This is a genomic window from Methylobacterium adhaesivum (assembly GCF_022179065.1).
In the GTDB taxonomy this organism is placed as follows: Bacteria; Pseudomonadota; Alphaproteobacteria; order Rhizobiales; family Beijerinckiaceae; genus Methylobacterium; species Methylobacterium adhaesivum.
Window position 1 is genome coordinate 57,201 of record NZ_BPQD01000007.1, and the last position, 407,317, is coordinate 464,517.

392 protein-coding genes, 4 tRNA genes, 1 pseudogene and 1 riboswitch (1 of these 398 running past the window's edge) are annotated in these 407,317 nt (G+C 68.9%); of the genes and pseudogenes, 188 read left to right on the forward strand and 209 right to left on the reverse strand.

The features are described 5' to 3' along the window. The 6 genes from MFF01_RS07620 to MFF01_RS07645 all read right to left on the reverse strand — a co-directional run. Window positions 1-2,228: the 5' portion of an efflux RND transporter permease subunit gene (locus tag MFF01_RS07620; protein WP_238223594.1), read on the reverse strand. 1,000 nt of this gene lie to the left of the window's left edge; the window shows 2,228 of its 3,228 coding nt (coding positions 1-2,228); it begins with the start codon at window positions 2,226-2,228; its stop codon lies off the left edge, out of view. 179 nt (window positions 2,229-2,407) lie between these two features. Next, window positions 2,408-2,632: a YbdD/YjiX family protein gene (locus MFF01_RS07625; RefSeq protein WP_238223596.1), complete on the reverse strand. Its 225-nt coding sequence runs from the start codon at window positions 2,630-2,632 to the stop codon at window positions 2,408-2,410. 5 nt (window positions 2,633-2,637) lie between these two features. Continuing rightward, window positions 2,638-4,704 (reverse strand): carbon starvation CstA family protein, encoded by a 2,067-nt coding sequence (locus MFF01_RS07630; protein WP_238223597.1) that lies wholly within the window; start codon window positions 4,702-4,704, stop codon window positions 2,638-2,640. A 147-nt stretch (window positions 4,705-4,851) separates the two neighbouring features. Next, window positions 4,852-5,478, reverse strand: a complete 627-nt coding sequence (locus tag MFF01_RS07635; RefSeq protein ID WP_238223600.1) for a TPM domain-containing protein — start codon at window positions 5,476-5,478, stop codon at window positions 4,852-4,854. After that, complete coding sequence (locus tag MFF01_RS07640; protein WP_238223602.1) at window positions 5,468-6,232, reverse strand: TPM domain-containing protein; 765 nt, start codon at window positions 6,230-6,232, stop codon at window positions 5,468-5,470. The genes MFF01_RS07635 and MFF01_RS07640 overlap by 11 nt, the downstream gene beginning before the upstream one ends. 6 nt (window positions 6,233-6,238) lie before the next feature. Further along, complete coding sequence (locus MFF01_RS07645; RefSeq protein ID WP_238223604.1) at window positions 6,239-6,868, reverse strand: LemA family protein; 630 nt, start codon at window positions 6,866-6,868, stop codon at window positions 6,239-6,241. Window positions 6,869-7,054: 186 nt separating this feature from the next. Here MFF01_RS07645 and MFF01_RS07650 point away from each other — a divergent pair, with 186 nt between their 5' ends. The 3 genes from MFF01_RS07650 to MFF01_RS07660 all read left to right on the forward strand — a co-directional run bounded on the left by MFF01_RS07650 (window position 7,055) and on the right by MFF01_RS07660 (window position 11,310). After that, window positions 7,055-7,357, forward strand: a complete 303-nt coding sequence (locus MFF01_RS07650) for an Rdx family protein (RefSeq protein WP_238223606.1) — start codon at window positions 7,055-7,057, stop codon at window positions 7,355-7,357. A gap of 56 nt (window positions 7,358-7,413) precedes the next feature. Then, on the forward strand, window positions 7,414-9,642 hold the full coding sequence (locus MFF01_RS07655) for a sensor histidine kinase (protein ID WP_238223608.1): 2,229 nt from the start codon (window positions 7,414-7,416) through the stop codon (window positions 9,640-9,642). A gap of 279 nt (window positions 9,643-9,921) precedes the next feature. Beyond that, complete coding sequence (locus tag MFF01_RS07660) at window positions 9,922-11,310, forward strand: methyl-accepting chemotaxis protein (RefSeq protein ID WP_238223610.1); 1,389 nt, start codon at window positions 9,922-9,924, stop codon at window positions 11,308-11,310. Between the two features lie 16 nt (window positions 11,311-11,326). On the opposite strand, the gene MFF01_RS07665 is transcribed toward MFF01_RS07660, so the two are convergent. The 4 genes from MFF01_RS07665 to paoA form a co-directional block, all read right to left on the reverse strand. Further along, window positions 11,327-13,387 (reverse strand): M23 family metallopeptidase, encoded by a 2,061-nt coding sequence (locus MFF01_RS07665; RefSeq protein WP_373319675.1) that lies wholly within the window; start codon window positions 13,385-13,387, stop codon window positions 11,327-11,329. 131 nt (window positions 13,388-13,518) lie between these two features. Then, window positions 13,519-15,738, reverse strand: a complete 2,220-nt coding sequence (gene paoC / locus MFF01_RS07670) for an aldehyde oxidoreductase molybdenum-binding subunit PaoC (protein ID WP_238223612.1) — start codon at window positions 15,736-15,738, stop codon at window positions 13,519-13,521. A 3-nt stretch (window positions 15,739-15,741) separates the two neighbouring features. Then, entirely contained in the window at window positions 15,742-16,692 is a 951-nt protein-coding gene (locus MFF01_RS07675; RefSeq protein WP_238223614.1) for an FAD binding domain-containing protein, read from the reverse strand. Then, complete coding sequence (gene paoA / locus MFF01_RS07680) at window positions 16,689-17,324, reverse strand: aldehyde dehydrogenase iron-sulfur subunit PaoA (RefSeq protein ID WP_238223615.1); 636 nt, start codon at window positions 17,322-17,324, stop codon at window positions 16,689-16,691. The genes MFF01_RS07675 and paoA overlap by 4 nt, the downstream gene beginning before the upstream one ends. Window positions 17,325-17,704: 380 nt before the next feature. On the opposite strand from paoA, the gene MFF01_RS07685 reads away from it, so the two are divergent. The 3 genes from MFF01_RS07685 (at window position 17,705) to MFF01_RS07695 (ending at window position 19,897) form a co-directional block, all read left to right on the forward strand. Next, on the forward strand, window positions 17,705-17,968 hold the full coding sequence (locus MFF01_RS07685) for a hypothetical protein (protein ID WP_238223617.1): 264 nt from the start codon (window positions 17,705-17,707) through the stop codon (window positions 17,966-17,968). Window positions 17,969-18,272: 304 nt separating this feature from the next. After that, on the forward strand, window positions 18,273-19,007 hold the full coding sequence (locus MFF01_RS07690; RefSeq protein WP_238223618.1) for a Crp/Fnr family transcriptional regulator: 735 nt from the start codon (window positions 18,273-18,275) through the stop codon (window positions 19,005-19,007). 269 nt (window positions 19,008-19,276) lie between these two features. Continuing rightward, window positions 19,277-19,897: an SGNH/GDSL hydrolase family protein gene (locus tag MFF01_RS07695; RefSeq protein WP_238223620.1), complete on the forward strand. Its 621-nt coding sequence runs from the start codon at window positions 19,277-19,279 to the stop codon at window positions 19,895-19,897. Between the two features lie 115 nt (window positions 19,898-20,012). Here MFF01_RS07695 and MFF01_RS22205 read toward each other — a convergent pair whose 3' ends face one another. The 8 genes from MFF01_RS22205 to MFF01_RS07735 all read right to left on the reverse strand — a co-directional run bounded on the left by MFF01_RS22205 (window position 20,013) and on the right by MFF01_RS07735 (window position 27,693). Then, the gene (locus MFF01_RS22205; RefSeq protein ID WP_238223622.1) at window positions 20,013-20,852 is read right to left on the reverse strand and encodes a DUF1186 domain-containing protein; all 840 of its coding nucleotides are present in this window, start codon (window positions 20,850-20,852) and stop codon (window positions 20,013-20,015) included. Window positions 20,853-20,877: 25 nt separating this feature from the next. Continuing rightward, on the reverse strand, window positions 20,878-23,301 hold the full coding sequence (gene pheT, locus MFF01_RS07705) for a phenylalanine--tRNA ligase subunit beta (protein WP_238223624.1): 2,424 nt from the start codon (window positions 23,299-23,301) through the stop codon (window positions 20,878-20,880). A gap of 252 nt (window positions 23,302-23,553) precedes the next feature. Next, window positions 23,554-24,636 carry a phenylalanine--tRNA ligase subunit alpha gene (gene pheS / locus MFF01_RS07710; protein WP_238223626.1) on the reverse strand — a complete coding sequence of 361 codons (1,083 nt, stop codon included), beginning with the start codon at window positions 24,634-24,636 and terminating at the stop codon, window positions 23,554-23,556. 220 nt (window positions 24,637-24,856) lie between these two features. Then, on the reverse strand, window positions 24,857-25,231 hold the full coding sequence (gene rplT, locus MFF01_RS07715) for a 50S ribosomal protein L20 (protein ID WP_238223627.1): 375 nt from the start codon (window positions 25,229-25,231) through the stop codon (window positions 24,857-24,859). Between the two features lie 50 nt (window positions 25,232-25,281). Further along, a complete protein-coding gene (gene rpmI / locus MFF01_RS07720; RefSeq protein ID WP_018044555.1) occupies window positions 25,282-25,485 on the reverse strand; it encodes a 50S ribosomal protein L35 in 204 nt (67 codons plus the stop codon). Window positions 25,486-25,639: 154 nt separating this feature from the next. Beyond that, on the reverse strand, window positions 25,640-25,963 hold the full coding sequence (locus MFF01_RS07725; protein ID WP_238223628.1) for a hypothetical protein: 324 nt from the start codon (window positions 25,961-25,963) through the stop codon (window positions 25,640-25,642). Between the two features lie 4 nt (window positions 25,964-25,967). Next, on the reverse strand, window positions 25,968-26,975 hold the full coding sequence (locus tag MFF01_RS07730) for a WD40 repeat domain-containing protein (protein ID WP_238224310.1): 1,008 nt from the start codon (window positions 26,973-26,975) through the stop codon (window positions 25,968-25,970). Window positions 26,976-27,027: 52 nt separating this feature from the next. Next, on the reverse strand, window positions 27,028-27,693 hold the full coding sequence (locus tag MFF01_RS07735) for a YoaK family protein (RefSeq protein ID WP_238223629.1): 666 nt from the start codon (window positions 27,691-27,693) through the stop codon (window positions 27,028-27,030). Window positions 27,694-27,861: 168 nt separating this feature from the next. Between MFF01_RS07735 and MFF01_RS07740 the strand changes: the two genes are divergently transcribed. The 3 genes from MFF01_RS07740 (at window position 27,862) to MFF01_RS07750 (ending at window position 29,937) form a co-directional block, all read left to right on the forward strand. Beyond that, window positions 27,862-28,308 (forward strand): response regulator, encoded by a 447-nt coding sequence (locus MFF01_RS07740; RefSeq protein WP_238223630.1) that lies wholly within the window; start codon window positions 27,862-27,864, stop codon window positions 28,306-28,308. Between the two features lie 23 nt (window positions 28,309-28,331). Further along, window positions 28,332-28,700, forward strand: coding sequence for a photosystem reaction center subunit H (locus tag MFF01_RS07745; protein ID WP_238223634.1), 369 nt, complete (start codon window positions 28,332-28,334; stop codon window positions 28,698-28,700). 157 nt (window positions 28,701-28,857) lie between these two features. Continuing rightward, the gene (locus MFF01_RS07750; RefSeq protein ID WP_238223636.1) at window positions 28,858-29,937 is read left to right on the forward strand and encodes an ROK family protein; all 1,080 of its coding nucleotides are present in this window, start codon (window positions 28,858-28,860) and stop codon (window positions 29,935-29,937) included. Between the two features lie 235 nt (window positions 29,938-30,172). Here the strand turns inward: MFF01_RS07750 and MFF01_RS07755 are convergent, their stop codons facing one another. From MFF01_RS07755 to MFF01_RS07825, 15 genes are all read right to left on the reverse strand, one after another. Further along, on the reverse strand, window positions 30,173-30,808 hold the full coding sequence (locus tag MFF01_RS07755; RefSeq protein WP_238223638.1) for a DUF2939 domain-containing protein: 636 nt from the start codon (window positions 30,806-30,808) through the stop codon (window positions 30,173-30,175). 41 nt (window positions 30,809-30,849) lie between these two features. Then, a complete protein-coding gene (locus MFF01_RS07760) occupies window positions 30,850-31,407 on the reverse strand; it encodes an RNA pyrophosphohydrolase (protein WP_238223641.1) in 558 nt (185 codons plus the stop codon). A gap of 67 nt (window positions 31,408-31,474) precedes the next feature. Beyond that, complete coding sequence (locus tag MFF01_RS07765; RefSeq protein WP_238224312.1) at window positions 31,475-32,701, reverse strand: divergent polysaccharide deacetylase family protein; 1,227 nt, start codon at window positions 32,699-32,701, stop codon at window positions 31,475-31,477. 131 nt (window positions 32,702-32,832) lie between these two features. Then, window positions 32,833-34,152, reverse strand: coding sequence for a S41 family peptidase (locus MFF01_RS07770; protein ID WP_238223649.1), 1,320 nt, complete (start codon window positions 34,150-34,152; stop codon window positions 32,833-32,835). Continuing rightward, window positions 34,152-35,522 (reverse strand): murein hydrolase activator EnvC family protein, encoded by a 1,371-nt coding sequence (locus tag MFF01_RS07775; protein ID WP_238223651.1) that lies wholly within the window; start codon window positions 35,520-35,522, stop codon window positions 34,152-34,154. Before MFF01_RS07775 ends, MFF01_RS07770 begins: the two co-directional genes overlap by 1 nt. Next, window positions 35,519-36,016, reverse strand: coding sequence for a 23S rRNA (pseudouridine(1915)-N(3))-methyltransferase RlmH (gene rlmH / locus MFF01_RS07780; RefSeq protein ID WP_238223654.1), 498 nt, complete (start codon window positions 36,014-36,016; stop codon window positions 35,519-35,521). The genes MFF01_RS07775 and rlmH overlap by 4 nt, the downstream gene beginning before the upstream one ends. Before the next feature lie 22 nt (window positions 36,017-36,038). After that, a complete protein-coding gene (gene rsfS, locus MFF01_RS07785; protein ID WP_238223655.1) occupies window positions 36,039-36,482 on the reverse strand; it encodes a ribosome silencing factor in 444 nt (147 codons plus the stop codon). A gap of 75 nt (window positions 36,483-36,557) precedes the next feature. Continuing rightward, window positions 36,558-37,169 carry a nicotinate-nucleotide adenylyltransferase gene (locus MFF01_RS07790; protein WP_238223656.1) on the reverse strand — a complete coding sequence of 204 codons (612 nt, stop codon included), beginning with the start codon at window positions 37,167-37,169 and terminating at the stop codon, window positions 36,558-36,560. Between the two features lie 36 nt (window positions 37,170-37,205). After that, window positions 37,206-38,501 (reverse strand): glutamate-5-semialdehyde dehydrogenase, encoded by a 1,296-nt coding sequence (locus MFF01_RS07795; protein WP_238223657.1) that lies wholly within the window; start codon window positions 38,499-38,501, stop codon window positions 37,206-37,208. Between the two features lie 106 nt (window positions 38,502-38,607). Further along, window positions 38,608-39,747, reverse strand: coding sequence for a glutamate 5-kinase (proB, locus tag MFF01_RS07800; protein ID WP_238223658.1), 1,140 nt, complete (start codon window positions 39,745-39,747; stop codon window positions 38,608-38,610). Between the two features lie 11 nt (window positions 39,748-39,758). After that, complete coding sequence (gene obgE / locus MFF01_RS07805) at window positions 39,759-40,793, reverse strand: GTPase ObgE (RefSeq protein ID WP_238223659.1); 1,035 nt, start codon at window positions 40,791-40,793, stop codon at window positions 39,759-39,761. An 81-nt stretch (window positions 40,794-40,874) separates the two neighbouring features. After that, on the reverse strand, window positions 40,875-41,336 hold the full coding sequence (locus tag MFF01_RS07810) for a hypothetical protein (protein ID WP_238223660.1): 462 nt from the start codon (window positions 41,334-41,336) through the stop codon (window positions 40,875-40,877). 128 nt (window positions 41,337-41,464) lie between these two features. Then, complete coding sequence (rpmA, locus tag MFF01_RS07815) at window positions 41,465-41,731, reverse strand: 50S ribosomal protein L27 (RefSeq protein ID WP_056302722.1); 267 nt, start codon at window positions 41,729-41,731, stop codon at window positions 41,465-41,467. A gap of 38 nt (window positions 41,732-41,769) precedes the next feature. Then, window positions 41,770-42,084: a 50S ribosomal protein L21 gene (rplU, locus tag MFF01_RS07820; protein ID WP_238223661.1), complete on the reverse strand. Its 315-nt coding sequence runs from the start codon at window positions 42,082-42,084 to the stop codon at window positions 41,770-41,772. 229 nt (window positions 42,085-42,313) lie between these two features. Further along, complete coding sequence (locus MFF01_RS07825) at window positions 42,314-43,849, reverse strand: helicase HerA-like domain-containing protein (protein ID WP_238224314.1); 1,536 nt, start codon at window positions 43,847-43,849, stop codon at window positions 42,314-42,316. Between the two features lie 169 nt (window positions 43,850-44,018). On the opposite strand from MFF01_RS07825, the gene MFF01_RS07830 reads away from it, so the two are divergent. Together MFF01_RS07830 and olsB are read left to right on the forward strand one after the other, a co-directional pair. After that, entirely contained in the window at window positions 44,019-44,408 is a 390-nt protein-coding gene (locus MFF01_RS07830; RefSeq protein WP_238223663.1) for a DUF2267 domain-containing protein, read from the forward strand. A gap of 201 nt (window positions 44,409-44,609) precedes the next feature. Continuing rightward, window positions 44,610-45,638 (forward strand): l-ornithine N(alpha)-acyltransferase, encoded by a 1,029-nt coding sequence (gene olsB, locus MFF01_RS07835; RefSeq protein ID WP_238223665.1) that lies wholly within the window; start codon window positions 44,610-44,612, stop codon window positions 45,636-45,638. A gap of 50 nt (window positions 45,639-45,688) precedes the next feature. On the opposite strand, the gene MFF01_RS07840 is transcribed toward olsB, so the two are convergent. The 3 genes from MFF01_RS07840 to MFF01_RS07850 are packed head-to-tail and all read right to left on the reverse strand — an operon-like array spanning window position 45,689 to window position 48,447. Beyond that, complete coding sequence (locus MFF01_RS07840) at window positions 45,689-46,552, reverse strand: SDR family oxidoreductase (RefSeq protein WP_238223667.1); 864 nt, start codon at window positions 46,550-46,552, stop codon at window positions 45,689-45,691. A gap of 18 nt (window positions 46,553-46,570) precedes the next feature. Then, complete coding sequence (queG, locus tag MFF01_RS07845) at window positions 46,571-47,743, reverse strand: tRNA epoxyqueuosine(34) reductase QueG (RefSeq protein WP_238223676.1); 1,173 nt, start codon at window positions 47,741-47,743, stop codon at window positions 46,571-46,573. An 11-nt stretch (window positions 47,744-47,754) separates the two neighbouring features. Beyond that, window positions 47,755-48,447: a glutathione S-transferase family protein gene (locus tag MFF01_RS07850; protein WP_091968434.1), complete on the reverse strand. Its 693-nt coding sequence runs from the start codon at window positions 48,445-48,447 to the stop codon at window positions 47,755-47,757. A 246-nt stretch (window positions 48,448-48,693) separates the two neighbouring features. On the opposite strand from MFF01_RS07850, the gene MFF01_RS07855 reads away from it, so the two are divergent. The 4 genes from MFF01_RS07855 (at window position 48,694) to MFF01_RS07870 (ending at window position 52,596) form a co-directional block, all read left to right on the forward strand. Further along, complete coding sequence (locus MFF01_RS07855) at window positions 48,694-49,497, forward strand: undecaprenyl-diphosphate phosphatase (protein WP_238224316.1); 804 nt, start codon at window positions 48,694-48,696, stop codon at window positions 49,495-49,497. A 184-nt stretch (window positions 49,498-49,681) separates the two neighbouring features. Next, complete coding sequence (locus tag MFF01_RS07860) at window positions 49,682-51,532, forward strand: methylmalonyl-CoA mutase subunit beta (RefSeq protein ID WP_238223677.1); 1,851 nt, start codon at window positions 49,682-49,684, stop codon at window positions 51,530-51,532. A 70-nt stretch (window positions 51,533-51,602) separates the two neighbouring features. Beyond that, window positions 51,603-51,980: a hypothetical protein gene (locus MFF01_RS07865; protein WP_238223679.1), complete on the forward strand. Its 378-nt coding sequence runs from the start codon at window positions 51,603-51,605 to the stop codon at window positions 51,978-51,980. Window positions 51,981-52,158: 178 nt separating this feature from the next. After that, window positions 52,159-52,596, forward strand: a complete 438-nt coding sequence (locus tag MFF01_RS07870) for a hypothetical protein (RefSeq protein ID WP_238223681.1) — start codon at window positions 52,159-52,161, stop codon at window positions 52,594-52,596. A gap of 76 nt (window positions 52,597-52,672) precedes the next feature. Here MFF01_RS07870 and MFF01_RS07875 read toward each other — a convergent pair whose 3' ends face one another. Further along, a complete protein-coding gene (locus MFF01_RS07875) occupies window positions 52,673-52,876 on the reverse strand; it encodes a hypothetical protein (RefSeq protein ID WP_238223683.1) in 204 nt (67 codons plus the stop codon). Window positions 52,877-53,258: 382 nt separating this feature from the next. On the opposite strand from MFF01_RS07875, the gene MFF01_RS07880 reads away from it, so the two are divergent. Beyond that, the gene (locus tag MFF01_RS07880) at window positions 53,259-55,316 is read left to right on the forward strand and encodes an ATP-binding protein (protein ID WP_238224317.1); all 2,058 of its coding nucleotides are present in this window, start codon (window positions 53,259-53,261) and stop codon (window positions 55,314-55,316) included. Between the two features lie 307 nt (window positions 55,317-55,623). Here MFF01_RS07880 and MFF01_RS07885 read toward each other — a convergent pair whose 3' ends face one another. From MFF01_RS07885 to lepA, 3 genes are all read right to left on the reverse strand, one after another. Further along, a complete protein-coding gene (locus MFF01_RS07885; protein ID WP_238223685.1) occupies window positions 55,624-55,911 on the reverse strand; it encodes a hypothetical protein in 288 nt (95 codons plus the stop codon). A 252-nt stretch (window positions 55,912-56,163) separates the two neighbouring features. Continuing rightward, window positions 56,164-59,226, reverse strand: coding sequence for an N-6 DNA methylase (locus MFF01_RS07890; RefSeq protein ID WP_238223686.1), 3,063 nt, complete (start codon window positions 59,224-59,226; stop codon window positions 56,164-56,166). Between the two features lie 162 nt (window positions 59,227-59,388). After that, window positions 59,389-61,194: a translation elongation factor 4 gene (lepA, locus tag MFF01_RS07895; RefSeq protein WP_238223689.1), complete on the reverse strand. Its 1,806-nt coding sequence runs from the start codon at window positions 61,192-61,194 to the stop codon at window positions 59,389-59,391. A 232-nt stretch (window positions 61,195-61,426) separates the two neighbouring features. Here lepA and MFF01_RS07900 point away from each other — a divergent pair, with 232 nt between their 5' ends. Continuing rightward, on the forward strand, window positions 61,427-64,411 hold the full coding sequence (locus tag MFF01_RS07900; protein ID WP_238223691.1) for a PAS domain S-box protein: 2,985 nt from the start codon (window positions 61,427-61,429) through the stop codon (window positions 64,409-64,411). A gap of 57 nt (window positions 64,412-64,468) precedes the next feature. On the opposite strand, the gene MFF01_RS07905 is transcribed toward MFF01_RS07900, so the two are convergent. Together MFF01_RS07905 and MFF01_RS07910 are read right to left on the reverse strand one after the other, a co-directional pair. Further along, on the reverse strand, window positions 64,469-65,167 hold the full coding sequence (locus tag MFF01_RS07905) for a hypothetical protein (protein WP_238223693.1): 699 nt from the start codon (window positions 65,165-65,167) through the stop codon (window positions 64,469-64,471). A gap of 125 nt (window positions 65,168-65,292) precedes the next feature. Continuing rightward, a complete protein-coding gene (locus MFF01_RS07910; RefSeq protein ID WP_238223695.1) occupies window positions 65,293-66,084 on the reverse strand; it encodes a HugZ family pyridoxamine 5'-phosphate oxidase in 792 nt (263 codons plus the stop codon). Window positions 66,085-66,373: 289 nt separating this feature from the next. Between MFF01_RS07910 and MFF01_RS07915 the strand changes: the two genes are divergently transcribed. The 7 genes from MFF01_RS07915 to MFF01_RS07945 all read left to right on the forward strand — a co-directional run bounded on the left by MFF01_RS07915 (window position 66,374) and on the right by MFF01_RS07945 (window position 71,494). Continuing rightward, window positions 66,374-67,084, forward strand: coding sequence for a response regulator transcription factor (locus MFF01_RS07915; protein WP_238223697.1), 711 nt, complete (start codon window positions 66,374-66,376; stop codon window positions 67,082-67,084). Window positions 67,085-67,174: 90 nt separating this feature from the next. Further along, window positions 67,175-68,872 (forward strand): sensor histidine kinase, encoded by a 1,698-nt coding sequence (locus tag MFF01_RS07920; protein WP_238223699.1) that lies wholly within the window; start codon window positions 67,175-67,177, stop codon window positions 68,870-68,872. Between the two features lie 8 nt (window positions 68,873-68,880). Then, window positions 68,881-69,375: an HPr kinase/phosphorylase gene (locus tag MFF01_RS07925; protein WP_238223701.1), complete on the forward strand. Its 495-nt coding sequence runs from the start codon at window positions 68,881-68,883 to the stop codon at window positions 69,373-69,375. A 125-nt stretch (window positions 69,376-69,500) separates the two neighbouring features. Continuing rightward, window positions 69,501-69,902, forward strand: coding sequence for a PTS sugar transporter subunit IIA (locus MFF01_RS07930; RefSeq protein ID WP_238223703.1), 402 nt, complete (start codon window positions 69,501-69,503; stop codon window positions 69,900-69,902). Window positions 69,903-70,069: 167 nt separating this feature from the next. Continuing rightward, on the forward strand, window positions 70,070-70,390 hold the full coding sequence (locus MFF01_RS07935) for an HPr family phosphocarrier protein (RefSeq protein ID WP_238223705.1): 321 nt from the start codon (window positions 70,070-70,072) through the stop codon (window positions 70,388-70,390). Between the two features lie 82 nt (window positions 70,391-70,472). Further along, entirely contained in the window at window positions 70,473-70,946 is a 474-nt protein-coding gene (locus MFF01_RS07940; RefSeq protein ID WP_238223707.1) for a nuclear transport factor 2 family protein, read from the forward strand. Between the two features lie 2 nt (window positions 70,947-70,948). Further along, window positions 70,949-71,494, forward strand: coding sequence for a TetR/AcrR family transcriptional regulator (locus tag MFF01_RS07945; RefSeq protein WP_238223709.1), 546 nt, complete (start codon window positions 70,949-70,951; stop codon window positions 71,492-71,494). Between the two features lie 115 nt (window positions 71,495-71,609). Here MFF01_RS07945 and MFF01_RS07950 read toward each other — a convergent pair whose 3' ends face one another. The 5 genes from MFF01_RS07950 to MFF01_RS07970 all read right to left on the reverse strand — a co-directional run bounded on the left by MFF01_RS07950 (window position 71,610) and on the right by MFF01_RS07970 (window position 76,696). Then, window positions 71,610-72,299, reverse strand: coding sequence for a DUF2268 domain-containing putative Zn-dependent protease (locus MFF01_RS07950; protein WP_238223711.1), 690 nt, complete (start codon window positions 72,297-72,299; stop codon window positions 71,610-71,612). 80 nt (window positions 72,300-72,379) lie between these two features. Continuing rightward, the gene (gene cobT / locus MFF01_RS07955) at window positions 72,380-74,281 is read right to left on the reverse strand and encodes a cobaltochelatase subunit CobT (RefSeq protein WP_238223713.1); all 1,902 of its coding nucleotides are present in this window, start codon (window positions 74,279-74,281) and stop codon (window positions 72,380-72,382) included. Further along, complete coding sequence (locus MFF01_RS07960; RefSeq protein ID WP_238223715.1) at window positions 74,278-74,784, reverse strand: DUF29 domain-containing protein; 507 nt, start codon at window positions 74,782-74,784, stop codon at window positions 74,278-74,280. The genes cobT and MFF01_RS07960 overlap by 4 nt, the downstream gene beginning before the upstream one ends. A 23-nt stretch (window positions 74,785-74,807) precedes the next feature. Next, window positions 74,808-75,791 carry a cobaltochelatase subunit CobS gene (gene cobS / locus MFF01_RS07965; protein WP_238223718.1) on the reverse strand — a complete coding sequence of 328 codons (984 nt, stop codon included), beginning with the start codon at window positions 75,789-75,791 and terminating at the stop codon, window positions 74,808-74,810. A gap of 278 nt (window positions 75,792-76,069) precedes the next feature. Next, window positions 76,070-76,696, reverse strand: a complete 627-nt coding sequence (locus MFF01_RS07970) for a J domain-containing protein (protein WP_238223721.1) — start codon at window positions 76,694-76,696, stop codon at window positions 76,070-76,072. Between the two features lie 146 nt (window positions 76,697-76,842). Here MFF01_RS07970 and MFF01_RS07975 point away from each other — a divergent pair, with 146 nt between their 5' ends. Then, the gene (locus MFF01_RS07975) at window positions 76,843-77,118 is read left to right on the forward strand and encodes a BolA family protein (RefSeq protein ID WP_238223722.1); all 276 of its coding nucleotides are present in this window, start codon (window positions 76,843-76,845) and stop codon (window positions 77,116-77,118) included. A 25-nt stretch (window positions 77,119-77,143) separates the two neighbouring features. Further along, on the forward strand, window positions 77,144-77,566 hold the full coding sequence (gene arfB, locus MFF01_RS07980) for an alternative ribosome rescue aminoacyl-tRNA hydrolase ArfB (RefSeq protein WP_238223724.1): 423 nt from the start codon (window positions 77,144-77,146) through the stop codon (window positions 77,564-77,566). A gap of 48 nt (window positions 77,567-77,614) precedes the next feature. Here arfB and MFF01_RS07985 read toward each other — a convergent pair whose 3' ends face one another. Together MFF01_RS07985 and MFF01_RS07990 are read right to left on the reverse strand one after the other, a co-directional pair. Beyond that, window positions 77,615-78,352: a YoaK family protein gene (locus MFF01_RS07985; protein ID WP_238223726.1), complete on the reverse strand. Its 738-nt coding sequence runs from the start codon at window positions 78,350-78,352 to the stop codon at window positions 77,615-77,617. Between the two features lie 143 nt (window positions 78,353-78,495). After that, entirely contained in the window at window positions 78,496-79,467 is a 972-nt protein-coding gene (locus MFF01_RS07990; RefSeq protein WP_238223728.1) for a methyltransferase domain-containing protein, read from the reverse strand. Between the two features lie 50 nt (window positions 79,468-79,517). Between MFF01_RS07990 and MFF01_RS07995 the strand changes: the two genes are divergently transcribed. From MFF01_RS07995 to MFF01_RS08015, 5 genes are all read left to right on the forward strand, one after another. Next, the gene (locus tag MFF01_RS07995) at window positions 79,518-80,555 is read left to right on the forward strand and encodes a ligase-associated DNA damage response exonuclease (RefSeq protein ID WP_238223730.1); all 1,038 of its coding nucleotides are present in this window, start codon (window positions 79,518-79,520) and stop codon (window positions 80,553-80,555) included. A gap of 9 nt (window positions 80,556-80,564) precedes the next feature. Continuing rightward, on the forward strand, window positions 80,565-81,080 hold the full coding sequence (locus MFF01_RS08000) for a hypothetical protein (protein ID WP_238223732.1): 516 nt from the start codon (window positions 80,565-80,567) through the stop codon (window positions 81,078-81,080). After that, window positions 81,077-82,987, forward strand: coding sequence for a cisplatin damage response ATP-dependent DNA ligase (locus MFF01_RS08005; RefSeq protein WP_238223734.1), 1,911 nt, complete (start codon window positions 81,077-81,079; stop codon window positions 82,985-82,987). The genes MFF01_RS08000 and MFF01_RS08005 overlap by 4 nt, the downstream gene beginning before the upstream one ends. Continuing rightward, window positions 82,984-83,454, forward strand: a complete 471-nt coding sequence (locus MFF01_RS08010) for a secondary thiamine-phosphate synthase enzyme YjbQ (RefSeq protein WP_238223736.1) — start codon at window positions 82,984-82,986, stop codon at window positions 83,452-83,454. The genes MFF01_RS08005 and MFF01_RS08010 overlap by 4 nt, the downstream gene beginning before the upstream one ends. 297 nt (window positions 83,455-83,751) lie before the next feature. Then, window positions 83,752-84,021: a hypothetical protein gene (locus MFF01_RS08015; protein WP_238223738.1), complete on the forward strand. Its 270-nt coding sequence runs from the start codon at window positions 83,752-83,754 to the stop codon at window positions 84,019-84,021. Between the two features lie 129 nt (window positions 84,022-84,150). Here MFF01_RS08015 and queC read toward each other — a convergent pair whose 3' ends face one another. From queC to queE, 3 genes are read right to left on the reverse strand one after another with little or no spacing between them, the layout of a single operon-like run. Beyond that, a complete protein-coding gene (gene queC, locus MFF01_RS08020) occupies window positions 84,151-84,855 on the reverse strand; it encodes a 7-cyano-7-deazaguanine synthase QueC (protein ID WP_238223740.1) in 705 nt (234 codons plus the stop codon). Further along, entirely contained in the window at window positions 84,852-85,235 is a 384-nt protein-coding gene (queD, locus tag MFF01_RS08025; RefSeq protein WP_238223742.1) for a 6-carboxytetrahydropterin synthase QueD, read from the reverse strand. The genes queC and queD overlap by 4 nt, the downstream gene beginning before the upstream one ends. A 22-nt stretch (window positions 85,236-85,257) precedes the next feature. Beyond that, window positions 85,258-85,896, reverse strand: a complete 639-nt coding sequence (gene queE / locus MFF01_RS08030; protein WP_238223744.1) for a 7-carboxy-7-deazaguanine synthase — start codon at window positions 85,894-85,896, stop codon at window positions 85,258-85,260. Between the two features lie 287 nt (window positions 85,897-86,183). Between queE and MFF01_RS08035 the strand changes: the two genes are divergently transcribed. The 3 genes from MFF01_RS08035 (at window position 86,184) to MFF01_RS08045 (ending at window position 89,938) form a co-directional block, all read left to right on the forward strand. Next, a complete protein-coding gene (locus MFF01_RS08035) occupies window positions 86,184-87,707 on the forward strand; it encodes a serine hydrolase (RefSeq protein WP_238223746.1) in 1,524 nt (507 codons plus the stop codon). Between the two features lie 139 nt (window positions 87,708-87,846). After that, on the forward strand, window positions 87,847-88,968 hold the full coding sequence (locus tag MFF01_RS08040; protein WP_238223747.1) for a CobW family GTP-binding protein: 1,122 nt from the start codon (window positions 87,847-87,849) through the stop codon (window positions 88,966-88,968). 118 nt (window positions 88,969-89,086) lie between these two features. Next, window positions 89,087-89,938 carry a hypothetical protein gene (locus tag MFF01_RS08045; RefSeq protein ID WP_238223748.1) on the forward strand — a complete coding sequence of 284 codons (852 nt, stop codon included), beginning with the start codon at window positions 89,087-89,089 and terminating at the stop codon, window positions 89,936-89,938. Between the two features lie 190 nt (window positions 89,939-90,128). Here MFF01_RS08045 and rpmB read toward each other — a convergent pair whose 3' ends face one another. Next, window positions 90,129-90,434, reverse strand: coding sequence for a 50S ribosomal protein L28 (gene rpmB, locus MFF01_RS08050; RefSeq protein WP_238223749.1), 306 nt, complete (start codon window positions 90,432-90,434; stop codon window positions 90,129-90,131). A gap of 398 nt (window positions 90,435-90,832) precedes the next feature. Here rpmB and MFF01_RS08055 point away from each other — a divergent pair, with 398 nt between their 5' ends. The 13 genes from MFF01_RS08055 to MFF01_RS08115 all read left to right on the forward strand — a co-directional run bounded on the left by MFF01_RS08055 (window position 90,833) and on the right by MFF01_RS08115 (window position 105,134). Beyond that, window positions 90,833-91,654, forward strand: a complete 822-nt coding sequence (locus tag MFF01_RS08055; RefSeq protein WP_238224318.1) for a DUF3108 domain-containing protein — start codon at window positions 90,833-90,835, stop codon at window positions 91,652-91,654. A 33-nt stretch (window positions 91,655-91,687) separates the two neighbouring features. After that, a complete protein-coding gene (locus MFF01_RS08060; RefSeq protein ID WP_238223750.1) occupies window positions 91,688-92,077 on the forward strand; it encodes a hypothetical protein in 390 nt (129 codons plus the stop codon). Between the two features lie 153 nt (window positions 92,078-92,230). Further along, window positions 92,231-95,614 carry a helicase-related protein gene (locus MFF01_RS08065; protein WP_238223751.1) on the forward strand — a complete coding sequence of 1,128 codons (3,384 nt, stop codon included), beginning with the start codon at window positions 92,231-92,233 and terminating at the stop codon, window positions 95,612-95,614. 15 nt (window positions 95,615-95,629) lie between these two features. After that, complete coding sequence (locus MFF01_RS08070; protein WP_238223752.1) at window positions 95,630-95,905, forward strand: S4 domain-containing protein; 276 nt, start codon at window positions 95,630-95,632, stop codon at window positions 95,903-95,905. Between the two features lie 265 nt (window positions 95,906-96,170). Then, the gene (gene fdxA, locus MFF01_RS08075; protein ID WP_238223753.1) at window positions 96,171-96,509 is read left to right on the forward strand and encodes a ferredoxin FdxA; all 339 of its coding nucleotides are present in this window, start codon (window positions 96,171-96,173) and stop codon (window positions 96,507-96,509) included. 462 nt (window positions 96,510-96,971) lie between these two features. Then, window positions 96,972-97,565, forward strand: a complete 594-nt coding sequence (locus tag MFF01_RS08080) for a CarD family transcriptional regulator (protein WP_238223754.1) — start codon at window positions 96,972-96,974, stop codon at window positions 97,563-97,565. Window positions 97,566-97,802: 237 nt separating this feature from the next. Continuing rightward, entirely contained in the window at window positions 97,803-98,675 is an 873-nt protein-coding gene (locus MFF01_RS08085; protein WP_238223755.1) for an RNA polymerase factor sigma-32, read from the forward strand. 165 nt (window positions 98,676-98,840) lie between these two features. Further along, window positions 98,841-99,035: a hypothetical protein gene (locus MFF01_RS08090; RefSeq protein ID WP_238223757.1), complete on the forward strand. Its 195-nt coding sequence runs from the start codon at window positions 98,841-98,843 to the stop codon at window positions 99,033-99,035. 110 nt (window positions 99,036-99,145) lie between these two features. Further along, window positions 99,146-99,820, forward strand: a complete 675-nt coding sequence (locus tag MFF01_RS08095; protein WP_238223760.1) for a 4'-phosphopantetheinyl transferase family protein — start codon at window positions 99,146-99,148, stop codon at window positions 99,818-99,820. Between the two features lie 118 nt (window positions 99,821-99,938). Next, window positions 99,939-100,015: transfer RNA gene (locus MFF01_RS08100), tRNA-Pro, on the forward strand. Between the two features lie 245 nt (window positions 100,016-100,260). Continuing rightward, window positions 100,261-102,225, forward strand: coding sequence for a glycosyltransferase (locus tag MFF01_RS08105; RefSeq protein WP_238223763.1), 1,965 nt, complete (start codon window positions 100,261-100,263; stop codon window positions 102,223-102,225). Further along, entirely contained in the window at window positions 102,222-103,307 is a 1,086-nt protein-coding gene (locus tag MFF01_RS08110) for a glycosyltransferase (protein WP_238223764.1), read from the forward strand. Before MFF01_RS08105 ends, MFF01_RS08110 begins: the two co-directional genes overlap by 4 nt. Before the next feature lie 363 nt (window positions 103,308-103,670). Beyond that, window positions 103,671-105,134: a GumC family protein gene (locus tag MFF01_RS08115; RefSeq protein WP_238223765.1), complete on the forward strand. Its 1,464-nt coding sequence runs from the start codon at window positions 103,671-103,673 to the stop codon at window positions 105,132-105,134. A 61-nt stretch (window positions 105,135-105,195) separates the two neighbouring features. Here MFF01_RS08115 and MFF01_RS08120 read toward each other — a convergent pair whose 3' ends face one another. The 5 genes from MFF01_RS08120 to MFF01_RS08140 all read right to left on the reverse strand — a co-directional run bounded on the left by MFF01_RS08120 (window position 105,196) and on the right by MFF01_RS08140 (window position 109,042). Then, window positions 105,196-105,762 (reverse strand): NUDIX domain-containing protein, encoded by a 567-nt coding sequence (locus MFF01_RS08120; protein WP_238223766.1) that lies wholly within the window; start codon window positions 105,760-105,762, stop codon window positions 105,196-105,198. A 109-nt stretch (window positions 105,763-105,871) separates the two neighbouring features. Then, window positions 105,872-106,138: a sulfurtransferase TusA family protein gene (locus tag MFF01_RS08125; RefSeq protein ID WP_238223767.1), complete on the reverse strand. Its 267-nt coding sequence runs from the start codon at window positions 106,136-106,138 to the stop codon at window positions 105,872-105,874. A 94-nt stretch (window positions 106,139-106,232) separates the two neighbouring features. Beyond that, on the reverse strand, window positions 106,233-106,661 hold the full coding sequence (locus MFF01_RS08130) for a hypothetical protein (protein ID WP_238223768.1): 429 nt from the start codon (window positions 106,659-106,661) through the stop codon (window positions 106,233-106,235). 131 nt (window positions 106,662-106,792) lie between these two features. Next, window positions 106,793-108,160, reverse strand: a complete 1,368-nt coding sequence (locus MFF01_RS08135) for a glutamate--cysteine ligase (RefSeq protein WP_238223770.1) — start codon at window positions 108,158-108,160, stop codon at window positions 106,793-106,795. A 129-nt stretch (window positions 108,161-108,289) separates the two neighbouring features. After that, window positions 108,290-109,042 (reverse strand): 16S rRNA (uracil(1498)-N(3))-methyltransferase, encoded by a 753-nt coding sequence (locus MFF01_RS08140; protein ID WP_238223772.1) that lies wholly within the window; start codon window positions 109,040-109,042, stop codon window positions 108,290-108,292. A gap of 287 nt (window positions 109,043-109,329) precedes the next feature. Here MFF01_RS08140 and MFF01_RS08145 point away from each other — a divergent pair, with 287 nt between their 5' ends. After that, window positions 109,330-109,794 (forward strand): hypothetical protein, encoded by a 465-nt coding sequence (locus MFF01_RS08145; RefSeq protein ID WP_238223774.1) that lies wholly within the window; start codon window positions 109,330-109,332, stop codon window positions 109,792-109,794. A 138-nt stretch (window positions 109,795-109,932) separates the two neighbouring features. Further along, window positions 109,933-110,883 carry a 4-hydroxybenzoate octaprenyltransferase gene (gene ubiA / locus MFF01_RS08150; RefSeq protein WP_373319710.1) on the forward strand — a complete coding sequence of 317 codons (951 nt, stop codon included), beginning with the start codon at window positions 109,933-109,935 and terminating at the stop codon, window positions 110,881-110,883. A 21-nt stretch (window positions 110,884-110,904) separates the two neighbouring features. Here ubiA and MFF01_RS08155 read toward each other — a convergent pair whose 3' ends face one another. Next, window positions 110,905-111,399: a DUF6101 family protein gene (locus MFF01_RS08155; protein ID WP_373319683.1), complete on the reverse strand. Its 495-nt coding sequence runs from the start codon at window positions 111,397-111,399 to the stop codon at window positions 110,905-110,907. 319 nt (window positions 111,400-111,718) lie between these two features. Between MFF01_RS08155 and MFF01_RS08160 the strand changes: the two genes are divergently transcribed. Next, entirely contained in the window at window positions 111,719-112,546 is an 828-nt protein-coding gene (locus MFF01_RS08160; RefSeq protein ID WP_238223783.1) for an inositol monophosphatase family protein, read from the forward strand. 115 nt (window positions 112,547-112,661) lie between these two features. On the opposite strand, the gene trxA is transcribed toward MFF01_RS08160, so the two are convergent. Further along, a complete protein-coding gene (gene trxA / locus MFF01_RS08165) occupies window positions 112,662-112,982 on the reverse strand; it encodes a thioredoxin (protein WP_056088302.1) in 321 nt (106 codons plus the stop codon). 365 nt (window positions 112,983-113,347) lie between these two features. Here trxA and MFF01_RS08170 point away from each other — a divergent pair, with 365 nt between their 5' ends. After that, window positions 113,348-114,631 carry a PQQ-dependent sugar dehydrogenase gene (locus MFF01_RS08170; RefSeq protein WP_238223786.1) on the forward strand — a complete coding sequence of 428 codons (1,284 nt, stop codon included), beginning with the start codon at window positions 113,348-113,350 and terminating at the stop codon, window positions 114,629-114,631. A gap of 21 nt (window positions 114,632-114,652) precedes the next feature. On the opposite strand, the gene MFF01_RS08175 is transcribed toward MFF01_RS08170, so the two are convergent. The 3 genes from MFF01_RS08175 to MFF01_RS08185 form a co-directional block, all read right to left on the reverse strand. Further along, window positions 114,653-115,603: an ABC transporter ATP-binding protein gene (locus MFF01_RS08175; RefSeq protein ID WP_238223787.1), complete on the reverse strand. Its 951-nt coding sequence runs from the start codon at window positions 115,601-115,603 to the stop codon at window positions 114,653-114,655. Between the two features lie 10 nt (window positions 115,604-115,613). Further along, a complete protein-coding gene (locus tag MFF01_RS08180) occupies window positions 115,614-115,877 on the reverse strand; it encodes a hypothetical protein (RefSeq protein WP_238223789.1) in 264 nt (87 codons plus the stop codon). Window positions 115,878-116,036: 159 nt separating this feature from the next. Beyond that, a complete protein-coding gene (locus tag MFF01_RS08185; RefSeq protein WP_238223792.1) occupies window positions 116,037-116,357 on the reverse strand; it encodes a PetM family of cytochrome b6f complex subunit 7 in 321 nt (106 codons plus the stop codon). A 219-nt stretch (window positions 116,358-116,576) separates the two neighbouring features. Between MFF01_RS08185 and MFF01_RS08190 the strand changes: the two genes are divergently transcribed. Both MFF01_RS08190 and MFF01_RS08195 read left to right on the forward strand, forming a co-directional pair. Then, on the forward strand, window positions 116,577-117,281 hold the full coding sequence (locus tag MFF01_RS08190; RefSeq protein WP_238223794.1) for an HAD family hydrolase: 705 nt from the start codon (window positions 116,577-116,579) through the stop codon (window positions 117,279-117,281). A 396-nt stretch (window positions 117,282-117,677) separates the two neighbouring features. Next, window positions 117,678-118,037: a hypothetical protein gene (locus MFF01_RS08195; RefSeq protein WP_373319684.1), complete on the forward strand. Its 360-nt coding sequence runs from the start codon at window positions 117,678-117,680 to the stop codon at window positions 118,035-118,037. A gap of 102 nt (window positions 118,038-118,139) precedes the next feature. Here the strand turns inward: MFF01_RS08195 and MFF01_RS08200 are convergent, their stop codons facing one another. The 3 genes from MFF01_RS08200 to argH form a co-directional block, all read right to left on the reverse strand. Next, window positions 118,140-118,832, reverse strand: a complete 693-nt coding sequence (locus tag MFF01_RS08200) for an invasion associated locus b family protein (RefSeq protein ID WP_238223796.1) — start codon at window positions 118,830-118,832, stop codon at window positions 118,140-118,142. 53 nt (window positions 118,833-118,885) lie between these two features. Then, window positions 118,886-119,233 carry a hypothetical protein gene (locus MFF01_RS08205; protein ID WP_306421581.1) on the reverse strand — a complete coding sequence of 116 codons (348 nt, stop codon included), beginning with the start codon at window positions 119,231-119,233 and terminating at the stop codon, window positions 118,886-118,888. Between the two features lie 129 nt (window positions 119,234-119,362). Continuing rightward, a complete protein-coding gene (gene argH, locus MFF01_RS08210; protein WP_238223799.1) occupies window positions 119,363-120,766 on the reverse strand; it encodes an argininosuccinate lyase in 1,404 nt (467 codons plus the stop codon). Window positions 120,767-120,820: 54 nt separating this feature from the next. Between argH and tlpA the strand changes: the two genes are divergently transcribed. Then, entirely contained in the window at window positions 120,821-121,450 is a 630-nt protein-coding gene (gene tlpA / locus MFF01_RS08215; RefSeq protein WP_238224322.1) for a thiol:disulfide interchange protein TlpA, read from the forward strand. Between the two features lie 136 nt (window positions 121,451-121,586). Continuing rightward, a complete protein-coding gene (locus tag MFF01_RS08220; protein WP_238223801.1) occupies window positions 121,587-123,275 on the forward strand; it encodes a methyl-accepting chemotaxis protein in 1,689 nt (562 codons plus the stop codon). An 18-nt stretch (window positions 123,276-123,293) separates the two neighbouring features. Here MFF01_RS08220 and murJ read toward each other — a convergent pair whose 3' ends face one another. From murJ to MFF01_RS08235, 3 genes are all read right to left on the reverse strand, one after another. After that, complete coding sequence (gene murJ, locus MFF01_RS08225; protein ID WP_238223803.1) at window positions 123,294-124,823, reverse strand: murein biosynthesis integral membrane protein MurJ; 1,530 nt, start codon at window positions 124,821-124,823, stop codon at window positions 123,294-123,296. Between the two features lie 278 nt (window positions 124,824-125,101). Further along, complete coding sequence (locus MFF01_RS08230) at window positions 125,102-125,701, reverse strand: superoxide dismutase (protein ID WP_238223805.1); 600 nt, start codon at window positions 125,699-125,701, stop codon at window positions 125,102-125,104. 23 nt (window positions 125,702-125,724) lie between these two features. Further along, entirely contained in the window at window positions 125,725-125,982 is a 258-nt protein-coding gene (locus tag MFF01_RS08235; RefSeq protein ID WP_238224358.1) for a hypothetical protein, read from the reverse strand. 34 nt (window positions 125,983-126,016) lie between these two features. Here MFF01_RS08235 and MFF01_RS08240 point away from each other — a divergent pair, with 34 nt between their 5' ends. Next, window positions 126,017-126,940, forward strand: a complete 924-nt coding sequence (locus MFF01_RS08240) for a hypothetical protein (RefSeq protein WP_306421582.1) — start codon at window positions 126,017-126,019, stop codon at window positions 126,938-126,940. 80 nt (window positions 126,941-127,020) lie between these two features. Here the strand turns inward: MFF01_RS08240 and MFF01_RS08245 are convergent, their stop codons facing one another. From MFF01_RS08245 to MFF01_RS08260, 4 genes are all read right to left on the reverse strand, one after another. Further along, window positions 127,021-128,772 carry an HWE histidine kinase domain-containing protein gene (locus MFF01_RS08245; RefSeq protein WP_283207166.1) on the reverse strand — a complete coding sequence of 584 codons (1,752 nt, stop codon included), beginning with the start codon at window positions 128,770-128,772 and terminating at the stop codon, window positions 127,021-127,023. Between the two features lie 161 nt (window positions 128,773-128,933). Next, on the reverse strand, window positions 128,934-129,677 hold the full coding sequence (gene trmB, locus MFF01_RS08250) for a tRNA (guanine(46)-N(7))-methyltransferase TrmB (protein WP_238223809.1): 744 nt from the start codon (window positions 129,675-129,677) through the stop codon (window positions 128,934-128,936). 4 nt (window positions 129,678-129,681) lie between these two features. Next, on the reverse strand, window positions 129,682-130,860 hold the full coding sequence (metK, locus tag MFF01_RS08255; RefSeq protein WP_238223811.1) for a methionine adenosyltransferase: 1,179 nt from the start codon (window positions 130,858-130,860) through the stop codon (window positions 129,682-129,684). Between the two features lie 144 nt (window positions 130,861-131,004). Further along, window positions 131,005-131,418, reverse strand: a complete 414-nt coding sequence (locus MFF01_RS08260; RefSeq protein WP_238223814.1) for a helix-turn-helix domain-containing protein — start codon at window positions 131,416-131,418, stop codon at window positions 131,005-131,007. 637 nt (window positions 131,419-132,055) lie between these two features. Here MFF01_RS08260 and MFF01_RS08265 point away from each other — a divergent pair. From MFF01_RS08265 to MFF01_RS08280, 4 genes are all read left to right on the forward strand, one after another. Beyond that, window positions 132,056-132,856, forward strand: coding sequence for a DNA-binding protein (locus tag MFF01_RS08265; protein ID WP_238223816.1), 801 nt, complete (start codon window positions 132,056-132,058; stop codon window positions 132,854-132,856). A 17-nt stretch (window positions 132,857-132,873) separates the two neighbouring features. Further along, entirely contained in the window at window positions 132,874-134,379 is a 1,506-nt protein-coding gene (locus MFF01_RS08270; protein WP_238223820.1) for a M48 family metalloprotease, read from the forward strand. 142 nt (window positions 134,380-134,521) lie between these two features. After that, window positions 134,522-135,796 carry a sensor histidine kinase gene (locus tag MFF01_RS08275; protein ID WP_238223822.1) on the forward strand — a complete coding sequence of 425 codons (1,275 nt, stop codon included), beginning with the start codon at window positions 134,522-134,524 and terminating at the stop codon, window positions 135,794-135,796. 15 nt (window positions 135,797-135,811) lie between these two features. Continuing rightward, a complete protein-coding gene (locus tag MFF01_RS08280; RefSeq protein WP_238223824.1) occupies window positions 135,812-136,186 on the forward strand; it encodes a response regulator in 375 nt (124 codons plus the stop codon). Between the two features lie 70 nt (window positions 136,187-136,256). Here the strand turns inward: MFF01_RS08280 and MFF01_RS08285 are convergent, their stop codons facing one another. The 3 genes from MFF01_RS08285 to MFF01_RS08295 form a co-directional block, all read right to left on the reverse strand. Next, window positions 136,257-138,020 carry an ABC transporter ATP-binding protein gene (locus tag MFF01_RS08285; protein ID WP_238223826.1) on the reverse strand — a complete coding sequence of 588 codons (1,764 nt, stop codon included), beginning with the start codon at window positions 138,018-138,020 and terminating at the stop codon, window positions 136,257-136,259. A 254-nt stretch (window positions 138,021-138,274) separates the two neighbouring features. Continuing rightward, window positions 138,275-139,612 carry an MFS transporter gene (locus MFF01_RS08290; protein ID WP_238223827.1) on the reverse strand — a complete coding sequence of 446 codons (1,338 nt, stop codon included), beginning with the start codon at window positions 139,610-139,612 and terminating at the stop codon, window positions 138,275-138,277. Beyond that, window positions 139,609-140,364 (reverse strand): PRC-barrel domain-containing protein, encoded by a 756-nt coding sequence (locus tag MFF01_RS08295; protein ID WP_373319688.1) that lies wholly within the window; start codon window positions 140,362-140,364, stop codon window positions 139,609-139,611. Before MFF01_RS08295 ends, MFF01_RS08290 begins: the two co-directional genes overlap by 4 nt. A gap of 330 nt (window positions 140,365-140,694) precedes the next feature. On the opposite strand from MFF01_RS08295, the gene MFF01_RS08300 reads away from it, so the two are divergent. Continuing rightward, the gene (locus tag MFF01_RS08300) at window positions 140,695-141,072 is read left to right on the forward strand and encodes a hypothetical protein (protein WP_238223828.1); all 378 of its coding nucleotides are present in this window, start codon (window positions 140,695-140,697) and stop codon (window positions 141,070-141,072) included. Between the two features lie 52 nt (window positions 141,073-141,124). On the opposite strand, the gene MFF01_RS08305 is transcribed toward MFF01_RS08300, so the two are convergent. Continuing rightward, window positions 141,125-141,559 (reverse strand): PRC-barrel domain-containing protein, encoded by a 435-nt coding sequence (locus tag MFF01_RS08305; protein ID WP_238223829.1) that lies wholly within the window; start codon window positions 141,557-141,559, stop codon window positions 141,125-141,127. 120 nt (window positions 141,560-141,679) lie between these two features. Further along, complete coding sequence (locus tag MFF01_RS22040) at window positions 141,680-141,805, reverse strand: hypothetical protein (RefSeq protein WP_283207167.1); 126 nt, start codon at window positions 141,803-141,805, stop codon at window positions 141,680-141,682. 553 nt (window positions 141,806-142,358) lie between these two features. Here MFF01_RS22040 and MFF01_RS08310 point away from each other — a divergent pair. From MFF01_RS08310 to MFF01_RS08335, 6 genes are all read left to right on the forward strand, one after another. Continuing rightward, window positions 142,359-142,724, forward strand: a complete 366-nt coding sequence (locus tag MFF01_RS08310) for an SWIB/MDM2 domain-containing protein (protein WP_238223830.1) — start codon at window positions 142,359-142,361, stop codon at window positions 142,722-142,724. Between the two features lie 94 nt (window positions 142,725-142,818). After that, window positions 142,819-143,553 carry a DJ-1/PfpI family protein gene (locus tag MFF01_RS08315; RefSeq protein WP_238223831.1) on the forward strand — a complete coding sequence of 245 codons (735 nt, stop codon included), beginning with the start codon at window positions 142,819-142,821 and terminating at the stop codon, window positions 143,551-143,553. 111 nt (window positions 143,554-143,664) lie between these two features. Further along, window positions 143,665-145,140, forward strand: coding sequence for an amino acid permease (locus tag MFF01_RS08320; protein WP_238223833.1), 1,476 nt, complete (start codon window positions 143,665-143,667; stop codon window positions 145,138-145,140). Window positions 145,141-145,162: 22 nt separating this feature from the next. Next, complete coding sequence (locus tag MFF01_RS08325) at window positions 145,163-145,936, forward strand: class I SAM-dependent methyltransferase (protein ID WP_238223835.1); 774 nt, start codon at window positions 145,163-145,165, stop codon at window positions 145,934-145,936. A 133-nt stretch (window positions 145,937-146,069) separates the two neighbouring features. Continuing rightward, window positions 146,070-146,423, forward strand: a complete 354-nt coding sequence (locus tag MFF01_RS08330; protein ID WP_238223837.1) for a hypothetical protein — start codon at window positions 146,070-146,072, stop codon at window positions 146,421-146,423. 163 nt (window positions 146,424-146,586) lie between these two features. Next, the gene (locus MFF01_RS08335) at window positions 146,587-146,865 is read left to right on the forward strand and encodes a hypothetical protein (RefSeq protein ID WP_238223839.1); all 279 of its coding nucleotides are present in this window, start codon (window positions 146,587-146,589) and stop codon (window positions 146,863-146,865) included. Window positions 146,866-146,917: 52 nt separating this feature from the next. On the opposite strand, the gene MFF01_RS08340 is transcribed toward MFF01_RS08335, so the two are convergent. Further along, complete coding sequence (locus MFF01_RS08340; protein WP_238223841.1) at window positions 146,918-147,331, reverse strand: DUF1236 domain-containing protein; 414 nt, start codon at window positions 147,329-147,331, stop codon at window positions 146,918-146,920. A gap of 140 nt (window positions 147,332-147,471) precedes the next feature. Further along, on the reverse strand, window positions 147,472-148,011 hold the full coding sequence (gene fae, locus MFF01_RS08345) for a formaldehyde-activating enzyme (protein WP_238223845.1): 540 nt from the start codon (window positions 148,009-148,011) through the stop codon (window positions 147,472-147,474). Window positions 148,012-148,196: 185 nt separating this feature from the next. Between fae and MFF01_RS08350 the strand changes: the two genes are divergently transcribed. Further along, a complete protein-coding gene (locus tag MFF01_RS08350) occupies window positions 148,197-148,412 on the forward strand; it encodes a hypothetical protein (RefSeq protein WP_238223846.1) in 216 nt (71 codons plus the stop codon). A 3-nt stretch (window positions 148,413-148,415) separates the two neighbouring features. Here MFF01_RS08350 and MFF01_RS08355 read toward each other — a convergent pair whose 3' ends face one another. From MFF01_RS08355 to MFF01_RS08410, 12 genes are all read right to left on the reverse strand, one after another. After that, complete coding sequence (locus MFF01_RS08355) at window positions 148,416-148,856, reverse strand: hypothetical protein (RefSeq protein ID WP_238223847.1); 441 nt, start codon at window positions 148,854-148,856, stop codon at window positions 148,416-148,418. Window positions 148,857-149,045: 189 nt separating this feature from the next. After that, entirely contained in the window at window positions 149,046-152,798 is a 3,753-nt protein-coding gene (gene metH, locus MFF01_RS08360) for a methionine synthase (RefSeq protein WP_238223848.1), read from the reverse strand. A 150-nt stretch (window positions 152,799-152,948) separates the two neighbouring features. After that, window positions 152,949-153,869, reverse strand: coding sequence for a methylenetetrahydrofolate reductase [NAD(P)H] (gene metF / locus MFF01_RS08365; RefSeq protein WP_238223849.1), 921 nt, complete (start codon window positions 153,867-153,869; stop codon window positions 152,949-152,951). A gap of 59 nt (window positions 153,870-153,928) precedes the next feature. Beyond that, window positions 153,929-154,936 (reverse strand): ArsR/SmtB family transcription factor, encoded by a 1,008-nt coding sequence (locus MFF01_RS08370; RefSeq protein WP_238223850.1) that lies wholly within the window; start codon window positions 154,934-154,936, stop codon window positions 153,929-153,931. A 50-nt stretch (window positions 154,937-154,986) separates the two neighbouring features. Continuing rightward, the gene (locus tag MFF01_RS08375) at window positions 154,987-155,913 is read right to left on the reverse strand and encodes an ROK family protein (RefSeq protein WP_238223851.1); all 927 of its coding nucleotides are present in this window, start codon (window positions 155,911-155,913) and stop codon (window positions 154,987-154,989) included. After that, complete coding sequence (locus MFF01_RS08380) at window positions 155,910-157,310, reverse strand: dicarboxylate/amino acid:cation symporter (protein ID WP_238223852.1); 1,401 nt, start codon at window positions 157,308-157,310, stop codon at window positions 155,910-155,912. The genes MFF01_RS08375 and MFF01_RS08380 overlap by 4 nt, the downstream gene beginning before the upstream one ends. A 177-nt stretch (window positions 157,311-157,487) precedes the next feature. Then, complete coding sequence (locus tag MFF01_RS08385; protein ID WP_238223853.1) at window positions 157,488-158,315, reverse strand: CYTH domain-containing protein; 828 nt, start codon at window positions 158,313-158,315, stop codon at window positions 157,488-157,490. Between the two features lie 246 nt (window positions 158,316-158,561). Beyond that, window positions 158,562-158,963, reverse strand: coding sequence for a peptide-methionine (R)-S-oxide reductase MsrB (msrB, locus tag MFF01_RS08390; protein ID WP_238223855.1), 402 nt, complete (start codon window positions 158,961-158,963; stop codon window positions 158,562-158,564). A gap of 66 nt (window positions 158,964-159,029) precedes the next feature. After that, window positions 159,030-160,181, reverse strand: a complete 1,152-nt coding sequence (locus MFF01_RS08395; RefSeq protein ID WP_238223857.1) for a YihY/virulence factor BrkB family protein — start codon at window positions 160,179-160,181, stop codon at window positions 159,030-159,032. 93 nt (window positions 160,182-160,274) lie between these two features. Next, window positions 160,275-161,795: a malonate--CoA ligase gene (locus MFF01_RS08400; protein WP_238223859.1), complete on the reverse strand. Its 1,521-nt coding sequence runs from the start codon at window positions 161,793-161,795 to the stop codon at window positions 160,275-160,277. A gap of 18 nt (window positions 161,796-161,813) precedes the next feature. Next, window positions 161,814-163,220 carry a malonyl-CoA decarboxylase gene (locus tag MFF01_RS08405; protein ID WP_238223862.1) on the reverse strand — a complete coding sequence of 469 codons (1,407 nt, stop codon included), beginning with the start codon at window positions 163,218-163,220 and terminating at the stop codon, window positions 161,814-161,816. A 195-nt stretch (window positions 163,221-163,415) separates the two neighbouring features. Further along, window positions 163,416-163,616, reverse strand: a complete 201-nt coding sequence (locus MFF01_RS08410; RefSeq protein WP_238223864.1) for a hypothetical protein — start codon at window positions 163,614-163,616, stop codon at window positions 163,416-163,418. A gap of 439 nt (window positions 163,617-164,055) precedes the next feature. Here MFF01_RS08410 and MFF01_RS08415 point away from each other — a divergent pair, with 439 nt between their 5' ends. Next, a complete protein-coding gene (locus tag MFF01_RS08415; protein ID WP_238223865.1) occupies window positions 164,056-165,249 on the forward strand; it encodes an MFS transporter in 1,194 nt (397 codons plus the stop codon). Here MFF01_RS08415 and cobD read toward each other — a convergent pair. Beyond that, complete coding sequence (gene cobD / locus MFF01_RS08420) at window positions 165,242-166,261, reverse strand: threonine-phosphate decarboxylase CobD (RefSeq protein ID WP_373319696.1); 1,020 nt, start codon at window positions 166,259-166,261, stop codon at window positions 165,242-165,244. The genes MFF01_RS08415 and cobD overlap by 8 nt on opposite strands. On the opposite strand from cobD, the gene cbiB reads away from it, so the two are divergent. Both cbiB and MFF01_RS08430 read left to right on the forward strand, forming a co-directional pair. Continuing rightward, window positions 166,238-167,239 carry an adenosylcobinamide-phosphate synthase CbiB gene (gene cbiB, locus MFF01_RS08425; protein WP_238223879.1) on the forward strand — a complete coding sequence of 334 codons (1,002 nt, stop codon included), beginning with the start codon at window positions 166,238-166,240 and terminating at the stop codon, window positions 167,237-167,239. The genes cobD and cbiB overlap by 24 nt on opposite strands. 32 nt (window positions 167,240-167,271) lie before the next feature. Next, window positions 167,272-168,342: a DUF3616 domain-containing protein gene (locus MFF01_RS08430; RefSeq protein WP_238223880.1), complete on the forward strand. Its 1,071-nt coding sequence runs from the start codon at window positions 167,272-167,274 to the stop codon at window positions 168,340-168,342. Between the two features lie 135 nt (window positions 168,343-168,477). Here MFF01_RS08430 and MFF01_RS08435 read toward each other — a convergent pair whose 3' ends face one another. The 5 genes from MFF01_RS08435 to cobU all read right to left on the reverse strand — a co-directional run bounded on the left by MFF01_RS08435 (window position 168,478) and on the right by cobU (window position 172,745). Beyond that, a complete protein-coding gene (locus tag MFF01_RS08435) occupies window positions 168,478-169,164 on the reverse strand; it encodes a YoaK family protein (protein WP_238223881.1) in 687 nt (228 codons plus the stop codon). A 196-nt stretch (window positions 169,165-169,360) separates the two neighbouring features. Further along, window positions 169,361-170,818: a cobyric acid synthase gene (locus tag MFF01_RS08440; RefSeq protein ID WP_238223882.1), complete on the reverse strand. Its 1,458-nt coding sequence runs from the start codon at window positions 170,816-170,818 to the stop codon at window positions 169,361-169,363. A 45-nt stretch (window positions 170,819-170,863) separates the two neighbouring features. After that, on the reverse strand, window positions 170,864-171,532 hold the full coding sequence (locus MFF01_RS08445; RefSeq protein ID WP_238224325.1) for a hypothetical protein: 669 nt from the start codon (window positions 171,530-171,532) through the stop codon (window positions 170,864-170,866). A gap of 62 nt (window positions 171,533-171,594) precedes the next feature. Further along, a complete protein-coding gene (cobO, locus tag MFF01_RS08450) occupies window positions 171,595-172,200 on the reverse strand; it encodes a cob(I)yrinic acid a,c-diamide adenosyltransferase (RefSeq protein WP_238223883.1) in 606 nt (201 codons plus the stop codon). Next, window positions 172,197-172,745, reverse strand: a complete 549-nt coding sequence (gene cobU, locus MFF01_RS08455) for a bifunctional adenosylcobinamide kinase/adenosylcobinamide-phosphate guanylyltransferase (protein ID WP_238223884.1) — start codon at window positions 172,743-172,745, stop codon at window positions 172,197-172,199. The genes cobO and cobU overlap by 4 nt, the downstream gene beginning before the upstream one ends. 89 nt (window positions 172,746-172,834) lie before the next feature. Continuing rightward, window positions 172,835-173,031, forward strand: a riboswitch (cobalamin riboswitch). A 55-nt stretch (window positions 173,032-173,086) separates the two neighbouring features. Between cobU and MFF01_RS08460 the strand changes: the two genes are divergently transcribed. The 9 genes from MFF01_RS08460 to cobJ are packed head-to-tail and all read left to right on the forward strand — an operon-like array spanning window position 173,087 to window position 182,535. Next, complete coding sequence (locus MFF01_RS08460; RefSeq protein ID WP_238223885.1) at window positions 173,087-173,263, forward strand: CbtB domain-containing protein; 177 nt, start codon at window positions 173,087-173,089, stop codon at window positions 173,261-173,263. A 28-nt stretch (window positions 173,264-173,291) separates the two neighbouring features. Beyond that, window positions 173,292-174,041: a CbtA family protein gene (locus MFF01_RS08465; protein WP_238223887.1), complete on the forward strand. Its 750-nt coding sequence runs from the start codon at window positions 173,292-173,294 to the stop codon at window positions 174,039-174,041. Next, window positions 174,034-174,465, forward strand: a complete 432-nt coding sequence (locus MFF01_RS08470) for a DUF1636 family protein (protein ID WP_238223888.1) — start codon at window positions 174,034-174,036, stop codon at window positions 174,463-174,465. The genes MFF01_RS08465 and MFF01_RS08470 overlap by 8 nt, the downstream gene beginning before the upstream one ends. Further along, window positions 174,462-175,496 carry a cobalamin biosynthesis protein CobW gene (gene cobW / locus MFF01_RS08475; RefSeq protein ID WP_238223889.1) on the forward strand — a complete coding sequence of 345 codons (1,035 nt, stop codon included), beginning with the start codon at window positions 174,462-174,464 and terminating at the stop codon, window positions 175,494-175,496. The genes MFF01_RS08470 and cobW overlap by 4 nt, the downstream gene beginning before the upstream one ends. A gap of 3 nt (window positions 175,497-175,499) precedes the next feature. Continuing rightward, on the forward strand, window positions 175,500-179,063 hold the full coding sequence (gene cobN / locus MFF01_RS08480; protein WP_238223891.1) for a cobaltochelatase subunit CobN: 3,564 nt from the start codon (window positions 175,500-175,502) through the stop codon (window positions 179,061-179,063). Next, window positions 179,060-180,346 carry a ferredoxin-like domain-containing protein gene (locus MFF01_RS08485; protein WP_238223893.1) on the forward strand — a complete coding sequence of 429 codons (1,287 nt, stop codon included), beginning with the start codon at window positions 179,060-179,062 and terminating at the stop codon, window positions 180,344-180,346. Before cobN ends, MFF01_RS08485 begins: the two co-directional genes overlap by 4 nt. A 10-nt stretch (window positions 180,347-180,356) precedes the next feature. Then, window positions 180,357-180,989 (forward strand): precorrin-8X methylmutase, encoded by a 633-nt coding sequence (locus MFF01_RS08490; protein ID WP_238223895.1) that lies wholly within the window; start codon window positions 180,357-180,359, stop codon window positions 180,987-180,989. Continuing rightward, window positions 180,989-181,780, forward strand: coding sequence for a precorrin-2 C(20)-methyltransferase (locus tag MFF01_RS08495; protein ID WP_283207168.1), 792 nt, complete (start codon window positions 180,989-180,991; stop codon window positions 181,778-181,780). The genes MFF01_RS08490 and MFF01_RS08495 overlap by 1 nt, the downstream gene beginning before the upstream one ends. Further along, window positions 181,777-182,535 carry a precorrin-3B C(17)-methyltransferase gene (gene cobJ, locus MFF01_RS08500; protein ID WP_238223897.1) on the forward strand — a complete coding sequence of 253 codons (759 nt, stop codon included), beginning with the start codon at window positions 181,777-181,779 and terminating at the stop codon, window positions 182,533-182,535. Before MFF01_RS08495 ends, cobJ begins: the two co-directional genes overlap by 4 nt. Before the next feature lie 227 nt (window positions 182,536-182,762). On the opposite strand, the gene MFF01_RS08505 is transcribed toward cobJ, so the two are convergent. Continuing rightward, window positions 182,763-183,491, reverse strand: a complete 729-nt coding sequence (locus tag MFF01_RS08505; protein ID WP_238223899.1) for a cobalt-precorrin-6A reductase — start codon at window positions 183,489-183,491, stop codon at window positions 182,763-182,765. Between the two features lie 14 nt (window positions 183,492-183,505). On the opposite strand from MFF01_RS08505, the gene cbiE reads away from it, so the two are divergent. From cbiE to MFF01_RS08525, 4 genes are read left to right on the forward strand one after another with little or no spacing between them, the layout of a single operon-like run. After that, entirely contained in the window at window positions 183,506-184,732 is a 1,227-nt protein-coding gene (gene cbiE, locus MFF01_RS08510) for a precorrin-6y C5,15-methyltransferase (decarboxylating) subunit CbiE (protein WP_238223901.1), read from the forward strand. After that, complete coding sequence (locus tag MFF01_RS08515) at window positions 184,711-185,127, forward strand: cobalamin biosynthesis protein (RefSeq protein WP_238223904.1); 417 nt, start codon at window positions 184,711-184,713, stop codon at window positions 185,125-185,127. Before cbiE ends, MFF01_RS08515 begins: the two co-directional genes overlap by 22 nt. After that, window positions 185,124-185,921 carry a precorrin-4 C(11)-methyltransferase gene (cobM, locus tag MFF01_RS08520; protein ID WP_238223909.1) on the forward strand — a complete coding sequence of 266 codons (798 nt, stop codon included), beginning with the start codon at window positions 185,124-185,126 and terminating at the stop codon, window positions 185,919-185,921. The genes MFF01_RS08515 and cobM overlap by 4 nt, the downstream gene beginning before the upstream one ends. After that, window positions 185,918-187,228, forward strand: coding sequence for a cobyrinic acid a,c-diamide synthase CobB (locus tag MFF01_RS08525; RefSeq protein ID WP_238223910.1), 1,311 nt, complete (start codon window positions 185,918-185,920; stop codon window positions 187,226-187,228). Before cobM ends, MFF01_RS08525 begins: the two co-directional genes overlap by 4 nt. A gap of 117 nt (window positions 187,229-187,345) precedes the next feature. On the opposite strand, the gene MFF01_RS08530 is transcribed toward MFF01_RS08525, so the two are convergent. After that, entirely contained in the window at window positions 187,346-187,753 is a 408-nt protein-coding gene (locus MFF01_RS08530; RefSeq protein WP_238223911.1) for a helix-turn-helix domain-containing protein, read from the reverse strand. Between the two features lie 419 nt (window positions 187,754-188,172). Between MFF01_RS08530 and hmuQ the strand changes: the two genes are divergently transcribed. Beyond that, on the forward strand, window positions 188,173-188,508 hold the full coding sequence (hmuQ, locus tag MFF01_RS08535) for a heme-degrading protein HmuQ (RefSeq protein ID WP_238223912.1): 336 nt from the start codon (window positions 188,173-188,175) through the stop codon (window positions 188,506-188,508). A gap of 63 nt (window positions 188,509-188,571) precedes the next feature. Here the strand turns inward: hmuQ and MFF01_RS08540 are convergent, their stop codons facing one another. Further along, window positions 188,572-189,831, reverse strand: coding sequence for an MFS transporter (locus MFF01_RS08540; protein WP_238223918.1), 1,260 nt, complete (start codon window positions 189,829-189,831; stop codon window positions 188,572-188,574). A gap of 581 nt (window positions 189,832-190,412) precedes the next feature. Here MFF01_RS08540 and MFF01_RS08545 point away from each other — a divergent pair. Beyond that, window positions 190,413-191,882 carry a sugar transferase gene (locus tag MFF01_RS08545; RefSeq protein ID WP_238224327.1) on the forward strand — a complete coding sequence of 490 codons (1,470 nt, stop codon included), beginning with the start codon at window positions 190,413-190,415 and terminating at the stop codon, window positions 191,880-191,882. A 27-nt stretch (window positions 191,883-191,909) separates the two neighbouring features. On the opposite strand, the gene MFF01_RS08550 is transcribed toward MFF01_RS08545, so the two are convergent. Further along, window positions 191,910-192,404, reverse strand: coding sequence for a Fur family transcriptional regulator (locus MFF01_RS08550; RefSeq protein WP_238223920.1), 495 nt, complete (start codon window positions 192,402-192,404; stop codon window positions 191,910-191,912). A gap of 117 nt (window positions 192,405-192,521) precedes the next feature. Here MFF01_RS08550 and MFF01_RS22045 point away from each other — a divergent pair, with 117 nt between their 5' ends. Genes MFF01_RS22045 through MFF01_RS08560 form a run of 3 tightly spaced genes read left to right on the forward strand, consistent with a single transcriptional unit; the run spans window position 192,522 to window position 194,358 of the window. Next, window positions 192,522-192,644 (forward strand): hypothetical protein, encoded by a 123-nt coding sequence (locus tag MFF01_RS22045; protein WP_283207169.1) that lies wholly within the window; start codon window positions 192,522-192,524, stop codon window positions 192,642-192,644. Continuing rightward, on the forward strand, window positions 192,641-193,483 hold the full coding sequence (locus MFF01_RS08555; protein WP_238223921.1) for a metal ABC transporter ATP-binding protein: 843 nt from the start codon (window positions 192,641-192,643) through the stop codon (window positions 193,481-193,483). Before MFF01_RS22045 ends, MFF01_RS08555 begins: the two co-directional genes overlap by 4 nt. A gap of 50 nt (window positions 193,484-193,533) precedes the next feature. Next, the gene (locus tag MFF01_RS08560; protein WP_238224328.1) at window positions 193,534-194,358 is read left to right on the forward strand and encodes a metal ABC transporter permease; all 825 of its coding nucleotides are present in this window, start codon (window positions 193,534-193,536) and stop codon (window positions 194,356-194,358) included. A 42-nt stretch (window positions 194,359-194,400) separates the two neighbouring features. On the opposite strand, the gene MFF01_RS08565 is transcribed toward MFF01_RS08560, so the two are convergent. Beyond that, the gene (locus MFF01_RS08565; protein WP_283207170.1) at window positions 194,401-195,003 is read right to left on the reverse strand and encodes an exopolysaccharide biosynthesis protein; all 603 of its coding nucleotides are present in this window, start codon (window positions 195,001-195,003) and stop codon (window positions 194,401-194,403) included. Between the two features lie 290 nt (window positions 195,004-195,293). Between MFF01_RS08565 and bcsS the strand changes: the two genes are divergently transcribed. Beyond that, on the forward strand, window positions 195,294-196,025 hold the full coding sequence (gene bcsS, locus MFF01_RS08570) for a cellulose biosynthesis protein BcsS (protein WP_238223922.1): 732 nt from the start codon (window positions 195,294-195,296) through the stop codon (window positions 196,023-196,025). 36 nt (window positions 196,026-196,061) lie between these two features. Here bcsS and MFF01_RS08575 read toward each other — a convergent pair. After that, window positions 196,062-196,759, reverse strand: a pseudogene (locus MFF01_RS08575) (SDR family NAD(P)-dependent oxidoreductase); the annotation flags it as partial. An 87-nt stretch (window positions 196,760-196,846) separates the two neighbouring features. On the opposite strand from MFF01_RS08575, the gene MFF01_RS08580 reads away from it, so the two are divergent. Next, window positions 196,847-197,713: a methionyl-tRNA formyltransferase gene (locus MFF01_RS08580; RefSeq protein ID WP_238223923.1), complete on the forward strand. Its 867-nt coding sequence runs from the start codon at window positions 196,847-196,849 to the stop codon at window positions 197,711-197,713. A gap of 77 nt (window positions 197,714-197,790) precedes the next feature. Beyond that, window positions 197,791-197,958 carry a DUF2256 domain-containing protein gene (locus tag MFF01_RS08585; RefSeq protein WP_238223924.1) on the forward strand — a complete coding sequence of 56 codons (168 nt, stop codon included), beginning with the start codon at window positions 197,791-197,793 and terminating at the stop codon, window positions 197,956-197,958. 4 nt (window positions 197,959-197,962) lie between these two features. Here the strand turns inward: MFF01_RS08585 and MFF01_RS08590 are convergent, their stop codons facing one another. From MFF01_RS08590 to MFF01_RS08605, 4 genes are read right to left on the reverse strand one after another with little or no spacing between them, the layout of a single operon-like run. After that, window positions 197,963-198,547: a nucleotidyltransferase family protein gene (locus MFF01_RS08590; protein ID WP_238223925.1), complete on the reverse strand. Its 585-nt coding sequence runs from the start codon at window positions 198,545-198,547 to the stop codon at window positions 197,963-197,965. Continuing rightward, window positions 198,540-199,562, reverse strand: coding sequence for a molybdopterin-binding protein (locus tag MFF01_RS08595; protein WP_238223927.1), 1,023 nt, complete (start codon window positions 199,560-199,562; stop codon window positions 198,540-198,542). Before MFF01_RS08595 ends, MFF01_RS08590 begins: the two co-directional genes overlap by 8 nt. Further along, the gene (locus MFF01_RS08600) at window positions 199,559-200,260 is read right to left on the reverse strand and encodes an XdhC family protein (protein WP_238223930.1); all 702 of its coding nucleotides are present in this window, start codon (window positions 200,258-200,260) and stop codon (window positions 199,559-199,561) included. The genes MFF01_RS08595 and MFF01_RS08600 overlap by 4 nt, the downstream gene beginning before the upstream one ends. Window positions 200,261-200,268: 8 nt before the next feature. After that, a complete protein-coding gene (locus MFF01_RS08605; protein ID WP_238223932.1) occupies window positions 200,269-200,592 on the reverse strand; it encodes an XdhC family protein in 324 nt (107 codons plus the stop codon). A gap of 228 nt (window positions 200,593-200,820) precedes the next feature. Between MFF01_RS08605 and MFF01_RS08610 the strand changes: the two genes are divergently transcribed. Together MFF01_RS08610 and infA are read left to right on the forward strand one after the other, a co-directional pair. Continuing rightward, the gene (locus tag MFF01_RS08610) at window positions 200,821-201,948 is read left to right on the forward strand and encodes a branched-chain amino acid ABC transporter substrate-binding protein (RefSeq protein ID WP_238223935.1); all 1,128 of its coding nucleotides are present in this window, start codon (window positions 200,821-200,823) and stop codon (window positions 201,946-201,948) included. Between the two features lie 312 nt (window positions 201,949-202,260). Further along, complete coding sequence (gene infA / locus MFF01_RS08615) at window positions 202,261-202,533, forward strand: translation initiation factor IF-1 (RefSeq protein ID WP_055947419.1); 273 nt, start codon at window positions 202,261-202,263, stop codon at window positions 202,531-202,533. Window positions 202,534-202,615: 82 nt separating this feature from the next. Here the strand turns inward: infA and parC are convergent, their stop codons facing one another. Next, window positions 202,616-204,865 (reverse strand): DNA topoisomerase IV subunit A, encoded by a 2,250-nt coding sequence (gene parC / locus MFF01_RS08620; protein WP_238223943.1) that lies wholly within the window; start codon window positions 204,863-204,865, stop codon window positions 202,616-202,618. A gap of 53 nt (window positions 204,866-204,918) precedes the next feature. After that, the gene (gene recO / locus MFF01_RS08625; protein WP_238223945.1) at window positions 204,919-205,659 is read right to left on the reverse strand and encodes a DNA repair protein RecO; all 741 of its coding nucleotides are present in this window, start codon (window positions 205,657-205,659) and stop codon (window positions 204,919-204,921) included. Window positions 205,660-205,791: 132 nt separating this feature from the next. Between recO and MFF01_RS08630 the strand changes: the two genes are divergently transcribed. Both MFF01_RS08630 and MFF01_RS08635 read left to right on the forward strand, forming a co-directional pair. Beyond that, window positions 205,792-206,178: a hypothetical protein gene (locus MFF01_RS08630; protein WP_238224331.1), complete on the forward strand. Its 387-nt coding sequence runs from the start codon at window positions 205,792-205,794 to the stop codon at window positions 206,176-206,178. A gap of 41 nt (window positions 206,179-206,219) precedes the next feature. Beyond that, on the forward strand, window positions 206,220-206,909 hold the full coding sequence (locus MFF01_RS08635) for a gamma-glutamylcyclotransferase (RefSeq protein WP_238223948.1): 690 nt from the start codon (window positions 206,220-206,222) through the stop codon (window positions 206,907-206,909). 109 nt (window positions 206,910-207,018) lie between these two features. Here the strand turns inward: MFF01_RS08635 and dnaE are convergent, their stop codons facing one another. Continuing rightward, window positions 207,019-210,519: a DNA polymerase III subunit alpha gene (dnaE, locus tag MFF01_RS08640; RefSeq protein WP_238224333.1), complete on the reverse strand. Its 3,501-nt coding sequence runs from the start codon at window positions 210,517-210,519 to the stop codon at window positions 207,019-207,021. A gap of 564 nt (window positions 210,520-211,083) precedes the next feature. On the opposite strand from dnaE, the gene MFF01_RS08645 reads away from it, so the two are divergent. Beyond that, window positions 211,084-212,334, forward strand: a complete 1,251-nt coding sequence (locus MFF01_RS08645; RefSeq protein WP_238223950.1) for a glycosyltransferase — start codon at window positions 211,084-211,086, stop codon at window positions 212,332-212,334. Between the two features lie 31 nt (window positions 212,335-212,365). Here the strand turns inward: MFF01_RS08645 and MFF01_RS08650 are convergent, their stop codons facing one another. The 21 genes from MFF01_RS08650 to MFF01_RS08750 form a co-directional block, all read right to left on the reverse strand. Then, complete coding sequence (locus tag MFF01_RS08650) at window positions 212,366-213,079, reverse strand: ABC transporter ATP-binding protein (protein WP_238223952.1); 714 nt, start codon at window positions 213,077-213,079, stop codon at window positions 212,366-212,368. Between the two features lie 83 nt (window positions 213,080-213,162). Next, the gene (locus MFF01_RS08655) at window positions 213,163-214,461 is read right to left on the reverse strand and encodes a lipoprotein-releasing ABC transporter permease subunit (protein ID WP_238223954.1); all 1,299 of its coding nucleotides are present in this window, start codon (window positions 214,459-214,461) and stop codon (window positions 213,163-213,165) included. 7 nt (window positions 214,462-214,468) lie between these two features. After that, on the reverse strand, window positions 214,469-215,794 hold the full coding sequence (proS, locus tag MFF01_RS08660; RefSeq protein WP_238223956.1) for a proline--tRNA ligase: 1,326 nt from the start codon (window positions 215,792-215,794) through the stop codon (window positions 214,469-214,471). A gap of 497 nt (window positions 215,795-216,291) precedes the next feature. Further along, on the reverse strand, window positions 216,292-216,627 hold the full coding sequence (locus MFF01_RS08665) for a DUF1467 family protein (protein WP_238223958.1): 336 nt from the start codon (window positions 216,625-216,627) through the stop codon (window positions 216,292-216,294). 4 nt (window positions 216,628-216,631) lie between these two features. After that, a complete protein-coding gene (gene mce / locus MFF01_RS08670) occupies window positions 216,632-217,036 on the reverse strand; it encodes a methylmalonyl-CoA epimerase (RefSeq protein ID WP_238223960.1) in 405 nt (134 codons plus the stop codon). A 74-nt stretch (window positions 217,037-217,110) separates the two neighbouring features. Next, complete coding sequence (locus tag MFF01_RS08675; protein ID WP_238223963.1) at window positions 217,111-218,784, reverse strand: ribonuclease J; 1,674 nt, start codon at window positions 218,782-218,784, stop codon at window positions 217,111-217,113. 13 nt (window positions 218,785-218,797) lie between these two features. Then, window positions 218,798-219,577 carry a biotin--[acetyl-CoA-carboxylase] ligase gene (locus MFF01_RS08680; RefSeq protein ID WP_238223964.1) on the reverse strand — a complete coding sequence of 260 codons (780 nt, stop codon included), beginning with the start codon at window positions 219,575-219,577 and terminating at the stop codon, window positions 218,798-218,800. Window positions 219,578-219,586: 9 nt separating this feature from the next. Further along, the gene (gene nuoN / locus MFF01_RS08685) at window positions 219,587-221,041 is read right to left on the reverse strand and encodes an NADH-quinone oxidoreductase subunit NuoN (RefSeq protein ID WP_238223965.1); all 1,455 of its coding nucleotides are present in this window, start codon (window positions 221,039-221,041) and stop codon (window positions 219,587-219,589) included. Between the two features lie 13 nt (window positions 221,042-221,054). Then, window positions 221,055-222,575, reverse strand: coding sequence for an NADH-quinone oxidoreductase subunit M (locus MFF01_RS08690; protein WP_238223966.1), 1,521 nt, complete (start codon window positions 222,573-222,575; stop codon window positions 221,055-221,057). A gap of 32 nt (window positions 222,576-222,607) precedes the next feature. Beyond that, on the reverse strand, window positions 222,608-224,710 hold the full coding sequence (nuoL, locus tag MFF01_RS08695) for an NADH-quinone oxidoreductase subunit L (protein ID WP_238223967.1): 2,103 nt from the start codon (window positions 224,708-224,710) through the stop codon (window positions 222,608-222,610). A gap of 136 nt (window positions 224,711-224,846) precedes the next feature. Next, window positions 224,847-225,152, reverse strand: coding sequence for an NADH-quinone oxidoreductase subunit NuoK (gene nuoK / locus MFF01_RS08700; RefSeq protein ID WP_056089088.1), 306 nt, complete (start codon window positions 225,150-225,152; stop codon window positions 224,847-224,849). Between the two features lie 25 nt (window positions 225,153-225,177). Further along, window positions 225,178-225,798, reverse strand: a complete 621-nt coding sequence (locus MFF01_RS08705; protein WP_238223968.1) for an NADH-quinone oxidoreductase subunit J — start codon at window positions 225,796-225,798, stop codon at window positions 225,178-225,180. A gap of 167 nt (window positions 225,799-225,965) precedes the next feature. After that, entirely contained in the window at window positions 225,966-226,454 is a 489-nt protein-coding gene (nuoI, locus tag MFF01_RS08710; RefSeq protein ID WP_238223969.1) for an NADH-quinone oxidoreductase subunit NuoI, read from the reverse strand. Between the two features lie 24 nt (window positions 226,455-226,478). Next, on the reverse strand, window positions 226,479-227,501 hold the full coding sequence (gene nuoH / locus MFF01_RS08715) for an NADH-quinone oxidoreductase subunit NuoH (protein WP_238223970.1): 1,023 nt from the start codon (window positions 227,499-227,501) through the stop codon (window positions 226,479-226,481). A 12-nt stretch (window positions 227,502-227,513) separates the two neighbouring features. Continuing rightward, the gene (gene nuoG / locus MFF01_RS08720) at window positions 227,514-229,595 is read right to left on the reverse strand and encodes an NADH-quinone oxidoreductase subunit NuoG (protein ID WP_238223973.1); all 2,082 of its coding nucleotides are present in this window, start codon (window positions 229,593-229,595) and stop codon (window positions 227,514-227,516) included. A gap of 85 nt (window positions 229,596-229,680) precedes the next feature. After that, complete coding sequence (nuoF, locus tag MFF01_RS08725) at window positions 229,681-230,982, reverse strand: NADH-quinone oxidoreductase subunit NuoF (protein WP_238223977.1); 1,302 nt, start codon at window positions 230,980-230,982, stop codon at window positions 229,681-229,683. 1 nt (window position 230,983) lies between these two features. After that, window positions 230,984-232,063, reverse strand: coding sequence for an NADH-quinone oxidoreductase subunit NuoE (gene nuoE, locus MFF01_RS08730; protein ID WP_238223978.1), 1,080 nt, complete (start codon window positions 232,061-232,063; stop codon window positions 230,984-230,986). A gap of 22 nt (window positions 232,064-232,085) precedes the next feature. After that, window positions 232,086-233,276 carry an NADH-quinone oxidoreductase subunit D gene (locus MFF01_RS08735; RefSeq protein WP_238223980.1) on the reverse strand — a complete coding sequence of 397 codons (1,191 nt, stop codon included), beginning with the start codon at window positions 233,274-233,276 and terminating at the stop codon, window positions 232,086-232,088. Window positions 233,277-233,292: 16 nt separating this feature from the next. Continuing rightward, window positions 233,293-233,940, reverse strand: a complete 648-nt coding sequence (locus MFF01_RS08740) for an NADH-quinone oxidoreductase subunit C (RefSeq protein ID WP_238223982.1) — start codon at window positions 233,938-233,940, stop codon at window positions 233,293-233,295. Window positions 233,941-233,947: 7 nt separating this feature from the next. Then, window positions 233,948-234,535 carry a NuoB/complex I 20 kDa subunit family protein gene (locus MFF01_RS08745; protein WP_056089118.1) on the reverse strand — a complete coding sequence of 196 codons (588 nt, stop codon included), beginning with the start codon at window positions 234,533-234,535 and terminating at the stop codon, window positions 233,948-233,950. Between the two features lie 54 nt (window positions 234,536-234,589). After that, the gene (locus tag MFF01_RS08750) at window positions 234,590-234,955 is read right to left on the reverse strand and encodes an NADH-quinone oxidoreductase subunit A (protein ID WP_056089121.1); all 366 of its coding nucleotides are present in this window, start codon (window positions 234,953-234,955) and stop codon (window positions 234,590-234,592) included. Window positions 234,956-235,328: 373 nt separating this feature from the next. Between MFF01_RS08750 and MFF01_RS08755 the strand changes: the two genes are divergently transcribed. Further along, window positions 235,329-236,462 (forward strand): glycosyltransferase family 4 protein, encoded by a 1,134-nt coding sequence (locus MFF01_RS08755; RefSeq protein ID WP_238223984.1) that lies wholly within the window; start codon window positions 235,329-235,331, stop codon window positions 236,460-236,462. A gap of 204 nt (window positions 236,463-236,666) precedes the next feature. Next, a complete protein-coding gene (locus tag MFF01_RS08760; RefSeq protein WP_238223986.1) occupies window positions 236,667-239,006 on the forward strand; it encodes an amylo-alpha-1,6-glucosidase in 2,340 nt (779 codons plus the stop codon). 197 nt (window positions 239,007-239,203) lie between these two features. Here the strand turns inward: MFF01_RS08760 and infC are convergent, their stop codons facing one another. Together infC and MFF01_RS08770 are read right to left on the reverse strand one after the other, a co-directional pair. Beyond that, on the reverse strand, window positions 239,204-239,725 hold the full coding sequence (gene infC / locus MFF01_RS08765) for a translation initiation factor IF-3 (RefSeq protein WP_238223988.1): 522 nt from the start codon (window positions 239,723-239,725) through the stop codon (window positions 239,204-239,206). Between the two features lie 181 nt (window positions 239,726-239,906). Next, window positions 239,907-241,127 (reverse strand): glycosyltransferase family 4 protein, encoded by a 1,221-nt coding sequence (locus tag MFF01_RS08770; protein WP_238223990.1) that lies wholly within the window; start codon window positions 241,125-241,127, stop codon window positions 239,907-239,909. A gap of 178 nt (window positions 241,128-241,305) precedes the next feature. On the opposite strand from MFF01_RS08770, the gene MFF01_RS08775 reads away from it, so the two are divergent. Beyond that, window positions 241,306-242,076, forward strand: coding sequence for an alpha/beta hydrolase (locus tag MFF01_RS08775; protein WP_238223991.1), 771 nt, complete (start codon window positions 241,306-241,308; stop codon window positions 242,074-242,076). On the opposite strand, the gene MFF01_RS08780 is transcribed toward MFF01_RS08775, so the two are convergent. Together MFF01_RS08780 and MFF01_RS08785 are read right to left on the reverse strand one after the other, a co-directional pair. Then, window positions 242,063-242,347 carry a BQ00720 family protein gene (locus MFF01_RS08780; RefSeq protein ID WP_238223992.1) on the reverse strand — a complete coding sequence of 95 codons (285 nt, stop codon included), beginning with the start codon at window positions 242,345-242,347 and terminating at the stop codon, window positions 242,063-242,065. The genes MFF01_RS08775 and MFF01_RS08780 overlap by 14 nt on opposite strands. Before the next feature lie 76 nt (window positions 242,348-242,423). Further along, a complete protein-coding gene (locus tag MFF01_RS08785) occupies window positions 242,424-242,861 on the reverse strand; it encodes an Hsp20 family protein (RefSeq protein ID WP_238223993.1) in 438 nt (145 codons plus the stop codon). A 697-nt stretch (window positions 242,862-243,558) separates the two neighbouring features. On the opposite strand from MFF01_RS08785, the gene MFF01_RS08790 reads away from it, so the two are divergent. The 8 genes from MFF01_RS08790 (at window position 243,559) to flaF (ending at window position 248,575) form a co-directional block, all read left to right on the forward strand. Beyond that, window positions 243,559-243,939, forward strand: a complete 381-nt coding sequence (locus MFF01_RS08790) for a Tat pathway signal protein (RefSeq protein ID WP_238224334.1) — start codon at window positions 243,559-243,561, stop codon at window positions 243,937-243,939. Between the two features lie 42 nt (window positions 243,940-243,981). Then, window positions 243,982-244,674, forward strand: coding sequence for a MotA/TolQ/ExbB proton channel family protein (locus MFF01_RS08795; protein WP_238223994.1), 693 nt, complete (start codon window positions 243,982-243,984; stop codon window positions 244,672-244,674). Window positions 244,675-244,840: 166 nt separating this feature from the next. Next, window positions 244,841-245,335, forward strand: a complete 495-nt coding sequence (tolR, locus tag MFF01_RS08800) for a protein TolR (RefSeq protein WP_238223995.1) — start codon at window positions 244,841-244,843, stop codon at window positions 245,333-245,335. A gap of 19 nt (window positions 245,336-245,354) precedes the next feature. After that, the gene (locus MFF01_RS08805) at window positions 245,355-246,425 is read left to right on the forward strand and encodes an energy transducer TonB family protein (RefSeq protein WP_238223996.1); all 1,071 of its coding nucleotides are present in this window, start codon (window positions 245,355-245,357) and stop codon (window positions 246,423-246,425) included. A gap of 34 nt (window positions 246,426-246,459) precedes the next feature. Beyond that, on the forward strand, window positions 246,460-246,996 hold the full coding sequence (locus tag MFF01_RS08810) for a metallophosphoesterase (RefSeq protein ID WP_238223997.1): 537 nt from the start codon (window positions 246,460-246,462) through the stop codon (window positions 246,994-246,996). Between the two features lie 120 nt (window positions 246,997-247,116). Then, complete coding sequence (locus MFF01_RS08815) at window positions 247,117-247,431, forward strand: hypothetical protein (protein ID WP_238223999.1); 315 nt, start codon at window positions 247,117-247,119, stop codon at window positions 247,429-247,431. 93 nt (window positions 247,432-247,524) lie between these two features. Further along, window positions 247,525-247,674, forward strand: coding sequence for a hypothetical protein (locus MFF01_RS08820; protein ID WP_238224000.1), 150 nt, complete (start codon window positions 247,525-247,527; stop codon window positions 247,672-247,674). A 541-nt stretch (window positions 247,675-248,215) separates the two neighbouring features. Continuing rightward, on the forward strand, window positions 248,216-248,575 hold the full coding sequence (gene flaF, locus MFF01_RS08825; RefSeq protein WP_283207171.1) for a flagellar biosynthesis regulator FlaF: 360 nt from the start codon (window positions 248,216-248,218) through the stop codon (window positions 248,573-248,575). Window positions 248,576-248,616: 41 nt separating this feature from the next. Here flaF and MFF01_RS08830 read toward each other — a convergent pair whose 3' ends face one another. After that, the gene (locus tag MFF01_RS08830) at window positions 248,617-248,982 is read right to left on the reverse strand and encodes a hypothetical protein (protein WP_238224005.1); all 366 of its coding nucleotides are present in this window, start codon (window positions 248,980-248,982) and stop codon (window positions 248,617-248,619) included. Between the two features lie 162 nt (window positions 248,983-249,144). Then, window positions 249,145-250,176 (reverse strand): alpha/beta hydrolase, encoded by a 1,032-nt coding sequence (locus tag MFF01_RS08835; RefSeq protein WP_238224008.1) that lies wholly within the window; start codon window positions 250,174-250,176, stop codon window positions 249,145-249,147. Between the two features lie 262 nt (window positions 250,177-250,438). On the opposite strand from MFF01_RS08835, the gene meaB reads away from it, so the two are divergent. The 3 genes from meaB to MFF01_RS08850 all read left to right on the forward strand — a co-directional run bounded on the left by meaB (window position 250,439) and on the right by MFF01_RS08850 (window position 252,550). Then, window positions 250,439-251,443: a methylmalonyl Co-A mutase-associated GTPase MeaB gene (meaB, locus tag MFF01_RS08840; protein WP_238224009.1), complete on the forward strand. Its 1,005-nt coding sequence runs from the start codon at window positions 250,439-250,441 to the stop codon at window positions 251,441-251,443. After that, a complete protein-coding gene (locus MFF01_RS08845) occupies window positions 251,440-252,126 on the forward strand; it encodes a pyroglutamyl-peptidase I (RefSeq protein WP_238224011.1) in 687 nt (228 codons plus the stop codon). Before meaB ends, MFF01_RS08845 begins: the two co-directional genes overlap by 4 nt. Before the next feature lie 70 nt (window positions 252,127-252,196). After that, a complete protein-coding gene (locus tag MFF01_RS08850; protein WP_238224013.1) occupies window positions 252,197-252,550 on the forward strand; it encodes a CsbD family protein in 354 nt (117 codons plus the stop codon). Window positions 252,551-252,587: 37 nt separating this feature from the next. Here the strand turns inward: MFF01_RS08850 and MFF01_RS08855 are convergent, their stop codons facing one another. Continuing rightward, window positions 252,588-253,373 (reverse strand): 3-hydroxybutyrate dehydrogenase, encoded by a 786-nt coding sequence (locus MFF01_RS08855; RefSeq protein WP_238224015.1) that lies wholly within the window; start codon window positions 253,371-253,373, stop codon window positions 252,588-252,590. 156 nt (window positions 253,374-253,529) lie between these two features. Between MFF01_RS08855 and MFF01_RS08860 the strand changes: the two genes are divergently transcribed. The 3 genes from MFF01_RS08860 to MFF01_RS08870 all read left to right on the forward strand — a co-directional run bounded on the left by MFF01_RS08860 (window position 253,530) and on the right by MFF01_RS08870 (window position 257,750). Next, window positions 253,530-255,707, forward strand: a complete 2,178-nt coding sequence (locus tag MFF01_RS08860; protein ID WP_238224017.1) for a protein-disulfide reductase DsbD family protein — start codon at window positions 253,530-253,532, stop codon at window positions 255,705-255,707. Window positions 255,708-255,756: 49 nt separating this feature from the next. Beyond that, a complete protein-coding gene (locus tag MFF01_RS08865; protein WP_238224019.1) occupies window positions 255,757-256,989 on the forward strand; it encodes an MFS transporter in 1,233 nt (410 codons plus the stop codon). A gap of 188 nt (window positions 256,990-257,177) precedes the next feature. After that, window positions 257,178-257,750 carry a hypothetical protein gene (locus tag MFF01_RS08870; RefSeq protein WP_238224020.1) on the forward strand — a complete coding sequence of 191 codons (573 nt, stop codon included), beginning with the start codon at window positions 257,178-257,180 and terminating at the stop codon, window positions 257,748-257,750. 88 nt (window positions 257,751-257,838) lie between these two features. On the opposite strand, the gene tolB is transcribed toward MFF01_RS08870, so the two are convergent. The 6 genes from tolB to ruvB all read right to left on the reverse strand — a co-directional run bounded on the left by tolB (window position 257,839) and on the right by ruvB (window position 263,698). Further along, window positions 257,839-259,161 carry a Tol-Pal system beta propeller repeat protein TolB gene (gene tolB / locus MFF01_RS08875; RefSeq protein ID WP_238224022.1) on the reverse strand — a complete coding sequence of 441 codons (1,323 nt, stop codon included), beginning with the start codon at window positions 259,159-259,161 and terminating at the stop codon, window positions 257,839-257,841. Window positions 259,162-259,293: 132 nt separating this feature from the next. Beyond that, window positions 259,294-260,727 carry a cell envelope integrity protein TolA gene (tolA, locus tag MFF01_RS08880; RefSeq protein WP_238224025.1) on the reverse strand — a complete coding sequence of 478 codons (1,434 nt, stop codon included), beginning with the start codon at window positions 260,725-260,727 and terminating at the stop codon, window positions 259,294-259,296. A gap of 13 nt (window positions 260,728-260,740) precedes the next feature. Then, the gene (locus tag MFF01_RS08885; RefSeq protein ID WP_091968758.1) at window positions 260,741-261,187 is read right to left on the reverse strand and encodes an ExbD/TolR family protein; all 447 of its coding nucleotides are present in this window, start codon (window positions 261,185-261,187) and stop codon (window positions 260,741-260,743) included. Window positions 261,188-261,235: 48 nt separating this feature from the next. Beyond that, window positions 261,236-261,952 carry a protein TolQ gene (gene tolQ, locus MFF01_RS08890; RefSeq protein WP_238224027.1) on the reverse strand — a complete coding sequence of 239 codons (717 nt, stop codon included), beginning with the start codon at window positions 261,950-261,952 and terminating at the stop codon, window positions 261,236-261,238. A 190-nt stretch (window positions 261,953-262,142) separates the two neighbouring features. Then, window positions 262,143-262,586, reverse strand: a complete 444-nt coding sequence (gene ybgC / locus MFF01_RS08895) for a tol-pal system-associated acyl-CoA thioesterase (RefSeq protein WP_238224031.1) — start codon at window positions 262,584-262,586, stop codon at window positions 262,143-262,145. 35 nt (window positions 262,587-262,621) lie between these two features. Further along, window positions 262,622-263,698, reverse strand: a complete 1,077-nt coding sequence (gene ruvB / locus MFF01_RS08900) for a Holliday junction branch migration DNA helicase RuvB (protein ID WP_238224034.1) — start codon at window positions 263,696-263,698, stop codon at window positions 262,622-262,624. Between the two features lie 150 nt (window positions 263,699-263,848). Between ruvB and MFF01_RS08905 the strand changes: the two genes are divergently transcribed. Beyond that, window positions 263,849-264,433 carry a Uma2 family endonuclease gene (locus MFF01_RS08905; protein ID WP_238224035.1) on the forward strand — a complete coding sequence of 195 codons (585 nt, stop codon included), beginning with the start codon at window positions 263,849-263,851 and terminating at the stop codon, window positions 264,431-264,433. Window positions 264,434-264,472: 39 nt separating this feature from the next. On the opposite strand, the gene bfr is transcribed toward MFF01_RS08905, so the two are convergent. From bfr to ruvA, 3 genes are all read right to left on the reverse strand, one after another. After that, complete coding sequence (gene bfr, locus MFF01_RS08910; RefSeq protein WP_238224038.1) at window positions 264,473-264,970, reverse strand: bacterioferritin; 498 nt, start codon at window positions 264,968-264,970, stop codon at window positions 264,473-264,475. 60 nt (window positions 264,971-265,030) lie between these two features. Then, complete coding sequence (locus MFF01_RS08915) at window positions 265,031-265,300, reverse strand: (2Fe-2S)-binding protein (RefSeq protein WP_238224048.1); 270 nt, start codon at window positions 265,298-265,300, stop codon at window positions 265,031-265,033. Between the two features lie 205 nt (window positions 265,301-265,505). After that, window positions 265,506-266,123, reverse strand: coding sequence for a Holliday junction branch migration protein RuvA (gene ruvA, locus MFF01_RS08920; protein ID WP_238224051.1), 618 nt, complete (start codon window positions 266,121-266,123; stop codon window positions 265,506-265,508). Between the two features lie 71 nt (window positions 266,124-266,194). On the opposite strand from ruvA, the gene MFF01_RS08925 reads away from it, so the two are divergent. After that, window positions 266,195-266,857 carry a YceI family protein gene (locus MFF01_RS08925; RefSeq protein ID WP_373319698.1) on the forward strand — a complete coding sequence of 221 codons (663 nt, stop codon included), beginning with the start codon at window positions 266,195-266,197 and terminating at the stop codon, window positions 266,855-266,857. A gap of 75 nt (window positions 266,858-266,932) precedes the next feature. On the opposite strand, the gene ruvC is transcribed toward MFF01_RS08925, so the two are convergent. After that, the gene (ruvC, locus tag MFF01_RS08930; protein WP_238224053.1) at window positions 266,933-267,499 is read right to left on the reverse strand and encodes a crossover junction endodeoxyribonuclease RuvC; all 567 of its coding nucleotides are present in this window, start codon (window positions 267,497-267,499) and stop codon (window positions 266,933-266,935) included. 153 nt (window positions 267,500-267,652) lie between these two features. Further along, window positions 267,653-268,693 carry a glutamine synthetase beta-grasp domain-containing protein gene (locus tag MFF01_RS08935; protein WP_238224054.1) on the reverse strand — a complete coding sequence of 347 codons (1,041 nt, stop codon included), beginning with the start codon at window positions 268,691-268,693 and terminating at the stop codon, window positions 267,653-267,655. Between the two features lie 455 nt (window positions 268,694-269,148). Here MFF01_RS08935 and MFF01_RS08940 point away from each other — a divergent pair, with 455 nt between their 5' ends. Further along, entirely contained in the window at window positions 269,149-269,343 is a 195-nt protein-coding gene (locus MFF01_RS08940) for a DUF2735 domain-containing protein (protein WP_238224058.1), read from the forward strand. 110 nt (window positions 269,344-269,453) lie between these two features. Here MFF01_RS08940 and MFF01_RS08945 read toward each other — a convergent pair whose 3' ends face one another. Beyond that, window positions 269,454-270,398 carry a glutaminase gene (locus MFF01_RS08945; protein ID WP_283207172.1) on the reverse strand — a complete coding sequence of 315 codons (945 nt, stop codon included), beginning with the start codon at window positions 270,396-270,398 and terminating at the stop codon, window positions 269,454-269,456. A gap of 82 nt (window positions 270,399-270,480) precedes the next feature. Beyond that, window positions 270,481-271,227 carry a YebC/PmpR family DNA-binding transcriptional regulator gene (locus MFF01_RS08950; protein WP_238224060.1) on the reverse strand — a complete coding sequence of 249 codons (747 nt, stop codon included), beginning with the start codon at window positions 271,225-271,227 and terminating at the stop codon, window positions 270,481-270,483. 123 nt (window positions 271,228-271,350) lie between these two features. Between MFF01_RS08950 and MFF01_RS08955 the strand changes: the two genes are divergently transcribed. The 20 genes from MFF01_RS08955 to MFF01_RS22155 all read left to right on the forward strand — a co-directional run bounded on the left by MFF01_RS08955 (window position 271,351) and on the right by MFF01_RS22155 (window position 290,571). Next, entirely contained in the window at window positions 271,351-271,533 is a 183-nt protein-coding gene (locus tag MFF01_RS08955) for a hypothetical protein (protein ID WP_238224062.1), read from the forward strand. A gap of 622 nt (window positions 271,534-272,155) precedes the next feature. Beyond that, entirely contained in the window at window positions 272,156-273,301 is a 1,146-nt protein-coding gene (locus MFF01_RS08960; protein ID WP_283207173.1) for an acyltransferase family protein, read from the forward strand. Window positions 273,302-273,544: 243 nt separating this feature from the next. Further along, a complete protein-coding gene (locus tag MFF01_RS08965) occupies window positions 273,545-274,681 on the forward strand; it encodes an S-(hydroxymethyl)glutathione dehydrogenase/class III alcohol dehydrogenase (protein ID WP_238224065.1) in 1,137 nt (378 codons plus the stop codon). Between the two features lie 143 nt (window positions 274,682-274,824). Further along, the gene (fghA, locus tag MFF01_RS08970; protein ID WP_238224066.1) at window positions 274,825-275,658 is read left to right on the forward strand and encodes an S-formylglutathione hydrolase; all 834 of its coding nucleotides are present in this window, start codon (window positions 274,825-274,827) and stop codon (window positions 275,656-275,658) included. A gap of 155 nt (window positions 275,659-275,813) precedes the next feature. Further along, window positions 275,814-276,101, forward strand: a complete 288-nt coding sequence (locus MFF01_RS08975; protein ID WP_238224340.1) for an MTH1187 family thiamine-binding protein — start codon at window positions 275,814-275,816, stop codon at window positions 276,099-276,101. A 116-nt stretch (window positions 276,102-276,217) separates the two neighbouring features. Continuing rightward, window positions 276,218-276,670 carry a tellurite resistance TerB family protein gene (locus MFF01_RS08980; protein ID WP_238224069.1) on the forward strand — a complete coding sequence of 151 codons (453 nt, stop codon included), beginning with the start codon at window positions 276,218-276,220 and terminating at the stop codon, window positions 276,668-276,670. 287 nt (window positions 276,671-276,957) lie between these two features. Beyond that, window positions 276,958-278,934: an acyl CoA:acetate/3-ketoacid CoA transferase gene (locus tag MFF01_RS08985; protein ID WP_238224070.1), complete on the forward strand. Its 1,977-nt coding sequence runs from the start codon at window positions 276,958-276,960 to the stop codon at window positions 278,932-278,934. Window positions 278,935-279,168: 234 nt separating this feature from the next. After that, the gene (locus MFF01_RS08990) at window positions 279,169-280,089 is read left to right on the forward strand and encodes a bestrophin family protein (RefSeq protein ID WP_238224072.1); all 921 of its coding nucleotides are present in this window, start codon (window positions 279,169-279,171) and stop codon (window positions 280,087-280,089) included. 75 nt (window positions 280,090-280,164) lie between these two features. Next, on the forward strand, window positions 280,165-280,338 hold the full coding sequence (locus tag MFF01_RS08995; RefSeq protein WP_238224073.1) for a ribosome modulation factor: 174 nt from the start codon (window positions 280,165-280,167) through the stop codon (window positions 280,336-280,338). A gap of 275 nt (window positions 280,339-280,613) precedes the next feature. After that, window positions 280,614-280,883, forward strand: a complete 270-nt coding sequence (locus tag MFF01_RS09000; RefSeq protein ID WP_238224074.1) for a hypothetical protein — start codon at window positions 280,614-280,616, stop codon at window positions 280,881-280,883. A gap of 342 nt (window positions 280,884-281,225) precedes the next feature. Continuing rightward, the gene (locus MFF01_RS09005) at window positions 281,226-282,248 is read left to right on the forward strand and encodes a zinc-binding alcohol dehydrogenase family protein (protein WP_238224075.1); all 1,023 of its coding nucleotides are present in this window, start codon (window positions 281,226-281,228) and stop codon (window positions 282,246-282,248) included. A 136-nt stretch (window positions 282,249-282,384) separates the two neighbouring features. Then, a complete protein-coding gene (locus MFF01_RS09010) occupies window positions 282,385-282,822 on the forward strand; it encodes a hypothetical protein (protein ID WP_238224080.1) in 438 nt (145 codons plus the stop codon). Between the two features lie 154 nt (window positions 282,823-282,976). Next, entirely contained in the window at window positions 282,977-283,204 is a 228-nt protein-coding gene (locus tag MFF01_RS09015; RefSeq protein ID WP_238224082.1) for a hypothetical protein, read from the forward strand. 520 nt (window positions 283,205-283,724) lie between these two features. Beyond that, window positions 283,725-284,708: a hypothetical protein gene (locus tag MFF01_RS09020; RefSeq protein ID WP_238224084.1), complete on the forward strand. Its 984-nt coding sequence runs from the start codon at window positions 283,725-283,727 to the stop codon at window positions 284,706-284,708. A gap of 324 nt (window positions 284,709-285,032) precedes the next feature. Then, complete coding sequence (locus tag MFF01_RS09025) at window positions 285,033-285,971, forward strand: hypothetical protein (RefSeq protein ID WP_238224086.1); 939 nt, start codon at window positions 285,033-285,035, stop codon at window positions 285,969-285,971. A gap of 242 nt (window positions 285,972-286,213) precedes the next feature. After that, window positions 286,214-286,450 (forward strand): hypothetical protein, encoded by a 237-nt coding sequence (locus tag MFF01_RS09030; protein ID WP_238224088.1) that lies wholly within the window; start codon window positions 286,214-286,216, stop codon window positions 286,448-286,450. Between the two features lie 116 nt (window positions 286,451-286,566). Then, complete coding sequence (locus MFF01_RS09035; protein ID WP_238224090.1) at window positions 286,567-287,736, forward strand: alpha/beta hydrolase; 1,170 nt, start codon at window positions 286,567-286,569, stop codon at window positions 287,734-287,736. Between the two features lie 374 nt (window positions 287,737-288,110). Next, window positions 288,111-289,127, forward strand: coding sequence for a protein NO VEIN domain-containing protein (locus MFF01_RS09040; protein ID WP_238224092.1), 1,017 nt, complete (start codon window positions 288,111-288,113; stop codon window positions 289,125-289,127). A gap of 205 nt (window positions 289,128-289,332) precedes the next feature. Beyond that, window positions 289,333-289,977 carry a class I SAM-dependent methyltransferase gene (locus MFF01_RS09045; RefSeq protein ID WP_238224093.1) on the forward strand — a complete coding sequence of 215 codons (645 nt, stop codon included), beginning with the start codon at window positions 289,333-289,335 and terminating at the stop codon, window positions 289,975-289,977. Window positions 289,978-290,265: 288 nt separating this feature from the next. Continuing rightward, the gene (locus MFF01_RS22155; protein WP_373319699.1) at window positions 290,266-290,571 is read left to right on the forward strand and encodes a DUF6894 family protein; all 306 of its coding nucleotides are present in this window, start codon (window positions 290,266-290,268) and stop codon (window positions 290,569-290,571) included. Here MFF01_RS22155 and MFF01_RS09050 read toward each other — a convergent pair. Next, window positions 290,529-291,578: a double zinc ribbon domain-containing protein gene (locus MFF01_RS09050; protein WP_238224097.1), complete on the reverse strand. Its 1,050-nt coding sequence runs from the start codon at window positions 291,576-291,578 to the stop codon at window positions 290,529-290,531. The genes MFF01_RS22155 and MFF01_RS09050 overlap by 43 nt on opposite strands. Window positions 291,579-291,881: 303 nt before the next feature. Between MFF01_RS09050 and MFF01_RS09055 the strand changes: the two genes are divergently transcribed. From MFF01_RS09055 to MFF01_RS09065, 3 genes are read left to right on the forward strand one after another with little or no spacing between them, the layout of a single operon-like run. Continuing rightward, window positions 291,882-292,586 carry a hypothetical protein gene (locus MFF01_RS09055; protein ID WP_238224099.1) on the forward strand — a complete coding sequence of 235 codons (705 nt, stop codon included), beginning with the start codon at window positions 291,882-291,884 and terminating at the stop codon, window positions 292,584-292,586. A 4-nt stretch (window positions 292,587-292,590) separates the two neighbouring features. Continuing rightward, on the forward strand, window positions 292,591-292,935 hold the full coding sequence (locus MFF01_RS09060; RefSeq protein ID WP_238224101.1) for a DUF3768 domain-containing protein: 345 nt from the start codon (window positions 292,591-292,593) through the stop codon (window positions 292,933-292,935). A gap of 1 nt (window position 292,936) precedes the next feature. Next, window positions 292,937-293,305, forward strand: coding sequence for an XkdD/Y8K6 family phage-associated protein (locus tag MFF01_RS09065; RefSeq protein WP_238224103.1), 369 nt, complete (start codon window positions 292,937-292,939; stop codon window positions 293,303-293,305). A gap of 17 nt (window positions 293,306-293,322) precedes the next feature. On the opposite strand, the gene MFF01_RS09070 is transcribed toward MFF01_RS09065, so the two are convergent. Beyond that, the gene (locus MFF01_RS09070; RefSeq protein WP_238224104.1) at window positions 293,323-293,598 is read right to left on the reverse strand and encodes a helix-turn-helix domain-containing protein; all 276 of its coding nucleotides are present in this window, start codon (window positions 293,596-293,598) and stop codon (window positions 293,323-293,325) included. A gap of 141 nt (window positions 293,599-293,739) precedes the next feature. Here MFF01_RS09070 and MFF01_RS09075 point away from each other — a divergent pair, with 141 nt between their 5' ends. Beyond that, window positions 293,740-294,195, forward strand: coding sequence for a hypothetical protein (locus MFF01_RS09075; protein WP_238224105.1), 456 nt, complete (start codon window positions 293,740-293,742; stop codon window positions 294,193-294,195). 27 nt (window positions 294,196-294,222) lie between these two features. After that, window positions 294,223-295,752: a hypothetical protein gene (locus MFF01_RS09080; protein WP_238224106.1), complete on the forward strand. Its 1,530-nt coding sequence runs from the start codon at window positions 294,223-294,225 to the stop codon at window positions 295,750-295,752. 529 nt (window positions 295,753-296,281) lie between these two features. Here the strand turns inward: MFF01_RS09080 and MFF01_RS09085 are convergent. Then, window positions 296,282-297,232 carry a hypothetical protein gene (locus MFF01_RS09085; protein ID WP_238224113.1) on the reverse strand — a complete coding sequence of 317 codons (951 nt, stop codon included), beginning with the start codon at window positions 297,230-297,232 and terminating at the stop codon, window positions 296,282-296,284. A 301-nt stretch (window positions 297,233-297,533) separates the two neighbouring features. Beyond that, window positions 297,534-298,079, reverse strand: a complete 546-nt coding sequence (locus MFF01_RS09090) for a recombinase family protein (RefSeq protein ID WP_238224114.1) — start codon at window positions 298,077-298,079, stop codon at window positions 297,534-297,536. A gap of 150 nt (window positions 298,080-298,229) precedes the next feature. Here MFF01_RS09090 and MFF01_RS09095 point away from each other — a divergent pair, with 150 nt between their 5' ends. The 4 genes from MFF01_RS09095 (at window position 298,230) to MFF01_RS09110 (ending at window position 302,184) form a co-directional block, all read left to right on the forward strand. After that, entirely contained in the window at window positions 298,230-298,694 is a 465-nt protein-coding gene (locus MFF01_RS09095; protein WP_238224120.1) for an Rrf2 family transcriptional regulator, read from the forward strand. Further along, on the forward strand, window positions 298,684-299,391 hold the full coding sequence (locus tag MFF01_RS09100) for a class I SAM-dependent methyltransferase (RefSeq protein ID WP_238224122.1): 708 nt from the start codon (window positions 298,684-298,686) through the stop codon (window positions 299,389-299,391). Before MFF01_RS09095 ends, MFF01_RS09100 begins: the two co-directional genes overlap by 11 nt. Window positions 299,392-299,801: 410 nt before the next feature. Further along, window positions 299,802-301,259, forward strand: coding sequence for an AAA family ATPase (locus MFF01_RS09105; RefSeq protein ID WP_238224124.1), 1,458 nt, complete (start codon window positions 299,802-299,804; stop codon window positions 301,257-301,259). A gap of 1 nt (window position 301,260) precedes the next feature. Next, window positions 301,261-302,184 (forward strand): DUF4435 domain-containing protein, encoded by a 924-nt coding sequence (locus MFF01_RS09110; protein ID WP_238224131.1) that lies wholly within the window; start codon window positions 301,261-301,263, stop codon window positions 302,182-302,184. A gap of 183 nt (window positions 302,185-302,367) precedes the next feature. Here MFF01_RS09110 and MFF01_RS09115 read toward each other — a convergent pair whose 3' ends face one another. From MFF01_RS09115 to leuC, 4 genes are all read right to left on the reverse strand, one after another. Continuing rightward, window positions 302,368-303,258: an ImmA/IrrE family metallo-endopeptidase gene (locus MFF01_RS09115; RefSeq protein ID WP_238224132.1), complete on the reverse strand. Its 891-nt coding sequence runs from the start codon at window positions 303,256-303,258 to the stop codon at window positions 302,368-302,370. A 611-nt stretch (window positions 303,259-303,869) separates the two neighbouring features. Beyond that, window positions 303,870-305,588 carry a DUF6538 domain-containing protein gene (locus MFF01_RS09120; RefSeq protein ID WP_238224133.1) on the reverse strand — a complete coding sequence of 573 codons (1,719 nt, stop codon included), beginning with the start codon at window positions 305,586-305,588 and terminating at the stop codon, window positions 303,870-303,872. 86 nt (window positions 305,589-305,674) lie between these two features. Further along, window positions 305,675-305,759, reverse strand: a tRNA-Leu gene (locus MFF01_RS09125). Window positions 305,760-305,855: 96 nt separating this feature from the next. Further along, complete coding sequence (gene leuC, locus MFF01_RS09130) at window positions 305,856-307,268, reverse strand: 3-isopropylmalate dehydratase large subunit (RefSeq protein ID WP_238224342.1); 1,413 nt, start codon at window positions 307,266-307,268, stop codon at window positions 305,856-305,858. 229 nt (window positions 307,269-307,497) lie between these two features. Between leuC and MFF01_RS09135 the strand changes: the two genes are divergently transcribed. Genes MFF01_RS09135 through MFF01_RS09150 form a run of 4 tightly spaced genes read left to right on the forward strand, consistent with a single transcriptional unit; the run spans window position 307,498 to window position 310,328 of the window. Next, complete coding sequence (locus tag MFF01_RS09135) at window positions 307,498-308,463, forward strand: 2-hydroxyacid dehydrogenase (RefSeq protein ID WP_238224134.1); 966 nt, start codon at window positions 307,498-307,500, stop codon at window positions 308,461-308,463. Next, complete coding sequence (locus MFF01_RS09140) at window positions 308,460-309,323, forward strand: AprI/Inh family metalloprotease inhibitor (RefSeq protein WP_238224135.1); 864 nt, start codon at window positions 308,460-308,462, stop codon at window positions 309,321-309,323. Before MFF01_RS09135 ends, MFF01_RS09140 begins: the two co-directional genes overlap by 4 nt. Before the next feature lie 43 nt (window positions 309,324-309,366). Next, window positions 309,367-310,116, forward strand: a complete 750-nt coding sequence (gene trhO, locus MFF01_RS09145) for an oxygen-dependent tRNA uridine(34) hydroxylase TrhO (protein ID WP_238224344.1) — start codon at window positions 309,367-309,369, stop codon at window positions 310,114-310,116. Then, window positions 310,113-310,328, forward strand: a complete 216-nt coding sequence (locus MFF01_RS09150) for a SlyX family protein (RefSeq protein ID WP_238224136.1) — start codon at window positions 310,113-310,115, stop codon at window positions 310,326-310,328. The genes trhO and MFF01_RS09150 overlap by 4 nt, the downstream gene beginning before the upstream one ends. A 15-nt stretch (window positions 310,329-310,343) precedes the next feature. Here the strand turns inward: MFF01_RS09150 and MFF01_RS09155 are convergent, their stop codons facing one another. Further along, the gene (locus MFF01_RS09155) at window positions 310,344-311,786 is read right to left on the reverse strand and encodes an NAD-dependent succinate-semialdehyde dehydrogenase (RefSeq protein WP_238224137.1); all 1,443 of its coding nucleotides are present in this window, start codon (window positions 311,784-311,786) and stop codon (window positions 310,344-310,346) included. Between the two features lie 88 nt (window positions 311,787-311,874). Further along, a complete protein-coding gene (locus MFF01_RS09160; protein WP_238224139.1) occupies window positions 311,875-312,669 on the reverse strand; it encodes a class II glutamine amidotransferase in 795 nt (264 codons plus the stop codon). Window positions 312,670-313,098: 429 nt separating this feature from the next. Here MFF01_RS09160 and MFF01_RS09165 point away from each other — a divergent pair, with 429 nt between their 5' ends. Then, entirely contained in the window at window positions 313,099-313,497 is a 399-nt protein-coding gene (locus MFF01_RS09165; RefSeq protein WP_238224141.1) for a response regulator, read from the forward strand. Window positions 313,498-313,621: 124 nt separating this feature from the next. On the opposite strand, the gene rpsU is transcribed toward MFF01_RS09165, so the two are convergent. Continuing rightward, the gene (rpsU, locus tag MFF01_RS09170; RefSeq protein ID WP_091974669.1) at window positions 313,622-313,939 is read right to left on the reverse strand and encodes a 30S ribosomal protein S21; all 318 of its coding nucleotides are present in this window, start codon (window positions 313,937-313,939) and stop codon (window positions 313,622-313,624) included. A 276-nt stretch (window positions 313,940-314,215) separates the two neighbouring features. Then, window positions 314,216-315,430 (reverse strand): polyhydroxyalkanoate depolymerase, encoded by a 1,215-nt coding sequence (locus MFF01_RS09175; RefSeq protein WP_238224143.1) that lies wholly within the window; start codon window positions 315,428-315,430, stop codon window positions 314,216-314,218. 363 nt (window positions 315,431-315,793) lie between these two features. Here MFF01_RS09175 and MFF01_RS09180 point away from each other — a divergent pair, with 363 nt between their 5' ends. Beyond that, window positions 315,794-316,450: a glutathione S-transferase family protein gene (locus MFF01_RS09180; protein WP_238224144.1), complete on the forward strand. Its 657-nt coding sequence runs from the start codon at window positions 315,794-315,796 to the stop codon at window positions 316,448-316,450. 13 nt (window positions 316,451-316,463) lie between these two features. Here MFF01_RS09180 and MFF01_RS09185 read toward each other — a convergent pair whose 3' ends face one another. Then, the gene (locus tag MFF01_RS09185; protein WP_238224145.1) at window positions 316,464-317,852 is read right to left on the reverse strand and encodes an ATP-binding protein; all 1,389 of its coding nucleotides are present in this window, start codon (window positions 317,850-317,852) and stop codon (window positions 316,464-316,466) included. Then, complete coding sequence (locus MFF01_RS09190; protein ID WP_238224146.1) at window positions 317,849-318,565, reverse strand: response regulator; 717 nt, start codon at window positions 318,563-318,565, stop codon at window positions 317,849-317,851. Before MFF01_RS09190 ends, MFF01_RS09185 begins: the two co-directional genes overlap by 4 nt. Before the next feature lie 216 nt (window positions 318,566-318,781). Between MFF01_RS09190 and MFF01_RS09195 the strand changes: the two genes are divergently transcribed. From MFF01_RS09195 to MFF01_RS09210, 4 genes are all read left to right on the forward strand, one after another. Beyond that, on the forward strand, window positions 318,782-319,111 hold the full coding sequence (locus MFF01_RS09195; protein WP_238224147.1) for an accessory factor UbiK family protein: 330 nt from the start codon (window positions 318,782-318,784) through the stop codon (window positions 319,109-319,111). A 312-nt stretch (window positions 319,112-319,423) separates the two neighbouring features. After that, complete coding sequence (locus tag MFF01_RS09200; RefSeq protein ID WP_238224148.1) at window positions 319,424-319,927, forward strand: type III secretion system chaperone family protein; 504 nt, start codon at window positions 319,424-319,426, stop codon at window positions 319,925-319,927. Then, window positions 319,924-320,736 carry a pyrroline-5-carboxylate reductase gene (gene proC / locus MFF01_RS09205; RefSeq protein ID WP_283207174.1) on the forward strand — a complete coding sequence of 271 codons (813 nt, stop codon included), beginning with the start codon at window positions 319,924-319,926 and terminating at the stop codon, window positions 320,734-320,736. Before MFF01_RS09200 ends, proC begins: the two co-directional genes overlap by 4 nt. Window positions 320,737-320,816: 80 nt before the next feature. Continuing rightward, on the forward strand, window positions 320,817-321,569 hold the full coding sequence (locus MFF01_RS09210; protein WP_238224150.1) for a TetR/AcrR family transcriptional regulator: 753 nt from the start codon (window positions 320,817-320,819) through the stop codon (window positions 321,567-321,569). 192 nt (window positions 321,570-321,761) lie between these two features. Here MFF01_RS09210 and MFF01_RS09215 read toward each other — a convergent pair whose 3' ends face one another. From MFF01_RS09215 to MFF01_RS09235, 5 genes are all read right to left on the reverse strand, one after another. Then, window positions 321,762-322,484, reverse strand: a complete 723-nt coding sequence (locus tag MFF01_RS09215; protein ID WP_238224152.1) for a DUF4142 domain-containing protein — start codon at window positions 322,482-322,484, stop codon at window positions 321,762-321,764. A gap of 277 nt (window positions 322,485-322,761) precedes the next feature. Further along, a complete protein-coding gene (polA, locus tag MFF01_RS09220) occupies window positions 322,762-325,830 on the reverse strand; it encodes a DNA polymerase I (protein ID WP_238224159.1) in 3,069 nt (1,022 codons plus the stop codon). Window positions 325,831-325,870: 40 nt separating this feature from the next. Continuing rightward, entirely contained in the window at window positions 325,871-326,230 is a 360-nt protein-coding gene (locus MFF01_RS09225) for a HepT-like ribonuclease domain-containing protein (RefSeq protein ID WP_238224161.1), read from the reverse strand. Then, a complete protein-coding gene (locus MFF01_RS09230) occupies window positions 326,211-326,507 on the reverse strand; it encodes a nucleotidyltransferase family protein (RefSeq protein ID WP_238224163.1) in 297 nt (98 codons plus the stop codon). Before MFF01_RS09230 ends, MFF01_RS09225 begins: the two co-directional genes overlap by 20 nt. Before the next feature lie 40 nt (window positions 326,508-326,547). Continuing rightward, window positions 326,548-327,705 carry a YihY/virulence factor BrkB family protein gene (locus MFF01_RS09235; protein ID WP_238224165.1) on the reverse strand — a complete coding sequence of 386 codons (1,158 nt, stop codon included), beginning with the start codon at window positions 327,703-327,705 and terminating at the stop codon, window positions 326,548-326,550. A gap of 487 nt (window positions 327,706-328,192) precedes the next feature. On the opposite strand from MFF01_RS09235, the gene MFF01_RS09240 reads away from it, so the two are divergent. Then, window positions 328,193-330,013 (forward strand): monovalent cation:proton antiporter-2 (CPA2) family protein, encoded by a 1,821-nt coding sequence (locus tag MFF01_RS09240; protein WP_238224167.1) that lies wholly within the window; start codon window positions 328,193-328,195, stop codon window positions 330,011-330,013. A gap of 19 nt (window positions 330,014-330,032) precedes the next feature. On the opposite strand, the gene MFF01_RS09245 is transcribed toward MFF01_RS09240, so the two are convergent. The 4 genes from MFF01_RS09245 to ptsP form a co-directional block, all read right to left on the reverse strand. Further along, window positions 330,033-331,529 (reverse strand): carbohydrate porin, encoded by a 1,497-nt coding sequence (locus MFF01_RS09245; RefSeq protein ID WP_238224169.1) that lies wholly within the window; start codon window positions 331,527-331,529, stop codon window positions 330,033-330,035. A 69-nt stretch (window positions 331,530-331,598) separates the two neighbouring features. Beyond that, window positions 331,599-333,314 (reverse strand): PTS fructose transporter subunit IIC, encoded by a 1,716-nt coding sequence (locus MFF01_RS09250; protein WP_238224170.1) that lies wholly within the window; start codon window positions 333,312-333,314, stop codon window positions 331,599-331,601. A 31-nt stretch (window positions 333,315-333,345) separates the two neighbouring features. Further along, a complete protein-coding gene (gene pfkB, locus MFF01_RS09255) occupies window positions 333,346-334,296 on the reverse strand; it encodes a 1-phosphofructokinase (protein ID WP_238224172.1) in 951 nt (316 codons plus the stop codon). Continuing rightward, a complete protein-coding gene (gene ptsP, locus MFF01_RS09260; RefSeq protein ID WP_238224173.1) occupies window positions 334,293-336,833 on the reverse strand; it encodes a phosphoenolpyruvate--protein phosphotransferase in 2,541 nt (846 codons plus the stop codon). Before ptsP ends, pfkB begins: the two co-directional genes overlap by 4 nt. Before the next feature lie 171 nt (window positions 336,834-337,004). Between ptsP and MFF01_RS09265 the strand changes: the two genes are divergently transcribed. Continuing rightward, window positions 337,005-337,988, forward strand: coding sequence for a LacI family DNA-binding transcriptional regulator (locus tag MFF01_RS09265; RefSeq protein ID WP_238224174.1), 984 nt, complete (start codon window positions 337,005-337,007; stop codon window positions 337,986-337,988). On the opposite strand, the gene MFF01_RS09270 is transcribed toward MFF01_RS09265, so the two are convergent. The 8 genes from MFF01_RS09270 to MFF01_RS09305 form a co-directional block, all read right to left on the reverse strand. Continuing rightward, the gene (locus MFF01_RS09270) at window positions 337,989-342,524 is read right to left on the reverse strand and encodes a rhamnosyltransferase WsaF family glycosyltransferase (RefSeq protein WP_238224175.1); all 4,536 of its coding nucleotides are present in this window, start codon (window positions 342,522-342,524) and stop codon (window positions 337,989-337,991) included. Window positions 342,525-342,647: 123 nt separating this feature from the next. Next, window positions 342,648-342,899, reverse strand: coding sequence for a hypothetical protein (locus MFF01_RS09275; RefSeq protein ID WP_238224176.1), 252 nt, complete (start codon window positions 342,897-342,899; stop codon window positions 342,648-342,650). A gap of 4 nt (window positions 342,900-342,903) precedes the next feature. Continuing rightward, window positions 342,904-343,242, reverse strand: a complete 339-nt coding sequence (locus MFF01_RS09280) for a hypothetical protein (RefSeq protein WP_238224177.1) — start codon at window positions 343,240-343,242, stop codon at window positions 342,904-342,906. 107 nt (window positions 343,243-343,349) lie between these two features. Beyond that, window positions 343,350-344,603 (reverse strand): DUF2254 domain-containing protein, encoded by a 1,254-nt coding sequence (locus MFF01_RS09285; RefSeq protein ID WP_238224179.1) that lies wholly within the window; start codon window positions 344,601-344,603, stop codon window positions 343,350-343,352. A 119-nt stretch (window positions 344,604-344,722) separates the two neighbouring features. Continuing rightward, on the reverse strand, window positions 344,723-345,697 hold the full coding sequence (gene cysK, locus MFF01_RS09290; protein ID WP_238224181.1) for a cysteine synthase A: 975 nt from the start codon (window positions 345,695-345,697) through the stop codon (window positions 344,723-344,725). 184 nt (window positions 345,698-345,881) lie between these two features. Then, on the reverse strand, window positions 345,882-346,076 hold the full coding sequence (locus MFF01_RS09295; RefSeq protein ID WP_238224184.1) for a hypothetical protein: 195 nt from the start codon (window positions 346,074-346,076) through the stop codon (window positions 345,882-345,884). Window positions 346,077-346,229: 153 nt separating this feature from the next. After that, window positions 346,230-346,403 (reverse strand): hypothetical protein, encoded by a 174-nt coding sequence (locus MFF01_RS09300; protein WP_238224186.1) that lies wholly within the window; start codon window positions 346,401-346,403, stop codon window positions 346,230-346,232. Between the two features lie 136 nt (window positions 346,404-346,539). Next, complete coding sequence (locus tag MFF01_RS09305) at window positions 346,540-347,043, reverse strand: META domain-containing protein (RefSeq protein ID WP_238224188.1); 504 nt, start codon at window positions 347,041-347,043, stop codon at window positions 346,540-346,542. Window positions 347,044-347,300: 257 nt separating this feature from the next. On the opposite strand from MFF01_RS09305, the gene MFF01_RS09310 reads away from it, so the two are divergent. Then, window positions 347,301-347,642, forward strand: coding sequence for a helix-turn-helix domain-containing protein (locus MFF01_RS09310; protein ID WP_238224189.1), 342 nt, complete (start codon window positions 347,301-347,303; stop codon window positions 347,640-347,642). A 42-nt stretch (window positions 347,643-347,684) separates the two neighbouring features. Here the strand turns inward: MFF01_RS09310 and MFF01_RS09315 are convergent, their stop codons facing one another. Continuing rightward, the gene (locus tag MFF01_RS09315) at window positions 347,685-348,905 is read right to left on the reverse strand and encodes an NAD(P)/FAD-dependent oxidoreductase (protein WP_238224190.1); all 1,221 of its coding nucleotides are present in this window, start codon (window positions 348,903-348,905) and stop codon (window positions 347,685-347,687) included. Next, window positions 348,902-349,858, reverse strand: coding sequence for a LysR family transcriptional regulator (locus tag MFF01_RS09320; protein ID WP_238224191.1), 957 nt, complete (start codon window positions 349,856-349,858; stop codon window positions 348,902-348,904). Before MFF01_RS09320 ends, MFF01_RS09315 begins: the two co-directional genes overlap by 4 nt. A 207-nt stretch (window positions 349,859-350,065) precedes the next feature. Here MFF01_RS09320 and MFF01_RS09325 point away from each other — a divergent pair, with 207 nt between their 5' ends. Genes MFF01_RS09325 through MFF01_RS09340 form a run of 4 tightly spaced genes read left to right on the forward strand, consistent with a single transcriptional unit; the run spans window position 350,066 to window position 353,493 of the window. After that, window positions 350,066-351,124, forward strand: a complete 1,059-nt coding sequence (locus MFF01_RS09325) for a class 1 fructose-bisphosphatase (protein ID WP_238224192.1) — start codon at window positions 350,066-350,068, stop codon at window positions 351,122-351,124. Between the two features lie 26 nt (window positions 351,125-351,150). Further along, window positions 351,151-352,011, forward strand: coding sequence for a phosphoribulokinase (locus MFF01_RS09330; protein ID WP_238224198.1), 861 nt, complete (start codon window positions 351,151-351,153; stop codon window positions 352,009-352,011). A gap of 52 nt (window positions 352,012-352,063) precedes the next feature. Next, window positions 352,064-352,741: a ribulose-phosphate 3-epimerase gene (gene rpe / locus MFF01_RS09335; RefSeq protein WP_238224200.1), complete on the forward strand. Its 678-nt coding sequence runs from the start codon at window positions 352,064-352,066 to the stop codon at window positions 352,739-352,741. Next, window positions 352,735-353,493 (forward strand): HAD-IA family hydrolase, encoded by a 759-nt coding sequence (locus MFF01_RS09340; RefSeq protein ID WP_238224201.1) that lies wholly within the window; start codon window positions 352,735-352,737, stop codon window positions 353,491-353,493. Before rpe ends, MFF01_RS09340 begins: the two co-directional genes overlap by 7 nt. A 3-nt stretch (window positions 353,494-353,496) precedes the next feature. On the opposite strand, the gene MFF01_RS09345 is transcribed toward MFF01_RS09340, so the two are convergent. Next, the gene (locus MFF01_RS09345; RefSeq protein ID WP_238224202.1) at window positions 353,497-353,802 is read right to left on the reverse strand and encodes a hypothetical protein; all 306 of its coding nucleotides are present in this window, start codon (window positions 353,800-353,802) and stop codon (window positions 353,497-353,499) included. Window positions 353,803-353,853: 51 nt separating this feature from the next. Continuing rightward, window positions 353,854-353,929: transfer RNA gene (locus MFF01_RS09350), tRNA-Thr, on the reverse strand. Window positions 353,930-354,262: 333 nt separating this feature from the next. Between MFF01_RS09350 and MFF01_RS09355 the strand changes: the two genes are divergently transcribed. The 6 genes from MFF01_RS09355 to MFF01_RS09380 all read left to right on the forward strand — a co-directional run bounded on the left by MFF01_RS09355 (window position 354,263) and on the right by MFF01_RS09380 (window position 358,700). After that, window positions 354,263-354,568: a NepR family anti-sigma factor gene (locus tag MFF01_RS09355; RefSeq protein ID WP_238224204.1), complete on the forward strand. Its 306-nt coding sequence runs from the start codon at window positions 354,263-354,265 to the stop codon at window positions 354,566-354,568. Then, window positions 354,565-355,146 (forward strand): sigma-70 family RNA polymerase sigma factor, encoded by a 582-nt coding sequence (locus MFF01_RS09360; RefSeq protein WP_238224206.1) that lies wholly within the window; start codon window positions 354,565-354,567, stop codon window positions 355,144-355,146. The genes MFF01_RS09355 and MFF01_RS09360 overlap by 4 nt, the downstream gene beginning before the upstream one ends. A gap of 220 nt (window positions 355,147-355,366) precedes the next feature. Then, a complete protein-coding gene (locus MFF01_RS09365; RefSeq protein ID WP_238224208.1) occupies window positions 355,367-357,142 on the forward strand; it encodes an ABC transporter ATP-binding protein in 1,776 nt (591 codons plus the stop codon). 184 nt (window positions 357,143-357,326) lie between these two features. Continuing rightward, a complete protein-coding gene (locus MFF01_RS09370) occupies window positions 357,327-357,794 on the forward strand; it encodes a MarR family winged helix-turn-helix transcriptional regulator (protein WP_238224210.1) in 468 nt (155 codons plus the stop codon). Window positions 357,795-358,030: 236 nt separating this feature from the next. Next, the gene (locus tag MFF01_RS09375; protein WP_238224212.1) at window positions 358,031-358,489 is read left to right on the forward strand and encodes an NUDIX hydrolase; all 459 of its coding nucleotides are present in this window, start codon (window positions 358,031-358,033) and stop codon (window positions 358,487-358,489) included. A gap of 136 nt (window positions 358,490-358,625) precedes the next feature. Beyond that, a tRNA-Thr gene (locus MFF01_RS09380) sits at window positions 358,626-358,700 on the forward strand. A 116-nt stretch (window positions 358,701-358,816) separates the two neighbouring features. Here the strand turns inward: MFF01_RS09380 and MFF01_RS09385 are convergent. The 5 genes from MFF01_RS09385 to MFF01_RS09405 all read right to left on the reverse strand — a co-directional run bounded on the left by MFF01_RS09385 (window position 358,817) and on the right by MFF01_RS09405 (window position 366,527). Continuing rightward, complete coding sequence (locus tag MFF01_RS09385; RefSeq protein ID WP_373319704.1) at window positions 358,817-360,157, reverse strand: NTP/NDP exchange transporter; 1,341 nt, start codon at window positions 360,155-360,157, stop codon at window positions 358,817-358,819. Next, window positions 360,154-360,900, reverse strand: coding sequence for an NADPH-dependent F420 reductase (locus tag MFF01_RS09390; protein WP_238224351.1), 747 nt, complete (start codon window positions 360,898-360,900; stop codon window positions 360,154-360,156). Before MFF01_RS09390 ends, MFF01_RS09385 begins: the two co-directional genes overlap by 4 nt. Beyond that, window positions 360,890-361,819 carry an aldo/keto reductase gene (locus tag MFF01_RS09395; RefSeq protein WP_238224214.1) on the reverse strand — a complete coding sequence of 310 codons (930 nt, stop codon included), beginning with the start codon at window positions 361,817-361,819 and terminating at the stop codon, window positions 360,890-360,892. The genes MFF01_RS09390 and MFF01_RS09395 overlap by 11 nt, the downstream gene beginning before the upstream one ends. A 71-nt stretch (window positions 361,820-361,890) precedes the next feature. Further along, on the reverse strand, window positions 361,891-365,502 hold the full coding sequence (locus tag MFF01_RS09400; protein ID WP_238224215.1) for a glycosyltransferase family protein: 3,612 nt from the start codon (window positions 365,500-365,502) through the stop codon (window positions 361,891-361,893). Between the two features lie 17 nt (window positions 365,503-365,519). Then, window positions 365,520-366,527 (reverse strand): CgeB family protein, encoded by a 1,008-nt coding sequence (locus tag MFF01_RS09405; protein WP_238224222.1) that lies wholly within the window; start codon window positions 366,525-366,527, stop codon window positions 365,520-365,522. 262 nt (window positions 366,528-366,789) lie between these two features. On the opposite strand from MFF01_RS09405, the gene MFF01_RS09410 reads away from it, so the two are divergent. Genes MFF01_RS09410 through MFF01_RS09425 form a run of 4 tightly spaced genes read left to right on the forward strand, consistent with a single transcriptional unit; the run spans window position 366,790 to window position 372,669 of the window. Continuing rightward, window positions 366,790-368,448, forward strand: coding sequence for a hypothetical protein (locus MFF01_RS09410; protein WP_238224223.1), 1,659 nt, complete (start codon window positions 366,790-366,792; stop codon window positions 368,446-368,448). Beyond that, window positions 368,445-370,328, forward strand: coding sequence for a GSCFA domain-containing protein (locus MFF01_RS09415; protein ID WP_238224225.1), 1,884 nt, complete (start codon window positions 368,445-368,447; stop codon window positions 370,326-370,328). Before MFF01_RS09410 ends, MFF01_RS09415 begins: the two co-directional genes overlap by 4 nt. Continuing rightward, window positions 370,325-371,065 (forward strand): hypothetical protein, encoded by a 741-nt coding sequence (locus tag MFF01_RS09420; RefSeq protein ID WP_238224227.1) that lies wholly within the window; start codon window positions 370,325-370,327, stop codon window positions 371,063-371,065. Before MFF01_RS09415 ends, MFF01_RS09420 begins: the two co-directional genes overlap by 4 nt. Window positions 371,066-371,088: 23 nt before the next feature. Continuing rightward, window positions 371,089-372,669, forward strand: a complete 1,581-nt coding sequence (locus MFF01_RS09425; protein WP_238224229.1) for a glycosyltransferase family 2 protein — start codon at window positions 371,089-371,091, stop codon at window positions 372,667-372,669. Window positions 372,670-372,728: 59 nt separating this feature from the next. Here MFF01_RS09425 and MFF01_RS09430 read toward each other — a convergent pair whose 3' ends face one another. From MFF01_RS09430 to MFF01_RS09440, 3 genes are all read right to left on the reverse strand, one after another. Next, the gene (locus tag MFF01_RS09430) at window positions 372,729-373,439 is read right to left on the reverse strand and encodes a glycosyltransferase family 2 protein (RefSeq protein ID WP_238224239.1); all 711 of its coding nucleotides are present in this window, start codon (window positions 373,437-373,439) and stop codon (window positions 372,729-372,731) included. Window positions 373,440-373,515: 76 nt separating this feature from the next. Further along, window positions 373,516-378,345: an autotransporter domain-containing protein gene (locus MFF01_RS09435; protein ID WP_238224241.1), complete on the reverse strand. Its 4,830-nt coding sequence runs from the start codon at window positions 378,343-378,345 to the stop codon at window positions 373,516-373,518. 632 nt (window positions 378,346-378,977) lie between these two features. Continuing rightward, the gene (locus tag MFF01_RS09440) at window positions 378,978-381,518 is read right to left on the reverse strand and encodes a TonB-dependent receptor (RefSeq protein WP_238224243.1); all 2,541 of its coding nucleotides are present in this window, start codon (window positions 381,516-381,518) and stop codon (window positions 378,978-378,980) included. Between the two features lie 760 nt (window positions 381,519-382,278). On the opposite strand from MFF01_RS09440, the gene MFF01_RS09445 reads away from it, so the two are divergent. Genes MFF01_RS09445 through MFF01_RS09465 form a run of 5 tightly spaced genes read left to right on the forward strand, consistent with a single transcriptional unit; the run spans window position 382,279 to window position 386,724 of the window. Then, the gene (locus MFF01_RS09445) at window positions 382,279-383,319 is read left to right on the forward strand and encodes a substrate-binding domain-containing protein (RefSeq protein WP_238224246.1); all 1,041 of its coding nucleotides are present in this window, start codon (window positions 382,279-382,281) and stop codon (window positions 383,317-383,319) included. A gap of 4 nt (window positions 383,320-383,323) precedes the next feature. Next, window positions 383,324-384,403: an iron ABC transporter substrate-binding protein gene (locus MFF01_RS09450; protein ID WP_238224248.1), complete on the forward strand. Its 1,080-nt coding sequence runs from the start codon at window positions 383,324-383,326 to the stop codon at window positions 384,401-384,403. Continuing rightward, entirely contained in the window at window positions 384,400-385,443 is a 1,044-nt protein-coding gene (locus MFF01_RS09455) for a FecCD family ABC transporter permease (protein ID WP_373319707.1), read from the forward strand. The genes MFF01_RS09450 and MFF01_RS09455 overlap by 4 nt, the downstream gene beginning before the upstream one ends. Further along, the gene (locus tag MFF01_RS09460) at window positions 385,443-386,222 is read left to right on the forward strand and encodes an ABC transporter ATP-binding protein (RefSeq protein ID WP_238224249.1); all 780 of its coding nucleotides are present in this window, start codon (window positions 385,443-385,445) and stop codon (window positions 386,220-386,222) included. The genes MFF01_RS09455 and MFF01_RS09460 overlap by 1 nt, the downstream gene beginning before the upstream one ends. Before the next feature lie 16 nt (window positions 386,223-386,238). Beyond that, on the forward strand, window positions 386,239-386,724 hold the full coding sequence (locus tag MFF01_RS09465) for an SAM-dependent methyltransferase (protein WP_238224251.1): 486 nt from the start codon (window positions 386,239-386,241) through the stop codon (window positions 386,722-386,724). A gap of 19 nt (window positions 386,725-386,743) precedes the next feature. On the opposite strand, the gene MFF01_RS09470 is transcribed toward MFF01_RS09465, so the two are convergent. The 3 genes from MFF01_RS09470 to MFF01_RS09480 form a co-directional block, all read right to left on the reverse strand. After that, entirely contained in the window at window positions 386,744-386,953 is a 210-nt protein-coding gene (locus tag MFF01_RS09470) for a TOBE domain-containing protein (RefSeq protein WP_238224253.1), read from the reverse strand. Window positions 386,954-386,965: 12 nt separating this feature from the next. Further along, window positions 386,966-387,757 carry a molybdate ABC transporter substrate-binding protein gene (gene modA, locus MFF01_RS09475; RefSeq protein WP_238224256.1) on the reverse strand — a complete coding sequence of 264 codons (792 nt, stop codon included), beginning with the start codon at window positions 387,755-387,757 and terminating at the stop codon, window positions 386,966-386,968. A 131-nt stretch (window positions 387,758-387,888) separates the two neighbouring features. Next, the gene (locus tag MFF01_RS09480; protein ID WP_238224258.1) at window positions 387,889-388,833 is read right to left on the reverse strand and encodes a DUF6662 family protein; all 945 of its coding nucleotides are present in this window, start codon (window positions 388,831-388,833) and stop codon (window positions 387,889-387,891) included. A gap of 219 nt (window positions 388,834-389,052) precedes the next feature. Between MFF01_RS09480 and MFF01_RS09485 the strand changes: the two genes are divergently transcribed. The 3 genes from MFF01_RS09485 to MFF01_RS09495 are packed head-to-tail and all read left to right on the forward strand — an operon-like array spanning window position 389,053 to window position 392,470. After that, window positions 389,053-390,933, forward strand: a complete 1,881-nt coding sequence (locus MFF01_RS09485; RefSeq protein ID WP_238224355.1) for an MHYT domain-containing protein — start codon at window positions 389,053-389,055, stop codon at window positions 390,931-390,933. Between the two features lie 14 nt (window positions 390,934-390,947). After that, entirely contained in the window at window positions 390,948-391,382 is a 435-nt protein-coding gene (locus tag MFF01_RS09490) for a response regulator (protein WP_238224259.1), read from the forward strand. After that, the gene (locus MFF01_RS09495; protein ID WP_373319708.1) at window positions 391,379-392,470 is read left to right on the forward strand and encodes a sensor histidine kinase; all 1,092 of its coding nucleotides are present in this window, start codon (window positions 391,379-391,381) and stop codon (window positions 392,468-392,470) included. The genes MFF01_RS09490 and MFF01_RS09495 overlap by 4 nt, the downstream gene beginning before the upstream one ends. A gap of 55 nt (window positions 392,471-392,525) precedes the next feature. On the opposite strand, the gene MFF01_RS09500 is transcribed toward MFF01_RS09495, so the two are convergent. Both MFF01_RS09500 and MFF01_RS09505 read right to left on the reverse strand, forming a co-directional pair. After that, a complete protein-coding gene (locus MFF01_RS09500) occupies window positions 392,526-393,224 on the reverse strand; it encodes a haloacid dehalogenase type II (RefSeq protein ID WP_238224261.1) in 699 nt (232 codons plus the stop codon). Then, window positions 393,224-394,303, reverse strand: a complete 1,080-nt coding sequence (locus tag MFF01_RS09505; RefSeq protein ID WP_238224264.1) for a catalase family protein — start codon at window positions 394,301-394,303, stop codon at window positions 393,224-393,226. The genes MFF01_RS09500 and MFF01_RS09505 overlap by 1 nt, the downstream gene beginning before the upstream one ends. 223 nt (window positions 394,304-394,526) lie before the next feature. Here MFF01_RS09505 and MFF01_RS09510 point away from each other — a divergent pair, with 223 nt between their 5' ends. The 3 genes from MFF01_RS09510 to MFF01_RS09520 all read left to right on the forward strand — a co-directional run bounded on the left by MFF01_RS09510 (window position 394,527) and on the right by MFF01_RS09520 (window position 396,646). Next, window positions 394,527-395,270, forward strand: coding sequence for a Crp/Fnr family transcriptional regulator (locus MFF01_RS09510; RefSeq protein WP_238224266.1), 744 nt, complete (start codon window positions 394,527-394,529; stop codon window positions 395,268-395,270). Between the two features lie 42 nt (window positions 395,271-395,312). Further along, window positions 395,313-396,035, forward strand: coding sequence for a sensor histidine kinase (locus tag MFF01_RS09515; RefSeq protein WP_238224268.1), 723 nt, complete (start codon window positions 395,313-395,315; stop codon window positions 396,033-396,035). Window positions 396,036-396,259: 224 nt separating this feature from the next. Continuing rightward, window positions 396,260-396,646 carry a response regulator gene (locus tag MFF01_RS09520; RefSeq protein ID WP_238224270.1) on the forward strand — a complete coding sequence of 129 codons (387 nt, stop codon included), beginning with the start codon at window positions 396,260-396,262 and terminating at the stop codon, window positions 396,644-396,646. Between the two features lie 12 nt (window positions 396,647-396,658). Here MFF01_RS09520 and MFF01_RS09525 read toward each other — a convergent pair whose 3' ends face one another. Further along, window positions 396,659-396,916, reverse strand: coding sequence for a hypothetical protein (locus MFF01_RS09525; RefSeq protein ID WP_238224272.1), 258 nt, complete (start codon window positions 396,914-396,916; stop codon window positions 396,659-396,661). Between the two features lie 621 nt (window positions 396,917-397,537). Between MFF01_RS09525 and MFF01_RS09530 the strand changes: the two genes are divergently transcribed. The 3 genes from MFF01_RS09530 to MFF01_RS09540 all read left to right on the forward strand — a co-directional run bounded on the left by MFF01_RS09530 (window position 397,538) and on the right by MFF01_RS09540 (window position 400,635). Then, window positions 397,538-399,703 carry a TonB-dependent receptor gene (locus MFF01_RS09530; RefSeq protein WP_238224274.1) on the forward strand — a complete coding sequence of 722 codons (2,166 nt, stop codon included), beginning with the start codon at window positions 397,538-397,540 and terminating at the stop codon, window positions 399,701-399,703. A 77-nt stretch (window positions 399,704-399,780) separates the two neighbouring features. Continuing rightward, window positions 399,781-400,122, forward strand: coding sequence for a hypothetical protein (locus tag MFF01_RS09535; protein ID WP_238224276.1), 342 nt, complete (start codon window positions 399,781-399,783; stop codon window positions 400,120-400,122). 60 nt (window positions 400,123-400,182) lie between these two features. Beyond that, on the forward strand, window positions 400,183-400,635 hold the full coding sequence (locus MFF01_RS09540; protein ID WP_238224278.1) for a hypothetical protein: 453 nt from the start codon (window positions 400,183-400,185) through the stop codon (window positions 400,633-400,635). A gap of 24 nt (window positions 400,636-400,659) precedes the next feature. Here MFF01_RS09540 and MFF01_RS09545 read toward each other — a convergent pair whose 3' ends face one another. The 6 genes from MFF01_RS09545 to MFF01_RS09570 form a co-directional block, all read right to left on the reverse strand. Beyond that, window positions 400,660-400,833 (reverse strand): hypothetical protein, encoded by a 174-nt coding sequence (locus MFF01_RS09545; protein WP_238224280.1) that lies wholly within the window; start codon window positions 400,831-400,833, stop codon window positions 400,660-400,662. Between the two features lie 151 nt (window positions 400,834-400,984). Beyond that, window positions 400,985-401,464, reverse strand: a complete 480-nt coding sequence (dut, locus tag MFF01_RS09550) for a dUTP diphosphatase (RefSeq protein ID WP_238224281.1) — start codon at window positions 401,462-401,464, stop codon at window positions 400,985-400,987. Beyond that, entirely contained in the window at window positions 401,461-402,348 is an 888-nt protein-coding gene (locus tag MFF01_RS09555) for an HpcH/HpaI aldolase/citrate lyase family protein (RefSeq protein WP_238224283.1), read from the reverse strand. The genes dut and MFF01_RS09555 overlap by 4 nt, the downstream gene beginning before the upstream one ends. 92 nt (window positions 402,349-402,440) lie before the next feature. Then, window positions 402,441-402,848 carry a phage holin family protein gene (locus MFF01_RS09560; RefSeq protein WP_238224284.1) on the reverse strand — a complete coding sequence of 136 codons (408 nt, stop codon included), beginning with the start codon at window positions 402,846-402,848 and terminating at the stop codon, window positions 402,441-402,443. Window positions 402,849-402,917: 69 nt separating this feature from the next. Then, window positions 402,918-404,549, reverse strand: coding sequence for a DEAD/DEAH box helicase (locus tag MFF01_RS09565; RefSeq protein ID WP_238224285.1), 1,632 nt, complete (start codon window positions 404,547-404,549; stop codon window positions 402,918-402,920). Between the two features lie 55 nt (window positions 404,550-404,604). Next, a complete protein-coding gene (locus tag MFF01_RS09570; RefSeq protein WP_238224286.1) occupies window positions 404,605-404,823 on the reverse strand; it encodes a hypothetical protein in 219 nt (72 codons plus the stop codon). Between the two features lie 128 nt (window positions 404,824-404,951). Here MFF01_RS09570 and MFF01_RS09575 point away from each other — a divergent pair, with 128 nt between their 5' ends. Then, on the forward strand, window positions 404,952-405,272 hold the full coding sequence (locus MFF01_RS09575) for a hypothetical protein (protein ID WP_238224287.1): 321 nt from the start codon (window positions 404,952-404,954) through the stop codon (window positions 405,270-405,272). Window positions 405,273-405,296: 24 nt separating this feature from the next. On the opposite strand, the gene MFF01_RS09580 is transcribed toward MFF01_RS09575, so the two are convergent. Together MFF01_RS09580 and MFF01_RS09585 are read right to left on the reverse strand one after the other, a co-directional pair. Then, the gene (locus MFF01_RS09580; protein WP_238224294.1) at window positions 405,297-405,959 is read right to left on the reverse strand and encodes a hypothetical protein; all 663 of its coding nucleotides are present in this window, start codon (window positions 405,957-405,959) and stop codon (window positions 405,297-405,299) included. 234 nt (window positions 405,960-406,193) lie between these two features. Continuing rightward, a partial coding sequence (locus MFF01_RS09585; RefSeq protein WP_238224296.1) for a UdgX family uracil-DNA binding protein occupies window positions 406,194-407,317 on the reverse strand: 1,124 nt, incomplete at its 5' end.

Here is a 407,317-nt window from a genome sequence, read left to right on the forward strand (position 1 = left end):
ACGATCTGATGGAGATGGACGTCCACGGCCCCGGGCGTCGCCCTGAGGCGCCGGACGATGTTCTGGGCGACCTCCAGATCCTTGGCGGTGTTGCGGCCCGAGACCTGAATGTCGATCTGCGCCAGGGTGCCGAAGTTCAGGATCTGGGTGATGATATCGGAGGGCTGAAAGTAGAAGACCACGTCGGGGAACCGCTCACGGAGCACCTCCCGCAGGCGCTTGGTGTAGGCGGCGACGGAGCCGTGACCTTCCTTCAGGTTGATGAGCATCTGCCCGTCGTTGTAGGCGACGAACGAACCGTCCGAGAACGCGAAATTGTAGTTGTTCGACGGCAGGCCGATGTTGTCGAGGATCTGGTCGATCTCGCCCACCGGGATCACCTCGCGCACGACGCCCTCGACCTCGGCGAAGACCTGCTCGGCGGTCTCGATCCGCATGCCGGGGCGGGTGCGCAGGTGCAGGGTCATCTGGCTCGACGCCACCTGCGGGAAGTAATCCTGGCCCACGAAGGTGAAGAGGCCGGCCGACCCCGCCAGCACGGCGGCGACCACGCCGAGGGTCACGATCCGCCGCCGGAGCACCACGTGCAATAGGCCGACGTAACCGCGATGGAAGCGGGTGAAGCGCGCCTCGAAGCCGTGGCGGATCCAGCCGGCCAGCCGCAGGAGCGGACGGCCGAGCCAAGCGAGCGCGCGGCCGATGCGGCCCCGGCGCGGCGCCTCGACCCCGTCGCCGTGGCGCTCGGCATATTCACGCGCCACCAGCACGTCGATGAGCACGGGCACCAGGGTCCGTGACAGGACGTAGGAGGTGAGCATCGCGAACACGACGGCGAGCGCCTGTGGCGTGAACAGGTATTTCGGCGTGTCCGTCAGGGCGAAGACCGACACGAAGGCGGCGCAGATCGACAGGGTCGAGATCAGGGCCGGTTTGGCGATGCCGGCGGCGCCCTCGACCACGGATTTGCGGAACGGCTCGCCCTCCTCGAACAGCCGGTAGGTGTTCTCGATGGCCACCGTCGCGTCGTCGACGAGGATGCCGACGGCCAGCGCAAGGCCGCCGAGCGTCATTACGTTGATGGTCTCGCCGAGCGCCGTGAGGATCGCGAGCGAGGTGAGGATCGAGAGCGGGATCGAGACCAGCACCACGATGGTGGAGCGCCACGAGCCGAGGAACAGCAGGATGGTCAGGCCGGTCAGCGCGGCGGCGATCACCGCCTCGTGGATCACGCCCTCGATGGCGGCCGAGACGAAGACCGACTGATCGAACAGGGGTTTGAGCGTCATGCCCTCGGGGGCGGCGGCGCGGATGTCGGGCAGCGCCTTCTTGACGTTGTTGACGACGTCGAGGGTCGAGGCGGTGCCGTTCTTGAAGATCCGCATCAGCACGGAATGCAGGCCATCGGCGCGCACGATGTTGACCTGCGGCGGGCCGCCGTCGCGCACGTACGCCACGTCGCGCACGAGGATCGGCTGGCCGCCGACCACCTTGATGGGGATCTGGTTCAGGGCATCGATGGCCTCGGGCGAGGCGTTGAGCTGCACGGGGTATTGCTGCTCGCCGATCTTGGCAAAGCCCGAGGGCACCGTGAGGTTCTGGGCGGTGACGGCGTTGGTGACGTCGAGCGCCGTCAGGCCCAGCGCCTGGAGGGCGTGCAGGTCGAGATCGACCATGATCTGGCGCGGCGTGCCGCCAAAGGGCGACGGCAGGGTCGAGCCCGGCACCTGCGTCAGGCGCTGGCGGATGCGGTACTGGGCGTAATCGTAGACCTTGGTCAGGCTCTCGCGATCGGAGGAGAGCGCGAGCTGGATTACCGGAACGGAGGACGCCGAGAACCGCAGGACGATGGGCGGCTGCACGCCGGGCGGCATGGCGGAGCGGATCGAGTTCATCGCCGAGACCACCTGGGCGATGGCGAGGTCGATGCTCACCGCGCCGTCGAAGTAGATCTTCTGGATCGCCGTGCCCTGAAGCGTGGTCGATTCCATCCGGGCGATGTTGTTGACGTTGTTGGAGAGCGAGAACTCGGCGTAGGTCGTGATGCGCCGTTCCATCTCGGAGGTGGACAGACCGTTATAGGTCCACACCACCACGACCACCGGGATATCCACGGTGGGCAGCACGTCCTTGGGCGCCACGACCACGGCCGCCGCTCCGCCGAGCATCATCAGCACGGCGAGCACGTAGATCGTAATCCGGAACTTCAGCGCATATTGAACGAGACCCATGCCGTCTCCGCGAACGAGCGCTCACCCGTCGTCGCACAAGCACCCCAACGGCGCAGCCGTGGCGCCGCGACGCACGGATACCGAATGCATGGATTTTGTTTCGGAATGAATGCTGGCCGACGCGACACAGGCGCCCGTCGGGGCGCCTGTGATCGACGGTGAGACGGCGGCCGGCATCCTCAGCAGCAGCGGAACCCGCTGCGGTTGCCCACCCCGAAGCGGGCATTCTCCCGATTGCGGAAGAATTCCCGTTCGCTCATGGGCTCCTGATCCGCGTGGGTCTTGCGGATATGGGCCGCGTAGGCGTCATAATCGCCCTGCCCCACCATGAGGCGGGCGCCGTCGCAGACGCATTTCGAGAAGGTTTTCAGCCGGTCCCGCAACTCCGCCGACGACAGCGCCATGATGCCTACTCCGCTGGAACCGCGACCGGGCCGCCGCTTTCCAGGGCGGTCCAGCGATCGGCCCGATAGGCCTTCGCACACGCCTTGATGCCGAAGGCCGCGATGGCGACGACGAGGCCGACGAACATCACCGCCAGGGCCGCGTCGATCCGGTCGTTGAAGACGATCTTGTGCATATCGGCCATGTTCTTGGCCGGCGCCAGCACCTTGTTCTCGGCGATGGCGGCCGAGAAGCGATCGGCATGCGAGAGGAAGCCGATCTTCGGGTCCGCCGAGAAGATCTTCTGCCAGCCGGCGGTGAGGGTGCAGATGCACAGCCACACGGTGGGGATGATCGTCACGAACGCGTAGCGCTCGCGCTTCATCTTGAAGATCACCACGGTGGCGAGCGTCAGGGCCACGGCGGCCAGCATCTGGTTCGAGATGCCGAACAGCGGCCACAGGGTGTAGATGCCGCCCAACGGATCGGTGACGCCCTGGTAGAGGAAGTAGCCCCAGGCGCCGACGCAAAGGGCAGTGGCCAGGATGCTGGGCGCCCAGGCCGTGGTGTCCTTGAACTTCGGCGAGACCAGGCCGAGCAGGTCCTGCAGCATGAAGCGTCCGGCCCGCGTCCCCGCATCCACGGCGGTGAGGATGAACAGGGCCTCGAACAGGATGGCGAAGTGGTACCAGAACGCCATCATCGCCTTGCCGCCGATGGCCGAGGAGATGATGTGCGCCATGCCCACCGCGAGGGTCGGCGCACCGCCGGCGCGGGAGATGATCGAGTGCTCACCGACGTCCTTCGCCGTCTGGGCGATCTGCTCGGGCGTGATGGCGAAGGCCGGGTCGAGCTTCGTCACCGCGGCGGCCGCGGTCTCCGGCGTCGTCCCGACGAGGCCGGCCGGGGAGTTCATGGTGAAGTAGATGCCCGGCTCGATCACGCTGGCGGAGACCAGCGCCATCACGGCCACGAAGCTCTCCATGAGCATGCCGCCGTAGCCGATGAAGCGGGCATCGGTCTCACGGTCGATGAGCTTGGGCGTCGTGCCCGACGAGATCAGGGCGTGGAAGCCCGAGACCGCGCCGCACGCGATGGTGATGAACAGGAACGGGAACAGGGAGCCGGCCCAGACCGGGCCGGAGCCGTCGACGAACTTCGTCACAGCCGGCATCTGCATGTGCGGAGCGACGTAGGCGATGCCCAGCGCCAGGCCGATGATCGTGCCGATCTTGAGGAAGGTCGAAAGGTAATCGCGCGGGGCGAGCAGGAGCCAGACCGGCAGGATCGAGGCGATGAAGCCGTAGCCGATCAGCAGCCAGCACAGCTGGGTGCCGGTGAAGGTGAAGAACGGGCCCCAGGTCGGATCGGCGGCGACGTTGCCGCCGTAGACGATGGCCAGCATCAGCAGCACGAAGCCGATGATCGACACCTCGCCGACCTTTCCGGGGCGGATGTAGCGGGCATAGAGCCCCATCAGCATGGCGATCGGGATCGTCGCCGCGACGGTGAAGGTACCCCAGGGGCTCTCGGCCAGGGCTTTCACCACGATCATCGCCAGCACGGCGAGCAGGATCACCATGATCATGAAGGTGCCGAACAGGGCGATGACGCCCGGCACGGTCCCGAGTTCGGCGCGGATGAGTTCACCGAGCGACCGACCGTCGCGGCGCATGGAGATGAACAGGACCATGAAGTCCTGCACCGCGCCCGCGAGCACCACGCCGGCGAGAATCCAGAGCAGGCCCGGCAGGTAGCCCATCTGCGCGGCGAGCACCGGGCCGACGAGGGGGCCGGCGCCCGCGATGGCGGCGAAATGGTGCCCGAACAGCACGTTGCGGTTGGTGGGCACGTAGTCGAGCCCGTCATTGTGGCGATGGGCCGGGGTCGGGCGGCCTTCGTCGAGGCGCATGACCTTTTGGGAAATGAACAGCGAATAGTAACGATAGGCGATGAGGTAGACGCACACGGCGGCCACGACGACCCAGAGGGCGTTGACGGTCTCGCCCCGGGTGGTGGCCACGATGGCGAGGGCGGCCGCGCCCAACGCTCCCACGAGGGCCCAGGGCCCGTGCCTACTGATCGCACTCATCGACGTCTCGCTCCAGCGACCTGTCCTTACCCGCAGATCGTCAAGCCCCTTCTCGCGCAATTTCGGCGCGAGGGCCAGACGTCTCGGGCAAACCGCAGACATGATTTCGAACCTGTTACCGCCTTGATCGCGATGCCGGTCCTCCGATCAATCGACGACGATCACCCGGTTCGGTAGAAGATCCGGCCCGCCGCCGCGATCGGGCAGTTCGCTCGCCAGGATCGCCCCGACACGTGCGACGGCCGCGACGAGGCCCGCTTCCATCTCGCCCTGACGCAGGGCTGCGAGCAACGCCTGGATCGCGTCCTCCCAGGCCGCGGCCGGCACGCGCGCGGCGACACCGGAATCGGCCACGATCTCGGCATGGCCCTCGGCGCAGGCGAGATAGATGAGAACCCCGGTGCGGTCCGGCGTGCGGCACAGGCCGCGGGACTGGAACTCGCGCCGCGCCGCCTCGTGCGCCCGGGCCCTGCGGATCGAGCGTGGCACGAGGGTCATGCGCAGGCGCGGCGGCAGGCCGAGCGCCAGGGCCGCGAGGACGACGCAGGCCTGGGCGAGAAGGATGGAGACGGCGCTCCACGGGGTGAACAGGATCAGCGGCCAGGGCGCGACGAGACCGCAGGCCAGGGCGAAAGCCAGGGGCGCCGAGCGGTAGGTGCCGGCACGGGCCGAGACCAGCACGACGATCTCGCCCGATGTCGCGGCCTCGGCGCGCCGGACGGCATCGGCGATCCGCGCAAGTGCGTCCGGGGAGAGGATCGGCTCACCAGTCACCCGAGGCCCCTCCGCCACCCGACGAACCGCCGCCACCCGAGAATCCGCCCCCATCCCCGAAGCCGCCCGAGACGCCGCCGCTCCAGCCCCCCGAGGGAGGACCGGGCAGGATCACGAACCCGCCGCCGCGCCCGCCACGGTTCATCCGGTAGGCGAGGAACAGAATGATGAGGAAAATCGCGATGAAAAGGATCACCTGCCCCGGGTCGGCCTCGTCGCGGCGGATCTCAGCCTTGCGCTGCCAGGTTTCGGCATCTCCCGACAGGATCGACAGCACGGCGTCGACGCCGGCATTCAGGCCGCCGGCATAATCCCCGGTCTTGAAGCGTGGGGTGATCGCCGTGGCGATGATCACCTTCGACAGGGCATCCGTCAGGGCGCCTTCGAGGCCGTAGCCGACCTCGATCCGGACCTTGCGATCCTTGGGGGCGACGAGGAGCAGGACGCCGTTGTCGGTCTTCTTCTGCCCGAGCCCCCAATGCCGGAACAGGCGGTTGGCATACTCCTCCACCGTGAGCCCCTGAAGATCGGGCACCGTGGCGACGACGAGTTGATCGGACGTCTTGTCCTCGTGGGCCTTCAGCTTACCCTCGAGACCGGCGCGATCCTGCGGCGCAAGCAGGCTCGCCGCATCGACGACGCGCCCCGATAGCGCCGGAAACACGGGGTCGGCGGCCCAGGCGAGTCCGGCCTGCAGCACGAGTGCCAGCCCGAACAGGACGGCGCGGAGTCCCCGGTCGAGGGCAACCGGCATGGAGGGCTAGAACTTCACGCTCGGCGGCCGCTCGGAATTCGGCGTCGCCGTGAAGGTCTCCATGGGCTTGGCGTCGGGATAGAACCACGCGGCGATCCAGCGGCCCGGAATGGTCCGCACCTCGGTGTTGTAGGCCTGGACCGCGCCGATATAGTCGCGTCGCGCCACGCTGATCCGGTTCTCCGTGCCCTCCAACTGCGATTGCAGGGCGAGGAAGTTCTGGTTCGATTTGAGGTCGGGGTAGCGCTCGACGGTGACGAGCAGGCGGCCGAGGGCCCCCGAGAGCTGGTTCTGGGCGTCCTGGAATTCCTTGAACTTCTGCGGGTCGCTCACCGTCGAGGCATCGACCTTGACGCTGGAGGCCTTGGCGCGGGCTTCCGTGACGCCGACGAGCACGTCCTTCTCCTGCTGGGCATAGCCCTTCACCGTCTCGACGAGGTTCGGGATCAGGTCGGCCCGGCGCTGGTACTGGTTCTGCACCTCGCTCCAGGACGATTTGGCCTGCTCCTCCAGGGTCGGCACCCGGTTGATGGCGCCGCAGCCCGTCAGCACGGTGGCGAGAGCCAGGGCCACGAAAGCCGCGCGCACACGGCCGAGAACGAACGGGCTCGGGAGAAGGGCGGCGCCTAAGGGCATGAAGGGAGACTCCCGAGGAAACGAAGAGACGAGACGACCGAACTTGGCCGCCCTGCGACAGATAGGCTTGGCCGCCCGCAGGGGAAGGGTTTAACGCAGCCAAAGGACAGTCAGGGAGCGGGAGCCCCGGCGGAGCCGCCGCCACGCGGTTGACAAGTCGGGGGGGTTCGGTGCGCTGTGCCGGTCATGGATGGAACGCCGCTCGCCCAAGCCGAGAAGCCGAGAATCGCCATCACCTACTGCACGCAGTGCCAGTGGCTCCTGCGCGCGGCCTGGATGGCCCAAGAGCTGCTCTCCACCTTCCGTGACGATCTCGGCGAGGTGGCCCTGATCCCCGGCTCGGGCGGCGTGTTCGTCATCGCCTGCGACGCGGACACGATCTGGGACAGGACGCGGGACGGCGGCTTTCCCGACGTGAAGACCCTCAAGCAGAGGGTCCGCGACCGGGTCACCCCGTCGCGCGACCTTGGTCACGTCGATCGTTCATGAGCGCATCCGACCCGCAATCCGGGGATGAGGGGACCGGTCCGGGGAAGACGCCGCCGATGCGGACGCGCTTCGAACACCTCCGGCGGCGTTGGAAACACCTCGGCCGTCTCCTGCCCGCGCTCTGGCATGGCGACGTCTCGACTCAGGTCTATCTCGTCGCCCTCGTCATCGCCCTCATCGGACCGGGACTTCTGTTCACGGCGATCCTGCTCATGCGCTACGCGAGCACCGAGCGAGCCCGCTTCGAGCAGGACGCCCGCGAGAACGTGCGGAGCATCGCCCTCTCGGTGGACCGGGACACGGCAGGTCTCGTGTCCGTGCTCCAGACCCTCGCGACCTCGCCACGCCTGAAGGATTCCGAGTTCGCGAACTTCGAAACCCAGGCCCGCCTCGTGCGCGATGCCGTCGGCCTCGACATCCTCCTGCGGCGACCCGATGGGCAGCAACTCGTCAATACAGCGGTGCCGCCCGGTGCACCGCTGCCGAAGGTGAACCTGCCGTTCGACCGGGAGATCATCGCCGGCACCCAACGCGCCGTCGTATCGGGCCTCCTGCATGGGTCGACGGCCCAGGCGGCGACCTACGTCGTCGAGGTGCCGGTGTTGGTGGAGGGCGAAGTCGCCTTCCTCCTCAGTTTCACCGCGCCCGTGACGCGGCTGCAAGCCCTGATCAACCGCGAGAGCGTCGCGGGCTGGACGACCGGCATTTCCGACAGGGACCGCATCGTCCTCGCGCGCGTCCCGGATCCCGACGCCGTGGTGGGACGCCCCCGCCTTCAGACGCTGCGACAGAAGCAGACGAGCACGGCGGGCGTCTGGGAGGGGAAGGATCGGACCCTGCGGGCCGTCACCGTCGTCGAGGCCCGCGCCCGGCTCACGGGATGGACCGTGGCGGCGGTCATTCCGCAATCCCTCGTCGAGGCCCGCCTGCATGGTTGGATCTGGGCGTTCTGCGGCTTCGGTCTCCTCGTGCTCGCAACCGCGTCGGTCCTCGCCGTAAGCCTGTGGTCGCGGGTCGCGCGTCCCCTGCGGCGCCTCGCGGCGACGGGGCCCGCCCTGGCGCGCGGGGAGGCGATTCCGCGCGTCACGTCACCGATCAACGAGATTCGTACCCTCGGCGAGGTCCTGGCCGATGCCTCGATCCGGCTGCGCGCCCGCATCGTCGAGCGCGACCGTGCTCTGGCCGAAACCGAACGGGGCCTGAGCGCCCTGCGGGAGAGCGAGGCGCGCTTCCGGCACATGGCCGATTCGGCTCCGGCCCTGATCTGGATGACCGACGAGACCGCCACGATCAGCTTCGTCAACATGCACTTCGAGCACCTGTTCGGCACGGCGGCCCAGACCCTGGCGGGCGACGGCTGGCGCAAGATCGTTCATCCGGACGACCTCCCGGGGTTCTTGGCGCTGTTCCGGGACGCCTTCGAGGCGCGCCGGCCATTCCGCGGCGAAGTACGGGTGATCGACCGTGACGGCCAGATCCGTTGGCTGCGCTGCGAGGGCGTGCCGCGCGAGGACGATACCGGGGCGTTCCTGGGCTACACCGGCTGCAACGTCGACATCTCCGAGGCCAAGCGCGCCGAAGAGCATCTCCGTCTCCTCATCCATGAGCTCAATCACCGGGTGAAGAATACCCTCGCCACTGTGCAATCCATCGCCGGTCAGTCCCTGCGCCGTCTCGAAGGCAAGGACGCCGACGCCGCCCGTGCGGCCTTCGAGGCGCGCCTCCTCGCCCTGGCGCGGGTCCACGACGTCCTGACGCGTGAAAGCTGGGAAGGCGCCGAACTCGCCACCGTCGTGGGCGACGCCATCGCCCCCCTCGATGCGAGCGACCGCAGCGCCTCGCGTTTCCGCGTCACCGGCCCGGCCCTACGCCTGCCGCCGCGCGTCGCCCTCTCCATCGCCATGGCGCTTCACGAACTCGGCACCAACGCCGTGAAGTACGGCGCGCTTTCGTGCGAAGGCGGCTCCGTCGAAATCGTATGGTCGGTGAGCCGCGATCCGGACCTTCGCCTCTCCCTGCGCTGGCGCGAGCGCGGCGGGCCGCCCGTCGTCCCACCGACCCGCACGGGCTTCGGCTCGCGCCTCATTGAGCGCAGCCTCGCCCGCGACCTCGACGGAGACGTCAAGCTCCTGTTCGTGCCGGAAGGCGTGGTCTGCACCATCGAGGCCCCGGTGCCGCCGCAGACGCTCGCGGAGCGCGACGCTGTTCCCATGTCTGGGACGATCGACGAGGCCGCGCCGGGCCGGGTGGACGCGCGGGCGATGAGCACAGCCTCGCGGGGGTGAGCCGGAGCGGGACGCGACGCTCCCAGGGTCACGGCGGGCTTCGACAGCCCTTACGCACATCGAGCTCGACGTGAATAAAATCTTGTAAGACCATATGCTATAAATACTATAAGTTGCAATTTTTAGTCTCGAAAATATTAACTCACACCCTGAACGCCCGCTAAATGCATCAGAAAATGTCATCAAATGATATATAACGACTTCAATCATCTCAATCTGTTAACTCGAACTTCATGAAATCACATTAGCTTTTGGTCGTCGCTCATAGGATGTCGTTTGATGCTCGGTCTTCCCCTGACCCGATTCACGAAGAATCAGACGACGTCCGAAACGGCGTCGGCCGCCGCCCTTCCGACGGACGATTCCATCCTGGTCCGCGCCGTCGAACGCCTGATGACGACCCAGGATCTTAAAGCCATTGATCTTCCCGACGGCCCTCTCAAGACGGCCCTGGGTCATTTGCATGCGACGGCCAACCGGGCCACGCTGCAGGCCCTGGGCAGCACGGCACGGGTGGCGCGCGAAGCCTCCGAGGCCGCGACCAACACGGGATGGATGAGCTACGACGTCGGTGAGGTCGCCCGGGCGACCCAGACCATCGCGGGTGCCGCGGAAGAGATGGCGGCCTCCATCGCGGAGGTCGCCCAGACCTCCGATACGGTGGTGAAGGTGGCCGAAGACGCCCTGTCCGCCATGCAGCATTGCATCACGGATGGCGGCCAGGCCCGCAACGCCATGCAGGAGATCGAGGGACGCACCGTCCAGATCTCCGACCGGGTGGTGGTGCTGGAACGGGCCATCGCGCAGATCGAAGCCATGGCCACCGCCATCGCGGCCATTTCCAGCCAGACGAACCTGCTCGCCCTGAATGCCACCATCGAAGCCGCCCGGGCCGGCGAGGCCGGGCGCGGCTTCTCCGTCGTCGCCGCCGAGGTGAAGTCCCTCTCCGCTCAGACCGCGAAGTCCACGGGGGAGATCCGCTCGCTCCTCAACACGCTCACCGTCGAGATGGGCTCCATCGCCCAGGCGGTGAACGAGAGCCGCAGCGCCGTGGCCACGGGCCGCGCCATCGTCGAGGGCCTCGAAAGCCGAGTTTCGCAGGCCAACGACCAGATCGGCAAGGCGACCGACCTCAACCATGCCATCGCGCAGATGCTCGGCCAGCAGCGCAGCGCCACGGCGGAGATCTCGAACACCGTTCAGAACATCGCCGGCAAGGCTTCGAAGACCCACGAGGAAATCGCGCTGATCACCGACCGCCTGGTCAAGGCCGAAACCCTCGGACAGAAGGCCCTGGCGCACGGGGCGCGTGACCTCTCGACCTACGCCATCGTGCGCCTGCCGGCCGATATCGGCGCGTGGAAGCGCAAGCTCGCCCGCGTCCTCGTCGGCCTCGCCGAGGCGGATCGTGGCCTCGCCAAGCTGCCGTGGAACGACGGCGTGAGCCTCGGGGCGATCCTGCGCACGGGCCCGTTGGGCAACCACCCGTCCCTGCCGGAGTTGCTCAGGGCCGAAGCCAAGGCCCTCGAGGCGGCCGAGCGGATGATCGCTGCCCTCGCGTCGCAGAACTGGGATGTCGGAACGCCGGCCTACAAGGAAGCAGCGGCCGCCATGAAGACGATGCTCGACACCGCCCGGCTCATGCTCGGCGAATCCGCCTCGGTCTGACCCGGGGCAAGCCGGATCAGCGGATCGTGTCGCGCTGCGCAATCGCCGTGGCGGAGCGCGACTTCTGCATCACGCCGTCGATCTGCTCCCGCTGGCGGGAGAATTCTGCCAGCATCCGGCCGTCGAGTTCGCGCCCGCGCGGCACGCGGATCTTCATCGGATCGACGAAGTGTCCGTTGATGATGACCTCGTAATGCAGGTGGGCGCCCGTCGAGAGGCCCGTGGAGCCGACATACCCGATCACCTGCCCCTGGCGCACCTTCACGCCGGCCGCCATGCCCCGCCCGAAGCGAGACATGTGATTATAGGTCGTGACATAGCCGTTGATGTGCTGGATCTCGACCCGCCGGCCGTAGCCGGAATCCCAGTCCGCCTTGATCACGGTGCCGTTGCCGGCCGCGACGATGGGCGTGCCGATGGGATTGGACCAGTCCACGCCGGTATGAAGCTTGGCGTAGCCGAGCACGGGGTGGCGCCGGTATCCGAAGCCTGACCGCATGATGCCGTCGGCGATGGGCTTGCGGATGAGGAACTTCTTCAGGGACCGGCCCTGCTCGTCGAGGTAGTCGACGGTGCCGTCGTCGGGTGACTGGAAGCGATAGACCTTGCGAGCTTCGCCGCCGAGGTTAAGCGAGGCGTAGAGCAATTCCGGCCGCTCGGTGCCGCCCTGCCCCGCCTCCTCGTCGAAGGTGTAGAAGATGTCGAGGGCATCTCCGGGCGAGATGCGACGCTGGAAATCGACATCGTAGCCGAAGATGCGCACGAGATCGTCGACAGCGGTCTTCGGCAGCTCGTGCCGGGCGGCGGTCTCGTACAGGCTCTGATACAGCCGGGGGCCCGAGCCGTCCTCCTCCTCGTCCTCGGACGAGGCTTCGGTCTTGCCGGCGACCTTGGTCGAAGGCGCACCCTCCGTCGGCGGCGCCACGGATACGAAGGCGCCCCGGTCGTTGACGGCCGCGATGCCCTCGATGCCGGCCTCGCCGTAAAGGATGACGCGCGTCACCTGCTTGGGATCGCCGGGCTTAGGCCCCGGGGCGATCTGGAGGCGGAACTGCTGGCCCTCGGTGAGCTCGGCGATGCGCCCACGACCCCCGAGGGCCGCGACGATGCCGCGGACCTGTTCCTCGCTCGCCTGCCCCGTCGCACGCAGCACCGCGTCCAGGGTTTCGCCACGCTTGAGGGCGAGGTCTCGCTCGTCGACGAGGGACGCGTCGCCGGCCCGCAGGCTCACCTTGGCGAGCTTCGTCACGTTCTCGGGCACCACGAGAACGTCGATGGACTGGAACGGGCTGCCGCCGACGGACTGAGCCGTTCCATCGAAATCCGGAGCCGCGCCACCATGCTGCAGCGTGCGCGACAGCATGATCTGAGGCGCCACTGGCACGGCGCTGCGGCGGCCGGCCTCGGTGGCGAGGCGGCGCTCCTCCTCGACCTGCGCGGTGACGTCGTCGTCGGTGAGTGCGGGGGCGCCAGCGTCGACGGTGAGGCCGACGAGGTCCTGCTTGACCACCGACACCTCGCCGCCCGGCCCCTCGGCGATGCCGGGATCGGGCGCCCGCTCCGCCGGTTCGTCGGAGGTGAACTTCATCGGATCGAAGCGTGGCATCTCGGCCGCGAACACGCCCGTGGTCATGGACAGGGCCGTGGAGACGCGCATGAAGGGCCGGACCTTGATGATCTCCCGATCGGCCAGCCGCACGGTGACGGGCGCGCGAAAGCTCTGCTTGGCCGAGGCGATCATCACGTTGCGCACGAGGCGGTCGCCCTTGCGGGCAAGGGCGATGTCGTCGTCGCTCGGCGCCGGCCGGACCACCACGGCCGCCCGCTCGGGGATGGCCGCGAACGAGACATCGCTCTGGAACGAGACGTGGATGGCCGCCCCGATGAGACCGGCGCCCGTCAGGCCCGTGAGGGTGCTCGCGCAGAGCCAGCGCAGGTTGACTTCGCGCCGGTCGATGCGCGGCGCATCGGAGCCGAGGAGGTCCAGGGGCGCCTCGATTCCGTTGTGGAACCGCGGCGCGGGGCGTGTGTCCGGAGCGGTGGCCGGATGACCGATCTTGAGGCGACCGCGCTTCACGAAGACCCCTTAACGACGCTGACGGGCGGGGTGGATAAGCCCCGCCCCTGCCGGGTCTAGGGTTTCGAAGGTCAGCATGTCGAGAGTGAGGCGGGGCGTACCGCCGACGCGCCCCGCCCCCTCCGGTTCGTTCAGGCCGCGTCGGGCATGCGGTCGAGGAGCTTGTCGAGGGTGATGGGGTAGTCCCGCACCCGGATGCCCGTGGCGTTGTAGATCGCGTTCGCCACGGCGGCGCCGACGCCGCAGATGCCGAGTTCGCCCACGCCCTTGGCCTTCATCGGCGAGGACATCGGATCGACCTCGTCGAGGAAGATCACCTCCTGGTGCGGGATGTCGGCATGGACCGGCACCTCGTACCCGGCGAGATCGTGATTGACGAAGAAGCCGCGCTTCGTGTCGACGGCCAGCTCCTCCATGAGGGCGGCGCCGACCCCCATGGTCATGCCGCCGATGACCTGGCTGCGGGCCGATTTCGGGTTGAGGATCCGCCCGGCGGCGCAGACCGCCAGCATGCGGCGGACCCGCACCTCGGCGGTGTGCATGTCGACCCCCACCTCGACGAAGTGACCCGCGAAGGTGGATTGCTGCTGCTTCTTGGAGAGATCACCGTACTCGATGGAATCCTCGCCCGAGAGGTCGCCATCGGCCGACGCTTGGGCGAGCGGCGCCGCGCGGTTGCCGGACCGGACCTCGCCGTCCGCGAACACGGCGTCCGCCGAGTTGATTCCGAGCTTCTGCGCCACGGCCTCACGCAGCTTCACGCAGGCCGCATAGACACCCGCCGTGGCGTTGTTGGCGCCCCATTGCCCGCCGGAGCCGGCCGAGGCTGGAAAATCGGAATCGCCGAGACGCACCACCACCCGATCGAGGGGCAGGCCCATCATCTCCGCCGCCGTCTGGGCGATGATGGTGTAGCTGCCGGTGCCGATGTCGGTCATGTCGGTCTCGACCGTCACGATGCCCTTCGCGTCGAGCCGAACGCGGGCGCCCGATTTCGTCAGCTGGTTGTTGCGAAAGCCCGCCGCCATGCCGATCCCGACGAGCCAATGCCCGTCCCTGACCTGGCCCGGCGTGGGATTGCGCTTCGACCAGCCGAACCGCTCGGCACCCTGCTCCAGGCAGCCGACGAGGTTACGGTGCGAGAACGGGCGCTCCGGGTGCCCCGGATCGACCTGGGTGTCATTGCGGATACGGAACGCCACGGGATCTAGGCCGAGTTTCTCGGCCATCTCGTCCATGGCGATCTCGAGGGCCATCAGGCCCGGCGCCTCGCCCGGCGCCCGCATGGCGTTGCCCTCGGGCAGATCGAGGTGGGCGAGTTTCATGCCGGTGAGACGGTTGGCGCCCGCATAGAGCAGCTTCGTCTGATCGACGGCCGTCTCGGGCCGGCCGGACGGCAGGTTGCCGGACGTGCTCTCGTGCGCGATGGCGGTGATCTGCCCGTCCTTCGTCGCGCCGATGCGGATCCGCTGGATCGTTGCGGGCCGATGGGTGGTGTTGTTGGCGATGAGCGGACGCGTCAGCGCCACCTTGACCGGGCGCTTGGCCGCCTTGGCGCCGAGGGCGGCGAGGACCGCATCGGCGCGCACGAACAGCTTCCCGCCGAAACCCCCGCCGATATAGGGCGAGTCGACGCGGATGTTCTCGGCCGAGATCCCGAGGATCTTGGCAAGGCTGCCCTTGCTCCAGGCGATCATCTGATTGGAGGTCCAGAGGGTCAGCTTGTCCCCCTCCCACGCCGCGATGGTGGCGTGCGGCTCCATCATCGCGTGGCTCTCGTCCGGCGTCGTGAAGGTCTCGTCGAACCTCACCGCCGCGTCGGCGAAAGCCTTTTCGAAGTCGCCCGTCCGATCCTCTGCGCCACTGCCGCTCCCCTCGCCGCTGCCGCCCTCGACGGGCTTGGCGGATTTCGCCGCGGCGGCGAGATCGAACGCACCCGGCTCGGAGGCGTAATCGGCTTTGATGAGATAGGCGGCGGCACGGGCCTGCTCGAAGGTCTCGGCCACCACCAGGGCGATGGCCTGATGGTAGTGCTGGATCTCGGGGCCACCGAACAGGCTCGCGGTGTTCATTCGCCCGAGCCCGAGCTTCGGGGTATCGAGGGTGCTCACCACGGCGATCACACCGGGCGCGCGCCGTGCCGCCGCGACGTTCAGGCCGCGCAGCCGCCCCTTGGCGACGCCAGCGCCCAGCACGTAGCCGTAGGCCTGGTTCGCCACGACGTCGTGGCGCTCATAGGCGTAGGGCGCGGTGCCGGTGGTCTTGTACTTGCCGTCGATGCGGTCCGTCGGCTTGCCGACGACCTTGAGCTGATCGATGGGGTTCTGCCCCGCGGGCGTGTCGAACTTCATGGCTCAGGCCCTCGCTTCGATAAGCGCCGCCCCGAGCGTCCGCTCGGCCAGCTTGATCTTGTAGGCGTTGTCGTGGGTCGGCTTGGCGCCGGCCAGGAGTGCCTCGGTCGTCGCTCGAGCGCCGCGCGGCAAGGCGGCCTCGGCCGCTTCGACCCGCCAGGGCTTGTGGGCGACGCCCCCGAGGGCGACACGGCCGGATCCGTCCGGCTGAATCACCGCCGCGACGGAGACGAGGGCATAGGCGTAGGACGCCCGGTCACGGACCTTGCGGTAGATGTGCTTGCCCCCGAGCGGCTTCGGCAGGGTCACGGCGGTGATGAGCTCGCCGGGCTTCAGGGTGGTGTCGATCTCGGGCCGGTCACCGGGCAGGCGGTGGAACTCGGCCATGGGGATGCGGCGCGCGTTGCCCCGGGCGTCGACGGTCTCCACGGTGGCGTCGAGGACGCGCATGGCTACCGCCATGTCGCCAGGATGGGTCGCGATGCAGGCCTCGCTCGAACCGATGATCGCGAGTTGACGCGAGACGCCCGCGATGGCGCCGCAGCCTGAGCCGGGCTGGCGTTTGTTACAGGGCTGGGCGGTATCGTAGAAATACGGGCAGCGCGTGCGCTGGAGCAGATTGCCGGCCGTCGTCGCCTTGTTGCGCAGCTGCCCAGAGGCGCCGGCCAGCAGGGCCCGGCTGAGCACCGCGTAGTCCTTGCGCACGCGGGCGTCCGACGCGAGATCGGTGTTGCGCACCAGGGCCCCGACGCGCAGGCCCCCCTCCGGCGTCGGCTCGATCGCATCCAGCCCCAGGCCGTTCACGTCGACGAGATGGGTCGGCGTCTCGATCTGCAGCTTCATGAGGTCGAGGAGATTGGTCCCGCCCGCGATGAACTTGGCGTTCGGCTTCGCCGAAAGGGCCTGGGCGGCTTGCGCCGGCGTGCTCGGGCGCTCGTAGGTAAAAGACTTCATGCGGGCCTCCCGGCGACCTCGGTCATCGCCTCGACGATGTTGGAATAGGCACCGCAACGGCAGATATTGCCGCTCATGCGCTCGCGGATCTCGGCCTCGGTCACCTGCATCGGGCCGTTGAGGTCGGCCGTGACATGGCTCGGAATGCCGGCCTTGATCTCGGCCAGGACCGCCACGCCGGAGCAGATCTGGCCCGGCGTGCAGTAGCCGCACTGATACCCGTCGTGTTCGACGAAGGCCGCCTGCATCGGGTGGAGGTTTCCGGGCTGGCCGAGGCCCTCGATGGTTACGATCTCGGAATCCTGGTGCATCACCGCGAGGGTCAGGCAGGCGTTGATGCGCCGCCCGTCGACGATCATCGTACAGGCGCCGCATTGCCCGTGATCGCAACCCTTCTTCGACCCCGTCAGATGCAGGTGCTCGCGCGCCGCATCGAGCAGGCTCGTGCGGGTATCGAGCTCGAGCTCCCGGCGTTGGCCGTTCACCGTCAAGCCGACCTTGGCCAGAACCGGTTGATCCATAGAGGCTTGCTCCGCTTGGGCTCCCTTGGGGAGCGTGGTGAGGGCGCCGGCGGCCGTCGCTCCCACCACCAATTCGCGTCGGTTCAATTCGAAGTCTCTGGGACTCGTCATGGGTCTCCGAACCTGTTGAAGGGGTCTGCGACTGTCCCGGGCGGGCGCCTCGCTGCGTCACGTCCGGGGGCTCGGTCTGAAGTCTGGATTTCTTGTAAACTAGGGTTCGATCCCGAAAGGATCAGGGGACGGGCGCGAAATCCGAGATGCGTTTTTGCCGCGCAGCTGCGAACGGATCGGCCGAACGCGACGCCCGCCGCGCCGACGGCCCGGTCTCGACGCCCGGGTACCGGCGTCCTCCTGGCGATCGTCGGCACGTGAAGCGGGCGCCGACACGGTGGGGTGTCGACTTCGCCACCGTACGAAAGAGTCGTCCACTCCGAACCGACGGTCGCCGGACGGGTTGGATTTCACGATCCCATTCGTGAAGGACATTCCGCGTGATCTCGAAATATCTCCCCGTCTGTGCCGTCGTGTTCGCCCTCGGTTTTTCCGGAGTCGCCCTGGCGCAATCCCCCGCCGAGACCGGGACGGGCGGCGACGTCACCTCCACGCCCCGCGCCCGTAACACCACCGGCGTCGGCCAGACCAAGCCGCCTGGTGCCGCCGCTGGCGGCGAGGCCGACCGCAATGCCGATCAGCGCACGCCCCAACAGAAGAAGGACAACGAAATTTCCAAGGGCATCTGCATCGGCTGCAACTGACCGGCGGCGCAAACCTCACTGCAGGCATCGACCCGGAACACCGGCTGCGTTCCCGGCCGATGCCAACGGACGCCCGACCGACCACCGTGGCCAACCTCGTATCCGAGCGGGTCCACCGGATCTGACGTCCAGCTGGAGCGCCCGAACCAGGGGCGGAGCCCAGCGGCGGAGGCCGACAATCAAATCGGGAGCGAACCTATCTCAGATCAATAAAATTTCATTCCTTGATAAATTTGAAAAAATAAAGTATAAGTGATTACTGGGCGATCTAGGAAAAAGTGATCGCCTCGGAAAATCTGTCGCCATGACATCGATCATCAATCAAACCGGATTGGAAAATAGACTCCTTGCCAATCTGGCGCCCGATCTGTTCGCGCTGCTTGCGCCTCACCTCGCACGGGTTTCCCTCGAACAGGCGCAGCGCATCGAGAACCCAAACGAGGCGATCTCAACAGTCTTCTTTCCGGGAGCGGGTGTGATTTCTGTCGTCGCCAGGACGCTCGGCGGCGCCCGGCTGGAGACCGGCCTCATCGGGCCCGAAGGGATGACGGGATTGTCTCTACTCTACGGCCTTGAGAGTGCGCCGCACGAAGTCTTCGTTCAGATTCCCTGCAGAGCGATTCTAATCCCGGCCAGCAATTTTCGACAGGCGGTGGAGGAGAACCACGCCCTACATCTCTACTTTCTGCGCTACGCCCACGTCTTCTCGATCCAGGTCGCCCATACGGCGCTGTGCAACGGCCGCTTCACAATCGATCAGCGCCTCGCCCGCTGGCTGCTCATGTGCCACGATCGCATCAATCGGGAGGATATCACGCTGACGCACGAGTTCCTGTCCCTGATGCTCGGCGTGCGCCGCGCCGGGGTCACCACGGCCGTGCGCGATCTGGTGAACACCGGTGCGCTCGTCGTCCATCGGGGCTCCATCGTCATCCGCGATCGCACCGTCTTGCTGAACGCCGCCGGTGAAGCGTACGGAGTTCCGGAGGCGCAATATGCGGCCCTCATGCCCGCGCGGGAACTCCTCTCCGCGGTGTAACGGCGGCCCGCATCACGCACTGTCCCGCGGGGGCGAAAATCTCCGGGCAAGCGTTCGCGGCGGAACGACAGCGGGCCCATGGGTGGGTGACATGCGAAGCACTCGCGGCGGCCTCCTTGCCGGATGCGGAGCCCAAGGGAACGGATGAACACGTCTGACCTTGGCCGCGCCCAACGGGAACTTGGACGATGCGGGAACTTGGACGATGGACCCGCCGGGGCGTTCTCATCGCCGGCTGCGGCGCCCTGACGTCCAGCGCCGAAGATGAAATGCAGCGCAACCGGCGCTTGGCCACGGCGCACCTGAGCCGCCGCCTGCCGGTGATCCGCGCCGCCCTGGAGACGGCCGCGCCGGGATTCCTGTTCGTGGCCGGCAACTCGCACGCGGAACTGCTGGGGGGCGCTCTGTCCCGTACCCTGCCCGTCGTCAATGGCGGGGTCGGCGGCGCCTCCGCCCGTCGCTATGCCCAACTGGTCAATGCACTGCCGTTTCCGGTCCGGGCCGGGGTCGCGATTCTGATCGTCGGAACCAACGACATCCTGCGCAGCGGCGCCCCGTTGTCAGCCGCCACCATCGCCGGTTTCGAGACGACCGCGACTCGCCTTCTCGCCTGGCTTCGAACCAACGCCGAGACGGTGCTCGTCGCAGCCGTGCCGCCGCTCGGGCCGGAGGCGCGGGCGGATCGCGATCCCATCGCCGTGGGGGCCTATACGGCAATCCTGAAAAGCCTGTGCACGCGGTCCGGATGCCGGTTCTTCGATCCGTTCGCGGACCTGCGCGACGGTGAGGCGGGACTGACCAGACAAGCTGCGCTGCCCGACGGGGTGCATCTGCGCGACTACGATGCGCTTGCGGCCACTGTGCTCACGTGGCTGCCCAGACGCGACTGATCCGGCATCCGCTCGATCAAAGCGGTCGTTGGATCGCAAAGCCCGCGCGGCGCATCAGCGACGTCCAACTCCGCCATCCCGGAGGGATCAACGGATTTGGTACGAGAGTTTCGAATCAGGCTGCCTTGTCGAGGCAGCATTTCTTGAACTTCTTGCCGCTGCCGCACGGGCACGGATCGTTGCGGCCGACATCCTTGAGGGGGTTGCGCACGGGCTGGCCCGCCCCCTCGGCGGTCCAGGCCAGATCCGTCACGGGATCGTCGACGGTGCCGTACCGGTGCGGGTCGAAGCGGGCGAGGTCGTCGGGCTTGGCCTGTGCCTGACGCAGGGTGGTGCGGAACCACGGCGCATCGCTGAATTCGTCCGTGAGGCGCCCGTCCTTGCGCGCGGCAACGGTACGGGGCGCCAGATCGGCGAAGCCGAGGAGCGCGATGCTTTCCTCCCAGCCGACCCAGCCGAGGTCGCCCTCGACGGCGGCGCGCTTGTCGTCGAAGCGCACGAGGAGGTCGTGGGTCGCCTGCCGGTCGACGCGTCCCGTCTGGGTCAGGAAGGTCAGGGCCGCAAGGGCTTCCGAACGCACGACGTCGTCGAGGGTACCGTCGAGGATGAGTTGGTGAAGCGGGGCCACGTCGCCGTCGAAGACGCTGACGAGGATGCGGGCCAGCGTCATCGTCAGGGCATCGCCGAACAGGGCATCGAGGGTCTCGCCGTCCTGGTGCAGCAGGCGCATCAGGGGCACGAACGCGCGGGTGTCGCGGGCGGCGGCGAGCACGTGGATTCCGTAGAACAGCAGGTTGGCGTCGGCCTCCGACACCTCGGCCCCCGCGACGGGACCGGCCAGGACGCGCAGAATCTCGTCGGCCACCGTCTCCGGCGCCGCCACGGCGCGCCGGAGTTCATCGGCCGGGAGATACCGGGCCGCCGAGAGGGCCTCGACGAGGGCGTAGTCGGTCATGTCGGGGCTCCTGTCCGCTTCTCTGTCAGGCGCGCAGGGTCGCGCCGGTCTTGCGACCGACCTCGGCGACGATCCGGGCCGTCACCGCCTCGATCTCCGCGTCCGTCAGAGTCCGCTCCACCGGCTGGAGGCGAACGGCGATGGCCACCGACTTCGATCCCTCGGGAATGCCGACGCCCTCGTAGATGTCGAACACATCGATACCGGCGATGAGCTTGCGCTCGGCGCCCTGCGCCGCCTTCACCACCTCGCCCGCCGCCACGTCGCGGGGCACCACGAAGGCAAAGTCGCGCGAGACCGCCTGGAAGTCCGAGAGGGCAAGGGCCGGCTTGACCTTCGTCGGACGGTACTTCGGCAGGGGAACGGCATCGAGGGTGATCTCGAAGCCGACGATCTGCCCCTTGAGGTCGAGGGCCTTCATCACCCGGGGATGAATCTCGCCGAAATAGCCGACGGGGTTCTTCGGCCCGAACTGAAGGGTGCCGGAGCGGCCGGGATGGAGCCAGTCCGGCCCGCCGGCCACGACCTGCAATCCGCCCGTGGAAATGCCGAAGGCGGCGAGCAGCGCCAGGGCATCGGCCTTGGCGTCGAATGCGTCCACGGGGGACGCGGCACCGTCCCAATGGCGGCCGCCGCCACGATGGCCGGCCGTTCCCCGGCGGATCGCCGTGGCGCGGATGGTCTGGCCTTCGGGCTGATCGTTCTCGAAACACTGGCCGACCTCGAACAGGGCGATGTCGGGGAGCCCCCGGTCGGCGTTGCGCTGGGCGGCCCGCAGGAGGCCGGGCACGAGGCTCGGGCGCATGTCGGACAGGTCGGCCGCGATGGGATTGGCGAGGACGAGGTCCGCCCGGCCACCGCCGAAGAGCACGGCGTCGTCATGGGGGATGAACGACCAGGTCACCGCCTCGACGAGGCCGCGCGTCGCCAGCGCCCGCTTGGCAAGGCGCGTGCGCCTCTGGAGCACGGTCAGGACGGGTTGGCCGGCGGTGTCGTGGAGGGGCTCCAGGGGCTTGGCCACGATGAGGTCGAGGCCGGCGATGCGGATGATCTCCTCGACGAGGTCAGCCTTGCCCTCGACGTCGGCGCGCCAGGAGGGGGTGAGCACCTTCACCCGATCGCCGGTGCCGGCGACGTGGAAGCCCAGGGTCTCGAGGCTCACCTTCATCTCGGCGCGGGACAGTTCGAGCCCAGCGAGACGCCGCGTCTCGGTCCAGGGGAAATCGATGACCCGCCCGGTCTCGGGCGGCTCGCCGGCGATCGTCGGGTGGCTCGGGGTGCCGCCGCAGATCTCCAGGATGAGCCGCGTCGCGAGGTCGAGGCCCGGCAGGGTGAACGCCGGATCGACGCCGCGCTCGAAACGGTAGCGCGCGTCGGTGATGACCCCGAGGCGCCGCCCGCTCTGAGCGATGTTCACCGGATCCCACAGGGCGGATTCGACGAGGACGTCCGTCGTGCCCGCATCGCACCCGGTGGCCTCGCCCCCGATAATCCCGCCGATGGATTCCACGCCGTTGGCGTCGGCGATGACAACCGTGTCGTCCGTGAGTGCGTAGGTCTTGCCGTCGAGGGCCTTCAGCGTCTCGCCCATGTGGGCGCGGCGCACGGTCAGGCCGCCCGCCACCTTGGCGGCGTCGAAGACGTGAAGCGGCCGCCCCCGATCGAAGGTGATGTAGTTGGTGATGTCCACCAGGGCGTTGATGGGGCGCAAGCCGATGGCGCGCAGGCGCGCCTGCATCCAGTCCGGCGAGGGTCCGTTCGTGACGCCGGTGATCCGGCGCAAGATGAAGTACGGGCAGAGGTCGCGGTCCGCCGCTTCGAACTCGAGGGTGACGGGCACCGGGCAAGGCCCCTCCCCGCGCATCGGCGGCTGGTGCTCGTGCTTGAGGACACCGATGCCGGCCGCCGCGAGGTCGCGGGCGATGCCGTGGATCGAGGTGCAATCGGCGCGGTTGGGCGTCAGGTTGATCTCGACGACGGGGTCGTCGAAGCCGGCATAGACGGCGTAGGGCTGCCCCGTCGGCGCGTCCTCGGGCAGATCGAGGATGCCGTCGCTGTCCTCGCCGAGGCCGAGTTCGGCGCCCGAGCACAGCATGCCCCGGCTCTCGACCCCCCGGATGGTGCCGACCGACAGGGTGATGTTCTTGCCCGGTACGTAGGTACCGGGCGGCGCGAACACCGTCTTCATGCCGGCGCGCGCGTTCGGCGCGCCGCAGACCACCTGCACGGGCTGACCGTCGCCGGCATCCACCGAGCAGACGCGCAGACGGTCGGCATTGGGGTGCTGTTCGGCCGACAGAACGTGGGCGACCACGTAAGGCTTCAGGCTCGCGGCCCTGTCCTCAATGCCCTCCACCTCAAGGCCGATCCGCGTCAGGGTCTCGGTGATGATGTCGAGGGGTGCCTCGGTCTCGAGGTGGTCCTTGAGCCAGGAGAGGGTGAATTTCATGGGCCTGCGTATCCGTCGATGGAGTCAGGAACGGCGCGGTTTTGCGATGAGCAGAAAGGCCAGCTTCCGATAGGTCGTCTTGGGCAGCGCCTCGATGGGATCGATGGCTTCCTCAGGTTGCGCGCCTCGCGCCAGAGTTTCTGCCGGACGCGAACGAAAAGCCCGGCCGCCGGAGGGTCTCGGAGACGATCGGTCCAGCACTCTTCAGAGCCTCGGCGTTGGTCGGCATCTCGAACTCCCCTCCGCGTCGAACTATCCCGTCAACCCGGACACCAGACTCGGGATATCCAGCGGCCGGAAGCCGTAATGGTCCAGCCAGCGCGCGTCCGCCTCGAAGAACGGACGCAGGTCCGGCATGCCGTATTTGAGCATGGCGATGCGGTCGATGCCCATGCCGAAGGCGAAGCCCTGGACGCTGTCGGGGTCGAGGCCGCAGTTCCGGAGCACGTTCGGATGGACCATGCCGCAGCCGAGGATCTCCAGCCAGTCCGTCCCCTCGCCGAAGCGGATCTCGCCGCCCTTGCGCGAGCACTGGATATCGACCTCGGCCGAGGGCTCGGTGAAGGGGAAGAACGAGGGACGGAACCGCATCTTCACGGCCTCGACCTCGAAGAAGGTTCGGCAGAATTCCTCCAGCACCCATTTGAGGTTGGCGATGTTGGCGGTCTTGTCGATCACCAGCCCCTCGACCTGATGGAACATCGGCGTGTGGGTCTGGTCGGAATCGTGACGGTAGGTTCGCCCCGGGCAGATCACCCGGATCGGCGGCGCTTTCGACCGCATGGTACGGATCTGCACCGGCGAGGTGTGGGTGCGCAGCACCTTGCGCTGGCCGTTGCGGTCTGGCGCGAGGAAGAAGGTGTCGTGCATCTCGCGGGCCGGATGGCCGGGCGGGAAGTTCAGGGCGGTGAAGTTGTAGTCGTCCGTCTCGATGTCCGGACCTTCGGCGACGGAGAAGCCCATGGCGGCGAAGATCGCCGCGATCTCGTCCATGACCTGGCTGATGGGGTGGATGCGCCCGCGCACTTCCGGCGCCTCGCGCACGGGGAGCGTGACATCGATGCGCTCGGCGGACAGACGGGCACTGAGGGCGGCCTCGGCCAAAGCCTCGCGCCGTGCCCCGAGGGCGCCCTGGACCCGGTCCCGCAAGCCGTTGATGAGGGGACCGCGCACCTTGCGCTCGTCGGGCGTCATGGCACCGAGGGTCTTGAGGAGTTCGGAGACCGAGCCCTTCTTGCCGAGCGCCGCCACGCGCACACCGTCGAGGGCCGCTTCGTCGGACGCGGCCGCGACTTGGGCGAGGAGGTCGCCTTCGAGGGTGTCGAGATCGGTCATCGGGTTCAACTCAGCGGCTGCGCGGACGGTCACGGGGTGGCCGGGCGCTCATGAGGTCGGGCGGGCAATGCGTGAGGGTTTTGCGGGTCGAGGCCGCGTTTGCAAGCCATTGAGGCCCGCAAATCTTCGGCGCGACCATTGAAAACCGAAAAAGGCGCGGCCCCATGCGGAGCCGCGCCTTGTCCGTGGAGTCGCGATCCAAGGATCGGACGAAAGCGCGTCACGCAGCCTTGGCGGTGCCCTGCAGGGACGCCTTGGCCTTCTCGACCACGGCGGCGAAGGTCGCCGGCTCATGGATGGCGAGCTCGGACAGAGCCTTGCGGTCCACCTCGATGCCGGACTTGGACAGCGCGTTGATGAAGCGCGAATAGGTCAGGCCATGCTCACGGACGGCAGCGTTGAGACGCTGGATCCAGAGGGCGCGGAACGTGCGCTTCTTGTTCTTACGATCGCGGTAGGCATACTGCATGCCCTTCTCGACCGCCTGCTTGGCGATCCGGATCGTATTTTTGCGGCGGCCGTAATAACCACGGGCGGCCTTGAGGACTTTCTTGTGCTTCGCGTGACTGGTCACGCCGCGCTTGACGCGGGCCATGGGTTCTCTCCTGGATTACGAAAAAGGCAGTTCGGCGGGTGAAAAGCGACTTACCGGCTGTTGGGCAGGAAGTACTTCTTCACGTTGGCGGCATCGCCCTCGAACAGGGTGGTGGTGCCGCGCAGGTTGCGGATCTGCTTCGTCGTCCGCTTGATCATCCCGTGGCGCTTGCCGGCCTGGGCATACATGACCTTGCCGGTGCCGGTGATCTTGAAGCGCTTCTTCGCGCCCGACTTGGTTTTCAGCTTGGGCATTTGGCTCTCCTGAACGCGCATCGGCTCCGATCCGGAGGGATCGAAGGGATGCGCTCGGTTGATGCTTCTGATGGAGCAGCACGAACCGCCACGGCAGCCCGATCGGCCGGGCGGTTCAACGCGAGGGGGCGTATGACAGAAAAGAGACGCGCTTTCAATCCTGCGGGTGACGCGCGTCCGGCACGGGACATTCGTCCCGCACGGGACATTCGTCCCGCGCCAGGGCCCGGCGCACGTCGTCGTCCGTCACCTCGGCCATGGGCTTGGCGATCTTCACGGCGCGGGTCGGCCGTCCTGGCGGCATCAGGAGAAGAACCGTCTCCATGCCGGGGCAGGCCGGGTCGGCGCAGACGATCTCGTTGACCTTGATCACCGCGTCGGCGCCAAGACCGGCGGCGACGCGCGTCCAGGCCAGGATGGCATCGCGCGCGGTCGTGTCGGCGGGGGACGGACGGCGCCCGAATCCGAACAGGGCCACGGCGTCAACCCGGCAGGGTGAGGAGACCGGCGGCGCCATCGGCGCAGCCGAAGCCGAGGCGGGCGCCGCGCGCATCCCAGGCCAGGGCCGTGACGCCGCTGCCCTTCACGGACGGACGAACCAGGAGTTCCGATCCGTCGGCGAACCGCACCAGCAGGATGCAGCCGTCTTCATACCCGATGGCCAGCACCAGGGCCTTGGGGTGGAACGCCACGCGGGAGACCCGCGCCGGGCGAACCCCGCATTCGCGCGGAGCCTTACCGGTGGGGCCTTCCTTCGAGTCGAACGGCCAGACGATGGCTGCCTCGGCACCTCCGGTGGCGAGCCAGTCGCCGTCGCCGGACCAGGCGACGGAGCGGACCTTGCCGGGATACCCCGACATCCGCATGTGGCCCCGGTCGGGTTGGAGGCGCCAGCCGTGCAGGGCGTTCTCCTGCATCGTCGTGACGACGAAGCGCCCGTCCGGCGACCACGTCACGTCGATATGCGAGCCCTTCCATTCGATGAAATCGGGGGCCGTCTCGAGGTTCGGATACCAGAGGGTGGCCCCGTTGTAGTGCGAGACGGCGAGGCGATACCCCTTCGGCGCGAAGGCGAGGCCCCGCGCCGTGGAGGGGGCGGCGAACACCTTCTCGCGGCCCTTGGCGTCGCGGGCGACCACATTTCGCCCGGCCGCATACGCGATGGCGCCATCGGGATGGAGTGCCAGGGCGTCGATCCAGGCGCCGCCCTTGGCACGTGCCACCTCGACGACATCACCCTCGGGCGAGGTCGCCACCACGCGGCCGTCGTCGCCGCCTGTGACGATCCGGCGGCCGTCGCCGGCGGCGACCAGGATGGCGCCCTCCGGGTGGGATTCGATCCGGCGGACCTCGCCCCGGCCGGCCAGCAGCACGGCTCCATCCCCGAGGGCCAGGGCCAGGGTGTCCTTCAGCCACACGGCGGCGGTGACGTGGGCGCCGGCCTCGATGGGCGCGACGTGGTCGAGGAGGGAGGGGGTGGTCTCGGCCATCCGGCGGAAATCTCTCGTCACGCGGTTGCGATCGGCCCAGGGCGCTCGAATCTCACAGGGTGGGCGTACCGGAGGCACGCCGCGCCGTCAGGATCGTGGCGACGAGGGCCAGGACGCCGGCGATGCCGGCGGGAATGGCCAGGGCATACAACGCTAGGCGGCCGTAGGCGACCGCTCCGGCGAGGGACCCGACGAGGAGGGCGAGCCAGACGACGCCGTCGCCCACCCAGGCATAACGGGCGCCGCGCCGGGCCAGCGCCAGGGCGAGCTTGTGGCCGAAGCTGAACAGGGCCCCCGTGACGAAGGTGGTCCCGGCGCGAAAGCCCTGGACATGGGACAGGGCCGCGTTCTGCGCCCCCATGGCCAGGGCGAGCATGAGAGAGGCGAGCCCCGAATCCGGCGCGGCGACGGCGGCCTCGAAGGCCGCGGCGACGACGGCCGTCTCGAAGCCGAGGATCACCGGCGTGCCCCAGCGCGACGGCGTCAGGGCCGAGAGGGCGCCGCCGCAGAGACAGCCGAGGAGGAACGCGAGGATGAGAAGCGCCGGCAACAGGGCGAGCTGGGGTTGGCCATGCCCCAGGGCCACGGCGAACTGGGTCGTGTTGCCGCTCATGAACGAGGTGTAGAGCCCGCCCAGCCGGATGAAGCCGAGGGCATCGACGTAGCCGGCGATCGCCGTGAGGATCAGGCCGAAACCGAGGTGCCAAGGGCGGGTCATCGGTGCTGCTCTCCTGCGTTCACCACGGCCCCCGCAGGGTTAAAGCTTTGCTCACCAAGTCCACGCAATTGGATTGAACGCCCCCGAACGGCAGGCCGCCACGGTCCGTTGAAGAAGGGATCCGGCACGAGACCGTTCGTCCCCCGCCGGGTGAGTAGGAGTTGCGTCATGATCTCATTCGCCTGCGCCGCCCCGGCCCTTCCCGCCTTCCCCCTGCCCTCCTCCCTCGGCTCCTGCGCCATCGCCGAGACCGTGCTCGTCGTCGAGGACGAGATCATGGTCTGCGAACTGGCCGCCGAGGCGTTGCAGGAGGAAGGCTACCGGGTCCTCACCGCGTCCGACGCGGACGAAGCGGAGGGGATCCTGGCGCGTGAGCACGTGGATCTGCTCTTCACCGATATCGATCTGGCCCGCAACACGAACGGCCTCGCCCTGGCGCATCGCGCGCGACGGGTTCGCCCCGGCCTTCCCGTGGTCTACACCTCGGGTGGACGCGGTCACCTCGCCCACGGCGACGCCGTGACGGACTCGGTGTTCGTTCCCAAGCCCTACCGCCTCAGCGCCCTCGTGGCCCTGGCCAACGACATCCTGCGCTCGCACCCCGACCACGCCTGAGCGCCAACCCCCGGATTCTGCCGATGCGCACCATCCTCCTCGCCCTTGCTTTCGCGACCGCCACCCTGGGCACCGCCCAGGCCTGCGACGTGAAGGCGGCCAAGCTCGAAGAAGCCATCGCCGCCAAGAGCCAGCTCCGCGAGGCCGCCAACAAGCAGACGGTGCGCGATCTGCGCACCCTGCGCGACGCGGCCATCGTGCTCGAAACCTATGGGTACGGCTCGGAATGCGAGCGCGTCGTCGAGATCGTCCAGGCGCTGGCCGCCAACCCCGACAAGGCGATCGAGCGCGGCGGCGACACCGACGAGGAGAAGGCCGAGGAGGTCCTAGAGACCCGCGAGCCGAAGGCGCCCCCGGCCGAGGCCGCTCCGCCGGCCCGTAAGGCGAACTGAAACGAACTGACGGCGACCCGCCTCGGCCGCCCGTCGCACCGGCTTCCCGTGCCCGGGGCGACGCGCTACGAGCGTGACGGTTCGGTCGTCCGCCGAGGTTCGATCCGCCGAACGCGTGTCGGCGGAGCGACCGCGTATCCCAAGGACAGCACACAGCATGGCGACGGACACCCCCACCCGCGAGGCCGGCATCGCCCATGCTGCCGATCGCCTGCCTTCCGTGATCGTCGACGCCTACAACAGCGAATTGAAGACCGACGAGGGCTTCGTGGGCGACAAGGTCTCGAAGAAGGCATTCCGCGAGATCCTCGAGACGTGGCGTGAGACCCTGCGCAAGCTCGGCCCCGATCCCCTCGGCGACAAGCCGAGCGCCGACCTGAGCAAGAAGAGCCTCGATCGCACGCTTGCCGGGAGCGATCCCCTCGCCTCCGGACTGGTCTTCAGCGCCATCGAGGATTTCGCCCAGGAGCTTGCCGGCGTGGTGCGCCGGTTCCTGAAGCAGAAGGGCTGGCGCGACACGCAGGGGATCGTGGTCGGCGGCGGCTTCAGCGACAGCCGCGTCGGCCACCTCGCCATCGCCCGCGCGGGCGTCATCCTGCGGGCGGGCGGCCTCGACCTGACCCTGGAGCCGATCCGCCACCATCCCGACGAGGCGGGTCTCATCGGCTCCGTGCACCTCGCCCCGGCCTGGATCTTCGCCGGATACGACAGCCTCCTCGCCGTCGACATCGGCGGCAGCAACATCCGTGCGGGCGTCGTGGCGACGAACCTGCGCAAGGCGCCCGATCTGTCCCGCAGCGCCGTCTGGCGTTCGGAGATCTGGCGCCACTGCGACGAGGAGCCCACGCCCACCCGCGACGCGGCGGTGGATCGCCTCATCGCGATGCTCACCGACCTCGTCCGCCGGGCGGACCGCGCCAATCTCACCCTCGCGCCATTCATCGGCATCGGCTGCCCGGGCGTGATCGCGGCGAGCGGCACCATTGACCGAGGCGGCCAGAACCTGCCGGGCAACTGGGAGAGCGACGGCTTCAACCTCGCCGAGCGTCTCGTCGCGGCGATTCCGCGGATCGGCGACCACGCCACCATGGTGGTGATGCACAACGACGCCGTCGTGCAGGGCCTCAGCGAAGTCCCGCATCGGACGGAGTTGACGCGGTGGGGCATCCTCACCATCGGCACGGGCCTCGGAAACGCCCGCTTCACCAATCGTGGCGGTGACGAGACAGCCGACTAGGACCGTCGCGGGCGCCCATCGCCGTGTTAAACGCCAGATAACGATGCCGGTTTTCAGCCGGCCCCGCAGGGGGGCGTGCCGGGTCGCCCGCCCCCGTCTCACCGGATCTCTTGGAACGAGAACGGGTGGTGTCCGGACGTTTCGTGAAGCGACCTAAGGTCTTTCACAAAACGCCCGCTGCGCTGTGCTGCTCAAGATGAGAACGGGCGGTGATCGGGAGTTTTGTGAAGCGCTCTTAACGCCCACGTCCCGTCCCGGCGACCTTCTGGGCGATCCGCTCGCGCAGCTCCTCGGGAAGCTCGATATCGACGAGGCGCCAAGTCCAGCCGCGCAAACGAAGGCGCAGGCGCAGGCGGCGTTCCCGTGTCGCGTCGGGGGGCACCGGGATGACCACGGCACGAAAGCCCCGCATCTCGGAGGCCAGATAGAACGGCACCAGCCGCCGCAGGTTCTCGATCCGCAATCCGGGCTTCGGCGCCGCTTCGGGCGGAGCGGTGACGGCGGCCTCGCCGGGGCGCAGTTCGAGGGGGGCGGGATCGACGGAGTCCAATCGGCCATCGTCGAGGAGGTCGACCACGGTTTGCGGCGTCACCAGGGATTCGGCGATGGGAATCGCCAGGGCCACGAGGGCATCGGCGAGGCGTTGACGATCACGGGGCTCGGCGCCGGGGGTCTCGCCCCGCGACTGCGCGGCGACGGCGATCTGGCGGATCACCGAAAGGCGGAGCGTACGGAGATTGACGTGCCGTTCGACATAATCGGCGTCATGCGCCTGCACTGCACGGGCGAGGTCGTAGAGAGCCCAGAACGGCGTCAGCGTGAACACGAACCAGCCGAGGGCAAGGACGATGGGAACGGACCACCAGCGCATGGGTGGCCGACCTCAGACGCCGACCGGAATGGAGGCGCGCTTCACGCCGGACCATGCCAGTCGACGAGGCCGCCGAAGGCCGCCACGACCCCTTCGTAGACCGGGCGCTTGAACGGCACGATGAGGTCGGGCAACCCCACCATCGGCTCCCAGCGCCAAGCGTCGAATTCGGACGGGTGAGCGCCGCCCCCCGGCGCGGCCACATCGATTTCGCTGTCGTCACCAAGGAAGCCGAAGGCGAACCACTTCTGGGTCTGCCCGCGATAGCGTCCTTTCCAGACCTGCTTCAGAACCGCCGGCGGCAGGTCGTAGCTGAGCCAGTCCGACGCTTCGGCGAGTAACCGCACGGAGCCCGGGGCGACGTTGGTCTCCTCGTAGAGTTCGCGCAGGGCGGCCGCGTGCGGCGCTTCACCGGGGTCGATCCCCCCCTGCGGCATCTGCCAAGCGCGCCCGTCGGCCACATGCTCGGGCCCGGCGTCCGAGCGACGGCGACCGATGAAGACGAGGCCGCTGCGCGCGATCAGCGTGATCCCAACGCAGGCGCGGTAGGGCAGCTCGGTGCCGCTGGTGTCGGAAAGGACTGTCATCGGCGTGACCATAGGGCACGCCGTCCCGACGCTGCAACGCACAATCCCGCTCGGCTCGGACGAATCGGCCGTCCCCCCGTCAGGGGGCCGCGCTGGTGAGGCGCGTGCCGGCGGGGCTGCCGCGCAGAACGGCGCTCACGGGCACGAGGCGGATCCCCCGCGCTTCCAGGTCCCGCGACCAGCGCAGGATCCGGTCGATGGTCATCGGCATGGCCGTGGCGGAGACCAGGACGAGGCCTTTCGATAGGGCCTGGGCTTCGGCCCGGGCGAGTTCGCGATCGATGGCCTCGGGCCGGGGCAAGGCATCGAGGACGATCTCGGCCCGCGCGTTCGACATCTTCACCTTGGCGCCAAGGCCCGCCACGATCGATCGCGGCGAGGTGCCGTCGTCGACGTAGCCGAGGCCGCGTCCGGCGATCTCTCGCAGCATCGGCTCGAAGGCGGCGGCGTCGCTCGTGAGCTTGGCCCCCATGTAGTTGACGACGCCGATGAAGCCCTGGAAGCGGCTCATGGCCCAGGAGAGCCGGTCGAGATTTTCCGGGAGGCGTGCGGCCGCGAGCAGGGTCTGCGGTCCGGGATCGCTGTCGGGATAGTCGAACGGCTCCATGGGCACCTGGAGCAGGGCCTCATGCCCGGCCTCGCGGGAACGCGCGACGATGCGCTCGAGGTCGTTGCCGTAGGGGGCGAAGGCGAAGCTGATCTCGGGCGGCAGGCGAGTAATGGCGGTGGCGGTGGCGGCTTGACCGATGCCGAGACCGGTCAGGAGAATGGCGATGCGCGGGCCGGTGATACCGGGGTCGGGGCGCGCATAGACGTCGAGGGACCGCATCCGTCCGTCACCGAGGCGCGGCACGTTCCCATAGCGGCCCCGCTCGGCCAGGCGGGGGTCGAGGGCGGCGAGCTTGGGCGGTGCCGCGTCGGGCACGCGGATCACAACCGCGTCACCGGGTGCGTTGCCGCCGCCTGCCCGCACGACGGTGACGCCGGACGCCGATTCAACAGCTTCCGCGGAGCGTTGACCACCCGGGATCTTTTCCGGCGCCTTTTCGGGGACCTTGTCGGCTACCGCCGCCATGGGACCGGAGGGCGGGTCGCGTAGGGCGATGGTGGCGACGGCCACCGGCTCACCGCCGTGCGGATCTCCTGTCACGGCAAGGACGCTCACCCCGGCGACGAGGCCGAGGGCAAGGGCGCCGGCCGTCACCCGGGATGTCGGGCGCAGGGCCAAGAAGGCATGCAGCTGCCGCCGGGGCGCACGCCCGGTGCCGAGCGGCTGGGTCAGAATGTCGTCGGAGGTCACGCTCAGCCGCTTCCCTCAGAGTTCGGGGCGAGATCGGCGGTACCGCGTTTCAAAACGAAAGCGGCCCCCGATACCGGTACTGGACCGATATTGGGGGCCGTCATGGTTAACACGCGCTTAAGGCTTGGTCGTTCGATTCAGTTCGGCACGGGAGCCTTGGTGTTGGACGCACCCTTCTGGATGCCGCGCAGATAGTCGAAAGCGGCGATGAGCTGCTTGTCCTTGGCCGGGTCCGGCGGAACGTAGGCGGAGGAACCGCCACGCTCCTCCACATCCTTCTGCTTCAGGTGGCCCTTCAGGCCCGCCTCGCCCTTGGTCTCGTCCTTGCCCTTCAGCTCGTCGGGCACTTCCTGCAGGACTTCCTGGTCCGGCTCGATACCCTTGGCCTGGATCGAGCGGCCCGACGGCGTGTAGTAACGCGCCGTGGTCAGGCGAAGCGCGCCGCTGCCGCCGAGCGGGATGATCGACTGCACGGAGCCCTTGCCGAACGAGCGGGTGCCGAGCACCGTCGCGCGCTTGTGATCCTGCAACGCGCCGGCCACGATCTCGGAGGCCGACGCCGATCCGCCATTGACCAGCACGACGACGGGCTTGCCCTTGGCCAGATCGCCGGCCTTGGCGGAGAAGCGCTGGGTCTCGTCCGGGTTGCGGCCACGCGTCGATACGATCTCGCCCCGGTCGAGGAAGGCGTCGGAGACCGCGACGGCCTGGTCGAGGAGCCCGCCCGGATTGTTGCGCAGATCGAGGACGTAGCCCTTGAGCTTGTCGGCGCCGATCTCGGTGTTGAGCTTGTCGATGGCCGAGCGCAGGCCATCGTAGGTCTGCTCGTTGAACTGGGTCAGGCGGACGTACCCGATGTCCCCGCCCTCGGCGCGCGAGCGCACGGGCTTGATCTTGATCACGTCGCGATTGAGCACGACCTCGATGGGGTCCTTCGACTCCTTGCGGGTGATCTTGAGCTTGACCGGGGAGTTCACCGGTCCGCGCATCTTGTCCACGGCCTGATTGAGGGTGAGGCCCTGGACCTGATCCTCGTCGATCTGCGTGATCACGTCGTTCGAGAGGATGCCGGCCTTCGAGGCGGGGGTGTCGTCGATGGGGGTCACGACCTTGATCAGGCCGTCCTCCATCGTGACCTCGATGCCGAGGCCGCCGAACTCGCCGCGCGTCTGAACCTGCATGTCGCGGAAGCTCTTCGCGTCCATGTAGCTCGAGTGCGGATCAAGGGAGGTGAGCATGCCGTTCACGGCCGCCTCGATGAGCTTGGCCTCGTCGGGCTTCTCAACGTAGTCGGTCCGTACCTTCTCGAACACGTCGCCGAACAGACTGAGCTGGCGATAGGTTTCGGCGGACGCCGCCACGGCGCTGGTCCCGGACAGCAGGCGGGTCTGGGTCGCGACCATGGAGGACCCGACGCCGAGAAACGCGCCGAGGAGAATGAGGGAAACCTTGCGCATTATCCGCGAACCTTCTCGCTGGGGCTTTTGGCCCACCAAGGCTCCGGGTCAATGGAGCCGCCGTCTTTTCTGAACTCGACGTATAACATCGGATCGCCGCCGGCCGGAGCCGCACCCGGGCCGCCCTCGCCCATGGCCGCGACGGGCTCACCCGCCAGGACGAACTGGCCGACCTCGACGTCGATCCGGTCCATCCCGGCCAGCAGCAGATAGTAGCCATCGCCGGCATTGATGATCAAGAGTCGGCCGTACGAGCGGAACTGCCCGGCGAACGAGACCCAGCCATCGGCCGGAGAGGAGACCACGGCTTTGGGCCGGGTGGCGAGCGAAATGCCGCGGGTGGTACCGCCGTTGCCGTCGGGCTGGTTGAAGCCGCGCGACAGGGTACCACTCACCGGCCGGGGAAGCTCGCCGCGAGTCTCGACGAACCGAACCTTCGGAGCGAGGCGGGCCGGATCGCGGATGCCGGCGGCGGCGAAACGCTCCTGGGTGGCGCGGGCCTCGCGCGTCTCGGCCGCCCGGGCCTCGTCCGCCGCGCGGCGCGCGGAGGCGACCTCGCCTTCCATGCGCTCAAGGAGTTCCTTGAGGGAGCGGGCCTGAAGGCCGAGTTCGGCCGTGCGCGCCCGCTCGGTCACCAGACCGCTCTCGACCTCGGCCAGCCGCGCCTTGCGGGCGGCAATCAGGCCACCGAGGCGGAGCTGCTCGCGCGCCCAGCCCGCGAGATCATTCTTCAAACCTTCGCGATCCGCCGCGATGAGCGCCTTCAGGCGAACCATTTCGGTGAGATCGGCGGCCAGCGTCTCGGCCTCGCCGCGTAGTTCCGGCACCACGGCACCGAGCAGCATCGAGGTGCGGATCACGGCGAGCACGTCCTCGGGCCGCACCAACACCGCCGGCGGCGGCCGCCGGCCCATGCGCTGCAGGGCCGCGAGGATCTCCGCGATCACGCCGCGTCGCCCGTCGAGGGAGCGCCGGATGGCCGCCTCGCTCGTGCCCAGGGCCTTCAGGCGGTCCTCGAGCCGGGTCATCCGGTCTTCCGTCGCCTGGGCCTGCCGAGCGGCGTCGAGAAGGGCCGTGTTGAACTTGGCCCGGTCGCTGCCGATGGCCGCGATCTCGGCCTCTAGCTGCGCCTTCGCGCCGGTCGAGGCCGCCAGCGCCTCTTCGATGCGCCTCAGATTTTCCGCGCGACGAGTCTTCTCGGCGACCGCCCGCTCGATCGCGTCCGGCTCTGTCGTCGAGGCTTTCGCCGCGGCGTCCCTGGAGGGCTCCTGCGCCGTGGCGGAGCCGGTCAGGAGCGCGCTGAGAAGGACCAGGGCACAGCGCCCGTGCCCTCCCGTCCACGCCGTCCATCGTGACTTCGCCGTCGTCATCGCTCGCTGAGGTTCCCGCGGTGATAGGGATGGCCGGCGAGGATCGTCAGCGCCCGATACACCTGCTCCAGAGCTAGGACGCGCACAAGGCCGTGCGGCAACGTTGCCGCCCCGAAGGACAGCGTCAGGTCGGCCCGTGTCCGGACGGTGGGGTCAAGTCCGTCGGCGCCCCCGATGACGACGGCAAGACTTGGACGCACGGCATCGCGCCAGGCCGCGACCCGGTCGGCGAACGTCTCGCTGTTGAGGTCGGCCCGTCCACGCTCGTCGTAGACAACGAGGGCCGCGCCATTCGCGTGGGCGAGGATGGCGGCGCCCTCCTCAGCACACCGGTCCTGGGGACGCCGCGCGCGGCTCTCGGGGATCTCGACGATCTCACAGGTGGGAAAGCCGAGACCGCGCCCGATTTGCGCGGCCCGGTCGCGGTAGCGCGCGGCGAGATCGCGCTCGGGGCCGGTTTTCAGACGACCGACGGCAACGACGACGAGGCGCACGCGACGGGCAACCCGGCGGGGTTCACTCGGCCCCGGCGGCGCTCGACAGGTCGGCGGACGGGCGGTCGGCGCCCCACATCTTCTCAAGATTGTAGAAGCCGCGCACTTCGGGACGGAAGATATGGACGATGATGTCGCCGGCATCGATCAGCACCCAGTCGCAGGCCGGAAGCCCCTCGACCCTGGCGGAACCAAGACCCTTGGCCTTCATGTCCTGCAGGATGCGGTCGGCGATGGCGCCGACATGGCGCTGCGAGCGGCCGGAGGTGATGATCATGGTATCGGCGAGCGAAGTCCGGCCCATGAGATCAATCTCGATGGTCTCCTCGGCCTTCATGTCCTCGAGACAGTCGAGGGCAAGCGTCCTGAGGCTACCGATCTTACGGTCGGTCGCTTCGTCGGAACCCGGGGTTCCCTGGTAAACCGCGTCGTTCAGCGTCTCAGTTCCTGCGTGAGCCATGATCATGCGCCGATCGTACCCTGAATGCGCGCGACATGGAACGTTTCAGTTGCGCCTTCGGTAAATCGCCTCCGTCGCCTCTCATCCCTTTGCGCGCAAAGCGGTGGAGGAGAGATGCGAGCGTGGCCCGTGCAGGAACACCCAGGCCGGCGGATCGAGGTCGGGCAGGAGGTCGGCATCGGATTCATCGATGCGCCAGCGGCCGAGCGCATGGGCCGCTCGGGCCGCCGGGCCCTTCAGGGTGAAACCCGGCCGGTCGATGATGGCGATAGGCATGGTCGCGGCGATCTCGCGAAATCCCGCCCAGCGGTGAAATGTCGCGAGGCTGTCGGCACCCATGATCCAGACGAACCGCACGGAGGGGTGGCGCGCCGTGAGGTAGCGCAGGCTCTGGCGTGTGTACTGGGCACCGATCCGGCTCTCGAACGCCGTTACGGTGATGCGCGGATGGGCGGCGATCGCCTGCGCGGCGGCGACCCGCGCATCGATGGAGGCGAGGTTGGTCCGGTCCTTTAGGGGATTGCCGGGCGTGACCATCCACCAGATCCGGTCCAGCCCGAGACGCCTCAGGGCGACCCGACTGACGTGGCGATGGCCGAGATGGGCCGGATTGAACGAGCCGCCATAAAGCCCGACCCGCAGGCCGGGACAGGCAGGCGGCAGCCGGACCGGGCCGGACACCTCAAGGCGCATCAGAACCCGGCGATGGAGGGCCGCCGCCGTACGGCGTCAAGGACGCGTCTGCCCGCTTCCGTGCACCCGGTACTTGAAGGTGGTGAGCTGCTCGACGCCGACGGGCCCCCGCGCATGCATCCGGCCGGTGGCGATGCCGATCTCGGCCCCGAACCCGAACTCGCCGCCATCGGCGAACTGGGTCGAGGCGTTGTGAACGACGATGGCCGAATCGACCTCCGCGAGGAAGCGGGTCGCCTCAGCCCGGTCGGCCGTGACGATGGAATCGGTGTGGTGCGAACCGTAGGTCTCGATATGGGCGATGGCGGCATCGAGGCCATCCACGACCCGCACGGCGATGATGGCGTCGAGATACTCCGTCCGCCAGTCGGTCTCGGTGGCGGGCGTGACGCGGGCGTCGACGGCCTGCACGTCGGCGTCTCCGCGCACGGCGCAACCGGCCTCGAGCAGCATGGCGACGAGGGGCGCCAAGTGCGTCGCGGCGCAGGCCCGGTCGACGAGCAGGGTCTCGGCGGCGCCGCAGATTCCCGTGCGGCGCATCTTGCTGTTGAGGACGACGGTGCGGGCCATGTCGAGGTCGGCGGCCGCCGCCACGTAGACGTGGCAGATGCCGTCAAGGTGGGCGAACACGGGCACGCGGGCCTCGCTATGGACGCGCTCCACGAGCCCTCGCCCCCCGCGCGGCACGATGACGTCGATGCATCCCTGCAGGCCCGACAGCATGGCGCCGACGGCTGCCCGGTCGCGGGTCGGCACGATCTGAATCGCGTCGGCCGGCAGGCCGGACTCCTCGAGGCCGGCCCGCATGGCACGGGCGATGGCCATGGCCGTGCGGTGACTGTCGGACCCCGCCCGCAGGATCGCGGCGTTGCCGGCCTTCAGGCACAGGGCCCCGGCATCGGCGGTGACGTTGGGGCGGCTCTCAAAGATCACCCCGATCACGCCGAGCGGCACGGCGATGCGCTCGATGAGGAGACCGTTGGGCCGCTCGAAAGCGGCGACCTGCCGCCCGACGGGATCGGGCAGAGCGCCGATCTTCTCGACGGCGGCCGCGATGGCCGCGAGACGGGCCGGGTCGAGGGTGAGCCGGTCGATGAGCGCCTGGGTCTGGCCGGCGGTCCGGGCCGCCTCCACGTCCAGGGCGTTCTCGGCCAGGATCTCGGCCTGCGCACCCCGAAGGCGCTCCGCGATGGTCCGCAGCGCGATGTCCTTGGTCTGCGCTGGTGCCAGGGCGATGCCGCGCGCGGCCGCGCGGGCGCGCTGGCCGATGGCATGCATCTCCTCGAAGAGATCGGGAGCCTGGAACTCGGAACGCAGGTTCAGAACGGGCACGGCCTTCATCCTCGCGGGCCGTCGCGATCCGGCGCGCCCGCCTGTTGTCTCACCCGTCATCGCATGGCGGGCGGGCTCTAAACAAGCGTCGCGGGTGCCAGTCCGGTCATTCGCCCACCATGGCGAGATCATCGCGGTGCACCATCTCGGCACGTCCTGGATGCGTGAGGAGTTCGGCGATCTCGCGGCTCGGGCGACCGACGATCCGGGCGGCCTGGTCGCTGTCGTAGGCGACGAGGCCGCGCCCGAGGGTCCGGCCGGCGGCGTCCCGGATCACCACGGCATCGCCGCGCCCGAAACCGCCCTGGATCTTGATGACGCCGACGGGCAGGAGGCTCGCCCCGCCCTGAAGCGCGCGCGCGGCGCCGTCGTCGACGGTGAGGATGCCGCGCGGCTCGAGTGAGCCGGCGATCCAGGCCTTGCGCGCGGCCACGGGATTCGAGCCCGACAGGAACCAGCTGCAGCGCCCGCCCTTCAGGATGGATCCCAAGGGGTTCTTCGCGCGGCCATCGGCGATGACCATGTGGGTGCCGCCGCTGGCCGCGATCTTGGCGGCCTCGACCTTCGTGCGCATGCCGCCGCGTGACAGTTCGGACGCCGGCCCGCCGGCCATCGCTTCGATCTCGGGCGTGATGCGCTCGATCACCGGCAGGTGCCGGGCGTCGGGATCGGTGTGGGGAGGCGCCGTGTAGAGGCCGTCGATGTCGGAGAACAGCACCAGCACGTCGGCACCGATCATGGTGGCGACCCGCGCGGCGAGGCGGTCGTTGTCGCCGTAGCGGATCTCGCTCGTCGCTACGGTGTCGTTCTCGTTGACCACGGGCACGGCCCGGACCTCGAGGAGCTTGAGCACCGTCGCGCGGGCATTGAGGTAGCGACGCCGCTCCTCCGTGTCCTGGGGGGTCACGAGGATCTGGCCCGCTGCGATGCCGTGGTGGCCGAGGGCCTCTGACCAGTGCCGCGCGAGGGCGATCTGCCCCACGGCGGCGGCAGCCTGGCTCTCCTCCAGGCGCAGGGTGCCGGGCGGATACCCCAGCACCGTCCGTCCGAGGGCGATGGCGCCGGAAGAAACCACGAGCACGTCGGCGCCCCCGGCATGCAGATCCGCGATATCCTCGGCCAGGGCCGCGAGCCAGGCGTGGCGCAGGCGGCCACGCCCCCGGTCGACGAGGAGCGCCGAGCCGACCTTGATGACGATACGGCGAAAATCCTGGAGGCTGGGGGTGACCACGCGCGGGGAAACCATCGCCCCCTCGCTCACGGCTGCCATGCCTCGGCCGGCTGCGCCTCGGCCTCGGCGAGCTTGGCGTCCCCGATGGAGCGGGTGATCGCCCGCAGAGCGTCCTGAACGCCGAGTCCCGTGGCGGCGGAGAGGATCAGCGGCTTCTTTCCCGAGGCGCGTTTGAGGCGGGCGACCTGCTCCTTGAGGGTGTCGGGATCGACGACGTCGGCCTTCGACAGGGCGACGATCTCGGGCTTGTCCGACAGGCCGCCGCCATAGGCCTCAAGCTCCTTGCGTACGAGCTTGTAGGTCTTGCCCGCGTGCTCGTTGGTGGCTTCGACGAGATGCAGCAACACGCGGCAGCGCTCGACATGGGCGAGGAAGCGGTCGCCGAGGCCGACCCCGTCATGGGCGCCTTCGATGAGGCCGGGAATATCGGCCAGCACGAATTCGCGCTCGTCGGAACGCACGACGCCGAGTCCGGGATGCAGGGTGGTGAAGGGGTAATCGGCGATCTTGGGCTTGGCCGCCGTCACGGTCGCGAGGAAGGTGGACTTTCCGGCATTGGGCAGGCCGACGAGGCCCGCATCGGCGATGAGCTTCAGGCGCAGCCATACCCATTGCTCGTGGCCTTCGAGGCCCGGATTGGCGTGCTTCGGAGCGCGGTTGGTCGAGGTGGTGAAGTAGGCGTTGCCGAAGCCGCCGTTGCCGCCCTTGGCGAGGCGTACGCGCTGGCCGACATGGGTCATGTCGGCGATGAGGGTCTCGCCATCCTCGGCCAGGATCTCGGTTCCGGCCGGCACCTTCAGCACCACGTCGGCGCCGTTGGCGCCGTGCCGGTTCGAGCCCATGCCGTGCTCGCCTTTCTTGGCCTTGAAGTGCTGCTGGTAGCGGTAGTCGATCAGGGTGTTGAGGCCGTCGACGCACTCGACCCAGACGTCACCGCCGCGGCCGCCGTCGCCCCCATTCGGGCCACCGAATTCGATGAACTTTTCGCGCCGGAAGGCCACGCAGCCGGCTCCGCCGTCACCGGAGCGTACGTAGACCTTGGCTTCGTCGAGGAATTTCACGGGACTGCTCGTCTCACTCAAACGGATCGGACGCGCGAAACGATCTCGCGGGTCGGTTCCGGCAGGATGCCGGTGCTGGCGTCAGGCGCCGCTACGACGGCATTTTCCGTCGAGGTTCAGGTATTGGATACTCCGAAGTCCCGCCTCGAACCATGCGCTGGAGGACTTGGTACCCTCGTATCCGTACAGAACGATGCGAATGGCGTCGTCGGGCGACACCAGGGTGGGGGGTGATCCCATCTCGAAGGTCCAGCGCGGAGACGGCGTGCCGTCACCACCGAAAGTGGTTCGGGTCCCGTCCGCCTCGATCTGGTTGATCTGTGTGAAGGCCGGGGCCTCACCCTTGTGGGCGACGGCGAAGGTGAACCCCACCTTCGGGGCGCGGCCGACGAAGTTGTAGAACTCGCAGTACAGCGTCGGCGGCGCGGGCTTGGCCGCGACTTCGACGGGTGTAGGCTCGGGCGCGCGGCCACGCAGGATGAAAGCGGCAAGCGCGGCCGACACCAGGGCTGCCGCACCGGACACGGCGAGGGTACGCTGCATCACCTCGATCCCATCGCTGCGGGTGGAGTGGGCCCCACCTCAGACGACGAAAGGGAGGATGGATGCCCATCCTCCCCCACGCATGCCCCGATCGGCCGGAAACCCGGTCGATCGCGAGAGAATATTGCTTACTCGGCGGCTTCCTGCAGCGGCACGACGGTGACGAAGGCGCGGCCGCGCTTCGTCATGAACAGCACGCGGCCATCGGTCTTGGCGAACAGGGTGTGGTCCGTGCCCATGCCGACATTGGTGCCGGGGTGCCACTTGGTGCCGCGCTGGCGCACGATGATGTTGCCGGCGATGACGGCTTCCGAACCGAACTTCTTCACGCCGAGGCGCTGGCCGGCAGAATCGCGGCCGTTGCGGGACGAACCGCCTGCTTTTTTATGGGCCATTGTGGCTTACTCCGAAATCTCGAAAAACGATCTCGCCGTCAGGCGCTGATGCCGGTGATGCGCACCACCGTGTGGTGCTGGCGGTGGCCCCGCTTGCGGCGCGAATTCTGCCGGCGGCGCTTCTTGAAGGCGATGACCTTCGCGTCGCGGCCATGGCTGACAATCTCGCCGGTGACGCTGATGCCCGAGAGCAGCGGAGCGCCGATCTGGGTGGCGCCGGCACCGTCGGCGAACAGAAGCACGTCCCCGAAGGTGATGGTGGAGCCGGCTTCGCCCTCGAGGCTGGCGATCGTGATGGTGTCGTTGGCGGCGACGCGATACTGCTTGCCGCCCGTCTTGATGACTGCGAACATCGTTCTCTCTCGTGTTCTCTGCCGGCCTCCAGCCCACCCAACGGGCAAGCCTGGACCGTCTTCTTGTTCAGGTCATCCGCGACACCGGATCGAGACCGGGCGCGAACGCGAAACGCGCGGACTTCGTCGAGGAAGCCGCGCATTGCGCCGGTGCATAGGCGTCGGGGGAACGATTTGTCAAGGCAATGCCGATTCGAGCGACGCGGCCGGCCTCGCGCGGGTGGCGGCGTTACCGCTTCGTCAGGCCGCCGAGCACGTTCCGGAGGATCGCGTTGCCGACCTCCGTCCCGACCTTGCGGGCCATGGAGCGGGCGGCGTTACCGATGACCTGTTCGGCCAGGCTCTGGGGCGGTCGCCGCCCGCCCTTGGCAGCCGGCTTCGTCCCGAAGACGCCGCCCAGGAGACCGCCGAGCATTCCCGTCAAGCCCCCTTCGGAGTGCTGCGCCGCCTCGGCCGCACCGGCATCGAGGCCCTTGCGCTTGGCCAGGATCTCGTAGGCGCTCTCGTTGTCCACGGCCGTGTCGTACTTTCCCCGCACGGGACTGTTCGCCATCAGGCCGGCGCGCTCGGCCGGGGTGATGGGACCGACGCGCCCTTGAGGCGGGGCGACGAGGGCGCGCTCGACGACGGAGGGCGTGCCCTTGGGTTCGAGGAAGCTCATCAGGGCTTCGCCGACGCCGAGTTCGGTGATGGCTTGTCCGACATCGAAGCCTGGGTTCTGTCGAAACGTCTCGGCCGCCGCCTTCACGGCGCGCTGGTCGCGGGGCGTGAAGGCGCGCAGCGCGTGCTGCACCCGGTTGCCGAGCTGGCCGAGCACCGATTCGGGGACGTCGAGGGGGTTCTGGGTCACAAAGTAGACTCCCACCCCCTTGGACCGGATCAGGCGCACCACCTGCTCGACGGCGGACAGGAGGGCCTTGGGCGCATCGTCGAACAGCAGGTGCGCCTCGTCGAAGAAGAACACCAGCTTCGGCTTATCGAGGTCACCGACCTCCGGCAGCTGCTCGAACAATTCCGACAGCATCCACAGCAGGAAAGCCGCGTAGAGCCGGGGCCGCTGCATGAGCTTGTCGGCCGCCAGGATGTTGACGATGCCGCGCCCGTCGCGGTCGGTGCGCATGAAGTCGTTGAGGTCCAGGGCCGGCTCGCCGAAGAACCCGTCGCCGCCCTGGCTCTCGAGCATCAGAAGCTGGCGCTGGATGGCCCCGACGCTCGCCGCCGAGACGTTGCCGTACTGGCCCGAGACCGCCTTCAAGTTCTCGGAGACATACAGCAGGAGCGCGCGCAGGTCCTTCAGGTCGATGACCGGCCATTGATTGTCGTCGGCGATCCGAAAGGCGATGTTGAGCACGCCCTCCTGGGTGTCGTTCAGTTCGAGGAGCCGCGCCAGGACGAGGGGTCCCATCTCGATGACCGTGGCGCGGATCGGATGGCCCTGGTCGCCGAACAGGTCCCAGAACACCACGGGGAAACGGTCTGGCTCGTAGGTGAGCCCGAGTTCCTCCGCCCGCTTGACGAAGACGGGTTTGGACTCGCCGGCCATCGCCAGACCCGACAGGTCGCCCTTGATGTCGGCGGCGAAGACCGGGACGCCGGCGTTGGAGAAACCCTCCGCCATCACCTGCAGGGTGACGGTCTTGCCGGTGCCTGTGGCGCCCGCCACGAGGCCATGGCGGTTGGCGAGCCGCAGGGTCAGGGCTTCCGGCTTGGTGGCCCCGTCCTTCGAGCGGGACTTGCCCACCAGGATCGTACCGTCGCTCTGCATGATCGCCCGCCCCCGAACCGCGAAGAGCCGCATGCCGCGTCGCGCGCTCCGGTTATGCCGCCGGGGCGCGGCATTTTCCAGCGGCCGCGTCCCGTGTGCGGCGACGCCCTTGATTTACGCGCGGCAAGGCCGGACAGACGGCAATCCGAACGTCCTGGAGCGACCCGAGATGGAAGAGTTGATTGCCCGCGTCACCACGGTGACCGGCCTGGACGCCGCGACGGCTCAAACGGCCATCGGCCACATCCTGGCCTTCCTCCAGAAGGAAGGGCCCGCCACCGAGGTGAGCCAGCTCCTCGCCACCCTGCCGGGCTCGGAGACCGCCATCGCGGACTCCAACGCGGGCGAAGGCGGCGGCGGCGGCTTGATGGGGATGCTCGGGGGCATGATGGGCGGCGGCGTGATGGCGCTTGGTCAGAAGCTCATGGCGGCCGGCGTCCCCATGGGCCAGATGCAGCCGCTGGGCCGCGAGCTGTTCGCCTATGGCCGCGAGCACGCCGGCGAAGATGTGATGGGCCCCATCGTCGGCTCGATCCCCGGCCTGAACCAGTTCGTCTGACCGCGCGTCCGGCTCCCTTCGGCGGCTATCCATGTCACGCCCGGCGAAGGAGGTCCGGCTAAGCGCATCAAAGCACTGGGGCGTCACGACAATCCTTGTCATAAAAGCGTGCGCGCCACGTGGTGATGTGATCTCCTGAAGGCACGAGGCCGGGGGCTCCAGGGTGAGCCCGCCTCGCTGGCCTCACAGGCGGATGCGACCATGGTCCCGAACTTCGCGCGCGATGCGTCCACGGCTTGGCTCACCGGCTGGGAAACCCATGTCCACGCCCCCTTCAGCCGCCTGAAGCGCAAGCGTGCGGAGGCGGGGTTCCCCGTGCCGCCAGGGTTTCAGGGACGCGCACTGATCCCGCCGGGCGCTGTTCCCATCAAGTTCAAACCACGCCTGAAGAAGCCCCTGCCGGCCCCCGGCCTCGACCCGAGCCTCGGACGCATCGGCAACCTCGAGGTGCGCCTGGCGACCTGCGTCTCCGAGATCCGCCGAGCGCAGCGCCTGCGCTACCGGGTGTTCTTCGAGGAGATGCAGGCGGTGGCCACCGGCCTGTCCCTGCTGTCGCGCCGGGACATCGACGCGTACGACGCCGTCTGCGACCATCTCCTTGTCATCGACCATGCCGCCACGGACGAGACGCCGTTCCGGCGCCCGCGGCCCAAGGTCGTGGGGACCTACCGTCTCCTGCGGCAGGACACGGCCGACCGGCATTTCGGCTTCTACACGGCCGGCGAATACGACATCACGCCCCTGCTCGCCGCTCATCCGGGCAAGCGCTTCCTCGAACTCGGCCGCTCCTGCGTGCTCAAGCCCTACCGGACCAAGCGCACGGTGGAACTGTTGTGGGCCGGGATCTGGTCCTACGTGCAGCACCACCGCATCGACGCCATGCTCGGCTGCGCCAGCCTGGAGGGGACGGACCCCGAGCGCCTCGCCCTTCCTTTAAGCTTTCTCCACCACCATGCCCGGGCCCCGGAAGGCTGGGGCGCGCGAGCGCTGCCCGAGCGCTACGTCGCCATGGACCGCCTGTCCCGCGAGGTCGTCGACCCCAAGGCCGCCCTCCAGTCCCTGCCGCCGCTGATCAAGGGCTACCTGCGCGTCGGCGCCACGTTCGGCGACGGGGCGGTCGTGGATCACCAGTTCGGCACGACGGACGTCTTCGTAGTCCTGCCGGTCTCGGCCATCGCCGCACGCTACCGCGATCACTTCGGCGCGGCGGCGGACCGAAAAGCAGCCTGACTCCGGCCACGCGGACACGCGGCCGCCACGCCGGGTTCGGTGGAGTCGGCTCAGTCGTGGGTGTCCGCGACCAACGCCGCCAGCCCTTCGCGGTAGGTCGGATAAGCGAGTTCGACGCCGAGTTCCTCGCGGATGAGCCGGTTCCGCACGCGCTTGTTCTCGCCGTAGAAACTGCGCGCCATCGGGCTGAGGTCGGCGGTCTCGAAATCGATCTCGGGCGGCAGGGGCAGACCGGTCAGGGCGGCCGCGTATTCGGTCACCACCTGCGGCGGCGTCGGCGCGTCGTCGGTGACGTTGTAGACCGCTCCAGCGCGGGGCCGGTCGAGGGAGGCGAGCAGCGTGGTGGCGATGTCGTCGACGTGGATGCGGTTGAACACCTGCCCCGCCTTGATGATGCGCTGCGACTTGCCCTGGCGCAGCTTCACGATGGGGTTGCGGCCCGGCCCGTAAATGCCGGACAGGCGAAACACCTGCACGGTCTTGGCGGAGTCCCGCCCGAGGGCGAGCCACGCCTCCTCCACGGCGAGGCGCGCAAGGGAGCGCCGGCTCGTCGGGCGCGGCTCCGTCGCCTCGTCGATCCAGGCCCCCTGCTTGTCACCGTAGACGCCGATGGTGGAGAGGTAGCCGATCCAACCGATGCGGCTGGCCCGGATCGCATCGCCGTAGCGGGCCAGCACCGTGTCGCCGTCCCCGGCAGGGGGAGCTGAGATCAGGAGCACGTCCGTCTCGGCGAGGTCGGCGGCGATGCGGGCATCGTCCCCGTCCGGCCCGAACGTCCGCATCGCGACGCCGTCGAGGCCGGCGCCCGCCCGCGACGGATCGGTGACCGTGGCGCGAACCTGCGCGAACCGCCCGGAGGCCCGCTCGACGAACCGGCGCGCCGTGAAGCCGAGGCCGAAGACGAAGAGGTTCATGGGATCCAGGTGTCCTGCCTAATCCGGGTTCGCCGGGTGCTGCGCGAGGGCGTTCTGCCATTCCGCGCGCACCGCGTCATCCGTCTCGTCGGCGCCGACGCGCGCGAACGCGATGCGGAGGGCGGCCCCGTCGAAGAGGCGGCCGCTCGCCCAGACGGCGGCGCCGCGAACGAGGGGCGAGGCGTCGGTTAGACAGCGCATCGCTTCCGGAGCCAGGGCGGCCGAACCGGAATTGCCGATGGCGATGAGAACGTTGCGCAGGAAGTTGTCGCGGCCGGTGCGCTTGATCGGCGTCCCGGCGAAGCGCACCCGGAACGCCGCATCGTCGAGACGGGCGAGTTCGGCGAGCGGCGGGGCGGCGAGATCGACCCGCGCGGCGAGGCGCGCCTCGCCTGCCGTCGCGGCGAACTTGTTCCACGGGCAGACCGCGAGGCAGTCGTCGCAGCCGAAGATGCGATTGCCGATGGCGGCGCGGAACGCGTGCGGGATCGGGCCCTGATGCTCGATGGTGAGGTAGGAGACGCAGCGCCGCGCATCGAGGCGGTAGGGCTCCGGAAAGGCGTTGGTCGGGCAGATGTCGAGGCAGCGCCGGCACGATCCGCAATGGTCGCCTTCGGGCTCGTCCGCGACGAGTTCGGCCGAGGTGTAGATCGCCCCGAGCAGGAGCCAGTTGCCGTGGGTGCGGGAGACGAGGACCGTGTGCTTCCCCTGCCAGCCGAGACCGGCCGCCTCGGCCAGCGGCTTCTCCATCACGGGCGCGGTGTCGACGAACACCTTCACCCGGACGTCGCCCTTGGCCGAGAGGTAGCCGCCGAGCTCCTTCAGCTTGCCCTTCATCACCTCGTGATAATCGCGCCGTTGCGCATAAGCGGCGATGGCCCCCCGGTCGGGCCGGGTCAGGGCCTCGAGGGGGCTCTCCTCCGGCGTGTAGCTCATGGAGAGCACGATCACGCTGCGCACGCCCGGCCAGAGAGCTGCCGGATCGGCACGCTGATCGGCCCGGTCCTGCATCCACGCCATGCCGCCGTGATGTTCGGCCACGAGCCAGGCCGGCAGGCGCTCCACTAGGGCAGGCACCGCGTCGGGTCGGGTGACGCGAAAGCCGTCGAAACCGAGGTGGCGGGCGCGGGCCTCCACGGCCCGGCGCAGTGCGTCGCCCGCCAGAAGCTTCCTTGGCGGCCGGACCGTCATGGGGGCATCCGTCAGAAGTCGAGATCCGCGTAGTGGTCGGCGGGAGCCATGCCCGGCACGCGGTCCGCCAGGAGGGTGCGGAAGCAGGGGCGCGACTTCACCCGCGCGTACCAGTCCCGCGCCGTCTCGTCCTCGTCCCAGGGCACGTCGCCGAGGTAGTCGACACAGGACAAATGGGCGGCGGCGGCGAGATCCGCATAGGTCAGATGGTCGCCCGCGATCCATTTGCGGCGGGACATGAGGTAGCCGATGTATTTCAGGTGATAGCGCACGTTGGTGCGCGCCGCCCGGATGGCGTTCATGTCCGGCGGCCCGCCCCCGGCGGCACTGTTCATGAAGCGTTTGAAGATCTTTTCCGTGACGAGGTAGCCCGTCACTTCCGCGTCGAACTTCACCAGGAACCAGTCGAGGAGCCGGCGCACCTCGACGCGGGCCGCCGTGGTCTCGGGCAGGAGCCGTCGGCCGCTGAGCCCGAGGCCGCGCGTCTCGTCGAGATACTCCGCGATGATCCCGGCTCCCGGCACCGCGAGGCCCGATTGCTCGACCAGAACCGGCGTGGTGCCGGCCGGATTGATGATGAGGAACGCGTCCCGCCGCTCCCAGGGGCGTTCCTCCAGCAGGGAGGGCTCCATCCCCATCTCGGCGAGCACGAGGCGGATGAAGCGCGAATGGGGGCAGAAGGGGGAATGGTGAAGCGTCGCCATCGAGGCCGTTCGGACGGGGGAAGCTGCCGGGGACGAGCCGTATCGGGCCCCTCGCAGAGGGTCGCCTGTCGAGACTTATGTCCCGATCGTTGCCGCCTCATTAACACGCTCGACCAAACACGGTAACCGTCCGTCAACCGCGAGGGTCGAAAGCTGCCCCTCGCCTGAGGACCGAAACCCGGCGTGCGGCGTCTCGAATCGCGCCGCGACAGATTTTTCCAATCACCGATACGAGGCGATACCATGATGGACGCGATGAGCATCGCGAAGGCGGTCGTCCTCGCCGTCGTCGAGGGGGCGACGGAGTTCATCCCCGTCTCCTCCACAGGACACCAGCTCCTCGTCGGCCACTTCATCGGTTTCGAGTCGCCCAACAACACGTTCGAGGTGCTGATTCAGCTCGGGGCCATCCTGGCGATCCTGGCGGTGTATTTCGGACGTCTGCTCGGGATCGCCAAGGCCCTGCCGCACGATCCCAACGCCCGCCGATTCGTCCTTGGCATCCTCATCGCGTTCCTGCCGGCGGCCATCGTCGGCGGCCTGTTCTCGAAATACATCAAGTACTACCTCTTCAACCCGTGGATCGTGTGCGCGACGCTGGTGGCCGGCGGACTCGTCCTCCTGGTCCTCGACGAGACCGACCTCGAGGTGAAGAAACGCGACGTGTTCGACTTCTCCCTGCCGATGGATCTCAAGATCGGCCTGTTCCAGTGCCTCGCGATGATCCCCGGCGTCTCGCGCTCGGGCGCCACCATCGTGGGCGCCATGCTGATGGGCGCCGACAAGCGTTCGGCCACGGAGTTCTCGTTCTACCTCGCGATCCCGACCATGGCGGGCGCCTTCGCGAAGGACCTGCTCGACAACTACAAGAACCTCTCCCGGGACGACACCGGCCTCATCGTCATCGGCTTCATCGTGGCGTTCTTCTCGGCCCTGTTCGTGGTCCGCACGGTGCTCGACTACGTCGCCGCCCACGGCTTTCGCCTGTTCGCCTGGTGGCGCATCATCGTCGGGTCCCTGGGCTTCTTCGGGCTGATCGTCTTCGGCTAGACCGCCCCGTACCAAACCACCGCGCATCGGCGGGAACCGGGGATGGCGGAGGGCTGCCCCCCCGAATTTTGTATCCAGGATCGGGGGCGATTGCTTCGGCAAGCCTCACCGTGCAAGGGCTGTCGGAAGAGTGTGCAGAGCCCGGCCCCGACGCGGCCGGCGCCCCGATCCGAAGGCCCGAACGATGGAAAACCGTCCCCTCGCCGACCTGTTTCCGCCCGCGACCCGCGAGCGTTGGCTCGGTCTCGTCGAGGGCGTCCTCAAGGGCGGGGATTTCGAGAAGCGGCTGGTCTCGAAGACCGCGGACGGCATTCGCATCGAACCCCTCTACGAGCCGGCCGGCCCCGTGGCCCAACCCATGCGGGCGCCGGGTCCCTGGCGCATCGCCCAGCGGGTCGATCATCCGCAGTCCGACCGGGCGCAGGCCCTGGCCCTGGCCGACCTCGAAGGCGGGGCCGACGCCCTGACCCTCGTCTTTTCCGGCGCTCCGGCCGCCCGGGGCTTCGGCCTCACCGCCGCGACCGTGGCCGATCTCGACGCGGCCCTGACGGGCGTGATGCTCCCCCTCATCGCCCTTCGCCTCGATGCGGGCGGCCGGGGCGTCGAGGCCGCCACCCTCCTCAAGGGCGTCGCCGAGCGGCGGAACGAGGCCCTGGAGGGCCTCGACATCGACCTCGGGCTCGACCCCATCGGGACATTCGCGGCGACGGGCCGCCTCGGATCTGACTTTACTAAGGACCTATCCGACACCCTGGCGAGCTTCGACGCCGCCGGGTTCACCGGGCGGGCCTGCCTCGCCGACGGTCGGCCCTACCACGAGGCGGGGGCAAGCGAGGCCCAGGAACTCGCCGCCGTCCTCGCCACGGCGGTCGCTTACCTGCGCGCCCTCGAGGCCGGGGGCCACGATCTCGCCCGCGCGCGCGACGCCATTGCGGTGTTGCTGGTGGCCGATGCCGACGAGTTCCTGACCATCGCCAAGTTCCGCGCCGTGCGCCGGCTCTGGGCTCGGGTCGAGGCGGCCTGCGGGCTCGATCCGAAGCCCCTGCGCGTGCATGCCGAGACGGCGTGGCGGATGATGAGCCGGCGCGACCCGTTCGTGAACATCCTTCGCACCACCCTGGCGGCGGGCTCGGCAGGCCTGGGAGGCGCCGACAGCGTCACCGCCCTGCCCTACACGGCGGCGCTCGGCCTCGGCGACGCCTTCGCCCGTCGGGTGGTGCGCAACAGCCAGATCGTCCTCATCGAGGAATCCAACCTCGCCCGAGTCGCCGATCCGGCCGCGGGTGCGGGCAGCTTCGAGGCCCTGACGGATGAACTCACCCGAGCGGCCTGGAGCGCGTTCCAGGCCATCGAGGCCGAGGGCGGCATGGTCGCGAGCCTCCAAGCCGGTGCCCTCCAGGGCCGCATCGGCGCGATCGGCAACACCCGCGCGCGCAACGTCGCCACCCGCCGCGAGGCCCTGACCGGGGCGAGCGAGTTCCCGTTCCTCGCCGAGAAGCCCGTGACCGTCCTCGATGTCACCCCCCTGCCGGAGGCGGCCGTGGCGTTCGGCGCGGGCGAGCCCCTCACCTGCGAGCCGTTGCCGTCACGGCGCCTAGCGGAGCCCTACGAGGCCCTGCGCGACACGTCCGACGCGCATCTCGCCGCCTCCGGGCAGCGGCCGAGCGTGTTCCTCGCCAACCTCGGCGCGGTGGCGGTGTTCAACGCGCGCTCGACCTTCGCCGCCAACGCCTTCGCGGCGGGGGGAATCGAGGCGGTGAACGAAGCCGGATTCGACGAGGCCGACGCCCTGGCGCGGGCGTTCACGGAATCGGGCGCCCGCATCGCCTGCCTGTGCTCGTCGGATGCCGTCTACGCCGCGCAGGCGGTGGCGGCAGCGCGCGCCCTCGCGGCGGCGGGCGCGACGCGGATCTACCTCGCGGGCAAGCCGGGCGAACTCGGCGACGCCCTGAAGCAGGCCGGTGTCCACGACTTCCTGTTCGCGGGCAGCGACCTGCTGGCCCTCCTCACGGAGGCTCAGGCGGCGGCGCGCTGAGGCGCGCAACCGAACCGGGAAGCGGCGCGTTTGACCGAGCGTTGCCGTATCACTCCCGGACCGAAGACTCATGCGTCTCCAGATCCTTACCGCCGTCGCCCTCCTGAGCCTGACCGCCGAGGCGTCGGCCGCCGCCAAGAAAGTTCAGGTGCCGCACCGTTACGACGGCGCCTGGAGCATCGAGGTCGTGACCCTCGAGGGGCCGTGCGACCGCGCCTACCGCTACGGTGTTCAGATCCGCCGGGGGGTGGCGACCTATGCGGGTGGGGATTTCAGCATCAACGGCCGGGTGACCGGAAACGGTTCCGTGCGCGCCGTCATCAGCCGGGGCTCGGACAAGGCCGACGTGTCGGGGCGGCTCGGCCGTCAGGGAACGGGCGGCGGCACCTGGAACACCACGGGGCTCATCGGCTGCAGCGGACGCTGGAACGCCGAGCGGCGCAGCTGAAGCGTAGCGCGCCAGCGCGTGCCGCTGGAGCGCCGACGCGCGCCCGTCGCGATCTGTGATGCGCCGGGCACAGGACCGGCAGAAACCGTTCAAGGGCATCGCACGGCCCTGTTCCCGCCGGAATTCTCGCTGAATACTCGTTCAGATTCGACGATGGATCCGATCGGGGCGTCACGCCATGAAGACAGGGCTGCTCGGTGCGTTCGTGGTTCTCATCGGCCTCGGTGTCGGGGCTCAGGCCGCCACCCGGACCCCGGGTCGACCCCACCCGGTGATGACACCCCTCGAGACGGCGGCGACGGCGTGTTTCGCCGAGACTATTCTCGCCAACCCAGCCGCCATGAAGCATGCCCGCGCCGGGCGCTGGTACGAGGCCGCCGGCGTCACCGGCTTCCTGTGTCGTCCCGAGGTCGATGCCATGGTGCAGGCCCACGACGCCCTTCACGGGCGCGGCACGGGCGTGCGCTACTTTCGCACCGCCTACACGCGCCACCTCGGGGAACAGCTCGCTGGACGCCTTCAGCCGATCCTGATGCGCCATGACGTCGCCAGCGCAGAACCGGCGGCGGACAAGGCGGAGGTCGAGGCGGCGGGAAGCGACCACCCGGCCGAATAACGCCCGTCGGCGGACACCTGTCGGCCGGCGGATCGAGATCCGTCCGACGACAGGCGCCGTGGAGATCGAGAGCGGATTATTCCGCCGCTTCGGCGTCCGCGTCGTCGGAGTCGAGGATCGATTCCAGATCGCCGGTCAGGACATCGAGCTGCTCGGCGGTGGCGACGATCTTGAACCGGGTCCCATCCTCGGCCTCGACAGCGATCTCGACGTGGTCGCCGACCTTGGCGGCGATGGCCTGCTTGAGCGTGTAGGTCGTGACTTTTTCGGTGGTGGCCATGGGGTCTCCCGGTTCGTGCGTGTCTGCTTCGGCAGCAGGCAACGCGGGGAAAGCCGCAACGGCCCTGCGGCAGAACCTCCCAGGCTCGAACGACCGTAGCTCGTCCCTCATCGCTCCGGACGAAACCACGTGGCGTCCGCCCCGGGGGCAAGAGCTTTTCGCAACGAGTGTGGCCCATCGGCGGCTTGTCGCTCCGGGCATGGCGGGCGATAGCCGAAACGATCATGGCCGTACGCCCGCCCGTCGGTCTCCGCCCCGGCCGCTCCGTTGCCATCCGGGATCACCAGCCCGCCCGCCCAGTGAGGCCGCGCGGAAACGAAGGGACGCCGCTCCCGTGAGCGACCCGTTGGCATTTCTCGCCGGTGGCGGCGCTGCTGCCGAGATGATCCGCGCGCGCGACTGGACGGGGCATCCCCTCGGCCGCCCGGAGATCTGGCCCGTCGCGTTCAAGACCGCCCTCTCGCTCGTGCTCAACTCGCCCGAGAGCATGATCCTGGCCTGGGGACCGGACCTGTCGTTCTTCTTCAACGACACCTACTTCCCCCTCCTCGGCCCGCGCCTGTCCTGGGCGATGGGCGAGCGGTTCGACAAGGTCTGGGCCGACGGGTGGGAGCAGGCCAAGCCGATCATCGACGAGGCCCTGGCCGGACGCCCGCGGCGCTTCGTCGACCTGCCCTGGACCCTCGACACCGACCGGGGCCTGCGGGAAACGTGGTGGAGCTTCTCCTACTCGCGGGTGCTCGACGCCAACGGCGCGGCCGAGGGCCTGTTCATTTTCACCAACGAGACCACCCAGCGGGTGCAGGGCGATGCAGCCCTGCGCCGGAGCCAGGACGAACTCGCGAGCCTGAACGCCGCCCTCGAGCGACAGGTGGAAGAGCGCACGAAGGAGCTGCGGCTCTACCGCGATATCGTGCAGTCCGACACGTCGCCGATCCTCGCGTTCGACACCAGTCATCGTCCGATCGGGTTCAACCGGGCGCATCACGCCGATTTCCTGCGCGTGATGGGCCATGCGCAGCAGGTCGGTGACGACCTGCTCGACCAGCTCCCCCCTGAGCAGGCCGTCGTGCTCAAGGGGCTGATGGACAGGGCGCTCGCCGGCGAGACGTTCTCCGTCGTCGAAGCGTTCGGTGACGTCGAGCGAAGCAAGCCGACCTGGGAGATCAGCTACACACCCCTGCGCGACGAGGGCGGGCAGATCATCGGGGCCTTCCACCACGCGCGCGACATCTCCGCCCGGCTGCGGGCCGAGCGCGAACTCGATGCGGTGCAGGAACAGCTGCGTCAGTCGCAGAAGATGGAAGCCATGGGCCAGCTCACCGGCGGGGTGGCGCACGACTTCAACAACCTGCTCACCGTCATCAAATCCTCCACCGACCTCCTCAAGCGGTCGAACATCGCCGAGGACCGCCGGGCCCGCTACGTGACGGCGATCTCCGACACGGTGGACCGCGCGGCCAAGCTGACCAACCAGCTCCTCGCCTTCGCCCGGCGTCAGGCATTGCGACCGGAGGTCTTCGCCGCCGACGACAGCGTGCGGGCCCTTTCGGACATGGTGCGCACCCTCACGGGTTCGCGCATCGAGATCGTCACCGACCTTCCCGAGCAGATGTGCTGCGTGAACGCCGATACGAGCCAGTTCGACACCGCCCTCGTCAACATGGCGGTGAACGCCCGCGACGCCATGGACGGCGAGGGACGGCTCACCATTCGCGTACGCTCCGTCGATCACATTCCGGGCGCGCGCGGGCACGGAGCCATCCGGGGGGCGTTCGTCGCGGTGGCGATCAGCGACACCGGCACCGGGATCCCGGACGCCTTGCGGGATCAGATCTTCGAGCCCTTCTTCACCACCAAGGGCGTCGGCCACGGCACCGGGCTCGGCCTCAGCCAGGTGTTCGGCTTCGCCAAGCAGTCGGGTGGCGACGTTCTGGTCTCAAGCCAGGTCGGGCACGGCACCACCTTCACCCTCTACCTTCCCGAGGTGAGCGGAGCGGAACAGGCGACGCGAAAGGAGGACCCCGGGGCGCCGATGGACGGGCATGGAACCCGTGTGCTCGTGGTCGAGGACAACGCCGATGTCGGCACCTTCGCGGTCCAGACCCTGAGCGATCTCGGCTACGTTCCGGTGCTGGCGAACAACGCCGCGGAAGCCCTGGCGGAACTCGCCAAGGATGCCGGCCGCTTCGACGTGGTGTTCTCGGACGTGGTGATGCCCGGCATGAGCGGCATCGAACTCGGTCAGGAAATCCGCCGCCTCTACGACGGCCTGCCCGTGCTGCTGGCCTCGGGCTACAGCCACGTCCTGGCACGCAATGGCACCTACGGATTCGAGCTGCTGCACAAGCCCTATTCGGTGGAGCAGCTCTCGCGGCTGCTGCGCAAGGTCTCGACCCGGCAGCACCGCAGGCGAACGATCGGCGACGCCGCGCCTTGACCGACAGGACGGCCGGTTTGATTGCTTCGGGACGTTTAGGCACGCCGGTCACCCTCTCCTGGAAGGACAGGGTTTGGGGGAGGTGTGGTCCATCTCCGAAAAAGTCGCACACCTCACCCTATCCCTCTCCTTCCAGGAGAGGGGACCCGCGAGTCACCTCATCATCGAAGTGATCAGGCGGCGACAGTAACTCGCTCCGAGTGGGACGGCATGAACGGAGCGTCCGACCCGATCGGCCCCGTCGCCCAAACAAAAAGGGCCGGGAAACCCCGGCCCTCTTCCGATCGATTCGCGACCGCTCAAACAATCACTGACGCGGGCCCTGGGTGTTGCCGGCGGCCCCGAGGCCGACGCCGGTGTTGGAACTCGCCCCGGTCCCACCGCCCATGTTGCCTGCGGTCCCGGCCGTCCCGGCGGTTCCGCCCGTCGCGGAGCCCGTGGTGCGCTCGTCCGCCTTCTCGCCATTGCTCTTCACGCTGCCGGGATTGTTCATGTTGCCCGTGGCGCTGCCGCCACCGGCCGGCGTCTGTGCGAAAGCAGCGCCGGTGAGCGAGAGGACGAGCGTGGCCGCGAGGGTGAAAGCTGTCGTGCGCATGGTGCGTTTTCTCCGATTGGTTGGTGTTGCCGGAGAAACGCGCCGAACCGCAATGTCGTTCATCCAATTTCACGATCGAGACCGCAAACAATTCTTCCCATACCCTTGGAACATCTTTCACAACGCCCGAACGCTTGCGACAAACCTTTCATCTCGCTCAAGATTTTTCACCTCGCCGACGTTGCGGGCGCGAGGCGTCGTGATGATCGGACGTTTCGCGAGCCGCTTTTCGACTGCGAGAGACCAGCCGAATCACGGTTCGGCCGGTTCAAGCACGCCCGCCTCGCGTGCCGGCTCGACGCCCCCGGCATCGTGCGGTCCCAGCAGCGCCTCGACGCTTACGTCGATACGTTGCGCGATTCCGTCAGCCCTCAGGGCGGCCCGCACCAGTCCCCGGGCCTTCCGGAACGGAAGCCCCGGCGCCAGCGCTACCCCGGCGGCCACGGCGGCGGCCTCTTCGGCTTGCTCCGCCAGGATCGCGTGGAGGGGAATGCGGGCGTCGAACAGCGGGATCGGCAGGGTGAACATGAGCTTGTCGAAATGGCGTGGCCCTTGCTCGCCACGCGCTTGGAGCCCCACGATGCGGGCCCGTACGGTCTCGCTGTTGAGGATGGCGACGAGATAGAGGCCCTCAGCCCGGCTCTCCACCGGCGCCCAATAGAGGGTGTGATCGATGACCCCTTCGCCGCCCAGGAGGCAGGCCGCCGGCCGGGTGCCGGCTTTGGCGAACACCACCCGCATCGGCGCCAGGGGAAACTGCACCGTGAGCTTGCGGTTGTAGTCCCAGCCCGCCTTCAGGCTCATGGTGCCGGCGCTCTTCTGCGCCCACGCCGCCTCGGCCTCGCGCAACCACGCCGCAAGGCGGGGCGCTCCGCGTCCCGCGGCCTGTCGCGCATCGAGGAGAACGCCATCCTCGGCCACGGGGATCAAACCTTCGGCGGACTCCAAAGCGCGAAATGGGGCAATGGACGCCCCAAGATGAACGGGGCACAGGAACCGGGCTTCGATGCCCCCCTGCTGGCTCGGGTGGTCGCGCCAGGGCATTTTTTCGAGGGCCGACCGGAGGCTGCGGACGAGGGGGGCGCCCGGATTGGCGCCGAGCCGGCCAACGGGGACGCGCTCGACGAGGCAGAGCACGCGGGGAACCAGGGAAGCGCCCTGGCGGAAGCGGTCGCGGTAGGGTGAGGCGGCGGCGAAATCCACCGCCGCCGGCGCCGGGGCGTTCCGCAGGGTGAGATGCCGGTCGGCCAGGGCCTCGGGCGCGTCCTTCGAGGGCAGGCGCCCGGCGAACGCCGTGACCCGGTCCGGCGTCGCCCGCGCCGGGCCGTGGGTGACCTGCGCGAACAGAACGCAGGTCGGCACCCGGAAGACCGGCGCCACCGCCTGATTGTCGAGGACCCATCCCTCGGTGAACGCAACGGAGAGGCCGGTCCAGGCGCCCGTGCGGAAGGCGCGGAACTGCCCCCGGCTCAGGGCAGCGAGGGGCAGCACCATGGCGACGCGTCCGCCCGGGCGGCGTCCCCGGGGAGCGCGGGCATAGAGTTCGGCGGCACGGGCGAAGAACAGGCCGGACAGATCGGTCTGGGTCACGAGGCGGGCCTCGTCGGGGCCGACCCAGAGGCCGAGGCGCCGGGCGGTGTCGCGGAAAAGGCGCTGCATCGGGGCGGCCATGTAGCGGTAGGACAGCCAAGGCGGGTTGCCGATCACCACGTCCACCCGCGCGCCATCGGAGAGGGCCACGGGCCGGCTGAGGTTGCGCGCGACGAAGCCCCACACATGGTCGCGCCCGGCACGGCGCAGGCGGTCGTAGGTGGCGTAGGTCGCCCGCAGGGTCTCGACCTGCTCGGGCGGGATGCCGAGGCCGGGCAGGCTGAGGGCGAAGGCCTCCGGGCTCCAGCCGTCCTCGCTCGCGCCGTGAAGGGCGGCGATCACCCGGTCGAACGCCGCCGGATCGGCGCAGAGGTCGAGGGGAAAGCGCAGGAGCGGCGCCCCTTTCCGACCCTCGCGGGGGTCGCGGGGCACCGCCACCACGAGGTCGCGCATGAGGCCGTCGCGGGTGACGTTCCACTGCAGGGCGTCACCGAGGTAGACCGGGAGGGAGATGTCGCCCGCCCGCGCCGGCAGGGCGTCGCCCAGCGCCAGGAGATAGGTCACGCGGGCGAAGATGACGGCGACGGGATGCACGTCGAACCCCGTGACGGTGGCGCAGCAGCGGGCCGCCACGGCACCGGGTGCCACGCCCGCCGCGATCAGGGCCTCGCGCTTGAGGCGTACGGCGTGGAACAGAAAGCTGCCCGAGCCGCAGGCCGGATCGAGGCAGCTCTGGTCCGCCGGTTCGTCGAGGGCCCGGCGCACCACCTTCCGGGCGAGCCAGTCGGGCGTGTAGTACTCGCCGAGATCGTGGCGCTGCTCGGGGTCGATGAGGGATTCGTAGAGCACCTTGAGGAGATCGACGTCGACGCTGCCGAGGTCGAATCGCGCCGCGTGCGCCGCCAGCCCGGCCACGATGTCGGGCCCGCCCGGGGCATCGAGCACCCAGCCGAAGAAGTCGGTCTCGACGGCGCCGTGCACCCCGGCCTCGTGGAAATGGCGCCCCGACAGGAGATCGGCGGGGGTGGTGCGGGCCTGCCCCATGGTGCCGGCCGCGATGGCCTTGGCGAGGATCACCAGATAGGTGTGCTGGAGCCAGAGGGTGTCGTCGTCGATGGCCCGGCCGTAGACGATGCCGAGGTGGCGCGACCAGAGCTGACGCTTCAGCACGGCCTCCGGATGGCGGGCCAAGGCCGCCCAGGCGGCGGCGAGGAGGCCCAGGGTCCGGGCGAAGGCCGCGCTGCCGCGCCCGAGTTCGCCGGTGATGCCCAGCGCGTCGGCGGGCAGCCAGTCGCGCACGGCGATGACGCCTTCGAGCCAGGCGACGAGGCGCCCCGCCTCGCTCACCCGCACGTCGTGGCCGGTGAGGGCGACGAGGACGCCGTCGCGTATCTCGTAGGCCGCGAAGGTGGCGCCGTCGGTGGCCAGGCCGACGTAACGTTGTCCCGTGGCCGCCTCGCGCTCGGGCAGGTAGCGGGTGAGTTGCGCCTCCGCCGCCGGGCGCTCGCGGCGCAGGTCCGTCTTGATCTCGATGACCGTCCGCCCGAGGAGCGCGTCCGCCCGCCCGTTCACCTCCGGGATCCGGCGCTCGAACGCGATCTGCTCGCTGCGGGCGTCGAGGGCCTCGACCATCAGGCGATAGAGGAGCGCCCTGACCTTCTCGTGCCCCGGACGGGTGGCGAGTTCGAGGACGATGGCATCGAGGGCGGCATCGGCGAGCGGCATCGGCTGTCCCGGTTGTACCGAGACAGATCACATCACCTCAGATTTATTTTCAATCGCAGAATTTCTTTGAGGTTGCGAATGCGCCGCAAGAGGGGACTTTATCCCCCATTCGTGCGCAACCGGGACCGGACGGGCTTCCCCGTGCAGCGCCCGGACGCCGGATCAATCGTCCATCTTCAGCGCGGCGATGAACGCCTCCTGCGGGATCTCGACCTTGCCGAACTGGCGCATCTTCTTCTTGCCCTCCTTCTGCTTGTCCAGGAGCTTGCGCTTGCGCGAGATGTCGCCGCCGTAGCACTTGGCGGTGACGTCCTTCGAGAGGGCCTTGATGGTTTCGCGGGCGATGATCTTGCCCCCCAACGCCGCCTGGACCGGGATCTGGAACAGGTGGCGGGGGATGAGGTCCTTCAGCTTCTCGCACATGGCCCGGCCGCGATGCTCGGCGCGGGTGCGGTGGACGAGCATGGACAGGGCGTCCACGGGCTCGGCGTTGACGAGGATCGACATCTTCACGAGGTCGCCCTCGCGATAATCGGAGATGTGATAGTCGAACGAGGCGTAGCCCTTGGAGATCGACTTCAGGCGGTCGTAGAAATCGAACACAACCTCGTTAAGCGGCAGGTCGTACACCACCATGGCCCGCTTGCCGACGTAGTTGAGGTCGACCTGGGTGCCGCGCCGGTCCTGGCACAGCTTCAGCACGCCGCCGAGATACTCGTCCGGGGTGAGGATCGTGGCGCGGATCCACGGCTCCTCGATGGCGGTGATCTTCATCACGTCCGGCATGTCGGCCGGGTTGTGGAGTTCCTTGATCGTCCCGTCCGTCATCTGCAGGCGGTAGACCACGGAGGGCGCCGTCGAGATGAGGTCGAGGTTGAACTCGCGCTCCAGGCGCTCCTGGATGATCTCGAGGTGCAGCAGCCCGAGGAAGCCACAGCGGAAGCCGAAGCCGAGCGCCGCGCTCGTCTCCATCTCGTAGGAGAAGCTCGCGTCGTTGAGGCGCAGCTTGCTCATGGCGCTGCGCAGGGTCTCGAACTCGGCCGCATCGACCGGGAAAAGCCCGCAGAACACCACCGACTGGACGTCCTTGAAGCCCGCCAGCATCTCCTTGCAGGGGCGCTTGTCCTCGGTGAGGGTGTCGCCGACGCGGGTGTCGGCCACCTCCTTGATCGAGCCGGTGAAGAAGCCGACCTCGCCGGGACCGAGCTCGCCGATATCCTGCATCTTCGGCCGGAACACGCCGATCTTGTCGACGCCGTGGACGGCGTCCGCCCGCATCATGCGGATGTTCATGCCCTTCTTCAGGACGCCGTCGACGATGCGGACCAGCACGACGACGCCGAGATAGACGTCGTACCAGCTGTCGACGAGGAGGGCCTTGAGGGGCGCGTCGCGGTCGCCTTTGGGCGGCGGCAGGCGGGTGACGATGGCCTCCAGCACCGCCTCGATGTTCAGCCCGCTTTTCGCCGAGATCGCCACGGCGTCGGAGGCGTCGATGCCGATCACCTCTTCGATCTGGGCGCGGATGCGCTCGGGCTCGGCCGCCGGCAGGTCGATCTTGTTGAGGACGGGGACGATCTCGTGGTTGGCGTCGAGCGCCTGGTAGACGTTGGCCAGCGTCTGCGCCTCGACGCCCTGGGAGGCGTCGACCACGAGGAGCGAGCCTTCGCAGGCGGCGAGCGACCGCGAGACCTCGTACGCGAAATCGACGTGGCCGGGGGTGTCCATGAGGTTGAGGATGTAGGTCTTGCCGTCCTGGGCCTTGTATTCGAGGCGCACGGTCTGCGCCTTGATGGTGATGCCGCGCTCCTTCTCGATGTCCATGGAATCGAGCATCTGCTCGCTCATGTCGCGCAGGGCCACCGTGCCGGTGGTCTGGATCAGACGATCGGCCAGGGTCGACTTGCCATGGTCGATATGCGCGACGATGGAGAAGTTGCGGATGTTGTCGATGGGCGACGTGGTCATCGAGGCTGCGATCTCCGGCGCGCGCGGCCCGCCGTCGATCAGGACGGACGCGGCGCACGGTTGTTCGAGGTGGAAAACGGTTCGCCCGCGAGATAGCAGTGTGGACCCGTCGCGCCAAGCGCGGGGCCGCGCCGCCGGGGCGCCCGACCGGGCACTCACGGGGGATTCATCAATTCGTGGGACTCCCATGGCGGCCCGACCCGCCATGGCTCTCCGGGGTGCCCGTCCGCCCATGTTCCCGATCCCCCCGAACGAGGCCGAGCGGCTGGCTGAGCTGCGCGCCCTCAGCCTCTCCAGTCCCTCGCCCGCCCCCCACCTCGACGCCGTGTGCCGGACGGCGCAGGCGATGTTCGACGTGCCGATCTGCCTCGTCTCCCTCGTGGAGGAGCACGAGCAATGGTTCGAGGCCCGGTGCGGGCTCGACATCGGGACCACGCCCCGGACGGTCTCGTTCTGCGCCATCGCCATCCTGTCGGACGCGGTGATGATCGTCGAGGATGCGCAGCGCGACCCGCGCTTCCACGCCAACCCCCTGGTCACGGGCGAACCCCATATCCGCTTCTACGCGGGTGCGCCCCTCATTCTCCGCTCGGGCATCCGGGTCGGCACCCTGTGCCTCATCGACAGCAAGCCGCGCCGCTTCACCGAGGCGCAGGCCGGCCAGCTCCGGGATCTCGCCGGGATCGTCACTGCCCATCTCCACCTGCAGCAGGCCATGGCGGCGAGCCGGGCCCACGAGACCGAACGCACCCGCGCGGAGCAGGCCCTCCAGGCGAGCGAAGCGAGCTACCGGCTCCTCGCCGAGAACTCCTCAGATGTGATCATCCAGTGCGATCTCGACACCACGCGGCGCTACGTGTCGCCGGCAGCCGTGACGGTGCTCGGGTTCACCCCCGCCGAGATGCTGGCGATGCGCGCCGTCGACAGCGTGCACCCGGACGATGCGGCGGATTATGCACAGGTACTCGACAGCCTCACGCACGCACGGGTCGAGCGTGCCGTCAGCCAGCAGCGCTACCGGCGCAAGGACGGCACGTTCGTCTGGGCGGAAGTGTCCTTCACCCTCACCCGTGACCCCGTCGGGGGCCACCCAACCGGCTACGTCGCGGCCCTTCGTGACATCGAAGCGCGCAAGCGCGCGGAACGCGCGGCGGCCGAGAGCGAGGCGCGCTACCGCGACGCCATGGACACGGCGCACACCGCGATCCTGGCCCAGCTCGCCGAGGGCGTCATCGTCACGGACGCCGCGGGCCGCATCATCCTCGTCAACGAGGCCGCCGCGGCCCTCCACGGCGTCGCCCGCCTCGACGTGGAGCCCGACGACTACAGCCGCACCTACCACCTCTATACTGAGGACGGGGCGCCCTACGTGCCCTATGACCTGCCCCTGATGCGGGCCGTGCGGGGCGAGACGGTCCGGGACGCGCGCTGGCGGGTTCATCGCCCGGACGGCGTCGAGGTACACGCCGTCGGCTCCGCCCGCCCCCTCGTCGGCCGCGACGGCAACCGCCTTGGCGCCGTGCTGACGATGCGCGACGACACCGCGCGCAACGCCGCCGAGCGATCCCTACGGGCGAGCGAGGCGGCCCTGCGGGAGCTGAACGCCACCCTCAGCGACCGGATCGCCGCCCGCACCCGCGACGCCGAGGCCGCCCGCCGGGAAGCGGAGCGAGCGAGCGCGGCCAAGAGCGAGTTCCTCGCCGCCATGAGCCACGAGATCCGCACCCCCCTGAACGCCATCATCGGTTTCACCGACCTCATGGTCGGCTCGGGCCGCCTGCCGCCCGACCTTCAGCGCCAGGCCGAACTCGTGCGCACCTCCGGAGCGGCCCTGCTCACGGTGGTGAACGACATCCTCGACTTCTCGAAGGTGGAAGCCGGCGCCATCACCCTGGACCGGCAGGCCTTCGCTCCGCGCGGCCTCGTCGACGGCTGCCTCACCATCGTGCGGGGTCTTGCCGAACAGAAGGGCCTGCGCATCCACGCGGTGGTCGACCCGGCGGTGCCGCGCAGCCTCGTCGGCGACGAGGCGCGCCTGCGGCAGGTTCTGCTCAACCTGCTCAACAATGCCATCAAGTTCACGACGCGGGGGTCTATCATCCTCAGCGTCCGGCACACGGGCACGGGCGCGGCCGGCGAGGGGCTCCGCTTCGGCGTAACCGATACGGGCATCGGCATCGCGGCAGCCAAGCAGGACCGCCTGTTCGTCCGGTTCTCGCAGGTGGACGGGTCCATCGAGCGGGATTTCGGCGGCACCGGCCTCGGGCTCGCGATCTGCAAGCAGCTCGTCGACCTCATGGAGGGACAGATCGGTCTGCTGTCGGAGGAAGGCGTCGGCACCACCTTCTGGTTCTGCGTGAACCTGCCCCTCGGCCTAGCGGCGCCCGCCCCGCGCCTCGCCCTGCACACGTCCCCGCCCATTCGGGTCGGGCACCTCCTCGTCGTCGAGGACAACGCGATCAACCAGGAGCTGGCGCGCGCGACCCTCGAGGCCGGCGGCCATACGGTCGAGATCGTCCCGGACGGCGCGTCCGCGATCCAGGCCGTGGAACGGACCGCCTTCGACCTCGTGCTCATGGACGTGCAGATGCCGGGCATGGACGGCCTGACGGCGACCCGCCACATCCGCCGCCTCGGCGGGGCCTGCGCCACGATGCCGATCCTCGCCATGACGGCCAACGTCCTGCCCGAGCAGGTGCGGCTGTTCCGGGAGGCGGGCATGAACGACCATATCGGCAAGCCGTTCGATCAGGCCGGGCTCTTCCGGGTGATCGACCGGTGGCTGGCCGACGCGGCCGGTGCACACCGCGCCGCCACGGCGGCGGCCGAGGAGTCCGGTCTGCTCGACCGGGCGGCCTACGACGAGATCGTGCGGGTGATCGGCCCGGTTCGCGCCGCCGGCATCCTCGACGCCCTGGGCGAGGAACTGAAGGCCCGCTTCCTCGGCGAAGCGGCGACGGTGGAGGAGCGGGACCGCCTGCGCTTCGAGGCCCATGGCTGCGTCTCGTCCGCCGGCACCCTCGGCTTCGTCGCCCTGTCGGCGGCCTGCCGGGCCCTCGAAGGCTGCAACGAGCAGCGGATCGTGCAGGAGGGTGTCGGCGAGTTCCAGCGCCTCCTCGACGAGACCCGCGCCCTCGCCCGGCGGACGGCCCGCCACGCGGGCGAACTCGTGGTGAGGGAGCGCGATGCCCAACGCACCCTGGCGGCGGTCGGTTAGAGCCGCCAGCACCGTTTCTCGCGCGGCCGAGGCGGGCCGCACATCGGGCGGAACGGCCTATACCGTCAGCGACACCCGTTGCGCGGTGGCGCGTTCGGCCTTCGTGCCCACTTCGGGTGGCGCGATCTCGCCGAGGGACTTCGCCATGAACGCGACGCTTGCGGAGCGTAGCTTGCCGTCCTCGAGGGTCATGGTGTTTGACAGGGCCTGCGACTGCATCATCCGGGCGGTGTAGAGGCCCTGGGCGGCATCGCGGGCGTCGTCGTCCTTGGCCGCCCGGCGCTCCTGTTCGAACGCGTCCAGGGCCTTGCGCGCGGCCTGCATCGCATTGAGCGAGGCGACGTCCTCGAAGGCTTTCACCAGCTCCGGATCGTCCGCGAACATCTTCTCGATGCGGGTCTTGTAGGGGCTGTCCGTCGTCACCGTGCCGAGGCTGTCGAGGGTCAGGGTGATGGGCTCGTCCAGGGGGATGCCCCGGCGGGTCAGGGCTTCGCTCAACCGCTCGCTCAGCGCCTTCGTGCGCTCGGAGACCAGGGCGTCGAACGACTTGACCGCGCCGCCCTCGGCCTGACCGGTCGCATCGGTCCCGGACGCGGACGAGGGCGCCACGAGGGCGGCGAGCGTGCGGCGTGCGGCGGCGCCGAGATCGACCGTGACGGCGGCGCCGGCCACCGCCGAGAAGGACGCTGCGGGCTTCGCGGCTGTTTTCGACGGGGTGCCGCCGCGGCCGGAAGACTGCGTCGTGCTCGTGCTCACCGTCGTCATCGCCGAATACCCGCCAAGCGTGAAGAGTTATCCTCTCTACACTCTTGGTGTCTAAGGGAGCCTTTACGCCTCCCCGGCACGCGGGCGCGCTCGGCGCGGCGCGAGCCGGCGGACGTTTACGCCGGGCCGGCCTCGCCGCCCCCGCGCGCCTCCGCCGCCATGGCCACCAGCACCTTGCGAAGCGCCCCCATCTCCCGCACCGGCTCCGGGTAGAGCACCCGCGCCGTGCGGTCGCCGGCCAGAAGATCCATGCCCTCGGGGTCGAGGCCGGTGAGGCGCCACGGCCCCGCCTCGGCACCGGTCCCGGCGGCGTAGAGGGCCAGCGCGTCGAGGTGGTCGGCGTTCATGTGCGCGACGGCGCCGGCCTCGCCCGCCACCAGGGACTCGGCGCCCACGAGATCGAGGCGCAGCTCGTCGGCCCTCAGCACCGCGGCCTTGGCGAAGCCCCCGTTGAGATGGCCGGCGGCCGGCTCCAGGGCGAAGAAGCCAAAATCGGGGAAATCCGCGTAGAGCGCCGCCTTGGGATGGCGGGCGAGGAAGCGGGCGCGGTGGCGCGGCTCTTCGCTCTGGCTCGCCCGCCCCGTCACCGTGAGGCGCGGATGCGCCAGGGGATCGCCTTTGCCGCCGGCGCTGAACAGCAGGGAGGCGCGCGGGTCGGCGAGGAGATTGCGGGTATGGGCCGAGAGCCGCGACAGCAGCATCAGGGGCGTCCCGTCCGCGTCCGTGGCGATCGTCACGAGGGAGACGAAGGGCGTACCGTCCTCGGGATCGAGGGTCGCGAGGGCCCCCGACCGGACCGTGCGGAGGAGGTGGCGGGCGAGCCCGATGGCGTCGAACCCCGCCTCCGCCGCCGGGAGCGGCACCGCCGGCCCGCGCCGCCCATCCCTGGTCTGCGTCCCCTCCGCCATCGTCGCGTCCTCTTGATCGGTTGAACGGCCGGATGATAGCGGCGGCGCGGGCGGTTTTGCGAGCCCGCGCGAGTGCGGCCCGTTGGCCGCAGTCAAGCCGCAATGCAACGCCGCTCGCTTTTTATCCGGGGACCCTTTACACAGCCTGACTCTCCGCGCGAAAGCGGCTCCGCCCGAGAGGCGGGCCGCCAGCGCGTTTTTCGCCGACCCTGGTCACGGGGTGGGATGCGGGAGATGCGGGACGCAGCGTGCGGCCGCCACGACCGGATCCGAGCTTTAGGGAACGCGCATGCCGACCATCGCCCTCGTGGACGACGATAGAAACATCCTCACCTCGGTCTCCATCGCCCTGGAGACGGAAGGCTACCGGATTCAGACCTACACGGACGGCGCCTCGGCGCTCGACGGCCTGAAGCACTCCCCGCCCGACCTCGCGATCTTCGATATCAAGATGCCGCGCATGGACGGAATGGAGCTTCTCAGGCGTCTGCGGCAGAAATCCGACCTGCCGGTGATCTTCCTCACCTCGAAAGACGAGGAGATCGACGAATTGTTCGGCCTCAAGATGGGCGCCGACGATTTCATCCACAAACCATTCTCCCAGCGCCTGCTGGTGGAGCGCGTAAAGGCGGTGCTGCGCCGCTTCGCCCCGAAGGACGGGCCCGGCGCCGCCGCCCGCGAGGCCGATGCCGCCGCCCGCTCCCTCGAGCGCGGCCTGCTCATGATGGACCCCGAGCGCCACACCTGCACCTGGAAGGGCGAAGCCGTGACCCTCACGGTCACCGAGTTCCTGATTCTGCAGGCTCTGGCCCACCGCCCGGGCGTCGTGAAGAGCCGCAACGCCCTCATGGACGCGGCCTACGACGATCAGGTCTACGTCGACGACCGCACCATCGACAGCCACATCAAGCGCCTGCGCAAGAAGTTCAAGGTGACCGATACGAGCTTCGACATGATCGAGACGCTCTACGGCGTCGGCTACCGCTTCAAGGAAAGCTGATCGCCGCTCGCCCCCGTGCCCAGCTTCCCCGCCCCACCGAACCGGAACGACGTGGCGACCTCAGATCAAGCCGAAGACCGCCCGCTCCGCATGGTGGAGTGGCCCCGCGCCCTGTGGAACGCCATCGGCCAGCGGGCCTCGTCGAGCCTCACGCGGCGGATCGTGGTGCTCAACCTCGTAGGGCTGTTCGCCCTGCTGTTCGGCTTCCTCTACCTCAATCAGTTCCGCCAGGGGCTGATCCAGGCGCGGGTGCAGAGCCTGCTGATCCAGGGCGAGATCATCGCGGGCGCCATCGCGGCCTCGGCCTCGGCCTCGGGCGATACCGGGGCCATCCGCATCGACCCCGACCGGCTCCTCGAACTCCAGGCGGGGGAGACCGACGAGACGCCCTCGCCGCTCGCCTTCTCCCTCAACCCGGAGCGGGTCGCGCCGCTCCTGCGCCGCCTCATCACCCCCACGGGCAACCGCGCTCGGGTTTATGACGGCGACGGCGGCCTCCTGTTCGATTCGCGCACCCTTTCGGCCCGCGGCGAGCCGGCCGTACGTGAACGCAAGCGCACGTCCCTGGAGAAGGCCTTCGACTACGTGCAGGGCCGGCTCTTCGGCGCTCAACGGCCGATTCCGGCCGAGGAGGTCGGCCCGACGAGCGGCCACGGCCTCAAGGAAGTGCAGGTGGCGCTCGGCGGCTCGCGCGGCACCATCGTCCGGCGCAACGAGGCGGGCGAGACCATCGTGTCCGTGGCGGTGCCGATCCAACGCGGCAGCGCCGTGCGCGGCGCGCTCCTTCTCTCGACGCAAGGCGGCGACATCGACCGGGTCATCGCCTCGGAGCGGTTCGGGCTGCTGCAGGTGTTCCTCGTGGCGGCGGCCGTGATGCTCGTCCTGTCGATCCTGCTCGCCGGGGCCATCGCCGGGCCGGTGCGGCGCCTCGCCGATGCCGCCGAGAAGGTGCGCCTCGGCATCAAGTCCCGCGAGGAGATCCCCGATTTCACGGGGCGCACGGACGAGATCGGCCACCTCTCGGGGGCCCTGCGCGACATGACCCAGGCTCTCTACCGGCGCATCGACGCCATCGAGAGCTTCGCGGCCGACGTCTCCCACGAACTGAAGAACCCCCTCACGTCGCTGCGCAGCGCCGTCGAGACCCTGCCGCTCGCCAAATCCGACGAGTCGCGCGGGCGCCTGCTCCAGATCATCCAGCATGACGTGAAGCGCCTCGACCGCCTCATCTCCGACATCTCCGACGCCTCACGGCTCGACGCGGAGTTGGCCCGTGCCGAGGCGCGCAAGGTCGACATGCACAAGCTCATGACCACGGTGGTCTCCGTGGCCAACGAGCGTCGACGGCCGAAGGACGCCCCGATTCAGCTCGACGTCGCGCAGCCCGCCGGCGAGATCGAAGCACCGTTCGCGATCTTCGGACACGACAGCCGCCTCGGACAGGTGGTCAACAACCTCCTCGACAACGCCCGTTCGTTCTCGCCCCCCGACGCCAAGGTGCGGGTCGCCCTGCGCCGCGTGCGCGGCGACGTGGAACTCGTGGTCGAGGATGAGGGTCCGGGCATCCCCGAACACGCCCTGGAACGCATCTTCGAGCGCTTCTACACCGATCGGCCCGAGCAGGGCTTCGGCCAGAATTCGGGCCTGGGCCTCTCGATTTCGCGCCAGATCGTCCAGGCCCATCGCGGCGTCATCCGGGCCCAGAACCGCCCCGGCCCGGCCGACGAGGACGGCGAACCGACCGTGCGGGGCGCGCGCTTCACCGTGCGCCTTCCGGCGGCGCGCTGACAGGGCCGGTGACAGACGAGACGGTCCACGCCACGGCGGTGACGCTCGCGGGCGCGGGCGTGCTGATCCGAGGCGAATCGGGGGCCGGCAAATCGACCCTCGCGCTTCTGCTTCTCGACCGGGCGGCGGGGCTGGGAATCGAGGCGGCCCTGATCGGCGACGACCGCGTCCGCCTCGCGCGGGATGGTAAGGACATCCTCGCCCGGCCGCATCCGGCGCTGGACAATACCATCGAGGTGCGCGGCCTCGGCCTCTGCCGCGCGCGCGCGGTCGCGGACGCCCTGGCCGTGCGCCTCGTCGTCGACCTCGTGGGTCGCGCCCCGCGCCTACCCGAGCCTCCCGCACCGGCGCTTCTCCTTGGCCACCGCCTCCCCCGCCTCGTCCTCGACCGCCGCCTCCTGCGCACCGGGCTCGGACCCCGCCTTGTCCTCGACGCCCTGGCGGGCGTGACCGGCGGGGTGCACCGGCCGATTCTCGTGCTGCCGCCGCTGGTCCCACCGTAGCGCCCGGGCAACCATCGTGGCATGATCAAGACGTGCGGGCCTACAAAATGTCACGTTCACCTTGCGCTCGACCTTGCGGTGCACAAGATGGCGTTTCCGCTCACAGGGCGTTGGAACCCGCGTCGATGATTGGAATGGTGCTCGTCACCCACGGGCTGCTCGCGACGGAGTTCAAGGCTGCCCTTGAACACGTCGTCGGGCCGCAAAAGCAGATCGAAACCATCACGATCGGCCCCGAGGACGACATGGAATTGCGTAGGCTCGACATCATGACTGCCGTCGGCCGGGTGAATTCCGGCCAGGGCGTGGTGGTGCTGACCGACATGTTCGGCGGGACGCCCTCGAACCTCGCCCTCTCGTGTATGAACGGCGGCCAGGTCGAGGTGGTGGCGGGCATCAACCTGCCGATGCTGATCAAGCTCGCCAGCGTGCGCGACGCCGAGCCCCTCGGCGATGCTGTGCTCCACGCCCAGGAAGCGGGCCGCAAGTACATCAACGTCGCCTCGCGGGTTCTCGCGGGCAAGTGACCGGGCAAGTGACCAGGCGGGCGCGCCCGAGGTTCTTTCCCATGCGTCGCGTCGGGATCGAGCCGTCTGCGCACCCCGCCCACCTTTCTAAGGCCGTCGCGACGACCTACATCCAAGCGTGACGATGGCCGCCCCGTGCGCGCGCCGATCGGGGATGGCGGACACGCATGATCGACGATGACGATTCGGACGAGACCCTTCCCCCGGTCCCCGATGGCGGCTTGCTGAGGGTCCTTCCCATCGTCAACCGACGCGGCCTGCACGCACGCGCCTCGGCGAAGTTCGTCCAGACCGTGGAACGGTACGACGCCGCCGTCACCGTCACGCGCTCGGGCGAGACCGTCGGCGGCCGCTCGATCATGGGCCTGCTGACCCTTGGAGCGGCCCAGGGCACCAGCATCGCCGTGGTCGTCTCCGGCACCGACGCCGAGGCCAGCCTGCAGGCCATCACCGACCTCCTGGCGAACAAGTTCGGCGAGGACGAGTAGGTGCACCTGGCGGATTGACCGATTCGGGCGCACTCTGTACCGATCGGTACAGCGCCCGATGTCGGCGCGCCTGGGAGCCCGCATGTCCGACGCCCGTCCGCCCCTGCCGCCCTTCACCCGCGAGACCGCGATCCGGAAGGTCCGCGCCGCCGAGGACGGCTGGAACGGCCGCGACCCGCACAAGGTCGCCCTCGCCTACACGCCGGACAGCCGCTGGCGGAACCGTTCGGCGATTTTTTCCGGGCGCCCGGCCATCGTGGCGTTCCTCACCGAGAAATGGGCGCGGGAGCACGAATACCGGCTCATCAAGGAGCTGTGGGCCTTCACGGAGAACCGCATCGCCGTGCGCTTCGCCTACGAGTTCCACGACGCGGCCGGCGCGTGGTTCCGGGCCTACGGCAACGAGAACTGGGAGTTCGACGCGAACGGCCTGATGCAAGTCCGGCACGCCAGCATCAACGACCTCGCCATCACGGAATCGGAGCGCCTGTTCCGCTGGGACGCGCCGGGCCCCCGCCCCGACGATCATCCCGGCCTGACGGATCTCGGCCTGTAGTGATGGCTTCGAGCGCGCGGGAGGCGGCGATCCCGGCGCTGGCGGAGGTGTTTCGCGAGCACGGTTACACGGGGGCGAGCCTCGCCCTCCTCGGGGCGCGGACCGGCCTCGGCAAAGGCAGCCTCTACCACGCGTTCCCGGGCGGCAAGGCCGAGATGGCGCAGACGGTCCTCGACGCCATCGGGGCGTGGTTCGAGGCGGAGATCTACGCGCCCCTGCGGGACGATCCCGATCCCCGCGCCGCCATCGCGCGGATGTTTGCCGCCGTGGATGCATATTTCCAGTCGGGCCGGCGGGTCTGCCTCGTCGGCGCCTTCGCCCTGTCGGACGGGCGCGACCTGTTCGCCGCGAGGATCGCCGCCTACTTCGCGGCGTGGCGCGACGCCCTGGCGGAGGCCCTGAGCCGCGCCGGCCGAAACGACGCGGTGACGCTCGCCGAGGACACCGTCCTGGCGATCCAGGGCGGCCTCGTCCTCACCCGCGCCCTCGACGACCCGGCCGTGTTCGCGCGCCTGCTGATGCGTTTGGAGCATCGGCTCAACGGCTGACTGATGCGGTTTCCGGGTGATAGCCTCAGATCGGACCGACGCGACAGGCCCCCTCTCCTTCCAGGAGAGGGGGCCCGCGCTTGCCAGAGACCGAACAGATCAACCGGAAGCGGCATCAGACCGTGCACCCGTTTGCGGATCCTGCGGCCGGCAGGGTGCGGCCACGGGCGGCGGCCAGAACCGTGTCGGCTGTGACGTTCACCCAGGTCTCGCCGGCAAGGTCCGGCGTCGCCGCGACCCAATCCCCGGCGATGCGGGACCCCAAGGTGTAGCCGAGCCAGCGGGGATACCAGCCACCCATGCCGAAGAACCAAGCAGCGTGATCGTAGCCACACGCCGACAACGCCGCCGCATCAGGAGCACGCGCCCTCAACGTCGCGTCATCGACGGCGCACTCCCATGGTTCGGGCGGCGTTCCGAATAGGTGGTGGACGAACTGACCCGCCAGTCCCTCGCTCACCAGTGCTTCGCCCAGCGTCCAGCCATAACCAGGTCCCGCCATGCGCAGGCAATGGTGCACCTCGTGCGCCACCGTTCGGTGAACATCGCCCGCACTCAGGCTGTGCTCGAAGTTCGGATTCTCGGGATCAAGCGTCAGGGTGAAGAGGCTCGAACGGTGGGCGTACCCACCGGTTCCGGTCTCAGGCAGTACGCCGTCAGGGTCACGCTGCACGAGGATATCGATGGTGCCCGGAGGCAGCACGCTCGCCACGGCGCGGCGGGCGATTTCGATCTCCGAGACAACCGCTTCGCGCCACGGCGTCAGGTCGCCGGCCGCAGCGAGCCAGTGCAGGGTCCACGTCATCGGCCGACCCTGCCTACGGCCAGCCGGCTCTGCAACCGTTCCTTGCAAGGGCAAGGACTCGGAGAGCAGCCCTGGCTGATTTAGCGCCGGCCGCCCGCTGCCTTGCGCGGAGCGCCGCCGCGCGCATCCTCTTCGAACAGCTCCGCGAGCTTCTCCGTCATAGCGCCGCCGAGTTCCTCGGCGTCGATGATGGTCACGGCGCGGCGATAGTAGCGCGTCACGTCGTGGCCGATGCCGATGGCGAGGAGTTCCACGGGGGAACGGGTCTCGATGTCCTCGATCATCCAGCGCAGGTGCCGTTCAAGGTAGTTGCCCGGATTGACCGAGAGCGTCGAATCGTCCACCGGCGCGCCGTCGGAGATCACCATGAGGATCTTGCGCTGTTCAGGCCGGGCGATGAGGCGCTTGTGGGCCCAGTCCAGGGCCTCGCCGTCGATGTTCTCCTTGAGGAGCCCCTCGCGCATCATCAGGCCGAGATTTTTTCGCGCCCGGCGCCACGGGGCATCGGCCGACTTGTAGACGATGTGGCGCAAGTCGTTGAGGCGGCCCGGGGTGTTCGGCTTGCCCGCCGCCAGCCACGCCTCGCGCGACTGGCCGCCCTTCCAGGCGCGGGTGGTGAAGCCCAGGATCTCGACCTTGACGCCGCAGCGCTCCAGGGTCCGCGCCAGGATATCGGCGCAGGTGGCCGCCACGGTGATCGGCCGGCCGCGCATGGAACCGGAATTGTCGAGCAGCAGCGTCACGACCGTATCGCGAAAGTTCGTGTCCTTCTCCTGCTTGAAGGAGAGGGGCTGGAACGGGTCGGTGACCACGCGCACGAGGCGGGCCGGATCGAGCTGGCCCTCTTCGAGGTCGAAATCCCAGGCGCGGTTCTGCTGGGCCAGCAGCCGGCGCTGCAGGCGGTTGGCGAGGCGCCCGACCACGCCCTGGAGGTGGGCGAGCTGCTTGTCGAGGTAGGTCCGCAGGCGCGCGAGTTCCTCGGCGTCGCAGAGCTCCTCGGCGTGGATCACCTCGTCGAAGCGTCCATTGAACACCTTGTACTCGGGGCCGCGCGCCTCGTTGCCCCGGTTGGTCGGCGGGCGCCACGCCTCAGACGCCTCCTCGGATTCGGCGTCTTCCGCCTCCTCCGGCAACTCGCCGGAGGGTGCATCGGCGGACTCGGTGGCACCCTCCTGGAGATCGTCGGAAGCCTCCTCCGACACCTCCATCTCGGAGCGGTCGCCCTGCGACTGCTCCTCGGCCTCGCCCTCGCTGGGGGTCTGCTCGTCGTCTTGAGCCTCACCCTCGTCCTCGTCGTTGTCGTCGTCCTCCGGGTCGAACGGCGTCTCGTCGGCCATGTCGAGGGAGGTCAGGAGATCGCGCACGGAGCGGGCGAAGGCGCGCTGATTCTCGAGGGTGCCAATCAATCCGTCGAGGTTCGGCCCGGCCTTCTCCTCGACATGGGCGCGCCAGAGGTCGACGATCTTCTGGGCCGCCGGCGGGGGCGCCTGACCGGTCAGGCGCTCGCGCACCATGAGGGCGACGGCATCCTCCATGGGGGCATCGGCCCGGTCGGTGATCGCCTCGTACTTGCCGCCGCGATGGTAGCGGTCCTCAAGCATGGCCGAGAGGTTGTCGGCGACGCCGGCCATGCGCCGCGCGCCGATGGCCTCGACGCGGGCCTGTTCGACGGCATCGAACACCGCCCGTGCGCCGGAATTCTCAGGCGCGAGGCGGCGGTGGACGGCGACGTCGTGGCAACCGAGGCGCAGGGCCATGGAATCGGCGTTGCCGCGCAGGATCGCCACGTCCGCGGGGGTGAGCTTGCGCGGCGGCTCGGGCAGGCGCGCCTTGTCGCCGGTCAGCGCCGGCCGGTCGCTGGCATAGACCACCTCGACCTCGGCGCGCCGGGCGATGGCACGCAGGCACCCGGCCACCGAACGCTTCAGGGGCTCGGCGACGGGCTCGCGGCGGTCGCCGGCTTTGCGGTTGGAAATGCTCACGGGCGCTGCTTCTTAACCGAGTCGAAATCGAAGGGCCGGTTCAGGATGTCGTCCCAGGTGTAGGGACATTCGGACGGAAACTCGTCCGGCGGGAGATGAGTCTCGTCGGAGGCCCAATCGCGCGCGTCCGGGTATGCATTACCCAGAGCCTCGTGGATGCGCGGTTTGAGACCGGGATTGTCCTGGAGGACTCGTCCATAGCGCCGTCGCTGCTCGCGAATCGAAAAGATCCAGCTCGGCGTGCGGTGCTCCGGCTGCTGATCCCATTTCAGCATATGCATGACGAGGACGCGCAGGGCGCTCTGGAGCTTGGCAAATTCGCTCTTCGACACCCCTTCCAACTCCTCGGCGATGTGTTCGAGATCGAGCGCATCGACCCGTCCGGCGCGAAGGAAAGCGACCTGCTCCTGGACCCAGGTGTAGAGGTCGTCTTCGTAGCGCGTCCGATTCGGGCGAGATGTCCCGCCCTCTTGCGATTCGCCCTTCAGAGCCGGCTCACCCATCGCGTCCTCCGTCGTTGAAATCCCTAGCTCAGGGCCACGTTCGCGGAACTCTCCGGCAGGTCCTTGCCGAAGGCGCGCTGGTAGAATTCCGCCACCAGGGTGCGCTCGAGTTCGTCGCACTTGTTCAGGAACGTCAGCCGGAAGGCGAAGCCGATATCCTGGAAGATGTCTGCGTTCTCGGCCCAGGTGATGACCGTGCGCGGGCTCATGACCGTGGAGAGGTCGCCGTTCATGAACGCGTTGCGGGTGAGGTCGGCGACGCGCACCATCCGGCTCACGATCTCGCGGCCGCCGTCGCGCTGGTAGTGCTGCGCCTTCGACAGCACGATATCGACCTCGCGGTCGTGGGGCAGGTAGTTCAGGGTGGTGACGATGGACCAGCGGTCCATCTGGCCCTGATTGATCTGCTGGGTGCCGTGATAGAGGCCCGAGGTGTCGCCGAGGCCCACCGTGTTGGCCGTGGCGAACAGGCGGAAGGCCGGATGGGGGGAGATGACCCGCTTCTGGTCCAGCAGCGTCAGGCGGCCGGAGAGTTCGAGCACGCGCTGGATCACGAACATCACGTCGGGCCGGCCGGCGTCGTACTCGTCGAACACCAGGGCGACGTTGTTCTGCAGCGCCCAGGGCAGGATGCCGTCCTGGAAGGCGGTGACCTGCTTGCCGTCCTGAAGGACGATGGCATCCTTGCCCACGAGGTCGATGCGCGAGACGTGGCTGTCGAGGTTGATCCGGATGCAGGGCCAGTTCAGGCGCGCGGCGACCTGCTCGATATGGGTCGACTTGCCGGTGCCGTGATAGCCCGTGACCATGACGCGGCGGTTGCGGGCGAAGCCCGCCAGGATGGCCAGCGTGGTCTCCCGGTCGAAGATGTAGTCCGGGTCGAGGTCCGGGACGTGCTCGTCGGTCTTCGAGAAGGCCGGAACCATGAGGTCGAGGTCGATGCCGAACACCTCGCGCACGGAAACGGTCCGGTCGGGGCGCGAGCTGGGCGAGACGTCAGAGAGCATAAGGACCTCGTCGGAGCGGGGGCCGGCCGGGCCGGGCCGCGCGGGGCTGTGTCGGGCGAGAGGGTGTCACGGCTCCGGCGGAAGCCGCGTTCGACCCGTCATCTAGGGGACGGCGCCGGGCAACGCCAAGGGTGAACACGTGTAGCGACGCCAAGATAGCGCGGGTGGATGCCCACGATATAGGGCGCCGCCCCGCCGATTGCCGCCCCGACGGGCGTATTCCGTGCAGAAGTCGGGCCATCGTCGCCGCGAAACGGCGGCGTCCGCTGGCCCGGCGCTCAGCACAAGCCGGCGGCGCGCAGGGCGTCATGGGCGCGGATGATATCGCGCAGGCGCTCCTCGAAGGAGCGGTCACCGCCGTTGGCGTCGGGGTGGAAGCGCTTCACCAGCACCTTGTACTGCGCCTTGATGGCCGCCGAATCGGCATTCTCGTCGAGGCCGAGCACGTCCAGGGCCTTGAGGGTCGCCGCCGAATGGCGCGGCCGGCGCACCTCGGGCTCGCGCTTGCGCCGCGCGGTCTCGCCCACGCCCTCGGCGCGCAGGATGTCGAGGGGATCGACATAGGCCCAGTCGCGCGTCGCCTCGGGCTTGGGCCGCGCGGCGGCGGTGGCCGGATTCACCCCCATGGCCCAGGTCGGCCGATGGCCGATGATGGCGTCCTTCTGGAAGGCCTGCACGGCGGCGTCGTTCATGCCGTCGAAGTAGTTGTACGTCGCGTTGTAGGCCTTCACGTGGTCCATGCAGAAGCGCCAGTACTGGCCCTCCGCCTTGCGGCCCTTGGGGGCGCGGTAGAGGCCGGGATTCTGGCACCCCGGCGTGTCGCACCCCTGCGCCGACGCCTTCTTGGGCTCGTCGCAGGCGGGCTTGATGCGGATGCTGTCGAACAGGGGCGAGTTGAGATCCATGATGGGGCGATTATGAGAGGGCGGGTCGCAGACACAAGAGCATCGGGCCTGATGCCGCATGCGGTCGTCGGGGGTTGACGCGGGCGGCGCCGGAGCCCCGAACACGGGGCGACACGACATCGGAATCAGGCCGGGGAGACCGAACCATGACGACCCTGAAGGATTGGATCGACGAGACCCTGCGGGCCGCCCTCGGGCCGACCCATCTCGACGTGATCGACGAATCGCATCTCCATGCCGGCCATGCCGGGGCGCGACCCGAGGGGGAGACGCATTTCCGGGTCGATGTCGTCTCGGCGGCCTTCGACGGCAAGAGCCGGGTGGAGCGCCACCGCATCGTCAACGGCGCCCTCGATCCTGCGTTCAAGCGCGGCCTGCACGCCCTCGCCGTGCGGGCCCGGACGCCGGCCGAGGTCGGCTGAGAAGGCCGGACGGGAGACCCTGACCGTGGCGCTTCAATGCACGCCCCAGATCGCCATCGACGAGGCGGAGCTGGACGAGACCTTCGTGCGCGCCTCGGGTCCGGGCGGGCAGAACGTCAACAAGCTCTCCACCGCCGTGCAGTTGCGCTTCGACGCGCGGCGCTCGCCGTCCCTGCCCAACGCCGTGGCGGTGCGCCTCATGCGCCTCGCCGGCCGGCGCCTGACCCTCGACGGGATCATCGTGATCTCCGCCCAGCAGTTCCGGACGCAGGACCGCAACCGGGCCGATGCCCGCGAGCGCCTCGCCGCCCTGGTGGCGGAGGCCGCCGTGCCGCCGACTCCGCGCCGGGCCACGCGCCCGACGCTCGCTTCGAAGAAGCGGCGCCTCGACGAGAAATCGAAGCGCAGCGACGTCAAGCGGATGCGCGGCGACCGCGGCGACGGGTAAGTCGGCACCGGGGCTCGAAGAGCCCGGCCCTTCGAGCACCGATGCCCCTCAGAGCTTCGGCGCTGCGGCGCCGTCCGGCGGATGGTGCTCGATCTCGCCGCTGACGTAGCGGCTGCCCGGGCTCGCGATGGTGAGCACGAGGGCGACGACCGCGAGGAGGCCGGCCACGGCCGCCGGAAACAGGAACGCGTCCTCGCCGTAGCGCTGCTGCAGCACGCCTCCGATGACCGCGCCGGTGCTCAGCGCCGCCCATAGGGGAGCCTGGAGCCAGAACGAGGGTGCCACGGTCCCGAGGAGCAGGTTTGCGAGGCCCGTCCCGAACCGCACCACGGCGCCGGTGACGTAGGTGAGCGCGAGGCTGCGGCCGCCCTCGTCCTGGAGCGTCGCGTTCTGCAGACCGAGGGCGAGAACGATCGGGTAGGCGTGGAGCGGGAACGCGAAGGTGCCGTGGGGCACGATGAGGCCGACGGCGAGGAGCACCGCCTGGAGCAGAAGCAGGACCGACAGGCGCCAGCGCCCGACCCACGCAGCAATGAGCGTGCCCGCGAAGGCGCCGAAGCAGAACAGGATGATGACGGAGGCGACGCGCGACGTGCTCTCCCAATCGAACAGGCTCACCGAAACGCCGAACCGCGTCGTGTTCCCGCTCATGAACGACATGAACAGCTGCGAGAATTCGAGGAAGCCGATGGAATCGGCGCAGCCCGCCACGGCCGAGAGGGCGAGGGCGAACGGGATGCGCGTACGCGCGCTGGCGGGAAACGCCTTGTTCTGCGGGTCTGCCATAAAGTCTCCAAAGGTCGGATCCGGGCCAAGGAGTCCGGATTCAGTAGCGCCCAACCCCATACGCGTCAGGCTGGCGAACGGGTGCATGGGCATCGCGAATCGCATCCACGACGTGCCATGCAACACCTGCCCGCCCTTCCGGTTCAGTCGGGCGGGATGATTTCCGGACACGGTTTCGACGGCGGGCGCCGGGCGACGACGATCCGGCCCGGCACGGCAAGGCCGCGCTCGCGCCGGAGGGTTGCGGGTTCGAGGCACAGCAGGGTGAGGCCGGCCCGCGCCACGTCGTCCCGCACCAGGGCGTCGCCGTGGGCGTAACGCGCGTCCGCCCCGAGCACGAGGCCGCCGCCCGCATGGGACTGGACACTGAAGGCGAGAAGGCCGCCGGGCCGCAGCACCCGCGCGGCCCCCTCCACGAGGCCCGTCAGGGCGCCGACGTAGATCATCACGTCGGCGGCGGTGACGAGGTCAGTGCTCGCCGCCGGCTCGGCCGCGAGGCCGGCGATGCAGTCGCCTTCGACGAGGCGGGTATAGCGTTTCCCCCGCGCGGCCTGCGCCAGCATCAGGGGCGAGAGGTCGAAGCCGGTGAGGCGCCGGGCGCGGTCGCCGAGCGCCGCCCCCACGAGGCCGGTGCCGCAGCCGAGGTCGAGCCCATCGTCGTACCCGGCGGGCGCCTCCGGCAGGGCGTCGAGGGCCGCCACGATGAGTTCGTGCGCGCGGTAGCCGAGATCGTCCACGAGGTGGCGCTCGAAGCGCGGGGCGTAGGCGTCGAACAGGGCGCGGATATAGGCCGGCGAAATCGCCCCGAGGAGGCTGCCCTCGCCGATCTGGGCCAGCGCCATGCGGGCGCCCTGGGTGTCGTCGGGGTCGAGGTCGAGGGCCGCCGCGTAGGCGCGCAGGGCCGCGTGATGGTCGGCCGGATCGCCCCCGGCGCGATGGCGCACCTCCCGCGCCCGCCCGAGGAGGAACCAGGCCGGGGCGTAGCGCGGCGCGATCTCCAGGGTCTGCTCGGCCACCTCGATGGCCGCCTGCGCGTCGCCCTCGGCGAGGCATGCTTCCGCGTAGGCATAGCGTCTGTCGGCGAGGAGGTCGCCGGAACCGGATCGGCACGACATGGGGGCTTTGCGGCTTCGCTCGGAACGCGGGCGCCCTATATGCCGCGCCGATGACCTTCAGCGCCAGCGACCTCCTCACCCTGACCCGCGAGGGCCTCTATTGTCCGCTCGGCGGCTTTCACGTCGATCCGACCTGGCCCGTGCCCCGGGCGCTCATCACCCACGGCCACGCCGACCATGCCCGCTCGGGCCACGGACGGGTGCTGGCCACGGGCCAGACCCTGCGGATCATGGCCGTGCGCTACGGCGAGGATTTCTGCGAGAGCCGGCAGGAGGCGAAGCTCGGTGAATCGATCCGCATCGGCGACGTCACCGTGCGCTTCGCCCCCGCCGGCCATGTCCTCGGCTCGGCCCAGATCGCCATAGAGGCTCGGGGCGTGCGGGTCGTGGTCTCGGGCGACTACAAGCGGGCGCCCGATCCCACCTGCCTGCCCTTCGAGGTGGTGCCCTGCGACGTGTTCATCACCGAAGCCACCTTCGGCCTGCCGGTGTTCCGGATGCCCGACACGGGCGACGAGGTCCAAAAACTCCTCGATTCCGTGGCCCTGTTCCCCGAGCGTGCCCACATCGTCGGCGCCTATGCCCTCGGCAAGGCCCAGCGGGTGATGGCCCTGCTGCGCAAGGCCGGCTACGACCGACCGATCTACCTCCACGGCGCCATGGAGAAGCTGACGGAGGTGTACAAGCAGGAGGGCATCCCGCTCGGCGAGACGCCGAAGGTGATCGCGACGGAGCGGGCGAAACTCCACGGCGCCATCGTGCTGTGTCCGCCCTCCGCCATCCAGGACGTGTGGTCGCGCAAGTTCCCCGATCCCGTCGCCTCCTTCGCATCCGGCTGGATGCGGGTGCGCGCCCGCGCCCGGCAAAAGGGCGCCGAACTCCCCTTGTGCATCTCCGACCATTCCGACTGGCCCGACCTCTGCCGCACGATCCGCGAGACCGGGGCGGGCGAGGTCTGGGTGACGCACGGACAGGAGGACGCCCTAGTGCACTGGTGCGGAACGCAGGGAATCAAGGCCAAACCCCTGCATCTCCTCGGCTACGGCGACGACGGCGAGGCCGAACCGGCGGCCAACTCTGCGGATTGAACCCTCATCATGAGCACCGCAGAAATAATATCATTAATTGCAAATATAACTCAGATTATCGGGTTTCCTGTCGTAATTATTGCCTTCTACATGCAAGCACAATCATTAACAAAAACCAGAATATCAGTTATGAATGACGTTTCAGAACGTATCATCACTTCAAATAGATTGACGGGGCAAATCCACGAAGAAGAAATCACCGTCAAATGCACCAATATGGGATATTTCGCGACAGCCCTCGAACATGCGAGATTTGAGGTGCAATTTTTTGACGACAGACATCAGTGGAACACTTTGGACGTAATCCTCGCCGATATGGACACAGAACTATCAATGCCCATCAGAATCGACGTAGCAGAAACGGTTAAATTAAGATTCAATTTCACAAACAGCAATTTAGATAGAATTAGAAAAAATAGAGTTTTGTTTATACAAAGATTTTCTAGAGATAAAGAAGAAAAAATCCATGAGGTAAGCTTTTCTGAGGAAGGCTTCATGTTTGCAAAAAAGACAGCACAAACATGAACGACTTCGCCCACCTCCTCGACCGCCTCGCCTACGAGCCGCGCCGCAACGCCAAGCTGCGCCTGCTGCAGGACTACTTTTCGCGCGCGCCCGACCCGGAGCGCGGCTACGCGCTCGCCGCCATGACGGGCAACCTCAGCTTTCGCGAGGCCAAGCCCGCGATGATCCGGGGGCTGGTGGAAGCCAGGGTCGATCCGGTGCTGTTCGCCCTGTCGCACAACTACGTCGGCGATCTCGCTGAGACCACGGCGCTGATCTGGCCGGCGCCGGACGTCACGGCTTCGCGCGATGCACCTGCCTCTCGGGTTGCGAGCGGGCAGCGCGGGTCCCCTCTCCTGAAAGGAGAGGGACAGGGTGAGGTGCGTGGCTCATCCGGAGAGGTCCCACACCTCACCCCAGCTCTCTCCTTCCAGGAGAGGGAGCTTGTGGCGCCTCACGATGCCCCGGCGGGGACTTCTTCGAGCCGGCAAGAAGACGCCCCTCCGCCCCTCGGCCACAACAACCCGCCGCCCCCCATCCCGACCCTCGCGGACGTGGTGGAAACCCTCGCCACCGTGAAGAAGGCCGACCTTCCCGGCCACATCGCCGCCTGGCTCGATGTCCTCGACGAGACCGGGCGCTGGGCGCTCCTGAAACTCATCACCGGGGCGTTGCGCGTCGGCGTCTCGGCGCGGCTGGCCAAGACGGCGGTGGGGGCGCTCGGCGGCCACGAGGCCGACGCCGTGGAGGAGGTCTGGCACGGCATGGTCCCGCCGTACCTGTCCCTGTTCGCCTGGGTCGAAGGCCGGGCCGAGCGCCCGACCACCCTCAATCCGGCGCCGTTCCGCCCGCCGATGCTGTCCCACCCCATCGACGAGGAAGGCGATTTCGAGAAGCTCGATCCGGCGGCGTTCTCGGGCGAGTGGAAATGGGACGGCATCCGGGTCCAGCTCTCCGGCGGGCGCGACGAAGCCGGCGCGCAGGTGGCTCGGGTCTATTCGCGCACGGGCGAGGACATCACCCACGCGTTTCCGGATCTGGCGGACGCCATCACTTTCACCGGCACCTTGGACGGCGAATTGCTGATCCTGCGCGAGGCTCGGGTGCAGAGCTTCAACGTCCTGCAGCAGCGCCTCAACCGCAAAGCTGTGACCCCGAAGCTGCTCGACGAATTCCCGGCCCACGTCCGGGCCTACGATCTCCTCACGGCCGAGGGCGAGGACCTGCGCCCCCTGCCCTTCTCCGAGCGCCGGGCGCGCCTCGAAAGCTTCGTCGGTGCCCTCGACCACGCCCGCATCGACCTCTCGCCCCTGGTGCCGTTCGCGACTTGGGACGATCTCACGGAAGCCCGCGCCGATCCGGCCGCCGTGGGGGCGGGCGCGGATGCCGACGCCATCGAGGGCGTGATGCTGAAACGCCGCGACAGCCCGTATCTCCCCGGCCGTCCCAAGGGGCCGTGGTGGAAGTGGAAGCGTGAGCCGCATCTCGTCGACGCCGTGATGATGTACGCCCAGCGCGGCCACGGGAAGCGCTCGTCGTTCTACTCGGACTACACCTTCGGGGTCTGGCGCGCGCGGGAGGACGGCGGCCCCGAACTCGTGCCCGTGGGCAAGGCGTATCACGGCTTCACGGACGCCGAACTCGCCAAGCTCGACCGCTACGTCCGCAACCACACCACCAAGCGCTTCGGCCCCGTGCGCGAGGTCGCGTACGGCCCCGACGAGGGGCTGGTGCTGGAGATCGCCTTCGAGGGGGTGCAGCGCTCGACCCGGCACAAGTCGGGCGTGGCCCTGCGCTTCCCCCGCGTCCACCGCATCCGTTGGGACAAGCCGGCGGGGCAAGCCGACCGCATCGACGCCCTGGAGACCATCCTCGCCCGGGGCGAGCGCGAGATCGCACCGGGCGCCACCCTGGAGGAGACGGCATGACGCGCGACGCCAGGATCGGCGGCCTCGACGGCTTTCAGGCCGGTCCTGTGAGCCGGCAGGCGAGCGCTCGCCTCGTGGTCGCGACACCGGGCCAGGGGTTCACGGACATCACCGAAACGGTGGCCGCCTTCGTGGCGCGCAGCGGCCTCCGGCAGGGCGTGCTCACAGTGTTCTGCCGCCACACCTCGGCGTCCCTGACGATCCAGGAGAATGCCGACCCCGACGTGCGAATCGATCTCATGACGGCGCTGGACGGCCTCGCCCCGCGCCACGGCGCCTACGTCCACGGGATCGAGGGACCGGACGACATGCCGGCGCATATCCGCACCATGGTGACGGATTCCGGGCTGACGATCCCGGTCCTCGACGGCCGCCTCGCCCTCGGAACGTGGCAGGGAATCTATCTCATCGAGCACCGCGACCGGCCGCACCGGCGCGAAATCGTTCTGGCGGTGGTGGGAGCTTAAGGTGATTCCCGCGAAGCGGACCTTCGCGCCGCGAACGATTGCCACACGTTTGGCATAGAGGCACCCCAAAGCCCGATAGACGCTGAAGCCACGGAGGGCGGCGCTCCGAGGGCGGTGGCGTTTGACTCAAATCAAAGCGCTCGAGCGAAATCCCGCACACAGTGGGGACTCGCCGTTTCCAAGCCGCTTGAACGCGCCGCCGCGCGCAAGCCTCGGCAAACACATTCCCCCGACAGCCACCCCGTCGCTGACACCCGAGATTCAATGGAGAACACGCAAGCGCAGGAGGACCGTGCCATGAACAGACATCTTGCTTCGTCCGTCGCCGCTGCCGTTCTGACGATCGCAGCGGGTGCTTCGCCCACCCTGGCTCAGACTTATCGAACTCCGGCAGGGATGGGGTTTGCGGGCCCCCTGGTCGATCTGGACCGCAGAAGCTACGCCCCCCCTTTCACCGACGTCATCCTGTATGATCAGGACCGCGACTCGGCTCAGGAAGGCAACGCCAATCAGCCCAACTTCCCGGTCCAGCAATACGGCGAGACATCCGGCGGCCCTGGGCGGTAAGTTCGGCACCGGAGGCGTGCGGGATGGTTCACCCGTGACCGTCTACGACCTTAGGCTTCCCGAAAGCCGACGGACCGCTTCTCAACCATGACGGCAGCGCGAACGCCGTCGTCCGGTATCGGGCGAGCCTCACACCGCCTCCGCCGTGAACTGTGAAAACCCCTTCGCCCGGAGGACGCAGGCCGGGCAGGCTCCGCAGCCATACCCCCAGGCGTGCCGCGCGCCCCGTTCCCCGAGGTAGCAGGTGTGGCTCGCCTCCACGACGAGGTCGACGAGGGGACGGCCGCCGAGGTTGTCCGCGAGGCGCCAGGTGGCGGCCTTGTCGATCCACATGAGCGGCGTGTGGAGCACGAAGCGGCGGTCCATGCCGAGATTGAGCGCCACCTGCAGGGCCTTGATGGTGTCGTCGCGGCAATCGGGGTAGCCGGAATAGTCCGTCTCGCACATGCCGCCGACGATGTGGCGCAGGCCCCGGCGGTACGCGAGCGCCGCCGCGAAGGTGAGGAACAGCAGGTTGCGGCCCGGCACGAAGGTGTTGGGCAGCCCGTCGGCCGCCAGGGCGATCTCGGTGTCGCGGGTCAGCGCCGTGTCGGAGACGGCCCCGAGGGCAGCGAGGTCGAGGGTGTGATCGGGGCCGAGGCGCTGCTCCCAAGCCGGGTTCAGGGCCGTCATCCCGTCGCGCAGGGCGGCGCGGCCGTCGAGCTCGATGCGGTGGCGCTGGCCGTAATCGAACCCGAGGGTCTCGACGGTAGCGAAGCGGTCGAGGGCCCAGGCGAGGCAGGTGGCCGAATCCTGCCCGCCGGAGAACAGCACCAGGGCGCCGCCGTCGCTCATGGTTGGTTCGTACCCTGCGGGGCCGCCTCGCCCTCGTACTCGGCCCAGGACATCGGCGTCTCGTAGACCTTCACGGAGGACAGCGCCGGCAGGGCCGCCTTGGTCCGCGCCCAGATCCAGGCGGCGATGTGCTCGGCCGTCGGGTTCTCCAAGCCCTCGATGTCGTTCAGGCAGTAATGGTCGAGCTGGAGCAGCACGGGCGCGAAGGCGTGCTCCACGTCGAAGAAATCCACCACCCAGCCCGTCCGCGGGTCGACGGCGCCCGTGAGGGTGAGTTCGACCCGGTAGGAATGCCCGTGCATGCGGTGGCAGCGATGGGTCTCGGGCACGTTCGGCAGGCGGTGCGCCGCCTCGAAGGTGAAGGCTTGGGTGATCTTCATGGGGCGCAATCTACACGGCTCACTACGGAATTCCGATGATCTTGTGCGTCTGGAGCGAGAGCCGCCAGCGCGCGTCGCTCCGGCAATACGCCACCGCCGCCTCGGTGTTGGCGACGCGCTCCGGCCCGTCCATGGGCTGGAGCCAGTGGTGGCGAAAGGCGAGATCGGCAAAACGCGCCGGATCGGCCTCCGCTTCCGCCTGCGGGTAGACGAGCTTCAGCTCGTGGCCGGTGGTCTGCACCAGGGGATTGCCCGCCTTCGGGCTGACGCAGATCCAGTCGATGCCCTCGGGCGCGGCAAGCGTGCCGTTGGTCTCCACGGCGATCTCGAAGCCTCGGGCGTGCACCGCCGCGATGAGGGCGGGATCGAGCTGCAGCAGGGGCTCGCCGCCGGTGAACACGACGTAGCGATGGTGCGGCCCGCCCGTCCACGTCGCCGCAACGGCGTCCGCGAGGGCCTCCGGCGTGGCGAACCGGCCGCCGCCCTCGCCGTCCATCCCGACAAAATCCGTGTCGCAGAAGCGGCAAGCGGCCGTGGCGCGGTCCTCCTCGCGGCCGGACCACAGGTTGCAGCCGGCAAAGCGGCAGAACACCGCCGCGCGGCCCGCCTGCGCGCCCTCGCCCTGAAGGGTGTGGAAGAGTTCCTTGACCGCGTATGCCATGCTGTCCTGGGGCGCCCGCCGGACGGGCCGCCCGAATCCCTCGGGTGATGTTGCCCTGCACATAAGCCCGCCGCGCCCGCGAGGCCACACCCCCGGGCGGGCGGGAGTGGCTTCGCCATGCTCTCGCCACGGAAACGGGGTTTGTGCGGCGCAGGCCGGACATCGTCGGCGACCCGCCCCGGCGGGAGCGGACCGTCTCGCCGAAGCTTTGCCGTTGCCCTACATAAGTGTCCGCGCGGGCCGATCGTCATCGGGCCGGAACGGTCCCCTTCTCGAAGACAGGCCCGATGTCGAACCCCCTGTTGAGGCGCTCATTGTCCAGGCGCTTGGCCCTCGGTTTCGCCGCCGGTCTCGGCCTGTTCGGCGCCGGCTCGGCCGGCGCGGTCACGGCCCCGATCCTCGTGGTCGAGGTCGATTCCGGCAAGGTGATCTACGCGCAGGGCGCCACCGACCCGTGGTTTCCCGCCTCCATCACCAAGCTGATGACCACCTACGTCGCCCTCGACCTCGTGCGTCAGGGCAAGGTGTCGATGGATTCGCTGATCACCATCTCGCCCGCCGCCGCCGCCGAGCCGCCCTCCAAGATGGGGTTCCGGCCGGGCACGCAGCTCACCCTCGACAACGCCCTGAAGATCATCATGGTGAAGTCGGCCAACGACGTCGCCTGGGCCATTGGCGAGTCCCTCGGCGGGTCCGTCGAGGGCTTCGCAGCCCTGATGAACGACACGGCCCGGCGCATCGGCATGCACGAGAGCCGCTGGACCAACCCGAACGGCCTGCCCGACGCCCGGCAATGGACCTCGGCCCGCGACATGGCGGTCCTCGGCCGCGCCCTCATCCGCGACTTTCCCGACAGCCGTGGCCTGTTCTCCATCTCGGCGATCCAGTTCGGTAAGTCGATCATGGCCAACCACAACGGCCTGCTCGGGCGCTACCCCGGCGCCGACGGCATGAAGACCGGCTTCATCTGCTCGGGCGGCTTCAACGTGGTGTCGAGCGCCACCCGCAACGGACGCCACCTCATCACCGTGGTGATGGGCCAGCCGAGCGCCCGCGAGCGCGACCTCAAGGCCTCCGACCTGTTCGATTACGGGTTCGGCCAGTCCACGGGTTGGACCGCCCAGACCCTCGACTCCCTGCCGGCCTCCGCGATCTCCGAGCCGCCGGACCTGCGCCCCTACATCTGCGACCGCAAGAAGCCGATGCCGGTCGACGAGGGTCCGGGCGCCATCGCGGGGAACACCGACAGCTCCAACGCCCAGATCCTCGCCGCCGCCGCGCCCCCCGGCTCGGCTCTGGCGCTGGCCACCCTCAACAACGGCGCCCTGCGCGGCCGCGCCCTGCCGCCCCGCGCCCCGCTCCAGCCCATCCCCGTCTGGATCGGCCGCGATCCGGCGGAAGGGGCCCTGGCCCTGACCGCCCAGGCCGAGGCCGACAAGGCCGAGCGCGCCCAGGCGCAGGCCGCCGCCCGCAAGACCCGCCTCGACGCCGTCGCGGCCCGCCGCGAGGCGGCGAAGGACGCGCGTCAGGCCAAGGCCGGTGCGAAGCCCGAGGCGAAGAAGGCCCTGGCGCGTGGGAAATCTGCCGTACCGTCGACGGCCAGCGCCTACGCCCCCGCCGAGGCGACGCCATTGCTGGAGGGCGCGCCGAAGCTCAAGGTGAACACCCTGCACAAGCCGTCCGCCAAGGTGCAGCCCAAGGCCCAGCCCAAGACGGCCAAGCCCGAAGCGAAGGTGGACACGAAAGCCGTCGCCAAGCCGAAGCAGGCCGCCAAACCCGCCCGCGCCGCGAAGGCGGCGGCCGAGGAATAGGACCCCCGTCTTTCCGGAGCTGCGCTGGCAGAACCTCGGACCGACGGCGTGGATGCGGGGAGCCTGAACGGGCTCGTCCGCTGAAATCGAAGGGCGGCGGCGGATTGAGCCCGAGGCCCGGCCGGGTTAGGCCGTGGCCATGACCGAGTCCTCAGTCCTGTCGCCCACCGACCCGCGCGCTCCGGCGCCGATCCCGCTGACCGTCCTCACGGGCTTCCTGGGTGCCGGCAAGACCACCCTGCTGAACCGGATGCTGCGCGATCCGGCCCTCGCCGACACGGTGGTGATCGTCAACGAGTTCGGCGAGATCGGCCTCGACCACCTGCTCATCGAGACGGTGGACGAGGACATGATCCTACTCGGCGCCGGATGCCTGTGCTGCACCGTGCGCGGCGATCTCATCGCCACCCTCGAGGATCTCCTACGCAAGCGCGACAACGGCCGCATCCCGCCGTTCCGCCGCGTCGTCATCGAGACGACGGGCCTCGCCGATCCGGCCCCGATCCTCCACGCCCTGATCTACCACCCCTATCTCGTGATCCGGTACCGCCTGCAGGGCGTGATCACGGTGGTGGACGCGGTGAACGGGGCCGCCACCCTCGATTCCCATCCGGAGGCCGTACGGCAGGCGGCGGTGGCCGACCACCTCGTTCTGACCAAGGCCGATCTCTCGCGCGACGGCACCGACGCCCTCGCGGTCCGCCTGCGCGCCCTCAATCCGGCCGCCCCCCTGCACGGGGCCGACGTCCCGCCCGCCGAGCTGCTCGGCGGGTTCTTCGGCGTCGAGGGCAAGACCGCCGACGTCGCCGCGTGGCTGGGAGCGGAGGCCGTCGAGGCCCAACCTCACGGCCATCACCACCATGGTCACCACCATCACGACGTGAACCGGCACGACGCGGCCATCCGCGCCTTCACCCTAACGAGCGACGTGCCCGTGCCGCGCGCGCGCCTCGAGATGTTCCTCGATCTCGTGCGCTCGGCCCACGGCCCCAAGCTCCTGCGCCTGAAGGGCCTCGTCGCCCTGGCGGAGGATCCCGGGACCCCCGTGGTGATCCACGGGGTGCAGCACATCGTCCACGCGCCGGTGCATCTGGCGGCCTGGCCCGACGGCGACCGGCGCTCGCGCCTCGTCCTCATCGTGCGCGACCTCGACCCCGCCTTCGTCACCGGCCTGTGGGATGCCTTCCTCGGCCGCCCGCGTATCGACGCGCCCGACATGGCGGCCCTTACCGACAATCCCCTGGCGATCCCCGGCGGCTGATTTCGAATCCCGATGCGGGCCGCTGGGTGCGGCACCGTTCTTGGTCCGAAGCGGTCAGCGCGGCGCCCCGGAGGCGCCGAACCGTCCCGAAATGGGACGGTCGGGGGAGTCTGAGAGAATGGTGGAACGGCGCTTTACGGTGATTCCGGGCGGAGCTGCGGCAGAAGAGGCAGCGGATGCCGGGTCCTGGCGAATCGCGTTGTCGCGGCCCGGGCAGGTCGCGCCCGAGGCGGTCGTGGCGTGGCGCGCGCTCCTGACCCGGGTGGGCGCGCCCGACGCGGTCTTCGCCGATCCCGACTATCTCCAGGCGGCAGCCCAACATTGTGCCGCCGGACGCGAGGTGGTGTTCGCCCTGGCGTCCACCGGAACGGGCGCCGCGACCACCCTGCGCGCGGCTGTGGCTCTGACGGTGCCGCACCCGCTCTGGGGACGGGGCCGATTCGCGCCCTGGCATCCGCGCGGACACACCGTGGCGCCCGCCGTCGAGGCCCGCTTCGCGAATGATCTGCAGGTGGCCCTCGCTGGGCACCTGCGGGGTCTACGCCGGAACGCGGTCCTCGATCTCGGCCCAATCGCGCACCATCGCCCGCCGGGGCGTCCGACACTCAGTGCGGTGTCCGGCCTCCCCCGGATTCCGGCGCGTGACCTGATCGACGTCGGCGGACCGAGCGCCGCCGTGCGCGAGCGCATCGTCGAGCCGCACCGCATCCGGGATGCCGTAGAGGAATTCCTGGTGCTCGATGCCGCGCACGCGGCGCGGCCGATCCTCGACGATCCGTCGGAGGCGAGTTTCGTCCGGGTGGTGACGCGCCTGTTCGCCCGCCGGCAGCGCGCCGCCGTAGATCTCAGCCGCCGGCACGACCATGTCGTCGATGCCGTCCTGCGACTCGGCGCGGGGCCCCAAGCCGTGGTCTGGCGGCGAGCCTTCGTGGGGATGGACGCGGCGGAGCGCCGGGGTCGCTCGGCCTGAGGGGCTTCAGGCGTCGCCTTCGTTCCGATCTTCGCAAGCTGATCTCAACCGACGGCCTGGGCCGGTCGCCACACAAACCCTTGTGTTGGCGTGGCCCGTTCCGGCGCGGAACGTCACAAAACCGCCGCTCGCGATTAGGCGGGCGGCGGTTTCGAAACGGGAGCGATTCGGTCTGTGACGAACCGAAGACTCAGGCGGCGACGGGCGCCTCGACTTCGGCGAGCTTCTTGTGCAGCTCGCGCTTGATCAGGCGGGCCGTCTGCGACAGCTCGATCTCGCTCGCCTTGATGAGGAAGGCATCGAGGCCACCGCGATGCTCCACGGAGCGCAGGGCGTGGGCGGTGACGCGCAGGCGCACGCGGCGCTTCAGGGCATCCGACTGCAGGGTGACCTGGCACAGGTTCGGCAGGAACCGGCACTTGGTCTTGCGGTTCGAGTGGCTCACGAGGTGGCCGGTCTGCACGGCTTTGCCCGTGAGTTCGCAACGGCGCGACATAATTCTGTTTCCCGGTTCGTTCCGCGTGTCCGACAGGGCGATGGCGGGACACCCGCGGAGGGGCCTCTCGCACGCCAAGCCCGGTGGAGCGGCGTCTCATTGAAGGCGCGAGCCTATAGGGGATGGGGTCCCCTGCCGTCAAGGCGGGACCGGCTTTTTCGGCGACGGAGCCGTCGCGCCGCGTCCCTCGAACGATGTATTAACCATGGGGACCGACGATGCCGGGACAAGGACGGAACCCGACCCCGTCACCGCCGGGCCACCCGCCGCCCCCCGCGTTCCCAACCGAGTTCCCAGTCATGTGCGCCAAGCGCCTCCCTGCCAAGCGCTTCCTCGCCAAGCGCCTTCCGGTCGAGCGTCTTCTGGGCGCCGGCCTTGTTCCGGCCCTGCTGCTGGCGATGCCGGCGGCCGAGGCGCGGCCGAAGGCGGCCGCCGCCGCCAACGTCACGGTGGATTACGGCATCGCGCTCGCCGGCATCTCCATCGGCACCGCCCAGGTGACGGGGGCGTTCGAGAGCACGCGCTACCGCATGGACGTGTCGGCCCGCCTCACCGGCCTCGTCGGCGCGGTCACGGGCGGCATGGGCTCGGCCCGCGCCAGCGGCCTCATCGCCGCCGGCCCGCAGCCGAGCGCCTTCGCCATCTCCACCAAGACCGCGAATTCGGGCATCGCCGTGCGCATGGCGCTCGCGCGCGGCACCGTCACCCAGGCCGAGATCACCCCGCCCCTCGTCGACATGGGCGACCGGGTGCCGATCACCCCCGAGAACAAGCGCGGCGTCATCGATCCGGCGAGCGCCCTGATGATGCCGGCGACGGCGCGCGGCGACCTCATCGACCCGGCCAACTGCAACCGCACCCTGCCGGTCTTCGATGGCGCCACCCGGTTCGACGTGGTGCTGAGCTACGGCGAGACCCGGACGATCGAGAAACCGGGCTATGCCGGACCGATCCTCGTCTGCAACGCCCGCTATCAGGCCATCGCCGGGCACCGCCCCGACCGGCCGGGGGTGAAGTTCATGGAGGACAACCGCGACATGTCCGTCTGGCTCGCCCCCGTGGAGGGCACCCGCGTGCTCCTGCCGATCCGGATCTCCGTGCGCACCACCATCGGCACCAACATCATCGAGGCGACGCGCTGGTCCCGCAGCGGCGCGCCCACGATCACGGCGGCGGCCGGCTCGGCCGGCGCCCTGGCGAGCCTCGACGGACAACCCTGAGACACCCGCCTGAGACCCCCACCCGAGACCCCCATGCGCCGCAGCCTCCTCGCCCTCGTCGTCCTTGCGGCCAGTCCCGCCCTCGGCGCGCCGCTGACCAACGACCCGTCCGGATGCGGCGGCGACGCCTATTCCTCCGCCGAGGTGGTGGAGGGGCGCCGCCCCCGGCGCGGCCCGATCACCGCCATGCCCGACACCCTCTGCGCCGATCTCGCCGCGCCCGCCCGCCCGAACGGCGTCGATTTCTACGGCGCTCCGGGCGTGTACGGTCCTGGCGGATACGGGGTTGGCGGTTACGGCGACGGGTATGGACCGGGCGGCGGATACGACGCGGGCGGCCCCGGGCCCGGCGGCCTTGGCGATGGCGGGGTCTACGCCCCATATGGGGAACGGCTGCCGCCTCGCCCGCGCCGGGGCAACTGAGGGTTCCTCACGCGACGCCCGCGAAACCGCCTTTGCTCGAGATCGGGCCGGGCGGTGGACGGGTGTCTCGCGGGGCATGCTCGGAGCGGGGTTCGCCCCGCGTGACACCTCCCCGTCGCCGGTTCGTCTCGCCGAAGGGACCGCCCCTCGCCCATGATCCGCCCTTCCCTCCCCCCGCAGGCCCGCGCACGCGGTGTCACGGCGGTGCTCGGGCCGACCAACACCGGCAAGACCCACCTCGCCATCGAGCGGATGCTCGCCCACCCCACGGGGATGATCGGCCTGCCCCTGCGGCTGCTGGCCCGCGAGGTCTACCTGCGGGTGGTGGCCAAGGTCGGCGTCGACAAGGTCGCCCTCGTGACGGGCGAGGAGAAGATCAAGCCCGACCGGCCGCGCTACTGGATCTCCACCATCGAGGCGATGCCGCGCGACCTCGACGTCGCCTATGTCGCCATCGACGAGATCCAGCTCGCCGCCGACATGGACCGGGGCCACGTCTTCACCGACCGCCTGCTGCACCAGCGCGGGCGCGAAGAGACCCTGCTCATCGGCTCCTCGACGATGCTGCCCCTGGTGCAGTCGTTGATTCCCGGCGTGCACACGACGACGCGGCCCCGCCTCTCCCAGCTCACCTTCGCGGGGGAGAAGAAGCTCGGGCGCCTGCCCCGGCGCACGGCCATCGTGGCGTTCTCGGCGGAGGAAGTTTACGCCATCGCCGAACTGATCCGGCGTCAGCGCGGCGGCGCGGCCGTGGTGCTCGGCGCCCTGTCGCCCCGGACCCGCAACGCCCAGGTCGAGCTCTACCAGTCGGGCGAGGTCGATTACCTCATCGCCACGGACGCGGTGGGCATGGGGCTGAACCTCGACGTCGACCACGTCGCCTTCGCGGCGAACTGGAAGTACGACGGCACGCGTTTCCGCAAGCTCACGCCCCCGGAGATGGGCCAGATCGCGGGGCGCGCCGGGCGCCACCTCTCGGACGGCACCTTCGGCTCCACGGGGCGCTGCGCCCCGTTCGAGCCCGAGATGATCGAGGCCCTGGAGAACCACGATTTCGAGCCCCTGCGCGTCCTGCAGTGGCGCAACCCCGACCTCGACTTCTCCTCCCTGAAGGCCCTGCAGGAGAGCCTGGACGAGCATCCGCGCGAGCGGGGCCTCACCCGCGCCCCCATGGGAGAGGACCAGTCGGCGCTGGAAATCCTCATGCGCGAGGACGACATCCGCGACATGGCTTCGACGCCCGCCACGGTGAAGCGCCTATGGGACGTCTGCGGCGTGCCGGATTACCGCAAGGTCCATCCGCAGACCCATGCCGACCTCGTCGCCCAGCTGTTCCGCTTCCTCATGCGGGGCATGGCCGGGCGCATCCCCAACGACTGGTTCGCCAAGCACGTGGCGATGATCGACCGCACGGACGGCGACATCGACGCCCTGTCCCAGCGCATCGCGCAGGGGCGAACCTGGACCTTCGTGGCGAACCGACCGGACTGGCTCATCGATCCGGTGCATTGGCAGGGCGAGACACGTCGGGTAGAGGACAGGCTGTCCGACGCCCTGCACGAACGCCTTGCCAGCCGTTTCGTCGACCGGCGTACCAGCGTCCTGATGCGACGCTTGAGAGAGAATACGATGTTGGAAGCTGAGATCACCGCCGGCGGGGACGTTACCGTCGAGGGACAGCATGTCGGCCATCTGCATGGCTTCCAGTTCGTCCCGGACCCCGGCGCGGAAGGCCATGAGGCCAAGACCCTGCGCAGCGCGGCCGAGAAGGCGCTCGCCGGCGAGATCGAGGCCCGCGCCGAGCGGTTCTCGGCGGCCGCCGACGCGACGCTGGTCCTGAGCCACGACGGCGTCGTGCGCTGGACCGGCGATCCGGTGGCCAAGCTGACGCCCGGCGACAAGCTGTTCGAGCCGCATGTGCGCCTCCTCGCCGACGAGCAGCTCACGGGGCCGGCCCGCGACAAGGTCGAGGCCCGCCTCGTCGCCTGGCTGAAGGCCCACGTGGTGCGCCTCCTCGGCCCCCTCATGGAGATCGAGACGGCGGCCGACCTCACGGGGCTCGCCAAGGGCATCGGCTATCAGGTGGTCGAGTCGCTGGGCGTCCTCGAGCGCGCCAAGGTGATGCACGAGATGCGCACCCTCGACCAGGAGGGCCGCGGGGCGCTTCGCCGCCACGGCGTGCGCTTCGGCGCCTATCACATCTTCCTGCCGGCCCTGCTGAAGCCGGCCCCCCGCACCCTCGCGGCCCAGCTCTGGGCCCTGAAGAACGGCGGCCTCGACCAGCGCGGCCTCGACGAGATCGCCCATCTCGCGAGTTCGGGCCGCACCTCCATCAAGGTCGATCCCGAGATCGCCAAGGGCCTCTACCGCGCCGCCGGATTCCGGGTGTGCGGAGAGCGCGCCGTGCGCGTCGACATCCTCGAGCGCCTCGCTGACCTGATCCGTCCCGCCATCGCCTACCGCCCCGGCACCACGCCGGGCGACGCCCCGGTGGGCGCGGCCGACGGCGATGCCTTCGTCGCCACCGTGGGAATGACCTCCCTCGTCGGCTGCTCGGGCGAGGATTTCGCCTCCATCCTGAAATCCCTCGGCTACGCCGCCGAGACACGCCCCGGCCCGGCCATCACCGTGCCGCTCCTGCCGGCGGCCTCGACCCAGCCGGTCCAGGCGACCGTGTCCACCGAAGCGGCGGCGAGCGGTGGGACCGCCGAAGCCGTGACGGGTGAAGATGCTCCCGGTGAGACGCCGCAGGAGGACGTAACTGCCGGGGAGACCGGCACGGAGTCGACGGTCGAGCCCGGCTCGACGGCCGATTCGGTCGAGGCGCCCTCCGTCGCGGAGGCCGCCGACGCGTCTCCCGCCGAGCCTGCGGCGGACGCTCCCGAGCCGGCGAGCGCAGAGGCCGCCGAAACCGTCGCGCCGGAGCCCGTGGCCGAGGCAGCGAGCCTCGCCGACGCGGCCGAGCAGCCCGCCGACGCCACGACCACCGAGGCGACGCAGGCGTCAGACGCGCCGGGAGCCGACGAGACTCATCCCGTCGAGACCGGAACCGTGGAGGCGCCCGCCGAGGGCGAGGCGGCGTCGACGGAGAGTGAAAGCGCCCCCGCCGAGGTCGCGACCGTCGAGGTCTGGCGCCTCCAGCGCCAGCAGCGCAGCGCCCCGCGCCAGAACCGCCCCCGCGGCGGTGGCCGCGAGCGGGATGGCGCGGCCGCCCGCGCCCCCGGCGAGGGTCGGCCGGACCAGCGCCGGTCCGCCGGCGCTCCCGATGGTCAGGGCCGTCCGCGCAGTGGCCAGCCGGGCGATCGCCCCGAGGGCGGCCGTCGCGAGGGCGGGCGTCCGGAGAACGGTCGCCCGCAGCGCCGCGAGCGTTTCGAGCCCGGTCGGACCCGGCCGGAGCGCCGCGACGAGCCCCGCGCGGCTCCGCGCGACGAGCCGCGTCCGCAGCGCAGGGAACGCGCTCCGGATCCGGATTCGCCCTTCGCCAAGCTCGCCGCCCTCAAGGCGCAGCTCGAATCGGGCGGTGGGGACAAGCGGTGACGCGTCCGTGAGCCGATGAAGCCGGGGCGGCAGCGTCTCGACAAATGGCTGTGGTTCGCGCGATTCGCGCGAACCCGAACCTTGGCCGCGCGTCTCGTGGAAGCCGGCCATGTCCGGGTGAACGGGCGCAGGGCGGACGCCGCCGCGACCGCCATCGCGATCGGCGACGTGGTCACCGTAGCGGCGGCCCATACCACCGCCCTCGTCCGTGTGCTCGACCTCGGCGAGCGCCGGGGCGGCGCCCCAGAAGCCCAGACGCTCTACGCCGCCCTCGACCCGCCGCAGGGCTGATCCGAACGCCGCCCCGTCGATGGAAGGTGCGGACGATTCACAGGTCCGGCGCCGTGGCGTGCATACGACACCGGAGCCGTCCCTGCGCCGGGCATCGCCGGTGCGCTTGTCAGCCCTTCGGCCAGGGTCTAGAGCCACCCCCATCAGGCAAGAGCGGGTGTCGTCCCGTCCCGTGTCCAAGCGTCAATGGATCCGCGAAGCCATCGAGACGGCGGGCTTGCCCCGTCGAGGCCCTGGCGAGTGCGGATCGAGGACTGAAGGCCCCATGACCTACGTCGTCACCGACAACTGCATCAAGTGCAAGTACATGGACTGCGTCGAGGTATGTCCGGTGGACTGCTTCTACGAAGGCGAGAACATGCTCGTCATCCACCCCGACGAGTGCATCGATTGCGGCGTGTGCGAGCCGGAATGCCCGGCCGAGGCGATCAAGCCCGACACGGAGCCGAGCCTTGAGACCTGGCTGAAGGTCAACGCCGATTACGCCAAGACTTGGCCGAACATCACCCAGAAGAAGGACGCCCCCTCCGACGCGAAGGAGTGGGACGGCGTCGCCGGCAAGTTCGAGGCACACTTCTCGGCGAGCCCCGGCACCGGCGACTGAGGCATCGCCCGAGCCGCGATGGTGACGGCTCCGGAGGACGCGCACGGCCGCCGGGCTCTCCCCGCGAAAACGCAGGGGCCTGCGTCAAAGCGATGCGTTCGGGTGGGGATTCGAGCGGGATGCGGCGTGAGCCTGCGCCGGCAATCCTTTGATTCGGCGGCCTGAATGTGCTATGCCTATGGCCTGCCGTCGTTCGTGCTCGACGTGTTGCCTCCGGCCTTCACCAGATGGCCCTCTCACAACTTGAGAAAATGAGGTCGCATGCGATCGACCGCCGGAGGCGCCCAACGCCTTCTGCGGCCGATCCTTCGTTGCGCTGTGTCGGCTGGCCCGGGAAACCTTGGGTTCGGCGTCCTTCGGATACCGAATTCGTGGCCAAGGGCCGAGACCGGGTGACCCACCCCGGGATTACCGTTCGGCGCGGCGATCGGACCCGCGCGATGTTCTGGAGGCGCTTCTCGCATGACCACAGCCAAGAAGACGACGGCAGCAGGCCGGCAAGGCTTCAAGACCGGCGAAGCGGTCGTCTATCCGGCGCATGGTGTCGGGCGCATCACCGCCATCGAGGAGCAGGAGATCGCCGGCTACAAGCTCGAGTTGTTCGTTGTCTCGTTCGAGAAGGACAAGATGGTTCTGCGCGTTCCCACCGCGAAGGCCAACAGCGTCGGCATGCGCAAGCTGGCCGAGCCCGAGCTCGTTAAGAAGGCCCTCGACGTTCTCACCGGTCGGGCCCGGATCAAGCGCACCATGTGGTCGCGTCGCGCCCAGGAATACGAGGCCAAGATCAATTCCGGCGATCTGCTGTCGGTCACCGAGGTCGTGCGCGATCTCTACCGCTCCGAGGCCCAACCCGAGCAGTCCTACAGCGAGCGCCAGCTCTACGAAGCCGCCCTCGACCGGGTGGTGCGCGAGATTTCGTCGGTCAACCGCATCACCGAGACCGAGGCCCTGAAGCTCATCGAGCAGAGCCTCGCCAAATCCCCGCGCCGCGCCAAGGGCGAGGCGGAAGCCGAGGGCGAAGCCGATGCCGACGAGATTCAGGAGGAGGCGGCCTGAGCCGCGCCTCCCCTTTCCTGATCCGATTTCGGGCCCGGCGCATCAGCGTCGGGCCTTTTCGTTTGTCGCGGCGGCCGGGTCACGAAAAAGCGACCGGCTCACCCGGTCCCGCATCGGGAACAATCGTCTGGACGACCCCGTTGTCTGTCGCCACGCGAGGGACCTGAAAGCGACCCGTCTGACGGGACGCGGCGACCACGCGGCAGAAACGAACGTTTCAACGAGGCGGAGGCGGGGATGGCGGACATCGCTGGAATACGGCGTCAGTTCATACGCACGGCGATGGAAGCGCCTTTCCTGGCCCGAGACGAAGAACGCGGCCTCGCCGTTCGGTGGAAGGACAAGCGGGACGAGCGTGCGCTGCATGGCCTCATCGAGGCTCATATGCGCCTCGTCATCGCCATTGCCGGGCGGTTTCGTCATTACGGCTTGCCGATGGCGGACCTCATTCAGGAAGGCCATGTTGGTTTGATGGAAGCCGCCGCCCGATTCGAGCCGGATCGGGAGGTGCGTTTCTCGACCTACGCGACGTGGTGGATCCGCGCCTCGATCCAGGATTACATCCTGCGCAATTGGTCCATCGTCCGCGGTGGAACGAGTTCCGCGCAGAAGGCCCTGTTCTTCAATCTCCGGCGTCTTCGTGCCCGCCTGATGCAATCGACCGAGGAGCATGTGGGCGACGAGATTCATCGTCGCATCGCCACCGCCATCGGCGTCTCGCGCGAGGATGTGGCCCTCATGGACGCGCGCCTGTCGGGTCCCGACATGTCGCTCAATGCCCCCGTGGGCGAGGAGAGCGAAGCGTCGTCCGAGCGGATGGATTTCCTCGTGGATGGTGCGGCGCTGCCGGACGAGACCGTCTCCGCTCAGGTCGATGGCGAGCGGCGCCTGACCTGGCTCAACGAAGCCCTGGCGGTTCTCTCGGAGCGCGAGTTGCGTATCCTCAAGGAGCGCCGCCTGGCCGAGGATCAGGCGACCCTCGAAGCCTTGGGACTCCGCCTTGGCATCTCGAAGGAGCGCGTCCGCCAGATCGAGAACCGCGCCTTGGAAAAGCTGCGGCGCGCCCTGGCCGAGCGTTTCCCGCAAACGGCTGGCAACGTCTACGCCTAACGGATGGGTGCGGCGAACGTCACAGACCCAAGTTTGGGTGGCGGTGTGGCTTAATTAGAACATAAGAGTACTTCCTCTCCTGATGGGCATCGCGTTAACGTCATCGCCAGATGGGTGGCAGACGCGATGGCTAGGTTCGCAACGATCACTTGGAGATCGATCACGGTGCTGCCGCTGCTCATCGGCGCATCCGCCGGGGTCGTGATTCTGTTCGCCCTGAGCCAGCGATTCTCTCTGCATTTCAGCGCCGGTCTTCTTCTGAGCGTCCTCGCGGTGGTTGAGGTCGGATATCTCGCCCTCCTGATCGTTGTGAACCGGAACGGTCATACGCTGCCGCGTCGGTCCAGATCCCTGCGGTGAGGAACACGAGCGCGGATCGGTCCGGCTCGTCCCATCATCGTCCTGGCGCCGAGACATGGCCCGAGGCGGAGCCGGAGCCATGCGAAGGACACGGGATCTGGCGCGTTGAATTGACCCTCGACGACGGGCGCCGCGCGCGTTGCCTCTCGGTCCTCGATGGAAGCGAGCGCATCCGGGCCGAGCGGTTCCTGAGACGTGAGGATCGCGACCGCTTCCTCGCCAGTCATGCCGCCCTGCGCGTCGTCCTCGGCGCCGTCCTGGGTATTGAACCTGCTGCCGTTGCCTTCGCAGTCTCGCCGACGGGTCGACCGAGCTTGGTCGGACAGCATGCTGGACGCCTCGACTTCAACCTCTCGCATTCCGGCACGCACGCCCTCGTGGCCCTCTCCACCACGGCGCGGATCGGCGTCGATATCGAGGTCCACCGGCCAATTCCCGACCTCCTCAGGATCGCACGCACTCATTTCCACCCCCGCGAAATCGCCGCCCTCGAAGAAGCCGGGCCGGAACGGGAAGCGGCGTTCTTCGCGGCCTGGACGGCGAAGGAGGCCTTCGTGAAGGCCATCGGCGCGGGCCTGTCGATGCCCCTCGATGCCTTCGCCGTCGCGATTCCCCCCGCTCCCGCCGAACTCCTCGAGGCGGGGGGGGTACCGGCCCCAGCCTGGACCCTCATCGGCCTCGCTCCCGTGCCGGGGGTGACCGGGGCCGTGGCCATCGACGCGCCCCGTGCTCGCTGCCGAAGGGCACGGCTCCCTGCGGATTGGGCGGATCGGCTCTCGGTCTGAAGGCTTTCGGCTCGGTGGCGTTCGCCCTGAAGAAAGCGCACCCAAAGGCCAATGATCCGCTTGCAGGCCGCGTTAGGCCTCGCTATAGGTCCGCTCGTCGGCGCAGCGCGCCGGCCTTCGGAGTGTAGCGCAGTCTGGTAGCGCACCACGTTCGGGACGTGGGGGTCGCAGGTTCAAATCCTGCCACTCCGACCAGCCTTCCCTGGGAAGGCGGTCTTCCCGGCTCAGAGAGCACAAGCAATTCTTTAGAGTGAGCCTGTAGGTCTCGGCCATGCGTTGGTCGGGCGAAGCCCCGTTCCGCGCTCGCTACGGACTTGAACGTCGCCATGCTCGAACACGATGGTCATTGTGTCCGAGAGGAGCATGGCGTCCAAGGAGGCCATGACCTCTCTACGGCTCATGGCGTCGCGTGCTGGCCGTTCGGAACTCATACGGACCGCGTGACCGTCCCGGCCACCCTGCCGGATGGCCGGGCCTGGCCCAACCTTCTCATCCTCACGGCATCGGCACCCGACGCCCCCGGCTTTCGAGCCACCGCCGCCTCCGTCACGGCACAGGGATACGGACCGGTCGAGCATCACGCCATCCCGCCCGGTCCAGAGGCAGCCGCCGCGTGCGTCGATGCCCTGCTGTCGGAGACCGGCGCCGACTACGTCCTCGTCTTGCGCGCCGGGGATCTGCTGGCCCCCGGCGCCCTGGCGGCCCTCGCCCTGGAGGCGTTTCTCGACAGCGCCGACGTGGTCACCGGTCTGCGGGTGCTGTTCGGCGCGGCGGTGCTCGGCCTCGATGCCGTGGCGCAAGACCCCGGGCTCCTCGACGGGGCCGTGCCGAGCGGAAGCCTCGGTGCCTTCACGGGCGGCGAATGCCTGCTGTCACGGGCGGCGCTCCACCGGGCGGGGGGTCTCGATTTATCGCTTGCGCATCCCATCGCCGACCTGTGGCCCCGCCTCGCGGGCCTGCGCCTCGCCCGGATCGGCCGGCCCGTCCTGCTGCAATACGAACAGGACCTCGTCCCGGTACCGCCGCCGCCGGGACTCGCCATTGCGGCACTCACGGATCACGGCGCCGTCGGCGGAGCCGGCATTGCCCATCGGCGGCTGACCGAGGCCCTCGTCCTCGCGGGCCACGGGGTGACGAACCACCGGCTCGCCGGCGAGATCGTGCCGGCGGGGGCCGAGTGGCAGGACAGCTTCCCCCGCACGGAAGCGGCGATCCGCGACGGCGGCTACGATCTCCTCCTCGTGGGTAACATCCACGGCGCCACGCGTCGGCCCGGCATCCTCGCCCGCCTCGGACGACATCTGCCCATCGCCATCGTGCTGCACGATCTGTTCTCCATAACGGGCCGTTGCGCCTTCCCCTGGGGATGCACCCGCCTCGTCACGGGCTGCGACGCCCTATGCCCGACCGCGACGCAGTATCCGCACCTCGCCCCGTCCCGCATCGCCGGAATGCACGCCGAGAAGCGCGCCTTCCTCACGGCGGCCGATGGCCCCCTGCTCCTGGCGAACTCGGCCTGGACCCACGACTACACCCGCGCGAACGCCCCCGCCGACACGGCCCTCGCCCGGATCGACCTCGCGTTCCCCGCCGGGGCGTTCCGGCCCGGTGACCGCGCGGCCCTGCGGCGGCACCTCGGCCTGCCGGCCGGGGACGTGCTCGTGATGTTCGCCGCCGTCATCGCCGATGCCCCGGGCAAGGGCTTCCTCGACCTCGCCGCGACCCTGCGCCGGCTCGCGCGGCCGGGCCTCGGCTTCGTGGTCGTCGGGCGTCTCGACGATCCCGCCGCCCTCGGCCTGCCGAACCTCTTCGTCGCCGGCCCCATCGGCGACGAGGCGATCCTGGCGCAATGGTACGGGGCCTGCGACATCCACGTGACCGCGAGCCTCAACGAGACCCTCGGGCAGACGCCGGTGGAGGCGGGCCTGTGCGGCATCCCCACCGTCGCCTACCGCGCCTCGGGCCTGACCACGGCGGTGATCGACGGCGTCTCGGGTCTCCTCGTGCCGCACAGGCCCGGCGCCCTGGGGGAGGCCCTTGCCACACTGATCGAGGACGAGGACATGCGGCAGCGCCTCGGCGCCTATGCGCGGATCGCCTTTGAGAACCGCTTCACCCATGCCGCAGCGGCCCTGCGCTTCAACGATGTCCTCGTCGCGCGCGGTCTCGTGCCCGCGCCGATCGATGGACGCCTGCGCTTCTCGCCGGCCCTCCTCGGGCGGTTCGCCTTCGCGCAGGATCGCCACCCGGGCGAATCCGGCACCGTGCCGGCCCCCTCCTCCGCTCCCATCCGCCTCCTGCGTCGGGCCAAGCGCGCCGTCCTGGGGCGGGATCTGCCGCTGTGGGTCCGGCGCGGCCTCTATGCCGGCAGCTTCCTCGCGCGAACGTTGAGACGCCACCGATGAACGCCGCCCCACCGCGTCCCGTCTATCTCGACCTCACCAACCTGCGCGGCCACGTGACCGGGATCGAGCGCGTCGCCCTCGATCTGTTCGCTCCGGAGAACCTGGCCCCCCACGAGGTCCGCCCCGTGCGCAGCGGCAGCGTGCCCGGCATGATGCTCGCCCAGCATCTCGGCCTGCCGGCGCGGGCGCTCGCCGATCGCTCGGCCCTGTTCGTCTTCCCCGGTTTCCCGCCGGGCCCCCTCAGCGTCGCCTTCGGGGCACGCTGCATCACCTACGTCCACGACACCTTCCTGATCACCCGGCCGCAGGACCTCAGCTGGAAGAGCCGGCTCTACATGGCGCCGAGCTTTGCCTTCGCCATGCGGTTCGGCCGCCGCTTCCTCGTCAATTCCCGCACCACGGGCGAGGCCGTGCGCGACGTCTGCCGGTCCCGCGCCCTCGTGGCCCTGCTGCGGCCGGGGGTGCGCGACGTGTTCGGCCTCGCCGGGATGGCCGGGACGGCGGCCTACGATCCGGCAAAACCCCTGCGGCTGCTCGCCATCGGCACCATAGAACCGCGCAAGGATTACCCGGCGGCCATCGCCATCGTGGCGGCCCTCAACGCCGCCGGAATTCCGGCGGAGCTGCACGTCGTCGGCCGCGTCGGCTGGGGCCGTCACCCCTTCCTCGAGGCGCCGCCGCCCTTCCTCACCCTCCACGGCTATGTCGACGATGCCGGCCTGCGCCGCCTCGCCGAGAGCTGCCACCTCCTGCTCTCCACCTCGAAGGCCGAAGGCCTCGGCCTGCCCCTCCTCGAGGTCCAGCACGGCGGGCTGCCCGTCGTCGCCCCGCAGGGCGCTGTGTTCTCGGAGGTGCTCGGATCCTCGGCCCTGTTCATCGCGCCGGACGATCCCGAGGGCTCGGCCGCCCGCATCGCGGATTGGGCACGGACAGCTCTGCCGCGGGCGGCGGCGGCCTCGCGGGCCAACGTCGCCCGCTGGAACGGCCTCGCCACCGCGGACGCCGCCCGGTTCCGCGCCTTCCTGGACTGGGGACCGGCCGCCTACGCGGATTCGAACGGCGTCGTTCCCCCACGGGGATGACCGCCGAATTCGACGCCAAGCACAATGAAAACTCCATCGCTCTGCGACCAGGGGAGTTTTCCCGTGAAAAGTGTTCCCTAACCATAATCGCGCGGCGATGGGGGTCCGCCCGTGAAATCCGCGCGGCGCTGGTGCCTTGCTAGCGTCTTGTACACGGGCGCACCGTCAACCTGATCCCTGGTCGCGCGCCCTTCTTCACCGGCACGGATCGGGACGGCACGGATTGGCATGCCGGCTGCGAATCACGCCTCATCCACGTCCACGACGGGGGCATCCGTGCCGGATCGGCACGGGCTTTCCCCGGGTGGGACGGAACGGGGTGCGGGGCGTCACCCCGAAGCGGGATGGTCGGGAGACGGAACGATGTTCGATTTCGGGACGACGATGCGGGGTGAGCCGATCGCCATGGGGCGCACGGCACCAGCCCCCGATACCGCCGCCATCCTGCGCTGGCTCCGTCAAGGCACCGGCGTCATCGTGTTGTCGGGCGTCACCGCCGTGGTCCTCGCCGTCCTCGGCCTCAACCTGCTCAAGCCGACCTACACCTCGGTGCTGCAGATCCTCGTCGATCCCACCGACCTCTCCGTCATCGCCAACGATCTCACCAACCGTTCACCGCAGGCCGATAGCGGCGTCTCCATCGCCGAAAGCCAGGCGCGGGTGATCCAGTCCGACAGCGTTCTGCGCCCCGTCGTGGAGCGCCTGGGCCTCGGCAGCGACGACGAGTTCGTGCGCGAGCCTTCGACCAATCCCGTCGTGGTCGCCATGAAGGACCTGCTCGGCCTCGAACCGCCACCCGGGAACCGCGACGCCAACAACATCGCCCTCGACACCCTGCGGACGAAGCTCGGCGTGCGCCGGGCGGAGCGGACCTTCGTCATCGACGTCTATGTCCAGACCCTGGACCCGGAGAAATCGGCCCGCATCGCCAACGCCATCGGCGACGCCTATTTCGCCGAGGAGGCCCGCGCCCGGACAGACGCGGCCCGGCGCGCCTCCGATGCCCTCACGGCCCGGCTCACCGGCCTGCGGCGCAGCGTCGAGGAAGCCGAGGGCAAGGTGGTGAAGTACCGGGAAGCGAACCGCCTCGTGACCACGAGCGGACGCCTCCTCAGCGACCAGCAGTTGAGCGACCTCAACCAGCAGCTCGTCAGCGCCACGATCCGCACGGCCGAAGCCCAGTCGCGCCTCGATCAGGCCCGGCGGATGCAGACGAGCGAGGCTGGCACGGCTCTGCCGGAAATGCTGCAATCCCTCGAGATGCAGAACCTTCGGCAGGCCTACGCCACCCTGTCGCGCAACACCGCCGAACTGGCGACGCGCCTGGGCGAGAGACACCCCGCCATGGCCGAGCAATACGCCCAGCAACGGGACCTCCAGCGCCTGATCCAGCGCGAGAAGGAGCGGATCATCGAAACCTCGCAGAAGGATTACGACCGGGCCGCCGCGAGCGAGGCGGCCGTGCGCAAAAGCCTCGATCGGGCGAAGGTCGAGACCGCCGGAAACGACCGGGCCAATGTCGGCCTGCGTGAGCTGGAGCGCGAACTCGATGCACGGCGTGCCGTCTACGAGACCTTCCTCAAGCGGGCGCGCGAGACCTCCGAGCAGGAGCGCCTCAACAACTCCAACCTGCGGGTGATCTCGGCGGCGACGCCGGCGCGTCTGCGCAGCTGGCCGCCTTCGCCCAAGGTGATCCTGCCCGTCGCCCTCGTCCTTGGCCTTGGCCTTGGCGCTGGCCTCGCCCTCCTGCGCGGCGCCCGCCGCGACGGGACCCAGCGGACGCCCGCCCCCGTCGGCGCCCGCAGCTTTCGCGCCGTCGACGCCTGACACGGCCGAGCGCTCACGGGGGTCCGTCAGGCGGATCGCCGGAGGGTCGACCGCTCCGGGTCTAGGAAAACAGATCCGGGTGGCGCAGGCGCAGGGCGTAGACGAGGAGCAGCGTCTTGATATCGGTGATCTCGCCGCGGTCGCTCATGGCGCGCAAGGTCGCGAGGTCCATCTCGTGCACGATGATGTTCTCGTGCTCGGCATCCAGCCCGCCACCGGGACCGGAGCGGTCGTCGGCGCCGTAGGGGGCCAGGAACAGATCCATCTGTTCCGTCGAAATGCCCGGCATGCTCCAGCCGCAGGTGATCCGTTCCAGGGCGCCGAGGCGAACCCCGACCTCTTCGTAGGCCTCGCGCCGTGCGCCCTCCTCGGGATCGGCTTCATCGAGGAGTCCGGCGGGCACTTCGAGGAGCGATTCGGTGCCGGCGGCGTAGAGGGCCGGAGGCCGGAACTGCTCGACGAGGAGCGCCACGCGGCGAACGGGATCGTAGGGCAGCACCGCCACCGCCCGGCCGTGATCCTCGATCTCGCGGGCGAGACGGGTTCCGTCGGGCATCGTCACCTCGGCCACGAGAAACCGGCTCCAGCCGTCATGCAGGATCCGAGTGCCGCGGATGACAGGCGCCATGCTTCTTCCTCCATCGCCGTCCGGACCGGCCGGCGCGACGGGGCTTTAGCAACGGCTTGTCGCATGAATGAGGCGAAGGCCGGGGCGTCGGTCCACAGCCTCGTGGCAGCTAACCGAGCTTTCGCCGGATGAGGAACCGGACGGCGCCAGCCCGACGCTCCTGGCTCAGGAGGGTGTCGCCCTCGCCATGGACGAGGTGAGGAATGTCGATGGCCGCGAGGGGGTCGGTGCTGAGGACAGCCAGAGTCGCGCCGGGCGACAATCCCCGCAGGGCTTTCCGCGTGCGCAGAACCGGCAGCGGACATTTCAGGCCCGACAGGTCGAGTTCGCAGGGCTCGGGATTATCCCGGGGCGTCTCGGGCGGTTGGGCGGTCACGGACGTCTCGCGCCATGGAAAACCCGCCGGGCCTGGGGCCATCGGCGGGTGGAATGGGGTGGAGGCCCGGCAATCCGCCGGGCCACCCGGTGCCTCAGTAACCGTAGCCGTAGGCGGGGTAGCCGTAGCTGTAGGCCGGGGCCGCGTAGCCATAGCCGTAGGCGGGCGCGTACCCATAACCGTAGGCGGGGGCGCCGTAGCCGTAACCGGCCCCGACGTAGCCACGATCGTAATAGCCGTAGCGGGGGGCCTGGCTCGCCGCGATGGCACCGCCGATGATGCCCAAGGCCGCGCCGGCCGCGAGGGCGCCGCCGATGCCGGGGCCGCGACGGTAGCCGTAGCCGCGTCCGTAATATCCGCCGTAACCACCGCGCCAGCGCACATTCTCCACAGCGGCGCTCTCACCACCAACCTGGACGGCATTGAGCGCAGGAAGCGGCGCGGCCTGCGCGGCGGTGAAGGAGCCGGCGGACAGGCCGAGGGCCGTGGTACCCGCGAGGGCGAGGGACAGGATCCGAGACATGCTGAACTCTCCAGCTGGGAAACAGATACCCCTATGAACGGTATCGCCCCTGAACCGTTCCCGAACGATCACTGTCAAGCCTTCGTGAAGTACTGGCCATCAATGAATCGTCGTGCGGCCCCGGCCTCGCTTCAGAACACGCATTCGGTGAAGGCCGGCTCCACGGAGCGCTGCCAGCGGCCCTCGTAATCGGCAAGCCGCATCTCGGCGTGCGAACGCCCGTCGGCGACGATGGCCTCCAGGGGCTGGAGATAGCGGGTCTCGTCCTGCCCGTGGGCGTCGCGGCGGCCCCGCGCGGCGAGGCCAGAGCGGGCGAGGGCGAGGGCCTCGGCGGCCACGGCCCCGAGGGGACGGCCGCCGATGCGAGCGGCGAGGCCGAGACGCGGAACGGTGGCGCGCAGGCATTCGCGCTCGGCGTCAGTCCAGCCCTTGGCGATGTCCCAGGCGGCGGCCAGGGCCGCGTCGTCGTAGAGCAGTCCGACCCAGAAGGCGGCCTGGGCGGCGATCATCTCCGGACCGCCGACATCGGCGCCGCGCATCTCGAGAAAACGCTTGAGCCGCACCTCCGGGAAGGCGGTGGAGGCGTGATTGGCCCAGTCCGACACCGTCGCGCGCTCGCCCGGCAGGGCAGCGAGTTTACCCGCCATCAGATCGCGGAACGAAGCGCCGGAAACGTCGTGATAGGTCTCGCCACGCTTGACGAAGTACATCGGCATGTCGAGGAGCCAGTCGACGTAAGATTCGTAGCCGAAGCCCGGCGCGAAAGCCCGGGGCAGCATGCCGGTGCGGTCGGGATCGGTGTCGCGCCAGATCTCGGAGCGACGCGACAGGAAGCCGTTGGGGCGCCCATCGGTGAACGGCGAGTTGGCGAAGAGCGCCGTCGCCACGGGCTGGAGTGCCAGGGCGACGCGCATCTTGGCGACCATGTCGGCCTCCGAGGCGAAGTCGAGGTTCACCTGCACGGTGGCCGTGCGCAGCATCATGTCGAGGCCGAGCGTCCCGACTTTCGGCATGTAGCTTGCCATGATCCGGTAGCGGCTCTTCGGCATCACGGGCGTTTCCTCCCGTGTCCATTTCGGGCTCATGCCGAGGTCGAGGAAACCGATGCCGAGGGGTTCGGCCACGCGCTTGGCCGCCTCGAGGTGCGTGCGCAGCTCGGCGACGGTGGCGTGAACGTCGGGCAGCGGTGCGCCGGAGAGCTCGAACTGCCCGCCGGGCTCGAGGGAGATGGCCCCGCCCTCCTGGCCGGCGAGGCCGATGAGATGCCCCGCATCCTCGATGGCCTCCCAGCCGGTCTCGCGCGCGAGCCCTTCGAGGAGCGCCTGAATGCCCGCCGGCCCTGCGTAGGGCACGGGCCGGTTGCCGTCGCGGTAGAACGGCACCTTCTCGTGCTCGGTGCCGATGGCGAAGCGCGCGGGCGGCTTCTCCCCCTCGGCGAACCACGCGATCAGTTCGTCCCGCTTCGTCAGCGGCGTCGTGTCGGACGTATCGCGCGCCATGCGCTGGCCTCGTCGTCAAAAGCGTTCGGATGAGAGGCAGGCCCGACCGGGGTCGCGACAGCCCCATCGGGATGCCGTCTCCTTAGTCCACGGCCGCCATGCGAACAACGGACGCAAGGGCGCGGTGCTTCAGCGTGTGTCCCCGAGCACCGACTGCACCAGGGCCAGCACCGCCACGGCCGCCGTATCGGCCCGCAGGATGCGGGGGCCGAGCGACAGGGCGACGGTGTTGGGCCGGGCGGAGATCAGCGCGCGCTCCTCCGCCGAAAATCCGCCCTCGGGGCCCACCAGCACCGCGAGCGGCGGCGGGGATGCCGGGTCGGCAGCCCCGCGCAGGGCCGCGATCGGGTCGGACAAGGCCGCGTCCTCGTCGCAGAACACGAGGAGCCGCTCGGGCGCGAGGTCGGCCAGGGCGACGGGGAGGCGCACCGCCTCCTGGATCTCCGGCAGGCTGAGGATGCCGCACTGCTCGGCCGCCTCGACGGTGTTGGCGCGCAGGCGCTCGACGTTGAGGCGCTCCCCTTGCGTGAAGCGGGTGAAGACCGGGCGGATGGTCCCGGCGCCCATCTCGACGGCCTTCTGGGCGAGGTAGTCGAGGCGTGCGCTCTTCAGGGGCGCGAACAGGTAGTGCAGGTCCGCTCGCGGAGTCTGCGGCCGGGTCGCCTCCTGCACCACGAGGCTCGCGCTCTTGCGGCCGCTCTGCGCCAGGGCCGCGCGCCATTCGCCGTCGCGCCCGTTGAACAGCAGTACGGGGTCGTCCGGCCCCCGCCGCAGGACATTGAGGAGGTAGTTCGCCTGCGCCCGCTCGAGGGGCAGGACCGCGCCCGGCACGAGGTCCTGCTCGACATGGAGACGGGGCGCGGTGAAATCGTAGGCGGCCATGCCGGGGTGGTCGCGTGGCGCCCGCCGCCTGTCAACGGGGTCCCCGCTCCGGCCTCGGATCAAATGTTGCGAAAAGGTTACGCGGCCGGGCTTTCGTGCATTTGCCCACGGGCGAACGCCCAGGGCGGTTTGCGACTTGAAAGACGCCACATTCCTATGGCGAAACGCCCATCGGGGCTCGAATCGCGCGGGATCGACCGCATCCCCGCAGCGAATCGGCCATCGCGTCGGCGGTCAGGGGCAGTGCTCCCGCCGAGGCGTCGGGGAGACTCAAGGGAAGTCAGAGCATGTCGTTCAAGTTCATCGCGACGGTCGCCGTCGCCCTCGCGGGCTCCCAGTTCGTCGCGTCCGCGGCCTTCGCCCAGGCCGCCGAATGCGGCGAGATCCAGAAGACGCTGCAGGCCCGCAAGGACCTCGTGGCCAAGGCGAACGCCGCTTCGAGCTCGAAGAAGAAGATGACCCCGCAGGAAGCCTGCGCCCTGTTCGGCAAGCTCCAGAACAACGGTGCCGAGGGCCTGAAGTGGATCACCGCCAACAAGGAATGGTGCTCGATCCCCGATTCCTTCGCCGAAGGCTTCAAGGCGGATCACATCAAGGTCGGCGGCATCCGCACCAAGATCTGCGGCATCGCCGCCCAGGCCGCCAAGATGGAATCGCAGGCGCGGGCCCAGGCTCAGAACGGTGGCGGCGGCGGTCTCCTTGGCGGCCCCGGCCTCACGGGCGCGATGCGCATGCCCCAGGGCGCGCTCTGATCCGCTTCCGTTAGGGGCACTCCACCCCCGGCCCTGCCGGTTCTCGCATCGGGTCCCCCGCTGTGGAGGGCATCGCGTGGCTCGCCACCGACTTGTGCGGCGACGGGAATCCCGGCCATACGCCGCGTCATGAGCGGATTGCCGACGCCCCCTCCCCCGATCGAACGGCCCGTCGCCGATGCGGTGTCCGGCCACTGGGTCGACCGATGGGCGCCGCAGCGGACGCGGCCCTATCTGCGGCTCGCCCGGATCGACCGGCCCATCGGCTGGTGGCTGCTGCTGTTGCCATGCTGGTGGTCGGCGTCGCTGGCCGCCATCGCCTCGGGGACGGTGCCGAACCCCGTCCACCTCGCCCTGTTCCTCGTCGGCGCCGTCGCCATGCGCGGCGCGGGCTCGACCTACAACGACATCGCCGACCGCGACCTCGACGCGCAGGTGGAGCGGACCCGCTCGCGCCCCCTGCCCTCGGGCCAGGTGCGCGCCCGCCACGCCGCCCTGTTCCTCGTCGCCCAGACCTTCGTCGGGCTCGCGGTGCTGCTGCAGTTCAACGTCACCGCCATCCTTGTCGGCATCGCGTCGCTCGCGCCGGTGGCGATCTATCCGTTCATGAAGCGGGTGATGTCGATGCCGCAGCTCGTGCTCGGACTGGCCTTTGCCTGGGGGGCGCTGATGGGATGGGTGGCGGTGTTCGGCCGCCTCGATGCCCCGGCCTGGCTGCTCTATGCCGGCACCATCGCGTGGGTGGTGGGCTACGACACGATCTACGCGGTGCAGGACATCGAGGACGATGCCATCGCGGGGATCCGCTCCTCGGCCCGCACCTTCGGGCCGCGCCTGAAGGCCGCCATCGGGGCCTGCTACGCCGTCGCCGCCGGCCTCGTCGCCCTCGCCGCCCTGGGTGCGGGCGCCGGACCCATCGGGCTCCTCGGCGTCGCGGGGTTCGCGGCCCATCTCGGGTGGCAGACCCTTCGCCTGGAGGCGGGGAACGGGCGCGGGGCCCTCATGCTGTTTCGATCGAACCGCGATGCGGGTCTGATCCTGTTCGCCGGGCTCGCCCTGGACGCGGCCTTACGGGCCTGGATGGGGTAGTCTCGGGAGACCCGAGACAGCTCAGCAGACGCCCGACACGATCTCGCTCTCGCCGCGGTGGATGAGCGGGCGCACGGGCAGGGACGCGGTCTTGCGGCGCACGAGGAAGCGCGGGCGGCGGCCCGACAGCAGGCCGTGACGGCGGCGGGTGCGGGTGAGGCCGAGCATCACGGGCCCGAGCTGGCGCGAGACGCTGGCGAGCCCGCCATCCTCCTTCACGATCATCCGGGGCAGGCCGGACTTGTCCGCCACATCGCGCCAGACGGCCACCACCTCGGCCTCGCAGAACGGTCCGAGACGCTCGACGACGGCGCCCTCGGCATCCACGAGGAGGAGGTCGAAGCGATCCTCGCCGCAGGCGTCGGAGGCATCGTCCGAGAAGGCGAGGGCCACGCCCGTGGGCCGCAGGGCGGCGTTGCGGCCGAACACCGGCAGGCGGGCGGCGACGAAGGCGGGCATCGTCGCAGCGGTCTCGTTGCTGGCCGAGATGTGGTTCATGTTCGCGAAAGTGTTCATGGCTCGGACACCCTGTTGGAAGCAACGGCCTCTGTGAGACCGTCCGTCTATGACAAGCAGAATGGCCCCTGATCTCCTCCAGCGACCTTAAGAGTGAGCGTTAAGCGAATATGGACGGGGTCCTGATGCCAAGAATGCTCAACGGTTCCTTGCGTTGATCGCCGAGATCCCAGCGTATCGACCTCTGCGCGACGATCCTTGTGGCCGCCGGTGAGGCACCCTACAACGGACGGGACGGTGCCGCCGCCCCTCGCCCGGCCCCGGCGCGCTCGCGTCCCCAGCCGCTTTACCCACCCGACCGCCATCCGAATGGAGTCGCATGCCCGCCTCGAGAGTCCCGGATTCCGCCTACGCCCTCGTGCCGGCCCTGCGCGAGACGATCCGCGAGGCGGCCGGCCTCGCCCTGCCGTTCTTCCGGGCCGGTGAGAAGACGGCCGCGCGGATCTGGTCGAAGGCCGGCGGTTCGCCGGTCACGGAGGCGGATATCGCCGTCGACACCTTCCTGAAGGTCCGCCTCAGTTCCCTGCTGCCGGCGGCGGCGTGGCTCTCCGAGGAGACGGTCGACGACGCCCAGCGACTCGGGGCCGACCTCGTCTGGATCGTCGATCCCATCGACGGCACGCGCGCCTTCCTCACCGGGCATCCGGATTGGTCGATCTCCGTGGCGCTTCTGGCGGGCGGCGAGCCGGTCCTCGGCTTCGTCCACGCCCCCGTGAGCGATCATTTCTATGAGGCGGTGGCGGGCCAGGGGGCGACGCGCAACGGCACGCCGCTGCGGGCCTCGACGCAGGCCGCCCTCGCGGGCGCCCGGGTGACCGGGCCGAAGCCGATGATGGACACCCTCGCGCGCGGCGCGACGCGAGACGGCGTGACGCCGGATTTCGTCGTGGTGGAACGGGTGCCGTCCCTGGCGCTCCGCGTCGCCCGCGTGGCGGAGGGCTCCATCGATGTCGGGCTCGTCTCGTCGGATGCCCGGGACTGGGATCTCGCCGGGGCCGACCTACTCCTGCGCGAGGCCGGCGGCTCGGTGAGCGATCTCTCGGGGATCGCCACCACTTACAACCGCACCGACCCCGTCCACGGCGCGCTCATCGCCCTTCCGGATGGCCTGCGGGCCCAGACGGTGGATGCGCTGGCGCGGGGCTGAGTGTCTCTGGCGAACCTCCCGCTGCGTGATAGCGCGGGAGACGAAGAAAGGCGGATCGGCAACCGCGTGCGTCGTTCGGCCCCGGCTCTCCTGCTGAGAGACGGGGCCGCAAGGTTCAGGCGCTCGCCTGGATCCAGCGCGAGAGATCGCCCTTGGGAGCGGCGCCGACCTTCTGGCTCGCCAGTTCGCCGTTCTTGAAGATGAGCAGGGTCGGAATCGAGCGGATGCCGTACTGCGCGGCGATGCCGGGGTTCTCGTCGACGTTGACCTTGGCGATCTTCACACGCCCCTGGAGATCGGTGGCGATCTCCTCCAGCGCCGGGCCGATCTGCCGGCAGGGACCGCACCACTCGGCCCAGAAATCCACCACGACGGGCTCGACGGACTTAAGGACGTCCTGCTCGAAGCTCGCGTCGGTTACCTTCACCGTCGCCATCTCGGTCCCTTTCCCTACCTCTCGCGCCTGAGCGCGTCCCCTGCGACGAAACCGTGGGCCCGTCCGCGGGCCGGAACGCCCGGCCTGGGGTGCACCGCAAAAGCGGCGCCTCTGTGCGAGACTTGGCGACGCGGGGCGGGACGGTCAAGGCGGTGGGGTCCAGGACGACGCGGGACATCGCCCGTCGCGGGCCTTGTCCACCGTTCGGCGCCATCCCGGACGGCGGCGGCCCTCGTCAAACCCCCGGCCTCGCCCCATCTCCCCCTCACCCGCGCGGGCCCGAGCGGCCGGGTGGGGAGTCTTCGGCCGCCCCGAGCGCCGGAGCGCCTGACCCGGCACGCCGCCGCCATGGAGGACAATCCGACGTGAAGCGCATCTCCCAGACCCTGCTCGCCACCCTCGCCCTCGCCGGACTGCCCGCGAGCGCCTTCGCACAGGAGGCGGGCGGCGCCGCGCCCCGGCAGCCACGGGTCGAGGGCGAGGCCTTCACGGCGCCCACCTCGGACGCCGCCGGCACCGTGCCGGCCGAGACAGAGGCGCCCAACACCACCTACAAGCCGATGCTGCCCAATCAGACCCGGGCGCCCAAGCCCGCCGAGGCCACCAAGGTCAAGGTCGAGACCGTGGCCAAGGGGCTCGACAGCCCGTGGGCCCTGGAATTCCTCCCCGACGGGCGCATGCTCGTCACCGAGAAGGGCGGCAGCCTGCGCATCGTGGCCAAGGACGGCACGGCCGGACCGGCGATTCCGGGCGTGCCCAAGGTCGACGCCCGCGGACAGGGCGGCCTCCTCGACGTGGCGCTCAGCCCGAGCTTCGTCGCCGACCGCCTGATCTACTTCAGCTACGCCGAGCCCCGCGAGAAGGGCAACGGCACCACGGTGGCCCGCGCCAAGCTCGTGGAGGACAAGGGCGCCGCCCGCCTCGACGACGTGAAGGTGATCTTCCGGCAGATGCCGACCTATGACGGCGACAAGCATTTCGGCTCGCGCCTCGTATTCGCGCCGGACGGCAAGCTGTTCGTCACCGTGGGCGAGCGCTCCGACAAGGGTCCCCGGGTCCAGGCCCAGGACCTCACCAGCGGCCTCGGCAAGGTCTTCCGCATCGACACGGACGGCAATGCCGCCAAGGACAACCCCTTCACGGGCGGCGAGAAGGCCAAGCCCGAGATCTGGTCCTACGGCCACCGCAACGTCCAGTCGGCGGCCCTCGACCCGCAGGGGCGGCTCTGGACCGTCGAGCACGGACCGCGCGGCGGCGACGAACTGAACCGTCCGCGTCCCGGCGTGAACTACGGCTGGCCCGAGGTGTCCTACGGCATCGAGTATTCGGGCGAGAAGATCGGCGAGGGTAAGACGCAGGCCGCCGGCACCGCCCAGCCGGTGTATTACTGGGACCCGGTGATCGGCCCTTCCGGCATGGCCCTCTACACGGGCGACAAGTTCCCGGCCTGGAAGGATGCCTTCCTCATCGGCGGCCTCGCCAGCCAGGGACTCGTGGCGGTGAAGCTCGACGGCGACAAGGTGGTGACCGAGGAGCGCATTCCCCTGGAGAACCGCATCCGTGACGTGAAGGTTGGGCCGGACGGCGCGGTCTACGCCGTCACCGACGGTCCCGACGGCAAGATCCTGAAGCTGACACCGGGCACCTGAGAAGGTTCGGCGTCCGCCCGTTCAGGCGGGCGCCGTGCCGTCTGTCGCCGAGACTTGGCGGATCGCCGCGAGGCTCAGGCTCATCGGCCCCGCCGGGCCGGCGACGGCGAGGCGCTCGCTGCCGGTGGCGAGGAGAAGCGCGAGGGCGTCGCGCAACGAGGCGTCCCAGGCGATTTCGGGCGCGCCCTGCGCCGGTTCGGGAACGGCGAGCGCACCGACCGTGAGCCCGGCGAGACGCCGCAGGGCGCGGTCGGGACCGGTGAATTCAGCCACGAAGGCGTCGGCCGGACGCGCCAGGAGACCGTCGGGCGTATCGGCCTGGACGATGCGCCCGGCACGCATGAGCACGATGCGGTCCCCCATCCGCACCGCCTCGTCGAGATCGTGGGTCACGAGGATGACGGTCTTGCGCAGACGCTTCAGAATGGCGCCGATCTCGACCTGAAGACGGCCACGGGCGACGGGATCGACGGCCCCGAACGGCTCGTCCATGAGCAGCACCGGTGGATCGGCGGCGAGCGCCCGCGCGACGCCGACGCGCTGGCGCTGCCCGCCCGAAAGGGCGTCGGGCCGCCGCCCCCGGTACTCTGCCGGATCGAGACCGACGAGGTCGAGCATGGCATCGACGCGCGCGGCGATGCGGGCTTTGGGCCAGCCGAGCAGTTCGGGCACGGTGGCGATGTTGCGGGCCACCGTCCGGTGCGGGAACAGGCCGACGCCCTGAAGGACGTAGCCGATGCGGCGGCGCAGGCGGATCGGATCGACCCCGGCCACGTCCTCTCCAGCGAGGCGCACCGTGCCCGTATCCGGCTCCACCAGCCGGTTGACCATGCGCAGGGTGGTGGACTTGCCGCAGCCGGACGGGCCGATGAGGGCGCAGGTCTCGCCCTCCGCGATCACGAGATCGACGGCCTCGACCGCCGGACGGGCCGCTCCGGGAAACCGCTTCGAGACGCCTTCGAGGCGGATCATCCGGAACGGTTCAGCAACCCTTGCAGATCGACCCCATGGTGGTGCGCATCTTGGCGTCCCACGCCTTGTCACGGGTGGCAGCGGCGCGTTGGGCCTTGGCCATGTCGGCTTCCGTCGACGCGCGGGAAAACGGCGCCCCGGCCCGGCCCGGCGGCTTGGTGACGCCCGTGGCGGTGACGGTGCGGCCTCCCGAGGGCGCCTGTGCGGCGGCGGTCACCACCAGCAGCGGCAGGGCCAGCAGCGGCAGGGCGAAGGCGGCAAGGGAGCGGAACATGGAAAACCTGGGTCCGTCGACGTGACGCGCGGCGATCAACCCACGCGAGAACGGCGCCGACCATAGAGGGTGCCGAGCGGCTCGCAAATGGAGGCCGTTCCGGCGCGTGCGCGACGGCACGCGCCGCCGGGGATTACGCCTTCGGCGCGGCGCCTCGGCTCACGGCCGGCTCAGGAATCCCACGGGCTCGCGACCGGGCTGGGCAAGCCACAGCAGGAACGCTCCCAAGCCGAGACCGAGGAGGGAGGCGGGCGCCAGGGTCAGGGGCAGGACGAGGATCTGCCACAGCCACGGCGCCACGCCCTCGACGGCACCCTGCAGGGCGCTCGCCCGGTCCTTGAACAGAGTGAACAGGAGGTCGCTCACCGTCGTCACCCGCAGGCCGTTGTTGGCGATGGAGCGGGCGCCGTCATAGACGAAGCCGACGAAGCCCCCCGCGAGGAGGACGAGGCCGAGGAAGCGGCTGAGAAAACGAAGCATCGCGCCCGGTCATACCCGCCGACCCGATGCCGGCCGAGCCTTGAGTAGGGGTGCCCGCCGGCCCGTGCAAGCCGTTGCTGCATTGCGAGCCCGGTCCCGGGCATGCGACACCGCCCCACTTTCAAGCGCTGCGCCAAGCGCCCGATCCCGGACGGTTCACGACCCCGACCCCGGCGACACCGCGGGCATTTCGCTCGGCGCCGATTCCGAGGACGATCCTTGACCGACCAGACCGCCACCGCGCCCTTCGCGGACCCGCATGCCCCCCTCGCCCTGGTGATCTTCGACTGCGACGGCGTGCTCGTGGACAGCGAACCGATCTCCCTGATGCGCCTCACCCTCGGCCTCAACCGCATCGGTGTCCCCATCGACGTCGAGACCGTGCGGGTGCGCTTTGCCGGGACGTCCATGCCCTCGATCATGGCGCATATCGTGCGCGACTACGCCGTCGCCGTGCCGGACGATTTCGTCGATTCGGTCAAGGCCGACACCCTGCGGGCGTTCGATGCCGGGCTCGCAGCGATGCCGGGCGTCGGCGACGCCGTGGCGGGCCTCGCCCTGCCGCACTGCGTCGCTTCGAGCAGCGATCCGGTTCGCCTGGCGCACACCCTCGGGCTGACGGGTCTGCTGCCCCTGTTCGAGGGCCGGATCTACTCCTCGACCATGGTGGCGCGGGGCAAGCCGGCGCCGGACCTGTTCCTCCATGCCGCGGCCAATATGGGCGCGACGCCGGAAACTTGCCTCGTCATCGAGGACAGCGTGCCGGGGGTGCAAGCGGCCCGCGCGGCCGGCATGCGGGTCCTCGGCTTCACCGGCGGCGGCCACTGGGCCCACGACCGCACGGGCCGGGACCTCATGGCCGCTGGCGCCGCGCGGGTGTTCGACGATTTCGCCCGGTTCGCGGCAGTCGTGGCGGCCGCCTGAGGCGGAACCGAAGGAAGCTATCGCGGCGAGCCCGGCACGGGGCGCTTCCTGCCACGCCGCGCCATGCATTCGAAAGATCGATCCGTTGACGAATGCGCCGCCGCACAGCATCTTGAGGGTGTTCGGCGGCGGTCTCGACCACCGCCGAGCCGCGGTGATTTGAAGTGCGTAGCTTGCGCCGCGTCATCAAACGCTAAAGCACTGCGATGCGCCCGCGCCTCGTGGTCCTTATTCGATGAGGATGACTTGCTGTGCTGACCATTCCCAAGACCCAACCGATCCTGATGCCCTGCGATTGCTGTCGACGCTGATCCCCACCGTGGACCGCCCAGCACATCCCAGCCCGGCCAAACGCCGGATCCGGCCGCATGGCCGTCATCAGGAGATTTCGATTCCATGTCCTATCATCACGCCGAGACCGCCGCCCGAGCCCTGAACCAGCGCTCCCTCGCCCCGCCCCTGGTCGACCTGCAGGCCGTCCGCGCTCGTAACGAACTCCACGTCGACCGCCCGACCCGACGCGGGGCCGAGCCGGCTCCGACCCGCATCATCGAAATCGGGGAGGTCACCGCCGGGATCGCCGTGCCGGAAAAGGGCGGCGTGCGCTTCTTCTCCTCGCAGAGCGACTTCGACCTCCTCGACGGAACCGTGTTCGGCAGCGTCGAGCAGGCGGCGCGGGCGGCGCGCGAGCGGTTCCGCGCCCGGTCGGGCGGCCGGGGGCGGCCGGCCGAAGGCCGGCGCCTGATCGCCGTTTGAGCGAAGCACAGTTTCGAATCACGGCCAGCGCCGCGCCCCTCCGGGAGCGCGGCGTTCGCGCGTCCGGGGTCGGTCACGAAGCTTCCGTCGGGCCGGAGCCCGCTACTTGCACTCCTCGCGGGCGCGCTTCATTGCCTCGCCGAAGCCGGCCAGGGCGTACTCGTCGCTGGTCGGATTGCCGCGCATGGACGTGGTCTTGACCTGAAGTTTCGCCGTGCGCGTCATTTCGGTGACGACGCGGGTCTCCTCGGCTTGGTTCTGGAGCCAGGCATTGCTGTCCTTGATCACGAGGCCGTAGCGCGTGGCGCCGAGGTGGATGGCCGGGTCCGTGGCGGCGGCATTGGGCTTGGCGGCGGCGCCCGCCTGACTCGTCGCGGGCTTGGCCGGAAACCCGAGCATCACCGCGACTTCGTTGGCGATGTTCTCACCCTTGCGCACGGTGACGAACAGGTAGGCCGTGTCGCGCGCGAGGGTCTTGGGGGAGCGCGTGGTCGGCTGCGCGATGGCGTAGCACACGCGGGTCTTGCCATGGCCGTTGGCGAACACGTTCCAGTCGCCGAAGATCGCCACGGGCGTCGCCTGCTGCATGCCCGGCGCCGTCACGGCCTTTCCGCTCTTGCCCGAGCGGGTCCGACGGCGCTTGCTGCCGGATTCCTCCGCCGCGGCGGGTGCCGCCTCCTGGGCCTGGACCAGCCCGGCTCCAAGGGGCGATCGGCTCCCGGTGAGGGCCGCCGGTCCGCACAGGAGAGCCGTCGAGAGCCCGAGGAGGAGGCAGCGCCGGACGTCGAGGAGCATGAAGAAACCTTGTGGGCGGGACCGTATCGGCCTGGGGGCTGTGTGAAGCGCGCTTACGACGCGTGGGCCTCGACGGCGAAGCCCGCGACGGGAATCGCCGCCATCGGCACGTCGCGGACCGAGATCGACGGCTCCTCACGGCCGGCGGATCCGGCGGTGGCCTGGAGCGGCGTCGCAGCCTGAGGCTCCGGGGCCAGGGTCCGGAGCGTCGGCAGGGCCCGGGGCTTCGGATCATTGTAGGGCGTGTTGTAGCACTTTCGCACGGAGGCCCAGAACGCCCCACGCTCCTCCTCGCCCAGGCGTGCGAGGACGGCGTCGATGCGGTCCGTGGCCTGCGCGGCGAAGCCGGGGACATCGTCCGGCATCATCCAACTCTCGACGGGCAAACTCTCGACGGGCATGCGCGATCTCCGAACGGGCTCGGGCAGGTTTGGGGGCCTCTCGCGACGGCACGGGGCCGGCGCGAGAGGCATCTAGGCAGGATCACATAGCTGGACCGTGAACGCCACGCGTCACGGCCCCGCTTTTTCTCATGCGTTCGCGCCGTCCGCGGCCGCGCCGAGGTGGTCGAGCCAGCGCGTGGCCTGTGCGCGCACGTTGTCGGGCGCGGTGCCGCCGTAGCTGGTGCGGCTCGAGACGGAGTTCTCCACGCCGAGCACGGCATAGACGGCGTCGGTGATCCGGGGCTCGGCCGCCCGCATCTCGTCGAGGGTGAGTTCCTCGAGGCCGACGCTCCGGGCGGACGCCGTGCCCACGAGGCGGCCGGTGACGTGGTGGGCTTCGCGGAACGGCAGGCCGAGTTCGCGCACGAGCCAGTCGGCGAGATCAGTCGCCGTGGCGTAGCCGGAGCCGGCGGCCCGCGCCAGAACGGGGGCATTGGGTTCGAGGTCGCGCACCATACCGGTCATGGCGGCCAAGCAGAGCGACAGGGCCTGAAGGGCGTCGAAGGTGCCCTCCTTGTCCTCCTGCATGTCCTTCGAATAGGCGAGCGGCAGGCCCTTCATCACGATGAGGAGACCCGTCAGCGCGCCGATGACCCGACCGGATTTCGCGCGCACGAGTTCGGCGGCGTCCGGGTTACGCTTCTGCGGCATGATCGACGAGCCGGTGGTGTAGCCGTCCGACAGGCGCACGAAATCGAACTGCGCCGAGGTCCACACCACGAGTTCCTCGGCAAAGCGCGAGAGGTGGACGGCGCAGATGGAAGCGGCGGACAGCGATTCGAGGGCGAAGTCGCGGTCGGCCACGGAATCGAGGGAATTGGCCGTCGGACGGTCGAAGCCGAGGGCCGCCGCCGTGGCGTGCCGGTCGATGGGAAACGAGGTGCCGGCGAGCGCCGCCGCCCCCAGGGGGCATTCGTTCAAACGGGCACGGGCATCGCGAAAACGGCCCCGGTCGCGGGCCAGCATCTCCACATAGGCGAGGCAATGGTGCCCGAAGGTGACGGGCTGGGCCGATTGCAGGTGGGTGAAGCCCGGCATCACCGTGCCGGCGTGGGCCAGCGCCTTTTCGGCGAGCGCCCGCTGCAGGCCGGCCGCCTGCTCGTCGAGGTTGTCCAGGGTGTCGCGCACCCACAGCTTCATGTCGGTGGCGACCTGATCGTTGCGCGAGCGGGCCGTGTGCAGGCGCCCGGCGGCCGGGCCGACGATCTCGGTGAGCCGGCTCTCGACGGACATGTGGATGTCCTCGAGTTCGCGCTTGAACACGAAGCCGCCGCTCTCGATTTCCGTCGCCACGGCCTTGAGACCGTCTTGAATCGCCGCCACATCGGCCTTCGGCAGGATGCCGGCCTCGCCCAGCATCGCCACGTGCGCCAGGGAGCCGCGGATGTCCTGGGGCGCGAGGCGCTTGTCGAACCCGATGGAGGCGTTGATCTCCTCCATGATCTCGGCGGGGCCGCTCGCGAAGCGCCCGCCCCACATCCGGTTGCTCATGTCTGCAATGATCCTTCCAGCCGCCCCGTCCACCCTGCCGGCGACGCAACGATGATGCCCGTTCGCGCGGCGGGCCTCGCGGCCGGGGCCGTTCTCGTCGCCGCCGTCGGGGCGGGGCTTGCCGTATACGGGACGGGCCAGACCGGCGGCAACTCCGCCCCCTGCGCGGCGGCGTCCGAGGCCGTCGCCCGCATCGCCCCAAAGGCGCGCGGTGCCGTCGCGGCCCTGCAGGTCCTTGAGACGCCCCGTCCGGCCCCGGCCCTCGCCTTCAAGGGTCCGGACGGCGCCGACACGACCCTGGCGTCCCTCGACGGGCGTCTGCGGCTCGTGAACCTGTGGGCGACGTGGTGCGCGCCCTGCAAGGCCGAGATGCCGGCCCTCGACCGACTCGAGGCGGAGTTCGGCGGTCCGGATTTCGCCGTGGTGACCATCAACGTCGAGACCCGCGCCCTCGACAAGCCGCCGCAATGGCTCCGGGACAACGGCATCGCGCACCTCGCCTATTACGCCGATCCGGGCGGACGGGTGCTGCCGGCGATCCAGAAGGACACCGGCTCCCAGGGGTTGCCGACGACGATGCTGGTCGATGCCAAGGGCTGCACCCTCGGCGTGATGAAGGGGCCGGCCGACTGGAGCGGCCCGGACGCCAAGCATCTCATCGCCGCCGCCCTCGGCCGGAACTGAGGGCGAACCTCCCGAGGTCCGTGGCCGATGATCCGGCTCTCCCGCGAAGAAGCGAGCCGCGACAGTGTTAACGGAGCCTTAGGGCAAACGCTGACGTGGTCGGTGCAAATCCGGACTGCGGTGGTCAAGGCAAGCGATGTTCCTGAAAAATCTCTCACTCCGAGCCAAACTCGGCTTGAGCTTCGGCGTGCTCTGTCTCCTCGTCCTCGCCTTAGGGGGCCTGTCCCTCTTCCAGCTGAACGCCGTGAACACCGTCGCCCGGGAAATGCGCGACGATCACCTGCCGAATGTCCAACTGCTTGCGAAGATGCAGGTCCTGATCCTGCGCACACGGACCAATGGGGCTCGGCTGATCAGCGCCGACACGGAGGCCCTGCGGACCGAGGTCATGGCGACCCTCGCCCGGCGCGACGCCGAGATGAGCGCCGTCCAGGCCGCCTACGTGGCACGGCCGGCCGCGCCGGAGGCCCGCACGATCTACGCCGATTTCGAGAAGGCCTGGAACGCCTATAACGGCCTGCGCGAGGCCGCCGCCGCCGACGTGCGGGCGGGGGACAGTGCCAAGGCGCAGCGCACGTTCAACACGACCCTGTCGACGGGGGTCAACGCCGTACTGACGGAGCTCCAGAAGCTCATCGACCGCGAGGACCGCATGGCCCGCGCCAGCGGCGTCCACGCCCAGGAGACCTACGACACCGCGCGCCTCGTCACCGCGATCCTCATCGCCGTGGCACTCCTCTGCGCCGCCTTCGCGGCGGCCCTCCTCGTCCTCGGCGTCAGCGTTCCCCTGCGGCGGATGACGCAGACCATGGGCCGCCTCGCTGAAGGCGACGTGTCGGCCGAGGTGCCCTACGTCGGCCAGGGCGACGAGATCGGGGCCATGGCGGGCGCCGTCCGGGTGTTCAAGGACAACATCGTGCAGAGCCGCGCCCTGGAGGAGGAGACGCGTCTGGCACGCTTGGATGCCGACGCGCAGCGCCGGATGGCGACGCTCGGGCTCGCCGATCGGTTCGAAGCGGCGGTCGGCGGCATCGTCGCGCAGGTGAGCTCCGCAGCCACCGAGCTCCAGGCGACGGCTGGAAGCCTGTCGGGCACCGCCTCCAAGGGGGCGGAGCGCTCGACGCAGGCGGCAGCCTCGGCCGGCGAGGCGGCCACCAACGTCACCACCGTGGCGGCGGCGGCCGAAGAACTCGGATCCTCCGTCACCGAGATCGGCCGGCAGGTTCAGGGTTCGGCGAACCTGTCGCGCCTCGCCGTGAGCGAGGCCGGCGAGACCGTCGCCCTGGTGCGGGACCTCAACGAGACGGCCGCCCGGATCGGAGACGTGGTGGCGATGATCGCGACCATCGCGGGCCAGACCAACCTGCTTGCCCTCAACGCCACCATCGAGGCAGCCCGGGCCGGGGAAGCGGGCCGGGGCTTTGCCGTGGTCGCGGCGGAGGTGAAGGAACTCGCCAACCAGACGGCGCGGGCCACGGACGAGATCACCTCCCAGATCGGCCGCATACAGGTCTCGACCGGACAGGCGGTGACCGCCATCGGTGGGATCACCACCCGCATCCGCGAGATCAGCGCCGTGGCGAGTTCCATCGCGGCCGCCGTCGAGGAACAGGGGGCGGCAACCCAGGAGATCGTGCGCAACGTCACGGAGGCGGCCTCCGGCACCGATGCGGTCACCCGCATCATGGGCGGCGTCGCGGCGACGGCCGAAGAGACCGGCGCGGCGGCGGCGCAGGTGCTGTCAGCCGCCTCCGAACTGTCCCGGCAATCCGAGGATCTGCGGGGCGAGGTCTCGCACTTCCTCGCGACGGTGCGGGCTGCCTGAACCGTCGCGGCGTCGGGATCAGGCCCGGCGCAGGCGTAGGCCGAACGCCTTCAGGGTGGCGAGCAGCAACACGGCGTAGACGAGGGCACCCACCGTGCCGAGGACGCCAAGGACCGCCACCTCGCGCAGATGCGGCATGGCCGGAATCACCCCTTCGATCACGGGTAATCCGAAGCGGGCAACGAGCCCGAGGGCTGCGCAGGCGAGGACGACGCCCACGAGGGTGATGCCGAACCCCCGGCCGGGTGCCATCCAGCCGCGTCGCCAGGCCAGGGCCACCAGAAGGCCGAGGTTGACCCACTGGCCAATGGCCGTCGCCAGGGCGAGGCCGGTGACGCCGTAGGGGCCGGTGAGCACGACCTTCAAGGCCACGTTGATCGCGATGGCGGTCAGCGAGGCGATGAGCGGCGTCATCGTGGCCTGACGCGCATAGAAGCTCGGCAAGGCGCTGCGCAGGAGCACCACGGCGGGGAGTGCGAGGCCGTAGGCGGCGAGCACCGAGGCGGCGCGGGCCGCGTCCTCCGCCCCGAAGGCCCCACGCTGGAACAGGGCCGCCATGATCAGGCCCGGCAGGGTCAGGAACGCGACGGTGAAGGGCGCCGACAGAGCGAGAGAGAACCCCGCCGCCCGGTTCTGCGCCGCGTGCGCCCCGGCGGTATCCCCCGCCGCGATCCGCCGGCTCATCTCGGGCAGCAGAACCGTGCCGGCCGCGATGGCGATGACGCCGAACGGAAGCTGGTAGAGCCGGTCGGCATAGTACAGGGCGGAAACCGCCCCCGTGGGCAGGAAGCTCGCGATGATGGTGTCGGCGAAGGACGCGATCTGGAAGCCGGCCGAGCCGATCACCGCCGGCCCGAGCACCTTGAAGAAGCGCCGCATGGCCGGGTCGCGCAGGCTGGGGGCCGTGAGCGTCGGGGCGATCCCGGCGCGCCGGCACGCCCACCACACCAGGGCGAATTGCAGCACGCCGGACACCGACACGCCCCAGGCGGCGGCGTAAGCGGCATTGGGGAAGAGGGCCGCCAGGGCGAGGGCGGCCAGCATCGACAGGTTGAGGAGGACCGGTGCACCCGCCGCCACGGCGAAGCGCCGATGCGCGTTGAGCAACCCCGAGAACAGGGTCACCAGGGTCATGAACAGGAGGTAGGGGAAAGTGATCCGGGTCAGCGAGACGGCCAGCGCGAAACGCTCCGGGTCCTCGGAGAAGCCCGGTGCCAGGGCCCGCACCACCCACGGCATCGTCGGCATGGCCAGCGCCAGGAAGACGATCTGCACGAGGAGCATCAGGGTGAAGATGCGGTCGGCGAAACGCCGGGCCGCCCCCGCCTCGGCGGCCTCGGACAGGCCGGCATAGCTCGGCACGAAGGCGGTGTTGAACGCGCCCTCGCCGAAGATCGCCCGGAAGTGGTTGGGCAGGCGGAACGCCACCACGAAGGCGTCGGCCACCGGACCGGCCCCGAGGATCGCGGCCATCACCACATCACGGGCAAAGCCCGTGACCCGCGACACCAGCGTCCAGCCGCCGACGGAGAGGATGCTGCGGATCATGGGACTCGCTCGACGGACGTCACGACCCTCCCCCTACGGGTCGGGCGCCTGCGGAGCAGGCAAGACAGAACATTTCGATGTTCGGGCGGAAACGGAGCGTCAGCACGGGTCCCTTTCCTGGACGGAGAGGGGACCCGTTGCGATCAACGCTTGCCGGTCGAGGCTCGCGAAAGCAGTCGCGAGGACCTTCTGTCGGGCAGATGGCCGCCCCTGAACGTTGACACGGCAACGCCGCGGGCCTGGCGACCCGCGGCGCGGCATTCGCTTCTAAAAAAGGCTTACTTGGTGGCCTCGGCGTACATCTGCTCGACGTGCTCCCAGTTCACGAGGTTCTCGATGAACGCCTTGAGGTAGTCGGGCCGACGGTTGCGGTAGTCGATGTAGTAGGAGTGCTCCCACACGTCGACGCCGAGAATCGGCTTGGCGCCGTGGACGAGGGGGTTCTCGCCGTTGGGAGTCTTCTGGATCTCGAGCTTGCCGTCCTTGACGGCGAGCCAGGCCCAGCCGGAGCCGAACTGGCCGATGCCGGCCTGGATGAAGTCGGCCTTGAACTTCTCGAAGCCGCCGAGATCCTCGTCGATCTTCTTGGCCAGCGCCCCGGGCACGGCACCGCCGCCGTTGGGCTTCATCCACTGCCAGAAGTGGATGTGGTTGTAGTGCTGCCCGGCATTGTTGAAGAGCGGCTGGTTGTTGCCGTAGGCGGCCACCAGAACCTCCTCGACGCTCTTGCCTTCGAGGCCGGTGCCTTCGAGGAGCTTGTTGCCCGTGTCGACATAGGCCTTGTGATGCTTGTCGTGGTGAAACTCGAGGGTTTCCTTCGACATGTAGGGGCCGAGCGCGTCGTAGGCGTAGGGCAGTTCGGGCAGGGTGAAGGTCATCGGCAAATCTCCGGGTCGTGACGTCAGGGATGCGAAGGCAGGCGCGACAATGCGCCCGCCGCCCGCTCAACCAACGCGCCGATACCTAAGTCGATGCCGACGCGGCGGCAACGCCGCAGGGGTCCACGGGGTGTGGCCGGCGGGCCGATTTTGCAAAAGGGGCGCAGGGCCTTACTATGCGCGCCGCACTCCAGGTGCAGGCGTTTTTTCGAGAGTTTCATGAACATTGCGCTGTTTGCGCTTGCCATCCTGATGATCGTCGGCGGCGTGGCGTCGGTCATCCAGGGGTTCCCCTTCGTTCGGCTGGAGAGCGGCATGGCCATGACCGTCGCCGGGGCCACCACCGCTTCGGCCGGCGTCGTGGTCCTCGGGCTCGCGGCCGTCGTCAGTCATCTGCGGGGCCTGGGACAGCGGCTGAGCGAACTGCGTCTCGCGGCTCCCGCGACGGAGGCCGCACCGGCCCGGGCCCTCGCCCCCCCCATGCCCGAACCCACGTTCGCGCAACCCTCCTTGGCGGAATCGTCCTTCGCGGAGCCGGCCTTCGCGGAGCCGCCCCTGGCCATGTCCGGCGACCGACCGGCGCGTCAGCGGCCGAGCTTCGGCGAGCCCGGTCGCGATGGGGATTCCGGCGCGACGCCGGGCGTTGGAATGGCGAGTGTCGGAATGGCGGGGCTCGGTGCAGGGGTCGCCGCCGCGCGTTTCGCCCCCACCCCCGAGAGCGACGCGTTCGCCGGTGCGGGACCGGGGGGACGCGGAACGGAACCGACCTTCGTCCTGCCGCCCGAACCGGAGCCGGCGCCCCCGCCGGAGCCGGAGCCCGTCGAGCCGCTCCTGCCCGATCTCCTGCCTCCGGCGAGCGAGACCGCCCCCACCCCGGACGTGGTCGCGACGCCCGAGATTCCCGAGGCCGCAGAGGCGGAGCGGGCGGCGACGGACGAGACTCCGACCCCGACGCTGTTCGACACCACCGGCGACGCGGCGGCCGAGCCGCTGCGCCTGTATCCGACCCTCGACACAACGGCCGCCGCGCCGCCGGCTCCTGAGCCCGAGCCGGCCGTGGTCGAACTCGCGCCCGACGTCGTCGGTACCTACAAATCCGGGGGCAACACCTACGTGATGTTCTCGAACGGCTCCATCGAGGCGGAGACGCCACGCGGGCGCTTCACCTTCGGCTCCCTCGACGAGCTCAAGGACTTCGTCCGGGCCGGCGGCGAGAACGACGCGCGGGGCGCGGCCTGAATCGGGCCTTCCTTCGCGTGGGCCAAAGCATCGTCCCGAAAGGTGGCCTCCCGCTTTCGGGACGATGCTCGAAGTTCGGATCAGGGCAGGGAATCGAAGACCGTGCTGCGCGCCGGCAGCGGCGCCCGCATGTGCAGGCAGAAGCCGTCCGCGTGGTAATCCATCGTCACGTCCGCCCGGACCTGTGCCGTCAGCACCCGCTGCAACAGGCGTGAACCGAAACCCTGGCGTGTCGGCGGGCGCACGGCCGGCCCGCCGCTCTCCCGCCACGCGAAGTCCAGCATCCCGTTCGCCCCGTCCGTCGTGAGACTCCATGTGACCGCGACGCGGCCATCCGGCGTCGAGAGCGCCCCGTACTTGGCCGCGTTGGTGGTGAGTTCATGGATCGCCATGCCGATGGGCACGGCGACTTCCGAGGTGAGATCGACGGGCGGCCCCTCGAGGCGGAGGCGGGCGTCCCCAGCCCCATCCTGGGGAATGTCGACGTAGGGCCGTAATTCGTTGGCCAGGAGGGTGCGTAGGGAGGCCGTCTGCCAGGTGTCCTCGGTCAGCACCGAATGGGTGTGGGCCAGGGACATGATCCGCCCCACGAACGCCTCGTAGAAGCTCTCGATGCTGGACGCCGTGCGCGCCGTGGAGCCGACGATGGCCTGCACCGTCGCGAGGGTGTTCTTCACCCGATGATGCAACTCGCGGATGAGCAGGGTCTGGCGTTCCTCGGCCATCCGCCGTTCGGTGACATCGGCCACGACCCCGATGAGCCGGCGCGGCAGCCGGTGATGGGGGTCCTGCTCGAAGCGGCCGGCGAGATCGATGATGCGCCAGGCCCCGTCGCTTCGGCGCCGGATGCGGCCCGTGGCCTTGAGCACGGCGTCACCCCGCAGGGCATTCGAGATCGCCGTGCGGAAGGCGGCGCGGTCGTCTGGATGAAGGACGTGTTCGAGGAATTCGCGCTTGCCGACGGTCCCGTCCTCGACGCGGCGCCCGAAGATCGCGAACATGCGTTCGTTTTCCCAAACGGCCTGATCATCGAGCATGTGCCACTCGAAAATGCCGAGGTCAGCAAGGGAGGTGGCGATGCGCAGGCGCTGCTCCCCCGCATGCAGGGCGGCACGGGTCGCGACCTGGGCGGTGATGTCCTGCACCACGCCGACGATGGCCGTGAGGCCGTCCGCTCCCTCCCGCCGCGCCTCGCCGCGCAGACCGAGATGGATCTCGCTGCCGTCGTCCGAGCGGCGCACCCGGCATTGCAGGGTAAACGAACCTCCCCGCGCCAGGGCCTTGCGCACCTCGGCCTCGACCCGCTCCACTTCGCGCGCGTCGATACGGGCACGCAGGTTCGCCCAGGACAGGCTGGAGCCGGGCCGGTCGCCCAGGAGCTGGGCGGCGCGGCGCGAGAGCGCAACGCGGCCGGTCTCCGCGTCGAAGCGCCATTCCCCGAGACCGGCGGCGGCCAGCGTCGCCCGATCCTCGACGGCCGGCCCGAAATCCTCCGCCTCCGCTCCATCGACAACGAGGATCTGCACGCCGTCCGCCGGGGGCGAGGGCCGGACGCGAACATCGACGGCGCGGCCATCGGCACGGCGCCACCGCCGCAGACCGGCCGGCACCGGCACGGCAACTTCACCGAGATGCGCGAGGGATCGTCCGCTCAGGTCCCCGGGCGGATATCCGAGCAGCGCGCAGAGATGAGGGTTGGCGGCGTCGATGCGGCCGGCCCGCAGATCCAGTGTCAGGAGGCCGATCGCCGCCCCCGCGAAAGCCGTCCCGGTCGCCTGCTCCGCGGGCAGCGCAGCCGGTTCGATGCCGTTGTGATCCGCCGCGTCGCCCAATCCGCAACCTCGCTCAACGACGCCGCATCGCGCACAAAGCTCCCCCTGCCCGCTTCGGCAAAGCCGAGGAACGACGCGTCACGCGCATGCAAGGCCTTCGGGCGGCGGAAGGCAAGGGGGGTTCTTCCCCCACGGGCGCCCCTTACGGGGACGGCACCGCCCTAAACGGCGGCGACGCGCCGGAATTCGAGGTAGGTCGGTGCCCGGCCGGCAGCCAGGGCCTTGGCCTCGTAGCGGGTACCCGGCCAGTCGGACCAGGCGAGGCGCCAATCGTCGGCCGAGGCCGCAGTCCAGGCGAAACCGGGGCAGCGGCGGGCCCGCACCAGGGTCCAGCCGGCATAATCGTCGATGTCGCTCGCGAAGCGGAACACGCCGCCGGGCTTCAGGACGCGGGCGATCTCGCCGAGGGACTCGGGCGAGACGAAGCGTCGCTTGCGCTGACGGCGTTTGGGCCAGGGATCGGGATAGAGCAGGTAGACCCGCGAGAGAGCACCGTCGGGGATCGCAGCGAGGAGCGCCGTGGCGTCCTCGTCCCAGACCCGGACGTTGCGGAGCGCGCCGTCGTCCACGGCCCGTAGGAGCTTCGCCACGCCGTTGACGAAGGGCTCGGCGCCGATGATGCCCACGCGGGGATTGGCGCTCGCCTGGGCGGCCAGATGCTCGCCGCCGCCGAAGCCGATCTCGAGCCAGACCTCGTCGACCGGCGTCGGAAACAGCGCGCGCGGATCAAGGTGCGTGCCCGCCGCCGGCAGGGCCACGCGCAGGGTCGGCAGCAACTCGGCGATCCGTTGCTCCTGAACGGCGCGCAGGCGCTTGCCCTTGCGCCGGCCGAAGAAGGCCCGGTCGGCGCCCTCGGCCGCGTCCCCGCCCGGAAGGGGCGGGAGTTCATCCCGCCCCATGGTCATGGGATCAGGACAGGGCCGACTTGAGACTGTCGGCAAGATCGATGCGCTCCCACGAGAAGCCGCCATCCGCCTCGGGCGCCCGCCCGAAATGCCCGTACGCGGAGGTGCGAGCGTAGATGGGCTTGTTGAGTCCGAGCTTCGTCCGGATGCCGCGGGGCGACAGGTCGAAGGCGTTCATCAGGACGTCCTCGAGCTTCGCCTCGTCGACCCGGCCGGTGCCATGCAGATCGACATAGATCGACAGGGGCTTGGCGACGCCGATGGCGTAGGCGAGCTGGATGGTGGCGCGGGTCGCGAGGCCAGCCGCGACGACGTTCTTGGCGAGATAACGCGCGGCATAGGCCGCCGAACGGTCGACCTTCGTCGGATCCTTGCCCGAGAAGGCACCGCCGCCATGGGGGGCGGCTCCGCCGTAGGTGTCAACGATAATCTTGCGGCCGGTGAGGCCGGCGTCGCCGTCCGGGCCGCCGATCACGAACTTGCCCGTGGGATTCACGTGCCAGACGGTCTCCTCGGAGACCCAGTCCTTCGGAAGGGCGTTGAGAATGTAGGGCTCGACGATGGCGCGCACGTCGGCCGAATCGAGGCTCTCGTCGATGTGCTGGGTCGAGAGCACGATCTGGGTCACGCCGACGGGGCGGCCGTTCTCGTAGCGAACGGTGACCTGACTCTTGGCATCGGGGCCGAGCTTGGCCGCGTCGCCCTGACGGCCCTTGCGGGCGTCGGCGAGGTCCTTGAGGATCTTGTGGGCGTAGTAGATCGGCGCCGGCATGAGCTCGGGCGTCTCGTCGGACGCGTAACCGAACATGATGCCCTGGTCGCCCGCGCCCTCGTCCTTGTTGCCGGACGAATCGACGCCCTGCGCGATGTCGGCCGACTGGGCGTGCAGATGGATGGCGATGTCGTTGTTCTTCCAGTGGAAGCCCGACTGCTCGTAGCCGATGTCCTTCACCGCCTCGCGGGTGAGCTCTTCGAGGTGCTTGAAGGTTACCGAATCCGGGCCACGGACCTCGCCCGCGATGACGATGCGGTTCGTGGTCGCCAGGGTCTCGACGCCGAGGCGCGCCTCCGGCATCGCCGCGATATAGGCATCCACCACCGTATCGGAGATCCGATCGCAGACCTTGTCCGGATGACCTTCCGAAACGGACTCGCTCGTGAAGAGGTAGTTGGAACGTGCCATGGACAGCAAACCCGGTTCTCGGGTGCGCCTCATGCGATGCGTCGACCCCGGCTTGACGGAAGGCCGGGGTTCTCGCATCGCCCCCCAGGCCGGTCAAGACGAAAAACCGAACGCGTCCGGTAAAAAGAACGAAACGGGCGATCCTCAGCCCTTGAGCTTAGCGTCGAGGGCGTGGATCGCGGCCGAAAACTCTCGCCGCCGCTCCTCGGAGAAATGCTCGCTCACATGACGGGCCACCACTTCCACGAGCCCGTCCCAGCCGTCGCCGGACACGTAGGGCTGCTGAGGCGGCTCGGAGAAGCCGACGGCGACCGTGTCCTCGTCGGTGTGAGCGAGTTCCTCGAAGAAGTACGAGACGGGCACACCCGTCATCCGGCTGAAGCTCTCGAGGTGGATCGCGCTGATCCGGTTCGTACCCTTCTCGTATTTCTGGAGTTGGGCGGCGGACATGCCGAAGCGTTCGGCCACCCGCTTCTGGGTCAGGGACGCCTTCTTGCGCTGCTCGGCGATGCGCCGACCCACATGCACGTCCCGCGCGTCGGTCTTCTGGCCTGCCATCCTGCTCGTTTCCGTCACACGGCCTTCCGCCGAAGCCTCGGAAAAGCGCGGCCACCCCGTCGTCGCGACGGGATCGAGGCCTCGCGCTTCCGCTGCACCCGCGGTACGGGCTGAGAAGATGGTGGCGTCCCCGGCAGGTCTCGAACCTGCGACCCCAGGTTTCATACCACTTCGGCTTCCGCCGCCGCGCCCTCGCGGGTGCGTTCGTGGCCTGGACTATCCCTTCACCATGGGCTCCCGAGGAAGCCGTTAGGTGCCGCCCGTCTAGTCTCTACACCTTCCCGCCGCGCTCCTTAAGGGGACCGTGACGGGCTTGGCTCGGGATCGGCGGGGCCTGCCAGGGGCAGACCCTCGGGCTTTCCCCGAATTTGAGCGGATCCGCCGCGCGGTTTCCCCTCGCGACGCCCAATTTTGTCTAGGAAACCTGTGCTCTGTCCAGCTGAGCTACGGAGACTCACCGCCGTCTTCGTAGCACCAACGCCGGGGCAGGCCAACCGCGCCGAGGCCGCGCGGCGCGCGTTCTGTGGCGAGCCTGCCGCAGGGCGTCCGAAACGGTGCCGCGCGCGCAAGGCAGTGCTTGTTCCGCGGCCGGCTCTCTCCACAATGCCGGCCGAGGCTCAAGGAGAATCGGTGCATCATGCGGGATCGGCGGCGCGTCCGCGGCGCATTCGGCGCCTCCGTCCTGGCGGCCTTCGCCACCGGTTTCGGCCCGGCGAGGCCGGCCGTGGCCGCGGCGCCCGAATGCCGGAGCGCGTCCCTGCCGGCGACGGCGCTCGCGGCCGTCGGCCCGCGCGGCGAACTGGCGTTCGCGTCGGGCGCACGTGGCGTCCTCGACGGCTTGCGCTGGCCGGAGGCACCGGACCTCGCCGGGGCCGCCGCCGCGTGGCTGGAGAGGCACCGGAGCGTGCCCCTCACCCTCGTGGCGCGGGGCGAGACCGACCGCTGGGGCCGGGCCCATGTCGACGCCCTCGCGGCCGATGGCACCCTCGATCTCGCCGGCGGCCTCGTGGAAGCCGGCCTCGCCATCGTGGATGCGGGCGAGCGCGACAGCCTGTGCCGGCCGGGACTTCTCGCCGTGGAAGCGGGGGCACGCGGGGCCGGCCGAGGTCTGTGGCGCGAGGCGGAGCAGCAGGCTGGAGACGGCGCGGCCCTGCGGGCACGCCTTGGCCGCTTCATCGTGGCGCGCGGGCGCATTCTCTGGGTCGGCGAGCGGTCGCGGCGAACCTATCTCGATTTCGCGAGGCGCGGCGCTGACGGGCTCACGGTAACCGTGTCGAAACGCACTTGGCGCCAGTTGCAGGAACGTGGTTTGAGTGCGGCCACCCTGCGTGGCCGGCTCGTCAGGGTCCGGGGCATCGTCGAACTCTGGCGAGGTCCGACCCTCGATGTGGCGAGCGCGGACATGATCGAAATCTTGGACGCGGCGCAGGGGCGCTGATCGGTATGACGGGGGCCATGACAGGGGGCACAGCGCGGGCCTGGGGCATCGCGCGCGGACCGGCGGCGGCCCCGGTGCGCGTCGGCGCACGCGCGACCGCTCTCCTTCTCTTCACGCTGCTCTCGGGCTGCATCGGCGACCAGACCGGCGCGACCCTTCAGCCGGCCGTCGTCGCGGTGCCGGCGGAGGCACCCCGCGTCATCGGCCGCGAGCGCACCACGGCGGATGCCGACCATGCCAAGCTCGTGGCTTCGTTCGGGGGCGAGTACCGCGCGCCCGCGGCCCTGAAGCTCCTCACCGAAGTCACCGACCGCCTCGTGCGCGCCACCGACCGGCCGGAGGAAACCTACGTCGTCACCCTCCTCGATTCGCCGGTAATCAACGCGTTCGCCCTGCCCAACGGACGGCTCTACGTCACGCGAGGCCTCCTCGCCCTGGCGAGCGACACCTCCGAGATCGCGGCCGTTCTCTCGCATGAGATCGCCCACGTCACCCTGCGCCATGCCACCGCCCGCACGGAACTGGCGCTTCGCTCGCAGCTCGTGAGCCGGGTCGTGGCCGACGTGCTCAACGATCCGGTCACGGGCGCGCAGCTGCAGAACCAGTCGAAATTCGCCCTGGCGCGGTTCTCGCGCGATCAGGAACTCGAGGCGGACGGCGTCGGGGTCAAGACCCTGGCACGGGCCGGCTACGATGCCTTCGGGGCCGGTCGGTTCCTGCGCGGGCTCAGCCGCAGCACCGGAATGAAGACGGGCACGGGCCAGGGCGGCGAGCCCGATATGCTCGCGACCCATCCGGGCACGCAGGAGCGCATCACCCTCGTCACCCGGGCGGCGCGCCTCATCGGCGCCCCCGGCCTCGGCGTCGACGAGCGCGCGCGCTACCTCGCGGCCGTGGACGGCATCGCCTATGGCGACAATCCCGGCGACGGCACCGTGCGGGGTCACCGCTTCCTTCATCCCGGCCTCGGCATCGCCTTCGAGGTCCCGGCGGGATTCACCATCGAGAACACGCGCAACGCCGTTCTTGGCACCACCCCGGAGGGGAGCCGCAGGCTCCTGTTCGACCAGGTGGAGAACCCGGCCGGACAGGGCCTGGACGAGGTGCTGAAGGCCACCTGGAACGATGCCATCGAAGCCGGTTCGCTGGAGAGCCGGACCATCGGCGGGCATCCGGCCGTCACGGCCCTGTCACGGGGCAAGGACTGGACTTTCCGCCTCGCCGCCATCCGGGTGGGCGAAACCACGTACCGGATGATCATGGCCGCCAAAGGAGCCACGGACCCGGACGCCGCCTTCCGGCGCTGGACGGAGAGTCTGGCGGCCGTGGAGGCCGCCGAGACCCAGGCCCTGCGGCCGCTGCGGCTTCAAGTGGTACAGGCCACGGCGTCGGACACCGTGGAGGGTCTCGCCCACCGCATGCAGGTGCCCGACCGGGCCATCGACCGCTTCCTCGTGCTCAACGGCCTCGACCGCGGGGCCACCCTCCGTGTGGGCCAGGGCTACAAGATCGTCGTCGAGTGATCCCGCGCTGACGCTCACGTTAGCGAGAATCGCCACACTTGCCGAACGATCCTGTTTCGCCGTCCGCTGAAAGCGATCATCCTACCGGAGAGCTTGACTGTCTGGCGTCCGTCCTCGTACGGCGCAAACCTGGAACGACGACATGTTCGATGCCCTTGGGAGCTTCCTCGACCGAAGCAACCTTTCGCCCCATGGCATCTGCCTCCTGTGGCGGCCGGAACTGATCTGGACCCACGTCGTCTCCGATTTCGTGATCGGCGTGTCCTACTTCACCATTCCGGTGGCCATGGGGGTCTTCCTCCTCAAACGCCGGGATGTCGCCTTCGGGTGGATGGGCTGGGCCTTCGCGTTCTTCATCCTCGCCTGCGGCGCCACGCATTTCCTGGCGATCTGGACCCTGTGGGTGCCGGACTACGCCGCCGAAGCCCTGCTGAAGGCGTTTACGGGGATCGGGTCCTTCATCACCGCGATCCTGCTCTGGCGGCTGCTGCCGCATGCCGTCGCCCTCCCCTCCCCCGAGGCCCTGCGCCGCGCCAACGCCGAACTCGTCGACCGCATCCGTGAACGCGACGCCGCCCTCGACGCCCTGCGCACGGCCATCGCCGACCGCGAGCACGCGGAGGAGATGCTGCGCCAGACTCAGAAGATGGACGCCATCGGCGCTCTCACGGGCGGCGTCGCCCACGACTTCAACAACCTGCTCGGCGTGGTCATCGCCAACCTCGATCGGCTCGCGCGATTTCCCCTCGAGAGCGGCGCCGAGCGTGCCCGTAGCAGCGCCCTGACGGGCGCGGAGCGGGCCGCGAGCCTCGTGCAGAAGATGCTCGCCTTCGCCCGGCGCCAGCCCCTGCAGCCAACCCGCTTCGGCGCCAACGGCCTCATCGCCGACCTGTCCGAGCTTCTCCGTGGCGCCCTGAACGCCGTTGAGCCGCCGGAGATGACGTTGGCGCCCGACCTCTGGCCCGTGCGCGTCGACGCCAACCAGCTCGAGAACGTCCTCCTCAACCTCGCGGTGAATGCCCGCGATGCCATGCCGGAGGGCGGACGGGCGACGATCCGCACGCGCAACGTGCCCGCCGCCGAGGCGGCCGCCCGCGCCGGCCTGCCGGCCGTCGACCACATCCTCATCAGCGTGACGGATCAGGGCTGTGGCATGAGCCCGGAGGTCAGCGCCCGCGCCTTCGAGCCGTTCTTCACCACCAAGGCCGTGGGCGAAGGGACGGGCCTGGGGCTCAGCCAAGCCTTCGGCTTCGCCAAACAGTCGGGCGGACACATCCTGCTCGACAGCCGCCCCGGCCACGGCACCACCGTGGAAGTCTACCTGCCACGTGACCGCGACACCGCGGTCCGCCCGGCGAGCCGGGTGTCGGAGGCGACGGCGCCACCTCCCTTCGTTCCCGCCTCCAGCTTCGCCTGACCGGAGAGCCGCCCCATGACCGAACTCACCGCGCTCCGCATCCTCGTCGTCGAGGATGAACTCATGCTCCTGGAAGTGATCGCCTCCGAACTCGAGGATGCGGGCTTCGCCGTCGCTCAGGCGATGACGGCCGAAATCGCCCTTGGCCTCATCGAGGGCGGCGCGCCGATCGACATCCTGTTCACGGATATCCGCCTGCCCGGCGCCATGGACGGCTGGCAACTCGCCGAGGCGGCGCGCCGCCTGCGACCGGGCCTGCCGATCATCTACGCCACCGGCTTCACCCAGACACCGCCTCGCCTCGCGGAGGGCAGCCTGTTCTTCACCAAGCCCTACCGGGCCCAAGCGATCATCGAGGCGATCCGGACCCTCGGCTGCGCCCCCGTGTGACCTCCGAACCTGCCGGGGGTTCGGCCGTCGAAGTCCGACTTCTTGGCCGAACGTCCGCACCGACGAGCGGTCAGGCGGCGGCCAGGGACAGGGACATCGATTCCTTCTTCATCAGCTCGCGATAGAACCCGTCGAGGTGGGTCAGGTTGTCCGGCGAACCGTCCTGGATGATGCGCCCGCCCTCGAGCACCACGATCCGGTCGAAATCCTTCAGGGTCGACAGCCGGTGGGCGATGGCGATGACCGTGCGGCCGCTCATGAGGTTGGCCAGTGCATGGCGGATCGCCTCCTCGGATTCGGCATCGAGGGCCGACGTCGCCTCGTCGAGGAGCAGGATCGGCGAGTCTTTGAGGATGGCGCGCGCGATGGCGATGCGCTGGCGCTGGCCGCCGGAGAGCTTCACGCCGCGGTCGCCCACGATGGTGTCGAACCCCTCGGGCAGGGCCTCGATGAAGTCGGTGCAATGGGCGGCGGCGGCGGCCTTCCACACATCCTCGTCCGACGCGTCGGGCCGGCCGTAGCGGATGTTCTCCCGCAGGGTCCGGTGGAACATCGAGACGTCCTGCGGCACCACCGTGATGGCCTCGCGCAGGGAATCCTGCGTCACGCGCTGGATGTCCTGGCCGTTGAGGAGGATGCGCCCGCCCTGCGCGTCGTAGAAGCGCTGGATGAGGGAGAACAGGGTGGATTTTCCACCGCCCGACTTGCCGACGAGGCCGACGCGCTGGCCGGGCTGGATGGCGAGGTCGAAATCCGTGAATACGGCGCGCCCGTCCGGATAGGAGAAGGCGACGTGGTCGAAGGTGATCTCGGCGCCCGTGCCGGAAAGCGGCACGGCTTCCGGGTGGTCCGTGAGGTCGTGGGGCTGCAGCAGGGTGTGCAGGGCCTCCGACAGGCGGGCGGTGTGCTGGGTCGCATCCACCAGGGCCACGGCGAGGTCGCGGGTGGCGGCCAGGATCCGGATTCCGAGGGTGCAGACGAGAACCACCTGTCCGTTCGAGGCGGCGCCTGCCTCCCACAGGGTGATCGCCCAGTAGAGCAGGCCGAGGACCGCGAGCACGGTCAGGATCGCGTGCACGATGCGCAGCTTCTCGAGATAGAGCAGCGACGAGCGGCGGGACCGCATCTCGACGCCGATGGTGCCGTCGAAGCGGGTGTACTCTCGCTTGAACGCCGAGAAGGCGCGCACCAGGGGCATGTTGCCGACGAGATCGACCATCTCGCCATCGACGCTCGCGGCCTTGGCGGCGAAGTCGTGATGGAGTGGTTTTCCGGCCGCCGCCATCTTGAACATGAGCACCACGACGGCGGCGAAGATGCCGGCGAGCACAAGGGCCATCGTGAGGCTGACGGTGCCGATGTAGAGAATCGACAGGAACGCGGCCACGCAAGGCGGCATCACGTTGAACACGAACATGTTCTCGACGGTGAAGATCGCGTTCGAGGTGGCGGTGATGCGCGACGCGAGGGTGCCGGGTTGGCGGTCGGCGAAGAACGACGGCGAGTGCCCGGTCATATGGCGGAACAGGTCACGCCGGATGTCGCCGGTGACGCCCACGAAGGTGAAGGAACCCGTCAGACTTGCCACGCGCCAGAGCATGTTGTCGGCGGCGATGAAACCGACGAGGAGCGCGAGGGCGCCCCAGATCAGCCCGGCGTCGGGCCCCTTGCTCAGGGCGTCGACGACCCCCTTGAGGGCGTAGTCCGTGCTCACCGAGAAGCCGACGGCGCCCAGAACGGCGCACAGGATGACGAAATGCGGCAGGGCCCGACGGCGCAGGTAGCGCGCGACGAAGGCGAACGGCCTGTCGGCATAGACGCACAGGTCTTCCATCGCGGTGACAATCCCGTTTTCCGAGCGCATGCGCCCGTTTTTCAAGCAATCCTGCCTCTGCCCGAGGCCACCTTAGTGGACCATGGAGTCCGAACGACGTCAGGTCAGGTACACGACACTTTTTGTCCCCACCGTTCGCAACGCGAAGCTCGCGCGAGCGTTGCAGCCTCACGTCGAGCTTCGTCCTTTATGAGGAAGAAATCTGAACGTGGCTTGAGCGGCAAGCGAATTCGATGCCGCCGCCGACCCGAGAATCAGGAACCGGTGGCGCGACGGGTTTCCGGCATGATCAGGGCGATCATCACGAATCCGACGAAGCCCACGAAGGCAAGGCCGAGGAAGGCCGAATGGCTTCCGAGGCGGTCGGCCATGATGCCGGCCAGCGAGGTCGAGAGGGCCGCCCCGATGCCCATGGCGGTGCCGACGGCTCCCAGTGCGATATTGAAGCGCCCGGTGCCGCGGGTCACATCCGAGACCACGAGGGGCACCATCACGCCGAACACCGCCGCCGAGATCCCGTCGAACACCTGGATCGCCACGAGGAGTTCGGGACTGTCGGTGTAGGCGAACAGGAGCCCGCGGATGGGCAGGGCGGCAAAGCCGATCAGCAGCAGGGGCCGGCGGCCCCAGCGCTCGGCGGCGCGCCCCACGGCCGGCCCCGAGACGGCGAGCACCACCTGGGGCACGACGATGCAGGCGGCGATGAGGGCCGTCGCGGTCTCGCTCGCGCGCAGGGTCAGCATGCTGCCGACGAGCGGCAGCATCGCCGCGTTGGCGAGGAAGAACAGGGTCATGCAGCCGCCGAAGCACATGAGGGCCCGGTTGGTGAGCAGGGCGCGCACGGCGCCCTCCCGCCGGGGGGCAATGGCCCCGGCCGTGGGTGCGTTCGCCACGGTCACGGGGCCGATCTCGTCGGCGCGGATGAACGACAGGGCCACGAGGGTCGGGATCATCAAGAAGGCGGTAAGATAGAACACCGCGTCGTTGGAAAGGTAGTAGCCGCAGGCCCCCATGCCGGCGGCTGCAACGGCATTGCCGAGGGCCGAGAAACTGGCGTTGCGCCCGAGGCGCTCGCCGGCCCGGCCATGGCCGACGAGGCCGATGCTGATGGCCGCGATGGCGGGGGTGAGGATGCAACTCGCCGCCGAATGGGCGGCCATGGCGAGGAGCACAATGAGGAAGTTCGGCCACAGGGCGAGGGCGAAGGCGCTGAGCGCGATGGCCACCACCGACAGGCCGGCGGCAAAGCGCAGCGAGCGCATGGCATCGACGAAGGCCCCGCCCGGCACCTGACCGAGCAGACTGACGAGGCTGCCGATGGTGAGCGCGAAGCCGATATCCGATTGGGTCCACTTCGCCTGGGTGAAGTAGACCGCGAGGAACGGACCGAACCCCGTCTGGAGGTTGGCGACGAAGAACGCGAAGCCGTCGAGGCCGCGGCTGCTGGTGCGGGAGGGCCCCTCCATGTCGACGCCTTCCGCCCCCCCATCGACAGCCCCCCCGCGCCGGGGCACGGGGCGGGGCCGGAACTCGGGCCGGGCAACCTCCCTCGGCTTGAGGGCGCGGCGATCCTTCGGGAGGGGAACCGTCATTTGTCCGGCGTTCTCTCGGCCGGCTTGTCGGTGGGTTTCTCGGGGGACGCGGCGGGCGGAACAACGGCCGGGCTCGCGGGTGCGGCGGCGGGGGCAGCGGGGGCCGGGGCGGCGGCAGCAGGCCCTGCGGCCTGCTGGTCGCCCTCGGGCACGGCGGGGCTCGCCGGGCCAAGGACCACGATGGGGTCGCCCGGCTTGTACTCCGGCGAGACCCGGACTTGGTTCCGGGTCAGCTGCAGCACGAGGCGCGTCGGCTTGCCGTCGTTGGTGAACCGCATGGCGCGCCAGTCCACGGCGATCTTGCGCGAGCCGACGCCGAGGAAGCCCCCGAAATCGATGATGGCCGCGCGCGGACGCCCGTCCTTGTCGAGGATGATGTCAATGATCCGGCCCATGTCCTCGCCGTTGGCGCTGCGCACGGCCTTGCCGAGGACGCCCTCGTAATCCGCCGTGTCGAGGACGGTGGCCGGGGTGCCGGTGGGCAGAACCGGTCCCTGCGCCGGGGCGGCACTCGGGGCCGCAACCGGCGCGGGAGGAACGTTCGAGGCCGGGGCGGCGGCGGACGGCGCCGTTGGGGTCTGGGCGGGCGCGGATCCGGCCGGCGGAGTCGCCGGCGGCGCGGCACCCGTGGGCGCTGCCGACGCGGCGGGCATTTCGGCGGGCTTGCCGTTGGGCTGGGATTCCTCGGCGAGGGCGGATGCGGCTCCGAGGCCGATCGTCGTCGCGGCGATCATCCGGACAAATCTGAACACGTGCGTTCCCCGAGCGATGATCACGCCAGCCTTTGTGCAGAACCCGGATCCATCCGGCAGGCTCCCGCGGCGCCGCGGGCTCCCGTCACTGCGCAATGACCAAGGCGAAGTTGTGAAGGCCGCCGAAGCGAGCTTGACCGCTGTGCCACTCCACCCCGCGCTCCGCAATCGTTCCGTGCGTCAGCGCACGCATCCGTGGAGACCCGACCGAGAATGGGCGCCGGCCACGGATCCGCCGCGTCTGGTTTTCGCCAAGTCTGCGTCGTACACACCCGGAAGACCTTGCCACCCCGCCACGTGCGGGCTCCGATCGCCCGAGGACCTGTGCCGATGCCCTTCTTCCGTAACGCCAGCGCCACGGTGCTCCTCGCCGCCGCCCTGGGGGGCTGTCAGGCGCTGAGCGGCGGCGGCGGCGTGATGCCGGAGAGCGACGTCGGCCCGCCGCCCTCGATGCGTGGTTCGGTCCCGAATGCGGCGGGCCCGCGCTCGGCCCGCGTCGACCCCGATGGAAACCCGCTTCAGACGACGCCGACCCGACGCCTCGATCTGCCGCGCTCGGCCGGGGGCGCCACGCGCTCGGCCTCGTCCGAGGAGCGCCGCATTCGGCGCGAGGACATCGAGGGCAACAGCGAGGGACGCTCGGGTTCGAGCGGTGGCGTGGCGCCGAGCCTCGGTTCGGGCGGCGTCGGCGTCGGCGGCAAGTTCTGAGGAGTTCCTCCCGGGCCGGTCCTCCGGGAGCCGGCCTCGGCGAGCGCGCGTCTCAGACCGCGAAACGCTGCCCACCGTAGTAATCGTCGAGCCGCCCGCCGAAGGCCGGATCGGCGAAGGGATCCTCGCCGGCGCCGTGGGTCGGCGCCCGGGCGAGGGTGTCCCGGTCAATATCCACGATGTAACCGCCGAGTTCGACGCTGTAGCGCAGGGATCGCCACGGCAGCGGGTGATGGCCCTCCCCGAGGCCGAGGAACCCGCCGAAGGACAGGACCGCGTAGGCGACCTGCCCCGTGACCTTGTCCACCATGAAATTGCGCACCGTCCCGAGGTGCTCGCCGGCGGCATCGTAGGCCGCCGTGCCCTCGACCTTGTCGGAGGCGATCAGGCGGGGCGTCTCGTCGATGGCGACGCCCTCCCCCCTGGGATCGAGTTCGAGGGAGCCTGGCGGTCGCAGATGGCGCTCGGTGGGTAGGTCTGTCGGCATCGGGGCGCTCCGGGGTGTCGAGACACGGCCAACGCGCGACGGCCCCGGCCAGGTTCCCGGCTCCGCCCACACGGCCCCGGAGGCGGGGCCGTCGCAGGCCGGCCCTGGGGAAGCCTTGTGTCAGATCGAGACCCCACTGGCGGGGATGCCCGAGGCGTCGGCGGCCTCGGCCTGGATCACGGCGCCGAGGCCGCCGATGAGGAGGATGGCCGCGCCGAGGGCGAGGGCGAAGACGGACAGGATCATGGCGCGACCCTCGGGACAGCCCCTTAACCGTTCGTTGCCGAAGGCCGACAGAGCCGATCCGAAGCGAAATCACTGGAGGGCGCGAAGATTCTTTGGGATAGGCCGTCCTGTGGATGATGCGGCCCGCTCTATGCTCCACACGGCGGCACGACGGCTGGTCCGGAATCCGGTCGCGGCCGCGGCGCATGAGCGTAGACCTGCGCCGCACCGGAGATCCGTCCGGCGCAGCGGCGATGGTTTCCCTTTTAAAATTCGAGACTTAAGTGAATTTCGTCGGCCGCCTCCGGCGCCCGTCCTCCACCGTTTCCTGCCCTTCGGCCTCAACGGACCGGCGGGTGTCGAGCGCAAGTCCGGCGCGCGGAGGCGCCGAACTCGCGCGCTCGGCCGCCGGGCGATCCTGTTCACAGGTGCCGCTCCCTGTGGACGGGCCCGGCGCCCGGGGCGGATTCCCCTTGGAACGGTCGCAACACTGCTTAGTTGTTGCAGCTATGCGCTCCGAGGCCCCGTGCCGTGGGCGTACCGGCGCTGGCAGCCGAACCTTCGGAGGAATTCCATGGCCAAGACCACGACCAAGAGCCCCGCCAAGAGCGCGGACAAGGGCGCCGAGACGGGCGACGAGAAGCCGGCCGCCAAGGGCAAGAAGGTCGCCGCCCCCAAGGGCGACGGCGCCAAGCCCAACGCTCTTCAGCAGCCGCTCAAGCCCTCCCCCGAGCTCGCGGCCGTCGTCGGCGAGGCCAACCTTCCGCGCGGCGAAGTGGTGAGCAAGGTCTGGGAGTACATCAAGAAGCATGAGCTTCAGAACCCGGAGAACAAGCGCGAGATCCTGGCCGACGACAAGCTCAAGAAGGTCTTCGGCAAGGACAAGTGCACCATGTTCGAGATGAACAAACATCTCGCCGCCCATCTCAAGTCGGCCTGATCCGGCGGATCGTCGGGCCGGTCCCACATGGGGACCGGCGGCGGATTCTGCTCCAAGTCGCCGTGAGATGGTCGCCCTCACGGCGAGCGGCCTGATGGCCGCAGCCATCGGCTCACCCTCGTTGGCCGGCGAGACGCAACGCACCGACCCAGCGCCCCTGCGGATCGCCATGGTGCTGTTTCCCGGCATGACCGCCCTCGACGTGGTCGGACCGCAAGTCCTGCTCGCCGGTCTGGCAGGGCCTCAGCTTCATCTCGTGGCCGGACGTACCGGGCCGGTGGCGAGCGACACCGGCCTCGAGATCGTCGCGACGGCCGATTTCGACACCTGCCCACGCGACCTCGACATCCTCCTGGTGCCCGGTGGCGACGGGACGCCGGATCAAATGGCCGACGTCGCCCTCCTCGCCTTCCTGCGCGACCGTGCCGAACGGGCGGCGTGGATCGGGAGCGTCTGCACGGGGTCGCTGATCCTCGGCGCGGCGGGCCTGCTGACCGGTTACCGCGCGACCTCGCATTGGTGCGTGCGCGATGCAGTCCTCCCCCTCCTCGGAGCGATTTCGGTGGCCGAGCGCGTGGTGTTCGATCGCAACCGGGTGACGGCGGCCGGGGTCTCGGCCGGCCTCGATCTCGCCCTGGCGCTGTCCGCACGTCTGCGCGATCCCGACTATGCCCGCACGAGCCAGCTCGTGGCGGAATACGCGCCGCAGCCGCCCTTCGCGGCGGGCACACCGGAGGCTGCAGGCCCGGCGATCACACAAGCCGCGATGTCCATGCTAAAGGAGCTGACGGAACGCTCGCTCGCCGCCGCCCGGGCGCGCCGCGGCTGACCCGACTTTCGTACGGGACGGCCCGTGTGACACACCGCAACCGACTGGTGTGGCGGCGGATTTCCGCTAACGTCACGGGCATTGCCCCCTTCTCCCACAGCGAGACGACGTATGGCCGGCGGTTTGGCGGACGATCTCACCCGGACGAAATCCCTCGAGCGGCTGAACGCCGACGCCGAGGGCGGTGAGAACAAGCTCGCCCGCACCCTCGGCCCCTGGAGCCTCATCGCCCTGGGCATCGGCGCGGTGATCGGCGCGGGCCTGTTCTCCCTCACGGGGATCGCGGCCGCCGAGCATGCGGGGCCGGCGGTGGTGATCTCCTTCGCCATCGCCTCCATCGCCTGCGCCTTCGCCGGCATGTGTTACAGCGAACTCGCGGGCATGATCCCCGTGGCGGGCTCGGCCTACACCTACGCCTACGCCACCATGGGCGAACTCGTCGCCTGGATCATCGGCTGGGATCTCGTGCTCGAATACGCCGTCGGCGCCGCCACCGTGTCGGTGAGCTGGTCGAGCTACGTCACGCGGTTCCTGCGCGACACCCTGGGCATCAACCTGCCGCCGAGCCTCGTCCACTCGCCCTTCGAGACCTATACCCTCGCCGACGGCGCCACGGCCCACGGCCTCGTCAACCTGCCGGCGATCCTCATCATCGTGGCGGCCTCGGCGCTGCTCATGATCGGCATCCGCGAGTCGGCCCGGGTCAACGCCGTGGTGGTGATGGTCAAGCTCGCCGTGGTGGCGGTCGTGGTCGGAGTCGGCCTGTTCTACGTCAAGGCGCAGAACTACGTGCCGTTCATCCCCGAGAACACCGGCACCTTCGGCGAGTACGGCTGGAGCGGGATCATGCGCGGAGCCGGCGTGGTGTTCTTCGCCTATGTCGGCTTCGACGCCGTCTCGACGGCGGCACAGGAGGCGAAGAACCCCCAGCGCAACATGATGATCGGCATCCTCGGCTCGCTCGCCATCTGCACGGTGATCTACATCGCCTTCGCGGGCGTGCTCACCGGCCTCGTCCATTACGACCAGATGCGGGGCGACGCCGCCCCGGTGAACACCGCCATCGCGCAGACGCCGTTTCCCTGGCTGCGCAGCCTCGTGACGCTGGGCGTCATCGCGGGCTTTTCCACGGTGATCCTGGTGCTGCTGCTCGGCCAGAGCCGGGTGTTCTATTCCATGAGCCAGGACCGGCTGCTGCCGGGCTTCTTCTCGAAGATCCATCCCACCTGGAAAACGCCCTACCGCTCGAACCTGTTCTTCATGGTGTTCACGAGCGCGCTCGGCGGCTTCCTGCCGATCTCCCAGCTCGGCCACATGACCAGCATCGGCACCCTGCTGGCCTTCATGCTCGTCTGCGCCGGCGTGATCATCCTGCGCCGGACCCAGCCCGCAGCGCGGCGCGACTACCGCACGCCCCTGGTGCCCCTGGTGCCGATCCTCGGCATCCTCAGCTGCTTTGCCATGATGGTGTCGCTCGACGGCGAGACGTGGCTGCGGCTCCTCGTGTGGCTCGCCCTCGGCTTCGTGATCTATTTTGGCTGGAGCCGCCGCCACAGCCGCATCGGCCGCGAGGAGGCCGGCGCCTGAGCCGGCGCGACGGAATTCCCCCATGGCCAATCTCGATTACTACGACGAAGCTGGCCTCAGCGCGGCGTTCTACGACGTCGTGTCGAACGCCTACCCGTTCCGGGGCGACGTCGCGTTCTATGCCGAACTGGCGGGGCCGGCGGGCGCGTCGGTGCTCGAACTCGGCTGCGGCACCGGGCGGATCGTCATCGCCCTGGCGGAGCAGGGCTACGGCGTCTTCGGTGTCGATCTCGCGCCCGCGATGATCCAGCGGGCGGCGATGAAGTGCGAGCGCCTGCCCCCGGAGGTCGGCGGCCGGATCGCCCTGATGCGGGGGGACATGACGCGCGTGGCGCTGGGACGCCTGTTCGACGCGGTGATCATCCCATTCTACGGCTATGCCCACCTCGCGAGCCCGGACGCGCGGGCCGATGCCCTCGCGGTGGTGGCGGGGCACCTCAAGCCCGGCGGACGGGCCGCGATCCACCTGCCGGCCCCCGCCATGCTGCGCAGGCCGCTTGGCGACGAGGAGCTGTCCGGGCCCTACAACGAGGCCGGGGACCGTGTCCGCATCCGCGTCGTCGCGCGGACCTACGACGAGGCGACCGGCCGTTTCCTCCAGGTCATGGACTACACCCTCATGGATGCGGGCTGCACCGTCACCCGCCAGTCGCGCGAAGACCTCGTCTATCACGCCGTCGATCGCGACGAGATCGACGCCAGCGCGCGGCGCTGCGGCCTCACCCTCACGCGGGTCCAGGGCGATTTCGACGGCTCCGAGACGGGCCGCGAGGTGATCTACGTGTTCACCCGTTGAATGTGCCGGTGAATCGGCGGGCCGAACCCTGTCCAAGGGCGATCCCGACGGCCATCCTCCCAAGCGGGGCCGTCGACCAACGAACCGAAACCGGTCGTGGATCGTTAGGCTTCTCGACAAGGGAGAACGCATCATGAAAGCACTTTTTACAGCCGCGGCCGTGGGCATGAGCCTGCTGGCCCCGGTCGACCTCGCCCTGGCGCAGCCCTACGGCTACGACCGGCGTGATTCCGGCTACGACCGGCGCGATTCGGGCTACCGCGACCGGGACTACGACCGCCGTGGCCGGTACGACGACGATGATCGCGGCGGGCGTTCGCGCGGGCGCGACTTCGACCGTGCCGAGCGCGGCGGCGGGTTCGACGAGCGCGCCTATGTCCGGTGCAATCCCGATGTCGCCCAGGCCCTGCGCAACGGCCAGCTCACCTCGGCGCTCGCGCATTACCAGAAGTTCGGCCGCCGCGAGGGACGCCGCCTGAGCTGCTGAACCGCTCCGGCGCTTGTCCGCCGGACCTCCCTTCGTCCCGGCTGTTCGGAGACGACGCGGGAAAATGGGACCAATCCGGCCGTCGTTCGTTGACTGTGTGAGCAAGCCCTTTCGGCGTGGTGCGCCGTAGGGCCTTTCCGCCCTCCCATTCAAGGAACCGACCATGAAGACATTCTTCCTCGCGACCACCCTCGTCCTCGCCCCCCTGGCCCTGTCGGCCACGGCTCAGGCGCAGGGCACCCTCCGTGGCGCCGAGCGCGGCGCCGAAGACGGCAACCGCGCGGCGGGACCCGTCGGCGGCATCGTCGGCGGTGCGGTCGGAGCCGCGACCGGAACGGTCGGTGGCGTCCTCGGCGTCGACCCCGACCGCCGCGAGGACCGTATGGAGCGCCGTGAGGAGCGCATGGAGCGCGGCACGGGGCGCGAGCGTCGCGACCGCTGATCGACTCGGACAACGTCAGGGCCGGGGCTGATGCCACCGGCCCAACGGCGTTTCAGTCGATCACCTCGACGATCCGGCTCGTCGCCGGATCGACCAGGACCGGGTGATCGTTGACGATGGTGTAGTTCAAGCCCTTGAGGGCGAATTCGGGCGGCACGTCGTAGTAGACGACGCCGTTCGGCGGCAGAACCGTTCCGACCCGGACCGGGCCCGCATAGGCAAACGACGGCCGGCGCTCGCCGAGGGCGTAGATTCGAAACCGCTCGCGCCGGTCGATGCCGAGGATCTCGTTGGCTGTGCCAACGGCCCCGCCGATGGCGCTTCCCACCGCCGCCCCGAGGGGCCCGGCGATATTCCCGCCCCGTTCCGCCCCGTCCTGCGCGCCGCGCGCGAGGCCCTGCGCGTGCACGGCAGAGCCGAGGCCGAGGGCCAGCATGGCGGCGATCGTCACGGATCTCGAAATCATGATGTTTTCCTGGGGCGGGGCCGATCGGCGCGTCTCAGCGTCTCCGACAGACAACCCGGATCGGTCCGCTTCGGTTCGGGCGGCCCCTCGGCCGCCCGCTGTTCCACACACGCCACGGAGACGCGCGCGAACGGATCGAATCAGTAATCGATCACGTCTTCCAGGGCGTAGTGCTTCACCGTCTTGCGGTTGGCGATGAGCTCGTCGATGGACGGCTCGCCCTTCATGGCGCGGGCAATGGCGAGCTTCGTCGCCTCGTAGTTGGTGCGATAGAGATCCTTGCGATCGAGGTTGGCATCCTCGGCGCAGCGCGGATCGAGCCAGATCATGATGATCATGCACAGGTCGTCGAGGCCGTCCTTCGGCAGCACGCCGTCGATGACGCAGTCGATGATGGCGTCACCCGTCGCCGCCTGGACGACGCCGCCGAGCAGTTCGACGTATTCGGCCGTGTGGATCGTGGCCTTGGTCGTCATCATCGTGGCCGGGCGCACGAGCTGGTTGAGGTCGCGCACCACGAACATCCGGGTGTGGCCCTGGACCTGGCCCATCATGGTGGCGAAAGCCTGGCCGGCGGGACCACGGGTGGAGCCGATGAGCACCTCCGGCATGGCATCGGTGTACTGACCGTCAGCGGCCAGGACAGTGGCTTCGCCGGTTCGGAACCAGATCTCGGACATGGTGGTGTTTCCTGACAAAAGAGGCCCGGCGACGGGCCGAATGGGCCGGGGCGCACAAACACCAGAGGGCGGCGCGCCGTCAATCGCGGGGCACTACCCTGGCCTCGCGGGAGCGGATCGGTCATGGAGGGCGGGACCGGTCCCGTAGGGCCGGTGGAGCATCATCGCGGAAGGAACACGGGCCGATGAGCGGAGGGGCACACGACCGGGACTGGAGCCTGTCGGTCGCCGCCAGGGCGGACGGGGTTCAGGTCGAGATCGGCCTGCCCGATGTCGCCGGACAGCCGTTCACGGCAATCCTCGCCCTCGACCGGGACGAGGCGCGCACCCTAGCCCGCGCTCTGCTGGCGGCGGCGGGCGACGCCATCGAGCGAACGTTCTCGACGCCGCCCGAGGCCTGACGGTCAAAGGCCGACGCGCGAGCGGCCCGGCAGGCGCGGAACCTTGGTGTCGCGCGGCTCGATGGGCCCGGCGCAGGTGTAGGTGAATTCGGTCTGCAGATCGCTGAACACCGTCTCGCCGGTGATCTTGCAATCCTCCCGCACGGTCTCATCGAGATAGGCCCGTGCCGCCTCGCGGAACCGCTTGGCGCGGGTGAGCCCCGGATCGCCGCCGTCGAGGCGGTCGTCGCTGCCACAGCCGGTGAATTCGCGCAGGGCGTTCGACACGATCAGCATCTTGCGGATGCGGCGCTGGTCGTAGACCTCGTAGGGGTCCTTGCAGCCGATGGTGACCACCTGGGGCGTCAGGGCGACGTAGGTCTTCGACAGGTAGGAGAAGCCGGTGCAGCCCGAGGCCAGGAGGCCCAGGACGGCGATGCCGATGAGGCTGGTCAGCCGGTACACGATCGGGGCGCCCTTCCGTCTGGCCGTGTCGAAGTCCGGCCCAGCATTGAAGGGCGGGCGCCCGCACGGTCAAGCCTCGTCCGGCCACAGTCCCGGGCAATCGATAGGACTACCAAGGGACGGGTGTCGGGCTTGCACCCGACACCCGCCGTAGGGATGATCCCTTCGAAATCCCGAGGACCCTCAGCGCTACTCCGCCGCCGCCGCGAGGTAGCGGGCCGGATCGTAGTTGAGGATCGGCCCGAGCCAGCGTTCCACCTCCCGCAGATCCATGCCCTTGCGGGCGGCGTAATCCTCGACCTGATCACGCTCGACCTTGGCGACGCCGAAATAGTGCGACTCCGGATGGGCGATGTAGAGGCCCGACACCGACGAGCCCGGCCACATGGCGTAGCTCTCGGTGAGCTTCACGCCGATGCGCGATTCGGCCTTCAGCAGGTCGAACAGCGTCACCTTCTCGGTGTGGTCGGGTTGGGACGGGTAGCCGGGGGCCGGGCGGATGCCCGCATACTCTTCGCGGACCAGATCCTCGGGGGTGTAGCTCTCCTCGGCGGCGTAGCCCCAGAACTCGCGGCGGACCCGCTCGTGCATGCGCTCGGCGAGCGCCTCGGCGATGCGGTCGGCGAGCGCCTTCACGAGGATCGAGCGGTAATCGTCGTTGGCCCGCTCGAAACGCTCGGCGATGCGCACCTCCTCCAGGCCCGCCGTGACCACGAAGCCGCCGACGTAATCGGCGATTCCGGAATCCTTCGGGGCCACGAAGTCGGAGAGACACGTGTTGGCGCGCCCGTCGCGCTTCGACAATTGCTGGCGCAGGCCGTGGAAGGTGGCGAGTTTTTCAGACCGACTCTCGCCGGTGTAGAGGGCGATGTCGTCCCCGATGGCATTGGCCGGCCAGAAGCCGATGATCGCCTTCGGGTTGAACCAGCGCTCGGCGACGATCTGGGCCAGCATCTCCTGCGCGTCGTCGAACAGGGCTTTGGCCGCCGGTCCCTGGTTGGGGTCCTCGAAGATCGCCGGGTAGCGCCCCTTGAACTCGTAGGTCTGCAGGAACGGCGTCCAGTCGATGTAGGGCACGAGGTCGGCGACCTCGTAGGAGGCGAAGACCCTCGCACCCGTGAAGGTGGGTTTCTTCGGCGCATAGCCCGACCAGTCGATCCGGAACGGATTGGCGCGGGCTTTCGCGAGCGGCAGGCGCTGCTTGTCGAGTTCCGACCGCGCATGGGCGTCGGAGACTTTCCGGTATTCGGCGCGGATGGTGTCGATGGTCGAATCCCGCGTCTCCTTCGACAGCAGGCTCGACACCACGCCGACGGCCCGGCTCGCATCGGTGACGTACACCGTCTGGCCCCGGTTATAGGACGGGTGGATCTTGACGGCGGTATGGACGCGGCTCGTCGTGGCCCCGCCGATGAGCAGGGGCACCGAAAAGCCCTCGCGCTCCATCTCGGCGGCGACGTGCACCATCTCGTCGAGCGACGGGGTGATGAGGCCGGATAGGCCGACGATGTCGACGTTCTCGCGTTTGGCGACGTCGAGGATCTTGGCCGCCGGCACCATCACGCCGAGATCGATGATCTCGTAGTTGTTGCAGGCCAGCACGACGCCGACGATGTTCTTGCCGATGTCGTGGACGTCGCCCTTCACCGTCGCCATGAGGATCTTGCCGGCGGCCTGACGCTTGCCGTCGCCGCCATTGGCGAGCTTCTCCGCCTCCATGAACGGTTCGAGATAAGCCACCGCCTGCTTCATCACGCGGGCGGATTTGACCACCTGCGGCAGGAACATCTTTCCGGAGCCGAACAGGTCGCCGACCACGTTCATGCCGGCCATCAGGGGGCCTTCGATGACGTGGAGCGGACGCTCCACGCCGAGGCGGGCCTCCTCGGTATCGGCGAGGATGTACTCGGTGATCCCGTTGACGAGGGCGTGCTCGATGCGCTTCTCCACCGGAGCCTCGCGCCAGGAGAGGTCGGCGGTCTTGGCCTGGACGCCGCCGCCGGACTTGAAGCGCGCGGCGGCGTCCAGCAGGCGGTCGGTGGAATCGTCGCGGCGGTTGAGGACCACGTCCTCACACAGCTCGCGCAGCTCCGCCGGCAGCTCGTCGTAGATGGCGAGCTGACCGGCATTGACGATGCCCATGTCCATGCCGGCCTGGATGGCGTGGTAGAGGAACACCGCGTGCATGGCCTCGCGCACGGGCTCGTTGCCCCGGAACGCGAAGGACAGGTTCGAGATGCCGCCCGAGATGTGGGCATGCGGCAGTGTCTCGCGGATGGTGCGGGTCGCCTCGATGAAAGCGACGCCGTAGCCGTTATGCTCCTCGATGCCGGTAGCGACGGCGAAGACGTTGGGATCGAAGATGATGTCTTCCGGCGGGAAACCGACCTCCTCGGTCAGGACCCGGTACGCCTTGGTGCAGATCTCGACCTTGCGCTCCAGGGTGTCGGCCTGCCCCTGCTCGTCGAAGGCCATCACCACCACGGCGGCGCCGTAGGAGCGGCAGACCTTGGCGTCGGCGATGAACTTCTCGACGCCCTCCTTCATGGAGATCGAGTTCACGATAGCCTTGCCCTGAACGCATTTCAGGCCGGCCTCGATGACGTGGAATTTCGAGGAATCGATCATCACCGGCACGCGGGCGATGTCGGGCTCGGCGGCAACGAGGTTGAGGAACTCGACCATGGCCTTCTCGGAATCGAGCAGGCCCTCGTCCATGTTGACGTCGATGATGCTGGCGCCCGCCGCCACCTGATCGCGGGCGACGTCGAGCGCCGCCGCGTAATCGCCGGCCGTGACGAGCTTCCTGAATTTGGCCGAACCCGTGACGTTGGTGCGCTCGCCGACATTCACGAAGGGGATTTCCTTCGTGAGGGTGAACGGCTCGAGACCCGACAGGCGCATGAGGCGCGGCACTTGCGGAATCGCGCGGGGTTTCACGCCCTCGACGGCCTGCGCGATGGCGCGGATGTGGTCCGGCGTGGTGCCGCAGCAGCCGCCGACCATGTTGACGAGGCCCGAGGTGGCGAACTCGCCAACGAGCTTGCCCATGGCCTCGGGGCTCTCGTCGTAGAGGCCGAACTCGTTGGGCAGGCCGGCATTCGGATAGGCGCAGACCAGGGTGTCGGCGATGCGCGATAATTCGGAGATGTGGCCGCGCATTTCGCGGGCGCCCAGCGCACAGTTGAGGCCGATGGTGAGCGGGCGCGCGTGGCGCAGGGCATTCCAGAACGCTTCCGGCGTCTGGCCCGAGAGGGTGCGGCCGGAGAGATCCGTGATGGTGCCCGAGATCATGATCGGCAGGACCATGCCGCGCTCCTCGAACACCGCCCAGGCGGCCGCCACGGCGGCTTTCGCATTGAGGGTGTCGAAGATGGTCTCGATGAGGATGAGCTCGGCGCCGCCATCCATGAGGCCGCGCACCTGCTCCTCGTAGGCCTGCTTCACCCCGTCGAAGGTCACGGCCCGGTAGCCCGGATTGTTCACGTCGGGCGAGATCGACAGGGTGCGGTTCGTCGGCCCGATGGCACCGGCGACGAAGCGGCGGCGGCCGTCCTGCTTCTCCGCCAGGGCGGCGGCCTCACGAGCGAGGCGCGCACCCTGCGCGTTCAGTTCGTGGATGATCGATTCCATGCCGTAATCGGCCTGGGCGATGGTGGTGCCGGAGAACGTGTTGGTCTCGCAGACATCGGCGCCGGCAAGGAAGTAGTCCAGATGGATCTGCCGGATCGCGTCGGGCTGCGTCAGGATCAGGAGGTCGTTGTTGCCCTTCTGATCGTGGCCGTGATCCGCGAACCGGTCCCCGCGAAAATCCGCCTCGCCGTAGCCGAGGCGCTGGATCACGGTGCCCATCGCCCCATCGAGGACGAGGATTTTTTCCTGCGCCCGCTGACGCAGGGCCGCTTCGATCTCTTGTCCGTCCACGGGGCGAAGGTCGGTCATGGCTCTCTCGGTGTCATCCCGGGGCCGCGAAGCGGAACCCGGGATCCAGAACCGCGCAGGTTCTGAGGAAATCTGGGATGGCGGCCGGACGGTCTCGTCCGGTAACGCTGTCGTGTCCGGGTCCGGGATTCGCTCCGGGACGAAAGAAGATCAGGCCGCCTTGGCGGCTTCCACCTTCGGCGCCTGCGACCGCAGGCCGAGGAGGTGGCAGATGGCGTAGACGAGGTCGGAGCGGTTCATCGAGTAGAAGTGGAAGTCCTCGATGCCCTGGTCCACGAGGTCGAGCACCTGCTCGGCCGCCACCGCCGCCGCCACGAGGCGACGGGTGTCGGGATCGTTCTCCAGGCCCTCGAAGCGGGCGGCGAGCCAGTACGGCACCGAGGCGCCCGTGCGGCGGGCGAAGTTCGCCGACTGCTTGAAGTTCTGCACCGGCAGGATGCCGGGGATGATCGGGATGTCGATGCCGGCGGCGCGGACCTTGTCGACGTAGCGCAGATAGATGTCGTTCTCGAAGAAGAACTGCGTGATCGCCTGATCGGCGCCGGCATCGACCTTCGCCTTCAAGGCGTCGATATCGGCGTCCAGCGAGGACGCCTCCGGGTGCTTCTCGGGGTAGGCCGAGACCGAGACCTTGAAGTCGCCGATGCGCTTGATTCCGGCCACCAGATCCGAGGTCTGGGCGTAGCCGCCGGGATGCGGCCGGTAGGCAGTGCCGATGCCGTCCTGCGGATCGCCGCGCAGGGCCACGATGTGGCGCACGCCGGCATCCCAGTAGGATTGCACCACGGCGTCGATCTCCTCGCGGGTGGCATCGACGCAGGTGAGATGGGCGGCGGGCTTCAGGCTGGTTTCGCGGACCATGCGGGCCACGGTGTTGTGGGTGCGCTCACGAGTGGAGCCGCCGGCGCCGTAGGTCACGGAGACGAATTTCGGCTGCAGCGGCGCGAGGCGCTCGATGGACTTCCACAGGATCTGTTCCATCTCGTCGGTCTTCGGCGGGAAGAACTCGATGGAGACACGGATGGGACGGTAGCCGTCCCGGCTGGCGCGATGTTGAGAGGCGGTGGGCATCGGAGACGTCCTCAATGTCGGTCGGTTCAGACGATTCGGGCGAAGAGCGTGGGCGCCGTTCAGGCGACGGCGCGCTCGGGCATGGCTTCGGCGGCATCCACCCCGAGCCAGAGGGTGACGGTGAGCTGATGCGCGGCCTCCGCCGGTGGCGGCGCGAGATCGCGGGTGGTGACGGTGGACAGTCCGGCATCGTTGAGCCAGCCCGTCACCTGCTCGGGCGCGAAGCCGAGGCGGCGATGGGCCTGCGTCTCGCGCAGGAATTCGAGGCCGTGGGGGGCGAAATCCACCACGAGGAGACGTCCCCCCGGCGCCACGAGGCGCGCGGCCTCGCGGAGCGCCCGGGCCGGATCGTCGAGATAGTGCAGCACCTGATGCACGAGCACGAGGTCGAAGCTGCCGCGCCCGAAGGGGGGCGCATGAATGTCACCCTGGCGGAGATCCACCCGCGACAGGCCGGCCCGCTCCAGGTTGGCCCGGGCGACGGACAGCATGGCGTGGCTGGAATCGAGGCCGGTGGCTCGGGTGGCGCGATCGGCGAGCAGGCCGAGCATCCGGCCGGTGCCGGTGCCGAGATCGATGAGATTGTGGATCGGCCGGCTGCCGAGCACGTCGAGGACGGCGGCCTCAACCGTGGCCTCGGGGACGTGAAGGGAGCGCAGATGGTCCCATTTCGGCGCGAGGCGGGCGAAGAAGGCTTGGGCCGCCTCGGCCCGCTGGGCGCGCACGGCCTCGCGCCGCGCCCTGTCCTCCGACAGCGGCGGGCTTCCCGCATCGAGCCCGCCGATGAGCGGGTCGACGAGGCCGGCCCGGCCGTCGACGAGGCGGAAGAACGCCCACGCGCCCTCGCGGTGGCGCTCGACGAGGCCGGCTTCCACGAGGAGCTTGAGATGGCGCGAGATGCGCGGCTGCGACTGGCCGAGGATGTCGGTGAGGTCCGAGACCGACAGCTCGCCCTCGGCCAGGAGGGCAAGGATGCGCAGGCGCGTCTCCTCGGCCGCCGCGCGCAGCACGCCGAGGGCGTGCGCGAACGGCACCGGGACTGACACTGAGGAACCCGCGATAGACATAAAGATATCTTTATGTGCAATCCGTAGCCCTGGCAAGGGGGCGGACGGTCTCAGGGACCATCCGTGTTTCCATTCCACAGCCACGCCGCCCCGCGCACGCCCGAGGCGTCGCCGTGCAGGCTCGGGCGGATCGGCGTGTCGAACCGGTCGGAGAACACGTGCGGGGCCGTGAGGTCGCCGAGCCCGTCGAACAGTTCGGGGAGGCGCGAGAGGCCGCCGCCGATCACGATGGCGTCGGGATCGAGGATGTTGACGACGTGGGCCAGCGCCCGGCCGAGGCGGTCGCGGTAACGGGCGAAGGTTTTTTCCGCGCTCGGGTCGCCTACGCGCATCGCCGCCACGACGGCCTCGGCCGTGAGGGTGGTGCCGGTCTGGCGGGCATGGTCGGCGGCGAGTCCGGGGCCGGAGAGCCAGGTCTCGATGCAGCCGGTTCGCCCGCAATAGCAGGCCGGACCCGGCCGCTCGTCGTCGCGGGGCCGGGGCAGCGGGTTGTGGCCCCACTCACCGGCGATGCGCCCCCGGCCCGCCAGTGCCCGGCCGTCGAGGGCGATGCCGGAGCCGACGCCGGTCCCGAGGATGATCGCCCAGACGATGGAGGCCCCGGCCCCCGCCCCATCCACGGCCTCGGAGACGGCGAGGCAATTGGCATCATTCTCGACGCGCACGGGCCGGCCGAGGCTCTGGGCGAGGTCGGCGGCGAAGGGGCGGCCGTTGAGCCAGGTCGAATTGGCGTTCTTGACGAGGCCGGTCCCCGGCGCGATGGCCCCCGGCATCCCGACCCCGACGCTCTGGACGGGGCCGGACCGGGCCTCCAGAGCGGCGACGAGGGCGACGAGGGCCGCGAGGGTGCCGGCATAGTCGTCGCGGGGCGTCGGGATGCGGGCCTCCGCCCGCGTCGCCCCTGTCCCGTCGAGGACGATCCCGGCGATCTTGGTGCCGCCGAGATCGATGCCGAGACGCAAGGTCGCTTCGCTCACCGCGCGTGGGCGGGGATCGGCGCGGCGGCGGCCGACGGTGTGGTCGCCGGATCCATATTGGGAGCGTGATCCGAGATATCCGTGCCGATGGAGACGGGGTGCTCCATCACCTGACGCAGCTTCTCGCGGTCGAGTTCGCCCTCCCAGCGGCTGACCACCACGGTGGCGACGCCGTTGCCGATGAGGTTGGTGATGGCCCGGCACTCGGACATGAACTTGTCGACGCCGAGGATCAGGGTCATGGCGGCGACGGGCACCGGGTTGTTGGGAATGGCCGACAGCGTCGCCGCGAGGGTGATGAAGCCAGCGCCCGTCACGCCCGACGCACCCTTCGAGGTCAGCATGGCGACGAGGATGATGGTGGCGTACTGGGCGAACGACAGGTCCGCCCCCACGGCCTGGGCGAGGAACAGCGTCGCCAGGGTCATGTAGATGTTGGTGCCGTCGAGGTTGAACGAATACCCCGTCGGGATCACGAGGCCGACCACGGAGTCGGAGGCGCCCAGCCGGCGCATCTTCGTCATCATGTGCGGCAGCACCGTCTCGGACGACGAGGTGCCGAGCACGATGAGGAGCTCGTCCTTGATGTAGGCGAGGAAGCGGAAGATCGAGAAGCCGGCCACGCGGGCGATGGCGCCGAGGACGACCACCACGAACAGGAAGGCGGTGACGTAGAAGGTGCCGACCAGCCAGGCGAGATCGACCACCTTGCCGATGCCGTACTGGCCGATGGTGAAGGCCATGGCGCCGAAGGCGCCGATGGGCGCGAGCTTCACCACGAGGCCGATGATGCGGAAGAACACCTGCCCCATCGTGTCGATGGCGTGGGCGATGGTCTCGCCGCGCTGGCCCATCCCGGTGACGACGACGCCGGTGAGGATCGAGATCAGCAGCACCTGGAGCAGGTCGCCGGTGGCGAAGGCGTCGAAGAAGCTCTTGGGGATCAGGGCCATGATGTGGCCGGTCACAGAGTCATCCGCCGCCAGCTTGGCGTATTTCTCGACGGCCTTGCCATCGAGCTTGGTCACGTCGGCATTGAAGCCCGCGCCCGGCCTGACCACCTCGCCGACGAGGACGCCGATGAGGAGCGCGACGGTGGAGACCACCTCGAAGTAGACCAGGGCCTTGAGGCCGACGCGGCCGACCTTCTTCAAGTCGCCGATGGAGGCGATGCCGTGCACGATGGTGCAGAAGATGATCGGCGCGATCATCATCTTGATCAGGGCGATGAAGGCATCGCCCAGCCACTTGACCGACTTGCCCCATTCCGGCTGCAGGTAGCCGAGCAGGATGCCGAGCGCGATGGCGATCAGCACCTGGATATAGAGAACCTTGTACCAGGGCTCAGCCACCCGAGGGGGCTCGGCCACGGTGCCGTGAGTCGTCGCCTGGGACATCGCTTCCTCGCCCGTGCGCTCCGGAACCCGCGCACACCGTTCTGTTTCTTGGCCGGGAAGCTAGCGAAGTTGCACGCGCTGCTCAATCAGGGAGTGCGGGATGAAAGTGACATTCCAGCACGTGCGACCATGGCCGGAGGCGCGGCGAGCACGCCTCCGGGGCCGATTTCAGGGGAATCAGGTCTGATTGCGACGCGGACGGACGGTCCAGCGCTCGAACTCGGCGGCCGTCTCCTCCGCGCGGGCCGGTTGGGCGGGCTCGCCCTCGGGCGGCAGGGGCTGCGGATTGCCGAGCGCCTGCGACAGGCTCTCGATCACCTCGTCGATCCGCGCGTCGTTGGGGCCGGCGGCCTCCTGCGGCGCCGGTTCGGCCGCAGCGGCGGGCGCCTGCGGGGCGGGCGGGGGAACGGCCCGGCGCAGGGCCTTCATGCCGTCATCCTCCGCGGGCTTCGGGGCGCCGCCGTACCGGCCGAAACCGAAACGGGGCTCGACGAGGTCGAGGACGGCTTCGAGGGCGGCGTTGCTCAGGGCGACCTCACCCGGCTGGGGAACCCCTTGGAGGGCAACGGCGTGGCGCTCGTAGGCGGCGTCCCCCGTCACCTCGGGGCCGAACCAGACGGGGACGGTGAACGCGTTGGCGTCGCCAATCTCCTCGAAGACCACGCTGACGAGATCGAGGGTGCCGGGGGCCACGTACCGGTCGATGCGCGCCTCGCGGCCCGCGCCGAGGGCGACGGCCGTGCGGTCGTACAGGGCCTTGCCGCCGCAGACATCGAGGAGGGCGTCGCCATGGGCGCGCGGCACGTCCGTGCGCTCCTCGCTCGAGGTGCCGTCCGGTCCCGTGTTGACGAGGACGAGGTGGCACTGCTGCCCGTCGACGCGGACATAGGACACGCGCCCGCCCTGGGGTGCGAAGTAGCCCTCGGTGATCCGTGCGCCGCCGCGCTCCTTGCGGATGAGGCGGACGAGGGAGGGGGCGACAAGGAACCGGCGAACGATGCTCATACGGACTCTCCGGGGGTTCGTTCGTCCCACGGCCTGGGTTCCGCCGGACTGGGGGTCGGGGCCGCCCCGGTCACGAGACCGAGGCGGCTTCAGGAGGCACCCATCATCGGATGCCCCGGTATTCATCGGAATATGTCTTCTGGGACTAAGCAAAACACCGCAGAAATCAAGGTCGCGCGCCGAATCGCCCCCTCGATCCTCCGTTTCGTCCCCATCTTCGCGACGCGCTCGTCCGTCCGGCGCCGTTCAGGCCTCGGGCTCGAACCGGAGCGAGATCCCGTTCATGCAGTAGCGCAGGCCGGTGGGTGGGGGACCGTCATTGAACACATGCCCCAGATGGCCCTTGCACCGGGCGCAATGGGCCTCCGTGCGGGTCATCCCGTGGGAGCGGTCCGTCTGGGTCTCCACGGCCTCGGGGAACGGAGCGAAGAAGCTCGGCCAGCCCGTGCCGGATTCGAACTTCGTGCCGTTCTCGAAGAGCGGCGCGTCGCAGCCGGCGCAGTGGAACACGCCCGGACGCTTCTCGGCGTTGAGGCAGCTCGTGCCCGCGCGCTCGGTGCCGTGCTCGCGCAGGACCCGGAACTGCTCGGGCGTGAGAATCTCGCGCCACTCGGCGTCGGTGCGTGTGTCGGGGTTGGGAAGGGTCATGAGCTGATCCAGCGGCGGAAGGGAAAGGATCTCCCTAGATAGGGTCGCGGTCCCCTCCCGTGGAGGTCACGCCACGGCGCCGAGGGTGTCGGCCATCCGGGCCTGGCGCGCGCCCATGGGCAGTTCGGCCCCCGTGGTGGTGTCGCGCGCCGTCTGGTGCTCCATCTCGGCGTTGATCTCGCCGCCCAGCAGCACGATGGTGGTGGAGATCCAGATCCAGGTCATGAAGCCGATGGCGGCGCCGAGCGAGCCGTAGGTCTCGTTGTAGTTGCCGAAGCTCGACACGTACCAGGAGAACAGGATCGAGGCGACGAGCCAGAGGATGCCCGCCAGGGCGCCGCCGACGCCGACCCAGCGCCAGCGCGCCCGCTCCCGGCTCGGGCCGTAGCGGTAGAGCACCGAAAGGCCGCCGAGCACCACCACCAGCAGCGCCGGCCACCGCAGGAGCGCGAGGAACCAGGCGGTGTCGCTCAGGCCCACGAAGGTGAACACCAGGGGCAGGACCACGATGCTGACGAGGGCCAGGATCGTGAACAGCAGGGCACCGATGGTGAAGGTGAGGGAGCGCAGGTTCAGCATCACGAACGAGCGCTTCTCCTCCTCCTCGTAGACGACGTTCAGGGCATCGAACATCGCCTTCATGGCGGCGTTGGCGCTCCACAGGGACACGACGAGGCTGGTGAAGAAGGTCAGCCCCAGGGTTCCCCCGCCCTTGGCGGCGATGCGCTTGACCTGATCGCCGATGATCTCGATGGCGCCCGACGGCAGGACGCCTTGCAGGCTCGCCAGATGCTCGTTGATGGAGCCGACATCGGCCACGAGGCCGTAGCACGAGACCAGGGCGGCGATGGCCGGGAACAGGGACAGCAGGGTATAGAACGTCACCCCTGCGGCGACGGACAGGACCCGGTCCTTGTTGAACTCCAGGTAGACGCGGACCAGGATGTCCTTCCAACCCGAGCGGGTGATGTCGAGGGGCGTGCGCGCGTTGCGGCCCCGCTCGGTCTGCGTGGCGGCGACCCATTCGGCGGATCGACCGCTGTAGGAGCGCGCGCCGTCGTTTCGGACCGGCTCGGGCGGCGTGAGGGCGGCACTATCCGTCCGCGGACGGGCACGGGTGCCCGCCGTGAGGACAACGAGGGCCGTTCCAAGGGCCAGGGTCCACAGTACGGGGGCGGCGCCCTTCTGGGCGGGCGCCGGGTCGGGGGAGGAAGACATCGCGGCGGTGACCGGTTCGGGCGGGAAGGCCAAGCTTGAGCTTACGCCGATCCAAACGTCGAGGCGCGCACGGACGTTCCCGGCCGGGCCACCTCAGGCGCGGTAGAGATTCGCGTGGGTCTCGCGCAGGAGGTTCTTCTGCACCTTGCCCATGGTGTTGCGGGGCAGATCGTCGACGAACAGCACCCGCTTCGGGCACTTGTAGCGGGCGAGGCGCGCCTCGAGGGTGCGCAGGATCGTGGCCTCGTCGGGGGCGCCGTCGCGGGCCACCACCACGGCCGTGACCCCCTCGCCGAAATCGGCGTGCGGTACCCCGATCACCGCCGACTCGACCACGCCCGGAAGAGCGTCGATCTCGTTCTCGACCTCCTTCGGGTAGACGTTGTAGCCGCCCGTGATGATGAGGTCCTTGCCGCGCCCGACGATGTGGACGTAGCCGTCCGCGTCGATTTTGCCGAGGTCACCGGTGATGAAGAAGCCGTCGGCCTTGAACTCGGCCGCCGTCTTCTCCGGCATGCGCCAGTAGCCCTGGAACACGTTCGGGCCCTTCACCTCGATCATGCCGACGGCGTCGGGGCCGAGGCCGGCTCCGGTCTCGGGATCGACCACCCGCACGGAGACGCCCGGCAGGGACGGCCCGACGGTGCCGGCCACCCGCGCCCCGTCATAGGGGTTCGAGGTGTTCATATTGGTCTCGGTCATGCCGTAGCGTTCGAGGATGGCGTGGCCGGTGCGGGCCTGCCAGTCGCGGTGTGTCTCGGCCAGCAGTGGCGCCGAACCCGAGACGAACAGGCGGATGGCCTCAGTCGCGGCCGCGTCGAGGCCCGGCTCCTTGAGGAGGCGGGTGTAGAAGGTCGGCACGCCCATCATGGCGGTGGCGCGCGGCATCAGGGCCAGCACTTGGCGCGCATCGAACCTGGCGAGGAACAGCATCGTCCCGCCCGTGGCCAGCACGGTGTTGGTCGCCACGAACAGGCCGTGGGTGTGGAACACCGGCAGGGCGTGGATGAGCACGTCGTCCGCCGTGAAGCGCCACGTCTCGGCCAGCGTCCGGGCGTTCGACGCGAGGTTCTCGTGGCTGAGCATGGCGCCCTTGGAGCGCCCGGTGGTGCCCGAGGTGTAGAGGATGGCGGCGAGATCCTCGGGGCCGCGTGCCACGTCGGCGAAATCGCCCGCGGCCGCGTCGGCGGCTTCCGCCATGCTGCCGCGCCCGTCGGCGCCCAGGGTCCGCACCCGCGCCACGCCGGCCGCGCCCGCCACCGCCTCCAGGGCCTCGCGCTTGCCCGGATCGCACACGAACAGGGCCGGCTCCGCGTCGCCGAGGAAGTAGGCGATCTCGTGGGCGGTGTAGGCGGTGTTGAGGGGCAGGAACACGGCGCCGGCGCGCACCGTGCCGAGATACAGGAACAGAAACTCGGAACTCTTTTCGGCCTGGACCGCCACCCGGTCACCCGGCTTCACTCCCAGTCCGACGAGTGCCGCCGCGTAGGCCCCCGAGCGGGCGAGGAGGTCGGCATAGGTGTAGCGCGCGCCCTCCCCCGTCTCGATGAAGGTCTTGGCCGCGGGATCGGCGGGCAGGCGCGCGCGGACGAGGTCGAACAGGTGGTTGGACATGCGGGCTTCGGACTGCTTTCAGGCGTCCGCCAAGGCGACGGCGCGTGCGGGCGGCAGGTTGTTGCGCAACTCGCGGGTCACCGCGCTCGATGCGGCGACGGTGCCGAGGTTGGCGAAGGTCTCGTGGTTCTTCTCGATGGCCGAGAGATCGTAGAGGTAGTTGACCATGAGGCCGCGCGATTGGGCCAGCCCCTTTCGCGAGACGTCGCCGAGGAAGTTCAGGCGCTCCAGGCGGGCGCCGTTGCCGAGGTGGAACCGGGCGACGGGATCCAGCGGCTTGCCGCGCTCGTTCTTGGCCCGGAGGAAATAGGCCGCCGCCGCCGGGATCATCGCCTTGCGCACGATCTCGGCCTTAGCCTTGTCCGCATGCCAGTCCGGCTCGTCGATGAGGCGCAGGGCCTCGACATCCTCGCGGGTGAGCCCCTGGGGGGCGTCGGCCCGGCGCTCGCGGTCGAGCCAGGTAGCGAATCCCGGCACCGGCGACAGGGTGACGAAGGTCTTGAGCGAGGGGATCTCGCGGGCGAGGTCCTCCACCACCTGCTTGATGAGGAAGTTTCCGAAGGTGACGCCGGCAAGCCCCTTCTGGCAGTTCGAGATGGAATAGAAGATTGCCGTGGTGGCCTCGCGCGGCGCCAGGGGTTCGCGCTCATGGGCCAGGATCGGCGCGATGGCCGGGGCGATGCCGGCGGTGAGGGCCACCTCGACGAAGATCAGCGGCTCGTCGACGAGGGCCGGATGGAAGAAGGCGAAGCAGCGCCGGTCGCGCGGGGCGATGCGACGGCGCAGATCGTCCCAGTCGGCGATGGCGTGCACGGCCTCGTAGCGGATGATCTTCTCGAGGATATGGGCCGGCGTGGTCCAGTCGATGGGGCGCAGCACGAGGAAGCCCCGGTTGAACCACGAGGCGAACAGGTGCTCGAAATCGCTGTCGAGGCTGTCGGCCGCATCGATGAGGTCCGGGTCGGCCTCCTCGTCGCGCAGGGCGCGGCGCAGGCTGAACAGGTCTTCGCGCATGCGCACCAGGGCGAGGGTTCCGTCGCGGGCGAGGTTGAGGCGCCGGATGAGTTCCTGGCTGCGCGGCTCGGCCGCGTCGTGCAGAGCGCCTAGGGCCGCCCTGCTCGGGGCCGCCCGATAGGCCGCGATGGCCTCGTCCACGGCGTCATGGTCGGCGGCGAACTCCGTGGCGGCCATGCGCAGGAAATTCGCCCGCTCGGGCCGCGCGAGGCTGGCGTAGCGGTCGAGGATGAGCCGGGCGAGGGCGACGCCCGAGGCCTCGCCCCGCCGGGAGATCAGATCCTCGCAGAGCTTGATCAGCTCCTGCGCGTTGGCGCGGGCGGCAAGGTCGCCGCGGCCGAACCCGATGAGGTCCCGCCCCCGCTCGCTGATGGTCTGCAGCAGATCGCCGAAGAAAGAGATCGCCGCCATGAAAGCCGTCCGTCCCCTTGCCGATGCCCGAACCGGGCGGTCCCGCCGCGCACATCCGCGCACGCTTGCGCGACCACTCTATGACGGCCAAGCTCGGAGGGCCAGAGAGCCGCGGCGTCGGGGGGAGACCGGATGGCGATCGCGCGGGAGACATCGCGAAGGCCCGGCGCTCCGGAACCGACGATGCCGCGTCCCTTAATTCGTGCCGCCGCCGGCGATGATCTCGGCGCGGTCGGCGCGCTCCCGCCAATCCTCGACGCCGTGGTGGCGGGCGAAGCGCAACTCGGCCGCACGCAGCGCCCGCATGGGATCCCGCGCCCGGACGATGGCCACGGACCCGACGGGGAAGGGCACGCCCAGAATCTCCTTGGCGAATTCGACACGATAGTTCGGCATTCGAAGCTCCGTCGTCGGACCGGGCGAGGCAATCCGCCGGAACGGAATGCGATTCGCTGGCCCACATTGGGGATCAGACCGCAAAACCTCGCGTTTTCCAAGGGGTTGCCCGGGTCCTATGCGGTCGTTTTCCGGCCCTTGGGCGCCAAATCGTGCGGATCGTTCTCCAAAGAGATGAGATCGGCCTCATCCCGAGGTAACGGTCCTGCGGCGACGCGTCCGATTCGAACGTCCCGCCGGGACCCCGGGCGGGCGTTACGGGAGTGGAACGCCCGGAGCCACGCTTGCGAGGGGCAGCACTTACGAAGGGCAGCACTTACGAAGGGCAGCACTTGCGGGCCCGGCGGCCCACGCCTTACTCACCCGTCCCCCCCATCGGAAAGTCCACGGCCATGACAGCGACGCTCGACTTCCGCCCGGCACCGGGCCGGGCCACGCCATGAGCGGGGCGGCATCGGCAGACGGCCACGGCTTCACCCTCAAGGCGCGCCTCGGCCTCACCCTCATCGCCGGGGGCGCGGTCGCCAACATCTATTACAACCAGCCCCTGCTGGCGCTGCTGGTGACGGAGTTCGGCGACCGGGCGGCCACCCTCGTGCCGACGGCCTCCCTCGTCGGCTACGGCCTCGGCATCCTCTGCCTCGTACCCATGGGCGACAGCCTGCCCCGGCGCGGCCTGATCCTGGCACAAATGATCGGCCTCGCCGTGGCGCTGCTGGCGGCGGCCCTGAGCCCGAACCTCGGCACCCTGGCGGCGGCGAGCCTCGCCATCGGCTTCCTCGCCTCGGCGGCGCAGCAGGCGGTGCCGTTCGCGGCCGAACTCGCGCCCGACGCGACGCGCGGGCGCATGGTGGGCCAGGTGATGACCGGCCTCCTCAGCGGCATCCTGCTCGCCCGGACGGTGAGCGGGTTCGTTGGGGCTCATTACGGCTGGCGGGCAGTGTTCTTCGCCGCCGCCGCCGTGGCCCTCGTCATCGCCGGGATCGCCGCCGCGACCCTGCCGCGCACGGTGCAGACGAAGCCCCTGCGCTACCGCGCCCTGATGGTGTCGATCCTCCACCTCGTGCGCACGCAGCCGGCCCTGCGCCGCGCCAGCCTGTGCCAGGGCTTGCTGTTCGCGAGCTTCAACGCGTTCTGGACCACCCTCGCCCTCCTGGTGGAGGCGCCGCCCTTCGACCTGACGGCGGCGGGCGCCGGCCTGTTCGGCGTCATCGGCGTGGTGGGCGCCTTCATCGCCCCCCTGTCGGGGCGCTACACCGACCGGCGCGGCGCACGGCCCGTGGTGGTGGCCGGCGGCCTGTTCGTGGTGGCGGCCTTCGTGGTGCTGTGGGCCGGGGGCGCCGTCTCCCTCGTCGCCGTGGGCCTCGGCGTGCTCCTCATCGATATCGGCCTCAACGGCGCGCTCATCGCCAACCAGACCCGGGTCTACGCCCTGGTTCCGGGGGCGCGCGGCCGGGTCAACACCGTGCTGTTCACGGTGATGTTCGTGTTCGGGGCACTCGGCGCCTTCGCGGGCACGCAGGCATTCCTCGCGGCCGGCTGGTCCGGCGTCTGCGCCGTCGGCCTCGTCCTCTCGGGAGGCGGCCTCCTCGTCGCCCTCCTCGAACGGGGGAAGCCGGCGCGGACTACTTGAGGATCCGCGAGAGCCGGCACCATTCGGTTCGGTCCGCCGGCAGGCCGAAGCGCAGGCGGGACGGGGCGGCGGCGAAGCGCCGGACGTAGATCCCCGCCGCGCCGAGGCGCCCGAACAGACCCGGGCCATCGGAAAAGTCCGCCGTGCGGAACAGGCGGGTGCCGCCGACGACCCGGCCGCCAGCCCGGGCGATCATCCGGTCGAGGCGGTTCGCGTCGGCGCCCCGCAGGATCGCGGCGTCCCGGCGCCAGCCGGCATCGGCCAGGGCGACGCGACCGATGGCCAGCGCCGGGCCGGACACCGCCCAGGGGCCGAGCGCCTCGGCGAGGCGGGCGGCGAAGCCCGACTCGGCGAGGGCGAAGCCGAGGCGCAGGCCGGCGAGCCCGTAGGTCTTGCCGAAGGAGCGCAGGACCACGAGGCCGGGGCGAAGGTGGCCCCCGAGGGACTCCACGGCTTCGAGGTCGGCGAAGGCCTCGTCCACCACGAGGAGCCCGCCGCGCGCCGCCTGACGCTCGGCGTAGGCCAGGAGGGCGGAGGCCGCCCATGTCCGCCCGTCGGGATTGTTGGGGTTGACCACCACCACCACGTCGGCCGCCGCCTCGAGATCCGCCACCGGGGTGACGGCGTGCCCGGCCCGGGTCCAGGCGGCCTCGTGCTCGGCATAGGTCGGCCCCACGACGGCGACCCGCCCCCGCGCGACGAGGCGCGGCAGGGTCTCGATGAGGATCTGGGTTCCGGGCGCGGCCACGATGCCGGCCGGATCGGCGACGCCGTAGGCTTTCGCCGCCGCCGCGTTGAGGGCCGCGAGGTCGGCGGAGGACGGCAGACGCCGGAACGCACTGGCCTCCAGGGGCGGACCGGGATAGGGCACCGGATTGATCCCCGTCGAGAGGTCGATCCACGGCAAGGGCGCATCCGGAAACAGGGTGCGGGCCGCGTCGAGATCGCCGCCATGCGCGAGGGGGGGCGCCACGCTCACCGACACCGAATGCCCTGGACCGCCCTCACCCATCCACCCGCCACGCTCATCGTCCTGCTGCTCGCCCTCGCCGTCGAGGCGGCGTGCGGCTATCCCGACCGGCTCTACAGGGCCCTCGGCCACCCTGTCACCTGGATCGGCGCCCTCATCGCCGGCCTCGACGGGCGCCTGAACCGGGGCGGCCCGGCCCGCCGCCGGGCCATGGGTGTCGTCGGACTTCTGACACTGCTTGGCGTGGTGGCGGCGGTCGCCTGCGGGCTCACCGCCCTCGCATTGCTGCTCGGCCCGTGGGGCGGCCTCGCGGCCCTCGCCCTCCTGTGCGCCAGCCTGCCGGCCCAGCGCAGCCTCCACGACCACGTCGCCCGCGTCGCGGCGGACCTGCGCGCCGAGGGATTGGCGGGCGGGCGCGTCGCCGTGTCGATGATCGTGGGGCGCGACCCCGAGAGCCTCGACGAGGCCGGCATCTGCCGCGCCGCCATCGAGAGTCTGGCCGAGAACTTTTCCGACGGGATCGTGGCTCCGGCCTTCTGGATCGGCCTCGGCGGCCTGCCGGGCGGGGCGCTCTACAAGGCGATCAACACAGCTGACAGCATGATCGGCCACCGCACCCCACGCCACGAAGCCTATGGCTGGGCGGCCGCCCGCCTCGACGATCTCGTCAACCTCCCGGCTTCGCGGCTGGCCGGCGGCCTCATCGTGGCGGCCGCCCTGTTCCACCCCGGCGCCGCGCCGGGCGCGGCCTGGCGCGCGCTCCTGCGCGATGCCGGCCGCCACCGCTCGCCCAATGCCGGTTGGCCCGAGGCCGCCATGGCGGGGGCGCTCGGCCTGCGGCTGGCCGGCCCCCGCGTTTACGGCGCCACGCGGGTCGAGGATGCCTGGATGGGGGATGGCCGCGCGGAGGCCGGGCCGGCCGACGTGGAGCGGGCGCTCGCCCTCTACCGCACGGCCTGCGGCCTGCTGTTCGGCCTCGCCGCCTTCGCGTTCGGCGCCTTCGCGGCCGCCGTGTCATGATCCTTGAAATGCCCCTGCACCGGAGCCCCCCGATGATGCGTCGTTCCCTCCTCACCCTGGCGTCGGGGCTGGCGCTCCTGTCCCCGGCCGGCGCGCAAGTGCTCCATCCCGTCGGCCAGCCCTACGCCGTGGGCGCGGGGCTCACGGGAGAGATCACGAAGAAGGGCGGGGGCAAGCCGGCGGAGGATATCTCCGGCATCGCCTGCGCGCCGGCGACGGCGGGCCCGCGCACCTGCCTGGTGGTGGACGATGAGGCGGCGGGCGCGCAGTTCGTCACCCTCGACGGCACCACCCTGACGCCGGGCGTCGTCGTCGACATCGCCGGCCGCAAACCGCCGAAGGCCGCCCTCGGTGCGCCCCCGACCACGGGGGATTGCACTCTCGGCCAGGGCGCGTATCGCGAACTCGACGGCGAGGCCGTGGCCTATGCCGCCCCCGATTTCTACGTCACCGGCTCGCATGGCTGCAGCCGGCGGGGACGCGAGTTCAAGCTCTCGACCGCCCTCCTCGCCCGCCTGCATCCGGACGCCGCCGGCACGGGGGCCAGCGTCGAGATCACCTACCGCCTCGGCGATGCCCTCCGGGCCGCCGACACGGTGGGACCCTACGTCCTGAAGGACCTCGAACCGCGCGAGGGCGGCAAGCCGCTCTCCGGCCTCAACGTCGAGGGCCTCGCGGTGGTGGGCGACACGCTCTATGCGGGCCTGCGCGCGCCCGTCCTCGACGGCACGGCCTTCCTCGTCTCCGTGCCCGTCGCCCCCTTGTTCGCCCCCGGCGACGGGCCGCTCGCGGCCAAATCCGTGACGATCCCCCTCGCCCTCGGCCCCGACGCCGGCATCCGCGACCTCACCGCCCTGCCGGACGGACGGCTCCTCGTGCTCTCCGGCCCGACCCGCAACGGACTGAGCGTCCCCTACGGCCTGTTCCTCGCCGAACTCCCCTCCGGCAAGGTCACGCCGCTGGGCACCCTCGCGCCCCTCGACGGCGACGACGCGCGGGCGAAGCCAGAGGGGATCGTCCGTCTCGGCCCCGGCCGCGTGCTCGTGGTGTTCGACAGCGCCCTCAACGGCGCGCCGCGCGAGTATGCCGTGGCGATTCCGTAGGCGCTTCGCGGCCGATCGCGGGTCGGGCATGCTGGCGGTCACGGGCGATTCCCGAACGCGGCCATGCATCGGCCGCCATTCATAGGGGATTCGGGGTGGTGAACCGATCTGGGCTCATCATCCCGAAGCGGCTGTTCATGAACTCGTTTCCCGGGCGGGAACGATCGACAATCCGACCAGGATGACGGCGGGCACGAGCGCGCACCAGAAGGACAGGGCGGCCACACCGAACGCCCCCGCCAGTGCGCCCGCCGCGAAGGCGACCACGGCCGACAGCGTGCGCCGCAGCCGGGTGCGAACCTGCTCACTGAGCCTCGCCCCACACAGGCGGTCGGTCAGATCGATCACCGCCTGCGTGACGTTTACGGTCATCACCGTCGTCGCGGCCAGGTGGCCGATCACCAGACGCCCGATGCCGTTCTGGATGCCCATCGCGGCAACCCCCAGCATGCCGACACAGATCGCCGCCGGGCTGTCGGGTGAACCGAGCGGCGACAGGGCAACTCCCGCGATCGCAAAGGCGATCAGAACGGCAGCTTCGAGCACCAGCAAGGGGCGCAGCGGCGACGCCCCTCTCCGCTCGAGGGCCAGTGCGATCAGGCGCGTGACGGCAACGGCCAGGATGAACGTCGGCAGGGCCAGCAGCTTGGCGAGGACGCCGGTCGAGGTCGAGACCAACTCCGCGCCGATCAGGACGAAGTTGCCGGTGACGTGGGCGGTGAAGAGGCCCGTCAGGGCGATGAAGGCGGCGGCGTCAACGAAGCCGGCGACGAAGGCGAGCCCGACGCCGATCGCGATATCTCGAACAGAGTTCGTGGACACGGTGCATGCGTCTCCTCACCAACCCGACCTGTTGATCGGCCTTCAACCACCAGGCTACTCACAAGCGGACCGGGGCGAAATTGTCCGCGCCCGCCGCACGGTTTGATTTCATCAGGCGCCGGAACGCGGATCCTCCCGGAGCCTGCTCGAGTCAGCGAGCGACCTGCGATCCGGGCACCCCGATCGTGTTTTGTCCCTACGAGGCGAAGCTCAGCAGGCGGTCGCAATCCACATGCGTCTCGAGGTGGTCGGCGAGCGCGTCGAGCACCGTCTCGATCCCGGCCTCGTAGGCGATGCCCCCCGCCGCAGCCCCGAGGCGGGTAAGCCAAGCGGCGCGCTGGGCGTCGTCGGCGAAAAGGCCGTGGACGTAGGTGCCGGTGATGCGCCCATCGGCCGAGACGGCACCGTCCGGCCGGCTGTCGGCGAACCGGACGAGGGGACGCCCGGCATCGGGACCGGTGGTGTCGCCCACATGCATCTCGTAGCCGGAGAACGGCACGCCGTCCGGCTGGGTGGTGCCCGTCACGGCCTCCAGGCGTTTCACCGGCGTCATCACCGTCTCGACGTCGAGGAGGCCGAGGCCCGGCACCGTCCGGGGTGCCCCCTCGATCCCGTGGGGATCGGCAAGGGTGCGCCCGAGCATCTGGTAGCCGCCGCACAGGCCGAGCACCCGGCCGCCCCGGCGGACATGGGCGGCGAGATCGATGTCCCAGCCTTGACCTCGAAAAAAATCGAGGTCGGCGAGGGTAGTCTTCGAGCCCGGGAGGAGCACGAGGTCGCAGACGGGAATCGGCTCCCCCGGACGCACCAGCACCACGGAGACGTCCGGCTCGGCCCGCAGGGGGTCGAGATCGTCGAAATTGGCGATGCGGGGCAGGACGGGCACCGCGACCACCTTGCGACCGGCCGCCCCGGCCCCGGAGCCGACGAGCCCCAGGACATCCTCGGCCGGCAGGCGGGCGGCGTCGGGAAAATGCGGGATCAGGCCGAGGCTCGGCCAGCCCGTGTGCTGCGCGATGAGGGCCATGCCGTCGGAAAACAGGCTGGGGTCGCCGCGAAACCGGTTGACCAGAAAACCCCGGATCATCGCGGCATCATCCGGATCGATCACCGCCCTGGTGCCGACGAGGCTCGCGATGACGCCGCCCCGGTCGATGTCGCCCAGCAGCACCACCGGCGTGCCCGAGGCGCGGGCAAAGCCCATGTTGGCGATGTCGCCGGCCCTGAGGTTTACCTCCGAGGCCGACCCCGCGCCCTCGACGAGGACGAGGTCGGATTCGGCCTTCAGACGCGAGAAACTCTCGATCACGGCGGCGAGGAGGCGCGGCTTCCAGCCCTGGTAGTCGCGGGCCGTGGCCTGACCGACCATCCGGCCCTGCACCACGATCTGGCTGCCGGTCTCGGACTGCGGCTTCAGGAGCACCGGGTTCATGTGGACGGAGGGCGCCACCCCGGCCGCCCGTGCCTGGAGCGCCTGCGCCCGACCGATCTCGCCGCCCTCGGTCGTGACGGCGGCGTTGTTCGACATGTTCTGCGGCTTGAACGGCCGCACCCGCAGGCCGCGCCGCACGAAGACGCGGCACAAGCCCGCCACCACGAGGGACTTGCCGACATCCGAGCCCGTGCCCTGGATCATGATGGCGCGGGCGGTCATGCGGCGGGCTTCCGGTCTGAGTGGGAACACGGCCCTATCACGGCGTCATCGCACCGGCGACGGGGCGCAGGCGGGATCGGGTTCGCGCGCGACGCGGGAGAAGGCGAGGATCGCGGAACCGTAGGTCTCGACGACCTCGGCGAACGGCACCCGATCGCCCGTGAACAGCACGGCGCGGTGGCGGAAGAGTTGCGCCGGGATCGCGAGGGCGCCACAGGTCCCGGCCGACGGCGGGGCCTGATCCCATCCCTCGGGAACCGGGCGCCACAGCATCTCCGACGCCACGGTCTGGCGGGTCGGCGCGAGGGCCTGAACGGCGCGGCCGAACGGAGTGTCGGTCGTCTCCAGGCTCCGGTTCATTTCGGGTGTCAGCCGCTCTGGCACGTACCAGTTGTCGGCCTCCGACAGGACATGGTCGCCGCAGGTCAGGCGGACCCGCCGATAGGCGAGCCGGATGTCCGGGCCGACGCCGAGACGGGCGCGGGTCTCGGGCGGCGCCGGTTGGTCGAGGCCGCGCTGGAGATCGGCGACGAGGCGGGCGGGGTCGGCCATGCCGTGGGCGCCGCACCAGGTCTCGAGCGTCGCGGTGGCGCTGCGGCTCGCAAGAAGCCGCGCGTTGAGGTCCTGTATCACCGCCATCGCCTCGACCCGGCCGAGATAGGTGTCGGGCCAGGCCGGCGCCGGCCGAGCGGTGACCGGGGAGCCCCCCGGCATCGCCAAGACCGTCAGAGCCGAGACTGCCAGAACCGAGACTGCCAGAAGCAGGGCGGCCCGCCTCAAAACTCGATCCCCTCCTGCGCCTTCACGCCCGCCGCGAAATGGTGCTTCACGGCTGTCATCTCGGTGACGAGGTCGGCCGCCTCGATCAACGCCGGCTTGGCGTTGCGGCCGGTGACGATGACGTGGAGATCCGGCCGGCGCGCCCGGAACGTCGCCACCACGGCGTCGAGGTCGAGGTAATCGTAGCGCAGGGCGATGTTGAGTTCGTCGAGCACCACGAGACGGATGGTGGGGTCGGCCATGAGGTCGAGGGCCTTGGCCCAGGCGTGCTCGGCCGCCGCGATGTCGCGGGCCTTGTCCTGCGTCTCCCAGGTGAAGCCCTCGCCGAGCGTGTGCCAGTCGATCTGGGTTCCAAACGCCTTGAGGGCGTGCTTCTCGCCCGTGTCCCAGGCGCCCTTGATGAACTGCACCACGCCGACACGCCAGCCATGGCCGAGCGCCCGCAGCATCAGGCCCAGAGCCGCCGTAGTCTTGCCCTTGCCGGGGCCGGTGTGGACGATGAGCAGACCCTTCTCGATGGTCTTTTCCGCCACCTCGGCATCCTGCACGGCTTTCCGCTTCTCCATCTTTTCGCGGTGACGGTCGGCGTCTGCGTCGCTCATGCGTGGTCTCCGGGCGAGGGGGTGTGGGGTTGGGGTTTCACGATCATCGGCAGGCCCGCCACCATGAACACCACGCGGTCGGCTTGTCGCGCGAGGCGCTGGTGCAGGCGTCCGGCGGCGTCGCGGAACCGGCGGGCGAGCGCGTTGTCGGGGACGATGCCGAGGCCGACTTCGTTGCCGACGAGCACCAGGGGGCCGGGCGCGGCGGCGCAGGCCGCGAGCAGAGCCGCGGTGGCGGCCTCGACGTCGGCCTCCGCCAGGATGAGGTTGGTGAGCCAGAGGGTGAGGCAATCCACCAGCACCGGCCCCGGCGCGGCGGCGACGGCCTCGGGCAAAGCCATGGGCACGTCGCGGGTGATCCAATCGGCCGAGCGCCGGTCGCGGTGGAGCCGGATGCGGTCGCGCATCTCGTCGTCCCAGGCCTGCGCGGTGGCGAGGTACAGCCACGGGGCGGGACAGGCCTCGATCAGCGCCTCGGCATGGACGCTCTTGCCCGAGCGGGCACCGCCGAGGACGAGGGTCAGGTGAGGAGGAGGCTGCGGCATAAGCCTGCTTTAACCCGGAACACGGGACTGTGGTCAAAGAAGCCGTGAAACGGAGCGCGCTTACGTTGTCACCGGTTCGCGAAGCGCGTAGAAGCTTGGGATCGGACGGTGCCCCGGCGACGGGGTGAAAAGGGAACGCGGTGAGGGGTCACAGGCCCTGAAACCACGGCTGCCCCCGCAACTGTGAGCGGAGACGGGCCTGCCATCGGCCACTGGAGCGATCCGGGAAGGCGGCAGGACCGAACGACCCGCGAGCCAGGAGACCTGCCGTCCGGCCCCGGGGACCCTTCCGTTCCCACCCCTGACCAAGGCCGCCGGCGGGGCGGCCAGGAGACCGACCGATGACCACCAGCACCCTCGTTCTTGCCGGCACCCGCACCAACGAGCGCCTCGGCGCCGTGCTCGTCGCCGCCTTCCTCGGCCTCGGTCTCGTGTTCATGGCGGGCTTCGCCCCGGCGATGGCCCTGCACAACGCGGCGCACGATTTCCGCCACACCCAGAATTTCCCCTGCCACTGAGCGCCACGCGCCGCAGGCAGACACCCCCATGATCATCCGGCTCGTGTCGGCGGCTCTGGTCGCCGGCTTCCTCGCGGCTGTCGTCGCGTCGGGCCTGCAATTCGCGCTCACCTCGCCGCTCATCATCGCGGCCGAGCGCTACGAGACGCAGGCCTCGACCACCGCGCCCCACTTCGCCTCCCTCGTCGTGCGGGTCCATGGCGGACACGACCACGGCACGAAGGATCCCGCCGTCAACGGCGGCGAAGTCGCGCCCGAATGGCAGCCCGGCCCCGGCCTACCCCGCATGGCGTTCACGGCGCTCGCCACCCTGGTGGGCGGCGTCGGCTACGCCCTGCTCCTCGGCGCCGTGCTCCTCGCCTGCGGGCGTGAGCCGACCCCCGAGACGGGCTTACGCTTCGCCATCGCGGGCTTCCTCGCGGTTGCCCTCGCCCCGGCCCTCGGGCTGCCGCCGGAGCTGCCCGGCATGGAGGCGGCACCCCTCGCCGAGCGCCAGTTCTGGTGGGTGATGACGGCCGCCGCCACTGCCATGGGGCTCTACCTCATCGCGTTGCGCCGCTCGACCATCGCCATCGCGGGGGGACTCGTGCTCCTCGTGGCGCCGCACCTCGCCGGGGCGCCGGAGACGAGCCACGCCGCCTCCGCCCTGCCGGCGGGCTACGCGGCGCAGTTCGCCGCCCGCTCCCTCGGGATCGCCTTCGTATTCTGGGCGGTGATCGGGCTGGCCTATGGCTGGGCCTGGACCCTGTTCGGCCGCAAGGCGACGGCGCATGCCTGATCCCTTGCCTGATCCCTTGCCTGCCCCCCTGACCGACGCGTCGAACGACACCGTCACCCTCTACGTCTGCACCGCCTGCCGCGCGGCGGGCGACGAGGCCGAGCCCCGCGCGGGCACCCGGCTCCTCGCCGCCCTGCGGGACGCCGCCGACGCGCATGCCGCTCCCGGCCTGCGCATCGAAGGGGTCGAGTGCCTCTCCGTCTGCAAGCGCCCCTGCACCGTGGCGGTGGCTTCGCGCGGGCGCTGGACCTACGTCTACGGCGATCTCGACCCCACCGAATCCGCCCACATCATCCTCGCGGGCGTCGGCCTCTACGGCCAGACCCCCGACGGGGTGGTGCCGTGGAAGGCGCGCCCGCAGGAATTCCGCAAGGGCGTCGTCGCCCGCATCCCGCCGCTACCGACACCGGACGCCGCCGAATGAGCCTCGTGGACAAGATCCCCTGCACCATCGTCACCGGCTTCCTCGGAGCCGGAAAAACGACCCTCGTGCGCCACCTCGTGGAGAACGCGAACGGCCGGCGCCTAGCCATCATCGTCAACGAGTTCGGCGATATCGGCTTCGACGGCTCGTTCCTGGCCGCCTGCGGCATCGAGGGCTGCGGCGACGAGGACATCGTCGAACTCGCCAATGGCTGCATCTGCTGCACGGTCGCGGACGACTTCGTTCCCGCTTTGAACAAGCTCCTCGACCGGGCCGACCCGCCCCAGCACATCCTCATCGAGACCTCGGGCCTCGCCCTGCCGAAACCCCTCGTGCAGGCGTTCCAATGGCCTGCGATCCGCTCGCGGGTGACAGTGGACGGCGTCATCGCGGTCATCGACGGACCCGCCGTGGCCGCCGGCTTCTTCGCCGACGATCCGGCGGCTTCCGCCGCCCAGCGCGCCGAGGACACGAACGTCGACCACGACAATCCCCTCGAGGAAGTGTTCGAGGATCAGCTCCTCTGCGCCGACCTCGTGGTGATGAACAAGGCCGACCTCCTCGACGAGGCCGGTCGGGCCAAGGTCCGCGCCGAGGTGAACGCCCACCTCCCCCGCGCCGTGAAGATGGTGGAGGCCGAACACGGCCGCCTCGACCCGCGCGTGATCCTCGGTCTCGGCGCGGCGGCCGAGGACGATCTCGACGCCCGGCCCTCGCACCACGGTGACGGCGAGGACCACGACCACGACGATTTCGACTCCGTCGCCCTGCCCGTCCGCGCCACGGGAACCGCCGAGGATCTGGCGATCCGCGTCGCGCGCGCCGCCGAGACCCCCGGCGTCCTGCGCATCAAGGGGTTCGCCGAAGTCACCGGCAAGCCCATGCGCCTCGTGGTCCAGGGCGTCGGCGCCCGGATCAGCCATCACTACGACCGGCCGTGGAAGGGCACCGAGCCCCGCGACGGCCGCCTCGTGGTCATCGGCCTCAAGGGCTTCGACCAGGGCGCGGTGGCCGCCGCCCTGGCGGGATAAGCCATGCACCTGATCCGCATCGATACGGTCTCCCTCGACGAGGGCGAAGCCGCGATCGATCTCGGTCAGGCGCCGGGCGACATCGTGTTCCTGTCGTTCACGGATTCCGATCTGTTCGGAGTCGCCGGGGCGTATTCACAAGCGTTTCCTCCGAGCGGTTCGGACGGCGTGCCGACGCTGCGTCTCGCCAAGCTGGCGAAGCTTCGGCACCCCATGTCGGTGGATCTCTACGTCGAGGGCGTGATCGCGCGTTCGAAGATCGTGGTCATCCGCTGCCTCGGCGGCCTCGATTACTGGCGCTACGGCATCGAGCGCGCCGCCGCCGCCGCGCGGATGGGCGGCGTCAAGCTCGTGGTCCTGCCCGGCGACGACCGGCCCGACCCGCGCCTCGACGCCTTCTCGACGGCGCCCGACCTCGCCCCCGTCCTCGATGCCTATTTTCGAGCGGGGGGCGGCGACAACCTGCGCCGGATGCTCGGGCGCCTCGCGGCCGAAATCGGCTTTCCCTGTCAGACGGAAGAACCGCAAGCCCTGCCGCGCGGCTTCCTCTGCTGCCCGGGCTGCGGCCCCATCGAGCGCGACCGGGCGCTCGCCGCCGGGCGCCCCATTCTGGCGGGCACGGCGCCTCTCGCCCTCCTCGTGGTCTACCGCTCGGCCATCCTGTCCGGCGACACCGCCCCCCTGGCGGCTATCGGTGATGCGCTGCAGGCGCACGGCCTTCAGGTGACGATGGTGGCCGTGTCGAGTCTGAAGGATCCGGCGGCCTTGAGCGCCCTGCGCGACGCCATCGCGGCCCGCAAGCCCGACCTCGTCGTCGCCGCCACGGCGTTTTCCGCCCGGGAGGATGCGGGCTTCGTCCTCGACGGCGCCGATTGCCCGGTGATCCAGGCCTACACCGTCGGCGCCGCGCGGGCCGCCTGGGAGGCCTCGGCCCGGGGCCTGGCGGCGGCCGACCTCGCCATGCAGGTGGCGCTGCCGGAATTCGACGGGCGGCTTTCGGGCTTTCCCATCTCGTTCAAGGAAGACGGCCCGGAGATCGACGGCTTCTCCGAGCGCCGGGCACGGCCCTATCCGGAGGGCATCGCCGCGCTCGCCGACCGGGCGGCGGCCTGGACGCGCCTCGCTCGGACCCCGCGTGCCGCGCGCCGCCTCGCCGTGGTGCTGTCGGATTATCCCGCGCGCGGCGGCCGGGCGGGCTTCGCCGTCGGCCTCGACACGCCCGAGAGCGCGCGGGCCATCGTGTCGGATCTGGACGAGGCGGGCTACGCCGCCGGTCCCCTGCCGGACGCGGACAGGCTGATGCGCGCCCTCACCCATGGGCCGCACACCTTCTTCGTGGGGCTCGACACCTACCGGGCGTGGTTCGCGGGCCTGCCGGAGGCGCAGCAGGCCGAACTCATCGCAGCTTGGGGGCCGCCCGAGGCCGATCTGCTCTGCATCGACGGCGCCTTCCGTTTTCCCATGGTTCTGGCGCCACCGCCCGAGCCCCAACACGCCGGACCACCTCAACGCCTTCACGGGCAGCGCGGGTCCCCACACCTTCCAGGAGAGGGACAGGGTGAGGTGTGTGACCTCTTCGGAAATGGACGACACCTCACCCCAGCCCTCTCCTTACAGGAGAGGGGGCCTGTTGCGCCCGACGCCACCGGGGTGAGACTTTCGAGGGCGGCCTTGGAAACGGGCACCCCGACAGGTCACGTCGCCCTGTTTCTCCAGCCCGACCGGGGCCGGGCGGCCGACCGCAAGGCCGGCTATCACGACCCCGACGCGGTGCCGACCCATGCCTATCTGGCGTTCCACCTCGGGCTCCGACAAACCTTCGACGCCCTGATCCACCTCGGCACCCACGGCACCACGGAGTGGCTGCCGGGCAAGGCCGTCGCCCTGTCGCCCGGATGCTGGCCGGCCCGCGCCATCGGGTCCCTGCCGGTGGTCTACCCGTTCATCGTCGACGATCCGGGCGAGGCCGCCCCCCTGAAGCGACGCCTCGGCGGCGTGGCCTTGGGCCACCTCACGCCCCAGACCGAATGCGCGGGGCTCGATCCGGCGGCGTCGCATTTGCGCGAACTGGTCGAAGAATATTCGGCCGCGAGCGTGCTCGATCCGCGCCGCGCCGCGATCCTCGCGCGCACGATTCTAGAGGAGGCGGACTCGGCCGGGCTGCTCGCCTCCGCCGGCATCGATGCCGGCACCGCCATGCCCGACGCTCTCTCCGCCCTCGACGCGCATCTCTGCGACCTCGGCGAGGTCGTGACCCGGGCGGGGCTCCACGTCTTCGGCCGCGCCGCCCCCGACGACCCTCCGGCGGTAGCCGCCTGCGCCACGGCCGAGCGCGACGGGCTGCTCGCCGCCCTCGACGGGCGCTTCGTTCCCCCCGGCCCCGCCGGCTCGCCCTCGCGCGGGCGCACCGACGTGATGCCGACGGGGCGCAACCTCACCACCCTCGACCCGCGCAGCCTGCCGACCCGTGCCGCCACCACCCTCGGCGCCAAGGCCGCCGATGCGGTGGTGCGGCGCTACCTGCAGGACGAGGGCGAGTATCCGGCCCGCATCGTCATGGACCTGTGGGCCTCGCCGACCCTGCGCACGGGCGGCGAGGACGTCGCCCACGCCCTCGCCCTCATGGGGGTGCGCCCGGTCTGGGACCATGCCTCCACCCGCGTCACCGGCGTCGAGGTGCTGCCGCTCGCCCTCCTCGACCGGCCGCGCATCGACGTGACCGTGCGGGTCTCGGGCGCGTTTCGCGACACCTTCCCCGACACCCTGGCGCTCCTCGCCCGCGCGGCGGACGCCGTCGCCACCCGCGAAGAGGACGATTCCGAAAACCCCCTCGCCGCCGCCCGCCGCCGGGGCGAGGCCGGGTCCCGCGTCTACGGCGCCGCCCCCGGCCGCTACGGCGCCGGGGCCGGCGGCCTCGCCCTCGACGGGGACTGGGAAGGCCGGGACGACCTCGGCCGCGCCTATCTCGACGCCACCTCGCACGCCTATGGCGGCAAGGAGGATGTCGCCGATGCCGGGTTCGCCGCTCGCGTTGCCCAGGCCGACGCCTACGTTCATGCCTTCGATGTCGCCGAGCGCGATCTCCTCGATGGAGACGCCGCCGTGGAAGCCATGGGCGGATTCGCCGCCGCGGCCGGCCTCACCGGGGCCCGCCCGACCCTCTACAGCCTCGACGTCGGCACTCCCGAAAGACCGAAGGCCCGTACGGCCCGCGAGGACGCCACCCGGCTGATCCGGGCGAAGCTCGCCCATCCGCGCTGGATCGCGGCGCAGCTGCGCCACGGCTATCGCGGCGCCCAGGAGCTGGCGCAGGGGGTCGATGCGGTCTTCGTGCTCGCGGCCACCACGGATGCCGTGTCGGATGCCGACCTCGACCGGCTCTACGGCGCCCTGATCGCCGACCCCGACACCTTCGACGCCCTGCGGGCGGCCAACCCGGAGGCGGCCCGCGCCATCCTCGAACGCTTCGATGAGGCCCGGCGGCGCGGCCTGTGGCGGACGCGCCGCAACGCCATGGCGGCCGACGAACTGATGCCGAGCGAGCCTTTGCCGGAGGCGGCCGAATGAACGCGGCCTGCCCCACGCCGCCCCCCTCGCCGGGGCGCCGCGTCCTCCCCGAGGCGCCGAGCCGGCGTGGCTGGTGCCCGAGCCTCGCCCGCCCCATGCCCACGGGCGACGGGCTCCTCGCGCGGGTCCACCCCGCCCTGGGCCGCCTCACCGCCGCCCAGGCGCGGGCCGTGGCGGAGGGCGCGCGACGCTTCGGCAACGGCCACATCGATGTGACCGCCCGGGCCAACCTTCAGATCCGCGGGGTGACACCGGAGACGCAAGGTCCCCTCGCCCATCACCTCGGAGCCGTTGGCCTCGGCGACGTGCGCCACGACGGCGGCCCGCAGCGCCTCACCCTGACGCCGCCCCTGTTCGGGCACGACGCCCTGGCGGAGGCCGTGGAGGCGGCCGGCCGCGCGGTCCCCGGCCTGCCGGCCAAGACCCTGGTGGCCATCGAGGCGGCGGGCGGCTTCGGCCTCGGGGCGGTGGAAGCCGACATCTGGCTCCGCGTCCTCGGCCCCGACCGCGTCGCCGTGGCCCTCGCCGGTCCGGACGGGCCGGTCTGGTTCGCGCCCGTCCCGGCGGCCGCAGCCCTTACGGCCGTCTCCGAATGGCTGCGCATCCTGGCGGCGAGCGGCGCGCGGCGGATGCGCGACCTCGACCTCTGGCGGGAGACGCGTGTCGCCGACCGCATGGCGGCGCCCGCTACCCTCCCGCCCCTGGTGCCGGGCCTGCACGATCTCGGCGACTGCACGGCGCTGGCCGTGGAGGCGGCCTTCGGGCGCTGCACGGCGGAGGACCTCGTGCACCTCGCGGCCTGGAGCGAGCGCCTCGGCGCGCCCCACCTCGCCGTGAGCCCGACCCGTGGCATCGTCCTCGTCTCGATGGACCACGACGGCGTGCGCCACGCCCGCGATGCCCTCGGGGAACAGGGCTTCATCCACGCCGCCGACGATCCGCGCGGGCTGGTCGCGGCCTGCCCCGGCGCCCCCGCCTGCGCCTCCGGCTCCACGCCGACGCTTGCCGATGCGGCGCGCCTCGCAGAGGCCCTGCGGGGCTCAGGCGTCGACGCCCACGTGTCCGGCTGCGCCAAGGGCTGCGCCCATCCGGGCGCCGCCGCCCTCACCCTCGTTGGCCGCGCCGGGCGCTACGGCATCGTCCTCCACGGGCGCCCCGATGCCGAGCCGGCGATGCAACTCACTTTCGAGGCCGTGCTGGACCGCGTAAGGAATGCGGATTCGGCCGGTTCCCTCGGCCGGGCCCTTGCCCTCGCTCACGCCTTCAGGACCACGATTCCATGAGTTCGCCCGCATGAGTTCGCGCCTCGACTATCTGCGCGACGGGCAGGCGATCTACGCCCGCTCCTTCGCGATGATCCGCGCCGAGGCGGACCTCGCCCGCTTCCACGGCACCGCCGAGCGGGTTGTGGTGCGGATGATCCACGCCTGCGGCATGACCGACCTGCCCCGCGACGTGGAACTCTCGGACGATTTCGCTGAAAGGGGCGAGGCCGCCCTGAAAGCCGGAGCGCCGATCCTCTGCGATGTCCGCATGGTCGCCGACGGGGTCACCCGGTCGCGCCTGCCGGCGAACAACCGGGTGATCTGTTCGCTCAGCGATCCGCGCGTGCCCGAGATGGCCGCCAGCATGGGCACCACCCGCTCGGCCGCCGCCATGGAATTGTGGCGCGAGCACCTGCCCGGCAGCGTCGTGGCGGTGGGCAACGCCCCGACCTCCCTGTTCCGGCTCCTCGAACTCCTGGACGAGGGCGTGCCGCCGCCGGCCGCCGTCATCGGCATCCCCGTCGGCTTCGTCGGGGCCGCCGAATCGAAGGAGGCCCTCGCCCGCGACGGCCGGGTGCCCTTCGTCGTGGTGCACGGCCGGCGCGGCGGCAGCGCCATGACGGCGGCCGCCATCAACGCCCTGGCGCAGGAGATCGAGTGATGGAGGCGGGCGCTCCCCTCCCCCCCGCCGCCCTGGACGAGCCCGCGCAGCCCGTGGCGAAGCTCACCGGCACCCTGTTCGGCGTCGGCATGGGGCCGGGCGAGCCCGATTACCTCACCGTGCGGGCCATGAAGGTGCTGGCGGCGGCCCCTGTCCTCGTGCATTTCTGCAAGAAGGGCCGGCGCGGCAACGCCCGCACCATCGCGGACGCGGTGCTGACGCCAGACCCGGCGCGCGAATGCGCTCTGGCCTACCCCTACACCACCGAGCTGCACCCCGAGCATCCCGACTATGTCGCGGCGCTCGCGGGCTTCTACGACGACGCGGCGGCCCAGCTCGCCGACCACCTGGGTGCTGGCCGCGACGTCGCGATCCTCAGCGAGGGCGATCCGTTCTTCTACGGCTCGTTCATGCACCTGTGGCGCCGCCTGAAGGACCGCTTTCCCGTGGAAGTGGTGCCGGGCGTCACCGGCATGTCGGGCTGCTGGACCCGGGCCGGCACGCCCATCACCTGGGGCGACGATGTCCTCACCATCCTGCCCGCGACCCTGCCGCACGCCGCCCTGGTCGCGCGGCTGACGCAGACCGACGCCGCCGTGATCATGAAGCTCGGCCGCCACCTGCCCAAGGTCCGCGCCGCCCTGAAGGAGGCCGGTGTGCTGGAGCGCGCGGTCTATGTCGAGCGCGGCACCATGGCGGGCGAGCGCGTGGTTCCCCTGCACGAGAAGCCCGACGACACGGCGCCCTACTTCTCCATGGTGCTCCTGCCCGGCGAAGGCCGCCGGCCGTGACCGGCTCCGTCACGGTCATCGGCCTCGGGCCGGGCGACCCCGACCTCCTGACCCGCGCCGCCGAAGCGGCGCTCGCCCGCGCGCAGGACCTCATCGGCTACATCCCCTACGTCGCCCGCGTGCCGGAGCGGCCGGGCCTGACCCGGCACGCCACCGACAACCGCGTCGAGGTCGACCGCGCCCGCCACGCCCTCGAACTCGCCGCCGCCGGCCGTCATGTCGCCGTGGTGTCGGGCGGCGATCCCGGCGTGTTCGCCATGGCGGCGGCTGTGTTCGAGGCGGTGGAGGCCGGCGATCCCCTGTGGCGGACCCTTACCATCACCGTCGAACCGGGCATCACCGCCATGCTGGCCGCCGCCGCCCGCCTCGGCGCGCCGCTCGGCGGCGATTTCTGTGCCCTGTCCCTGTCGGACAATCTCAAGCCCTGGGAGGTCGTGACCGCCCGGCTGGAGGCCGTGCTGCGGGCCGATTTCGTCGTGAGCCTCTACAACCCGATCTCGAAGGCGCGGCCATGGCAACTCGGGCGCGCCCTGGCGCTGACCGCCGAGATCCGCGCCCCCGACACCCCGGTGATCTTCGCCCGCGCCGTCTCGCGGCCCGACGAGGCCATCCGGGTGCTCACCCTGGCCGAGGCCCGCGAGACCACCGCCGACATGGCCACCATGGTGATCATCGGCGCCTCGGGCACCCGGCTGATCGAGCGGGGGGACGGGGTCCGTCCCTACGTCTACACCCCGCGCAGCGTGCCGGCGTGAGACGGGCCTGCCGGCCTTTGTCTATCGGGGGCCATCGTCTTCGTCCGTCGTGCGGGCGGCAGGGGTCCCCTCGCCTGGGAGGAGAGCGACAGGGTGAGGTGTGTGACATCTCCGAAAAGGTCCCACACCTCGCCCCAGCCCTCTCCTTGCAGGAGAGGGAGCGTGTTGCGGGTCACGTTCTCGTATTCCCACGGACGATGGATCCCGATGTCGTTAGGATAAGCTGCTTAACGGCTCGTCAGCCACGCCAGCGCGGCAGCCGCGTCGGAAACGCTCGGCCCATCGGGCTTCGGCGGCCGGGCCACCATCACCACCGGCAGGCCCAACCCCCGCGCGGCCGCGATCTTGCCGTAGGTGGCGGCCCCGCCGGAATTCTTGCTCACCAGCACGTCGATCCCCTGATCTCGCAAAAAGGCCGCCTCGTCAGCCTCGGCGAAGGGGCCGCGCGCGGAGATCGCCGTGAGGCGCGGGACGGCCAGGCTCACGGACTCGATGGCGCGCACCACGTAATCGTGCTGGGGCGCGGCCGCGAAGGCATCGACCTCCTGGCGGCCGACTGTGAGGAACACCCGGCGCAGCTTTTCGCCCAACGCCAACGCGGCCGCCGCCATATCGGGCACGAGGGTCCAGCGATCCCCCGGCACCGGGTCCCAGGCCGGGCGGCGGATGGCCAGCAACTCCGTGCCGGTGCGGGCGCAGGCACGCGCCGCGTTCGCGCTCATGCGGGCGGCGAACGGATGGGTCGCGTCGATGACGCAGGTGATCCGGTTCTGGGTGATGTAGGCCGCGAGGCCGTCCACGCCGCCGAAGCCGCCGATGCGGGTCGGCACCGGCTCGGCCTTCGGCGCCTGGGTGCGGCCGGCGAGCGACAGGGTGGCGTCGAGTCCGAGGGGCAGGCTCCGCACCAGGGCGCTCGCCTCGCCCGTGCCGCCGAGGATGAGGCAACGCTTGAGCATGGGACGCTTTCTCCATGAGCCGTGAGCCTGTGTCGAGCCAAGCGTGGCTGACCCTCGTGGGCATCGGGGAGGATGGCCGGGCCGGGTTGAGCCCCGCCGCCGCCGCCGCCCTCGACACGGCCGCGTGCATCTATGGCGGCCGGCGCCATATCGAACTCGCCGGGCCGCTCCGCGCCGAGGTGCGGCTGTGGCCGAGCCCCATCGCGGACGCCTATCCCGGCATCCTGGCCCGGCGCGGGCAGCCGACCTGCATCCTCGCCACGGGCGATCCGTTCCATTACGGCATCGGCGCCGAGATCGCGCGCCTCGTCCCGGCGGAGGAGGTGCGGGTGTTCGCCCAGCCCTCCGCGTTCAGCCTCGCCTGCGCCCGCATGGGCTGGCCCGTCGCCGAGACCGCCTGCCTCACCCTGCACGGCCGGGCGCTGCCGAACCTCATCCCCCATCTCCAGCCCGGCGCCCATCTGCTCGTCCTGAGCTGGGACGGATCGACGCCGGCCGCCGTCGCCGCCCTCCTCACCGAGCGGGGATTCGGGGATTCGACGCTCACGGTGCTGGAGGCCATGGGCGGCCCGCGCGAGAACCGCCGCGACACGGCGGCCGGCACCTTCGCCCTCGATGGCATCGATCCCCTCAACACCCTCGCCATTGCGGTCGTGGCCAACCCCGACGCCCGGGTGCTGCCCCTGGCGCCGGGCCTCGACGACGCCTGGTTCGAGAATGACGGACAGCTCACCAAATCCGACATCCGCGCCGTAACCCTGGCGGCCCTGCGTCCTCGTGCGGGTCAGCTCCTGTGGGATATCGGCGCCGGGGCCGGCTCGATTTCCATCGAATGGATGCTGCGCCGCCCCGGCCTGCGGGCGCTGGCCATCGAGGCGAACCCGGCCCGGGTCGCCCGCATCCGGCGCAACGCCGCGAACCTCGGCGTGCCGGGCCTCGCCGTCGTGGAGGGGGCCGCCCCCGAAGCCCTGAGCGGTCTCGACCGGCCAGACGCGGTGTTCATCGGCGGCGGCGTCACGGCACCGGGGCTTCTCGATCAGGCGCGGGACGCCCTCGCCCCCGGCGGCCGCCTCGTCGCCAACGTCGTGACCCTGGAGGGCGAGGCGGTGCTCCTCGCCGCCTTCGCCCGGCACGGCGGCACCCTCAAACGCCTTTCCGTCGCGAAAGCCGATCCCGTCGGCCACCTCCACGGCTGGCGCACGGCGATGCCGGTGACGCAGTGGGTTTGGACGAAGCCGTGACCGAACGGGTCGTCGCCGGAATCGGCTTTCGCCACGCCACGGCGGCGGACGAGATACTCGACCTCGTAGGGCACGCTCTGGCGAGGCAGCCATTCCTCCTCGAGAGCCTCGCCACCGCCGCCGACCGGGCGGACGAACCGGCCATCCGTGCCGTGGCCGCAACCCTCGGCGTGCCGCTGATCGGCGTTTCGGCCGAAGCCCTCATCGCCATGGACGCGCGGGTCGTCACCCGCTCGGCCCGCATCACGGCCACGCGCGGCGTCGGCTCCGTGGCGGAGGCCGCCGCCCTCGCGGGGGCCGGCCCCGGCGCGACCCTCATCCTCCCCCGCATCGCGAGTGCCGGGGCGACATGCGCCCTTGCACTCGGCCCCAAATCCGTCACTCAGGCACCATGACCGTCCATTTCATCGGCGCCGGCCCGGGCGCCGCCGACCTCATCACCGTGCGCGGACGCGATCTCATCGCGCGCTGCCCCGTCTGCCTCCATGCCGGCTCCCTGGTGGCGCCGGAGATCCTGGGCTGGTGCCCGCCGGGCGCGCGGATCGTCGACACCGCCCCCCTCGACCTCGACGCGATTCTGGCCGAGTGCGCCGCCGCCCACGCGGCGGGGCTCGACGTCGCCCGCCTGCATTCGGGCGATCTCTCGATCTGGAGCGCGCTGGCCGAACAGACCCGGCGCCTCACCCAGGCCGGCATTCCCTACACGGTGACGCCGGGCGTGCCCGCCTTCGCCGCCGCCGCCGCCGTACTCGGGCGCGAACTCACGGTGCCGGGCCTCGCCCAATCGGTCATCCTCACCCGCACGTCCGGCCGGGCCAGCGCCATGCCGGAGCGCGAGACGCTCGCCGCCTTCGCCGCCACGGGCGCGACCCTGGCGCTGCACCTCTCGATTCACGTCATCGACGCGGTGGTGACCGAGCTGACGCCGTTCTACGGCGCAGACTGCCCGGCCGCGGTGGTGTTCCGCGCAACCTGGCCCGACGAGCGGGTCCTCACCGGCACCCTCGCGCGCATCGCCGGACAGGTGGCGGAAGCCCGCCTCGAACGAACGGCCCTCATCCTCGTCGGCCCGGCCCTCGACCCGGCGGAGTTTCGCGAGAGCGCCCTCTACTCCACCGACTACGACCGGCGATTCCGGCCGCAATCCGGCACAGGCGCGGCCCGCACGGTGGCGGGAGAGCGCCCGTGAGCGTTCCGGGCCTCCTCGTCGCCGCCCCCCGCTCGAGTTCCGGCAAGACCACCGTCACCCTGGCGCTCCTGCGAGCGCTGCGCCGGCGCGGCATCGCCGTGCGCGGCGCGAAATGCGGGCCGGACTATATCGACCCGGCCTTCCATGAAGCCGCCACGGGGTTTCCGAGCTTCAACCTCGACAGCTTCGCCATGGCGGAGCCCATGCTCGACGCCGTGGCGGGCCTCGCGGGGACGGACGCCGCCCTCGTGGTGGCGGAAGGGTCCATGGGCCTGTTCGACGGGATCGTGGCGGGGGCCGGCCGCACGGGGGCCAATGCCGACATCGCCGCACGCTACGGCTGGCCCGTCCTCCTCGTCCTCGACGTGTCGGGGGCGGCGCAATCGGCCGCCGCCGTGGCGCTCGGCTGCATGCATTACGATCCGCGCATCCGCATCGCCGGGGTGGTGCTGAACAAGGTCGCGAGCCCGCGTCATCGGCGCCTCGTGGAGGCGGGGCTGGCCAAGATCGGCCTGCCGGTCTTCGGGGCCCTCATGCGCGACGCGGGGCTGACCTTGCCCGAACGCCACCTCGGCCTGGTTCAGGCCCGGGAGACCAACGATCTCGACGTGCGCCTCGACCGGCTGGCGGATCTGGCGGAGGCGGGCCTCGACCTCGACGCCATCCTGGCCGCCGCCGCCGGGGTCACACCCTCGCCCCGCGCCGGGGCCCTGCCGAACCCGCCGGGCCAGCGCATCGCCGTGGCGTCCGATGCCGCCTTCTCGTTCCTCTATCCGCACATGGCGGCGGGTTGGCGGGCGCAAGGGGCCGAACTCGTCCCGTTCTCGCCCCTCGCCGACGAGGCGCCGCCGGCCGGGTGCGACGCGGCGTGGCTACCGGGTGGCTACCCGGAACTCCATGCGGGGTACCTCGCCGCCGCCACGACGTTCCTCGCGGGCCTGCGCGCCTTTGCCATGGACCGCCCTGTTCACGGCGAGTGCGGCGGCTACATGGTGCTCGGCGAAAGCCTGGAAGACGCCGAGGGGGTCACCCATCCCATGGCAAACCTCCTGCCGGTGGCGACCTCGTACCGGGTGCGCAAGCTGCACCTCGGCTACCGCGTGGCCACCCTCGTCGCCGACGGTCCCCTCGGGCGGGCGGGCACCCGCCTTGTCGGCCACGAATTCCACTATGCCAGCGAGCGCACCCCGGCACCGGACGCGGACGGGGCCCTGGCGTCCGTCACGGATGCGGAGAACGTGCCCCTCGGGCTCGCCGGTCATCGCCTCGGACGGGTGACGGGCAGCTTCTTCCACCTCATCGGCTGAAGCGCCGTCCGCTCAATCGCAGCACGATCGCGAAAGACGTTTCCACACGGCCTCTTCGAGAAGCGAACCGACCGGATCGGCTCACGTCTCGAAAGATCCGAACGGGATCGAAGCGGCCTACTCGGCGACGGGATCCGGCTCCGTCGGCGCCAGTTTGCCCATCTTCGAGATGGTTCGGACGATGGCGAGGGCATCGCGCCGCAGCTGGTCGTTGTCGATCAGCGCATAGGCGCGCAAGAGTTCGATGGCGCCCTGAGCACTGAGGAAGCCGAAGACGTCGGACTGCGTGCCGCCGGCATCGTCATCCTCGAAGAAGGCCGAAACCGGCACTTCGAGAAGGCGGGCGATCTCGCGCAGGCGGCCGGCGCCGACGCGGTTCTGGCCCTTCTCGTACTTCTGAACCTGCTGGAACGTCACACCAACGGCGGTGCCAAGCGCGGTCTGACTCAGGCCACGCGCCTTGCGGAGGGCGGTGATTCGCAATCCGACGAGGCGATCAACATCGGTGGTCTGTTTGGGCATCATATCTCGATTCAGTCCTGAAACTCGTGAACGCCGCCGTCCGGACCAACGAAGGGATCGGGCCTAAAAGAACGATTCCGCACGATATCGTACAAAACTGATTTTCGTTAGGGATCCGATCCTCGGACACGACACGATCTATTGGATCTAAGCAGAAGCTCATCCCTACGCCGCACGCGACGCCTGCGGTCATTCTATGCGGTTTCGTTCGAATTCCTACAGCGGCGGCAGCTTGACCACAAAGGCGGCACGAAAAGCAAGAGCTTCCGCTATGGAACCTTTGTACGGGTCTGCGGCGCCGGGGTCGGCCCAGGTTCCGGTATCCGGCAGAAGGGCCGCCCCGGTTGGTCCTTCCGATTGCCGCGCCACCTGGGCTAGGGTGTCGGGCATCCCGACCCCCGTCGGAAAACACGGATCCAGACATGTATATCGCGATGAATCGCTTCAAAGTCGTCAAGGATTCCACCGCGGATTTCGAGCAAGTCTGGCTCGGGCGCGACAGCCAGCTCGGCGAGATGCCAGGCTTCGTGGAATTCCACCTGCTGCGGGGGCCCGAGCATGAGGACCACGTCCTCTACGCGTCACACACGATCTGGGCCTCGAAGGCCGACTTCGAAGCCTGGACCCGCTCGGAGCAATTCCGCAAGGCGCACGGCCGGGTGCCGACGACGAAGCCGCTCTACCTCGGGCATCCCCAATTCGAGGGGTTCGAGGCGATCCAGACCCTCGGTGGCGCGGGTTCAGGCTCGGCGGCCTGAGTCCGCTTCAAGGGCCGGGCGAGGGGGCCGGGCTCGCCAGTCCTCCGGCCGGCCCGTACGGTGTCATCGGGCGAGGCGCGGCAGGAACGCCGCCGAGAGTCCGATGAGCGGCAGGTAGGCGCACAGGGCATAGACCGCCGTGATGCCGGCATGATCGGCCACCTCCCCGAGGATCGCGGCGCCGAGCCCTCCCATCCCGAACGCGAAGCCGAAGAACAGTCCGCCGACGAGGCCGATCCGGCCGGGAAGAAGTTCCTGCGCGTAGACGAGGATCGCCGGCATCGCCGAGGCCAGGATCATGCCGATGGGCACCGTCAGCACCACGGTCCAGGTCAGATCGGCGTGGGGCAGAGCCAGGGTGAAGGGAAGGACCCCGAGAATCGAGCCCCAGATCACCGGTTTGCGCCCGATGCGGTCGCCGATGGGGCCACCCAGGATCGTCCCCGCCGCCACCGCGCCAAGGAAGACGAACAGGTAGATCTGCGACTGGGGCACGGACACGCCGAAGCGGTGGATCAGGTAGAAGGTGTAGTAGGACGAGAAACTCGCGAGATAGAAGTATTTCGAGAAGATCAACGTCAACAGGATCGCGATGGTGACGCCGATCCGTCGGCGCGAGAGGGGCGCGGCACGGGCCACCGCGCGGGAGGCGGGGCGCAGCTTCGCGCGCAGCCGTCCGGCATACCAGCGGCCGACGAGGGCAAGCACGCCGATGCCCGCCAACGCCACGAGGGAGAACCATGCCACGCTCCCCTGCCCGTGCGGCACCACCACGAAGGCGGCGAGCAGGGGCCCGAGCGCCGTCCCGGCATTGCCACCGACCTGAAACACCGATTGTGCCAAGCCGTAACGCCCCCCCGAAGCGAGGCGTGCGACGCGCGTCGCCTCGGGATGGAACACCGCCGAACCGAACCCCACGAGGCCGGCGGCGAGGAGCAGGAGGCCGTAGTCCCATGCCACGGACAGGAGCAGGAGGCCGAGGAGGGAGGATCCCATCCCGAAGGCCAGGGAGAACGGCAGTGGCTTGCGATCGGTATAGAGGCCCACGATGGGCTGGAGCACCGAGGCGGTGAGCTGGAACACGAAGGTGATGAGGCCGATCTGGCCGAAAGCGAGCCGGAACTGTGCCTTCAGCAGCGGATAGATCGCCGGCAGCAGGGACTGGATGAGATCGTTGAGGAGGTGCGACAGGCTCAAGCCTGCGAGCACCACGAAGGCCGGGGTGGCACCGGTGACCGCCGCAGGCGGCGCCACGGCAACGGTCGCCCCCGCGTCCGCGCCCAACCCTTCATCCGCGACGGCCTGTCCGTTGGTATCCAGCATGGACGATACTCGCCGCATCCTCGGTGTTTCGTGAAAAAACGTCAGCCTGCCGTGATCCATTAGGGATGAATTGGCGCCGCGCAAACGTTTACGACGCCGTCCTGGCACGACGCCTTGGAACCCGCCGATGGCGCCCATTGATGTCGCGATCATGGCCGAGGGCGGCGTCTGATTGCGGCGCAGTATGCGAACGCCTCGGACCGTCGCGAGACACGCCTCGATCCGAACCGGCACCCAAACGAGGCCGCCACCGAAGACTTTTCGGTGGATAAGTCCAGAGCAGATTGCTGACGCTCGGAAGCTTTTCTAAGCCAAGAACGAAAGATCTCGAACTCCTTAGAGGGCCTCGAAGTCTTGACTCGATGAAAGCTGGACCCGCTCCAGCAGATGTTCCCACTCTCGACGATCCGGTTCGCGCAAGACCGGGGACGAAGGTCCGAAGCTTGCGCCGTGATGTGACGAAACCGGGATCGACCGGCCAATTGGCCCGATTCGGGACACTTTCCGCCTCACGACGGGACATGGCATTCCAGATGTTTCAGGAACCGATCCAGAAAATCTATGAAGCCGCACCGCAGGCCATGTCGATCAAGACGGTCGCGCGCCGCGATGTCTGGGCAGCCCTCCTGCCCCGGCGCCGACGCGCGGCCTTCCGCCTCGGCATCAGCGCATCCGTGGCGCTCGCCGATCTCGTCGCCATCCTCGGCACCGCTTATGCGGTGGACGTCACCTATTCCCTCGCCGTGCTTGGGGAATTCCCGCCAAGCGGCGCGAGCGGCGGACTGCATATCGCCGGCCTCATCGCCGTGATGGTGCTCCTTACCAACCTGGCGCGAGACGAATACAGCATCGAGACGGCCCTCTCGCATGGACCGCACCTGCGGCGCACCGCGACCCTCTGGGTCTCGGCCTGGGCGGTCGTGCTCATTCTCGGCTTCGCCACCAAGACCACCAACGACTTCTCGCGCATCGTCTCCCTCGGCTTCTTCCTTACGGGCCTGCCGGTGATGCTCGGGGTTCGCGCCGCGATGATCGCCCTGGTGCGCGGAGCGATCCGGCCGGACTCGGCCTCCATCAACCGCATCCATCTCGTCGGATACGAGGACGACATCGCGCGGTTCTACGCCCACAACGACACGGAAGCCCTCGGCCTTCGCGTCATCGGAACCAGCTACCTGCGCCGCACGGATGGCGAGGCCGACGCCCTCACCCGCACCGCGCAGATGGCCGAGGACCTCGATCTCGCCGTGTCGGTGGTGCGCTTCCTGCGCCCCGACGACGTCTTCATCCTGGTGCCGTGGTCGGAGGCGAGCGACATCGAGCGCTGCATCGACGCGTTCCTGCGCGTGCCCGCCGCCCTGCACCTGCGCCCCGGCTCGGTGATGGACCGCTTCCCCGACATCAAGGTCGGGCGCGTCGGGCGCCTGTCCGGCCTCAGCATCGGCCGGCGCCCGCTCCAGCCGGGTGAAATCCTGCTCAAGCGCGCCGTCGACCTCACCCTGGCGGCCACCGCCCTGGTGATGCTGGCGCCGCTCTTCGCCGCCGTCGCGGTGCTGATCAAGCTCGACAGTCCGGGGCCGGTGTTCTTCCGTCAACGCCGCTACGGCTTCAACCAGCAGGCCTTCAGGGTCTACAAGTTCCGCAGCATGAAGGCGGAGGGCGATACCGTCTTCCGGCAGGCCTCGCGCAACGATTCCCGCATCACCCGCATCGGCGCAGTGCTGCGCCGCTCCAACATCGACGAGCTGCCGCAGCTCATCAACGTGCTGCGCGGTGAGATGGCCCTCGTCGGCCCGCGCCCCCATGCCCTCGCCCATGACCGCAGCTTCGAGCGGCGCATCGCCCACTACGCGCGGCGGCACAACGTGATGCCGGGCATCACCGGATGGGCCCAGGTGAACGGCCTGCGCGGCGAGACCCTGACCGACCTCGACATGGAGCGCCGCGTCGCCCACGACCTGTACTACATCGACAACTGGTCGATCTGGCTCGATCTGCGGATCATGGTCCAGACCGTGATCTCGCCGCGCGCCTACAACAACGCGTTCTGAAGCATACTCCCGACGGTACGGGGGCAGTCAGCCCTCGGCGACCCGTCCGAGGCAGGCGCCGCACTCGCCCTCGACCTCCAGGATCCGGCTCGACGGCCGGAAGCCCGCCTTGGCGAGGGTGCGGCCGAGCTGGTCCTCGATCTCGGGCGAGGTGGTCTCGTCGATGCCGCCGCAGGAGCGGCAGATGAGGAAGACGAGGCCCGCGCCGTCCGTGTGCGTGTGCCCGCAGGACACGAAGGCATTGCGACTGGCGATGCGGTGAACGAGGCCGTTCTCGGTGAGGAAATCCAGGGCGCGGTAGACCGAGACGGCGGCCACCCGCTTGCCCGAGGCACTGAGGCGCTCGGCGATGTCGTAGGCCCCGAGAGGCCGCGCCTGGGACGCCACCACTTCGAGGACGTCCCGACGCAGGCGGGTGAACTGCAGGTCCCGCGCCCGACACACGGCCTCGGCCCGCGCCAGGGCCTCCTCCGGCCCGTGATGACCGCAACACTCCGCTTGCGTGCCGACGTGGTGGTGCATGGGCTCCCGATCCCCGTGAGCATGCCGGTCCGTCCCGGCCCGTTGAACTCCCACAATGTTACAGTGTATCAGCGCGCAACGTAAGCCGATGCGCCCGTTCGGTTCGATTGCCCTCCCGTGACCCGTTCCAGCCCCCTGCCTCGCCCCTCGCTGTTCCAGGCGGGGGCCCCTCTTCGCTTCGTCGTGGCGGCGCTCCTGGCCGCCCTTCTCTGGGGCGCCATCCTGTGGATCCTGGCGTGAGCGCGCCGGCCGGCGCCATCGCGCTCCACGGCCTCACCCTCGGCTACGACCGCCATCCGGCCGTGCACCACCTCGACGGTACGATCCGGCCCGGCGCCCTGCTCGCCCTCGTCGGCCCGAACGGCGCCGGCAAGTCGACCCTCCTCAAGGGCATCGTCGGGGAAGTGCCGTGCCTCGACGGCCGGATCGACCGGCCGGACCTCGCCGGCGCCATCGCGTATCTGCCGCAATCGGCCGAGATCGACCGGGGCTTTCCCCTGCGGGTCCTCGACCTCGTGGCCATGGGCCTGTGGCGCCGCATCGGTCCGTGGCGCCGGGCGGCGCCCTATCGCGACCGCCTCATCGAGGCCCTTGGCCTCGTCGGCCTCGTCGGCTTCGAGGACCGGCCCATCGGCACCCTGTCGGGGGGCCAGTTCCAGCGGGCCCTGTTCGCCCGCCTCATCGTCCAGGATGCCCGCGTCATCCTCCTCGACGAGCCGTTCACGGGCGTCGACGGGCGCACCAGCGCCGACCTCCTGCGCCTCATCGGCGCCTGGCACGGTCAGGGCCGCACCATCGTGGCGGCGTTGCACGATCTCGCTCAGGTGCGCGGGCATTTCCCCGAGACCCTGCTCCTCGCCCGCGAGCCCGTGGCGTGGGGGCCGACGGAAGCCGTGCTCAGCCCGCGCAACCTCGCCCGCGCCCAGACCCTGTCGGAGGCGTGGGACGAGGACGCGGCGATCTGCGGCCGCGCCGCCGGCGAAACGCCCCATGCCCATTCGCACGCGCATGGCCCGGGCCACGACCACCCGCACCACCACGGGCCCGCGCAGCCCCACGACCACCGGGACGCCCCGTGACCGCAATCCTGATCGATGGGCTGTTCGGCCCGTTCCTCGAATTCGGCTTCATGCGGCGCGCCCTCGTCGGCTGCCTCGCCCTGTCGCTGTCGGCCCCCCCGGTGGGGGTGTTCCTCATGCTGCGGCGCATGAGCCTCATGAGCGATGCCATGAGCCACGCCGTGCTGCCGGGGGCCGCCATCGGCTTCCTCGTGGCGGGCCTGTCCCTGCCGGCCATGACCCTGGGGGGGCTCGTCGCCGGTCTCGCCGTCGCCCTCCTGGCCGGAGCGGTCACCCGCTCGACCCTCATCAAGGAGGATGCGAGTCTCGCGGCGTTCTACCTCATCTCGCTGGCCGCCGGCGTGGTGCTCATCTCCCTGCGCGGCTCGCAGATCGACCTCCTGCACATCCTGTTCGGCACCGTGCTGGCCCTCGACGACCCGGCCCTGCTGCTGCTCGGCGGGATCGCCACCATCACCCTGTTCGGGCTCGCCGCCCTCTACCGGCCCCTGGTGATGGAATGCGTGGACCCGCTGTTCCTGCGCACCGTGAGCCGGGCGGGCGGGCCGGTCCACTACGCCTTCCTCGGCCTTGTGGTGCTCAACCTCGTCGGCGGCTTCCAGGCGCTCGGCACCCTGCTGGCCGTGGGCCTGATGCTGCTCCCCGCCATCACGGCCCGGTTCTGGGCGCGCGACCTCGGCGGCATGATCCCGGTCTCCGTCGCCTGCGCCATGGGGGCGAGCGTTCTCGGCCTGACCCTCTCGTACCGGGCCGACCTGCCGACGGGGCCCGCCATCGTCCTGGCGGCGGGCGCCCTCTACCTGTTGTCGATGCTGTTCGGGCCACAGGGCGGCCTGGTGCGCCGTTTCGTACGAGCGCGCCATCTCGAAGGGTGACCCCAAAAGCGGCAGGGCTCGCGTCGGCCGCCTTGTCAGAGCCTACAGGTTGAACAGGCTCATGACGCCCGAGACCAGGGCGTAGACGAAGCCGGCATTGAGCAGGACGCCGAGGGCGCCCACGGCGAGGCCGGCGAGCACCACCACGCCGTCGCGCTCCACGAGGCCGAGCCCCACGAGGCAGATGGCGAGACCGAGGGGAATCTGCCCCACGATGGGCGCCGCCACGATGAGCGCCAGGGACAGGGTGAGCAGAATCAGACCGACGCCGCGCAACCCGATGCCCGTCTCGAACAGGCTCATGCGCGGGCGTGACCAGTGTTCGAGGCGCCGCAGCAGCGGCACGGCCCGGTTGGCCGCCCGCTCGACGTCCTTGCGGGCCACCGAACGGCGCAGGAGCGCGCGGGGCAACCACGGCGCCGACATGCCGGCGGTGATCTGGACGGCCACGAGGAGCAGCAGCAGCCCGCACACGAGGGGGATCGGCGGCGGCATCGGCAGGCAGTTCGGCAGGCCGAGGATCACGATGAGAAGCGCGAAGGCACGATCCTTCAGCACCGCGACGATGTCGCCGACGGTCAGCCGTTCGCTCTCCTGTTCGGAGAGCACGGTCAGCACTTCGGAAGTTCGGGCACCTGGAGACAAGAAAGCTCGGCCATTGGCGACGGTCCTGTCGCGGGCTGTAGCCTAGTCCGACACCAGCGCCAAGCGGAGCCCCGGAGGGACGATCCCACCCCGTGCGCCAGCACGCATCCCGGACCCCGCGAAACCACAGGTTAACTTTAATCCACCATTCTAATCTCAAGTATATTTTAGCTCGTAGAACTTTCGGTTGGCCCCTGTTGGACTGGACAAATCCAACTTCGCAAAAGTTAGGACTCGCTCAATCCTAAATTACCTTGCTAACTTCTCTGCACGTTGCGGAGATGTCGGATGTGGCGGGAACGGGACGCGGGCTCGAAAGAATCATTCGGAGCGCCATCGCGGGTCTGGCCCTCGCCGCCCCGGACCTCGTCTCGCGGGGCGCGCGGGCGCAGGACGATCCAGCGTCGGTGCTGCTGTTCGGCACCCTAGAGACCGGTCCGTCCACCTTCCTCACCGCAGGCGCCAAGCTCGCCCTCGACCGGATCGACCGGGAGGGATTCGTCGCCCTCGCGACCCTCGGCGGGGGCACGCGGCGAGAGGGAGTAGGCCGGCGCGAGACCGCCTCCGGGGCGGCGGTGCTCGGCTACCAGTGGTTCCGAGATTGGGGCGTGATCGCCGCCTATGTGGGCCTCGAGGGATCCCTCGAAGCTCTGACGACGGGCGGCGTGACGCGGCTGGATCCGAGCCGATTCGGCGCGCGGCTTCAGGGAGAGCTCTGGGCCCGCCCGACGGAAACGACGCTTCTTACAGCCACGGCGATCCTCGATTCCTCACGGACCGCTGCGTGGGGGCGCCTGTCCTGGGGATGGCGGGTGGCGCCTTGGTCCGGTTGGAGCGCCTATCTCGGCCCCGAACTCGCCCTCTACGCCGACCATACCGGCTACGGGAAGTGGACGCTTGGACTCCACGCGACGGATTTCGCCATCGGCCGCTTCCGCTTTCGTACCGCGACCGGCCTGCAGTTCGAACCCGAGAGCCCGGTGGGTCCCTATGTGAGCGTCACCGCCTGGACACCGTGGTGATCCACTCCGGCCCTCCGTCGGACGGCGAACGGGTCGACCCTTGGTGCGCAGGGCCGAACGTCCCCCGTCGACGCCGATGACCTGGCCGGTGATCCAGCCCGCCTCCGGCGAGACGAGGACGCTTGCGAGCCCGGCGATGTCCTCCGGTATTCCGAGACGCTGCAGGGCGTGCATCGCCGCGATGCCGGACGCCAGGGTTCCGCTGTTGGTGATGGCCGCCGATAGGGGCGTCCGCGTGAGGGAGGGCGCCACGACGTTGATCCGGATGTGCGGGCTCGGCTCGGCGGCGAGGGAGAGGGCGAGCCCCTCCCCGCCCCCCTTGGCCATGGCGACGGGGGCATGGCCGGTGAAGCCCTGCGCCACGGCCACCGTCGAGAACAGGACCACGCCCGCCCCGGCCCCGGCCTTGAGGGCGGGGGCGGCGGCTTGGATAGCGAGGAAGGCGCCCGGGGCATTGATCCGGAAATCGGCCTCGGCATCCCCCGCCGTCAGCTTCGCCAGGGGCCGCAGGTTGATGGTGCCCACCGCGTAGACGAGACCGGCGAGTTCACCGGCCGCCTCCTCCGTCGCCCGAGGGAAGAAGTGCGGATCGGTGACGTCGCCGGTCGTGAAGATGGTGTTTCCGAGTTCGGCGGCCGCCGCCACGAGGCGTCCGCCGTCGTCCGGCCGATGCCGCCGGTACCACCGTAGAGAAGGACCCGCCCATAGCCGCTCCCATCGCGTTGCCGGTCGATCAGCGAGGGCGCATAGGAAAGAAGCGGAGCCTTTCCCGCCCGGATCGCATCATCCGTGGCGTCGCAGCCTTCCGAGGTAGACAGTCCATGAAGTTCGCCTTTGCCGGCATCGATTTCCTCGGTGGCGTGTTCGACAGTCTCATCGGGGCGGGTTGGACCCCGATCAAGTTGTTCACCCGCCCCTGCGACGGAATCTACGATCACAACGAGACCGTCGTGGCGCAGGCGCGCGAGCGCCGATTGCCGATCCAGCTCTCGCGCATGAAGGCCACTGATCTGGAGGCCCTGGCGGAGGCGCATGGCCAAGACTGGGCCCTCGTGGTGGCGGGCTACCCCTGGCTGATCCGGGGCTGGCGCGGTCTGGCGGCCTACGGGGTCAACATCCACCCCTCGCCCCTGCCCCTGGGGCGCGGCCCCTATCCGCTGTTCAAGGCGGTGGCAGACGGTCACACGGAATGGGGCGTCACCGCGCATGTCCTCGGCGAGGAGGGATTCGATACCGGCGACATCCTCGCCCAGGAGCGCTTCACCCTGTCGGACCGGGAGACCCACGAGAGCCTCCTCACCCGGTGCCAGCTCGCCGCGGGCCGGCTCGCCGCCGGCCCCATCGCCCGTGACCTGCCCGCCCGCTGGCGCGGCGCGCAAGCCCAGGGCGAAGGCTCGTACTGGCCCCGTGTCACCGACGCCGATCGCACCCTCGATTTCCGGGCCGACGTGGAGGCGATCCTGCGCCGCGTGCGGGCCTTCGGGGCCATCGAGACCATCGCGCGCCTCGGGGACAACCGTGTCTACGTGGCCGCCGCCGAAGGCTGGCGCGAACCCCACCGCCATACGCCGGGCACGGTGGTCCATCGCTACCGCCGGCACATCGTCCTGGCGGCGCGCGACGGCTATATCCAGCTCAACCGCTGGAGCCCCGTGGCGGTGACGGAGGCCGTGCATCTCGGGCGGTAGTTCGCCTGGAACGGCTACGGTTCGAAGTCCGAGACGAATCCGTTCGGCGCACCGAGACACTGGACGCGAGAGACTCCATGGCGCGGATGCGCAAGAAGGCCGACCTCCCCACGAAGATCTGCGTCACCTGCGGCAAGCCGTTCACGTGGCGCAAGAAATGGGAGCGGGTCTGGGACGAGGTCCGTTACTGTTCCGACCGCTGCCGCGCGGACGCGAAGCGTGCCCGGCCGGACGCGCAATCCTGAGGTGTCAGACGAGCTCCGCGAGGGCGGCGGGCGTGTCGACGTCCTGGAGCACCGCCGGGTCGAGGGCGACCTCGCGAATGTCGGTGCGGCGGGCGAGGAGGCGACCGGCGCCGCGATCGCCCGTGAGGGCCGCGAGTTCCGCCGCGAGGAGGCGCCGGTTGAGCAGGACCGGATTGCCGCGCTGGCCGGCATGGACGGGCACCACGGCGGCCGGGGCCGGGCCGGGCTGCGAGAAAGCCTGTACCAGGGCCTGGAGGTGATGGGGCCCGATGCGCGGCATGTCGGCCAGTAGCACGAGGACGGCCTCGGGTTGCGGCAGAGCGGCGAGGCCGGCACGCAGGGATGTGGACAGGCCCTCGGCATGGGCCGGGTTCTCGATGAAGATCACGCTCAAGCCGCCGAGGGCGGCGCGGACGGCCGGTCCATGGGCGCCGAGGACCACCACCACCGGGCCGAGCCGCGCGTCGAGGGCCGCCCGCGCCGCGTGGCGGACGAGGGGCTCGCCATCGAGGAGGCCGAGGAGTTTCGGCGCCGGTCCGAAGCGGGTGCCGCGCCCGGCGGCCAGCAGCACGAGGCCGAAGTCAGGCATCGTCGTCGGCCGGGGTGCCGCCGGAGCGGGGCTGGGGCCGCGAGACGATCTCCATGAGGAGGCCGCCGACGCCGAGGCCGACGATGTCGGCCCGGGTGACGGCGAGGCCCGCGAGCAGGCGATGCAGCACCCAGTCGAACCCGTTCTCCTTCGGCGAGCGGGCGCAGCCGGGGGCTCCGATGACCGGCACGTCCCCGAGCCCGCCGACGAGGAGGAGATTGCCGGGATCGACGGGCATGCCGAGGTGATCGACCCGGCCGCCGGCGGCCTCGATGCCCGCCGGGATCACGTCGCGCCGGTCCGAGATGGCGGAGGCGCCGAACACCACCACGAGGTCGGCGCCCTCCGCCGTGACGGCCCGGATCGCCGCGCCGACGGCCGACGCCTCGTGCGGCACGCGCAGATCGGCGACGACGGCCGCCCCTGCGGGCGCGAGACGCCGGCCGAGGGTCGTCAGAGTCTTGTCCACCGTCGCCGCCTTGAGGCCGGGCAGCAGGGTCGAGACCACGCCGACACGGGTCCGGACATAGGGTACGATCCGCAGGGCCGCGTCGGGCGCGACCCGGCAGGACCGGTCGAGGGCGGCTCCGGCCACGGCGTAGGGGATGATCTTGACCGTCGCCACCATCTCGCCAGTCACCACCGGGCGGTAATCCGGGAGGGTCGCCACGGTGATGGCCTCGTCGACGGCGTTCACGGCGTCGATGCCGGCCCGGTCGACGCGCAGGAGGCCGGGCTCCGTCGCGAACAGGTTGCAGCGCCCCGTAAACGGAGCCTCGCGGCGCAGGCCCGATCCGGCGAGGCGCGCGGCGAGGCGGGCGGCGGCCGCGTCCTCGCCGACATCGCCTGGTTCGAGGCTCACGGCCACGAGCTCGCCCATGCCCGCCGCATCGAGGCGGGCCGCATCCTCGGCCGGGATCGGCTGCCCCTTGCGCAGGATCACGTCATGGGCGCGCACCGTATGGGCCGCGATGAGGCCCGCCGCCTCCCGGGTCGGCACGGCGCCGAATCTCATGGTGCGGCCCGGTCGCGGGGCGCGCGCAGGACCGCCACGATCTCGGCCAGGATCGAGACGGCGATCTCGGCCGGGCTGATGGCGCCGATGTTCAGCCCGATGGGGGCCGCGATCCGGCCGATGGCCTCCGGCGCGAAGCCGGCCGCCGCGAGCCGGGCGACACGGGCCGCATGGGTCTTCTTCGAGCCGAGGGCGCCGATGTAGAAACACTCCGCCCGCAGGGCCGCCGCCAGGGCCGGGTCGTCGATCTTCGGATCGTGGGTCAGGGCGGCGACGGCGCAGTAACGGTCGAGGACCGGAACCGCCGCGCCGAGGGCTTCGTCGGGCCACGCGCCGACGAGGTCGATTCCCGGAAAACGTTCGGGCGTGGCGAAGGCGGTGCGCGGGTCGATGACCGTGACGGCGAGGTCGAGGGCCGTGGCCATCGGACCCAGGGCCTGGCTGATATGCACGGCCCCGACGATCACGAGGCGCACGGGGGGCGCCTGGACCGTGAGGAAGAGCTGGCGCCCCTCGACCTCGGCGATGCCGCTGCGGCCGGACGCGAGGCGTCGTGCCAGGAGGTCCGCCAGGGGATCGGCCGCGATATCGGCCTCGCACACCACGCGCTGGGCCCCGCCGTCGAGGTCGGTGACCAGGATGGCGGCCCGCCGGGCGACGCGCTCGGCGTTGAGACGGGTCAGGACATCGAGCTGCATGACGGGCCTCAGGTGATGGGCTCGACGTAGACGCGGATGCGCCCGCCGCACGAGAGGCCGACCCGCCACGCGGTCTCGTCGGCGACGCCGAATTCGACGACGCGGGCGCGGCCGTCGGCGATGGCCTCGATCCCCTCGGTGATGACGGCGCCTTCGACGCAGCCCCCCGAGACGGAGCCGAGGAAGTTGCCCTCCCCGTCGACGACGAGGTGGCTGCCGACGGGCCGGGGCGCCGACCCCCAGGTCTCGATCACGGTGGCCAGGGCGACGCCGCGTCCGGCCCGGCGCCACGCCTCGGCCGCGCTGAGGATATCGGTTTCGGTGGAGAGCATGGGGTGACTCCGGATCGGGACGCCCGCCCCTCTCCTCGCAACACGCAGACCAGGAGTTAGGCTCCCCCGACCCGGCAACAATCCGGCCGGTCGGCCCTCCGATGCCCGGAGGTGACTTTCCGCACGCCGACGGCCCCCCTATTGTCGTCAGGCTTCAACAGAGCGGTCGCCGTCGGTGCCGCAAGGCCCTCGGCGGATGACGGTATGGCACGCAGGGAGACGGCCGGCATGAAATCGTTGGCGGTGGCCTTCATCCTCCTCGCAGGCGCCGCCGTGGCCGAGCCGGCCCCCGTCGCCATCGGCCTGTCGGCGCCCCTGACCGGGCCGGATGCCGCCTTCGGCCAGGGCATGCGGGCCGGGGCCGAGCAGGCGGTGGCCGACATCAACCGGGCCGGCGGGATCGACGGCCGGCGCCTTAGCCTCATGGTGGCGGACGATGCCGGGGATCCGAAACAGGGCCTCGCGGTGGCTCGCCGTTTCGCCGCCGAGCGGGTCGGCCTCGTCGTTGGCCCCCTCAACGCCGCCGTGGCCGGCGCGGTCGTGCCGGTCTACGCCGAATCGGACATCGTCGCGGTGACGCCGGGCATCGCCTGGGCGCCCCTGACGGCGCGCGGATACTGGAACGTGTTTCGCACCGGCGCCAACGAGGCCGGGCAGAGCGCGGTGGCGGGCGCCTACCTCGCGGGACATTTCGCCGGCCGGCGCATCGGCCTCGTGCACGACAAGACCACGTTCGGGCGCGGCCTCGTCGACGGGGTGGCCCGCGCCCTGAAGGCCGCCGGCCAGAGCGAAGCGGCATTCGAGACCCTGGCGCGGGGCGACAAGGACCCGTCCGGCCTCGTCGCCCGCCTGAAGCGGGCCGGGGTGGAGGTGGTGTATTTCGGTGGCCTCGCGGCGGAAGCGGGCGTGCTCCTGCGGGCCATGCGCGAGGCCGGGCTCAGCGCGCCCCTCGTCGGCAGCGACGGTCTCCTCGACCGGGAGCTGTCGCAGAATCCCGCCGCCGAGGGGACGGTGATGACGCTCGCCCCCGCCTCCCCACCCTTGCCGCGCCCGCCGGAAGCCAGGGGCGTGCCGGCCAAGCCTCGTGCGCCGGAGCTCGACGCCTTCGCGGCGCAGGGCTATGCCGCCGTCGAGGTGCTGCGCGCGGGCATCGTCGGGGCACGCTCGACGCAGGGCCGGGCGGTGGCCGCCTTCCTCCACGGGGGACAGCCGGTGAAGACGGTGCTCGGCTCCCTCGCCTACGATGGGCGCGGCGACCTCAAGGCCGATCCGCAGCGTCCGGCCTACACCCTGCAGGTCTGGCGCCGAACCCCGGACGGCAGACTCGACTACGCGGGCAGTTCGATCGACCCGTGATCCCACGCGGCGTCGCGGCGAGATCAGCGGTGCGACCGACCTGACCCGAGCCATGGTTTCGACGGGACGGCCGGCAAAGTGAACCGACGCAGGACTTCGACGCAGCGCCCGGTCCCGACGATCTCCTGTCGATGAAATTCGGCGTTCGCCCGGAAAAGCTTGCTTCGCGCGAGCCCGAACATTATGTCGGGGCAACGCTCGCCGGTGTTGCGCATCCGATGGGATCGGACCCGCCGCCCGCCGCGTTCTGCCGAACGGCTTCGTTTTATATCCCGGGTCGCCCCGTTCAGGCTGTCCGGCTGGAGAGTGTGGATGGCGAAAGAAGAGTTGATGCAGTTCGACGGTCTCGTGATCGAGATCCTGCCGGACGCACGCTACCGCGTGCAGCTCGACCAGGGGCACGAGATCGTGGCCTACACGGCCGGCAAGATGAAGAAGAACCGCATCAAGACTCTGGCCGGCGACCGCGTCACCGTCGAGATGTCGCCGTACGACCTGGAGAAGGGCCGCCTCGTGTTCCGTCACAAGGACGAGCGTTCCGCCGGTCCGCGTCCGCCCATGCGCGGCCAGTTCCGCCGCCGCTGAACGATGGGCGCCAGGGGCGCCCTTCGAGACTGAACGTGTCTCAATGGCGATGCCCGCTTCGGCGGGCATCGCCATTTTTACTTCACTTTCCGAACCGCTCGAACTTCGGAAAGCTGCGCGTCATCAGGGTGCCGGCGTCGGATCGGTGGCCCATCCATTTCTCAAGGACGCTCGCGCTGGCGAGACGGGCCTCGCCGCCGGTCTCGCGCCAGGGTAGCCCCTCCGCGAGGGTGAAGACGCAAGCATCCGTCAGGGTGGTCTGGCGGCAGCGCTGCAGGCGCACGCCCTTGCCGCGCACGAGTTCGGGCATCTCCGCCAGGGGGAAGACGAGGAGCAGGCGGTCGGCGCTGCACACGGCGACGTGGTCGCCGCTCGCCGGCACCAGCAGGGTCGCGGTGGCCGGCTCGTCGAGGCCCATGATGCCCTTGCCCTTGCGGGTGTTGGCCACGAGGGCGTCGGCGGGCGCCACGAAGCCGCGCCCGTCGGAAGCCGCCACGAGGAGCTTGGCGCCGGGCTGATACGGCAGGGCCGCGACGATCTCGGTGCCGTCGTCGAAATCCACCATGAGGCGGATCGGATCGCCGAAGCCGCGCCCGCCGGGGAGTTTCGCCGCCTCCAGGGTGAACACCTTGCCGTTGGACGCGAGCACGAGGAGTTTCGCCGTCGTCTCGCTCGGGAAGGCGATCTTGAGGCTGTCGTCCCCCTTGAAGGCGATGCCGGAGAGATCGGCGACGTGCCCCTTCAGGGCGCGGATCCAGCCCTTGGCCGAGACGATGACGGTGATCGGCTCGCGTTCGACCATGGCGGAGGTGAAGTCGATCCCGGCGGTGTCGGGCGGGTTCTCCAGGGTGGTGCGCCGGGCGCCGATCTTCGTCTCGGGACCAAAGGTCTTCTTCACCGTTCGGATCTGCTTGGTGATGTCGGCCCATTGCAGCTTGTCGGAGCCCAGCAGCTCCTCGAGCCCGTGCTTCTCCTTGGTCAGCGTGTCGAGTTCGCGCTTGAGCTCCATCTCCTCGAGCTTGCGCAGGGAGCGCAGGCGGGTGTCGAGGATGGCGTTGGCCTGCACCTCGGTGAGGGCGAACCGCGCCATCAGGGCGGGTTTCGGCTCGTCCTCCTCGCGGATGATGCGAATCACCTCGTCGAGGTCGAGGTAGACGATGAGCAGGCCGCCGAGGATCTCCAAACGGCGGTCGATCTGGGCCAAGCGGTGGCGCGAGCGACGCTGGAGCACGACGCGGCGATGGTCGAGCCATTCGCGCAGGGCTTCGGCGAGGCCGATGACCCGGGGGACGAGGCCGCCCACCAGCACGTTCATGTTGAGCGAGATGCGGGCCTCGAGCTCGGTCAGCCGGAACAGCGATTCCATGAGGATGACGGGATCGACGTTGCGGGCCCGCGGCTCGAGGACGATGCGGACATCCTCGGCCGATTCGTCGCGCACGTCGGCGAGCAAGGGCAGCTTACGCTCCTGCAGCAGCTCGGCGAGCTTCTCGATGAGGCGGGCCTTCTGCACGCCGTAGGGGATCTCGGTGACGACGATGGTCCAGGTGCCGCGCCCGAGATCCTCCTTCGCCCAGCGGGCGCGCACGCGGAACCCGCCGCGCCCGGTGCGGTAGGCCTCGGTGATCGATTCGGCGCTGTCGATGAGGATGCCGCCGGTGGGGAAATCCGGCCCCTTCACGAAGGTGAGGAGCTGGGCCGAGGTCGCGTCGGGATGGCCGATGAGGTAGAGCGCCGCGTCGCAGAGTTCGGCGGCGTTGTGGGGCGGGATCGAGGTCGCCATGCCCACCGCGATGCCCTGGGAGCCGTTGGCGAGGAGGTTCGGGAAGGCCGCCGGGAGCACCACCGGCTCCTCTTCCTGCCCGTCGTAGTTCGGGCGGAAATCCACCGAATCGTCGTCGAGACCTTCGAGGAGGAGGCGGGCCACCTCCGTCATCCGGGCTTCGGTGTAGCGCTGGGCGGCGGCGTTATCGCCGTCGATGTTGCCGAAATTGCCCTGGCCGTCGACGAGGGGATACCGCTGAGCAAAGTCCTGGGCCATGCGCACGAGGGCGTCGTAGGCCGCCGTGTCGCCGTGGGGATGGTACTTGCCGATGACGTCGCCGACGATGCGGGCGCACTTCTTGAAAGCCGATGTCGGATCGAGCTTCAGCAGCCGCATGGCGAACAGGATGCGGCGGTGGACGGGCTTCAGGCCATCGCGGGCATCGGGCAGCGCCCGATGCATGATCGTCGAGAGCGCATAGGCGAGGTAGCGGTCCTCGAGCGCGGATTTCAGCTCGACGCTCTCGATGCCGTCGGAGCCCGACGGTGGCTCGAAAGGCTGACCCATCACCATCTCCGGGGGCGCCCGCGCCCCAAATCAGAACAAATCAAGAACACGATCTAGGCGCTTCCGGTGCCCAAGGCAACGAAGCGCGTGCGTGCGTCCGGGGGGACGATCGCGCGTGGCCCCCAGATGTGCTGGTCGAGGAAGTACCCCGTCAAGGTAAACCCCGCGGTAACGTCGCGCCCATCGGGGGTCATCGGCAGGGGCGCACCCGGCTCCCTTTCGCGGAGGAAATCGGGCAGCGCCAGAAGCTTGTCGCGATAGGGCTCGCCGGCGGATGCGCTCACGGCCCGTCCGGAACGGGGCGAGACGTAGATCAGGGCGTCGTTGCCTCCCGTGGCGGCGCAGGCCGAAAGATCGAGGCCGAAGCCGAGTTCGGCCAGGATCGCGAGTTCGAACCGGACCATGAGCGGGGGCGCGATGTCGGGATCGTGCAGGTGGTCGATGAGGAGGCGGGCGGCGGCGTAGAGTTCGGGATGGGGGTCGCGCTCGGACAGGAGGCGCAGCAGGCCGGCGAGGTGGGCGATGCCGTGGAGGGCGAGGCCCGAGCCCATGAGGCGCGAGGCGACGGATTCGACGGGCTCGACGGCGAAGGCGCCGAGACCCTCGTCGAGGCGCGCGCGCCAGGTCGCCTGCACCCGGTTCCCGGGTTGGAGCACCGGCTGCATCCGCCGCGAGCGCCCGCCATGGACGAGGCCGAGATGGCGCCCGTGGGCGGCGGTCATGAGTTCGAGCACCACGCTCGTCTCGCCCTGCCGGCGCAGGCCGAGCACGAGGCCGTCGTCGGTCCATTGCATCAGCCTGTCATAGGCCGTTGCCGGTGCGAAGGAAAAGGGCCGCGACGGATGGGATCGTCGGGCGAAGAAACTTCCCGCAGACCGGGAACAGGCTTAAGCTTGCACGCTGCGGGAAAGCGTGGGGGCATGACGATGGGTGGTTCGGTTCGGCTCCTGCTGCTTGGTCTCGTCTTTGCGCTTCCGGCCTGCACGCCCCGCCCGGCGCCGCCGGCCGGCGCGTCCCTGCGCACCCGGATCGCCACCCTCGCCCTGGCGCAGACGGATTTCGGCGCGGTCTCGGTGATCCCGGTGCGGTTCGAGCACAGCCGCATCGCCGGGCCGTTCGAGGATGGCGGGCGCACCCTCTACTGCGTCTCGACGCGGATGAAGGGCCGCACCTTCGGCAAGGGCGAACGCGCCAAGGCCGTGATCCGCGACACCGGCGGGGTGCTGAGCGTCATCGAGGACGACGAGGAGGTCTGCTCCGGCCACCGCACCGAGCCGTTCGCGGAGTTGGAGACCCTCGGCAACCGGACCTGATCCCCCTTGCCCGGGCACGGAGCCGATGGAACCATGCGGCCATGCCCAAACGCCCCCTGAGTCTCAGCCTCGACCTCATCGCCCGCGCCCATCCCGATCCCGTCCGCGACGACCCCTCGGCGCTGGCCCTCCTCACCGACGACGAACTCGGCCCCGGCCTCACCCGGGTGCTCACCCGGCGTCCGGAGCCGCAGGATGGGCTCTGGGTGTTCGGCTACGGCTCGCTCATCTGGCAGCCCGAATTCACGTTCACCGAACGGCGCACGGGCACCGTGCGGGGCTATCACCGCCGGTTCTGCCTGCTGCAGCGCCGGTTCCGCGGCAGCGTCGCGCGGCCCGGCCTCGTGCTGGCCCTCGACCGGGGCGGCCTGTGCCGGGGCGTCGCCTTCCGGCTCGCGGACGAGGATCCCCACGCGACCCTGCTGCCGGTCTGGCGCCGGGAGATGCGCGGCAACGGCTATCTCGGCCGCTGGGTGACGGTGGAGACGGAGGCCGGACCGGTGACGGCCCTGACCTTCGTCGTCAACCGCGCCAGCGACCGCTACACCGGCCGCCTCACGGAGGCGGAGATCGCCGACCGCATCGCCACGGGCGCCGGCCATCTCGGGCCCAGCGCCGAGTACCTGTTCCGCACCGCGGAGGCCTGCGCGCGGGAGGGGATTCTGGATTTGCACCTGTGGACGTTGCAGGCTCTCGTCGCCGAACGCTTGGAGGCGCGGGCCGCCTCCTGAATCAGGGTTCGAAGGGCCGAGCCCTTCGCGGGGGCCGGGGCAGTGCCCCGGAGAGACATCGGGCTCCGCCCGACACCCGCCGAGGGGATGATCCCCTCGGAACCCCGGATCAGTTCACCTCCACCTGCACCACGCCCGGCACCGCCCGCAGCGCCCCGGCGATCTGCGGCGTCGCCTGATACTTGCCCGGCAGCTTCACCTCGACCTCACGGTCGCCGTTGTCGAGGAGGAGGATGAGGGAGACCTCGCCCTCGCCCCGCACCTGCAGGCGCTGCTGCACGGACGGAATCGGTCGCTCGTCGCGCAGGTACACGCGCATGCCCTTCTGGTGGCGCGCCACCGCCACGTCGAGGGGTTCGGCCGTCATGATGCGGGCGCGGACATCCTCGCCTTCGAGGTTGGCCTGAAGCTGGAGCACGAGGGGGCGGCCGGGCTCCAGGATCTCGCGGTAATGCCCGAGGCCTTCGGAGAAGATGATCGCCTCGAAATGCCCGGTCTGGTCGGACAGGATGACGATGCCGAGCTTGTTGCCGGTCTTCGTGCGTCGCTCCGACCGGTCGAGGACGGAGGCCGCGACGCGCCCGACACTGGTGGTGCCCGCCCGCACGGCCCGGCAGAACTCGGCCCAGGTCTGGACCCGGAGCTTGCCAAGGAGATCGCCGTACTCGTCGAGCGGATGCCCTGAGAGGAAGAAGCCGATGGCGTCGTATTCGCGCTTCAACTTCTCCGCCATGGGCCAGCCCTCGTAGGCGGGCACCCGCAGGGTCACGTCGGTGGAGGTGACGCCGCCGAACATGTCGGCGATGCCGGTGCTTTCGGCCTCCGCCGCCCCTTGCGCGAGCTTCATCATCGGCTCGATGGCGGCGAAGGCCCGGGCCCGGTCGGGCTCCAGCACGTCCAGCGCCCCGGCCGAGACGAGGTTCTCGAGGGTGCGCTTGTTGATGAGGCGCGGGTTGATGCGGCGGGCGAGGCAGGCGAGTTCCTTGAACGGCGTGGTCCCGCGCGCCTGGACCACGGCCTCGACGGCGCCGCGCCCGACGCCCTTGATGGCCGAGAGGGCGTAGACGATCCGCCCGTCCGTCACCTCGAAGTTGACGCCCGAGGTGTTGATGGAGGGCGGCTCCACGGTGATCTTCAGGCGCTGCGCGTCCTGGCGGAACTCGGCAAGCTTGTCGGTGACGTCGATGTCGAGCTGCATGGCGGCGGCCAGGAACTCCACCGGATGGTTCGCCTTGAGGTAGGCGGTCTGGTAGGTCAGCAGGGCGTAGGCGGCGGCGTGTGATTTGTTGAAGCCGTAATCGGCGAACTTGGCCAGCAGATCGAAGATCTCGTCGGCCTTGGCCTTGGTAAGCTCGCGCTCCATGCAGCCCTTTACGAAGCGGTCGCGCTGGGCGTCCATCTCCGCCTTGATCTTCTTGCCCATGGCGCGGCGGAGCATGTCGGCCTCGCCGAGCGAATAGCCGGCCAGGACCTTGGCCACCTCCATCACCTGTTCCTGGTAGACGATGATGCCGAAGGTCTCGCGCAGGATCGGCTCCAGCTTGGCGTGGGGATACCAGCTCGCCTCGTTGCCGGCGTCGCGCCCGAGCTTGCGCTCGCAATAGACCGGGATGTTGGCCATGGGGCCGGGCCGGTAGAGGGCCACGAGGGCGATGATGTCCTCGAACCGGTCGGCCTGCATCTCGACCAGCGCCTTGCGCATGCCGGCGGATTCCACCTGGAACACGCCCACCGTCTCGCCGCGCTTCATCGGCGCGTAGGTCGCCTTGTCATCCAGCGGCAGCGACGCGAGATCGACGATGATCCCGCGCTTGGCCAGAAGGTCGGTGCAGTACCGCAGCAAGGTCAGGGTCTTCAGACCCAGGAAGTCGAACTTCACGAGACCGGCGGCCTCGACCCACTTCATGTTGAACTGGGTCACCCGCATCCCGGTCTTCGGATCGCGGTAGAGGGGGACGAGCTGTTCGAGGGGCCGGTCGCCGATGACCACGCCGGCGGCGTGGGTCGAGGCGTGGCGGTGCAGGCCCTCGAGCTTCTTGGCGATCTCCATGAGGCGGGCCACGATGGGCTCCTCCTCCATGGCCGCCTGGAGCTTGGGCTCGCCCTCGATGGCCTGGGTCAACGTCACGGGGTTGGCGGGGTTCTGCGGCACGAGCTTCGTCAGCTTGTCGACCTGCCCGTAGGGCATCTCGAGGACGCGGCCGACGTCGCGCAGCACGCCGCGCGCCTGCAGCGTACCGAAGGTGATGATCTGGGCGACCTGGCGCTCGCCGTAGCGCGCCTGCACGTACTGGATCACCCGCTCTCGGCCATCGACGCAGAAGTCGATGTCGAAGTCGGGCATCGAGACGCGCTCGGGGTTGAGGAAGCGCTCGAACAGCAGGCCGAACCGGAGCGGATCGAGGTCGGTGATGAGGAGAGACCACGCGACGAGGGAGCCGGCGCCCGAGCCGCGGCCGGGTCCGACGGGGATGTCGTGGTCCTTCGCCCACTTGATGAAGTCCGACACGATGAGGAAGTAGCCGGGAAACTTCATGCCGACGATGACGTCGAGCTCGAAGGCGAGACGGTCGCGGTAGACCTGCTCGGTCATGCCGGGCGCGGTGCCGTGCTGCGCGAGACGCAGGTCAAGGCCGGCGATGGCCTGACGGCGCAGCTCCTCCGGCTCGTCCAGGGGCGGGGCCGCGGCGACGTCGGGGGCGGCGGCGTCCAGCGCCGCCACGACGCCGAAATTCGGCAGGATGGGTTTGCGCGTGCGCACGCGATAGGCGCAGCGCATGGCGATCTCGACGGTGGCGTTCAGGGCATCCGGCAGGTCCGAGAACAGCTCGGCCATCTGCGCGCGGGTGGTGAAGCCGTGGCGCGGGGTGAGCTTGCGGCGACGCTCGTCGGAGACGAGGCGCCCGTCGGCGATGGCGAGCAGGGCGTCGTGGGCGTCGTAATCTCCGGTCTTGGCGAAGAACGGCTCGTTGGTGGCGACGATGGACAGGCCGTTGGAATCGGCGAGGCGGAGCAATTCCCGCTCGACGGCGCGCTCGTCGGACAGGCCATGGCGCAGGATCTCGACGTAGAGATTGTCTTCGCCGAACGCACCCTTCAGCTGCGCGAGGCGCGCGGCGGCGAGTTCCGCACGGCCCTGGCGCAGGGCCGTGTCGAGGGGCCCAGTGGTGCCGCCCGTGAGGGCGATGAGGCCGCCGGCGCATTCCGCCAGCCCCGCCGCGCTCACCCGGGGTGCGTCGCCCAGCGCGCCGTCGAAATAGACGCGGCTCGCCAGCCGCAGGAGGTTGGCATAGCCCGCCTCGTCCTGCGCGAGGACCACGATGTTGGCGCAGCCGGCCTGCCCCGGCGCCACCCGCGCCATCGGGTCGGGCGTCTCGAACGCCACGGTCACCTGCAGGCCGGCGATGGGCTGGAGCCCGGCACCCGACGCCTTTTCCGAGAATTCCAGCGCCCCGAACAGGTTGTTGGTGTCGGTGAGCGCCAGGGCGGGCTGCCGGTCGGCCGCCGCCGCCTTGACGATGTCCCCGACCTTCAGGGCCCCTTCGAGGAGCGAGAACGACGAGTGGACATGGAGATGGACGAAGCCAGGATCTTTGAGGATGCGCGCCATGCTCTCACGTGGACCCGTCATGGTGAAGAATCCATTCCGAAAGGCGCGCCCTTTTCGTTTGTCTGTGGAGAGGTCGCGCCCGTGATGCCGGTGCAACGCCTACCTTAACGGTGCCAAGGCTACGGCCCAGATCGCGACCGCACCCGCCAGGAGCCCGAAGGCCATGAATTCGACCATGCCGGTCAGGATCATCCGCTTGAACATCGGCCCTGCCTTCTGTTGAGAGCCCTATTTTGTTCCTGTTTTGTTCTATGTAAAGTGGAAAGCCGCTGCTCGCGCCGAACAGAGTCAATCATTCGTCAATCAGCTGATTTCAGATGCCAACTGGGGCGATCGAGCATCGCGCTGACGATGAATTGATTTAGATCACAAGATTCTCTTCCGTTTCCAGCACTTAGAATTCGATTCGATCCGGTATTCAGGCCTGCAACCCCACTTGGCCGGCGTGTGATGCCGCACGTCACCGAGATGGAAAAGTTTTTACCGGCCCACACATCGTGATCATCCACGAAGACGGACGCTCTTCTCCAATTCAACATCCGCGTTCCGCGTCACAAGGCAATCATGCAGATCAAACTGGTGGCCGTCGGTTCCCATGGCGACGTGCTTCCCTTCATCGGCCTCGGCACCGAACTGGTGCGGCGCGGACATGCCGTGATCCTCGCGGCACCGGCCCCGTTCGCGTGCCTGGCCGCACGCGCCGACCTGCCGTTCCATGCCCTCGGCACCTGCGCCGACTATGACCGGGCCGTCGCATCGCCCGACCTGTGGCATCCGCGGCGGGGCGCGTCGGTCCTGTTCGAGCATTTCGCGGCGGCGACGGAATGGACTTACGACTGGCTCGCGCGCACGAGCCGACCGGGCGAGACCCTCGTGGTCGCCTCCACCCTCGGCGTCGGCGCGCGCGTGGCGCAGGACAAACTCGGCCTGCCCGTCGTCACCGTTCACGTCATGCCCATGATGGTAGAGAGCCGGGACGCGGCTCCGGTCCTGCCGGGGATTCCCTTCGCCCACCGCCTGCCGTCCCGCCTGCGGCACTGGCTCGGCCGGGGCGCCGACCGCTACGTCATCGACCGGGCCGCCCTGCCCCGGCTCAACGCCCTGCGCCAGCGCCTCGATCTCTCCCCCGTGCGCCGTTTACGGCACTGGTGGAACAGTCCGACGCGTATCCTCCTGATGTTCCCGGACTGGTTCGCCGCGCCTCAGGCGGATTGGCCGGCACAGGCGACGCAGGTCGGCTTTCCCCTCGTCGATCGCTTCGGCGATGCGCAGGCCCTGAGCCGGGACTTGGCGGATTTCCTCGATGCCGGCCCCGCGCCCCTGGTCTTCACCTACGGCTCGGCGATGCGGCAGGGGCAGGCCTTCTTCCGCACCGCCTGCGCCCTGTGCCGGGTCACGGGCCGACGCGGCGTCCTGCTCGCTCCACAAGACGGTCAGGTGCCCACGGATCTTCCCGCGGGGATCGTGCACCTGCCCTACGCGCCCTTGAGCACCCTCCTGCCGCGCGCCGCCGCCCTGATCCACCACGGCGGCGTCGGCACCGTGGCCCAAGCCCTCGCCGCCGGCATTCCGCAGCTCGTGATCCCGGTGGCGTTCGATCATTTCGACGAGGGTCTGCGCCTTCAGCGCCTCGGCCTCGGCGCCGTCCTCCGCCGCCGCCGCTTCACCCCCGCCCGGGCGGCCCGGGTCCTGGACCGCCTCCTCGCCTCGAACACCGTGGCGGAGGCCTGCGCGACGGCGCGAGCCCGAGTGTCGCGCGAGGACGGCATCGTCACCGCCTGCGACGCGATCGAGCGCCTGATCGCGAGCCGATGAGCTGATCGGCTCGAACCGGCCGGTGTCCGGATCAGTCGAGCTGCTCGATCAGCCCTTCGCGAATGGTCACCCGCCGGTCCATGCGGGCGGCGAGGTCCATGTTGTGAGTCGCCACCAGAGCGGCGAGGCCGGACGCGCGCACGAGGGAGACGAGGATACCGAACACGTGGGCAGCCGTATGCGGATCGAGGTTGCCGGTCGGCTCGTCGGCCAGCAGGAGGCGCGGGCCGTTGGCGACCGCCCGGGCGATGGCGACGCGCTGCTGCTCTCCGCCCGACAACTCGGCCGGACGATGGGCGAGGCGGTCCTTGAGGCCGAGGAAGCTCAGGAGTTCCGTCGCCCGGGCCTTGCCCTCCTTGTGGGACAGGCCCCGGATGAGCTGGGGCATCACCACGTTCTCAAGGGCCGAGAACTCGGGCAGGAGATGGTGGAATTGATAGACGAAGCCCATCTCCTCGCGGCGGATGCGGGTGCGCTCGGCATCTGCCATGGCGGCGGTGGGCCGGCCGCCGATATAGACCTCGCCCGCATCCGGCCGCTCCAGCAGGCCGGCGATATGCAGCAGGGTCGATTTACCGGCCCCCGACGGCGCCACCAGGGCGACGAGTTCGCCGGGCCAGAGGGCGAATTCGGCGCCGCGCAGGATATCGAGCGCCCCCGCCCCTTGGGCGTAGCGCCGCTCGACCTTGGCGAAGAACAGGGCCGGGACCGGCTGCGCGCCGGGCGCCTCGGCTTTCGTTTCCATGGAGATCCTCTCGGGGGCCGCTCGTCTTTGGTGTCCGCATCGTCTTCGTTCGAAAGCCGGCCACCGCCTTTCGGGACGATGCGTTAGCCGTAGCGCAGGGCCTGCACCGGATCGAGTCGGGCGGCGCGCCACGAGGGATACAGGGTCGCGATGAGCGACAGGGCGATGGAGGTGACGACCACCACGGTGATTTCCCGGGTGTTCATCTCGGCGGGAATCTCGGCGAGGAACCGCACGGTCGGGTCCCAGGCGGAGGGAAACAGCACCCGCTGGATCGGCTTGATGTTGAGGGTGATGAGGATGCCGAGGCCGAGGCCGCTCAGCGTCCCGACGATGCCGATGAGGGCGCCATTGATGAGGAACACCCGCATCACCGTGCCGGGGGTCGCCCCCATGGTGCGCAGGATGGCGATGTCGCTCGACTTATCGCGCACGAGCAGGATGAGGCCCGAGACGATGTTGAGGGTCGCCACCACCACGATGAGGCTGAGGATGAGGAACATCACGTTCCGCTCCACCTCGAGGGCGCCGAAGAAGGTGCGGTTGCGCTGGCGCCAATCGGTCAGCAGCACCGGGCGTTCGGCCGCCATCTCGAGGTCGGGCCGCATGGCCGCCACCCCGTCGGCATCGTCGAGGTAGATCTCGATGAGGCTGACATCGGCGTCGCGGTTGAAGAAGGCCTGCGATTCGGCGAGGGGCATGAACACGAAGGTCGAATCGAACTCGGTCATGCCGATCTCGAACACCGCCTTGACGGTGTAGGCCTTCGTGCGCGGCGCCGTGCCGAACGGCGTGGTGGCGCCCTTCGGCGTCGAGAGGGTGATGGAATCGCCGGCCTGGAGGCCCAGCGCCTCTGCCAGACGCCGGCCGATGGCGACGCCGGTGCCGTCGTCGAACCCCTCCAGGGTGCCGCCGCGGATGTTCTTGGCGATGCTCCCGATCTTGTCGAGGTCCTCGGCCCGGATGCCGCGCACGAGCACGCCGCTGCCGCCATAGGGCGAAGAGGCGAAGGCCTGCCCCTCGACGAGGGGAATGGCCGCGCGGACCCCGGCGACCTTCGAGAGGCGGTCGGACAGGTCCTCGAAATCCGTGAACAGCCGGTCGATGGGTGTGACGAAGACGTGGCCGTTGATGCCGACGATCTTCGAGAGCAGTTCCGTGCGAAAGCCGTTCATCACCGAGAGCACGATGATGAGGGTGGCCACACCCAGGGCGATGCCGAGGACCGAGAAGAACGCCACCACGGAGACACCGCCACCACGGCGGCGCGCACGCAGGTAGCGCCCGGCCAGGATCCATTCGAACCCGGCGAAGGGTGGGGTGCCCCCCCGCCGGAACAGGGCGCCGGCCCCCTTCAGCCGCTCCATCATCGCCGCCGCCATGGCGGACTCAGACCCGCTTCAGACGGGCGAGGAGATCGATGGGCGCGATGGTCTCGCGCTCGCCGCCGGCCCGGCGCTTGATCTCGACCTTGCCCTCGGCCAGCCCGCGCGGCCCGACGATCACCTGCCAGGGCAGGCCGATGAGATCGGCGGTGGCGAACTTGGCGCCCGGCCGCTCGTCACGGTCGTCGTACAGCACCGTGAGGCCGGCGGCCTCCAGGCTCCCCTGGATCTCCATGCAGGCCGCGTCGGTCGCCGCATCCCCGCTCTTGAGGTTGATGAGCGCGACGTCGAAGGGCGCCACGGCATCCGGCCAGATGATTCCGGCCTCGTCGTGGGAGGCCTCGATGATCGCGGCGACGAGGCGGCTCGGGCCGATGCCGTAGGAGCCCATATGCACCGGGCGCTCGACGCCGTCGGGACCGGTGACCTTGGCGCCCATGGGCTCGGAATACTTGGTGCCGAAGTAGAAGATGTGGCCGACCTCGATGCCGCGCGCGGCCATCTGGTTGTCGGGCGCGACTTCGGCGAAGGCCGCCGGCTCGTGCATCTCGCTCGTCGCGGCATAGTGCGAGGTCCAGCGGTCGACGGTGCCCTGAAGCCCGGCGACATCCTCGAAATCCGTCGTGACCGGCGGCGTCTCGAACTCGAGATATTGCCGGTCGCAGAACACCTCGCTCTCGCCGGTCTGAGCCAGGATGATGAATTCGTGGCTGAGGTCGCCGCCGATGGGGCCGGTGTCGGCCCGCATGGGGATGGCCTTCAGGCCGAGGCCCGCGAAGGTGCGCAGATACGCCACGAACATGCGGTTGTAGGCGTGGCGAGCGGCCGCCTGGTCGATGTCGAACGAGTAGGCGTCCTTCATCAGGAACTCGCGCGAGCGCATGGTCCCGAAGCGCGGGCGCACCTCATCCCGGAACTTCCAGGAGATCTGATAGAGGTTCTTCGGCAGATCCTTGTAGGACCGCACGCTGCCCCGGAAGATTTCGGTGACGACTTCCTCGGCGGTGGGGCCGAACAGCATCTCGCGGTCGTGCCGGTCGGCGATGCGGAGCATCTCCTTGCCGTAGGCCTCGTAGCGGCCCGATTCCTTCCAGAGCTCGGCCGACTGGATCGCCGGCATCAGGATCTCGATGGCGCCGGCCCGGTCCTGCTCCTCCCGGATCACCGCGCAGACCCGGTTCAGCACCCGCAGGCCCAGCGGCAGCCACGCGTAGATGCCGGCGGCTTCCTGGCGCACGAGACCGGCGCGCAGCATGAGCCGGTGGGAGACGATCTCGGCCTCCTTGGGCGTCTCGCGCAGGGTGGGGAGAAAGTAGCGGGAGAGACGCATGGAAGGCCCTGGAACCAGCGCGCCGCACCGTCGGACGCGCCGGGGCACACAACACATTGCACCGGGAAAACACAAGCGCAGCCAGGCGACACCCGGGATGCATCATCCCGAAAAGAGCACCTCCGGCCGCCGAGAAGACACGAGGTCCGCCGGGGCGGTTCGCCCTGTACCAAGACAGGGCCGCTTTCTAGACAAGCTCGCAAGAGGATTCCGAAAGGACCCGCTTTGTGCGGCTCATGACAAATCCGGGCGTTTCTGGTGAAAAAACGCAGGATCTCCCCTCCCATGGCGTGACAATGGGAATTCCTCTTCCTATAAGCGCCTTGCGCTGGTCGCACGGCCCGTTAGAGGCCGCGACAGGCCCGAGTCTTGGGAGGAACAATCAGCCGCCACGCCGTCAAGATGCGTGAAACAATGAGGCTGTTCCGACGATCATCTTTTCAAAAGCAAGGCTCAGGCCTTGCTTTTTTTATGTCCGATCGTCCGACCCTTCGCTTCTAGAGCCCGGCCAGCTCGAACAGCGGGATCGCCACGAGGAACACCACGCTGGCGAGGGCCGTGGTCCAGAGCGCCTTCTCGCGCAGACGTGGCGAGGCCGGAGCGCCCGGGTCCTGGCCCGGGACGACCCGGTCCGGATCGGTCTCGGCCTGATTGCGGATGGGCAGGATCACGAACAGCAGCGTCCACCACACCACGAAGTAGAGCGCCACGGCCCCGAACACCGTGAGCCGGAACTGGCTCACCGCGATCACCACCACGAGGGCAATGACCGCCAGCATGGCGGCCAGCGTCCGAAGGGTCGTGGCGGCGACGGTGTCGAGGACGGCGCCCATGGGATCAGACCTGCTCGAGCTCGACCAGGGTCCCGAGGAAATCCTTGGGGTGGAGGAACAGCACCGGCTTGCCGTGGGCGCCGATCTTGGGCTCTCCGGTGCCAAGCACGCGGGCTCCTTGGGCCTTGAGCTTGTCACGGGCGGCCAGGATATCGTCGACCTCGTAGCAGACGTGGTGCACGCCGCCCTGTGGGTTGCGCTCGACGAAGCTCGCGATGGGCGAGCCCTCGCCCAGCGGCGCCATGAGTTCGACCTTGCTGTTGGGGAGGTTCACGAACACCACCGTGACGCCGTGCTCGGGCTGGGGCAGCGGCTCGGTGACGGTGGCGCCCAGGGTATCGCGATAGATGGCGCAGGCGGCCTCGAGGTCGCGCACGGCGATGGCAACGTGGTTGAGGCGTCCGATCATGTTTGCTCCCTCCGTAATAGCGCGCTGCGCGACAGACCTTCCCTCCCCCGTGGCGGGGGAGGGTCGAGGCGGCTTCAGACCTCCACCACCTGCACGTGGCAGGCCGGCTTCTTGCCCCAGGCTTCGTTGACGCCGGAGCGGATCGCCCGGTCGACGGCCTTCTCGACGGCCTCGGCGTCCCGGCGCTTGGCCTTCGACAGGCCGGACAGGGTTCGGGCGACGCATTCGATCACCACGTCCAGCATCGGCTGGCCGCCGCGGCCGCGATTGGGCAGGCCGATGATGTCGATGGCGGGCTCGCCCAGCACCTCGCCCTGCTCGTCGATGGCGATGGCCACCGAGACCAGGCCGGCCTGAGCGAGCTTGCGCCGCTCGGGGATCGCCCGGTCCTTGGCATCGATGAGGATGTTGCCGTCCTTGAACAGGCGACCGGCCTTGACGTGATCGACCACCTCGGGCGTGCCGGGGGCGAGGCGCACGACGCTGCCGTTGCGGGCCTTGACGACGTTGGGCACCCCTTGCGCCCGGGCGAAGCGCGCATGCTCGTCGAGATGCAGGGCCTCGCCGTGGACAGGGATGGCCGTCTGCGGCCGGGTCCAGGCATACATCTCCGCCATCTCATCGCGCCGGGGATGGCCCGAGACGTGGACGAGCTTCGTGCGGTCGGTGACCACCTCGATGCCGGCGTTGATGAGATCGTTGATGATCGCGCCCACCGCCCGCTCGTTGCCGGGAATCGCGCGCGAGGAGAAGATCACCCGGTCGCCGGCCGTCAGGGTCACGTCGGGATGGTCGTCGCGCGAGACGCGGGCGAGCGCCGCGCGCTCCTCGCCCTGCGAACCCGTGAGCAGGCACACCACCTTGTCGCGGGGCAGGTAGCCATAGGCGTCCGCCGAGCGGAAGTCAGGCAGGCCGTCGAGAAAGCCGCATTCGCGGGCGACGCCGATGACCCGGTCCATGGCGCGACCGACGGCGACGACCTCGCGGCCGCAGGCCTGGGCGGCCTCGGCCACGGCGCGCATGCGCGCGACATTCGACGCGAAGGTGGTGACCGCGACGCGGTGGGGCGCCTCGGAGATGAGTTCGCGCAGGGTCGCGGCGACCTCGGCTTCGCTCGGGGAGCGCCCCTCGCGGACGACGTTGGTCGAATCGCTGATCATGGCGAGGATGCCCTCGTCGCCCAGCGCCCGGAACGCGGCCTCGGAGGTTACGTCGCCGAGGATCGGGGTCGGATCGAGCTTCCAGTCGCCGGTGTGGAGCAGCAGACCGTGGGGCGTCCGGATCGCGACGGCGTTCGACTCGGGGATCGAGTGCGACACGGGCACGTACTCGATGTCGAACGGACCGAGCTGGATCCGGCGACCGGCCTGGACTTCCTTGAGCACGACCTTCGGCGCACCCGGCTCGCTGAGACGGCGCGCCTCGAGCAGGTTCTTGGCAAAACGCGTGGCATAGACCGGCGCCTTGAGCTTGGGCCACAGCTCACCGATGGCGCCGATATGGTCCTCGTGCGCATGGGTGATGAAGATGCCAAGGAGATCCTCCTTGCGCTCCTCGATGAAGCTCAGGTCGGGGAACATGAGGTCGATTCCCGGGAAGCCCTCCTCCCCGGCGAACCCCATGCCGCAATCGACCATGATCCATTTGCGGCGCTTGGCCGGTCCGAAACCGTACAACGCCGCATTCATGCCGATCTCGCCCACGCCGCCGAGCGGCACGAAGACGAGTTCGTCTTGCCCTGTCGTCATCTTCACTCAAACCTCAAGCCGCCGTCGCGGCCGTACCCAGATGCACCTCGCCCGCCGTCACGGTCCGTCGCGTTCCATCGTCCGATCGGATGACGAGCCGTCCCGCTCCGTCGATCGTCTCGAAAATTCCATGCACGCGGGTGTCGCCGGTCCGCACGGTCACCGGCGCGCCGAGTCCGGCTGCGTCGGCGATCCAGCGTTCGCGGATTCGCGCGAATCCCCGGCCACGGTCCCAATCACGCGCGGCCTCGACGATCCCGTCCGTCAGATGGACGAACAGATCCTCGGCGCGCGTGGTGTACTGCATCTGCCTGAGGCAGGTTGCCGGATAAGGCAAGCCCTCCGGTGCCGCAGCGACGTTGACGCCGAACCCCATCACCACCGATCGGCGCCCGCCCGGAAGGGATTCGGCTTCGAGGAGAAGACCCGCGAGCTTGGCGCCGGAGGCCAGGACGTCGTTGGGCCATTTGAGCGCGAGGCCCGCGACTCCAGCCCCGCGAAAGGCGGCCATCAGCCCAACACCGGCGACGAATCCAAGGGTCGGCACGTCGGCCGGATCGACGTCGTTCACCGGCCAGAGCAGGCTCGCGGTGAGGTTGCCGGGCTCCGACGTCCAAGTGTTCCCGCGCCGGCCGCGCCCGGATGTCTGGCGGTGGGCCACGATCCAGAGGGGACCCACTTCACCGGCCCGCGCTCGCTCCAGGGCCTCGGTGTTGGTGGAGCCGAGGCTGTCGTGGACGTGAAGCCGATGCCCCGCCGCCCGTGCCAGACTCCCCAAACGGTATCCGCTCAACGGTCCATCTCAGGACCCGGCGAACAGCGATCGGGCGGCGGTGCCGGCCGCGCCGACGAGGGGCGCCGGCACGATCCAGAACAGCACCACGACCACGCTCGTCAGGCCGAGGACGATGCGCAGGCCCGGCGCCATCGGCTCGTACGCCGCCACGGGCTCGTCGAAGTACATCACCTTGACGAGTCGCAGATAATAGAAGGCGCCGATCACGCTGGTGACGACACCGATCACCGCCAGCGCCACGAGGTCGGCTTTGATGGCGGCGGCGAAGACGTAGTACTTGGCGAAGAACCCGGCCAGCGGCGGAATACCGGCGAGGGAGAACATCATGGCGGCAAGGCAGAACGCAAGGACGGGGTGGGTCCGGGACAGGCCGGAGAGGTCGTCCACGGTCTCGAACATCTGACCGCCGCGGCGCAGCGACAGGATCACCGCGAACGCGCCGAGCGTCATGGCGAGGTAGATGATCATGTAGATCACCACGCCGCGAATGCCCTCCTGCGAGCCGGCGGCCAACCCCACGAGGGCGTAGCCGACATTGCCGATGGAGGAATAGGCCATCAGGCGCTTGATCGAGCGCTGGCCGATGGCCGCGAACGACCCGAGGGCCATGGAGGCGATGGCCACGAACACGATGATCTGCTGCCAGACCGCCGTGACGTCCGGAAAGGCGCCGATGAAGATCCGGACCGTCATCGCCATGGCGGCCATCTTCGGCGCCGAGGCGAAGAAGGCGGTGACCGGCGTCGGCGAGCCCTCGTAGACGTCGGGCGTCCACATATGGAACGGCACCGCCGCGAGCTTGAAGGCGACGCCGGCGGCAACGAACACGATGCCGAGCACGAGGCCGAACCCCACGTTCGTGTCATTGAGGGCCGCGACGATGCCGGGGAACGAGACCGTTCCGGTGAAGCCGTAGACCAGGGACGAACCGTAGAGCAGCATGCCCGACGAGAGCGCGCCGAGGACGAAGTACTTCAGCCCGGCTTCAGTGGATTTGAGGTTGTCGCGGTGGAAGGCGGCGATGACGTAGGCCGCGAGCGACTGAAGTTCGAGGCCGAGATAGAGCGAGATGAGGTCGTTGGCCGACGCCATCACCATCATGCCGAGGGTGCACAGGATGATGAGGATCGGGAACTCGAACCGGTCGATGCGCGCGCGCTGGAAATAGTCGCGCGCCAGCAGGATCGAGGCGGCGGAGCCCAGCAGGATCAGGGCCTTCATCACCTTGGAGAAGCCGTCGACGATGAATGACCCGTTGAGGGTCGTCACCTTGGCGCCGGACTGGGACATGACCACGAACAGGGCCAGGATCAGCAGGAGCAGGGCGCCGACATTGACGCCCTCGGCGGACCGCTCACCCCGGAACGAGCCGTAGAGGACGAGGACGAGGACGCCGACGGCGAGGATCAGCTCGGGCAGGGCGGGCCAGAGCGCGGGCAGCACGGATGGGGCGACAATCATCGGAACGGTGCTTTCAGCGCGCGACGGGCGGGATGGCGGCCGCCGTCTGCGTGTTCGAGAGCGCGGTCTTCATGCTCTGCATCAACGCCTCCGTCGAGGGAGCGAAGGTGTCGAGGATCGGAGCCGGGTGAACGCCGTAATAGATCGTCAGCGCGACGAGGGGCGCGATGATGATCTTTTCGCGCAGATCGAGGTCGAGGATGCCCTGCAGGTTAGGCTTCTCGAGCTTGCCATAGATCACCCGAGCGTAGAGCCAGAGGGCGTATCCGGCCGACAGGATGATGCCGAAGACCGAGAAGAACGCCACGGTGGGATTGGCGCGGAAGGCGCCCATCATGGCCAGGAACTCGCCGACGAAACCCGACGTGCCCGGCAGGCCGACATTGGCCATGGTGAACACCATCATGGCCGCCGCGTAGAGAGGCATGCGCTTCACGAGGCCGCCATAGGCGGCGATTTCGCGGGTGTGCATCCGGTCGTAGACCACACCGACGCAGAGGAAGAGCGCCCCCGACACGATGCCGTGCGAGATCATGAGGAAGAGGGCGCCCTGGATACCCTGCTCGTTGAGGGTGAACAGCCCGAGGGTCACGAAGCCCATATGCGCCACCGACGAGTAGGCGATGAGCTTCTTAATGTCGGTCTGCACCATGGCGATGAGCGAGGTGAAGATGATCGCGATCACCGACAGGGCGAATACCATCGGGGCGAAGGCCTGGGACGCGTCGGGGAACATCGGCAGGGAGACGCGGATGAAGCCGTAGCCGCCCATCTTGAGGAGGATGCCGGCGAGGATCACCGAGCCGGCGGTGGGCGCCTCCACGTGGGCGTCGGGCAGCCAGGTATGGACCGGCCACATGGGCATCTTCACCGCGAAGGACGCGAAGAAGGCGAGCCACAGCCAGGTCTGCATCTCCACGGGGAAGCGGGTGTGCAGCAGGGTCGGGATGTCGGTGGTGCCGGCCTGCCAGTACATCGCCATGATGGCCAGCAGCATCAGCACCGACCCGAGCAGGGTGTAGAGGAAGAACTTGAAGCTCGCGTAGATGCGCCGCTTGCCGCCCCAGATGCCGATGATGAGGAACATCGGGATCAGGCCGGCCTCGAAGAACAGGTAGAACAGCACCAGGTCGAGGGCCTGGAACACGCCGATCATCGTCGTCTCGAGGACGAGGAAGGCGACGTAATACTCCTTCACCCGCTTGTCGACGGAAAGCCAGGACGCGCCGATGCAGAACGGCATCAGGAACGTGGTCAGGAGGATCAGCGGCATCGAGAAGCCGTCGACGCCGAGCTTGAACCGGGTCGCCTCGCTCAACCAGACGTGGCTCTCGACGAGCTGGAAGCTCGCGGTGCCCGTGTCGAAGCGGCCCCAGGCCACGAGCGACAGCAGGAAGGTGGCGATGGTGGTGGCGAGCGCCGCCCAGCGCGCGTTGCGCTTGGCGGCCTCCGTCTCATCCCCGAGGGTGAGGATGAAGGCCGCGCCGCACAGGGGCACGATCAGGAGGCCGGAGAGGATTCCGAGGCCGAACATCTAGCGGGCGCTCCCGTTCTTATCCGCGACCATCAGTGTCCGACCTTGGGCAGGCCGGCGAGCATGTACCAGCTGATGAGGCCGGCAACCCCGACGAGCATGACGAAGGCGTAGTGGTAGACGTAGCCGGTCTGGAGCCGGACCACACCGCGCGTGACGTCCATGACACGCGTGGCGATGCCGTCCGGCCCCATGCCGTCGATGACCCGCCCGTCGCCCTCCTTCCAGAGGAACTTGCCGAAGTCCTTGGCCGGCCGGACGAAGATCCGGTCGTAGAGTTCGTCGAAGTACCACTTGTTGAGCAGAAACCGGTACAGGCTCGGCTGTTGGGCGGCGAGCTGCCCCGGCAGTTCGGGCCGGCGGATGTACATCCAGAACGCCAGGACGAACCCCACCAGCATCATGATGAAGGGCGCGTAGCTCACGAGGGCCGGCACGTGGTGGATGTCGTGCATGATGTGGTTGTCGGGGCCGTGGCCCAGCGAATGCCCCCAGAAGCGATCCATGCCCTCGCCGATGAAGCGGTTCTTGAAGATCAGGCCGGCGAACAGAGCGCCGAAGGCGAGGATGCCGAGCGGAATCGTCATCACGAGGGGGCTCTCGTGCGGCGTGTGGGCGTGGTCGTGATGCTCGATCGCGCTGTGCGAGGCCGGCTCGACGTCGTGGCCGTGGTCGTCGTGGGCGACGCCCTCATGATGCCCCGGCGCGCCATCGGCCTGCGTCGCCGCATGCGCCACGGCGTGATGTTCGTCGTGGTGCGCGGCGCCGTGACTTGCGCCGTGGCCTGCCCAACGCGCCGGCCCCTCGAAGGTGAGGAAGAAGAGGCGCCAGGAATAGAACGAGGTCATCAGGGCCGCGATGACGGTACAGAGGAACGCCAGGGTATGGCCCGGCCGGGTCGAGGCATAAGCCGCCTCGATGATCGCGTCCTTGGAGTAGTAGCCGGACGTGAACGGGAAGCCGATGAGCGCGAGCGTCCCGATGGTCATCATCGCCGTGGTGAACGGGATGTAGCGGCGCAGATTTCCCATGTTCCGCATGTCCTGCTCGTGGTGCATCGCGTGGATGACCGAGCCGGCGCCGAGGAACAGCAGCGCCTTGAAGAAGGCGTGGGTGAAGAGGTGGAACACGCCGGCCGAGTAGGCGCCGACGCCGAGCGCCACGAACATGTAGCCGAGCTGCGAGCAGGTCGAGTAGGCGATCACCCGCTTGATGTCGTTCTGGACGAGGCCGACGGTGGCGGCGAAGAACGCCGTGATGGCGCCGATGACCGTGACCACGATCAAGGCGTTCGGGGCGAGTTCGAACAGCGGAGACAGGCGCGCCACCATGAACACGCCGGCCGTCACCATGGTGGCGGCATGGATGAGGGCCGAGACCGGGGTCGGGCCCTCCATGGCGTCGGGCAGCCAGGTGTGGAGCAGGAACTGCGCCGACTTGCCCATGGCGCCCATGAACAGCAGCAGGCAGGCGAGGGTCCAGACGCTCCAGTCGTAGCCGAGGAAATGGAAGGTCGCGTCCTTGATCTCGGCGGCGCGGGCGAAGATCCCGTCGAAGGCCACCGAGCCCGTGAGGACGAAGACGAGGAAGATGCCCAGCGAGAAGCCGAAATCGCCGACGCGATTGACGATGAAGGCCTTCATGGCCGCGGCATTGGCCGAAGGCTTCTCGTACCAGAAGCCGATGAGCAGGTAGGAGGCGAGGCCGACGCCCTCCCAGCCGAAGAACATCTGCACGAGGTTGTCGGCGGTCACCAGCATCAGCATGGCGAAGGTGAACAGCGACAGGTAGGCGAAGAAGCGCGGCCGGTGCGGATCCTCTTCCATGTAGCCGATGGAGTAGAGGTGGACGAGGGTGGAGACCGAGGTCACCACCACGAGCATCACGGCCGTGAGGGTGTCGATGCGAAAGGCCCAGTCGACCACGAGGTCGCCGGCGGTGAACCACGTCGCGACCTGGACCCGCGTGGCGTGGTCCGTGCCCGGAATGTCCAGGAACACGCCCCAGGACAGCAGCGCCGAGAAGGCGAGGAATCCAGTGGTGACGGCCTCGCAGAGCTTCGGGCCGAGCTGGCGGCCGAACAGGCCGGCGAGCAGGGCGCCGATGAGCGGGAAGAAGACGATCGCGTGATACATCGCTGGCTTGTCCGGCCTCCTGGGTCGTGCCCGGCCCCGCGCCCTGCGCGGAGCCTCGCGAACGAGCCCTGTCTTCGTGTCACCGCGCGGGGCCGGTGGCGGCCCCGTTCGGTCGGGTCTTGCGTCCGGGGCGCGCTCAGCCCTTCATCATGTTCACGTCCTCGACCGCGATGGAGCCGCGGTTGCGGAAGAACACGACGAGGATGGCGAGGCCGATGGCGGCTTCGGCCGCCGCCACGGTGAGCACGAACAGGGCGAAGACCTGGCCGGTGATGTCGTTGAGATGGGTCGAGAACGCCACGAGGTTGATGTTCACCGCGAGCAGGATCAGCTCCACGGACATCAGGATGACGATGACGTTCTTGCGGTTGATGAAGATGCCGAGCACCCCGAGGGTGAACAGGATCGCCGCGACTGTGAGATAATGGCTCAGGCCGATCATCGGATGATTCCCCCGTGGTCCGGCATCAGACTTCCACGCCCTGGCGCGAGGGCACCTTGCGGGTCTCCACCGCGTCCGCCTGGGTACGCGCGTTCTGCACGGCGATGTTCTGGCGCTTCACACCGGGGCGGTCGCGCAGGGTGAGCACGATGGCGCCGATCATGGCGGTGAGCAGGATCATGCCGGCGAGCTGGAAGTAGAAGACGTAATCCGTGTAGAGCACCCGGCCCAGCGCCTGGGTGTTGGTGACGCCTTCGGCACTGGCCAGGGGCCCGAGGGGGGCCTGGAGCAGATCGGGATCGATGCTCCATGAGCCGACCACGAGGACGAGCTCGATGAGGAAGATCGCGCCGATGAGCGCGCCGATGGGCAGGTAGCGCTGGAAGCCCTGGCGCAGCTGCGCGAAGTCCACGTCGAGCATCATCACGACGAAGAGGAACAGCACTGCGACGGCGCCGACATAGACCACCACGAGGATCATCGCGAGGAACTCGGCGCCCATCATCACGAAGAGGCCGGCGGCGTTCACGAAGGCCAGGATGAGGTACAGCACCGAGGCGACGGGATTGCGCGAGGCGATCACCATGAACCCCGAAGCGACGGTCACGCCGGCGAACAGGTAGAAGAAGGCTGCGGCTGCACTCATGCGATTGTGGAGATCAGCCGCCCCGAGGACAGCCCCTTCTGCCGTTGATTCGTCCATGGCCCGTGCAGGCCGCCCGCAGGTCCGGTCGGACCACCCGCGGGGCGGGGTTCAGGCCGCCCGTCTATAGAACCCGCCCCTGCGGTGCACAACCGCGGAGCGGTGCCGTCTCACCGGTAAGGCGCGTCGACGGCGAGATTCCGCGCGATCTCGCGCTCCCACCGGTCCCCGTTCAGGAGAAGCTTTTCCTTGTCGTAGAGGAGCTCCTCGCGGGTCTCCACGGAGAATTCGAGGTTCGGCCCCTCGACGATGGCATCCACCGGGCAGGCCTCCTGGCACATGCCGCAATAGATGCATTTCACCATGTCGATGTCGTAGCGCGTGGTGCGCCGCGTGCCGTCGTTGCGGCGGGGGCCCGCCTCGATGGTGATGGCCTGGGCGGGGCAGATCGCCTCGCACAACTTGCACGCGATACAGCGCTCCTCGCCGTTGGGATAACGGCGCAGGGCGTGCTCGCCCCGGAAGCGCGGGCCGCGATGGCCCATCTCGAAGGGGTAGTTGATGGTGGCCTTCGGCTTGAAGAAGTAGCGCATGGCGAGGGCGAACCCCGTCACGAACTCCTTGAGCAGAAGGCTCTTGGCGACCTGATCGAGCTTCATGCCGCGATCTCCCTGTGGGTGATGTCAGGCGCCCGGCGCGAGACCGGTGAGCTTGAGAACGAAGGCGACGACGACGACCGACACGAGGGAGAGCGGAAGGAACACCTTCCAGCCCAGCCGCATGAGCTGGTCGTAGCGATACCGGGGCACCATGGCCTTCACCATGGCGATCATGAAGAACAGGAAGCTCGCCTTCAGGGCGAACCAGATCAGGCCCGGCACCCAGGTGAAGGGCGCGAAGGGAATAGGCGACAGCCAGCCACCGAGGAACAGCACCGTGCCCAGCGCGCACATGGTCATGATCGCCACGTACTCGCCGAGCATGAACAGCAGGTAGGGCGTCGAGGAATACTCGACCATGTAGCCCGCCACGAGCTCCGATTCGGCCTCAGGCAGATCGAAGGGCGGGCGGTTGGTCTCGGCGAGGGCCGAGATGAAGAACACGACGAACATCGGGAACAGCCACAGCCAGTACCAGCCCAGGATCCCGAGGCTGGTGTCCTGCGCCATGACGATGCGCGAGAGGTTGAGCGAGCCGGCGCAGAGCAGCACGCAGATGATCACGAACCCGAGGCTGACCTCATAGGAGATCATCTGGGCGGCGGACCGCAGGGCGCCGAGGAACGCGTATTTCGAGTTCGACGCCCAGCCGCCCATGAGTACGCCGTAAACGCCCAAGGACGAGATGGCGAAGATGTAGGTGATGCCGACGTTCAGGTCGGCCAGCGCCCAGCCTTCGGCCAAGGGAATCACCGCCCAGGCGGCGAGGGCGAGCGTCGCGAAGACCAGGGGGGCGAGGAGGAACAGCCCCTTGTTGGCGCCGGCCGGAATCACCGGCTCCTTCAGAACGAACTTCAGGAGATCGGCGAAGGACTGGAACAGTCCCCAGGGCCCGACGACGTTGGGGCCGCGCCGCAGCTGCACCGCCGCCCAGATCTTGCGGTCGGCGAGCAGAGCGTAGGCGATGAAGACGAGCAGCAGGGCCAGGAGCACGAAGCTCTTGAGGGCCATGAGCAGGACGGCACCGAGGGCTTCCCAGAAGGTCATCGCAGGAAATCCCTATTCGGCGGCTTCGAGGCCGCGCACGCGGGCGAGGCTCGAGCATTCGGCGAGGACCCGCGAGGCGCGGGCGATCGCGTTGGTGAGGTAGAAGTCGGGCACGGCCGATACGAAAGCAGCGCGGTCGGGCGTGCCGCCACGGCCAGCCAGGGTCGCGACCGTCGCCACGCCGTCGCTCGGCGCCACGGCGTCAAGGGCGGCGAAGTGCGGATGCGCGCCATAGAGGGTCCGGCGCAAGGCGACCAGCGAATCGAACGGCAGGCGGTGGCCGAGCACATCCGACAGGGCGCGCAGGATCGCCCAATCCTCGCGGGCATCGCCCGGCGGGAAGCCGGCGCGGTTGGTCATCTGCACCCGGCCTTCGAGGTTGACGAAGGTCGCGCACTTCTCGGTGTAGGCGGCGCCCGGCAGAACCACGTCGGCGCGGGTCGCGCCCCGGTCGCCGTGGGTGCCCTGGTAGATCACGAAGGCACCCGGCGCGATCTCGACCTCGTCGGCACCGAGGTTGAACAGCACGTCGAGGGCGCCAGCACCCGTCATCGCCGCGAGGTCGAGCCCCCCCTCCCCCGGCACGAAACCGAGATCGAGGGCGCCGACGCGGGCGGCCGCCGTCTGCAGCACGCCGAAACCGTTCCACTCCGTCGTGACGGCGCCGATGTCCCGGGCCAGCGTCGCGGCGGCCGAGAGGATGGTAGCGCCGTCCGGACGGGCGAGCGCCCCCATGCCGACGATGACGAGGGGACGGCTCGCGGCCTTGAGCACCTCGGCGAAGCTGTGGCGTCCGGCGGCGATCTCCGCGAGGGTGTCCGGGCCGGCGCCGAGATAGGTGTGGGGGTAGGTGAGGTCCACCGCTTCCCCGATGAGGCCGACGGCGAGCGGCGCCATGCGCCAGCGCTTGCGGATGCGGACGTTGAGGAGCGAAGCCTCCAGGCGCGGATTGGTGCCGACCAGCAGAATCGCATCGGCGTCCTCAATCCCCGGGATCGTGGCTCCGAGAGTGTAGGAAGCCCGGCCCCAGGCCGGATCGAGGCGTTCGCCCGCCTGCCGGCAGTCGAGGTTCGTCACCCCAAGGGCCGTCATCAGGGATTTCAGGGCGAACGTCTCCTCGACGCCCGCGAGATCACCCACGATGGCGCCGATGCGCTTCGGGTCGGTGCCCTTCACCCGCGCGGCGATGGCGGCGAACGCCTCGCCCCACGAAGCCGGGCGCAGGCGGCCGTTCTCGCGCAGATACGGCCGGTCGAGGCGCTGCAGCCGCAGTCCGTCGACGGCGTGGCGGGTCTTGTCGGAGATCCACTCCTCGTTGACCGCCTCGTTGATACGCGGCTCGATCTGAATGACCTCGCGGCCCTTGGCGTCGACCCGGATGGCGCAGCCCACCGCATCCATCACGTCGACGGATTCGGTCTTCGACAGCTCCCAGGGACGGACCTCGTAGCTCTGCGGCTTGTGGACGAGGGCGCCCACGGGGCAGAGATCGGCGACGTTGCCCTGCAGTTCCGAGCCCATGGCGGATTCGAGGTAGCTCGTGATCTCCATGTCCTCGCCACGCCCGATGGCGCCGAGATCCGGCACGCCGGCGACTTCCGCGAGGAAGCGGACGCAGCGCGTGCAGTGAATGCAGCGGTTCATGGCCGTGCGCACGAGGGGGCCGATGTACTTCTCTTCTACGGCGCGCTTGTTCTCGCCGTAGCGGGTCGAATCGACTCCGTAGGCCATGGCCTGATCCTGCAGGTCGCAATGGCCGCCCTGGTCGCAGATCGGGCAGTCGAGGGGGTGGTTGATGAGGAGGAACTCCATCACCCCCTCGCGGGCCTTCTTCGTGGTTCCCGAGCGCGTCAGCACCTCCGGCGGCTCGCCGTTGGGGCCGGGCCGGCAATCCTTCACCGCGTAGGCGCAGGAGGCCACGGGCTTCGGCGCGCCCTTCAGCTCGACCAAACACATGCGGCAATTGCCGGCGATGGACAGCCGCTCATGGAAGCAGAAGCGCGGGATCTCCGCGCCCGCGGCTTCGCACGCCTGGAGCAGCGTGTACTCGGCGGGGACATCGACCTCGGTGCCGTCGACGACGATCTTGGTCATGCGTGGGTCTCGGGTTCGAATACGGGTGGGTGCTGGCGGCGGGTCACCTCGCCGCAGGGGCGGATGGCTCCACCGCCGTGGCGGATCACTCCGCCGCCATCGGCACCGGGTCGGAATGCGGGTTGGCGCTGTACCGGTCGATCCGCTTCTCGATCTCGGGCCGGAAGTGCCGGATCAGACCCTGGATCGGCCACGCGGCGGCGTCGCCCAGCGCGCAGATGGTGTGGCCCTCGATCTGCTTCGTCACGTCGAGGAGCATGTCGATCTCGCGGCGCTGGGCCCGGCCCTCGGCCATGCGCAGCATCACCCGCCACATCCAGCCGGTGCCCTCGCGGCACGGAGTGCACTGGCCGCAGCTCTCGTGCTTGTAGAAATACGCGATGCGGGCGATGGCCGCGACGATGTCGGTGGACTTGTCGAGGACGATGACCGCCGCCGTGCCGAGGCCGGAGCCGAGGCCGCGCAGGGTGTCGAAGTCCATCTTGGCGTCGATGATCTGCTCGGCCGGCACCAGGGGCACCGAGGAGCCGCCGGGGATCGAGCAGAGCAGGTTGTCCCAGCCACCCCGCATGCCGCCGCAATGCCGGTCGATGAGCTCGCGGAAGGTGATCCCGAGCTCTTCCTCGACGTTGCAGGGCTTGTTGACGTGTCCCGAGACGCAGAACAGCTTGGTGCCGGTGTTGTTCTTGCCACCGAGCCCCGCGAACCACGCGCCGCCCCGGCGCAGGATGGTGCCGGCGACCGCGATGGACTCGACGTTGTTCACCGTCGTCGGGCAGCCGTAGAGGCCCATATTGGCCGGGAACGGCGGCTTCAGGCGCGGCATGCCCTTCTTGCCCTCGAGGCTCTCAAGGAGCGCCGTCTCCTCGCCGCAGATATAGGCCCCGGCGCCGTGGTGGACGTAGATGTCGAACGGGTAGCCGTGAATGTTGTCCTTGCCGACGAGGCGGGCCGCATAGGCTTCATCGACGGCCTTCTGCAGGGCGTGCTTCTCGGCGACGTACTCGCCGCGGATGTAGATGTAGCAGGCATGCGCCGCCATGGAGAACGAGGCCAGCATGCAGCCCTCGATGAGAAGATGCGGATCGTGCCGCATGATCTCACGGTCCTTGCATGTGCCCGGCTCCGACTCGTCGGCATTGACCACGAGGTAATGCGGGCGCCCATCCGACTTCTTCGGCATGAACGACCACTTCAGACCCGTGGGGAAGCCGGCGCCCCCGCGCCCGCGCAGGCCCGACTGCTTCATCTCCTCGATGATCCAATCGCGGCCCATCTCCAGGAGGAACTTGGTGCCGTCCCAAGCACCGCGCTTTTTGGCCTCCTCCAGACCCGGCGAATGCAGGCCGTAGAGGTTGGTGAAGATGCGATCCTGATCGGAGAGCATGCTAGTTCCCCTCGGTCTTCGGAGCGGCGCGCGTCGGCTCGGGCTTCTTCGCAGGCTGCGCCTTCGCCTCGTCCGTGCCTTCGCTCGCCCCCGACGCGACGGGCTGGGGCGGCGGTTCGTTGCGCGGCAGGTCGGATTGCGTGCCGGCCTCGGCGCCGGCCGCCTCGGCCCGCGCCACCGTGTCGACCGGGGGCGGCGTCGGTTCGCCCGGCCGGACCGTAGACTCGGTGCGGTCGGCCGCATCGGTCTGGTCGCCGGACTTCACCGGCGTCTGGCCGGCAGCCGCGCGCTGGGCCGGCGCGTCCGTGGACTGGCCCGAGACGGCGCGGCCGGCATCGGGACGGGCGGGCTTCGGATCCGTCGCGGCGCGCTGCTCGGACGAGGCGGCCTCGGCCTTGCCGGACGGCTCGCTGCTCTCTTCGGCCTTCTTGTCCTCGAAGCGCTGGCGCCAAGCGCCGACGCGCGAGCCGTCGAACAGGGAGGCGTCCGTCAGGGTGTCGGCGCCTCCCTTCGGCTCGGAGGAGGTGCGGCCGACCTGCGAACCGATCTTCACCGGACGCCCGGCCGCGAGATCGTCCATGAGTGCGCCGAGGAGGTCGGGCGTCAGGTCTTCGTAGTAATCCTGGTTGATCTGGGCCATCGGCGCGTTGCAGCAAGCGCCCAGACACTCGACCTCGAGCCAGGAGAAGTTGCCGTCGGCGCTGACATGGCCTGGCGCGCCGAGGCGCTGGTGCAGATAGTCCTTCAATTCGCGGGCGCCGCAGGAATCGCACGGCACCGTGCCGCAGAGCTGGATCCAGAACCGCCCCACGGGCTCGAGGGCGAACATCGTGTAGAAGGTCGCGACTTCGAGGACGCGGATATGCGGCATGCCGAGTTCGTCGGCCACCGCCTCGATGGCCTTCTGCGGCAGCCAGCCACCATTCTGCTCCTGCGCCTTCCACAGGAGCGGAATCACGGCCGAGGCCTGACGGCCTTCCGGGTACTTCTCGATCTGGCCCTTGGCCCATTCGGCGTTCTCGGACGAGAACGCGAAGGCGGCGGGCTGCTCGGCGGCGGGGGCGAGTCTGCGATTGGCCATCAGTCCGAAACCTTGCGTCCCTTCACCGGTCCACTTCGCCGAACACGATATCCAGCGTGCCGAGCACACAGGATACGTCGGCCAGCATGTGGCCCCGGCACATCCAGTCCATGGCCTGGAGGTGGGCGAAGCCCGGAGCGCGGATCTTGCAGCGGTAGGGCTTGTTGGTGCCGTCGGCGACGAGATAGACCCCGAACTCGCCCTTGGGGGCCTCGACGGCGGCGTACACCTCACCGGCGGGCACGTGGAAGCCCTCGGTGTAGAGCTTGAAGTGATGAATGAGCGCCTCCATCGAGCGCTTCATCTCACGGCGCGGCGGCGGCGCGAACTTGCCGTCGGTGGCCGCGATCGGGCCCTGCCCGGCGGGCTCGCGCAGCTTCACGCAGCATTGCCGCATGATCTTCGCGGATTCCCGCATCTCCTCCATGCGGATGACCTGGCGATCGTAGGTGTCGCCGTTCTTCCCCACGGGGACGTCGAACTCCATCTCCTCGTAGCACTCGTAGGGCTGGGATTTACGGAGATCCCACGGGATGCCGGAGCCCCGCACCATCACGCCCGAGAAGCCCCAGGCCATGGCCTCGTCCACGGTGACGATGCCGATGTCGACGTTGCGCTGCTTGAAGATGCGGTTTCCCATGACGAGGTTGTCGAGGTCGTCGACCACCTGGAGGAAGGGGTCGATGAACGCCTCGATGTCGTCGATGAGGGCGGGCGGCAGGTCCTGGTGGACGCCGCCGGGCCGGAAATAGTTGGCGTGGAGGCGGGCCCCACTCGCGCGCTCATAGAAGATCATGAGCTTCTCGCGCTCCTCGAAGCCCCACAGGGGCGGCGTGAGGGCGCCGACGTCCATCGCCTGGGTGGTCACGTTGAGGAGATGCGAGAGGATGCGGCCGATCTCGCAGAACAGCACCCGGATGAGCTGGGCACGGCGCGGAACCTGCAAGCCCAGCAGCTTCTCGATGCCGAGGCAGAAGGCGTGCTCCTGGTTCATCGGCGACACGTAGTCGAGCCGGTCGAAATAGGGCGTCGCCTGCAGATAGGTCTTGTGCTCGATGAGCTTCTCGGTGCCGCGATGGAGCAGGCCGATATGCGGATCGACGCGCTCGACGATCTCGCCGTCGAGTTCGAGCACGAGGCGCAGAACGCCGTGCGCCGCCGGGTGCTGCGGCCCGAAATTGATCGCGAAGTTGCGGATGTTGTGCTCGGTCATGGCCTCGCTCCGCCGCTCAGTGGGATTTCTTCTCGTCGCCCGGGAGCACGTACTCGGTGCCCTCCCACGGCGACAGGAAGTCGAAGTTGCGGAATTCCTGCGTCAGCTTCACGGGTTCGTAGACCACGCGGGCCTCGTCCTGATCGTAGCGGACCTCGACGAACCCGGTCAGCGGGAAGTCCTTGCGCAGGGGGTGCCCCTCGAAGCCGTAATCCGTGAGGAGGCGGCGCAGATCCGGATGGCCCGAGAACAGGATGCCGTAGAGGTCGTAGGTCTCGCGCTCGAACCAGTTCGCCGCCGGGAACACGTCGATGACCGAGGGCACCGAGGTCTGGTCGTCGGTCTGCACCTTCACGCGGATGCGGACGTTATGGCGCAGGGACAGGAGGTGGTAGACCACGTCGAAGCGCTTGGCACGGCTCGGATAATCGGCGCCGCAGATGTCGATGAAGCAGCGGAAGGCGCAGGCCGGATCGTCGCGCAGGTAGGTCAGCGCGTAGACGATGTCGCTCGCCTGCACCACGAGGGTGAGCTCGCCGAACGCGATGGTGCGCTCGACCACCGCCGGGCCGAGGGCGGCGCCGATATGGTCGCTGAGCGTCTGGAGCGCGTCGGGCCCCGAGGGGGCGGCGGTGTGCGCCAGGATGGTGATGCCGTTGCTCATCAGCCCCTCAGCGCTCGATGGTGCCGGTACGGCGGATCTTCTTCTGCAGCAGCAGAACGCCGTACAGAAGCGCCTCGGCGGTCGGAGGGCAGCCCGGAACATAGATGTCAACGGGCACCACCCGGTCGCAGCCGCGAACCACCGAGTAGGAGTAGTGGTAATAGCCGCCGCCGTTGGCGCACGACCCCATGGAGATGACGTAGCGCGGCTCTGGCATCTGGTCGTAGACCTTGCGCAGAGCGGGCGCCATCTTGTTCGTGAGCGTGCCGGCGACGATCATCACGTCGGACTGGCGCGGCGAGCCGCGCGGCGCGAAGCCGAAGCGCTCGCAATCGTAGCGCGGCATCGACATCTGCATCATCTCGACGGCGCAGCACGCCAGCCCGAACGTCATCCACATGAGCGAGCCCGTGCGGGCCCAGTTGATGAGGTCGTCCGTGGAGGTGATGAGGAAGCCGCGATCGGCCAGCTCGCTGTTGATCGACAGGAACGTCGGATCGTCCGCGCCGATGGGCCGCCCCGTGTTGGGGTCGATGATGCCCTTGGGGGCCGGCGCGATGGCCGGGGCTCGGGAGAGGTCGGGGCTGAAGGCCATCGGTTTCTCGGGATCAAGCTTCGGACAGGTCTGCGACGCGACGATTCGGGAGCGTTAGTCCCACTCGAGGGCGCCCTTGCGCCATTCGTAGACGAAGCCGACGGTCAGAACGCCGAGGAAGGCCATCATCGACCACATGCCGAACCAGCCAAGCTCGCCGAACGTGATCGCCCAGGGGAACAGGAACGCGACCTCGAGGTCGAAGATGATGAACAGGATCGCCACGAGATAGAACCGCACGTCGAACTTCATGCGCGCGTCATCGAAGGCGTTGAAGCCGCACTCGTAGGCCGAGAGCTTCTCGGGATCGGGGCTGTTGTAGGCCACGAGGAACGGCGCCACCAGCAAGGCCGCCGCGATGAACAGCGACACGCCGATGAAGACGATGAGGGGCAGATAATCCGCCATCAGGCCGGTCATTCGGGACCTCTCGTGTGCACCGGCGACCGCAATGTCCCGGGGGCGGAACGTCGGATGGAATTGCTCCAATGCCAGACTGCGCCGGCCGGAGGCTTAGACGACCCCCAGAGGTGAAACAAGGGCGGCTCGCGTTGCACAAATCCGCACATGTCACGGAGGTAGGCGCGCGGGAGCAACCGGCAACACGACCGATCCGCGCAGGCACCGATCCAGTCGGTTCTCAGGATAGCGGGGACATCCGTGGTGCGATGCGAAAATCTGATCGCGTTGCGGGGCAGAAAGGAACCATAACCTTGGCCGTGGGTTTCATTCATGTCCCACTCAGGCCGGATCGCGTTAGGTCGACGCATATTCGACCTCAAGGAGACGCCTCGTGCGCATTGCCCAGATTGCTCCGCTCTCGGAGGCGGTACCCCCGAAGTTCTACGGCGGCACCGAGCGCGTCGTGTCCTGGATCACGGAAGAGCTCGTCCGCCAGGGCCACGACGTCACCCTGTTCGCCAGTGGCGATTCGGAGACGTCCGCCAAGCTCGCCGCCTGCGCGCCGGAGGGGCTGCGCCTGCTGGGCTACCGCGATCACACGGCCAGCCACCTCGCGATGCTGCACCACGTGCACAAGCGGGCGCATGAATTCGATGTGCTGCACTTCCACATCGATCTGCTGCAGTACCCGATGTTCGAGGACCTGAACCACAAGTGTGTCACCACGATGCACGGGCGCCTCGACGTACCGGATTTCATGCCGGTCTACCGTACCTTCACGGGCATGCCCCTGGTGTCGATCTCCGACAACCAGCGCGAGCCGATGCCGAAGAACGTGAACTGGGCGTCGACCATCCATCACGGCCTGCCGACCCAGAACTGCCCGTTCCACCCGGAGGCCAAGGGCGGCTACCTCGCCTTCCTCGGCCGCATCTCGCCGGAAAAGCGCCCCGACCGCGCCATCGAGATGGCGATCCGCTCCGGCGTGAAGCTCAAGATCGCCGCGAAAGTCGACAAGGCCGATCAGGATTATTGGGACGAGGTCATCGAGCCGATGATCCACCATCCCCTGATCGAGTTCATCGGCGAGATCAACGAGGAGCAGAAGAAGGACTTCCTCGGCAACGCCCTGGCGCTCGCCTTCCCCATCGACTGGCCGGAGCCCTTCGGCCTTGTGATGATCGAGGCAATGTCCGCCGGTACGCCGGTGATCGCTTTCCGCAACGGCTCCGTGCCGGAAGTGATCGCCGACGGCGTCTCGGGCGTCCTGTGCGATTCCATGGACGACGCCGTCGCGGCCGTCCACACGGTCAAGACCATGAGCCGCGCCGGCGTTCGCCGTCACTTCGAGACGCAGTTCACGGCCAAGCGCATGGTCGAGAAGTACGTCGCCGTCTACGAGAGCCTCCTCGCGGGGCAGAGCGACGTGATCAAGATGCCCCAGGCGGCGAGCTTTTCGCCCCGCTACGGCGACCTGAACGGCTCGGCCCTGGCGGCGATCCCCGTCGCCGCCATGCCGGCCTGATCCACCCTCGACGCAGGTGCGGCGGAGTTCTTCCAGGCGAATGCGGGCCGTTCCCGCGAAATGAGGCGCGCGGGACGGGGTGACGTCCTACGATTGCCGCACTAACTCCCGATCAGAAGGCCGCAGCGTCGCAGACCGCGACGGGCGGCCTTTCGATTCCAGGTCCTATCGCGACCCCCCTCACCAATCCGGAGACGCTCGGGCATGGCGGCTGACACTTCCACGGCAGATGCAGGACAAGCACCCGACCCGGTGAGCGGACCGTCGCGCCATGGCTTCCAGGACGCGGACGCGGTCCTGCCGCAGTACCATATCGAAGCCCAGACCTCCCTCGTCGAGCGGCCCTTGCGCTCCCTGAAGTACGGCGAGGCCTTCGCCGTCCTCGACAGCTACGGCGACATCGGCGTGCTGCCCGGCCCCGAGGGCCTGTATTTTCAGGACACGCGCTACCTCTCGCGCCTGCACTTCACCATCGAGGACCAGCGCCCCTTGCTCCTGTCCTCGGTGATGCAGGACGACAACGGCGCGCTCAGCGTCGACATGACGACGCCCGACATCCGCATCGACGCCCATGACGAGACCACGATCCCGCGTGAGCTCATCGCCATCGAGCGCACCAAGTTCCTGTTCAAGGGGGCGTGCTACGACCGGATCGGCCTACGCAACTACGATTCGCGCCACTGGAAGCTCAGGATCGGCGTGACCTTCGACGCCGACTTCCGCGATCTCTTCGAGGTTCGCGGCATGGATCGGCCGCAGCGAGGCAAGCGCAGCGTCCAAGTGGCGAGCGAGTCCGAGGTGCAGTTCCGCTATGTCGGCCTCGACGAGGTGGTGCGCACGACGAGCCTGCATTTCGGACCGAAGCCGGCGCAGATCGAGCCGGGCAAGGTGAGTTTCGAGGTCTCGCTGCCGCCGGGCGGGCGGGCCTCGCTGTTCATCCGCACGGTGTTCGAATCGCACCGGGCCTTCACCAGCGCGCCAGCCGCCGAGAAGGTCGGCGAGGACGCGGCCGCCGGGCTCTCGCACGCCGCCGGCTCCTCCGCCACGGCCCGCCACCCCAAGGGGCTCGCCGAGGGCGTGATCTTCGCCCGTGCCTACCGCGATTCGCGCCGGGATCTGCGCCAGCTCACCGCGGGCATCACCACGATCATCTCGTCGAACGATCAGTTCAACGAGGCCGCCTGCCGTGCCACCGCCGACCTCTACATGCTGGCGAGCCGCACGCCGGAGGGCATCTACCCCTTCGCCGGCATCCCCTGGTACTCGACCGTATTCGGGCGGGACGGCATCATCACGGCGATGATGGCCCTCTGGATCGATCCGAATTTCGGCAAGGGCGTCCTGCGCTATCTGGCTTCGACCCAGGCCAAGGCCGTGGACCCCGCCGCCGACGCCCAGCCTGGCAAGGTGCTGCACGAGACCCGGCGCGGCGAGATGGCGATGCTCGGCGAGGTGCCGTTCCGGCACTATTACGGCACCATCGACGGCACGCCGCTCTTCGTGATGCTGGCGTGGGAATACTACGCCGTCACCGGCGACCGAGCGACCATCGAGCGGATCTGGCCGGACCTCGAACTGGCTCTCGAATGGATGAACACCTACGGCGACCGGGACGGCGACGGTTTCGTCGAATACGCCCGCGACACCGACAAGGGCCTGGAGAACCAGGGCTGGAAGGACAGCCATGATTCGATCTTCCACACCGACGGGAACCTCGCCAAGGGCCCCATCGCGCTGTGCGAGGTCCAGGGCTACGTCTATGCCGCCAAGAACGGCATGGCCAAGCTCGCCAAGCTCCTCGGCCACGCCGATCTGGCCGACCGACTGAAGCGCGAGGCCCGCGACCTGCGCGAGAATTTCGACAAGGCGTTCTGGTGCGAGGCCATCGGCACCTACGCCCTGGCCCTCGACGGCGAGAAGCGGCAATGCGCCGTGCGCTCGTCGAATGCGGGTCACGCCCTGTTCACCGGGATCGCCCTGCCCGAGCGAGCGGCGAGCGTCGCCGCCAATCTCCTGTCGAAGGACGGGTTCAACGGCTGGGGTGTCCGCACCATCGCGCGCGGCGAGGCCCGGTACAATCCAATGTCCTACCACAATGGCTCGATCTGGCCGCATGACAACGCCATGGTGGCCATGGGGCTTGCCCGCTACGACCTGAAGCCGGAGGCGTCGCGGATCTTCGAGGGGATGTTCGACACGGCCCTGTATCAGGAGCAGAAGCGCCTGCCGGAGCTGTTCTGCGGTTTCATGCGGCGGCACCAGCGCGGACCCGTCTCCTATCCGGTGGCCTGCTCGCCGCAGGCTTGGGCGGCGGCGGCGCCCTTTGCGTTCCTCGCCGCCTGCATGGGCCTGGAACTGCAGCACGACCGCAACCGCATCCGCTTGCGCAACCCGACACTCCCGGCCTTCCTCGACGGGGTCTCGATCTTCAACCTCAAGCTCGGTGAATCGCGGGTGGACCTGCGGGTCCAGCGCTATGGCGATGACGTTACGGTCAACGTCCTGCGGCGGACTGGGGACGCGCAAGTCTCCGTGGTGAAATAGGGCGTCCTCCGGGTCGCCGGGCCAGACACTTTGGAGCGTCGCACCGGCGATCGACGATCACCGGTGCGTGCCTCCCCCGCGCGCTGCGTAAATCCCGGGCAGCACTCCTGCCCGGCACGAGGGTGTTGCGGGCACGAAAAACGCCGCCCTCCGGTGGAAAGCGGCGTGGATCGATCTCGATGAAGGCGTGTCGCGGTCTAGCGCGGGGCCAGGATCATGATCATCTGGCGTCCTTCGAGCATCGGCTCGCTCTCCACCTTGGCGATCTCCTGGGTCTCGTTCTTGACCCGCTCGAGCAGGCGAAGGCCGATATCCTGGTGGGCCATCTCGCGGCCGCGGAAGCGAAGGGTCACCTTGACCTTGTCGCCTTCCTCGAAGAACCGCACCACGGCCTTCATCTTGGTATCGTAATCGTGCTTGTCGATGCCGGGACGGAGCTTGATCTCCTTGACCTCGACCGTCTTCTGCTTCTTGCGGGCTTCGTTCTGCTTCTTCTGTTCGTTGAAGCGGAAGCGGCCGTAATCGAGAAGCTTACAGACGGGAGGAACGGAGTTGGGCGCGATCTCGACGAGGTCGAGGCCGGCTTCCTCAGCCAACGCGAGGGCGTCGAAGAAGGCGACCACGCCCCGGTTCTGACCGGTGTCGTCGATGAGCTGCACTTCGCGTACGCCACGGATATCCCGGTTGGCGCGCGGCCCGTCCTTCTGCGGGGCCGGCATGGCTCTCATAGGTCTACGAATGGCTTCAATCTCCTGATGAAACGACGAAACGGCAGCCTGTGAATTCCAGCCCCACAGGGCTGGTCCTGGCCACCAATCGCTCCGGAATCCGGATCGACACCTTGGCTGAACTTTTCTTCAAGTCAACTCGAACGCGCGGGTTTGGTTCACGCGCCTCGGGTCAGCCCCGGCCCGCGAGGAGGTCGGCGTAAACGTCGAGGGTGTCGCCGACCATGCCTTCGAGGGAGAAATGCGCTTCCACATGCGCCCGGCCGCGCCGGGTCATGGCATCGCGCGCCGATGCCCCGAGGGACAGGGCCTCGGTGAGGGCGTCGGCGAGGGCCGCGGCGTTGCCCGGCGCCACGCGCCAGCCCGTGCGCTGGCCGGCCGGAACTTCCGGTGGGGCCAGCACGGTCTCGGGCACGGCGCCGAGATCCGAAACCACCACGGGCGTGCCCAGGGCCTGCGCCTCGACGGCCGATCGGCCGAACGCCTCCGGCTCGACGGAGGGCACCGCGACGACGGAGGCCGCGCGAAAGGCGGCCGGCATGTCGGTGCAGTGCCCGACCCGATGGACGATGCCCTGCAGCCTGCGCACGGCGATGAGGGCATCGAGTTCGCGCTCGTAGGCGACGCGTCCCTGCGGATCGCCCGCAAGCACGATGGCGACATCGCTCACGCCGCGGTCACGCATGAGCGCGGCGGCCTCGATGAGAACGCGCTGGCCCTTCCAGGCCGTGAGCCGGGCGGCCAGGAGCACGACCCGCTGATGCGGAGCGACGCCCCAGGCCCGCCGCAGGGCCTCGACCCGGGCCGGCGCCACGGCGCCCGGCTTGAACAGGGCCAGATCCGTGCCCCGGTGGATCACCCGGACCCGGTCGCCTGCCTGCTCGGGATGCAGGGTGCGGATGAGATCGGCGGTGTAATGCGAGTTGGCGATGACCACGTCGCCGCGCGCCATCACCGAATTGTAGAGGACCTTCACGCCGGTCCGACCGGAATAGCTGCCGTGATAGGTGGTCACGAAAGGGATCTTCAGGCGGCGCGCCGCCCCGAGGGCGACCCAGGCCGGGGCGCGCGAACGGGCATGAAGGATCTCGACGCCTTCACGCCGGCAGAGGCGGGCGAGGCGCCCGATGTTGAGCGCCATGGAGACGGGATTCTTGGAGGCCGCCGGAAACGGTAACCAGATGCCGCCCTTGGCCTGCAATTCGCCCACGAGCCGCCCGCCTTCCGTGGCGATGAGCGCCCGCGCCCCCGCCGCCGCGAGGGCCGCGGCCACATCCACCGTCGTGCGCTCGGCCCCGCCCGCGTCGAGGGCCGGGATGATCTGCAGGATGGTCCGACCCGAGAGGGGTGCGCCCTCCGCCGGAAAAGCGCCGCCGCGTGTCTCGCCGTTCACGACGCGGCCCCGCGATCCGGCCCCAGGGCGGGGCTTGAGGGGTCGAAGCGGGGGCTGGAGCGTCCGTCGCGCGTCTCGGTCATGGAATCCAGCATGGGCGGCGTGCTTTACGGCCCGGTAAACGAAAGGCAAATGCGAAGGGTTGGTTTCGATGGTTCTTAACAACGGGGATAAACCCATGCCGCAGCCTGCCCGCGAAGCCCCGATCTTCCTGGATGTGGGGAGCGGGCCGAAGGCGCGCCGCATCGCCGTGCTCGCACGCCCCGGTGAGGGACCGCCCGTCGTCTGGCTCGGTGGCTTCCGCTCCGACATGCGCGCCACCAAGGCGGAGGCCCTGGACGGATGGGCCCGCGAGACCGGGCGCGCCCTGGTCCGGTTCGACTATACGGGCCACGGCGAATCGAGCGGCGATTTCGCAGACGCGACGATCTCGACTTGGCTGGAGGATGCCCGGGCGGTGATCACGGCCTGCGCGCCGCACCGCCCCATCCTCGTCGGCTCGTCCATGGGCGGCTGGATCGCCTGCCTGGCCGCGCGAAGCGGGCTTGCTCTCTCGGGGCTCGTGCTCATCGCCCCGGCCCTCGACTTCACGGAGGATCTCATGTGGGCGCGGTTCACGCCCGAGATCCGGGAGACCATCGAGCGGGACGGCTCCTGGGCCCGGCCGAGCGAATACAGCGACGTGCCGGTCCCCATCACCCGTGCCCTCATCGAGGACGGGCGCCGGCATCGGCTGCTCGGTCACCCCATCGATCCGGGCTGCCCGGTGCACATCCTCCAGGGCATGGCCGACCCGGACGTGCCCTGGTCCCACGCCCTACGCCTCGTCGAGCGCCTGCCGACGGCCGGCACGGTGCTGACCCTCGTGGCCGACGGCGACCACCGCCTGTCGCGACCGCAGGATCTTGCGCGGCTGCTGGCGGCGGTGGCCGGGATCAGTGCAGACTGACCGTGTGGAGGTCGTTGGCCATGGCATTGGCGACCACGGCGTCCCGGGAATCGGCGAGCAGGATCGGTGCGCCGCTGGCGGAGAGCAGGGCGAACAGGTCGAGGCCGGGCGTCAGCTGCGGCGCCTGGGGAAACAGCCGGGTGACCTCGTCGGAGCTCATGGCACGGACATAGGCGATGTGGCCTTCGCCCAGGGCGGCGAGGTCGGCGGCATTGAACTCGGCCGGATCGAGGTCGGCACCGGTGATGGGATTCTGGCTGAATGCGGTCATGGTCGGCTCTCCTTCTGGCAGAGCGTGATGAAGCACGGTCGGGACCGTCCCGGCCGGATCGAGTGCGGGCGTGGCGTCAGACGTCGTCGCGGGACGCGATGGCGATCTTGCGTACCACCCGCTCGGGCTCGGGGCGGGTGAGGTCGATGGACAGCAGGCCGTTCGAGAGGTCGGCACCCATCACCTCCATGCCGTCGGCAAGGAGGAAGGCCCGCTGAAACTGGCGTGCAGCGATGCCGCGATGGAGAAACTGCCGCGCTTTCTCGTCCACCTGCCGGCCGCGGACCACGAGCTGGTTCTCTTCCAGCATCACGTCGAGCTGGTCGCGGGTGAACCCCGCCACCGCAAGGGTGATGCGCAGGCGTTCGGGCTCCTGTTCGCTGCGTGCCACCCGCTCGATGTTGTAGGGCGGATACCCATCGTTGGCGGCCTTCGAAACGCGATCCAGGGCCTGTTCGATCTCGTCGAAGCCGAGGAGAAAGGGATGTCCGAACGGAGAAGGCCGTGCTGTCACGGATGGATGTCCTTCTGGCGAAGCCCCGGAGCTAGAGAGGCACTTCGTGGAGAGACGCCCGACGCGGAACGACGCCGGACTGGTTCGGAAGGCCCGCCTGGGGCAGCGCCCTCCCCGGCGATGCCCGCCGGTCGACTGGATATGGAACCGGCGACGAGCCCCATCAAGGGCTTGCCCATCAAGGACTTGGCGGGCCGTTTTGGCGCAGGTGGAACAGCCCGGAACCCCCGCCCGGCAATCCCTTCAGGAACGGATGGTACATGTTGGCAACCCTGCTTACGGGATACTTCGGAAATTAGATCTGGGATCATTCGGCAATACGCACGGTCGGCCATGTATTCCCGGCGGTAACAGTTTGGAACTACTCTGATATTCGGCACCGTGCTTGATCTGGGGCCGCGAACTCGCATATTGCCACGCACGATACGGACAGTCGCCGCATGGGCTTCGGGCCGTGTCGAGCCGGATCGTGTTCCCTTCGACCCGTGACGCGGGCCACCGTGTCGTGACGACCCGCCGCAGCATCGTCGGCCGGGATGCGCGTCCGATCCCGTGGGGGCCGGAGGCGGCATCGGCGGCATCGCCCGTCGGTCGAGGAAACGGAACTGTCATGGATGGAGTGCACGGCGTGGTTAGGAAACAGTTCGGGAAAGCGGTACGGACGGCCGGTCTCGGCATCGCTGTCCTGGGGGGCGTGATGGGCGCCGCGATGGCGCAGGACGCAAAGCCCCTCCCGCTCAAGCTCGAACTGAACCGCCTGGAGCCCGCCGGCGAATCCTGCCGGACCTACCTCCTCGTCGACAACAGCCGCGGCCCGGCCCTCAAATCCCTCAAGGTCGACCTGTTCGCCTTCGACACGGAGGGCGTCGCCCAGAAGCGCCTCGCCGTCGAGCTCGGTCCGGTGCCGGATCACAAGACCCTGGTTCGGCTGTTCGACTTCCCCGCCCTGGCCTGCCCGAAGATCGGTCGGGTGCTCCTCAACGACGTGCTCGCCTGCGAGGGGGCCGATGCCAGCCGAGAGACCTGCCTCGAGCGCATCGAGACCGACAGCAAGACCTCGGCCCCCTTCGTCCGCTGATCCGAACGCGAACCGCCCGCCCCGAAAGCGAAAGACATACCCATGGATCCGACCACTGCGCCCGCAGGCGTCTCCCACGACATGTCGTTCCTCGGCCTGTTCCTTCAGGCCGACCCCATCGTGAAATCGGTGATGATCCTGCTCGTGGTCGCCTCCATCGCCTGCTGGACCGTGGTGTTCGAGAAGCTCGTGCGCATCGCCGCCGCCAAGCGACAGGCCAAGGCATTCGACGCCCTGGTACGCTCCGGCGGCGCCCTCGAATCGTCGGGCAAGGGCATGGATGCGCAGATCACGGCGGCCGCCGTCGAAGCCTGGCGTGACCAGGACAGCACCGAAACCCGGGCCGAGCGGCGCGACCGCATCGAGCGCGCCATGCGGGCCGCCCTGACCACGCGGCTGAAGGCGATGCAGTCGGGGCTGCCGGTGCTCGCGACATCGGGTTCCACCGCGCCCTTCATCGGACTGTTCGGGACGGTGTGGGGCATCATGAATTCGTTCTCGTCCATCGCCAAGAGCCAGGATACGTCGCTGGCGGTGGTGGCGCCGGGCATCGCCGAGGCGCTGTTTGCCACCGCCATCGGCCTTGTCGTGGCGATCCCGGCGGTCATGGCCTACAACAAACTCACCACCGACATCGGCCGCGTGCAGTCGAGCTTCGTCTCGTCCATCGGCATCCTCGGCAACCGCCTCGCCCGCGACCGGGCGGTGCACGGCCGAGCCGCCGCCGCGGAATAGACCGCGCCCCGGCACGGCCGCCCCGATCGGGGCGGATTGAGGTCTCAGAACACGGAACGACCGGCCTCGCCCAATGGGTTCGGGCGCCGGCTCGGGACCGGTTTTCGTTTTACGCAGGACGCGGCGCCGCACTCGGCCGCCCACTGGAAGCCCTGGAGGGCGACGCATGGCCATGGGATCGATCCGCTCCGGCGGCGGCGACGACGAGGACGGCCTCGACGACGCCCCGATGTCCGAGATGAACGTCACGCCCCTCGTGGACGTGATGCTCGTGCTGCTCATCATCTTCATGGTCGCGGCCCCGCTCATGACCACGGGCGTGCCCGTGCAGCTGCCCAAGACCACGGCGCAGAAGGTGGCGCAGGCGAAGAAGCCCCTCGAGATCTCCATCGACAAGGACGGCAAGCCCTACCTCGCCAAGGAGGAGCTGACGCCCGAGACCATCCTGCCACGGCTGCGGGCCCTGGCCGCCGAGGATCCGGGCCAGGTCATGCTCGTGCGCGGCGACCGCGACGTGCCCTACGGCAAGATCATGGAAGTGATGGGCCTCGTTGGACAGGCCGGCTTCACCAAGGTCTCGCTCATCGCCCAATCGCCGGGTGGCGCCCTGCCGTCGGCGCCGGCCCCCGCCGCAGCCCCCGCGACCGGAACGGCCCAATAGTCCCATGAGTGCCAGTCCCATGAGCGCCTCGGCATCGACGGGTGATCCCGATCGGCGCGGCCCGTCCACGCTCGCCACGGCCTTCCTCGTCGCCTTCGGCCTGCATGCCGGCGTTCTGATCGCCCTCACCCTGTTCGAGCCGCAGCCCAAGGCGCCCCCGGGCGAGAACATCGTCACCATCGACCTCGCGCCGCAGATGACGGAGGCCGACACCCAGGCGCCGGCCGAGCAGGCGGCCTCCGTCTCGGCGCCCCCCGAGGCCAATCCGGTGGAGACACCGGAGACGGTGCAGCAGGAAAAGCCCCTCGAGACCACGGAGGTGACCCCGCCCGAAGCGACGGCACCCCCGCCGCCGGATACGGCGATGATCGCCCCCGAGGCGACCACCGTCGCCGAACCGCCGGATGCGCCGCCGGTGCCCCCCGTCGCGGAGGCAACCGAGCCGCCGCCGGAGGATCAAGTCATCACGTCCACGGGCGAGCAGGCGCCGGCCCTCGCGCCGCCGCCGGCCGTCGTGGCGCAGGAACTGCCGAAGCCCGTCGAGAAGCCGAAGCCCGACGAAGCCAAGATCCTCGAAGCGCGGCGGGAGGCCAAGCGCAAGGCCGAGCGCGAGGCGCGCCTCAAGGCCGAGCGGGAGGAGGAACGTCGCGAGGCACGGGAGGAAGCGCGTGCCGAGGCGAAGGCCAAGGCCGCCAAGGAGGCCGCGCGCCGTGCCGCCGCCGCAGCGAGCGAAGGCCGCGCCCGGCAGAATTCGGCCTCGGCCTCACGCCAGAGCAGCACGGGTGCGGCGGCCGGCGGCAACGACGCGAACGCGCTGCGCGCCTGGCAGGGTGCGCTGAGCTCGGCGATCCGTGGGCGCATGAACGCCAATGCTGCGGCGGGCACCAGCGGGGGCGTCGCCGTCGTGCGGTTTACGGTGTCGCGCTCCGGTCAGGTCCTGAGTTCGGGCCTCGCCAGCAGCAGCGGCGTCGGCGCCATCGACAGCGCGGCCCTGGCCACCGTGCGCGGTTCCCTGCCGGCGGCACCGGCCGGCGTGACGATCAGCAGCCTCGCAGTCACCGTACCCCTGCGCTTCAGCCCCGGCCGGTGAGGCCGGGCGGCGCTCCCCTGCCCTCCGGGTTGCCATGACCGTCTGGTTCACGAGCGACACCCACTTCTCCGATCCGCGCGTGCTGCGGATCGACCGCCGGCCCTATCCCGATCTGCCCGCCCACGATGCCGCCCTCATCGCCAACTGGAACGCCGTCGTGGCACCCGACGATACGGTGTGGCACCTCGGCGATGTCGCCTTGAGGCCGACACCGGCCCGCATCGCCGACTTGCTCGGATCACTCAACGGCACGAAGCATCTCATCGTCGGGAACAACGATGGGCCGGAGACGCTGCGGGCGGCGGGCTGGGCGAGTGTCGGGCATTACGCCGAGATCGTCGTCGACGAACGCCCCCTGGTGCTCTGCCACTATGCCTTCCGCACCTGGAACGGGATGGGCCGGGGCACCCTCGATCTGCACGGTCATTCCCACGCCAAGCTCACACCGATCCCGAAACAATACGATGTCGGCGTCGATGCACAGGGCTTCAGGCCTGTCGATCTCCCCGCAATCCTCGCCTCCCGCCGTGCCCGGAAAGCGAGCAACCGAAACACGGAACCTTCGCCGTAGGTCGGAGGTTCTTGGGGCATGAACGCGGGATGACTGGCACACCCTGTCCGAGACTTCGAACAGACCGCCCGTCACCTGCACACACCCTGTTCCTCGAGACGGACACCGCCGAGGTATCCTATGCGTCACACTCGCTTCGCCCCACTCCTCGCCGCCGGCCTCGCCCTCATGGCCGCGGGATCCGCTGTTGCCGCTCCGGCCTGTTTCGAGGGCCGGCGCAAGATCGAGGAAGCCAATGCCCTGCGGTTTCAGGCCCGGGAAGAGGCCCGAATCGGCAACCATGATCGCGTCTGCGACACCCTCGACGAAATCGGCGACCGCTACGCGGATGCCCGCGACGCGTTCGAGGATTGCGGCGCCGGCGCCCTCGCCATCGACCTGCGCAGCGAGTCCCGCAATCTTCGCATCGCGAAGAAGGTCAACCGCTGCGACTGAGGGCGTGCGGCCACGCACACAGCTCGAGCTTCAAACGTTCCACTAATCTCGAACAAGCGGCGCGCCATTCGCGGCCCCGAAGGTCATTGTCCTATGAACGCCACCACGACCCCGTCCGACGTCGTCCTCGGCTCCAACACCCTGAGCGCGGGGACTGGTCCATCCTTCGCTGCGGCCTTGTGCGGCTTCCTCAGCACCACGGTCGCCACCACGATGGTGATGTTCCTGCTCAGCAGCGTGTGAGAAGCAGAGCGCTCGAAACGCCCGGCCCGGCACCTTTATACGACCGTGTGTCCCGTGGCATCGGATCGGGTGCGACAGTCGGAAGGTGCCTGCCGCGCCAGATCAGGGCGCCACGAGCCAGAATCGCTTCCGGTCAAACAGCATATCGGTCTTTCCGACCTCAGCCCGAGGCGCACGACAGGGCCTGCTCGCCGCGTCAACGTGAGGGCTCGGCGTGCGCGCAGCAGGCAATATTGGAGCGGTCGAGACGGGAAACAGGCCGAGCCTCGCCTGAATAGTGGGCTGGCGCACGGCGACGATGGTCATAAGAGAGGCCAGAAGCGCACCCGCCACCGTACCGAAGACGAAATTCATCATTGCGCCGAAGACCCCGCGATCGCTGCGCGGGAAGAGGCCGGCCCGCGATCGCCGGTTCCTCATTGGTCAAGGTTCTCGGCATGATTGCGGCGAAGCCCGAAGCACGCTCTGTTAAGAATACGACGCCTAGGGTCCTCCCCGACCGCGGTGGCAGTCTCATCGCGGCGTCCGGGGAGAACGCAGTATGTCGTACGGGGCGAGTGCCTACGCGAGAGTTTCACAGGCGGGCATGTCACCGCGCGAGGCGGAAGCTGCTGTCTTGGTCAAGGCGGCCGCCCGTCTCCAGACCGTGCAGACCGACTGGGACAATCAGAAGGGCGTGCTCGCCGAGGCGCTCAACTTCAATCAGAAGGTCTGGGCCGTCATCGCTGGCGCCGCAGCAGAGCCGGACTGTCCGCTGCCCGAGCCCATCAAGGCCAGCATCGTTCAGCTCTCGGTCTTCGTATTCCGCCGCATGGTCGATACGCTGATCGAGCCGGAGGCCGACAAGCTCTCGGCCCTCATCAGCATCAATCACAACCTTGCCGCCGGCCTACGGTCCTGAAGGAGTCCCTCCTCCCGGGGGAGGAGGGTCGTCATAACCTTCTAGGAGTCGAGGCCCGCATCCTCGTCGATGTCGACGAGGAACACGATATCGGCATCGTCCTCGCCCTCCTCGTCGTCTTCCTCCTCGTCGTCGTTCGAGGCGGTCTCGGCGTGGCGGGCATCCGGCTCGAAGGGCTCGTCCTCCTCGGAATCATCCTCCGCGAGGGCATCCTCGAAGATTTCCGTTTCCTCCTCGGTGGCGGCACGGATCTTGAGCGGGGAGGTGCCGTTCCACAGCACCTTTCCGTCGCTCTTCATGGCCTGGATGTCGTCCTTGAAGCCGTCGCAGGTGAAGAGATCGCGGGCGACCTCCTCGGAGCCGTTGATGACGGCGATGGCCACGCCATCGATCTCGAGTGTGAACATCGCGAATTCCTCTCGAACGTCGTTGCGCAAGGGTGCGCCGGCCGCTCGGCGTCGGGAGACGCCGCCCTGGGTCCCGCCGCCCGTGTAGGGGGCAACGGCGTGGACGCCAAGCCCTATCCCCATGCCCATCCCGCGCCGGATCGCTCCTGGGGATAGGGGTCTTCAGCCGCCGCCGCGCGCGATGGCGCGCTTGACCACACCCTGAACCTCCGGGTTCGATAGAAACAGGTCGTGGTTGATGAGACCGCCGCCGTAATCGGAGGCGTCGGCGACACGCACGCCGAGGGCCTCCAGGCGCTCGCGGTCGGCGGCACCCGCCCGGACCACGCCACCCGCGATGGCACCCGAGAGCTCCAGCGCCCGGTCGTTGGTCGACGAGATCACCGTGATCTTCTTCACGTCGGGTCCCATCCGCTCGACGGCCGAGGTGAATAGATCGATGTCGATATCGGGCGCGGCCAGCACCACGGCGCCGATGCGCGCCATGGCCGCCTCGCCGGCCTCCGCCCGCAGCATGCGCAGGGTCTCGAGGGTGAGGAGCGTCCCCATGGAATGGGCGACGATGTTGATGCGACCACCGGACGGTGAGTTCGCCAGGGTCTTCAGGAGATCCTCGAAGGCGTCGCGCGACCACAGGGCGCTCTCGCGGTCGTAGCCGTAATCGAAGGTGGCTGCGGCCGAAGGCCAAGTGAACAGGGCCGAGGCGCCCTTGAAGCGGATGCCGTCCGAGAGCCGGGCCGCGCTGAGCGCCGCCGATTGGAAGCTCTCGCGGTAGCCATGGACGTAGATGAGGACGTCGCGCCCGAAGGCGGCCTGGGTGAACGCGGCAGCGGCCCCCGGCCCCGTCTCGATCTGCGGCACGGCGGCGACGCCCCAATCCCCGGTGACGACGGAGGAGACCTTGCCGATGAGCGACCGGTCGGGCGCCGCGAGGCGAACCTCGGCGAAGCTCAGGCCGCGGCCGCGCTCGGAGCTGAAAAACGGGCTCTTCGGGGGATTGCCCACGGGCCTGCGGGTAGTGGCCACGAGGAGGACCGGGCTCACGTCGATGTTCGACTGACGCTCGGGGGCGGCCGAGCCGGTGGCGAGCTCCTCGGTGACGCAGCCGGACAGTCCCGGTGCCAGAGCCGCCACGCCCATCAGGGCGGCGAGGCGCACGAGGCTGCGACGGGATGGCCGGATGGAGCGGTTCATGCGGTCTGACAACCCTGGAGATGGGGCCGGGGGACCGGCCGTCGCGTGGTGCTAACCTGTCGCGGACGATCATGACCATGGCGGGGCACGAACGTGGCCGTGGCCCGTGTGGATTGCGGGCAGTGGCGCCTCTGTGGCGCTCGCCCCACACCGGGGCGGCTCCGGTGCCGGCCCCGGCGCCCGCGCGGCGACCCGTGCGATGCCCTGCTGAATACGCCAGCGCCCCCTCGACGAATGCCGGCCGGCCCGGCAAGAAGTGGGCATGGCCCTCTCCTCCGCTCCGCCGCCCGCCCTCGACATCGACGCCCTGCGCACCCGGCTGCTGGCCGGCGACCGGGCGGCCCTCGCCCGCGCCATCACGTTGGCCGAATCGCGGCGGGCCGATCACCGCGCCGTGGCACGGGACCTCATCGACGCCGTGCTGCCGCAGACGGGCCGGGCGATCCGGGTCGGAATCACGGGGGTGCCGGGGGTCGGCAAATCCACCACCATCGACGCGCTGGGTGCCAACCTCACGGCCGCCGGCCATCGGGTGGCGGTGCTGGCCGTCGATCCGTCGTCTACCCGCACGGGCGGCTCGATCCTCGGCGACAAGACCCGGATGGCGCGCCTTGCCCTCGATCCCAATGCCTATATCCGCCCCTCCCCCTCGTCGGGGACGCTGGGCGGCGTGGCGGCCAAGACCCGTGAGACCATGCTGCTCTGCGAGGCGGCCGGGTTCGACGTCATCCTCGTCGAGACCGTGGGCGTCGGCCAGTCGGAGACGGCGGTGGCCGATCTCACGGACTTTTTTCTCGTCCTCATGCTGCCCGGCGCCGGCGACGAGCTGCAGGGCATCAAGAAGGGGATTATCGAACTCGCCGACATGATCGCCGTCAACAAGGCCGACGATGGCGAGGGCGAGCGCCGGGCGAGCGCGGCGGCCTCGGAATACCGCGCCGCCCTGCATATCCTGAGCGCACCGAGTTCGACCTGGACGCCCCCCGTGGTCACGATCTCGGGCCTCAACAACAAGGGCCTCGACGGGATGTGGGAGCGGGTGGTCGACCACCGCAACAAGCTCACCGCCACGGGCGAAATCGCCAAGAAGCGCCGCGCGCAGGACGTGAAGTGGATGTGGGCCCTCGTGCACGAGCGGCTGCATCAACGCCTCGTCGGCTCGGCCGAAGTCCGGCGCCAGACGGCCGAAGCCGAGGCCGGCGTCGCGCGTGGCGAATCATCCCCCGCCGCGGGGGCCGAAGCCATCGCCACCCTCATCGGCCTTTGAGCCGGGGCAACCTCCTCGTCACCGGGTTCGGGCCGTTTCCGGGCGTGCCCGTCAATCCGAGCGCCGTGGTGGCGCGTCGCCTCGCGGCGTTCGCCCGTCGCCACGGCCTCGCCGGGGGCGACGTCCGCCTCCTCATCCTGCCGACGCGCTACGGCGCGCTGCCGACGCACCTGGCCCCCGCCCTGGCCGAGGGTCCGGCGGCCGTGCTGATGCTCGGCGTGGCGCGAAAGGCCAAGCGGGTCCGGGTCGAGTTCCGGGCCCGCAACCGGGCGAGCCGGCTGTTTCCCGACGCGTCCGGTTCCGTCGCCCGGCGCTTGGCCCTCGTGGCGGGCGGTCCGGCCCAGCGGCAGGCTGGCGCCGCGGTAAAGGCCCTCGCGACCCTGCGCCGCCACGGTATCGTGGCGATCCCGTCGCACGATGCCGGGCGCTACCTCTGCAACGCCGCCTACTATCGGGGGCTGGCCGAGGGGATTCCCGTGCTGTTCGTCCACATTCCACCCCTGCCCCGGGCCGGACGACCCGGCCCGCTGCGGCGCGGGAAGGCGCCCGTCGAGGCCCTGGCGGCGGCCCTGGTGGCAGTGGCGCGCGCGCTCCTTGTGCATCCGTACGTTCACCCTAGCCCAACGAAGGCCGAGGAAAATCCGCACCACGTGGTGCCCAATCGGATCTCGGACGTTCTGTGAACGTCGGATGCGGGCGTGTCGCGCCCCGGCGGCATCGAACCCGCATCGAAGTTCAACTGGGAGAAGCATCATGGTGGACACGGATCGCATCGTCGGAACCGCCGAGGATCTCGGCGGTCGCGTGCAGGGTGCCGTGGGCGACGCCCTCGGATCTCACGGCGACTCCGTCGAGGGCCGCTTCCGCGAGGCGCAGGGACGCGCCCAGGACGCCTACGGTCAGGCCAAGGACACCGCCCGCAACGTCGCCGACAACGTGAGCGACTATGCCGGTGACGCCTACGAGCGGATCCAGGACCGCGGCGGCGCCTACTTCCGCGATGGCACCCGCGCGGTGGAGACGCGCGTCGAGGAAAACCCTTTCATCGCCCTGATGCTGGCCGGCGCGGTGGGCTACGGCCTCGCCCTGCTCCTGCACCGCCGCTGAGCGATGCACGGCGCCGCCCCGCCGGGGCGGCGCACGCCTACTGCGCCGTCCAGCCGCCATCCATGGCGATGTTGGAGCCGGTCATCTGGCTCGCCGCGTCCGAGCACAGGAACACCGCGAGCGCCGCGACCTGATCGACCGTGACGAATTCCTTCGTGGGCTGGGCCTTCAGGAGCACGTCGTTGATCACCTGCTCCTCCGTGAGCCCGCGCGCCTTCATGGTGTCGGGGATCTGGCTCTCCACGAGGGGCGTCCAGACGTAGCCGGGCGAGATGCAGTTCACCGTGATGCCGTGGGTGGCGAGTTCGAGGCCCGCGGTTTTCGTCAGGCCAGCGATGCCGTGTTTGGCCGCGACATAGGCCGCCTTGTAGGGCGAGGCCACGAGGGAATGCGCCGAGGCGGTGTTGATGATCCGCCCCCACCCGCGCGTCTTCATGCCGGGAATCGCCGCCCGCATGCTGTAGAATGCCGCCGACAGGTTGAGCGCGATGATGAGCTCCCACTTCTCCGGCGGGAAATCCTCGATGGGCGAGACGAACTGAACGCCCGCGTTGTTCACCAGGATGTCGACGGCCCCGAAGGTTTCCTCGGCCAGAGCGATCAATCCGGCGATCTCGTCGGGTTTCGTCATGTCGGCGGCGGAATGGACCGCGCGCACGCCGAACTCCGACTCGATCCCGGCACGGGCCGCCTCGATGGCCTCGGGCGATCCGAAGCCGTTGAGCACCACGTCGGCTCCCTCCTTCGCGAAGCCGCGCGCGATGGCGAGGCCGATGCCGCTGGTGGAGCCGGTCACGACGGCGGTTCTGGATTTCAGGCTCATGGGTGGGTCTCCCGAAGCGCGCGCGGCCGCGCGCAGGTCCATCGCGAAAAATCCTGCCCGATGCGGCGCGGCAAGTCGATGCGCTCCGGCCCGGGCGCGGCATGCTATAGCGACGGGCGACGCCCCATCGTCACGGGGTGACGCACGAAGGACGCCATGATCCGCTTCCTCGCCTTGCTGGCCCTCGCCCTGTCCGGTCTCACCGGCCTATCGGCCGGTGCGCAGGGCCTCAAACCGCCGTCCGACCTCGTCACCGCGAGCCTCGTGGCCGAGCCCGCCGCGATCCGCCCGGGCGAGCCGTTCAGCCTCGGCCTGCGCATGGTGATGCGGCCGGGCTGGCATGTCTATTGGCGCAATCCCGGCGATTCCGGTCTGCCGCCCGAAGTCGCCTGGACTCTGCCGGCGGGCTTCACCGCCGGCGCCCTCGACTGGCCGGCGCCCCACCGCATCCCTGTCGCCCACCTCATGAATTTCGGCTACGAGGGCGAGACGGTCCTGCTCGTGGCGGTGACACCGCCCGAGACCCTGGCGCCGGGCAAACCCGTGACCCTGCGGGCGCATTTGAGCTACCTCGTCTGCGAGCAGGAATGCGTGCCCGGAACGGCGGATCTCCAGGTCACCCTGCCGGTGGCCCAGCCCGGAACGAGCACCGGCGCCAATCCACAGACCCGCACGCTGTTCGCCCGAGCCCGCGCGGCCCTGCCGGTTCCCGCCCCCTGGCCGGTGCGCACCACCGCCACGAAGGCGCGCCTGGACCTGACGGCGGAGGCCCCGAACCTCGCGGCCGACGGCGTGACGGGGGTGGCGTTCTTTCCCTATGCCGAGACCGTCATCGAGAACGCCGCTCCCCAGGACGTACGGATCGATGCCGCGGGCCTGCATCTCGGTCTGGTGAAGGGCGATGCCGACGCGCCGGCTCCGGCTTCCCTGCCCGGCGTCCTGACCTTCGAGGAGACCACGCCCGATGGCCCGGTGCGGCGCGCCTACGCCGTCGGCGAGGCACCGGCCATCGCTGGCCCTGCGGCAGCAGCCCCGGCGACGGACACCTCGGCATCCGTCCCGGCGCTCCCCGCGCCGGACGACACACTTACCCTGTGGAGCGCCGTGGGTCTCGCCTTACTCGGCGGCCTCGTCCTCAATCTCATGCCCTGCGTGTTTCCGGTCCTGTCCATCAAGGTCCTCAGCCTCGTGCGGCATTCGGGGGAGCCCCCCCGCCGCGTGCGCCTCCACGGCCTCGCCTACACGGGAGGCGTCCTCGCGGCGTTCCTCGGGCTCGCCGGGCTGCTCATCGCCCTGAAGGGCGCGGGCGCTGGAATCGGCTGGGGGTTCCAGCTGCAATCGCCCGTGGTGGTGGCGGGCCTCGCCTACCTCCTGTTCGGCATGGGGCTCGGCCTGTCCGGCATCGTCCATCTCGGCGGCGGCATTGCTGGCCTCGGCGACGGCCTCACCCGGCGGACGGGCCTCCAGGGCTCGTTCTTCACCGGCGTGCTCGCCACCGTGGTCGCCACCCCCTGCACGGCGCCCTTCATGGGCTCGGCCGTGGGCTTCGCCCTGACGCAGGCGCCGGCCGTGGGCTTGGGCGTGTTCGCGAGTCTCGGCCTCGGCCTCGCCCTCCCCTTCCTGTTGCTGACCGCCTGGCCCCCGGCCCTCCGGGCCCTACCCCGTCCCGGCGCCTGGATGGATACGCTGAAGGGCGTGCTGGCCTTCCCGATCTACGCCACCGCCGCCTGGCTCGTCTGGGTGCTGGCCCAGCAGGTCGGCCCCTCGGGCTTGCTCGCGGCCCTGTTCGGTCTCGTGCTCCTCGGATTCGCCGCCTGGGCCTGGGAGCGTGGTCGCGACGCCCGCCCGATCTGGAGCTGGATCGCCCGGGGCACGGCGGCGGCGGCCCTTGCGGGCCTGACCCTCCTTACCCTCGGCCTGTCGCAGGATCGCGCCGCCACGGCGGCCTACGCAGCAGGTACCGAAGCGTTCAGCGAGGCCAAGCTCGACGCCCTGCGGATGCAGGGCCGGCCGGTCCTCGTGAACATGACGGCGGCCTGGTGCATCTCCTGCCAGGTCAACGAGCGCACAACCCTCGCCCGGGAAACCGTGCGCACTGCGCTGTCCGCACGCGGCGTGACCTACCTCAAGGGCGACTGGACGAACCAGAACCCCGAGATCACCGCCTTCCTCGCCCGCCACGGCCGCAGTGGCGTGCCCCTCTATCTTCTCTACGCGGGGCAGGACGCGCCCGTGGTGCTGCCGCAGATCCTCACGGAAGGCATCATGCTGGATGCCCTGTCTACCCTGCCGGCGGCCCCGCGCAGCGCCGCCCTGACCGCGCCGGAGCGGTAGGACTGTCCCGGCCGGCCACCCCGACACCGCAGCGATCCCCACGGCCCCGATGACCGATGCCACTGCGCCGCGCTGGGCCGTGTTCGCCAACGGCGACTTCCGCCGCTACGGCACCGCCCGCTTCCTCACGGGCCTCGCCTTCCAGATGCAGGCCGTGGCGGTGGGGTGGTTCGTCTACGACCTCACGCGCTCGGCCCTGGCGCTGGGCTTTGTGGGCCTCGCGAGCTTCCTGCCCGCCATGCTCGCGGCCCCGATCACCGGGCATGTCGCCGACACCTACGACCGGCGGGTGGTGGCGGCCTTGGCCTACGCCATCCTGGCCCTGGCCGATCTCGGACTCCTGGCCTTCGCCCATTACGGTACGGGCGCGGTCTGGCCGATCTACGCCCTCGTGGTGATCATCGGCACCGGGCGCGCCTTCGCCAATCCGGCCCTTCAGGCCCTGTTGCCGACCCTGGTGCCGCGTCCGCTGTTCGGCTCGGCCATCGCCTGGAACGCATCGCTGTGGCAGAGCGCCTCGATCCTCGGGCCGGCGCTCGGCGGCTTTCTCTACGCCCTTGGCCCGGCCGTGGTGTTCGGCGCGGCGGCCCTCGCCTTCGCGCTCGCCAGCGCCCTCGTCGCCGCCATCCGGTTCCGGCCCGCCCCCGTCTCAGAGCGCCCGCCCGTGACCTGGGCGACGCTGTCCGCCGGCCTCACCTACATCCGTGACCATCCCGTGGTGCTCGGCGCCATCAGCCTCGATCTCGTCGCCGTGCTGCTCGGGGGCGCTACCGCCCTGCTGCCGATCTTCGCGGCGGAAGTGCTGCATGTCGGCCCCCTCGGCCTCGGGGCCCTACGCAGCATGCCGGCGGCCGGCGCCGTGCTGACGGCGATCCTCCTCGCCTATCACCCGCTCCAACGCCATGCCGGCCTGCGCATGCTGCAGGCGGTCGGCGTGTTCGGCATCGCCACGGTCGGGTTCGGTCTCTCGACCTCGCTGCCGTTCTCCATGGCCTGCCTGTTCGTCACGGGCGCGGCCGACATGATCAGCGTCTATGTCCGCCAGACCTTCGTGCAGGGCGAGACGCCCGACGCCATGCGCGGCCGGGTCTCGGCGGTGAACACGGTGTTCATCGGCGCCTCCAACGAACTCGGCGAGTTCGAATCGGGCCTCCTCGCCGCCGCCATCGGGGCGGTGCCGGCGGTGGTGCTGGGCGGCGTCGCGACGCTGCTCGTCGCCGCCGCCTGGGGACGGATCTTTCCGGCGCTCAGGGCACGAGACCGGCTGCTGCCGGTGGGGTGAGGAAGAGGCGGATCGATATTATCCCTCACCGAAGCCTTTCCTGTCGCCTCAGGGACAATCCCATTTGTCTCATCGCTTCAGCCCGATCGAAATCGCCCGTTCGCCCCGTGAAGCACTCTGGTATCGCCGCGCTTCCGTGCATGGACACGAATATGCACGGAGCGATAGAAACGGCGTGGGAGAGCACCATGGCCGATCTCAAGGTGGTTGCAGGAAACTGCGGTAAGGGGCGAGGGACCTACCGGGCGGGTGTCCTGACAGGTCCGGATGGCGTCGAGCGTTCTGTCGAGAGCTTGCTGGCCCTGGAAGCCGACGGCGATGTCGCGGCGGCTCGCAACTGGGGCGGCCAGATTCTCGATGGGCTCAAGGGCAGTCTCGCCCTTGCCTCGAACATGGATCTCAGCGGAACGGCGCTGCTGGCAGCGACGGCCCTGACCTCGCTTGCAGCGGACGAGGCGCATCCGCAGACCGTGCTGGAAATGACGTTTCAGGATGGTGGGCTGCTCATCGCCTTGGCCGACCCACGCTTGCCGGCCCTGATCGCCAACGATCGGGAAGTGCTTCAGCGCGGCTTCGCACGAGCAACACAACCAGTGGCACAGCCAAGCGATGGCGTTTCGGAAGGAGGCCTGTTGACCACGGCGAGCGATGCCGCCCAGGCTGCGGCGGGTGCAGTCCATGCGGCGGCCGGCGCGGCCGGAGCATCGCTCACCTCCCCCTTCGGCTTCGTTCGCCGGACGGCCGGTTTCGAGCGCAGCTGATCCGGAATCCGCTGGATGGAAGCGGACACCGGACGCTTCGAAGCTGCGCGGCGTGAGAGCGAACTCCGCCGCGCGCTCCGCGGGCGACTTATTTACCCGACAGCAGCGGCGACCACGTCGGGTCGGATGCGTAGGACGGGGTCGGCACGGGCTGCTCCACCTTGCCGGTGATATCGACCATGTAGAGTTTGCCGCCGCCCTGGCCGCCCGGGTCGCGGAAGAACAGCACGTACTGGCCGTTGGGCGCGAAGGTCGGCCCCTCGTTGTGGAAGCCTTCCGTGAGCACGCGCTCGCCCGAGCCGTCCGGCTTCATCACGCAGATGGCGAAGCCCCCCTTGCGCTGGCGGGTGAAGGCGATGAGGTCGCCGCGCGGCGACCATGCCGGCTGCGACGCCGAGCCCTCGCCGAACGAGAGCCGGGTCGGGGTCCCGCCCGTCGCGCTCATCACGTAGATCTGCTGCGAGCCGCCGCGGTCGGATTCGAACACGATCTGGCTGCCGTCGGGCGAGAAGGTCGGCGAGGTATCGATGGCGTTGCCGTTGGTCACGGGCGTCTGCGCCTTCGAGGCGAGGTCCATCACCACGATGTCGGCGTTGCCGCCCTCCTGCACGCTCATGACGAGGCGCCGGCCATCGGGCGAGAAGCGCGGGCTCGTGCTCATGGAGCCGGCCTTGCCCACCGCCTGGCGGGTGCCGGTCTCGAGGTTGATCACCTGGATGCGCGGCGGCTGTCCCGTCGCCTGGGTCATGAAGGCGATGTCCTGGGTCGCGGGCGAGTAGCGCGGGGCGACCACCGCCGTCTCGCCGTTGGTGAGGGCCCGCACGTTGGCGCCGTCCTGATCCATCACCATGAGACGCTTGCGCCGGTTCTCCTTGGAGCCCGACTCGTCCACGAAGGCGATGCGGCTGTCGAACCAGGGCCCCAGGCCGGTGATCTTCGTGTAGACCGCGTCCGAGATGAGGTGCCCCGTGCGCCGGGCGTTGGCGGTGTCGGCGCCGTATTGCTGACCCGTCATCTGCTGGCCCGAAGTCACGTCCCAGAGGCGGAACTCCACCTTGAGCTTGCCCGACGGATCGCGCGAGACCCGACCCGTCACCAGGGCCTGAACGCTGGCCGCGCGCCACTTGTCGAAGCCCGGCACCGCGTCGAAGCCCGGGGCCTCGGGAAACTTCGCCTTCTCGACGGGCGTGAAATAGCCTGAGCGGCGCAGATTGTTCGTCACCACGCTGGACACCAGCAGACCCAGGCTCGGATCGCCGGAGAAGTCGGTGATCGCGATGGGCATGGGCTGGAACGCACCGCCGCCGATGCGCAGGTTGAGCTGGGCCAGGGCCGGCCCGGCGAGGCCGAACAGGACCAGGGCCAGAGCGGCGAGGAGATGCGCCAAACGCGGGATCGGTGTTGGGATCATGGTGAGGTCCGAGTTCTCGGGTGGGGTCGATAGGGACAAGCGACCCATGCCGTCCGGCGCGACGCGGATCAGTCGCGCGGAGGGGTTCACGGCACGGGCGGGTGGCCCGGATCGGTGGGGGAGGTCGGCGCATCAGACTCGCGAAAACTCGAATTCCGCGTTGATGGCCTTCCAGTCGTTGTAATACGGCGCGTACTGGGCGGGGATCTTGTAGGGCGCACAGCGCCGGACGGCGCGCTGCGCGGCCTCCGCGATGGAGCGATCGACGGCGTTGGCGCCGCCGCGCATGATCCTGGGCTCGGTGGTGAGGGTCCCGTCCTGATTGAGGCGGATGTCCAGCATCGGCAGGATCACGCCCTGCGCGGCGCCCGGAGGCGCGACGTAGCACCGCTCGATCTGCTGCTGGAGCATGCCGACCAGGGCCTCGCGGAGCGACGGCGATAGACGCGGCGCGTTGCCGGACGCGGCTCCGAGGGAGGCCGTGCGCTGAATGTCGCGGCCGGTGGCGCCGGTGGATTGCGACGGCGCCTTCGAGGCGAGGAGCTGGCGAATGTCGCCGGCACTGAATTTCTCCGCGAGTTCGGCCTGCTTCTTCGCCTTGGCCTCGCCATCGGCCTTCGCCTTGGCATCCGCGATCGCCTTGGCCTTCGCCTTGGCGGCGGCGTCCGCCTTGGCCTTGGCCGCTGCTTCGGCCTTGGCCGCCGCCTCGGCGACCTCCTTCTGATGCTCGGCCTCGGCCTTCGCCGCCTTCTCGGCGAGGGCCTTGGCGGCCTTCTCGGCCTGCGCCTTCGCCTCCGCGCGCGCCTTCTCGGCCTCGGCCTTCTCAGCCTTCGCCTCGGCCTCGGCTTCCGCGCGGGCCTTCGCGTCGGCCCGCGCCTTGGCCTCCGCTTTCGCTTTCGCGGCCTTCTCGGCGTCGGCCTTCGCGACGGCCTCGGCCTCCTCCTTCTCGATGAGTTGGGCGAGCTGCTCGCGCTTCACGGCCGCCGCCTTCGCCTCGGCCTTGGCGGCAGCGGCGGCGGCCTTGGCTTCGGCCGCCTTGGCCTCGGCCTTGGCCTCTGCCGCCGCTTCGGCCTTGGCGCGGGCCGCCTCCGCCTTGGCAGCCTCGGCCTTCGCGGCTTTCGCTTCGGCCGCCTTGGCTTCGGCAGCCTTGGCAGCTTCGGCCTTGGCTTCCGCAGCTTTCGCTTCGGCAGCTTTGGCCTTCGCCTCCTCCGGATCGGGCTCGTCGGCGCGCAGCGGCATCTCCTCGGCGCTCGCCACCTTCATGTCGGCCGAGCGCTTCGGGGGCGCGGGGGCATCGACCTTGGCGTTCTCGGGCTCCCGCTCCTCGGCCTTGTCCGCCTTGCGGTCGGCCCGGGGCTTGGCGTCGGGCTGGGGCTTGTCGGCGTTGGTCTCGCCCTTGGTCAGCTCCGAATATTGCTGTTCGGTCATCACCTCGACGGGCACGCCCTCCTGCGCGTCGGGCAGGGCCGGGGCGGCCACGGTGAGCATCGCCGCCGTGAGCACGGCCACGTGCACGCCCGCCGAGATCCAGACGCCCGGTTCATTGCGCTTGAAGGGAAGCTTCACGGTCGCGGGCCCGCTATTTCTGGTCGGGCTCGGTGACGAGGGCGACCTTCTTGAAGCCGCCACCGGTCACGATGGCCATCACCTGGGCGACGCGGCCGTAATCGACCCGCTTGTCGCCGCGCACGAACACCCGCTCCTCGAAGCCGGACTTCGAAGCTTCGGTGAGCTTGGGCACGATGCTGTCGTCGCCGAGCTCGTCCTCGCCGAGGAAGACCTGGCCGGACTGGCGGATGGAAAGGGTCACGGGCTTGGTGTCGGAGTTGAGGGGCCCGGCCTTCGACTGCGGCAGGTCGAGGGGCACGCCCACCGTCATCATCGGAGCGGCCACCATGAAGACGATGAGCAGCACGAGGACGACGTCGATGAACGGCGTCATGTTGATCTCGTTGATGGCGCCCTGGCGCCGGCCGCGTCGCCGCCGGCCGCCGCCGCCCTGTGCCGCTCCGTGGGCCATGCCCATGATCGTCCCTCGGTCTTGCTTGGAAGTGGGAGCCTCAGCGCGGCAGCATCAGGCGACGAGCGACAGGCGCTCGTCGATCTGGCGGGAGAGGATGGCCGAGAACTCGTCGGCGAAGCCCTCGAGCCGCGATTGCTGCTTCGAGACGGTGGCCTGCAGCTTGTTGTAGGCGAGCACGGCGGGAATCGCCGCGAACAACCCGATGGCAGTGGCGAACAGCGCTTCGGCGATGCCGGGCGCCACCACGGCGAGCGAGGTGTTCTTCGAGGCCGCGATGGAGGTGAACGCGGTCATGATGCCCCAGACCGTCCCGAACAGACCGATATAGGGACCGGCCGACCCGATGGAGGCGAGGAACAGAAGGCGGGACTCCAGGCGCTCAACCTCACGCTGGATGGTGACGTCGAGAACCTTGTCGATGCGCTGGGACAGGCTCTGGATCTGCCGGCCGGAGCCCTCGAACGAGCGCTTCCACTCGCGCATGGCCGCCACGAACAGGGCACCCTGCCCCACGGCCGGACGATCGTTGAACGAGCGGTAGAGCTCCTCGAGTGAGCGACCCGACCAGAACGCCTCCTCGAAGGCGTCCATCTCGGCCTTGGTGCGGCGGAACAGCAGCGTCTTGTCGACGATGATCGACCAGCACCAGACGGAGGCGCCGAGAAGGCCCACCATCACGACCTTGACCACGAAATGGGCCTGCAGGAACAGGCCCAACAGGGTCATGTCGGGGGCCGGTATGGCCTGCATGGCGTCGGCTGGGTTCATCGCAGCATCCTTGCAAAACCCCAGTGCGGGGCCGCCGCCGAACCGGTGGCCCGGCCGTCGCGCTTCAACCGGAACCGTGAGGTATTTCAACGCTCAATGGTCCGCGAATCTGTCGAAAGTAAGGGCCGTGACGTCCCGTGGTTGCGGTGCGGCAAACCCTTTCGGTTACCAGTTTAAGCACGCATCAAGGTTAAGGTTTGGTTGAGAAATTGGCATCCGATGGTCCGCCGAGGGCAGCGCGCAAAGCGTCCGGCAGGCGGATCGCCCGGCCGTCGCGCACGCAGGCCACCACCACCTCGGCCTTGACCAGCAGTTCGTCCCCGCGCCGGACCTCCTGGGCGAGATGCATGGAGGCGCCCTTCATCTGCGCGGTCCGGGTGCGAACCTCGAGGAGGTCGTCCATCCGGGCGGGCTTCGCGTAATCGATCACCATGCGGCGGACCACGAAGTGCAGGCCCGCGGCGTCCCGGTGCAGGTCGGACTGATCGCCCGCGAGCCCCCGCAGCAGCTCCGTGCGGCCCCGCTCCATGAAGCGCAGGTAGCTCGCGTGATAGACGAAGCCGGAGAAGTCGGTGTCCTCGTAGTAGACCCGCAGGGCCAGGCGATGGACGCCGGAGGGATCGATGTCGCTCAAGGGCGGGTCTCCTGTGGCAAGGCGCGGACGGTCCCTCACGCCTCCGGATCGTCGGAAAACAGGCCGATCTGCGAGCCCGGATCGCGGCGCGGCTCGGGAAAGCCCATGTGTCGGAAGGCGTGCGGGGTCAGCATGCGGCCACGCGGGGTGCGCTGCACGAAGCCTTTCTGGATGAGGTAGGGCTCGATGATGTCCTCGATGGCGTCGCGCGGCTCGGACAGGGCCGCCGCGATGGTCTCGATGCCCACGGGACCGCCATTGAAGGATTTGGCGATCATCGTGAGGTACTTGCGGTCCATCACGTCGAGGCCCGCCGGATCGACGTCGAGGAGTTGGAGCGCCCGGTCGGCGATGGCCCGCGTCACCGTCGGCGCATCGGCCACGATGGCGAAGTCCCGCACCCGGCGCAGCAGGCGCCCGGCGATGCGCGGCGTGCCGCGCGCGCGCTTGGCGATCTCGTTGGCCCCCTCCTCCGACATGCCGAGGCCCAGCACCCGCGCGCCGCGCCGGACGATGAGTTCGAGTTCGTCGACGTCGTAGAATTCGAGGCGGATCGGGATGCCGAAGCGGTCGCGCAGCGGCGTCGTCAGCAGGCCGGCGCGGGTGGTGGCTCCCACCAGGGTGAATTTCGGCAGCTCGATCTTCACCGAGCGGGCCGCCGGGCCTTCGCCGATGATGAGGTCGAGCTGGTAATCCTCCATGGCCGGGTAGAGGATCTCCTCCACGGCGGGGTTGAGGCGGTGGATCTCGTCGATGAAGAGCACGTCGCGCTCCTCGAGGTTGGTGAGCTGGGCGGCGAGATCCCCCGCCTTGGCGATGACCGGGCCGGAGGTGGAGCGGAAGTTCACCCCGAGTTCGCGGGCGACGATCTGGGCGAGGGTTGTCTTGCCGAGGCCCGGCGGGCCGACGAACAGCACGTGGTCGAGGGCCGACCCGGTCTTCCGGGCCGACTCGATGAAGATGCTCATGTTGGCGCGCGCCGCCCGCTGACCGATGAACTCGGCGAGGCTCAAGGGGCGGATCGACGATTCGAGGTCGTCCTCCCGGCGCTCCGGCGTGAGGAGAGAGTCGGGAAGCGGGTGCAGGGTCGGCGATTTCGGCGGCTTGCTCACACGGGCTCCCGGCGTGGCCCGATGGGGCCTGCGTTCAGTGGCCCGGCGGGGCCTTGCGTCCAGCATCTGTTCTCAAGGGCCGATGTCGCACACCGGCACGGATCGCGCTACATTGGTGGCGTCGGCGGGTGGCCGCCAGGGATGCGCACGATGGGCGACGCCTCCGCGAATTTCGAGATGATGGGTTTCGACGATTTCGAGGAATTGCTGGCCGACAAGCCGCGCAACGAGCGTTGGGAGCTGATCGGCGGCCGGGTCGTCCGGATGATGGTCGGCGCACGCTGGGAACACGGTCGGATCGTCCAGAACATCGCGAGCCACCTGCATCAGGGCTTCCGGGCGAAAGGATCGTCCTGCCAGACGTTCGCCGAGACCTTCTATATGAAGAGTCGCCCCCTCGACGCGGCGCTGCTGCCCGACATTCTCGTCGTGTGCGGCGGGATCGAAGCGGGCGCGACCTCAGTGGACAATCCCACGGTGCTGATCGAAGTGCTTTCTCCCGGCACGGAGGCGCGGGACCGCTTGGAGAAGTGGCGGATCTACCAGCAATTGCCCGCCTTGCAGCACTATGTCCTCGTGGCGCGCGACCGGCCACACCTCGAAGTTTACGATCGCGTCGACGGAGCCTGGAGCGGTTTTCGGGTGGTCGATGGAATGGACGCGGCCCTCGACCTCTTCGCGATCCAGGCCTCGCTCCCCTTGAGCGAAGTCTACTGGAGCGTGTTCGAATCTTGAAAAAGCCCGCGGCGCGCGAGGCGCCGCGGGGACGTCACGTCACTCGGCTTCCGGCGCGATGGGCTCGAGGCCGCCGATATGCTTCTGCGCGTAGAGCGGCAGGCCGATCTGGGAGATCAGCTCGAGCTGCGTCTCGAGGAAGTCGATATGGCCTTCCTCATCCTCGGCCAGATCCTCGAACAGGCGCTTCGACACGCGGTCGTTGATCGAATCGCAATATTTGGCGGCTTCGAGGTAGAGCGCCCGCGCCTCGGTCTCGGCGGCGAGATCGCACTCGATGATCTCCTGCACGTTCTGGCCGATCCGCAGCGGATCGAGTTCCTGCAGGTTCGGGAAGCCGTCGAGGAACAGGATGCGATCGACGAAGCGATCGGCGTGCTGCATCTCTTCGATCGATTCTTTGCGCCAGAACTTGGCGAGATCGATGTAGCCCCAGTCATTGAGCATGCGGAAATGGAGCCAGTACTGGCTCACCGCCGTCAGTTCGCTGCGCAGTCCCCGATTGAGGTACTCGACGACCTTCGCATCACCCTTCATCCGCCCAATCTCCCTTGAGGCACCATAGTCGGAAGGGAGCGTGGCATCCCGTATGGACGCTCAGGCGGCGATCCCCTCCTCCGCAGTCTGGACCTTGACCAAACTACAGCCCGTTGCGCAAGTCGCCGAGCACGCATGGGTTGCCTCTTCGAGGGCACCCTGCAGGGCGTTCTGCATGATCGAGCGGATGGTCCGGGCGCAGCGTCCACACTTCGGGCTGCATCCGAGACAGGCCTGAACCTGGGCCGGCGTGCGCGGACAATCCGGCCCGCGATGGAGACAGGCGCGGACCGCGTTGTCGGACAGGACGTTACAGGAGCAGACGATCATGCGGAATCGGAACTCGCGCTAGGCATCGTGCCGGTGGGGAGGATTCCGGGTCTCGCCACCCGGGCCTTCAAGGGAACGCTAGATTAGAATAATTGAAAACTGAAGTGATTTCAGCACCTTAGCGTCGCAGGCCGACTGTGACAAGGCTCGCCCGAAACGTCAAGCGGACAACTGGATCGCGTGCGAGCGATCCATCGTCGGAAGCTCAGCGCGCGAGCTCGCGAAGCCCGAGCCGGATCAGGGTCTTGGCCTCCGCCCCCTCCCCGGCCCCCGCGAGGACGGCCGCAATGGCGGCGGAGGCCTGCACGGGGGCGTAGCCGAGATTGACCAGGGCCGAGACGGCATCGGCGACGGGCTGGGGCGCGGATCGATCCGCGACGGCGCCGTTGAGGGCGATGACGGAGGGATCGATGGGCGCGTAGGCCGGCGCCTTGTCCTTGAGTTCGGCGACCAGCCGGGCGGCGAGGCGCGGACCGACGCCGGGGGCACGGGCCACCGCCGTCTTGTCGCCCATGGCGATGGCCGAGGCGAGGGCTTCCGGCTCCAGCACGGAGAGCAGCCCGAGGGCCACCTTGGAGCCGACCCCCTGCACGGTCTGGAGGAGGCGGAACCACTCCCGCTCCGGGTCGGACCGAAAGCCGTAGAGGCGGATCATGTCCTCGCGGACATGGGTGTCGATGGCGAGTTGCGCGGCCTCGCCCACGGCCGGCAGCCGCTGGAGCGTGCGGGCCGAGCAATGCACCACGTAGCCGACGCCCTGAACGTCGAGGATCACGAAATCCTCGCCGTAGGAATCCACCACACCCTTCAGCTTGCCGATCATGCGAAGTCTCTTATCAGAGGGAACGGAGCAGCGTCCGGGAGATGGCCGGGCGGCCGGGAGCGAGGAACGACATGACGCGTGGATCCGTGATTGCCTATGCCCGAACCAACCCGCGCGCCGCCCTGCGCAGTATCACCGTTCTCGCCGTGATGCTGTCTGGCGCCGCCCATGCCCAGGAGGTGGCTCCGCCTGCCCCCACCACCGACCCGACGCAGGTGCGATCCGGCGCCTACCGCCTCGATTCGGCGCACGGCAAGATCACGTGGTCGCTCAGCCACCTCGGCTTCTCGACCTATTACGGGCAGATCACCGACGTGGCGGCCGAGGCGACCCTGGATGCGAAGGCGCCCCAGGCGAGCCGCATCAGCGTCACCATCGGCACGCCGAGCATCACCGGCCTCAACGACAAGCTCGATGCCCATCTCAAGGGCCCGGATTTCTTCGACGCGCAGAAATTCCCAACGGCCACCTTCGCCAGCACTTCCATCGAGCCGACGAGCCCGACGACGGCGCGGGTCAACGGCACCCTCACGTTGAAGGGCGTCGCCAAGCCGATCTCGTTCGATGCCACCTTCAACCAAGCCGGCCTGCACCCCGTCGACAAGCTCTACACCGTGGGCTTCGACGGACGCGCCGTGATCAAGCGCTCGGATTTCGGAATCACCGCCTACCTGCCGATGGTGGGCGACGAGGTGACCCTGCGCCTGGAGGGCGAGTTCAAGGCGATCCCCTGACGCACCACGCAGGGCGATCCGGGCTCGAAGGGCTCAGCCCTTCGCGGGTCCAGGGCGGAGCCCTGGAGTCCGGGCTCACGCCTTGGCGAGGGCGGCGGCGATGCGGGCGGCGGCGAGCGTGCTCATCCCGGGCACGGGGGCGTGGCGCCGCGTGAGGGCGTGGGAGGCGCGGTGGTTCGCGTGGGTGACGGCGATGGCGAGGGCATCGGCGGCATCCGCCGTCTTGAACTCGGCCTTCGGCATAAGGAACTTCACCATCGCCTGGATCTGGACCTTGTCGGCATGGCCGGCGCCGCAGACCGTCTTCTTCACGAGGTTCGCCGCGTATTCGGACACGGGCAGCCCGGCGAGCGCCGGCACCAGCAAGGCGACGGCGCGGGCATGGCCGAGCTTCAGCGTCGCCTGGGCGTCCTTGTTGACGAAAGTCTCCTCCACGGCGACCTCATCGGGCGCGAAACCCTGGACCACCCGGGTGATGCCCTCGTGCAGTTCGCGCAGGCGCAGGGCCAGGGGCAGGTCCCCGTCCGAGGTCACCACGCCGCAATCGACGTAGGCGAGCTTCGTCCCCGTGACGGTGACGACGCCCCAACCGGTGCGGCGCAGTCCGGGGTCGATACCGAGGATTCGGACGGGAACGGTCATGCGCGGTGAGGCCCCGGGGCGCCGATCGCCCCCGTGTCGAGCGTTAGGCACATACCGTGAACGGAGGGTTTCGCCAAACCGTGCCCGTCAGAATGCGAACGGCGCGGCCCCGTGAAGGGCCGCGCCGCGCCGTAGGCCATCAGCCGGTTCGCCTCAGGCGGCGGCCGAGACTCCGGCGGCCGTCGGAACCGACGCGACGGTCTTCAGGATCTGCGAGGCGATCTGGTAGGGGTCCCCCTGGCTGTTGGGACGGCGGTCTTCCAGGTAGCCCTTGTAGTCGTTGTTGACGAAGCTGTGCGGCACGCGGATCGAGGCGCCGCGATCGGCCACGCCGTAGCTGAACTGGTCGATGGCCGCCGTCTCGTGCTTGCCCGTCAGGCGCATGTGGTTGTCGGGGCCGTAGACGGCGATATGGTCGTCGAGGTTCTCCTTAAAGGCTGCCATCAGCGCCTCGAAGTAGGCCTTGCCGCCCACCGTGCGCAGGTGCTCGGTGGAGAAGTTGGCATGCATGCCAGAGCCGTTCCAGTCGGTCGCGCCGAGCGGCTTGCAATGGTATTCGATGTCGATCTCGTACTTTTCGCACAGGCGCTGGAGGATGTAGCGGGCAACCCACATCTCGTCGGCGGCCTTCTTGGAGCCCTTTCCGAAGATCTGGAACTCCCACTGGCCCTTGGCCACCTCGGCGTTGATGCCCTCGTGGTTGATGCCGGCGTCGAGGCAGAGGTCGAGGTGCTCCTCGACGATCTTGCGGGCGATGGAACCGACTTCCTTGTAGCCGACGCCGCAATAATACGGGCCCTGCGGCGCAGGGTAGCCGGACGTGGGAAAGCCGAGGGGACGGCCGTCCTTGTAGAAGAAGTACTCCTGCTCGAAACCGAACCAGGCGCCGTCGTCATCCAGGATGGTGGCGCGCTTGTTCGACACGTGCGGGGTCACGCCGTCCGGCATCATCACTTCGCACATGACCAGCACGCCGTTCTTGCGGGTGGAGTCGGGGAAGTGACGCACGGGCTTGAGCATGCAGTCGGACGAACCGCCCTCGGCCTGCAGGGTCGAGCTGCCGTCGAAGCCCCACATGGGGAGTTGCTCGAGGGTCGGGAAGCTGTCGAAGTCCTTGATCTGCGTCTTGCCGCGCAGGTTGGGGACGGGCGTGTAGCCGTCCAACCAGATATACTCGAGCTTGTACTTCGTCATCGTGAAGTCTCTCTTTCGTTCGAGGAGCGGACCGGCGGCAAGAGCGGACCATCGGCGCCCCGGGGAACTGCGCCCTCGCAAACGCATTTGCTATGCCAACTCGGTTTTCTTGCTCACCGCGGCGAGCCCCCTCGGGTATGCTCGACGCCACCGCGCGCGATCGCACACCCTGTAGGCAATGTGCAATTTTTTTAATCAATCACTGCCTATGCCATGTTCTTAAGCAGAAATGTGAGAGCAACGGTCGGATCTCACGTCAGCAAAAGTAACGAATTTCCGAAGGCCAGCTTGCGCAAGACACTGTTGCTCGGTGTTTTTGCAATCATCGACCTGCGCATATTTCTGGCAAATGGCGGTTTTATTCGTGCCAGGCCGCGCAATCCGGCATCGAAGCGCCTATGTTGTGGGCGAGCGCCGAGAGGGTCCCGGCCCTGCTTCGAAGGAGACCGCGTTCGATGATGTCGTCCGTCACCCGCGAAACCGCCAAGATCTACGCTTTTCCCGTCGGAGGCCGTCTCGGCGCCGACCGCCGCGAGGCCGGTCGCCGTACGCACGAGACGAAGGCGACACCGGCCGGGCCGGTCGTCCCGGCCCTCTGCGGCTACCACGAGGCCGCCCTCATGGACGCAGACCGCTCGCGCAAATCCTGAGGACTCCGGCCAGATCCGATTAATCTCCTCGGGACGACGGATTCGGGCTTCGCTCGAGCACCGGGCGGACTTCTCGACCCGGCGGCCGCTTCGATCGAGCGGACGCCGGCTCAAACCCCGAAGATCGACCAGCCGAGGCGCCGGGTCAGGGCTTCGAGGGCGATGCGACCGAGATGGGAATTGCCCGAGGCGTCGAGACCGGGCGACCAGACGGCGATGGAGGCGCGCCCCGGCGCGACCGCGAGGATGCCGCCGCCGACCCCACTCTTGCCCGGCAGACCGACGCGATAGGCGAACTCGCCCGACCCGTCGTAGTGTCCGCAGGTGAGCATTACGGCGTTGATGCGTCGCGCTCGCTCGGCCGAGACCACGGAATGTCCCGTGGACGGCGTGCGGCCCGAATGGGCGAGGAAGCGCCCGGCCCTGGCGAGCTGCCGGCACGTCATCGCGATGGCGCAGTGGTGGAAGTAGACGCCGAGGGTGAAATCCACTGGATTGTCGAGGACGCCGAAGGATTTCATGTAGTTGGCGAGCGCCACGTTCCGGAATCCCGTGCGCAGCTCCGAGGCCGCCACCGCCTCGTCGATGGCGATGGTCGGATCCTCGGCCAGGAACTGCATGAAACGCAGAATTTCACCCAGGGCCTCGCGGGGTTGGTGCCCCGAGAGGATCACGTCGGTGACGGCGATGGCGCCGGCATTGATGAAGGGATTGCGCGGAATGCCGCGCTCGCGCTCCAGCTGGACGATGGAGTTGAACGGGCTTCCTGAGGGCTCGCGCCCGACCCGGCGCCACAGGCGGTCTCCGACCATGCCGAGCGCCAGAGTGAGGGTGAACACCTTCGAGATGCTCTGGATCGAGAAGGCCACGTCGGCATCGCCGCCGGCCGCGACGGTGCCGTCGGCATCGATGACCACGAGGCCGAAGGCATTCGCGTCGACCCGGGCGAGCTCGGGAATGTAGGTCGCGACCTCGCCCCGATCGGGCCGCGCCCGCATCTCCTCGGCGATCTCCCGCACCACGGCGTGCAGGTCGGGGCTGGGGCTGTGCGGCACGGGCGGTCTCACGGGGGCTGACGGATCGTTTCTCGCGGACGCAATGAAACTGCCAAGCCCCGCGAAACCGCCAAACGCCCCCTCAGCCGGCCAGCTTCTCCATCAGGGATTCCGACAGGGCGAAGTTTACGAAGACGTTCTGCACGTCGTCCTGATCCTCGATCACCTCGACGAGGCGCAGCAGCTTCTCGCCGGTCTCGTCATCGACCTCGATGGTGTTCTGCGCCTTCCAGATCAGCGCCGTGCGGCGGGGCTCACCGAAACGCGCCTCCAGGGCCTTGGACACCTCGCCGTAGGCCTCCTGGGCGCAGGTGACCTCGTGGCCATCGGCATCCGAGCGGACATCGTCGGCACCGGCCTCGATGGCGGCCTCGAGCATGGTGTCGGCATCCGCCACTTTGGCGTCGAATTCCACCACGCCGACATGGTCGAACATGAACGAGACCGCGCCGGTCTCGGCGAGGCTCCCGCCGGACTTGGTGAAGGCCGAGCGCACGTCGGAGGCCGTCCGGTTGCGGTTGTCCGTCTGCGCCTCGACGATGAGGGCGGCGCCGCCGGGACCATAGCCCTCGTAGCGGATCTCGTCGTAGCTCTCGCCATCGGCGCCCTGCGCCTTCTTAATGGCGCGCTCGATATTGTCCTTGGGCACGTTCTCGGCCCGGGCCGCGATGATGGCGGCGCGCAGGCGGGCGTTCATCGCCGGATCGGGCAGGCCGAGCTTGGCCGCGACGGTGATCTCGCGGGCGAGCTTGCCGAAGATCTTCGACCGGACCGCGTCGACGCGGCCCTTGCGGTGCATGATGTTTTTGAACTGGGAATGGCCGGCCATAGCTGACGGACTCTCGCGAAAAGGGCGGCGCCGGAGGAGATGCGCAGGACGCTGAAGGGGGTGCGTTTATAGGCCAGGGCCGCGCGACGTGGCAACGCGGACGCCCTGCGGGCGTTGACTGGGATGAACATTCGGAAACACGAGCGCCTCGACGTCCTGAGGTCCGGGCCGCGGACCGGTTCCGCAGCGCGATCCGTCGATTGGGGCCGACTCGGTCTCGCGGCCATCCTCGGTCTGGTGGCCGGCACGATCCTGTGTCCCACCCCGGCCAAGGGCCGGACGTCCACCGACCGCGACCGGGCGTAAAGGGCCGCGTCCCCGCCGTGTGTGCCCCAACGGGCTAGGTCGCCGACGCCCCCGCTCGGGCACCGGCAACCGGGCGGGAGCGTCGCCTGAATCTGGAGCGGTTGCCGGAACACGCGGAGCCTTTCGCGGCGCTCCAATGGCCGGCGGGCGGCGCAGCACGGCCACGCCCTTTTCTCGTTCAAGTCTTCGATCGATCAACGGCGTCGTATTCCCGCCGGAGCATAAATTTAAGCCCGCGATCGACCATCGTATCCATCCCAAAATTTACAAACAAACCTATATATTTGGTTATTACGATCTCGTAATTATAGATGTCTGCCAGGTAGACGCATAAATCCCTCATCGATCTGAATCGGCACATGGCCACAAACTCATAAGAAAAATTCCAAGGAAGCTTGAAAAGAACCGCCATCCTTCCAGATGGGATGCCAAATCCTCCTACGATCTCCGTCCGATTCCGTACAAAGTCTTGGTCCGCATTCACAAATTCGATGCGACCGCCTGATCCGACAACGCTCTTCTCGAAATCGAAGCGGCCGACACAAACGCGCAACACGCTTTTGCAGAATGCTTTACCAAACCGCACAGCACCACACCTTGCGGCCATAAAAGAGATGAATTGTTGCTAAACATCCCGCCCAACTCAACCTATGAGATCTCCCAACCGCAGCGAATATACCTGGATCTCCTCCGGGCCGTCGCGGCAACGATGGTCATGGTCGAGCACGGCCTCGAAATATTCCGGATCAAGACGGTCACATATCTCGGCATATCGGCCGTGACGATCTTCTTTCTCCTGTCGGGTTTCCTGATCACGGTGGCCGCCTGCCGCAGAATCTATCGTCCAGGCCCGCAATTCGCATCGTTTATGATCGACAGGACAGCTCGGATCTACACGCCCTATCTCCCAGCCATCGCCTTCGCGATCCTGGCCAACACGGTATTTTCCGTCGGAACGTGGGGGCAACCCGGCACGAATACGGGGCTCGGAGCCTTTCTCGCCAACCTCCTAATGCTGGAAGATTATCCGCTGCTCCAGATCGCCGCTCGGATCACTCAGAACGACGCCTTCCGCATTCATGCCTACAACACCGCCGAACCGTTCTGGACTGTATCGATCGAATACTGGATCTATCTTGCATTCTCGCTGACGTTCTTCGTTGGCATTCGCAAGGAGAAGATTCGAAGCCCCCTGATCCTCCTCTCGGTGATCGCCTTCGTTCCAGTCGTCCTCTACAGTTCGTTCGCGAATGCCGGCCAGTGCTTGAGCCTGGTTTGGGCGATCGGCTCGGTCTGCGGATACATCTTCGTCATCACGAGCAGCGCCCGGGACTACGGGATCAAGCGATACTACATCCTCACGGCCGTGGGAGCGGTCGGGTTCGCCGGGCGACTCCTGAAGACGGGCGAACTGAACTACGAGCTACAAACCATCGCCTTCATGGCCATGTGCCTGTTCGGGATCTTCATGATCCTGGGGGCGAGCCAACGGGAATGGGCCCAGCTCTCCAAACCCATCGCGTTCTTCGCCAGCTACAGCTACAGCCTTTACCTCGTGCACAATACGACGATCATCGTCATCTATACCCAGATCGTCAAAGCGCCCTCGCTCCCGGGGCTGATCTTGGCGTTCGTCGTGGCGCACGGGGTCGCCTACGCCTTCTACCGCTGCTTCGAGCGGCACCATTATCGCGTGGGCGCCTTCCTGTCGGCTCACATCAAGAGTCGGACCGTCACGTCATACGGCGTGCGGCTGAGCCAGGGCTGATCCTCACGGCCCGGCCGGGACCGCGTTGACGCGCCCCCGTCGGATCGTCCGCCGCCTCAAAGCCACACGGGATCGGTCATGGACGCGGACCACGTCGTCAAGGCGTTGCATCCGTGCGCCAGAAGCAGCATCACACGAATCAGATTCCCGGGCCGTTCGGATCGCCATCCCGCAGATGACGCGAACCGAAGAGTCGGCCGTTCGACGACGCCCGGAATCGTCCAGCACAAGAGAAAAACACGGATGAAGACGCGCGCAGCGGTGGCGTGGGAGGCCAAGAAGCCCCTCACCATCGAGACGATCGATATCGAAGGTCCCAAGGCCGGCGAGGTTCTCGTCGAACTCATGGCCACGGGCATCTGCCACACGGATGCCTACACCCTGTCGGGCCTCGATTCCGAGGGCAAGTTCCCGGCCATCCTCGGCCACGAAGGTGCCGGCATCGTCCGCGAAGTCGGCGCCGGGGTCACCGACCTGAAGCCCGGCGACCATGTGATCCCGCTCTACACCCCGGAATGCCGCGGCTGTAAGTCCTGCCTGTCACAGCGCACCAACCTCTGCACGGCGATCCGCGCCACCCAGGGCCAGGGCGTGATGCCGGACGGCACCAGCCGGTTCTCCTGCGTGTCCACGGGCGGCAGCCCGGGCGGCTCGAACACCGTGTTCCACTACATGGGCTGCTCGACCTTCTCGAACTTCACGGTCCTGCCGGCTATCGCCCTCGCGAAGATCCGCGAAGACGCTCCCTTCGATAAGATCTGCTACATCGGCTGCGGCGTGACCACCGGCATCGGCGCGGTGATCTACACGGCCAAGGTCTGGCCCGGCGCCAACGTGGTGGTGTTCGGCCTCGGCGGCATCGGCCTCAACGTGCTCCAGGCCGCCCGGATGGTGGGCGCCGACAAGATCATCGGCGTCGACATCAATCCGGACAAGCAGGAGATGGCCCGCAAGTTCGGCATGACGCACTTCATTAACCCGAAGGAGGTCGGCAACGATCACGTCGTGGCGGCGATCCTCGACGCGACGAATGGGGGCGCCGACTTCTCGTTCGACTGCACCGGCAACGTCAACGTCATGCGTCAGGCGCTCGAATGCTGCCACCGCGGCTGGGGCGAGTCGATCGTCATCGGCGTCGCCGAGGCCGGCAAGGAAATCGCGACCCGTCCGTTCCAGCTCGTCACCGGCCGCGTCTGGAAGGGCTCGGCCTTCGGTGGCGCGCGCGGTCGGACGGATGTGCCCAAGATCGTCGACTGGTACATGGAGGGCAAGATCAACATCGACGATCTGATCACCCACACCATGCCGCTCGAGGAGATCAACCACGGCTTCGATCTCATGCACGAGGGCAAGTCGATCCGGTCGGTGGTGATCTACTGATCCGATCAGGACAGATGATGTCCGATCCCTCCCCCCTCTGCGGGGGAGGGAGGGGTGCGGACCGACCATTCTTTCAGTGGCCCGACATCGCACCCGTTCCCAACTCCGGAACGGGGCTTTGAGCCCTAGCAGGAAAGTACAGCATGGAAACCATCTCGAAGGCCCGCGCCCACGGCGGCACGCAGGGCGTCTACAAGCACGACGCCCAGACCACGGGCTGTCCGATGACCTTCGCGGTGTTCGTGCCGCCCCAGGCCGAGAACGGCCCGGTGCCGGTGCTGTGGTACCTGTCGGGCCTCACCTGCACCCACGCAAACGTCATGGACAAGGGCGAGTACCGCGCGGCGGCCGCCCGGCACGGCGTGATCATCGTGGCGCCTGACACCAGCCCGCGCGGCCCCGGCATCCCCGACGAGGAGGGCAACTGGCAGTTCGGCTCCGGCGCCGGGTTCTACGTGGACGCGACCCAGGCGCCCTACGCGACGAACTACCGGATGTGGAGCTACATCACCGAGGAACTGCCCGCCCTCATCGCCAAGGAGTTCCCCGCCGACATGAGCCGGCAGGGCATCTTCGGCCATTCCATGGGCGGCCACGGGGCGCTGACCATCGCGCTGACCTATCCCGACCGCTTCAAGTCCTGCTCGGCCTTCGCCCCCATCGCCCAGCCCTCCACGGCCGGATGGTCGAAGCCGGCTTTCGAGAAGTATCTCGGAACCGACGAAGCCGCGTGGCGCGCCCACGACGCCACCCTGCTCATCGCCGACGGCCACCGCTTTTCGGAGTTCCTCGTCGATCAGGGCACCGCCGACAGCTTCCTTCAGGACGGCCTGCGCCCCTGGCTGCTGGAAGAGGCCTGCAAGACGGCCGGCATCCCCCTGACCCTCAACATGCGCGAGGGCTACGACCACTCGTACTTCTTCATCTCGACCTTCATGGACAGCCACATCGCCTGGGCCGCCGAGCGTCTGAAGTAAGTTCCTCTCACCCTGTGTCCGGGCGCAGGGTGAAGCACTCCGAACAGCCAGGACCTCGGCGAGCGCGTCTCGTCGGGGTCCGCCCGCGTCGGACAGCGAGCATGCTACAAGGCTTCCGTCGGCCGCCGGTGGTCGACGTTCCGGGAGGTCAGCGGATGAAGGTCGTCGCGGATTTGTGCATCGTCCCCATGGGCGTCGGCTCATCGGTCTCGCCCTACGTGCGGGCGATCAAGGCGATCATCGATGCCAGCCCCCTCCAGGCCGAGATGCATGCCAACGGCACGAACATCGAGGGCGAGCTGAGCGAGATCTGCGCCCTCGCCGAACGCTGCGAGGCGCGCCTTGCCGAACTCGGCGTGGAGCGGGTGTTCTTCACGATGACGTTCTCGTCCCGCCGCGACAAGGCGCAGACCATGGCCGACAAACTGGCGGCGGTCTCCTAACGGCGGATCCGAACACCCAGCCTCGCTCCCGGACGGCGGGGCGCTATATAATGACCTCGGGTCGCGAAACGCGTGGGTCGGATACGACGCGGGGGCACCGGTCGCAAGGAGACGGCATGAGCTTGTTCCAGGATCTCGTCGGTCGCTTCACCCGGGGCGTCGGGGCCTATGTCGGCGACCGGGCTCTCATGCAGGCGGCGGTCTCGGCTGCTGCCAACGTCATCCTCGCCGACAGCGAGATTGACGAGGAAGAAATCGAGACTGCGCTCGCCGGCATGCGCGCCAACCCCATCCTCGAGAAGGGCTACGACACCCTCAAGCTCGAAGCCGAATTGTTCGAGGGCCTGGACCGTGCCCGCACGCGCGCCGGGCGTGCCGAGAACCTGCGGCACGTCGCGGCCATCGCCGGGCGTGAGGCGGCCCAGCGCGAGGCCGTGTTCCTCATCGCCGCCGATGTCGCCGATCAGGCCGGGATCAGCGCCGTCGAGCACGCCGCCTTGGCCGAGATCGCCACCGCCCTGAGCGTCGACAAGGACCACCTTCTCGCCGGCGCCATCCAAACCGAATAATGAATACCATAGTGTGTCTTGTCCGGCGGCACAGTGTTGGCATGATCTCGGCACGCCGCCGGCCGGGACACAGCCTTCAAATGCCTCAGCCCGGCAATGCGGACGCAAGTGATAGGTGCACCGCAACATAGGCGAAACGCACCGCAACAGCTCCAGCGGCACTCTTGCGAAGTGGAGGGCCGGCCTTTACGCTCGTTCTAGCCAACAAGACTTCCACGCCACCGAAATCGGCAGGATAAATCCTGCCGACGGATATCGAGAGTGGAGGATGCCGGAGGGAGCGGGCGATGAAGAAAAATAAGGTCATCTCGGCGGAAGAGGCCATCGCCCTTATCCGGCAGAACGACGTAGTGACCACCACGGGCTTCGTTCAGAGCTGCATTCCGGAAGCGCTGCACGCCGCCCTGGAGAAGCGTTTCGTCGAGACCGGCGCCCCCCGCGACCTCACCCTGATCATGACCGCCGGAGCCGGCGACAGCAAAGGCCTCGGCACCGGGCGGCTGCACCACGAGGGCCTGCTGAAGCGCGTCATCGCGGCCAATTTCGGCCGGATGCCGAAGGTCGCCAAGGCGGCACAGGACAACAAGATCACCGGCTACAACCTGCCGCAAGGCGTGATCTCGCAGCTCTATCGCGCGTGCGCCGCCGGCCAGCCCGGCCTGTTTTCCAAGGTCGGCCTGCACACCTACGTCGATCCGCGCCACGGCGGCGGGCGCGTCAACACCGTGACACAGGACGAGATCGTCAAGGTGGTGGAGGTCGATGGCGAGGAATGGCTGTTCTACACGGCCACGAAGATCGACGTCGCCTTCATCCGCGGCACCTCCGCCGATCCCGCCGGCAACATCTCCTTCGAGAAGGAGGCGCTCACCCTCGATTGCCTCGCTCAGGCCATGGCAGCCCGCAACAACGGCGGCATCGTCATCGCCCAGGTGGAGCGCATCGTCGACGACGGGTTCCTGCTGCCCAAGGATGTGCGGGTGCCCGGCATCCTCGTCGACTGCGTGGTGCTGGCCGAGCCCGAGATGCACCGCATGAATTACGGCGTACAGCACGATGCGGCACTGGCCGGCCAGATCCGCGTGCCGGTGGCCGGCATGAAGAAGATGCCCCTCGACGCCCGCAAGATCATCGCCCGGCGCGCGGCCTTCGAACTGCCCCCCAACGGTGTGGTCAATCTCGGCGTCGGGGCGCCGGAAGGCATCTCGGCCGTGGCCAACGAGGAGAAGGTGACGCCCTACATCACCCTCACGACGGAGGCCGGCGCGGTCGGCGGTGTGCTGGCGTCCGGGTCGAGCTTCGGCGCGGCCACCAATGCCGACTGCGTCATCGACCAGAACCAGATGTTCGACTTCTACGATGGCGGCGGCCTCGACATGACCTGCCTCGGCCTCGCGGAATGCGACCAGCACGGCAACGTCAACACGAGCATGTTCGGCGGCCGCCTCAACGGCTGCGGCGGGTTCATCAACATCTCGCAGAACGCCCGCTGCGTGGTGTTCGCCGGCACCTTCACGGTGGGCGGCCTGGAGACCGCGATCGAGGACGGCAAGCTCCGCATCGTCACGGAGGGACGCTCGCAGAAATTTCTGCCCCAGGTCGAGCAGATCACCTTTAGCGGGTCCTATGCGCAGATGCGCTCGCAGCCGGTGATCTATGTTACCGAGCGCTGCGTGTTCCAGCTCACCGACGAGGGGCTGGAGCTCATCGAGGTGGCGCCCGGCATCGACATCGAGCGGGACATCCTGCCCCATATGGGCTTCCGGCCGATCATCAAGCAGCCGGCGCTCATGGATGCGCGCCTGTTCAGAGACGAGCCGATGGAGCTCCTCGCCGATCTGCTGAACCTCAACCTGTCCGAGCGCGTCAGCTACGATTCCGAGCGCAACATCCTGTTCGTCAATCTCGAGGGCTGGCACGCCCGCGTGAAGAGCGACATCGACGATCTGCGCAAGGTTCTGGTCGGGGCCTGCAAGAAGGCCGGCCAGCGGGTCAATTCCGTGGTCAACCACGACGGGTTCCGCATCAACGAGAACCTCTACGACGATTACGCGAGCATGATCCAGTATCTCGCGGCGAACTACTACGCGACCACCACCCGCTACGCGACCAGCGCCTTCCTGCGTCTGAAGATGGAAGAGGCGCTGAACCGCCGCGGCCTCGCCCCCCACGTCTTCGAGCGCAAGGAAGACGCCCACGCCTTCGTGGACGGCCTCGACAAGAAGATCCGTCGCGCTTCGACGGCCATCGCCTCGGCGGCGTGAACGCCTCCCCTTCTCCCCTCCGGGGGAGAAGGGGTTTCTTTGAATATCGCGCCGCTTCCCTTCCACGACGTCGTCCCGGGCCGGTCGCCACGCGCCCCCCTCCCCCGTAGAAGGGGGATCGGTGTCTCTTGCAGGCCCCTCGCCGCCCCGGTTCGCTCAGAGCGAGAACCGGCGGTGCCGGGAGTTGCGAGAGACTCTCGCGCGCGCTCCAACAAAGCAAAGCTCCAGGCCAACATGATCGTCCGCTCGCGTCCGGGTCTGCTCACGATCCTGTTCACCCTGCGCGGCTCGATCCTCCCGCAGGTCGCACCGAAGGTTCTGGGCATCACCGCCGTGGCCTTCGCCGTGGTGGCGGCCGAGATGCGCTGGCCCGAGGCGTTTCCCATCACGGCCGGCGTCGGACCGTTCACCCTGATCGGCCTGGCCCTGTCGATCTTCCTGAGCTTCCGCAACGGCGCCTGTTACGACCGGTGGTGGGAGGCGCGTCGGGCCTGGGGCTCGCTCATCGTCGAGACGCGGGGCATCGCCCGCCTGCTACCGGCCCTGCTGCCGGAGCCGGAGCATGCGGACCTGCGTCGGCGCGCCCTGCGCCGGATCTCGGGGTTCGCCCATGCCCTGCACGCACAGATGCGGGGCGGAAACGAGGTCGCGGCGGCCCTCCCCTGGCTCCCTGACGATGAGGCGGAGGCCGTCGCCCGAGGGCCGAGCCCGGCCAACGCGATCCTGGCACGCCTCTCCGCCGACCTCGCCGACGCATATCGAACGGGCGCGCTGACGGACGTGCTGTTCGGGTTGATTGAGCAGCACGTCGCGGCCCTGTCGCAGGCGCAGGTGGTGTGCGAGCGCATTCTCACCACGCCGCTGCCCTTCGCCTACACCCTGCTCCTCTACCGGACAGCGTGGGTCTACTGCCTGATGCTGCCCTTCGGCCTCGCCGCGTCCCTCGGCTGGGCGACGCCGCTGGCCGTCGCGCTGGTCGCCTACACGTTCTTCGGCCTCGATGCCCTCGGCGACGAACTCGAGGATCCCTTCGGCACGGAGCCGAACGACCTCCCCCTGGACGCCCTCCTCCACACCCTCGACGGCATCGTACTCAACGCCCTCGGCGAACCGACGCCCCCCTCTCGTCGGCCAGACCGTTATCTGTTGACGTAGGGGCCGTGCCATCAAGGAGCGCGGGCTGTCCGGGACCTCCCTGGAGAGTCCGCGCCGGAGCCCTACGTCTCAGCGATGACTCAGATCCCCGACGACAACCTCGACCATTACGCGCTGGGCTTTCATGCGCCGCAAAAGGGCCTGCGCCGCCAGGATTGCCCGTATGCGGAGGGCACGGAGCCGCACGACCAATGGATCGCCGGGTACGACGCGGCGGTGAAGGAACGCGAAGACGGCCAGGAGAGCTGAGGCGCCCGCCCAGAGCCACGGGTCGCCGCGAACACGTCCCACGATGCCCAGTGCCGAAACGGGCTCGCTCCTGCGCCTCGGCCGGCCCACGGCCGGGAGTTTTCGGTCTGACGTGAGGTTGCAACGCCTCCGCCATCCCGTGCCGGAACGTCGAGTCGCGCTTCGGCGTTGGCAGCTTGCACAGTCTCAGCTTGAGGGAACCCGAAAGCGTCGTGCGGCACTCTCAACCCTGCCGGGCCTGTTTCTGAATTCTGTCGACCGTGCGGACCCATCGAATGCCACCGCCCCCGAAACGCTCAAGAACCCGCTTGTCCTCCGGCGCGTGTCTGGCACTCGTCGTCGCTTTGCCCATCGGCCTCTCGCTTCCGGTGAAAGCCCAGAGCCCGGCCAAGGACTTCCTGTTCCAGGAACAGCGGTTCAGCAGAGCGTGTCGCCCACCGCTCAAGTATGCCGCCGGCGCGTGCGTCCGCCGCTGTCCCGCAGGCTACGAGGATATGGGCAGAACCTGTCGTCAGAGGGGGATGAGGGGCGGCGGAGGCTGGTGACGCCGCGACGGGCCCGAGCCTCTCGCGCGCGTCGAACGGTGCTGTGAAGCGTGCGGCTGCGAGCTGAACGGCGTGGTGGGCCCCGCCTCGCCCAAGGCTGTTCCCGTGCTGCCGACACCCGAGGAATGGAGCTCTCGGCTCGCGGCGCCCATCACGATCGCTCTGGAGCTTCAGCGCCCGCGGCCAGAGGTGCCGTTGCGGATCGTGGCGCAGGCGCCCGGACGGAGCAGCATGATCCAGTCCGAGCACTACCAAGTGCCACGCCCCGCCGGCTTGCCTATATTGAGTACGGATCCAGACGGCCGCGACCGGCGCGCCGTCGAGAAGCGTTGCGAGAGAACCATGCGTGCCGTCACCTATACCGAGGCTTCCCGGATCGATGCGCCGGGCGCGCTTCAGGACACGACCTTCGCCGATCCCGTGCCGGCCGGACGCGACCTGCTCGTGCGGATCGAGGCCGTCTCGGTGAACCCGATCGATACCAAGGTGCGCCAGGGCGTCTACCAACAGGCCTGCGAGCCGAAGATCCTGGGTTGGGACGCGGCCGGGACCGTGGTTTCCGTCGGATCGGATGCGCGTCTGTTCAAGCCCGGTGATGCGGTGTTCTATGCCGGCGCCCTCGACCGTCCGGGCAGCAATGCGGCGCTGCACTGCGTCGATGAGCGCCTCGTCGGCCGGAAACCCGAGACCCTCGATTTTGCGGCCGCGGCGGCCCTGCCCCTGACCGCGCTCACCGCCTGGGAGATGCTGTTCGACCGGCTCGACGTGACGAGGCCGGTGCCCGGCGCCGCGCCCGCCCTCGTGATCGTCGGCGGCGCCGGCGGCGTCGGCTCGATCGCGATCCAGCTCGCCCGGCAGCTCACCGATCTGACGGTGATCGCCACCGCGTCGCGCCCCGAGACGGCGCAATGGTGCCGGGACCTCGGCGCCCACCACGTGATCGACCACGCAAAACCGCTTGCCGCCGAGGTCGCAGGCCTCGGTCTTCCCGGCGCGCCGGGCTTCGTGTTCGCGACCACTCAGACCGGCGCGCATCTCCCGCAGATCATCGAACTCCTCGCACCCCAGGGGCGCCTCGGACCGATCGACGACCCGGAAACGCTCGACGTGATGCCCCTCAAGCCCAAGAGCCTGTCGCTGCACTGGGAGCTGATGTTCACCCGCTCGCTGTTCCACACCGCCGACATGGAGCGCCAGCACGCGATCCTGACCGAGATCGCCGGCTTGGTCGATGCGGGCAGGCTGCGCAGCACGCAGAGCGAGGCGTTCGGCTCCATCAATGCCACCAATCTGGCGCGGGCCCACGCGCTCATCGAGAGCGGCCGTGCCAAGGGCAAGGTTGTGCTCCAGGGCTTCGACGCCTGAGGCCGGCGGTCGTAAGCCGCCTGCTTCATCGGTCTCAAGTCGACCGGCTCGAGACCGAGATGGACGTCCCTCCCCGCCAGCCCCGGACCACCGCAAGCGGCGGGCTTGAGCCTCATAACGCACCGGATAAGCACGGATGGCACAACGAGTTCGTCTCGGAGCATCAGCCCACATGATAAGATCGGCGACGCTGATCGCATTCACCTCGGCAATGATGCAGGCAAGCCCGGCGCAAGCTTCCGAGGCGACGGAACTCTTGGGCCTGTGGGAGCAGGTCGCCACGAACGCAGGTGCGTGCGAGACCTGTACCATCGACTTCCGGGCCGCCGGCTCCGGCCTTTCCGTAACGGCCAACAACGGTTGGGCCGCGACCCTAAGCAGTTCCGGCGAGCCCGATACCTTCGGTGCAGGTCGGTGGGAAAATCGCGGGGCCGCCTGGGTCTCGGGGAAGGCGTTCTCGGTCCGTTTCCATCGAGTGGGGAATCGACTGGAAATGACGATGACGATCGATACGGGCTCCGAGCCGAAACCCGTCGTTCGAGGCGTCTACAAACGCACTTGGCAAGGTATGTAATACCAGACCTTGATGAGCACGACCATCAAGGTCTGCCCGCGCGACGGCGCGGCGGCGGTCGTCCACCGAACCTCACTGATCCTGACCATGGGTTGGGATCAGTGAGGCCGAGTATAAGCGTTGGGAGTGACAGCAAGAGTACAAGAAGACGGGCATGGTGGTCGTCACTCCGGTCCTGCCGCACCCCGCCGCTTCGATCGCCGACACGCCAACGAGCGAACTCATCTTCATCGCGACGGAATGCAGTCGCCCCGTCACCGGGGAGTCGTTCGAGACATGGTTTCGGGAGGGAGGCCGGATACGACTCCATGGCCTCAGCAAGACTGGGCCGCGTCGTGCGGCCGAGGCCAGCGAGGCGCAGCTCAACACCCTGTTCGGATGAGCCAATGCAACCGGGGAAAGCGCGACCGACACGAGGAGCGCGAACCGTGAGCGGTTAGCTCGTGAGGCCAAAATAAATCCCGCACCAGTTTCCCGGGTGCGGGATGAAAACCTAAAAGCGATTTGATTTCAGTTGCCTGGAAATCAATTGGTGCCCAGGAAAGGAATGGGGCTTTTTACAAGCAAAGACAATAAAATCAGACACTTACGGCAGCGCCTGCTACGAGCTTTGTATCACAACCCTGTAGCACCTTTCAATGCGGATATTAGGTTATGCGGCCGCCCATCGACACCGAACCCCGAGCTTGCAGGGCACGGTGTTTAGCGCTACTTTCAACATTGCGTCTCAGTGGCTCGCCTTCTGCTCCGGGAAGGCAACGAGTCGAGGTGTCATAAGAGCAGGGCTCGGCGCGCCTGCACCATAGTAGACAATCGGCGGGTGACTCCGCCTTCATGAGGTCCAAGTGGAACACCGCTTTGAGCGGGTTCGGCAGGGCCCTCACTGTCTCGGAGGGTGCAAGGTGTCCAATTATCAAGACCAGTTTGGTGTGAACGTTGCTGTTGCTCGGCGTCCCGTAATTATAGAGCTTGTCCGCAAGGTCGAGTGTACGTTGCCACCCAGACATCGTCGCGCGTCCACGTCTGCGACAGATATCTGCCGTAGCATTGATCTCGAACACCAGGTTGGGACCGTCGTCGAGGCTACTCCGCCGCCCGTTCTGACGACCGGCTTAGATGATGCGTTTAGCAACGCCCTTTCAGCGTGCCACGACTACCCCGGTCAGCGGTTCTTTCAGGATCGGACCGAGAACCGCCTTGCCGTTTTGACACCGGCCTATCGCCTCGCCCTTGAGATTGTCCGGGGAGGCGCGCCGGCTTTCGACCTCGCCGCGAGCCGGATGTCGGCCGGCCTACGCCAGCGCGCGCTCTCGCGAGACAAGCCCGAACTCCTCGCGGTCCAGGTGGCGGCGAAGCCGGAGACGTCGAATCAGCGCAAACAGTGCTCCGCCCTCGCGAGCTTGCTCATGGTGGCGCGGGTTAAGGGCCTGACCGTCGAAGCGTTTCCGGAGTGGGCGTCCGATGCCGACCTCGAAGAGTGCCGCGCGAAGGCCAAGCGCATCCGCTCGGCACTTCGAGCCGGCGTGGCTCCCGACCTCGACGACGATAGCGTGGCTGAACCGGAGGTGGAGGCGCCGTGGGTTCAGGTCGTCTATGGGCGCGGGACGCAGACGGTCGAGATTTTTCCCGCCTCTCTGCCGCTGGCGGCTGAGACTCGCGTTGCGGAGTTGATCGGGGCCGGCGTCGCAGCGGACACCCTGCCGAACGTGCTGCGTCGGATAGCCGACTTCTTGGAAGGGGTCGTCGAGACGAGCTTGCCGCCGACCGAGACCATCGAAACCGGTAAAGCCCCGGCGACCGTCACCCCCGCGAATATGCCGAAGCCGACAGCGCGCCCGATCTCGCCGCGCGACATACTTCGAGGGGACGATCCGCTACCGTTCTAATCGAGATGGTCAGGCTGATTTCAGGTTCGGACGAAGGCGCAATCGGCGCCTTCGTTATTTCGTGAAAAGCGAAAGAGAATTGTCATGGTCACGCTTGCACTTCCTCCCGCGATCATCACCGCGCACGAACGGAAGCTGCGTGCGCAAGCAGCAGAGAGGGCGCGTGTTCGAGATGCGAAAGGTGATGATGCCCTTGTAATACCCTACCACCCCACCGTTCGACGCAAGGACACGCCCAGCACGCCCCCTGCCGCCCCTTCGCCCGCTCCCAAGCCTAGAATAGGGAAAACAGCCCCGACCACCCCCCTGCCGCTCATCGACCGCGTGGGCCTGTCAGACCTGACGACATGGGCCTCGTTCCAAGACGCTCACGCACACGCCGATGCCGAGCGCGAGGACTACCTGCACCTTGGACGCCGCAACTCGGTCAAGCTCGATGGCCAGACCTACGCCGAACTCAACCCCCGCGTCGCCTTCGCCCTCCCGGCCAACAACATGGTCGCAAGAACACGCTATGCCCGAGTCATGGGCGAGCATCTCGAGCGCGTCGCCCAGACGCTGCCGCCCGGCACCCCGGTGTTCTTCGTCAGCCTCATCAATCGGGAGCACACTCTCTCGCGCCGGTCCCGCGCGCGCTTCGACACCCGGCGCGTCGTCGGCTGGACGCATGCCGAACTCCAAGGCTTCAACTACGTCGGGATGGTCGAGGCGGCCTATTTCTCGAACCTCCGGACCCTCGCCGGCCCCAACCGCCGCTATCTCTCGTGGCATACCCACATGCTGCTCTGGGGACCGACCGAGGCCGAACTCGCCGGGCGGATCGAGGGCATCAACCGGCGTTTCATCACCGTTGTCCCGGGCCGGACTGCGGCCCACTACCGTCGCCTCGAACTCGAAGAGGTCTTCGGGCAGGGACTTTATATGACTAAGGGTCAGATCAACGAGTATCGGGCATGGCCGAAGCGGATCGAGGTCGCCAATCCCGACACCGGTGAGGTGCTGAAGCTCCCAACCCGCAACTACACCGTCAAGAAGCGTCCCCTGCGGCCCGGCGATGCGGTTCACCTCTGCCGGGCCTTCGCCGGGCGAACCATCAACGATCTCGCCTTCGCTGCCCGCGACGGTCGGGCGGTTCTCGACGAGATCAACCGGGAGGCGCTCGCGGAGTTTCACCGCTGGGAGGCGCGCCAGCCCTACAAGCTCGCCGAGGAGCGCCGTCGCGCGGCGCGCCGGTCCAAGCGCGCGGGCGGGCGGCCAAGGTAAGCTCTGCGGTTGCGGCGCGGATCGGCCCGGCCGCATTCCCCCTATTTCGTGCCCCGCGAAACAGGAGCCATGGGGCCCGCTTGGCGCGGGGCCCCTATTTCGTTGCCGCCGAAATAGAGTTTCGAGCCGACACCCGGTGGCGCGAGAGGCTCAGTTTTGCCGCCTTGCCGCAGCCCCGTGAAGGCTCTGCCTTGTCACGTAAAGGCTCCTCGTGGCGACCTGCCACTATAAGGATTGAGCCAATGACGCGACTTGAGCAATACCGAGACCGCCGGGCAAAACTCCGCGAGGCACAGACTCAACTCGAAGCCACCCTAGATGATGTCATCCCGAGCCTCTCGCTTCAGCCCTCGGCGGCCTTTGAGGCGCTTCTCGCCTACGCCGTTGATGGTTTGGTGGCGCAGGGCACCATGCGCAGCAAGCAGCAAGCTCTTTATCTCATTTCGAAGGCGCTCACGAAGCACGGCATGATCGGCTGATGAGGATGCCCCGGACGCCCGTCAGCGTCCGGGGTTTCTCAGCCCGAATGGACACGGGGTACAATCGCCGCCGATACTCCCTACAGGACGCAGCAGACGTCCGTGGGAGGTCGGCGATGATCAAAGCGGCGCTGCTTGGGGCTTGTGCCCTGATTGGGCTCACGGCGACGGCGCTGGCGGAGTTGAGGCCGGCCACCCCCGACGTGCCGGCGGTCTTCAAACCAGCCCAGCGTGAGGGCTACTTTTTCGTCGGCGGCCGGTACGTAACGGTAGGTGGGAAGGAACTTGCCACCGGGCAGATGTTTGTCCAGTTCCACGCCCCCGCCAAGGTCACGCAGCCTTTCCCGGTGGTGATGGTGCACGGCACCGCCCAGACCGGTGTCAACTTCCTCGCCACCCCCGATGGCCGGCCCGGATGGGTGGATCGCTTCGTCGAGCGCGGTTTTGCCGTCTACGTCGTCGATCAGGTCGGGCGCGGCCGCTCGGGTGACAACCCGGAGGCATACGGCGCTTATGCCCGCCTCGCACCCGGCGACCTGGAAAGCATTTTCACCGGGCAGGAGCGGTTCGAGCTCTTCCCACAGGCCAAGCTGCATACCCAATGGCCCAGTGGCCCGGGCGTGAAGGGCAACGCCGCTTTCGATCAGTTCTACCTCTCGCAGGTGCCGTACATCGCCAGCGCGCTGAAAAGCGAGGAACTGATGAACCCAGCGCTGATCGCCCTGCTGGAGAAGATCGGCCCCTCGGTCGTGCTGACTCATTCACAGGCCGGGGTGTTCGGCTGGGCCGTGTCGGATCAACGGCCCGACCTCGTAAAGGCGCACGTCGCCGTCGAGCCGAATGGGCCAACCTTCTTCGACATTCGCTTCAAGGGCGGTCTGAAGTGGTACGAGCCGGTCAGTGAGGCCCGCGCTCGGCCCTACGGAATCACCCGCGTACCGCTCCGCTTTGAGCCACCGGTGAACTCCCCAAGCGATCTGACAGTCGTTCAGGCCGACCAGCCGACCCGATCGGATCAAATCCGCTGCTGGCTTCAGGCTGAGCCCGCTCGGCAGCTTCCGAACCTCGCCAAAGTGCCAGCGGTCATTGTCACCGGCGAGGCTTCTTTTCGGGCGACAATGGACGACTGCACGGGTGCTTTCCTCGCCCAAGCCGGAGCGAAGCCAGATCGCCTCGCGCTCGCCGAACACGGCATTCACGGCAACGGGCACATGATGATGCTCGAGGCCAACAACGGCGCGGTCGCCGAGGCGATCATCGGCTGGATTGTCGCGAAGGCTCATTGAGGGGGAGGTGCATTCCGGTGGCTTGCAGGGCCGCGCACACGCTGGGGAAGCGCACAGTGGTCAAAGATCAATGAATGGAACTTGCGGCTCGGTCCGCTTCCGACCCTTTGCATAAAGTTGGAATGGCTTGTTTCGGGCGCTTCATGGACGAGGATTTACACACGATTTAGATAGTTTTGCGAATTTTAGCTTTAGGACACTGATGCATTGTGGTTGGTCACTTCGGTGGTTCAGGAAGCCAACTTACGGGCAGTCGGCGGTCTGTCGATCGGCGGTGCATTAAGGTGGTGAAACTGTCACGGATACGATTTCCATCCGCCCCAGCAGACGTTATCATTCCGGTTGCCTTGATATAGTGGCCTCCGGAAAATACCATGCCCGCAAAACCGATGGTCTTCGTCAATATCGGATGGATGAAGGACTACGCTGGTCCATCGGCGAACGATACGCCAGTAGGTGGCCACGGCTATCTCAAGGACGGCAACATAGGGCACGAGGTTTTCAACTTCGCTTCTCTCGATGGCAAAGTCTATGGCTACGTCCCTCGTTCCGCTCGCATCAACCTTAAAAACCCGGGCGGCTCATCATCTGACGAATTAGTAACCGCGGTCACAGTGGTTTGGATTGCTCGAAATCCTAGCGATAAGAAGACGTATATCGTCGGTTGGTACAGGGACGCTTCTGTTTTTAGGGACAATAATCACATCAAACTGAAACGTAGTAAAAACTTCATTGTTACCTATCAGATCGAGGCTCCGGCGGACAAAGCAACCCTGCTTCCTATCGACCAACGCTTGTTCAGGATTCCTACTGCGAAGGAAGAAGGCAATCTGGGACAGAGCCCGGTCTGGTACGGTGGAAAAGACGAGTTCCGCGCAGAGGTTTCTGCCTATCTCGCGGCGGATGGCACGTTTGCCGAGAAGCCGAAGGTTGGATTGAACGGGGCCAAGTACCAAACTGATCCGGAGTTGCGAAAGCGGATTGAGCTTGCTGCGGTTCGACATGCCACCGCATACTATCGATCAAGAGCAGGGGGCTCCCAGGTCGTCGCCTCCGTCGAGAAGGATGGCGTTGGATGGGATTTGAACGTCACGGCTCCGACCGGTGCGGTGCTGAAGGTCGAGGTAAAGGGGCTGAGCGGACGGGACCTTCTGGTCGAACTAACGCCCAACGAATTTGCGAAAATGAGGAGCACTGAACACCGAGCGCAGTATATCATTTACGTGGTCACGGAGGCACTGACGTCTGAAGCTCGCAGCCACGTCTTCAGGCACAATGCAGAGTCAAGTAAGGGCGGCAATCTCGTGTGGGCAACAGCTGATGGTCGGCAGCTTAAGATCCAGCAGATCGTCGCGGCTAGGCTCTCGGCACCTTACGAAACAATCACCTAAAACTAACACCAGAAGCTGGAAGGTCTGTTTCAGGTTGGTGCCAAGCGTCAACTTTTCCACCATTATCTACCAGTTGGGCGCGACGATCACCCCCAGTACAAAGCCGAGGGTCGCGACAAAAATAGGGGGGGATGGGCGGCTGATAGGGCTGCGCCTAACGCGCAGACTTCGCGTCGGGCGGTAAGACTGGCAAGCGGAAACGAACATGACCACCCTTCCCGGATTGCCCCCCGAAGCCTTCGCCAAGCAGGATCAGACGCCGGACGACCTGTTCTACGCCCATCCACGCTTCGTCACGCATATCGACGATGCGGCCATTGAGGCCGTCACCGACCTCTACCGCAACCACTTGCAGCCCGGCGGGCGCATCCTTGATCTGATGTCGAGTTGGGTCAGCCACTTGCCTGCAGAGGCCGTCTACACTGCGGTGATTGGTCATGGTCTGAACGATCAGGAGCTTGCCGCAAATCCGCGCCTGACGGGGCGCTTCGTGCAGGACCTTAACGCCGATCCCGTCCTGCCTCTCGATACCGACAGCATCGACGCCGCCCTCATCTGCGTCGGGGTTCAATACTTGCAAGATCCTGTGGCGGTCCTCCGCGAGGTTGCGCGGGTGCTGGTGCCGAACGCCCCGGTGATCATTTCATTCTCGAACCGGTGCTTCCCGACCAAAGCAGTGGCCATCTGGCGCGCCATCGGTGGCGACGATCAGGGGCGGCTCATCGACCTCTACCTCAGACATGCTGGGTTCACCGCCGTAGAGATCTACGCCGTGGTGCCGGAGGGCGACCTCGGCGACCCGCTATGGGCAGTGATCGGTCGGACACCATCACGAGTGGAGGGCGTTTAACAGCGGCGGGGTGAAAGGCGGTCACACTACTTTGGCAGGGGCCACAGCTTCCTGCCTCAAGCGGCAATTGCATCATTGGTCCCGAACTCTCGACCTTCGCCCTGCCGCAAGCCATGAAGCTCTCTCGAACGGCGAGCCGTCCACAGGCAGGTTGCACTCGTGAACCTGGGTGTAAGATATTGATCGGCAACGCGCCGCCTTGCCCTTTTCCACCACATGTCCCCATACAGAACATAACGCGAACTGATGCGTTCTCAGAGGCTGATGCTGAGGTGGGAGTTGTTGCGAATGGCCCGTTACCGCTTTCATGCCACCAACGGCTACGCTTTTGTCCTTGATTCGGTTGGCTGGGAAGTTCGCCGTCCCGAGCGCCTCGCCCGCCGGGCGATTGAGGTCGCGGCAAGTTTGATGGACGAACTGGATGGCGAGGAAGATTGGTCGGAGTGGACCATCAGCGTCCACGACCTCCGTGGTCGGCGCGTGCTGGTTCAACCTTTCGTGTCACCTACAGAGCGGGCAACGCACGCAGTCTGGGAATCATCATTGTGCCATCAGCCCCCGGCGCGCACGGAGCCAAGACTGCCGCAAGCGTAGCAAAAACGTTCGAAGGTACTCTTTCGGTGATCGCAGGCGGGGCATCGTTCGAAGACGCCGATGCCGCAGTGTGGGCAGAAGTTGGCCGCCGGGTTGGCAAGGTCGATAGGCCGCTCGCAGCCGGGACAGACCTTTTTTGCGAGACGCTGAAGCGCCCGATCTGTTGCGATCTCAGTTCGCCGCTCCTCGTGGGGGCGTAGCTCAGCCGCTTTTTGGCGTTCGTTGTAGATATGGATGGCGTTGATGGCCGCCCGTCCGAAGATCAGCGTCGCGAGCGCGCCGACGCCGTACTGGACGTAGCCGCCGTAGCTGGGCAGGTAAGGCACCAACTCGACGAAGAAGGCGAAGGCTGCTGCCAGGGCAAAGCCCCAAACGAACGGCCAGTTGCGCGTATGCCGCCGCTTCAGCAGCAGCCATCCAGCAAGCGCCAGAAGCGGCAGGGTCAGGGCAAGGCGATACCCGAAGACCCGTAGCTCCTGCCCGCGCTCGGCCGCTTCGAGCTTCTGCTGTGCCCCCGCCCGGAGATTGGCCTCGATTTCTGCCTGTGCCGTTTCGCGCTCGGAGAGGTCGAGCCCCGACTTCGCCAGCGTCTCCAACCGCTCCTCGACCGTCCGCTCGGCAGATTTCAGCGCGTCGAGCCGTTCGGTGCGGGCGATCAGCCCTGGGTCTTGATCGACGCGCTGCGTGGCATCACGTGTCTTGAGCCAGTTTGCGAAGGTCTCCCGCGCCGCTTCGGACGCCGAGCGCGCGGCATCCAGGGCAAGCTGCGTCTGTTCGGTCTGACGCCGGTTATCGTCCTGCTCGCGACGGATTTGTCTCAGGGCTTCAGCCGCCGAGCCTGACCGGTCCTCGTTGAGGAACTGCTCCAGGGTATAGCGATGCTCGACTTGCGGCAGGTCGCCGACGACGAGTGACCCGAGGCCGGTGAGGAATACGGCAAAGGCGAGCGCTACGACCCAGAGGACGAGGTTGAACCAACGCACGGACAGTCTCGACCCGGATCGCAATGGCTTGCCTCGCTGTCATCGTGACGGTGACGCCCGTCGAAGTCCTGATGACTACCCCGAATCAGGAACGGAAAACGTCTCAAAATCGACAGGGCTTGAACTAAGAATAAAATCCTGATATGGTCGTTGGGCCGTAACATGCGGCACCCACCCCGCGAGGCGCCCGATGAGCCCGAACTTGTGCCGACTGCGACCCCCGTCGCGACCGCCGCAACCGTGCCCTCGGCCGGATGCCACGTACCTCTCCCCTTCCCAGCAGGCGGCCCAACCGGGCCGCCTTCATCGTTTCTGGAGCCCGATGTGATGCAAACCGAACTCGTGTTGCCGACGGTCACGACCCTGCCGACGCTCCTCGCGCCGCCCATGCCGCTTCCCGCAGAGCACAAAGTCGCCCGCGAGCCTGTCGCCCCGCTGCTGTTGCTTGGGCTCGATCAGAGCGGCAAGCCGCACGGGGCACGATTCGGGGATGCGGACGACGCTGCGGCGGTCGAACGGGCTGCTGACCTGATGGATTTCTTCCACGTCAGCGCTGACACCGAAGCCCTACGCATACTTGCCGTGACCCTACCTATGGGTAGGCTGTTCGGGAGTGGGCGAGCCTTCACACCCTTCATCAAGAGGACGCTCTACGACGGGCTGCTCGCTGCGGCTGGCATCGACGACCGCCCGAGGCCAGCGAAGGCCGCTGGCAAGCCTGCTGAGGCCGGAGGCGGGGCGGAGGGCAAACCGAGTGGCGGGCCGGGCGGAGCGGGCGCTGGCGACCCGCCAGCGACGCGGGTGGGTGCGAAGGCCCCGGCCGACCATTCGCAGATTGGGCTCGGCAGCCTCGTGCTCGCGCAGGGCGATGACGAGGACGATGAGGGCTACTACCCGGCCAAGGTGATCCTGACGAAGGCCAACGACCATTTCGTGCTGACGTGGGCGGACTATCCCGACCTGCCCGAGTTCAGCCGTCCGCGCCGGGCGCTGGCGCTGCTGCACCCCGAAACGGCCGCGGAGGCAGGTTAGCGCCGTGGCCGGCCGCGTTACCCCAACCGAGCCGACGCGCGTTCGCACTCTCAACGATGCCCTGCGCCGGAGCTTCACCGGCGGGCCGGTCATGCTGACCGCCGGGGTCGCAGCCTTGCCTGATAACACCCGCACCGCCGTTCTCGCGGCGGTGCGAGCCTTCGACCACTTCGACGCCGACGATGATCCGCATGGCGAGCACGACTTCGGCGCGGTCACGGTCGGCCGCCAGCGATGTTTCTGGAAGATCGACTGCTACGACCGGTCGCTGACCGCAGCCTCGCCCGACCCGGCAGACCCCACGGTCACGACCCGCGTCCTCACCATCACGCTCGCTGAGGAGTATTGAGGTGGCCGGCCGCAAGCTCGATCCCACCGACGTGCCGACCCTCGGCCCATGGCAGGTGGGGAGTGAAGGCGAGGCAGACGCGCCACCCGAGCCGGCAACGAACGATGACCCGAGCAGCCCAGCCTACCTCATCCGGCAGGCTCGGCCGATAGAGATGGGTGGCATACCCATCGCCCACAGCATCCGGCGGGTCGCCGACGCTCGGCTGATGGCCGCCGCGCCCGACCTTGCCGATGCTTTGGTGCGGCTCCTGACCTCTCACGAACTCAACGGGCAAGGCATCGAACCTCGCACGCAGCGGGAGAGAGACGCGGCATGGGTCCTGCTCGTGCGGGTCGCTCCGCACCTTGAGATCGGAGCGTGGCCGTGATTCGGCCGGCCCGACAATCAACCCGGTGGCGTGCTCCGAGGCCGCCGGCCGGCGCGCAGCGGCATCGGCTGGGCCGCTCCTGGCTCGGGGGCGATGAGGAGTACGGCGATTGGTACGGCGAGGGCCGTCGCCATCGCCTCCAGGGTGGTGATCGTCACGTTCTCCGACCCCCGCTCGACGCGCCCGACATAAGCGCGGTCGATGCCGGCCGCGAGCGCCAGACGCTCCTGCGACAGCCCTTGGGCGACGCGCAGCCGCCGCAGGTTCCAACCGATGATCGAGCGTGCATCCATGCCCGCACAGGGCCAGATCAGCGGCTTGACAATCGACGGACCAATGGTCCCCTAATCCCACAACTTCAGCGCGACAACCGCACTGAGCACGATCCCCAATCCGACCAACCCACGGCTCTGCCGCATCAAGGTTCGCCCCCTATGACCGCCTTCCCGTCAGCGTTTCCAAAGAGCCGCCTCCTGCATCGGTTGATCGTGGTCGGCGTGGCCCTGCTACCAGCCGCGTGTGCTGCGCAGACCCCTCGCTGCTCGGACGAGGGCGTGACAGCCAAGGTCAAGGAACTCGTCTTGCAGATGCTGGGCGAGAACTACGGCCTGACGGCGATGTACGACCTCAAGGCGACACGGTTCGATCTGCGGGCGATCCGCACGGTCGCTTCGGATGATCAGCGCAGCACCTGCCGGACCGATCTCGCGATAGAGTTCGAACTCAACAGCGACCTCAAAGCCTCGATGGCCAAGCCGTCGGGCAACGCGACCGAGGCGCAGATGATGAAGTCCATGCTCGGCAACAACAGTCGCTCGGTCGATCTGCGTTACAGCGTCGAGCGCACCGATGATGGCAAGGACCTATACGTCAGCATCAAGCGGTTTTGATCGGTGATGACGCACAGGATGCACGGGATGCACGGGCTTCTCCGCAATGGGGGCATCATGATGCTCGGCGTAGCGCTCGCGACCAGCGTGGCGCTGGCCGTGGAGCCTCCTACAATTCCGACCGCCGCCGGGGTTGCGGCATCGCGTTGCGCCGTTGGGCAACCCTGCACGTTCACATCACCGGTCTTCGCCTGCGACTACGCCGGGGCCGAGAAGATCGCGGCCGCCGGGCCGGCACAGGGCAGTGAGATCGCCAACGGGCTTGTGCTCGAGAAGACATGCCAGACGGTGCCGGCCGGCCGGGCCGTTATGACCGAAGCCGCCAAGGTGGCTCAGATCGTCTACCTATCTGATGGTGGCCAGCATCTCGGCTACATGCCGGTCGGCGTCTTCGCGTCGAGCGGCACCGGGGCACGGGCGGCCTGCGACCAGCCCGGCTTCTGCGCCGTGCGGCCCGGAGCACAAGTCTCGCTCTGCCCAACGGTCGAGAGCCTTGCACTACCCACGCCGGAAGCGAAATCGGCGGCGAAGTGTCTGCGCATCAGCGACAGCAACGCCGGCGAGGTCGTTTCCGTGGCTGAGAAGTCGGTCACGCTCGCCAACATGTTCGGCGGCAAGCCGCCCTACCAGTCGGTCTACCACGCCCCCCGCAGCGACTTCGTCCGTCTTGATCTGCAACCCTATCCGACGCCCGCAGCACGCGGCTGGTGCCGGCCTGAGACGTGGTGCGTGACGGCGGCGACTGCGCTGTTCTGCACCGACAAGGCCGCGCCCGCGCGCATCGAGGCCACGCCGCTCGGCGAGCCGCGTCGGTTGGCCGTCCAGGCCGAACCAAGTTGCCGTTTCGTGGTCGGGGGCGGGGTTCTGAAGCCGAAAGAGTTCCCGGAGACCGGCGATCCGCAGAAGCTTGTCGCAGTCGAGCATCCAACTCTTGGTGTCGGTTGGGCCAACGTCAGTGCTTTTCCGGTCGTCGCCTTCAACCCGCCGCTGCGCGACACGGCGCGGATGGCTGACATCAGGATCAGCCAAACCCGCGAACCGGCCTACGCAGCCATCGACATTCGAGGTCAGGGAACGCCCGTGGCATCGGGCGTTTTCCGGTCCGGACCGCAGGAGCGCCATGAGTTCTGCGCGGGGTATTGGGGGGAAGACCAGATTGAGCCGCTGAACTCGTGCTTGTCCGAGCCGGACGCGACCATCACAGCGAAGGCGAATTGCGAGTCGAAGGAGTTGTCCATCAACGGTCGCCGGTATGGGCTGTTCGAGCGGCCGTCCGACGCCGCAGCGGACATCCACACCGACGCGCATCGCCAGATGCTCTATCGCGACCTCAAGAGCCGGGAGTGGCTGGACGGTTCGACGGTCTCGGGGGAGGTGACGGTCGCGACGGCCCTCAATGCTCTGTGTCCCGGCGTCGATCCCGAAGCCTCACACGGGTTGATCTACCGAGATCCGCGTGCGCAGTACCCCCGCGCATTGTGGGGGCGGTGGTTCAACGACTCACGCGCGTGCACCGATCCGCGGCGCAACCAGCCCGACTATGACGAGTACGTCTAGTCTGAGATCAGCGAGCGGGCGGAGCGCTCGCGCGACAGCACGGATACGCTGAGCGCGATTCGTCAGATGGGTCGGGATACATGGCAAATCGATGCGACGAGCCCGAGCCAGGAGGAGGCGCTAAACTTCTCATCCATGCTGTACACCGTCACCCGGAACGGACTGGAGATTCGGGCGAACGACCCCAAGAACAACACACAATTAACTCGATGGGTCCGCTGCACACGCTGAGCGTCAGCTGCCGATTACGATCAACTCTTTGCTGTACCTCGGAATGTCCGCTCCCAGGCTGTTGAGGCAGCGGGCAACGATCGGCTTGGGTGGGAAGCTGACGCTTGGTACCGCCGCGAAGGTCCCCGGTGCGTGCATTGTAGCCCGTTAGCCAACGAAGAGTATTGCATGGAAGCTGGCTTCGCGCTCCCGCCCGCTCATGATTTACACAGACAACAGCCATGCCAATTTACTAGATTCTATGAGCACACTCCTTTTACAGCCCTTGTCAACAGAGGTCGTTACTCGTTCGCGCGGTTTAAGATCCGGAATCTAGCTTTTTGAGATCGCGCAGCATGTACAACCACGTATAATCATCTTTTTTCTTAAATTCTTTTGCGACGTCTCTGACTGAGCTATATATTCCAAATGGATTTATGCCCGGTAACGGAATATTTCCTAGCGCAGACATAATTGCTACTGCGGTTGTTTTTGGCCTATGGCTTTCGACAATTTGATCCATTGCTTCTGCAATTGTTTTGTTGAGGACATTCTGAGCTACAACGGGATCGCCATTTGATACTGATGCTATATCAGAAATTTTTTCTTTCAATTCAACAAAAGCCCTCGATAATTTCAGGTCTATAATTTCGTTCCATGGCACGTTCGCTAGGAGCGGGATTTGACTTGCGAACAGCTGATACGAAATTGACGAAACGTCCGAAGATATGCCAAAGCTTTTGGTTGCTTTAACCGCAATATTCTCGTCATCTGTCGCTTGTAGGACGCACGATTCCTTTAGGTTTATACGATCCCACAAATTTACTGCATCAACAGCTACTCGTGCCCGGCCTTCAGCGTACTGAATCTCAATTTCATCTGTAATAGATCTTACACCCTTTTCTTGTTCGATAAATTTGAGCAGCTCGTTATGAGCGTACTCATATTTATTCTCTGGCTCTGGATAACTGTAGTTCTCATGCTCATGCCCCCATCTGGGATAGCCTCGCTCCAGTGATCTAAGGCGCCTCTCAAGACATTCGGGCTCTAATATTGCGCTAACCGGCTGCGTAAGATCGTGAATAATATGACGGTCTCTTTTCTTGACGGCGTCGTCAACCAAGCCATTAACGAACGCATCCTTATCAAATTTTCCCAAGTCCTCAACAATTAAACCTTCAAACCATAGAAAACATAGCTTGGAGTCTTCTAATTTAAAATCTTGATCGATAGCTCGATTGAAGCTTATCAAGACTTTCTTACCAGTCATAAATCTCTTACCTGTTCCAATATCCGCTCGAGAAAGATGAGATTTACGAAATTTAACCTTCGATCGCCATTGTATCCGCCTATTCAATTGAACGTGACGTATGAGAAGGATTTTAGAAATTACACTGATCCGAAGTCACTGGCCAGACGGCAGCGTAATTTTTGGTAAGCACGGCCAACTACGCGCACTTCTGCTTTGGGTCGGATGCGGAGGGTCTGCTTCCGGGCGGTGGGACAGGATCCGTTTCCCACTCTCCGCAGCCGTTCGGTAGCGGCGATGGGCAGGCAGCATGGGTCATTTTTTACGTTTCCCGCAACACTCGGTAAACCTGCATCCGTGAGCAACCAAGCGTGCGAGCGATGGCCGCCGGCCCAACGCCATCGGCGTGCATGGTACGGATACGGTCACGGTCGAGCCGACGCTTGCCACCCGCGTAGACGCCGCTTGCCTTCGCCCGCATGATGCCCTCGCGCTGACGCTCACGGATGAAGCGGCGCTCCATCTGCGCCACCATGCCGAGCACAGTCAGCATGACATGGCCCATCGGCCCCTGCGTCGAGACGTGCGGGTCAAGCACGGTCACGAAGGCCCCACGCTGCTCGACCTCGTAGATGATGTTGAGCACATCGCGGGTGTCGCGCCCGAGCCGGTCGAGGCGGGCGACAACGAGTTCGTCACCCGCGCGCAGGAACTCGATGACGGTCGCCAGTTCGGTGCGGCCCTCGCGCGAGCCGCCTGATACCTTTTCCGAGCGGATGAGGGTACAGCCCTCGACAGTGAGGCGGGAAACCTGCCCGTCAAGGTCTTGGTCGAGGGTCGAAACGCGGGCGTAGCCAATGCGGGCCATGGGGGTCACCTCGGGGTTTAGGCCCGAGGTGAGTAGCGCAACGGCAAATAGTCCGGTCAAGCCGGCACCATTCGAGGAGCTTCGCCCCCGCCATTCCCAAGCGATGTGCTCGGATTGACGTCGCATCGGTTATGCAACATGATTTGTTGCATGAGACGGGATAGCCGATTGTCGGGCGTGCTCCACGTCCTCCTGCACATGGCCGAGTTCGAGGGGGCGGTAACGTCCGAGCGCCTCGCCTCCGTCATGGACACGAACCCTGTCGTCGTGCGCCGCCTGATGGGTGGCTTGCGCGATCTCGGGCTCGTGGCTTCCGAGAAGGGCCACGGCGGCGGCTGGACGCTCAACTGCGACCTCGACCGCGTGTCCCTGCGTGATGTCTACGTCGCACTTGGCTCGCCGGAGATCCTCACGATGGGGCACCGAAACGAAGAGCCGACCTGCCTCGTCGAACAAGCCGTCAACGCCGCGCTCGGCACCGCTTTCGAGGATGCAGAGCGCCTGCTGCTTGAGCGGCTCGGCGAGGTCACCCTTGCCCGCCTCAGCGCCGATTTCCACGCGCGCATGGCGAAGCGCGGCCTTTGCAGCCAGGAGCCCGAACCCGATGTTGCGTAGCGCCGAACCGGAAGCCATGGACTTCATCGCCGCCTTCAACGATCCGCAGGCCGCCGCCCAATATGCCGAGGGGCCGCGCCGCTTCGTGCCTGGCTACGAGGCGCTGCATCGGATGACCGCCATCCTGCTCGCAGAAGGATCACCGGCCAATGCGCGGGTGCTGGTCCTCGGCGCAGGCGGGGGGCTGGAACTGCGAGCGCTGGCCGAGGCTCATCCCACATGGTCCTTCGTCGGCATCGATCCCGCACGGGAGATGCTGAAGGAAGCCGAGCGGGTGCTTGGATCTCTGATGGACAGGGTGACATTGGTCGAAGGGTACATCGACGACGCGCCCTCAGGTCCCTTCGATGCCGCCGCCTGCCTTCTGACCCTGCACTTCCTCGAGCCTGCCGAGCGCGCAGCAACGGTCCGCGCGATCCACCAGCGCCTGAAGCACGGAGCGCCGTTCGTTGCGGCACATGGCAGTTTTCCGCAGGCTAAGGATGAGCGGCCGCGCTGGCTCGACCGCTACGAGTCCTATGCGGTCGCCTCAGGCGCAGATCGAGAGCAAGCTCAAAAGGCCCGGACTGCGGTCGGCGCTCACCTGCCCACCCTCTCGCCCGAGCAGGACGCGGACATCCTGCGCGTAGGCGGTTTCTCAGACGTCGCCCTGTTCTTCGCGGCGTTCACATGGCGCGGGTGGGTAGCCCGAGCATAGCAGCGGCCGATCGGAAAGTGTCACATCAGGGCCTTAGAGCTGCGGCCGATGGTGTCACAGCAAATAGGCCCAGCCACCCTGACGTGACGTCGCCGAGGCTGACAGAGTGACGTCACGCCGGGGTATACCCTGCGTAGCTTCGCATCGGCATGAGCATCAAAAAATCTATCTGGACTTTTGACCAACCAGACAATAAATAGATTATTTTTCTAAATAACTTCAAATATAGTTATGATAAATCTATATGATCAAGCAAAACACAATACAACCAGTGCCGCTGGGCCAGCGTTCGTCCCCAGTTCCCTGCTGGCCGCAATTATGTTAGTAGTGTCGGCCACAAACTTGGGCAATCATTCAATCATACGGCATCTATTCCATGCCAGAGATTGATTCAGAATTTGGATTTATAAATGAGCACCCCAATAGACAACAAGCAATTTAGCGGATTTAGATTATCATATTTTTCTGTCGTTAAGCTATTTGATGAATTTACCTATGAGATTCCCCTCAATAATGACAAGCATGTCACTGCTATTATCGCCCCAAATGGAATGGGCAAGACACTCTGCCTAAGGATGATAGACGGGTTTTTCTCAAATAGGTGGAGTATATTTTCGGAGACTGTCTTTGAAAGCGCGCTATTTCGATTTACGAATGGTTGTGAAGTCGAAGTAAAAAAGTCAAAACCATCTAAAGAAGATAGCGATGATGCATTGTCACATGCTCGTTTCGAGGTTGTTATATCAACCCTCGGGTCTGATGACCCCATCGTGTGGCGGCCGAAGCCGGATGACCGACGGGTCTTCACTCCCGAACGTTATTTGCCGTTTTTAACTAGAGTGGGATCAAGTCGGTGGCGACATGATCACACCGGTGAAACATTTAATATAACTGAAATATTAGAGCTGTTTGGCGAACAGCTTCCTCAATCATTCAGAAGCAGCATCTATGGTAAAAAACCTATATTATTAGAGAATATAATTACCGAGGTTCACTGTCGTCTGATCGAAACTCAACGACTCCTTATTTTGAAAGAACGCCCTACCAACAAAGTTTACTATGGACATCAGGCCAACTCGGCGAAATCCACTTTAGCTATAGCGCAGAAGGCAGAAACCCTCAAGGCAAAAATTTCCAAGGAGATCAACGATTACGCAGCGCTTTCTCAATCACTCGATCGATCCTTCCCGCGGCGTGTCATTCAACAATCCACGGATACATATGTCCGTACTTCAATTGCCATTGAGGAACTCAAAGCGCGACTTCAAGATTTGGACAAACAGCGTGATGAGCTCACAAGAGCAGGCATCCTAGATGCCGAAGCTGATCAGCCTGTAGCCCTTCCTCCTGGTGATATCTCAACAGATATTGCAAGCGTTCTGCAAGTCTATGCTGATGATACTCAGAAAAAACTTTCATCGTTGTCTCGAATATTGGAAAAAATCAATCTTTTTAAGAGACTCATTGACCAAAGGTTCATTACTAAAGATGTAACGATAAGTAAAAAGAATGGTATAGACGTTACTTTCCACGGGAGTATCGTCCCGTTGGAGAAGCTTTCTTCTGGCGAGCAACACCAGCTGGTTCTTTTCTTTGAATTATTATTTGAAATCGAAGGAAATTCGTTGATTCTAATCGACGAACCAGAACTCTCACTTCATGTGGCTTGGCAGAAAAAATTTATCTCTGACCTCATGGAGATCATCAAACTCAATAGATTTGATGTCATACTTGCAACTCACTCTCCGCAGCTTGTTGGCCGTTGGAATGACCTCGTCGTCGAACTAGGCGATGTCGATCCCGATGATGATGAAAGCGAGCATACAGCAGGCGCTGGCACGATTGATCTGCTGGAGGGTGAGTTCTAAAATGCTTTCAATCTCTAAGTATATGGACGAATACGATATCGCTCAGGAAGTTCGATTTGAACGTCAAGTACATAAAGGCTCGATACTTCTGTTAGAGGGTCCGACCGATGTCAAAAGATTTGCGGAGTACTTAGACGAGACAGAGTGTTCGATAGCAAACTGCTATGGACGCAGCAAAGCAACGAAAGCAATTCGTTTGCTTTCCGAGGATGGATTTTTAGGTGCACTCGCCGTTCTCGACTGCGATTTTGATAGAATATTGAAGAGGCTTGAGATACATGAAAATATAGTCTATTCAGACCTTCATGATTATGATCTTGAATGGATAACGTCTAACGTCCTAAAGCGCTATCTTTTTCAGGTGGGAGATGTTTCAAAATGCTTGGCTATAGGTGGGAGCCAGCAGATATTTCGGAGAATTATCGAAGGTATCAAACCATTATCTGTGCTCAAGCTATTAAACGCCAACGGTAACATACGGTTTAAGCTTTCTATATTAAAAATGGAAGACTTCAGCGATGGCATGTCAATTGACATTGATAAGCTTGTCGATGGAGTTTTCGAAGGGCGAGCCGCCGATGCAGCTGTTAAAGCAGATTTAAGACAAAAAATAGAGCGTATACTTGACAGAAATTTTGATTTGATGCAGCTATCAAATGGACATGACGTAATGACCGCCCTAGGTCTCGCGCTTCGCAGCGCGATTGGATCGAGATCAATACCCCAAACTTGGGGTAAAGAGATAGAACTTCACATCAGATTAGCTTTCACAGATGACGAGTTTGTAAAATGTTCCGTGTGCAGAGATATTGTTGAGTGGGAACGTCAAAATGCTCCATACATAGTAATAGATCATCGCATAAGGACAAAATATAATTTGCAAACTGCAAGCGGTCCTGCATATGCGGTAGCCGTCCCCACTTAAAGAATAGCAAGCTCGGTCGAGAGGATTGGTGAGCGCGGAGGCTGAACAACCATCCACGACCCATCTTTCTGCTCGGCTGACTTAGGAAGGCCGCTGGATCAATAGCGAGTCGGCGGTACAGACTGGTCAGAGCAGGAGTCAAGCCATGGTCGTCGGGGCAGTCTTGGAAAAGCTAGATAGTGCCTATCGTCGCCCCGAATGGAAGCGGTGACGCCAGCCCTCCTCAAGCCTGCGCTCCTCCGCGCTCTCCTCCGGGACGGGTTCCAGACGCAGCAGAATCATCGCGAAGCCACTCTGTTGTAGGTATACCTGCTCGGAGAGGACCGGCGCGCGAAGGTCGCGCGTTACATCGATCCATAGATCGGGACTGCACGTGGCTATGTCGCTCGGGATATCCGGCCGATGCGAACTGCTGTGGTAGAGCGAGTGTACCGGGACCGGGCTGCCGACCGCGCAGATGATGGCCGGGAAGGAGAGGCTGCGGTAGCACCGCTGCACCCGGCCGTTGCCCGCCACGACGATGGCGATCCGCTCGGGGTGGTACTGCACGTAGGCCCGAGCCGCCGTCTCCCTGCTGACCCCGAAGTCGCGCGCCAGCGCAAGAACGTGCTGCAGATCGGCCCCGGGAAACGCCGCCATGGCCTTTCGGAGCAGGTGCGGGGGCATTAGTATGAGCGTGGCGAAGCGGTTAGCCTCCACCTCCCTGCGCTGCTGTTGGTCGCCCTCCTTAGCCGTGAGACGCAGCAGGTCAGAACTCTTGCATAGGAACCGGCCGGGCTGATCCGGAACGTGTTGCGCCATTAGGAAGTGGCCGAGTTCGTGCGCGATGGTGAAGCGACGACGCGGTTCGCCCCCTCGCTTGGCGAGGATGGTTCCTTCGGACCGTTTGGCGTCTGTGACGAGGCCCCCCTCGAACTCGTCAGTATCGAGATCATCGATCCCTACGATGCCTAAGCGTACACAGAGCTCTTGGATCGGCACGGGCACCGGAAGGTTCGGCTCGGCCTGTAGGATGCGTTTGACGAGCGCCTCAGGCGAGCTCGCGCCCACGAGAGCCTTCCTGCTGATCGGCATCCGAAGCGCCCCTCCCTATCCTCAGGTCGATCCATAAGGCGGCCACGCACCCGCAATCCCAAGACTGGACTGCTCTGTTCGTGCTGGAGTAGCCCGCCAACGCCATCGCAAGCAAAGGCTTTGCGGAAGGGGTACGTCGGGCGCTACGCTGCCCTTGGCATCGGCGAGGCCGAGATCACCCGATGCTCGGGTAAGCCGCTACGGCGGCGAACGTTTGCCCCGAGCGGCCTGCTTCGAGCGCGTAGGCGGCTGAAATCAGGCTCAGACGCTCGGCTTGCTCAGTCCGAGATGCCCGTGCGCCTCAGCGGGCGTCATCAATCGGATGGACGCATCGGAAAACCCTCGCTCGCGTAGCTCCGCCCGTTGCTGATTCGTGATCATCAACGACACGGAGTGAGCTGAGGCAAGCGGGGCAGTCGTACCGGCCGTGAAGGCATCCTGAGCTTGACGCAGGCCGTCGAGGAAAGATTCCTCTATGGCCGCTTGGCTGAGGAGCGCTCGGATATAATTGTCAGCCTCTACCATCAAAACCATTTCCTGCTCCGCGCCGTGGGCAGCACAATGCCATCCTGACATGGCACCATGGCGAACGCTCGGCCGAGCGCCCTACATTAAGAAGGTGGCCCGGCAGCATCGAGCGGAGACGCGATGCCGTGCATCTCCCGCCGTCCGGAGGCAATCGTCCGGAGCTTATCGATATCGAACGACGGCAATTTGCGAATGGCGGTAGCCTTAGCCTTGAGAGTCACGTCCCCGTAGCTCTCTGCCACCGTGCGCCCGGCATGTCCCATGATCGCGTTGTAGACGCGCGGATTAATCTCAGCCTCCTCGCAGATCGTCGTGAAGAGGTGTCGCCAGCCATGATTCGGCTGAACGTTCGGGTCGGGCACGATGGGCCGAACGAACTCTCGCATCCGATTCAATAGGCCAGCGAGTGGGCCGAGCACATCGCCCCCTTTGCCGGGTGTGAGAAAGAGCGGCCCCTCGACGCTTGCCGCCACGAAGGCGGGAAAGCCAAGCTCGACAAGTTGCTGGTGCAGTACGACGTCCCGCGCCTCGTCGGTCTTCACCGTACCAGCCTCGGGCGTAATGCGGATGACCCACAGATCGTCCTCGCGGCGGAGGTCCTGTCGGCGCAACTGGCCTATCTCACCGACGCGCGCGCCGCTGAAAGCGCAGAGCCACGGAAGCCAACGCTTCGCGGCAGCCGTGCGTGCATCCTCTCGCTCACCGGGAGTGTACTGCAATGCTGCCGAAAGGATCGCGTGAACCTCGGCCTCGACGAAACCCTTCGCCCGCAAGCGCTGCTTTTTGCTAACCTTGATCGTCAGCTTAGATGCCGGATTTTCTGGCAGCTTGCGATTGATGACCGCCCAGCCAAATAGCGTTTTCAGCGCTGCAAGATCGCTGTCCTTCACCGTCTTAGCGGACGGCACCCTGCCGGTGGACTTTGAGGGTGTTGCTAACCGGTGATCTTTGAAGGCGACGATATCCTCAGCTGTCACCCGCGTGGCGTCGTCGTGTTTGAGAAAGGCAACGAGGTAGCGGACCGTCTTCTCGTAACTCTCGTGCGTGCTCGGCTTGCGACCTGCTGCTTTTGCTTCCTGCCACCATGCCTCAAACAGGCCGGTCAGCGATAACGGTTTCGCACCTCCGCGCTGCATCGGCGAGCGCAAGGGTGCCGGGAGCACATTTGACGATGTGCCAACCTGACCGTTGGCTATCTCGGCAACGTCACGCGCGAGCGAATCATCAAGGACGATTTCACCTTGCGCGGCTCGACCAAGTGTCAGGCTTGCCCTCTGAAGCGCGGCACCTACCGCCTTCGCTAGTTTCAACCGGTCCCATTCATCGATGATGAGGCCGTGACGGGCGAGGATCCTATCGGCCTCGTCGAAGCTCCGCTGCCGCATTGACCGCGAAAATACGTTCGTGATGGGCAATGAGCCGGGTACGCCCGGCTGCGCTTCAATCTCGGGCAGCGGTGCAGCCGTCCATAGCGTCGCGTAGAGCTCAGCGTGCCATTCAAGTTGGAAGCTCGGATCGTCGCGATGCCGGGTCAACCATTCATCGTGGGCTGTAGCGGCAAGGACATGAGCTTCTCGCTCCGTCAGGTTGCGCGGACCGGCTCGGAGATTAGCCCAACGAGCTTCAACCTCTGCCGAGTGCTTAGCGTAGCGGACACGGGCCTCGGCGGGATCCTTCGTCCTAAGGCTCGCAAGCTCCTCGGTCTTGCCGACGAGTGCACGTAGGTCCTTCGGCACGACGCGCCGGAACCAAAAAACACCGGTCGTCGGATGGGGCCACGGCTGAGACATTCTGAGGGCCATCTGTATCACCCGATTGTATCACTCGGGCTGCCCTAAGTCTCTGATTTTGCTGTTTGCTTTTGCGGATCAGCGGCTTAGCCGGCTGATGGTGCCCAGGAAAGGACTCGAACCTTCACCTCTTGCAAGACTGGTACCTGAAACCAGCGCGTCTACCAATTCCGCCACCTGGGCTCGCCGGGGCCGCTTGCGGCGCCGACGAGGGTTCGTTTAGGCGGAGCGGGGGCACCCGTCAATCGGGATTTTGGCGCCCGCCCCGTCTTGTTGCCGTCAGGCAGCGGGCCAGTCGCGGATATCCACGAAATGGCCGGCCACCGCCGCCGCCGCCGCCATGGCGGGGGAGACGAGGTGGGTGCGGCCGCGATGGCCCTGGCGGCCCTCGAAGTTGCGGTTCGAGGTCGAGGCGCAGCGCTCGTTGGGGCTCAGGCGGTCGGCGTTCATGCCGAGGCACATGGAGCAGCCCGGCTCGCGCCAGTCGAACCCCGCCGCCTTGAGGATGCGGTCGAGGCCCTCGGCCTCCGCTTGGGCTTTCACGAGGCCTGAGCCCGGCACCACCATGGCGGAGACGTTCGCGTGGACCTTGCGGCCCTCCACCACCTTCGCCACGGCGCGCAGATCCTCGATGCGGCCGTTGGTGCAGGAGCCGATGAACACCCGGTCGATGGCGATGTCGGTGATCTTCGTGCCCGGCGTCAGGCCCATGTAGTTGAGGGCCTTCTCCTTCGACTGGCGCTTGTTCTCGTCCGGAATCGCAGCCGGATCCGGCACGGCGCCGGCGACCGAGACCACGTCCTCGGGGCTGGTGCCCCAGCTGACGATGGGCGGGAGGTTGGCCGCGTCCAGCCGCACCTCGCGGTCGAAATGCGCGCCCTCGTCCGAGACCAGGGTGCTCCAATAGGCGCAGGCGCGCTCGAACGCCTCGCCCTGGGGCGCCTTGGGGCGCCCCTTCACGTACGCGAAGGTGGTGGCGTCGGGCGCCACCAGACCGGCGCGGGCGCCGCCCTCGATGGACATGTTGCAGATGGTCATGCGCCCCTCCATCGAGAGGGCGCGGATGGCGGAGCCCGCATATTCGATGACGTAGCCGGTGCCGCCAGCGGTGCCGATCTCGCCGATGATGGCGAGGACGATGTCTTTCGCCGTCACGCCGGGCGGCAGGATGCCGTCCACGGTGACGCGCATATTCTTTGCCTTCTTCTGCAGCAGCGTCTGGGTGGCGAGCACGTGCTCCACCTCCGAGGTGCCGATGCCGTGGGCCAGCGCCCCGAAGGCACCGTGCGTCGAGGTATGGCTGTCACCGCACACGATGGTCTGGCCCGGCAGGGTGAAGCCCTGCTCGGGGCCAATGACGTGAACGATGCCCTGGCGGCGATCGAGCGCATCGTAGAACTCGATGCCGAAATCGCGCACGTTCTCGGCGAGCGCCTCGAGTTGGATGCGGCTCTCCGGGTCCTCGATGCCGAAGCTGCGGTCGGAGGTCTGAACGTTGTGGTCCACCACCGCGAGGGTCTTCTCCGGATGCCGCACCCGGCGCCCGGCAACGCGAAGCCCCTCGAACGCCTGCGGGCTCGTCACCTCGTGGACGAGGTGACGGTCGATGTAGAGGAGGCTGGTGCCATCCGGCTCGACATCGACGACGTGGTCGTCCCAGATCTTGTCGTAGAGGGTGCGCGGCGCGGTCATGGTCGGGTTGTCTTCGCGTTTCTCGGCGGGCATCGGTGCCCAGGTTTCCTTTAGTAATGTTCCAGACCGCCCGGCGGAAGTGGGGCCGGCGGCGCCCCGCGCGGATGGCTGCGCCGAGCCTTGCGCATGACCGGGGCATCCGGGCCCGTCACTGGACCGTCCCCGGCCCGAACGCTAAAGCGGATTTGTGCTCCGGGGAGAGCGCCGCTCGAAGCCGCGAAGGTCCGTCATGCCGCCCGTCGATCTGCTGCTGCTCAAACCCATGCAGCCGAGCGTGATGGAGGCCCTGGCGGAGCGCTTCACCCTCCACCGGGCCGACACCGCTCCGGATCTCGAGGCGTTCTACGCCGAGGTCGGCCCACGCATCCGCGCCATGGCGACGGGGGCCCAGGCGCCCGTGGACGCCGCCCTCCTCGCCCGCCTGCCCAACCTCGAGATCGTGGCGAGCTTCGGGGTGGGCTACGACACCATCGACACCGCCACCGCCGCCGCGCGGGGCGTGGTGGTGACGAACACCCCCGACGTGCTGTCCGACGAGGTCGCCGATCTGACGCTCGGCCTGCTCCTCGCGACCCTGCGCCAGATCCCGCAGGCGGACCGCTACCTGCGGGCAGGGCACTGGCCGACGAAACCCTACCCCCTGACCCCGACGCTCCGCGGACGCACCGTCGGCATCCTCGGCCTGGGGCGCATCGGCCGGGCCATCGCCACCCGCCTTGAAGGGTTCGGCGTGCAGATCGCCTATCACGGCCGCCGTCGGCAGGCGGACGTGCGTTACGCCTATCATGCCTCGCTGCTCGATATGGCGCGGGCCGTCGACGTGCTCGTGGTGGTGGCGCCCGGCGGGCCGGAGACGGACGGCCTCGTCGATGCCGGGGTTCTCGCAGCCCTCGGGCCGCAGGGCATCCTCGTCAACGTGGCGCGCGGCAGCGTGGTGGACGAGGAGGCCCTCGTCGCCGCCCTGAAGGCCGGCACGATCCTGGGCGCCGGCCTCGACGTGTTCGCCCGTGAGCCGCACGTGCCGGCCGACCTCGTGGCCATGGACCACGTGGTGCTCCTGCCCCATGTCGGCTCGGGCTCGGTCCACACCCGCGAGGCCATGGGCCGCCTCGTGGTCGACAACCTCATCCACTGGTTCTCCGGCCGGGGACCGCTGACGCCGGTGCCCGAGACGCCCTGGAGCGGGAGGACGTGATCCGAATCCCGCCGGCCCGCATCCTCGGCCTCCTGGCGCTCCTCGCCCTGGGGGGCGCCGTCCGTGCGCAGGACATGCCCGCCGCGCAGGACGCGCCGGCTCTCGACGGGGCATCGCCCCCGTCCGCCCCCTTCGTCGAGAGCCTTCCGAAGGACATCGCCGGGGTGCCGGGCACCTGGGACCTGTCGCGGGATGGCAGCACGAGGCGCTGCGTCATGACCCTGTCGGGCGAGAGCGGGGAAGCGGGCCGGCGCCTGTTCTTCCCCGCCGGGTGTCGCCGCGCCCTGCCGATCCTGAACGGGATCGCCGGCTGGCTGTTCACCGACGGGACCTTGCGCCTCGTGGACAAGAATGTGCGGCCGATCCTGCCGTTCACCCGGAGGCCGGACGGACGCAGCCTCGTCGCCCTCACGGAATCCGGCGAGCGTTACAGCCTCGTCCCCCTGCAGATCGTCGCCATGGTGCCGGCGGTGCCGGAATCGGGGATGCCGGCGAACCCCGTGGCCCCGGCGCCCCCTCCCCCGCCGGGGAGCTCCGCGACGCCGCCGGAAACGGATCTCGGCGGCGAGCCGCCCCCGGCCGGCCTCTACACCCTCGACCGCTACCGCGACCCCGACACCTGCCGCCTCGAACTCACCCAGGGGTCGGAGCCGGCCCCCGTGCGCGTCCTCGACGGCTGCCGCGACAGCGGCCTGAGCGTGTTCGATCCGGTGTCCTGGCGCTTCGTGCGGGGGCGGCTCACCCTGAACGCCCGGCGCGGTCACACGGTCTCCCTCATCCCCACGGGGGACGGACGCTGGCGGCGCGACCCGGAGGTGGGCACCACCTTCGTCCTGCGCCGGATCGACCCTGCCCGGTAACGGCGGGTTTGCCCGCCGCGTGCCCGCGGATTATGCCGTGGCGATGCTCACCGTCGCCGCCCTCTACCGTTTCGTCGACCTGCCCGACGCGGATGCGCTCCGCGCGCCCGTCGAGACCCTGTGCCGCGATCTCGCGATCACCGGCACCCTGCTCCTCGCCCGCGAGGGGATCAACGGCACGGTGGCGGGCGAAGAAGAGGCCATCGCGCGCTTCCTCGACGCCCTGCGCGCCGGTCCGCTGTTCGGCGGGCGCCTGCGTGACCTCGACGTGAAGCTGTCCTCTGCGGAGGCGCCGCCGTTCAGGCGCCTCAAGGTCCGGGTCAAGCCCGAGATCGTGACCTTCGACGGCGGCGTCACCCATCCGGCCCTCGCGCCCGCGAGCCCCGTGGCGCCGGGGGCCTGGAACGCACTCCTCGACACGCCGAACCTCCTCCTCATCGACACCCGCAACGGCTTCGAGGTGGCGTTGGGGAGCTTCCCCGGCGCCGTCGATCCCGGCACGCGCCGGTTCAGCGAGTTTCGCGCCTACGTCGACGGCCTCGATCCGGCGGCGCACCCGAAGGTGGCGATGTTCTGCACGGGCGGCATCCGCTGCGAGAAGGCCGGGGCCTACATGCGCGCGCGGGGCTTCGCCGAGGTCCACACTCTGGAGGGCGGCATCCTGCGCTACCTCGAAACCGTACCGGACGCCGAGAACCGCTGGACGGGGGATTGCTTCGTGTTCGACGGCCGCATCGCCCTCGGCCCCGCCCTCGTCGAGCGGCCCGACCATGCCCCGGAGACCCTGCGATGAACGAGCCCGACCTCGGCACCCGGATCGATGCCCTCGAGATGCGCCTGACCGAGCAGGACGCCGTCATCGACGATCTCAACGCCACCATCACGGCGCAGTGGCGCCAGATCGACGCCCTGTCGCGGCGGATGGCCAAGCTCGTCGAGGAAATCGAGGAGGCGGGCAGCCGCCCCGGCTCGAACGCCCCGGAACCGCCGCCGCCGCATTATTAGGCTTCGGCGGGTGGCCTACTCCCCGACGCTCGCCTGGCTCACGAATTTCGTGGTGAGATAGGCCTCGATGGCCTCCGAGCCGCCCTCGCTGCCGTAGCCGGAATCGCCGACGCCGCCGAAGGGGGTCTCGGGCAGGGCCAGGCCGTGGTGGTTGATACCGATCATGCCGCTGCGAACCCGCGCGGCGACCTCGGCCGCCCGCGTGACGGAGCGGGTATAGGCGTAGGCGGCAAGACCGTAGGGCAGGCGGTTGGCTTCCGTGTAGGCGGCCTCGTCGTCGGAGAACCGCTGGATGAGGGCGACGGGGCCGAACGGCTCCTCGTTCATGATGCGGGCTTCCGTCGGCACGTTGCAGAGCACGGTGGGGGCGAAGAAGTTGCCGCGATTGCCGAGGCGATGGCCGCCCGTGCGCAGCTTTGCCCCCCTGGCGAGGGCATCGGCGCACAGGGCCTCCATGGCCTCCAGGCGGCGGGCATGGATGAGCGGCCCCATGGTGGTCTCGGGGTCGAGGCCGTCACCGACGCGTCTGGATTCGGCGAAGGCCACGAACCCATCGCGAAAACGGTCGTAGACGGCCTCGTGGACGAGGAAGCGGGTGGGGGCGACGCACACCTGGCCGGCGTTGCGGAACTTGTTGGCGCTCAGAACCGCGATGGCCTGTTCGACATCGGCATCGGCGAAGACGAGGGCCGGGGCGTGGCCGCCGAGTTCCATGGTCGCCCGCTTCATGTGGCGGCCGGCGAGGGCCGCGAGCTCCTTGCCCACGGGAGTCGAGCCCGTGAACGACATCTTGGCGATGACCGGATGCGGAATGAGGTAACCCGAGATCGCGGCCGGATCGCCGTAGACGAGGGAGAGCACGTCGCCCGGCACCCCGGCGTCGAGGAAGGCGCGCACGAGTTCGGCACAGCTCGCGGGCGTGTCCTCCGGCCCCTTCAGGATCACGGAGCAGCCGGTGCAGAGGGCGGCCGAGACCTTGCGCACGGCCTGGTTGATGGGAAAGTTCCAGGGCGTGAAGGCCGCCACCGGCCCCACGGGCTGGCGCAAGACCATCTGGACGACCCCGTCCGCGCGGGCCGGGATGATGCGGCCGTAGGCGCGCTGGCCTTCGGCCGCGAACCAGTCGATGACGTCGGCGCCGGCCAGGGTCTCCATCCGCGCCTCGACCAGCGGCTTACCCTGTTCGAGGGTCATGATGCGGGCGATGGCCTCGACGCGCTGGCGCAGGAGGTCGGCCGCCTTGCGCAGGATCTTGCCGCGCTCGAATGCCGAAACGCGGCGCCACGCGTCGAAGCCCCGTGCCGCCGCCGCGAGGGCGCGGTCGAGGTCCGCTTGCGTCGCCACGGCGCAGGTGCCGAGGGTGTCACCGCTCGCGGGATTCAGGACCGGCAGGGTGTCGCCGTCCGCGCCATCGGTCCAGGCGCCGGCGATGTGCAGGCTCACGTTCGGATAGGTCATCGGCGGCTCCCGTGCGGTTGAACGGCACGGGGGTTGTGTGCCGTTCGCGCAAGCGCCGCAAGCCGCGGCATCGAAAACCGGGAGCGGCTCAGGCCGCCATACGGCGGGCGACGGCGGCGTCGGGTCCCGCGAGGGTGACGGTGCCACCCCGCGTCGCCTGCAGCGTCCCGCCCTTCGGCACGACCTGCCAGCCCTCGCGACAGCCGTCGATGGGCTCGGAGACCACCACGAGACCGGTTTCGGTCTGGCGATAATACAGGCTCGGCGGGCGGCCGTCGCAGGCCCAGCGATACGCCGTCAGGGTTTCGCCGTCGGTGACGACGGCGGTGAAGCGCAGCGGGTCGGCCGCGTCCGCCGCCCGCATGAGGTCGCGCACCGTCGAGAGGGTGCGGGCCATGGCGCCAATGGGGTCCTCGGCCAAGCCGTTGGCGAGGGCGAGGAGGAAGATCGCCTCGGAATCCGTGCTGCCGCGCCGGACGTCGTAGAGCGCATCGGGGATCAGGGCTTCGAGCCGGCGCTTGATCTTGAGGTAGCCGCCGATCTGGCCGTTGTGCATGAAGAGATGCCGACCATGGGCAAACGGATGGCAGTTCGCCCGGGTGGTGGCGGTGCCCGTCGAGGCGCGCACATGGGCGAAGAACATCCGCGCGCGAACCTGCTGGCACAGGTTGACCAGATTCTCGTCGGACCAGGCCGGGCAGACGTCGCGATAGAGGCCGGGTTCCGTCCGCTCGCCGTACCAGCCGATGCCGAAGCCGTCGCCGTTGGTCTCGGTCTTCGCCTCCGTCGCGTGCAGCGACTGGTGGACCAGGGAATGCGTCGGCGCACAGACGAGGTCGGTCAGGAAGACGGGATCACCGGAATACGCGAGAAAACGGCACATGGCAGGCAGACACCCCCTGTGGGATTCGGGCGGGGTGTCTCCGATCCGCCGATCCGCGACCCCGCTTCGCGTATCCCGGCCGTGCCATCGTCGAGGTCCCGATTCTCGGGCCGCAACGGTGAACGGAACGTTAATCCACCGCCCCAACGGCGCCCGTACACACGACGCAAGAGATGGACCGAATGGTTCGCGACGATGGACCCGCACCATGGCGAGAAGACGATGCCGCCGGACCGGGCAATGACGAGGGCGCGACCGTTGCGGGAACCGCATAGCCGAATTCGCATTTGCGACCCTTGCCCAGCGCGGCGTGGCAGAGCAGCATCACCTTCAAAGAATCAGCACGGCAGCCGAGCATTCCTGCCCCGGCATCCCCACGCCGCCGCGCGACACCCGTCCTTGCTTCCATTCATCAGAGAAGGAGACTTCATGGTTCAGTCCCTGCCCGTGCCGACTTGCCCGATCGCCCTCGTGGTCGAGGACGACGCGGCGGTGCGAGACCTCGCCACGGCGGTGCTCGAGGAGAGCGATCTCGATGTGATCGCCTGCGCCAGCGCCGAAGCGGCCATCTCCGTGCTTGAGCGCGCCGGCGGTCATGTCGCCCTGCTGTTCGCGGACGTGAAACTCGGCGCCGGTATGGACGGGATCGATCTTGCCACGGCTGTCGGCCGGCGCTGGCCGGATGTGCGGGTGGTCCTGACTTCGGGTGGCGACGCCAAGGGCGCCGGCCGCATCCCGAGCCGCGCGGTCTACATGCAGAAGCCCTGGCGTGCCCTCGACGTGCTGGTCCAGGCCGAACACGCCACCATGGCCGCGCGCGCGGCGTAAGGATCAGCGGCCGCCGCATCTCCGTGGTGGCCGCGCGAACATACGAAAAGGCCCGACCGCGCGAAGCGACCGGGCCTTTTCGAAGACGGGTGCGATCCGCAGGATCGAGCCCGAAAAATGCGACTTAGGCAGCGCCGCCGACGGCGGGCAGCACGGTCGGAGCGGTCGGCGCGAACGGCGAACCACCGGGACGACGCGGTGCACCGGCGCCGAAACGGGGCTTCGGCTTCGGAGCGGCGATCAGGCCCTCGCGGATGGCGGTCTTGCGCGCCTGCTTGCGGGCGCGGCGGACGGCCTCGGCCTTCTCACGCGCCTTGCGCACGGAGGGCTTCTCGTAAGCCTTGCGCTGCTTCATCTCGCGGAAGATGCCCTCACGCTGCATCTTCTTCTTGAGAACGCGGAGAGCCTGATCGACGTTGTTGTCGCGAACGAGTACCTGCAACGGTCTAGATCCTCTGAGACATAGGTTTGTTGTCGGACGGCGTCGACCGTGAGGCCCATCGTGCTCTCGGTGAGAGATGGAACCGACAAACGCCCCGGACCCGGAATTCGCTTCCGGGCGGGACGTCGATCGGACGGCCTCGAATCGGCGCAGAAACTGCACTTGGGGGAGGCTCATACACGAAGCCCCGTCGAGTTCCAACCACCGGAACGCGATTCTGACATCCGTGTGTCATCCGCGCTCCGCCCGGCGCGACCGGAATACGGACGTTCCGCCTCAGGCGTGCGACTGGATGAAGTTGCGTACGAGCGGGTAGGTCTGGCTCTCCCACTTTCGCCCCGAGAACACGCCGTAATGGCCCACGCCCGCCTGGAGGTGATGGCTCTTCATGTGCGGGGGAAGGCTGGTGCACAGGTCGTGCGCCGCCATGGTCTGGCCGACGGCGCAGATGTCGTCGCGCTCGCCCTCGACGGTCATGAGGGCCGTACGCCGGATCGCCCGCATGTCGATGGGATTGCCCCGGTAGGTGAGCTCGTTCTTGGCCAGGGTGTAGTCCTGGAACACGGTCTTGACCGTCTCGATGTAGAACTCCGCCGCCAGATCGAGCACGGCGAAATACTCGTCGTAGAAGGTCTCGATCTGTTGCGCCTTCTCGGTCTCGCCGTTGGCGAGGTGCCAGAACAGGTCGGCATGTCCTTGCATGTGCCGCTTGGCGTTCATGGAGACGAAGGCCGACACCTGCATGAAGCCGGGATAGACCCGGCGGCCGGCACCCTTGTGTCGCGCGGGCACCGTCGAGATGAGGTTCTTTTCGAACCACGCGATGGGCTTCGAGGTGGCGAGGTGATTCACGGAAGTCGGGCTGATGCGACAGTCCACCGGCCCGGCCATGAGGGTCATGCTGCGCGGATGCGCGGCATCTTTCGATTGGGCCATCACGGCGGCGGCGGCCAGCGCCTGCACGGCCGGCTGGCAGACGGCGACGAGATGGGCGCCCTCGCCGATGGCCCCGAGGAACTGCACGAGGTGGTCGACGTAATCGTCGAAGCCGAAGGCTCCGGCGGAAGCAGGCACGTCGCGGGCGTTGTGCCAGTCGGTGATGTAGACGTCGTGATCGGCGAGCAGGGTCCTGACCGTTCCCCGCAGGAGCGTCGCGAAATGCCCCGAGAGGGGCGCCACCACGAGCACGGGGGGCTGAACGGTGTCGATGTCCTTGCGGAACCGCAGGAGGGTGCCGAAGGGCGTGGCGAACACGGCCTCCTCGATCACCGGCACGTCGCGATTGCCGACCCGAACGGAGTCGATGCCGTAAGCCGGCCGGGTGAAGGTAAGGCCGGCGCGCATCATCATGCGGGCCCCCGCCGACCACCACGACAACGGCTCCCGGTAGCCGGCGGCGGTCCATGGCGAGACCGCGTCATGGACCAGACGCCCCCATGCGCGGGTCTGTTCTGCCAGATCCGTCTGGGCATCGAAGGCACGATAAAGCATGACGCTCGAACTCCTACGCGGACGACCGGTTCGCGAAACGTCCGTGTGGGACGGGCAAGGCGAGAACCTTGCCATCGGCGGGGCGTCAGGCTGATCTAGGTGAGTCGCCAACGCAACGGGCATGGTGAACAATCCCCCGTCGCTGTGGTACGCCTGCATCATACCGTTCTTCCCGCCGGGCCGGCCGATATCGACCGGCAAGATAACGCCGAACTCCTTGTTCGAAGGTTGCACCCGGCACCTGAATGCCGCCCGTACGGCCTTAGACCCCGGTTTGCCGGTGGTTCGGCACGAGTCTTGGATCACCCCGGCCTCGGGCCCCGGACGATGCCGAGGTCGGACCACAACCACCGGGGACCCCTCATGACGGCGGCGACACTCACGATTTCGAGTCGCAACTATTCGTCGTGGTCCCTGCGCGGCTGGCTCGTCTGCCGGATGGCGGGCCTCGACTTCGAGACGGAGCTGCTCTCGGGCAACGACGCGTCCACCCGCGCCGAGCTGCTCCATCTCTCGCCGTCCTTCCTCGTGCCACGCCTGTGCCATGGCGACATCGTCGTGTGGGACACGCTGGCCATCGCGCAGTACCTCAACGAGATCCGTCCCGAGGCCGGCTTCCTGCCCAAGGACCCCGTGGCCCGGGCCCATTGCCGCTCCATCGCGGGCGAGATGCATGGCGGCTTCATCAACCTGCGCTCGGCCCTGCCGATGAACATCAAGGCCCGGCACACCCGGTTCCAGATCTTCAACGGCGCCCGCGGGGACATCGACCGCCTCGTCACCATCATGGAGGAGTGCCTGTCGCGCTACGGCGGCCCCTACCTGTTCGGCGAGGCGCCGAGCCTCGCCGATGCGATGCTGGCCCCGGTCTGCTCCCGGTTCGTCACCTACGCCGTGCCGGTCTCGGCCGGGGCGGCTGCCTACCGCGACACTATTCTGGCCTGGCCCCTGATGCAGGAATGGATCGAGGCGGCGCTGGCCGAACCCGACGAGATCGAGGAACTCGACATGGAGTTCTGATCCCGCTCCGGGATCACTCCGCCGCCATGCGCTCGGGTGCCGGCCGCACCGCACCCGCCGCCAGGGGGAGCTCCAGGCGGGCGACGAGGCCGCGCGGCTGCCGGTTCTCCAGGATCAGGCGGCCGTCATGGGCTTCCGCGATGGCCGCGACGATGGACAGGCCGAGGCCGAAGCCGCTCGCGGTGTCGAGGTTGCGGGCCCGGTCGCCGCGCACGAAGGGCTGCAGCATCGCCTCGCGCTCCGCTTCCGGGATGCCGGGACCGTCGTCCCACACTGCCACCACCACCCGGTGCTCCGCCTGGGTGATGTGCAGGCGCGCGCCGCCGCCATACTTCACGGCGTTGTCGACAAGGTTCGTCACCGCGCGCTGCAACTCCTCGGGCCGGCCGCGCACGAGCACGTGACGGGTCGCCGCGACGCCGACATCGGCCCCGACATCCGCGAAGGCGTCGCTCACGGTCTGGACCAGGGAGGCGACGTCGATGAGCGTCACGGCGCCCTCGCCGCCCGTCTGACCGTCGCGCACGAAAGACAGGGCCGTCTCCACGAGGCCGTTCATCTGGTCGAGGTCGCGCAGGGTCATGGTCCGGGCGTGGTCGTCCTCGATGAACTCGGCCCGCAGGCGCAGGCGCGTGATCGGGGTCCGCAGATCGTGGCTGATGGCCGCCAGCATCTGGGTGCGGTCGTCGACGAGGCGACGCACCCGGGCGCGCATGCGATCGAGGGCCTGCGAGACGGCGATCACCTCCTGCGGCCCGTTCTCGGGCAGGGCGACCACGTTCATCCGTGTGCCGAAGGCTTCCGCCGCTTGCGCGAGGCGCGCGAGGGGCCGGGTGAGGGCACGGGCCGCCCACATGGTGATCAGCGACAGGACCACGGCGAGGAACAGGAAGGTGACGACGATGGCCCCCTGGCGGATCGGCGGGCGGTCGTCGTCGGGCACGAGGGCGGAGAAGCGGGCGCCACTTGGCGTCACGACCCCGATCCGGATGCCGGGCGGCGTGTCGGCGGCCCCGAGATCGGAGAGGGTCAGGGGCCGGCCGAACCCGTCGCGCACGCGCTGCACCACGGAATGCGCCGCGAGGGCCTCGCTCGCCGTGCCGGCGGGGGCCGAGTCGGGCCAGGGCGCGATCCGCAGGGTCGGCAGGGTCCTGGCGGCGGCGTGCAGGAGGGCGTCGCGCTCCGCCGGCGCCGTGGCGTCGAGGAGGCGCGCGAGGGTGGCGATCCGGGTGGCGGCGACCCCCGGATGATCATCGGGCCGCCACGGCTCGCGCAGGGTGAAGAACGCCAGCGTCGCCACCGCATGGGTCACCACCATGGCGGCGACGATGAGAAGGGCGATCTGCCCGGCGACGCTGCCGGGCCACAGGGCGGTGAAGCGGAGTTTGGCGGGGCTCCTCATGTGCGCGTGACCTCCGGCGTGAACAGGTAGCCGCCCGAGCGGATGGTGCGGATGATCTCTGGGTTGCGCGGATCGCGCTCGATCTTCTGGCGGATGCGGCTGATGAGGACGTCGATGCTGCGCTCGAACGGCCCAGCGGCGCGCCCCTGGGTCAGGTCGAGGAGCTGATCGCGCGAGAGGACGCGGCCCGGGCGCAGGCAGAGGGCGTGGAGGAGATCGAACTCCGCCCCCGTGACGGCGATGCGCGCGTCCTCGGGGCTGACGAGCTGGCGCAGGGACACGTCGAGGGTCCAGCCGAGGAAGTTCAGGCTGCGCACGCCCGTCTCGTCCTCGCCGCCCGAGCCGCGCCGGAGGATGGCGCGGATGCGCGCCAGGAGTTCGCGCGGGTTGAACGGCTTGCCGAGGTAATCGTCGGCCCCGATTTCGAGCCCCACGATCCGGTCGATCTCCTCGGCCTTGGCGGTGAGCATGAGGACCGGCACGTTCGAGGTCGTGCGCAGGCGGCGGCACAGGCTCAGGCCGTCCTCACCGGGCAACATGAGATCGAGGACCACGAGGTCGACGCGGGCTTCGCGCAGGGCCTGCTCCATGGCGGGTCCGTCCCCCGCGACGGTGACGCGGCACGCGTTGGCCCGGAGATAGCGCGCCACCAGGGCGCTGATCTCGCGGTCGTCCTCGACCACGAGAATATGAGGGGTCGCGGGCTGGGTCATGACGCGGGGCGCGGGCTCGGAACGGTTGGGTGTCTTGTTATGGCGGCTCATGCGGCCCGGGCGAAGGGGCCGGCGTCCGCCGATTTGTAAACGGCTGTTTCCGGGCCCACCGACGGATTGCCGGATGACGCGCCGATTCTTATGTCGTGCTCGGTAGGACGCCGGTTTCCGTGAGGCTCACGGATGCGGATGGCGCCCCCTTTCGGGAGACGACCGATGCAAAGCTCCGACCGTTCCGGCTCCAACCGGCTGTTCGACGATTTCGCCCGCCTGATGACGGACGCCGCCGGGGCGGCGCAGGGCGTTCGCCGCGAAGCCGAGACCGTGGTCAAGGCACAGTTCGAGCGCCTCATCCGCGACATGGACATCGCCTCGCGCGAGGAACTCGACGTCCTGCGCGACATGGTCGCCGCCCTGCGCAGTCAGAACGACGCCCTCGCCCACCGCGTCGCCGTCCTCGAAGGCAAGTCCCCGGCAGGTGCCTCCCCGGCAGGCGCCTCCCCGGCGGGTCCGGCATCGGCGGCCGGCGCCACCGAGACTCTTTGAGCGGTTCGATCGAAAAACCGCGTGCTGCACGTTTTCCAGGCGGCCGCGCTTGTGCACAGGAAGGAACGGTGGACGGTCGCTTTCCTGTTCACCGACTTCCAGGCGCGCTTTGAAAGCCGAGTCCGGCGCGGTCTATAGTGAGTCATGACCTGATTCGCCTCTGCCCCGAACCACCCTGTTCCGATCACGACTGAGATCGAACGCAACCGTTACGCGGATGCGGTCCGCCGGTCGGGGGAAGAACGGTTCCGGGGCGTGAGACCACAACACAGCACGCCGCCGATCCGTGCCGGATCGACACACTGGACCGCCATGACCCAACTCCACATCGAAGATCACGACCGGCACGAGCATCCCCTCGACATCGTCGAGCGCCTCGCGTCGCTGCGCGACTGGATCTTCGACCGGGCCGAAACCGACGAGATGTCCGTCTCGGTCGCCGGGCGCTGGGCCGATTACCACGTCGCCTTCACCTGGATCGAAGACGTGGAGGCCCTGCACGTGGCCTCGGCCTTCGACCTCAAGGTGCCCGAGCGGCGGCGCACGGAGATTCTGAAGCTCGTCTCCCTCGTCAACGAGCAGCTCTGGGTCGGCCATTTCGACCTATGGTCGACGGACAGCGTGGTGATGTTTCGCCACTCGCTCCTGCTCACTGGCGGTTCGGCGCCGACACAGAACCAGTGCACCATGATGCTAAAATCGGCCGTGGACGCGTGCGAGCGCTATTACCAGGCGTTTCAGTTCGTGATCTGGGCCGGCAAGTCGGCGCGCGAGTCCCTCGACGCCGTGCTGTTCGAGACCGAAGGCGAAGCGTGAGCCGGCTTCCCGCCTCCCTCACCCTCGTCGGCGCCGGCAAGATGGGGGGCGCGATGCTGGCCGGCTGGCTGGACGGCGGCCTCGATCCGGCCCGCACCACGGTTCTCGATCCCCACCCCTCCCCTGAACTCGACGCCCTGTGCGCGGCGCGCGGTCTGGCGCTCAACCCGGCCGAGGTGCCGGCCGCCGAGGCCCTGGTACTGGCCATGAAGCCCCAGGGCCTCGATGCCGCCGCGCCGGGGCTGGCGGAGCTTGCGGGGCCGGACACCCTTGTGGTGTCGATCCTCGCGGGCAAGACCATCGCGGATCTATGCACCCGCCTGCCCCGGGCCCGCGCCGTCGTCCGGGCCATGCCGAACCTTCCGGCCAGCATCGGCCGGGGCGTCACGGGCGCCGTCGCGAGCGCGGAGGTCGACGCGACCCGGCGCGCCGAGGCGGATGCGCTGCTGGCCAGCGTCGGCGCCGTGGAATGGCTCGACGACGAGGGGCTCATCGATGCCCTGACCGCCGTCTCGGGATCGGGTCCGGCCTATGTCTTTCTCCTCGCCGAGGCGATGGAAAGGGCCGGTGTTGCCGCCGGCCTGCCCGCCGCCATGGCGGCGCGCCTCGCCCGGGCCACGATCTCGGGCGCGGGGGCGCTCCTCGATGCCACGGACCGCCCGGTCGGACAACTCAGGCAGGACGTGACCTCCCCCGGCGGCACCACCGCGGCGGCCCTTGCCGTGCTCATGCGCGCGGGCGGCGTGCCCGACCTCATGCGGGAGGCCGTGGCGGCGGCGCGGACGCGGGCGGGCGAATTGTCCGGATGAGGCGTTTGCCCTAACGGCCCCACCGCTCCCACCCTACATGGAGAGGAGACGGACGAGGATCGCAGCCGCAAGGACCGCCCATGCCCACATCATCCGCAACCGATACGACCGGGACCGACGTCGCGGTGGCGACGCCGAAGCTCAGCCCGCGCGAGGCCGCCGTCGAGGCGCTGATGCGGCTCGCCGCCGAGCAGCCCTGGGACGACATCGAAATCGGCGACATCGCCCGCGAGGCGGGCCTGAGCCTCGCCGAATTTCGCGAGCTGTTTCCCTCGAAGGGTGCCGTGCTGGGCGGGCTGGCGAAGATCATCGACCGCAAGGTGCTGGAAGGCGACAATACCGACCTTGCCGACGAGCCGACCCGCGAGCGCCTCTTCGACGTGCTCATGCGCCGCCTCGATGCGATGACCCCCTACAAGGACGCGCTGCGGCGCATCTCCTACGCGCTTCGCGGCGACCCGCTCTCGATGCTGGCCCTCAACGGCGTAGCCCTGAACTCCCACCGTTTCATGCTGGCGGCCGCCGGCATCAACACCGAGGGTCCCCTCGGACGGCTCAAGCTCCAGGGCGTGGTCATCGCCTTCGCCCGCACCGTCGAGGTCTGGCTCGACGACACGGATCCGGCGCTCGCCCGCACCATGGCGAAGCTCGACAAGGAGATCCGCAACGGCGAGCGCTTCATGGAGCGCGCCGACGACGCCCGTCGCCTCACCGCGCCGCTCCGGGCCATCGGCCGATCGTTCCTCGACCGCGGCTCACGCCGCCGCAACCGCGACACCCGCAACGACGATGAGGGCAATCCCCTCGGCGGAGACCCGGCGGCCGCCATCTGACACCAGTTCGGGTTGATCGCTCCCCGTGGCTTCCACGCCCCGGACTCCCTCTCCCCCCAGGAGAGCGCGTCCGCGTTTCATCGCCGCATAAAACTGATCACTCAAGACCGTGTGGTTCGAGCCGAATCCCTCAAACGAAGAAAGGGCCGCCCCATCGGGGCGGCCCTTTCCGTTTCGGCCGATTGCTTCTGATCAGCCGCCGATGCGGTCGGCGAGAACGGCCGAGTGGCCGTGCTGGTTGGCGATGTAGGGCAGCGCCTGGTTGGCGAACTCACGACCCTGGGCACTGTCGCCGTTGCGCGAATAGGCCTCGTAGAGACCCAGCGTCCGCGCATCCGAGCGGGCCTGCTGACGCGCGTAGGTGCGGTCGAACTCACGGGCACTGCGGGCGTTCTTGAGGGCGTCGATGCGGGCCTGACCCTCGGGGCCGATGGCGACGCGGCGACCGGGCTCACCGGGGCTGTTGTCGACGAGGCCGACGCCGCCGAGCACGCCGCCGACGACCTTCTGCGCGATCCCGGCCGAGATGGTCACGGGTGCCAGGATCACGCCCACGGGGTTGTCGAGGCGCGTCTCGAAGGGCTGGCTGTCGGAGACGACGGTGCCGCCGGCGGTGAGCGAAGTGCCCTCGGGCAGCAGAGCCTTGGTGGTGGCCTCACGCTCGACGAGGACGTGCTTGGCGTAGTTGCGGACGTTCGGATTGCGCGAGCGCTCCAGGGCGATGCGGCTCGACTCGATGCTGACCGCATCCGACTTCAGGGCGGCCGAGCGGAAGGCTGAGGTGTCGCGGGCCTCGACGGAGCTGCCATCGTATTGCGGCGCCACGCGGAACGACAGGGGCTCCTGTGCCATGGCGGGGGTGCTCAGGGCGGCGACGGAGAAGCCGAGGGCGGCGAGAAGCTTGGTGTTGATCATGGTAGAGGTCTGTCCTCACGCGCCTTGATGGCGCTTGTCGTGACTGAACGTGTTCGTCCCCCTGCAACGTTTTCTTAATGTGGGTGTTCCGGCGCCTAGCGCATGACTGTGCTGCAGCGCACCGAGGTTTTCCTCGCGCGTCCTCCCTCCATCACGCTTCCTGCTGACGTGCACCACCACCGGCATCATGCGGTCAGTGTTGTACCCTGGCGGCCACGACGGGCGATCGTTCGCGCATCCTGGGCCGTTTCGGGAACGCCGAAGAACGTTCGGCGGCTCAGTGTGCCTCCTCCCAATTCAACGCCGCCCGCGCCTCCACCACCAGCGGCACCCTCAGCGTCAGAGCCGGGGCCGGCGCCTCGACCATGATCCGCGAAATCACCGGCAGGGCCTTCGCCACCTCGTCCTCCGGGGCCTCGAACACGAGTTCGTCGTGCACCTGCAGCAGCATGCGCACATTGAGGCGGTCGGCCTTCAGGGCGTCCTCCATGCGGATCATCGCCCGGCGGATGATGTCGGCGGCCGAGCCCTGGATCGGGGCGTTGATGGCCTGACGCTCGACGCTCGCCCGCTCGTTCGGGTTGTTGGAGCGGATCTGGGGGTAGTGGCACACCCGCCCGAACAGGGTGGTGACGTAGCCGAGGTCGCGGCACAGGCGCTTGGTGTCGTCGATATAGGCGCGGATGCCGGGGAAGCGCTCGAAATACTGCTTGATGAAGGCGCCCGCCTCCTCACGGCCGATGCCGAGGCGGTCCGCCAAGCCGAAGGCCGAGATGCCGTAGATGATGCCGAAGTTGATGGTCTTGGCGCGGCGCCTGAGGTCCGGCGTCATCTCCTTCAGGGGCACGCCGAACATGGCGCTGGCGGTGGCCGCGTGGATGTCGATGCCGTCTTCGAAGGCCTGACGCAGCTGCGGGATGTCGGCGATGTGGGCCAGCAGCCGCAGCTCGATCTGGCTGTAATCGGCCGAGATCAGGCGGTTGCCCTCCGCCGCCACGAAGGCGCGGCGGATCCGCCGCCCCTCCTCCGTGCGGATCGGGATGTTCTGCAGGTTCGGGTCCGACGAGGACAGCCGGCCCGTGGTGGTGGCGGCGAGCGAGAACGAAGTGTGGACCCGGTCGGTCTCGCGGTCGGCGTGCTGCTGCAGCGAATCCGTGTAGGTGGATTTCAGCTTGGCGAGCTGGCGCCATTCGAGAATCTTCTTGGGCAGCTCATGCCCGGCCTGGGCCAGTTCTTCGAGCAGAGTGGCGGGTGTCGCCCATTGACCCGACGGCGTCTTCTTGGCGCCGGGCAGGCCCATCTTGCCGAACAGGATGTCGCCGATCTGCTTCGGGGACGAGACTTGGAACCGCTCCCCCGCATCCTCTTGGATCTCTTCCTCGAGACGCACCAGAATTTGCGAAAAATCGCCCGACAGGCGGCTCAGCATGTTGCGGTCGACGCGGATGCCCTGCGCCTCCATGCGGGCCACCACGGGCACCAGGGGGCGCTCCAGGGTCTCGTAGACGGTGACGCGCTTCTCCGCGACGAGACGGGGCTTCATCATCCGCCACAGGCGCAACGTCACGTCGGCATCCTCGGCCGCGTAGGCGGTGGCGCGGTCGAGGGGCACCCGGTCGAAGGTGATCTTCGTGCGTCCGGTGCCGGTCACGTCCCCGAAGGTGATGGGCTGGTGGCCGAGGTGCCGGCGAGCGAGCTCGTCCATGCCGTGCCCGCCCTTGCCGGCATCGAGCACGTAGGAGATCAGCATGGTGTCGTCGAACGGCGCCACGTCGATGCCGTAGCGGGTGAGCACGGCCATGTCGTATTTCAGGTTCTGGCCGACCTTGAGCACGCCCGGATTCTCCAGGAGCGACTTCAGGCGGGCGATCACCACCGCCTCGTCGATTTGGCCGGCGGCGGGCTGGAACACGTCGGTGGCCGCCTTGGCGTCGCCGAACAGGTCGCCCTCGCTCGCCTTGACGGGATCGAGGTGGCGCAGGGGAATGTAGGCGGCACGCCCCGGCGCGACGCAGAGCGAGATGCCGACGAGGTTGGAATTGATGGCATCCAGCGCATCGGTCTCCGTATCGACGGCGACCACGCCCGCCTCCTCGGCTTCGGCGATCCAGGCGTCGAGCTGCTCCACGAGGCCGATGGTCTCGTAGGCCGCCGTATCGAACGGCTTGACGGATTCGGCGGCGCGGGCCGCCACGAGATCGGCCGGGGTCGCCTCAGGAGAGCGGCGGGGTTTGGGCGCCGCATCGGGCAGGCCGAGATCGGCGAAGGGATCGACGTCGCCCCCGGGGGGCAGCGGCACGGGGTCGCCGAGCGCCTCGGCCGCGAAGGGGGCGTCCTCGGTCTCGACCCGCTGGGGCAGCAGGGCCGGATCGGGCTGCACCGCCTCCGGATCGACGTGGAGCATCTGCGCGATGCGCCGCGTCAGGGTGTTGAACTCCATGGCCTTGAGGAAGCCGACGAGCTTCTGGGGATCGGGCTTCGGAAGCCTCAGGTCGTCCAGGGGCACGGGCACGGGCACGTTCTCTTCGAGCGCCACGAGCTTTCGCGAGAGCCGGGCCTGATCGATGCTGGCGAGCAGGGTCTCGCGGCGCTTGGGCTGCTTGATCTCGCCCGCCCGTTCCAACAGGGCGTCGAGGCTGCCGTATTCCTTGATGAGGGCGGCCGCCGTCTTCAGGCCGATGCCGGGGACGCCCGGCACGTTGTCGGAGGTGTCGCCGATGAGTGCGAGGGCGTCGCCGATCTGTTCGGGCTCCAGCCCCTCCCACTTGGCGATGATGGCATCCCGGTCGAGGTTGCGCTCGGGCCGGTGGCCGGCCTTGCCCTTGGTGCCCGACTCGAAGTCGTAGAACCGCACCAGGGGGCCGACGAGCTGCATCAGGTCCTTGTCGGACGAGACGATGATGACGCCGGCACCCCGCGCCTCGGCTTGGCGCGAGTAGGTGGCGATGAGGTCGTCGGCCTCGTAGCGGATGAGCTCGATGGGCTGGAGCCCGAAGGCGCGCACGGCGTCGCGCATGAGCGGCATCTGGCGCTTGAGGTCGTCGGGCGCGTCCGGCCGGTGGCCCTTGTAGTCGGGATAGAGCTCCTTTCGGAACGAGCCCTCGGACTTGTCGAACACGATGGCCAGATGCGTCGGCATCACACCCGCCGCCCCCTCCTGCACGAACTGGGCGATCTTGGTGCAGAACAGGCGCACGGCCCCCGTGGGCAGGCCGTCGGAGGGCCGGGTGTTGTACTTCTGGTCCTGGTTGATCGACTGGAAGTAGGCCCGGAAGATGAACGAGGATCCATCCACCAGGATGATCTGATCACCGGGGCCGACGGGGGCGGAAGCGGGAAGCGTCATCGCGCGGAAGGGTCTCGCAAGGGGATCTCGGGGGCCGCGCTCACGGGGCCGGCGGTCGGCCCAGTTCGGCATCGCAGACCGCGACGAGCGGGTTCAACTGGTCGTGGACGGTCTTCCAGACGTTGTCCAGCGACACGCGATGATAGGCATGACGGTAAAGATTTCCGGCATCCGCGATGTCGCGCCAGGGAATGCCGGGGTGACGCGCCTTGAGCTCGGGACCGAGCAACCGGCTCGCTTCCGAAATGATCTCGAGGCAACGGATAACGGCGTATTGCGTCCGCAGATCCGCTTCGAAAGCCGCGAAGGTCATGCCGGTGGTGAAATGCAGAGCCGCCTCGGCATTGGCAACGATGTCCTCGCAGGCATCGTCTTCCCGATCAGAAGACAGGGACGGCATCGCGCTCGACCCGCGTTCGGATGCGGTCCTTCAAGGTTTTTCGATTGGCTACATCGACCCCCACGGGAAAGAGGTCTGCGATGAAATGGCAGAGCCCCACATAACCGTAGACGTCGAGTTTCACACCGTCGTCGAGGTCGATCACGATGTCGACGTCGCTGCCCGCGCGTGCCTCCCCCCGTGCCGTCGAGCCGAACAGGGCGGCGTGCCTGATCCCGCGCGCCCGCAGGACGTCCTCGTTGCGTCGAAGAATCTCGATGGCCGCGTCGCGTTCCATGAAGGGACCGTACCGCAACTGTCCCGGCCGCTGAAGAGGCTCACCGCGCCGCCCCCACGGTATCGGCCATCCGTGCGTCGCGGGTGCCGAGGGGCTGCTCCGCGCCAACCGTGGTGTCGACCTCGGTCTGGTGTTCCATCTCGGCGTTGATCTCGGCGCCGACAAGAACGATCGTGGTGGAGATCCAGATCCAGGTCATGAAGCCGATGGCCGCGCCGAGCGAACCGTAGGTCTCGTTGTACTTGCCGAAATTGGCCACGTACCACGAGAAGCCGAGCGACGTGGCGAGCCAGGCGATGCCCGCGAAGGTGCTGCCCCACGTGACCCAACGCCAGCGCGGCGCGTCACGGCTCGGACCGTAGCGGTAGAGCAGGGCGAGGCCACCCAGCACCGCCAGCAACAGGACGGGCCAGCGCAGGAGGGCGATGTACCACGCCTCCGTGCTCAGCCCCATGATGCCGATCACCGCCGGGACCACGACGATACCGACCAGGGCCAGGACGACGAACAGCAGGGCCCCGGCGGTGAAGGCGAGGGAGCGCAGGTTGAGCCAGACGAAATTGCGCCGCTCGCGCTCCTCGTAGACCACGTTGAGGGCGGAGAAGACCGCCTTCATCCCGCCATTGGCGCTCCACAGCGACAAGACGATGCCCGTGAAGAAGGCGAAGCCGAGGGTGGTGTCGCCCTTCTGCGTGATGCGCTTGACCTGATCGCCGATGATCTCGAGGGCGCCCGAGGGCACGATGCCCTGCAGGGACTGGAGGTGATCGTTGATGGTCGCCACATCGGCGAACAGGCCGTAGCAGGAGACGAGGGCCGCCACCGCCGGGAAGATCGCGAGCAGCACGTAGAAGGTCACGCCCGCCGCCACCGACACGATGTTGTTCTCTGAGATGTCGTGGAACACCCGCAGGCCGATATCCTTCCAGCCCTTGGCGGGAATTTCGGACGGAGTGCGCGCGCCGCGGCCGCGCTCGGGTTCGCTCGCCGCCACCTCCCGCGCCTCGGCGCCCGTATGCGACGGTGACGGCGCGCGCGTCGGATCCTTCATCCGCTCCCCTCCGGGGACGGCCTGCACCGACCGGCGGGGCAGCGCGACGACCCCGAGGAGTGCTGTCGCGAGGGCGATGGTCCAGATCGCGGAATGTTTTGTCTCGGGCGCGTCACGCGAAGTCGAACGCTCGCTTGAGAATGTCATCGATCGTCGGACCCGCCGGATGAAAACGTTGTCGCAAGATCAGGCGCAGATGTTTTGCGCCGTCGCGTCGCGTGTCGACAACGGAGCCCGGCGCCCGCCGGTTTCATCGCCCCTCACGGATTTGCGAGCGCGAACGCGCTACGGCTTCAGGGGGCCTCGCGAAACACCCGGCCGCGCCGGTTCTGGGCCTTCCCGATCCGATGTGACGGGTGTTTCAGGAAAGACACCCGGCTACGACATCCGGGCCCGGCGGTGGGCGCCGTGCGTCGCGGCACCCCGGGAGCAGCCGGCAGCGGAATTCTGCCACCGGTTCGAACGTCAGGCACCATCCCGGCTTGCCCTCCGGGATGGCAGGCGGCACGACCCTTGTGCACGACCCTTGTATCGGTGTCCGATGCAACGTCCGGCGACCGGCGGTTCCGCTCCCAAGCACCACCGTCGGCGAACGACACGAGCCCCTTGGTTCCAACCCGGAGAAGTCCGCCCCGTGCCGCACGCGACCGAGCTGATCGCCATCATCGCCCTAGGCCTCGTGCTCGCCTTCGTATGCGGGATGCTGGCTCAGCGCCTCCGCCTGCCGCCCCTCGTGGGCTACCTCCTGGCCGGCGTCCTCGTCGGCCCCTACACGCCGGGCTTCGTCGGCAACAGCGCGCTCGCCGGCCAGCTGGCCGAGATCGGCGTGATCCTGCTCATGTTCGGCGTCGGCCTGCACTTCTCCATCAAGGACCTGATGGCCGTGCGCACCATCGCGTTGCCGGGGGCCATCGTGCAGATCGGCGCGGCCACCGCCATGGGCGGCGGCTTGGCGCTCGCCTGGGGCTGGGGGCTCGGGGCCGGCCTCGTCTTCGGCCTCGCCCTGTCGGTGGCGAGCACCGTGGTGCTCCTGCGCGCCCTCGAGGAACGCCGGCTGCTGGACAGCGACAAGGGCCGCATCGCGGTGGGCTGGCTCATCGTCGAGGACCTCGCCATGGTGCTCGCCCTGGTGCTGCTGCCCGCACTCGCCCCGTCGCTCGGCGGCGTCGGGGACGGCGTGGCGCATCACGCGGGCGACGGCAACATCTGGCTCACCCTCGCGCTGACGCTCGCCAAGGTCGCGGTCTTTACCGTGGTGATGCTGGTCGGGGGCCGCAGGGTGGTGCCCTGGCTCCTCGACCAGGCGGCGCGCACGGGCTCGCGCGAGCTGTTCACCCTCGCGGTCCTAGCGCTGGCGCTCGGCATCGCCTTCGGATCGGCGGAACTGTTCGGCGTCTCCTTCGCGCTCGGCGCCTTCTTCGCCGGCATGGTGCTCGCCGAATCCGATCTCAGCCATCAGGCGGCGGCCGATTCCCTGCCCCTGCAGGACGCCTTTGCGGTGCTGTTCTTCGTCTCCGTCGGCATGCTGTTCGACCCCGGCATCCTCGTGCGCGAGCCGCTCTCGGTGCTGGCGGTGCTGGGCGTGATCCTGGTGGGCAAGTCCGTGGCGGCGGTCGCCATCGTGCTGGCGTTCAAGCATCCCCTCGGCACAGCCCTCACCATCGCGGCGAGTCTTGCCCAGATCGGCGAATTCTCGTTCATCCTCGTGAGCCTCGGCCTGTCGCTGAAGCTTCTGCCGACGGAGGGCCGCGACCTCATCCTCGGCGGCGCGATCTTGTCCATCACCCTCAACCCGCTGTTCTTCGCCCTCACCGACTGGATCGGACGCACGGTGGCCGCCCGGCCGGCGCTCGCCGCCCGGTTCGAGCGGCGCGGTGCGGCGGATTTTCCTGCCAGCCTGGAGGGGGCGCCGAAGCGGGGCCACGCCATCGTCGTCGGCTACGGCCGCGTCGGCAGCACCATCGGCAAGGCGCTGACGGCCTGGGACCTGCCCTACATCGTCGTCGACCGCGACCGGCGCCGGGTCCTCGACCTGCGCCAGGAAGGCGTCGAGGCGGTGTTCGGCGATGCCACGGCGCCCGGCATCCTCCATGCGGCCGATATCGAGGCGGCCCGGATCATCATCGTCGCGACGCCCGAGCCGCACACGGCGCGGCGCCTCGTAGAACTGGCCCGCGAGCTGAATCCCACGATCGATACCCTGGTCCGCACTCACAACGATGGCGAGCGCCGGCATTTCGAGGAACAGGGCGTCGGCCTCGTGCTCATGGCCGAACGCGAACTCGCCTTCGGCATGACCCTCTACGCCCTGCGCAGCCTCGGCCTGAAGGAGGGCGAGGCCCGCATCTTCGTCGACAGCACACGTGTCGAGAGTCGGTCGGCCCCCGTCGAGGCCGGGATCGACCACGGCGTACCGGAGCTGCGCCCACACAAGGAGGACGCAGCGGAAGGGTAAGGCGTGCGGTGAGCTTGGCTTACCGTCCCGGCCCCCCGGCGAGGCCCGCCAGGGTGAACAGGTCGACGGAGAGCTTGGCGCCGATCACGAAGGCGTCGGGGATGTTCCGGGGTCGGAGCGGAAACCGGGTCTGGTCGGGATTGAGGATGTACTGGAGGTTCGGCGTCACGCGAATCGCGGGCGTGACCTGGATGCCGTAGTTCAGTTCCATCATGACTTGCTGCGTCGGCACATCGCCGCTGCCGAGCCCCAAGGCCGCGCGGGCGAGGCGGATGTTGGCGAGGCCCAGGGACGAGAACTTCTGAGTGTTGATGACGAAGCCGACCGTGTCGTAGGGCCGATCCGCGAAGGTCCCGGTCTGCACGGCACCGAGTTCGAGGAAGTAATCCTCGATCTGCCGGCCCGACGTGCCCTTCATGGCAACGCCGAACACGCTCAGGCCCTGCGGCGCCGTGGGGTCGGGTCGCCACACCATCTGGTCGAAGCGGGCGTAGACGCCCGAGCGGCCGAACCGCGTCGCCGGCGCGGCGCCCGAGAACAGGGCCGAGCGGCCCGTGGCGTCGAGGACGGGGTCGGCATAGTCCGAACGGTCGATGTAGCCGCCGATGCCGTAGTTCCGCGGCAGCACGTCGTTGGCGAAGGTGGTGGAGTAGCCGAGCTCGAACGGCATGATCGCGCCGGTGGCGCCCTTCGTCGAGAAATCGAGGCCGTTGTCGCCCGGCTGCTGGTGGCGGGGGTTCACCTCGTAGACACCCGCGTGGAAGAAGACCTTGTCGGTGATCCACGCCTTGGCGTGGGCGCCCCAGCTCGACACCGGCCAGAAGGTGAAGTTCGAGGTCTTGAACACGAAGGTCGGGTTGCCGCAGGCGGAGTTCGACTGGAAATTGCAGTAGAGCGGCGAGTTGAGGAAGGCGATGTTGGCCACCAGCCGTCCGACCTCGATGTCGAGCCGGTCGCCGAAGAGCTTCTGCTGGTAGGACAGCAGCGTCAGGCGCGTGGTCTGCCCGCCGCCGAAGATCTCCTGCACTGAGGTGTTGTTGCCGATGCGGTCGTCGGCGAGGTTGCGGCCGTGACGGTTCGTGACCGCCACGTGGAACGAGCCGCCCTGGATTCCGGCGATGCGGTTGAGGTCGCCGTCGAGGCCGAAGAACAGCTGACCAGCATAGGCCGACCCCTGGCGGATGCCGCCGACGGGATTGGCCGCCGCCTGGCCGGTGTAGTTCATCAGGACGCTGAGACCGTTGCCGAGGTCGAACACGCCCGGCGCGATGGTGGGCGGCGTCGCGCTCTGGCCGAGGGTGTCGGCGGCCTCCGCAGCGCTGTCGGCCCCGCCGAAGCCCTGGCCGTTGGGCGGGCGAGCGGGGCGGCGCTGGGCGCTGCGCCGCAGGACCGGGCGCTGGGCGGTGGCCGGCACCGCGACGCCGGCGGCCATGGCCGGATCGGGGGGCGCATCTTGTGCCTGTGCCGTGCCCAGCCCGAGCGCCAGTCCGGCGGCCCCGATCCACCCAGCCTTCATGTCTCTCCCCCTTGGTCGTTCTTCGTTGATGGTCCTGCGTCCGGTCTTGATGCCGGATCGGCTGGTGTTTCAGAGCGTGCGGGTCTTCTTCAGCAGCCCGACGGCGATGGCGGTGACGAGGGTGCCGGCCACGAGGGCGATCACCGCGCCGGTGACGTTGGTGACGGCATTCGGGATCGGCAGCACGAACAGGCCGCCATGGGGCACCTTGAGGGTGACGCCCTGGGTGAGGGCGATGGCGCCCGCGACCGCCGAGCCGGCCACCATGGCGGGGATCACCCGCAGGGGATCGGCGGCGGCGAACGGAATGGCGCCCTCGGTGATGAAGGCCGCCCCCAGAACCGCCGCCGCGCCGCCGGCCTCGCGCTCGGGCGCCGTGAAGCGACGGGGAAACAGGCGGGTGGCGAGCGCGATGCCGAGGGGCGGCGTCATTCCGCCGAGCATCACGGCGGCCATGGGCGCGTCGACGCCGGAGGACAGGAGGGCCGCGGCCGAGGCGTAGGCGGCCTTGTTGATGGGCCCGCCCATATCGACGGCCATCATGCCGCCGAGCACGAGGCCGAGCACCAGGGCGCTCGCCCCCTGCATGCCCTTGAGCCAGCCCGTGAGCCCGGCGAGCGCCGCCGCCACGGGCACACCGACGACGTAGATCATCGCGAGGCCGGTCACGAGGGTGGCGAGCAACGGCAGGATCAGGACGGGCTTCAGCCCCTCCAGGTTGCGGTGCAGGCGGATGTGCCTGTTGAGGAACCGCGCGGTGTAGCCGGCGATGAAGCCCGCCGCGATGCCCCCCAGAAACCCGGCCTGGAGATTGGTGGCGAGCATGCCGCCGACCATGCCGGGCGCGATGCCGGGCCGGTCGGCGATGGAATAGGCGATGTAGCCGGCGAGCGCCGGAACGATGAGCACGAAGGCCGCCTTGGCGCCGATCTCGCCGAGCGCGTAGGCCAGGGTTCCGGCGTTGCCGGGCGCCATGGCGTCGATGCCGCCCAGCGCGAAGGCCAGGGCGATGAGCAGGCCGCCCGCCACCACGAAGGGCAGCATGAACGACACGCCGGTCATGAGGTGCTTGTAGGCGCCGGCCTGTTTTTCCGCCGCCGGGCGGGTGGGCGCGTCGGACGAAGGCGCGGCGGCGCCCCCGGTGGGCTGGAGCTGTGCCTCGGCGAGGGCCGTGGCGAGGAGGCCCTTGCCGTCGCGGATCGCCGCCTTGGTGGTGGTGGCGTAGAGGCGCTTGCCGGCAAAGCGCGCCCGGTCGACGCCGGTGTCGGCGGCGATGAGGACGATGTCGGCCGCCGCGATCTCGGCCACCGTGAGCGCGTCGCGGGCGCCCACCGACCCTTGGGTCTCGACCCGGACGTCGTAGCCCAGCGCCTTGCCCGCCGCCTGGATGCCCTCGGCGGCCATGAAGGTGTGGGCGATGCCCGTGGGACAGGAGGTGATGGCGACGATGCGGGTCCTCGCGTCGGGCCGGGGGGCCGCCGGAGCGGAGGCGGCGCCGGCCAGCACCCGGTCGAGCACCGCGTGGACGTCGGTGAGCACCTCGTCGATGGCGACCCGGGCCCGCGTGAGGGCCGAGAATCGCCCCTCGGCGAGGTCGCCCGAACCGACCAGCAGCACGGTGTCGGCCCCGGCGATGGCGGCCTCCGACAGCGGATGGCCGCCGGGACGGACCTCGAACTCGATGGGCTGGTTGCGCCCCGACGCCGCCTTGCGAAGGGCCTCCACCGCCAGGACCGCGTGGGTGGAGAGGTCGCCCCCGCCCACCACCGCCAACAGATGTGCCATCGCCGTGCCTCGTGTCTCGTTCGGGTGGGGGTTACAGGCGCTCGATGCGGACGGAGGCGGCGAGGCGCTCCACCACGGCGCGCTCGGGGAGGTTGGCTCCCGCGCGGGTCAGCTTCCCGGCGGCGAAGGCCAGGGCCAGCCGCGCCCTGTCGTCGAGGGCGGCGTCGGCGTGCAGCCCGGCGACGAGGCCGGCCACGAGGGCATCCCCCGCGCCGACGGTGCTGGCGACGGCGACGGCCGGCGCATGGGCGTGGATCGCCCCCTCGCGGCAGAGGAACAGGGCGCCCTCGGCGCCCAGGGACACCGCCACCATGGGAATGCCGCGCTCGCTCAAGGCGCGGGCCCCCGCATGGACCTCGGCGCGGGTGGCGAGGGGCCGCCCCGCCCATTCCTCGAGTTCGTGCCGGTTCGGCTTGACCACCTCCGGCAGGGCATCCGCCCCCGCCGCCAGGGCCGCCGCGAGGGCCGGGCCAGAGGCATCGAGGACCACGCGGGCGCCCCGCGCCTTCAGGCGGCGGGTGAGGTCCGCATAGGTGTCGGCAGTGAGCCCGCCGGGCAGGCTGCCGGCCAGGACCACGAGGCTTCCCGGCCCCGCCGATTCGAGGAGGCGCGCGCGGGCCGCCGCGAAGACGCCCGCCGTCAGGGACAGGCCCGGCAGGTTCACGTCGGTGGTGTCGCCCGATTGCAGGTCCAGAAGCTTCAGGTTGGTCCGGGTCTGCCCGGCGACGCGGATGAAGCGGTCGTCGATGCCCTTGGCCGCGAACAGGGCGGCGAAGGGCGCGGCGTTGTCGGCTCCCAGAATCCCGGTGACGGCCACGGGCAGGCCCCAATCGGCGAGGCAGCCCGCGACGTTGACCCCCTTGCCGCCGGCATCCGAGCGCGAGGCGAGCGCCCGGTGCACCTCACCCGGGGCGAGATGCTCGAGGGTCACCGTCTGGTCGATGGCCGGGTTGAGGGTGAGGGTGAGGAGGGGGGCGCTCATGCCTGAGCCCCGTCCAGGGCGCGCACGCCCGCCGCATCTTCCTCGGCGCAGGCGCGCGCCGCCAGCGCCCGGAGTTCGGCCATGCTGGACGCGCGCAGGCGCGCCTTGACGGCGGGCAGGTCGCGCGGGGTCATGGAGAGTTCGTGGATGCCGAGGCCGGCGAGCAGGCTCGCGCCGAACGGATCGCCGGCGATGCCGCCGCAGACGCCGACGAAGCGGCCGTGCCGGGCGGCACCCTCGCAGGTCATGCGGATAAGGCGCAGGACCGCCGGGTGCAGGCTGTCGGCTTCGGGCGCCATCTCGGTGTTCTGCCGGTCGATGGCCAGGGCGTACTGGGTGAGGTCGTTGGTGCCGATAGAGAAGAAGTCGCAATGCCGGGCCAGGGCGTCGGCCTGGATCGCGGCAGCCGGCACCTCGATCATGATGCCGAGCGGCACCGGCGGCGCGCCGATCTCCTCCCGGATACGCTCGCAGACGGTGCGAAGCGCCAGCACTTCCGGCACGGAGGTGATCATCGGCATCATGATGGAGAGCGGCGCGTCCTTGCCCGTGGGGGCACCGGCCGGAACGTGATCCCTCGCCGCCCGGTAGAGAGCCCGCAGCTGCGGCTCCATCAGGTCGGGCCGGCGCAGGAGCAGGCGGGCGCCGCGTACGCCGAGGAAGGGATTTTCTTCCTTGGGGAGATGCAGGTGCGCCACCTGCTTGTCGCCGCCGATGTCGAGGGTGCGCACGATGAGGGGGCGCCCGGCGAGCGCCGCCAGCATGGCCGAATAAGTGGCGTACTGGTCGTCTTCCGAGGGCGTATCGCCGCGTTCGAGGAACAGGAATTCCGTGCGCATGAGCCCGACGCCCTCGGCGCCCTGATCGAGGGCCAGCGGCACCTGCTCGGGATTGTTGACGTTGGCGCCGATGGCGACGGCGTGCCCGTCGCGGGTCCGCGCGGGAAGCGCCCGCTCGCGGGCCTCGGCGGCCTGGGTCTCGGCCTGCGCCGCGCGCCATGCCTGGGCCGAGGCAAGGTCGGCGTCCGAGGGATCGAGGTAGAGCCGCCCGGTGGTGCCGTCGAGGATCGCGGTGGTGTGGTTGGGAATGGCCAGAAGGGTGGCGCCGCCCGCGACCACGGCCGGGATTCCCAAGGTGCGAGCGAGGATCGCCGTGTGCGAGGTCGGACCGCCCTGCGCCGTGGCGAGGCCGATGACGCGGGCCGGATCGAGGCCGGCGGTGTCGGAGGGCGCGAGGTCGGGGGCGACGAGGATGCAGGGGACGTCCGGCAGGTCGTGGCCACTCTTCAGGGAGGGGTCGATCTGCGCCAGGACTCGGCGGCCGACGTCGCGCAGGTCCGCCGCGCGGGCGGCGAGGACGGGGTTGCCCAGCGCCGAGAGTCGGCTCGCCATCCGCTCCACGGCCTGATTCCAGGCGAAGGCGACGCCGTGGCCCTCGACCATGAGCTGGCACGCGAGAGTGATGAGGTCGGTGTCGGCGATGAGGTCGCCCTGCGCCTTGAAGATCCCCGCATCGGCCTTGCCGAGGCGGCGCTCGGTGTCATCGGCGAGCGCCTTCAACTGGCCGGCGGTGGCGCGCAAAGCCGCGTGCAGGCGGTCGCCGCCGCTGGTGAGGGGCTCAGGACTATCGGGCACGGCGATCTCCGCCGAGGCCAGGACGTGGATCGGGCCGATGGCGATGCCGGGGCTGGCGCCGATGGCCGGGATCACCCGGGGCGCGTCCACGGGGTTCCAGCCGGCGACGGGCGCGGAGGCCTTGTCGGCGGCTTCGGCTGCCGCCTTCGCGGCGGCTTTCTCGCCAGCGCTGAGCGAGGTCACCGCCGCGCAGATCCGGGCGAGCGATCCGGCCTCGTCATCGCCCTCGGCCGAGATCGTGACCTCGTCGCCGCAGCGCAGGCCGAGCTGGAGCAGGGCGATGAGGTTCTTGGCGTCGGCCACCTCGGCGCCGTGGCGCACCTGGATGCGGGCCGGGCAGGCGCGGGCGACGTCGACCCAGTGCGAAGCCGGGCGGGCGTGGAGGCCCGTGGGGTAATCCACCGTCCAGTCGAAGCGCTGGCGCAGGTCCGTGGCCGGCCCCGAGGCCCCGAGGGCGGTCGCGTCCTCGCGAAGCGCCGCGGCGATATCCTCCGGCCGGTCCGTGACGCGCAGGATCGCGAGGCGCGCCTCGTCCTGGATCAGGCGGGTGAGCCGACGCAGGACCGTGATGTGGGTGTCGGATTGCGCCGCGATGGCGACGACGAGATGTGCCGTCTGGCCGTCGTGCCATTCGATGCCGGCGGGCACCTGCAGCACCGCGATGCCGCTCTCCCGCACCATGTGGCGATCGTCGACCATGCCGTGGGGGATCACAACGCCGTGGCCGAGATAGGTGTTGGCCACCCCCTCGCGCCGCAGCATGCTACCCTCGTAGGCGGCATCGATGCACCCGGCCGCGATCAGGAGTTGCGCCGCCTCGCGGATGGCGGTCGCCTTGTCGGACGGGGCTGCGGCGGTGCGCACGAGCAGCCGCGGTGTCGTCAGGGGGTTCGGTGCGAGCATGGCGTGCTCCTCCCGTCATTGATTTGTTACAAGCACTGAAAACGTTTTCACAAAACGTGTCAACGCGTCCCCGGTAAAATTCCTGAAATTTGTTGCCGAACGCGTCGCCAACTGCCAAAACGCAGGTATGACAATGCAAACGTTTTCCGCCCCACAAGTGAGGGTCGCGCGATGACGGTGGGGATCCGCGACGTCGCTCGGGCGGCCGGGGTCTCGACGGCGACGGTGTCGCGGGCCCTCGGCAAGGGTCCGGTAAGCGAGGCCCTGCGGGCGCAGGTGGATGCCGCCGTGCGGGCGACGGGCTACCGCCCCAACCTGTCCGCCCGCCGCCTGCGCTCGCAGACAACGCAGACGGTCGGCCTCATCGTCGCCGATATCCGCAACCCCTTCTTCACCGCCGTCAGCCGGGCGGTGGAGGACGCGGCCTACGGCGCCGGGATGCGGGTCATCCTGTGCAACACCGACGAGGATGCCGCCCGCGAGGCCCTCTATTTGCGCCTCATGGAGGAGGAGCGCGTCTCGGGCGTGATCTTCGCCCCCACCCGGACCACCGCCGAGGCGCTGGGCCCCGGCGACCTCCCCTTCCCGACGGTGTTCATCGACCGAGCCGGGCCGCCGGGGCTGCACGACAGCATCGTCCTCGACAATGCCGGGGCGAGCGCGGCCCTGGTCGACCACCTCGTGGCCCGGGGGTATTCGCGCATCGGCGGCCTGTTCGGCTCGACGAGTTCGACGGCGCGGGAACGCCGGGATGGCTACGCGGCGGCCATGGCCCGCCACGGCCTCGAGGCCCAGGCCCGGGCGGTCCTGCCCCAGGCCGAAGCGGCCGAGATGGCGGCCGCGGCCTGGTTCGAGGGCCCCGAGCGGCCCGACGCCCTGGTGCTCTCCAACGGACAGATGCTCATGGGCGCGTTCCGGGCCGCGCGCGGACGGGGCCTGCGGATCCCGTCCGATCTCGCCCTGGCCGGATTCGACAACGAGCCGTGGACGGATCTCGTCGATCCCGGCCTCACGGTCATCGAGCAGCCCGTGGCCGAGATCGGCACCCAGGCCATGCGCCTCCTGTTCGAGCGCATCGCCAACCCCGATCAGCCCGTGCGCAAGGTGACGCTCAGCGGACGGGCCATCTTTCGCGGTTCGACAGGAGCGGCTTGATCAGGCCTTCCCCGGCGCTTCGACGAGGCCACGCAGGCGCTCGGCCAGGGCCGCCGGATCGTAATCCGGCAGCGGACAGGGCAGCGGTGCGATCTCGCAGAACGGCCGGACCCGGCCGATCTCCGCCTCAGCCTCGCGAACGATCCGCGACAGGGCGTCCGCCAGGGCGTCGGGCGTCAGGATGTCGAGGGAGGTGAGGTTGGGACTGCGCGCGCTCAGGTCCTTGCACTCGTACGCGTTGGTGATCGTGCGCAAGCCCGCATGGGCCATCTCCAGGGGCGGATAGCTCGGGTGCGGCGACACCATGAGGGAGATGCCGACGGAGGCGCGGCTCAGGACGTCCGCGTAATCCTCCAGGGTGAGCTTACCGCAGACTTCGAGGTTGTAGACGCCTCCGGCCCGGGCGGGGTCGTAGTCCTCGCCCGCCGAAACGATCCGCCACTCGGCCGCAACCGTCGGCTCGGCCTGCTGCCAGAGGGAGAGGCCGGCACACAGGGTCTCGAAGCAGTTGCGCGGGGTCGAAGGACGTCCGTAGACGAGGATGATGCGCTCGCGCTTCTTCACGCTCAAGGCGTTGCGGATCTTCTGATTGGCGGCATAGCGCACGATGCTGGCATCCGTCAGCGCGTAGTGCCGGAGCATGTAGTTCGCCAACTCTTCCGAGTTGATGAGCGCGATGGTCTTGTCCGGGTGCGCATAGGTGGCACGCGACATCGAGAAGTTCGAAGACCAGCCGTAGAAGCCCGGCTCGTGATCCTGGATCAGGTACAGGACCGGCAACTCGCGGCCGTGGTAGCGCCCCTGCGCCGCCTGGAACAGTTCGCTACCGCTCGCCGTCCACCAAGCGGTGGGCATGAAGATGTCGCCCGCCCGGATCGGGAGTTCGCCGCCATCGATGTCGTAGACGTCGACGATCGTGCGCGGGAACGCGTCATAGGGCGAACCGAGGGAGACGAGCCGGTAATCGGGCATGCCCGCCATGGTCTCGAGATCGATGGGCACGTAGCCGCAGATAATCCGGCGGTCGAATCCATCGCCGAGGGCGGCGGCCAGCCCCTCAAAGGTGCGCAGGGCCGTCGTGATCCCGCCGAAGATGTGCTTCGGGTGTAGGGTCGGCAGGACGAGGTTAAGGCGCGGACGCGGGCTCGGATCGGACCGCGTCGCCACGGGCGTCACCTCGGGAAACAGGTGGCGCTGCTGGTAGGGCCGCAGGGGGTTGCCCAGCAGCGGGCGATAGACCCGGACGAGGCCCGGCGCCACGTCGGCCTCCGTCGGCACGGGCACCAGGGTCTCGTCGGTGCCGGTGCCGACCCGCGCCACCTTGGTCCAGCGGAAACCGGCGGATTCGGCGAAATACAGCAGCGAACGCTCGATGGCGTGCGCGAGAGTCCCGTCGATCTGCCCGGCTTCGGCCGGGAAGTCCCCCCAGTCGAGGCCGATGTCGAGGAGGGGCTTCACGGCAGCGCTGCGGGCCCAGAAGAACGAGCTCGACGGGAAATCGAGGACGTAGTCCTTGCGCAGGGTGATGCCGGCCCTGGCCAGCAGATCCTTGGCGAGGTCGAAATCGTAGCCCCAGTTCAGCAGGGGGCGGACCTCGCCGAAATGCTGCGAGAACACGAGACCGACGTCTTCCTCGGCGAGAAGACGCAGGACCGAAGCCACAACCTCGGGCGAGCCCAGCAGGTTGTCGAGGAGGTAGTCGCGCCAGGGCGCGAAGCGCGGGTCGTGCGGCGACTTCTTCGAGTGGATGTGCAGGAAGATGTCGTAGCGCGCGAACACGTCTTGGAACCCGATGATCGTCGGGGCGATGTCGCGGCCGATATTGGGAAACACCCGGACCTCGACGGTGCCGTTGGCGTAATCGGCGGCCGAGGCCGCGATGGCGGCCTGCTTCTCGGAGGTATCGGTGGAGACGTAGAGGTCGGCCCGCACGGGAATGTGGGCGATGCGGGCGAGCAGTTCCGGCATCATCTCCGGGTAGAAGACGTGCATCACCACCGCGACGGGGCCGCCGCGCGCGTCGGGGCCGTAGGCGAACGGCACTTCGAGGGCGAGATCCGTGGCCTCGCGTGGGCGCATGCTCTGCGTCGCGCCGTAGAAGGTTCGGGCGGCGGTGTTGCGCTTGAAGCGCCGGCGCGGGGCCGGCACGGGCCGCAGGGTCGGCTGTGGCTTCATGGCCGGGGCGGTCGCCGCCTCCGGCTCGTCCTCGGGCTGGGCGCCGGCATCGACCTCCGGTCCCGGAGCGGGGACCAGCTTCGGCGCGATCATGGCTTTGGGCGCGACGACGGCGAGGTGGCGCTCGATGGCACCGCGTAAGGCAGGGTTGCCGTCGAGGACCGTCTCCCATCCCGTCGGATCGGCCTGTTCGAGGGTATCGCGCAGGAGCTGGACCTTCAGGAACGGGAAACCGCGCGCGAGGAGTTCGCGCCAGCGCACGAGGGTCGGGTTCACGGCCAGGGGCACGTCGTCCGCCGTCGGGAACAGCACCTCGACGGCGACGTCTTCCGCCTTCCAATGGGCCAGGGGCGTCATCTCGTAGGCCTTGATGACCTCGAGCTTGTCGCGGATGCTGCGCACGTCCGCCCAGTGCCGGCGGATGGCGGGCGCGGCGAGGCCGGTGCGGGTGAGCCCGATGAAGTAGCTCATCAGGTGCGGCCGGGCCTGGTAGCTGTCGGTGAGGCCAACGAGGTCCGCCTCGCTCGTGCGGACGCGCTCGATCACCTGGGCGAAGTCGGCGCGATCGACCGGCCCGTAGATGCTGTCGTTGGTCAGGATCAGGGAGCGGGCCTTCCACACGTCGGGGAAGGTCGCGATCGCGGCTGCCCACGCGGCGAAATCCCATCCGTGGTTGATGCGGACGAGGAGACCGTCCAGGCTCTCGAGGGCCTCCGGCAGGGGACGGGACAGGCCGTCCGTCGCCACGATCACCACCACCGTCAACCCTTCCGCCTTCAGGGCGGCGAGGTATGCGAGGGTGTGGTCGTGGACCCGTCCGTCGGGCGTGTAGGTCACGAAGAAGCAGACGTCCCGATCGGCCAGGGGCGGCGGGTCGCGGCGGATCTCACAGGGGATGTCCGTGACCGCGCAGACCTCGCTCCAGCGGTCGGGCGGGCGCGGCAAGCGGCCTTCGGCGTGACCGCCGGTTACGTAATGCTGCAGCGGATCGACGCCGGCGTGCAGGACGTCCTGATGGTGGGCGAGGTAGAATTCCCGGTCGACGAGGGGGCTCGGGTCGCGGCTCTCGCGGGCGCCGGCCGAGAGGTAGTGGAGCAGGGGGTTGATGGTGCCGTTGTCGAGGCGGCTCTCGTGCTGACGCGTATACCAGGCGGAGTCGAAGAACAGGTTCGGGTCCCGTCCCTCGGCGGCCCCGTAGGTGAGGTAATGAACCAGCGGATCACGCCCCGCCTCGATCACGTCGGGGCTGTGGAGCGCGTAGTGGCGCGGGTCGAACAGGGGATGCGGGCTGCGCCCCTCGCGGTAGCCGTTGGCGACGTAGTGGGTCAGGGGTTCCAGGCCGGCCGCGGCGACGTCCTGATTGGTACGCCGGTAATGGTGGATGTCGAACAGGGGATGCGGGTTGCGGCCCTCGATCCAACCGTGGACGAGGTAGTGGCGCGCCGCCGGCACGTTCTCCTCCGCCACGTCGGAATTGACGTCATAGTACCATGCCGGATCGATGAGCCGATGGGAGCTGAGCCCAGCGGGACCGCCCCGGTGAAGAAAGTCGGCCAGGGGCGAGGCCAGGGGCTCCCCACGAAGATCGGCTCCGGCGACCTGCTCGCGATACCAGTCGGGATCGAACAGGGGATGCGGCCGCAGCCCCGCCGCTTCGCCGGTCCGCGCGTAGTGGATCAAGGGATTGCTGGCACCGCCCGCCAGTTCGGGCACGCTGTCGAAATACCAGTAGAGGTGGAAGAATGGGTTCGGATTGTGCTCGCGCCAGCCCCCGGCGACGTACTGGGCCAGGGGATTGATGCCGGAGGCGACGGATTTCGCGTGCGCCTCGCGGTACCAGACGTCGTCGAACAACGGGTGCGGCCAGGTTCCCCGGCCCGACAGGTAATGGACGAGCGGCGCGCGTCGCGCCTCCGGATGACGGGCGACGTACCAGGCCGTGTCGAACAAGGGGTGTGGGTCGCGGCCCTCGCGGGCGCCGTGTTCGATATAGTGAATGAAAGCGTCGCGGTTCGATCCGACCACGTCGCGATAGGTGTCGCGATACCAGCGTGCGTCGAACAGGGGGTGCGGGTCGCCGCCCCGGTCTGACAGGAAGTGCCCCAGGGGATCGTCCGCCGCCTCGGAATGGATCGAGGCATACCAGACAGGATCGAACAGGGGATGCGGGCTCCGGCCCTCGCGTGCGCCGTTCTCACTGAAATGGCGCAGGGGATCGATGCCCTCTGCCGCAACGTCCGGATGAGTCGAGAGGTAGTAGGCGCGATCCAAGATCTTGTCGTAGAGACGGATCGTCTTGGGTGAGGGCCGCGTCGCACGGGACTTCGACAGGCCCACGATCGTCCGGGATAAGCGCCGCATGAAGTCCTGCTCGAGCCGTGCGAACGGGTTTCGCACGGGCGTTCGTTTGGCATATCCGGCAGGCCCGGTCCACGCTGGCGCCGGCCCACGTCATCGGTCCTCGATGCGTGGGCCTTCGGTGGATCAGTGCCGCTTGCGGTCCGACTGACCGTCGGAAGAGCCGCCGACGGGGACGGGATTGCGCCCCTGCTCGGCGTCGCCCGCCTTCCAATCCGCCTTGCGCTGCGCATCCGTCAGGCCGCCGGGGGTCATGTCCGTGACGGCCGCCTGATCGGCCGTGTGGCCGCCGCCGCCCACGGCCGGCGCGCCGGGGGTGCCGACATCGTCGTCGGGCTTGCGGGTGGCGGCATCCGTCGGATTGGTGCGATCGGCCATGAGCTCACTCGCCTTCGTCGCTGCCGACGGGGGCGGTCGCCCGGTCGATGGCCTCGGCGGCGGCGCCCCGGGGAGACCCGGCGGCCTGGGCGGCGTCGCCGATGCGGCGCAGGTTCTCAGGGGGCGTCTCGGCCTCCGTCGCGTCGGTGGCATCGGACCCCGGCGTTCCGGAGGCGATACGGGCGGTCTCGGCCTCCCCCGAGGGATTTCCTTTGAGATCGCCCTGGGTCCGGGTGGCAAGACCGATGTCGCGGGCATTGTCCTGGCCGAGATCCTGGCCGTTGCGATCGGCGTAGGCGTCGAAGTCCTTCAGCGAGGGGCGCTCGCCCGTTGCGTCGGTCATGGGTGTCCTCCGTGGTTGGAGGGACAACGGGCCTCCGGGACCCCGGTTGCCTCGCGGCTCCTCACAAAGCACGTGGGCCGGGCACCGATGGCGCCCCAGGGATGAACTCAGCCGGGACGACCGAGATCGGCGCGGGCCGCCCGCAGCACCGCGCGATCGGCCGGGATGGAGAGAGCCGCCTCGGCCCGTTCGAGGGCGAGATCGGCATGGTGTCGCGCCACGCGGGCGAACTCCGTATCCCCCATGTCATGCAGGGCGGCGAGGGCCTTCTGCAGGCGCAGGCCGACCATCACCGAGGCGGCCCCATCGCGGGCGATCGGGCCGAACGCATCCTCGAACAGCTCGTCCGTGGCGAGGCCGGGAACCCGCAGGCGGCGATAGCGTGGCTCCGCCGGCGCCTTGGCCCGACTCTCGCTCCACAGGGCCAACACACGAACCAGCGTTCCGATCACGTCGACGACGGTACCCGGATCGTTGATGGCGGAGGAGAGAGCCCGCGAGGCCACTTCGGTGAGGACGATGACGCCGAAGCGCGGATCGTCGTCGAAGCTGCGGCGGTCCCCGATGACGAAGGCGTCGGCGAGGCGCGTCCGCAGGGCGTCGTCGGTCGGGCCGTCGATCTCGGCCAGCAGACGGCCGGGATGGACGAACCGCCCCGGCAGGGCGGCGACGTGGACGGTGAGCCCCGCCGCGTCCGCCAAAGTCTGGAGCGCAGCCCCGTCGACATGCTGGACGTAGCCCGTGCGCGCGGCCACGATCCGGGTCGCTCCGGCGGGCGCCGGGCACCAGGGCAAGCCTCCGAGATAAGGGGCGTCCGCCCGCCGCTGGATGGCGGCGCTCGCGGCGGTCTCGATGGCGTCGATGGTCTCACCGACGCGGCCGAGGTGGGACAGGGTGTCGATCCAGCGCACCAGGGTCGCGACCACCAGGGCGAGGACGAGGAGCGTGAGGCCGAACAGGATGACGCGGCCCTGCTCGCCGTAGATGTGCGCCTTGAGGGCGATGAGGCCGACGACGCTGTAGACGAAGGCGCCGATGAAGCTGCCCACGGCCGTCTGGGCGCGGGTGTCCTCCATCAGCAGGGTCACGGCGCGCGGCGTCGCGGTGTTGGTGGCGCCGCCATACGCCTGGACCATGGTGGCAAGGGAGAACGTCGCCACCGGCAGCATGCTGGTGGCGAGGAGCGACAGGATCTGATCGACGGCGCCCGCGCCGATGGAGTTTCCCAGATCGGGCGGGATCAGGGGCGCGAGCACCGCCGAGGCGAGGGCGGCGCCCACGCCTCCCACGCTGAACAGGGCGACCCGAACCCAGGGCCGACGAGCCCCGCGCCGCAGACGATAGAATGCCGTGGAGACCAAGGGATCACGCGGCTGGAGGAATCACGCGGATCGCGGATCGAGGCTCCGATGAGCCCGAACGTGCGAGCCCATCGGATCGGGTGGACGGGATCCGGCGCGAGCCGGCCCCGCCCGGGGTCTCAGATCCCTTCGAACAGGGCCGAGGAGATATAACGCTCGGCGAACGAGCAGGCGACGGTGACGATGCGCTTGCCCTTGAACTCCGGCCGGGCGGCGAGTTCGAGGGCGGCCGCGACGTTGCCACCCGTGGAGATGCCGCCCGGGATGCCTTCGAGCTTGGCCAGCAGCCGGGCGGTGTCGAACGCCGTTTGGTTCGAGACGGTGATCACCTCGTCGACGACGGAACGGTCGAGATTGTCCGGGATGAAGCCGGCGCCGATGCCCTGGATCTTGTGCGGGCCGGGCTGACCGCCGGAAATGACCGGCGAGTCCGTGGGCTCCACGGCCACGACCTTGAGGCCCGGCAGGCGCGGCTTGAGGACCGAACCGACGCCCGTGATGGTGCCGCCGGTGCCCACGCCCGCCACGAAAGCGTCGAGCTGACCCTGCGTGTCGTTCCAGATCTCCTCGGCGGTGGTCTTGCGGTGGATCTCGGGGTTGGCCGGGTTCGAGAACTGCTGGGGCATGATCGCGCCCGGAATCTCGTTGATGAGCTCCTCGGCCTTGGCGATCGCGCCCTTCATGCCCTGTGGGCCGGGGGTGAGGGCGAGTTCAGCGCCGAGGAAGGCCAGCATCTTGCGGCGCTCGAGGGACATGGTCTCGGGCATGACGAGGATGAGGCGGTAGCCGCGCGCGGCCGCCACGAAAGCCAGCGCGATGCCGGTGTTGCCCGAGGTCGGCTCCACCAGGGTGCCGCCCGGCTTCAACCGGCCGGATGCCTCCAGGGCGTCGATCATGTTGACGCCGATCCGGTCCTTCACGCTGGCGATGGGGTTGAAGAACTCGAGCTTGAGCAGGATCTCGGCGTCGATCCCGCGCTCCTTCGTGATGCGGTTCAGACGCACCAGGGGCGTGTTGCCGATGGTCTCGGTGATGGAGCCGAAGATGTGGCCGTGGCCGGGCGTGCGGGTGGGGCTCTGCGTGGACTCGGCCATGGTGATCTCCTGTCGCGGACGTTTCGGTGTCGCGCCGGAGATATCGCGTCGGTGTGAGCGAGGCAATCGCCAACAGCCTGGACACAAAGGGAAATCTTCTCCATTCCCAAGGCCCCCTCGCGCCCCCAGATATTTCATGTCGCAAAGTGCGGCGATCTTGGAATTTCCTTCCCCGACGCACGGTTCAGGACAAGCGCTCCACGGTCATGCCCGCGGACAGCCGGGCCTCGAGGACGCGCTGCGCTGGCGTTGCGACGCAGCACGGCGATTCGATCCGCGCCCGCGCTGCGAAGCCCGCCAGACGACGATCGATGGCGTGCAGCAGGCCGTCGCGGGCGTGATCGACATCGGAGTTGCACAAGCCCCAATCGAGGAGCACGCCACGCGGGGCTCCACAGGGCGACCCGCAGGGTTTCGGCCGCACCCGTGTTCCGGCTGGAATTCACGTGGGGGGGCAAGGCCCGACGATCAGACCCAAGGGGCCACGCCCGCCACGGCAACCCTGCCCGCACGAGTCTTCAGGCGACGGGCGTCAAGCCCGCAGGAGGGCCGCGAACAGAACGGCGAGGGTGGCGAAGGCTCCGCTCGCCGAGGCGATCACCAGGGCACTCGGATGCGGCCCAGACAGAAACGTGTAGCGCGTGTCCTCGCGGGCGCCGTTGCGCACCCCGCGTTGTCCCGCGGTCCATTCCAAACGCGTTCCCATCGGGTTCCCCGTGCCTGCCATGACGGACAGCAGGCGCCGGGGGCATTGAAGGAGGGGTAAATCCGAGCGGGCGAGTCAGGATCGTCCTCAATGCGGGCTTAAGAGGGCTCGCCGAACGCCCGCCGCACCGGGCGGATCAGAGCGCGCGGTCGAAGCGCAGCTCACCCTTCTGGCTCTTGATGACGAGCTGCGAACCGACGAGGTCCCACTGCCCCGCCGTGCGCAGCGCGATGAAGAAATCCTGTTCGCTGGCGCCGAGGCCCTTGTCGCAGGGCTTCTTGGTCAGGGCCAGGGGTCCGACGGCGAGGTGCTGATCCTTCAGGGGGAAGGCGGTGGCCGCGAAGGTGTTGCAACCGCCGTAGCCGCGCGCGCGGTACTGCTTGTCGATGATGAAGCTCGGACGGTCGTTTCCGGTGAACGACTTGCCGTTGAGGCTCACGGCGGTCCAGGTGGCGTCGAGGGGAAAGATCTTTTCCTGCGCCTTGGCGGCGGGAACGTACTGCTTCTTCTCCGGTTTCTCCCGGGCGTCCTTGCCGAAACCCGTGACGTTGCCGCCCATCTGGGCCTGCACCCGGGTCGCGGTGACAACCGCACTGGACGCGATGGCGCCGGCCATTGCGGCAATCAGGATCGCTCTCATCCTCGGGCCCCTTCTTCGGTTCAAGCGCCAGGCGACTCACGGCGCCGCGGCGTCGGTGGGCGACGTTCGCCCGCCCCGACGGTCAAGATCTCATCGCGGAGCGAGCGTGTCCTCGCGCCATTCCGATAAGATTCCAGCGCAAATATGGTCAAGGCCGGGGTAACGACGATTCCGGGCTATCCCGCCCCATCGCACGGTCCGGCGTTGAACGAAGAGCGCGATCCTCCGTTGTCGTCGAGGCAAGGCCGATGGCTGGAATGGACACGAGAGGTATCACGGTGGTGGGATCGGACGAGGGCGGAGCGAGCGGCATGACGACCAACACCATGAGTCCGGCGCAGTCCCGCGCCGCCCGCGCCCTGCTAGACTGGTCGCCAGCCGACCTCGCGGCCAAGGTCGGCCTGAGCGAGGACGTGGTGACGGGCTTCGAATCGGGCGGGATCGAGCTGGCCTCGGGACAGGTCGAGGCTCTGCGCAGCGCCCTGATGCAGGCTGGGGCGGTGTTCGCGGAGGACGGCTCGAACGGCGTCCGCCTCGGGACGCGGGGCGGCGACGAAGGCACCCGCCTCGGCGCTCTCACCACGGAGAACGATCGCTAAGGCGAAGGGACGGTACCCGCCGGCCGGCCTCCCCGAAAAACGTCAGCGTCCCGTGGCCAGGGCCTTGAGATCATGGCCGGGATCGGCGGCCGCGGCCGGGGTGAGGGCGAGCCCCTGGGCGAGGATGCGCCGGGCGGCCATGTGGTCGCCGGGCCGGTCCACGGTCTCGACGGCGCTGAGGCGTCCGTCGCGGAAGCGGAACACGCAGAGGCCCGCCGGGACGGGACGTACCACGCTCGTATCCGCCGGGGCCGCGAGCCCGGCGATCTGCAGCTTGTGCGGTCCTTGATCGCTCCAGAACCACGGCACCGCATCGTAGACCGCGGGACGCCCAGTGAGGCGGGCGGCGAGGCAGCGGCCTTGGTCGAGGGCGTTCTGAACGGATTCGATCCGGACCGGGGCCCCGTCGGCGAACCGGCTCGGCGCGCGGGCGCAATCGCCGATGGCGGAGATCGCTGGATCGTCGGTGGCGAGGACCGCGTCGACGTGGATGCCGTCGCCCACGGTGAGCCCCGCCGCCTCGGCCAGCTCCTGGTTCGGCACCACGCCGATGCCGACGAGGACGAGATCGGTTGCGATGGCGCTGCCGTCGCCGAGGCGCACGGCCGTGGCCCTGCCCTCCCCTTCGACGGCGACAATGCCGGTTCCGAACAGGAAACGTACGCCAGCCCCCGCGTGGGCGCGGGTGAAATACGCCGCCGTTTCGGCCGAGACCGCCCGCGCCATGGGGCGGTCGGCCGCCTCGATCACCGTGACGGCGAGCCCCCGCGCGGCACAGATGCCGGCGAATTCGAGGCCGATGAAACCGGCGCCCACGATGACGACGGACTGGGCCTCCGGAAGGGCGGCCTTCAGCCGGTCCGCGTCCGCCCGGCTGCGCAGCTGGAACACGCCGGCCAGCCCGGCGCCTGGCACGGGTAACGCCCGGTTGCGCGTCCCCGTGGCGAGGACGAGGTGATCGTAGGCCACCGCCTCTCCGTCCGCGCAGAGGAGGCGCCGACCGGGTCGGTCGATGGCGACGGCGCGCAGGCCGGGGCGATGGTGGATGTGATGATCGTCGAAATAGGCGGCCGGGCGCAGTTCAAGACCGGACGCGGTGATCTTGTCGGCCAGGTAAGCCTTCGACAGGGGCGGTCGCTGGTAGGGCAGGTCCGACTCGTCGCCCACGAGAGTGATGGGATCGGCGTAACCGGCCTCGCGCAGAGATGCGGCGAGCTGGAACCCGGCCTGACCGGCGCCCACGATCACGACACCGGCGCTCATGCCTCGAACTCCGCGGTGACCGCCGAGACCCGTGGCGTCAGGGCGATCTGGGGCAGCCAGCGCCCGCCGTCCTTGACCACGTAATCCCAGCACGCGGCGGCGGCGGGGCCGAGCACCTTGTCGGCCCGGCGCACGGCGTACCAGTCGCGCCGGATCGGCAGGCCCTGGACGTCGAGGAGAACGAGGCGTCCGCTCCCGAGCTCGGCCGCCACCGTGTGGGCCGAGATGAGGGCGATGCCCAGGCCCGCCATCACCGCCTGCTTGATGGTTTCATTGGAGCCCGAATCGATCCCGAGGCGGGCACGCTTGATCATGATGCCGTGCATGAACTCCTCGAACACCGTACGGGTGCCCGAACCCTCCTCGCGCACGAGGAAGGATTCCTGGGCCAGATCCTCGCGGCTCAATCCGGTCCGCCCGGCCAGGGCGTGGCTCGGGGCGGCGACGACCACGATGGGATGGACCCCGAAGGTCTCGGCCTCGATGGCGAAATCGCGCGGCGGCCGGCCCATGATGGCGAAATCGATGTCGTAGTTGCGCAGGGCCTCGACCATGTTGCCCCGGTTGCCCACGGCGAGGTTGATCTCGACGGCCGGGTGATGCCCGACGAAGCCCGAGATGATGCCGGGCGCGAAATATTTGGCCGTGGAGACCACGCCCATGGCGACCCGGCCGCCGGCGCCGCCCTTCAGGGTCTCCAGCCGGTCGGCGCAGGTTTCCAGCACGGTGTTGATGCTGTCGATGGCCCAGAGCATCTCCCGACCGGCATCCGTGGGGCGTAGCCCCGTGGGTGTCCGGTCGAACAGCAGTAGGCCCGCCTCCTCCTCCAATTGGCGGATGCGCGCGTAGAGGGCGGCCGAGGTCACGTTGAGTTCCTGGGCGGCTCGGGTCATCGTGCCCAACCGGGCGACGGCCGCGACGGCCTGGAGCTGCTTCAGGGAAAGGTTGCGCATCAGGCGGTTTTAGTTTTTTTGGAACTGCCCGCAAGTTTTTTCAAATCCCTGTTTCGTCGAAGGCCGCGCCGCCTGGCGCACCGGTTTCGTGAGGAAGCTTCCTCCGGTGCTCTGGTTGACTCCGGCCCTCTCGTGGCAAGGAAGCGGGAACTCGAAGGGGCCGACGGCCCGCTTCGGGACGATGCATGTTCGAGGGAAGGTGAGCCCATGTCGACGGAATCTTTTGAGATCGGGTCTCGCCTGGATGCGTGCCTCGCCGCCGCCGTCGCCGCCGACCCGGCGCTCGCCGATGTCGCCCGGGTGATCGCGGCCTGCGCCGCTGCCGCCATCGAGGTCAGCACCGTGATCGGGCGCGGGGCGCTCGCCGGCGACCTCGCGGCGCAGGGCGAGCAGAACAGCGACGGCGACGTTCAAAAGTTCCTCGACGTCTTCGCCCACGAGCGCTTCACCGAAGCCCTGCGCGGCGCCCCCGTCGCGGAGGTCGCCTCCGAGGAGGCCGAGGGTGTGATGCTCCTCAACCCCGGCGCGCCGCTGGCGGTGGCCATCGATCCCCTCGACGGTTCGTCGAACATCGGCGTCAACATGGCGGTGGGCTCGATCTTCGGCATCCGCCCCACGGCCTCGACGCCCGAGAATCCCCTCGGCTCCTTCACGGGGCCCGGCACGCTCCAGCGCGCCGCCGGTTTCGTCACCTACGGGCCGGCGACCTCCCTCGTGCTCACCCTCGGCCACGGCACCCAGACCTACACCCTCGACCGGGCGGAGGGCGTCTTCCGCCTCACCCATCCGCGCATGGAGGTGGTGCCGAGCGCCAAGGAATACGCCATCAACGCCTCCAACGCCCGTCACTGGGACCCGCCCGTGAAGGCCTATATCGAGGATTGCCTGCGCGGCGCAGAGGGTCCGCTCGACAAGGACTTCAACATGCGCTGGCTCGGCTCCCTCGTGTCCGACGCCCAGCGCGTGCTCCTGCGCGGCGGCGTGTTCCTGTATCCGGGCGACAGCCGCAAGGGCTACGCCCAGGGGCGCCTGCGCCTCCTCTACGAGGCCGCCCCCATCGCCTTCCTGATGGAGCAGGCGGGGGCCGGCGCCATCGACGGCGAGCGCCGCATCCTCGACATCTGCGCGGGCGCCATCCACGAGCGCGTGCCCCTGATCTTCGGTTCGCAGGAAGACGTGGCGTGCGTGGCGAAGTACTATGACGGCCGCAACCCAGCCGCCGGCCGCTCGCCCCTGTTCGGGCAGCGGGGCCTGATGCGCAGCTAAGGGTTCAGGGCCGCCGGTCACAGCGCATGTCGTCGCGTCATCCCATCATCTCGGTCACCGGCTCGTCGGGGTCCGGCACCACCTCGGTGCGCAACACCTTCGAGCAGATCTTCCGCCGCGAGGACGTGAGTGCGGTCTATATCGAGGGCGACGCGTTCCACGCCCTCGACCGGATCGCCATGCGCAAAGCCATGGCGGCCGAGCCGACGCTCAGCCACTTCGCCCCGCGCGCGAACCTCCTTCCCGAACTCGAGGAGGTGTTCCGTACCTATGGCGAATCGGGCACGGGGCGCACCCGGCACTACGTCCACGACGCGGCGGCGGCCGAACTCCACGGCACGCCGCCCGGCACCTTCACCCCTTGGGAGAATTTTGCGCCGGGCTCGGACCTCCTGTTCTACGAGGGCCTGCACGGCTGCGTCGTCGACGACAACGTCGATCTCGCCCGCTACGCCGATCTCAAGATCGGCGTCGTGCCGGTGATCAACCTCGAATGGATCCAGAAGCTGCACCGGGATCGCTCGACCCGGGGCTACTCGACGGAGGCCGTCACCGACGTGATCCTGCGGCGGATGCCCGACTACGTGCAGACCATCTGTCCGCAATTCACCTGGACGGACATCAACTTCCAGCGCGTGCCCACCGTGGACACCTCGAACCCGTTCATCGCCCGCTGGATACCGACGGCCGACGAATCCCTCGTGGTGATCCGGTTCAAAGACCCCAAGGGCATCGATTTTTCCTATCTCATCTCGATGATCCAGGGATCGTTCATGAGCCGGGCGAATTCCATCGTGATCCCTGGCGGCAAGCTCGACCTCGCCATGCAGCTCATCCTGACCCCGATCATCATGCAGCTCGTCGAGCGCAAACGCCGCCTCGCCTGACCCCGCGTCGCGAGCCTCGACCCGGCTCGGCAGCGCCCAGAGGAACCCGACCGTGACCAGCCCGATCATCTCGCCCTCGATCCTCTCGGCGGATTTCGCCCAGCTCGGCGCCGAGGTGCGCGCCGTTTCGGAAGCCGGGGCCGATTGGATCCATCTCGACGTCATGGACGGGCATTTCGTGCCGAACCTCACCTTCGGCCCCGCCGTGGTGAAGGCCCTGCGCCCCCACAGCACGAAGCCGTTCGACGTCCACCTCATGATCGCCCCGGCCGACCCCTATCTGGCGGCCTTCGCCGAGGCCGGGGCCGACACCATCTCGGTTCATGTCGAGGCCGGGCCGCACATCCACCGCTCGCTCCAGACCATCCGGGCCCTCGGCAAGCGCGCGGGCATCGCCCTCAACCCCGGCACGCCGGCGAGCGCGGTGGAGCCCCTTCTAGACCTGATCGACCTCGTCCTGGTGATGACGGTGAATCCGGGCTTCGGCGGCCAGAGCTTCATTCCCTCGACCCTCGAGACCATCACGCGCATCCGCGCCATGGCGGGGGGGCGTCCCCTCGACATCGAGGTGGATGGCGGCATCACGCCCGACACCGTGGCGCTTGCCGCGCGGGCCGGCGCCAACGCCTTCGTGGCCGGCAACGCCGTGTTCAAGGGCGGCCCGGCCGGCTACGCCGACCGCATCGCGGCGATCCGCGCGGGCGCGGGCGGCGACGCCGTGTCATGCTGAAGGCCCTGATCTTCGATGTCGACGGGACGCTCGCCGAGACGGAGGATCTCCACCGGCAGGCCTTCAACCTCGCCTTCGCCGAGATGGACCTGCCCTGGACCTGGGCCCCGGCGTTCTATGCCGACCTCCTGCGGGTGATGGGCGGCAAGGAGCGCCTCGCCCATTACGTCGAGACCCGCCACGCCGCGGAACTCCCCGCCCTCTTGCCGCATCTGGCGGAGATCCACGATCGCAAGACCCGGATCTACGGCGACCTCGTGGCAGGCGGGCGGCTCGGCCTGCGTCCAGGCATCGCCCGCCTCGTCGCCGAGGCTAGGGCGGCGGGCCTGCGCCTTGCCGTCGCCTCCACCACCAGCCGGCCGAACGTCGAGGCGTTGCTGCGCATCAATTTTCCGCGCGGCGACACGCCGTTCGCGGTGATCGCCTGCGGCGACGAGGCCGCCCGCAAGAAGCCGGCGCCCGACGTGTTCGAACTCGCCCTGAAGCGCCTCGGAATCGACGCCTCCGAGGCCATCGCCTTCGAGGATTCGGAGGCCGGCATCCGCTCGGCCCTCGATGCGGGGCTGCCCGTCGTCGCCACCCGCAGCCGCTACACCGAGGGCCATCGCCTCGACGGGGCGTTCTCCGCCGTATCGGATCTCGGAGAGCCGGATGCGCCGCACACCCTGTTGTCGGGCGTTCCCTGGCCAGACGGCCTGGTCACGCTCGCTGGGCTCCAGACATGGCAGGAAGGCCGCGAGGCCCGCGCCTGACCTCTATTCTCGCTCGGGACGCGCCTGCAGGATGGCGGCACGGACGAACGGGCGCTTGAGCTGGGGGCCGGCGTCGGAGCGGAGCACGAAGTCGTTGGCCCCCGGGTGGCGGCGAATGGCCTTGCCGAGATTGAGCCGGTAGCCCGCTTCGAACACGTAGGGGACGGCCATCGGATCGGCCATGTACGCCGCGATGGCGGCCTCCACCTCCGCGTCGGTAATGAGCCCGAGGTCGCACAGGGCGAGGATCGTCAGCTTTTCAGTCATGCCGATGGATAGGCCGGAACGGCCGGCCACGGCAACGCGCATCTGGCGCGCCTCCACCCGGACAGAAGACAATTCCGCCCGGATCGGGAAAAGTGGTGCCGGTTGCGGGACTTGAACTCGCGACCTACCGCTTACAAGGCGGTTGCTCTACCAGCTGAGCTAAACCGGCGATGCGCCTTGCGCTACCAGCGTGCCTGCCCGCGCGCAAGCCCCCGCCCGGACGGTCGTCCCTCCTCGCGTTCAGGCAGCCGACAGTTCGATGCGCCTAAGACTTGCTTACGGCCGAGCTTCAGCGAGCGAGTAAATCATCGAGAAACAACATAGAAACACACGAAAATAATTCTCCACTTAAGATACGATGAACACACTTTTCAGTACGCATTAAATCGTCGCCCGGTAGCACCACCGTCAACAGGACGGCGGAGAGGGCCCCGATACGCGGGACCCGGGGGCGAAAGCGCTGTGACACCAGTCTTTCGCATCCGCCCTCGAGCGATGGGCGATGATGACCAGATACGCGAGTGATTCGGGGACCCGGGGCGTCCCCGCGACGGCGGCTCCGCAGGACGGGCTGGGGGAACACGTGGCCTCCCTCGATCAGCGCGCGGTGGCGCCGGGCTCGGGCAGAGTGACGGTACGACCGGCGCGATCCGAAGCCGCGTCTCCCCCCCTCGACCGCGAGGCGCGACGGCGGATCGGCCGCAACCTGCGCCTGCTCTACGCCGACGTCCTGAATCAGCCGCTGCCGGATCGCTTCACGGCCCTCCTCGACAGCCTGTCGTCATCCGATTCGCGCGAGGACTCATGAATTGCCCTTCGATCCGGCCGCCCGCCGCACCGGGTGGCGCCGATGCCGAGATGCGCGACCTCCTCCTGGCGGCGATTCCGGCTTTGCGCGCCTTCGCGTACTCCCTCACCTACAACCTCGACCGCAGCGACGACCTTGTGCAGGACACCCTCGTGCGGGCCTGGACCAAGGCCGAGAGCTTCCAGCGCGGCACCAACCTCACGGCGTGGCTGTTCACCATCCTGCGCAACCTGTTCTACTCGGAGCAGCGCAAGCGCAAGCGTGAGGTCGAGGATGCCGAAGGCGTCCATGCGGGCCGCCTCACCAGCTTGCCCGAACAGGAGATCCGCGTGGAGATGCGCGAATTCCAGACCGCCCTCGACACGCTGCCCTTGAGCCAGCGCGAAGCTCTCGTTCTCGTCGGCGCCCAGAGCTTCACCTACGAGGAGGCCGCCGCGATCTGCGGCGTGGCGGTCGGGACCATGAAGAGCCGGGTGAGCCGGGCACGGGGCCGCCTCATCGAGACCTTGGGCATGACCGGCACCGACGATATCGGCGCCGACGCCCTCACCCGGGCCGCCGCCGGCTCGGCACCGTGACCGCCGGACACGGTCGCCCGCGATTCAGCGGTCGGCCGTGTCCATGGACGGCAAAAATCCTCTAAGAGTGCCTCGCGAAGCGCCCGGCCGCCGTCCTCGCCTCTGGCATGGCGGCGCGGCGGGCGTTTCGTAAGTCACATCCAGGAGGCGGGCCCGCGGCCTTGCCCCGCCCGTGACGGACTTGGCCCGCACGCCGAGCCGTCGCCCGAGGAGCCCCGCCATGCGCGCCCTGATCGACCTCGTCCGCGTCCTGCGGCCGCGCGACCGGCGCCGGCTCGCCCTCATCGCCCTCGGGCTCGCCGGTGCCGCCCTGCTGGAGGTGGTGGGCGTCGCCTCCGTCGTGCCATTCCTGACCCTCGTGGGCGATCCCGCCGCCGCCGGCCGCATCCCCTACCTCGCGAGCCTGCGCGACGGCCTCGGGCTCACCGACGACCGGACCTTCCTGCTGGCGACGGGCGCGGCGGCGCTCGCCGCCATCCTCACCACCAGCGTGGTGAATGCGGGCCTCACCTTCGCCCAGCTGCTGTTCACCAATCTCACGGGCTACGGCCTCGCCCGGCGCCTCCTCGCCCGCTACATCGATCGCGAACGCCTGTTCTTCGCCCACACCAACAGCGCCGAGCTTGCCAAGAATGTCCTGAGCGAGACCGACCGCCTCGTCGTCGGCGTCCTCACGCCGACCACCGTCATTGCCTCGCGCAGCGTCTCGGCCCTCGCCGTCATCACCTTCCTCGTCTTCTACGCGCCCCGTCTCGCCCTCATCCTCGGCGGCGGCTTCGGCGGCCTCTACGTGCTCCTCTATCTTGTCATGCGGGTGCGCCTCGCCCGCCTCGGCGCCCGGGCGGTGGCCGACAACGAGCGACGCTACCGGGTGGTGCAGGAGACGTTCGGGGCGCTCACCGAGCTCAAGCTCTACGGCCGGGCCGAAGCTTTCGCCGCCGGGTTCGACGGCCCGGCTCGGGCGTACGCCAAGGCGACGGCCGCCAGCCTGCTCACGGGGCAGCTTCCCCGCTTCGTCATCGAATCCCTGGCGTTCGGCGGCGTGATCGTCGTCGTGCTGTTCGCCCTGTCGCAGGGCCTCGAGACGGCCGGGCTGCTGCCGCTCCTCGGCCTGTTCGCCTTTGCCGGCTACCGAATGCTGCCGGCATTCCAAAACATCTTCAACTCCCTCGCCCTCCTGCGCTTCTATCTGCCGGCCGTACGGGTGGTGGTGGACGAACTCGCTGGCGAGCGGGCCCCCCGGCCCCGCCCGGCCACCCGCCTGCCGTTCGAGAAGGAAATCCGCCTGACGCGGGTGAACTTCGACCATGCGCCCGGACGTCCGACGCTTCGGGACATCGACCTGACGATCCCCGCCCACACCACCATCGGCCTCGTCGGCCGCACGGGTTCGGGCAAATCGACCCTCGTCGGCCTGGTCCTCGGCCTGCTCCACCCGACGGCCGGCACCATCGCGGTAGACGGCGTTCCCCTCGATGCCGAAACCCTGCCGGCCTGGCAGAACCGGATCGGCTACGTGCCGCAGGACATCTTTCTCATCGATGCATCCGTGCGTGAGAACATCGCGTTGGGCATTCCACCCGAGGCCGTCGATCCCGGGGCAGTGGAGCGGGCGGCGCGGCTCGCGGGCTTCCACGAAGTCGCCCTCGGCCTCGACGGCGGCTACGACGCCGGGGTCGGCGAGCGCGGCGTGCGCCTCAGCGGCGGCCAGCGCCAGCGCCTCGGCATCGCCCGGGCGCTGTATCACGACCCCGACGTGATCGTGTTCGACGAGGCCACCAGCGCCCTCGACGGCGAGACCGAGGCGGCGGTGATGGGCGCCCTCGCCGCCCTGAACGGCACCCGCACCATCATCCTCATCGCCCATCGCCTGACGAGCCTTACCGCAACTGACACCGTCCATGTCCTCGAGGGCGGACGCCTCGTCGCCTCCGGGCCCCTCGCCACAGTGATGCCCGATGCCGCAGCGCGGATGGAAGCGTCCGCCGGGGCGTGAGCGGGGCTGGCCTGCACAGGAAAATCCCGATTTGGCCCGGACTCTGCGTCCATTGCGGCGCATTGGCACGAATCGGCCGTATACCGGAACCTCCCATATCGGCTATCCTGTTCTACCGGACAGGGTTTTCCGCACGGGTCTCGGCCGTTTCGACGCCGCTCCGGGACAGATGGCATGGTTTGGCATGGTCGACGCTCTCGCTCAGAAATCGCCTTCGCGGATCGATCCCCTGCTCCTCGACAATCAGCTCTGCTACGCCCTGTACGCGGCGGCCCATCGGATGACGAAATCGTATCGTCCGATGCTGGAGCGCCTCGGCCTGACCTACCCGCAATATCTCGTCCTCCTCGTCCTGTGGGAGACGGACGGCATCACCGTCTCGGAGATCGGTCGGCGCCTGCGCCTCGATTCCGGAACCCTGACGCCGGTGCTGAAGCGCCTGGAGGCGGCGGGCTTCCTCGTGCGCAGCCGGCGGCGGACGGATGAGCGCGAAGTGGAGATCGTCCTCACGCCCCATGGCCAGGGCTTGCGGAGCGAGGCGACCGCCGTGCGTGAATCGGTGATGTGCCAGCTCAACATGTCCGAGCCCGAGGTTCAGGCCATGCGCGCCGATCTCAACGCGCTGATCGAGAACCTCAGCGCCGGCGGCTGACGGTCGGCCCCCGCGCCGACACGCTCTTTTTAGCCGGATAAGTTTCGCATCGGAGGCCGGGCGGTGTATGCCTCCTCGTCGAGACCGACCATCCAGCCGCGAGAGCCGATGCCGAATCCGGATTGCCGACCCCCCTTCCCTGCGGTCGTTCCTCAGTGCGGCGCGGCACGGGCAGCCTGCGGGCGCATGGCAGCTCCGTGCAGCGAACTGGCGAGGCTTCCGGGCGTTTGTCCCCGATGAATGCAACACCGGCCGAGACGGACCGCGAACCGAGGCGGCAGGTCGGCGCGCTGCCGTACCGACGGATGCGTGACGGAACCTACACGATCCTGCTCATCACATCGCGGGAGAGCAGGCGCTGGGTGATTCCCAAGGGTTGGCCGATGAAGGGGCGCAAGCCCTTCGATGCCGCTGCCCGCGAGGCCTACGAGGAAGCCGGGCTCCTCGGTACCATCGGCAAGCGCCCCCTAGGCTTCTACCTCTACGAAAAGCGCCTGAAGAGCCGTGACGCCGTGCTGTGCCAGGTGAAGGTCTACCCCCTGGAGGTACGCAAGCAGCTGAAGACCTGGCCCGAGAAGGACGAGCGGGAGGACCGCTGGTTCTCCCCCGCCGAGGCCGCCGATGCCGTGGCCGAGCCGGGTCTGGCCGCCATCATCCGCTCCGCGTGCAAGCGCGATGCGGACGTGTTGCGCTGAGATCGGAAGCCGACACGAAACTTCGCGCTTTCCGTGCGATTGAGGCGGTTCAGGTGATTGCCAAGCCCGAACCGATGGGCTAATCCCCCGCTCGTCCAGACGGAGACGCCGCCACGGCGAACCACTTGGACGACCCGCTGCTGTAGCTCAGTGGTAGAGCACTTCATTGGTAATGAAGAGGTCGACAGTTCAATCCTGTCCAGCAGCACCATTGCTCTCCAAAACTTTCCGAACTCAAAAACACCCATCGGACACTTGAAGCATCGCATCGCTCGGGTCTGAAGGTTTTCGCGTGCCCGCGACGCCGAACACCGGCTTCTCGCACGATCATTCCCGCTCCATCCCATCAGCTTGGCGCCTCGCCTGCTGCCGCCCGAGCCAGAGGCTGTTGAGCAGCCAGGCGATAGAGAGGGGCAAGGCCGCTACGGCCACCACCGTCGTGCCGAGACCCAGGGCGTCGATTCCGGCGAACGACCACGCTCCGATCTGGTCCCCCGTGCGGTAGACCACGGTGTCGAGGAAGTTCTTGGCCTTGTAGCGGTCCTCCCGCGGCACGACGGTGAACAGCACCTCGCGGATCGGCCGGGCGATGGCGAAGTTGCCGGCCCGGCGCAGGACCTGGAACACCAACACGGCGGTGATGGTCGGTGAGACGGCGAGCGCCGCGAAACCGAGGATGCTCGCCGCCGGCAGGAGAGCGAGGCTCGGGCCGACACCGATGCGCCGGACGATCCGGCCCGTGAGGAAGAACTGTACCCCGAGGGTGAGCACGTTCACGAGCAGATCGACGCTGGCGAAGAACGCTGTCTGCGCGCCGCGATTCGGAAAGCTCTCCTTGGCGATGCTGGCCTGCTCCAAATACAGGAACGTCGAGGTGACGGAAAACAGCAGCAGGAACAGGCCGATGTTGAGAAGGTAGGGCGAGCGGAAAGTCCGGGTGATGCCTGCGAAGGCGCTGCCGCCGATGGCGTGGGCGGGGTCCGCATCTCCGGCCGCCGGCCTCCGGTGCAGCCGGTCCGACAGGCGCGCGAGGCCGCGCATGCTGAACACCGCCATCTCCAGCAGGAGGGCCGCCCCGACGAGGAGCGCCCAGGTCGGCACGTCGCGGGCGAGGACGGCGGTGGTGGCCGAGCCCGCGATGGCGCCGAGCGTCGCGCCCGCCGCCATGAAGCCGAACAGGCGCTTGCCCTGCTCGCTGGAGAACACGTCGACGATGGTGGCCCAGAACACCGAGACCACGAACAGGTTGAAGATCGACAGCCAGACGAAGAACGCCCGGCCGATCCAGAGGTCGTCCGCGGGGCTCGCCAGATAGAGGCCGGCGGCGAACAGCAGGATGTTGGCGGCGAAGAACCGGTAGGTCAGGGGTACGAACCGGGCGCGCGGCAGGGTTTTGACCAGCCACGCGAAGGGCAAGTTGAGCGCCAGCATGCCGACGAGCGTGCCGGTGAACAGCCAGGGCAGGTTCTCCAGGCCGCCGGCCACCCCCATCTGGTCGCGGATCGGGCGCAGCACGTAGTAGGCGGCCAGAATCGAGAAGATGTAGGCCCAGGACCACGCCAGCGCCGGCACCTCGCCGGGCCGGACATCGACGAGGCGCCCGAGCCATTGGGTCGCCCGGCCGGGGGCGGCGGCGGCGGGACCGACCGCCCCGCCGGGGCGGCTCAACGCGCGGCTCCGAGGCGCGTCTTCAGTTCCGGGGCGGTGAGTTCGAGGGCGAAGCCCGGGGAGCCCATGGCGAAGCTGTCGGCCTTGGCGAGGGGGCCGACGACCACCGGATCGAAGCCGGCATCGGTCACAAGTCTCTCCACCATGGCGAGGGCCTGGGCGTCGTCGCTCGCGAGGGGAATCGCCATCCGGGGGGCCTCTCGGTGGGCGTTCTTGACGAAGACTCGGTAGTTCGCCGCGTTGAAGCCGCGCACGATCCGGGCGCCGCGCAGGTATTTCGCCGAGACCGCCGCGATGCCGTTCTCCTTCACCTCGCCGTAGACCTCGCCGTCGCGGGCCTGTGTGGCGTTGCCGGCATCGATCACGATCTTGCCCTGGAGGGCGGGGCCGTAATCCTGCGCGATCTGCGGATAGGCCTTGTAGGGGACCGCGATCAGTACGACGTCGCCGAAGGCGATGGCCTCGGCCGGGGTGCCGGCGCGCGCCCTGGGACCGAGGCTTTCGACGAGGGCCTTCAGCTCCTCGGGATGGCGGGACGACAGCATCACCGCGTGGCCCGCCTTGGCCCACAGGCCCCCGAGGGTGCCGCCGATGTTGCCGGCGCCGACGATGCCGATGCGCAGGGGCGACGTGGCGGCCTGCGCCCAGGCGGGCCCGCCCGCGGAGACGGCGAGGGACATACCCAGGGCTAAGGACATGCCGAAGGCCAGGGCCGCGCGGCGGGAGATCGGGTCAGAGCGCATCGACATAGGTCTCCATCCGGGCACGCAGGGCGGCATCGGGCATCCGGCCCCGCGCCGCCCCGAGGTTGTCCTCGACATAGGCCACCTTGGCCATGCCGGGGATCGGGCAGGTGACGGCCGGGTGGGCGAGGACGTATTTCAGGAAGAATTGCGGCCAGCTCGCGCAGTCGAATTCGGCCGTCCAGGGCGGCAGGTCGCGCCCCTGCACGGCCTTGAGCAGGCGGTCACGCCCGAACGGCACGTTGACCATCACGGCGATCCCGCGTTCGGCGGCGAGCGGCAGGATGCGCTGAGCGGCGACGCGATCGTCGAGGGCGTAGTTCACCTGGACGAAATCCAGGGTCTCGCGGCGCATCACCGCTTCGAGATCCGCGAACTGACTGTCGCGCCACACGGTGACGCCGACGTAGCGAATGCGTTTCCCCGCCTTGAGATCCCGCAGGGTGGCGAGGTTCATCGCCGTGTCGATGAGGTTGTGCACGGCCACGAGGTCGATCATCGCGGTGTTCATGCGCTTGAACGACCGTTCGATCTCGGCGAGCCCCGCCTCGCGTCCGGGCGTGCCGACCTTGCTGCACAAGAAGAGTTTTTCCCGCAATCCCGGCTCGGCCAGGATGAGGCCGAGGACGTCCTCGGCCGTGCCGTAGCTCGGAGCGGTGTCGATCACCGAACCGCCCAGAGCCACGAACCGCAGCACCGCTTCGCGCAAGGGGGCGATCGCCTCCGGCGTCGGCGCGACTTCGTAGCGGCGCGAGGTGCCGATGCCGATGGCGGGCAGCGTCTCGCCGGAGGATGGGATCGCCCGGCGCAGGAGGGCCGCGGGCTCCGCCCGCACGGGCGTCACGGCCTGCCCCAGGAGCGGCAGGGCGAGGGGGAGCAGGCCGGTGCCGGCCAGGACGGCGCGTCGGGATGGATGCATGGGCCGGGTTCCTCACGGGGACGGGCTGCCTCCGATCTAGGGCACCGCCCGGAAACGGGGAGGCCGCCGCCCTATCCGAGCGCCCGTTGCAGAGCCGAGGCGAAGCCCGCGAACTCGACGGTCCGGCGCCGGTAGGACTGGAAGAAGCGCACGGTGCCGGCGCGGAGCGCGGCGCGCGGAACTCCGAGTTCGAACCCGCCGCCGAGGGCGTGCGACGTTCCGAGATGGGCCGCGATGTCGGGCCGGGCGAGGCGCGCCGCGATGCAGGCCTGCGGTCGCCCCGTCGCACCGTCCCAGAGGGCGAAGGTGCACAGCACGGGGCCGAGGCCGCGCGCGAAGGCCCAGCCCCGGCAGTCCACGATTCCGCCGAGACCTTCGACGTTCGCCCGAGCGGCCCACTCGATGGCCGGCGGCCGCTTCAGCCGCTTGATGAAGTGCCGTCGGAAGGAGGCCGGCATCGCGCCGTCGATGCGATAGCGGCCCGGTCCCGGGGCGATCTCGAGGAACGGCGGCAGGTCGCCTCGGGGGGCCCGGCCACCGTCGAAGGTGATCGCGTAGCGTCCGGGCTCCAGGCCGGTGAGGGCGGCGACGAGGCGGACCGTGCCGTCGCCCGCCGCGGCGGGGCCGATCCGCGCGTACCACGCCGTTCCGTCCTGCCCGCGCAACCGGAGGCTTGGGCGGGCATCGGCCGGGCCGTCGCCGTCGAGGCGTCCCGCGAGAGCCCACAGGTCCCCCGGCCCCGCGAGGAGAACGCCCCCGGCCTCGGGCAGATTGTGGCGGATGTCGCGCAGGGCAGGGCCGGGCGCGGGCGGGCCGGTATCGCGGGTGAAACGGACGAGCGCCCCGTCCGTGGCGCCGCCTGCGAAGACCTGCCCAAGGCCCTGCGCCACCAGGGGGCCTTCACGACCGACCTGCACGAGGTCGAGGGTATGGGCTCCGAAATCGAGGCCGGCGACATCGACGGTTCCGGTGAAGCCCGCCCGCGCTGCGTCGGGGTCACCGAGGCTTGCGGCCACGTCCGGGCGGTCGTCCGGGTGCAGGAGCGCGTAGGCCGTGCGCGAGGGGCCTGTGAACCGCAGGTAGGTCCGCTCGGGTACCGGGGCGTCGAGGCGGCGCAGCCAGCCCTTCACCGAGAGATGCCGCAGGACGACGTCGTGACCGCTCGGTCGGGCGATCTCCCGGTCGTCGAGGCGCAGGCCATCGCGGGCGAAGACCAGGGTCGCGTGCGTGAGCGGAAGGGTGGTGGCCGGCAGGGCCCCATCGGGGTCGGGCAGGGCGTCGAGGAGGGGAACGGCGGGCCGGGTGCCCGCACCGCCCCCCGGCACGGCGGCCGCGCCGTCCCAGAGGATATCGCGCGTCACCCAAGAGGGGGCGTTGACCCGCAGGCCCATCTCCGCAAGCGACAGGTCGAAGGTCACGCGCAGCCGGTCCGGCACCCGGTCGTGCGGACACGGGCAGGCGGCGATGAGGCGCTCGTAGAGGGCCCGCACCCCGTCGAGATGGGCCGCCACGGTGGGGAAGTCCTTGGCCCGCACCGCCGCGCGCATCCGGTCGAGGCGGGCGGGATCGTGGTAGAGTTCGAGGAGCCGCCCCCGCACGGCGCCCGGATCGTGGGGCGGAACGAGGAATCCGTCGACGCCGTCCGTCACCCGCTCGGCAAGCGCCCCCATGGCGGTGGCCACGGGCACCAGACCGGCCTGCCACGCCTCCGTCAGGGCGATGACGTAGGTCTCAGGCCAGGTCGAGAGGTGAAGCGAGACGTCGCAGCCCGCCAGCAGGGCATGGATGGCGTGCGGCTCATAGGGGCCCGAGATGGTGAGGCGGTCGGGTCCGATGCCCCGCAGGCGCCCGGCATGATGCTCGTCGACGCGGCCGAACACCTTGAAGTGGATGCGGTAATCCTCGCAGATCCGCATGAGTTCGATGATGTCGCTGCCGCCCTTGTGGTGACTGAAGTTGCCGAGCACCGCGACGGTGAGGCGGGGGCCGTCCCCGGCGGTGGGGCGGGCCGTCCGCGCCATGGGAGCGGGGTCGATGGGAGCAGGGTCGACGGGGCTCAGCATCGCCAGGGTGACGATGCGGTCGGCTGCGATCTCGGGGTAGAACGCCCGCAGGTAGGCCCCCGTCGACGGCGTGCTCGTGACGAAGGCGTCGACGGCGCGCACGACAAGAGACACGAATCCGTCGCGCCGTGCCTTGGCCCCCGAGGGATAGTTGCTGGCGGCGACGAGGCAGGCGTCGCACTGATCGCGCCCGCGCCTCACCACGTCGCAGAAGCGGCCGGCATGGTCGAGGAGCAGCCAGCGCTCGCAGATGAGGTAGTGGTCGTGCAGGTGGTAGACCACGGGCACGCCGCAGGCCCGAGCCACCAGGGGCAGGCTGAGCGGCAGGTGGAGAAGATGGTGGATGTGGACGAGGTCCACCCGCTGCTCGAACAGGATCCGCTCGAACACGCCCTCGACATGGGGATCGGTGAGCTTGGGCAGGCCCGTCTCGCCACACGGCACGGTCTCGCTCACCCCCTCGCCTTCGAGCCGCAGAGACCAGTGCCCGTCGTGGAGGATGGGAAATAGAAAAAGGATCTCGTAGTCCGGCGCGAGGCCCGACAGGGCCTCCTGATAGATCTCGACGCCGCCGCCGCCGCGATGGCCCGCGCGGTTGTGGCTGAGCATCAGCACCCGGCGCGGAGCCGGCCGCCGTGTGGGACGCGGGCGCTGCGGCAGGGCGGCCGCCGCCGCGAGGATCGCGGCGACGCGGTGGTCGTAGAGGTGCTCGGCCTGTGTACGGGCCCGGGCCGCCCGCGCGGCCGCGATCCGCGCCTGCGGCTGCTCCAGCATCTCGCCGATGACGCGGGCGCCCGCCGCGTCGTCGGCACAGAGCGCGATCTCGGAATTTGGCTCGTAATAGTCGCGGATCTCGGGCTCGGGCGAGATTACCACCTGGAACCCGCCGGCCAGCGCCGTCTCGAACAGCCGGGGCGGCGGCGTCGAGCCTTGGGCCTGCTTCGTGTCGGAGGCGGAGAACACCCGCGGCAGGGTGAGGACGACGCGGCTGCGGTTGGCCAATCGCGCGAAATCGCGGTTGCCGCAGCGCCAGTCCGTGACCAAGCCCGGATCGTCGAGGGCGGGCGGACCGATATAGGTGTTCCACGGCAGGGCGAGCTTGACCTTCAGGTCGGGCGGCAGGCGTTCCAGGATCGCGTTGAGGCTCTCCACCCGGTTCGGCCAAGCGGTGCCGATGAACAGCAGATCGTAGAGGTAGTCCCGGTCGTCGCCGAGAACGGGCAGGTCCTGGAACAGGCTCGCGGCCGCGAGGGGCAGGTGCCGGGCCCGGCCCCCATACGCCGGGACGCTGGCCCGGTCGTTGGTGAAGACGAGATCGAAGGCCGTCGAGCAGCGCACGTTGTCGGCGAGCTCGTAGGGGTCTTCCGTGGTCCAAAGGATGCTCAAGCGCGCGAGTGCCGCGAGGCGGCCGAGAACGGGCGCGTGCTTGCGGGCGCCGCCGAAGGCGAACACGGTGTCGAGGCCTTCGTCCGCCAGGGTCGCCAGGGCGTCGGCGTGGCCGGCGAGGTGCACGCGTGACACACTGGGATGGCGCCTGAGGGCATCGGCGAGGCCAAGCACGATGTAATGGTTGTGCGTGCCCGGCTCCGTGTCGAGAAGCAGGATCGAGAAACCGGCCATGGGCGCTGCGTGGTCCGTCAGCGCCGGACCATGGCGAGGCGTGGTCGCTCGGGCGCGCCGGCCGTCTCCATCGTCACACGCGTACGGCGGCACAGGGTGAGGATCCGGGCCGCGCGCTGCGCGTAGGTGTGCTCGCGCAGGGCCCGGCTCTGGGCGCGGGCGGCGATGGCCTGGATTGCCGCCGGATCGTCGAGGGCCTGCGCGATGGCGCGGGCGATGTCGGCGACCCCGTCCACGAGCAGGATTTCCCGGCCGGGCTCGAACACGTCGCAGATTTCGAGACCGGTGGCGAAATAGAGCTGCGCCGAGCCGGCGAGGGCCACCTCGAAGGTGCGGGGGCCGGGCGTGGCCGGCGGCAGGGCGAAACGGCGGTTGGCGATGTCGAGGTCGCGCCCGATGTTGAGAGTCAGGCGGGCGCCCGCGGCATGGTCCGCCATCTCGGCCGGGCTGAGGCGCCGGTTCGTGGCGCAGCGGATGTCGGACGGCCAGTCGGTCCCGAGGATCGCCACGGGATGGCGCGACAGCACGGCATCGGCCCGGCGGATCAGGGCGACGCGGTTCGGATAGGCGACGCCGCAGAAGAACACCACGTTCTCCCGCTCCGACACCGGCACGAGGTCGCGAAAGTGGCGCGCCCGCGAGGCGGCCAGGGGCAGGTGGTGGACGTTGCCGTGCCGGTAATGATGCACGGCCCAGGAATCGTTTGAGAAGATGATGTCGGCGTTGAGTTCGGCCTTGAACGCATAATCGAATTCATAGGGGTCGTCGGTCAGCCAATAGGCGAGTTCGGCCCCGGCACCGTCCGCCGCGCGACGAAGTCCGCGCAGATCGGAGGCATCCGGCACGAGACTGCCGACGGCGACCACGAGATCGGGACGGAACTGACGGATCACCGCCGGCGCGAGGTCGAGGGGCACCGTCTTTACCTGAGCCTCGCCCAGGATTTCGACGAACCCTTCGGCGAGACTCGGGCGGATCGCGGTATTGGTATTCAGGGCATCTTGAAACGTACTCGTTACGAGCACCTTTTGTCCGCCGAAACCTCGCGCGGTGTGAAAATTCATCCTGTGTCTCGAGCTGAACAACGAAGCATGACGGTTTGACTTTGCGAACGCCAAAACAATAAGTCCGAGGCTTTCAATTGTCCATGCGTCCCATAAAAAGCTCTTACCAGGGACAAACGGCAATAGAATACACGACAAATGGCAAATGAGCTGGGATAAATTGGCAATCGCTACGGCCACGCCTGAACCGGCGCCCCTCGTGGTCCCCGGTCCGGACGCGCGCGTGCTCCATCCGTTTCGGCCGCTCCTCACGGGGTCGGTCGTCCTCGCCGGGGCCGCGTCGGACCCGCTCCTCGCCGCCCTTCGCGAGACGGCGCGGAGCGTCGCGACCGGCGATGGGCGCGGGGACGGCCTCTGCGTCGACACGGTCGTGCTGGTCGCCCCGGAGGGGTCGGAGGCGGATCCTCTGGGGGAGGCGGTCGCCCGGCTGAATCCGGGCGGCCACCTGATCGTGGTGGTCGAGAACGCCTTGAGCCTGCGCCGCTTCGCCGATCGCCCCGAGACCGCCGGGATGCCCAACCTGTTCACCCCGGAGGATCGCGCGGGACCGGACGGCTCCATGCTGCCGACGCGCCGGGGCCTACGGGACCGGCTGGCCGATCTCGGCCTCCCGGAGCAGGCGTGGTGGTTTCCCTTTCCCAGCCACCACGTCGCCCTCAGCCTCGTCTCTGAGAACGGGCTGGCGCCGCACGGGGCGGGCACGTTCGATCCGGGCATCCTCGCCGCCGAGTCCGCGTCGTTCGATTCCCCCACCGGGGGAGGAGACCGCCTCCGGCGCGCATGGGCCGGAGTCGCCCAGGCCGGCCTCCTGGGCGATTTCGCCCCCGCCTTCGCCGTGGCGGCCTCGGCGGCGGCCCTCCCGGCCGATCCCCGCCTCGCCGTGCATTTCGGCCATCGCCGCCGCCCCGCCTTCGACAAGGCGGTGACCTTCGCGCGGGTGGGTGAGACGATCCGGGTCACGCGCGCCGCGCTCCATCCCGGCCCGCCGCGCACCGTGGCGGGCGTCACCAACCTTTTCCCGGACGAGCCCTACATCCCCGGCGTGCCGTGGCAGGCGGGCCTGCGGACCCTCCTCGCCCGGGACGGCTGGACCGTGGCGGAGATCGTCGCCTGGGCCCGCATCTGGTGGGACGCCGTGCGGACGCTCCACGGCGGAGGGGGCGACCTCACCCTCGGCATGTCCCTGCCCGGCACGGCCATCGATGCGATTCCGCGCAACCTCCTGCACCGGAACGGAAGCCCGGTGTTCATTGATGCCGAATGGGCGGTCGACACTCTGACCGTCGACCACCTCCTCGTGCGCGGCCTCGTCAACGCGCTCACCGACATCGAGGCCTGCGGCACGCCCGGCCCCGGCATCGGGCCGTCCCTGCTGCCCCTCGTCCGACGCATTGCCGACGGGTTGGGCCTGCCCCTCGACGGAGCGACCCTGGATGAAGCCCTGTGCCGCGAGAGCCGGTTCCAGACGACGGTGAGCGGAATCGAGACGCGGCGCGACCGTGCCTGGCTCGCCGGCACCCGGCTGCCCCTGCCCCCAGCCGTGCCAGATCCCCTCGCTGAACGCGACCGCGCCATCGCCCGCCTGCAGGACGAAGTCGCAGCTCTTCGGGCGGAGAGCGAGCGCCGGGTCGCCGCCGTCACCGAAGAGCTGGAGGAGTCGCGCCGCCGGACCGACCGCGTCATCCGGTACGCGGCGGAACTCGATCGGGATCGCGGGCGCTTGAGCCAAGCCCTGGCCGAGGCGCAGACCCGTGGCGACCGCCTCGAGGCGGCGCGGATTCCAGACCGGGGCGGGCGCTATCGCATCTTCGCCGGCGCCGTCCGCGACGCGCTGGCCACCGGTTTGCGCCGCGCGCGAATGCGGGACGGCCGGGCACCATGACCCATCCGTACACCGCCCTGCCCGACCGGGCGTTCTGGTCCCGAGCCTTCGCGGAGCGCGCGCCGCGAGACCTCGTCGATCCGCGTACCGGACCGCTGGTCCCGGACGGCGCCGCCATCGTGTCGGTGGGCAGCTGCTTTGCCGCCAACCTCGTGCCATTCCTGGAGCGCGCCGGGCTCTGCTACCTTCGAACCGAGCCCCTGGCCGATTGGTTGCGGATCGCGCCCGAGGCCCTCGGCTACGGCCGCTACAGTGCCGCCTACGGCAACGTCTATACGGCCCGGCAGCTGCTCCAGCTCCTGCGCCGGGCCTGCGGAACCTTCGCGCCCGCCGAGGACCGCTGGCCCGAGGCCGACCGCGTCGTCGACCCCTACCGGCCCGGCCTGCGCTACGCCGCGCGAACGGACACGGAATTCACGGCGCTGACCACCCAGCACCTCCGGCTGACACGGGACGCGTTCGCGCAAGCCGGCGTCGTCATCGTCACCCTCGGGCTCACGGAAGCCTGGACGGGCCTCGACGGCGCGGTGTTCCCAGCCTGCCCCGGCACCGTGGCGGGGCGGTTCGACCCCGAGCGCCACCGCTTCGTCGACTTCTCCTGCGCGGAGGTGACGGCGGATCTCGCCGCCTTCGTCACGGAATTGCGGGCCCTCAACCCGGGGGCCCGCGTCATCCTCACGGTCTCGCCCGTGCCCCTCGTCGCCACGGCGGGCGGGCGTCACGTGCTCGAAGCCACTGCCCACGCCAAGGCGGTCCTGCGCGTGGCGGCCGGGGAGGTCGCCCGCGCCCTACCGGAGGTGATCTACTTTCCCGCCTACGAGATCGTCACCGGGCCGCAGGCGCCGGACAGCTACTTCGCGCCGGACCGGCGCAGCGTCGGCCCGGAGGGGATCCGCGCGGTGATGCGAACCTTCCTCGCCGCCTGCGGCCGGGACCTTGCGGAGGACATTGACGCGCCCCCCCCGGAACCGATGCCCGCCGCCGCGCGCCTGTCGCACGCCATCGCGCAAGCCGAGTGCGAGGAGGAGATGACCGGGCGCCCCGCCGCCGAACCGCCCTCCCCCGCCCTTCGCCCGCTCCACGAGATGAACGCCAAAATGCCCGACACCATGCCGCACGACGCCCCCGATCCCGACACCGCCGCCCGGATCGCGGCGCTTGCCGCCGAACACGGGCCCCTGCCGGCGGATTTCGACGGCACTACCTATATCGGCCTGCATCCCGACCTCGCAGCCCTGTTCACGAAAGCCTGGCAGGGCGAGCTTCACTACCTCGAACACGGCCGTCGCGAGGGTCGGCTCTACCCCTCGAACGTGACGCGGGCCGAGACCAAGGTCGCCCAGGCCCGGCGCATCGCCCTCGTCCTCGACGGCCTCGACGGCGCCGGCAAATCGACCATCGCCCGTCTGGTGGCCGAGGCCATCGGCGGCTGCGTGCTCCACCCCTACGACGGCAACGGGCCGCTCCTCGTCTGGCTCGCCCGCACGGGCCAGCACGCGCTGGCCGATTCCATCGCCCACGCGGCCGTGGCCATGGCCATGGACCGGGTGCCCGAGGGCGTACCCATCGTGTTCGACCGACACTGGTTCACCGCCTCGCAGCTGCTGTCGTCGCTCTACCGCCCCGGCTGGGAGCCTCGGCCTTTCACCCTCCTGTGCTGGGCCGACCGCGAGACCACCGTGGCGCGCATGATCGCCCGGGGCGAGGACCGCGACGCCCTGGAGATGACGCAGGACCGCGTCGACACCTACCGGCGGCTCGCCGCAGAACTCGACGTGCCGCTCCTCGACACCTCGCGCACCACGCCGGAGGAAGCGGCGGCCCATGTCCTCGCTCTGCTCACCGAGCGGGGCATCCTGCCGTGGCGGGGCGCGGCGTGAGCCCCATCATCATCGCCGGACATTCGCATCGCAAGGCCCTCGGCGTCGCGCGGGGCGACCGAACGCAGGCGCCGGACCTGCTGCCCCTGGAGCCGGCGGATCCGCGCTTCCTCGGCCTCTCGGGCGGCCCGAAACAGGCGGTCTACTGGGATCGCCTCTGCGCCCTGGCCCCCGGCCGGCGCATCGCCCTGGCCTGGGAGGGCAACCGCTACAACGATGCGTTCCTGCTCCAGGGCGTGCCGGCCTTCGATCTCTTCGTGGCGGAACTGCCGCATCTACCGATCCTGCCAGGCAGGGTTCTGGTGCCCGAACGCGCCGTCCGCGAGCGCTTCGCCGAGACGGCGGCGGGCCTCGCGAGGTTTCTCGAACGGCTGCTGACGCGAGGTCCGGCCGGCCTCGTCCTCGTCGGGGCCCCGCCGCCCAAGGCCGACACGGAGCGCCTTACGGCCCTCCTTGGCATCGGCGCCTATGACGCCAAGCTCGCCGCCGCGAACGGCCTCGACCCGGAGCGCCTGACCCTCACCCCCGCCTCCGTGCGGCTCAAGCTCTGGCAGGTGGAGCAGACTGTCCTGCGCGGCGTGGCGGAACGCTTCGGTTGCGCCGTCGTGCCGGCGACCAAAGCTTGCTTCGACACGCAAGGTTGCCTCCACCCGGACTACTGGGCCGAGGATGCCACCCACGCCAACGCCGCTTATGGCGCCTTCATGCGCGACGACATCGCTAACCATTTCACGTGAAAATCCCGGGGAGAACGGCGCCCATGCGTCTGGTGATGACGCTGCTCATCCGCAACGAGATCGACATCATCGCGGACTGGCTGACCTACCACCTCGCGCAAGGGGTGGATTTCATCGTCGTGACCGACAACGGCTCAACGGACGGGACCCTCGACGCCGTCGCGCGCTTCGTGCCCACGGGCCGGGTCTGCCTCCTCGTCGAGGAGGATCAGGATTACCGGCAATACGCCTGGGTCACCCGCATGGCCCGCCTCGCCCGCGACCTGCTCAAGGCAGACTGGATCATCAACAGCGACGCCGACGAGTTCTGGCACGCCGAGGGCGGCAACCTGAAGGCCGTGCTAGCACAGGCGGAAGCCGACGTGCTCATGGTTCGCCGCCGTAACATGATCCCGCCGGAAGAGGGCAGCGGCCGGGACGTGCTCGCCGACGGCACCCTCGCGGTGCTGGCGCCCGTGGCCGACCGCAGCCGCTCGAAGCTCATCCGCACGGTCAGCGCCAAGGCGGTCTGCCGGGGGCCGGGCTTCGTTGCCATCGGCCAGGGCAACCACGAAGCGACCTATGACCGCCCGGTGACGCGCGCGGACGAGCCGCGCCTCACCATCTACCACTACCCGGTGCGAACCTACGCCCAGTTCGAGGCCAAGGTTATCCAGGGCGGGGCGGCCTATGCCCGCAACACCGAGTTCGACCCGAGCGTCGGCGGTCATTGGCGGCGCTGGTACAACACCTGGCAGGCGGGCGGCCTGCGGGCGGAATACGACGCCATTGCGCTTGGGCCCGAGGCCCGCGCGACGGCCCTGGCCGAGGGTATCCTCGGATACGACGACACCATCGCGCGTTCCCTCCGGGTGCGCGGCGACGGCATCCCGGCGGCCGAAGCCGACCGGATGGCCGATCTCGCCGCCCTCGACGGGCCGCTGCCCACTGATTTCGATGCGGCCGGCTACCTTCGGCTCCACCCCGATCTCGCGGCCCTGTTCACCGCCCCCTGGCAAGGAAGCCTGCACTACCTCGAACACGGACGGCGCGAGGGGCGGATCTATCCCTCGAACCGCACACGGGCCGAGGAGAAGAGGTCCCAGGCCGGACGCATCGTGCTGGCCGTCGACGGCCTCGACGGATCGGGCAAATCGACCGTCGCCCGCCATGTGGCGGCAGCTTTAGGGGCCACGGTGCTCGATCCGTTCGCGGGCCGGATCGGCGCCCTGATGGTGCACCTCGCCCGCCTCGGCCAGCACGACCGCGCCGATGCCGTCGCGCACGACGCCGTCGCCCTGGCGATGGCGGAAGCCCCACCGGGACCGGTGGTGTTCGACCGCCACTGGTTCACCGCCTCGCAGCTCCTCTCCAGCGCCTACCGGGCCGGATGGGAGCCGCGCCCGTTCAGCGTGATGACCTGGGCCGACCGCCCCACCACCCTGGCCCGCCTCGCCGCGCGCGGCGTCCCCGACGCCGAAGCGCAGATGACGGAGGACCGCATCGACACCTACCGACGCCTTGCGACAGAGCTCGACGTGGCGCTGCTGGATACCAGCTTCACGACTCCGGAGGCGGCGGCGGCGCGGGTGCTGGCGCTGATGGCGGAGGGATTATCGTCCTGAGAAACACGTCGGGCTCTGCCCGACACCCGCCGAAGGGCTTGCCCTTCGGAATCCCGGATTCAGGCGAGTGTGGGGTCCATCGGTCCCTGCGGGATGCGCCGGTCCCAGCCGATGTGAAGAACGTAGCCGCCCCGGTCCAGGATTACCGCCCGGTAGCCGAGGGCGTGATAGTGCTGCGAGATCTGGCCCTCGTGCTTGAGCGGGCTCGCGAGGATGCGGCTGAAGCTGCCGAGCCGGGTGTAGTCGGACAGGCGCCGTAGGCCGGGATTGAACGTGAACCCGTGCCACTTGCCCCGATAGCCGAAGGCGAGAACGCCGAAATCCTCGGCGGTCGAAGCGAAGTGCAGCGGATGGCCGTTGGTGTCGTCCCAGGCCCGCAGCCAGACGCAGATCGTCGAGGGATCGACGGCGAGCACGTCGCGGCTGCGCTCGATGAAGCCACCGCGATAGAACTCCCAATCGTCCTCGAGGTGGAAGATGTAGGGCGTGCGCACTTCGGCATAGCCCGTCTCGATGGCGGCGATCTGCCCCCGTGATCGGCCGAGGCGGATGAGGCGTGCGCCGTGGCGGGCGCAGATCGCGGACGGATCGCCGGTCCCGTCCTCGACCACGACGATCTCGGCAACCCGCGCGTCGGTGTTCCAGGTCCGGAAGCTCGCGAGCGTCCGCTCCAGGAGATCGTGGCGCCCACACGAGGTGAGCACCACGGTGACGTCGGGAGCCTGCTCTGCGGGCTTGCGGCTCCGCCGCCACCCGGCCGTCCAACCCATAAACCCACTCCGTTCTGACATAAAAAAGGGGCGGCTCGTGTCCGAGCCGCCCCTGACGTCGTCCGACCCGTTCAGGTCAGAAGGTGTAGCGGAAGCCGCCGCGCACCGCCTGGATCGTGTCGGTGGAGGCGAGCTCCGCGTCGTAGCCGAGGAAGCCGGCGAGGCCGGGAGCCAGCTCCGTGCTCACGCCGAGGCCGACGAGGGCGCGGTCGCGGTCGAGGCGGCGGCCGGACACTGCGAACGGCACCGTCGGTACCAGGGTGAAGGAGGCCCCGATGGTGCGGCTCACGTCGGCGAAGTCGTGGACGTAGGCCGCCTTGACCCAGAACGAGACCGGCCGGCCGTCGAACACCGTCGTCGCCGTCTCCAGGCGGCCGCCGACCAGGGTGCGGGCCGAGAGGAAGTCCTTGGCCGCGATGGTGAGGCTCAAGGGACCGGCGCTGCCCTCGGTGACCCGGTCCTGAGCGAAGGTGTTCACCTGGAACCCGACGAAGGGCGACAGCACCGTTGTGGGGGCCAGGGCGAAGCGGTAGCCGAGCTCACCGGCGGAGATGAACTGATCACCGCTGACCTTGCCCTGGGCGCCGCCGGACTGGATCTGGGCCAAGCCCAGCGACCGGTTCACCCGGCCTTCCGTGTGGGCGTAGCCCACGGTGGCGTTGGCGTAGAGGGCGCCGCTGTTGAAGCCGCCGTAGAGGCCGACCTGCGCGTTGTCCGTGTGCGCCCGTTCACCCGTGCGGTTGAGGCCGACATCGACGGAGCCGTAGCCCGCCGCGATGCCCAGCACCGTGCCGACCTGCGGGTGGAAGTCGATGCCGCCGGCCATGCCGGCGACGGTCTCCGAGCGACCGGCGGCATTGGCGGTGGAATCGACGCGGCCGAACTGACCATAGCCCGTGGCCCAGACGCCATAGCCGCGGCTCGTCTCGATGAACCGGGGCGCGGACGGGGCTGCGCGGTTCGGCATGTCGGCGGCGTAGACCGTCGGCGGCAGGGTGAAGCCCGTCGGGCCGGCTTCGGTGCTGGCCGCATAGGCCCGCGACAGGAGCTGGCTGCCAAAGGCGCGGCCCGAGCGGAGCTGCGGGTCGGCGAGCGACGCGTAGCTCTGGCCGGAGATCCGGTCGAGGGTCGCCGCGATGCCGGCGTTGCTCTGGTTGTCGATGACGAGGAGCGCCTGCGGGTTGTTGGCAAGCGCCGCATCGAGGCCGCGCGCCACGTTGGCCTGGTTACCAGTCTGCGCCACGAGGCCGAAGCTCTGCTGCGCCAGGGTCACGTAGGCGTTGTTGGCGTCGGTGGAGGCGACCGGGCGGATGAGGAAGGGCAGCGTGCCGCTGTCGGTTACGGTGGCGAAGGTGCCGTTCACGCCGCCGGCGGCGGTGAGCACGGTGTAGCGGGTGTTGGGCAGGTAAGTGCCGGCCGCCGCGATGAGGCTCGCGGTGCCCCCGAGGGTGGCGGTGCCGGTGGTGACGAGGCGGGCGGCCTGTCCGTCGGCGGTGACGGCGCTCTGCAGCGTGCCGCTTGCCCCCTGGACGTAGTTGCCCGCGACGGTCAGCGTGCCCGTGGGCGCGGCGGCCGAGCCCGGTGCGACGATGCCGGCGTTGGTGAGCGTGCCGACGACACGGCCGGTGCCCGCCAGCGTTCCCGCCGTGCCGACCGTGGTGTTGGCATTGAGTGTGGAATTCACCGTGAGGGCACCGCCCACCACGGTGGCCCCGCCGGAGAAGGTCTGGGTCGAGCCCGACGCCAGGGTCCAGGCGCCATCCGCTTCCCGTAGGGTGGTGAAGCCCGTGACGGTGCTGGCGAGCGTGCCGGTGCCCGTGAGGTTCAGGGCGTTGATGCCGAGGCCCGTGGCGGTGATGGTGCCGCCGATGGTCGAGCCGGTGCCAAGGGTCACGGTATTCCGGCTCGCGGCGACGTCGGCGAAGGCGATGTTGCCGGTGATCGCCCCGGTGTTGGTCAGGGTGTGGCTGCCCATGCCGTACTGGATGTTGCCGGCGATGCGGCCCGCATTGGTCGTGGTGCTGTTGCGGCGGTTGGCCGTCGTGGTGTTCTGCGGATCGGCGTCGGTGAAGCGCACGTCGCCGGTGATGACGCCGCTCGCGTTGTTGGTGAGCGTCGCGGTGCCGGCGCCGTAGACCACGATGGCCTGGCCGCCCGCCGGGCCGGTGATGGCGCCGTCGTTGACGATGGTGAAGCTCTGCGCCCGGCCCTGGATGGCGCGGACCCCGGTGCCGGTGCCGCTGATCGTGCCGCCGGCGCGGTTGGTGACGGTCAGCGCCGCGACGTCATCGTCGGAGTCGATGGCCGCGACGGCCGCCGTACCGGTCCCGTTGCGCGTCGCCGAGATGGTGCCGGCGTTGGTGATCGCCATGGAGGCGATGTTCTCACCGGCATAGATGCCGCGCGAGATGCCGATGCCGTTCTCGGTCACCGCGATAATGCCGTTGTTGGTCACCGACACGTTGGCGAAGTCGGCGCCCGTGGAATTCGTCAGCACGCCGTAGACGCGGGTCGCCGAGGTGTTGGCGCGGCCCGCCGCGCCGGTGCCCGTCAGGGTGCCGTTGTTGACCAGACTCGTGTTCGAACCCGACAGGTTCACGGTCTTGTTGGTGAGCGTGTTGTTGACGGTGAGCTGCGCGCCCGCGCCCGTCACCTGGATCAGGCCGCCGACGTTCTGGGTCGAGCCGGCCCCGAGGGTGAGATTGCCGCCCGCCACCGTGAGGTTGCCCGAGAGATTCTGCACCGAGCCGCTGGCCGTGGTCCAGGCGCTGCCCGCGCCGGTCTGGTTGAGGCTGGTGAAGCCCGTGACCGTGCCGGTGAGTGTGCCGGTGCCCGACAGGTTGAGGGTGTTCGTGCCTTGTCCCGTGGCGGTGATGTTGCCGCCGATGCTCGAGCCTGTGCCGAGGTTCACCGTGTTCTGGCTTGCCGCGACGTCAGCGTAGGTGATGTTGCCGGTGATCGCCCCGGTGTTGGTCAGGGTGTGGCTGCCCATGCCGTACTGGATGTTGCCGGCGATGCGGCCCGCATTGGTCGTGGTGCTGTTGCGGCGGTTGGCCGTCGTGGCGTTCTGCGGATCGGCGTCGGTGAAGCGCACGTCGCCGGTGATGACGCCGCTCGCGTTGTTGGCGAGCGTCGCGGTGCCGGCGCCGTAGACCACGATAGCCTGGCCGCCCGCCGGGCCGGTGATGGCGCCGTCGTTGACGATGGTGAAGCTCTGCGCCCGGCCCTGGATGGCGCGGACCCCAGTGCCGGCGCCGCTGATCGTGCCGCCGGCGCGGTTGGTGACGGTCAGCGCCGCGACGTCATCGTCGGAGTCGATGGCCGCGACGGCCGCCGTGCCGGTGCTGGTGGCCGAACGTGTCGCCGAGATGGTGCCGCTGTTGGTGATTGCCATGGAGGCGATGTTCTCGCCGGCATAGATGCCGCGCGAGATGCCGATGCCGTTCTCGGTCACCGCGATGGTGCCGTTGTTGGTCACCGACACGTTGGCGAAGTCGGCGCCCGTGGAATTCGTCAGCACGCCGTAGACGCGGGTCGCCGAGGTGTTGGCGCGGCCCGCCGCGCCGGTGCCCGTCAGGGTGCCGTTGTTGACCAGACTCGTGTTCGAGCCCGATAGGTTCACGGTCTTGTTGGTGAGCGTGTTGTTGACGGTGAGCTGCGCGCCCGCGCCCGTCACCTGGATCAGGCCGCCGACGTTCTGGGTCGAGCCGGCCCCGAGGGTGAGGTTGCCGCCCGCCACCGTGAGGTTGCCCGAGAGAGTCTGCACCGAGCCGCTGGCCGTGGTCCAGGCGCTGCCGGCAGCGGTCTGGTTGAGACCCGTGAAGCCCGTGAGCGTGCCCGTGAGGGTGCCGTTGCCGGAGAGGTTGAGGGTGTTGGTGCCGAGGCCCTGCGCGGTAATGTTGCCGCCGATGCTGGAGCCCGTGCCGAGGTTCACCGTGTTCACGGTTCCGGCAACGTCGAGGAACGACAGGCCGCCGGAGATACGGCCGGTGTTGTTCACGGTCTGGCTGCCGCCGCCGAAAGCAACGTTGCCGTTGATCGTGCCCGCATTGGTGAGGGTGCCGGTGCGGCGCAGGTTCACCACCGTCGCGGCGGTCTGGAGATCCTGGTCGAAGTTGCGCACGTCGCCGTTGATGACGCCGGTGGCCGTGTTGGTGATGACGGTGTTGTAGGCGCGCTGGGTGGTGGCGTCGCCGGCATTGCCGGCGTTCACCGCGAAGGTGGCGATGGCCGCCTCGCCCGCGGTGGTGTTGGTGATGGTGCCGCTGTTGTTGATCTCGTACTGCGCGGCCCGGCCCGAGATCGCGCGGGTGTTGGCACCCGTGGCGGTGATCCGGCCGGAGGCGGAATTGTTGACCACGAGGCGGTCGGTGTCGTCGTCGGAATCGACGCCCGCGACGACGGCGGTGGAGGCCGTGGCGGAGGTGCCGCGCGTGGCCGAGATCAGACCGGTGTTGTTGAGGGTGAACAGCGTGGTGTTCTCGCCGGAATAGATGCCCCGCGCGATGCCGTTGCCGTTCTGCGTCACCGCGATGGTACCGGAGTTGTTGACCGTGGTGCTCTCGTACTGGGCGCCGTTCGGGGCGCTCGAATAGGCGCCGTAGATCCGCGTCGTGGTGTTGCCGGCGGGCGCCGTCAGGGTGATCGTGCCGGTGTTGTTCAGGGTCGAGCGGTCACCCGCCAGGTTCACGCCGAAATTGTCTCGGTTCTGCGGCGCGCCGTTGTCGATGATGCCGGCGTTGTTGACCACGCTCGTTCCGTTCACCCGCACGTTGGTGAAGCTCGGGTTGGTGCCGCTGCTCGTTTGCTGCGAGCCCAGGGTGGCGCCGGATTGAATGTTGACCGTCAGGCCCGTCACACCGGCCGGCGCGACGAAGCCTGTCGGCTGCGCGTCGGTGCACGTCACGGTTTGTCCGCTTGCGGGCGAGGCAGGCTGGCATGCCGCCGAGGCTTCGGCGATCGCGAGGGCCCAAACCGGAACACTCGCCATCAATGAGCGCCGCAGCACTTGACCTTGCCTCGACATCGCACCCCCCAAAAATTCTGTAATTTTATTGTCGCAATGCTCGCACGTCGGGCGAGCGGGACGGACGATTACTGAGGATACGGATAGAGTCAAAAAATAGTTCGCCCTCATCTGTCGAGTCGCAGTCTTTGAACCGAAACGATGCAAAACGATCACACATTACCCTCAGAATATTCTCATAAGTCTCTTAAACTATGGATTATACGCAGAAATAGTATTTCAAAGTTGCAAATTATTTAGGATATTTCGGCAATCGCTCCGCCGGATGGATTGGCTGCTGCGCAGGAGCACGGACGGACCCACGTGAGGTTGGCACCTGCCCTTCCGGGGCGATCCGCTCGCTGATCGACGGTGAGATCCGCGCACCTGAAAAGCATCGAATGGCCTCGCCGGCCGGCAACCGAGAATACGCAGCCCCCCTGAAACGAAGACGGGCCGGCCTCTCTTCGAGGCCGGCCCGTTCGACCCTCGCCCGGACAGGGTGAGGGTTCGCGATAGCTGGAAAGTGTCGCTCAGTACTTCCGCACGATGGGCTCGGCCATCGGCGCCGGCGCCTCGCCGAAGGTGTAGCGGATGCCGCCATAGATCGAGAGCGGCTGGGCCAGGGTCGTCGTGCGCGAGTCGACGACCGGATAGCGGTTGGCCACGAGACCGGGCTCGAAGAAGGTTCCGAACGTGGCGTAGCGGTTGTTCGTCAGGTTGGTGACGTAGCCGAACAGTTCGAGGTTTCGGTCGACCCGATAGCTCGTGTTGAGGTTCAACACGTAATAGGCCGGCAGCTTGCGGTTCAGGTTCGACTCGTCGCCGCGATAGTAGGCCGACGAGAAGGCCTGCATGGCCATGCCGACGCGCCAGCGCGGCAGCACCTCGACGTCGAAACCGACCTTGAACTGATGATCGGGGATCAGCGGCACCTTGTTGCCCGGTACCACGTTGATCGCACCATCCACCGACTGCGGATTGTTCGGCGAGGACAGCGTGCCGGTGAACTGGAAGGTGGCATCGATCAGGGCGTAGTTCGCGTAGACCGAGAGCCAGTCGGAGACGTATTCGAGGCCGACTTCGACGCCCTGGCGGCGGGTGCCGGGCACGTTCACGAAGTAGCCGCGCGCCGCGTTGCCGGGGGTGGCGAGCGACAGGATGTCGTTGGTCAGGTCGGTGCGGAAGGCGCCGACCTTATAGTTGACGAGTCCGCCGTCATAGAAATTCGGCAAAGCGCCGCGGAAGCCGACCTCGTAGGTCCGGCCCTCGACCTGCTTGAGCGGCGGATCGGCGACGAGGGAGTTCGGCAGCAGGCAGGGCCGCAGCGGGTTGGCGCAGGCGAGCTCAAGGGGCGTCGGCGCGCGGTTCGACTCGGAGTAGCCGCCGTAGAGGTTGACCGCCGGCGAGAAGCGGTAGGTCAGGCCCGCCACCGGATTGATCTTGTTGAAGTAATGCGTGCCCGTCACGTCCGGCGAGAAACCGGTCTGGTCCTGGCTCGCGATGCGGGCGAAGTTCAGGCGCGCGCCCGCCGTGAGCGACAGGGCGTCGGTGATGTCGATGGTGTCGGTGGCATAGAGGCCCATGTAGAGGTTCGAGCCCGTCACCGAACTCGGCGCGATGCCGAGGGCCGCAGCGGTGCGCAGGAAATCGGTGCCGAGGCCCGGCACCGTGCCGTAGGCGGCCGTGAGCGGGTTCGTGGTCACCGACAGGTCGGGGTTGATCACGCCCAGCGTGCTCGACGACTTGTAGCCGTAGTTCGCGACGTCGATGGAGCCGCCGACGACGAAGCTGTTGTTGAAGCCGAACACCCGGTCGCGGTTGGCCGCCTGGAGCGAACCGCCGTAGCCCGTGGCCTCGGTCTTGGTGACGTCGAGGGTGCCGTAGGGTACGCCGGCCGTGAACGGGATGCCGTTCGGGGCGCCTCGGCCGATCATGAGGAACTGGTTGGTGAAGGCGTTGCGGCTCTGCCCCGCCGCCTGAGTGAATCCGTCATCCTCGAAGCAGAGGCTGCCGCGGAACGAGGAGTTGCGCGAGCAATTCTCGAAATCGCTGTCGTTGCCGTCGATGTAGCGCTGGCTGAAACGTCGGAAATAGGCGTTGCCGGAGAGGTCCCAGGTCGGCGAGATGTCGACGCGGCCCGTGAGCTGGATGGTGCCGAGTTCCGTCGTGGTGGTCTGCGGGTAGGTGAAGATCGCCCGCGGATCGACGTGGGTGAAGTCCGTCGGCGTCGCGGCGGCGGCCCCGAAATAGGTCCGCGCCATCTGGCCGATGAGGTGGAACTCCGAATCCGGGGTCCGGTAGCCGAGATCGCCGTAGACGCGGCCGATGGTGCTGGGGCTCTGGAAGCGCCAGCCCCGGTCGTTGAGGCCGTCACCCGCGAAGTAGATGCTCCACGGCCCGATCATCTTGCCGTGCTGCAGGGAGCCGGCGATGCGGCCGTCCGAACCGCCGAGCGCCGTGATCTCCGTACCCTGCCAGTTGAAGCCGTTCTTCATCTGGATGTTGATGGCGCCGCCGAGCGCGTTGAGGCCGAAGACCGGGTTGCCGGTGACGACGTCGATGCGGTTGATGGCGACCTGCGGGATCAGGTCGAGGTTGACCGTGTCACCGAAGGCTTCGTTGATGCGCACGCCGTTCTGATAGACGGCGAGGCCCTGCGGCACGCCCGTGACGGGTGAAGCCTGGAAACCGCGATAGTTGATGTCGACGCGGTTGTTGTTGCCCTGGGAATCCGAGAGGTTGAGGCCGGGCACGCGCCGGGCCAGGGTGTCGACGGCGTTGAAGGTCGCGCGGTCGAAGTTCAGGTCGGCGGCCGTGACCGACTCGACGGTGCTGGGGATCTTGTTGAGGGGCAGAGCGCCGCCGCGCAGGCGCGTCGTGTCAGGAACCTGAAGGGCCGGGCCGCCCGGAGCCTGGAGGGCCGGGATGCTGGGCGCGCCACTTCCCGACGCGACGCCGACGGGCGTCGTCGCCACGACGCTGATCTCGCTGAGCGAGACCGAACTCTGTGCGTGCGCCACGCACGGCAGCAGCGCGACCGAAGCGAAGAGGCTGTACCGCAGCGAACGCATGGATTCTTTCCTGACCCGAGACCGTTTTCTGATTGCCACCTTGCGGTAACGCTTGGTGTGTTCATGGTCGAAGAATTATGGGCTGGGCAAGATAGATCAGGCCCCTGGAGCAGGATCGCCGACCACAATGCGGCGGAATGCCGGGCGCAGTGGTGTTCGTGCCACATTTTTTCCTTATGCCGCATAGGGTTAGGTGCACAAGTGGCAATATCGATCGGGATTATTCGGCAATTTTAAACCAGCTTCGCCGAGTCCTGCGGCTCTCGGCTTGGCGGCACCGAACGGTCGAGACGAAGTGATTCGACAAGTATTTCCTTAGGCTCAACTGATAAGTAAGAAATTAAATTTCCCAAAACAATCCTAAGTTATAAATATGCAAATACAATATATTAATTTTCTGTAAATATTATGTGTTTGGCGCGATTTAGAACATATTTTTTCAGTTTTCATAAAAGATAATAAGAATACATTCTTGCGAATATCTAAGTTCAAGAGTTTTTCCCTTGATTGGGAGAGCAGATCGTCCATTCCGCTTGCGCGAAGAGGCGGACATACAGCCGCCTGGATTGGCGGATCGGAACAGCCGGCAGCGGACATGCCAGCGCCACACATGTGGCACGGTCCCACGATCCGTGGCCTCCGATATCGGAACGGCGGTCTACACGGCCGCCCATGCGGCGGCGCGACGGCGAGTGTGGTATCGAACGCTCATCCTGGGCGGCCCGAACGGTCGCGGATATGAGGTTGCGACGGCCGACACATGACGCAAGCCGCCGAAGGACAGCCCTTCCACATCGACCTCGGGCTCGGTGGAACGATCCGGATCGGGCCGCAGCGCATCGGCGTGGCGGAAGCCTTCGCCATCGTCGAGGCCATCGCCCGCACGGGCTCGGTCCAGGGCATCGCCACGGAACTCGACCTCTCCTACCGGGCGGCCTGGGAGCGCCTGCGCGCCCTCGAGGCGGCCCTGGGTCATCAGCTCGTCCAGAAGACGCGGGGACACGGCAGCACGCTGACTGAAACGGGGGCGGTCCTGCGCGAAGCCCTGGCGGAGGCGGCCACCGCCCTGGCGGGTTCGATGGCGCGGGAGGGGCGCGCGGCCCAGGTCCGCCTCGGAGCCGTCCTGGGCCACGCGACGCCGACACTCACCCTGGCGGCCAGTCACGACCTGCTCCTCATGGACGTCCTGGCCGACTGGCCGGACATCGCCCTCGTGGTCGCCGGCAGCGAAGATGCCGTGGCCCGCCTCGTGGAAGGCCGCGCCGATGCCGCCGGATTCCACTGCGGCCCGACGAATCCCGCCCTCGGCGGCCCGGCCTTCGCGGATCTCGGCCTCGACCCCGCGTTCCGCGTCCGCCCCCTGTTCGAGCGGGAACAGGGCGTGATGCTCGCCGCCGGCAATCCCCTCGGCATCCGGACCATCGCGGATCTGGCGCGCCTTCGCGCCCGCTACGTCAATCGGCAGAAGGGCTCGGGCACACGCCTCTGGTTCGATCGGCTGCTGGCGGAACAGGGCATCGCCCCGTCCGAGATCCGGGGCTACGCCACGGAAGAGTTCACCCATCAGGCCGTGGCGGCAGTTATCGCCTACGGCGCGGCCGATGCCGGATTCGGCGCGCGGGCGGCGGCCGAACGGTTCGGCCTCGCGTTCCTGCCGCTGGGCTGGGAATGCTACCAGCTCGCCTCCAGCACCTCCCACCCGGATGCGATCCTCGACCGCTTTGCCCGGACCCTGGGCGAGCGGGCGGAGCGGACGGCGGGCTACCGCGCCGCCAAAGCACCTCTCGCGGATGAAACCTGACCCCATGGCGTCCCTCCCCCCTGTGCGCCTCGCCCGTCGTGTCCTGGCCCGTCGTGTCCTGGCCCGTCGTGTCCTGGCGGCGGCCTGGCTCCTGGGCGGCCTCGCGCCCGTCGCCGCGCGGCCCTTCACCGATGCGGCGGGGCGGACCGTCGAGATCCCCGCGCGGGTCGGGCGCGTTCTGGCCGCGGGGCCGCCGGCTTCGGTGATGCTCTACACCCTCGCGCCCGGTCGCATGGTCGGCTGGGTCCGCGCACCATCCCCGGCCGAGCGCCCGTTCCTGGCGCCCGCGACCCGGGACCTGCCCGTCACCGGCCGGCTCACGGGGCGCGGCGGCACGGCCAATGTCGAAGCGGTGCTCGCCCTCAAGCCGGACCTCATCGTCGATCTCGGCAGCACCCGGCCGACCTATGCCTCCCTGGCCGACCGCGTCCAGGCGCAGACGGGCATTCCCTACGTGCTCCTCGACGGCACCTTCGCGAAGACCGGCGAGACCTACCGCCGCCTCGGCGATCTCCTTGGCGAGGCGGACGCCGCCGAGGCGCTCGCCATCTTTGCGGATGCGACCCTGCGGGAGGTGGCGGACGCCATCGCGACGGTGCCCGAATCCCGGCGGCCGCGCGTCTACTACGCGCGCGGCCCGAGGGGCCTCGAGACGGCGCCCGCCGGCTCCCTCAACGCCGAGCTGCTCGATGTCGTCGGTGCCCGCAACGTCGCCGTGGCGACGGGCCAGGGCGGCCTCGCCACCGTCTCGCCGGAACAGGTCCTCGCCTGGGACCCGGACGTGATCGTGACCCAGGACCCAAGCTTCCGCAGGGCCGTCGCCACCGATCCGCTCTGGGCCGGGGTGAAGGCCGTGCGCGCGGGGCGGGTCTACCAGGCGCCGAGCCTGCCCTTCGGCTGGTTCGATGCGCCGCCGGGGCCCAACCGCCTCATAGGCGTGCGCTGGCTCGCGGGCGTGCTCTATCCCGACCTGTTCCCGCGGCCGCTCCCCGAGGTGACGCGCGATTTCTACCGGCGCTTCTACCACGTCGACCTCGACGACGCGCAGGTCGACACCGTGCTGAACGGAACCCCCGCGCCGTGACGGCGGCGGCGGCGGCAAGGCGGCGCGGCCGCGCCCTGAGTCTCGCCGGATGGGGGCTGCCGGTCCTCGCCCTCTGTGCCCTGATCGTCGTGGCCCTGGGGACCGGCCGGTACGGGGTACCGGCGGGCGATGTCTTCGCGGTGCTCGGGGCCAAACTGTTCGGGTGGCCGTCGACGGTCGAGGCGACGGTGCGGACCGTGGTGCTGCAGGTGCGCCTGCCCCGCGTCGTCGCCGCCCTCGTGGTCGGCGCCGCCCTGGCGGGGGCAGGCGCCACCTACCAGGGCCTGTTCCGCAATCCCCTGGTCTCACCCGACATCCTCGGCGTCTCGGCCGGCGCCAGCCTCGGAGCGGTGCTCGGCATCTTCCTGTCGCTACCCGTGGCGGCGATCCAGGGCCTCGCCTTCGCGGGCGGCCTCGCCGCCGTGGCGGCGGTCTATGCCGTGGGGGCGGCGGTGCGCCGACACGATCCGGTGCTGACCCTGGTGCTCGCGGGCGTCGCCATCGGGGCGGTGCTCGGCGCCGCGATCTCCCTGATCAAGGTTCTGGCCGATCCCTACAACCAGCTGCCGGCCATCACCTACTGGCTGCTGGGCAGCCTCGCATCGGTGACCCTCGGCGATGTCGGCGCCATCCTGCCGGCGATGGGGCTCGGCCTCGTGCCCCTCGTGCTCCTGCGCTGGCGCATGAACCTCATGAGCCTCGGCGAGGAGGAGGCGCGGGCGCTCGGCGTCGAGACCCGGGTGCTTCGCCCCCTCCTCGTCGCCGCCGCGACCCTGGTGACGGCGGCGGCGGTCTCGGTCACGGGCGTCATCGGCTGGGTCGGCCTCCTCGTGCCCCACGTGGCGCGCCTCCTCGTCGGGCCGGATTTTCGGCGCCTGCTGCCCGCCTCCCTGCTGCTCGGCGCCGGCTACCTCCTCGCCGTCGATTGCGTCGCCCGCACCCTGGCCCCCGTGGAGGTGCCCCTCGGCATCCTCACGGCGCTCATGGGCGCGCCGTTCTTCCTGTGGCTGCTGGCGAGCGGCCGGCGCGGCTGGGCCTGATGCTGCTTGCCGTCGAGAACCTCGCCTTCGGGTACGGCGCCCGCCGGATCGGAGCCGACGTGAGCTTCGGGCTCGCGGCCGGCGAGGTCCTGTGCCTGCTCGGGCCCAACGGCGGCGGCAAGACCACCCTGTTCAAGACCCTGCTCGGCCTCCTGCCGAAGCAGGCCGGGCGGATCCGCCTCGACGGGACGGACGTGGCGGGCTGGTCGCGGGCGCGCCTCGCCCGCAGCCTCGGCTACGTGCCGCAGGCCCACGGCGCCCTGTTTCCGTTCCGCGTGCGCGATGTCGTTCTCATGGGCCGGGCGAGCCGCCTGCGGGCCTTCGCCAGTCCCGGCCCCGCCGATCGTGAGCACGCCGAGCGGGCCCTGTCGACCCTCGGCATCGCGCATCTCTCCGAGCGCATCTACACGGAGATCAGCGGCGGCGAGCGCCAGATGGTGCTCATCGCCCGGGCGCTCGCCGGCGAGCCGCGCCTCCTCGTCATGGACGAACCCACCGCCAGCCTCGATTTCGGCAACCAGACCCGCGTCCTCGATCAGGTCCGGCGACTGGCGCGCGGCGGCATCGCGGTGATCCTCTCGACCCACGACCCCGACCACGCCTTCCTGTGCGCCGACCGGGTCGCGCTCCTGCACGAGGGCCGCCTCGCCGCCCTCGGGCCACCGGCCGAAACCATCACCCCGCAGAGCCTGGAGCGAATCTACGGCGTCGCCGTGGCGGTGGTGCCCCTGCCCGGCTACGCCCGCTCCGTCTGCGCCCCGATCCTGTCCCGGTCCTGAGAAGAGAGGCCGCCCCATGGTCCGCCTGAACGAGATCCGCCCGAACGAGATCGCCGTCGCCCCGCCCGCGGCCACCGATGCGGGTCTCGTCTATATCGGGCGGATCGCCACGCCCTGGAACGACCGCCTCGCCTGCCCGCGCCAGGGACGGGCCGACGGGCCCCTGTGCCGGATCGAGGTGTTCGAACCGTGGGTCGCCGCCCTCGACGGGCTGTCCGCCTACGCGCGGATCGAGGTGTTGTACTGGCTCGACGCCTCGCGGCGCGACCTCGTCCACCAATGCCCGGCGAGCGACGGCGTGGCGCGCGGCACCTTCTCGCTGCGCTCACCGGTGCGCCCCAATCCCATCGGCACGTCCATCGCGCATCTCGTGGGGATCGACGGCCCGATCGTCACCGTGCGCGGCCTCGATTGCCTCGACGGAACCCCGCTCCTCGACCTCAAGCCCGACCGCAGCCTGTTCACGCCGGTCGCCCCGCCGCAGCCGGGCGACTTCGAGTAGGGCCGCGATCGGGGATCGCTCAGTCGACGGCGACCATCACGTCGGAGGCCTTGACCACGGCATAGGCCTGGCCGCCCACGGCGAGGCCGAGGCTGTCCACGGATTCGTTGGTGATCGAGGCGGTGATCACCGTGCCGTCGGCGACCTCGATCTTCACGTGGGCGGTGGTGGCGCCCTTCTCGACGGAGACGACCTTGCCCTTGAGGGTGTTGCGTGCGCTGATCTTCATGAGGACTGTCCCTTAACGTGCGGAAGCGGCGCCGAGGACCCGGAAGCCCTGGGCCTCGAAGAAGGGCCGGGCCGCGGCCCCCTTCAGGAAGTCGAGGAAGCGGGCCGCACCGTCACCCCTGGCCTCGGCCGTGACGGCGAACGGATACACCACCGGGGGATGCGAGTCCGCCGGAAACACGCCCACCACCTTCACGCCCGGATCCGACTTCGCGTCGCTTTCGTAGACGACGCCTAAGGGTGCTTCGCCCCGCGAGACGAGGAGCAGGGCGGCCCGCACGTTGTCGGCCTGGGCGAGGCGCGGTTGCAGGCCGGTCCAGAGACCGAGCTTCTCGAAGGCCGCCTTGGCGTACTTGCCGATGGGCACCGAATTGACCTCGCCCGTGGCGAGACGCCCGTCGGGGCCCAGAGCCGCCGCGAACTCATCCGGCGTGAACGGCACATCCGTGATCTTCGCGTCCCTCGGGGCGACCACGACGATCCGGTTGCCGAGGAGGTTCACCCGGGTCTCCGGGCGGATGAGGTGCTTGCCAGCGAGATCGTCCATCCATTCGAGATCGGCCGAGGCGAAGAGATCGGCGGGCGCGCCGGATTCGATCTGCCGGGCCAGGGCCGAGGAGGCGGCGTAGCTCGCCCGGATCTTGAGGCCGCTGCCCGCCGTGAAGGCCTTGCCGGCCGCGTCGAGGGCGTTCTTCAGGCTGGCGGCGGCGAACACCGTGACGGTCTCGTCGGCGCGCGCGGCGGTAGCCGAGGCCACGAGGCCCACGAGGCCCACGAGGAGAAGGGTCCGGATGGCGGTGCGCATGGGCAATCAATCCTCGGGCAAGGCGGTACGGATGCGGACAATTCGCCGAACGGGCCGCCGCGCGCCAGGGACCCGGCGACGCGATCCCCAGGGCGTGTCGATCCGTGACGCGGTCCCAGGATACCCGGGGATCAGAATTCGACGCCGAAGCGGACCCGCAGATTGTGGCGGGCGAACTGGCTCAGGTTGAAGGCGCGGTCGGAGAACTCGGGCGCCCTGTCGTGGCCGATCACCTGGGCCGCGTAGGCCAGGGTGAGGAAGCCCTTCTCGGAGACCTGATAATGCAGCACGGGCCCGAGGAACACCGCATGCCCGAGGAAGCGGTTCAGGAACGAACCGTCATAGGCCCGCATGGCCCGCAACTCGGGGCCGAGGAAGACGGTCTCGGTGATCCGGGCCATCAAGGTGCCCGACAGGGACAGGGTGGATGACCGGTCGGTCTCGCCCGATCCCTTGAGGCGCGCAACGGAAGGATCGTAGATCAGGTTGGCGCCGACCCAGAGCCGGTCGGGGATCAGGCGTGCGTCGACCATGAGACGCGTGTCCATGCTGAACACGTCAGCGCCCTGGCCCTCGATGGGGGTCACCCGTGAGTATTGGGGCTCGGCCTGTAGGGCGATGCCGAACGGATGGCTGTCCGTGCGCTTGAGGAATTGATACTTCAGCTCCAGCGACCCGCCGTTGAAGGTACCGAACCGCTTGTCCGGCACACCCGCGATGGTGCGGGTGTCGCGCGCATCGAACTGGAGGCCGGGCTCGATGCTGAAATTGTCGGTGGGATCGATCTGATAGCTGATGATGGGTTCGGTGGCGCCGTAGCCCGACGAACCCGGGCCGCTGCGCCGCTTGCTGAAGCGCCCGATGGCGTCGACCACGACTTCCTGCTCGCCCTTCTTGCCGGTGTCGGTCCCCTCCGTGAACCCGAACAGGTTCTCGGTATCGACCTTGTCGGGCGCGTCGCCCTCGCGTGCCCCGACCTCGGCCGTACCGGTGAGGACGAGGGCGACTAGGGTGAGGGCGGCCTGAATGCGGCCGGGCTGGGCCCTCCGCCTGAGCGTGCGGGGGCGTCGGGGCAACGAAGAACGAAACATCCGTGCACAGTACCGTGATCTTCCGTCGTTTGGCTGATACCGGAGGATCACAGGAGGTGTGGATCGGCGGCTTCACCGAGGCCGAAGATTTCACGTGAATCACAAACGCGGGCTACAGTCGTGCCCGAGCGACAGATCGCGTCTCCGGGGCGCGGAACTTTTCCGCATCCCGGCCCTCCGAGAGGTTTCATGAGCGGCCCCACCCTGATGCACGCCGGTTACAATCCGGTTCTTGTCGCCCTGTCGGTCGCCATCGCCATTCTCTCGGCCTACGTCGCCCTCGATCTCGGAGCGCGGGTTCGGGGCGCGGCACCGGGGCAGCGGTGGGCCTGGGTGGCGGGCGCCGCGGGTGCCATGGGCGGCGGCATCTGGTCGATGCACTTCATCGGCATGCTCGCCTTCGAGATGGGTATGCCCGTGGCCTACCACCTCGGGCTTACCGCCCTGTCCCTCGTCATCGCCGTGGCCGCCACCGGAGTGGCCTTCGCCTGGGTCAACCGGGCCGCCGCCGGGCTGCGGGACGTGCTGGTGAGCGGCCCCCTGATGGGCCTCGGCGTCGCCGGGATGCACTACACCGGCATGGCCGCGATGCATGTGCCGGGCAATCTCGCCTACAGTGTCGTGATCGTCGCGGCTTCCATCGCCATCGCGGTCGCGGCGGCGACGGCGGCCCTGTGGCTCACCTTCCGCCAGCACGGCGTCCGGCAGAAGCTCCTGGCCGCCGGCGTGATGGGCATCGCCGTGGCGGGCATGCACTACACCGGCATGGCGGCGGCGACCTTCACGGTCGAGGAGGCCGGTGCCCACGCCGCCCATATCACGGCCCTCGGGCAGGACCAGCAGACCCTCGCGCTGGCCGTCGCCGGCGCCACCTTCGCGATCCTGTTCCTCGCCCTGTTCGCTTCCTCCGTCGATCAGCAGCGGGTCCAGGAAGAATACCGGGCGAGCGAGGCGCGGTTCCGGGCGGCGATCCAGGCCGTGCGCGGCGTGCTCTGGACCAACGACGCCGAGGGGCGGATGATGGGCGAACAGCCCGGCTGGGCGGCCCTCACGGGCCAGACCCGGGCGGAATATGAGGGGTTCGGCTGGGCAAGCGCCGTTCACCCGGACGACGCCGCCTCCTCCCTCGCGGCCTGGGCGGCGACGGTGGCGGCGCAGCGGGACTTCGTTCACGAGCACCGGGTGCGCGCCCGCGACGGCAGTTGGCGCCACTTCGCCATCCATGCGGTGCCGATCCTACGGGCCGGCGCCATCCGCGAATGGGTCGGCGTGCACACGGACATCACCGAGCAGCGCGAGGCCGAGGCGGAATTGCGCGACTCGAACGAGGAACTCCAGCGTTACGCTTACATCGTCAGCCACGACCTGCGTGCGCCCCTCGTCAACGTCATGGGCTTCACGAGCGAGCTCGAGGAGACGCGCGGGGAGGTCGCCCAGGCCCTGCGCGACCATCCGCAGGCGGGCCGGATCGATGCCGATCTCGGCGAGGCCCTCGGCTTCATCAAGGCGGCCGTCACCCGCATGGAGGGCCTGATCGCCGCCATTCTGCGACTGTCGCGCGAGGGCCGACGCGCCTTCCGCGTGGAGCCCCTCGACATGACGACCCTGCTCCAGGGCCTCGCCGATGCGCAGCACCATCAGACCGACGCGGCAGGCGCCCGCGTGAACATCGCTCCCGACCTGCCGGAGATCACGGCGGACCGCCTCGCCGTCGAGCAGGTGTTCGCCAACCTCCTCGACAACGCCGTGAAGTACCTCGACCCTCAGCGGCCGGGACGGATCACGGTGACGGCCGTGACCGCGGGCAGCAACCGGGTCCGCTTCGACGTCGCGGATAACGGCCGGGGCATCGCGGCCCGCGACCATGCCCGCGTCTTCGAGCTGTTTCGCCGATCCGGAGTCCAGGACCGGCCCGGCGAGGGCATCGGTCTCGCCCACGTGAAGGCCCTCGTGCGCTCCCTCGGCGGCCGGATCGACGTGACCTCGGAACTGGGCCAAGGCACCACGTTCAGCGTGACGCTGCCCCGGAAGGCCGCTACGGGTCAGGCTGGACAGGCCGGCCCCGTGAGCCTCGCCGCGGAATAGTTTCGGAGCCACCCATGCAACCCGTCTGCATCGTGATGATCGAGGACGACGAGGGACACGCTCGCCTCATCGAGCGCAACATCCGCCGGGCCGGGGTGAACAACGAGATCGTCCCGTTCCGTGACGGCACGTCGGCCCTGGCCTACCTGCTCGGACCGGACGGGTCCGGCGAGGCGAGTGCGCGGCGCCATCTCCTCATCCTCCTCGACCTCAACCTGCCGGACATGACCGGCCTCGACATCCTCGAGAAGGTGAAGGCGAACCCGCATACGCGCCGCTCGCCCGTGGTGGTGCTGACGACGACGGACGACAGCCGCGAGGTCCAGCGCTGCTACGACCTCGGGGCCAACGTCTACATCACCAAGCCGGTGAACTACGAAGGCTTCTCCAACGCGATCCGGCAGCTCGGCCTGTTCTTCTCGGTGATGCAAGTGCCCGAAACGCCATGAGTGCCGACGCGCCGCCCGGCCTCGAGGCTTCCGTGACCGGTTCGCCCCCCGAGGTGGATCCGGCCCCGCGGATCCTCTACGTCGACGACGATCCGGGCCTCGGGCGGCTCGTCCAGCGCGCCCTGCGCACGCGCGGCTACGCCGTGGAACTCGCCCCCGACGGGGAAGCGGGTCTGGCGCGCTTGGCGGCGGGCGGCATCGACGTCGTCGCCCTCGACCATCACATGCCCGGCCAGACCGGCCTCGAGGTGCTGCCGGCCATCAGGGCCCTGCCCGACGCGCCGCCCGTGGTCTACGTGACGGGCTCCGAGGACAGCCGCGTCGCCGTCGCGGCCCTCAAGGCCGGAGCCGTCGATTACGTCTGGAAGGATGTCCAGGGCCAGTTCCGCGAGCTCCTCGGGGAGGCCATCGACACGGCCCTGCGCCAGGAGACCCTGCGGCGCGACAAGGAGCGGGCCGACATGGCGGTCCGCGAGGCGCGCGACCGCGCCGAGATCCTGCTCCGGGAGGTGAACCACCGGGTCGCCAACTCCCTGGCCCTGGTGGCGGCCCTCACGCACATGCAAACCAACGCCGTCTCCGACCCCGCCGCCAAGGCCGCGCTCATCGAGATGCAGGCGCGCATCCAGGCCATCGCGGGCATCCACCGGCGCCTCTACACCTCGGACGATGTCGAGGCCGTCGCCCTCGATGCCTACCTGTCGAGCCTGGCGGAGGAGCTGCAGGCCGCCATGAAGGCCGCCGGCCGCGACCATGCCATCCGGCTCGCCGTGGAGCCCGTGCGACTCGCCACCGACAAGGCCGTGTCGCTCGGCGTCATCGTCACCGAGCTCGTGACCAACGCGTACAAGTACGCCTATGCGCCCGACGTCCCCGGCGAAATCCGCGTCGCCCTCGGGCGGCACGGCGCCGAGGGCCTGACGCTGACGGTGGAGGATGACGGGGTCGGCTGGACGGGCGAGGGCCAGCCGCGCGGCACCGGCCTCGGCTCCCGCATCGTCAAGGCCATGGCGACGAACCTGCGTTCCACCGTGGTCTACGGCTCGCCCGGCCCCGGAACGCGCGCGACCCTGTGCTTCCAGGGCTGACGGTTAGAGCATCGTCTTTCCCCGAAAGCCGGAGGCCACCTTTCGGGACGATGCTTTAGGTATCGGGAAGGGCCGCCAGTTTCTCGGCGGCTTCCAGCAGGGTTTCGCCGGTGACGTCCGGTGGCCGCAGCACCGGCGAGAACGGCAGCCCCCGCGCCACGTAGGCGCCGACGAGGCCGGCCGCCTTGGCACCGTGGATGTCCCAGGGGTGTGTCGCCACCAGGGCCATCTCGCCCGGCGCGACCCCGGCGGTTTCGGCCGCGAATCGGTACACCTCCGGCCTCGGCTTCGACAGCCCCACCTGCTCGACGGAGAGGACGCGCTCGATCCGCTCGCCGAGACCCGCCTCGTCGAACAACCCCTGGGTTGTTTGCGCGGCGCCGTTGCTGAGGGCGAAGACCCGGATGCCGGCCTCGGCCAGGACCGCGAACGCCGCTCCGGCGTCGTCGTGCGGCGGCAGGCTCGCCATCCGGCCGAGCGCCGCCTGCTTGTCGGCCGCCGACGCCGCGACACCTTCCCGAGCCAGCACCTCGTCGAGGCACCCGGCCATGACGGCACGGAAGGGGGCGAAACCGTCCGTCGCCGCGAGGGCGAAGGTGTCTCGCAGGGTCGCGGTGTAGAGGAACTCCGCCGACGCGGCAGGCAGGCCGAGGCCGACTAGGGCGGCGCGCAGGGGTTCCAGGCTGAACACCGTGCCGATGATGTCGAAGGCGACGGCTTTGGGCCGGACGGCGCCCGGACGGGGACCGCTCATCACCGCTTCCCCGCCGGCTCGTGGATGGGGCAGCCGTTGAAGCGCTGGCGGAACTCGGCCGAATGCCGGTAGGGCGCGTTACGCGCCCGGTTGATGTTGCCGAGCGGCCGGTGCGCGGCGAGCCCGGTCCAGACCCCGAAGCGCATTCCTTCGTCGACCGCCTTGACCCGGTCCGCATCCCAGCTGTCCTGCGGGCGGACCGTGATCGTCGCCACCGTCTGGAACGGTGCCTCGTCCTCGTTCCAGGCGACGGTCGGGTCCTCGACGGGCTGCCGTTCGAGGTCGCGGCAGAGCTGGACCCGGAACGCCCACACGGCCTCGCGGTCGCGCATCTCGGCCTGCACCGTCTCGCGGATCGCGTCCGGGCGGCCGGAGGCGTCGATCTCCCGGCCCGTCAGGGCCGTCAGCGACGCGGCCACGGGCGCGAGGGAGAACTTGGCGATGTGGTCGCCGTACCGGAACGGCGTGACGCTGTAGTAGGTCTCGCCCAGGGGATCGACGTTCGGCGCCCCGCCGAGGGCTGCGACGGTGGTGCTCTCGATGCCGACAGCCTGCAGCGCCTTGTTGACGCCGCGAAGGACGGTGGAGGCCGCGACCTTCAGGGATTCCGCCCGGTCCGTCGTCTTGGCCAGCAGCTTGAGGCTGGAATGGAACGCCTCGGCGGTCTTAGCCTGGAACACGGGGCCGTTGACCATGATGAAGTCCTGGGCCGTACCCTCTGCCCCGGCCAGACGCTCGCCGGGCGCGTCCAGCACCTTGATGGCGACGCCGCGCGGCAGTGAGACGGCGTCGGGCAGGATGTCGCCCGCATTCGTGGAGAGGCGCATGTAGACCCGGTGCTCGCCGGGAGTGGCGAACAGCCCCTGCGCCAGCTCCGGGGGGAGCCCGGGCGCGATCGCCATCGTGCCTTCGAGGATGCCGTGCGCCTTGGCGTGGACCGCGCGCACGGCATGCCCGGAATCCTGCGCCGTCCGCTCCAGGATCGTATCGAAAGTCTCGCACAGGGCCTCGATCGTCCGAGCCTCCTCGGGTTGCACGTCCTCGACGGCGGGGCTGTAGCGAACGGGTTCGTTGAGCATGCGGCAATCTCCGAATTGTCGATGCGCTAACCCGATCCCGGCGTCCCCGTTCCGACCCGGTCTTCCCGCATCGCCCCACGACGTCGCCCTCCCGCCGGTCGTGCCGGTCCGAAGGCGGCAAGACGTCCCATGGCTTTTCCAATCTCACGGCTTTCTTAATCTACATGAGTAGAGACGGGAGGGTTTGCGGTTAAACTCGCGAGCCCTGCCCCGAGAAAGCCGTATGCCCGATCCACTTGTGCGAAAACTTCAGCGATACGGCCCGCTTTCGGATGCCGACCGACTCTGGCTTGCCGAGGCCCTCGGCACGAGGCGGCAGGTCGCGGCGCGCACCGACATCGTCGTGGAGGGCGAGGATCCGCGCGCGGTCAACGTCGTCCTGGATGGCTGGGCCTGCCGGTACAAGCAGCTCGCCGATGGTCGCCGCCAGATCGTCTCGCTCATCCTGCCGGGCGATCCGTACGATTCGAACCCCTTCCTCCACGACCGGATGGACCATGCCGTCTGCGCCCTGACGCCCGTCATCCTCGCGCATGTGAGGGGCTCGGCGATGCAGGACCTCACCGCGCGCAGCCCCAACCTCAACGAGGCCTTCCATCGCGAGACCCTGGCCAACGCCTCGATCCAGCGCGAGTGGACCGTGAGTCTGGGCTGCCGCACCGGGATCGAACGCCTCGCCCACCTGTTCTGCGAGGTGTTCGCGCGGCTCGCCGTCGTCGGCCTGACGAAGGACAGCACGTGCTCGTTCCCGATCACTCAGAACGATTTGGCCGACGCCCTGGGCCAGACCAGTGTGCACATCAACCGCACGCTGCAGGACCTGCGGGCGGCGGGCCTGATCACGCTGCGGGGTCGGCAGCTGACGCTGCACGACCCCGACGGCTTGGCGCGACTGGCATATTTCGACCCGGCCTACCTCCACTTCACCGTCGACGAGGCCGATCTCGGTGCCCTGGTCCGCGAATGAACCGGCTGTGCTCTGCGTGTGTTGTCGCGAGGGGGAAACGAGATGACGCAGCCTGACGACACGGCAGGGCGGATCGCCGCCCTGGAGAGCGACAACGCGCGCCTGCGCCGGCTCCTCGACAAGGCCGGCGCGCATGACGGCCTGCGGCACGGACTGCGCGACACCGTGGCAATGCTGCGGGCGGTGATGCATCAATCCGCCGAGACGGCCGAGGATATCCCGTCCTACGTCGCCCACCTCGACGGGCGCCTTGATGCCCTGATGCGCGCCCGCACCGCCATCGATGCCCTGGGCGAGGTCAACCTACATTCCATGATCTCGGACGCCCTACAGCTTCACCTCGTGCGCGAGGGCGACCGGGCCACGATTTCCGGGCCCCGCGTGCTCCTGCGTCCGAAGGCGGCCCAGATCTTCGCCCTGGCCCTGTACGAACTCGCGAGCAACGCCATCGAGCACGGCGAACTCGGCGGAGCCCATGGCCGGGTCGCGGTCAGCTGGGAGGTGACGCAGGCGGAAGGTGCCGAGCCGATGCTCACCCTGGTGTGGACGGAAACAGGGGGCGCGCCGATCACGCCCCCGACGCGGTCTGGGTTCGGCGCGACGGTTCTGGAGAGGACCCTGGCCTACGAACTCGACGCGCGCACGCGCCTCGCCTACGAGCCGGAGGGCCTGTGCTGCACGATCCGCCTCCCCCTCGTGAAGCGGATCGGACATCTGACGGCCGAGATCACTCCTGACTTCGAAGACGGCGATGGGGCGGCCTGAGGGGCCGCGTCCGCCGCAAGGGGATCGGGCGGGACGCGCGGCGCAACGGCGAGAAGAGCCATGGTCCGGGCGGCGTGCTGTGGAGAACGGAATCGTATAATCGCGACGGCACCGGCCGCGTCGCTCCGTATCGGCGCCGAGGTGCGGGGGAGAACCGAGGATGCGCCGACGAATTTTTTCGTCGCGCGGACGTCGGACACAGGACCTTTCGAGGAAGCGCAGCCATGAACACCCCGACGCAGTCGATCGTCGGCCACCGCGTTCTCTTGGTCGAGGACGATTACTTCATCGCAACGACCATGCAGGGCCAATTCGAGGATGCCGGTGCGCAGGTGCTGGGCCCCGTCCCCAGCGTTCGGGCGGCCCTGGCCCTGATCGCGGCCACGCCCGACATCGATGCGGCGATCCTCGACATCAACCTGCAAGAGGAGATGGTCTTTTCCGTCGCGGATGCCCTGCAGGCGCGCGGCATCCCGTTCCTGTTCGCCACGGGTTACGACCGAACCGTAATTCCGCAGCGCTTCGCCCACATCCGCCACTACGAAAAGCCCGTCGAACCGGCGCAGCTCATCCGGATCCTCGAACGCCGCGATACGGCCGAAACCGAATAGGCGTGCCCCCCATTAGATCCGGTCGTTCCCTTCGGTGGGGCGGCCAGCGACACGCCGGGTCGCGAGCGAGGTCCAGACCGGCGTCGAGGCCAGGGTGGTGACCGCACGCGACGTGCGGATGGCGACAGCCCGGGCGGCCGGCCAGGCACCGGGCCTCGTGCTCATCCGCTCGACGGCGAGGCGGAGGAACGGCGGCAGCGCCAGGGGCAGCGCCGTGACCGGAACCTGCAGAGCGACGAGGGCGAGGCTGCCTCTCGTCGAACGCTTCATGGGCCCGGCTCTCGGGCGGCGGAGCGGGTTCGGCGCGGCCACGATCCGGCTCGGCATGGAAGTGCCGATCCGGGCGATGGCGAGAAGGATCTTGAAGTTTCCTCGGCGAACAAACACGAACCCGTAAGATACTTAGACGAACAGGCATATTAAAGCCAAACAAATCACAAACATCTTCATACCGCCCGTGGAACGATGACAGATCACGGGGATTTTTGATCGTCTGCTTCGTCGCGCGGATGCGTGGTTTCGGCACGAACGCCATGGCGGATACCGCTGGAATGCGCTGCTGCCCGGTCAATCAACCGGAAAGACTATACCCCATTGTCTCCCATCTTTCACCGCAACGAACCGTGACGGCGGCCAGTTCAAGCAAGATAAAATAGAATTATTATAACTTATAATTGTATCATAGACGCAACGATACCCTGCATAAGGGCGTGTTTATTCAGCATTCGTCTTGTAGCTCCCCCGACTATGGTCGATGAGGTTCGCGAAGGCAGTGTTTGCGGGCGCTCGCCATCCGATCGCATTCCTCGGGAAGGCGATGTATCGCGTGGCCGCCGGAGTGTCCCGATGTCAGCACCTGTGAAGGCAGGCCGTTCGTGGAATCGTCGCCGCATGGAGCGCCGCTCGGCGGCGGGACTCGTCGCAGCCGCCCTCGTGGCCGCCCCCGGGGGGCTTTATGCCCAGGAGGCCGTCCGCCTCGAGGAACTCTCGGTTCAGGGCAGCGGCAACGGGGGACGCGGCACCGCCAACCCCAACGCCGTCGTCGGTCCGCCGCCGCCGCCCTACGCGGGCGGCGCTGTGGCGTCGGGCTCCCGCCTCGGCTTCCTCGGCAACCGCAACGTCTTCGACCAGCCGTTCAGTTCGACGAGCTACACGGACAAGCTCATCCGCGACCAGCAGGCCCGCAACGTGCAGGACGTGGTCAACAACGACCCCTCGATCCGCACCAACGTGCCGGCCTTCTCAGGCATCCTCGGCTTCTTCATCCGGGGCTTTCCGGTCTTCGCCCAGGACATCGGATTCAACGGCCTGTTCGGCGTCGCCGACGCGTTCAATCCGGCCATCGAGCCCATCGAGCGCGTCGAGGTCCTGCGCGGCCCCTCGACCCTGCTCTCGGGCGTGCCGCCCTTCGGCAACATCGGCGGCATCATCAACCTGATCCCGAAACGCGCGGGCGACGAGCCCCTCAACCGCGTCACCCTCGGCTACGCGTCCGATGCGCAGATCTACAAGGCGGTCGATCTCAGCCGGCGCTTCGGCGACAACAAGGAATGGGGCGTCCGCTTCAACGGTGCCTTCAACAACGGCCGCACGCCGATCGACAACCAGAGCCTTCATCTCGGCGTCGCGTCGCTGGCCCTCGACTATCGCGGCGAACGCCTGCGGGCGAGCCTCGATCTCGGCTACCAGGAACTCGACTTCACCTCACCCCTGCGCAACCGGTCCGTCGTGGCCGGCGTGCGCATCCCGCGCGCGCCCGACCTGACCCTGAACCAGCACCAGCCCTGGGAGTATCGCAACAGCGCCAACCAGCAGGTGGCCACCCGGATCGAGTACGACCTGACGCCGGACCTGACCCTGTACGGCGCCTATGGCCGCTCGAACTTCCGCCAGGAATATTTCGGCGGCGTGCTCAGCATCTTCAATGCGCGCGGCGACTACCGCGACCCGATCAGCTACCTGCCGTTCCACATCGTCAACCAGACGGCCGAGGCGGGCCTGCGGGGCACCGTGGACACCGGTCCGATCAGGCACAGTTTCGGCCTCGCCGCCGTGGGCTTCTGGCAGGATCTCGCGCAACCGCCGGCGCAGACCGTCGGCTCCACCATCGTGTCGAACCTCTACGATCCGGTCTACGTCGCCCCGCGCTCCACCGTCGGGCTCTCCAACGCGACGCCCCGCACGTCGAGCCGCATCAACCGCAGCATCGCCATCGCCGATACCCTGTCGGCCTTCGACGACCGGGTGCTTCTCACCCTCGGCGGCCGCTGGCAGAGCCTCGACGTGAATTCCTACAACGCCACCACCGGATTCCGGACCGGATCGAGCGACAGCGGTGCCTTCTCCCCGGGCATCGGCCTGGTGGTGAAGCCCTTGGAGCATCTGTCGCTCTACGCCAACTACATCGAGGGCCTGACCTCCCCGGCCCCGCCGGTCAACGCCGTCAACGCGAGCGCCGCCTTCCCGGCCTCCGTGTCGCGCCAGACCGAAGTGGGCGCCAAATACGATTTCGGGGTCGTGGGCGTGGGCGTCGCGGCCTTCCGCATCGAGCAGCCCTTCGGCTTCCTCAACGCGAGCACCCTCGTGTTCTCCGTGGACGGGCGCCAGCGCAACGACGGCGTCGAGCTCACCGTGTTCGGCGAACCGATCCAGGGCGTCCGCCTCCTCGGCGGCGTCAGTTTCCTCGACGGGGTGCAGGTCGCCGCTCAGCTCGCCTCGAATGTCGGCAAGGTCGCCGTCGGCGTGCCGAACGTGCAGCTCAACCTCTACGGCGAAGTCGACCTCCCGCCCTCGTTCCTGCCGGGCGTGAGCCTGACGGGCCGGGTGATCTACACGTCGTCGCAGTATTACGACCTCGCCAACACCCAGAAGATCCCCGACTGGGCGACCCTCGACCTCGGGGTGCGCTACGCCACCACCCTGAACGACCGCCCCCTGACCCTGAGGGCCAACGTCGTGAACGTCACGGGCAACAACTATTGGGCCTCCACCGGGCGCGGCATCCTGAGCCAGGGCACGCCCCGCACCGTCCTCCTCTCAGCCACCGTCGATTTCTGAACCGACATCCGGGCCGGACGCCGCTCCAGGGCGGTTCGATCTTGTCAGGAGTCGGTCGAATCGGCGATATCGGTGCCATGCGAATCCCCGCGCGCCTCGCCCTCATCCCGGTGCTCTTCGTGCTCCCCGGCGCGGCGATGGCCGGTGCCGACGTGCCGGCCCTGGAGCGGGCCTGGACGGCGTGCGTGCGCGAGACCTTCGCCGAGCAGCCGGCGTTCCAGGGCAAGGCGGGGGCCCAGCGCAACGCCCTCGATGCCTGCAAGGAACAGGAGGACGCTTACGTCGCCGCCCTCATGGCCGAGCGGGCCGCCGGCGGCCGCGACCGGACCATGGTGATGAAAGCCCGGGAATGGGCCGCCTCCATGGCAGCCTACGTGGTCGACCCGGTCTCGTCGTGGATCGCGATGCTGCGCCGCTGACGGCCGTCCGCCGACCCCGGCCCGATCGAGGGCCCCTCCCGCGCACCCATTGAGGTCCCAATGCCTGGCTTTACCTCCAAATCCTCGCAGGGGCTGTTCCTCGCCGCCGCCCTCTTCGCTGCGCCGGCCGCGCAGGCCCAGGGCGCCGACAACCCGGACTCCGTGAAATCCCCCGTGAGCGTCGCGCCCGGCAAGGCGGTGCAGATCGCCGTGCTCAATCCCCTGAAGCGGGATTGCAGTCCGGGGGCGGCCCCGGCCCTACGCGTGCCCGGCCTGCCCCAGCACGGCCGGGTCATCGCCACCACGGCCAGCATCGCCACGGGCAAGAAGAACCGGTGTCCGGACCAAAAGGTCTCCGGACAGGTCGTGGTCTATCAGGCCAACGCGAATTACAGCGGCCCCGACGAGGTCAGGATCGAGGTCGAGACCGCCGATGGCGAGGTCCGCCGGGCGACGATCCGCATCGACGTCACCCCATCCGGCGGCCTGCCGGCGGGCCAACAGCGCCTGTAACAGGGCCGCGGCCCGCCTCGTCCGTCAGCCGTCCGATCCCACGCGGTCGACGTTCTGCTCCGCCTCGTCGGCCGTGTAGCCCTCGAGCCAGTCGGCGCTGTTCTGAGAGCCGGCCGGATAGGGGTTCGCCTCGTCCGAGAGGCCGGCCCGCTTGGCTGCGAGGCCCTCTTCCATCACTGTCTGCGATACGAATGCCATGGCCGTCTCCATGCCCAGTGGATGTTACGGGAGAGGAACACCGTTCTGGACGATTGGGTCCGCCGCCCTCTTGCAAAGGCGTGACAGAGGCATCCGGTTGATCGATCCGACCCGGCCCGAGGAAGGCACGCCTGTGAGGCGCGCCCCTACCCTACCGGACGCCCGTCGAGCCGAACCCGCCGGCGCCGCGCTCCGAAGCCTCCAGGGTGTCGACGACGGTGAAGGCCGGGCGGGTGATGCGGGTGAAGACCAGTTGGGCGATGCGGTCGCCCGGCCCGACCACGAGGCCGGGCCCCGCGGGGTTGCGGTTCCAGGCCGAGATCATCAGCGGTCCGGTATAGTCGGCGTCGATCACCCCGACGCCGTTGCCGAGCACGAGGCCGTCGCGGTGGCCGAGCCCCGAGCGCGGGTAGACGAGGGCACACCAGGCGGGATCGCGGATCGCCAGGGCGAAACCCGCCGGGATCAGCACCGCGGGCCCCTGCGGCGCGAGGGTCAGGGGGGCGTCGAGGCAGGCATGGAGGTCGAGGCCGGCGGCCCCGGCCGATCCCCAGCGGGGAAAGCCCCAACCGGCGAGGCGAGGGTCGAGGAGGTGCAGGTCGACGGCGAGGTCGGGTGTCGGTCCGCTCACGCGGCCAGCGCTGAAATCGCGTCCGCCAGGGCCACGAGGCGGGCGGCCTCCACGGCGTGCAGGCGCTCGATCATCCGCCCGTTGAAATCGACGACGCCGCGCCGGGCGTTCGCGGGGTCGGCGAAGATCGCCATGATGGCGCGGGCCTCGGCGATCGCCTCCGGCGTCGGCCCGAACACCCGGTTGGCGGCCTCGATCTGGCCCGGATGGATGAGCATCTTGCCGTCGAACCCGCAATCGCGGCCCTGCTCGCACTCGGCGAGGAACCCGGCCTCGTCGCGGAACGCGTTGTAGATGCCGTCGATGCAGTCGATCTCGTAGGCGCGGGCGGCGGCGATCACGTTCATCAGCCACGGGATCAGGGCCGGGCGCCCCGGCACGCCGAGGCGGACCCGGCTGGCCTTGGCGAGGTCGTTGGGCCCGACGATGAGGCAGGCGAGCCGGGTGTCGACGTCGCGGGCCGATTGCGCGATGTCGGTGATGTGGAGAAGCGCCATCGGGCTCTCGATCATCGCCCAGACGCGGGTGCGTTCGGGTGCGCCGAGGCGGCGCAGGCGGCTGCCCACGGCCACGAGGGCATCGGAGCCGGTGACCTTCGGCACCAGGATGGCGTCGGCCCCGGCCGGGGCGATGGCGGCGAGGTCCGCTTCGCCCCACGGAGTGTCGAGGGGATTGACCCGGACCACCACCTCGCGGCGGCCGAACCGACGCTCCGCCACGGCCTCGGCGACGGCGCGGCGCGCCTCGTCCTTCGCCTCGGGCGCTACGGCATCCTCGAGGTCGATCATCACCACGTCGGTGGGCAGGGACGCGGCCTTCTCCAAGGCGCGGGTATTCGAGCCCGGCATGGAGAGCACGCTGCGGCGAGGGCGAATCTCGGTCATGGCGGTGATCCCGTCGCGCGAATCGGTGCGTCGGCCGGAGCGGTACCGCTCCCGACGCCGCGATTCAAGACGGGGATCATCGCGGCTCAGGATCAGCCGCGGGGGCGGGTCGCCATCCGGGCGTCGCGGGCGACCTGTCGCTCGAAGCGGCGCGGCGCGAGGTTGTCGCGCGCCATGCGGCGCATGCCGAACACCATCAGGGCGAGGGCGATTCCGGCGAACGGCCCGCCGACGATGACCGCCCCGGCGATCTCCGAACCCAGCAGGGCGCCGATGCCCTTCACGAGGAAGACGACGAACAGCATCAGGGCGGCGAGCACGAGGAGCACGGCCGTGCCGAAGGTGGCGACGAGGCGAAGGATCGTCCGGATGTTGCCGTCGGTCTCCCGGCGCAGGAGTTCGAACTCGCCGCCCACGAGATCGGCGGCGTGGCGCACGCTGTCCCCGAACAGGGCGCCGAGTCCTCTCTGATCAGGCCCTCTGGCCGATGGATCGCGCATGGTGGTCCTCGCTGACGCCCCGCAGGGGCCGAACGATGCAACCGTGGCCGCGCGCCGGTGTTCCCGACATCACAGGCCCGCCCCGTCGAGGCGCCGCGTGTCGACGAAGGTGCGCCCATCGGGAAAGCGGTAGCTCACGCTCTCGGACAGGCGGCCGTTGGCCCGGATGAGGATCGCCGCCGGACGGGTGAGGTCGTCGGCCCGGTCGAGGGCCTCCGCGACGCTCATGGGCACGTCGCGCCCGCCGCCGAGCTGGCGCCACCACTGCACCGCCTTCTCGCGGGGGTAACCCGTCCGTTCGAGGTCGATCCGCACCCGGTGGACGAACCCCTCCCCGAGGCGGAAGAGGATTTCGAGACTGTCGGACGGCGCGTGGCGCGCGAGCTGCCAGTCCCGGACGTCGCGCCAGACCGGCACGGCCCGCGACAGGATCGGGTGCTCGTCGTCGGCCGCCGCCTCGTGACTCGGCCCGTCGTCGGCCTCGTCCTCGGGCTCGACCCAGCAGGCCTCGCAGGTGCTGGCATTGAGGGCAATGAGCGCGCCGCAGCCGGGGCAGGGCTTGGCGCGGATCTCGCCCTCGCGGCCCTTGACGAGGGCGGCGCTGCGGGCGGTGACGATGTCGACGGGACCGTGCATCCGCACCAGCCCGGCGTAATCGAGAATGAGCGCGTCGGTCTTGCCCGGCGCCGTGCGCAGGGCGCGTCCGACCTGCTGGACGTAGAGCCCCGTGCTCTGGGTCGGGCGCAGGAGCGCGATGAGATCGACGCGCGGCACGTTGAACCCCGTCGACAGCACGCCCACGGAGGTGAGGCAGCGCACCCGTCCGGCGCGAAAGTCGCGCACGATACGGTCGCGCTCGCGCTTGCCCGTCTCGCCCGTGACCATCTCGCAGGAGACCCCCTGCCCCCGCACGGCATCGCGCACGGCCTCCGCATGGGCGAGCCCGGCACAGAAGGCGAGCCAGGCCCGGCGGTCGCGGCCGTAGCCGGCCATCTCCTCCACGGCGGCGCGGGTGATCCAGTCCTGGTTCACCGCCGCCTCCAGGGCGCTCGGGATGTAGTCGCCGCCGCGCTTGCCCACCCCGGAAACGTCGAGGGCCGTGGCGGTGGCCTTGCAGATCAGGGGGGCGAGGTAGCCCTGGTGGATGAGGTCGCCGACATTGGCCTCGTAGACGATGCGTTCGAACAGGCGGCCCGCGCCCTCGTCGAGGCGGCCGCTGTCGAGGCGGTAGGGGGTCGCCGTGAGGCCGACGACCCGCAGGTCGGGTCGGGCTGCCCGCAGGGCGGCGAGGAAGCGGCCGTAGCGGGTTTCCGCGGCGCGGGGGATGAGGTGGGCCTCGTCCACCACCACGAGGTCGAAGGCACCGATGGCCTCGATCCGGTTCCACACCGATTGGATGCCGCAGAACAGCACCTGCGTTCCCGTCTCGCGCCGGCCGAGCCCGGCCGAGTAGATGCCGGCCGGTGCCTCGGGCCAGGTGGCGCGGAGTTCGGCGTGGTTCTGGGCGATGAGCTCCCGGGTGTGAGTGACGATGGCGATCCGGGCGGTGGAATCGCGAAAAATCGTCTCCCGAACCAGGGCCGCGATGACGAAGGCCTTGCCGGCACCCGTGGGCAGGACGATGAGGCCGTCGCCGGTCTCGTCGCGCCAGGAGGCGTAGAGGGCGTCGAGGCTGGCACGCTGGTAGGGTCTGAGCTCCATCGCCGGTCTCTACGGCGGATTTTCGCGGGGCGGAACGCCGGGCGGAGCAGGCCGCCTATTCGCCGCCGCGCACCACCCGGGTGATGCGCTCGACCATGCCCTGCGACAGGCGCACGTACTGACCCGTTCCGTGGCCGCGTCCGTCGAGGAGCTCGGCGAAGACGGGTTTCGCCGGTTCGCAGGTGAGGGCCTCCACCGGCCGGGTGTTGCGCCGCTTGGCCCGCAGGCGCTCGGCCAGCGCGTCGGGAACGAAGGGATCGCGCAAGGCGGGCATCTCCTGTCAGGGCCGGCAGGGCCGGGAACCGGGCCTAAGCCCGCAGGGTTGCGGAGGCCTTAAGAGCCTGCGGGGGGAACCCTCGATCACACCGCTGTGTTTGGCTCGACCCTACGGAGAATGAATGCATGTCGGACAGCGTCGTGGCCTCGGTTCCCTTCCCCTCCCTGCGGCTCGCCCGTGCGGCCCGCGACCGCCTCGCGCGGGCGGGGTTCGCTCGCAACAGCATCGACATCATCCGCCACGACGACGCCTTCTCCGTCGCCATCAACACCCGCCCCGAGAACAAGACCCGGGCCGAGCGCATCCTCACGGGCTCGCCACTCGCCGACGACCTGCGCCGCACGGGCGAGTCCGTCACCGCAGCAGTGAACGGCAACCGGGGGCTGGCCCTCGGCCTCGCGGCGCTCGCGGGCTTTGCCCTCTACGGGCTGACACGTCGGCGCTGAGGGGAAACCCCGCCCGCGCGGCCATCACCGTCGGGCGGGGTCCATCCCGACGAAGGCGGCGATCCGGTCGGAGCGATCGAACCATTCGCTGCGCGTCACGGGGGTACGGAGCGCATCCGGCAGGCAGGGGCTCGACGCGACGCCGATGCGCCAGCAATCCGTCCAGAGTCCGCCGCGACGGATGAGGAGGTGCTGCCCGTCCCGCGAAACGACGAGGGCGGGGTTCTCGGTGAACGAACCGTCCTCCGAATAGCTGACCTGCGTCACGCCCTCGAACAGCGGACGCCAGCGCCACCCTTCCTCCGACCAGACGGCGAAAATCGTGTCGGTCGTTCCGGGTTCGAGGGTCAGCATCACCAAGCGACCGTCGGGGAGAGTGAGGCGATCGACCTCGTGACGGACGAGCTGCGTTTCCGTGAGCCCGAGGCCCATGAGGAGGCCAAGACTCATCGGCACGAGAGTGAGGAGGGGCAGGAGGCGTCTCCATCCCGTCCGATCCACCGAGGCGGTGAACTGCGCGAGCACCAGCAGAACCGCTCCGACGAGGACGAGCAGGCTCGCCTCCTGCGGCAGGACGATCTGCGGACCCTCGCGGGACGGCATCGCGATGGCCACGAGGCAGAGATACAACAGGGTGACGAGGCCGCTGCCGAAGAGCAGATGGTGGCGCAAGCGAGAAAAGATCACGGGGTCTCGCAACGATTTGGTGCCGGGCTTGCGATCCTAGAGACGGCAAGGTCGGCGCGGAACGCGGCCCCTGCGTCATCGTGCGAGTACAAGCCAGGATTGTAACTCTCGTTCTCGTCCGCCACGGGTGATCGCATCCTGTGCGCCTCGGATCAGCGGTCTCTCGCAGACCGTCCGCTACGTCGCCGTTCCCACGGGCAAAACCGGCGATGACCGGGCGTCTCGCGGGGTACGCTAAGGCCCGCCCGCCAGCTCCCGCGCCACCTCGCCCACCCGCCGCAGGTCTGCGACGAAGGCCGCATAGGCTTCGTCCTTCGCCCCATCGGGCAGGCGCAGGAGGTAGGAGGGGTGCACGGTGATGAACCCGGAATAGCCCTTGCCGAAATCGGCCGGACCGCGCGCCCGCGTCACCGGAATCGCCCGGCCGGCGAGGGCCAGGACGGCGGTGGCGCCCAAGGCCACCACGAGGCGGGGGGCGACGAAGTCGAGTTCGCGTTCCAACCACCAGCGGTAATGGCTCACCTCGCCGGCGGTGGGATTCTGGTGGATGCGGCGCTTGCCACGCTGCTCGAACTTGAAGTGCTTGACCGCATTGGTGAGGTAAGCCTCCCCGCGCACGATCCCGGCTTCCGCCATGGCCCGGGACAGGAGCTGGCCCGCAGGGCCGACGAAGGGCCGGCCCTGACGATCCTCCTGATCGCCGGGCTGCTCACCCACGAAGGCGATGGGCGCTCCCAGCGGCCCTTCCCCCAGCACCGCCTGCGTCGCCCCCGGTACCAGGGGTTCGGAGCGCCGGATGATGGCGTTCAGGGCCTCCAACGATTCCGGCGCCTGATCGGCCATGGCGGCTACGGCCCGGACGGGATCGCGCTTGATCGCCGGCTGCGGCACGCGCTCGATCATGGTCTCCGTGCGCGCAGCCGCCGCCCGGACGAGGCCGGGAATCGCGGCGGTCTCGGGCATGTTGCGCCAGTACTTCTTCGGCATCTCCGCCCGCATGGCGGCAAGATTGGTGCGGGCGGGATTGAAGGTGCTCTCGTAGTAATCCCGCCAACCCGCCTCGAAGCCGTCGGTCGCCGGGGCGTCCTCGCGCCGTCCCGGCGGGCCGAAGCTGAGGTCGACCGTGTCCCACCGGGCCGAGGCCTCGGGGGTGAGGATCGTCCAGTGCAGGCTGCGGAAGCGGCCGACGAAGAACGGCGCCGCCGCCGCCAGGATGTGGTGGTCGGGCTCGAACCACGCGACGAAGCGCTCGGGCCCCTCGCCCTCGACCCGGCGGAACCGCAGGAAGGCGTGCATCTTGTGCAGGTCGCGGGCGATGGCCAAGGCCATCCGCTCCAGGCGGTGGACCAGGGGATCGC

What these genes read in the sequence shown, in the direction of transcription:
- MFF01_RS08005 (WP_238223734.1), top strand. Translation starts at nt 81,077, where the DNA reads ATGAACGACTTCGCCCACCTCCTCGACCGCCTCGCCTACGAGCCGCGC.
- MFF01_RS09265 (WP_238224174.1), top strand. Translation starts at nt 337,005, where the DNA reads ATGACGGTGGGGATCCGCGACGTCGCTCGGGCGGCCGGGGTCTCGACG.
- MFF01_RS08460 (WP_238223885.1), top strand. Translation starts at nt 173,087, where the DNA reads ATGACCACCAGCACCCTCGTTCTTGCCGGCACCCGCACCAACGAGCGC.
- MFF01_RS08220 (WP_238223801.1), top strand. Translation starts at nt 121,587, where the DNA reads ATGTTCCTGAAAAATCTCTCACTCCGAGCCAAACTCGGCTTGAGCTTC.
- fghA (WP_238224066.1), top strand. Translation starts at nt 274,825, where the DNA reads ATGGAAACCATCTCGAAGGCCCGCGCCCACGGCGGCACGCAGGGCGTC.
- MFF01_RS08070 (WP_238223752.1), top strand. Translation starts at nt 95,630, where the DNA reads ATGAAGCCGGGGCGGCAGCGTCTCGACAAATGGCTGTGGTTCGCGCGA.
- bfr (WP_238224038.1), bottom strand. Translation starts at nt 264,970, where the DNA reads ATGAAGGGTGATGCGAAGGTCGTCGAGTACCTCAATCGGGGACTGCGC.
- MFF01_RS08645 (WP_238223950.1), top strand. Translation starts at nt 211,084, where the DNA reads ATGCAGATCAAACTGGTGGCCGTCGGTTCCCATGGCGACGTGCTTCCC.
- metF (WP_238223849.1), bottom strand. Translation starts at nt 153,869, where the DNA reads ATGCCCACCGCCTCTCAACATCGCGCCAGCCGGGACGGCTACCGTCCC.
- MFF01_RS08655 (WP_238223954.1), bottom strand. Translation starts at nt 214,461, where the DNA reads ATGGCGGCGGCGATGATGGAGCGGCTGAAGGGGGCCGGCGCCCTGTTC.
- rpmI (WP_018044555.1), bottom strand. Translation starts at nt 25,485, where the DNA reads ATGCCCAAGCTGAAAACCAAGTCGGGCGCGAAGAAGCGCTTCAAGATC.
- nuoK (WP_056089088.1), bottom strand. Translation starts at nt 225,152, where the DNA reads ATGATCGGCCTGAGCCATTATCTCACAGTCGCGGCGATCCTGTTCACC.
- modA (WP_238224256.1), bottom strand. Translation starts at nt 387,757, where the DNA reads ATGCGCACCGCCATCCGGACCCTTCTCCTCGTGGGCCTCGTGGGCCTC.
- MFF01_RS09535 (WP_238224276.1), top strand. Translation starts at nt 399,781, where the DNA reads ATGCGAATCCCCGCGCGCCTCGCCCTCATCCCGGTGCTCTTCGTGCTC.
- MFF01_RS08230 (WP_238223805.1), bottom strand. Translation starts at nt 125,701, where the DNA reads ATGACCTTCACCCTGCCCGAACTGCCCTACGCCTACGACGCGCTCGGC.
- MFF01_RS08175 (WP_238223787.1), bottom strand. Translation starts at nt 115,603, where the DNA reads ATGATCCGCCTCGAAGGCGTCTCGAAGCGGTTTCCCGGAGCGGCCCGT.
- MFF01_RS08965 (WP_238224065.1), top strand. Translation starts at nt 273,545, where the DNA reads ATGAAGACGCGCGCAGCGGTGGCGTGGGAGGCCAAGAAGCCCCTCACC.
- MFF01_RS09280 (WP_238224177.1), bottom strand. Translation starts at nt 343,242, where the DNA reads ATGACCGACGCAACGGGCGAGCGCCCCTCGCTGAAGGACTTCGACGCC.
- MFF01_RS07760 (WP_238223641.1), bottom strand. Translation starts at nt 31,407, where the DNA reads ATGGTCACGCCGATGACAGTCCTTTCCGACACCAGCGGCACCGAGCTG.
- MFF01_RS08180 (WP_238223789.1), bottom strand. Translation starts at nt 115,877, where the DNA reads ATGTTCCGCTCCCTTGCCGCCTTCGCCCTGCCGCTGCTGGCCCTGCCG.
- MFF01_RS08855 (WP_238224015.1), bottom strand. Translation starts at nt 253,373, where the DNA reads ATGAGCCTGAAATCCAGAACCGCCGTCGTGACCGGCTCCACCAGCGGC.
- MFF01_RS08610 (WP_238223935.1), top strand. Translation starts at nt 200,821, where the DNA reads ATGAAATCGTTGGCGGTGGCCTTCATCCTCCTCGCAGGCGCCGCCGTG.
- MFF01_RS08085 (WP_238223755.1), top strand. Translation starts at nt 97,803, where the DNA reads ATGGCGGACATCGCTGGAATACGGCGTCAGTTCATACGCACGGCGATG.
- MFF01_RS09430 (WP_238224239.1), bottom strand. Translation starts at nt 373,439, where the DNA reads ATGGGTTGGACGGCCGGGTGGCGGCGGAGCCGCAAGCCCGCAGAGCAG.
- MFF01_RS09365 (WP_238224208.1), top strand. Translation starts at nt 355,367, where the DNA reads ATGCGCGCCCTGATCGACCTCGTCCGCGTCCTGCGGCCGCGCGACCGG.
- MFF01_RS09200 (WP_238224148.1), top strand. Translation starts at nt 319,424, where the DNA reads ATGACCCAACTCCACATCGAAGATCACGACCGGCACGAGCATCCCCTC.
- MFF01_RS09115 (WP_238224132.1), bottom strand. Translation starts at nt 303,258, where the DNA reads ATGCCGATCAGCAGGAAGGCTCTCGTGGGCGCGAGCTCGCCTGAGGCG.
- paoC (WP_238223612.1), bottom strand. Translation starts at nt 15,738, where the DNA reads ATGAAGTTCGACACGCCCGCGGGGCAGAACCCCATCGATCAGCTCAAG.
- MFF01_RS08760 (WP_238223986.1), top strand. Translation starts at nt 236,667, where the DNA reads ATGGCGGCTGACACTTCCACGGCAGATGCAGGACAAGCACCCGACCCG.
- MFF01_RS08870 (WP_238224020.1), top strand. Translation starts at nt 257,178, where the DNA reads ATGGCCGATCTCAAGGTGGTTGCAGGAAACTGCGGTAAGGGGCGAGGG.
- MFF01_RS09185 (WP_238224145.1), bottom strand. Translation starts at nt 317,852, where the DNA reads ATGAGGAGCCCCGCCAAACTCCGCTTCACCGCCCTGTGGCCCGGCAGC.
- MFF01_RS08395 (WP_238223857.1), bottom strand. Translation starts at nt 160,181, where the DNA reads ATGTCTTCCTCCCCCGACCCGGCGCCCGCCCAGAAGGGCGCCGCCCCC.
- MFF01_RS08975 (WP_238224340.1), top strand. Translation starts at nt 275,814, where the DNA reads ATGAAGGTCGTCGCGGATTTGTGCATCGTCCCCATGGGCGTCGGCTCA.
- MFF01_RS08850 (WP_238224013.1), top strand. Translation starts at nt 252,197, where the DNA reads ATGGTGGACACGGATCGCATCGTCGGAACCGCCGAGGATCTCGGCGGT.
- olsB (WP_238223665.1), top strand. Translation starts at nt 44,610, where the DNA reads ATGGTCCCGAACTTCGCGCGCGATGCGTCCACGGCTTGGCTCACCGGC.
- fdxA (WP_238223753.1), top strand. Translation starts at nt 96,171, where the DNA reads ATGACCTACGTCGTCACCGACAACTGCATCAAGTGCAAGTACATGGAC.
- infC (WP_238223988.1), bottom strand. Translation starts at nt 239,725, where the DNA reads ATGCCGGCCCCGCAGAAGGACGGGCCGCGCGCCAACCGGGATATCCGT.
- MFF01_RS09465 (WP_238224251.1), top strand. Translation starts at nt 386,239, where the DNA reads ATGGTCCGCCTGAACGAGATCCGCCCGAACGAGATCGCCGTCGCCCCG.
- rpmB (WP_238223749.1), bottom strand. Translation starts at nt 90,434, where the DNA reads ATGTCGCGCCGTTGCGAACTCACGGGCAAAGCCGTGCAGACCGGCCAC.
- MFF01_RS09010 (WP_238224080.1), top strand. Translation starts at nt 282,385, where the DNA reads ATGGCACAACGAGTTCGTCTCGGAGCATCAGCCCACATGATAAGATCG.
- MFF01_RS07810 (WP_238223660.1), bottom strand. Translation starts at nt 41,336, where the DNA reads ATGCAGCGTACCCTCGCCGTGTCCGGTGCGGCAGCCCTGGTGTCGGCC.
- cobM (WP_238223909.1), top strand. Translation starts at nt 185,124, where the DNA reads ATGACCGTCCATTTCATCGGCGCCGGCCCGGGCGCCGCCGACCTCATC.
- MFF01_RS22155 (WP_373319699.1), top strand. Translation starts at nt 290,266, where the DNA reads ATGGCCCGTTACCGCTTTCATGCCACCAACGGCTACGCTTTTGTCCTT.
- MFF01_RS09135 (WP_238224134.1), top strand. Translation starts at nt 307,498, where the DNA reads ATGCCGCCCGTCGATCTGCTGCTGCTCAAACCCATGCAGCCGAGCGTG.
- MFF01_RS09175 (WP_238224143.1), bottom strand. Translation starts at nt 315,430, where the DNA reads ATGCTTTATCGTGCCTTCGATGCCCAGACGGATCTGGCAGAACAGACC.
- MFF01_RS08950 (WP_238224060.1), bottom strand. Translation starts at nt 271,227, where the DNA reads ATGGCCGGCCATTCCCAGTTCAAAAACATCATGCACCGCAAGGGCCGC.
- MFF01_RS09510 (WP_238224266.1), top strand. Translation starts at nt 394,527, where the DNA reads ATGCCCGATCCACTTGTGCGAAAACTTCAGCGATACGGCCCGCTTTCG.
- MFF01_RS09105 (WP_238224124.1), top strand. Translation starts at nt 299,802, where the DNA reads ATGAGCACCCCAATAGACAACAAGCAATTTAGCGGATTTAGATTATCA.
- msrB (WP_238223855.1), bottom strand. Translation starts at nt 158,963, where the DNA reads ATGACCCTTCCCAACCCCGACACACGCACCGACGCCGAGTGGCGCGAG.
- nuoH (WP_238223970.1), bottom strand. Translation starts at nt 227,501, where the DNA reads ATGACCTTCTGGGAAGCCCTCGGTGCCGTCCTGCTCATGGCCCTCAAG.
- MFF01_RS09325 (WP_238224192.1), top strand. Translation starts at nt 350,066, where the DNA reads ATGTCGACGGAATCTTTTGAGATCGGGTCTCGCCTGGATGCGTGCCTC.
- MFF01_RS08635 (WP_238223948.1), top strand. Translation starts at nt 206,220, where the DNA reads ATGCCCAAACGCCCCCTGAGTCTCAGCCTCGACCTCATCGCCCGCGCC.
- MFF01_RS08045 (WP_238223748.1), top strand. Translation starts at nt 89,087, where the DNA reads ATGGTGGAACGGCGCTTTACGGTGATTCCGGGCGGAGCTGCGGCAGAA.
- MFF01_RS08740 (WP_238223982.1), bottom strand. Translation starts at nt 233,940, where the DNA reads ATGAGCAACGGCATCACCATCCTGGCGCACACCGCCGCCCCCTCGGGG.
- MFF01_RS08530 (WP_238223911.1), bottom strand. Translation starts at nt 187,753, where the DNA reads ATGATGCCCAAACAGACCACCGATGTTGATCGCCTCGTCGGATTGCGA.
- recO (WP_238223945.1), bottom strand. Translation starts at nt 205,659, where the DNA reads ATGCAATGGACCGACGACGGCCTCGTGCTCGGCCTGCGCCGGCAGGGC.
- MFF01_RS08205 (WP_306421581.1), bottom strand. Translation starts at nt 119,233, where the DNA reads ATGCCCGTCGAGAGTTTGCCCGTCGAGAGTTGGATGATGCCGGACGAT.
- MFF01_RS09375 (WP_238224212.1), top strand. Translation starts at nt 358,031, where the DNA reads ATGAATGCAACACCGGCCGAGACGGACCGCGAACCGAGGCGGCAGGTC.
- MFF01_RS09320 (WP_238224191.1), bottom strand. Translation starts at nt 349,858, where the DNA reads ATGCGCAACCTTTCCCTGAAGCAGCTCCAGGCCGTCGCGGCCGTCGCC.
- MFF01_RS08060 (WP_238223750.1), top strand. Translation starts at nt 91,688, where the DNA reads ATGCGCCGCAGCCTCCTCGCCCTCGTCGTCCTTGCGGCCAGTCCCGCC.
- MFF01_RS08750 (WP_056089121.1), bottom strand. Translation starts at nt 234,955, where the DNA reads ATGACCGGCCTGATGGCGGATTATCTGCCCCTCATCGTCTTCATCGGC.
- cobO (WP_238223883.1), bottom strand. Translation starts at nt 172,200, where the DNA reads ATGAGCGACGCAGACGCCGACCGTCACCGCGAAAAGATGGAGAAGCGG.
- MFF01_RS08405 (WP_238223862.1), bottom strand. Translation starts at nt 163,220, where the DNA reads ATGGCGGCGATCTCTTTCTTCGGCGATCTGCTGCAGACCATCAGCGAG.
- MFF01_RS08040 (WP_238223747.1), top strand. Translation starts at nt 87,847, where the DNA reads ATGACCGAGTCCTCAGTCCTGTCGCCCACCGACCCGCGCGCTCCGGCG.
- MFF01_RS07945 (WP_238223709.1), top strand. Translation starts at nt 70,949, where the DNA reads ATGGCTTCGAGCGCGCGGGAGGCGGCGATCCCGGCGCTGGCGGAGGTG.
- MFF01_RS08465 (WP_238223887.1), top strand. Translation starts at nt 173,292, where the DNA reads ATGATCATCCGGCTCGTGTCGGCGGCTCTGGTCGCCGGCTTCCTCGCG.
- MFF01_RS09360 (WP_238224206.1), top strand. Translation starts at nt 354,565, where the DNA reads ATGAATTGCCCTTCGATCCGGCCGCCCGCCGCACCGGGTGGCGCCGAT.
- MFF01_RS09315 (WP_238224190.1), bottom strand. Translation starts at nt 348,905, where the DNA reads ATGAGCGCCGGTGTCGTGATCGTGGGCGCCGGTCAGGCCGGGTTCCAG.
- MFF01_RS08580 (WP_238223923.1), top strand. Translation starts at nt 196,847, where the DNA reads ATGAAGTTCGCCTTTGCCGGCATCGATTTCCTCGGTGGCGTGTTCGAC.
- MFF01_RS09400 (WP_238224215.1), bottom strand. Translation starts at nt 365,502, where the DNA reads ATGGCCGGTTTCTCGATCCTGCTTCTCGACACGGAGCCGGGCACGCAC.
- MFF01_RS08155 (WP_373319683.1), bottom strand. Translation starts at nt 111,399, where the DNA reads ATGAACACTTTCGCGAACATGAACCACATCTCGGCCAGCAACGAGACC.
- MFF01_RS22205 (WP_238223622.1), bottom strand. Translation starts at nt 20,852, where the DNA reads ATGACCGACTACGCCCTCGTCGAGGCCCTCTCGGCGGCCCGGTATCTC.
- MFF01_RS08540 (WP_238223918.1), bottom strand. Translation starts at nt 189,831, where the DNA reads ATGCTGGATACCAACGGACAGGCCGTCGCGGATGAAGGGTTGGGCGCG.
- MFF01_RS07885 (WP_238223685.1), bottom strand. Translation starts at nt 55,911, where the DNA reads ATGCGCACGACAGCTTTCACCCTCGCGGCCACGCTCGTCCTCTCGCTC.
- MFF01_RS08485 (WP_238223893.1), top strand. Translation starts at nt 179,060, where the DNA reads ATGAACGCGGCCTGCCCCACGCCGCCCCCCTCGCCGGGGCGCCGCGTC.
- MFF01_RS08445 (WP_238224325.1), bottom strand. Translation starts at nt 171,532, where the DNA reads ATGCCGGGGGGCTCCCCGGTCACCGCTCGGCCGGCGCCGGCCTGGCCC.
- MFF01_RS08120 (WP_238223766.1), bottom strand. Translation starts at nt 105,762, where the DNA reads ATGGCGCCTGTCATCCGCGGCACTCGGATCCTGCATGACGGCTGGAGC.
- MFF01_RS08370 (WP_238223850.1), bottom strand. Translation starts at nt 154,936, where the DNA reads ATGTCTATCGCGGGTTCCTCAGTGTCAGTCCCGGTGCCGTTCGCGCAC.
- queC (WP_238223740.1), bottom strand. Translation starts at nt 84,855, where the DNA reads ATGAGCGACGGCGGCGCCCTGGTGCTGTTCTCCGGCGGGCAGGATTCG.
- MFF01_RS08385 (WP_238223853.1), bottom strand. Translation starts at nt 158,315, where the DNA reads ATGAGCATCGTTCGCCGGTTCCTTGTCGCCCCCTCCCTCGTCCGCCTC.
- MFF01_RS09055 (WP_238224099.1), top strand. Translation starts at nt 291,882, where the DNA reads ATGCAAACCGAACTCGTGTTGCCGACGGTCACGACCCTGCCGACGCTC.
- MFF01_RS08335 (WP_238223839.1), top strand. Translation starts at nt 146,587, where the DNA reads ATGAAGACATTCTTCCTCGCGACCACCCTCGTCCTCGCCCCCCTGGCC.
- MFF01_RS07840 (WP_238223667.1), bottom strand. Translation starts at nt 46,552, where the DNA reads ATGAACCTCTTCGTCTTCGGCCTCGGCTTCACGGCGCGCCGGTTCGTC.
- MFF01_RS08080 (WP_238223754.1), top strand. Translation starts at nt 96,972, where the DNA reads ATGACCACAGCCAAGAAGACGACGGCAGCAGGCCGGCAAGGCTTCAAG.
- parC (WP_238223943.1), bottom strand. Translation starts at nt 204,865, where the DNA reads ATGGGTCAGCCTTTCGAGCCACCGTCGGGCTCCGACGGCATCGAGAGC.
- pheT (WP_238223624.1), bottom strand. Translation starts at nt 23,301, where the DNA reads ATGAAATTCACCCTCTCCTGGCTCAAGGACCACCTCGAGACCGAGGCA.
- MFF01_RS07875 (WP_238223683.1), bottom strand. Translation starts at nt 52,876, where the DNA reads ATGGCCACCACCGAAAAAGTCACGACCTACACGCTCAAGCAGGCCATC.
- MFF01_RS09450 (WP_238224248.1), top strand. Translation starts at nt 383,324, where the DNA reads ATGGCGTCCCTCCCCCCTGTGCGCCTCGCCCGTCGTGTCCTGGCCCGT.
- nuoN (WP_238223965.1), bottom strand. Translation starts at nt 221,041, where the DNA reads ATGATTGTCGCCCCATCCGTGCTGCCCGCGCTCTGGCCCGCCCTGCCC.
- MFF01_RS09030 (WP_238224088.1), top strand. Translation starts at nt 286,214, where the DNA reads ATGACGCGACTTGAGCAATACCGAGACCGCCGGGCAAAACTCCGCGAG.
- rplU (WP_238223661.1), bottom strand. Translation starts at nt 42,084, where the DNA reads ATGTTCGCAGTCATCAAGACGGGCGGCAAGCAGTATCGCGTCGCCGCC.
- MFF01_RS08270 (WP_238223820.1), top strand. Translation starts at nt 132,874, where the DNA reads ATGACAGGGGGCACAGCGCGGGCCTGGGGCATCGCGCGCGGACCGGCG.
- tlpA (WP_238224322.1), top strand. Translation starts at nt 120,821, where the DNA reads ATGCCCGTTCGCGCGGCGGGCCTCGCGGCCGGGGCCGTTCTCGTCGCC.
- rplT (WP_238223627.1), bottom strand. Translation starts at nt 25,231, where the DNA reads ATGGCCCGCGTCAAGCGCGGCGTGACCAGTCACGCGAAGCACAAGAAA.
- MFF01_RS08310 (WP_238223830.1), top strand. Translation starts at nt 142,359, where the DNA reads ATGGCCAAGACCACGACCAAGAGCCCCGCCAAGAGCGCGGACAAGGGC.
- MFF01_RS07985 (WP_238223726.1), bottom strand. Translation starts at nt 78,352, where the DNA reads ATGGCAGACCCGCAGAACAAGGCGTTTCCCGCCAGCGCGCGTACGCGC.
- MFF01_RS07790 (WP_238223656.1), bottom strand. Translation starts at nt 37,169, where the DNA reads ATGCGCCTTGAGGTGTCCGGCCCGGTCCGGCTGCCGCCTGCCTGTCCC.
- MFF01_RS07825 (WP_238224314.1), bottom strand. Translation starts at nt 43,849, where the DNA reads ATGCAGAGCGACGGTACGATCCTGGTGGGCAAGTCCCGCTCGAAGGAC.
- MFF01_RS07745 (WP_238223634.1), top strand. Translation starts at nt 28,332, where the DNA reads ATGCGCACCATCCTCCTCGCCCTTGCTTTCGCGACCGCCACCCTGGGC.
- MFF01_RS09230 (WP_238224163.1), bottom strand. Translation starts at nt 326,507, where the DNA reads ATGGAACGCGACGCGGCCATCGAGATTCTTCGACGCAACGAGGACGTC.
- MFF01_RS08605 (WP_238223932.1), bottom strand. Translation starts at nt 200,592, where the DNA reads ATGCTCTCCACCGAAACCGATATCCTCAGCGCGGCCGAGGCGTGGCGC.
- MFF01_RS08065 (WP_238223751.1), top strand. Translation starts at nt 92,231, where the DNA reads ATGATCCGCCCTTCCCTCCCCCCGCAGGCCCGCGCACGCGGTGTCACG.
- MFF01_RS08430 (WP_238223880.1), top strand. Translation starts at nt 167,272, where the DNA reads ATGATGCGTCGTTCCCTCCTCACCCTGGCGTCGGGGCTGGCGCTCCTG.
- MFF01_RS08630 (WP_238224331.1), top strand. Translation starts at nt 205,792, where the DNA reads ATGGGTGGTTCGGTTCGGCTCCTGCTGCTTGGTCTCGTCTTTGCGCTT.
- cobW (WP_238223889.1), top strand. Translation starts at nt 174,462, where the DNA reads ATGAGCCTCGTGGACAAGATCCCCTGCACCATCGTCACCGGCTTCCTC.
- leuC (WP_238224342.1), bottom strand. Translation starts at nt 307,268, where the DNA reads ATGACCGCGCCGCGCACCCTCTACGACAAGATCTGGGACGACCACGTC.
- MFF01_RS22040 (WP_283207167.1), bottom strand. Translation starts at nt 141,805, where the DNA reads ATGATCCTGTCCGTCTTCGCCCTCGCCCTCGGCGCGGCCATCCTCCTC.
- MFF01_RS09545 (WP_238224280.1), bottom strand. Translation starts at nt 400,833, where the DNA reads ATGGCATTCGTATCGCAGACAGTGATGGAAGAGGGCCTCGCAGCCAAG.
- MFF01_RS08195 (WP_373319684.1), top strand. Translation starts at nt 117,678, where the DNA reads ATGTCCTATCATCACGCCGAGACCGCCGCCCGAGCCCTGAACCAGCGC.
- MFF01_RS09150 (WP_238224136.1), top strand. Translation starts at nt 310,113, where the DNA reads ATGAACGAGCCCGACCTCGGCACCCGGATCGATGCCCTCGAGATGCGC.
- infA (WP_055947419.1), top strand. Translation starts at nt 202,261, where the DNA reads ATGGCGAAAGAAGAGTTGATGCAGTTCGACGGTCTCGTGATCGAGATC.
- MFF01_RS09165 (WP_238224141.1), top strand. Translation starts at nt 313,099, where the DNA reads ATGGTTCAGTCCCTGCCCGTGCCGACTTGCCCGATCGCCCTCGTGGTC.
- MFF01_RS08745 (WP_056089118.1), bottom strand. Translation starts at nt 234,535, where the DNA reads ATGGCCTTCAGCCCCGACCTCTCCCGAGCCCCGGCCATCGCGCCGGCC.
- MFF01_RS08470 (WP_238223888.1), top strand. Translation starts at nt 174,034, where the DNA reads ATGCCTGATCCCTTGCCTGATCCCTTGCCTGCCCCCCTGACCGACGCG.
- cbiB (WP_238223879.1), top strand. Translation starts at nt 166,238, where the DNA reads ATGCCCTGGACCGCCCTCACCCATCCACCCGCCACGCTCATCGTCCTG.
- argH (WP_238223799.1), bottom strand. Translation starts at nt 120,766, where the DNA reads ATGAGCAACCGGATGTGGGGCGGGCGCTTCGCGAGCGGCCCCGCCGAG.
- cobU (WP_238223884.1), bottom strand. Translation starts at nt 172,745, where the DNA reads ATGCCGCAGCCTCCTCCTCACCTGACCCTCGTCCTCGGCGGTGCCCGC.
- MFF01_RS09095 (WP_238224120.1), top strand. Translation starts at nt 298,230, where the DNA reads ATGAGACGGGATAGCCGATTGTCGGGCGTGCTCCACGTCCTCCTGCAC.
- MFF01_RS09505 (WP_238224264.1), bottom strand. Translation starts at nt 394,303, where the DNA reads ATGCTCAACGAACCCGTTCGCTACAGCCCCGCCGTCGAGGACGTGCAA.
- pfkB (WP_238224172.1), bottom strand. Translation starts at nt 334,296, where the DNA reads ATGAGCGCCCCCCTCCTCACCCTCACCCTCAACCCGGCCATCGACCAG.
- MFF01_RS08035 (WP_238223746.1), top strand. Translation starts at nt 86,184, where the DNA reads ATGTCGAACCCCCTGTTGAGGCGCTCATTGTCCAGGCGCTTGGCCCTC.
- MFF01_RS08805 (WP_238223996.1), top strand. Translation starts at nt 245,355, where the DNA reads ATGAGCGCCTCGGCATCGACGGGTGATCCCGATCGGCGCGGCCCGTCC.
- MFF01_RS08235 (WP_238224358.1), bottom strand. Translation starts at nt 125,982, where the DNA reads ATGACCGACGCCACGCCGCCGACGATCATCAGGATGGCAAGCGCAAAC.
- MFF01_RS07830 (WP_238223663.1), top strand. Translation starts at nt 44,019, where the DNA reads ATGGAAGAGTTGATTGCCCGCGTCACCACGGTGACCGGCCTGGACGCC.
- MFF01_RS08330 (WP_238223837.1), top strand. Translation starts at nt 146,070, where the DNA reads ATGAAAGCACTTTTTACAGCCGCGGCCGTGGGCATGAGCCTGCTGGCC.
- MFF01_RS07695 (WP_238223620.1), top strand. Translation starts at nt 19,277, where the DNA reads ATGCAGCGCAACCGGCGCTTGGCCACGGCGCACCTGAGCCGCCGCCTG.
- MFF01_RS09300 (WP_238224186.1), bottom strand. Translation starts at nt 346,403, where the DNA reads ATGGGAACGCGTTTGGAATGGACCGCGGGACAACGCGGGGTGCGCAAC.
- meaB (WP_238224009.1), top strand. Translation starts at nt 250,439, where the DNA reads ATGGCCCTCTCCTCCGCTCCGCCGCCCGCCCTCGACATCGACGCCCTG.
- MFF01_RS08325 (WP_238223835.1), top strand. Translation starts at nt 145,163, where the DNA reads ATGGCCAATCTCGATTACTACGACGAAGCTGGCCTCAGCGCGGCGTTC.
- cobD (WP_373319696.1), bottom strand. Translation starts at nt 166,261, where the DNA reads ATGGGTGAGGGCGGTCCAGGGCATTCGGTGTCGGTGAGCGTGGCGCCC.
- MFF01_RS08865 (WP_238224019.1), top strand. Translation starts at nt 255,757, where the DNA reads ATGACCGATGCCACTGCGCCGCGCTGGGCCGTGTTCGCCAACGGCGAC.
- MFF01_RS09100 (WP_238224122.1), top strand. Translation starts at nt 298,684, where the DNA reads ATGTTGCGTAGCGCCGAACCGGAAGCCATGGACTTCATCGCCGCCTTC.
- MFF01_RS08990 (WP_238224072.1), top strand. Translation starts at nt 279,169, where the DNA reads ATGATCGTCCGCTCGCGTCCGGGTCTGCTCACGATCCTGTTCACCCTG.
- MFF01_RS07860 (WP_238223677.1), top strand. Translation starts at nt 49,682, where the DNA reads ATGGAAAACCGTCCCCTCGCCGACCTGTTTCCGCCCGCGACCCGCGAG.
- MFF01_RS08110 (WP_238223764.1), top strand. Translation starts at nt 102,222, where the DNA reads ATGAACGCCGCCCCACCGCGTCCCGTCTATCTCGACCTCACCAACCTG.
- MFF01_RS07750 (WP_238223636.1), top strand. Translation starts at nt 28,858, where the DNA reads ATGGCGACGGACACCCCCACCCGCGAGGCCGGCATCGCCCATGCTGCC.
- MFF01_RS08775 (WP_238223991.1), top strand. Translation starts at nt 241,306, where the DNA reads ATGCCGCAGCCTGCCCGCGAAGCCCCGATCTTCCTGGATGTGGGGAGC.
- MFF01_RS09245 (WP_238224169.1), bottom strand. Translation starts at nt 331,529, where the DNA reads ATGAAGGCTGGGTGGATCGGGGCCGCCGGACTGGCGCTCGGGCTGGGC.
- MFF01_RS09015 (WP_238224082.1), top strand. Translation starts at nt 282,977, where the DNA reads ATGGTGGTCGTCACTCCGGTCCTGCCGCACCCCGCCGCTTCGATCGCC.
- MFF01_RS07970 (WP_238223721.1), bottom strand. Translation starts at nt 76,696, where the DNA reads ATGGATCTCAACTCGCCCCTGTTCGACAGCATCCGCATCAAGCCCGCC.
- MFF01_RS09355 (WP_238224204.1), top strand. Translation starts at nt 354,263, where the DNA reads ATGATGACCAGATACGCGAGTGATTCGGGGACCCGGGGCGTCCCCGCG.
- MFF01_RS07625 (WP_238223596.1), bottom strand. Translation starts at nt 2,632, where the DNA reads ATGGCGCTGTCGTCGGCGGAGTTGCGGGACCGGCTGAAAACCTTCTCG.
- MFF01_RS07645 (WP_238223604.1), bottom strand. Translation starts at nt 6,868, where the DNA reads ATGCCCTTAGGCGCCGCCCTTCTCCCGAGCCCGTTCGTTCTCGGCCGT.
- MFF01_RS07995 (WP_238223730.1), top strand. Translation starts at nt 79,518, where the DNA reads ATGACCTTCAGCGCCAGCGACCTCCTCACCCTGACCCGCGAGGGCCTC.
- MFF01_RS08495 (WP_283207168.1), top strand. Translation starts at nt 180,989, where the DNA reads ATGGAGGCGGGCGCTCCCCTCCCCCCCGCCGCCCTGGACGAGCCCGCG.
- MFF01_RS09555 (WP_238224283.1), bottom strand. Translation starts at nt 402,348, where the DNA reads ATGACCGAGATTCGCCCTCGCCGCAGCGTGCTCTCCATGCCGGGCTCG.
- MFF01_RS09560 (WP_238224284.1), bottom strand. Translation starts at nt 402,848, where the DNA reads ATGCGCGATCCATCGGCCAGAGGGCCTGATCAGAGAGGACTCGGCGCC.
- MFF01_RS08200 (WP_238223796.1), bottom strand. Translation starts at nt 118,832, where the DNA reads ATGCTCCTCGACGTCCGGCGCTGCCTCCTCCTCGGGCTCTCGACGGCT.
- MFF01_RS09345 (WP_238224202.1), bottom strand. Translation starts at nt 353,802, where the DNA reads ATGCGCGTTGCCGTGGCCGGCCGTTCCGGCCTATCCATCGGCATGACT.
- MFF01_RS09080 (WP_238224106.1), top strand. Translation starts at nt 294,223, where the DNA reads ATGCACGGGCTTCTCCGCAATGGGGGCATCATGATGCTCGGCGTAGCG.
- flaF (WP_283207171.1), top strand. Translation starts at nt 248,216, where the DNA reads ATGTCGTACGGGGCGAGTGCCTACGCGAGAGTTTCACAGGCGGGCATG.
- MFF01_RS09575 (WP_238224287.1), top strand. Translation starts at nt 404,952, where the DNA reads ATGTCGGACAGCGTCGTGGCCTCGGTTCCCTTCCCCTCCCTGCGGCTC.
- MFF01_RS09565 (WP_238224285.1), bottom strand. Translation starts at nt 404,549, where the DNA reads ATGGAGCTCAGACCCTACCAGCGTGCCAGCCTCGACGCCCTCTACGCC.
- MFF01_RS08505 (WP_238223899.1), bottom strand. Translation starts at nt 183,491, where the DNA reads ATGCTCAAGCGTTGCCTCATCCTCGGCGGCACGGGCGAGGCGAGCGCC.
- MFF01_RS09500 (WP_238224261.1), bottom strand. Translation starts at nt 393,224, where the DNA reads ATGAGCGGTCCCCGTCCGGGCGCCGTCCGGCCCAAAGCCGTCGCCTTC.
- MFF01_RS08410 (WP_238223864.1), bottom strand. Translation starts at nt 163,616, where the DNA reads ATGCCGAACTATCGTGTCGAATTCGCCAAGGAGATTCTGGGCGTGCCC.
- MFF01_RS07690 (WP_238223618.1), top strand. Translation starts at nt 18,273, where the DNA reads ATGACATCGATCATCAATCAAACCGGATTGGAAAATAGACTCCTTGCC.
- MFF01_RS08815 (WP_238223999.1), top strand. Translation starts at nt 247,117, where the DNA reads ATGCGTCACACTCGCTTCGCCCCACTCCTCGCCGCCGGCCTCGCCCTC.
- MFF01_RS07900 (WP_238223691.1), top strand. Translation starts at nt 61,427, where the DNA reads ATGTTCCCGATCCCCCCGAACGAGGCCGAGCGGCTGGCTGAGCTGCGC.
- MFF01_RS07990 (WP_238223728.1), bottom strand. Translation starts at nt 79,467, where the DNA reads ATGTCGTGCCGATCCGGTTCCGGCGACCTCCTCGCCGACAGACGCTAT.
- MFF01_RS07975 (WP_238223722.1), top strand. Translation starts at nt 76,843, where the DNA reads ATGACGACCCTGAAGGATTGGATCGACGAGACCCTGCGGGCCGCCCTC.
- MFF01_RS08340 (WP_238223841.1), bottom strand. Translation starts at nt 147,331, where the DNA reads ATGATTTCGAGATCCGTGACGATCGCCGCCATGCTGGCCCTCGGCCTC.
- MFF01_RS08380 (WP_238223852.1), bottom strand. Translation starts at nt 157,310, where the DNA reads ATGTCCCAGGCGACGACTCACGGCACCGTGGCCGAGCCCCCTCGGGTG.
- murJ (WP_238223803.1), bottom strand. Translation starts at nt 124,823, where the DNA reads ATGATCCGCAGCATCCTCTCCGTCGGCGGCTGGACGCTGGTGTCGCGG.
- MFF01_RS08000 (WP_238223732.1), top strand. Translation starts at nt 80,565, where the DNA reads ATGAGCACCGCAGAAATAATATCATTAATTGCAAATATAACTCAGATT.
- paoA (WP_238223615.1), bottom strand. Translation starts at nt 17,324, where the DNA reads ATGACGAGTCCCAGAGACTTCGAATTGAACCGACGCGAATTGGTGGTG.
- queD (WP_238223742.1), bottom strand. Translation starts at nt 85,235, where the DNA reads ATGAAGATCACCCAAGCCTTCACCTTCGAGGCGGCGCACCGCCTGCCG.
- MFF01_RS08835 (WP_238224008.1), bottom strand. Translation starts at nt 250,176, where the DNA reads ATGAACCGCTCCATCCGGCCATCCCGTCGCAGCCTCGTGCGCCTCGCC.
- lepA (WP_238223689.1), bottom strand. Translation starts at nt 61,194, where the DNA reads ATGACCACGTCGCCCATCGACAACATCCGCAACTTCTCCATCGTCGCG.
- MFF01_RS09155 (WP_238224137.1), bottom strand. Translation starts at nt 311,786, where the DNA reads ATGACCTATCCGAACGTGAGCCTGCACATCGCCGGCGCCTGGACCGAT.
- trmB (WP_238223809.1), bottom strand. Translation starts at nt 129,677, where the DNA reads ATGACCATGGGGCGGGATGAACTCCCGCCCCTTCCGGGCGGGGACGCG.
- MFF01_RS08115 (WP_238223765.1), top strand. Translation starts at nt 103,671, where the DNA reads ATGTTCGATTTCGGGACGACGATGCGGGGTGAGCCGATCGCCATGGGG.
- MFF01_RS07640 (WP_238223602.1), bottom strand. Translation starts at nt 6,232, where the DNA reads ATGCCGGTTGCCCTCGACCGGGGACTCCGCGCCGTCCTGTTCGGGCTG.
- MFF01_RS08705 (WP_238223968.1), bottom strand. Translation starts at nt 225,798, where the DNA reads ATGAGTGCAGCCGCAGCCTTCTTCTACCTGTTCGCCGGCGTGACCGTC.
- MFF01_RS08305 (WP_238223829.1), bottom strand. Translation starts at nt 141,559, where the DNA reads ATGCCGACAGACCTACCCACCGAGCGCCATCTGCGACCGCCAGGCTCC.
- MFF01_RS07675 (WP_238223614.1), bottom strand. Translation starts at nt 16,692, where the DNA reads ATGAAGTCTTTTACCTACGAGCGCCCGAGCACGCCGGCGCAAGCCGCC.
- MFF01_RS07655 (WP_238223608.1), top strand. Translation starts at nt 7,414, where the DNA reads ATGCGGACGCGCTTCGAACACCTCCGGCGGCGTTGGAAACACCTCGGC.
- MFF01_RS09270 (WP_238224175.1), bottom strand. Translation starts at nt 342,524, where the DNA reads ATGCGGCGCTTATCCCGGACGATCGTGGGCCTGTCGAAGTCCCGTGCG.
- MFF01_RS08400 (WP_238223859.1), bottom strand. Translation starts at nt 161,795, where the DNA reads ATGTCCAACCACCTGTTCGACCTCGTCCGCGCGCGCCTGCCCGCCGAT.
- MFF01_RS09570 (WP_238224286.1), bottom strand. Translation starts at nt 404,823, where the DNA reads ATGCCCGCCTTGCGCGATCCCTTCGTTCCCGACGCGCTGGCCGAGCGC.
- MFF01_RS07630 (WP_238223597.1), bottom strand. Translation starts at nt 4,704, where the DNA reads ATGAGTGCGATCAGTAGGCACGGGCCCTGGGCCCTCGTGGGAGCGTTG.
- queG (WP_238223676.1), bottom strand. Translation starts at nt 47,743, where the DNA reads ATGACGGTCCGGCCGCCAAGGAAGCTTCTGGCGGGCGACGCACTGCGC.
- MFF01_RS09085 (WP_238224113.1), bottom strand. Translation starts at nt 297,232, where the DNA reads ATGACTGGTAAGAAAGTCTTGATAAGCTTCAATCGAGCTATCGATCAA.
- MFF01_RS09005 (WP_238224075.1), top strand. Translation starts at nt 281,226, where the DNA reads ATGCGTGCCGTCACCTATACCGAGGCTTCCCGGATCGATGCGCCGGGC.
- MFF01_RS09000 (WP_238224074.1), top strand. Translation starts at nt 280,614, where the DNA reads ATGCCACCGCCCCCGAAACGCTCAAGAACCCGCTTGTCCTCCGGCGCG.
- MFF01_RS09225 (WP_238224161.1), bottom strand. Translation starts at nt 326,230, where the DNA reads ATGCCGTCCCTGTCTTCTGATCGGGAAGACGATGCCTGCGAGGACATC.
- pheS (WP_238223626.1), bottom strand. Translation starts at nt 24,636, where the DNA reads ATGACCGATCTCGACACCCTCGAAGGCGACCTCCTCGCCCAAGTCGCG.
- MFF01_RS07730 (WP_238224310.1), bottom strand. Translation starts at nt 26,975, where the DNA reads ATGGCCGAGACCACCCCCTCCCTCCTCGACCACGTCGCGCCCATCGAG.
- MFF01_RS08415 (WP_238223865.1), top strand. Translation starts at nt 164,056, where the DNA reads ATGAGCGGGGCGGCATCGGCAGACGGCCACGGCTTCACCCTCAAGGCG.
- MFF01_RS09195 (WP_238224147.1), top strand. Translation starts at nt 318,782, where the DNA reads ATGCAAAGCTCCGACCGTTCCGGCTCCAACCGGCTGTTCGACGATTTC.
- nuoE (WP_238223978.1), bottom strand. Translation starts at nt 232,063, where the DNA reads ATGGCCAATCGCAGACTCGCCCCCGCCGCCGAGCAGCCCGCCGCCTTC.
- MFF01_RS09495 (WP_373319708.1), top strand. Translation starts at nt 391,379, where the DNA reads ATGAGTGCCGACGCGCCGCCCGGCCTCGAGGCTTCCGTGACCGGTTCG.
- MFF01_RS07890 (WP_238223686.1), bottom strand. Translation starts at nt 59,226, where the DNA reads ATGCCGCTCGCCGATGCCGCCCTCGATGCCATCGTCCTCGAACTCGCC.
- nuoF (WP_238223977.1), bottom strand. Translation starts at nt 230,982, where the DNA reads ATGCTCTCCGATCAGGATCGCATCTTCACCAACCTCTACGGCCTGCAT.
- MFF01_RS07660 (WP_238223610.1), top strand. Translation starts at nt 9,922, where the DNA reads ATGCTCGGTCTTCCCCTGACCCGATTCACGAAGAATCAGACGACGTCC.
- MFF01_RS08980 (WP_238224069.1), top strand. Translation starts at nt 276,218, where the DNA reads ATGAGCTTGTTCCAGGATCTCGTCGGTCGCTTCACCCGGGGCGTCGGG.
- MFF01_RS09340 (WP_238224201.1), top strand. Translation starts at nt 352,735, where the DNA reads ATGCTGAAGGCCCTGATCTTCGATGTCGACGGGACGCTCGCCGAGACG.
- MFF01_RS08665 (WP_238223958.1), bottom strand. Translation starts at nt 216,627, where the DNA reads ATGGGCGCCGTCCTCGACACCGTCGCCGCCACGACCCTTCGGACGCTG.
- MFF01_RS08550 (WP_238223920.1), bottom strand. Translation starts at nt 192,404, where the DNA reads ATGCACCACCACGTCGGCACGCAAGCGGAGTGTTGCGGTCATCACGGG.
- proS (WP_238223956.1), bottom strand. Translation starts at nt 215,794, where the DNA reads ATGCGTCTCTCCCGCTACTTTCTCCCCACCCTGCGCGAGACGCCCAAG.
- mce (WP_238223960.1), bottom strand. Translation starts at nt 217,036, where the DNA reads ATGATCGGACGCCTCAACCACGTTGCCATCGCCGTGCGCGACCTCGAG.
- queE (WP_238223744.1), bottom strand. Translation starts at nt 85,896, where the DNA reads ATGGCATACGCGGTCAAGGAACTCTTCCACACCCTTCAGGGCGAGGGC.
- MFF01_RS08145 (WP_238223774.1), top strand. Translation starts at nt 109,330, where the DNA reads ATGTCGTTCAAGTTCATCGCGACGGTCGCCGTCGCCCTCGCGGGCTCC.
- nuoI (WP_238223969.1), bottom strand. Translation starts at nt 226,454, where the DNA reads ATGAAGCTCGATCAGGTCGCCAAGAGCCTTCTGCTCAAGGAGTTCGTG.
- MFF01_RS08160 (WP_238223783.1), top strand. Translation starts at nt 111,719, where the DNA reads ATGCCCGCCTCGAGAGTCCCGGATTCCGCCTACGCCCTCGTGCCGGCC.
- MFF01_RS08260 (WP_238223814.1), bottom strand. Translation starts at nt 131,418, where the DNA reads ATGGCAGGCCAGAAGACCGACGCGCGGGACGTGCATGTGGGTCGGCGC.
- MFF01_RS08985 (WP_238224070.1), top strand. Translation starts at nt 276,958, where the DNA reads ATGAAGAAAAATAAGGTCATCTCGGCGGAAGAGGCCATCGCCCTTATC.
- ruvA (WP_238224051.1), bottom strand. Translation starts at nt 266,123, where the DNA reads ATGATCGGCAAGCTGAAGGGTGTGGTGGATTCCTACGGCGAGGATTTC.
- MFF01_RS09460 (WP_238224249.1), top strand. Translation starts at nt 385,443, where the DNA reads ATGCTGCTTGCCGTCGAGAACCTCGCCTTCGGGTACGGCGCCCGCCGG.
- MFF01_RS07920 (WP_238223699.1), top strand. Translation starts at nt 67,175, where the DNA reads ATGGTGGAGTGGCCCCGCGCCCTGTGGAACGCCATCGGCCAGCGGGCC.
- MFF01_RS08780 (WP_238223992.1), bottom strand. Translation starts at nt 242,347, where the DNA reads ATGACCGCATTCAGCCAGAATCCCATCACCGGTGCCGACCTCGATCCG.
- MFF01_RS09215 (WP_238224152.1), bottom strand. Translation starts at nt 322,484, where the DNA reads ATGATCAACACCAAGCTTCTCGCCGCCCTCGGCTTCTCCGTCGCCGCC.
- MFF01_RS07915 (WP_238223697.1), top strand. Translation starts at nt 66,374, where the DNA reads ATGCCGACCATCGCCCTCGTGGACGACGATAGAAACATCCTCACCTCG.
- MFF01_RS09275 (WP_238224176.1), bottom strand. Translation starts at nt 342,899, where the DNA reads ATGGCCGATCGCACCAATCCGACGGATGCCGCCACCCGCAAGCCCGAC.
- MFF01_RS08940 (WP_238224058.1), top strand. Translation starts at nt 269,149, where the DNA reads ATGATGTCGTCCGTCACCCGCGAAACCGCCAAGATCTACGCTTTTCCC.
- MFF01_RS08055 (WP_238224318.1), top strand. Translation starts at nt 90,833, where the DNA reads ATGCCGGCGGCCGAGGCGCGGCCGAAGGCGGCCGCCGCCGCCAACGTC.
- rsfS (WP_238223655.1), bottom strand. Translation starts at nt 36,482, where the DNA reads ATGATCATGGCTCACGCAGGAACTGAGACGCTGAACGACGCGGTTTAC.
- MFF01_RS08240 (WP_306421582.1), top strand. Translation starts at nt 126,017, where the DNA reads ATGGCCATGACCGTCGCCGGGGCCACCACCGCTTCGGCCGGCGTCGTG.
- trhO (WP_238224344.1), top strand. Translation starts at nt 309,367, where the DNA reads ATGCTCACCGTCGCCGCCCTCTACCGTTTCGTCGACCTGCCCGACGCG.
- MFF01_RS08860 (WP_238224017.1), top strand. Translation starts at nt 253,530, where the DNA reads ATGATCCGCTTCCTCGCCTTGCTGGCCCTCGCCCTGTCCGGTCTCACC.
- MFF01_RS07735 (WP_238223629.1), bottom strand. Translation starts at nt 27,693, where the DNA reads ATGACCCGCCCTTGGCACCTCGGTTTCGGCCTGATCCTCACGGCGATC.
- proB (WP_238223658.1), bottom strand. Translation starts at nt 39,747, where the DNA reads ATGGTTTCCCCGCGCGTGGTCACCCCCAGCCTCCAGGATTTTCGCCGT.
- nuoG (WP_238223973.1), bottom strand. Translation starts at nt 229,595, where the DNA reads ATGACCAAGATCGTCGTCGACGGCACCGAGGTCGATGTCCCCGCCGAG.
- MFF01_RS08925 (WP_373319698.1), top strand. Translation starts at nt 266,195, where the DNA reads ATGACGCGTGGATCCGTGATTGCCTATGCCCGAACCAACCCGCGCGCC.
- MFF01_RS09470 (WP_238224253.1), bottom strand. Translation starts at nt 386,953, where the DNA reads ATGAAGATCAGCGCACGCAACACCCTCAAGGGCAAGGTCGTCTCCGTC.
- MFF01_RS09210 (WP_238224150.1), top strand. Translation starts at nt 320,817, where the DNA reads ATGCCCACATCATCCGCAACCGATACGACCGGGACCGACGTCGCGGTG.
- MFF01_RS07855 (WP_238224316.1), top strand. Translation starts at nt 48,694, where the DNA reads ATGGACGCGATGAGCATCGCGAAGGCGGTCGTCCTCGCCGTCGTCGAG.
- ptsP (WP_238224173.1), bottom strand. Translation starts at nt 336,833, where the DNA reads ATGCTCGCACCGAACCCCCTGACGACACCGCGGCTGCTCGTGCGCACC.
- MFF01_RS07650 (WP_238223606.1), top strand. Translation starts at nt 7,055, where the DNA reads ATGGATGGAACGCCGCTCGCCCAAGCCGAGAAGCCGAGAATCGCCATC.
- MFF01_RS09415 (WP_238224225.1), top strand. Translation starts at nt 368,445, where the DNA reads ATGACCCATCCGTACACCGCCCTGCCCGACCGGGCGTTCTGGTCCCGA.
- MFF01_RS08885 (WP_091968758.1), bottom strand. Translation starts at nt 261,187, where the DNA reads ATGGGCATGGCCCACGGAGCGGCACAGGGCGGCGGCGGCCGGCGGCGA.
- MFF01_RS08830 (WP_238224005.1), bottom strand. Translation starts at nt 248,982, where the DNA reads ATGTTCACACTCGAGATCGATGGCGTGGCCATCGCCGTCATCAACGGC.
- MFF01_RS08735 (WP_238223980.1), bottom strand. Translation starts at nt 233,276, where the DNA reads ATGACCGAGCACAACATCCGCAACTTCGCGATCAATTTCGGGCCGCAG.
- MFF01_RS08595 (WP_238223927.1), bottom strand. Translation starts at nt 199,562, where the DNA reads ATGAGATTCGGCGCCGTGCCGACCCGGGAGGCGGCGGGCCTCATCGCG.
- MFF01_RS08995 (WP_238224073.1), top strand. Translation starts at nt 280,165, where the DNA reads ATGACTCAGATCCCCGACGACAACCTCGACCATTACGCGCTGGGCTTT.
- MFF01_RS09425 (WP_238224229.1), top strand. Translation starts at nt 371,089, where the DNA reads ATGCGTCTGGTGATGACGCTGCTCATCCGCAACGAGATCGACATCATC.
- MFF01_RS08490 (WP_238223895.1), top strand. Translation starts at nt 180,357, where the DNA reads ATGAGTTCGCGCCTCGACTATCTGCGCGACGGGCAGGCGATCTACGCC.
- MFF01_RS07770 (WP_238223649.1), bottom strand. Translation starts at nt 34,152, where the DNA reads ATGCGCAAGGTTTCCCTCATTCTCCTCGGCGCGTTTCTCGGCGTCGGG.
- MFF01_RS07870 (WP_238223681.1), top strand. Translation starts at nt 52,159, where the DNA reads ATGAAGACAGGGCTGCTCGGTGCGTTCGTGGTTCTCATCGGCCTCGGT.
- cysK (WP_238224181.1), bottom strand. Translation starts at nt 345,697, where the DNA reads ATGGCCGAGTCCACGCAGAGCCCCACCCGCACGCCCGGCCACGGCCAC.
- MFF01_RS09075 (WP_238224105.1), top strand. Translation starts at nt 293,740, where the DNA reads ATGACCGCCTTCCCGTCAGCGTTTCCAAAGAGCCGCCTCCTGCATCGG.
- MFF01_RS08280 (WP_238223824.1), top strand. Translation starts at nt 135,812, where the DNA reads ATGACCGAACTCACCGCGCTCCGCATCCTCGTCGTCGAGGATGAACTC.
- MFF01_RS09370 (WP_238224210.1), top strand. Translation starts at nt 357,327, where the DNA reads ATGGTCGACGCTCTCGCTCAGAAATCGCCTTCGCGGATCGATCCCCTG.
- MFF01_RS07865 (WP_238223679.1), top strand. Translation starts at nt 51,603, where the DNA reads ATGCGTCTCCAGATCCTTACCGCCGTCGCCCTCCTGAGCCTGACCGCC.
- MFF01_RS09310 (WP_238224189.1), top strand. Translation starts at nt 347,301, where the DNA reads ATGGACACGAGAGGTATCACGGTGGTGGGATCGGACGAGGGCGGAGCG.
- MFF01_RS08135 (WP_238223770.1), bottom strand. Translation starts at nt 108,160, where the DNA reads ATGGCGCGCGATACGTCCGACACGACGCCGCTGACGAAGCGGGACGAA.
- tolR (WP_238223995.1), top strand. Translation starts at nt 244,841, where the DNA reads ATGGCCATGGGATCGATCCGCTCCGGCGGCGGCGACGACGAGGACGGC.
- MFF01_RS08675 (WP_238223963.1), bottom strand. Translation starts at nt 218,784, where the DNA reads ATGACGACAGGGCAAGACGAACTCGTCTTCGTGCCGCTCGGCGGCGTG.
- MFF01_RS07910 (WP_238223695.1), bottom strand. Translation starts at nt 66,084, where the DNA reads ATGGCGGAGGGGACGCAGACCAGGGATGGGCGGCGCGGGCCGGCGGTG.
- MFF01_RS08795 (WP_238223994.1), top strand. Translation starts at nt 243,982, where the DNA reads ATGGATCCGACCACTGCGCCCGCAGGCGTCTCCCACGACATGTCGTTC.
- MFF01_RS08955 (WP_238224062.1), top strand. Translation starts at nt 271,351, where the DNA reads ATGAACATTCGGAAACACGAGCGCCTCGACGTCCTGAGGTCCGGGCCG.
- MFF01_RS09035 (WP_238224090.1), top strand. Translation starts at nt 286,567, where the DNA reads ATGATCAAAGCGGCGCTGCTTGGGGCTTGTGCCCTGATTGGGCTCACG.
- MFF01_RS09395 (WP_238224214.1), bottom strand. Translation starts at nt 361,819, where the DNA reads ATGCATCCATCCCGACGCGCCGTCCTGGCCGGCACCGGCCTGCTCCCC.
- MFF01_RS08810 (WP_238223997.1), top strand. Translation starts at nt 246,460, where the DNA reads ATGACCGTCTGGTTCACGAGCGACACCCACTTCTCCGATCCGCGCGTG.
- trxA (WP_056088302.1), bottom strand. Translation starts at nt 112,982, where the DNA reads ATGGCGACGGTGAAGGTAACCGACGCGAGCTTCGAGCAGGACGTCCTT.
- polA (WP_238224159.1), bottom strand. Translation starts at nt 325,830, where the DNA reads ATGACGCTTCCCGCTTCCGCCCCCGTCGGCCCCGGTGATCAGATCATC.
- MFF01_RS09190 (WP_238224146.1), bottom strand. Translation starts at nt 318,565, where the DNA reads ATGACCCAGCCCGCGACCCCTCATATTCTCGTGGTCGAGGACGACCGC.
- MFF01_RS07930 (WP_238223703.1), top strand. Translation starts at nt 69,501, where the DNA reads ATGATTGGAATGGTGCTCGTCACCCACGGGCTGCTCGCGACGGAGTTC.
- MFF01_RS08275 (WP_238223822.1), top strand. Translation starts at nt 134,522, where the DNA reads ATGTTCGATGCCCTTGGGAGCTTCCTCGACCGAAGCAACCTTTCGCCC.
- ruvC (WP_238224053.1), bottom strand. Translation starts at nt 267,499, where the DNA reads ATGACCGTTCCCGTCCGAATCCTCGGTATCGACCCCGGACTGCGCCGC.
- MFF01_RS08130 (WP_238223768.1), bottom strand. Translation starts at nt 106,661, where the DNA reads ATGTCTCGGATCCTGTCCCTCGCCCTCGCGGGTACCACGGCCCTCGGC.
- MFF01_RS08820 (WP_238224000.1), top strand. Translation starts at nt 247,525, where the DNA reads ATGAACGCCACCACGACCCCGTCCGACGTCGTCCTCGGCTCCAACACC.
- MFF01_RS07950 (WP_238223711.1), bottom strand. Translation starts at nt 72,299, where the DNA reads ATGACGTGGACCCTGCACTGGCTCGCTGCGGCCGGCGACCTGACGCCG.
- MFF01_RS08690 (WP_238223966.1), bottom strand. Translation starts at nt 222,575, where the DNA reads ATGTTCGGCCTCGGAATCCTCTCCGGCCTCCTGATCGTGCCCCTGTGC.
- MFF01_RS07755 (WP_238223638.1), bottom strand. Translation starts at nt 30,808, where the DNA reads ATGCGCTGGTGGTCCGTTCCCATCGTCCTTGCCCTCGGCTGGTTCGTG.
- rpmA (WP_056302722.1), bottom strand. Translation starts at nt 41,731, where the DNA reads ATGGCCCATAAAAAAGCAGGCGGTTCGTCCCGCAACGGCCGCGATTCT.
- MFF01_RS09525 (WP_238224272.1), bottom strand. Translation starts at nt 396,916, where the DNA reads ATGAAGCGTTCGACGAGAGGCAGCCTCGCCCTCGTCGCTCTGCAGGTT.
- MFF01_RS08010 (WP_238223736.1), top strand. Translation starts at nt 82,984, where the DNA reads ATGACGCGCGACGCCAGGATCGGCGGCCTCGACGGCTTTCAGGCCGGT.
- MFF01_RS08285 (WP_238223826.1), bottom strand. Translation starts at nt 138,020, where the DNA reads ATGGAAGACCTGTGCGTCTATGCCGACAGGCCGTTCGCCTTCGTCGCG.
- MFF01_RS07775 (WP_238223651.1), bottom strand. Translation starts at nt 35,522, where the DNA reads ATGACGACGGCGAAGTCACGATGGACGGCGTGGACGGGAGGGCACGGG.
- tolQ (WP_238224027.1), bottom strand. Translation starts at nt 261,952, where the DNA reads ATGAACCCAGCCGACGCCATGCAGGCCATACCGGCCCCCGACATGACC.
- MFF01_RS07960 (WP_238223715.1), bottom strand. Translation starts at nt 74,784, where the DNA reads ATGGGTGAGCCGGCTCTGAAGGGCGAATCGCAAGAGGGCGGGACATCT.
- metH (WP_238223848.1), bottom strand. Translation starts at nt 152,798, where the DNA reads ATGACCGACCTTCGCCCCGTGGACGGACAAGAGATCGAAGCGGCCCTG.
- cobN (WP_238223891.1), top strand. Translation starts at nt 175,500, where the DNA reads ATGCACCTGATCCGCATCGATACGGTCTCCCTCGACGAGGGCGAAGCC.
- MFF01_RS09160 (WP_238224139.1), bottom strand. Translation starts at nt 312,669, where the DNA reads ATGTGCCGTTTTCTCGCGTATTCCGGTGATCCCGTCTTCCTGACCGAC.
- MFF01_RS09250 (WP_238224170.1), bottom strand. Translation starts at nt 333,314, where the DNA reads ATGGCACATCTGTTGGCGGTGGTGGGCGGGGGCGACCTCTCCACCCAC.
- fae (WP_238223845.1), bottom strand. Translation starts at nt 148,011, where the DNA reads ATGTCCGAGATCTGGTTCCGAACCGGCGAAGCCACTGTCCTGGCCGCT.
- MFF01_RS08350 (WP_238223846.1), top strand. Translation starts at nt 148,197, where the DNA reads ATGAGCGGAGGGGCACACGACCGGGACTGGAGCCTGTCGGTCGCCGCC.
- MFF01_RS08300 (WP_238223828.1), top strand. Translation starts at nt 140,695, where the DNA reads ATGCCCTTCTTCCGTAACGCCAGCGCCACGGTGCTCCTCGCCGCCGCC.
- MFF01_RS08585 (WP_238223924.1), top strand. Translation starts at nt 197,791, where the DNA reads ATGGCGCGGATGCGCAAGAAGGCCGACCTCCCCACGAAGATCTGCGTC.
- MFF01_RS07740 (WP_238223630.1), top strand. Translation starts at nt 27,862, where the DNA reads ATGATCTCATTCGCCTGCGCCGCCCCGGCCCTTCCCGCCTTCCCCCTG.
- nuoL (WP_238223967.1), bottom strand. Translation starts at nt 224,710, where the DNA reads ATGTATCACGCGATCGTCTTCTTCCCGCTCATCGGCGCCCTGCTCGCC.
- cobS (WP_238223718.1), bottom strand. Translation starts at nt 75,791, where the DNA reads ATGCTCTCTGACGTCTCGCCCAGCTCGCGCCCCGACCGGACCGTTTCC.
- tolB (WP_238224022.1), bottom strand. Translation starts at nt 259,161, where the DNA reads ATGATCCCAACACCGATCCCGCGTTTGGCGCATCTCCTCGCCGCTCTG.
- MFF01_RS08935 (WP_238224054.1), bottom strand. Translation starts at nt 268,693, where the DNA reads ATGACGAAGTACAAGCTCGAGTATATCTGGTTGGACGGCTACACGCCC.
- dnaE (WP_238224333.1), bottom strand. Translation starts at nt 210,519, where the DNA reads ATGGCGCGCATCCTCAAAGATCCTGGCTTCGTCCATCTCCATGTCCAC.
- MFF01_RS08790 (WP_238224334.1), top strand. Translation starts at nt 243,559, where the DNA reads ATGGGCGCCGCGATGGCGCAGGACGCAAAGCCCCTCCCGCTCAAGCTC.
- MFF01_RS09045 (WP_238224093.1), top strand. Translation starts at nt 289,333, where the DNA reads ATGACCACCCTTCCCGGATTGCCCCCCGAAGCCTTCGCCAAGCAGGAT.
- MFF01_RS09110 (WP_238224131.1), top strand. Translation starts at nt 301,261, where the DNA reads ATGCTTTCAATCTCTAAGTATATGGACGAATACGATATCGCTCAGGAA.
- hmuQ (WP_238223912.1), top strand. Translation starts at nt 188,173, where the DNA reads ATGTATATCGCGATGAATCGCTTCAAAGTCGTCAAGGATTCCACCGCG.
- MFF01_RS09515 (WP_238224268.1), top strand. Translation starts at nt 395,313, where the DNA reads ATGACGCAGCCTGACGACACGGCAGGGCGGATCGCCGCCCTGGAGAGC.
- MFF01_RS08545 (WP_238224327.1), top strand. Translation starts at nt 190,413, where the DNA reads ATGTCGATCAAGACGGTCGCGCGCCGCGATGTCTGGGCAGCCCTCCTG.
- MFF01_RS09330 (WP_238224198.1), top strand. Translation starts at nt 351,151, where the DNA reads ATGTCGTCGCGTCATCCCATCATCTCGGTCACCGGCTCGTCGGGGTCC.
- MFF01_RS08265 (WP_238223816.1), top strand. Translation starts at nt 132,056, where the DNA reads ATGCGGGATCGGCGGCGCGTCCGCGGCGCATTCGGCGCCTCCGTCCTG.
- MFF01_RS09305 (WP_238224188.1), bottom strand. Translation starts at nt 347,043, where the DNA reads ATGAGAGCGATCCTGATTGCCGCAATGGCCGGCGCCATCGCGTCCAGT.
- MFF01_RS09520 (WP_238224270.1), top strand. Translation starts at nt 396,260, where the DNA reads ATGAACACCCCGACGCAGTCGATCGTCGGCCACCGCGTTCTCTTGGTC.
- metK (WP_238223811.1), bottom strand. Translation starts at nt 130,860, where the DNA reads ATGGCACGTTCCAACTACCTCTTCACGAGCGAGTCCGTTTCGGAAGGT.
- MFF01_RS08440 (WP_238223882.1), bottom strand. Translation starts at nt 170,818, where the DNA reads ATGACCGCCCGCGCCATCATGATCCAGGGCACGGGCTCGGATGTCGGC.
- MFF01_RS08185 (WP_238223792.1), bottom strand. Translation starts at nt 116,357, where the DNA reads ATGCTTCGTTTTCTCAGCCGCTTCCTCGGCCTCGTCCTCCTCGCGGGG.
- MFF01_RS08560 (WP_238224328.1), top strand. Translation starts at nt 193,534, where the DNA reads ATGCGGCGCGCCCTCGTCGGCTGCCTCGCCCTGTCGCTGTCGGCCCCC.
- MFF01_RS09235 (WP_238224165.1), bottom strand. Translation starts at nt 327,705, where the DNA reads ATGACATTCTCAAGCGAGCGTTCGACTTCGCGTGACGCGCCCGAGACA.
- MFF01_RS09530 (WP_238224274.1), top strand. Translation starts at nt 397,538, where the DNA reads ATGGAGCGCCGCTCGGCGGCGGGACTCGTCGCAGCCGCCCTCGTGGCC.
- MFF01_RS09540 (WP_238224278.1), top strand. Translation starts at nt 400,183, where the DNA reads ATGCCTGGCTTTACCTCCAAATCCTCGCAGGGGCTGTTCCTCGCCGCC.
- MFF01_RS09390 (WP_238224351.1), bottom strand. Translation starts at nt 360,900, where the DNA reads ATGCGCTCTGACCCGATCTCCCGCCGCGCGGCCCTGGCCTTCGGCATG.
- cbiE (WP_238223901.1), top strand. Translation starts at nt 183,506, where the DNA reads ATGAGCCGTGAGCCTGTGTCGAGCCAAGCGTGGCTGACCCTCGTGGGC.
- MFF01_RS09180 (WP_238224144.1), top strand. Translation starts at nt 315,794, where the DNA reads ATGACGGCGGCGACACTCACGATTTCGAGTCGCAACTATTCGTCGTGG.
- MFF01_RS08600 (WP_238223930.1), bottom strand. Translation starts at nt 200,260, where the DNA reads ATGCAGCTCGATGTCCTGACCCGTCTCAACGCCGAGCGCGTCGCCCGG.
- MFF01_RS09120 (WP_238224133.1), bottom strand. Translation starts at nt 305,588, where the DNA reads ATGGCCCTCAGAATGTCTCAGCCGTGGCCCCATCCGACGACCGGTGTT.
- MFF01_RS07940 (WP_238223707.1), top strand. Translation starts at nt 70,473, where the DNA reads ATGTCCGACGCCCGTCCGCCCCTGCCGCCCTTCACCCGCGAGACCGCG.
- MFF01_RS09070 (WP_238224104.1), bottom strand. Translation starts at nt 293,598, where the DNA reads ATGGATGCACGCTCGATCATCGGTTGGAACCTGCGGCGGCTGCGCGTC.
- MFF01_RS09490 (WP_238224259.1), top strand. Translation starts at nt 390,948, where the DNA reads ATGCAACCCGTCTGCATCGTGATGATCGAGGACGACGAGGGACACGCT.
- MFF01_RS08315 (WP_238223831.1), top strand. Translation starts at nt 142,819, where the DNA reads ATGGCCGCAGCCATCGGCTCACCCTCGTTGGCCGGCGAGACGCAACGC.
- MFF01_RS08905 (WP_238224035.1), top strand. Translation starts at nt 263,849, where the DNA reads ATGGGCGACGCCTCCGCGAATTTCGAGATGATGGGTTTCGACGATTTC.
- MFF01_RS08320 (WP_238223833.1), top strand. Translation starts at nt 143,665, where the DNA reads ATGGCCGGCGGTTTGGCGGACGATCTCACCCGGACGAAATCCCTCGAG.
- MFF01_RS08290 (WP_238223827.1), bottom strand. Translation starts at nt 139,612, where the DNA reads ATGACGGTTCCCCTCCCGAAGGATCGCCGCGCCCTCAAGCCGAGGGAG.
- MFF01_RS07880 (WP_238224317.1), top strand. Translation starts at nt 53,259, where the DNA reads ATGATCCGCGCGCGCGACTGGACGGGGCATCCCCTCGGCCGCCCGGAG.
- MFF01_RS07935 (WP_238223705.1), top strand. Translation starts at nt 70,070, where the DNA reads ATGATCGACGATGACGATTCGGACGAGACCCTTCCCCCGGTCCCCGAT.
- MFF01_RS08015 (WP_238223738.1), top strand. Translation starts at nt 83,752, where the DNA reads ATGAACAGACATCTTGCTTCGTCCGTCGCCGCTGCCGTTCTGACGATC.
- MFF01_RS09090 (WP_238224114.1), bottom strand. Translation starts at nt 298,079, where the DNA reads ATGGCCCGCATTGGCTACGCCCGCGTTTCGACCCTCGACCAAGACCTT.
- MFF01_RS08590 (WP_238223925.1), bottom strand. Translation starts at nt 198,547, where the DNA reads ATGCCTGACTTCGGCCTCGTGCTGCTGGCCGCCGGGCGCGGCACCCGC.
- MFF01_RS09040 (WP_238224092.1), top strand. Translation starts at nt 288,111, where the DNA reads ATGCCCGCAAAACCGATGGTCTTCGTCAATATCGGATGGATGAAGGAC.
- MFF01_RS08140 (WP_238223772.1), bottom strand. Translation starts at nt 109,042, where the DNA reads ATGGCCGCCTACGATTTCACCGCGCCCCGTCTCCATGTCGAGCAGGAC.
- MFF01_RS09445 (WP_238224246.1), top strand. Translation starts at nt 382,279, where the DNA reads ATGACGCAAGCCGCCGAAGGACAGCCCTTCCACATCGACCTCGGGCTC.
- MFF01_RS08915 (WP_238224048.1), bottom strand. Translation starts at nt 265,300, where the DNA reads ATGATCGTCTGCTCCTGTAACGTCCTGTCCGACAACGCGGTCCGCGCC.
- MFF01_RS07850 (WP_091968434.1), bottom strand. Translation starts at nt 48,447, where the DNA reads ATGGCGACGCTTCACCATTCCCCCTTCTGCCCCCATTCGCGCTTCATC.
- MFF01_RS09440 (WP_238224243.1), bottom strand. Translation starts at nt 381,518, where the DNA reads ATGCGTTCGCTGCGGTACAGCCTCTTCGCTTCGGTCGCGCTGCTGCCG.
- MFF01_RS08650 (WP_238223952.1), bottom strand. Translation starts at nt 213,079, where the DNA reads ATGGAAACGAAAGCCGAGGCGCCCGGCGCGCAGCCGGTCCCGGCCCTG.